Source organism: Achromobacter deleyi, assembly GCF_016127315.1.
In the GTDB taxonomy this organism is placed as follows: Bacteria; Pseudomonadota; Gammaproteobacteria; order Burkholderiales; family Burkholderiaceae_B; genus Achromobacter; species Achromobacter insuavis_A.
Map to the genome: position 1 here is coordinate 6207227 of NZ_CP065997.1, position 451630 is coordinate 6658856.

Here is a 451630-nt window from a genome sequence, read left to right on the forward strand (position 1 = left end):
GCAGCGCGTGGAAGGTGGCGGCCGGCACCAGCAGCACCAGCGACGGCTGGATCGCCACCACGTCGTACTTGCGCAGCTCCCGCTTGATGACGCTGCCCTCGCCGAACCAGCCGCCCGGCGGCACCCCCGAGAACGTGCAGCTGCGTCCCGATTCGTTGTAGATCGCCAGCTTGAGCAGGCCGCTGTGCACGCCCAGCCAGTAGTCCGACGGCGCGTTGCGGCGCGCGATCCAGGCGCCGCTGGCCACGTGTTCGGCGCGCGCCGTGGCCAGCACCAGCGCCTGGTGCGAGGCGTCCAGCGCGGTGAACCAGGCGCAGCCGCGCAGCAGTTCGGCCAGCTCGGTCTGGGAAACAACGTTTGAAACATCGGACATGGAAAGAACCGTGTAAAACTGCGGGTTGGGCGCCCGGAAAAAGGTCTGTCGTGCAGGCGACAGACACCATTTTCCGGCGGCCGATAAGCTCTAGCAAGCAGCGGGATTCCGGCTACAGGTCAATACCGGCGATCCAGATCAAGTTTCCCGCATAAAAGCATATCCGGGCGCCCCGCGCCCCACAGGAGACAAGCATGAGCAGCCTGTTCGACCACGGCCTGGCACGCCGTGACGCCAACTACGAGCCCCTGACCCCGGTCGACTTCATCGCCCGCGCCGCGCAGGTCTACGGCAACCGCCTGGCCGTGGTGCATGGCGCCGTGCGCCGCACCTGGGCCCAGACCTACGAACGCGCGCAACGCCTGGCCGGCGCGCTGGCCGCCGCCGGCATCCAGCGCGGCGACACGGTGGCAGTAATGCTGCCGAACATCCCCGCCATGGTCGAGGCGCATTTCGGCGTGCCGATGCTGGGCGCCGTGCTCAACACCCTCAACACCCGCCTGGATACGCCCAGCGTGTTGTTCATGCTGGGCCACGGCGAGGCCCGCGCGCTGATCGTCGACACCGAATACGCCGAGCTCGCGCAGCGCGCCCGCGCCGAGTTCCCGCACCTGAAAGTGATATCCGTGCACGACCTGGACGGCGCCCCGGCCACCCTGCCCGGCGCCACCGACTACGAGGCCTTCCTGGCCGCCGCCCCCGCCACGTTCGACTGGCGCCCGCCGGCCGACGAGTGGGACGCGATCGCGCTGAACTACACCTCCGGCACCACCGGCGATCCCAAGGGCGTGGTCTACCACTACCGCGGCGCGTATCTCAACGCCGTCAGCAACATCCTCGAATGGGACATGCCCAAGCATCCGGTCTACCTGTGGACCCTGCCGCTGTTCCACTGCAACGGCTGGTGCTTCGCCTGGACCGTGGCGGCCCGCGCCGGCGTCAACGTCTGCCTGCGCAAGTTCGATCCCAAGACCGTGTTCGACCTGATCCGCGCCGAGGGCGTCACCCACTACTGCGGCGCGCCCATCGTGCAGAGCGCGCTGGCCAACGCCCCGGCCGAGCTGCGCGCCGGCATCACCCACACCGTGCGCACCATGGTGGCCGGCGCCGCGCCGGCGCCCGCGGTGATCGCCAAGATGAAGGAAATCGGCTTCGAGCTGACCCACGTCTACGGCCTGACCGAGGTCTACGGCCCCGCCGCCGTGTGCGCGACGCAGGACGCCTGGGACGACCTCGAAGACGAACAGCGCGCCCTGCTGACCGCGCGCCAGGGCGTGCGCTACCACCTGCAGGCCGGCGTCTCGGTGCGCAACCCCGACACCATGGAAGAAGTGCCGGCCGACGAGCAGACCGTGGGCGAGATCATGTTCCGCGGCAACATCTGCATGAAGGGCTACCTGAAGAACGAGCGCGCCACCGACGAGGCCTTCAGCGGCGGCTGGTTCCACACTGGCGACCTGGGCGTGATGACGCCCGACGGCTACATCCGCATCAAGGACCGCAGCAAGGACATCATCATCTCGGGCGGCGAGAACATCTCCAGCATCGAGGTCGAGGATGCCCTCTACCGCCATCCGGCCGTGGCCGCCGTGGCGGTGGTGGCCATGCCCGACCCGAAATGGGGCGAGACGCCGTGCGCCTTCGTCGAGCTCAAGCCCGGCTGCAGCGCCACCGCCGAAGAGATCATCGCGCACTGCAAGCTGCTGCTGCCCGGCTTCAAGGTGCCGCGCGCGGTGCGCTTCGGCGAACTGCCCAAGACCTCGACCGGCAAGATCCAGAAATTCGAACTGCGCGCCGCGGTGGGTTCCACCCGCGCCATCGACGCCACCTGATTCCCTTCCTACCCGGAGCTCCGACGCCATGACGTACCAAGCCCCCGTGAAAGACATGCTGTTCGTGCTGAACCACCTTGCCGGCCTGCCGCAAGTGGCCGCGCTGCCGCAATACGCCGAAGCCACGCCCGACACCGCCCAGGCCGTGCTGGAGGAAGCCGCCACCTTCGCCGCCGACGTGCTGGCGCCGCTGAACCATCCCGCCGACCGCGAGCCCAGCGCCTGGCGCGATGGCGCCGTGACCACCTCGCCCGGCTTCAAGCAGGCTTTCCGCCAATACGCCGAGGCCGGCTGGCAGGGCATGACGCATCCGGCCGAATACGGCGGCCAGGGCCTGCCCGGCCTCCTGGGCGCGCCCTGCTCCGAAATGCTCAACGCCGCCAACCTGTCGTTCGCCTTGTGTCCGCTCTTGACCAACGGCGCGGTCGAGGCGCTGCTGACGGCCGGCTCGCCCGAACTGCGCGAGCGCTTCATCGGCCCGATGCTGTCAGGCCAATGGACCGGCACCATGAACCTGACCGAGCCGCAGGCCGGCTCCGACCTGGCGCTGCTGCGCAGCCGCGCGCAGCCGGTCGGCGACGGCACCTACCGCATCTCCGGCACCAAGATCTTCATCACCTACGGCGAGCACGACCTGGCCGAGAACATCATCCACCTGGTGCTGGCGCGCCTGCCGGACGCGCCCGAGGGCGTCAAGGGCATCTCGCTGTTCCTGGTGCCCAAGTTCCTGGTCAACGACGACGGCTCGCTGGGCGCGCGCAACGACGTCACCTGCGTGTCGATCGAGCACAAGCTCGGCATCAAGGCCAGCCCCACCGCCACGCTGCAGTTCGGCGACGCGGGCGGCGCCATCGGCTACCTGGTGGGCCAGGAAAACCGTGGCCTGGACGCGATGTTCATCATGATGAACGCGGCCCGCTTCGCCGTCGGCGTGCAGGGCATCGCGGTGGCCGACCGCGCCTACCAGCACGCGCTGGCCTACGCCGCCGAGCGCGTGCAGAGCCGCCCGGTGGACGGCTCCTCGCGCGACGCCGTGCCCATCATCCAGCACCCGGACGTGCGCCGCATGCTGGGCACCATGCGCGCCCTGACCGAGGCCGGCCGCGCGCTGGCCTACTACACCGCCGGCCACGCCGACCTGGCCCACGCCAGCGCCGACCCCGCCGCGCGCGCTCGCCACCTGGCGGTGCAGGAATTCCTGGTGCCGATCGTCAAGGGCTGGTGCACCGAGGCCTCCATCGACGTCGCCAGCCTGGGCGTGCAGGTGCACGGCGGCATGGGCTTCATCGAGGAAACCGGCGCCGCCCAGTACTACCGCGACGCCCGCATCCTCACCATCTACGAAGGCACCACCGCGATCCAGGCCAACGACCTGGTCGGCCGCAAGACGCTGCGCGACGGCGGCGCGGTGGCGCAGGCGCTGATCGAGGAAATCCGCAAGACCGAGGAAGCGCTGCAGGCCCGCGCCGAGCCGGCCGCCCGCCTGGTGCTGACGCCGCTGCGCCAAGGCCGCCTGGCACTGGCCAACACCGTCGACTTCGTGGTGGCCAACGCCGCCGCGCATCCCAACGCGGTGTTCGGCGCGGCCGTGCCCTACCTGCTGCTGGCGGGCACGGTGCTGGCCGGCTGGCAGATGGCGCGCGCGCTGCTGGCGTCGCTGGACCTCCAGGACGAGGATCCGGCCTTCCACCAGGCCAAGATCGCCACGGCCCAGACCTACGCGCTGCACAAGCTGACCCAGGCGCCGGGGCTGGCGGCGGTGGTGGCGGGGTCGAACGAGTACGCCGTGCAGCCATGATGCCCGGCGGCGGCCGCGCCAGGCCGGCCGCGCCCCTGCCCCCGAAAGACCGCCACGGCGGTCTTTTTTCATGGGGCGCGACGCCGTTAAGCATATAACCAAAATGAATAATAAAAAGGCATGAACATATCTAAAATTGCTAAGCAGATCCGGGAAGCCCGGACCCGCGGGCAAGCCGCCAGCCGCACCAAGGCGCCGTCGTTCAGGACCCCTCTTCCATGTTCCGCAAGCTGTTCACCGCCGCCGTCATCGCCGCCGCCACGTCCCTCGCTCCCGCCCACGCCGCGCCGCCCGCGCTGGAAATCGGCTACCTGCCGATCCTGCCGGACGCGCAGTTGTTCGTGGCGCTCGAAGAAGGCACCTTGCAGGCCAAGGGCGCTCCGGCGCCCAAGCTGGTGCAGTTCCAGAGCGGCCCCGCGCTGACGCAGGCGCTGCTGGCCGGCCAATTGGACGTGGCCTACGTCGGCATCGGCCCGGCGCTGGTGGCCAGCGCCAGGGGCGCCGGCATCAAGGTGGTGGCCTCCAACATCGTCGAGCAGGTCAACGTGGTCGCGCTGGGCGCGCTGGCGCCGTATTTCGCCTCGGGCGATCCGGCCACCGCGTTCGCCCGCTTCGCCAAGGACAAGGGCAGAAAGCCCGTCATCGCCAGCTACCCCAAGGGCGCCGTGCCCGAGGCCGCGCTGCAATACTGGCTGCGCAACCGCCTCAAGGCCGACCCGGCCAGCCTGGACCTGATCTACCAGGGCGAGGCGCAGATCCAGCAGTCGCTGCTGACCGGCGCCATCGATGGCGCCGCCATCCTCGAACCCACCGTCACCACCGTGCTGACCCGCGTGCCGGAATCGCGCGTGGTGGCCCGCGGCTCGCAGCTGTTCCCGAACCAGCCCGGCGCCGTGCTGCTGGTGCGCGACAAGCTGATCGCCGAGCACCCCGAGGCCGTGCAGCAGCTGGTGGACGCCCAGCTCGCCGCCACCGCCCTGCTCAAGAACGATCCGGCCCGCGCCGCGGCCCACGTGCAGAAGTACGTCGGCGGCGGCCGCCTGGACCGCGCGCTGGTCGAGAAGGCCATCCGCAATTCACATGACCAGTTCGTGGCCGATCCACACGCCATCGTCGACGCCACCGCCGAACTGCAGACCTTCCAGGCCAGCCTGGGCACGGTCGAAGCCGCCAAGGTCGACGTCAAGCAGCTGTTCGACACCCGCTTCTACGACAAGGCCAACAAGCAATGAGCCAGACCGCCCCGGCCCTGGCCGGCCCCGCGCCGCAGGCCCGCAAGGGCACGCCGCCGGGGTTCGCCGCCGCGCGCCGCGCGGCGTACGGCCTCGGCGGACTGGCCCTCTTCATCGCCATCTGGAAGGCCGCGCTGATCTGGCAATGGGCGCCCCCAGGCACCCTGCCCGACCCCTTCGCGCTGCCCGCCACGTTGGTCCAGGAATGGCAATCGGGCCGCCTGCTGCCGGCCATCGGCTCCAGCCTCGTGCATTACTTCTGGGGCCTGGCCGCGGGCACCGCACTGGGCTTCGGCGTGGGCCTGGCGGCCGCCACGCTGCCGCGCTTCGACCTGGCGCAAGCCTATCTGGCGCGCATCCTGCGGCCGATCCCGCCGCTGGCCTGGGTGGTGTTCGCCATTGCCTGGTTCAAGGTCAGCCATGCCGGCGCGGCCTTCGTCATCGCCATCGGCGTGTTCTGGGTCAACTACTTCGCCACCTACAGCGCGGTGCGCAACGTCGACCCGCGCTATTACGAACTGGCCCGCGCCTTCGGCCATGGCGGCTACCTGGCGCGCGCCCTTGGCGTGACGCTGCCGGCCATCGCCCCCGGCGCGCTGTCGGGCGTGCGCACCGGCATCGGCCAGGCCTGGATGACGCTGATCGCCGCCGAACTACTGGGCGTGCCCGGCATGGGCCAGGAAATGAACGCCGCCGCCGGCGTCGGCGCCTACGACGCGGTGGTGGTCTACATGCTGATCATCTCGCTGGTCTACACGCTGTGCGACCTGGCGTTCTCGACGGTCGAAAGCAAGGTGCTGCAATGGCGTCCGTGATCGAATTCTCGAAACTCTCGTACCGCCATCCGGGCGCCGAGGCACCTGTGATCCAGGGACTGTCGCTGGCGATCGAGGCGGGCAGCTTCGTCGCCGTGGTGGGCGGCTCGGGCGTGGGCAAATCGACGCTGCTGCGCGCGGCCGCCGGCCTGGCCGACCCCGCCAGCGGCGAGGTCCGCTTCCAGGCGCCCGCGCGCCCCGGCCGCCGCAGCCGCGCGGTGGTGTTCCAGGACAGCCGCCTGATGCCATGGCGCACGGTCGGCGGCAACGTCGGCTACGGCCTCGAAGGCCTGGGCCTGGATCGCCAGGAACGGCAGCAGCGCGTCGACGCCGCGCTGCAATTGACCGGCCTGGGCGACTACGGCCGCCGCTGGCCGCACCAGCTGTCCGGCGGCCAGGCGCAACGCGTCGGCATCGCCCGCGCGCTGGCGGTCAAGCCCGACCTGCTGCTGATGGACGAACCCTTCAGCGCGGTCGACGCCATCACCCGCCGCAATCTGCAGCAGGAACTGATCCGCGTCTGGCAGGCGTCCGGCGCGGCGGTGCTGTTCGTCACCCACGACATCGAGGAAGCGGTGTTCCTGGCCGACAAGGTGGTGGTGCTGGGCGGCCGCCCGGCCAACATCGCGGGCAGTTACGATATCGACCTGCCGCGTCCGCGCGACCGGGCCGATCCGGCCTTCGCGCGGCAAGTGGCGGCCATCGCCCACACGCTCGAACACCACTGACATGATCCGACTGCTGATACACGCGCCCACGCCCGCCGCGCTGGAGCGCGCCCGCCGCAATGCCGCCAACCTGAAGAAGGCCGACCCGCAGGCCCAGGTGGAAATCGTCGCCAATGCCGGCGCCGTGGCCGCCGCGCTGGCCGAATCGCACGCCACCGACGAACACCTGCTGCTGTGCGCCAACACGCTGGCCGCGACCGGCGCCCAGGCGCCGGCCACGCTGCGCACCGTGCCGGCGGCGGTGCTGCACCTGGCGCAGCGCCAGGGCGAAGGCTGGGCCTACATCCGGGCCTGAACCCGGCGCGGGATTCCCGCCCGCGCCCCTCATGCCCGCGGCGTGGTGGCGCAGTCCGGCGCCAGCGCCGCCTTGCGCGGCAGCGTCAGCGCCCAGAACGCCGTTGCCGCCAGGCTCAGCCCCAGGCCCAGCGCGCACACGCCGAGCCAGCCGGCCCGCGCATAGACGAAGGTCGAGGCGATCGACCCGAGTCCGCTGCCCACCGCGTAGAACATCATGTAGCCGCCGACCAGCCGGCTGTGGGCCTGCGCGCCGATGGCGAAAATCATGGCCTGGTTGGTCACGTGCAGCGCCTGCGCCGCGATGTCCAGCACCAGCACGCCCAGCGCCAGCGCCCACAGGCTCTGGTCCAGGAAGGCGATCGGCACCCAGGCCAGGCACAGCAGCGCCAGGCCCGCGCCGGTCGTGAGCTGGGCATGGCCGCGATCGGCCAGCCGCCCCGCCCGCGCCGCCACCAGCACCCCGGCCACGCCCACCAGCCCGAACGCGCCCACCGCGGTATGCGTCAGCGAATGCGGCGGCGCGCTCAGCGGCAGCACCAGCGCCGTCCAGAACGCGCTGAAGACGGCGAACATCAACAGCGCGATCATGCCGCGCACCCGCAGCACCCGCTCGCTCGCCAGCAAGGTGAACATCGAGCGCAGCAGCGCGCCATAGCCCAGCCCCGCGGTCGGCAAGGCGCGGCGCGGCAGCCAGCGGGCCAGCGCCAGGGCCAGCAGCGCGGCCAGGCCGGCCGACACCAAATAGACCGCGCGCCACCCCCACAGGTCGGCCACGGCGCCCGCCAGGGTCCGCGCCAGCAGCAGGCCGATCACCACGCCGCCCTGCACCGCGCCGACCACCCGGCCGCGCTCGCCCGGCGCGGCCAGCGCGGCCGACAGCGCCAGCAGGCCCTGGGTCATGGCGGTGCCGAGCAGGCCCAGCGCCAGCATGCCGGCCAGCAGCCACGGCGCGGCGGACGCCAGCGCCACCGCGGCCAGCGCCAGCACCAGCAGCCCCAGCTGCGCCAGCATCAGGCGGCGCCGGTCGAGCAGGTCGCCCAGCGGCACCACCAGCACCAGCGCCAGCGCGCAGCCCAGCTGCGTCGCGGTGACGACGATGCCCACCGCGCCCTCGTCCAGGCGGAACTCGCGGCCCATCGCATCCAGCAGCGGCTGCGCGTAGTACACGTTGGCCACGCTCAACGCGCAGGCCACGGCCAGCAGCAGCACCAGGGCGGCGGGCATGCGGCCGGCGGAGGCGGCCGCGGATGCTGCGGACTCCACGGATTTCGTGGATGCCGGGGATGCCGGGGATGCCGGGGATAAAGGAGATGCAGGAGATGGCGGAGCAGCAGGGGCAGGATCGGTTCGGTCTGGCATGAGGGTCTCAAGTAGTTTTATTACGAAACCAGAATGCTATGCCTTGAAGTTTTATAATGCAACTACACATTCGACATCTCCCTCCGCCGCGATGCGCGGCAAAGGTCAGGACGACATGGTCAAACGCACCAGCCTCGAAGGCGCCGCCTGCCCGGTGGCGCGCGCGCTCGACGCCATCGGCGACTGGTGGTCGCTGCTGATCGTGCGCGACGCCTTCGATGGCGTGCGGCGCTTCGGCGAATTCCAGAAAAGCCTGGGCGTGGCCAAGAACATCCTCAGCGACCGCCTGCGCACGCTGGTGGCGCACGAGATCCTGGCGGCGGCGCCGGCCTCGGACGGCAGCGCCTACCAGGAATACGTGCTGACGGAAAAAGGCCAGGCGCTGTTCCCCGTCATCGTCGGCCTGCGCCAATGGGGCGAAGACCATTACTACGGCCCCGCCGAACCGCACTCCACGCTCATCGACCGCAAGCGCGGCCAGCCGGTGCAGCGCCTGGAGATCCGCGCCCAGGACGGGCGCGCGCTGGCGCCGGACGACACCGTGGTGCGCAAGGTCGGCGGCGACCGCGCCTAGCGCGTCCGCGTCAGGCAGCGGTCGCCTGCGGCCATTGCCCGGTGGCCAGCGCGGTCGGCGAATAGCCGCCGAAGCGCCAACGCAGCGCCAGCGCGCCCGGCCTGGCCCGCACCCGTTGCACGTGCACGCGCCACAGCCGCTCGGCCCCCGCGAAGGCCTCGATCTCCGGACTGTCCAGGATCACCTCGGCGCGGCCCGACACCTGCAATACGTCGCCACGCTCGAAATCGATGAACAGCAGCCCGGCGCGCGGATTGAGCAGCATGTTGCCCAGCGTGTTGAAAAAGCGGTTGCCGGAAAAATCCGGGACCGTCAGCGTGTCGCCGTCGATCCGCACGAACCCCGGCTTGCCGCCGCGATGCGAGACATCGACCCGGCGCCCGGCCTCGTCGGTGTCGGCATAGGTCGCCACGAACAGCGTGTCGGCGCGCGCGATCAGCGCCCGGTCGGCATCGGCCAGCCCCGTCCGCTCGCGCACCGGCCCCGGAAAGCGCAGGGCCGGCGAGCGCGAGAAATGAAAATCGCGCGCCTGGATGTACTGCGGGCAGTTGCCGAACGACTCGGCCACCGCCACCTCGAAGCGCCTGCCATCCCACGCGGCGATGCGGCCGTTCATGCGGTTGCGGCGGCGCGTGTGCAGCTCGATGCCCAGCAGCCCCAGCGGCTGGTCCGGCCCCATGCCGGCGCGCAGCGGATCGTCGGCGTCCGGCACCACCGCGACCCGCAGCGTGGCCGGATCCGGCGACACGGCGAAACCCGGCTCGCCCTCCAGCACCCCGGCCCAGGGATCGCCCTGGCCATCGACCGCGCCCGCCACCAGGAACGGCAGCTGCGCGAAAAAGGCGCGGTGCTGGTCCGGCATGTACGGGCGGATCACCTTGGCGCCGACCTGCGCCATGCGCTCGGCCATGCCGATGCGCGCCTGCAACTGCCGCTCGCCCGCGTGCCAGGGTGCGGCCGCGGTGGCGGTCGTCGGCGCAATGGCGGCCGTCGGCGCGGCGGCGGGCGAGCCGCCGGCCTGCGCGGCGTCCGCGGCGCCAACCGGCTTCATCGTGGTCGCATTCATGTCAGGCTCCTTGCGCGCGGACAGGCCGCGCGCGCTTGCGATCACGCCGCCCGCAACCCGACCGGCGACGCCACCATCGGCACGAAACGCGGCAGCGCCTCGATCCGCGCCAGCCAGGCGCGCACCCGCGGGTACGCCGCCAGCGATACGTTGCCCTCGGGCGCATGCGCCACATAGGTGTAGCAGGCCACGTCGGCGATGGTCGGCGCGGCGCCCGCCAGGTAGCCGGTGGCCGCGAGCTCCTGCTCCATCACCGCCAGCAGGGCATGCGCGCGCGCCAGCGTGGCCGGCACGTCGTACGGGGCGCCGAACACCGTCACCAGCCGCGCCGCGGCCGGGCCGCCCGCCAGCGGGCCGGAGGCCGCCGACAGCCAGCGCTGTACCGCCGCCGCGCCCACCGCGTCCTCGGGCAGCCAGGCCTGGCCGTTGTAGCGCTTGCACAGGTACACCAGGATGGCGGTCGAATCGGCCACCACCACGCCGTTGTCGTCGATCACCGGCACCTGGCCGAAGGCGTTCAGCGCCAGGAAATCCGGCCGCTTCTGCGCGCCGCTGCGCAGGTCCACATCGACCGTGCGGTGCGGCACCTCCAGCAGGGACAGCATCAGCGCCACGCGGTGCGAATGGCCGGAAAGGGGAAAACTGTAGAACGTCAGGGGAGCGGCGGACATGGCGGCATCTCGGGTTGGAAACAGGCCTCCATGTTGAACCCGAGCCGCCCGCCGGGGAACGGCCACGGCGCGCAAGACACCATTGCCGCCGGTGAAAGGATTCAGGCCGGCAGGGCCGCCAGGTCGCGGCGCAGCGCATCGACGCAGAAGTCGACGAAGCTGCGCACCTTGGCCGAGCTCTTGCGCCCTTCCGGATACACCACGTGCACCGGCATCGGCGCCATCTCGTAGTCGCGCAGCACCACCTGCAGGGCGCCGCTGGCCAGGTCGCGCGCCACCTGGTAGGACACCACCTGGGTCAGCCCCCAGCCCTCGCAGGCCGCCGCCACGGCGGCCTGGAACGAGGTCACCGTCAATTGCGATTCCAGCGGCAGGCGCCGCGGCTGGCCGTCCTGCAGGAAACGCCATTGCGAGCCGCGCCCCTCCATCGCCGCCGTGATGGTGCAGAAACGCGCCAGCGCGTCCGGACTGTCGGGCGTGCCGTAACGTTGCAGGAACGCGGGCGAGGCGCACACCACCCGCCGCACCTGCCCCACCGGCACCGCCGTCAGGGTGGAATCGGGCAAGGCGCCGATGCGCACCGCCACGTCCACGCCTTCGTCCAGCAAGTTCACCACGCGATCCACCAGCAAGGCGCGCACCGACACCTCGCGGTGCTGGCGCAGGTAGCCCAGCACCGCCGGCATGACGTGCAGTTCGCCGAAGCGCGCCGGCGCGGTGATGTGCAGCGACCCGCGCGGCGCGGCCATGGCGCCGGCGGCGGCATCGTCGGCCTGCTCCACCGCCTCCAGAATGGCGCGGCAGTCGGCCGCGTAGCGCTGGCCGGCTTCGGTCAGGCGCAGGCTGCGGGTGGTGCGCACCAGCAGCAGCGTGCCCAGTCGGCGCTCCAGCGCCGCGACGCTGCGCGTCACGCTCGGCGCCGACATCGCCAGCCGGCGGGCCGCGGCGGCGAAGCTCTGCGCTTCGGCCACCGCCAGGAAAACGCTCATTTCATGGAATCGGTTCAAGGCGCTCGGCCTCCTCGGAATGGATGCGCGCCGGCAGGCCCGGCACGGCGGGCAGCGCCGCGACGCTGTCGCGCACGCACTGGCGCACGATGTCGGCCAGGACCGCGGCCACCGGGCCGGGCCGGCCCCGCGCGTGATACAGCGACAACGCCAGCCCCGGCAACGGCGGCAGGCCCTGCTCGCCCGGCGCCATCACCCGCAATCCGTTCGGCAACCCCAGCGGCGTTCGCACCATCACCCCCAACCCCGCGCTGACCGCCGCCCACAGGCCCGCCAGGCTCGGGCTGATGAAGGCCGAGGTCCAGGCGATGCCGGCGCGGTCCAGCGCCTCGGTGGCGCGGCCGCGGAACAGGCAGGGCGTCTCGAACGCCACCAGCGGCAGGGCGCCGTCGGCATCGCGCGCCGGCGCGGCGGGACCGGTGACGGCCGGCCCGATCCAGCAAAGCGGCAGCTCGGCCAACCTGACGCCATGCGGCCGCGTCGCGTCATGGTCCCAGGCCAGCGCCAGGTCCAGTTCGCCGGCCGCCAGGCGTTCGAGCAGCTCGGCGTTGCGCGCCACCCGCGCTTCGATCCGCACCTGCGGATGGGCGCGGGCGAACTGGCCCAGCACCTGCGGCAGCAGGATTTCGCCGAAATCCTCCTGCAGCCCCAGGCGCACCCGCCCCTGCAGGCGCGTGCCGCGCACCGCCACCGAGGCCTGATCGTTCAGTTCCAGCAGCCGGCGCGCGTACGCCAGCATGGTCTCGCCCGCGTCGGTCAGCGCCAGGCCGCGGCCGGCCTTGCGCAGCAGCGGCACGCCGGCCTGCTCCTCGAGCTTTTTCAACTGCGCGCTGACGGCCGACGTGGAGCGCCCGAGACGGTCGGCCGCGCGGCCGAAGCTGCCCAGCTCGACCCCGGCGACGAAACTGCGCAACACGTCCAGGTCAAAGGTGACAGGCCTGATCATCCCGTTTTTCAAAACCTTTAATTGAAAATTTCCTGATTTTCAGAATGATGTTACGGGCGCAGACTTTGCCGCGTCAATCCCGCCTGGAACCGTCATGTCCCTGCCCGCCTCCGCGCTTTCCGCCCCCGCCCCTGCCGCGCGCCCCGCCCACCGCTGGAAGGTGCTGGCGGTGGGGGTGGCCGCCAATGTCGCGTTCTCCGCGGCGGCGGCCGGCCTGCCCGCCACCGCCGTCTTCATGCGCGCCGATTACCGCCTGGACAACGACGCGCTCGGCCTGGCGCTGGGCGTGCTCGGCTTGGGCGTGGCGCTGTTCGAATTGCCCTGGGGCCTGCTGGCCGACCGCTGGGGCGATCGGCCGGTGCTGCTGGCCGGCCTGGGCGCGACGGCGGCGGCGCTGGCCTGGATGAGCCTGTGCGCCGCCCCGGCCCACGGCGTCGCGCCCGCCCTGTGGCTGCTGGCGCTGGGCCTGCTGCTGGTGGGCGTGATGGGCGGCAGCGTCAACGGCGCCAGTGGCCGCGCGGTGATGGCGTGGTTCGACGAGGGCGAGCGCGGCCTGGCGATGAGCATCCGCCAGACCGCCGTGCCGCTGGGCGGCGGCCTGGGCGCGCTGGTGTTGCCGTGGCTGGCGTCGCGGGCCGGCTTCGGCGCGGTCTTCGGCCTGCTGGCCGGCCTGTGCGCGGGCGCCACGCTGCTGACGCTGGGATGGCTGCGCGAGCCGGATCGCGCGCGGGCGTCCGCGCCGCGCGGCACGGACGCCCGCCCCTCGCCTGGCGGTCGCACGCGGGCCGCCGCCCCGTCCTCCAGCCCGCTGCGCGACGCCCGGGTGTGGCGCGCGGCGGTGGCCATCGGCCTGTTGTGCTGCCCGCAATTCGCGGTGCTGACGTTCGCCACGGTATTCCTGCATGACTTCAGCGGCGCCGGCATCGCCACGCTGACCGCCGTGATGGTGGCGGTGCAATTGGGCGCCATGGTCGCGCGCATCGCCAGCGGCCGCTGGACCGACCGCCACGGCAACCGTCGCGCCTACCTGCGCGGCTGCGTCTGGCTGGGAGGCCTGTTGTTCATGGCGCTGGCGGCCGCCGCCTGGGCCGTCGGCGACGCGCCTGGCAATCGCGTGGCGATACTGGCCGTGCCGGTGCTGCTGGCAATCGCCGGCATCTGCGCATCGGCCTGGCACGGCGTGGCCTACACCGAGCTGGCCACGCTGGCCGGCGCCGCCCGCGCCGGCACCGCGCTGGGGCTGGCCAACACCTGCGTCTACCTGGGGCTGTTCCTGACGCCGCTGGCGCTGCCGCGGCTGGTGGCGGCCGCGTCCTGGCCGCTGGCCTGGCTGGCCGCCGGCGTCGCCATGCTGGCGGTCTTGCCGCTGCTGCCGCGGCCAGCGCGGCCCTGAATGCGCGCCGACCGACACCCATCGGCCAACGCCAACGCTAGCCCTTGAACTCCTGCCGCAGCCACGCCAGGAACGCCTTGACCGGCGGATGGCGTTCGCGGCCCGGCGCGCACAGCGCGGTGTAGGACGCGCCCGCCACGCTCACTTCGGGCCGCAACGACACCAGCGTGCCGGCCGCGACGCTGTCGGACACCATCACCGAACTGGCCAGCACCAGTCCCTGCCCGGCGATCGCGGCCTGCAACGCATAGTGTTCCTCGGCATACGCGTGCACCGCCGCCGGCTTGCGCCAGCCCGGCAGGCCCGCCGCATCGCACCATTGGCGCCAGCCCTCGTCATACAGCGCCGAATCGCGCCAGCGCACCGTCACCAGCGCGGGCTTGGCGCGGCGCGCCTGCGCCACCAGGGCCGGCGCACCATAGACGCCGAACCGCTCCTGCAACGCGCAGGCCGCGTGCAGCGCCGGATAGCGCCGGCTGCTGTAGCGGATCGCCACGTCCACGCTGGCGTCCTGCAGCAGGTCGATGGTCTCGGCCTGCGACTGCAGGCGCAACTGGTATTGCGGATAGGCCTGGTAGAAACGGCCCAGCCGCGGCACCAGCCACAGCGCCGCGAACGAATGGGTGGTGGACAGCGTCAGGGCGCCCGCCGCGCTGGCCGGCCGCAGCGCATCCAGCGTCTGCGCGATGTCGAGCAAGGCGCCATGCGCGCTGGCGAACAGGCGCGCGCCGCCATCGGTCAGGCGCACGCCCTGCGGCACGCGGTCGAACAGCGCCACGCCGGCGTGGCGCTCCAGCGCCTTGATCTGGTGCGACACGGCGGTCGGCGTCACCGATAGCTCGGCCGCGGCCGCCTTGAAACTGCGCAGCCGCGCGGCGGCCTCGAACGCGCGCAGCGCGGTAACCGGCAGGGAGGCGAACACAGCGGCCCCTTATAGATGAATTAATTTCATCTTAGCCAAGAAATTCTCGTTTGTCGCTGCGGGAGGATATCCGTAAATTTGCCTGGCAATATCTTCCAAACGAGGCAATCAAACATGAATTCAGATCATCAACATAAACGCCTGCTGATCCTGGCGGGCAGCCCCCGCCGCGATGGCAACAGCGCCGCCCTGGGCGCGGCCGCCCTGCGTGGCGCCCAGGCGGCCGGCAGTGCGGCCACGCTGCTGTTCCTGGACGACTACATCAAGGGCTTCCTGCCCGACCTGCGCCATGCGTCGGCGCCGGACGACCGCTATGGCGAGCTGTTCCTGGAACACTTCCTGCCGGCCGACGGCGTGCTGTTCTGCACCCCGCTCTACTGGTATGGCATGTCGGCGCAGACCAAGGCCTTCTTCGATCGCTCCTTCACCCACTACGCCGGCGCCGGCCCCGAGCCCGAGGCCGTCAAGGCGCGCATGGCCGGCAAGCGCCTGGGCCTGGCCGTGGCCTCGGAGGAAACCTATCCCGGCGCCGTGCTCGGCGTGGTGCACCAGGTGCAGGAATTCGCCCGCTACACGCATGCCGACTTCGTCGGCTACGTGCACGGCTCGGGCAACAGCCGCGGCGAGGTCGCGCTGGACCCGCGCCGTCCGCTGGCGGCGGCCGAGGCGCTCGGGGCGGAATTCTTCACGCGGAAATACTCGGACTATCGGCTAGAGACGCCACGCAGTCACAACGTATGGGCGTCGCCCCCGCCAGGCGACGCTCGCCGCGACTGAGCCAGCCCAGCGCGATCGGCCACAGCGTGTCGCGAAAACGCTCGTGAAAGAAGGCGAAGTGGCCGATCGCCTCCAGCCCCAGCGATGCCGGCGCCAACCGCAGATGGGTGCGGGCGCTGCCGGTGAAATACGCCAGCAGCCGGCCGATGGCGGCCTCGGTGCCGAATTCGTCGTCGGTGACGCTGAGCGCCAGGATCGGCGCGGTCACCGCCGCCATCGCGGCCACCCGATGGTCCGCCCCGCCGCGCCCCTCGAACCGCGGCCCCATCAGGCTCCAGTCGCGCACCACGCCGCGCGGCGTGTCCTCCAGCCAGCCCAGCCGGCGCCCCGGAAAATAACCCAGACAGGCCGCCAGCAGCGGCATCACCACATGCCACTTGGCCAGCATGCGCAGGCGCTGCCCGGCGGCGTAGTCGCGCCAGTAGGCGTACTGCGCGCCCATGGTGAAAATGCGCCGCAGCCGCCGCGCCGACGGCGCCAGGCCGGTGACGAAGCCGCCGATGCTGTGCGCCACCACGTCCACCGGCTGGCCGGGAAAATGCGCGTCGACATAGCCCAGCACCGCCTCGAAATCCTTCTCGCCCCAATCCATCCAGGACGCCTCGAAACCGCGCAGCGAGGCCGGCCGCGATTCGCCGATCCCGCGATAGTCGTAGGTCAGCACGTCGAAGCCGTGCTGGTGCAGGTAGCCCGCGAACCGGGCGTAATAGCGGCAGCGCACCGACGTCGCGGCGTTGATGACAACCACCGGACGCGGTCCGGCCGGATCCGGCTCGGGGTGGCGCCACACGTAGCCTCCCAGCGCCACGCCGTCGGCGGCGCGCAGCGTGATGCGTTGCAGGTCCATATTCACATTCCTAATGATCAATCAATAAGGCACGAAAACCTACTGTCTTGATCGATTAAACCCGCACGAAAGTGCTGATTCAAACGATTATTCGTCGCCCATTACATGATCCACAGGAATGTCTAATTGACCACTGAGCGCCCCGCCGAGCGGCGCAGCACTCCCGGCGGGCTGCCATAGACCTGCTTGAACACCCGCGTCAGGTGCGCCTGGTCGGCAAAGCCGACGGCCAGCGCCGCCTCGGCCAGCGGCAGGCCGCCGCGCAGCAGCGCGCGGGCGCGCGCCACCCGCCAATTGCGCAGCCACGCCAGCGGCGGCAGGCCGTAGCGCCGCGCGAAGCGCTTGACCAGCGTGCTGCGGTGACGGCCCTCGGCCTGGGCCAACGCCTCCAGGTCGGGCGCGCACGCCGGATCGGCGCGCATGCGCTGCAACAGCAAGGCGCAGACGTCCGGCTCGCCGGCCGGCGCCGCCTCGGACGCGGCCGGCGCCCGCCCGTGCGCGGCCAGCAGGCCGAACAGGGCGGCCGACAGGCGGCCACTGCGCGCGGCGTCGTCGACGGCGTCGGGCGCCAGCGCCGCCAGCCAGGCGTCGCACAGCGCGGCGTCATGGATCACCGGCCCCGGCAGCGCCAGGCCGCCCTCGCGCAGCGCCACGGCATGGTCCTCGAACCAGCCCGGCTCGATGTACGCCATGCGGTAGGCCAGCAGCCCGGCCGATGTGCCGCCGGTGTGCACCTGCCCCGGCGCGATCACCACCAGGTCGCCCTCGCCCGCCTCGAACGGTCGGCCGTGCACGCTGAAAGCGCAGCGCCCGCGGGCGATGGCGCCGATCAACCAGGCATCGTGGAAGTGCGCCTCGTAGCGATAGGCGCGCAGGTCGGCGATCAGCACGTCGCCGGGCAGGTTCGCGCCGCAATGCCAGATATGTTGGGAAAGCGCCATCGGAAAAACGCCTGGGCAGGACAGTCGGGACGCGGCGGCCGGCGGCGGCCGCGCTGGCGACAGGCTACCCGAAATAGCGCCCTTGCGTGCCCACCGCACGCGCCAGCAGCCAGGCGTTGCGCGGATGTTCGCCGATGCGTCGCGCGGCGTAGGGCCACCAGTCCTGGCCGAACGGCAGGTAGACGCGGACGGCATAGCCCAGCTGGCGCAGCGCCAGTTGCCAGTCCGGCCGCACGCCATAGAGCATCTCGAACTCGAACGCCTCCGGCGCCCAGCCGCGCTCGCGCGCCAGCGTCATGATGACGCCCGCGAGCCGGTCGTCGTGGGTGCCGAAGACCGGCAGGAAACCGGCCTCGCGCGCCGCCGGCGACAGCATGATGGCGGCCGCGTCCAGGTAGGCCTGGTCGATCCGGGCGCGGCCGGCATGGTCCAGCGCGCGTTCGGGAAAGGCGCCCTTGACCAGCCGCAGCGAGGTGCGCTGGCCGATGGTCGCGGCCAGGTCCGCCGGCGTGCCGCGGCGGCGCGCCTGCAGGGTCAGGCCGGCGGGCAGGCCCGCCTGCAGCAGCTCGCGATGCAGGGCGCAGGTGCGCTCGCGCAGGCCCGAGTCCTCCATGTCCAGCACCACCCAGTCGCGGCCGCCCGCCGACGCCTCGCGCGCCGCCACGGCGATGCGCCGCGCATTGCCGCGCCCCAGCGCGTCGCCGCGCATGTAGCCGATGGCGGTGGGGTCGATGGACACGTGCACGTCCAGCCCCGCCTGGCCCAACGCCGCGCAGGCCTGCATGGCCTGCCGCGTGTTGTGCTCGATGGCGTCGGCGTCGGCCACGTACTCGCCCAGGTAGAACAAGGATGCGCGGATGCCGTGCGCCTCGCGCAGCCGGACCGCGGTGCGCACCGCCTGCGCGATGTCGGCGCCGCCGACGAAGCGGCGCGCCAGCGACGTGCGCGCGGCCAGTGCGCGCATGGCGCGCCCCACAGCCGGGCTGCGGGCCAGCGCGATGGCGGATTTCTGGAAGAGGCTCATGGACGCTCCGGTCAAAGCGCCTCACTATGCGGCGGCGACCGGCTCGCGTCTTGAACGGGAGTGAATGCGGCGGGCCGTGTGGCCCCGTCGGCCCGCGCCCGCGTTCCTTACGCCTTGCCGGCGGCCAAGGCGGCGGCCCGGCCACGGCCGAACAGCGGCCGCTGCACCGTCTGCGCCAGCAGCACGCCCAGCAGCGTCACCGCGCCGCCCAGCAGGTGATACGACCGCAACTGCTCGCGCAGCAGCACGAACGCGGCCAGCGCGGTGAACAGCGGCAGCAGGTTGATGAAGATGCTGCAGCGGTTGGGGCCCAGGCGGTGCACGCCTTCGATCCACAGGAACGACAGCAGCACCGACGAGAAGATGCCCGCGTACAGGATCAGCGGAATGGTCTTGGCGTCCAGCGCCGCCTGCGCGGCCGGCACCTGCAGGTACAGCGGCAGCATGTAGAGCAGCGCGAAGATCGACTGCACGAAGGTCGACTGCCACGCCGGCAGCGGCACCTTCCAGTGGCGCAGCAGCACGCCGTACAGCGCGTACGAGAAGGCCGCCAGCAGCATCAACCCGTCGCCGACGTGGATGCCGTGCTGGAACACGCTCAGCATCTCGCCCTGCCCCACCAGGTACAGCAGGCCCAGGAACGACAGCGCCCCGCCCGCCGCCATGCCCAGCGTCAGCGGATCGCGCAGGATGACCACGCTCAGCAGCATGCTGAGCAGCGGGATCAGCGCGGTCAGGATGGCCATGTTGGTGGCGGTGGTGGTTTCGGCGGCGCGGTACGACAGCGCCTGGAACAGCGCCGACGACAGCGCGCCATACAGCGCCAGCTTGGGCCAGTGGCGCAGGATGACCTTGCGGTTGCGCCAGGCCGGCACGGCCGTGAACAGGCCCATGATCGCCAGCGCCAGGATCAGCCGGTAGAAGGTGATGGCGGTGGGCGAGATGGCGCTGGCCGCCATCTTGGACACGATGACATTGCCCGCCCAGAACAGGATGGCGAACAATGGAAACAGGTAGGGCATGATGGGATCACTCGCAGAATGGGAATCGGCTCTCCGCCGCGACGCAAGGCGCCGCGCAGGTGGCGGATGAGCGGTATCCTATTGAGCGCGAGCGCGCCCGTCTGCCGATGAACAGGCAGCGACTATCTTGAAATGGACATTCCGGAAGCGGACATGCCCCGGATGGACATGCCCGGGGAGTGCTGCTCCCCGAAGTCCGGCCCCGGCCTCACGGCCGGAACGGCAGCGGATCCAGCGGCGTCTCCAGCCCCGCCATCTGCGCGGTCAGCAGCGCGGCGCTGCCGCAGGCCAGCGTGAAGCCGAGCGCGCCCTGGCCGATGTTCAGCCACAGGTTGTCGGCGGCGGAACTGCGGCCGATCAGCGGCTTGCCGGTGGGCGTGGCCGGGCGCAACCCGGCCCAGGGAATCGCCTGCGCCAGGTCCAGCGCGGGGAAGGCTTCGCGCACCTGGCGCTTGAGCAGCGCGATGCGGGCCGGATCGATGTCGTCGTTGGCGCTGCCGATGTCGACCATGGCGGCGATCCGCAGCACCCCGCCGACCCGCGCGTAGACGATGCGGCGCTCGTAGTCGGTGACGCTGATGCGCGGCGCCACGGTGTCGTCGTCCGCCAGCGGCACGGTCAGGCTGTAGCCCTTGAGCGGATACAGCGGCACGTCATGGCCCAGCGGCTGCAGCAAGGCGCGCGTGCCGATGCCCGTGGCCAGCACCACCGCGTCGGCGCCGATGTCGCCGTCGCGGGTGTGCACGGCAACGATGCGGCGGCCTTCGCGCTGCAGGCCGGCGACCGGATTGGACATGGCGCACTGCACGTTGGGCAGCGCTTGCAGCCGTTCGAACAGCGCCTGCGTGAACTGGCGGCAGTCGCCCGCCTCTTCGCTCGGGGTGTAGATGGCGCCGGCCAGACTGGCGCCCATGCCGGCCAGCGCCGGCTCGCGTTGCAGCGTCTGGGCGGCGTCCAGCACCTGCTGCTCGGCGCCGTGGGCCGCCTGATAGGCGACCAGCGCGCGCGCCTTCTCCAACAGGGCCGCGCTGCGATAGGCGATCAGCTTGCCGTTGCGCAGATGGCCGAATTCCAGGTTTTCCTGTTCCAGCAAGGCGTGCATGGCATCGCGGCTGAGAAAGGACAGCGCCTGCAATTGCGCGGTGGACTCGCGCGCCACCGAGGCGCGGCAGGCCAGCGCGAAGCGCAGGCACCAGCGCCACTGGTGCGGGTCCAGCCGCGGCCGGAAACGCAGCGGCGAATCCTCGCGCAGCAGCCAGCCCGGCACGTTCGGCAGCACGCCCGGCCCGGCCAGCGGCGCGACGTAGCTGTAGCTGAGCTGGCCGCCGTTGGCGTAGCTGGACACCTCGGCCGGATGGGCGTGGCTGTCGACCAGCACGACCTCATGGCCCTGGCGGGCCAGGAAATAGGCCGAAGTCACACCCACGACCCCGGCGCCGATGACGCATACGCGCATACCCTGCATCCCGATAAGAAAATGGCGATGGTCTTATTCTGAAGCGGGGGACGGATGACCGCAAATCACCAAAGCCCCAGCACCCATAACCCCGGCTCATGGACCGGTCTGGCGGCCAGAGGTCACGCCCACGGCCACCGACCACCAGCCGGCGCGCCCGTCAGGCGGCGCGATGCAGCTTGATGATGGCGGCGGCGGTCGGATCGCGCACCAAATCGGCCAGGGAATAGCCGTTGAGGGCGTCGTAGAACGCCTGCAAGGTCTGCGCCAGCACGCCCGACAGGCGGCAGGCGCCGTCCAGCGCACAGGGCGGCTCGTGACAATCGATCAGCGGGCCCTGCTGTTCCAGTTCACGCACCAGGTCGCCCAGCCGGTATTCGGCCGCCGGACGCGCCAGCGCCAGGCCGCCGCCCTTGCCGCGCGCCGTGCTGACCCAGCCGCGCTGCGCCATGAAGTGCACCACCTTGACCAGGTGGTTGCGCGACAGGTCGAAGCGCGTGGCGATCTCCGGAATGGTGACCGCCGCGGGCCGGTCGCGGCACTGCGTCAGGTACATCAGCACACGCAGGCCGAAGTCGGTGAATCGGGTCAGTTGCATGGGCGCCAGGATACACCGGTCAGGCCGGCGCGCCGCCGCTGCCAAAGGCCTCGGCATGGATGCGGTCGGCCGCCACGCCCAGCGCCAGCAGCGCTTCGCGCTGCGCCCGCATGAAACCGGACGGGCCGCACAGGTAGTAATCGGCGTCCGGCACGATGGCCTCGTCGCGGATGGCGCGCAGGTCGACCCGGCCATGATGGTCATAGTCGCGGCCCGCGCGGTCGGCGCCGCCCACTTCCTCGTAGAACACCGCCTTGCGCACATTGCCACGGCGCGTGGCGATGTCGTTGACATGGTCCTTCATGGCGTGCGCGGCGGCATTGCGACAGCCGTGCACGAAGCGGATCTGGCGCGGATCGTCGGTCGCCACCAGGTGGTTCAAGATCGACACCATGGGCGTCAGCCCCACCCCGCCGCTGAGCAGCACCACCGGCGCGTCGCCGTCCTCGCGCAGATGGAAGTCGCCCTGCGGCGGCGCCACGTCCAGCACGCCGCCTTCCTCCAGGCGGTCATGCAGCGCATTGGACACGCGCCCGGCCGGGCCATGCGCACCGCCCGCTTCGCGCTTGACCGAGATCCGCAGGCGGTCCTGGCCCGGCGCGTCCGACAGGCTGTACTGGCGCGGCTGCATCAGCCCCAGCTCCGGCACGTAGACGCGCACCGACACATATTGGCCGGGCCGGTAGGCCGGCACCGTGCCGCCATCGGCCGGCGCCAGGTAGAACGAGGTGATTTCGGCGCTCTCGGGCTGCTTGCCGACCACGCGGAAGGCGCGCCAGCCGGTCCAGCCGCCCGGCTTGGCGGCCGAATCGGCGTACAGCCGCGCCTCGGCGGCGATCAGCATGTCGGCCAGCTGGCCATAGGCGGCGGCCCAGGCGTCGACCAGCTCATCGGTGGCGGCCTCGCCCAGCACCTCGCGGATCGAGGCCAGCAGATGCTTGCCCACGATGGCGTAATGCTCGGGCCGGATGCCCAGGCTGACGTGCTTGTGGACGATGCGCGTCACCACCGGCGCCAGCACCGACGGGTCGTCGATGTGCTCGGCATAGGCAGCGACCGCGCCGGCCAGCGCCTGCTGCTGTTCGCCGCCCGCCTGGTGCCCCTGGTTGAAGATGTGCTTGAGTTCCGGATTGTGCTGGAACATGCGGGCGTAGAAATGGCGGGTCAGGGCCTCGCCATGGGTTTTCAGGACGGGGGCCGTGGCTTTGACCAGGGCGCGGATCTGCGGGCTCAACATCGACTGCTCCTTGCGCGGTGGATGGCGCCGGGGCCATCCTTTTTAAACATGCATTAATAATACATGTTTAAGCCGGGACGCACAAAATCCGCGCCCACCGGGGCCGTCCCACGGACGGCCGCCCCACGGTTACACTGCGCCTTTGACGCAACACCACAAAGGTTCCCCCATGAGCACCGCTACGCTCAAGACCCGCCTCTCCGACGCCGTCAAGGACGCCATGCGCGCCAAGGCGGCCGAGCGCCTCGCCACCCTGCGTTTCCTGCTGGCCGCCGTCAAGCAGAAGGAAGTCGACGAACGCCGTGACCTGACCGACGCCGAGATCACCGGCATCATCGAGAAGCAGGTCAAGCAGCGCCGCGAATCCATCGCCGCGTTCGAGCAGGCCGGCCGCACCGAGACCGCCGAACAGGAAAAGGCCGAACTGGTCGTGCTGCAGGAATTCCTGCCGCAGGCCGCCACGCCCGAGGAAGTGTCCGCTGCCATCGACGCCGCCCTGGCTGAAGTGGCCGCGCAGGGCGTCACCGGCGCTCCCGCCATGGGCAAGGTCATGGCGCTGCTCAAGCAATCGCTGGCCGGCCGCGCCGACATGACCGCGCTGTCGCAGCAAGTCAAGGGCCGGCTCGCCTGAGCATGGCCGGCGCCGCCGACGCGCTGGACGCCCTGGCCCCGCCGCTGCGCGGGGCGATCGGCGACTGCGTGGCGGCGATCAACCTGGCGCGGCAGCATTTCGAGTCGCGCTACGACACCGCCATTGCCGATCCGCTGCAGGCCGACCCCGCGGCCCTGCGCCGCCTGTCGGACGCCATCGCGCCCGTGATCGAACGCCTGGCCGCCGAGCCGGACAACGGCCACGGCTGGGGCGCGGGCGGCGGCTCGGCCCTGGGCTATCGCGAGGCGCGCCCGGTGACGCTGGGCCTGTGGCGCGGCAGCCATGGCCGGCCCGGCGACGCCGACGGCACGCTCGACTACACCCGCTGCCTGTACCTGCTGTTCCAGGCCGCGCGCCTGGCGCCCGCCGCCATGGCGCAGGCCATCGCGCCGCTGCGCGACGACATCGTCTTCAACCACGTCACCCTGCACATCATCGAAGACGCGCTGGCCGCGGCCTTGCATGAGGGCGCCAGCCAGGCGGCGCGCGCCGCCGCGGCCGAGCCCTACATCCAGCAACTGCGCGTCACCCATATCTTCCGCGAGGAAAACAACCGCTACCAGGGCTACCGCATCCTGCTGCGCGACGCGGCCGACCATGGCGACGCCGCCGCCGCGCTCAAGCTGCTGCCCCAGTGCAATACGCGCAGCGAACGCCACGAGATCGACACGATCAAGAGCCGGCTGGTGGCCGCCGTCAGCGCTCGCGACGGCCTGCAGGCGGCCCTCGACCTGTGCGCCAACAAGCGCATCGGCGCGGCCTCCCGCGAATACGCGCTGCAACCGGTCATCGACGCCGGCGCCTACGAGGCGCTGCGGGACACGCTGGCGCGGCACCCCGACCTGGCCACGGCCGACAGCGGCGACGGCCTGAGTTTCCTGGTGCCCGCCTTCTGCGTCCGTGAAAAAACCGCCGGCGCCACGCGCGATGTCCAGGAATTCGATGCCCTGTTCGCGCGCGTCGACGCCATGGATCCCAAGCTCAAGCATGGCGACGCGCGGCTGCGCGACTGGCTGCTGCTGGAACTGGGCCTGGCTTCGCGCGGCGACCCCGCCTACCTCGCGCGCTGCCACAAGGCCATCAAGAACGCCTCCATCAAGCGCGAACTCGACGGCGCCTGATCCGGCATCCGTCCCGCCCCCCGCAGCCTCAGAACGCGCCGCCGAACAGATCCGGCTGGCGCGTCTGTTCCTGGGGATCGGCGAAATTGCTCATGCCCACGCCGGCCAGCCGGTACAGCGTCTGCGCCGGCAGGTCGACGCGCTCGCACAGCAGCCGCGCCTGCGCCGCCAGTTCGGCGGCCGAGGCCGGCGGATGCGGGCTGGTCTGGCTGCGCGTCAGGATGCGGAAGCGGTCGGTCTTGAGCTTGAGCACCACCGTGCGGCCCAGCGCGCCCTTTTTCAGCGCCTGGCTCCAGACCTTCTCGGCCATGCGGTCGATGGCCTCGCCGATCGCCTCCAGCCGCACGTCTTCGGAAAACGTGGTCTCGGCCGACACCTGCTGCAGCGGCTGGTCGGTCTGCACCTCGCGCTCGTCGATGCCGCGCGCCAGCTCATACAGGCGGCGGCCGTAGCGGCCAAAGTAGTGTTCCAGTTCCTGGACCCCGTGCGTGGCCAGGTCGCCCACGGTCTGGATGCCCAGCTGCTCCAGCCGCGCCTGCGTCACCTTGCCCACGCCCGGCACCTTGCGCACCGGCAGCGGCTGCAGGAATTCCAGCACCCGGGTCGGACGGATCACGAACTGGCCGTCCGGCTTGTTCCAGTCGGAAGCGATCTTGGCCAGGAACTTGTTGGGCGCCACGCCCGCCGACGCGGTCAGGCCGGTCTCGGCGCGGATCTGCTGGCGGATCACCTGCGCCACCTCGGTGGCCGACGGCAATCCCAGCTTGTTGACGGTGACGTCCAGGTAGGCCTCGTCCAGCGACAGCGGCTCGATCAGGTCGGTATGGCGGGCGAAGATCTGGCGGATCTGGCGCGACACCTCGCGGTAGCGGTTGAAGTCGGGCGGCACGTAGACCGCCTGCGGACAGAGCCGCTGCGCGCGCACCGCCGACATGGCCGAATGCACGCCGAAGCGGCGCGCCTCGTAGGACGCCGCGCACACCACCGAGCGCGGCCCGGTCCACGCCACCACCACCGGCTGGCCGCGCAGCTCGGGGTTGTCGCGCTGCTCCACGGAGGCGTAGAACGCATCCATGTCGATGTGTACGATCTTGCGGCTGACGTCGCTCATGTTGGTGAAAAACGGATCGGCGACCGCATGGCGCCGGGGCGGGCGCGAAAAGTACGGTCACCGGAAAAAACGGCCACGGCCGCCGAATCCGCTCGGGCCGGCGGCGTAAAAGTGGATATTATGACCGCCAAATTCCCGTCGTTCCCTTTCCCCGCATAGCCACTTCCATGACTGTCTCCGCAACCCCCGCTCCGGGCGAGTATTTCGGCCTGGCGATTCCCTTCATGCGTTTCCTGGGCCTGGTGCCCGAACAGATCGGGCCGGCCTATGCCCGCACCTCGCTGCCATGGCGCGAAGACCTGACCAACAGCCGCGGCGACGTGCACGGCGGCACGCTGATGAGCGTGCTGGACTTCACCCTGAGCGCCGCGGCGCGCGGATCGGCCGAGGCCACCGAGGGCATGGCCACCATCGACATGAACACCACCTTCCTGTCGCCGGGCACCGGCGACCTGGTGATCGAGGCGCGCTGCCTGCGCCGGGGCGGCTCCATCGCCTTCTGTGAAGGCGACATCCGCCGCGCCGACGGCGAACTGGTGGCGCGCGCCACCGCCACCTTCAAGATCATCCGCCGCCGCCCTGGCGGCGACTGAACGGACGGCGCCGCCGCCGTTATTTCGGCAGGTCGCGCGAGGGCTTGACCGGCGGGCGCGGATCCAGCGGCATATAGCTGGCGCACGAGCTCATGCCGTAGTAGATCGCGTCCTGCATGGCGCGCATCGCGGCCGCATCCCAGGTGCCCTTGCCCCACATCACGATGCGGGTGTCGGTGGTCTTGGGGCCGGCCGCCTTCAGGTCGACCCGGGTCATTTCATTGTCGGTGTACGGCGCCAGCACCCGCACCACGGCGGTCTGGGCGCTTTCGTCCAGGTTCGACACCACGCGGTAGGCGTTGTCGGCGCTGCGCAGGCAGGCGTTGGCCTGGCGCACCGTGGTGGCGTAGGCGTCCTTGAAAGCGACGGGCGCCTTGAATTCGCTGTGCGGCGAGGCGCCGTCCTGCGAAATGCCCAGCGAGCAGCCCGCCAGGCCCAAGGCCAGCGCCGACGCCGCGACCAGATTCCGAACCATGTATTTCTCCAGATTGATAGCCGCGATTATCCCGCAAACGGGACACCGGCATAAGAGGCCTGGCCGGTTCGACACCCCGGCCGCGGCTATGGCATTATCGACGAGTCCGGCGGCGCATGGCGGCCGGATGAAACCGTCGGAGGTATGCCTTGCTCTCATTCATGAAACACACCCTCATGGCCGCCGGCATCGTCGGCGCCTCCCTGGGCGCCAGCGCCGCCGCGCAGCCCCCCCGGGCCTACCCCCTGAAAGACTTTTTCCGCAATCCGGAACGCGGTTTCTTCCGCCTGGCCGACGACGGCAAGACCCTGGGCTTCATGCAGCCCACCAGCGTCGACGGCAAGCCGCCGCGCATGAACATCTACGTCCAGGCGCTGGACGGCAGCAAGCCGGTGGGCGAACCGCGCAAGCTCACCAGCGAATCGGCCCGCGACATCAGCAATTTCTTCTGGAAAGGCCCCGACGTGGTGCTCTACCAGAAGGACTTCGGCGGCGACGAGAACTTCCACGTCCTGGCGGTGGACGCCAAGAGCGGCAAGGTCACCGACCTGACCCCCTATGACGGCGTGCGCGCCAGCATCGAGGACGACCTCGAAGACGACCCCGACCACATCCTGATCAGCCACAACCAGCGCGACCCGCAGGTGTTCGACGTCTACCGCGTCAACGTGCACACCGGCGCCGGCGTGCTGGTGGCGCAGAACCCGGGCAACATCGTCGGCTGGCAGACCGACCACGCCGGCAAGGTGCGCGCCGCCGTCACCAGCGACGGCCTGAACACCACCCTGCTCTACCGCGACAACGAAGCCTCGGCATTCCGCCCGCTGTTTACCACCGACTACCGCACCAGCGTCAGCCCGGCCTTCTTCACCTTCGACGACAAGAAGTTCTACGCCCTGTCCAACCGCGGCCGCGACAAGCTCGCGCTGGTGGTGATCGACCCGGCCAGTCCCGACAAGGAAGACGAGATCTTCACCCCGGACACGGTCGACCTGGACGCCGCCGGCTTCTCGCGCAAGCGCCGCGTGCTGACGGTGGCCTCGTACCAGACCGACAAGCCGCAGTACAAGTTCTTCGACGCCGAGACCGAAACCCTGTTCAAGAAACTGTCAGCCCAGCTCGAGGGCTACCAGTTCGCCATCCAGGGCGCCAACCGCGACGAGGACAAGTTCATCGTCGCCGCCTACAACGACCGCACGCCGGGCTCGCGCTACATCTACGACGCCCGCGCCGACACGCTCTCCAAGCTGGCCGACATCAACCCGGCCATCCCCGAGGCCAACATGTCGCGGGTGCAGCCGATCAGCTACCAGAGCCGCGACGGCCTCACCATCCACGGCTACCTGACGCTGCCGGCCGGGCGCGATCCCAGGAACCTGGCGTGCATCGTCAACCCGCACGGCGGCCCGTGGGCGCGCGACGGCTGGGGTTACAACCCCGAGGTGCAGTTCCTGGCCAACCGCGGCTTCTGCGTGCTGCAGATGAACTTCCGCGGCTCCACCGGCTACGGCCGCCGCTTCTGGGAAGCCAGCTTCGGCCAATGGGGCCTGAAGATGCAGGACGACATCACCGACGGCGTCGAATGGCTGGTCAAGCAGGGCATCGCCGACCCCAAGCGCATCGGCATCTACGGCGCCAGCTACGGCGGCTACGCCACGCTGGCCGGCGTGACCTTCACGCCCGACCTGTACGCGGCCGCCGTCGACTACGTCGGCGTGTCCAACCTGTTCACGTTCATGAAGTCGATTCCGCCCTACTGGAAGCCGATGCTGGACAAGATGCAGGACATGGTCGGCGACCCCGTGCGCGACAAGGACCGCCTGGCCGCCACCTCGCCGGCGCTGCACGCCGACCGCATCAAGACGCCGCTCTTCGTCGCCCAGGGCGCCAAGGACCCGCGCGTCAACAAGGACGAGAGCGACCAGATGGTCAAGGCGCTCAAGGCGCGCGGCGTCGAAGTGGAATACATGGTCAAGGACAACGAAGGCCACGGTTTCCACAACGACGAGAACAAGTTCGAGTTCTACGCGGCGATGGAAAAGTTCTTCACAGAACACCTCAAGCCCTAGGGTCAGGCCTCGGTCGCCAGGTCGGCGGCCTCGCCCTGCCCATCCTCCCGGGCCGCCTGCGGGCGGCCCGGCGCACGTCCGCTCCAGGCCATCTCGACCCGGTCTCGTCCCAGTTCCTTGGCCTTGTACAGCGCCAGGTCGGCGCGGGCCAGGATGCCGTCGGCGGTATCGCCCGGCTGCAAGGTCGCCACGCCGCCGCTGGCCGTCATGCGCAGTTCCTGCCCCGGCAGCTGCAGCGGCGAATCGCGCAAGGCATCACAGACCCGCTGCGCCTGCACCAGCGCGCGGGCCGCATCACAGTCGTACATCAGCAGCACGAATTCCTCGCCGCCCAGGCGGCCGAAGCGGTCGCTGGCGCGCACGGCCCGCGGCACCACCTGCGAGAAATGGCGCAGCGCGACGTCGCCCGTGGCGTGGCCATGGCGGTCGTTGATCGATTTGAAGTGGTCGATGTCCAGCACCAGCACCGCCAGCCGGCCGCCGCTGCGGGCGCAGCGCCGCAGTTCGTGTTCCAGCTCGTCGAGGATGCTGCGGCGCGAGTAGGCCCCCGTCAGGCTGTCGAAGGTCAGCGCGGCCTGCATCTGCTCCGACAGGGAGGTCTGAATCAGCAACAGCAGCGCCAGGAACAGGGCCGGCACCGTCACCGAACCGCAGACGATGAAGAACAGGCCCCAGGGCGTCGGATCCACCAGCGACGCCGGCGGCACCCAGCCGCCGCCGTACACCACGACGCGCAAGACATGCAGCGCGGCCAGCCCGCCCATCGACAGGAGCACATACAGCACCACCCCGGGCGTCTGAATAGTGCGGCGCTGGCGGTACACCACCGAACAGGTCGTCGCCATCAGCGCGGCGGTGTAGCCGGAAAACAGGCTGATGCGCCCGCCCAGGTAATCCACGCCGTACAGCATCACCGCCATCCCCACGATGGCGGCCAGCGCCATCAGGGCCACGCGCAGCGCCTGCGGCCGCAAGCCGAAGAACTGCCGCACGCCCACGTAGACCAGGCTCATCGCGGCCAGCCACGAGGCGTTGGACACCAGCACGTAGGCGGCGGGCGGCATGATCTCGGACGAGGCATAGCCCAGCAGCGACAGCACCGCCAGCGCATTGGCCCAGATGAAGACCTGCACGCCCGGCACCCCGCCGCGCGCATGCAAGGGCAACAACAGCGGCAGCGCCAGGGCCGTCGCCAGGCCCCACACCAGGAAAAATAAAGAAGTCGTCATGTTTTTGCCGGCTTGCGCCTTTGGGGCGGTCGCCGTCGCTAGGAACATCTGTTGCACCGGATGCAGGTTCAGGGAGGCGTTACAGACCTGCACTTTTGACGTTTTTTGTTACCTGCATGGCGAACCATGCGAACCCTTTCCGTCGCGCACAACGTTCCGTACCAGGTCTGCCCCAATACCGGCATACCGCCACGACGGTTGCGCGGTATGCAGCAGAGAATACGCCAAGCTTCGTAACAACGATCCACCCTTTGCACTAATTGACAGTTGGATCGGCCGAAAACCCATAAAGTTCGACCTGTTGCCGGCGCCGCCAGAAGCGCCGCAACCACGCCCCACGGGCGTGGCGCGTACTAGCCATGCACTCCCTCGCGCGAGTGCGAAGGTCCCCGTAGCGGGCGCCGCGCAGTCACTACCCAACGCTCACCCATCCGCCGCCGGCGCGCCCTCGCGTCCGCGCCGCGCCTTCGGCAACGCGACCCGCGCGTCCGGCCGGCGGAGCCCTGAGCGCCCTCGTCGCAACTGCGGAAGTACTACGGATGCTGAAAGGAACTCTGCCCCTTTGGGGTCAAGCGGGCCAAGACACGGCGCCCGCCACGCAGGCGGGCCCGCGGCAGCGGGCCGCCGCCTCGGCGCTGCGCGCCCTGACGGCCTGCGCGCTGCTGGTCCCCTCGCTGGCGCTGGCCGCCCCCGCCGCCGACTATGACGCGCTGATCGCGCGCGCTCGCGCCGGCGACTACGAACCGGCCCTGGCCATGCTGCGCCAGGGCGCGGGCGCCGGCCGCCAGGCGGTCTACGACCACATCGTCATCGCCGGCTGGGCCGGCCGGCCGGCCGAGGCGGTCGCCGCCTACGAATCCCTGCCGCCGGCCGCCGCCCTGCCCGCCGACATTCAGCTGGCGGCGGCGCGCGCCTACCGCGACCTGCGCCGCTGGCCCGAGGCCCTGGCGACCTATCGCGCCGGCCTGCGCCGCCATCCCGGCCAGGCCGCCTTCGCCGCCGGCGAAATCATGACCCTGGCCGATGCCGGCCAGACCGAGGCCGCGCTCGCCGCCGGCCGCGCCTGGATCAAGCGCGCGCCGCGCGACGCCGACGCGCGCCTGGCGCTGAGTTATGTCCACGTGCGCCTGCGCCAGCCCTACGAAGCCCTGCACCAGGCCGACCAGGCGCTGGCGATCGCGCCCGGCACGCCCTACGTGCTGCGCGAATACATCGACGCCCTCGGCCGCGCCCGCCTGGCGCAGCCGGCGCTGGACCTGGCCCGCCAGCACCCCGACCTGTTCGACGCCACACAGTTGCGCCGGCTCGAGGGCGACGCGCTGGCCCAGCAGGTCCGGCTGGCCGCCATGCCGACCCGCGGCGAGGCCGAGCGCTTCGCCATCGCCGACCGCGCGCTGGCGCGCTACGACGTCCTGATCCCCGCCTGGGAGGCCCTGGGCGAACCGGCGCGCCAGGACGTGCTGCGCGCCCGCATCGACCGCCTGCACGCGCTGCATGCGCGGGTCCGCATGGCCGACGTGGTGCGCGAATACGAGGCCTTGCACGCCCAGGGCGTGGCGGTGCCGCGCTATGCGCTGAACGACGTCGCCTCGGCCTACCTGTACCTGCGCCAACCCGAAAAGGCCCGCGACCTCTACCGCCAGGTCGGCGCCGACGGCGCCAGCCGCGACGACGACGCCGAAGACCGCCTGAGCACCGAAACCGGCCTGTACTACGCGCTGGCCGAGGCCGAGGAATTCGACGACACCGACGCCGTCACCGACGCCATCGAATCGGGCTACGCCCCCTGGCTGTACTACAAGGGCCAGGCCACCCGCAACCCCAACGACCTGAAGCTCGAAAGCGCCCAGACCGTGGCCGCCGCGCGCCAGCTGGCCGACGACACGGTCTCGGCCGAACAGCGCCTGCGCGGCATGGTCGAGAACGCGCCCAACAACTCCACGCTGCGCGCCGACCTGGCCTCGCTGTATCGCCGCCGCGACCTGCCGCGCGCCTCGGAACGCGAACTGAAACTGGCCGAGACCCTGGCGCCGCGCGCGCTGTCGGTCGAGAACGGCCAGGGCTTCACCGCCATGGACCTGCAGGAATGGCGCCAGGCCGAGGCCCTGTCCGCCGACACCCTGACGCGCGCGCCGGAAAACCTCACCAGCCGCCGCCTGGCGCGCGAATGGGAAGTGCACAACAAGGCCGAGCTGCGCATCAGCGGCTACCGCGGGCTGGCCTCGGACAGCCCGGTCAACGGCAACGGCGACTTCGGCATCGACGCGGTGCTGTATTCGCCGCCCATCGACTACAACTGGCGCGCCTTCGGCGGCGGCGGCTACGCCACCGGCGACTTCGAGGAAGGACGCGGCAACTACCGCTGGCTGCGCACCGGCGTCGAATGGCGCGGCCGCGACCTGACGGTCGAGGGCGAAGTCTCGACCCACAGCTACGGCCACGGCGTCAAACCCGGCCTGCGCCTGTCGGCGGCCTACAACATCGACGACCACTGGCAGGTGGGCGGCTCGGGCGAACTGCTGTCGCGCGAGACCCCGCTGCGGGCCTTGACCAACGACATCACCTCCAACCGCCTCACCGGCTTCGTGCGCTGGCGCGCCAATGAACGGCGCGAATGGATCCTGTCGCTGTCGCCGTCGCGCTTTTCCGACGGCAACCAGCGCTGGGAACTGGGACTGGCCGGGCGCGAGCGCGTCTACACCGCGCCGCACCTGAAGGCCGACCTGACGCTGGACCTGTCGACCCAGCGCAACAGCCGCGACGACGCGCCCTACTACAACCCGCGTTCGGACCTGATGGCGCTGCCCGGCGTGCGCCTGACCCACACGCTGTACCGCCGCTACGAAACCGCCTGGGAACAGATCGGCACCGTCGGCGCCGGCACCTACACCCAGCAGGGCTACGGCACCGGCGGCGTCATCGCGCTGGGCTATGGCCAGCGCTACCGCGCCAACGACGTCCTGGACATGGGCGCGATGGTCACCGGCATCAGCCGCCCGTACGACGGCCAGCGCGAGCGCGAACTGCGCATCGTGTTCGACCTTGCCTACCGCTTCTGAGACTGCCATGTTGCTCAAGCTACCCACCCGACTCCTGCTGGCGGCCCTGCTGCTGCTGGCCATCCTGGCGCTGACCGCCTGCGCCAAGGACATCCCGGTCTACACGCCGCCGTCCGAACGGCCCGTGGCCGCCGCCGAAAAGCCCTGGGTCGCCGGAAATTTCCTGGCCCTGGCATACCACGACGTCGAGGACGACGATCCCGATCAGGCCTTTCTCAGCGTGCGCACCGACCGCCTCGTCGACCAGCTGGCCTGGCTGCGCGAGAACGGCTACCAGGCCGTCTCGGTCGACCAGATCCTGGCCGCGCGCCAGGGCGGCAAGCCGCTGCCGGACCGCGCCGTGCTGCTGTCGTTCGACGACGGTTACCGCAGCTTCTACACCCGCGTGCTGCCAATCCTGAAGGCCTACCGCTGGCCGGCGCTGCTGGCGCCGGTGGGCACCTGGATGGACACCCCCGCCAACAAGCCGGTCGACTTCGGCGGCAGCCTGGAACCGCGCCGCCGCTTCCTGGACTGGGACGAGATCCGCCTGATCTCGCAGTCCGGCCTGGTCGAGATCGCCGCCCACACCGACGCCTCGCACTACGGCGCGCTGGCCAACCCGCAGGGCAACACCGAGCCGGCCGCGGCGATCCGCGCCTACGACGCCAAGACCGGCGCCTACGAGACCGAGGCGCAGTTCGAGGCCCGCATGGGCGGCGACGTGCGCGCCATCAGCCGCAAGATCGAACAGGTCACCGGCAGGAAGCCGCGCGTCTGGGTCTGGCCCTATGGCGCCGAGGGCGGCAGCACGCTGCGCATCGCCGCCGACAACGGCTACGAGCTGGCGCTGACGCTGGAAGACGGCCCGGGCCGCCTGGACCGGCTGATGTCCACGCCGCGCATGCTGCTGGCCAGCGACCCGCCGCTCAAGCCCTTCGCCAACAGCATCGTCGGCATGGAAGCCACGCCGTCCATGCGCGTGGCCCACGTGGACCTGGACTACGTCTACGACCCGGACCCGGCGCAGACCGACCGCAACCTGGGCGAACTGGTGCAGCGCATCCTGGACCTGCAGATCAACACCGTGTTCCTGCAGGCGTATTCGGACCCGACCGGCGACGGCCTGGTGCGCTCGGTGTACTTCCCCAACCGCTGGCTGCCGGTGCGCGCCGACCTGTTCAACCGCGCCGCCTGGCAGCTGCACAACCGCGCCAACGTCATGGTGTACGCCTGGATGCCGGTGCTGGCCTATGACCTGGACGCGTCGATCCCGCGCGTCACGCGCTGGCAGCCAGGCGGGGCCGAGGCGCGCCCCGATCCCGACCAGTACCGCCGCCTGTCGCCGTTCGACGCCACCGCGCGGGCCCGCATCGGCGACCTGTACGAAGACCTGGCGCGCCACGCCATCTTCGACGGCGTCCTGTTCCACGACGACGCCGTGCTGTCCGACTTCGAGGATGCCAGCCCCGGCGCGCTGGCGGCCTACCGCGCCGCCGGCCTGCCCGCCGACATCGGCCAGCTGCGCGCCGACCCGGACACGCTACAGCGCTGGACCCGCTTCAAGAGCCGCGCCCTGGTCGACTTCACCGCCGAGCTGACCGACCGCGTGCGCGCCGTGCGCGGCCCGCAGATCAAGACCGCCCGCAACCTCTTCGCCCTGCCGATCCTGGAGCCGCAGTCCGAGACCTGGTTCGCGCAGAACCTGGACGACTTCCTGGGCGCCTACGACTGGACCGCGCCCATGGCCATGCCGCTGATGGAGAACGTGCCCAAGGGCCAGGAAAACGCCTGGCTCGACCGGCTGGTAGACGCCGTGGCGCGGCGCCCCGGCGCGCTCGACAGGACCGTGTTCGAACTGCAGGCGCGCGACTGGCGCACCGGCCCGGGGCGCCCCGAGGCCACGCCGATCGACACCGCGGTGCTGGCCGGCTGGATGCAGCGCCTGCAACTGCGCGGCGCGCGCAGCTTCGGCTACTACCCCGACGACTTCTCGCAAGACCAGCCCCGGTTGCAAGGCATCCGGCCCGCCCTCTCCGAAGCCTGGTATCCCCTCCGATGATCGACCGTCTGATTGCCCTGATTATCCTGCTGGCGGTGCTCGGCGCGCCGTTCGGCTTCACCATGATGCTGACCGGCCAGGCGCTGCTGGGCTTCGTCTTCTTCTACCCGCTATTCATGTCCGGCATGTGGATGGCCGGCGGCCTGTACTTCTGGTGGCACTGGGAACGGCGCTGGCAGTGGGGCCCCGGATCGACGCCGCCGGCGCTGGCCGGCGATCCGCTGGTGTCGATCCTGGTGCCCTGCTACAACGAGGCCGACAACGGCGAGGAAACCCTGCTGGCCGCGCTCAACCAGCGCTATCCGAACGTCGAAGTCATCGCCATCAATGATGGTTCCAGCGACGCCACCGGGCCGATGCTGGACCGCCTGGCCGAACAGCATCCGCGCCTGCGCGTGGTGCACCTGGCGCAGAACCAGGGCAAGGCCATGGCGCTGCGCATGGGCGCGCTGGCCGCGCGCAGCGAATACCTGGTCTGCATCGACGGCGACGCGGTGCTCGACCCCGACGCCGCCGCCTACCTGGTGGCGCCGCTGATCGACAACCCGCGCGTGGGCGCCGTCACCGGCAACCCGCGCATCCGCACCCGCTCGACCCTGATCGGCCGCATCCAGGTGGGCGAGTTCTCGTCCATCATCGGCCTGATCAAGCGCACCCAGCGCGTCTACGGCCAGGTCTTCACGGTGTCCGGCGTGGTCGCCGCCTTCCGGCGCGCGGCGCTGGACCGGGTCGGCTACTGGAGCCTGGACATGATTACGGAAGACATCGACATCAGCTGGAAGCTGCAGCGCGATCACTGGTCGATTTTCTACGAGCCGCGCGGCCTGTGCTGGATCCTGATGCCCGAGACGCTGCGCGGGATCTGGAAGCAGCGCCTGCGCTGGGCCCAGGGCGGCGCCGAGGTGTTCCTGAAGAACCTGCGCTCGATCTGGAGCTGGCGCCACCGCCGCCTGTGGCCGCTGATGCTGGAGTTCTGCCTGTCGACGGCCTGGGCCTTCGCCTTCGGCGTGTCGGTGCTGCTGTGGCTCATCAGCCAGGTCGTGACCCTGCCCAACAACATGCACATCGCCAGCCTGATGCCACCCGCCTTCACCGGCATGATGCTGGCCGTGGTGTGCCTGCTGCAGTTCGCCATCAGCATCCTGATCGACCGCCGCTACGAACCGGGCCTGTGGCGCGCGCTCTACTGGGTCATCTGGTATCCCCTGGCCTACTGGATGGTGAGCCTGTTCACCACCCTGGTCAGTTTCCCCAAAGTCATGCTGCGCAAGCAGGCCGAGCGCGCGCGCTGGACCAGCCCCGACCGCGGCATCAAATCACCGGACGCATCATGATCATCACCACGCAACGCTCGCGCGCGGGCTATCTGTTCGACCTGCTGTTGACCGCGGTTGGCTGGTTCGCCTTCGTCTACCTGTTCGGCGCCGGCATCGTCGCCATCCTGCGCGGCGCGGCCAGCGGACCGCAGGCGCCGCTCTGGCCGACCTTCCTGCCCTCGCTGCAGACGCTGGGCAGCTACGCCGTGCTGGCGTTGTTGAATGCGGCGGTGCTGGTCTTGTGGGCGGCCTACAACCACCTGCGCTTCGGCGGCAAGGACCGGCGCCAGCCGATCGCGCCGCTGGACGACCACCGGCTGGCCCTGAGCTTCGCCGTCACGCCGCGCCAGATCACCCAGTTGCGGGCCGCTCGCGTCACCATCATCCACCACGGCGGCGACGGCGAGATCCAGGCCATCGAGGCTGCCCGCCCGCGCCTGGCCGCCGTGTCGGCCGCCTGAAGACGGATACGGGGCGCATCGAATGATGGCCACCCATGGCCAGCAGCGGCGCGCCCGGCCTCACGCCGCGCGCCGTCAGGCGCGCTTGCGCTCTACGTTCGGCAGCAGCACCGCCACCACGCCCAGCAGCGGCAGGTAGGCGCAGACCTGGTACACATAGCCGATGCTGGTCGCGTCGGCCAGCTTGCCCAGCGCCGCCGCGCCCAGCCCGCCCATGCCGAAGGCAAAGCCGAAGAACAGGCCGGCGATCATGCCGACCTTGCCCGGCACCAGTTCCTGCGCATACACCACGATGGCCGAGAAGGCCGACGCCAGCACCACGCCGATGATCACCACCAGCACGCCGGTCCAGAACAGGTTGGCGTACGGCAGCAGCAGCGTGAACGGCGCCACGCCCAGGATCGACACCCAGATCACGATCTTGCGGCCGATGCGGTCGCCCACCGGCCCGCCCACCACCGTGCCCACCGCCACCGCGGCCAGGAACAGGAACAGGTACAGCTGCGCCTCGCGCACCGACAGCGCGAACTTGTCGATCAGGTAGAAGGTGAAATAGCTGTTCAGGCTGGCCAGGTAGAAGTATTTCGAGAACACCAGCAGGCCCAGCACGGCCAGCGCGCCCAGCACCTGGTTGCGGGTCAGGCCGTGGCCGCTGCCCTCGCGCCGGGCGCGCGGCTTCAGGCGCACGCGGTTGGCGCTGTACCAGCGGCCGATGCCGGTCAGCACCACCATGCCGAACAGCGCCGCCAGCGAGAACCAGGCCACGCTGCGCTGCCCGTGCGGAATGATGAACAGCGCCGCCAGCAGCGGCCCCAGCGCCGAGCCGACGTTGCCGCCCACCTGGAACAGCGACTGCGCCAGCCCATGGCGCCCACCCGAGGCCATGCGCGCCACCCGCGACGATTCCGGATGGAACACCGACGAGCCCGTGCCCACCAGCACCGCCGCCACCAGCAGCCAGCCGAACGACGGCGCCACCGACAGCAGCAACAGGCCGGCCAGCGTGAAGCCCATGCCCACCGGCAGCGAATACGGCTTGGGATTGCGGTCGGTGTAGAAGCCGATGAACGGCTGCAGCAGCGAGGCCGCCAGCTGGTACACCAGCGTGATCAGGCCGATCTGCGCGAACGACAGGCTGAACGAATCCTTCAGCATCGGATAGATGGCCAACAGGATCGACTGGATCATGTCGTTCATCAGGTGCGCCACGCTGATGGCGCCCAGCACCGCGAACGCGGTGGAAGGGTCGGCAACGGCGGGGTTCGGCGCCGGCGCGGCGGACGCGGCGCGGTCCGGCAGCCCGGCGGCGGGATTCTGGGCGGAGTTCATGGATAGGGAAAAGGAAAAAGGAAACGGGAATGCGTCCGACCTCACGCCGGGCGCCCTGGACAGTGTAGGAACGGCGCGCCGCCCGCGGCTGACAATTTTCGTCGGGAAAGTGACAAAATAGCGCTTTCCCCATCATGAATCCGGCTTCCTCCTTTTGTCGGAAGTGACACCATGCCCACCCGGCCCGCCCGCCTCGACCCGGCCCGCAGCATCGACGCCCAGGACTACCAGGACCGCCCCCGCGGCGTGACGGCGATGGCCAAGGAATTCACCGCCGGCGCCCGCACCGGCGCCCATTCCCATCCGCGCGCCCAGCTCATCTACGCCGTCGAGGGCGTGATGCACGTCACCACCCCGAGCGGCTTCTGGGCCCTGCCGCCGCTGCGCGCGCTGTGGGTCCCGGCCGGCGTGCCGCACGGCGTCGACATGATCGGCGCGGTCTCGATGCGCTCGCTGTACATCCATGCCGACGCCGCGCAGGCCTACTGGCCGCAATGCCAGGTGATCGAAGTCAGCGGCCTGCTGCGCGAACTGATCCTGGCGCTGACCGCCGAGCCCATCGACTATCCGCTGGGCGGACGGGCCGAGCAGGTGGCCGCGCTGATCCTGTCCGAACTGGCCGCCGCCCGGGTGGTGCCGATCCAGATTCCCTGGCCGCGCGACCGCCGCCTGCAAACCATCTGCGAAGCCATCCTCGACCGCCCCGGCCTGCAACGCGGCATCGAGGACTGGGCCAGCGAGGTCGGCGCCAGCGCGCGCACGCTGATCCGGCTGTTCCAGACTGAATTGGGACTGAATTACCGCCAGTGGGTACAGCAGGTGCGCCTGGCCGACGCGGTCTGCCGCCTGTCGCTGGGCGTGCCGGTGGCGCGCATCGCCGCCGACCTGGGATATCGCAGCCCCAGCGCCTTCAGCGCCATGTTCCACCGCGCGCTGGGCGCGCCGCCGCAGCGCTACCTGCGGGCGGCGCAGGCCCCATGACATCTGCAACCGGCCTTGCCGTTTGTCACGGCGCGCAATACATTTCAGCGCGCGCTTGCCATGTCGCGCTGCGCGAAACCCGCGCAGCGCGTATCCTCAAACCCGTCCCCATATGCTTGGCCCGTCCCCCGGTTCCTCCCCGCGGGCAAGTTTGGTTACCGAAACCTTCCGGCGCCATCGCCGGTCTATAGCGTTCTGCCCTAGAATCGCCTGCAATGAGCACCCCCCAGCAATCCTCCGCCACCCCGGGCGGCAAATCGGGCTTTCCCTGGAAACGACTCCTCGTCAAGGCTGGCGTCGCCGTCGCCGGCCTCGGTGTCTGCGGGGCGGTCCTGGTCGGCCTGGCGCTGGCGATCGCCTGGCCCAGCCTGCCGGACCTGCACGCCATGACCGACTACCGGCCGCGGGTGCCGCTGCGCATCTACACCGCCGACAAGGTCCTGATCGGCGAATACGGCGAAGAACACCGCAACGTGCTGCGCTTCGATGAAATCCCGCCGGTGATGCGCCAGGCGGTGCTGTCGGCCGAGGACGACCGCTTCTACCAGCACGGCGGCGTCGACTGGATGGGCATGGCGCGCGCCGTGCTGGTGAACCTCGTCAAGCAATCCAAGACCCAGGGCGGCAGCACCATCACCATGCAGGTGGCGCGCAATTTCTACCTGTCGTCCGAAAAGACCTATTCGCGCAAGTTCTACGAACTGCTGCTGACCTACAAGATTGAATCCGAGCTCACCAAGGACCAGATCCTCGAGCTCTACATGAACCAGATCTACCTGGGCCACCGCGCCTACGGGTTCGCCGCCGCCTCGCGCACCTACCTCGGCAAGCCGCTGTCGGAAGTGACGCCGGCCGAAGCCGCAATGCTGGCCGGCATCCCCAAGGCGCCGTCGCGCTTCAACCCCATCACCAACTTCCCGCGCGCCGAGATCCGCCAGCACTACGTGCTGGGCCGCATGAAGACGCTGGGCTACCTGACGCCGGAACAGGCCGACGAGGCCCTCAAGCAGCGCCTGGTCATCCGCGGCGCCGACGGCTCCAGCACCCGCGGCTTCGCCATCCACGGCGACTACCCGGCCGAGCTGGCGCGCCAGCTGATGTACGGCGTGTTCCAGGAACAGACCTACTCCAAGGGCATCGACGTCTACACCACGATCGACTCCAAGGACCAGGAAGCCGCCTACCGCGCCGTGCGCGATGGCGTGATGGACTACACCCGCCGCGCCCCCTACCCCGGCCCCGAAGACCAGATCGAACTGCCCGACGGCGTCGAGAAGGACCCCGCGGCGCTGGACGACCTGCTCGACGGCGTGCAGGAAAAGACGCCCGACAGCGAAGACCTGCTCGCCGCCGTGGTGCTGGCCGCCAGTCCGCAGGAAGTGACCGTGGCGCGCAGCGCCCGCGACATCATCACCATTTCCGACAAGAAGGCGCTGTCGGTGGTGGCGCGCGCGCTCAATCCCAAGGCCAGCGACAGCCAGCGCATCCAGCGCGGCTCGGTGGTCTACATCCACAAGAACGGCGACGGCTGGGAAATCATCAACATGCCGGCGTTGCAAGCGGCGCTGGTGTCGATGGTGCCGCAGGACGGCGCCATCCGCGCCATGATCGGCGGCTTCGACTACAACCGCGGCACCTTCAACCGCGTCACACAGGCCTGGCGCCAGCCGGGCTCGAACATCAAGCCGTTCGTGTACGCCGCGGCCCTCGAGCGCGGCCTGACGCCCGCCACGCAGATCTCGGACCAGCCGTTCATGCTGACCGCCGCCCAGACCGGCTCGAAGGACTGGCAGCCCAAGAACGACGGCAACCGCTACGAGCCCATGCTGACGCTGCGCCAGGGCCTGTACAAGTCCAAGAACATGGTCACCATCCGCATCCTGCAGGCCATCAGCCCGCAGTACGCGCAGGACTACCTGACCCGCTTCGGCTTCGACAAGGCGCGCTGGCCGGCGGTGCTGCCGCTGGGCCTGGGCGCCGGCGGCGCCACGCCGCTGCAGGTGGTCAACGGCTACAGCGTGTTCGCCAACGGCGGCTACCGCGTCACGCCCTACCTGGTGGCCAAGGTCACCGACCGCTCGGGCAACGTGCTGATGCAGGCGCAGCCAGTGGTGGCGGGCGACGCCGCCGCGCGCGCCATCGACCCGCGCACCGCCTGGGTCATGGACGACATCCTGCGCGGCGTCACCACCAGCGGCACCGCGGCGCGCGCGCACCAGGTGCTCAAACGCAACGACGTGGGCGGCAAGACCGGCACCACCAACGAGGCGGTCGACGTCTGGTTCTCCGGCTTCACCCCCAGCCTGGCCACCACGGTCTGGATGGGCTTCGACCAGCCCAAGTCGCTGGGCACCAATGAATTCGGCAGCGGCCTGGCGCTGACCACCTGGCTCGACTACATGCAGCCGGCGCTCAAGGGCGTGCCCGAGGCCAAGCCGGCGCCGCGTCCCGACGGCCTGCTGGTGGACAACGGCGAATACTATTTCAACGAATTCCCGCCGGGCCAGGCGGTGGCTTCGCTGGACCTGTCCAGCGGCGACCCGCTGACCGACTTCCTCAACAACAACCGCTCCACCGACGGCGTCGACAACTCGGTGCGGCCCCTGCCCGCGCCCGGCGCGGCGCTGCCGCCGGCGACTCCGCCCCAGGCGGGTACGCCCCAGGCAGGTATGCCCCAAGCGGGTACGCCCCAAGCAGGCGCACAAGCGCCCGCGCAAGCGATGCCGGCCCAGCAGGCGCCGGTGGCGCAGCCGATCCCGGTGCCGGCCGCCGGCGGCGGCGCCCTCGGCGGCTCGCTGGGCGGCGGCGACGGCGACAATACCCCGATCCCGCCGATCCCGGTGCCGCGCGTCGAGGCCGATCCGCTGGGCGGCGCCCGCGCCAGCGCCGTCAACGGCGTCGGGCCGCTGGCCGCGCGGCCGCTCTAGGCGCCACAGCTCCCCCCTCGGCCCGTGTTGCACGGGCCGCCCCCCGGGAAAAGCCGGCCTTGCCGGCGCGCGCATGGATAAACTATCATCCGGAATAATTCGCATTTCGGATAGTGGAATGCGCCGCGCCAACGCCACGCCAGTCCATCATGTCCGCCACCGGGACCTCCTCCCAGCCCATCGAAGTGCTTTACGGTGACCACCACGGCTGGCTGCGCGGCTGGTTGCGCAAGCGGCTGGGCAACGCCTTCGACGCCGCCGACCTGGCGCACGACACCTACGTCCGCATCCTGGCGTCCGGCAGCATGCCGCAACCGGACCAATCCCGCCGCCACCTGACCCAGATCGCCAACGGGCTGCTGATCGACCTGTACCGGCGCCGCGGCATCGAGGCCGCCTACCTGGAAGCCATCGCCGCGCTGCCCGTGGCGCTGGCGCCTTCCGAGGAAGTCCGCGCCCTGGCGGTCGAGGCCCTGGTCGAGGTCGACACCATCCTGCACAAGCTGCCACCCAAGGCCCGCATGGCGCTGCTGCTGTGCAAGCTCGACGGCCTGAGCTACCGCGAGATCGCCGAGCGGCTTCACGTGTCCGTGTCCTCGGTCGAGAAATACGTCGCGGCGGCGCTGCTGGCCTGTTACCAGGCGCTCTACGATGGTTCGCGCTGACGCCGCCGCCGGGCAAGGGCCGGCGATCGATCCCGCGGTCGTGCGGCGCGCCTCGGCCTGGATGGCGCGGTTGTGGTCGGGCGAGGCCAGCGCGGCCGACCGCGCGGCCTGTGATGCCTGGCTGGCCGCGCATCCCGACCACCTGCGCGCCTGGCGCCGCCTGCAGGTCATGGATGCCAAGCTGGCCGGCGTGTCCGAACCGGCCTCCCGCAGCGTGCTGCTCGAATCGCGGCCGCTCGCCTCCGCCGCGCGCCGCAAGGCGCTGCGGGCGCTGGGCATCGCGGCGGCCGCCACCGCCAGTGCCACCCTGCTCTGGCGCGAAAGCGGGCGCTGGGGCGTGCTGACGGCCGACCATCGCAGCGCCGTCGGCGAGATCCGCGACGTCACGCTGGCCGACGGCACCCGCGTGGTGCTCGACAGCGACTCCGCCATCGACGTGCGTTTCGACGGCCACGAGCGGCGCGTCATCCTGCTGGCCGGCGAAATCCTGGTGTCGACCGCCGTCGATGCGCGGGGCCGGCCGTTCCGGGTCCAGAGCCGGCAGGGCATGGTGCAGGCGCTCGGCACCCGCTTCACCTTGCGCGACGCGGGCCCGCTGGCGCACCTGGCGGTCTATGAAGGCGCGGTCGACATCTATCCCGGCGCGGCCACGCAGGCAGTGCTGCGGGTGCACGACGGCGAACGCACGCGTTTCGACCAGCATCATGCCGAAGCGCCAGCCAAAGCGCGCGAAGCCGACGCCGCCTGGGCGCGCGGGGTGCTGCTGGCCGAAGACATGCGGCTGGCGGACTTCACCGCGCGGCTGGCGCGCTATCGCAGCGGCTTCCTGCGCTGCGATCCCGCCGTCGCCGAGCTGCGCGTCACCGGGGTATTCCCCCTGCGCGACACCGACCGCGCCCTGCACAACCTGACGCTCGGCGTGCCGGTCTACATCCGGTATCACACCCGCTACTGGGTGACCGTCGGCCCCCGGGCCCGCTAGGGCCTGTTGCAATTTTTCTTGGCGGCGCATTGAGGAAATCGCCCGCTCGTCCGGAAGACAAAGCAGTCGCAACACTTTCTTCCGTACTTTCTGGGACCGACCCGATGGCGAGCCGCCACCTTTCCTCTCCGTTCTCCATGACCCCGCCCCTGTCGGCGCGGCCCGCCGTCACCGGCCTGCTCTCGCGCCGCACGGCGCTTGGCCTCGCGCTGGGCTGCGCCATCCTCGCCGCCTCGCAGGCGTCGGCCCAGGTGACGCCGGCGCCCGCCGGGGCACAGGCCCCGGTGCGCACCTACCAGATCCCGTCCGGTCCGCTGGACCAGGCCCTGACCCGCTATGCCAGCGAGGCGGGCGTCGAGCTGTCGGCGGACGCCGCGCTGACCCGGGGCAAGACCAGCCCCGGCCTGAACGGCGCCTACAGCCTGCAGGACGGCTTCGCCACCCTGCTGCAGGGCCAGGGCCTGCGCATCGTGCGCGGCGCCAACGGCGCCTATTCGCTGCGTCCGGCGCCCACCGCCGACAGCCCCGCCACGCTGCCGGCGGTCACCGTCACCGGCCGGCCCGAAACGGCCTGGAGCCCGGTGGACGGCTATGTCGCCACCCGCAGCGCCACCGGCACCAAGACCGACAGCAGCATTCTCGAAACGCCGCAGTCGATCTCCGTGGTCACCGCCGACTTCATCCGCGAGACCGGCGCCTCGCGCCTGAAGGAAAGCCTGGCCTACACCCCGGGCATCAACACCCTGCCCTGGGGCGCCGACACGCGCTTTGACTGGACCATCATCCGCGGCTTCGACGCGCAGGCGCCGGGCTACTACCTGGACGGCCTGCAGCTGCGCAACAACAACAGCTGGGCGGTCTGGCAGACCGAGGTCTACGGCGCCGAGCGCATCGAGGTGCTGCGCGGCCCGACCTCGGTGCTGTACGGCCAGAACGGCGCGGGCGGCATGATCAACGTAGTCAGCAAGCGTCCCACCGACGAACCGCTGCACGAACTGGAGGTGCAGCTCGGCGACCATTCGCGGCGCCAGGTGGCGGGCGATTTCTCGGGCCCGCTGGATGAGAACGGCAAGGTGCTCTACCGCATCACCGGACTGGCGCGCGACGCCGAGCTGCCCGCCAGCGGCCTGCCCAACGACCGCTTCTTCATCGCGCCGGCGCTGACCCTCAAGCCGTCCAGCGACACCACGCTGACGCTGCTGTCGCAATACCTGCGGGTGCGCGACGGCAGTTCCTACGGCAGCTTCCCCGAGGTCGGCACGCAACTGCCCAATCCGAACGGCAAGTTCAAGCCCAACACCTATGTGGGGGAACCGGGCTTCGACCGCTTCAACCAGGAACAGTGGATGGTCGGCTACCTGCTGGAGCATCGCTTGAACGACACCTGGACCGTGCGCCAGAACACGCGCTACGGCTACACCAGCGTCGACTATCGCCAGGTCTACGTGCGCGGCGGCTTCGCCACCGTCAACCCCGCCAACCCGGACGACCCCGCCAACTTCCGGCTGCTGGAGCGGTTCCCGTTCGGCAGCCAGGAAAACGCGCGCCTGTTCACCATCGACAACCAGGCGCAGGCCAAGGTCGCGCTGGGCGACTGGACCCACACCTTCCTGTTCGGGCTGGACTACCAGCGCTCGCGCAACTACCAGCGCACCTACAACGATGGCGTGGTCGCGCCCATCGACGGCTATTCGCCATCCTATGGCAGCCCGGTCGAGACCGCCGCGCCCTGGTTCGACGCCACCACCCGGCTGGCGCAGACCGGGCTCTATCTGCAGGACCAGATCAAGTGGGGCAACTGGGTGGCCACGCTAGGCGGCCGCTACGACAAGGCCAGCGCGGACGTGGACAGCAACATCGACGGCTCGCGCACCAAGATCTCCGAGCACAATTTCAGCAAGCGCGCGGGGCTCGTCTACCTGCATCCGAGCGGCATCGCGCCGTACTTCAGCTACGCGGAATCGTTCTCGCCCACCGCCACCATCGACCCGGTGACCAACAGCCCGATGCGCCCGGAGACCGGCCGCCAGTACGAACTCGGCATCCGCTACGAGCCGCCCGGCGGGCGCAGCCGCTACAGCGCGGCGGTGTTCGACCTGCGGCGCCACAACTACATCACCTACACGCCCGAGTTCCTGCCCAAGCAGACCGGCGAGGTGCAGGTGCGCGGCCTGGAACTGGAAGCCGCGTTCCGGCCGCTGCCGCAGATGAACGTGGTGGCCGCCTATACCTACACGCCCAAGGCCGAGGTCACGGCCAGCAGCACGCCGAGCGAAGTCGGCAAGCAGATGCAGGCAGTGTCGCGCAACCAGATCGCGGTCTGGACCGACTATCGCTTCGAATCGGGCATCAAGGTCGGGCTGGGCGCCCGCTACACCGGCCCGAACTGGGGCTACCAGGAATCGGCCGCGGAAAAACTGCCGGGCTACACGCTGTTCGACGCCATGATCGGCTATCAGGTGCAACGCTGGAACCTGGCGCTGAACGTGCGCAACCTCGGCAACCGCACCTATCTCAGCAATTGCAGCGCGGGCGCCTGCCGCTACGGCGACCAGCGCACGGTGCTGGCGACCGCGACCTACCGCTGGTAGGCGCGGCCGGCGGCAACAGGCCCGGCCCGCGTCAACCGACGGCTTCGGTGTCCGGTTCGGTCACCACCGCGCGCGGCCAGGCCTGCAGCGTTTCCAGGTCGAGGAAGGTGAAGTAGCCGTCCTTCCAGCCCTCGGTATCGATGTGATAGACGTTGCCCAGCGCCAGCGGCGCGGCCACGGGCGTGTGGCCCGCCACCACGGCGCGCACGCCGCGCACCCCGGTGCGGTCCAATTGCCGCAGCCGCTCGCGCGACCACTGGCAGGCCGCGCTGGTGCGCTTGTAGCGGTCCTGCAACGCCGATTCCAGGCGCGGCCAGAACAGCACCGGGCAGTCCGCGTGCAGCAGCCCCACCGGGCCGGACGAGGTTTCCACCTCGATCGCGATGGGCAGTTGCCCGAAGGCCTCGGCGTAGACCTGCTGGCGGTCGGCCGGCAGGTCCAGGAACCAGCCGCCGCCGTAGCCGCGCCAGTTCACCACGTCCACCTGCCCGGTGCGCACGTGGCGCACGGCGTAGTCCTCGTGGTTGCCCTGCACCGCGAAGAACCAGGGCTGCGCCAGCCATTCCAGCGCGGCCTCGCTCTCCGGCCCCCGGTCGACCAGGTCGCCGACGGAAAACAGCCGGTCGCGGCTGGCATCGAACCCCATCCGCCCCAGGCTGTCCTGCAGGCGGGTAAAACAGCCGTGCACGTCGCCCACCGCGAAATCGCGGCCCTGCTCGTTGCGCGGTACTTTCAGAAAACGTTGCTGCATGATGATCCAGCCCGCCCAATCGGGCCCATGTTTCTTTTTAACCCGCTTTCATCAGTCCCCGATTACACCGGGCTTTCACGCGTCTTCCACATATTGCGTTACGAGAATAGCTATTATTCGTGATAATGTTCCGTCTTTCCCAAAATCCAACTTGAAGGGGGCCGCGCGAGCCGCCCCGCCGTCGCCATGACCGCCGCCTCCACCATCAAAACCTGGTACCTGGTCCACAAGTGGACCAGTCTGGTCTGTACGATCTTCCTGCTCATCATCTGCCTGACCGGGCTGCCCTTGGTGTTCCACCACGAGATCGAACACTGGCTCGACGACGGCAAGCCGCTGTCCGACGTGCCCGCCTCGACGCCTCCGGCCAATCTCGACAAGCTGATCGACACCGCCAAATCCATGTATCCGGGCGAAGTCGTCGACTATCTCTTCTTCGACCCCGATGAGCCCCAGGTCTACGTCGGCATGGCCAAGAAGCCGGGCGACGGCCCGATATCCGGCCACGCCGTGCGCATGGACGGCCGTACCGGCGACGTCCTGCTGGACGGCCCGCCATACAGCCAGGACAAGTTCTCCTTCATGGGCATCATGCTGGCCTTGCACGTCGACCTGTTCGCGGACCTGCCCGGTGAACTGTTCCTCGGCTTCATGGGCCTGCTGTTCTGCATCGCCATCGTCTCGGGCGTGGTGCTCTACGGCCCCTTCATGAAGAAGCTGGAATTCGGCACCGTGCGCGCCGGCCGCTCGACCCGCCTGAAGTGGCTCGACCTGCACAACCTGCTCGGCATCGTCACCCTGGTGTGGGCCTTCGTGGTCGGCTTCACCGGCGTCATCAACGAGCTGTCCACGCCGCTGTTCCGGCTGTGGCAATCGACCGAACTCGCGAGCATCCTGGAACCCTACAAGGGCCAGGGCGTGCCGGCCGAGCTGTCGTCGGCCCAGGCCGCGGCCGACACCGCGCGCAAAGCCCTGCCGGGCAACCAGGTGTCGTTCATCGCCTTCCCCGGCAACGCCTTCGGCAGCCCGCACCACTACATCAGCTGGATGCGCGGCGACACGCCGCTGACCTCCAAGATGAACACGCCGGTCCTGATCGACGGCCGCAGCGGCGAACTGACCACCATCGCGAAAATGCCGTGGTACCTGACCGCGCTGGAACTGTCGCGTCCGCTGCACTTCGGCGACTACGGCGGCCTGCCGCTGAAGATCATCTGGGCCGTGCTCGACCTGATCACCATCGTGGTGCTGGTCAGCGGCCTCTACCTGTGGCTGGCCCGCCGCCGCGCCACCGAAGCCCGCATCGCCGAACTGGTGCGCAAGCACCAGGCCGCCGCCCCGCAACGGAGCCCCGCATGAGCAAGAAATCCTCGCGCGGCTTCCTGTTTGTCTGGGGCGTGCCGATCCTGCTGGGCGTGCTCAGCATCTTCGGCCTGCTGGCCGCGCTGCTGGGCACCGGCGGCTGGCACTGGGCCTCGTGGACGGCGCTGACCATCCTGCTGGTGGTCATCGTGCGCTACTGGTGCTTCCCGCCCAGACAGCCCGAGGCATAACGGGGCGGCGGCCCGCGGCCGCCGCGCGCCTCACTTGCCGAACTTCTCCGGATCGGGGCCCAGGCGGGCCCCTTCCTTGATGGCGTCGATCGCCGCCATCTCCGCGCCCGACAGCTCGAAATCGAACACGTCGATGTTCTCGCGGATGCGCGCTGGCGTCACCGACTTCGGAATCACGATCAGGCCGTGCTGCAGATGCCAGCGCAGCGTCACCTGGGCCGGCGACTTGCCGTGCTTGCGCGCCAGGTCCACGATCGTCTTGTCCTTGGTGACCGCGCCCTGCGCCAGCGGGCTCCACGACTCGGTGGCGATGCCATGCTTGTCATGGAACGCGCGCAATTCGCGCTGCGCGAAACCGGGGTGCAGTTCGATCTGGTTCACCGCCGGCGTCACGCCGGTGGCGTCGATCAGGCGCTCGAGGTTGGCCTGCGTGAAGTTGGACACGCCGATCGAACGCGCGCGGCCATCCTCTTTCATCTCGATCATCGCGCGCCAGGCGTCGACGAACTTCTCGCTGCCCGCCACCGGCCAGTGGATCAGGTACAGATCCACATAGGCCAGGCCCAGCTTTTCCAGGCTCTCGTTCATGGCCTCGTGGGCCGAATCGAAGCCATGCCTGTCGTTCCACAGCTTGGTCGTGACAAACAGATCCTTGCGCGCCACGCCTGCCGCGCGCAGGCCGGCGCCGACGCCGGATTCGTTGCCATAGATCGCGGCGGTGTCCACCGAACGGTAGCCCGCCGCCAACGCCTCCTTGACGCTGGCGGCGGCCTGGTCGTCCGGCACCTGCCAGACGCCCAGGCCCAATTGCGGAATCTTGCTGCCGTCGTTCAGTTTGACTGTGGGTACCTTCGCCATATGACCCTCCGAAACTTGCAACGCAACACTTGCACGGCGAAAACGCGCCAGGTCGCGCGACCAGGAATGCTGCCGGGCGTACGCCTGGTCGACAGTGGATGATGGGCCCGCCCTGCTGCGCCCGCATACGAAAACCGGATGGAAAACCCCCGGGAGCGGCCAGCGCGCGGCCCATCCGTCCCAGGGGTTTTCAGTTAAATAATAGCGCCGGTGCCGGATAATCGCCTCCATACCCGGCCCGCGCCCCGCGCCGGCCCACGCCATTTGCCCTTGCCGCCCCTATGACAACCCCTGACTCCCGGACGCCCGGCCGTGGCGGTTTCGCCACGCTGCGCACCCTGTTCCCCTACCTCTGGCCGCCCGGCCAGACCGGCCTGAAGGTCCGCGTCGTCGCCGCCCTGCTGTGCCTGTTCGCCGCCAAGGCGGCCACCGTCTACGTGCCGCTGCTGTACAAGCACGCCATCGACGCCCTGGGCCAGGGCGCGCCCGGCAGCGTGACCGTGCCGCTGGGCCTGATTCTGGCCTATGGCAGCGCGCGCGTTCTGTCCCTGTTGTTTTCCGAATTGCGCGACGCCCTCTTCGCCCGCGTCGGCCAGCACGCCATCCGCTCGGTCGGCCTGCGCATCTTCCGCCACCTGCACGGCCTGGCGCTGCGCTTTCACCTGACGCGCCAGACCGGCGGCCTGACCCGCGCCATCGAGCGCGGCACCAAGGGCATCCAGACGCTGCTGTCGTTCCTGCTGTTCAACATCCTGCCGACCTTCTTCGAGATCGGCCTGGTCTGCATCGTGCTGTGGCGCATGTTCGACGCCTGGCTGGCGCTGGCCACCGGCGCCACCGTGGTCCTGTACATGGCCTACACGCTGGCCGTCACCGAATGGCGCGCCAAGTTCCGCCGGCTGATGAACGAGACCGACTCCGAGGCCAACACCAAGGCCATCGAGAGCCTGCTGAACTACGAGACGGTCAAGTACTTCGGCAACGAGGAACACGAAGCGCGCCGCTACGACGCCTCGCTCACCCGCTACGAACGCGCCGCGGTGCGCAGCCAGGTCAGCCTGTCGATCCTCAACGTCGGCCAGGCCGTCATCATCTCCGCCGGCCTCACGCTGGTGATGTGGATGGCCGCCAACGGCATCGCCGAGGGCCGCTACACGCTGGGCGACTTCGTGCTGGTCAACACCTACCTGCTGCAGCTGTACTCGCCGCTCAGCTTTTTCGGCTTCATCTACCGCGAGATCAAGCAGGCCATGATCGACATGGAACGCATGTTCGAACTGCTGGGCCAGGACCGCGAAGTGGCCGACCGCCCCGGCGCGCAGCCACTGCGCGTCGACGGCGGCGCGGTCGAGTTCCGCGACGTGCGCTTCGGCTACGACGAACGGCGGCCCATCCTCAAGGACGTGAGCTTCACCCTGCCGGCCGGCAAGACCGTGGCCGTGGTCGGCACCTCGGGCGCGGGCAAGTCCACCATCGCGCGGCTGCTGTTCCGCTTCTACGACGCCGACGCCGGCGCCATCCTGGTCGACGGCCAGGACATCCGCGACGTCACCCAGGCCAGCCTGCGCGCCGCCATCGGCGTGGTGCCGCAGGACACCGTGCTGTTCAACGACACCATCCGCTACAACATCGGCTACGGCCGGCCCGGCGCCTCCGACGCCGAGATCGAGCAGGCCGCCCGGCTGGCGCACATCCACGACCTGGTCATGGCCATGCCCGACGGCTACCAGACCATGGTGGGCGAGCGCGGCCTCAAGCTGTCCGGCGGCGAAAAGCAGCGCGTCGCCATCGCCCGCACCCTGCTCAAGGACCCGGCCATCTTCCTGTTCGACGAAGCCACCAGCGCGCTCGACACGCGCACCGAACGCGACATCCAGACCAACCTGCGCGAGGTCAGCCGCGGCCGCAGCACGCTCATCATCGCCCACCGCCTGTCCACCGTGGCCGACGCCGACGAGATCATCGTGCTGGAGGACGGCCGCATCGCCGAACGCGGCCGCCACACGTACCTGCTGGCCGCGGGCGGCCTGTATGCCGCGATGTGGGCGCGACAGCAGGAAAACACCGCCGCGCCGGCCGATTGACAAGCCCCGCCCCCTGACCCAAGATCGCACCCTTTGATTCCAAGGCCTTCCATGCAGGATTCCCGTATCGCTCCCGAAGTCCGCGTCTGCGCCGCCACCGACCTGGTCAATGGCGGGCTGGGCGTCAAAGTGCCGGTCTCCGACAGCGCGGGGCAGACCACGGCGTTCTTCGTGCGTTACCAGGACCAGGTCCATGGCTATCTGAATCGCTGCGCGCACGTGGGCGTCGAACTCGATTGGGAAGGCAGTTTCTTCACCCGCGCCGGCGACCTGATCATGTGCGCCCGCCACGGCGCCACCTACCAGCCCGATACCGGCCTGTGCGTGGGCGGGCCCTGTAAGAACGGCCGCCTCACGGTGCTGACGGTGCAGGAGCGCGACGGCGCCGTCTACTGGCAGCCCAGCGGCAGGATCCAGCCGCTGGCCGTCTGAGGCCTCAGGCGCGGGCCGGTTCGGCCGCCTGCGCCGGCTCGGCGCGATCGGCATAGCGGCGCGCCAGCACCGCGCAGACCATCAGCTGCATCTGGTGGAAGATCATCAGCGGCAGCACCACGATGCCCATCTGCGAGGTGCCGAACAGCACCGTGGCCAGCGGAATGCCGGACGCCAGCGACTTCTTCGACCCGCAGAACACCAGCGTGATCTCGTTTTCCTTGGACAGCCCGAGCTTGCGGCTGCCCCAGGTGGTGATCAGCAGCACCGCCCCCAGCAGCAGCGCATTGACCAGCACCATGGTCGCCAGGTCGATCGCCGGGAACGCGTGCCAGATGCCCTGCGCCACCGCTTCGCTGAACGCGGTATAGACCGCCAGCAGGATCGAGCTGCGATCCACCTTCGACAGGACGCGGCTGTTGCGCTGCGCCCAGGCGCCGATCCACGGCCGCAGCAGGCTGCCCAGCGCGAACGGCAGCAGCAATTGCAGCAGGATGCGGCCGGCGTCGGCCAGGCCATGGCCGCCCCCCTGGCGATGCAGCAGCACCGCCACCAGCAGCGGCGTCAGCACCGTGCCCAGCAGGTTCGAGGCGGTGGCCGCGCAGATGGCGCCCGGCACGTTGCCGCGCGCCATCGAGGTGAAGGCGATGGACGACTGCACCGTCGACGACAGCGTGCACACGAAGATCACGCCCACCCACAGCGCCGGCGTCAGCAGGCCGGGAAAGGCGGCCCGCAGCGCCAGCCCCAGCGCCGGGAACAGGATGAACGTGCATCCCAGGATCAACGCATGCAGCCGCACGTCCTTGACGCCGGCCACGATCGCGTCGGTCGACAGGCGCGCGCCGTGCAGGAAAAACAGCAGCGAAATCGCCAGGTTGCTGGCCACCAGCATGAACGACGCGCCCTTGCCCACGGCGGGGAAAAAGCTGGCGAAGGCCACGGTGGCGATCAGGATGAGGGTGAACTGGTCGGGCAGGAAGCGGCGCATGGCGAGGGGTTTCCAGGAAGGTCGCGGCCACTATAGGCGCGCCGCTTGCTATCGTGAAGACCACTGGTTACTGTAATTGCCATTGGAATTCCCTATAAGCAGGCCGCCATGCTCAATCCGCTCTGGCTCAAGACCTTCGCCGCGGCCGCCGCCTCGCCCAGCTTCAGCGAGGCCGCGCGCCGCCTGGGCCTGACCCAGCCCACCGTCAGCGAACACATCCGCCAGCTGGAACAGGCCCTGAACCGCCGCCTGTTCCTGCGCGACACCCACTCGCTGGCCCTGACCAGCGACGGCCGCAGCCTGCTGGTGCACGCCGAGATCATCCTCGATGCGCACGAGCGCGCCGAGCGGCTGTTCGACGCCCCGCGGCTGCGCGGCCGCGTGCGGCTCGGCACTTCCGACGACCTGGCGATGGGGCCGCTGCCCGACGTGCTGGCCGCGTTCCGCCAGGCGCATCCCGAAGTGGAGCTGGACATCACCATCGGCGTCACCAGCGACCTCTACCGCCTGCTCGACGACAATGGCCTGGACGTGATGATCGGCAAGCGCCGCCGTGGCGACCGCCGCGGCCAGACCTTGCACAAAGAGGCGTTGCTGTGGCGCGCCAAGGAAGGGCTGCGCCTGGCGCCCGACGCGCCGCTGCCGCTGATCCTGCTGCGCGAGCCGAGCGTCACCCGCACCCTGGCGCTGGATGCGCTGGCGCGTGCCGGCCGCAACTGGCAGATCGTCTGCACCAGCACCAGCTACGCCGGCTGCCAGGCGGCCGCCCGCGCCGGCCTGGGCATCACCGTGCAGCCCTCGCACCTTTCCACCACCGGCCTGGCGGCGCCGGCCGGCGCGCTGGCCCTGCCGGCGCTGCCGCAGGTCGAATTCATCGTCATCTCGGCGCCCACGCCCAATCGGCCCACCCAGGCGCTGACCGAGATCCTGATGCGCAGCTCGCTGACCTGAACCCTTCCCCGTCGGCCAGGCGCGTCGGCCCGGCCGACGGGCCGCCCCGCGCAGCGCGCATGGCGGCCGCCGCTCACGCCCCCGGCCGCGTATGCCGCACGCTGCCTTCCAGCGGCTGCGGCTGCTTGAGCAGGTTGAGGATCGGGCACCACTGCTCCACCGCCTCGTGCACCGCCCGCACCGCCTGCGGGTCGGCAGGCGACACGATGTGCGCCGTATAGCGGATGTTGTGCGGGAAGAACGGCACTTTCTCGTAGCCCGGCTTGCCGCCGCGCGGATCCAGGTCGCCCTCGATCTCGACTTCCAGCGATTCCAGCGGCAATTCCAATTCGGCCGCCTTGATCAGGAAGATGTGCGTCAGGCAGCTGCCCAGCGATCCCAGCAGCAGTTCCGGCGAACTCGGTCCCAGGTCGTAGCCGGCGAAATCCGCCGGGCTGTCGCTCACCACCTGATGGTCGCGGATGCGGATGCGGCGCACGCCGCTGCGCCCCTCAGCGCTGACATGCGCGCGCAGCTTCACCGGCGTCACCGTGCCCGGATCGCGCGCATTGCGCGCCAGCACCGCCTCGCGCTTCTGGCCCAGGTATTCATTCAAGGTACTCATCTTGCCTGCCTCGCGTTTGTGAAAGGGAAAGGAAAAAAGTGCCCGGCCGCCACGCCGCGCGATGGCGTGTCACTGCCTGCGCCGCGTATCCGGAATCTCGATGGGGGCACGGTCCATCGCCAGCAACAACGCGCCCAGTCCCTGGGCCGAGGTGTTCTCCATGCGCCCGCCCGGGCCGCAGACGTTGTCCGCGCTGGTCCAGGCCGGCGCCGCGCCCGGCAGCCGCCGCGCCCGCAGCCAGCCGCGCCGGTCCACCATGAACTGCGCGCCCGCCAGCTCGGCCGGCGCCACGCCCGCGGCCAGCGCATAGGCCTCCCATGCCGCCTCGTCCGCCGCCACGCAATCGGCGTCCGCCGCCAGCGCGCCGCCGCGCGTCAATGCAACGGTCAGCAGCCGTGGATCCTGGGGTTCCGGCGGCGCGCCCGGACTGAAGGCCGCCACCCGCACCGGCAGGCCGCGCAGCCCGGACAACGTGGCGGCGCGCCCGTCGCGGCAGGCCAGCGCCACCACCGGCGCCGGAATCGCCGGCATGCCCGTGCCGCCGCTGGCGCCATAGGCCTGCACCCGCAGATAGTCCAGCACCAGCCAGACCTGGTCCGGCGACAGCGCCTCGCCTGGCGCCCGCGCGGCCGCGCCGCCGTGCGTCGCGCCCTCGCGCGCCAGGCGCGCATACAGCTCGCCCTCCAGGCGGTTATCGAACAGCGCCGCCCCCAGCACGCTGGGCCAGGCGGGCAGCCCGGCGGCAAGCACGCCACGGCCATCCGCCCGCGCCCCGTGGCAGGCGGCGCAATGCGCCTGGTACAGGCGCGCGCCCCGCAGCAGGTTGTCATCCGAAAACACCAGTGGCGAACGCTGGTAGGACGTGTGCGTCGCCTCCGTCAGCAGCAGCCGCGGCGCCGGCCAACTGGCGCTGGCCAGCAATCCCGCGGCGGCCGTCAACAGCACCAGCCGGCCACGCCGCGCGAACAGTGCCGCGGTCAGCAACGCCAGCGCCAGCAGCGTCAATCCCAGCGCCAGCCACAGGCGGCGCCAGGTATGGCCGCTGACCGGCAGGCCGGCGTCGTAGCGCCACGCGAACGGCCAATGCGCGATCGCCAGCGCTTCGTCCGGCTGCCAGGCGATCGCCACGGCCAGCAATGCCGCCAGCAGCGCCAGCGCTCCCAGCAACATGGCGCCGGCCCGGCGCCACCCGGTCCGCGCCGCGCGTTCCGGCGCGCGGCTATGCAGCCAGGCGGCCGCCAGCCCCGCCAACCCCAACACCGCCGCCGCCGCCAACGCCAGGTGTCCAAGCCGAGACCCCAGCAGACCCGGCGCCCCCAGCGTCCGCTGCCAGCCCAGCACCACCACGCCAATCGCGGCCGCCAGGGACAGCGCCGCCAGCGCCGGCAACGGCAGCCCGACCGCGATCGCCTGGCCGTCGGGGCGCCGGCGCGCGGCGGCCAGGCACGCCAGCATGCCGGCCGGCGCCACCGCGACGGCCAGCGCCAACCCCGCATTGCTCACCACGTCGCATCCAGTCCCAACAGCGCCAGCGCGCGGCGCCGCAGCTCGGCCAGGCGCGGATCGCCGCGATGGCGCGGATACGGCAGGTCATTGACGATCTCGTCCTTGATGCGCGCAGGCCGCTCGCTCAGCACGATGATGCGCGACGCCATGAAGAGCGCCTCTTCCACGTCGTGCGTCACCAGCAAGGCCGTGAAGCCACTGCGCTGCCACAGTTCCACCAACTCGGACTGCATCGCGATCCGCGTCAGCGAATCGAGCTTGCCCAGCGGCTCGTCCAGGATCAGGATGCGCGGATCGTTGACCAGCGCGCGCGCCAACGCGGCGCGCTGCGCCATGCCACCCGACAGCTGGTGCGGATAGGCCGCGCCGAACGCCGTCAGCCCGACGCGCTGCAACGCGTCGTCGACGCGCCCGCGCTCGGTCTTGAGCAGCCCGCGCGCCTGCAGCCCCAGCGCCACGTTGTGCCACACCGTGCGCCAGGGATACAGCGTCGGATCCTGGAACACCACGATGCGCGACGGCGACGGCCCGTCGATCGGCTCGCCATCGGCCAGCAGGTCGCCCTGCGCGGGCGGCTCCAGCCCCGCCACCAGCCGCAGCAGGGTCGACTTGCCGCAGCCGCTGGGGCCCAGCAGCGCGACGAATTCGCCGGGCCGCACCTCCAGGTCGATATCGTCCAGCACCGGCAACGCCGCGCCGTCCAGGTCGAAGCGGTGATTCACGCCCCGCACCGCCAGCGCCGCGCCGCGCGCCGCGTCCGCCGTTGCCGCGCCTTGCGCCGCCGCTACCATTTCACCACTCCCTTCTGCCAGGCCAGCAGGCGGTCGCGGCCGACGAACAGCAAGGTGATCAGGCCCGAGAACACCAGCGCCATCACGATCAGCGCGCCGTACATATTGGCGTACGAGGCCCAGCCCTGTGCCCACGACAGGTACCAGCCCAGCCCGGATTTGACGCCCATCATCTCGGCCGCCACCAGCACCGAGAACGACGCGCCCAGGCCCATGAACAGGCCGACGAACACCTGCGGCAACGCCGCCGGAATCGCCACCCGCAGCACCAGGAACCACTCGCTCGCGCCCAGGGTCCGCGCCACGTCGTAATAGGCGCGGTTCACGCCGGCCACGCCCGACCACGTCAACACCGTGACCGGGAACCACGTCGCCAGCGCGATCAGGAACACCGCCGCCGACCAGCCCGACGGAAAGAAGAAGAACGCCATCGGCAGCAGCGCCGTCGACGGCACCGGCCCCAGGAACCGCAGCACCGGATGCACCCAGTACCCCAGGCCGCGCGACCAGCCGATCGCCACGCCCGTCAGGAAGCCCGCCGCCGCGCCCAGGCCGAAGCCGTTGACGAGCAGCCACAGCGAATTGCCCAGGCTGTCCGCCAGCCGCTTGTAGTCGGTCACGTAGACCTCGATCAGCGACTGCGGCGGCGCGAAGAACGGGCTGGGCAGCAATGCCAGTTTGGCCGTGGCGATCTCCCACGCCCCCACCGCCAGCGCCAGCAGCACCAGCCACGGCCCGCCGCGATACAGCGCCCGCAGCGGCCGGCGCCGGTCCGCGCCGGCCACCGCCGCCAGCAGCAGCAAGGCCGCCAGCACCAGCGCCGCGATGCCGAATTCCCGCGTATAGCCCCACGAGACGAAGCCCACCTCGACATTCGGCCAGCGCAGGGTCACCGCGCCCACCGCGGCCCACAACGCGGCCGCGACCACGCCGGTCTTCCACAGGCGCCAGGGGTGCAGGGCGGCCGGCGCGCCGCGCAACGCGCCCACCTCCAGCGCGTCAGCCGAGGACATTGGGCACCACCGCTTGCGCGTACTTGTTGATGTCGAGATTGGCGTTCAGCACCTTGATCGTCTTCAGATCCTTGGCATAGCCCACGATCTCGTCGCGCAGCGCCGCGCCCGTCGACGCATGGCCATGGCTGTGGCTGCGCAGGATCGCCGCCACGCGCTCGGCCGGCACCTTGCCCGGCACGTACGGCGCGAAAATGCGCGCGGTCTCGTCGGGGTTGGACGCGGTCCAGCGCTGCGCGTCGATCACCGCGCGCGTGATGGCCGCCGCCGACTCCGGATCATTGCGCACCAGGTCGCCGCGCAGGCCCAGCACGCAGCAGGTGCGGTTCTCGTAGTCGCCCTCGATGTTGGTGGCGATCTCGCGCAGCTTGTTGTCCTCGCGCAGCGTGTAGATCAGCGGATCGTCGCCCGCGATCGCATCGACCTCGCCTTTTCTCAGCACCTCGCCGAACAGGTCCTGCGGATACTGGCGCCAGTCCACCGATTCCGGATCGATGCCCAGCTGCGCCACGCGGATCGCGAAGAAGTTCTTCACCGGGCTGGCCTGGTCCGACACCGCGACGCGGCGGCCCTTCAGGTCCTGCACACTCTTGACCGGCGAATCCGCGGACGTCAAGAGGCGCATGCAGCCGCCATGCGTGCCCACCGCCAGCTTGACGTCGAAGCCCTGTTCCAGCGGCTTGAGCCAGCGCAGCGCCATGCCGATGCCGCCATCGGCGTGGCCGGTGGCGATGGCTTCGAGCAATTGGTCGGTCGAGCCGCTGAAATTGATGCGTTCGACCTTGAGGTTGTACTTGTCGAAGAAGCCGCGCTCCAGCGCCACCGAGACCGGCGACTGGCACACCGCGGTCTGGCTCCAGGCGATCTTGTAGGTGCGCGGCGCGCCATTGGCCGCCAGCACCCGCGATCCCAGCATGCCGAGCGGCGCGGCCAGGCCGGCCAGGGTTGCCGCGCGCAGCAACGAGCGGCGCGAGATACCGCGCGCCGGATTGGCGCGCGTTTGGACGTTCGTATTCATCAACCTTCCTTTTGAGCAGACTGTGAATGGCGATGCTTGCCATGCGGCATCATCGGCCCGTGCTCAGGCGTTCGACAAATACAAAGTGGGGATAACAATATGGGCGGCGGCCGCGCCGCCGGGCGGGTCGGAAGCCGGGGCCGCCGCGCTCGGCCGCCCCGCTCCATGCGCCGCGTCAGTCGGGCAGGTGATCCGGCACGCCGTCTTCGTCCACCGACTTGACGCGGTCCAGCGCGTTGCGCGCCGCCGACATCGCTTCGACCGCGCCGCGAAAACGGCGCGTCACGAAAATCTCGAACGCCAGGCTTTCCGGTTCATCCGCCTCGTCCCGCGCCTCGCCGTCCTGATCCGGACCGGCTTCGCTGGCAGGCGTGGCCGCGGCATCGCGCTTGGCCGGCAGCCGTCGGGTTTCCAGGAAGGCGCGCGCCGGGATGCGCCCCTCGGGTTGCGTCGCATACGCCACGACGGAAAAACCATTGATGATCTTCTCGGCCATACCGGTTTCCTTTAGGCCACGCCAATCGGCGGCGCAGCTCGTTGTTAGCGACAACGGCCCGCCATCGGGAAACTTAAGCGCATGCGCGGCGGCCGCGATTGACGCGCATCAATCGCGGCCGTTCGATCACACAATATTCAACCGAGTCTATTTTGTCGACGATATGGCGGCCGTGCGCGCCTGCACATATTTCGCCACCTGCGCCAGCACCTGCGACAGGTCCGCGCGCAGCGGCTCGAAGCCCGCGTTGCGTTCGCGCGTGACTTCGTCCATGTACAGCGGACGGCGAATCTCGATCTGCAGGCTGTGGCGGTTCAACGCCGGCTGGCCGATCTGCGCGATCAGCTGCACGCCCTTGTAGGGATCGTTGCGCGCCACCGTGTAGCCGCGGTCGCGCAGCGCCGTCTCGATCAGCGCGATGAATTCCGGCTCACAGGTGGTGCCGTCGCGATCGCCCAGCACGAAGTCCGCCAGCGGATGCGCGCTTTCGCGGCCCAGCCGCTCATACGCATCGTTCGGCATCGAGTGCAGGTTCAGGTGCCAGACCGCGCCGAAATCGCGTTGCGCGCCTTCGATGGCCTGCGCCAGCGCCGCGTGGTAGGGCTCGTAGTACGCCTGGATGCGATGCCGCACTTGCGCCAGCGTCAGCTTGCGGTCATAGATCGGCGTGGCCTTGTCCATGCGGCGCCAGATCAGGCCCTTGCCCAGGCGCGTTTTTTCGCCGGGATCGAGCGGCTCGGGCCACGGCTCGGCCAGCAGCTCCGGATCGAGGTCCCGCAGCGTGCGGTTGGGATCGATATACACGCGCGGAAAGTGCGCCGCCACCAGCGTGGCGCCCAATGCCGGCGCCGCCGACCACAAGGCGTCCACGTGCGTGTCCTCGCCCTGGCGCAGCTGCGCCAGGCTGGCCGCGGCGCCGAAGTCGGCGGGGTACTGCTCGCCGCTGTGCGGCGAATCGCACACCAGCGGCAAGGCTGGCGCGGTCGGGGCATGCACGGAAACGGCTTGGAAATCGGCGTTCGTCATTGTCAGTCAGCCTGGATGTTGGCGGCCTTGGCGACTTTGGCGTAGCGCGCCAGGGCCTGTTCGATCTGGACCTTGAATTCCTGCGGCGTGGTCGGCATCAGCGTACCACCGACGTCCTCGGCCTTCTTGCGGAATTCGGGATCCTGCATCGCCGCGCGCACGGCCTGGTTCAGGCGCTCGATCACCGCCGGCGGCGTGCCGGCCGGCGCCACCAGGCCGAACCAGCCACCGGTGCCCATGTCGGGGTAGCCCAGCTCGATATAGGTTGGCACGTCCGGCAGCAGCGGCGAACGCTCGGCACCCAGCACCGCCAGCGGCCGCAGCTTGCCGCCCAGCACCTGCGGCAGGGTCGAGGACAGGTTGTCGGTGATCGCATCCACCTGCCCGCCCATCACATCGTTGAGCGCCGGGCCCGCGCCGCGGTACGGCACGTGCAGCAGCTTGATGCCGGCCAGCATCATGAAGTTCTCGATGTTCACGTGGCCCAGCGAGCCCACGCCCGGCGAGGCAAAGCTGTACTTGTCGGCCTGGCCCTTGGCCAGCGCCACGAACTCGGCCATGTTCCTGGCCGGGATCTGCGGATTGATGGCGAAGATGCTGGGCACGGCCAGCACATTGGCCACCGGCTCGAAGTCCTTGAGCGGGTCGTAGTTCATCTTGCGATAGACCGCCGGATTGGAGCCGTGCGTGCTCATCGTCGCCATGCCGATGGTGTAGCCGTCGGCGGTCGAGCGCGCCACCTGCTCCATGCCCAGCGAACCGCCCGCGCCGGCCTTGTTCTCGACCACGATGGTCTGCTTCAGGTCGCGGCCGGCGTACTCGGCCACCAGGCGCGCCACGATATCGGTCGAGCCGCCCGCGGCGAACGGCACCACCAGCTTGATGGGGCGGGCGGGATAGTCGGCGGCGTGCGCCGGGCCGGCCAAAGACAGCGCGGCGCAGACGCCGGCAAGCGCGATGCGCGCGGAACAGCCGAAAAAGCGGCGGGACATGGAGCGACTCCAGAAAAGGTGCAGGTCTTGCTGCGAGGCCGCCAGTGTCCGAACTTTACGATCCGCTTTCAAACGACTATATTGCACGCCTTCATTACCAACGCTCATGCCAGGACCGCGCCCGCGGCCCGCTGGCACCCGCCGCGCCATGCGCCTGCATTCGCCGTCCATGTCCGAGCTGCACGCCTTCATGACGGCGGCGCGCCTGGGCAGCTTCACCCTGGCGGCCGAAGCCCTGTGCGTGACCCAGGGCGCCGTCAGCCGCGCCATCGCCCGGCTCGAAGCGCATTTCGGCCAGCCGCTGATGCGCCGCAACGCCCACGGACTGACCCTGACCGAGACCGGCCGCAAGCTCTACGACGGTGGCCTGGCGCCGCTGCAGGCCATCGAGGCGCTCAGCGCCGAACTGCGCGCCGACGACCGCCGCCTGCGGCTGACGCTGTCGAGCGTGCCAACCCTGGCCAGCGCCTGGCTGGTGCCGCGCCTGCCCGACTTCCACCGGCGCCATCCCGACATCCAGCTGAGTTTCGCGGCCTACCGCCGCAACGAGGATTTCTCCGGCGCCACGCCGGACGCCAGCATCCTTTCAGGCGTGGCTGGCCAATGGCCAGGCTGGCAGGCGGACTACGTGATCGGCCGCGAAATGATCGCCATCTGCAGCCCTGCCCGGCTGGCCGCGCGCCAGGCCGCCGGCCTGTGGGACAGCCCCGCCGGCCTGCTGGGCGAACCGCTGCTGTACCACTCAAACGGCATGGACAACTGGGGCCGCTGGTTCGAGGCCGCCGGCGTGCGCCGCGACAATCTCAAGCTGGCCAACGGTTTCGAGCAGGTCAGCATCCTGGTGCGCGCGGTCATGGCCGACATGGGCATCGCGGTGCTGCAACGCTGCCTGGTGCAGGACGACCTGCAGGCCGGCCGCGTGGCCGCCCCCTTCCCCGACCTGCGCATCGCCATCGCGCGCGGCTATCACCTGTGCGCCCCGCCGCAGCGGCGCGACCACTACGCCCTGGCCTGTTTCCGCGAGTGGCTTCTCGATACCGCCGGACAGGATCCGGACACCCACGCCCCATCGCCGCCCTGAAATCACGACGATACGTTACAAAACAAAACGGGCCCCGATATGGGGCCCGATCATGACAGGCATTTTGCGGCCTCCCGGCCGGCATGTCGCGACGCTTCAGGGCGCCAGTTTGAATCCCAGGTCCACGCCCCACTTGTCCGTCTCGCGCAGCCACTTGGCGCCGCAGTTCAGGCAGCGGAAATGGTCCTCGCGGCTTTCCTCGCGGCCCTTCTGAGTCGGGTTGGTGAATCCCTGATGCCCCAGGTGCGAGTGCGGTGCGACACCCGCCAACCCGGGGTTGATGCGTTGGCAAGCCAAGCACATAACGCTCATTGATGCTTCCCCACTAACTTGGTTACCAAATTGTAAGGGATTTCACCAATATTTTTCTATTAAATCTGTCCCCAGTTAGACAAAAATTGTTAACGGCGCAATTAAACAACGGCCGGCAAGGCCGCCAGGCAGGTTGCCAGGTGGTAAGGCGAGGTGGACGGCATGTCCGCCCGCGCCACCGCGCCGTCCCGGTCCAGGCACTCGTGCCAGCCGCCGGGATGCAGGAAACGGGCGCGAAAACCCGCCAGCGCCTGGAGCAACGCCGGCAGGTCGCCCAGCACCGCCAGCACCCGCAGGTACTCGGTCTGCGCCCAGATCCGGCGGGTGTCGTCCAGCACCGCGCCCCGCTCGTCCAGCGCGGCCAGCACGCCGCCCGCGTCCACCCCATGGCCACGGGCCCAGTGCACCCCGCGCGGCAGCGATTCCGGCAGGTCCAGCCCGTCGAACACCTCGGCCGACTCACGCACCAGCGACAGCCATTCGAACTGGTGGCCCGGCTCGATACGGTTGCCCGGCGCGCCCTGCGGCAATTCGGCGATGCATTGCGTCGGCGCGCTCAGGAACACCTGGCTCATAACCTGAGCCAGATCGCGCAGACGGGCCGCGAACAACGCCGGTTCGGCCACCTGGGCCGCGGCCAGATAGGCCTCGGTCAGGTGCATCATCGGATTCTGCGCGGGCCCGCGCAGCGCCTCGCTCCAATCGTGGCTCAGCGCGGCGTGATAACGCCCGTCGGCCATCCTGAAGCGCGACTCGATGGTCTCGGCCGTGGCCAGCAGCAGCTTGCGCGCCTGCGCGTTGCGCGAACGCCGGAAATACGCGGCGCAGGCGAACACGATGAAGGCATGGGTATACAGGTCCTGCGTCGGATCGAGCGGGCGGCCAGCGGCGTCCACGCTGTAGCGCCAGCCGCCATGCTCCTGGTCGCGGAACACGCGGCACAACGAGGCGAACAGGCGATCGGCGTGCGCGCCCGCGGCGGCGCCCGGCGCGCCTGCATACACATACAGCTGGCGCGCGCAGGCCATGGCGCGATAGCGCTCGGCCGGCAGCGGCTCGCCGGTGGCGGCATCCAGGGATTCAAAGGGCAGACCCAGGGCGTCATTGAAGCCCCGCCCCATCCACATGGGCAGGATGACAGCGTTGAAATGCGCGTGAAGAGCGTTGATGTGCTCCGCCAGCGCGGAGTTGGTCTGTGCGGCAGTCATCTTGGAATGACGCAGGCCCGATGAGAGCCATTTATTTTGAAGCAGCGACGATAACCGAAATTTCCGCCGCCATCTCTGGAATGCCATTCTGAGCGTCATGCGCACACAGACCGGTACAGCCGTTCAGCTTCCTTCAAGCGCGGATGCGCCTAGCGGAAGATGTTTTCCTCGACCCAGTTCTGCGCGAATATTTCCGCGCGATCACGTGCTTCGTCCAACGAAGCGCAGTTGCCCAAGTGGGAAAACGCGGCATCCACCTCGGTGCCGCCCTCAGCCGTTACCGTCAGCAGTACGCCATATCCGCCGGTATCCATGGCCGCTGTGGAAACGTCGATCAGTACTTCCTGGTCACGATGCTGCATGTGCTACCTCCCAGTCGGTTACCTAAACGCGTGAACCACGCGTGACGTAGCGGGTGCAGAATTCCCGCGCAATGAATAGACCTGAATCCGTCACGCAAGTTCATCTTACCGGCGACACGCTACCGGCGATACGTCCGGACGCTGCCAAATCGAACAAACCGTCTCAGGAGATTCCCGTAGCCCATCGGAATGAGCCTCGGCGCACGCGATCGCGCGCGCAGACATTCGCAATAAATGCACTAATTCGTGACGAGTAAACCGCCGTCACAAACCTGCAGTGGAAATCGGGATCAACGCAGATGGAGGGCGCCGGGCTCTTCCATGCGCAGCGCCAGCTTGCCCTTTTCAGTGATCCGCCAGGCGCCATCGGGGCCGGGATCGATACAGCGCAACGTCTGCAAGGCTTCGGCCACGTGCGCGGGCACGGCGGTCTGGACGGCGCCCGGTTCCGAATTATCGGCAACGATGCGCAGCCAATGTCCCAGTTCGCCTTTCTCGAAACGATGCAATGCCATGCGTGACTCTCAGTTCAATACCGCAACGATAGCACGCCGCCCCTACGACGGCCGCAGCGCCAGGGGACGCTTCACCCGCGCCGCCGCGGCCGACGCGACCACGCTCAGCGCGATCAATCCCAGGCCCAGCATCAGGTCCGGCGAGAGGTGTTCATGGAACACCACCGACGACACGATCAGGCCGATGACCGGCACGCACAACATCGCGATCGAGGTCGCCACCGGCGGCAGTTTCTGCGTCATGCCCAGCACCACGATGAAGGTCAGCGCGGTGGCCAGCGGTCCGGTATACAGGATCACCGGCCAGGCGTCGGGCACGCCCAGGAACGCCGGGGCGCCATCGCGCAACCCCGCCAGCGTGGCCAGCGGCACGGTGGCGATCGCGGTCTGCCACGGGATCATGTCGGCGCCCAGGCGCACATGGCGATTGCCGCGCAACTGGATGATGTTGCAGGCCCAGGCGAACGAGGCGCCCAGCAGCATCACCAGGCCGATGACGGTATGCGCCTGCCACGGGCTGAAGGCCGGCGCCACGATCACGCCGATGCCGGCGTAGCTGAGCGCGGTGGCCAGCCACTGCGCTGGCGACAGCCGTTCCTTGAGCACCAGCGACGACAACGGAATGACCCAGATCGACGTGGCATAGGCGATCACCGACGCGCGCCCCGGCGCCACGTACTGCAACGCCCACAGCGCCAGCGCGGTGAACGCCCCCATCTGCAGCAGCGCCACGCCCGCCACCAGCGGCCATTCCTGGCGCGTTGGCAGCCGCAACCGTCCCAGCAACCCCAGCACCAGCGCGCTGATCAACGCGGCCGAGCCGAACCGGCTGGCCGCCAGCCACAACGGGCTCATGTGCGCCAGGCCCAGTTTCATGACGGGCCAGTTGCCGCCCCAGATCATGACCGCCCCGGCCAGGGGCAAGAACTTGCGCAACGTACTCTGCTGACTCATTACTACCGCGTCTACCGCTTGAATATTCCGTGCTTTGGCCGATTCGCCAAAGAAAGAAATAGTCTATAGGGTAAACCCCAGCATATTTCACCTCAATTTGCCGCCACACCATGCATACTCAGCACAAGTGCACGGTTCTCTCCACAATCACAGGTCGCTTATGCCGGATATCAACCTGGATGCCACCGACATCCGTATCCTCAACGAACTCCAGCGCGACGCGCGGCTCACCAATGTCGAGCTGGCCGCGCGCGTGAATCTGTCGGCCTCGCCCTGCCTGGCGCGCGTGCGGCGGCTGGAAACCGAAGGCCTGATCGACCGCCGCGTCACGCTGCTGAACGCCCGCAAGCTCGGCCTGAAGGTCAACGTGTTCATCCAGATCTCGCTGGACAAGCAGCGCAAGGCCGCGCTCGACGTGTTCGAACGCGAAATCGCCGTGCTGCCGGAGATCATGGAGTGCTATCTGATGTCGGGCGACGCCGACTACCTGATCCGCGCCCTGGTGCCCGACGTCGATGCGCTCGAGCGGCTGATCGTCGAACACATCACGCGCATTCCCGGCGTGGCCAGCATCCGCTCCAGCTTCGCCCTCAAGCAGGTGCTCTACACCACCGCGGTGCCGCTTGGTTGATGGCGCTTGCGGGATCGCGCCGGCCAGCCCAAAATGAAAATGTCCGCCGCCGGTTCCGGCCGGCGCCGGCGTCCCTCCATCGCTTAGCAAGGAGCACACCATGCCTGAAACCGAATGGTTCCCCGGCAGCACGCTACCCGATCGTCAGGGCTACTTCGAAGTGGCGTTCGACACCGGCGAAACCGAAATCACGCGCTACGGCATCCTGGGTTGGGAACCCGCCGAAGAACGCGGCCGCATCCTGCGGTGGCGCGGCCTGGATCCGAAGATCGAAGCCGCCGAAATCGAACGCGAGAGCGCAGTGCGCAATCACGGCGACGACATCCTGCGCTGACGCGCCAACCCCGGAAAAGAAAACGCCGCGGCTTGCACCGCGGCGTTTTTTCATCAGGCATCGGGATGGCCCGGACGCGAGGGTCCGGGCATCGATGGTCCTTACATATCGATCTTCGCGATCTTGGTGCCTTCCAGCGACACGCCCGCCATCAGGCCGCCGTTGTTGAGCACGAAGCCCACCACCGGCTGTTGCGCGGTGTTGGTGTCGATGCGGCCGTTGGCGCCGATGTTCACCACCGCCACCGTGGCGTCCGCGCCCACCGTCCAGCCATTGCTGTTGCGGAACTTGTTCAGGGCCTCGTCCGTCATGAACAGCACGAACATCGCCTTGGACTGCGCGCCGGCCTGGAAGCCGATCGAGCCCGCGGTGGTGCTGTAGTAGCCGGCATTGGCGCCGCCCACGCGCAGCACGCCCTTGCCGTGTTGCGCGCCGATGAAGAAGCTGCCGCTCAACACGTCAGGAAAGATCAGCACGCCCTTGGCGCGCGCGACCAGTTCCTTGGACTGCGGCGCGGCCTGGTAGAGCTTGCCCAGCGACGCGTTGGCCGCGCTGTTGATGGATTGCCGTTGCTCGGATGCCGTGGCATTGGACTGCGGCGAGGTGGTGGTGCAACCGGCGAACAACAGGCCGGCGACGCTGATTGTCGCGGCGGCCATGCCGACGCGGCGGAAACGAGGAAAAGTGTCGAACATGGAACTCTCCTTTTTGTTGTCATCCGTTAACCACTCTACCGACCCCTGACAGGGGCGCAAGGCACATGTTGTGATAAACGAAACAAAACCTAGCGCGCCCCAAACCCCTCGGAACGCGCCGGCTGCCGTGGCGCACATTCCAGCGCCCTACGGCGCCTCCCCTCATGCAGCAACATTTGGTATGCCAATCCGCGTCTCGATACGGGACTGCAAGCCAATCGACATCTGGCCACGGCGATGCCTAGAGAATGCCGTAGCGCGGCTCGCCCGTCGCCGGGTCGACCGACACGATGCCGGACAACACCAGTTCCGCGTGCCGCCGGGCAACACCGGCATCCACGAAGGTCACGAAACGCGGCAACGACCAACGCTGCTGGAAGTCGGTCTCGCCGGGCCGCGACACGCTGATTTCTATCGCCAGCACCCCGGCATCGAGACTGACCACCTCACACATCACTTCGAAGCCGTCAATGTGACGTTGCGGCCACGGGTTCATTCCTGTGCTCCTGAATCTGCTTTGCCCGGCCGCAATATAAAAAAAATAATTCGCCTTGAAAAGCCCTGTTTTCAAGGGGTTATGGCGTACTAGATGGACTGGTGCGAAGGCACCTGGACAAACACGAAAACCCCGCGGATTCGGGGTGATTCCGGGCATTTCAGGACTTGCGCGCCAACCGGCGCGCGGCATGCCAAGCGCGGCGCGTCAACGCGCCGGCGGATGAATCCACTGCGAATCCCACAAGGCCTCGCCGCGCTCCAGCGTCGCGGCCAGTTCCTTTTTACGGCGCAGCGCCACCGCCGCCAGCAACGCATTGCAGATCGACAGCGCCGCCACATGGGAATCGAACGGCGATGCGCTCGACGTGCGTGCCAGCAGCACATGGTGTGCCTGTGCGGCCGCGGGCGCGGCGGCGGAATCGGTGACCAGCACCACCTTGCCGCCGCGCTCGCGGAACACCTTGACGGCATTGGCCGCCGCCACCGAATAGCGCCGGAAGGTGAACGCCAGCAGCACGTCGTGCGGCTCCAGCCAGAGCAGCTGGTCTTCCAGGAACAACGGCCCCGACGCGGCCATCGCCTTGACGTCGGGCAGGCACAGGTTGAGATACAGCGCCATGTGGTTGGCCAGCGGCGCCGCCTGGCGCAAGCCCAGCACGTGCACGCGCGCGCGGCGCTGCGTCAGCAGCCGCACCGCCGCCTCGAACGCCGCCACGTCGATCGAGGCGAAGGTCGTCTCCAGGTTGTGCTGATCGTGCAGCAGCGCATTGCGCAGGCACGCCTGCGCCGACGGATTGTCGACGCTGACGGCGTCGGCGCGCTCGCCCGGCGAGGCCAGCAGCGCCGTGAGTTCGGCGCGCGCCTGCATCTGCGCCTGGGCATAGCTGTCGTAGCCGAGCTTGGCCAGCAGGCGCACTACCGTCGATGCGCTGGTGCCGACCTTGCGCGCCAGCGCGGTCGCGGATTCGAGCAGGCCCTGCGGGTAGCGCGCCTGCATGTCCTCGACCAGGCGCCGTTCGGTCTTGGTCAGTTTCCGGTCATAGGCGGCGATGCGTTGATGCAGATTCATGATGGCAAGGTCCCTGGGCCGGTTCCCACCCAGGCAGGCCTCGCGGCGGCCCTAGGTGATAACCCCAAATTCAACAACGTTCATTGCAGACTATATTTCGTTCTGCAACGTCCGTTGCAGAATAGACCGAACTGTCCGTCACCACAAGAGAGCGTCATGAAGCATCCCACCGAGGCCGCGTCGCCCGCCCGCCGCAATCTGCTCATCGCGGGCATGGCCGCCGCCCTGCTGCCGCTGTCCGCGCGCGCCGACGCCTATCCGTCGCGCCCCATCTCCCTGGTCGTGCCCTTCCCCGCCGGCGGCTCGGTCGACCTGGTCGGCCGCCTCTACGCCGAAGTGCTGGGCAAGATCCTGGGCGTGACCGTGGTGGTCGAGAACCGCGACGGCGCCGGCGGCGCGATCGGCAGCCAGCGCGTGGCGCGCGCCAAGCCCGATGGCTACACGCTGGTCGCGTCGTCGCAGAGCTCGCACCTGGCCAATCCGCTGATGCATCCCAACCTGGGCTACGACCCGATCAAGGATTTCACGTCCATCTCGCAGCTGGCGCGCACGCCCAATGTGCTGGTCACCAGCACCGCCCTGCCCGTCAAGGACTTCGCGGAATTCGTCGCCTACCTGAAGGCGCATCCGGACGACGTCCACTTCGCCACCGCGGGCGTCGGCAGCATGGGCCAGCTGAACGCCGAGCTGCTCAAGCACACCCTGCAACTGCGCGCGGTGCACGTGCCCTACCGCGGCGGCGCGCCGCTGCTGAACGCGCTGCTGGCCAACGAGGCCCAATTCGCGCTGGACAACCTGGCGCCCTTCCTGCCGCACATCCAGAGCGGCAAGATGCGCGCGCTGGCCGTGGCCGCGCCCACGCGCCAGGAAGCCCTGCCCGACATCCCCACCTTCGCCGAACTCGGCTATCCGGTGCTGAACGCGATGTCGTGGATCGGCCTGGCCGCCCCGGCTGGCACGCCACCCGAGATCACCAAAAAACTGCTGGAGGCCGTGCAGACCGCCGCGCGCCAGGACGGCACCGTGCAGTCCCTGGAGAAAAGCGGCGCGCTGCCGCCCGAACTGCAGACGCCCCAACAATTCACCGACATGATGTCGCAGCGCCTGGCCTTGTATAAAGACCTGATCGACCGCGCCGGCATCCGTCCGGAATAGGATCCCCGATATGACCAACCCCGCTTTCGCCCCCGACACCGCGCCGCTCGAAGTCCTGCCGCGCGATCTTTCCGCCTATCGCCAGGGCAATACCGGCATCGACTACGTGCACCGTTTCGAATCGGGCAAGCCCGGTCCGCACGTGCTGGTCAACGCCCTGACGCACGGCAACGAAATCTGCGGCATGGTGGCGGCCACCCATCTGCTCGATACGGGCGTGCGCCCGAAGATCGGCACGCTCACCGTGAGCTTTGCCAACATGGAGGCGTACAACGCCTTCGACATCGACAACCCCTACGAAAACCGCCAGCTGGTCCACAACCTGAACCGCATCTGGTCGCCCGAATGGCTCGACGGCAGCGAGCAGAGCCCGGAGCTGCGGCGCGCGCGCGAACTGCGCCCGGTGCTGGACGCGGCCGACTACGTGCTCGATATCCATTCGACGCGGGCGCCGGTGCAGCCGTTCTGGGTCTATCCCGAGATGGACCGCAATACCGCGCTGGCCGCCGCCGTCGGCGCCCCCGCGGTGCAACTGGTGATGCCGGCCGGCCGCTTCCCCGGCACCGGCGTGCTCAACTACGGCCGCCATGGCGATCCCGCCTCGAACAGCGGCGGCGCGCTGGTGGTCGAGTGCGGCCAGCATTTCGCGCAATCGGCCGCCCTGCTCGCCACCGACGTCACGCTGCGCTTCCTGGCGCACCTGGGCCTGATCGAGACCCCGGCCAACAGCGCGCCAGCAGCGCCCGCGCAGCCCTTCCGGCTACTGGAAGTGCACATGGTCAAGTCCGAGGACTTCACCTTCACGCGGCCGCTGCTGGGCTTCGAGGTCTTCAACAAGGGCGAGCTCATCGCCATCAACGCCGGCGAGGAAATCCGCTCGCCTTGCGACAACTGCACCATCTTCATGCCGACCCGCATGCCCATCGTCGGCCGTGAAGCGGTGTACCTGACCGAGCCGATGTAGATGTGGGAGCCCCGTCCCTGGGACCTGGACGACGCCGCCGCCGACATCCAGCGGCAGGGTTTCCATGTCCGCGGGATGGTGGCCGTCAGCTGGCAAAGCATCCCGTACGCCGACCTGCCGGCCGAAGGACTGTTCGGCCTGACCGCGGATCAGTTGCGCTCGGCCGAAGCCGTCTGCCATGCCACCGTGAAGGACGAGCATTGGGTGCTGACCCAACGGCTCTGGCATGGCTTTCCCGATCCGCCCGAATGGGGCCTGTGGACCCGGCCGCGGGACGCGAGCGGACAACCCTGGACATCCTGGGGCCAGTTCGCCCACCTTCCGCCGGCGTGGCGCCTGCCGCCCGGCATCGACTGAGCGCGCGGGGCGACGGGCTTTACTCCTCGGGGAACGCCGGCTCGGCGCCGGCCTCCTCCAGCAGGTCCGCCACCTCCTGCGCGCCCTTCTCGATGGCCCAGGCCCAGGCGTTCCAGCCTTCTTCGTCGCGGCGATCGGCCTCGGCGCCATGCGCCAGCAGCAACGCCGCGATGGCGGCATTGCCGCGCGCCGCGGCCGCCATCAAGGGCGTGCCGCCGTCGTCGGACGCCGCATCCACCTGCGCCCCCGATTCCAGCAACAAGGCCACCAGTTCCAGGTGCTCCCAGCCCGCGGCCTGATGCAGCGCGGTCAATCCATGCCCCGCCTGGCACGCCGTGTCCGCGCCCTGCGCCAGCAGCAGCCGCGCCGCCTCGGCCGCGCCGGCGGTCGCCGCGCAGAACAGCGGCGTGGCGCCGAACGCATTGCGCGTGTCCACCGCGGCGCCAAGCGCCAGCGCCTGCGCCACGCCCGGTGCGTCGCCGGCCGTCGCGGCCTGCAGCAGTTGGTCGTCTGGTGTCGTCATGAAAACCCGTCATCGGAAAAGAGTCGAAGGCGCCCATTAGACACCGCCTGGATCACAGATCGGGAATCAGGCGCTTGCCCAGGCTGATCACCTCGTCCTGCTGGAACCCCAGGCTGGCATAGAAGTCCTTCACCGCCACGTTGCCGGCGCGGATCAACAGGTTGATCTTGGGGCAGCCCATCTCCAGGAACTTGCGCTCCAGCGCCCGCATCAACGCCGACGCATAGCCGCGGCGCTGGTGCGCCGGCGACACCGCCAGGTAGTTGACCCAGCCGCGATGGCCGTCATAGCCGCCCATCAACGTGCCGACGATGGCGCCGTCCGCCTCGCCCACCAGGAACAGATCGGATTGCACGGTCAGCTTGCGCGCCACGTCCTTGCGCGGATCGTTCCAGGGACGCGTCAGCCCGCAGTCGATCCACAGCTGGATGATGGCGGATTCGTCCGCCGGATGAAAAGACCGGATGGCCAGTTCGGGATGCTTCATGCTTCGTTCCTCTTGAAGGGAAAACGAAGGCCGGGCGCTACGCCTCGATGGCTGAAAAGCAAAGCGCGCATGCCGCGCAAACAAAAAGGCCACGAGGGGTATCGTGGCCTTCTGGATGGAACACCGGGGATCCGGCGTTCGAACACGGCTTGCCACTCAACGCAGGCGTCGAGTGATTCGTCGGTTGTCTGCCCGGGCCGGCGCGGCCGGCGGGGCGATGAGAATGCGGTTCATGGCGGGCAGCATACACGACCCCGGCCCGCCACGACAAGCGCGCCGCTCAGGCCGCGGCGGGCGCCGGCAGCGTGCCTTCCATCACCACCACCGCCTGGCCCGCCACGCCGGCCCATACGCCGTCGGCGCGCACCTCGGCGTGCGCCAGCAGCAGGCTGGCCCGGCCCATGTCCACGCCCTGCCCCACCCGCAGGCGCAATTCACCCTGGCCGCGCAGGGCCGCCCGCAACGCCGTGGCGGCGCCGGTGGCGCTGCCGGTGGCGGGGTCCTCGGTCATGCGGCCGGTGAACATGCGCGCCTGGATGTCCGTCGGCCCCAGCGACGTCTCGGCGCCGCAATCGGTGGTGTAGGCATAGATGGAACGGGCGCCGTCCAGCGGCAGCAATGCCGCATAGCCGGCCGGATCCGGCCGGGCGCGGCGCAGCGCATCGCGGCTGGCCAATTGCACCACCAGGAAAATCAGGCCCACCGACACGACCTGCGGCGCATGCTCGGCCAGCAGGATATCGCCCGGCGCCAGGCCCAGGGCGCGCGCCGCGGCCTCGGCCGTCACCTGGCTGGCGCGCGTCAAGGGCTGCGGCGCGGCCAGCTCGGCGCCCACCAGGCGACCGTCCTCGCCATAGCGCAGGTCGATGCGCACCAGGCCCGCCTCCTCCTCGAACACGAAGCGCGCCGGCGCCGGCTGGCCGGCCGCGATCATCTCGCGCGCCAGCACCACCGCCGTCCCCACGTTCGGATGGCCGGCGAATGGCACCTCGCGGTCGGGCGTGAAGATGCGCACCCAGGCGGTGTGCGCGGCATCACGCGCCGGCAGCACGAAACTGGTTTCGGAATAATTGAATTCGCGGGCGATGCGCTGCATCTGCCCGGTGTCGAGGCCGTCGGCCTCCAGCACCACCGCCAGCGGGTTGCCCTGGTAGGCGTGCTCGGTGAAGACATCGGCGGTGACGTAGCGGTAGCGCATGCGGGTTCCTTCAAAGGGATGGCGGATGCGGAAAATTATCCGCGCCGCCCGCCTTGCGCGACAGACACAGAGCCATCGAAATCCAGGCATAACAGAGGCGCGCGGCCGAACCCGGCCCGCCGCGCGCCCGCGCTCAGTCGAACACGGGGCGGAAGAAGCTGCGCTCGTAGCTCAGGATGCAGCGCGTGTCCTCGGCGTACTTGAATGCCGCCTGGCATTGCGCGTCCTGCATCGACTGCTGGCGATAGCGTTCGTATTCGGCCAGGCTGGGAAACGTGAACAGGGCCAGCGCGATATTGTTGGCGCCTTCGGACGGCAGGAAATAGCCATGGTGCGTGCCGCCGAACTTCTCCACCAGCGGAATCCACATCTTGCCGTAGGCTTCGAATTCCTTGAGGCGGCTGGGGTCGATGACGTAACGCAGATAGCAGGTAACCATGAAGACTCCGTGAAGGGTGGATGAGGCGCGAACACGCCGCGGCATCCTAGCGCGCGGGACAAATCCGGGTCAATCCACCGAGCGCGGCGGCGGCAGGCCAAGCAAGCGCATGCGATCGTCGAAACGCCGCGCCACCTCATCGGACAGGCCGCAGACCGTCGCGACAAACTCGTGGTACCACGGGTTGGCATGCGAAGTCTCGAATTCGAAATCCAGCGGATACTGGCCCTCCCAGGTCGACACGTCTCGCAGCGCCTCGGCGATGCAGTCGCCGGCATCATCGAAATTTCCATGGCCGTATCGCGCCTCGATGTCCTGGCAGGCGAAGCGGTAATGACGCACGGCGGCATTCGGTTTCGGGAGGTGGGGCATGGCAAGGCTCGCATCGCGGCGGCGCAAGAACGCCGACTTCTTTGCGACAATCCCACAGCCCTCGCCGCGCGTCAATGCGGCGCCCCGACACATTTCGCCGATCCGCCCATGAACCTGATCCAGCACGTCGAAATTCCCGCCACCGACCTCGAACGCGCCATACGCTTCTACAGCCAGGTATTCGGCATCGCGTTCGAAGGCATCGTCGATCTGCATGACAGCAGATTCGCCTACTTCCCCTTCAAGGAAGGAGAGGACGGCGCCAGCGGTGCGTTGGCCCAGGGCCCCGCCTATCTCCCCACCCTGCACGGTCCCATTGTCTACTTCGGCGTGCGCGATCTCGACGTGGCCCTGCGGCAGGCCCAGGCGCTGGGCAGCGAGGTGCTGTTTCCCAAGACCCCGACCGGCTCCGGCTGGCAGGTGGCCGAAATCCGCGACAGCGAAGGCAACCGCATCGCGCTGCAATCCCGCCTCCCCTGACACCGGGCCGGCGCTCCCACGACAGTCATCCGATATTCGGTTAAAAACCGGTTTGCGTCCGCGCCTGCGCGGGCTTTCATCCTCCCGGAGCCCCAGCCCTTGTCATATTTTCTCGCCCAGGCCATGGCGCCTCGCCTGTGGGTTCTCACCTTGGCCGTGCTGCTGGCGCTGCGCTGCGTGCCGCTGCGCGGTTGGCGCGGGACGCTCGCCACCGGCTTCACCGCCGGCATGGTATTCGACAGCATCCAGTTCCGCGTCGGTCCGCCGCGACTGTGGGACAACATGGTGCTGGACTCGATGTTGGCGGCGCTCTGCATCGCCGTGGTCCTGCAACTCGGATTGTCCGCGGCGGCGAAGCTGCGGGCGCGCGGCTGAGGCGCAAGCGCCCCGATCCTGAAATCGCCGTTCACCGTGGCCCATGCGCCGGACGGCGCCATGCCTTAACACGCCGCCAGCGCGACGCCCGTGGCCGAGCCTGGCTGCCATGCCCGGCCGCGTTACATCCTGTCTGACCGCGCGCAAACGTCATTACATTGACCGCGCAATTTCCCACTATTCCTGGTCCCTCCACGACGCAGAATCCAGGCATTGCGCCCGGCCGCGCCTGCGGCGCCAATCCTCGCCGACGAATGCCATGAAGTGGTTGCTGGTATCCCTGCTGTGCCTGCCCTGTACCGGCTGCGGTCTCGCCGCAGCGCCCTGCCGAGTCACATCCGCGGTCATCAAGATCGTGCCGGTGGTGGGCGGCGTCGCCGCCGCACCGACCGACGCCTGCGCCGACATCATCGACTGAAAGCGCGATCCACGCCGCGCGTTCGCGCAGGGCTCGCCATGACGCCGTCATGCCCGCGCGGCCACTCCCATCAATCCGCTCAAGCCTGAATACGGCACCACCGCCAGGGAATATCCGCGTCCAATCGCCGCGTTTGCCTGACGGTTTTCTGAAGTTTTTCTGACGGTTGAAACCAATCCTTGCCAGGGCGGATTTTGCCTTCTCAAACGCAAGAAGCGGTGGCTATACTCGCCCACCCGATGCGCACCAACTGAGGCCACTAAATGCTAAAAAGCATCTGCCGAATTGCCCCCGCCGTCATCCTCCCGCTCACGCTTTCCGCGTGCATGGGACTGTCCGTCTACTCCCCCACCCGCAACAAGCTCGATGCCCAGGTCGGCAAGAACATCAACGAGATGTTGCCCGCCTGGCCGCCCGAGACCGGCGCCAAGCCGTTCGTGAACAAGGTGGATGACCAGACCACGAGCTACACCTACGTCTATGGCTACCACCCCGGCCACTACGAGGGCCGCGGCTATTCCACCAACGGCCCGATGGGCACGACGTACGGGTCGTACAGCGCCTACGTTCCCGAATACACCGACTGCGCCGTGATCTTCTACACCGACAAGGCCGGCACGGTGCTGCGCTACGACATGAAGACCAACGGGAAGATCAGCTACAACTCGTGCGGGGAATACATCAGCGGGTTCAAGTTCTGATTGCGTTGATTGATGGCAAGGCTCTGCAAGCTGGATCGCACAGCAAAGACAGGAGCAGAGATAATGTGACCTCCGCCATCACAGCACCCGATACGGAAAGGTTCACGAACCAATGGCCAACGTACTCTATTCCTACGTCGTTGATCACGACCACGGCAGGTCGCCGAATCCCGAAAGCGGGTTCTGCACCCTCGTGCACTGCATGCACAAAAAAAAAGGCGGCAAAGATAATATTGTCGAGAAAGCACAGGTAGGGGACTGGATCATGGGAACCGGTGGCTTGAGCAAAGACAGCGCCGGCCATGGAAAGATCATCTATTTGATGCGAGTGGACGAGAAGATCCCGTTCAAGGATTTCCTGGTCGATCCTCGCTTCAATGGCCGCTGGGATCAACGCGATGATCATCACGGCAATCAGTGGGCGCTGGTATCCAGCCATTTTCACTACTTCGGCCAGGATGCGTTGAGCATCGCCCAACTTCCCCGCTCACTGCGCACGCTACAGCTGGAGAAAAGAGGCCCTCGGTATCGACGCGATTTACCCGAAGACAAGGTTCTCGCATTGACGCAATGGATGGCGGAGAACCAGCCCTTTGGAAAATCCGGAGAGCCTTGCGCCCCCCTGTCCGCTCACAAGAATTGCGTGCCTACCTGCGTCACCCCGGGCTGCGATGACACGTGCCAGGCGACGCGGCCCACCTCGGTAGAAAAATCCCGATCAAGCTGCTGACTCGACCACGTACCTACTCCCTTCCAGGCCTCTGCAAATACGAGCACGACGCGCCTTCACGCAAACCACAGAACAATGAAAAAGGCCGTCAGTGATTTCTCACTGACGGCCTTTTGAACTACTGGTCGGGACGGCGGGATTCGAACTCGCGACCCCTTGCACCCCATGCAAGTGCGCTACCAGGCTGCGCTACGCCCCGAAAGAAAAAGAGTATAGCAGACCTAAAAATTGTTTGCACGCATTGGTGCAAAAAAAGTGCCGAATACCCAAAAAAATTTGCGTGCCCCGCGCGATGCCTGCATCGCTTTCATGCAAGGCTCGCGCATGGCACGCAAGGTACTGAATGTTGAACTGCTGCGCGCCGCTCAGGCCGTGGCGCTGGCGCTCACCGTGTTGCCGCCGGCCGTCGGCGCCGGCGAACCCAGCGCTTCGCCCAGCATCGCCGACACATTGCCCAGCTCGTTGCGCAGGGCCTGCATCTCGGCGCCGGTCAGGCGCACCGCGGCGTCTTGATCGTGCGGCGTGTCGCGCGCATCGCCCAGGCGGTTGCGCGCGCCGCTGATGGTGAAGCCCTGCTCGTACAGCAGGGAACGGATGCGGCGAATCAGCAGCACTTCGTGATGCTGGTAATAGCGACGGTTGCCGCGCCGCTTGACCGGCTTGAGCTGCGTGAACTCCTGTTCCCAATACCGCAGCACGTGCGGCTTGACGCCGCACAGGTCGCTGACCTCACCGATGGTGAAGTAACGCTTGGCGGGAATGGGCGGTAAGGTGACGGTGGATTCGGTACGTGTCATAAGAGAATTCTATGCCGCGATGCGTCGAGTGCCGATAACAATTACCGACAAAGCGTATCACTCCTCGGCATCTGGCGCTGCGGGAGTGGCCTGCTCCACCACGCTCTTGAGTTTCTGACTCGCGTGGAACGTGACCACGCGGCGTGCGGCGATGGGGATGGTCTCGCCGGTCTTGGGGTTGCGCCCCGGGCGCGGCGGCTTGTCGCGCACCTGGAAATTTCCGAAGCCCGAGAGCTTGACGGAGTCTCCGCGCGCCAAAGCGTCGCGGATTTCCTCGAAGAACGTATCGACGATGTCCTTGGCTTCGCGCTTGTTCAGGCCGACCCGCTCAAAGAGCAGTTCGGCCAGCTCGGCCTTGGTCAGGGTACGCGGCTCGGCAAGCATACTGTTCCCCATGGTTCAAGCGCGCTGGCGCGCGCCGTGGGCACTGACCAAAGCGTCCTTGATGCGCGCCAGGCAATCAGCCACCCGGGCTTCGTCCAGTGTGACCTCAGTGTCCTGTAGCCAGAAACGGAACGCAAGGCTTTTCTCGGCCACGGGCTGGTCGCCCTGGGGCTTTTCGCGCCAGACGTCGAACAGGCGCACGTCCTGCACCACGGCCAGCTGCGGATCGGCCTTGACCGTTGCCGCCACCGTGTCCAGCATGGATTGAGCGGTCACGGGGGCATCGACCCACAGGGCCAGGTCACGCACCACCACCGGCTGGCGCGACAGCTCGCGCACCTGCGGCAGTTCGCCTTCGGACAGGGCATCGACGTCCAGCTCGAACACCACCGGCGCGTGCGCCAGGTCGGCCTGCTGCGCCCAGCGCGGGTGCAGTTCACCGATCCAGCCAACCTGCTTGCCATCCAGCGTGACGCGGGCGCTGCGGCCCGGATGCAGCGCGGGATGGGACGCGGCTTCGAAGCGCAGGCGGGCGCCACGGGCGCCGAACAGCGCCTCGACGTCCATCTTCACGTCGTAGAAATCGACCTGGCGCGCGGGCACGCCCCACTGCTCTTCCACCGACGGGCCCCAGGCGGCGCCCGCCAGCTTGAGCGGCTGGCGCACGCCGGCCACTTGCAGCGGACCGTCCTGGGCGGCGTCGTCGCGCGCGAACACGCGGCCCAGCTCGAACAGGCGCACGCGCGTCTGCTTGCGGTTGGCGTTGTGGCGGATGTTGGCCACCAGGCCGGCGATCAGGCTCGAGCGCATCACCGACAGGTGGCTGGCGATCGGGTTGACCAGCTTGACCGGCGTGTCGTTGCCGGCGTAGTCGCGTTCCCACTCGGCTTCGACGAAGCTGTAGTTGACGACTTCCTGGTAGTCCTGCGCGGCGGCCAGGCGGCGCAGCGCGTGCGGGCCGCGGCGCACTTCGGGCTGCGAGAACATCTTGGCGCGCGCCATCGGCGGCACCGTGGGGATGTTCTCGAAACCGTAGATGCGGGCCACTTCCTCGATCAGGTCTTCCTCGATGACGAGGTCGAAGCGGTACGACGGCGGCGTGACGATGAAGTCGTCGCCATCGAGCGTGAATTCCAGGCCCAGGCTGCCGAAGATCTTGGCGACTTCGGCCTGCGTGACGGGCACGCCCAGCACGCGGTGGCAACGCGCCAGGCGCATGCGCACCGGCTCGCGTTTGGGCAGGTTGACGATCTGGTCGTCCAGCGGACCGGCCTGGCCGCCGCAGATGTCGACGATCAGGCGCGTGATGAATTCGATGTGCTGCGGAATCGTGGCGAAGTCCACGCCGCGCTCGCCGCGGTGGCTGGCCTCGGAGCTGAACTTGAAGCGGCGCGCGCGCCCGGCCAGCGATTGCGGCCACCAGAACGCGGCTTCCAGGTAGATGTTCTGCGTATCGAGCGTGACCGAGGTGGCCTCGCCGCCCATGATGCCGGCCAGGCTTTCGACCTGGTCGCCGGCCACCACCACGCCGACATTCGAATCCAGCGTGACGGTCTGGCCGTTCAGCAGCTCGAGCGTCTCGCCTTCGCGGGCCCAACGCACCGACAGGTCGCCGTGGATCTTGTCCAGGTCGAACACGTGCGAGGGGCGGCCCAATTCCAGCATGACGTAGTTGGAGATGTCCACCAGCGCCGACACCGAACGCTGGCCGGCGCGCTCCAGGCGCGTCTTCATCCACTCGGGGGTCTGCGCGCGGGCGTTCACGCCACGGATCACGCGGCCACCAAAGCGGCCGCACAGGTCGGGCGCCTCGACCTTGACGGGCAGGCGCTCGTCCAGCGTCACGGGCACGGCCTTGGCGGTCGGCACCGACAGCGGCGCGCCGGTCAGCGCGGCGACTTCGCGCGCCACGCCCAGGATCGACAGGCAGTCGGCGCGGTTGGGCGTCATCTTCAGCGTGAAGAGCGTGTCGTCCAGGTCCAGCGCTTCGCGGATCGACTGGCCCGGCGTCATCTCGGCCGGCAGTTCCAGCAGGCCCGCGTGGTCTTGCGACAGGCCCAGTTCGCGCGCCGAGCACAGCATGCCCGACGATTGCACGCCGCGCATCTTGGCCACGCCGATCTTCATGCCGCCGGGCAATTCCGCGCCGACGCGGGCCAGCGGCACCTTCAGGCCGGCGGCTGCGTTGGGCGCGCCGCAGACGATCTGCAGCAGCGTGCCGGAGCCGTCATCGACTTGGCAGACGCGCAGCTTGTCGGCGTCGGGGTGCGGGGCGATCTCGACGATGTGCGCGACCACCACGCCCGTGAACGCGGGCGCTGCCGGCACGGTGTCTTCGACTTCCAGGCCGGCCATGGTGAGCCGGTGCGCGAGTTCGTCGGTTGCGATCGGAGGATTGACCAGCGTACGCAGCCAGGATTCGGGAAATTGCATGATCTAGCCGTCTGTTATTCGTTGAACTGGCGCAGGAAGCGCAAATCGCCTTCGTAGAACTGGCGCAGGTCGTTGACGCCGTAACGCAGCATCGTCAGGCGCTCGAGTCCGGAGCCGAAGGCAAAGCCGATATAACGTTCAGGGTCCAGGCCGAAGTTGCGCACCACCTGCGGGTGCACCTGGCCCGAGCCGGAGATCTCCAGCCAGCGGCCGCGGTTCGGGCCCGACGTGAACATCATGTCGATTTCGGCCGACGGTTCGGTGAACGGGAAGAACGACGGGCGGAACCGCACGACGAGATCGTCGCTTTCGAAGAAGCAACGCAGGAAATCGGTATACACGCCCTTCAGGTCGGCGAACGAGATGTCCTCGGCGATCCAGAGCCCTTCCACCTGGTGGAACATGGGCGAGTGCGTGGCGTCGCTGTCGACGCGGTAGGTGCGCCCCGGCGCGATGACCTTGATAGGCGGCTTGTGCATGCGGGCGTAACGCACCTGCATGGGGCTGGTGTGCGTGCGCAGCAGCAGCGGCAGGCCGTCGGCGTCTTTCATGTCGACGTAGAACGTGTCCTGCATGGAACGCGCCGGATGGTCCAGCGGGTTGTTGAGCGCGGTGAAATTGGTCCAGTCGTTCTCGACTTCGGGGCCGTCCGCCACGTCGAAGCCGATGGAGCGGAAGATCTCTTCGACGCGCTCCCAGGTCCGGATGACCGGATGGATGCCGCCCGGCACGCGGCCACGGCCCGGCAACGATACGTCAATGGTTTCGGAAGCCAGTCGGGCATCCAGTTCCGCTTGCACCAGGGCGGCGCGGCGCAGGTTCAGGAGCTCTTCGACCTTCTGCTTGGCCTGATTGATCCGGGCGCCCATGTCGCGCTTCTGCTCGGGATCGAGCTTGCCCAGCCCCTTGAGCAGGACCGTCAGCGCGCCGTCCTTGCCCAGGAAACGGGCCTTTGCGTTTTCGAGCGCGGCGGCGTCGGTGGCCGCGGCGAACCGTTCTTGCGCCTGGGAAACCAGGTCGTCAACCGATTGAGTCATGAAATCCAGCCTTCAAAACGCAAACGGGGCCATTACAGCCCCGTTTGCAGCGATGCGCGATGAGTTAAAGCGCGCGATCAGGCAGCCAAGGCAGCCTTGGCTTGCTGCACGATGGCGGCAAAGCCGGCCTTGTCGCGCACGGCCAGATCGGCCAGGACCTTGCGGTCGAGTTCGATCGCAGCCTTCTTCAGGCCGGCGATGAACACGCTGTAGCTGACGCCATGTTCGCGGACGGCGGCGTTGATACGCGTGATCCACAGCGCGCGGAACGTGCGCTTCTTGTTGCGGCGGTCGCGGTAGGCGTATTGGCCAGCGCGCATGACCGCTTGCTTGGCGATACGGAACACATTACCGCGGCGGCCACGGTAACCCTTGGCGGCGGAAATGACTTTTTTGTGACGTGCGCGGGCAGTTACGCCGCGTTTGACGCGAGGCATAGTAGATCTCCCTTAGATCAAGCGAAAGGCATCATGGCTTTCACGGAAGCCACGTTGGATTCATGGACCGCTGCCGAACCGCGCAGCTGGCGCTTGGCCTTGGTCGTCTTCTTGGTCAGGATGTGACGCTTGAACGCCTGACCACGCTTGATGGATCCGCTGCCGCGAACCTGAAAGCGCTTTGCGGCGCTTTTCTTGGTTTTCATCTTGGGCATGATGATTCCCTAAACTGAACACTATTGTTGATTTACATGACGCGAGGTGCTTGTCGCAAGGCGGTTGGCGCCGCCCCAAGCCACGAAGGCGGGAGCGTTCGACCTACACCATTGCGGCAAAACTTGAGGACCTCTTGCCACTTCTGGGGGTACTTCGGGGGTACTTCAACTGCTGGGGTACTGCAACTTTCCCCGATGGCCCGGGCGAAAAAAATGGCCTGGATCCGGGAAAGCCTTTGATTATATGGTGATTTCCCTGGTTTTGTCGAGCCGGATCGGGGCTTGCGGGCAGACACGGGGAAACATGCAGGGACGGAACCTACCCACCCTGGCGGCGGCAACGGGCTCCGCCGCGCATCATGCCCCTGGGCGCCGGTACTGCACCGCCTGCGCCACATGGTGCGCCTCCAGCCCGTCCGCCTCGTCGAGATCGGCGATGGTCCGGGCCACCCGCAGGGCGCGGTGCATGGCCCGGCCCGAACCCGCCAGCCGGCGCATCGCCTGCAGCAACAGGTCGCGGGCCGGCGGCCGCAGCGGGCAGTGGCGCTCCAGCTCCGCGCCGGCCAACGCCGCGTTCGGCTTGCCCTGGCGCGCCAGCTGGCGTTCACGGCAACGCGCCACGCGCGCCCTGACCGGCTCGGACGCCTCGCCCGGCGGCCCCTGCAGGCTTTCCAGGTCGGTCGGCGGCAACGCCACATGCAGGTCGATCCGGTCGAGCAGCGGCCCCGAGACCTTGCCGGCGTAGCGCGCCACCTGGTCGGGCGTGCACTGGCAGGCCCGCCGTGGATGGCCGCGCCAGCCGCAGGGGCAAGGATTCATCGCGGCCACCAGCTGGAAGCGAGCGGGAAACTGCGCCGTCTGCAGCGCCCGGGCGATGACCACCCTGCCCGTCTCCAGCGGCTCGCGCAGCGCCTCCAGCGTGCGCCGGCTGAATTCCGGCAGCTCGTCGAGAAACAACACCCCATGATGGGCCAGGCTGATCTCCCCTGGCCGTGGCCGGCCGCCGCCGCCCACCAGGGCGATGGCGGACGCCGAGTGGTGCGGCGCGCGAAACGGCGGCGTGCCCATCCTGACCGGCGGCGCGCCCGCCAGCGCGGCCAGGGCCGCGACCTCCAGCGCCTGCGCGCGCGGCAGCGGCGGCAACAGGCCCGGCAGGCGCGCGGCCAGCATGCTCTTGCCGGCCCCGGGCGGCCCCACCATCAGCAGGCTGTGGCCACCCGCCGCCGCGACCTCCAGCGCGCGCCGCGCGCCAGGTTGCCCGCGCACGTCCGCCAGGCAGGGCATCGGCGGCGCCTCGGGCCAGGCGTCGGGCAACGCGTCCGGCAGGCGGCAATGGCCCGCCACGTGCGCCGCCACGTCCGCCAGGCTGCGCGCCGACAGCACCCGCAGCCCCTCGACCCAGGCCGCCTGTCCGGCGCTGCCAGCGGGCAGGATCAAGGTGGCGCCGGGGGATTCCCGCGCCACGCTCAACGCGATCACCAGGGCGGCCGCGACCGGCACCAGCGCGCCGGTCAGCGACAGCTCCCCGGCCAGCACCAGGCCGGCCAGCAGCGGATCCGGCGCTGGCGCGGCGGCGCCCTCGCCCCCGGTTGCCGCCCCTCGCCCTGTGGCGCCAGCTGCCCCGCCGCCAGCAGCAGGCCGACGGCGATGGGCAGGTCGAACCGGCCCGATTCCTTGGGGATGTCGGCGGGAGACAGGTTGACGGTGATGCGGCCGGCGGGAAAATTGAAGCCGCTGTTGATGATGGCCGCGCGCACCCGCTCGCGGCTTTCGCGCACCTCGGTGTCGGGCAGGCCGACCACGTTGAAGCTGGGCAGTCCCGGCCCCAGGTGGGTTTCGACCCGCACCGCGTGGGCATGCAGGCCGCTGAGGGTACGGCTGGCGATTACGGCTAGCGTCAAGACAGTCTCCGATGACAATCGAAGACGAGTATGGCGAAAACAGAAACGGCCGCGCAGGCGGCCGTGGCAAAAGTGTCCCGCGCGGATTACTTGTCCAGGGCGGACAGGCGCGACTCCAGCTGCTCGACGGTGGCGGCCAGCTGGTCGACGCGGGCACGCGTGCGCGCCAGCAGGTCGGCCTGCACATCGAATTCCTCGCGCGTGACCAGATCGAGCTTCGAGAACGCCTGCGTCATCATGGCGCGGACATTGCGCTCGACGTCCGCGGCCGGGCTGCGGGCGATCAGGTCGGAGATGTTCTTCTGGATGTCTTCCATCCACTGGGTGCGATTGTTCATAGCGGCCTCACGATGTTCTTGGTGCCTCAAGTGTAGTGCTTTCCACGGGCCTGGCCGCGGGCAAAAAAAAGGGCGGGCCGCATGCGGTGACCGCCCATCAAAGCACAGGAGAAAACCGGGCCGCCTTGGGGGCAGCCCCCTACCAACATCGTTACTGGCAGCCCATCTGCGTCGCCGACTGCGCGAACAGGTCGGCCGACTGCTTGCACTGGGACGCCAGCTGCGTCTTGTCGCTGATCGTGGCCCACTGCGTCTTGGCCGCGTCGAGCTGCTGCTTGAAGCTGGCCGCCGCGGGGTTGGACGCGCCCAGCTTGTCCATGCACGCGCTGACCTTGGTCAGATAGGCGTCGCATTCGGCGGGCAGGCCGGCGGTGGCGCCGGCGGCCGGGGCCGAGCTGGACGGCCCGGGGGTGGAAGCCGGCGGCGTGGTGGCCGCGGGCGGCGTGCCCGGCGTGGTGGTCGACGGCGCCGGCGTGGTCGATGCCGCGGGCGGCGCGGCCTTTTCATCGCTCTTGTTGCAGCCGGCCAGCGCGGCCAGCGCAGCGGTCAGCGCCAGCACGGCAAAGGTCTTGCGTTGGATCGTCATCATTCCTCTTTCCTTTCTTGCTTTTCGTCTTTGTTCAGAGAGCCGCGACGCCGGTGTCCCTTGCCGCGGCCCGGTCACGCCCAGATACCGCCATGAGCTGGACTTGATTCTTCTTCAGCCTACCTTTGGCAACAAGCTTATGCGTGTAAACCCTCGTATCACGCCCCGCCCCCGTTTTGACGGCCTGTCCGAACCGCTTTCAATCGCCTGACGCCAGGGCCATCCCCCACCCGAGGCCCGGCCAGCAACGTTCAGCGGCCTGTCGGGCAGTCAACGCCCAAGGCCGCCACGCCTGCGGCAAACGCGACAAAGGGCGACCGCCCCGGCATCAACTGGCAACAAATGGCGGCGGCGAAACATATTCCGTTGCATTCCTCACTTTGGCCCGCCATGCACCGGTTTGAGGCTGGCGCGTGGTGCATGACGCACTACATTGGTGCATACAGGCACAACAAACGCGCCTGCCTTTCCGCCTTCCGGGTACCGGCCCGCATGGCATGGAATTTGCTTGATTGACGATGCCAACGTGCAACCATGAGAGGAAATGCCATGAAACTCATCATCGCCATCATCAAGCCCTTCAAGCTCGACGAAGTGCGGGTGGCTCTATCCGGAATCGGCGTCCAGGGCCTCACCGTTACCGAAGTGAAAGGGTTCGGGCGCCAGAAAGGCCACACCGAGCTGTATCGCGGCGCGGAATACGCCGTCGACTTCCTGCCCAAGCTGCGTGTCGAGGCCGCCGTGCCCGACCACCTGGTCGACCAGGTCATCGAAGCCATCGAACAAGCCGCCCGCACCGGCAAGATCGGCGACGGCAAGATCTTCGCCGCCCCTCTTGAACAGGTGATCCGCATCCGGACGGGTGAAGCCGGCGAAGCTGCGCTGTAGAACAAATAAGAAAGACTCATTGGAGCCTGAAAATGGATAAAGCAGATATCTCCTGGTTGCTCGTCTCTACCCTCCTCGTATTGATGATGGCCGTACCCGGTCTGGCGATGTTCTATGGCGGCCTGGTACGCAGCAAGAACGTGCTGTCGGTGCTGCTGCAAGTGTTGTGCACGTTCGTGCTGGGCCTGGTCCTCTGGTTCATCTACGGTTATTCGCTCGCCTTCACCGAAGGCAATGCGTTCTTCGGCGGCCTCTCGCGCGCCTTCTTCTCCGGCATGTTCAATCCGGCCGACGGCAAGTACGCCATGTCGAACTCGCTGACCGAGCTGTTGTTCGCCTCGTTCCAGGCCACGTTCGCCGGCATCACCTGCGCGCTGATCGTCGGCAGCTTCGCCGAACGCGCCCGCTTCTCGGCGGTGCTGGTGTTCACGGTGATCTGGTTCACCTTCGCCTACATCCCCATCGCGCACATGGTGTGGTTCGCCTCGGAAACCGCGCCGGGCCTGCTCAACGCCAAGGGCGCGCTGGACTTCGCCGGCGGCACCGTGGTGCACATCAACGCCGGCGTGGCCGGCCTGGTGGGCGCCTATGTGGTCGGCAAGCGCGTCGGTTACGGCCGTGAAGCCATGCAGCCGCACAACCTGCCGATGACCTTCGTCGGCGCCGCCCTGCTGTGGGTGGGCTGGTTCGGCTTCAACGCCGGCTCGGCCCTGGCCGCCAACGAGAACGCCACCCTGGCTTTCTTCAACACCATGATCGCCACCGCTGGCGCCGTGCTGGCCTGGCTGTTCACGGAATGGGCCATCAAGGGCAAGCCCTCGATGCTGGGCGCCGCCTCCGGCGCCATCGCCGGCCTGGTGGGCATCACCCCGGCGGCCGGCCTGGTCGGCCCGGTGGGCGCGCTGATCATCGGCGTGATTGCCGGCGTGGTCTGCGTGTGGGGCGTCAATGGCCTGAAGCGCCTGCTGCGCGCCGATGACGCGCTGGACGTATTCGGCGTGCACGGCGTGGGCGGCATTGTCGGCGCCCTGCTGACCGGCATCTTCAACGCCCAGGTCCTTGGCGGTCCGGGCCTGGCGGAACCCGGCATGATCCTGGGCCAGTTGTGGGTGCAGCTCGAAGGCGTGCTGCTGACCATCGTCTGGTCCGGCGTGGTCGCCTGGATCGCCTACAAGATCGCCAATGCCCTGTGCGGCCTGCGCGTGCCGGAAGACCAGGAACGCGAAGGGCTGGACGTCACCAGCCACGGCGAATCGGCCTACCACAGCTGATCGTCACGCTCCCGCCCGCTGCCGGGCGGAGCGATGGAAAGCCCCCTCTTGTAGGGGGCTTTTCTACGCCCGGGCGTAAAAAAACCCGGCGCATGCGCCGGGCTTTTCTGGTCGCCGGAGCCATGCCCCGGCGCCAATGGCCGTCAGGCCAGATCGAGCGTGTCCAGATCGACCGGCAAGGCCCGGTTCAGGGCGCTGGCCACCTTCACGCGCAGCGCGTTGGTGTGCGCCCGCCGCACTTCCCGCTTCACGTCCAGCAGTTGCTGCGGATGCATGGAAAACTCGGTCAGGCCCAGGCCCAGCAACAGGCGCGTCATGCGCGAATCGCCGGCCATTTCGCCACATACCGCGACCGGTTTGCCGGCCCGCTCGCCCGCGTTGATAGTGTGGGCCACCAGCCGCAGCACGGCCGGATGCAGCGGATCGTACAGCGCGGCCACGTCGTGGTCGCCGCGGTCGATCGCCAGGGTGTACTGGATCAGGTCATTGGTGCCGATCGACAGGAAGTCCAGCGCCTGCGCGAAGGGCTCGATGGCGATCGCGATGGCGGGCACCTCGACCATGGCGCCGACTTCCATGTGCGGCGCGTAGGCCTGCCCGCGCGCATCCAGCTCGCGCCGGGCGGATTCGATGGCCGCGCGCGTCGCCACCACTTCATGCATGTGGGCGATCATCGGGATCAGCAGGCGCACCGGGCCGTGGGCCGAGGCCCGCAGGATGGCGCGCAACTGCGTCGCGAACATCTCCGGACGCGCCAGGCAGTAGCGGATGGCGCGCTGCCCCAGCGCCGGATTGGTGGCCACGGTGGCCTCGCCGTCCAGGGTCTTGTCCGAGCCGATGTCGAGCGTGCGGATGGTGACCGGGCGGCCCGCCATCACCTTCACGACCGATGCATACGCCTCGTATTGTTCTTCCTCGCCCGGCAGGTCCGGACGCCCCATGAACAGGAACTCGCTGCGGAACAGGCCGATGCCGTGCGCGCCCGAGGCCAGCGCCAGCGCCGCCTCTTCCGGCAGCTCGATGTTGGCATGCAGGACGATGTCGATGCCGTCCAGGGTGACCGACGGTTCGTCGCGCAACAGGCCCAGCTCGGCGCGCTCGTCGGCGTAGGCGGCCTGGCGGCGGCGGTATTCCTGCAGGATGCGGTCCGACGGGTTGACCACCACCGCGCCCGCGGCGCCGTCGATGATCAGCATGTCGCCGTCGCGCACCAGCTCGCGCACGTTGCCCATGGCCACCACGGCCGGCACGCCCATGCTGCGCGCCACGATCGCGGTATGCGAGGTCGGGCCGCCCAGGTCGGTGACGAAGGCCGCGAAACGGCCGCCGCGCAGGCGCAGCATGTCGGCCGGCGAAATGTCGTGCGCCACCACCACCAGCGCGTCGTCGCCGCCCATGTGCGACATGTCCGGCAAGGTGGCCGAGGTGCCCGCCAGCACGTGCAGCACCCGCTCGATCACCTGGCGCACATCGGCGCCGCGCTCGCGCAGGTACTCGTCTTCCATGGCGTCAAACTGCTGGCCCAGGATCTGGCCCTGCGTCGTCAGCGCCCATTCGGCGTTGTAGTGGCGTTCGGCGATCAGCGCCAGCGTCTGCTCGGCCAGCAGCGGGTCGCCCAGCAGCAGGCTGTGCACGTTCAGCATGGCGCCCAGCTCGCGCGGCGCATCGGCCGGCAAGGTGTCGGCCAGCAGCCGCAATTCCTGCTGCGCCGAGGCCAGCGCCTCGGTCAGGCGGCGGCTTTCGGCCGGCACGTCCTCGGGGGCAATGCGGTAGTGCGCGACTTCCAGCGCCGCCGCGCCCATGACCACCGCGCGGCCGATGGCGTAGCCACGCGCCACGCCCTTGCCGTACAAACAAATGACGGGGCTGGCAGAGCCAGCCCCGTCATGCGTCTGGACCGCGGCAGCGGCCGCGGACATGCCGGCCCCGACATCGTCAGGGCCGGTGGATTCGGAAACGCTGCTATTCCTGTTCACCGAATTTGCTATCGAACAGAGTTTCAATTTCGGAGAGCGCCTGGTCGGCATCGCTGCCCGAGGCCTCCAGCTTGACCGTCACGCCCAGGCCGGCGGCCAGCATCATGACCCCCATGATGCTCTTGGCGTTCACGCGCTGCGCGCCGCGCGAGATGAAGATCTCGCTCGAGAACTTGCTCGCCAGTTGCGTCAGTTTGGCGGCCGCCCGCGCATGCAAACCCAGTTTGTTGCTGATGACAATGTCTGTATTAGGCATAGTGAATATTATGACCACGGCATCACACCGCAGTTGGTGATTGCAGCAAATTGTCGAACCGCTCGTCGGCTTGAAATATTAGCCGAAATAACCGGACGAGTTCCTGTCCGTCAGTCTACTCGCAATACCCCTTGCACCCCGCCGGCGAGGGCCTTTTCGCGGGTCTCGGCCAGCGAAAGGCTACGGTAGGTCAGCGCGCGCAACAGCATCGGCGTGTTCAGCCCGGCCAGCACGCAGCACTGGATGCCCTGCGCCTGGGCGTCGGCCACGGCCCGCTTGGAGATATTGGCGGGCGTGGCGCCGATCAGGTCGGTCAGCACCAGCACGCCACCGCCGTGGTCCTGCTCGAGGATGTCCTTGAGCACCGCGGGCGCCAGGTCGTCCGGCCGGTCCTCGGGCAGGATGTCGTGGATCGCCAACATGCCGTCGAGGTTGCCCATGACGTGGCTGGCGCATTCGCGCATGGCGGCGCCCAGGGGCGCATGCACGACGATGACGATACCCGTGGTCATGACAGGTTCCAGGAGGATCAGGCCGCGGCCGGCACCGCGGCGCCGGCAGCCACCGCTTTCTCGAGCGCCTGCACGAACATGCCCGCGACGTCGAAGCCGGTCTGTTCGGCGATTTCCACGAAACAGGTGGGGCTGGTGACGTTGACTTCGGTGACGTAGTCGCCGATGACGTCCAGGCCGACCAGCAGCAGGCCGCGCGCGGCCAGCTTGGGCGCCACGGCCTCGGCGATCTCGCGGTCGCGCGGCGACAGCGGCTGCGCCACGCCCCGGCCGCCGGCGGCCAGGTTGCCGCGGGTCTCGCCGGCCAGCGGAATGCGCGCCAACGAATACGGCACCGGTTCGCCGCCGATCAGCAGGATGCGCTTGTCGCCCTTGACGATCTCGGGAATGTAACGCTGCGCCATGATGGTGCGCGCGCCGTTGTCGGTGAGCGTTTCCAGGATGGCGTTGAGGTTCGGGTCCTTGGGCTGCAGGCGGAACACGCCGGTGCCGCCCATGCCGTCCAGCGGCTTGACGATGACGTCGTGATGGGTGTCGTGGAACGCCTTCAGGCGCGCCATGTTGCGCGTCACCAGCGTCGGCGCGGTGAACTCGCTGATCTCGGTGATGGCCAGCTTTTCGGGATGGTTGCGGATCGCCGCGCCGCTGTTGAACACCTTGGCGCCCTGCGCCTGGGCGTATTCGAGCAGGTGGGTGGAATACACGTATTCCATGTCGAAAGGCGGGTCTTTGCGCATCACCACCGCGCCGAAATCGGCCAGCGGCAGGTCCCGGGACGCCGATTCGCGCCACCAGTCATGGCCGTGCAGGTCGGCGTCGGCCACCAGCTCGATGGGCGTGGTGACGGCCTTGACCGTGCCGGTCTCGATGTACAGGTCGCCCTGCATGGCCACGCTGAGCGTATGGCCGCGCGCCACCAGGGCACGCATCATGGCGACAGAACTGTCCTTGTACGCTTTCAAGAGCGGCAAGGGATCCAAAACGAACAAAACATGCATCGCGACACCCCGAACGTACGCCGCCTTCCCTTTCGGGAAGGCGGCTATCTATGACATCGTAGCGCAGAGCCGCCCAATAAGCGAACCCGCCGAACATGGGCTGGACGGCGGGTCGCGGGGAAGAGCGGCCAGGCCTTCCCGGACAGGAAGGCCGGCAGGAGCTTTATGCCGCCGATTCCGGCTTGCCCGCGGGGACAGCCTTCTTCTTCGGCGCCAGCACCATGACCATCTGACGGCCTTCGAGCTTCGGCATGGCTTCGACCTGGGCCAATTCCAGCAGATCGTCGCGCACACGCTCAAGTACCCGCATGCCCAGTTCCTGGTGGGCCATTTCACGGCCACGGAACCGCAGCGTCACCTTGGCCTTGTCGCCTTCCTCGAGGAAGCGGCGCAGGTTGCGCAGCTTGACCTGGTAGTCGCCCTCGTCGGTGGCCGGACGGAATTTGACTTCCTTGACCTGGATGACCTTCTGCTTCGAACGAGCTTCGGCTTGACGCTTCTGCTCTTGGTACTTGAACTTACCGTAGTCCATCAAACGGCAGACCGGCGGCTCGGCGTTCGGCGCGATTTCCACCAGATCCACGTCGCTTTGCTCGGAAAGACGGAACGCGTCGGCGATCTTGACGATGCCCAGCTGTTCTCCGTCCAGACCTATCAGGCGCACCTCGGGGACGCGGATTTCACCGTTGATGCGATTGGCTTTTTCAGTGGCGATGTTGAAAGCTCCTACAAATGTTAAGCAGCGCTGCCATCGGGTTGATTGACGTCGCGGCGGGTGGATACGTCTTCGGACAGGCGAGCGACGAAGTCGTCGAACGCGATGGCGCCGAGGTCCAGACCCCCCAGACCGCGTACGGCGACGGTACCGTTTTGCTTCTCCTTGTCGCCGACGACGAGGATGTACGGCACCTTCTGCAGGCTGTGCTCCCGAATTTTACGAGTGATTTTTTCACCGCGCAAATCGGACTCTACTCTAAAGCCTTGTTTTTTCAGGCTTTGCGTGATTTCAGCCGCATAATCGGCCGAAGGTTCGGAAATGCAGCACACCACGGCCTGCACCGGAGCCAGCCAGGGCGGCATCGCGCCGGCGTGGTTTTCGATCAGCATGCCGATGAAACGCTCGAGCGAACCCAGGATGGCGCGGTGCAGCATGACGGGCGGGCGGCGCTGGTCGTTCTGGTCCACGTACTCGGCGCCCAGGCGCACGGGCATGGAGAAGTCGACCTGGATCGTGCCGCACTGCCAGTGGCGGCCGATGGCGTCCTTCAGCGTGTACTCGACCTTGGGGCCGTAGAACGCGCCCTCTCCCGGGGAGATCTCGAATTCGCAGCCGGTGCGGCGCAGGCTTTCCATCAGGGCCTGTTCGGCCGTGTCCCAGACCTCGTCCGAGCCGATGCGCTTTTCAGGGCGCGTGGCGACCTTGTACAGCACTTCGGTGAAGCCGAAGTCGCGGTAGACCTTCTGCAGCAGGGCCGTGAAGTCGGCGCATTCGTCCTGGAGCTGTTCTTCGGTACAGAAGATGTGGCCGTCGTCCTGCGTGAAGCCGCGCACGCGCATCATGCCGTGCAGCGAGCCGGACGGTTCGTTGCGGTGGCACTGGCCGAATTCGCCGTAGCGCAGCGGCAGCTCGCGGTACGAGTGCAGGCCGGCGTTGAAGATCTGCACGTGGCCCGGGCAGTTCATCGGTTTCAGGCCGTAGACGCGGTTCTCGGACTCCGTCGTGAACATGTTTTCACGGTAGTTGTCCCAGTGGCCCGTCTTCTTCCAGAGCGAGATGTCGAGGATCTGCGGCGCCTTCACTTCCTGGTAGCCGTTGTCGCGGTAGACGGAGCGCATGTACTGCTCCACCTGCTGCCACAGGGCCCAGCCCTTGGGATGCCAGAAGATCAGGCCCGGCGCTTCGTCCTGGAAGTGGAACAGGTCGAGTTCGCGGCCGATCTTGCGATGGTCGCGACGCTCGGCCTCTTCCAGCATGTGCAGGTAGGCTTCCTGTTCTTCCTTGGTGGCCCAGGCCGTGCCGTAGATGCGCTGGAGCATCTCGTTCTTGCTGTCGCCGCGCCAGTAGGCGCCGGCCACCTTCATCAGCTTGAAGACCTTGAGCTTGCCCGTGGACGGCACGTGCGGGCCGCGGCACAGGTCGATGAACTCGCCTTCGCGATACAGGCTGAGCGGCTCGTTCGACGGGATCGAAGCGATGATCTCGGCCTTGTACTTTTCACCGATGCCCTTGAAGAACTCGACGGCGTCGTCGCGCGACCAGACTTCGCGCGTGACGATCTCGTCTTTCTTGGCCAGCTCGGCCATCTTCTTCTCGATGGCCGCCAGGTCTTCGGGCGTGAACGGGCGCTTGTACGAAAAGTCGTAGTAGAAGCCGTTGTCGATCACCGGGCCGATGGTGACCTGGGCGTCCGGGAACAGCTCCTTGACGGCGTAGGCCAGCAAGTGGGCCGTGGAATGGCGGATCATGTCCAGGCCGTCGGCGTCCTTGGCGGTCACGATGGCCAGGCGGGCGTCGCCTTCGATGCGGTAGCTGGTGTCGACCAGCGTGGAGTCGGCGCCGTCAAAGGTCACGCGGCCGCCCAACGCGGCTTTGGCCAACCCCGCGCCGATCGACTGCGCCACTTCGGCGACCGTGACCGGCCCCGGGTATTGGCGCTGCGAACCATCGGGCAATGTGATCTGTACCATCGGGAGTGCTTCCTGGGGTTCTTGGGAGAAAAAACGAAATTCAGAAACGACAAACGCGGCTGGTAGCCGCGTTCATTTGGTTGTCTTGCTGAGTCTTACCGCTGACCTGACACGGTGAAACCCGACGCACGAAAAACTAACGCGACATAGGGCGAAAGTTCCGGGTCGCAGTTCGTGCCAGCGGGAAAAACATGATGCTCGGGCCTTCGGGATTGACTTGCGGTGCGCAGCGCCGGGACAAAAGGCGCGCTTATCGTTGCCGATTGTAGCACCCTTTGGGCCCATTTCGTGACATTTACGCTACAAAAGGGGCGGATGCCGGAGCGCCGCCCGGCCCGCTGGCGGCGGATGACGGGACGACGGCGCCCCTCAGGCCAGGTTGCGGCTGTCGGCGATCGCGGCCAGCGCGTGCATCACGCCCTCTTCCCAGTGCGGCGCGCGCAGCCCGAAGGTGCGCTCCAGCAACCGGCTGTCCAATCGTGAATTCAGGGGCCGGCGCGCCGAGGTCGGATATTGGTCGGACGACACCGCCCGGATGTCGCCCGGCGTCAGCGTCACCGCCAGGCCCGCGCGCCGGGCCTGCTGCGCGATGAAGCAGGCATATTCGTGCCAGCTGGCGTCGCCGGTGGCCGCTAGGTGGTACAGGCCGAACGGAAACGCCACCCCGGCCGGCCGCGCCAGGTAGCGCGCCACGACCTGCGCGGTGGCATCCGCGATGTACGCGGCGCCAGTGGGCGCGCCGCGCTGGTCGCTCACCACGCGCAGCGCTTCCGGCTGGCGCAGCGCCATCAGCATGGTCTTCAGGAAGCTGTTGCCGAACACGCCGTAGACCCATGACGTGCGGAACACCAGGTGGGCCGGGTTCAGCGCCCGCACCGCCAGCTCGCCAGCCAGCTTGCTGTGGCCGTAGACGTTCAACGGCGCGGGTTCGTCCTGCTCGTCGTAGACGCCCGCCTTGGCGCCATTGAACACGTAGTCGGAGGAATAATGGACGATGAGCGCGCCGCGGTCGGCCGCCAGCGCGGCCAGTTCGCCCGCGGCCTCGGCGTTGATGCGCATGGCGCGCACCGTGTCTTCCTCGGCGCGCTCGACCGCGGTGTAGGCGGCCGCGTTGACGATGATGTCGGGTTTCTCGCGCCGCACCAGCCGCGCGATCTGCAACGGATAGGTCAGGTCGCAGTCGGTCCGCCCGACCGCCGTCACCACGCCCAGCGGGGCAAGGCTGCGCCGCAGCTCGAAGCCGAGCTGGCCGTCCCTGCCGATCACGAGAATTTTGCTGGGCATCCGCCGTCCGCCGCCTCGCCAGTCCTGCGCCATGGGCTGGCAACAGGCCGGCCCGGAAATGCTGCGATTTTATGCCTTGCGGGCAGTCCCTCGCGAGGCGGATTTAACGTCGCGCAATGCCACCCCGCTCATCGCTTAGTCTGATTCTCTCTTAGTTTTCGTCTATACGGTGCCGTAAGACCATAAGCTTCGCACTCGAATTTCGGACTGGTTACGGCGTGTGCGCGGCCCCGCCTCTTGGGCGCCCCTCTCCGCACCGATGTGTGCCTTTCCATTCTGTGGAGCCTAGATGAATACTCCCTCAGCGCCGGACAACGCCGTCTCGTCCGAGCCGCGATCCCCCGATGCGGTTGACCGCCCCAATTCCCGCAAGCACCTGCTGCTGTCACGACCGCCCCCCGTCATCCGGGTGGCGATCCTGGACGACCACCCCGTCGTGGCGCTGGGCCTGGGCGCCTACCTCGACGCCCGCCCCGGCTTCCGCGTCATCCACCAGGAAACCTCCGCCCGCCGGCTGCTCGACAAGCTGGCGATCACGCCATGCGACATCGCCCTGGTCGACTTCTATCTGCCGCAGGAACCGTGGGATGGCGTCAACTACCTGCGCCGGCTGCGACGCTATCACCCGAATCTGGCGATCATCACGTTCTCGGCCGGCAACCGCCAGGAAACCCAGTACGCCGCCTTCCGTGCCGGCGCCAACGGCTATCTGGCCAAGCAATGGGGCATGCTGCTGCTGCCCGAAATGATCCACGGCGTCCTCAGCAAGAAGAACCCATTCCTGTCGGTGCACGAAGGCAAGATCCGGCCGGTGTCGCCGCGGCCGCCGCACGCCTTGCTGACGACATCCGAGGTCGAAGTCCTGCGCCACATCAGCCAGGGCATGTCGGTCACGCAGATCGCGATGCGCCTCAAGCGCAGCAAGAAGACCGTCAGCACCCACAAGCGCCGCGCCATGCGCAAGCTGCAGCTATCGGATGACCTGGCGCTGGCCCTGTACCTGCGGGAAAAATTCGCCGAATAGCAACGTGGCCGACGCGCGGTCGGCCACCGTTTCACGGCGAGGCGGCGGGCGCCTCAGATGATGCGCGAATAGCTGGCGCCGGTGCTGACCGTGCGCAGATAGCCGTCGAACGCCATGGCCACGGCCCTGACGAAGTACCAGCCCAGGCCGGTCACGCGCAGTTCGCCGGCCCGCAGATTGACCAGGCCGAGTTCGGCCAGGTTGGCCACCTGCGACAGCTCGGGCCCGAAGTAGTCGCCAAACCGCAGGCCATGGCGCGCCTCGACCCGGGCGAAATCCACCCGCCCCTGGCACATGATGTCCATGATGACTTCGCGCCGCGCGAGGTCGTCGGCGCTGAGCGCCAGGCCCTTCTCGGTGGCGAAGCGGTCGGACTCGATGGCGGCGTAGTAACCATCCAGGTCCTTGGCGTTCTGGCTATAGGTATTGCCGATGCGGCCGATGGCCGATATGCCCAGCGCGATCAGGTCGCGGTCGGGCTGGGTGCTGTAGCCCTGGAAATTGCGGTGCAGCTCGCCGCGCTGCTTGGCGATGGCCAAGGCGTCGGTGTTGAGCGCGAAATGGTCCATGCCGATGTAGGTGTAGCCCTGCTTGAGGAAGCCTTCGATGGCGGCGCTCAAGAGGCCGACACGCGTGGCGCGGTCGGGCAGGTCCAGCGGATTGATGCGGCGCTGGGGCTTGAAGCGTTCGGGCAGGTGGGCGTAGGCATAGAGCGCGATGCGGTCGGGCCGCAGCGCGCTGACCTGCGCGATGGTGCGGGCGAACGATTCGGTGGTCTGCAGCGGCAGGCCATAGATCAGGTCGACGTTGATCGAGGCGTAGCCCAGCGCGCGGGCGCTTTGCATCAGGTCGCGCACGTCCTCGAACGACTGCACGCGATGGACCGCCACCTGCACCTTGGGATCAAAATCCTGCACCCCGAAGCTGAGCCGGTTGAAGCCCAGCTTGCGCAGCCGTTCCAGCCGCTGCGGCGTGGCGGTGCGGGGATCGACCTCGATGGAGATTTCGGCATCGGGCTCGAAGCGGAAGGCGCCGCGCAGGTCCGCCATCAGGCGGTCGAGTTCCTCGTCGGACAGGAACGTGGGGGTGCCGCCGCCGAAGTGCAACTGCGAGACCGGCACGTCCGGGCCCAGCTCGGCCACGTGCAGCGCGATTTCCCGCGCCAGCGCGTCCAGGTAGCGGGCGGCGCGGTCGTGATGGCGGGTCACGACCTTGTTACAGGCGCAGTAGTAGCAGACCGAATCGCAGAACGGGATGTGCACGTACAGCGACAGCGGCTCGGTGGTACAGGAATCGCGGCGCTGGCGCAGGGCCTGGCGGTACTGTTCGACGCCGAAATCGCCGCGGTAGCGATCCGCCGTGGGGTAGGAGGTGTAGCGCGGCCCGTTCTTGTCCAGGCGCGCCAGCAACTGCGGCGGAAAGAAGGGTTCGGCGGCGGAAGCCGCAGGGTCGGCGGAGGCTGGGCGTAGGGCGGCTTGCATACCTCGAATTATTCGCCTGTGCCGCCCCACCCGCCTTGATCTTGCGCAAACGCGCCGCCCCATCCCAAGCGGGGACGCAACCCGCGATAAGCTTGCGCGCACGGCGCTTGACCCTCACGTCGCGTCAGGTTCCACCATCAGCCCCGTCACGATTCGAACAGGAGCTCCGCATGTTGTTGAAAGTGGGTGAATTGGCCAGGCGCGCCGGCCTCACGGTGCGCACGCTGCACCATTACGACAGCATCGGGCTGCTGGTCGCGTCGGTACGCTCCGATGCCGGCTACCGCTTGTACAACCGCGACGACATCGCGCGGCTGCACCAGATCCAGGCGCTACGCCGCCTGGGCCTGCCGCTGGCGGACATCGGAGATCTCCTGGCAAGGCCGGACGTGTCGCTGGCGGGCGTGATCGACCAGCAGATCCACATGCTGGAACATCAGCTGGCGCAGACCGCGAGGTTGCGCGACCGGCTGCTGCGCCTGCGGACGCAGCACGCGAGCGGCGCCACGCCCGACCTTGCCGACTGGTTGCAAACTTTGGAGCTGATGACCATGTACGACAAGTACTTTACCGACCACGAACTGCGCACCCTGCCCTATTTCGCGCCCGACAGCGGGGTCCAGGAACGCTGGGCCGCGCTCGCGCGCGAAGCCGCCGCCGCGCTGGCCGCGGGCATGGCGCCCGCCGACGAACAGGCCCGGGACCTGGCGCGCCGCTGGATGCTGCAGCTCGAGCACGACACGGCGTCGAACCCGGAACTGGCGGCGCGGCTGGACCATATGTTCAGCAGCGAACCGGCGCTGCAGCAGGACCAGGGCGTCACGCCGGCCATGGTCGACTTCATCGTCGCGGCGTTCGCCGAGACCAAGATGCGCCTGTACGAAAAGTACCTGGCCGCCGATGAAATCGCCCATCTGCGCGCCAACTACGGCAAGCGCGTGAAGGAATGGATGCCGCTGGTGGCGCAGGTGCATCGCGCCATCGCCAATGGCGACGCGCCCGAGGCGCCCGCGTCGCGGGCCCTGGCGCGGCGCTGGCTGGAACTGTTCCGTTCGTACGCGGGCGACAACCCCGCCACGCACGAGAAATTCCGCCGCGCCATGGCCCAGGAACCCGAACTGCTGGCGGGCACCTGGGTCACGCCGGACACCCTGGCGTTCCTGCGGCAGGCAATGACGCCCGAGTAAGGTATCGCGCTCGGACCCGCGGGGCGCCGGCGCCGGCCGGCGCCCCGTAAAATGCCGGGATTCCTCCATTACAAGGACATCCCCGTGGAAACCGAACTCGACGGCCGCCTGCTCGCCTTGCGCCAGGCGATGGCGATCGCCATCGCCCTGTCCACCCGCGGCAGCCCCCAGGCCACCGACATGGCGCTGGAACTGCTGGACGACCTGAAAGCCAACCTGGACAACACGCCGTCGGACAGCCCCTTCGAAAAACCCGAATGGGCGCTTGGCGCGCACGACGAACTGGAAGGCATCGCGCGCCTGGTGCGGGCCTTCACGCAGACGCCCGAACCGGACGACGACGGCACGTAAGGCTCTGCCGGCGCGGCCATCGCCGCCCCACCTCGGCCCCGCTAGCGCGCGGGGCCGGCGTCGCAGGCCGTGGCAGGCGGTTTGACGCGCCAGTGCAGATTGGGAAATGCGGGCCCCACCGGCTCGAATCCGTCGGGCGCGACCCGCGCCTTGCTCAGCTCCAGCGCGCCGCAATCGGCCACCAGGTGGGCGCCGACCCACGGGCTGAATCGCGGCTGCCCGTTGATCAGCACCAGCGGCCTTTCGGGCAACCGCAGCGACAACGCGCCCGACTCTTCCCAGGGACCGGAAATGACCCGGACCGGCCCGCCCAGCGCGGTCACGGCGCGGGCATGCAGCGCGTCGGCCAACGCCTGCGCATCGAAATAGCGCCAGTCGGTCGGACGCCGCAACAGGCCCAGGCCATTGGGCGCCGTCAGTTCCACCCGCAGCATCAGCATCAGCTGGATGACGATGAATACCAGCAGCGCCCGGCGCGGCCGGAAAGGCGCGCTCCAGGCCGCGCGCGCCCATTCCATCGCGGCCGGCACGATGAACAGCAGGAACGGCGTGCCCCAGTGCAGCTGGATGTGCGATCCCGAGATCAGCGCCATGACGCTGACGAACACCAACGGCGTCAGGCCGAACGACAGCAGCAGGGTGCGCCCCGCGTCGCCGGCGGTGGCACAGGCGGTCGCGGTCGCCGTCGCGGTAGCGTTGAGTGACGCGGCAAGGCGCCGCCGTTCACGGCGGCCCAGCAGCCACAGCGCCGCCAGGAACAGCCAGGCCGGCAAGGCCCGGTTCAGCAATTGGTCGCCCCACCACCTGGCGACCTCATGCCACCGGGCAAGCCACGGCAGGCCGGCCGCCAACGATGACGACATGGCGTAGTTCAGCGGCTCGAAATCGTGCTGGATCAGCCAGACCAGGTGCGGCGAGAACACCGCCAGCGCGGTCAGGCCCGCCACCTGCAGGCCGAAGACGTGCATGGGATCGCGCCAGGCCCGGCGCACGCACCAGAACACCACCACCGCCAGCCCGGCGACCGCGATCTGGTACTTGGCCAGCGCCCCCAGCCCCAGGCACCCGCCCAGTACGACCCACCAGCCGATCTTGCGGGTCGTGTAGGCCTTCCAACAGGCCAGCGCGCAGCCTGCCACCAGCGGGATCAGGACGATCTCGTGGTTGTAGAAATACAGCCGGCCGTTATAGAAGGTGACACACAGGCCCGCCAGCGCTGCGATCGCGGCGTGAGCCTCGCCGCGCATGTCGCGCAGCAGACGCCACATCAGCGCGAACGCGCCCAGCGCGCAGGCCGCGCCCATGACATAGGTGGCCCAGGCGGTCCCGCCCAGCAGTTGCACCACCGGCCAGAGCAGCCAGGTTGGCAGGGGCGGATGCTTGTAGTAGCCCCATTCCAGGCTGCGTACCCAGATGAGTTGCTCGATGTTGTCGGTCGGCGGCGCCAGCACGGCCCGGTCCATCAGCCAGAGCCAGGCCACCGCGAACACCAGCATGCCGATGCCGACCCGCCATGGGTCCGGTTTCCAGCCCTCGTCGCCATCCCCTCGCACGCCACACTCCCAGTCTTGGCGTACGCAAAGCCCCGCCCGATTTCCCCGGATTCCGGGACGAAGGGATTATCGGGTTCGAACCATGTCACGACGTCGATGAATTTGTCCGGCAATTGTTCGAAAACTGTAAAGCGCGGCAGCCAGGGCAAGGCCGCCTAACTGGCCTGACCACTAGATAAGAAGAGGGGGAATCCCTCTGATCGTTTTCCCTCTATAGAGCGATTTTTACTTTTATTTCAAAGAGACGCTGCCTATATTAGTGGCCTGACCACCAGACCATACGTACCGTAATACCACGATGAACACCTTCCAAGCCGTTGCCGTCACCCGCCTCTATCGCATGATCGCCGACCAGATCGCCGGACGGATCCGCGCGGGCGATTTTCCGCGCGGCGGCCGGCTGCCGTCGGAGCGCGAACTGGCCGAACAGTTACAGGTCAGCCGGGCCTCGATCCGCGAGGCGCTGATCGCGCTGGAAATCGAAGGCTATGTCGAGGTGCGCGTCGGCACCGGCGTGTTCGTCACCGCCACCCGTGAAAGCGCAGCACCCTCCGTGGCCGGCCAGGCGGCGCCGCTGCAGGACGACATCGGCCCCTTCGACCTGCTGGAAGCGCGCATGCTGATCGAACCCGAATGCGCCGCGCTGGCGGCGCAGCAGGGTTCGGCTGCGCAGCTCGCCGCCATCCGCGCCGCCCACGAGGCCATGTCGCTGACGGACGCGCCGGGCTGGCATGACCGCGAATTCCACAGCGCCATCGCGGCCGCCTGCGGCAACGCGGCGCTGGCGGCCTCGGTGGCCCACCTGTGGAGCCTGAGCCTGGCCAGCCCGGTGTTCAGCCGCATGCAGGATTACTTCGTCAACACCAAGGTGTGGGCGGTTGCCCACGCCGAGCACCAGCGCATCCTGACCGCCATCCTGGCGCGGGATCCGATCCGCGCGCGCCATGCCATGCATGCGCACCTGATCGGCATCCTGGCCCGTCTGCGGGAAGACTTTGGCGACGACGACGGGAGCATCCGGCCCGATATCTAGGCCCCGCGCGCCAACCCACTGGCGGCGCCGTCCGCCCCCCCCCCTTGCCACGAACCCCAAGCCCGCGCCCGGCGCGGACAGCCCATCCCGGGAGTGTTTGCATGACGGTTGTATCCCCCCTGCCGCGCAACGGCGGCCAGATCCTGATGCAGCAGCTGCGCATCCACGGCACGCGCCGCATCTTCATGATTCCGGGCGAGAGCTACCTGCCCTGCATCGACGCGCTGAACGAGCACCGCGGCGCCATCGAGCCGGTGGTGTGCCGCCAGGAAAGCGGCGCCGCCTACATGGCCGAGGCCCATGGCAAGCTGACGGGCGAACCCGGCGTCTGCTTCGTCACCCGCGGCCCGGGCGCCACCAACGCCAGCATCGGCGTGCACACCGCGTTCCAGGATTCGACGCCAATGATCCTGTTCGTCGGCCAGGTCGGCAACGACTTCTACGAACGCGAAGCCTTCCAGGAGATCGACTACCGCCGCATGTTCGGCCAGATGGCCAAGTGGGTGGCGCAGATCGACCGCACCGACCGCATCCCGGAATTCGTGGCGCGCGCCTACGCCACCGCCACCAGCGGCCGCCCCGGCCCGGTGGTGCTGGCGCTGCCGGAAGACACGCTGTGGGGCACGGCCACGGTGGCCGACATGCCACGCTACCAGCGCGTCGCCGCCAGCCCCGGCCAACCCGACCTGGACCGCCTGCGCCAGTTGCTCGACCAGGCCGAGCGGCCCGTCATGGTGGTGGGCGGCAGCGGCTGGAACGCCGATGCGATCCAGCAGGTCGCCGCCTTCGCCGAACGCTTCGAGTTGCCAGTGGCCACCGCCTGGCGCCGGCTCGAGTGCTTCGACCAGCGCCACCCCAACGCCGCCGGCCAGATGGGCTGGGGCATGACCGAGGCGCTGCGGGCGCGCATCCAGACGGCCGACCTGATCCTGGCGGTGGGCACGCGCCTGGGCGAGGCCACCACCGAAGGCTATCAGCTGATCGAGAGCCCGCTGCCGCGCCAGGCGCTGATCCACGTCTACCCGGATCCGCAGGAGCCGGGCCGCGTCTACGCCCCGACCCAGGCGATCGCCGCCAGCGTGGCCGGCTTCGCGCAGGCGCTGGCCACGCTGCAACCGGCCCACGCCACGCCGCGCGGCGCGGCGGTGCGCGCGGCCCACGCCGAATACCTGGATTCGCTCAATCCATTGCCGTCACCCGGCCCGCTGGGCCTGGACGCCGTGGCCGCGCTGGTCAACCAGCGCCTGGCGCCGGACGCCTGCATCACGGTGGGCGCGGGCAACTACGCGCTGTATCCGCACCGCTACCGCCAGTTCACCGGCCTGGGCACCAGCCTGGCGCCGACCGTGGGGTCGATGGGCTACGGCCTGCCGGCGGCCGTGTCGGCCAAGCTCGAACACCCCGACCGGACCGTGGTCTGCTACGCCGGCGACGGCTGCTTCCAGATGAACCTGCAGGAACTGGGCGTGGCCCAGCAGTACAGGCTGGGCATCGTGGTGCTGGTGTTCAACAACGGCATGTGGGGCACGATCCGCGCGCACCAGGAACGCGAGTTCCCCGGCCGCCCGATCGCGCTGGATTTCGAGAACCCCGATTTCACCCAGATCGTGCGCGGCTACGGCGGCTACGGCGAGGCCGTCGAACGCACCGAGGACTTCGGCGCGGCATTCGACCGCGCGCTGGCCTACGCCGAGCGCGAGCACCGGCCCGCGCTGCTGGAAATCCGCTACGACGCCGACGGCATCGCCCCCGGCCAAACGCTCTCCGCCATCCGCGAGGCCGCCCTGGCGCGCCAGGCCGCGGCCTCCACCCACTAACACCGAACGAGGATCACCATGACTTCATCCCTGTCCGTCAACGGCAACCGGCTCTGGCAATCCCTGATGGATCTGGCCGAGATCGGCGCCACGCCCAAGGGCGGCAACTGCCGCCTGGCCCTGACCGCGCTCGACGGCCAGGGCCGCGACCTGGTCACCGGCTGGATGCGCGACGCCGGCCTGACGATCCGCGTGGACCAGGTGGGCAATATCTTCGCCCGCCGCGCCGGCCGCAACGACGCGCTGGCGCCGGTGATGACCGGCAGCCACATCGACACGCAACCCACCGGCGGCAAGTTCGACGGCTGCTTCGGCGTGCTGGCCGGCCTGGAAGTGATGCGCACGCTGAACGACGCCGGCGTGCAGACCGAAGCCCCGCTGGAACTGGCCATCTGGACCAACGAGGAAGGCTCGCGCTTCGTGCCGGTGATGATGGGGTCGGGCGTATTCGCCGGCAAGTTCTCGCTGGAGACGGCGCTGAGCGCGCGCGACGCCAAGGGCCTGGCGGTGCGCGATGAGCTGCAGGCGATCGGCTACGCCGGCGCCGAGCCGGTCGGCGGCCGCCCGGTGGATGCCTATTTCGAGGCCCACATCGAGCAGGGTCCGATCCTGGAGCACGAAGAGAAAGTGATCGGCGCGGTGACCGGTTCGCTCGGCCTGCGCTGGTACGACGTCACCGTGACCGGCATGGAAATGCACGCCGGCCCGACGCCCATGGGCATTCGCCGCGACGCGCTGTTCGCCGCCAGCTATCTGCTGCAGGCCGTGGTCAACATCGCCAACGCGCACCAGCCGCACGGGCGCGGCACGGTGGGCGAGATCCACGCGCACCCCGGCTCGCGCAACGTGATCCCGGGCCAGGTGCGCTTTACCACCGACCTGCGCCACGAAGACGAAGCCACCCTCACGCGCATGGACCAGGCCTGGCGCGACGCCTGCCGCGAGATCGCCGAAAAACACGGCGTGCAGGTGGACGTCAAAGACGTGCAGTACTTCCGCCCCACCCCGTTCGATCCGGACCTGATCGAAAAGGTGCGGCAAGGCGCCGCCCGCCGCGGCCTGCCGGCGATGGACATCGTCACCGGCGCCGGCCACGACGCCGTCTACATGGCCGCGGTGGCGCCCACCGCCATGATCTTCGTGCCGTGCAAGGACGGCATCAGCCACAACGAAATCGAGGACGCGCAGCCCGCGCACCTGGAAGCCGGCTGCAACGTGCTGCTGGACGCCATGGTGGCCCGCGCCAACGCCGCGCGCTGAACCGAGGACACGTCATGACCCTGCATACCCTCGAATACTGGCAAGCCCGCGCCGACGCGTTGACGCTGCGCGGCCAGGCCTACATCGACGGCGCCTACGCCGATGCCGCCGATGGCGCCACCTTCGCGGCCACCAGCCCGATCGACGGCCGCAAGCTGGCCGACGTGGCCGCCTGCGGCCAGGCCGACGTCGATCGCGCCGTGGCGGCCGCCCGCCGCGCCTTCGAAGCCGGCGTCTGGTCCGGCCTGGCGCCGCGCGAACGCAAGGCGCGCCTGGTGCGGCTGGCGCAGCTCATCACCGAACACAGCGAGGAACTGGCGCTGATCGAGACGCTGGACATGGGCAAGCCGATCCGCGACGCGCTGGCCTTCGACCTGCCCGAGACCGCGCATTGCTATGCCTGGTACGGCGAGGCCATCGACAAGCGCTACGACGAGATCGCGCCCACCGGCGGCAACGCGCTCGCCACCGTGACGCGCGAACCGCTCGGCGTGGTGGCGGCGGTGGTGCCGTGGAACTACCCGCTGCTGATGGCGGCGTGGAAAGTCGCGCCGGCGCTGGCCGCCGGCAACAGCGTCATCCTCAAGCCGGCCGAGCAGTCGTCGTTGAGCGCATTGCGGCTGGCGGCGCTGGCCGAGCAGGCCGGCATTCCCGCCGGCGTGTTCAACGTGGTGCCCGGCACCGGCCCGGTCGCCGGCAGCGCGCTGGGCCTGCATCCGGACGTCGACTGCGTGGCCTTCACCGGTTCCACCGCCACCGGCAAGCGCTTCATGAGCTATTCGGGCGAATCCAACCTGAAGCGCGTCTGGCTGGAATGCGGCGGCAAGTCGCCCCACATCGTCTTCGAGGACTGTCCCGACCTGGACCGCGCCGCGCAGATCGCCGCGCTGGCGATCTTCTCGAACCAGGGCGAAGTCTGCATCGCCGGCTCGCGCCTGTACGTGCACGACGCCATCTACGACACCTTCATGGAGAAGGTGGCCCGGCATGCGGCCGAGATGCGGCCGGGCAATCCGCTGGATCCGGCCACGGCGCTGGGCGCCATGGTCGACGAGCGCCAGACGCGTTCGGTGATGGCCCGCATCGCGGCCGGCCAGGCCGAGGGCGCGACGCTGCGCATCGGCGGACGGCAGGTGCGCACCGACAGCGGCGGCTTCTACATCGAGCCCACCATCTTCGATTGCGCCGATGCGTCCAGCGCGCTGATCCGCGAGGAGATCTTCGGCCCGGTGCTGGCGGCGCAGCGCTTCCATACGGAAGACGAAGCCATCGCATTGGCCAACGATTCCTCGTACGGCCTGGGCGCCGGGCTCTGGACCGCCAACCTGGGCCGCGCGCACCGCCTGTCGCGCCGCCTGCGCGCCGGCCTGGTGTGGATCAATTGCTATGCCGACGGCGACATCACCGTGCCGTTCGGCGGCGTCAAGCAATCGGGCTTCGGCCGCGACAAATCACTGCACGCGCTGGACAAGTACAGCGACCTGAAAACCACCTGGATCGACATCAGCCTGTAGCACCGCATGCACCTCGGCGTTCGCCGCATTGGTGCGCGGCGCCTTGCCTGCACCCATACGAAGCATTGTTGTAGCAGCTCCACCCCGCAGTTCCCCGAGAAACAGGTGGCACGAGGTTTGCTTGTCTTAAGCGGCACACGCCGCGTGACGCGCGGCCACCTGACAACCCTCTTCCAGCCCGGAGGCTCGCAGTGAAATCGAAGACTTGGTTCTCCCTCAGCATCGGCGCCCTGGTCCTGGCGGCCGCCTTGCCCGCCACGCAGGCCCTGGCCCAGACCAAGGGCGGCACGCTCAACATGATCGTCCAGCCCGAACCGCCCGTGATCGTCACGGCCATCAACCAGCAGGGGCCGACCCAGTTCGTCGCCGGCAAGATCTATGAAAGCCTGCTGACCTACACCACCGACCTCAAGCCGCAACCCGGCCTGGCCAAGTCGTGGGAAGCGGCGGCCGACGGCCTGACCTACACCTTCCACCTGCAGGACAACGTCAAGTGGCACGACGGCAAGCCGTTCACCGCCGACGACGTGGTCTTCACGCTGGCGGACATGCTGCCCAAGACCCATGCGCGGGCCCGCGTCATCCTGAACAAGTTCGTCGATTCGGTGCAGGCGCCCGACCCGAAGACCGTGGTCATCAAGCTGAAGTCGCCGTTCCCGGCCTTCATGCTGATGTTCGAGCCGGGCTTCGCGCCGATCATGCCCAAGCACATCTATGCCGGCACCGACTACATGGCCAATCCGGCCAACCAGAAGCCGATCGGCACCGGCCCGTTCATGTTCAAGGAATGGAAGCGCGGCGAGTACATCAAGCTGGTGCGCAACCCCGACTACTGGAAACCGGGCAAGCCCTACCTGGATGAGCTGGTGTTCAACGTGATCCCGGACGCGGCCTCGCGCGCGGTGGCGTTCGAGCGCGGCAGCGTCGACGTGCTGCGCGGCGGCGACGTCGACAACGTCGACATCAAGCGCCTGCGCGCCCTGCCGAAGGTCGAATACACGACGGCCGGCTGGGAAATGTTCTCGCCCCAGGCCTACTTGATCTTCAACATGCGCAAGCCGCCCTTCGACAACCTGAAGGTGCGCCAGGCGGTGATGGCCGCGATCAACCGCAACATGGTGGTCAACAACATCTTCTTCGGCCTGGGCAAGGTCTCGACCAGCCCGTTCGTGACCACCGAGATGTTCTACGACAAGAACATGCCGCCGATGCCGTTCGACATGAAGAAGGCGCGCGAGCTGATCAAGGAATCGGGCATCAAGCCCGGCGACTACACCATCCGCCAGTTGAGCTTCCCCTACGGCTCGACCTGGGACCGCCTGGGCGAATACACCAAGCAGGCGCTCGAACAGCTGGGCTTCAAGGTCAACCTGGAATCGACCGACGCCGGCGGCTGGGCCAGCCGCACCGGCAACTGGGACTTCGACCTGACCACCAACTTCACCTACCAGTACGGCGATCCGGCGCTGGGCGTGCAGCGCCTGTACATCTCGTCCAACATCGTCAAGGGGTCGCCGTTCGCCAACGTGCAGGGCTACAGCAACCCCGAGACCGACAAGCAGTGGGAAGCCGCCGCGTCCGAAGTCGATCCGGCCAAGCGCCAGGCGCTCTACACGCAGCTGCAGACCACGCTGGTCAATGAAGTCGCCAACGGCTTCCTGGTGGACATGGAGTTCCCCACGCTGTATCGCGCCAACGTCAAGAACCTCGTCAGGACGGCCATCGGCCTGAACGAGTCGTTCGACGACGTCTACATCGAGAAGTAAACGCCGCAAGCCGCGGGCGGCGCCATCCGGCCCGCCCGCGGCGCCCGGCCGCGCGACGGACGTCCGCGCCCGTCCACGGAGGACCCACAGCATGAAATTCCTGTCTTTCCTGGTTTCGCGCATCGGCAAGGCCCTGGTGGTCGTGCTGGGCGTGGTCATCATCAATTTCTTCCTGATCCGCCTGGCGCCCGGCGACCCCGCCGCCGTGCTGGCGGGGCAGGCCGGCGCGGGCGATGCCGCCTACGTCGAGCAACTGCGCGTCGCGTTCGGGCTGGACAAGCCGGTGCTGACGCAGCTGTTCCTGTACCTGAAGGGCGTGGTCCAGCTGGACCTGGGCTTTTCCTACCGCAACCACGTGCCGGTGCTGGACCTGATCGTCGAGCGCCTGCCCGCCACCTTCCTGCTGATGTCCTGCGCCTTCGTCTTCTCGATCGTGCTGGGCGTGCTGCTGGGCGTGGTCGCGGCCAAGGCGCGCTACCGCAACAAGCGCCGCTGGATCGACAGCTCGGTCATGACCGGCGCCCTGCTGCTATACGCCACGCCGCTGTTCTGGCTGTCGCTGATGGGCATCCTGCTGTTCTCGGTGGTGCTGGGCTGGCTGCCGGCGTTCGGCATGGAGACCGTGGGCGCCGGCCTGACCGGGTGGGCCCGTGCGGGCGACATCGCCCAGCACCTGATCCTGCCGACGGTGACGCTGGGCTGCTTCTTCATGGCGGTGTACGTGCGCCTGACGCGGGCCTCGATGCTGGAAGTGATCGGCATGGACTTCGTCAAGACGGCGCGCGCCAAGGGCGTCAGCCCCAGCCGAGTGATCCGCGCCCACGTGCTGCGCAACGCGCTCTTGCCGGTGATCACCTTCGCCGGCATCCAGCTGGGCCAGATGGCCGGCGGCGCGGTGCTGACCGAAACCGTGTTCGCCTGGCCGGGCATCGGCCGGCTGATGTTCGATGCGCTGCTGCAGCGCGACTACCAGCTGCTGCTGGGCATTTTCCTGGTGACCTCGATCATGGTGGTGGTGTTCAACCTGTTGACCGACGTGCTGTACCGCCTGATCGATCCGCGTATCGGCGCGGGCGCGCAACAAGGAGCCTCGGCATGAAGCAATTCGCCCGACGCTATATGCGCAACTACGGCGCGGTGGCCGGACTGGCCATCGTGCTGGCCGTGGTCATCGTGGCGCTGGCCGCGCCGCTGCTGTACCAGGATTCGCCCTGGATGATGGTGGCCGATCCGCTGATCCCGCCCTTCACCGACGCCGCCTACCCGTTCGGCACCGACATGCTGGGCCGCGACATCACCGCCGGCCTGGTGTGGGGCGCGCGCGTCTCGCTGATGGTGGGCCTGCTGTCGACCGCGGTGGCGCTGGTGTTCGGCATCGTCGTCGGCGCCATCGCCGGCTACTGCGGCGGCCGCGTCGATGACCTGCTGATGCGCTTCACCGAGTTCTTCCAGACCATTCCGCAGCTGGCGATGGCGGTGGTGCTGGTGGCCATCCTGAGCCCCTCGATGTATTCGATCATGGGCGCGATCGCGGTGGTGTCGTGGCCGCCCGCGGCGCGCCTGGTGCGCTCCGAGTTCATGACGCTCAAGCAGCGCGAGTTCGTGCAGGCGGCCATCGTCATCGGCCAGACGCCGGCACGCATCGTCGGCACGCAGATCCTGCCGAACGCCATGTCGCCCATCATCGTCTCGGCCTCGTTCATGGTGGCCACCGCCATCCTGACCGAATCGTCGCTGTCCTTCCTGGGGCTGGGCGATCGCAACGAGATGAGCTGGGGCTTCATGATCGGCGCCGCGCGCACCATGATCCGCGAAGCCTGGTGGATGAGCGTGTGGCCGGGCGTGGCGATCCTGCTGACCGTGCTGGCCATCAACCTGATCGGCGAAGGCCTGAACGACGCCCTCAACCCGCAACTGCGCAAGCGCGGCGAATAGGAGACCGGCATGAACGCTTCCCCGCCCCTGCTGTCCATCCAGAACCTCAGCATCGCCCTGCCCCGCGGCGGCGACCGCCCGTTCGCGGTGCAGGACGTCTCGTATGACATCCACGCCGGCGAGATCCTCTGCATCGTCGGCGAATCGGGCTCGGGCAAGTCCATGAGCGCCAACGCCATCATGGGCCTGCTGCCCGACTACCTGACGCCGCAACAGGGCCGCATCCTGTTCCGCGGCGCCGACCTGCTGCGCCAGGACGAAGCCACGCTGCAAGGCATGCGCGGCAAGGACATGGCGATGATCTTCCAGGAACCGCTGTCGGCGCTGAACCCGCTGATGACCGTGGGCGAACAGATCAACGAGGTCATGCGGGTCCACAACGCCTACCCCGGCCCGGAACGCATGCTGCGCACACTGGAACTACTGGCCTTCGTCGGCCTGCCCGATCCGGCCACGCTCTACCACGTCTACCCGTTCCGCCTGTCGGGCGGCCAGCGCCAGCGGGTCATGATCGCGATGGCGCTGGCGCTGGAACCGGCGCTGCTGATCGCCGACGAGCCGACCACCGCGCTCGACGTCACCACCCAGGCGCAGATCCTGGCGCTGATCGCCCGCATCCAGAAGGAAAAGGGCATGGGCGTGATGTTCGTCACCCATGACTTCGGCGTGGTCGCCGAGATCGCGCACCGGGTGGCGGTGATGGAGAAAGGCGTGCTGGTCGAACAGGGCCCGGCCGAGGAAGTGCTGAACCGTCCGCGCCATCCCTACACCCAGCGCCTGATCGCGGCGGTGCCGCATCGCCGCGGCGAGGAACGCGCCGCCGCCGAGCAGGAACGGCCGGTGCTGGAAGTGAAGGACCTGAAGAAGACCTACGTCATCGGCCACGGCTGGCTGGGCGGCAAGCGCGAGGTGCACGCGGTCGACGGCGTCAGCTTCAGCGTGCGCCGCGGCGAGACGCTGGGCATCGTCGGCGAGTCCGGCTCGGGCAAGTCGACCATCGGCAAGTGCCTGCTCAAGCTGGTCGGCATCAACGGCGGCCAGCTGATCTTCAACGGCCAGGACATCGCCGCCATGCCGGAGTCGCGCTTCCGGCCGCTGCGCAAGGACATCCAGATGATCTTCCAGGATCCCTTCGCCTCGCTCAACCCGCGCCATACCGTGGGCCGCATCATCAGCGACGGCCCGGTCGCCAACGGCGTGCCGCGCGCGCAGGCCGAGGCCCGGGTGCGCGAGCTGCTGTCGCTGGTGGGGCTGGACCCGTCCGCCTTCGACCGCTACCCCAACCAGTTCTCGGGCGGCCAGCGCCAGCGCATCGGCATCGCCCGCGCCCTGGCGCTGGAGCCCAAGGTGCTGGTGGCCGACGAATCGGTGTCGGCGCTGGACGTGTCGGTGCAGGCCCAGGTGCTGCAGCTGCTGCACGACCTGCAGCAGCGCCTGAAGATCGCGCTGGTGTTCATCACCCACGACCTGCGCGTGGCCGCGCAGATCTGCAATTCCGTGCTGGTCATGCACCGGGGCAAAGTGGTGGAATACGGATCGCCCAGCCAGATTTTCGACAACCCGCAGCACGCCTACACGCAACAACTCATCGCCGCCGTGCCCGGCCAGCACTGGGATCCGACCCAGGCGCAGGCCGCGGCCTGAAGCGGCCATCACCACCAGGAGACTCGCATGCAACGCCCCCCCGCCGTGCCCACCGTCCAGATCGACAACGACCAGGTCACCGTCACCGAATGGCGCTTTCCGCCCGGCGGGGAAACCGGCTGGCACCGTCACGGCATGAACTACGTGGTGGTGCCGCAGACCACCGGCCCGCTGCTGCTGGACACCCCCAACGGCCAGGTCACCAGCCAGCTCACCACCGGCGTGTCCTACTACCGGCCGGTGGGCGTGGAGCACAACGTCATCAACCCGGGCGACACCGAGTTCGTGTTCGTCGAGATCGAGATCAAGCAGCCAGGGCAGGCCCCGGACTCCGGCTGTTCGCACTGACGCGCAAAGGAACACCATGAAGGCGTTTTTCTCGGAAGAACAACTGCTGCACACGCCCCAGCAGTTCATGCGGCTGGGACGCATCAGCGCCCCCACCGACCTGCCCTCGCGCGCCCACAGCCTGCAAGGCGCGCTGGCCGCCCGCGGCATCGCGGTCGAGGCGCCGCCCGACTACGGCCGTCAGCCGCTGGAAGCCATCCACAGCGCGGACTACCTGGACTACCTGGAAACCGCGTTCACCCGCTGGCAGGCGCTCAAGGCCCCGGGCGTCGATCCCGGCCCCGAAGTGCTGCCGAACCTGTCGCCCTACTACAGCGGCCGCGTCGAAACGGCGGGGCGCGGCCCCTGCCCGTCGCCGTCGATCGTGGCGCAGACCGGCTACTACCTGAGCGACCTGTCCTGCCCCATCGGCCCGCATACCTGGCGCTCGGCGCTGCGCTCGACCCATAGCGCGGTGGCCGCGGCCGAACACGTGGCCGCCACCGGCGGCTCGGCCTATGCGCTGTGCCGGCCATCGGGCCACCATGCCCACCGCGACCGCGCCGGCGGCTTCTGCTACCTGAACAGCAGCGCGGCCGCCGCCGCCCGGCTGTTGCAGACCTGGTCCAAGGTGGCGGTGCTGGACGTCGACGCGCACCATGGCGACGGCACCCAGAACATCTTCTACCAGCGCGCCGACGTCATGACGGTGTCGCTGCACGCCGACCCCACCGGCTACTACCCGTTCTACACCGGCTATGCGCACGAACGCGGCCACGGCGCCGGCGAGGGCGGCAACCTGAATCTGCCGCTGCCGCACGGCGCCGGCAACGACCCGTTCCTGCGGGCGCTGGACTCGGCGCTGGCGGCGCTGGCCGGCTATGGCCCGCAGGCGCTGGTGCTGGCGCTGGGCTTCGACACCTACAAGGACGATCCCATCAGCGTGCTGAAGCTGGACATCGACGCCTACCGCGACATCGGCGCGCGCGTCGCCAGCCTGGGCCTGCCCACGGTGGTTGTGCAGGAAGGCGGCTACATGGTGCAGGCCATCGGCCCGGCGCTGGACGCGTTCCTGCAAGGCCTGGCCCGCGCCTGAGCCACGCCATGGCCACCTCCTCCGCCACGGCGCCCGGCGCCATCCCGGCCGCCGGTTCGCGCCAGGCCGGCATCCTGCTGTTCTTCGCGGCGCTGGTGGCCTTCGCCACCTTCGACGCCGGTTCCAAGCAGATGCTGATGCGCTACCCGGCGCCGTTCCTGAACATCATGCGCTATCTCGCCGTGGCGACGCTGGCGCTGGGGCTGCTGTGGCGCCACGGCTGGCCGGACCTGCGCGGCGCGCCGCAAAAACCCCTGCTGATCCTGCGCGGCCTGATGCTGGCAACGGTCGGCACCTGCTTCATGACGGCGCTGATCTGGATGCCGCTGTCCGAGGCCACGGCCATCTACTTCACCTCGCCGCTCATCATGGTCGCGCTGTCGCCCTGGCTGCTGGGCGAACGGGTGCGGCCGGTGCAATGGGCGGCGGTGGCGGCCGGCTTTGCCGGCATGCTGCTGATCGTGCGGCCGGGCGCCGACCTGCCGGCGCTGGGCACGCTGCTGATGGCGGTCTCGGCGGTCAGCTACGCCATTTTCCAGGTGCTGACCCGCAAGCTGTCGGGCAAGGTGGCCGGCCCGGTGCAATACGCCTACACCGCCTTCATCTGCCTGATCGTCACGGCCCTGCCCGCGCCCTTCTTCCTGCCGGATCCCTGGCCGGACCTGACGGACATGGCCTTGATCGTGGGCCTGGGCGCCTGCAGCGGGCTGGCGCAGATCCTGTTGATCGCCGCCTTCCAGCGCGTCTCGGCGGCCACGCTGGCGCCGCTGAACTACTTCCAGCTGCTGCTGGCGGTGGCTTTCAGCACCTTCTGGTTCCAGCGTCCGCCCGACGGGCTGGCGCTGACCGGCATCGCCATGATCATGGCGTCCGGCGTGTTCCTGGCGCTGCGGCGCGCCGGCTGACGCCGGGATCAGGTGGTTTCGCGCCGCACCAGCGTGAAGCCCAGGTCGACGTGGCGTTGCGCGATAGGCTGGCCGGCCAGGTGGCGCATCAGCAATTGCGCCGCCTCCCGGCCGATCTCGTAGCGTGGCGTGGCGATGGTGGACAGTGGCGGCGTGGTCCAGGCGGTGCCCGCGAAGTCATGGAACCCCACCAATGCCACCTGGCCGGGAACGCTCACGCCCAGGCGGCCGCACTGGAACACCGCCCCTTGCGCCAGGTCGTCATTGCAAAAGAAGACGGCGTCGCAGTCCGGATGCCGCGCCAGCAGCGTTTCCAGCAACGTCGCGCCCAACGCGATCGAGGACTTCTCGGGCGTCATGATTTCCAGCGCGGGATCGTACAGGCCGGCCTCGCGCAGCGACTGCCGGCATCCATCGCAGCGGCGCAGCGACCGCGGATCGAGCTGCGCGCCGACGATGCCGATGCGCCGATGGCCGCGCTCCACCAGATGGCGGCCGGCGGCATAGCCGGACTCGAACTGCGAGAAACCGACGCTCATGCCCTCGTTGCCCGTCAGCGTCTCGATCGTGTGCACCGTAGGCATGGCTTGCGCCCGCAGCAGTTCCCAGACGCCGGGATTGTGGTCGATGCCGGTCAGGATCAGGCCATCGGGCAGATGCTGCAGGTACTTGCGCAGCAACGCCTCTTCGGCGTCGGGCGAATACCCGGTGACGCCGATCAGCAAGTGGTAGCCCTGCTCGTCCAGCACGTCCTTGATGCCGGTGATGATATCCACGAACACCACATTGCTCAGCGACGGGATCAGCACCACGATGGTCTGCGACCGCGCCGACGCCAGCGCGCTGGCGGCGTGGTTGGGCACGTAGCCCAGTTCGCGGCAGACCTCGGCGATGCGCAGGCGCACCGCCTCGGCCACCTTGTCGGGCGTGCGCAGGGCGCGCGACACCGTGATCGCGCTGACCCCGGCGCGGTCGGCGACCTCTTGCATGGTCACCCGTCCGGCGCGGGTGCTGCGGGGCTTGCGGATGGACATCGAGCTGACTGGGCGGTTGGCGAGCACGTAGTCTGACCTAAAGATCAGGGCTTGCCAAACCAAAAATGTTAGCGCTAACATTACCCTCGCGATATCCATAAGAATTCCGGAAAACGGAAAAGAGGAGACAAGCATGCAAGGATCCCCAAAGGGGCGGCCTGGCGGCGGCGCGCTGGCGCGCGCGGCCGACTGGTGCGCCCGGTTGCAGACCTGGCTGATGGTGGCCTGTCTGGTGGTCATGGTGGTGCTGCTGTTCGGCAACGTCGCCATGCGCTACCTGTTCAACTCCGGCATCAACGCCTCCGACGAGGTCTCGCGCCTTGCCTTCGTCTGGCTGATCTTCCTGGGCTCGGTGCTGGCGTTGCGCGATCACCAGCACATCGGCGTGACGATGCTGGTGGAACGCTTCGGCCCCGCCGCGCGCCGCGTCTCGCACATCTTCTGCCAGCTGCTGGTGTTGTGGGTGCTGTGGCTGATGGCCGACGGCAGCTGGACGCAGACCCTGATCGGGCTCGACACGCGCCTGCCGGTGACGTCGATGCCGCTGGCGGTCTTCAACGCCGCCGCGCTCTATGCCGCCGTCGCCATGGGCCTGCTGACCCTGTTCGACCTGATCCGCGTGCTGGCGGGCGGCCCCCTGCCCGCCGAATCCAGTCCCGAAGACCCGCTGGTCTGACCCGCCCGCCCCTCTGCTCGGACCCGCCCCATGATCCTGACCGTCTTCCTGCTGGTGCTGCTGGGCTTCATCGCCCTGGGCATGCCGATCGCGTTCGCGCTGCTGTTGAGCGCGATCGCCATGATGTTCCAACTCGATTTCTTCGATACCCAGATCCTGGCGCAGAACATGCTGTCCGGCGCCAACAGCTTCACGCTGATGGCGGTGCCGCTGTTCATGCTGGCCGGCGAACTGATGAACGCGGGCGGCATTTCGCGCCGCATCGTCAACCTGGCCAGCATGTTCGTCGGCCACATCCAGGGCGGACTGGGCTACGTCGCCATCTTCGCCAGCGTGCTGCTGGCGGCGCTGTCCGGCTCGGCCGTGGCCGACGCGGCCGCGCTCGGCTCGCTGCTGATTCCGATGCTGCGCGAAAAAGGTTACGACGCCGGCCAGGCCTCGGGCCTGATCGCCGCCGGCGGCATCATCGCCCCGATCATCCCGCCGTCGATCTCGTTCATCATCTTCGGCGTCGCCACCAACGTCTCCATCACCAAGCTGTTCTTCGCCGGCATCGCGCCCGGCCTGATGATGGGCCTGACGCTGGTGGCGGTATGGACCTGGGTGGCGCGCAAGCACGGCGCCATCAAGCCGATGCCGCGCCAGCCGTGGCGCGCCCGGCTGCGGGCGCTGCGCGAATCGGCCTGGGCGCTGATGCTGCCGGTCATCATCATCGGCGGCCTGCGCGGCGGCATCTTCACGCCGACCGAGGCGGCGGTGGTCGCCGCCGTCTACGCGCTCATCGTCAGCCTGTTCGTCTACCGCGAGATCGGCCTGCGCCACCTGCTGCCGCTGTTCATCAACGCCGCCCGCACCACCGCCGTGGTCATGTTCCTGGTGGCCGCCGCCATGGTGTCGTCCTACATGATCACGCTGGCCGATATGCCGCAGGACCTGATCGCGCTGCTGGAGCCGGTGCTGGACCAGCCCAAGCTGCTGATGTTCGCGCTGCTGGTGCTGCTGACGCTGGTCGGCACCGTCATGGACCTGACGCCCACCATCCTGATCCTGGCGCCGGTGCTCATGCCGGTCGTCACCCAGGCCGGCATCGACCCCGTCTATTTCGGCGTCATGTTCGTCATGGTCGGCTGCGTCGGCCTGCTCACGCCCCCGGTCGGCACCGTACTCAACGTGGTCTGCGGCGTCGCCCGCATCAACATGGAAACCATCTGCAAGGGCGTCTGGCGCTATGTCGTGGCCTACACGCTGCTGCTGGTACTGCTGGTGATCTTCCCGGAACTGATCACCGTCCCCGCGAGCTGGATGCACTGAGGCCCGCCAACAGCGGCGTCGGCACGACGCCACACAGAAGAAGCCAAGGAGGAACACCATGAACAAGCCTTTCAAGACCCGCCTCATCCTGCTGGCCGCGGCCCTGTCCTGCGCCTTCGCCGGCGTGGCCGCGGCCGCCGACGTCAAGCCGCGGCTGATCCGCTTCGGCTACGGCCTGAACGACGACAGCGTGCAGGGCCGCGCCGCGCGCCACCTGGCGCAGGAGCTGGAGAAGCTCAGCGGCGGCAAGCTCAAGATGAAGACCTTCGGCTCGGCCAACCTCGGCTCCGACGAGCAGATGCAGAGCGCGCTGGTCGGCGGCGTGCAGGAAATGATGGTCGGGTCCACCGCGCCGCTGGCCGGCATGGTCAAGGAATTCGGCGTCTTCGACCTGCCGTTCCTGTTCAACAGCGAGAAGGAAGCCGACGCCGTGCTCGACGGCCAACTGGGCCAGGACCTGCTCAAGAAGCTCGAAGCCCGGGGCCTGATCGGCCTGGTGTATTGGGAAAACGGCTTTCGCAACATGACCAACTCCAAGCGCCCCATCGTGCGCGCCGAGGACATGCAGGGCATCAAGCTGCGCGTGATGCAGAACCAGATCGCGCTGGGCGTGTTCAACACCCTGGGCGCGAATGCCGTGCCGATGCCGTTCTCGGAACTGTTCACGGCGCTGGAAACCCGCACCGTCGACGGCCAGGAAAACCCCATCACCACGATCCAGAGCAGCAAGTTCTACGAAGTGCAGCCCTACCTGACGATCACCCGCCACGTCTACACGCCCTGGGTGGTGCTGGCCTCCAAGAAGTGGTGGGACAAGCTCTCGCCCGACGAGCAGCAGCTGGTGCGCCAGGCCGCCGAGGCCTCGCGCGACTTCGAACGCAAGGACAGCCGCGCCGACTCGCTCAAGGCGATGGGCACGCTGGAGCAGGCCGGCATGAAGATCAACACCGTGTCGCCCGAAGAAGTCGCCCGCATGCGCGAAAAAGTGCAGCCCGTGGTCGACAAGTACACCCAGGAGCTGGGCCCGGAACTCATCCAGCAACTGAACGCCGAGATCGGCAAGGCACGCAATTAGGCCCGGCCAAGGCCGGCGGCCGAAGCACCGAGAGCACAGGAAGCACGAGAGGCACCCATGACCGACACTCCCCGCAAGCTGCGCAGCCAGAAATGGTTCGACGATCCCGCCCACGCCGACATGACGGCGATCTACGTCGAGCGCTATCTCAACTACGGCCTGACGCGGCAGGAGCTGCAATCGGGCCGCCCCATCATCGGCATCGCCCAGACCGGCAGCGACCTGGCGCCCTGCAACCGGCACCACCTGGCGCTGGCCGAGCGCGTCAAGGCCGGCATCCGCGACGCCGGCGGCATCCCGATGGAATTCCCCGTGCATCCGCTGGCCGAGCAGGGTCGCCGCCCGACCGCCGCGCTGGACCGCAACCTGGCCTACCTGGGCCTGGTCGAGATCCTGCACGGCTATCCGCTGGACGGCGTGGTGCTGACCACCGGCTGTGACAAGACCACGCCCGCCTGCCTGATGGCGGCGGCCACCGTCGACATCCCCGCCATCGTGCTGTCGGGCGGCCCGATGCTGGACGGCTGGCACGATGGCCAGCGGGTCGGTTCCGGCACCGTCATCTGGCACGCCCGCAACCTCATGGCCGCGGGCAAGCTCGACTACGAAGGCTTCATGACGCTGGCCACGGCCTCCTCGCCGTCGGTCGGCCACTGCAACACCATGGGCACCGCGCTGTCGATGAACTCGCTGGCCGAGGCGCTGGGCATGTCGCTGCCGACCTGCGCCAGCATCCCCGCGCCCTACCGCGAGCGCGGACAGATGGCTTACGCCACCGGCATGCGCATCTGCGACATGGTGCGCGAAGACCTGCGCCCGTCACGCATCCTGACGCGCGAGGCGTTCGAGAACGCCATCGTCGTCGCCTCGGCGCTGGGCGCCTCCAGCAACTGTCCGCCGCACCTGATCGCCATGGCCCGCCACGCCGGCATCGATCTCAGCCTGGACGATTGGCAGCGGCTGGGCGAGGACGTGCCGCTGCTGGTGAACTGCGTGCCCGCCGGCGAACACCTGGGTGAAGGCTTCCACCGCGCTGGCGGCGTCCCGGCTGTGATGCACGAACTGCTCGTCGCCGGCCGGCTGCACGCCGGCTGCGCCACCGTGTCCGGCAAGACCATCGGCGAGATCGCGGCCGCCGCCAAGACCCGCGACGCCGACGTCATCCGCGGCTGCGACGCGCCACTCAAGCACCGCGCCGGCTTCATCGTGCTGTCGGGCAACTTCTTCGACAGCGCGGTCATCAAGATGTCGGTGGTGGGCGAATCCTTCCGCCGCGCCTATCTGTCGGCGCCCGGCGACGAGAACGCCTTCGAGGCGCGCGCCATCGTGTTCGAGGGTCCGGAGGACTACCACGCGCGCATCGACGATCCCGCGCTGAACATCGACGAACACTGCATCCTGGTCATTCGCGGCGCCGGCACCGTCGGCTATCCGGGCAGCGCCGAGGTCGTCAACATGGCGCCGCCGGCGCACCTGATCAAGCGCGGCATCGACTCGCTGCCGTGCCTGGGCGACGGCCGCCAGAGCGGCACGTCGGCCAGCCCGTCGATCCTGAACATGTCGCCCGAGGCCGCAGTGGGCGGCGGCCTGGCGCTGCTGCGCACCGGCGACCGCATCCGCGTCGACCTGAACCAGCGCAGCGTGATCGCGCTGGTGGACGAGGCCGAGATGGAACGGCGCCGGCAGGACCCGCCCTACCAGCCGCCAGCGGCGCAGACGCCGTGGCAGGAACTCTACCGGCAACTGGTGGGACAGCTGTCCACCGGCGGCTGCCTGGAGCCCGCGACGCTGTACCTGAAGGTGGTCGAGACCCGCGGCGACCCGCGCCACTCGCACTGACGGCGGGGCCTCAGGCCTTGAAGAACTGATTGAACGCGGCCCATTGCGTGAACAGGCCGGGCCACGCATGCACCAGCGAGTCCGGCTTGCCCATGCCCCAGCCATGCTTGCCGGCCGCGAAGATATGCATCTCGGCCGGCACGCCCAGGCGCCGCAGCGCGCCGAACATCAGCAGGCTGTTGTCCACCGGCGAGATCGGATCGTCCTGCGCCTGCGCCAGGAAGGTCGGCGGCATCTGTGCCGTCGCCAGATGGTCGACCGAGAACGCCGCGCTCTCCTCGGCGGAGGGGTGCTCGCCGACGATCGAACGGCGGGCATGGGTGTGGTCGAACGGCGGCATGAAGGTCAGCACCGGATAGATCAGCCCGGCGAAGTCCGGCCGCGACGACAGCTTGTCGGCCTCATCGACCGGCTGGTAGCGCGCCACGCCCGGGGTGGCGGCGGTCATGCCCGCCAGATGCCCGCCCGCGGAAAACCCCAGCACGCCGATGTGTCCGGTATCCAGGCCGAACGCCTGCGCCGACGCGCGGATCACGCGCATGGCGCGCTGGCCGTCCTGCAGCGGCGCCACCGCGGGCCAATGCTCGCCCGGCAGGCGGTACACCAGTTCAAAGGCGGTCACGCCCTGCGACTGCAGCCACAGGCTGGCGGGCGTGCTTTCCGTGCCGCGCTCGATGTGGGCATAGCCGCCGCCGGCGATCACCAACATCGCGCTGCCGTTGGGACGCTCCGGCCGGTACACCACCAGGCGCGGCCGCGACACCCGCGTGACCGAGCCCTTGGCGCTGACCTTCTCGGCCTCTTGCGGACCAGGGCCGCCGGGCGCGCGATTGTCCGGCCACAGGTCGATGCTCTGCTGGCCGCTGGGCGCGGCGATGGCCATCGCCGGCTCCGTCATCATGCCCAGCGCGGCGCTCGAGAGGCCGGCGAACAGGAGTTCTCGTCGTTTGATATGCATGGTTCTTCCTCGCGGGCCCGCAGCGCCGGGCGGGCGACACACCCGCCGGCCGAGCCGCGCTGCAGGCCATTTAAGCAGAGAAAGACGCCCGCCAAGGCAAGCGGCAAAGTCACGTTGGTTTCGACGCGTTACGCGCGCCGCAGCCGTTCGATCAGGCTTCAGGCGCCTGCCGCCGGACCGTCCCGATCAGGCCGGATTTTCGTTTCGGAATCAAGCGGTTGCGGGCTGGGACGCGTCAGCACATAAGCGGCGCTTGCAAGGAAAAACAGCCCCACGCCAGATGCAAGCAAAAGCGACGGCTTCGCCCCCCACCAGAACAGGCCGTAGCCCACCGCCATGCCCAGCGACGCATAGCACTTGCCCTTGCGCGACACCGCGCCCTGCTCGCGCCAGGCGCGCAGCGACGGCCCGTAGGTCGGACTGTCCAGCAGCCAGCGCTCCAGCCGCGGCGACGAACGCGAAAAGCAGCCCACCGCCAGGATCAGGAAAATCGTCGTCGGCATCACCGGCAGGAAGGCGCCGATCACGCCCAGCGCCAGCATCAGGCAACCCAGGATCAGCCACAGTGCTCTCATCATGATGGGGTGCAGGATAACGCAGTTGCATGGGCCCGCCGTGAATCGGGACAGCCCGCCGGGGAAAGCGCGAGAGCGTCATGCCCCGATCACAAAGACGCCTGGAACATTTGCCGCCGCCTCCGGTCACATCCCCTCGCGCCACGACCGGCCTCGCCCCAGGAGACACCCTTGACCCAAGAAATGCCCCGCGCCAAGCCGCCACGGCCCGACAATGCGCTCGTCGCCACGCCCGCCGCCCCGGAGATGACGCCGCTGGCCCACATGAAGAAAGCCCTGGCCCAATTGCAGGCCGGCCGCCAGACGCCGGAACGGGTCCAGGCCGCGGGACTGCTGGCCAGCGCCATCGCCTGGATCAATATCCTGACCTGCAGCTAGCGTCCTCCCTTCACGGGACGGGACCAGCTCACCTCAGTTCAGTTCGGCTCGCCGCGCCACGACGCAAAGCGCCACGCCACGACACGCCGCCGTCAGTGCTGCGCGGGCTCCGGCATCTTCGCGCGCAGCATCTCCAGGAACCGCGGACTGCCGCGCCCGCCCGCCTGCCGCGCCTTGGCGACCATGGTCCAGGCATCCGCGTACTGGCCGTTCCAGTAATACGCCGTGGCCCACGAGTTGTAGAGATAGGCCTTGTCCGGCTCCACCCGCTCGCCATTGCGGTACAGGGCGTCCGAGCGCGCGATCATGGCCGCGCGCTCGGGGCCGGTCAGCGTCGTGTCCTGCGCCGCGCAGCGCGCGGCGATGCGTCCGGCATCGGCATAAATGCCCTGGAACGATGGCGGCTTCAGGGTCAGCGCCTTCTCCATCATTTTCATCGCGTCGCAGAATTTGTTCTGGTCGTGCAGCACCGCCGCGAATCCCGTGTAGACGCCGGGGTTGTCCGGGTTCATCAGCCAGGCCTGGTTGAAGCGCCGCGTGGCCGTGCCCAGCTGGTCCGCCTGGTAGAACCGGAAGCCCTGCTCCACCCACGCCTGCGCCGCATTGGCGCGCGAGCCGAAGGCGCTCGTCGCGTCCGCGATCAGCTTGTCGTCCGCCGCCTTCACCGCCGGCGCCGAACGATCAACGCCGCCATACATCGGAATCTCGTCCGCTCGCGACTGCTGCGCGACCGGCGCGGTGGCCAGGCATCCCGCCAGCGACAGGCAGGCGCTCACGACGGCAAGCTTGAACAGTAAGACGCGCATTGATTCTCCCAGGTGAGGCCCAAGACTATCACCGAAACCGGAGCGCGCGGATCGAGCCTGATATGCTCTAGTCATCTAGATGTCACCAAGGAGCGATATCGTCGCGGTCGGTCCCTGTCCACGAAGGCATCCCATGCTCACCCTGCCCACAATCGAGAACCTGTTCGCCCACCACGGCGCCGCCTACTACGGCGGCGAGGCCATCAGCCAGACCCAGCACGCGCTGCAATGCGCGCAACTGGCCGAGCAGGCCGGGGAATCGGAAGCCGTGATCGTCGCCGCGCTGCTGCACGACATCGGCCACCTCATGCTCGCCGAAAGCATCACCACCGACATGCGCCACCAGGAAGTCGCCGCCGACGCCCTGGCCCAGCTGTTCAACGACGACGTCACCACCCCGGTGCGCCTGCACGTGGCCGCCAAGCGCTACCTGGGCGCCATCGAACCGGCCTACCTGGACACGTTGTCACCGGCATCGGTGCAGAGCCTGGAACTGCAAGGCGGCGTCTTCACGCCGGCCCAGGCCGACGCCTTCGCCACCCAGTCGCACGCCCTGGCCGCCGTGCGGCTGCGCCGCTACGACGACCTGGCCAAGGTGGTCGGTTTGTCGACGCCGACGCTGGGACACTACATGCAAATGGCGGAGCGCTGTTTGCGGGCGGGCTGACCTGGAAGACGCCGGGACGACGGCCAACCCGGCGCGCCTGTTATCCGCGGATTGTCTGCAAGTCTGAAATATGGCCACCACGTCTGGCAGGTCTTCGAGAAAGAACCAATCATTTGACGCGGCGTGATTCAAAAGTCACGCCGACTCAAAACCGGCCGCTGATGGCCGGCCTCAGGTTCTTCCCGGAGATAACGTGAACAGTCCCGCCATGCAAACCATGATGTACGACGCCAATCGCAAAAGCGTCGGCGTGGCCTATCTATTATGGTTTTTCCTGGGCGGCTTGGGCGGCCACCGCTTCTACAGCGGCAAAAGCGCCAGCGCCGCCGCCATGGTGATCCTGACGGTGCTGGGAATCGCGCTCAGCGGCATCGGCGTGGGTTTCCTCATTCTGTTCGCCGTGGCCGCCTGGGTCATCGTGGACGCCTTCCTGGTTCCGGGGTGGATCCGCAATGCCAATATGATCCTGGCGGCGAAGCTCTCGAGCGGGATCTAGCGCAATGGAAATCGGGCGAAAAAGCAAAAAGCCGCGAAAGTCTCAGACTGTCGCGGCTTTTCAGGGTGGCGCTTGACTAGCTCGATCAAGCACTCACTTTGCAGGAATTTGGTAGGCGGTATTGGAATCGAACCAACGACCTCCACGATGTCAACGTGGCGCTCTAACCAGCTGAGCTAACCGCCTGCAAAGAAGAAGAATTATATAGTGCTTTTTTAAACTCTGCAAATCGTCTTTTCAGATTTTTTGCTGTTTTTATTGCGCCCCGAAAAATATCGCGAGCTTTCACTCACATTATTCTTCATACGCACACTACAACCTTCCCTATCTCTTCGCGTCTGCGGCATGCACCGCAGCAACGAAGACCGAGATTCTATCAGAACTTTTTATTCCTTGCTCGACCTCGACGCCGCTGCTCACATCGACCGCCCACGGCCGCACCGACTGCACCGCGCCGGCGACGTTGTCGGGGGTCAGCCCCCCGGACAGGATCAGCGGACGCGAGACGGAATCGGCCTTCACGTCGGCGAGCAAGGTGTAGTCGAAACCATGGCCGCTGCCGCCGTAGCCCGCGCTGTAGCTGTCGAACAGCCAGCCAGCGGCTTCACCATAGGCGCGGCAATACGACGCCAGGTCTTCGGCCGTCGCCAGGCCCGGCGCGCCCGCGCGAAACGCGCGCAGGTAGCGGCGGCCATAGCGCGCGCACTCCTGCGGCGTCTCGTCGCCGTGGAACTGCAGCAGTTCGGGACCGGCCTCGTCCAGCACGGCCTGCACGTCGGCCGGGTCGGGATTCACGAACAGCGCCACCACGTCGACGAAGGCCGGCACCGCGCGGCGCAGTTGCGCGGCGCGGGTCGGCGTGACATAGCGCTTGCTCTTGGGATAGAAGACGAAGCCGATCGCGTCGACGCCGGCCGAGACGGCGGCGTCGATGTCTTCTTCGCGGGTCAGGCCGCAGATCTTGATGCGTGTGCGCATGGAATTCATCGCTTGCGTCGCCCAGCGCGACGGATGCGGTCAGTATAAGGCGAGCGTGCCCCACGCCCCGGCGCCTGTCGGGCCCAGGCAACAGGCCCGGCTCAAGCCGCCGGCTGCCCCAGGTTGGCCATGAGCGAATCGAATCCGCCTTCGGCCACGCGGAACCAGGGAATTTCCTTGTCGCGAAAGGCGGTCATGCTCTCGTACAGCTTCTTGAACATGGGGTCCCTGGCGCTCAATTCCTGGTAGAGCTTGAGCGCGGCCTCGTGCGCGGCCTGCAGCATCGGCTTGGGAAAGGCCTTGAGTTGCGCGCCCCGCTGCACCAGCCGGCGCAGCGCGTCGGGGTTGCCGGCATCGTACTTGGCGATCATGTTGGCGGTGGCCATCCGCGAGGCCAGCCCGAGCGCCGCCTGGTAGGACTTGGGCAACTCGTCGTGCGCGGCCTGGTTCACATAGAGCGACAGCTGCAACGTGCCCGCCCACCAGCCGGGAAAGTAGTAGTTGCGCGCGACCTTGTAGAGCGCCAGGCTCTCGTCGTCGTGCGGGCCGATCCAGGCCACCGCGTCGACGCCGCCCTGCTCCAGCGCCGCGTAGGTGTCGGCAATGGGCAGGTCGACGGGCTCGGCGCCCATGCGGGCCAGCACCTGGCGGGCGAAGCCGCCGGCCTTGATCTTCAGGCCGCGCAGATCGTCCAGCGTCTTGACCTCGCCCCGGAACCAGCCGCCCATCTGCGCGCCCGTGAAGCCGCAGGGAAAGTTCAGGATGCCGTATTTGTCGAACAGCACGCGCGTCAGCGCCAGCCCTTCGCCCTGCAGCATCCAGGCATTCATCTGCCGGGTGTTCAGGCCGAACGGCACGCCGGCATCGAAGCACAGCGCGGGATCGGTATCGAAATAGCGCGTCGATGCGGTGTGGCCGCAATCGACGATGCGTTGCTGGACCGCGTCCAGCACCTGGCCGGCATCGACCAGGTCGCCGGCCGAGAAGATCTCGATGCGGAACTTGCCGTCGGTGACGTCGCTGACGTAGCGCGCCACGTCCTCGGCGCCGGCGAACAGGGTCGGCGATTCGTTCGGAAAACTGGAGGCCAGCCGCCACGAGACGGCCGGCGCGTCCTGCGCGTAGACCGGCGCGGCGATCGCGGCGCCGCTCGCGGCCCCCAGGGCGGTTCGTTTCAAAAACGCACGGCGTTGCATGAGACAGTCCTCCAGTGGGCGCCCGCGGGCGTCCGGCTAGGACGGGCTGCCCGGCGCTTGGGTAAAGGGCGCCAGCAGCACGGCCCCGCCATCCAATTCGTCCAGGCCGAATTCGTCCGGATACTCGATGGCCGACAGATACAGGCCATCGGGAGAAAACGTGGGCGCGCCGCGCCGGCGGTCGCGCCATGACAGCAACTGCGCCATCCAGTCCACCGACTCGCGGCCCTGCCCGACCTGCAGCAGCGCCCCCATGATGTTGCGCACCATGTGATGCAGGAACGCGTTGGCGCGCAGCGTGAACACCAGGAACGGGCCGCGCTCTTCGATATCGAGCCGGTGCATCACGCGCACCGGATGCTTGGCCTGGCACTGCGAGGAACGGAAACTGGAAAAATCGTGTTCGCCCAGCAAGGCGCCCGCGGCCGCGCGCATCGCCTCGACATCCAGCGGGTGATGGCACCAGCCGGCGCGGCCGGCCCACAGCGCGGGACGCACGCGCCCGCGCCACAGCAGGTAGACGTAGGTGCGGGCACGGGCAGAGAAACGGGCGTGAAAATCGTCCGGCACCGCCTTGGCCCATTGTACGGAAATGCTCGGCGGCAGGAACGCGTTGGCGCCGCGTACCCACGACTCCATGCGGCGCTCGAGGGGAGTATCGAGATGAACCACCTGCATCGCGCCATGCACGCCGGTATCCGTGCGGCCGGCGCAGATAGTGGGTACCGCGTCCTTCACGCCGCAGAACTGCGCCAGCGCGGCTTCCAATGTGTCCTGCACCGTCTGCCGGTGCGGCTGGGTCTGCCAACCCTGCCAGGCGGAGCCGTCGTACGCCAGCCCCAATGCAACTCTAGACATCGTTCAAACCCGAGGACCGCTGGCCGGGCGCGGTTCGTTCGTGGGCGGCTCATCCAGGTCGAGGCTGATGGAATCGAGCTTGCGGTTCAGCGCCGCCGTGTCCAGCGCCGGCTCGTTGTAGGCATAGGTTTCCTCGTCATCGTCGCCGCGCCGCGCGCCCGCGCGCCGCAGCACCCAGGCGATGGCGAAGGCGATCAGCGCCAGGACGGCGGTGACGATGACGAGAAGATTGTCGGCCAGCCAGGCCGGCATGGAAGAAGTCAAATCCTTATCCTTGGTGTTGCTGGCCGCCGCATCCGCGGCGGCCTTGTCTTGTTGCGTGGCGGCCGTCGATGCGCCGGCGGCGCCGCTGGCGCCTGGAGCGCCCGAGGCGCCGGGCGTGCCCGCAGCTCCCGGGGCGCCTGCCGCGCCTGTGGCACCGGTTGCGCCCGTGGCCCCCGTGGTTCCCGTGGCGCCAGCAGCCCCTGCGGCGCCGGTCGCGCCCGCTGCACCCGCTGCACCCGCAGGACCCGCAGCGCCCGTTGCGCCGGTCGCGCCCGCTGCACCCGCTGCACCCGCAGGACCCGCAGCGCCCGTTGCGCCGGTCGTGCCCGCTGCGCCCGGAGCGCCTGCCGTCCCGCTCGCGCCAGTCGAACCGGAAGCGCCTGTTGCACCACTTGCACCTGTCGCCCCCGGCGCACCAGCGGCACCCGTCGCGCCCGGCGTGCCGGTCGCTCCCGCTGCGCCTGTTGCACCCGCTGCACCCGGCGAACCCGCAGCGCCAGCCGCTCCGGAGCCACCCGTGGCCCCAGAAGCACCGGCCGCCCCGGCGGCGCCCGATGCACCCGCAGCACCCGCGGCGCCAGAGGCGCCGGCAACACCGGCGCCCGACCCGGACGCGCCCTGCCCGCCCACGGCCTTGTTCAATTCATCGACGTTGCTTTGCAACTGGTTCACGCGCCCTTCGGCATCCGCCATGGCGCGCTCGTTGGAGGTGCGCTGGTCCGCCTGCGCGTCGGCCTGCGCCGCCGCGCCCCCCTGGGCCTGGCCCGAGGACAACCGCACCCGGTCCTGCGGCTGCGAAGCGCTCGCCACGCCGCTGTCGCCAGGCTTGGCCACGGTGCCGGACGCCGCGTCCTGGCCCTTGACCACCGACGGATTGGCGCCGGCCGCCGCGCCGATGCGCGCGCGGTAGCGGGCGAACGCCTCGGCATGTTCATTGAAGATGCGGCGCGCCTCGGCCGGATCCACCGCGCGCACCGTGGCCGCATCGGGAATCACCAGCTTCTGCCCCGAGCGCACCAGATTCATGTTGTTCTGGATGAAGGCCTCGGGGTTGGCGCGCCACAACGCCACCAGCATCTGGTAGATCGAGGCCTTGGGCACGGCGTTGCGCTGGGCGATGGCGTACAGCGTATCGCCCGACTTGACGTTGACCGCCCCTGCCGTGCCGCCCGCGCGGCCGGGCGTGCCCACCGCGGCCGGCGTGACGTCGGCGCCCGCGCCGCGCAGCGGCACCAGGATGCTGACCTGCACCTGCCGCTGGCCCGAACTGGAACTGATATCGAGCAACAGGTCGACCGCGCCGCCGGCCGGCGCCTGCGTCGATCGCACCCGCAGGTTCTTGCGGGTCGGATCCATGCCGTCCTCGACCCGCACCACCAGGCTGGCCAACGGCGCCGGCGGCTTCAGGCCCGCGCGCTGCCAGGCCGCCTCGTCGGCCACCGACACGCGCAGCGACGACACTTCGTCTGGCGTGAGTTCCTGCAGCCCGACCAGCGCCTGCAACGGCGTGCCCGGCGCCGACACCACGCGCGAATGCCCCACCCGCATCGCCAACGCCGGGCTGCAAGCGCTCGCGCCGATCGCCAGCGCGATCGCCCACTGGAGGGCCTTCAAACGGCGGGCATGCTTCACTTGGCGCGAACGCTGGGTCATAAGCTGGAATTCCGTTCTTATCGTCGATTTTCGGGCGAGGGCCTGTTCGCGGCGATCGCGTGAGAACAAGCCTCAATTCACCGGAAAAGTGTAATGGATCGAGCGCGTTTCACAAACCTGAAAGGCGCATCGGCGTTGGCTGGCGGGCACATTGGCGCCCAGTCCGACACGCTGCAAACGACAAAGGCACCCGCGGGTGCCTTTGTCGAACCTGCCTTTCGCGACCGGGCGGCAGCGCCGCCCGCCAGGCCTCAGGCTTCGGCCAGCGCGATGCGCAGCATGCGGCGCAGCGGTTCGGCGGCGCCCCACAGCAGCTGGTCACCGACGGTGAAGGCGCTGAGGTATTGCGGACCCATCGACATCTTGCGCAGGCGACCCACCGGGATGTCCAGCGTGCCCGTGACCGCGACCGGGGTCAGTTCACGGATGGTTTCTTCCTTGGTGTTGGGGATCACCTTGGCCCATTGCGTGCCCTGCGCGATCAGCGCTTCGATCTCGTCCAGCGGCAGGTCGCGCTTGAGCTTGATGGTCAGCGCCTGGCTGTGGCAGCGCATCGCGCCGATGCGCACGCACAGGCCGTCGATCGGGGTGGCGGCGGAACCGAAGGCGGCGCCACGGCCGAGGATCTTGTTGGTTTCGACCTCGCCCTTCCACTCTTCCTTGGACATGCCGTTGCCCAGGTCCTTGTCGATCCAGGGGATCAGGCTGCCGCCCAGCGGCACGCCGAAGTGCTCGTGGGGCAGCGCCGCGTCCTTCTGCTTGGCCAGGATGCCGCGGTCGATTTCCAGGATGGCCGAGGCCGGGTCGTCCAGCAGCGGCTTGACGGCGTGGTTAAGCTCGCCGAACTGGGTCAGCAGTTCGCGCATGTGCTGCGCGCCACCGCCCGAAGCGGCCTGGTAGGTCATGGTGGTCATCCACTCGACCAGGTCGTTGTTGAACAAGCCGGCCAGGCCCATCAGCATGCAGCTGACCGTGCAGTTGCCGCCGATGAAGTTGCGCACGCCGCGCTTGAGCGCCGCGTCGATCACGGGACGATTGACCGGGTCCAGCACGATGATGGCGTCATCGGCCATGCGCAGCGTGCTGGCGGCGTCGATCCAGATGCCGTTCCAGCCCGCGCCACGCAGCTTCGGGTAGACCTCGGAGGTGTAGTCGCCCCCTTGCGCCGTCACGATGATCGGCAGTTTTTTCAGAGCGTCAATGTTGTAGGCATCTTGCAGCGGGCCCGCGCCAGTCGCCCAAGTGGGGGCGGCGCCGCCAGCGTTGCTGGTGGAGAAGAACACCGGTTCGATCAGTGCGAAGTCGTTCTCGTCGCGCATGCGTTGCATGAGCACCGAGCCGACCATACCGCGCCAGCCGACAAGGCCTACTGCTTGATTCATTTCAATCGCTCTTTAAAGGTGGGGACAAGGTGTGGTGAAAAAACGTGCAAGAACCCAACAATTTATCAGAATGCACGCAGGGATGTTGCGGCGCAGCTTGAAAAAACGGGGCCGCAATAAAAGCCGCCCCGCTTTCGCGGCGCCGCGGCAACATCGGCATGAAAAAGGGCCGCCCTGCGGGCGGCCCCCTGGAAGCGGGACCGCGCCGCAAGGGCGCGTCCCTTGCAGGCATCAGGCCAGGGCTTTGAGGACGGCGTCGCCCATGCCCGAGGTGCTGACTTTGGTGGTGCCCGGTTCGAAGATGTCGGCGGTGCGCAGGCCATCGGCCAGCACCCGGCGCACGGCGGCTTCGATGCGGTCGGCCTGCGGCGCCAGGTTCAGCGAGTAGCGCAGCAGCATCGCGGCCGACAGGATGGTCGCCAGCGGATTGGCGATGCCCTGGCCCGCGATGTCGGGCGCCGAGCCGTGGCTGGGCTCGTACAGGCCCTGGCCGCCGGCGTTCAGCGAGGCCGACGGCAGCATGCCGATGGAGCCCGTCAGCATGGCGGCCTCGTCCGACAGGATGTCGCCGAACAGGTTGCCGGTGACGATCACGTCGAACTGGCGCGGGTTGCGCACCAGCTGCATGGCGGCGTTGTCGACGTACATGTGCGACAGCTCGACGTCCGGATACTCGCGCGCCACTTCGATGACGATGTCGCGCCAGAACTGCGAAGTCTCGAGCACGTTGGCCTTGTCGACGCTGCACAGCTTCTTGTTGCGCTTGCGGGCGGATTCAAAGCCGATGCGGGCGATGCGACGCACTTCCGATTCGGCGTAGCGCATCGTGTCGTAGCCTTCGCGTTCGCCGCTGAAGGCGCCGTCCGGCGACGAGCGCACGCCGCGCGGCGTGCCGAAATAGATGTCGCCGGTCAGTTCGCGGATGATCAGGATGTCCAGGCCGGACACGATCTCGGGCTTGAGCGACGAGGCGCTGGCCAGCTCGGGATAGAGGATCGCCGGACGCAGGTTGGCGAACAGGCCGAGCGCCTTGCGCAGGCCCAGGATGGCCTGCTCGGGGCGGAATTCGCGCGGCAGGCTGTCGTACTTCCAGTCGCCGACGGCGCCGAACAGCACGGCGTGCGATTCCTTGGCCAGCTTCAGCGTGGCCGGGGGCAGCGGGTGCTCGAACTCGTCGAAGGCGGCGCCGCCGACGGCCGCCTGCTTGATGTCGAACGGCACGTCCAGCGCCTTCAGGACGCGCACGGCCTGTTCGATGATTTCGGGGCCGATGCCGTCACCCGGCAAGACTGCGATGTTGTGAGTCATGGAAAAAACGGTCCTGTGGTCGATAGGAAAGGCAGGGTCAGGCGATCGGACGGCTTTCCAGCCAGGGATGGCGGGCCAGGCGTTCGGCTTCAAAGGCGCGGATCTTGTCGGCGTGGCGCAGGGTCAGGCCGATGTCGTCGAAGCCGTTGAGCAGGCAATACTTGCGGAACGGCTCGATGTCGAACTTCATGGCGCGGCCGTCGGCCGCCACCACCACCTGGCGGTCCAGGTCGATGTTGAGCTTGTAGGCCGGGAACGCCTTCACTTCGTCGAACAGGCGCGCCACTTCGAGCTCGGACAGCACGATGGGCAGCAGGCCGTTCTTGAAGCTGTTGTTGAAGAAGATGTCGGCGTACGACGGCGCGATGATGGCGCGGAAGCCGAACTGCGTCAGCGCCCAGGGCGCGTGCTCGCGGCTCGAACCGCAGCCGAAGTTCTTGCGCGCCAGCAGCACCGAGGCGCCCTGGTAACGCGGCTGGTTCAGCACGAAATCGGGGTTGAGCGGACGCTTGCTGTTGTCCATGCCCGGTTCGCCGTGGTCCAGGTAGCGCAGCTCGTCGAACAGGTTCGGGCCGAAGCCGGTGCGCTTGATGGACTTGAGGAACTGCTTGGGGATGATGAGGTCCGTGTCGACGTTTTCGCGGTCGAGCGGAGCCACCAGGCCTTCGTGAGTGGTGAATGCTTGCATGATGTCGGTACTCGGTGGGCGCTTAACGGAACGTGCGGACGTCGACGAAGTGGCCGGCCACGGCGGCGGCGGCAGCCATCGCCGGGCTCACCAGGTGGGTGCGGCCACCCTGGCCCTGGCGGCCTTCGAAGTTGCGGTTCGAGGTCGAGGCGCAACGCTCGCCCGGCTCGAGCCGGTCGGCGTTCATGGCCAGGCACATCGAGCAGCCCGGCTCGCGCCATTCGAAGCCGGCCTCGATGAAGATCTTGTCCAGGCCTTCGCGCTCGGCCTGCTGCTTGACCAGGCCGGAGCCCGGCACCACCATGGCCTGGCGCACGTTGGAGGCCACGTGCTTGCCGCGCGCCACGACGGCGGCGGCGCGCAGGTCCTCGATGCGCGAGTTGGTGCAGGAACCGATGAAGACGCGGTCCACGCGGATGTCGGTCAGCGGCGTGTTGGGCTTGAGGCCCATGTATTCCAGCGCGCGTTCCATGCCGCTGCGGCGCACGTCGTCTTTTTCGCGGTCGGGGTCCGGCACGCGCGAATCGACCGGCAGCACCATTTCAGGCGAAGTGCCCCAGGTGACCTGCGGCTTGATGTCGCGGGCATTGACTTCGACCACGGTGTCGAACTTGGCGCCTTCGTCGGTGCGCAGCGTGCGCCAGTAGGCCACGGCGTGGTCCCACAGCACGCCGGACGGCGCGAACGGGCGGCCGCGGAAGTATTCAACAGTCTTGTCGTCGACGGCGACCATGCCGGAGCGGGCGCCGGCCTCGATGGCCATGTTGCAGACCGTCATGCGGCCTTCGACCGACAGCGCGCGGATGGTGCTGCCCGCGAACTCGATGGCGTGGCCGGTGCCGCCGGCGGTGCCGATGATGCCGATGATGTGCAGGACGACGTCCTTGGCCGTACAGCCGAACGGCAGTTCGCCTTCGACCTTGATCAGCATGCTCTTGGCTTTCTTCATGAGCAGCGTCTGCGTGGCCAGCACGTGTTCGACCTCGGAGGTGCCGATGCCGAACGCCAGCGCGCCCAGCGCGCCGTGCGTGCTGGTGTGCGAGTCGCCACAGACCACGGTCATGCCCGGCAGGGTCGCGCCCTGCTCCGGCCCGATCACGTGGACGATGCCCTGGCGCAGGTCGTTCATGCGGAATTCGGTGATGCCGTACTTGTCGCAGTTGGCGTCGAGCGTGTCGACCTGCAGGCGCGAGATCGGGTCATCGATGCCCTGGGCGCGGTTCATCGTCGGCACGTTGTGGTCGGCGACGGCCAGGTTGGCGCCGTTGCGCCACGGCTTGCGCTGGGCGATGGCCAGGCCTTCGAACGCCTGCGGGCTGGTCACTTCGTGCAGCAGGTGGCGGTCGATATAGAGCAGACAGGTACCGTCTGATTCCTGGTGGACGATGTGGGCGTCCCAGAGTTTGTCGTAAAGGGTTTGGGCCATGGATGCGCTCTGCAAATAGACAATCCGGCTCGTGCCTCGCATGGGGCGAATCCATCGCTTCCACGCCGGCCGCTGCGGCATGTGAAGGATTATGCCCAGCCTCTGAACCTAGTACAACTACACCCAATATACTAGTACTAATACTACCATGGTGAACGGCTGGAATGGCCGCAAGCGGCCGCGGCATCGAGGCAGGAAGACGGCCTCAAGAAGGGAGCTGCGCCACGAACGGCAAGCGGCTGAACCCGGGGCGCCCCGCCTAGCGCGCCGCGCGGCCCTTGGATTGCTCGTACAGCGGCAGCACCTGTTGCGCCGCCGCTTGCAGGTCGGTGATGCGCGAGGCGGCCGACGGGTGGGTCGAGAGGATCTCGGGCGGCGCGTTGCCGTTGTCGGCGGCCCCCATCTTCTGCCACAGCGTGACCGCGGCGCGCGGATCGAAGCCGGCGCGCGCCGCCAGTTCGACGCCCATGCGGTCGGCCTCGGTTTCGTGGGTGCGGCTGTTGGGCAGCGTGAACATCACGTCGCTGAGCTTGCCGCCCAGGTCCGACGCGGCGCTCGAACCGGTGGCGATCGACAGCACCTGCAACCCCAGGCTGGTGGCCATCTGCTGCGAAACGCGTTCGCGCGCATGCTCGCGCAGCGCATGGGAAATCTCGTGGCCCAGCACCGCGGCCAGCTCGTCATCGGTCGGGTTGATCTTGTTGATCAGGCCGGTGTAGACGGCGATCTTGCCGCCCGGCATGCACCAGGCATTGACCTCGTCGCTGGTCAGGACGTGCACTTCCCATTTCCAGCTGGAGGCGTCGGGGCGGAACACGCCGGTCTGCGCGATCAGGCGCTGCGAAATCGTGCGCACCCGCGACACGAGCTGGGCGTCGCGGTCCAGCAGGTTCTTGGCCTGGGCCTGCTTGAGGATGTCGGCGTACTGCTGGTTCGCTTCCTGCTCCAGCGCCTGCGACGGCACCATGCTGGACATGTACTGCGTCCGGTTGACGCCGATGGCGCCGGACTGGGTGGTGTTCATCCCGGTGCAGCCCGCCAGGGCGGCCAGAGACAGCGCGGCCGCCACGCGGCGCAAGGGATAGCGATTACGGCTCATGCCAGCCTCCAACAGTCAGGAACAACGGGACGCGCGCGGGCCTCAGGCCGGATCGCCGCACTGGCCGCGGTGGCGCAGGGCGTGGTCGATCAGCACCAGGGCCAGCATGGCTTCGGCGATCGGCGTGGCGCGGATGCCGACGCAGGGATCGTGGCGGCCGAGCGTCTGCACCATCACCGGCTCGTTGGCGCGGTTCACGGAACGGCGCTCGACGCGGATGCTGGACGTGGGCTTGATGGCCAGCGACACCGTCACCGGCTGGCCGGTCGAAATGCCGCCCAGCACGCCGCCGGCGTGATTGGTGACGAAGCCGTCGGGGGTGATCTCGTCGCCGTGCTCGGAGCCGCGCTGCGCGATGCAGTCGAAACCGGCGCCGATCGACACGCCCTTGACCGCGTTCAGGCCCATCATCACGTGCGCGATGTCGGCGTCCAGGCGGTCATAGATGGGCTCGCCCCAGCCGGCCGGCAGGTTCTCGGCCACCACCTCGATGCGCGCGCCGACCGAATCGCCATCGCGGCGCAACTGGTCCATGTAGGCTTCCAGTTCGGGCACGACGTCGGCATTCGGCGCGTAGAACGGGTTGTTCGGCACCTCGTCCCACGAGACGAAGGGAATCGGGATCGGGCCCAGCTGGCTCATGTAGCCGCGCACCTTCACGCCGTACTGCTCGGCCAGCCATTTCTTGGCCACGGCGCCCGCGGCCACCGTCGGCGCGGTCAGGCGCGCCGAGGAACGGCCACCGCCGCGCGGATCGCGAAGGCCGAACTTGCGCCAGTAGGCGTAGTCGGCGTGGCCCGGCCGGAAGGTGTCGGTGATGTTGGAATAGTCCTTGCTGCGCGCATCGGTGTTGCGGATCAGCAGCCCGATGGGCGTGCCCGTCGTCAGGCCCTCGAACACGCCGGACAGGATCTCGACCTGGTCGGCTTCCTGGCGCTGGGTGACGTGACGCGAGGTGCCAGGGCGGCGGCGGTCCAGTTCGTGCTGGATGTCGGCCGCTTCCAGCGGCAGCCCGGGCGGACAGCCATCGATGACGCAACCGATGGCCGGCCCGTGGGATTCGCCAAAATTCGTGACGGTGAACAGAGTACCGAGGGTATTGCCGGGCATAGGAAGTCAACAGGTGGGGGTTTGCAAGCAACCCCGATTATGACACCGCCGACGCCAAAGCCTGAATTTCCGCGGCGGGCGCGGGACGTCCCAGCAGGAACCCCTGCATCACGCGGCACCCCAGCGACTTGAGGATCTCGCGTTGCCCTTCGGTCTCGACGCCTTCGGCCACCACCGGCAGGTGCATCGCCTGGCACAGTCCGAACAACGCCGACACCACCTCGCGGCTGCCGGCGTCGGACTCGAGGGCGGAAATGAAGCTGCGGTCGATCTTGACCCAGTCGATCGGCAGGTGCCGCAGGTGGTTCAGGCTGGAATAGCCACAGCCGAAATCGTCCAGCGCCACGCCGATGCCCTTGGCCCGCAGGGTGTTCAGGATCTTCACGTGGCGCTCGTAGTGCAGGATGAAGATCGATTCGGTAATCTCCAGCACCAGCTTGCGCGGCGCCAGCTTGGTCGAGGCCAGCACGTCGGACACCAACTGCACCAGGCCGTCTTCGTTCATCTGCTTGACCGACAGATTCACGTGCACGCGCCACGCCGCCGGCCACAGCGCCGCCTGCGAGCAGGCGCGTTCCAGGATCCAGGCGCCCAGCGGCACGATCAGCCCGCTGCGTTCGGCCAGTTCGATGGTGACGGCCGGCGACACGCTGCCCAGTTCGGGATGGTGCCAGCGCAGCAGCGCCTCGCAGCCCTGCACCACGCCCGTGCCGCTGTCGCAGACCGGCTGGTAATACAACTCGAACTGGTCCATCGACGCGGTCGTCAGCGCCAGCCGCAGATCGTTTTCCAGGCCCTGCTGGTCACGCTGGCGCGCCAGCATGCGGAAGTCGAACATGTTCCAGCCGGGGCCGCCGCGTTCCTTGAGAGGCACCATGGCGACCTGCACGCAACGTTGCAATTCCTCGACACTGCGACCGTGGTCCGGATACAACGCCGCGCCCACGCGGAACACCGCGATCAGGGGCCGGCCACCCAGTTCGTAGGGCACGGACAGGTCTTCGAGCAGCTTGGCCGAGACCTGGGCCGCGCCCTCCTCGTCGACGTCGGGAATGCACACGGTGAAGGTGTCGATGCCGGTGCGGGCGACCATGCCGCCCAGCGCGCGGGTCAGCAGGCGGAGCCGATCGGCCACCATCACCAGCAGGGTCTGGTCTTCGCCGGCCCGCAGCATCGCGCTGATCTCGGCGTACTGGTCAAAACTGACCAGGAAAAACGCGCCAATGCCGCGCGTGCCCGAGCGGGCACGCGCAATACCCAGGGATTCCTGGTTGTCCTGCACCGGTCCGCCAGGGCCGAACGCCCCCCTGCCGGACTGCCGTTCAGCCTGGATCAGCCACGCGCGCGCGCGGCGATGCAGCTCCCGCTGGCTCAGGACACCGGTCAATTCATCACGCGTCAATCGCCCGCGCAGGACGCGTTCCCGGCGGACGAAAAACAAACTTATCGCTGCAAGTGCGCCCACGAGCGTCAGGCACAGTGCGAGCAGGTAACTCTCACGCACGGAGCCCCCTATCTAGAAACCCTTGGCGTTGTGGTCCGGAAAGAAACCCAAGGGCTGTAACATTTTTTAAATTATGCATTATTTTCGCAAAAAAACGCCACACTTCAGGAGCAACGCGCTCCCTTTCCTTCGATTCCTGCCCTGATCTGGTTGCTCGTTGGGGGTCATGACGGTCCTTGGATAGCAGTCGCTGGCCGGTCCTTTGCGCCATGCCGTGCCCTTACTACGACAGCCGGAACCGGAAAATTAATACGGCCTGTCTCAATAGTTATCATCCGGGCAATTATCACGATCGAAATAATTGCACAGGTTGTCTGATATCGCAGGTGATTTCGTAATATTCTGTATGTTCTGTGACATGCGGAATTACAGCGTACGCGGCGACACTGAGGTATTAGTAACGTGTGTCACGTTTCTTATCCAGCATTTTTCCCGTCAGGGCACTTGCGCTGCCTGACGTCTCCCCTTTCACTGGCAGGCCGGCATCGCACGGCACCGGCAACGGTGCGGGCCACGAAGGGAACCTCTAATCCATGTCCACACTACGCCGGCTGATCCTCTGCACCGCTCTCCTGATTGCCTTCATCCTGCTTGGCGCACAGGCCTTGGGGATGCTGGCCGCCCACCGTTATCTGAATACCCAGCTGGCCCAGCAGGGCCAGGCCGGCGCCAGCGCGCTGGCCTGGGTCCTCTCGCACGACCCGGGCGGCGTGCAGGACAAGCGCCAGTTGGCCGACGAGCTGTTCGGGGCCGGCATGTATGCATTGGTGCGCATCTCCGGTGAAAACGGGGACACGCAAGCCGAACGCCGTGAACCCGTCCAGGACGGGCAAGCGGGCGCGTCGCGCGACTGGCGCGACGCCTGGCTGTCCATGGATGCGCCGGCCGCCACCCGCCCCTATCTGGGGCCGGATGGCCGGCGCCTGGGCACGGTCACGGTGCAGGCCGACGCGCGGCTGGCGCGCGACACCCTGTGGCAAGGCGGCGTCCGCGTCATCGGTCTGACCCTGGCCGCCGGCGTGTTCTGGACGCTGTTCGCCGCCAACCTGATGCGCTGGCTCGAGGCCAAGACCGGCTGGAACGGCCTGGGGCGCGCCCGCCCGCTGGCGCCGCACGGCGCGGATAGCCCGCGACCGCGCGAGCCGGCCAGCGTCGACGAAGCGCTGATCGATGCCCAACGCAAGGCCGCCGCCACGGTGCAGGAACAGAACGCCCGCATCGAATCGCTCGAAAGCGAAATCCAGCGCGACGCCGTCACCCGGCTGCCCAACCGCAAGTATTTCATCGACCACTTCCGCCAGGCGCTGACCGGCCAGGCGGCCGACACCGGCGGCCACATCCTGATGTTCCGGCAACGCGACCTGGCCCAGATCAACCGGCACCTGTCGCGCGCCTTCACCGACCAGTGGCTGCGCTCGTCGGCCGACCGGCTGCGCAAGCTGGTGGATGCCAACGGCGGCGCCGACATGACGCTGGCGCGCATCGGCGGTTCCGACTTCGCCCTGCTGATGCCGCGCACGTCCGCGCCGCAGGCCGGCCTGCTGGCCGAACGGGTCCGGCACGAACTGCGCTCGCTGCGCGTGCCCATGGACAAGCACGGCTGGTGCCGCTGGGCGCTGGCGATGGCGGCCTTCACGCCGGGCGACAACGTCAGCGACACGCTGGCCCGGCTCGATCACGCCCTGATGTGCGCCGAAAGCGCCGACGACGACCAGATCGCGCCGGCCAGCCAGGCGCCCGACAGTACCCGCATCGGCGAATACAGCTGGCACGACGCGCTGTCCACTGCCCTGGAACAGCACCGCTTCTCGCTGACGGTGCAGGCGCTGGCGGACGTGCGCGGAGCCCTGCTGCATTACGAAGCCAGCCTGACGCTGCACGACAGCCGCGGCGCCGATCCGGTGCCGGCCGCGATCTTCATGCCGCCCGCCGTACGCCTGGGCCTGTCCGCCGAATGCGACATCCAGGCCATCCGCCTGGGGCTGGACTGGCTCTACACCCACGACGCCGCGCTGACGGTACACGTGTCGCGCGCCTCGCTGGCGCAGGGCGCGTTCCTGTCGCGGCTGGAACGCATGCTGGCCGACCGGCCGGCCCTGCCCCCGCGCCTGATCGTCGAAATGGACGCGGCCGCGCTGGTGGAGCTTGGCGACGAATTGCGCCAGCTGTGCCGCATCGTCACCGCCGCCGGCGGCCGTGTCGGCCTGTCGCGACTGTCGCGGCAATTCGGCGCGATGGAACACCTGCACGAATACCCCCTGTCCTACGTCAAGCTGTGTGGCGGTTTCATTACCGGCATCCTGCACAGCCCGGGCAGCCAGCACCTGGCCGCGACCGTCGTGGCGACCGCCGCCTCGCTCGGCATGTCGGTGTACGCTGAGGACGTTCCCGACGACGCCACCCGCGCCACCCTTGAGAAAATCGGTGTCCACGCGATTCGCGGCGCTGTCGTAAACTTCGCCCGCGCTCACGACCACGCGCCTGACCAACAATGGGTTCCTAGTTGACGGAAGGATTGTTTCTTCGCACCCTTTGGCGCTCGCGCCAACGCCGCGCCGACCGCGCGGCCGCCCCGCGCGCGGCGCGCCCCGCGTGGCCCGGATGGCTGGCAGCCGTCCTGTTGTGGCCCGGCGCCGCACTGGCCGACGGCCTTGGCCACGCATCGGCCGATCTGCTGATGGGCCTCACGGCCGGCATCGCGCTGGCCTGTGCCGTGGCCAGCGCCATCGCCTGGTTCCACACCCGCGCCGCGATCTACGGCGCCGGCCTGGCCTTCGCGCTGGTCGAGGGCATCCTGCGCACCCAACCGACGCTGTTCCCCGCGGGCGCGCTGCAGGCGGGCTCGTACGCGGCGTTGCTGGCCCTGTCCGTTCCTCTCATCACCGCCGGCCAGCCGGCTGCCGCGCGCCTGGCCGCCGCCTGCCGCTGGGCCTGCATCGGGCTGACCGGACTGGCGGCGCTGGCGCTGATCTTCGTCTATGACACCGATGGCGGCGTGATGCCCAGGCTGATCACCGGCGCCGGCGCCACCGCCAGCGCGGTGCTGGCGGCCTGGTTCCTGGCCGCCGCCGCCCGCCCCTCGCCGCGCCGGGCCGCGACGCTGACGCTGGGCGCGGTGCATCTGTCATCGGTCTGGATCCTGGCCCACGACGCCTGGTCGGCTCCCGCCGAAGGCGGGCTGGTGATGCCGCTGGCGCGGCTGCTGCTGGCGCTGGCCACCCTGCTGCTGGCGGGACTGGACCGGCGGACGCCGGCCGAGCCCGCGCGCCAGGAAGCGGACGACGCCCAGCAACTGGTTCAGGGCGAATTGCGATTGGTGGAAATGACCGGCGCGCTGGATGCGCAACGGCAGATGAACGCGCTGATCTCGCACGAGCTGCGCGCCCCGCTCGCCACCATCAGCGCCGCGGCGCAATCACTGGACATGATCCTGTCCGGCAGCGGCGAGGCCGTCGACAACCGGCTGGCGCGGATCCACCGATCAGTGACCCGCATGACGGAGCTGATGGAACAATTGCTGAACCAGGACCGGCTCGGCGAACAGGCCTGGACCCCGCGCGGCGAACAGACCGACATGTCCGAGCTGGCCGGCGACGTGGTCGCGGCCATGCAACCCGATACCGCCCACGCGTTGCGGCTGCAGACCGGCGGCGCGGCGCTGCCGGTCTATTGCGACCGCGGGCTGACCAGCGTGGTGGTGCGCAACCTGATCCACAACGCCATCAAGTATTCGCCCGCCAGCGAACCGATCCGGATCGAAACCGGCCAGGCCGAGGACCAGGGCGTGCCGATGGCGTGGGTAGCCGTGACCGATCGCGGCCCCGGCATTGGCGTGGAGGAACAGGCGCGCATCTTCGAGCCGCGCTTTCGCCGCGCGGCCCATCGCGAAACCCAGGGCATGGGCATCGGACTGTATCTGGCGCGGCGCATCTGCCAGAGCCAGGGCGGCTCGCTGGCGATGCACAGCGAAGTGGGCGTGGGGACGCGTTTCGTCATCACTCTGCCCGCCCGGCCTCCCGGGCCGGACACGCAGGATCAAGCCGCGAACACGTAACCCTGGCCGCGCACCGACAGCACCGGCAGCTTCAGGCCCGCGCTCTGCGCCTTGGCGCGCAGCCGGCTGACCAGCACGTCGATCCGCCGCAATTCGAACCCGCCCGGGCTATCCGGCAGGAACAGTTCGGCCAGGGCCTGGCGGCTGACCGCGGAACCGGCCGCGTCCATCAACGCCATGAGGAAGGTCCGTTCCTGGGCGCTCAGGTGCAGCGATGCGCCATCCGGCGCCACCAGGATCCAGCCGCCATCCTGCAACGACCAGGAGGTGTCGGCCGCCGCCGCGCGGGTCTCGGCATCGGCCGGACGCGGCGACTTGGCCAGGCGCATGCGGCGCGCCAGGCTGCGGATGACGGAACTGAGCTCCAGCAGGTCGACGGGCTTGGTCATGTAGACATCGGCGCCGCCTTCCAGGCCGCGCACCCGGTCCTCGAGCGCGCTACGGCCCGTCAGCATGACAATCCCCACCGGGCTCAGCGCACGCAGGCGCGTCGCCACGGAAAAACCGTCCTCTCCAGGAAGATGGGCGTCGAGTATGACGATATCGCAGGGTTGTTCCTGCAAGCGGCGGTAGAACGCCGCGGCATTGTCACAGGCGAACGCCACACGGAAACCGTACCCGCCCAGGCCCAACGCCAACTCCTCCCGGAAGTCCGCATCATCCTCGAGCAGGCCGATACACAGCAAACCATCTGCGCCAGGCATATTCAGAGTGCTTTTATATTGAAAATTGTCGACAAATGCCCCAGTGACAGGCATGCCACCTGAGTGTCCCGCAGGCGACAATCTTACGACTTTTACAATGGAAACGAATGATTGCAGAGAAAAAAACCGCGATTTTTCGTCTCAATGCGCCAATTTTCCGTATTTTCCGCACTCAAAATGCCGCTTTGCCATCAATACGCGCGCGCAACGAACATCAGGACGAACAACTGACCTCGATGCCGTTGGCCCAGTCCGGGGGCAGGCTGGCGTACTTTTCGTAGCCAGTCCGGGCCGTGAACGGGTCGCGCAGCAACGTCATCAGCGTCTCGATTTCACCGGCGTCGCCGGTCTTGGCGGCGCGGATCGCCTCCTCGGCCAGGTGATTGCGCAATACATATAGGGGATTCACCCGGTTCATGGCCGCGGCCACCTCGGCCGCCGGGCGTCCGTCCTGCGCCTGGCGCGCCAGCAGGCGGTCAAGCCAGGCCGAGGCCGCCTCGCGGTCGATGAACAGGTCCTGCAACGGCGCGCGGTTGCCCGACACCGCATCGGCCAACCGCCGCCAGGTCAGGGTGAAATCGGCCTGGTTGGCGTCCATCAGCTTGAGCAGGTCGTCCAGCAGCGGCTCATCCGCCGGGCGCCAGGCCGCCAGGCCCATCTTGGCGCCCATGCGGTCGTGGAAGGCGCGCGTGAACACGCCCTCGAATTCGTCCAGCACGGCGCGCAGGCCGTCGACATCCTGCACCAGCGTGTGCAGGCTGCCGCCCAGGCGGTAGAGATTCCACAGCGCCACGGAAGGCTGGCGATTCCAGGAATAGCGGCCCTCGGAATCGGAATGGTTGCAGACATGGCCAAGCCGGAAGCCGTCCATGAAGCCGTAGGGGCCGTAATCCAGGGTCAGGCCCAGGATGGACATGTTGTCGGTGTTCATGACGCCATGGCAGAACCCCACCGCCTGCCAGTCCGCCATCAGCAGCGCGGTGCGGCGGGTGACCTCGCGCAGCAGGCGCACGTAGGGCGCGGTGTCGCTCGGCGCCTCGCCGGCGGGCACGGCCCGGCATTCGGGGTAGTAGCGGTCGATCACGTAGTCGGCCAGCGTCTTGAGCAGGTCCGGCTGGCGGCGCGAGGACCAGTGCTCGAACGAGCCGAAGCGCACGAAGCTGGGCGACATGCGCGTCACGATGGCGGCCGTTTCCACGGTTTCGCGCCACACCGGATCGTCCGAGGCCACCAGCGCCAGCGCGCGGGTGGTCGGGATGCCCAGGCCGTGCATGGCTTCGCTGGCCAGGTATTCGCGCACCGACGAGCGCAGCACCGCGCGGCCGTCGCCCATGCGCGAATACGGCGTCAGGCCGGCGCCCTTGAGCTGCAATTCCCAGGCGCCCGCCGGGCCCTGGATCTCGCCCAGCAGATGCGCCCGGCCATCGCCCAGCTGCCCGGCCCACACGCCGAACTGGTGGCCGCTGTAGACCGCGGCCAGGGTATCGCCGCCGGGCAGCGGCTGCGCCCCGGAAAACACGCGCAGGAATTCCGGCGTCCGCAGCGCGGCCGGGTCCAGCCCGATCAACGCGGCGGCCTCGGCGTTGGCATGCAGCAGCCGCGGGTGGTTCAGCGGTTGCGGCTCGAGCCGCGTATAGAACGCGGCCGGCAACGCCGCGAACGAGTTGACGGCATGCAGTTCGGACAGGGAATGGGCGCTCATGCGCGTTGGCTCCTGGCGGCCCGCTTGGCCGGCCGCACGTAGAAAATGGCGCTGACGAAGAACACCGTCGACAGCAGGATCTCGCCCCACGCCATCAGCACCGACAGCGGCGCCGGATCCGACATGGCGCGCACCACGCCCTCCATCAGGTAGAGCAGCGACAGCATCGAGGCCCACTGATACGTATAGAGGTTGCCGCGCACGATGCCGCGCAGCGGCAGGACCAGCGGCAGCGCCTTGAGCAGCATCCAGGAGCCGCCCGGGCGCAGCGGCGCCACCAGCGTTTCCCAGGTGACGCACAGCACGATCAGGGCGAACAGCGACAGCGAGGCCGCCAGGCGCAAGCGGGGGTTGAGTTCAGGGTTCATGCTGCTATTATCGCCTGATGAACCGCCCCGCCGAGCCCGCCGCCGCCGCGACGGCGGCCCCCGAGTCCCCGCCCCCGCGCGCATCGTGGGCGGTGCGGGTCGGGCGTGCCTTTGTCTTCACTGCGCAGCGCGCCGACGAAGAAAAGCTGCTGCAGGTCGCCTCCAGCCTCACCTTCACCACGGTGCTGGCGATCGTGCCGATGCTGGCGGTGGTGCTGTCGCTGTTCACCGCGTTCCCCGTCTTCCAGGAATTCCGGGTCGCGCTCGAGGACTTCCTCGCCAACAGCCTGATGCCGCCGTCCGTCTCGGACAACATCATGGAATACCTGAACCAGTTCGCCCGCCAGGCCTCGCGCCTGACCGCGATCGGCGGCGCATTCCTGCTGGTGACCTCGCTGCTGCTGATCATGACGATCGACACGGCCTTCAACGACATCTGGCATGTGACCCGGCAGCGGCCGTTGCCGCAGCGGGCGCTGGTCTACTGGGCCGTCATCACGCTGGGGCCGGTGGTGGCGGGCGCCAGCCTCTGGGCCACCTCGTTCGTGGCGCGCGAATCGCTGGGGCTGGTGCGCGACGTGCCCGAGATCGTCAGCATGGCGATCTCGTTCATTCCGCTGGTGCTGACCGCCCTGGGCTTCGCCGCCCTGTTCGTGGTGGTGCCGAACCGCCAGGTGCTGTGGCGCGATGCCCTCATCGGCGGTTGCGTCACGGCGCTCGCGCTGGAAGTCATGAAGTCGGCCTTCGCCTATTACCTGACGCGGTTCCCCACCTATACCGTCATCTACGGCGCGTTCGCCACGCTGCCGATCTTCCTCTTGTGGATCTACCTGTCCTGGCTGGCGGTGCTGCTGGGCGCCACGCTGGCCGCCAGCGCCCCGCTGATTCGCCTGGGCCGCTGGGAATTCAACCGCTACGCGGGCGCGCCCTTCGTCGACGCGGTGGAGGTCTTGCGCACGCTGCGCCGCGCCCAGTCCCGCACGCCCCCCGGCCTGCCCGCCGGCCAGTTGGCGTCGAAACTGAAACTGCACCAGGATGAATTGAACGACGTCCTGGAAACCCTGTGTGACATGAACCTCGTCACCCGCACCCCGGACGACCTCTGGGTGCTGACCTGCGATGCCCGAGAGACCTCGTTGGCGCCGGTGGTCGACCGTTTCCTGCTCGATCGCGGCCAGCCGCGGGTGCGCGACGATAGTGAAATCCTGCGGGCCGCGGCGGCCGTGATTTCCCGGGAAAATGCGCCCGTGCTGGAAGAACTCTGCGGAGAAGCGCAAAATACCGGAAATGGCGTCGCCCCGGTACTGCAGCTGGAAGCGAACAAGAAATAGCAATCAGGGCACCACCGCCCAGGAGAAACCGATGTTGAAGGTCAGCGAGATTCTGCGCGTCAAGGGAGACACGCTTTACACGGCATCGCCGGACATGCCCGTGTCCCAGGCCGTGCAAACCATGAGCGAGCAGGATATCGGCTCGCTCGTCATCATGGAATTCGGCACGCTGGTCGGCATGCTGACGTTCCGCGAGATCATCCGCCACATGCACGCGCATGGCGGCGCGGGCGAAACCACCATCCGTTCCATCATGGACGACGCGCCGGTCAGCGTGTCGCCCAACACCAGCGCCGACGAAGTGCAGCGCCTGATGCTCGAGAAGCACGCGCGCTACATACCCGTCATGGACGGCCCGACGCTGATGGGCGTGATTTCGTTCTACGACATGGCCCAGGCCATCGTGGCGGCGCAGCAGTTCGAAAACAACATGCTCAAGGCCTACATCCGCGACTGGCCCGCCGAAAGCGCGGAATCGACCCAGCCCTGAGCCACCGGCGGTTATCGGACGGCGGCATCATCGCCGGAGCCCGTTGATCGTCCAATGGACAACGCCCAGGCGACCTTGCGGCCGCCTGGGCGTTGTTGCATTCAGGGTCAAGCGCGTTCAGGCGCTCGCCGGTACGGCCGCCAATGCAGGACCGCGCTCCTGCGGCGCGTGCCGCTGGCTGCGCCAGGCGTCGTAGATCAGGGCGGGATCGTTCGCGGCCAGCAACGCCGGATCCGACAACATGCGGCGCCAGCGCCGCGCGCCCGACTGGCCGTTCACCAGGCCCAGCATCGGCCGCGTCATGACCCGCAGCGGCACGCCCTGCGCCACCTGGCGCGCGGCGTATTCCATCATCGCGTCGACCACCTGGGCATCGCTGGGCAGGCGCACCGAGGGCCACAGCTGCAGCGACACCTCGGACAGCACCCGGGGCGTGTGCCAGGCCGCGCGGCCCAGCATCACGCCGTCGAAATCGGCGGCCGCGCGCACCGACTGCTCAGCATCGGCCAGCCCGCCGTTCAGCACGAACACGCAGTCCGGGAAATCCTGCTTGAGCTGGCGCACCACGTCGTAGCGCAGCGGCGGAATCTCGCGGTTGTCCTTGGGCGACAGGCCCTTGAGCACGGCATTGCGCGCATGGGCGACGAACACCCGGCAGCCGGTGTCGTAGATCTTGCCGACGAAATCACGCACGAAGGCGTACGACTCGTCGTAGTCCAGTCCCAGGCGGTGCTTGACCGTCACCGGGATGTCGACCGCGTCCTGCATCGCCTTGATGCAGTCGGCGACCAGGTCGGGCTCGGCCATCAGGCAGGCGCCGAACGCGCCCTTCTGCACCCGTTCCGACGGACAGCCGCAATTCAGGTTGATTTCGTCATAGCCCCACTGCCGCCCCAGCCTGGCCGACTGCGCCAGCGCGTCCGGCTCGCTGCCGCCCAGCTGCAACGCGACCGGATGCTCGGCCTCGTCGAAGTCCAGGTGGCGCGCGACGTTGCCGTACAGCAAGGCGCCGGTGGTGATCATTTCGGTGTACAGACGCGCGCGCGGCGCCAGCAGCCGGTGGAAATAGCGGCAATGCCGGTCGGTCACATCGATCATCGGGGCGACGCACAGCCGCCAGTCGGGGGAGTCCAAGAATCACTCGTCAAAACAAGGGGATGCGGTATTTTACGGTGCTTGGCGGGATTCTGCCCGGCAAGCTGGCCGAAGACGGCGCCACCGCCCCGGGCCATGTGGTCTAAAATTGCGCCGCCGCCGCGTGCAAGCACGCGCCCGCGCCCGTGGCACACGTCCGTCAACTCCCCTCTTCTCGTAGATCAATGGCCGTATTCACCCCCGTATCCGATGACGACGCACGCGCCCTGCTGGCGCATTTCGACCTGGGCGAGTTCGTCTCGCTGCGCGGGATCACGGCGGGTATCGAGAACACCAACTACTTCCTGTACACCAGCCGCGGCGAGTACGTGCTGACGCTGTTCGAAGTGCTGACGCACGCCCAGCTGCCGTTCTATATCGAGCTGATGTACCACCTGGCCAGCCGCGGCATTCCGGTGCCGCAGCCGCAGACGCTGCGCGACGGCACCCGCCTGACCACGCTGCACGGCAAGCCCTGCGCCATCGTCACGCGCCTGCCGGGCGGCTACGAACCCGCCCCCGGCGCCGCCCATTGCGCCCTGGCCGGCGCCACCCTGGCCCGCGCCCACCTGGCGGCGCAGGACTTCCCGATCCAGCAGCCCAACCTGCGCGGCCTGTCCTGGTGGACCGAGACCGCGCCCAAGGTCCTGCCCTTCCTCGAAGCCGGCCAGGCCGAGTTGTTGCAGTCCGAACTGGCCGCCCAGCAGGCCGCGGCCGCCAGCCCCGCCTGGCAAACACTGCCCGCCGGTCCAGCCCACTGCGACCTGTTCCGCGACAACGTGCTGTTCGCCGGCACCTTCGAGGATCCGCTCATGGGCGGCATCATCGACTTCTACTTCGCCGGCTGCGACACCTGGCTGTTCGACGTCGCGGTCAGCGTCAATGATTGGTGCATCGAGCGCGATACCGGTGAATTCGTCCCCGAACTGGTCGAATCCTGGCTCGACGCCTATGCCCGCGTGCGCCCGTTCACCGACGCCGAGCGCCAGGCCTGGCCACTGATGCTGCGCGCCGCCGCCCTGCGCTTCTGGCTGTCGCGCCTGTACGACTTTTTCCTGCCGCGCCCGGCCCAGACGCTCAAGCCGCACGACCCCCGCCATTTCGAAAGAGTGTTGCAAGCGCGCCACCGCCCGGGCCTGCCGGTATTGCCGTAATCGTTACGCCCCCCATAATTGGGGGTAGCACGTCCCTTATTGAGAGATCACTCCCCAAGAGAGCCATGCAAGCAGCATTCCTCCCCGCGTCTTCCGGCTGGCAATGGGTCCGAGACGGCTTCCGCCTGTTCCGCAAGCAACCCCTGGCCATGTTCACCTGGGCGCTGGTCAACAGTCTCCTGGTCATTTTCGCCTTCGCCGCGCAGATCGTCGGCCCGATCCTGTTCATCGCCCTGATGCCGTCGATCACGCTGATGAGCCTGGCGGCCTGCAAACACGTCGACGCGGACCGGGTCATGTTGCCCTCGATGTGGGCCAAGCCGCTCAAGCAGCCGGGGGTTTTCCGCAAGCTGTTCCTGATGGGCCTGTTGTACGCGGCCGTCAGCCTGGCGGCCGGGCTCGCCACCTTCCTGCCGTTCTCGGCCGCCTTCGCGGAAGGCATGCGCATCGCGTCCATCGAGAACAGCATGGAACCCATCCTGATGGCCTTGCGCGCCCCGCTCATCATTTTCACGATCGTCTACATCGTGATCGCGGCGCTGTTCTGGTATGCGCCGGTCCTGGTCGCCTGGCACGGTCTGCGGCTGACGCAGGCGCTGTTCTTTTCCGGCATCGCCTGCTGGCGCAACAAGTGGGCCTTCCTGGTCTACGCCGCCACCTGGGTCCTGATCGCCCTGTTCCTGGACTTGTGCTCCGGGCTGCTGGTCGCCCTCGGCCTGTCGCCGCAATTGGCCAGCACGCTGCAGATCCCGTTCACGATCGCCGCGGCAGGCGTGTTCTATTGCAGCTTCTATCCGTCGTATACCTCCGTGTTCGGCATCAACAGCCCCAGCCCGAACCTCGACAACGGCCACGGCGCCCAGGCATAACGCCACCCGGCAGGGCGCCAGCGCCCTGCACACCTTCACCACCCGCCGGTCGCGCGCCACGAACACCACGTCGATGGCATGGCGCATGCCAAAGGTATGCACCGCCCGGCAGGGCGCCAGCAACAGGCCTGAACGCGGCCCCGGCGGCCGGCGCCCCAGCAATCCACGCATCCGGCCCGGCCAGCTCCCGACCCGCAGCAGCCGCAGCCGCGCCCGCGACAACGGCAGGCGGGCGTTCACCAGGCCCCCTGCAGCAATCGCACGGCGATCGGAAACGCCAGCACGATGAAGGTGCACGGGAAGATGCAGCCGATCAACGGCAACAGCATCTTCACCGGCGCCTGCAACGCCAGCCGCTCGGCGCGCCACTGGCGTTCGCTGCGGCATTGCCTGCCCTGCGCGCGCAATACCGGCCCCAGGCTGATACCCAACGCGTCCGCCTGGGCCAGCGCGGCGGTCCACTGGCGCACCAGCGGACTGCCGCAGCGATCCGCCATGGCCTGCAGCGCGGCGACCCTGGACACGCCGGCCCGCATGTCCGCCAGCGCCTCGCCCAGGACGTCGCGCAACGGTCCGCAGGGACCGTTGGTGGCGGCCATTCGCAGGGCGCCGTGCGTGCTCAGGCCGGCCTCGACGCACAAGGTCATCAGGTCGAGGACGAACGGCAAGCCCTGTTCGATCCGCCGCTGGCGTTCCCGTATTCGGCTACGCAGCCATACTGCCGGTTGCACGCCCGCCAGCAGCGCACCGGCGACGGCCCACACGACCACGTCGCCAACTGCCCCTGAATCGGTCGGCAGTGGCCCGGCCAACATGCCGCTGCCTCGCAACGCCAGCACCGCCAGGCCCGCGAGTGCGCTACCTGCCATTGCGGCCAACAGACTCAGCGCCATGATGTGCTCGCCGTGCACGGTCGCGGGCAGCCCCGCCCTGGCGGCCGTTGCGACCAGATATGCATGCCAGGCTCGCGGACATAGCCGACCCACCGCTGGCGCCGTCCACGCGAGCCCGGGCCAGCCCGACCGCCACCACCCAGACAGGGTGGCGTCGGCCCGGACCTCACGCCCCCAGGAACGCAAAGCCAACCCTGCGCATCCGCCCGTGCCCAGCGCCACGGCAGCCATGCCCAGATACAGCCACATCGCCGCCCTCCCTTAGAAATCGACCCGGACGATGCGCCGGATCAGCAGGATGCCGGTGACTTCCAGCGTTGCCAGCAGCGCGAGCACCATCCAGCCTTGCCTCGTATGCCAGAGCAACGCCATGCTGTCCGGCTCCAGGCGGTCCAGCACCGCGAGCAGCAACACCGGCAGCCCGCCGACGATCCAGGCCTGCATGCGGCCCTGCGAGGTCAGGGCTCGCACTTTCGCCTGCCACTGCAGCCGCGCCCGCACCGCCTGCGCGATGCCGTCGAGCGCCTCGGCCAGGCCGCCGCCGGATTGCGCGGCGACGCGCATCGCCACCACCACGAGCGTGGTCGAGTCGGCCGCCATCCGCATGTTCAGATGGTCCAGCGCCTCGTCCCAGGGCACGCCGAGCCGCTGTTCGCGCAGCACCAGCCCGAACTCCTGCGCCAGCGGCGCATCGCCCTGCGCCACCACCTGCCGCAACGCGGGCGCCAGGGCGATACCCGCGCGCAGGGCCGAGGCCAGCATCAGCAAGGCCATCGGCAGCTGCTGCTCGAAGCGCCGGATGCGCCGTCGCCGCCAGGCGCCCATCAACGCGCGCGGCGCCCGCAGAGCCAAGGCGGCCGCCAGTACCGCGCCCACGGCGCTGGTGGTGACGATAAAGGCCACCGCCGCCACGAGGACCGACAGCGCCATCGCGCCCGCCCATAGCCATGCCGGGTCGACAAACACGAACAACTCGCCGAGGCGCCCTTCCGCCTCGTTCGTGTAACGCTCGCGGTAGCGCCGCAGCGCGGGCGCGAGCCAGCATTGCGCGCCCCAGGCCAATGCCGTGACGCACACCGTCGTAGCCAGCGCGGCGAGCCCGATCACGACAAACTCGCCGCGCGGCCGGCTCCCGTGGCAACACGGTCAACGGCGAACCAGGACACATCCAGGGCCTGGCCCGCTTCCTGCGATGCCTGTGCGAAGCTGGGCACGATGCCGCATCCGGCGAAGCCGCCATGACGCGCATGCCGGAACAGTTCCTGCAACTGGATGCGCCCGCTCTCCATGCCGGTGACTTCCGCGACGGACACCACCACGCGCCGCCCGTCGGACAATCGCGCCTGCTGCACGATGATGTCGATGCTGGCCGCGATGTGTTCGCGCACGACGGCCAGCGGCAGGTCCAGCCCCGCCATCAGCACCATCGACTCCAGGCGCGCCAGCGCATCCCTGGCGGAGTTGGCATGCAACGTGGTCAAGGAGCCTTCGTGCCCGGTATTCATGGCCGTCAACATGTCGAAGGCCTCGGCGCCGCGGCATTCCCCCACCACGATCCGGTCCGGCCGCATGCGCAGCGCATTGCGCACCAGTTCGCGGATATCGATACGCCCGCGCCCCTCCTGATTGGACGGCCGGGCTTCCAGCGAGACCAGGTGCTCGTGGCTCAATCGCAATTCCGCCGCATCCTCGATGGTGACGATGCGCTCGCCTTCCGGGATTTCGTTGGACAGGACGTTCAGCAGCGTGGTCTTGCCGGCCCCCGTGCCGCCCGAGACCACCAGGTTCTTGCGCAAGCGCACGCATCGGGCCAGGAACTGCGCCATGGCCTCACTGAGCGCGCCCGCTGCCAACAGATCCGGCATCCCCGGCCGGCGTGTCGGGAATTTGCGGATGGTCAGGCTCGCGCCTTTCAACGCGACCGGGGGAATGATGGCGTGCACCCGGGAACCGTCGGGCAGCCGCGCGTCCACCATGGGCGAGCTTTCGTCGATGCGGCGTCCCAACGGGGTGACGATGCGCTCGATGACCCGACGCACCGACTGTTCGCCGGTGAAGGCGCCGGCATGGCGCCACAGCCGGCCCTCGCGCTCGACGTAGATTTCGTCATGCCGGTTGACCATGATCTCGGTGACATCCGGCGCCGCCAACAGTGGTTCCAACGGCCCCAGCCCGACCGCTTCGTCCAGCACCTCGCGGCACAGGGCCTCCCGGTCGACGGCCAGCGGCAACCCGGCATCCTCGGCCACGATCAGTGTCAACAGGCGCGCGGCCTCGGCACGCAGCGACGCATCGCTCATGCCCGCCACGTCGCGCCGGCGCAGGTCCAGCGCGCCCAGCAGCGCGGCATGCAGCCGGCGGCGCCATTGCAGGGAGGGCAACGACGAGACAGGCAGGGGGGCCGCCGCGGCCTCCCGCACGGGCGGTGACAGGGGCAGTAGCGCCGCAGGCACTGCCGCGTTGCTCCCGCCCTCCCGCTCAGGCGCCACCTTCAGGCGGCAGGGACCGATCAGGATCTCGTCATCCGGCCCCACCTGCACATGGCGCGCCACGCGCAAGCCGTTGACGAAGGTACCGCCAAGCGCGCCGAGATCCTCGAGCACGACCGCCGACGCCTCGCGCCGCAGCCGCGCATGCTGGCGCCCCACGCGCCAATTGGCGATACGCAGATCGCAATGGACGCCGCGGCCGATCAGCACCGGCGCCGCCGCCACGATTTTTCGCGTGGTCGCATCATCAAAGGTCATCTGGATTTCAAGCATGGCGCTACTCCTGGTTGGCCGGCGCGGGCTCCGGCTCGTCGTGGTCCCACTGCGAACCCGCCCCGGCGCGGGTGCTCCAGCCCGCGGTCGCGAGCGACGCGGCTCCCAACCGGGGCGGTTGCGGAAATGCGGCGTCGACCAGCGCGTGCGCGCGCCGCACCCGATCCGCCATGGCGGGCTCGTTGCGCGACACGATCCGCGGCGTCACGAAGATCGCCAGTTCTGTCTCGCGCAGCTGGTAACGCCGCGACGAAAACAGCGCGCCGAGGATCGGGATGTCTTTCAAGCCGGGAATGCCACTGGCATCGTCAGCGCGCTCGCGCGACAGGAAGCCGCCGATGACCAGCGTGTCGCCGGAGCGCACGTTGAATTCGGTGGATGCCCGGCGCGTACGCAGCGCCGGCCCGCCGGCAGCGGTCAGCGCCATGTCGACGGAACTGGCCTCGACCTCGATCAGCGAGCGGATGACGCCGTTACGGTCGATGCGCGGCGTGATCCGCAGCGAGACGCCGTAGGGCTTGAACAGCGTCGTGGGATTGCCGCGCGAGTCGGTCGAGACATAAGGCACCTCTCCGCCCGCCAGGAAGGTCGCGCTGGCGCCGCTGCGGGCAAGCAGTTGCGGCTGCGCCAGCATGACGGCCTCGCCACTCTGGGCCAGCGCGGCGATACGGGCGGACAACAGCGCATTGACGCCGAAGTAACCAGCGGCGGAGGACAACGGCGCCGACGCCTCGACCACCTGCTCGCCCGGCCGCGCGATGCGGCCGAGCGATCCGGCATCCCAGGCCAGCGCCGCGTTCAGGCCCCCCTGCGTCGTGCCGTCCCAGCGCACCCCGATCTCGCGCAACCTGGAAGAGGGAATCTCCACCACCTGCACATCCAGCAGCACCATGCTGTCCCACCCCACCTGGCCCGTGAAATCAACGACCTCGGGATAGCGCTGCGCCAATGCGGCGATCCGGTCACGGTCGTCATCGGAGAGGTCGTCCCCCTCGATCACGATGCGTCCGCCCACCGCCGAACTGCGCGCCCCGGGAATGCGCGCCAGCAAGGATTCGATTTCCGCCCGCAGTCGTGGGGCACCCGACGGCACCACCTCGACCGCGTAGGTCCGCACGCCGCCGTCGGCCCACACCTGCACCGACGACATGCCTTCGGCGCGCGCGAAGACCACAACCTCGTGGCCCTCGGTGGCAACGGCGCTGAGCACCTCGCCATTGCCGATGGCCACCTGGGTCACGCCGGGCGCCGCCAACACGCGGCTTTCTCCGACCTGCATGTCGAGCGCCTGCCCCGCGGACCACGCGGGTAACGCGACCGCCCCCAGGCACAATGCGGACAACGCCGCGACCATTCCGATGTTCATGGAAACTCCGATTCAAGATCCGTCGAGGGCAGACTCGATACATCCGCCTGGCCACCCAGCCGGTCGCCATACAGGATGACCACCCGCGGCGCTGACCGGGTCTGGCGACCGCCCTTCAACAACGACATCAATTCCGCGGGCGGCATGGCATCGCTGACCGAGGCATCGGCCCCGTCCCGCAATACGGCGGTCAACGTTCCTGCCTGTCTGGCCATGAGGTAGCTGGTGATCTGATCCGCAGATGTCGCCAACGTGATCGGAAGGGTTCCATCGGCCGCGCGGGCATCGGCCGTGGCCAACACCCGCACGCCTCGCAACACGGGCACCACGGCGTCCCGGCCGTGACGCGGCAGCGTCAGATACACATCGATGGCGTCTCCGGCCCGCAACGTCGCAGCCAGGTTTCCGAAGTCGGCGGCCGGCAGCACGAAGGCGCGCTGCCCCGCCTCGAGCCGCGACGCCAACGACGGCGTGGCCACGGGTTCCGTGGCCGCGAGGCAGGCATTGAGCACCAGTTCGCCGCCAGGCAGCGCCGCCGCCAGTCGCATGCCCAGCACGCTGTCGACGGCACCCGGCTCGAGGCTGCTCGCCGGCGCCCACTGCGCGGGAATTTCACGCACCGCCAGATGCATCTCTTCCAGCACCGTGCCCGCCGCCAGATCGTGGGCGGCGACCAGGCGACTGACCAACGGCACACGCCCCGCGGCTTCCAGGGTCTCGACACGCTGCCGCACGTGCTCACGCACCGCCCAGGCGGACAACAGACCCGCCGCCAACGCCAACAGGAAGACAGCGATCTGGCGCGGACCGGGAACGAACCTGCGCGTCATGGCGTCCATCGCCGGATCCACAAGCCGCTGCCGGCATCCAGCGGCGTCAACATCCACTGCAGACGCTCGCCGCGCCGCTGCCATGATTGCCAGGCGACGGCCCGGCCACTATCGAGATCCCGCCAACCCGCGCGCAGCAATCCTTGCCGCAGCAACGGCGCCAACCGCGACGGCGCAAGAAGGTGGCGCCAGATCGACTCAACCGCGGCCCCCTGCCCTTGCGAGACGGCGAAATCCAGCATCAGCCGCGCGTCAACCGGCAACCAGGCGGGCACGTCGGTGACAGCGACCGCCGCCGGAGTGATCGACGAAACGATGCCGACGCTGCGACCGCTCCCAGGGCTACCCAATTGCGCCACCCACAAGGCATCGCCGACCCGGCCGGACAGGACCGCTTGCCCCGGCAGTATCTGAAGATCGCTGAATGCGGGCTGCTGGCGCGACAGGGCCTGGATCAGTTCCGGCACATCGACCGGCGCATCGAATACCACTGCCTGCATCGGGGCGCCATTCAGCCACATGCGATCCGCCAAGGGTTCGACGCGGGAGCCAGGAGGGAACCGCAATCCGGCCAAGGATGCCGGCTCCGACGATGCGCGGGGGGTCTGCGTGGCGGCTCCAGCCAGGGCCACGGGCCACGCCAGCACCGCCCACACGGTCATTGCCGAAGCGGCCCGCACGGGCAACGTAAAGCCCCGGTGCGCACCGCGCGACCGTCCGTGGACCGAGGGACCATGCCAGTGCCTGCCGAGGAATGACGGCGCATTCATCGCGTCGCCCTCGCGTTTCGTGCAAATCCTTCCGCGGGCACCACGTCGGCCCATGAAGACAGCCAATCCAGGGAAAGCGCCGGCCGGCCCCAGGGGCTGTCCGCGACCATCACCTGACCACTGATCTCGCGGGCCAGCGACAAGGAGCGCTCCGCAGTTTGTGCCCAGGAAATCGCCGCCGCGTCGATACGGCGACGCACATCGTCATCGCCTTCCGCGTTGCCGGCGCCGGCCGCGACGCGGGTACGCCGCTCGATACGCGTCGCGCCCCAGGGTCCGACACCCGCCACGTCGGCATGCGCCGTGACCGACACCCGACGCGCTTCGGCGCCCAGCCACTCGGCCTGCAAAGGCGCAAAGGGGGGATCACCCGCATCAACCGACGACCCGGCCAAAACGAACGATACAGATCGCGCGGGGACGCCCCCGCCCACCGCGGCGACCATCGCGGCCGAGCGGCTGGCCACGCCCGCCACCTGCGCGGTGAACAGCAACTGCCCCAGCCACGCCACCGCCATGAATGACAGGATCAACACGGGCAGCAAAACCATCGCCTCGACCAGCGCCTGGCCGCGTTGCCATGCACGAGGAATCCTCATGGCGTCTCCCGGGCCTGCACGGCTTCCTCAGCCGTCACCGACGCCAACCGGGCCTGCCAATACGGGAGAAACAACGTCGGCGGTTGCTCGCGACCGTCGGTACGCGGCTCGGGTCGCGCGAAGTAGGTCTCGGCAGCGCTGGTGACCCTCAACTGCCCACCCAAATCCGCTCCCGCGCCGCGAGGCCCGCTCCTGGGCGCCGCGGCGTCCACCTCCCCAAGCCCATCGTGCGCCACGCTGACCACCATGGCGAAGCGCAGCGGATCAGCGCCACGCGCGCTCGGCACCTCGTAGTAACCAGGCAAACCCAGCCCGGGCCAAGGCTGCATCTGCGCCATGGCATGGGAATTGGCCAGGGGATTGCCTGTGCCGCCACGGAGGTCCCAGGTGGTGGCTCGCTTCACCCACTGCCAGAAGTCCTGGGAAGTGAAATCGCCAGGCGGATTCTCGACATATTCCAGGCCTTGCGGGCCTGCGGATCCGGGCTCCGACACCACGCCCCAGCCCATCGCATATTCCCGGTAGTAGCACCCCGCCCAACGATTGAAGCGTTGAGAATGGAACGACTGCGTGTCCAGCGCGCCCCAACGCCCGTCCGCGCCAAGCCAGGTGGCGCCGCGGCGACGCAGTTGATGCCGCGCGAGCGGACACTGCGCATTGACGATCGCAGGATTGACGCGCGTCCCGTCGCGGCTTCCGAGAAAACCGTAACGCCCGGCGGCCTGCTCGACGGCCGAACGCAGGGCGCTACCGGGCCGCGCCGCGCGATGCTGGATGAATTCCGGCCAGCCATCGCTCAGCAGGTGGATCGTCGGCACGTCGACCTTAGGCCCCACTGAACCTGTCCGACCCGACGCCCCTGCCACCGAATAGTTTTCCCGCAGCACTGCCCGCATGAGACGCTCACGCGCAGCGGGCAACCCCGCCACCGCCGAAGCCGCCCCCGCTTCGAGCACCTGATGCACGACCCGGTCATGCTCCGCATAGACGCGCATCAACGCGGCCTGGGCCTCGGGCGCGGCGCGCGCCGCGCCATAGGCCAGTCCGATGTCACGGCCGAACAGCGTGGACAGCAGGCGCGCGGGCGGATTGTTGCGCCGGCGTTGGTCGGCAAGCGTATGCGCGAACGACAGCGACGCCCCCAGCGTGACCAGATGGACCATCGCGATCTGATGGGCGATCTGTGTGCGATTCACATAAGCCAGGAAATTCAGCTGACGAGCCTGCTCGAGCGCGCCACTGTAGGCGGCGGCATCCGCGGCGTGGATCAGGCGCGCCCGCGCCTCGACCGTGCGCCCCAGCACATACAGCATGGCCAGCGCCATCGAAACCGTGGCCGCCAGCATCATGCCCAGCACGAGCGCCTGGCCGCGTTGGGCGATGCGCGACGCGCCATGCGTTGCCGGGCCCGTCATTGATCCGCCGCCGCATTGCCGGTGAAGGACTTGAGCGAACGCGCCTTGGTCTGGCCCGCCGCCTTCTGCACCGCCAGTCTCGCGGCGTTCGACTGGGCGCTGCCATCCTCGCCCGCCAGCTCGCGCGCCATGGCCGCCGTCTGCGACCGCACCACCTGGCCAAGCGACTGATAGACGGCGATCGCCGCAACCGCCACCAGGGCCACGACCACGATGTATTCCGTCATGCCTTGTCCGGCTTGACGCTTCAGGTATCCCAACACTGCTGCTCTCCGCTCGCGATGAAATGAGGGATCCAGTGTCGGCGGGCGGGGAAAGCGCAACAATTCGCGGATGCCGAGCTGGATGAATTCATCCCAAGGCCTTGACGATGCGCCAGGCAGCGGTCATCGCCGCGCCGCCCCGTCGGGAACGGCGCGGCGGAAAATGTTGTAACCCCCTAATTTATATCGGGTTTTCCCTATTGCCGCCCCTCCGGGGTGGCAGTAGATTGGACTTGCCGGGCTGTCTGACACCCATCGCGTGCGAAGCCGGGCAGGAGCGCCCCAGACTCATCTCGAGCTGGGGCGCTCTTCCATTTGCGGGCCACGGCGGGCCGGCTGGATTTCACCCCTGGCATTACAAAATCTATACAGAGTCGCCCAATCCCATCACAGGGTGCTGGCTAGTATGGCGTTTTTCCGTACTCGGACTGACCGATGCCTGCTTTCGCCCCACCGCCCAGGGCCACGCGCCCCGAGCAGGGCGCCCGCCGCAACCCCGCCATCGATGCCCTGCGGGGCATCTCGATCCTGAGTGTCGTGCTGCTGCACGTGCAGATCCACATCCCGCAGGAACAGAGCCTGCTGGGCAAGGTGCTGCCCGCCGCCCTCTTCAATATCGTCTATCGCAGCGGCTACTACGGCGTCATCATCTTCTTCGTGATCTCGGGCTTTCTCATCACCCGCGCGGCCGTCGAGCGCTGGGGCAGCCTCGAGGCCGTGCCGTGGGGCCAGTTCCTGCGCCGCCGTTTCGCCCGCATCTATCCCTGCCTGCTGTTGCTGCTGGCGATCCTGGCCGCGCTGCACGCGATCGAGATGCCCGGGTTCGTCATCGAGAACACCAGCCTGGCGCGCGCCACCATCGGCGCGCTGACGCTGCACCTGAATTGGCTGGAAGCCCAGGTTGGCTATCTGCCAGCGGCCTGGAACGTGCTGTGGTCGCTGTCCATCGAAGAAGCCTTCTACCTGGCATTCCCCTTGATCTGCCTGTTGTCGCTGGCGGCCGGCCGGCGCGCGCTGGTCCTGGCCCTGCTGCTGTTCGTCGTGCTCGGACCGCTTGCTCGCGTCGCCTTCACCCGCAACGAGATCTGGGCCGACCACGCCTACCTGGCCGGGATGGACGGCATCGCCATCGGTTGCCTGGCGGCGCTGTATGCCACGCGCCCCATCGCCTGCGGCCAGGCGGGCCGCAAGCTGCTGCTGGTCGGCGCCGCGCTGTTCGCGCTGGTGTTCTTCCTGCGCAAGGCCACCAGCCTGCTGGGATTGACCGCGCTGGGCCTGAATGTGACGGCGCTGGAAATCGGTGTGGCCTGCCTGCTGATCGGCTGGAGCCGCCACCTTCGCCCGGCGCGTCCCAACCCGCTTCTCGCGGCGTTGCGATGGGCCGGCCGCAACAGCTACGAGATCTATCTGATGCACATGTTCCCGGTCCTGCTCTTGGCCGCCGCATCCTGCCGCAACTCCGGCGGCGTCGTGTCGACCTGGTGGCGCGCCGGTGCGCTGACCGCCGCCAGCGTGCTGGCGATCCTGCTGTCGGCAATGCTGGGCGGACTGGTGGCGCGCTATTACTCGACGCCCTTGCGCCGCTGGCTCTCGGGACCCAGAACGCAATGAGCGTCCCAGCCGCGCTAACTGGCCGCGCGTCGGCCGGCGCCGTTCAGGCTCTCGGCGTCCAGGCGCCGGAACACCAGCGCCGACAGCAGCGTGATGGCGCCGACACACAGGAACGTCAGCATGAACGCACGCCCCAGCAGGGCATTGTCCGCGCCCGAGAATACGCCGACCAGCCCGCCGCCGATGGTCACCCCCAACCCGATGGCCAGCATCTGCACCATCGAGAACAGGCTGTTGCCGCTGCCCGCGTCACGCGCGCTCAGGCCTTTGAGGGTGACGCTGTTCATGGCCGCGAACTGCATGGAATTGGCCGCGCCGAACAGCGCCAGTTGCGCGATCTGCAGCGGCAATGGCCAGTCGTGCGAGATCGCGGCGAACGACATGATGGCGGCGCCGACCAGCACGGTGTTGGCCAGCAGGAAGGTGTCGTAGCCGAAGCGCCGCACCAGCGGCGCGATCCAGGGCTTCGAGATGGTGCCCGCGATGGCGGCCGGCAGCATCATCAACCCGGACTGCAGCGGCGTGTAGCCCAGTTGCAGCTGCAGCAGCAGGGGCAGCAGGAAAGGCACCGCGCTGCTGCCGACCCGGCACACCAGGTTGCCGACCAGCCCGACGCTGAAATTGGGTTCACGAAACAGGCGCAGCAGGAACAGCGGGTTGTCGCGCCGCCGGGCATGCGCCACATACAACAGCACGGTCAGCGCGCTCAACGCGAACAGCGCCGACGACCAGGCCATGCGGCCCTCGCCGGCGGGCAGGTCCAGCGCCAGGGAGAAGGACACCATGCACAGCGACAGCAGCCCGCAGCCGAGCACGTCGAACGGCGCCACGTCGGCCAACGCATCCTCGGGCAGGTAGCGGCGCACCGCAATCAGCCCCACCAGGCCGATCGGCACATTGATCATGAAGATCCAATGCCAACTGGCCACCTGCACCAGCAGCCCGCCCAGCGTCGGCCCGAAGATCGGCCCGACCTGCCCCGCGATCGAAACGAACGCCAGGGCCGAGATGTACTGCTCGCCCGGCACCCGCCGCAACACCGCCAGACGCCCGATCGGCAGCAGCATCGAGCCGCCGACGCCCTGCACCACGCGCGCGATCGTCAATTGCGTCAGGGTCTGCGCCAGCCCGCAGAACACCGAACCGACCGCGAACACCAGGATGGCCGCCAGATAGACGCGGCGGGTGCCGTAGCGGTCGGCCAGCCAGCCGGACGCGGGCGTCAGCATCGCCATCGTCAGCGTGTAGGCCACCACCACGGGCTTGAGCGCCAGCACGTCTTCCCCCAGGCTGCGCGCCATCGCGGGCAAGGCGGTATTGACGATGGTGGTGTCCAGCGTCTGCATGAAGAAACAGGCAGCGACGACCCAGAGCAAGGCTCGCTGAGAAGGTGGCGTAGACATGCCTGAAATCGTACTCCCGGCCAGCCCACGCGCCGCTGACAGCAGTTCGGCGTCGTGCAGTCCAAGAGTGCCAAAATCTCGGCAACCGGCCCGTGCCCATTCCGTGAGTGAGAGGCCCGGATCCCCAAACCACCAAGGAGCAAGGCAAACGCACCGACTGCCGGACAAGGCTTCCTGGCTGAAAAAGAAGCCTGGCTCAGAAGATGCAGGCCTTGCGCGAACACTCGATCAAAAAGTACCCCGCCATGACAGCCGGATAGAGCACGATCGGCGCGGTCGCGAGCACCCACCAGCGTCGCTGCCGCCGGATGACCAGCACGACGCAGACGAGCCAGACCAGCACGGCAGCCCAATACGCCGGGAAATACGGCCCCAGCCCCACCATCAACCAGTCGCCCCCGATCAGCAGCAGCGCAACCGCCGCGAGAATCACAAAGATGAGGATCGTCAGGCGGTTGCCGGGCTTGGTGGACGGGTTGCCGGTCATGGGATGTCGTTTTCCGGAAGACAGGGGCTCACAGTGGGGGAGATTGCTTCTCCCCGCCCCGACCGAGGTCGGCGCTTGGGGAGCATTCTGCATCATTGGCAATGGAAACGGAACGAACCTCGCCCGCCACGTAAACGATGCGCAAAACAAAGCGGGCCTCGGATTCCTCCGAGACCCGCGTTTCTTTAGTAGCCCCCGAGAGTCGCATCCGACACCAACGGATCACGCGTCAATCACCACAATCATCACGCAATCCTAATGCATTGATTTTGAATAAATTTTCCTTCCCAACGAACTCTGGAAATTTCAAGTTTCGCGGCAAGTGCGCCAACTTCAGCGCCCGAATGCTCAGCGCAACAAGACCAGCCATGGGTTCTGGTCGGCGCAACGAGCGGATAGAGTCCAGGGCTGCGCCATGGCCGAACCTGTATCCGAGTTGGATGTGGGCTTGCCCCGCGGAGATTGAATGAAGTACGCGCTAATCGGGATTGTGCTGGCGGCGGTCGTTTTTTGGGGAACAGATCGTATAACCCCAGGCCCGCCGCAGGGTCAATCTTGTGCAGAGGATCTTGACGCCTCGCCAGAGCAATCAAAGTGGCTGATGGGATACGCCAAGGGATACCTCACTGCCTTGAATTTGATATCCCGCGGACACGGAACCATGCCAGGAAAACAGATATCCATGGATGATGCCGCAATCAACGCGGTAATCCGGGAGTATTGCGCCCAGCACAGGGCCAACCACTACCTGGACGGCGTCGACCTTTACGTGAAGAACGCTCGCTAGCTTGCCGCCGGACGCGTGATCGCGCTCGCATAGTGCCGCGGACCGGCCAGAAAAGGAACAGCCGCCATTGCTGGCGGCTGCAGGCACCTGATTTCACAGGCGTTCTTTGGTAGGCCCCCCGAGAGTCGAACTCGGCACCAACGGATTATGAGTCCGCTGCTCTAACCAGGCATGAGCTAGAGGCCCAGGAAACTTACTGCCCTTCCAGGAAGCTCTTCAGCTTGTCGGCCCGGCTCGGGTGACGCAGCTTGCGCAGCGCTTTGGCCTCTATTTGGCGGATGCGCTCACGCGTGACGTCGAATTGCTTGCCCACTTCTTCCAGGGTCTGGTCGGTGCTCATTTCGATACCGAAACGCATGCGCAGAACCTTGGCTTCCCGCGGGGTCAGGGAGTCTAGCACTTCCTTGACCACGTCGCGCATGGAACCATGCAGCGCGGCGTCCGAAGGCGCCAGGGTCGAGGTGTCCTCGATGAAATCGCCCAGGTGCGAATCGTCATCGTCACCGATCGGCGTTTCCATGGAGATCGGCTCCTTGGCGATCTTCAGGATCTTGCGGATCTTGTCCTCGGGCATGTCCATCTTCTGCGCCAGGGTCGCGGGATCCGGCTCGGCGCCGGTTTCCTGCAGGATCTGGCGGCTGATCCGGTTCATCTTGTTGATCGTTTCGATCATGTGAACCGGGATACGGATGGTGCGCGCCTGGTCGGCGATCGAACGGGTAATGGCCTGACGGATCCACCACGTCGCGTAGGTCGAGAACTTGTAGCCGCGACGGTACTCGAACTTGTCCACGGCCTTCATCAGGCCGATGTTGCCTTCCTGGATCAGGTCCAGGAACTGCAGGCCGCGGTTCGTGTACTTCTTGGCGATCGAGATCACCAGGCGCAGGTTGGCCTCGGTCATTTCGCGCTTGGCCTTGCGAGCCTTGGCTTCGCCGGTGGCCATGCGCTTGTTGACGTCCTTCAGGTCCTTGAGCGGCAGCACCACGCGGGTCTGCAGGTCGATCAGCTTCTGCTGCAGTTCCTGCACGGCGGGAATCTGGCGCTCCAGCGTTTCGGCGTACGGATGGCCGGCGGCCACTTCGTCGACGACCCACTGCAGGTTGGTTTCGTTGCCCGGGAACACCTTGATGAAATGCGTGCGCGGCATGCCGGCACGGTCCACACACGTGTGCAGGACGGCGCGCTCGAGCTGGCGAACTTCTTCCACCTGGTTGCGCAGCGTGTCGGCCAGCTTCTCGACCATCTTGGCGGTGAAGCGGATGCCCATCAGTTCGTTCTGGATCGACTCCTGCGCGCGCACGTAGATGTCCGACTTGTAGCCGTCCTTCTCGTACGACAGGCGCATCTTGTCGAACTGCTTGCCGACCTCGTCGAACTTGGCCAGCGCCTTCACGCGCAGGTCTTCCAGCTGCTTGCTGGACATGCCGCCGGCGGGGCCGTCGTCGCTTTCGTCTTCGTCGGCGGTGACACCGGCGCCGGCGTATTCCTCGCCGTCTTCCGGATCGACCAGGCCGTCGACCACTTCGTCGATCTGCGCCTGGCCTTCACGCACGCGCAGGACGTGGGCGAGGATTTCGTTGATGGTGGTCGGGCAGGCCGAGATCGCCATGACCATGTGCTTGAGGCCGTCTTCGATGCGCTTGGCGATTTCGATTTCGCCTTCGCGCGTCAGCAGCTCCACCGAGCCCATTTCGCGCATGTACATGCGCACGGGGTCAGTGGTGCGGCCGAAGTCGGAGTCCACAGTGGTCAGCGCGGCTTCGGCTTCGTCCTCGACGTCGTCGTCGTTGGACGCGACCGGCGCGTTTTCGCTCATCAGCAGCGTTTCGGCGTCGGGGGCCTGGTCGTAGACCGCGATGCCCATGTCGCTGAAGGTGCTGATGATGCCGTCGATGGCTTCGGCGTCGACCAGGTCATCAGGCAGATGATCGTTGATTTCGCCGTAGGTCAGGTAGCCGCGGTCCTTGCCCAGCTTGATCAGCTGCTTGAGGCGGTTGCGGCGGGCTTCGTATTCTTCGGCCGAGACGGGGCCGCGGGCAATCAGATCCTTGGGATCGGCCTTGCCGCGCTTGCCACCGCGCTTGGGCGGCTTCAGGTCCGGCAGGACTTCGCCTTCGCCGTCCATGGTGTCGTCGAAACCGTCGGAATCGTTGTTGGCGTTCTTGGCCGGGCGACCGGGGCGGCGGCCGCTGGGGACCGGGCGCGCGCTGCCGACCAGGTCGGCGAGCTTGTCCTCGGCCTTCTTGGCGCGAGCCTTGGTCACCTTCTCGGGCTTGTCTGTCGCCGCCGTCTTGGCAGCCGCCTTCTTGGCGGCCGTCTTCGCGGCAGGCTTGGCGACCTTCACCGCCGTCTTGGCGGGCGCTTTTTCCGCTGCCATGCTGACGACCCGCTTGGCCTTCGTGGCCAGGGCGTCGGTCGCATCAATTGCAGAGGAGGATTTGCCGGTGGATTTGGTCATAGTCGCTTCCGTGGTCGTCGCAACCCGTTCGGGCATGTTGCACCGCATGACGCCGCTGCCGGGCAAAGGCCCTTCGCGGCATCCCTACGGGTAAATCAGGTGAATCGGCGGAAGCCTCGCGGCTGCGTTGTTCGCAGCACCAGCTCTTGCGAGCCCGCTGGCGCCGTTGCGGTCCGTGACCGGCTGGGCGCCTGGCGTGCATGGCTTCATCCCGCGATGGACTTCGGGCGTCGAGGGGGGCTGTCTGCCTATAAATAGGCGTTGCTTGCCTGTCGGGCCTTGCCCTTGGCAGCTAGATAGACACAGCACCCAAACCTCAGACGCGGCGCGAAGATAACCATCGCCGGACTGCGTGATTCACCACTCAGCTATAGTAATTAACTATGTAACAAGTTTGACGCACACGTCCGCTTTTTTTTCGTGCTGGCGCCTGGGGCTTACCCGCCCCGGACCGACCCGTACAACCGGTATCCGTCCTGCCCGCCAGCCCGGCGCATCTTCAGCCGACCTGCCCATCAAACCCTAAAACAATTAGATTCCGGCAGCGGCAATAGATTCCGCCTGCCGTTCGCTTTCTTGCTACGCCTTTTGCTACGTTTTTTTGCTACGCTTTTTGCTACGTTTCCTGCAATTGTTTTCCCGCAGCCACGACGGGCTTCGATCCTCCGCGCCAGGGGATCCATCGCCATACCGCGCCGCCATGTCACCAGCGCTTGCTGGCCGATTTATTTCAGCCAGTATTCAGTATTGCGAGATCCACGACCTATGCGCGCTGCCAGGCAATGTCTTGCGACTGCGCGGAGTTCACCCCCTCGCTATTGCCTTGATCTTTGCCTCTACCCTTGCCCTGCCGCCGCCCTCTCGGCTTTCGTGGCGGCGCCGATATTGATTCGCGGCGGGAAAACCCTTGATTTTACCGCATTTAACGTATGCCGGCACCTTTGAGCACCAACATGCGGCTGGACAGCTCCAGGTAGCGCTTGCGGGCCTCCTCGGTCGCCAGGCCGGCCGCCGCCAGCTTGGCCACTTCCGTCTTGGCCGAATCGAATTCGATCCGGCGCAACGCGTCATCCCACTCGGTCTGCGGATCGGGCAGGTCTTCCTGCGACAGGACGTCGACCCGCAATCCCTTGAGCACCGTGGCGAGGTCCGAGTCCGGCTCGGCCGCTTCCAGCAAGGCGCCCACATGGCGCGCGCCGCTGGACTGCGCCAGCATGATCAGGTCCCTCACCAATCCTAGATGGGGGCCGTGGTCGATGACTTCAAGCTGCTGGTCGCCCATCGAGTCGACCAGTTCCGGATGGGCCAGCAACAGGCTCAACAAGCGCTTGGCCAGCGACGGCATGGTACGGCGTCCTTCGAAGCCGCCGACGTCATCGCGCTTGCCCTTCCAGTTGCCCTTGCCGCCTTTCCAGTCGCCCTTGCCCTTCCAGTCGCTCTTGCCTTTCCAATCGCCCTTGCCTTTCCAGTCCTGCTTGCCGGCGCCGCCGTTCCAGCCGCCGCCCGATTCGCCGCCTTGCGACGGAAACTGGCCGTAGTCGGCGTACTCGCCGTCCTCGGCGGGGATGTCATGGAAATCGTGGCCGGCGAAGTCGTAGCCGCCATCATGCGGCGCGCCGTCGTGCGGCGCCGCCGCGCCGCCAGCACCCGCGGCGCCCGCCTCGCCGGCGGCCGGCTTGGCCGGCGCGCCGAACGGCTTGGCGGGCTGCTGCGCCAGCACCTGCGCCATTTCCTCGGGCGTCAGCTGCACCAGCTTGGCCATCTCGCGTTCGATCTGCACGCGCAACGCACATTCGGGGATCGACGCCAGCAAGGGCTTCGCCTCGTGCAGGCAACTGGCGCGGCCCTCGGCCTCGTCCATGTTGTGGCGCGAGGCCAGCTCGTCCAGCAGGAAGCGCGACAGCGCCACCGCCTCGCCCAGGCAGGCGCGGAAGGCCTCGGCGCCCAGCTCGCGCACATACGAATCCGGATCGTGCTCGGTCGGCAGGAACAGGAAGCGGATGGCGATATCGTCGCGCAGCACCGGCAGGCACGCCTGCAGCGCGCGCCACGCGGCGCGGCGGCCGGCGCCGTCGCCATCGAAGCTGAAGATGACCTTGTCGCTGGTGCGCAGCAGCTTCTTGACGTGGTCCGGCGTGGTCGCGGTGCCCAGCGTGGCGACGGCATTGGCGATGCCCTGCTGCGCCAGCCCGACCACGTCCATGTAGCCTTCGACCACGATGACCTGGCCTTCCTGGCGGATCGCCTGGCGCGCCTCCCACAGGCCGTAAAGCTCCTGGCCCTTGGAAAACAGCGGGGTTTCCGGCGAATTCAGGTACTTGGGCTCGCCCTTGCCGATGATGCGGCCGCCAAAGCCGATCAGGCTGCCACGCGCATTGCGGATCGGGAACATGACCCGTTCGCGGAAGCGGTCGTAGCGGCGGCCGTCCTCGGACTCGATGACCAGACCCGATTCCACCAGCGTGGGATCTTCGTAATTGGGAAAAACCTGCGACAGCCCATGGCGGTCCGTACCGGACCAGCCCAGGCCGAAATGCGCGGCAATCTCGCCGGTCAGGCCACGCTGCTTCAGATAGCGGATCGCCGCGGGCGATGCGCGCAACTGCTTCAGGTAATGCGCCTGGGCGGCGTCCAGCACTTGCGTGTGGCGGGACTCCTCGGCCTTGCGGCGCGCGGTTTCCTGCTGCTGGCGGGGGCTGCGGTTTTCTTCGGGGACCGTCATTCCCGCCGAAGCCGCGAGCGTGCGCACGGCTTCGGGGAAACTGGCGCCCGTGTGCTCCATCAGGAAGGTGATGGCACTGCCATGCGCTCCGCAACCGAAGCAGTGATAGAACTGCTTGGTGGGGCTGACAGTGAACGACGGACTTTTTTCGTTATGAAAGGGGCACAGGCCAAGCAAGTTGGCCCCACCCTTTCGCAACTGCACGTACCGCCCGACTACATCGACGACGTCGACCCGGGCGAGTAGTTCCTGGATGAATGATTCTGGAATCAATAGATTCTGGAATCAGAAATCAATACAGGCGCGGGGGCAGTTGCTGGCTACGGATGCGCTTGTAGTGGCGCTTCACGGCGGCGGCGTGCTTGCGCTTGCGCTCGGCCGTGGGCTTCTCATAGAACTCGCGCGAACGCAGTTCGGTGAGCAAACCGGTCTTTTCGATGGTGCGCTTGAAGCGGCGCAGAGCGGCTTCAAACGGTTCGTTTTCCTTCAGTCGAACGATAGGCATAAAGTGATTGGCCTGCTTGTAGGGTAACAAAAGTTGATGACAAACCTGGCTTGCTTACCAGCAACGCCACGGGGTTCCCGGCGGCGAACCGCCTGTCAGCCCAGGCCGCAGACCATGCATACGCGAATATAGTAATCGGGCATGCCTATCCGGGCCAAGAGATACGCGCACCTGGAACCCAGGCCACCGATCTCTCATTTTCCGCTTCCAGGCGCGAGCGCCAAGAGCCTTGCAGCGCTAAATTCGCTGGCTGTTTCCGTTACCCAAAGACTACCCAGAGAGTAACAAGCCAAGTTCGGTTTAGCGATAACCAGTGATTCTAGCATGGTCACGGCTATTTTGACTACCGGGGGAACAGTCTGGCGCCCAGTCCTCGCACGACTACGCCGCGCGTCGGCGACCGGGATCGCCCGACTATCCGTCCCCGTATGACTTCAGCTCTTGGAACCCTTGCGGATCCAGGCTTCCAGCTGGTGCGGACGCAGGCTGTCGTAGTCTTCGAAGGGCTGGTGGATCCAGGGATTGGTCGGCAGCTTGTCGACGTAATAGTCGGGCTGCGCCTGGGAATGCCCCTTCCACCACAGCACGGCGCTGCGCAATTCGGTGATGTCGGCGAACTGGCTCTTGAGGTGGTCGTACACCTTCATGAAGGTCTTGCCTGTATCCACCATGTCGTCCACCAGCAACACCCGCCCGGACAGCGTGCCGCGCGTGATGGTGATGAACTGTGCGATATCCATATCGCCCTGCTTGGTGCCCGCGGCTTCGCGGTAGCTGCTGGTCGCCAGAATGCCCAACGGCACATCAAAAATACGGGACATGACGTCACCGACGCGCATGCCGCCGCGCGCCAGGCACAAAATCTTGTCGAACTCCCAACCGGATTGGTGCACCTGCAAGGCCAGGCGCTCGATCAAGCGGTTGTAATCATCCCACGTCACCCACAGATGGCTATCGTCATTGGTTGGCGCGCTCATAGGCAAGGATCTCCTGCGTGAAAATACGAAAAGGCCGCCGCCGGTATGAGACCGGCGGCGGCCTTGCGGATAATAACCCGATGTCAGCCCTTCAGGGGATGACGCAGCACAATGGTTTCGTTGCGGTCGGGACCGGTGGACACCAGGTCGATCGGCACGCCGCAGACTTCGGCCACGCGTTCCAGGTAGCGACGGGCAGCCTCGGGCAGCTTGTCGTACTCGGTGATGCCGACGGTGGATTCGCTCCAGCCCGGCAGCTCTTCGAGCACCGGCTGCGCTTGCGCCACGGCGTGGGCGCCGTACGGCAGCACGTCGCGGAACTCACCGTTGACGCGGTAGCCGACGCCCAGCTGGATGGTTTCCAGGCCGTCGAGCACGTCCAGCTTGGTGATGCACAGGCCGGTGATGCCGTTCAGGCGGACCGAGCGCTTGAGCGCGGCGCCATCGAACCAGCCGCAGCGGCGCGGACGGCCGGTGACCGAGCCGAATTCCTTGCCGATGGTGGCCAGGCGGGTGCCGATCTCGTCGACCAGTTCCGTGGGGAACGGGCCCGAGCCGACGCGCGTGGTGTAGGCCTTGGTGATGCCCAGGACGTAGTCCAGCGACTGGGGACCGACGCCCGCGCCCGCCGAGGCGGCGCCCGCAACGCAGTTGCTGCTGGTGACGTACGGGTAGGTGCCGTGGTCGACGTCCAGCAGCGCGCCCTGCGCGCCTTCGAACAGCAGGCGCTTGCCTTCCTGCTGCATGGTGAACAGCGTGCTGGAGACGTCCGCGACCATCGGGGCGATCGCCGGCGCCAGCGCCATGGCCTGATCGCGCACTTCGTTGGCCGACACGGCTTCGGCGCCGAGGTACTGGGTCAGCACGAAGTTGTGATAGTCGAGCACTTCGGCGAGCTTCTCGTCGAACAGCGCGGGGTTGAACAGGTCCTGCACGCGCAGCGCGCGGCGGGCGACCTTGTCTTCGTAGGCCGGGCCGATGCCGCGACCGGTCGTGCCGATCTTGCCATCGCCCTTGCGCGCTTCACGGGCCTTGTCGACGGCCACGTGGTACGGCAGGATCAGCGGGCAGATCTCGGAGATGCGCAGACGCGAACGCACGTCCAGGCCGGCGGCCTCGAGCTCTTCGATTTCCTTGAGCAGGGCCTCGGGCGACAGCACCACGCCGTTGCCGATGAAGCAGGTGACGCCGGGATGCATGATGCCCGACGGGATCAGGCGAAGAATCGTCTTCTTGCCATTGATCCACAGCGTGTGGCCGGCGTTGTGGCCGCCCTGGAAGCGGACCACGCCCTGGACGGATTCCGCCAGCCAATCGACGATCTTGCCCTTGCCCTCGTCACCCCACTGGGTGCCGATTACGACTACGTTCTTGCTCATGTTACGAATCAATATCGAGTTTCTCGGGAAATCCGGAAATCTCCCCGCGGCCCTCTCGTTGCCGAGAGGGAGTTAGTCACAGCGTTCTGACCGTCCAGGCGCCATCCTGCAGCGCCAGCTCGCGATCGCAAACGAATTCGTCCTGATCCTGCTCGTGACCGGGCAATACCTGAACGACAATTTCCCCTGACCGGCGCAGGCGGCGGACCGCCTCGACCAGGGCGGGGGCTTGCCCCCAGGGCGCGCGAACCGCACGCGCCCGCTCCGCCGGCGGCAAACCCGCCGCCAGCTTGCGTAAATCCAGACTGAAGCCGGTGGCCGGACGCGCGCGCCCGAACGCCAGGCTGACATCGTCGTAGCGGCCGCCGCGCACCAGCGCGTCGCGCCAGCCTTCGGCGTACAGCGCGAACTTGATGCCGGAGTGGTAGCCGTAGCCGTCCACGTCCGCCAGGTCGACACCGAAGTCAACGTTCGGCTGACCATCCACCAGCACCTGCAGCGCATCCAGCGCGGCGACGACGCCGGGCAGCAGCGGCAGGTCGTGGCGGGCCCGCTTCAGCACTTCGGGACCGCCGTAAAGCTTGGGCAGCAGCTGCAACGCCTTGAGCGTTTCAGCGCGCATGCCGGGAGTCCGCGCGGCCAGTTCGGTCAGGCCCGGCACGTCTTTCTCGCGCATCAGGCGGATGACTTCCTGCGAGACCGCGGCGGCGGCCGGATCGGCCTCGACGATGCCGCGCAGCACGCCCGGATGGCACAGCACCAGGCGCGGGTTGCGCACGCCGGCGATGGCCACGGTTTCCAGCACCAGCTGGATGATCTCGAGATCGGCCTCGAAACCGGCATGACCGTAGATCTCGGCGCCGATCTGCAGCAGCTCGCGGCTGGACAGCAGGTCCGCCGGGCGGGCATGCAGCACGTTGCCGCAGTAGCACAGGCGGGTCACGCCGGCGCGATTCAACAAGTGCGCGTCGATGCGCGTGACCTGGGGAGTCATGTCGGCGCGAACGCCCAGCGTGCGACCCGACAGCTGGTCAACCAGCTTGCAGGTACGCAGATCCAGATCGCTGCCGGTGCCGGACAGCAATGAATCGATGTACTCGACCAGGGGCGGCGCGACCAGCTCGAAGCCGTAAGTACGGTAGAGATCGAGAAGTTCGCGGCGCACTTCCTCGATGCGCCGGGCCTCTGCCGGAAGTACGTCGGCAAGGCTCTCGGGCAGCAACCAGTTACCCATGAATGTTTACCTGAATAACGCCTAGAGATGCGTGGGCGTCGCCCAAACGAAAAGCGGCTGAGGGGCGTAAGCCCGCTCAGCCGCTGCGGAATGTTTTCTAGCTTACGGGGTATTGTACATGGTTCAGCCGACAGCGCCAGCCGGGAAAGCCAGCGGCGCAACACCGTCCCCGATTGCCTCGCCACGCACGGCGACCTGGCCTGGCCGCCAGGAAAAAGCCCCTTGGCGCAGGCCAAGGGGCTTTGGGATACCGCTAAGGCGCCGCCTTACTTGGCAGGCACGGTCACCGGGGCCAGGGCCTGGCCGGTGGGGTCCTTCATGAACTGGAAGAAGCTGGAGCTGGGGTCGACCACCAGCACGTCGCCCGGCTTCGAGAACGAAGCGCGGTAGGCTTCCAGACTCTTGTAGTACGTGTAGAACTGCGGGTTCTTGCCGTAGGCCTGCGAGTAGATCGCGGCGGCCGCGGCATCGCCCTCGCCCATGATCGTCTGGGCCTTGGCGTAGGCCTGGGCCACGATCACTTCGCGTTGGCGGTCGGCTTCGGCGCGGATCTTCTCGCCCTCGGCGGCGCCGATCGAGCGCAGCTCGTTGGCGACGCGGGTACGTTCGGCTTCCATGCGGCGGTACACCGATTCCGAGATCTCGGGCGCGAACTCGATGCGGCGCAGGCGCACGTCGACGATCTGCACGCCCAACGGCTCGGCGCGCTTGGCGACGTTGGTCAGGATTTCGGCCATGATCTTGTCGCGTTCGGTCGAGACCACGTCGCGCACCGTGCGCACGTTGACCGAGGCGTTGAGCGCGTCGCGGATCTGCGCTTGCAGGCGTTCCTGCGCGGCGCGTTCGTTGCCGCCGAAGGTCACGTAGTACAGGCGGGGATCCGCGATGCGCCACTTGACGTACGAATCGATCAGCAGGTTCTTCTTTTCGGAAGTCTGGATGCGCTCGGCTTCGTTGGTTTCGATGGTCAGGATGCGCTTGTCCAGCGTCACCACGTTCTGGAACGGCGGCGGCGCCTTGAAGTACAGGCCGGGCTCGCTGATGACCTTGCGCACTTCACCCAGCGAGAACACCAGGGCGTAGTCGCGCTCGCGCACCACGAACACGCAGGAAGAAAGGGCGGCCAGCACGATGAGCAGGCCGACCAGGATGGGCATAAGACGTTGCATGATCAAGAATCCTCCGGGTTAGCGCGACTGGCGGTCGCGAGGCAGCGCGTTGCTATTGCTGCTGCCGGAGGGTTGCGGGGCCGGCGCCACGTTGCCGCGGAGCGGCGACTGGGCGGGGGGATTGATCAGGGTCGACGAACCGGCGCTGCCGGCGGCGGCCTTGCTGGCGTCTTGCGCGGCCAGATGCATGATCTTGTCCAGGGGCAGGTACAACATGTTGTTGTTGCTCTTGGTGTCGACCATGACCTTGCTGGCGCGGGTGAAGATCTCCTGCATGCTTTCCAGGTACATGCGCTGGCGCATGACCTGCGGCGACTTCTCGTATTCGCCCAGGATGCTGGTGAAGCGCGCGGTATTACCCTGCGCGTCGCCCATGACCTTGGCGCGGTAGCCTTCGGCCTGTTCCGTCATGCGCGAGGCCTGGCCGCTGGCGAGCGGCACGACCTGGTTGGCGTAGGCCTGGCCTTCGTTGATCTGGCGTTCGCGATCCTGACCGGCCTTGACCGCGTCGTCGAACGCGGCCTGCACCTGCTCGGGCGGCTGCACGTTCTGGATGGCGACGGTGCTGATCTGGACGCCGGTCTGGTAGCGATCGAGGATCTGCTGCATCAGCGCCTGGACCTGGGTGGCGACGGTGGTCCGGCCTTCGTACAGCACGAAGTCCATGGACTGTTTGCCGACCACTTCGCGCATGGCGGTTTCGGACGCCTGACGCACGGAGTCGTCCGGGTCGCGGGTCATGAACAGGTAGTCGGGCGCGCCATCGGCGCGCAGGCGATACTGCACGACGAACTGCATGTCGACGATGTTCTCGTCCGTCGTGAGCATCAACGCCTCGGGCAGCACCTTGTTGCGGGCGCCGCCACGGAAACCGACTTCGAACGTGCGCAGTTGCGACACGTTGACCATCTCATGGCTCTGGATGGGATACGGCATGCGCCACTGGAAGCCGGCTTGCGACGTGCTCTTGTACTTGCCGAACTGGGTGACGACGGCGACCTGGCCTTCCTGGACGATATAGAAGCCACTGGCCGCCCAGATGCCGACCGCGACCAGGGCGATCACTCCCAGTCCGATGCGCGCGCCCCGCGGCGACGGCGGCGTCATGCCACCGCGATTGCCACCGGGGCGGTTGTTGCCACCCCCGCCCTTGCGGCCGAACAACGATCCGATGCGATTATTGAAATCGCGCCAGACCTCGTCGAGGTCGGGCGGACCGTCTCCGTTGCCTTGGGGCCGCTTGGGCGGCGGCTCGGAGCCATTGTTGTTTCCACGACCCCAGCCGGGGTCATTCAGATTGAAGAGTTTGATAATTCGAGGCATTGTTTCCCACAATCTGTCCGGTCTCCGCAATTGCCCCGCGCAACGCGTCCAAACCGGCGCGCTCGGTGGCGCTTACAAATACTCGCGCAATCGTACCATGGGCGTCGCGCTCCGCCCGGGGTTCCAGGCCAGCACGGTCGATCTTGTTGTATACCAGAATGGTGGGAACCGCGGCAGCCCCGATTTCCGCCAGCACCTTGTTGACCTCGAAGATCTGCTCGTCGCGCTGCGGACTGGCCGCATCGACCACGTGCAGCAGCAGGTCGGCGTGCACGGTCTCTTCGAGCGTGGCGCGGAACGCGGCGATCAGGTCGTGAGGCAGGTCGCGGATGAAGCCCACGGTATCCGACACCACCACGTTGCCCGCCCCTTCGATCCAGATGCGGCGGGTGGTCGTGTCGAGCGTGGCGAACAGCTGGTCCGCCGCGTAGGTGTCGGCGCGGGTCAGGGCGTTGAACAGCGTCGACTTGCCGGCGTTGGTGTACCCCACCAGCGACACCGACAGCGCGCCGCCCCGGGCCCGCGCGCGGCGCTGCGTGACACGCTGGCGCTCGACCCGGTCCAGGCGCTCGCGCAGCGTCTTGACCTTGGCGCCGATCATGCGGCGGTCCATTTCGAGCTGCGATTCGCCGGGGCCGCGCATGCCGATACCGCCGCGCTGGCGCTCCAGGTGGCTCCACATGCGCGTCAGGCGCGTGGCCAGATGCTGCAACTGCGCCAGTTCGACCTGCAGCTTGCCTTCGTGGCTCTTGGCGCGCAGCGCGAAGATGTCCAGGATCAACGCCACGCGATCCACCACGCGCAGGTTGAAGACCCGTTCCAGGTTGCGCTGCTGGGCCGGCGACAGGGGCTGGTCGAACAAGACGATGTCGGCCAGCAGCGCCTGGGCCATGCCCACGCCTTCATCGGCCTTGCCGGAACCGATGAAGAACTTGGCGTCGGGACGGTCGCGGCGGGCCGTGAGCGTGCCGACGATTTCCGCGCCGGCGCCCTTGGCCAGCATGGCGAATTCCTCGGCGTGTGCCGTGAAGTCGGGATCACCCAGATCCACGCTGATGATCAGTGCGCGCATACATGCACCATTTTGGAGCCAAAGCGAAAATGCCCGCCGACGTGGAACGTCCGGCGGGCAATAAAAGGTACTGCGGGAGCGAGATTACTCAGCAGGGACTTCCACCTGAAAATTCACGGCGCGGGCGGGAACAACGGTGGAAATGGCGTGCTTGTAGACCATTTGCGTGACCGTGTTACGCAGCAGCACCACGTATTGGTCGAAAGATTCGATTTGCCCTTGAAGCTTGATACCGTTCACCAGGTAGATCGACACCGGCACATGATCCTTGCGCAGCGTGTTCAGGAACGGATCTTGCAGAGTTTGCCCTTTATTGCTCATTGGCCAGGCTCCATTTGTTTGTTATTGAGTGATGACGCGCTTTTTACAGGTGGGGCACGTCGAAACATGTACTCTACAGGGTTTTCCCGGCCCGTGCTACTTGTGTCGGATGCAAAAGTTGACACCAGAGTTTTCCGCCGGAAAGGCCCTTCAGCCGGGGTTCAGACGAGCTCTGCGAGCGCTTTCAGAAGCAATTCGCACTGCTCGTCCGTGCCCACTGTAATACGCAGAAACTGGTCTATGCGCGGCAGGCGGAAATGGCGCACGATGATGCTGCGCTCGCGCAGGCCGGCGGCCAGCGCGGCGGCATCGCGCGAGGCGTGCCGGGTGAACACGAAGTTGGCGCTGGACGGCAGCACCTCGAAGCCCAGGGCCTGCAGGCCGGTCGTCATCCGCCCGCGGGTCTGGATCACCGCCTGGCGAGTCTGCTCGAAGTAGTCGACATCCTCGAGCGCCGCGACCGCGCCGGCCGAGGCCAGGCGATCCACCGGATAGGAATTGAAGCTGTTCTTGACGCGTTCCAGGCCGTCGATCAGGGCCGGGCTGCCGACCGCGAAACCGACCCGCAGGCCCGCCAGTGAACGCGATTTGGACAGCGTCTGGATGACCAGCAGGTTGTCGTAGCGCGTGGTCAGCGGGATGGCCGATTCGGCGCCGAAATCGACGTAGGCCTCGTCCACCACCACCACGCAATCCGGGTTGCCCGCCAGCACGCGCTCGATCTCCGCCAGCGTCAGCGCGCGGCCGGTGGGCGCGTTGGGATTGGGGAAGATGATGGCGCCCGCCTGGCCATGGCGGCCCGGCAGGTAGTCTTCGACGTCGATGCGGAAATCTTCCGTCAGCGGCAGCGTCTCGTAATCGATGCCGTACAGGCCGCAATAGACCGGATAGAAGCTGTAGGTGATGTCGGGAAAGCGCAGCGGACGCTCGTGCTTGAGCAGCGCCAGGAAGGCGTGCGCCAGCACTTCATCCGAGCCGTTGCCCACGAAGACGCTGGCCGGCGCCACGCCGACAGCCGTCGCCACCGCCTGGCGCAGGCGGTCGGACGACGGATCGGGATAGAGCTTGAGCGTGTCGTCGCACGCGGCGCGGATCGCCTCGAGCACCTTGGGCGACGGCCCGTAGGGATGCTCGTTGGTATTGAGCTTGACCAGGTTCTGAAGCTTGGGCTGCTCGCCCGGGACATACGGACTGAGCGTCCCGACCACGGGACTCCAGAAACGGCTCATGGATCAGCTTTCCTGCGCGTAGGGGTTGTGCGAAGACTTGAACTCGATCCGCAGCGGCGTGCCGGCCAGATCGAAAGCGTTGCGGAAACGGGTTTCCAGGTAGCGGCGGTACGAATCGGGCACCGAATCGAGCGCGTTGCCGTGGATGACCACCAGCGGAGGATTCTGTCCGCCCTGGTGCGCGTAGCGCATCTTGGGACGGAAGATGCCCTTGCGGGGCGGCGGCTGCTGCTCGACGGCGGCCTGCAGTTCGCGCGTCAGCTTGGGCGTGGACAACTTGGCGAACGCGGCGGCGTGGGCGGCGTTGACCGACTTGAGCAGCGGCTTGATGCCCTGCCCGCGCAAGGCCGAGATGGTGTGCACGCGGGCGAACGACAGGAAGCGCAGCTTGCGCATGAATTCGCGCTCGATGCGTTCCTTTTCCTCGCCGTCCAGGCCGTCCCACTTGTTGATGGCCAGGACCACGGCGCGGCCGGTTTCCAGCACGAAGCCGGCGATGTGGGCGTCCTGCTCGGAGATCTCGGTCTGCGCGTCCAGCATCAGCAGCACGACGTTGCTGGCCTCGATGGCCTGCAGCGTCTTGATGACGGAGAACTTCTCGACCGCCTCGAACACCTTGCCGCGCTTGCGCAGGCCGGCGGTGTCGATCAGCGTGTAGCGGCGGCCATCGCGCTCGAAGTCGATCTCGATGGCGTCGCGGGTGGTGCCGGGCATGTCGAACGCGATCACGCGCTCTTCGCCCATCAGCGTGTTGATCAGCGTGGACTTGCCGACGTTCGGGCGGCCCACGATGGCCAGCTTGATGCGGTGGTCGTGCTCGGCCTCTTCGGCCGGCTCTTCTTCCTCGGCGGGCGGCTCGGCCAGGTCCTGCAGCGCGAGTTCGATCAGGTCGACGATGCCGTCGCCGTGCGCCGCCGAGATGGGATAGGGTTGCCCCAGGCCCAGCTCGTGGAATTCGGCGATGGCGGCGCCCGCCCCCATGCCTTCGGCCTTGTTCACCGCCAGCAGCACGCGCTGCTGCCCCGACTTGCGCAGCAGCGTGGCGATTTCGTGGTCATGCGCGTTGAGGCCGGCGCGGGCGTCCACCAGGAACACCACCACATCGGCCTCGGCGATGGCCTGCCGGGTCTGGCGCGCCATTTCCAGCAGGATGCCGTCCTTGGCGACCGGCTCGAAACCGCCCGTGTCGATGGCGATGAAGGGGATATCGCCCACCCTGCCCTCGCCGTAATGGCGATCGCGGGTCAGGCCGGAAAAATCGGCCACCAGCGCGGCGCGCGATCGCGTCAGGCGATTGAATAGGGTCGACTTCCCCACATTGGGGCGACCGACCAGGGCAACGACAGGCTTGAAAGACACGGTGTAAGGCTTTGTTCTTGAGGGTTTAGTTGGTGCCGATCAGGACGAGATTGCCATTGCCCGTCTGGACCAGCACACCTTGGGAAGTCGTCTGCGGCGGCGAAACGATGGCACCGCCGCCCACGGACAGGCGCGCCATCAGGCTGCCGTCGCTGCGCGACAGGAAATGCACATAGCCATCCAGGTCGCCGACCGCGAGCGCGCCGCCCAGCAGGGCCGGAACGGTGAGCTGGCGGTTCTTCAGCGCAGCCTGCTTCCAGACGTTGCCGCCGTTGTCCAGCGCGAAGGCGTTGACCACGCTGTTCTGGTCGGCCGAGTAGGCAAAGCGCTGGTCCAGGGTCATGCCGCTGACGCTGGAGAAGTCCTTGGCCCAGATCGGACGGCCGCCGGCCGTGACGTCAAAGCACACGATACGCCCTTGATAGGCCACTGCGCAAAGCAGGTTGCCGGCGATGCGGGGCGCGCCGACCACGTCGGTCAGGCGTTCCAGGTCGCTGGCGCCGCGCGGGGTGGCGACGGTGCCTTCCCATTGCACGTTGCCGCTGTCGGAGGCGATGGCCATCATCTTGCCGCCGGGCAGGCCGGTGATGACGAGGCCTTCGGCCAGCACCATCTGCGCGGCGCTGCGCAGGGCCAGCGCCGGGCCGGGACGCTGCACGCTCCAGAGGCGCTCGCCGCTGTTGGCGTCGAAGGCCTGGACGCGGTAGTCGCCGCTGCGGACCACGACGATGCCATAGCCCACCACCGGCGGGATGTTGACGTCGCTGGTGGCGCGCACCTTCCATTTGACCTTGCCGCTGTCGTCGAAGGCGACCACGTCGCCGTCGGGCGAGGCCACGGCCGTGGTGGTGCCGTCGCTGCCGGCGCCCGCGGTCAGCTTCACGCCGGCCTGCGACTTCCAGATGGGACGGCCGCTTTGCAGGTCGAACTTGCCGACCGAGCCATCGGGCGTGGCGGCGTAGATGGCGTTTTCCAGCACGGTGGGCGCGAAGCCCAGGCCGGAACCGCTGCCGATCGAGGTCGACCAGACCTGGCGCACCGACATGCCGGCCTTGTATTCGGTCAGGGGAGCGGGGTCGTAACGGCCGTCATCATGGGAAAACAGGCCGCAACCGCCCAGGGCGAGCACGCCCGTCAGGCAAACCGCGCCACGCCACGTCCGGCCAAAGGCAAATTTACGCATTACAGTCACGCTCCGCTCAGGGCATCCAGTTTCAGTTGCACAACCTGGGTCAGCGGATTCGCCGTGCCCAGGCCATCAATGGCGCTTTGCCATGCGGCACGCGCGTCCTCGCGCTTGCCTTGCGCCGCGAGGATATCGCCACGGCGGTCGGCGAACAAGGCGGCGAACGCGGCCGGGGCGTTGTTCAGCTGGCCCAGCGCGGCATCGTATTGCTTCTGGTCCAGCAGCAGACCCGCCAGGCGCAGCCGGGCGACGGCCTGCATGGACGGGTTCTTGGTCTGGCCGGCCAGCCATTCGAGCTGCTGGCGGGCGCCGTCGACGTCCTTCTGGGCCTGCAGCGCCTGGGCCGCCACCAGCGCGCCACGGGTGGCGTAGCCGGTCGAGCCGTATTGGTCGCGCAGGGTCGCCGCGGCGGCCTTGATGCGCACCGAGGAATCGGCGCCGCCCAAGCGGGCCGCGTCTTCGAGCGCTTCGAAATAACCCATGGCCTGGTTGGCCTTGTGCGATTGGTAGGCCTTCGAGCCCCACCAGCCGCCCCAGGCCACCGCCACGGCGGCCACCAGCGACAGCACCAGCGTGCCGTAGCGAGCCCACCACGCCTTGATCGCGTCGAGTTTTTCCTGTTCTTCCAGATCGTATGCCATGCCCTAACCCTTGAGATTCTTCAGTACGTCGGCCAAGCCCGCCAACGGGACTTGCTGCTGCGCGCCATCGCCTTGGGCGTCGGTGCGCAGGAATTTGATGCTGGCGGTCTGCGAAGCCACTTCATCGGCGCCAAGGATAACCGCAACACGGGCGCCGCTGGCGTCGGCGCGCTTGAATTGGGACTTGAAGCTGGCGGCGCCGGCGTGCACCACCACCGACAGGCCGGCGTCGCGCAGGTCTTCGCCGACCCGGGCGGCCAGGCGCTGCGCGTCTTCGCCCTGGTGCACGACATAGACGTCGCACTCGGCCGGGGCTTCGACCTGCACGCTCTGTTCCCACAGGTCCAGCAGGCGCTCCATGCCGATGGCGAAGCCGACGGCCGGCGCGGCCTTGCCGCCCAGCAGTTCGATCAGGCCGTCGTAGCGGCCGCCGCCGCACACCGTGCCCTGGGAACCCAGGCGGTCGGTGATCCATTCGAAGACGGTCAGGTTGTAGTAGTCGAGCCCGCGCACCAGGCGCGGGTTGAGGCGATATTCGATGCCGGCGTCGGTCAGGCGCTGGCACACGCCGTCGAAGTGGGCGCGCGATTCCTCGCCCAGGAAGTCGAACAGGCGCGGGGCGCTGTCGGCCATTTCCTGCATGGCGGGGTTCTTGGTGTCCAGCACGCGCAGCGGGTTGGTGTAGAGGCGGCGCTTGCCGTCCTCGTCCAGGATGTCGCTGTGCTTTTCCAGGTGCGCGATCAGCGCGGCGCGATGCGCGGCGCGCTCGGCCGGCTGGCCCAGCGAGTTCAGTTCGAGGCGCACGTCGGTCAGGCCCAGCAGCTTCCACAGGCGGGCCAGCATGACGATCAGTTCGGCGTCCACGTCGGGACCGGCGAAGCCCAGGGCCTCGACGTCGATCTGGTGGAACTGGCGGTAGCGGCCGCGCTGCGGGCGCTCGTGGCGGAACACCGGGCCGATCGAGTAGACGCGCTGCGGGCGGTCGTACAGCAGATTGTGCTCGATCGAGGCGCGCACGATGCCGGCGGTCATCTCGGGCCGCATGGTCAGCGATTCGCCGTTGAGCGCATCGGTGAACGTGTACATCTCTTTTTCGACGATGTCGGTCACTTCGCCGATGCCGCGCGTGAACAGGCGCGTATGCTCAAGCACGGGCGTACGCACGTTGCGATAGCCGTAGCCGCGCAGCCAGCCGCGCACGATTTCCTCGAATTGCTCCCAGCGGGCGCTGGGCCCTGGCAGCAGGTCATTCATGCCGCGGATGGCGGCGACTTTCTGGAAAGCTTGAGTCATCTTGATCATGCCGCCCCGCGCGCTGGCAGCGCGCCTCGCGGCCACACCCTTTCTTTAATGAGAGGCGAGCGCGCCATAGCGGCGCGCCACGTAGTCTTCAACGATGGCCTGGAATTCTTCGGCGATATGGTCGCCCTTCAGGGTGACCGTGCGCTCGCCGTCGACGAACACCGGCGCGGCCGGCACCTCGCCGGTGCCCGGCAGGCTGATGCCGATGTCCGCGTGGCGGCTTTCGCCAGGCCCGTTGACCACACAGCCCATGACCGCGACGTTCATGCTTTCGACGCCGGGGTATTGGGCGCGCCACACCGGCATCTGCCGGCGCAGGTAGGACTGGATGCTATCGGCCAGTTCCTGGAAGAACGTGCTGCTGGTGCGGCCGCAACCGGGGCAGGCCACCACCATGGGCGTGAACGCGCGAAGGCCCATGGTCTGCAGGATTTCCTGCGCCACCACGGCTTCGCGGCCGCGGTCGCCGCCGGGTTCCGGCGTCAGCGAAATGCGGATGGTGTCGCCGATGCCCTGCTGCAGCAGCACGGCCAGCGCGGCGGTCGAGGCGACGATGCCCTTGCTGCCCATGCCGGCCTCGGTCAGGCCCAGGTGCAGCGGATAGTCGCAACGCGCCGACAGGTCGCGGTAGACCGTGATCAGGTCCTGCACGTGGCTGACCTTGCACGACAGGATGATGGCGTCGCGGCGCAGGCCGAGTTCCTCGGCGCGCTGGGCGTTGCTGATGGCGGACACCACCAGCGCGTCGCGCATCACCGCCTGCGCTTCCCAGGGCTGGGCGCGGCGGCTGTTCTCGTCCATCTTGCGCGCCATCAGTTCGTGATCCAGGCTGCCCCAGTTCACGCCGATGCGCACCGGCTTGTCGTAACGGCAAGCCACCTCGATCATCTGGGCGAAGTTGTCGTCACGACGCTTGCCGCCGCCCATGTTGCCGGGATTGATGCGGTACTTGGACAGCGCCTGGGCGCAGTCCGGGAATTGCGTCAGCAGCTTGTGGCCGTTGTAGTGGAAGTCGCCCACCAGCGGCACGTCCACGCCCATGCGGTCGAGCTGCTCGCGGATCGCCATGACTTCCTTGGCCGCCTCGGGCGTATTGACGGTGATGCGCACCATCTCGGAACCGGCCAGCGCCAGTTCCTTGACCTGGATCGCCGTGGCGATGGCGTCGGCGGTATCGGTGTTGGTCATGGACTGGACCACCACCGGCGCGTCGCCGCCGATCATGACCGTGCGGTCGCCCCACTTCACCGCCACCGAACGCGTGACGCGGCGGGAAGCCGCGCCCACTGAGGGCGGCGGCGCATCCTGGCAAGGCAGAGAGGAATCTTGCATCGGCTAAACCGGTATTTACTTGGACAGCTTGGGGAGCCAGTCGAACGCCAGCCACTGCTGCGGCAGCCAGCCCTGCCAGAAGGCGTAGGCGACGCCGGCGGCCAGCACCAGCACGATGGCGACCAGCCAGCCCCAGGAGGTCGAGGACCCGCGATCGTCGTCCGCGCTCGACTGGGGAATGGAATGCGCCGAATGCAGCGCGCCCGGGCTCAGCTTGACCGGGCCGGTGACACGGGCCTTGGGATCGAGCGAGTCGACGATGGCCTGGGAATCGGCGCCCAGCATGCGGGCGTAGTTGCGGATCAGGCCGCGCAGCGAGACGCCGGTGGGCAGCTCGGCCCACTGTTCGTTCTCGAGGGCCTCGATCTGCTTGGCCGAAAACTTGATGCGGCTGGACACTTCATCGAGCGACCAGCCCTTGGACTGGCGCAGCGTGCGCAGCGCCGAGCCCACTTTGCCCGAGCCCCCTGCGCCCGCGGGCGTTTCTGAAACTGCAGAAGCGATATCCTGCGTCATGCATGCACCTGTCTAATTGGTATGGTCTGGCGCTGCGCGGCGTTCCGTTCGGTGATCCGGGTACGGTCGCGCACTTCTCCGGCCAGTTGACCACAAGCGGCATCGATATCGTCCCCCCGGGTCTTGCGGACCGTCGTGATGATGCCGGCGTCCATCAGACGCTGGGCGAACACCTTGACGCGGGCCGTCGGCGAACGCTTCAGGCCGGACGCGGGGAAGGGATTGAACGGGATCAGATTGAGCTTGCAGCGGATCTGGCGTGCGATGTTTATCAGTTCCTTGGCGTGCTGGTCGGTATCGTTGATGCCGTCCAGCATGCAGTATTCAAACGTGATGAAGTCGCGCGGGGCGAAAGCCAGGTAGCGTTCGCACGCGGCCAGCAACTCCTTCAACGGGTATTTCTTGTTCAGCGGCACCAGCTCGTCGCGCAGCGCGTCGTTGGGCGCATGCAGCGACACGGCCAGTGCCACCGGACAGTCCTGCGACAGGCGGTCCATCATGGGCACCACGCCCGAGGTCGACACCGTGACGCGGCGGCGCGACAGGCCGTAGGCGTTGTCGTCGAGCATCAGGCGCAGGGCCGGCAGCACCTGGTCGTAGTTGAGCAGGGGCTCGCCCATGCCCATCATGACCACGTTGCTGATGACGCGGGTATCCTCGGTGGCGCGGGCGCTTTCCAGGCGCGCGGTGCCGATGTCGGCTTCCAGCACGCGCTTGGCCCACCACAGCTGGCCGATGATCTCGCTGGTCTTGAGGTTGCGGTTGAACCCCTGGTGCCCGGTCGAGCAGAAACGGCAGTTCACCACGCAGCCGGCCTGGCTGGAGATGCACAACGTGCCGCGGTCGTCTTCGGGGATGAAGACGGTTTCGATGGCGTTGCCCTGCCCCACGTCGAACAGCCACTTGCGGGTGCCGTCCGACGAGCGTTGCTGGGTGTTGACCGCCAGCGCCTCGATGACGCAACGCGACGCCAGCTGGCCGCGGAAATCGCGGGCCAGGTCGGTCATGGCGTCGAACGAATCGGCGCCGCGCTGGTGCATCCAGCGCTGCAGCTGACGGGCGCGAAACGGCTTGCCGCCCCACTGCCCGACGAGTTCGGACAGGGCGGAGCCATCCAGCCCCAACAGGTTGATTCGTTCGACGGTTTCCATGACCTGGGTATTGCTATGACGCTAAAACGATTTCCGGAAAATCAACGGCTGTGGATGTTGATTTCGGGGAAGAAGAAAGCCACTTCGACGGCGGCCGTTTCCGGCGCGTCCGAGCCGTGCACGGCGTTGGCGTCGATGCTGTCGGCGAAGTCGGCGCGGATGGTGCCCGGGGCGGCCTTCTTGGGGTCGGTGGCGCCCATCAGGTCGCGGTTCTTCAGGATGGCGTCTTCGCCTTCCAGCACTTGCACGAACACGGGACCGGAGATCATGAAGTCAACCAGGTCCTTGAAGAAGGGGCGTTCCTTGTGCACGGCGTAGAAACGCTCGGCGTCGGCGCGCGACAGCTGGGCCAGGCGGGCGGCGATGACCTTCAGGCCGGCTTGTTCGAAACGGCCGACGATCTGGCCGATGACGTTCTTGGCGACGGCGTCGGGCTTGATGATCGAGAGGGTACGTTGGATGGACATGAGAACTCCAAAAACTGATTGCTGACTGGTTTCTATGGTTGCCTGGCGTGGCCTGCGCTTGTCGGTGTCACCCTTCAAGCGGCATCGCGCCATGGGCGCGCAAGCGGCTCGGAACAGCTGCGTTGACAGCGCGTTCCGGGCCGTCCCGGCCGCCTGTGCCAAGGCGGGGATTCGACACTGTCCACCCTTCGGAGTTGTCCCGGGGTTGCCCCCGGGTTGTCCCATCTCGAGTGCTTCGCTCGGTTCATTGTGCTGAAATTCGCAGCGTTTTTTCAATGAACTTTTGGCGAAACCTCAATGAATTCAGGGACTTCTAAAAGGTTTACAGTAACCCGGTATTCTAACACGCCGATACGACCGCATTACATCTTAAAATGAGCGGTTTGCTTGCCCGTTTCCATCGACCGGGCGCCCTGTCTGCCGGAACCCTGTAATGACTCAAGCTGCTCCCCCGAACGCCGCGCCCGCCGCGACCGACTCCCCGGAACTCTCCAAGAGTTTCGAACCCGCCGAACTCGAATCCCGCTGGTACGCCGAGTGGGACAAGCGCGGCTACTTCGCCGCGGGGTCGCACGTAAAAACGGGGACGCAAAGCAAGCCTGCCGCCGAGCCTTACGTCATCCAGTTCCCGCCGCCCAACGTGACAGGCACGCTGCACATGGGCCACGCGTTCAACCAGACCATCATGGATGGCCTGATCCGCTACCACCGCATGCTGGGCGACGACACCGTCTTCATTCCGGGGACGGACCACGCCGGCATCGCCACGCAGATCGTGGTTGAAAGACAGCTCGACGCCCAGAAGGTTTCGCGCCACGACCTCGGCCGCGAGAAATTCGTCGAAAAAGTGTGGGAATGGAAGGAAAAGTCGGGCAGCGCCATCACCGGCCAGGTGCGCCGGCTGGGCGCCTCGGCCGACTGGCCGCGCGAGTACTTCACCATGGACGACCGCATGTCGCGCGGCGTGGTGGAGACCTTCGTGCGCCTGCATAAACAGGGCCTGATCTACCGCGGCAAGCGCCTGGTCAACTGGGACCCCAAGCTGCTGACGGCCGTGTCCGACCTGGAAGTGCAGTCGGAAGAGACCGACGGCCACATGTGGCACATCCTCTACCCCTTCGTCGACGGTCCGCAGACCATCGTCGACAAGGACGGCCAGACGGTCACGCTGCGCGGCATGACCATCGCCACCACCCGTCCCGAGACCATGCTGGCCGACGGCGCGCTGTGCGTGCACCCCGAAGACCCGCGCTACAAGCACCTGGTCGGCAAGCAGGTCGAGCTGCCGCTGTGCGACCGCAACATCCCCATCATCGCGGATGACTTCGTCGATCCCGACTTCGGCACCGGTTGCGTCAAGATCACCGGCGCGCACGATTTCAACGACTACGCCTGCGCGATGCGCCACGACCTGCCGCTGATCGTGATCTTCACGCTCGACGCGCACATCAACGAGAACGGTCCCAAGCAGTTCCAGGGCATGGAGCGCTACGAGGCCCGCAAGGCCGTGGTCGCCCAGCTGGAAGCCGAGGGCTACCTGGTCAAGGTCGAGCCGCACAAGATGATGCAGCCCAAGGGCGACCGCACCGGCGTCGTGCTCGAGCCCATGCTGACCGACCAGTGGTTCGTCGCCATGAGCAAGCCGGCCCCCGAGGGCACGCTCAACCCGGGCAAGAGCATCACCGAAGTGGCGCTGGAAGTGGTGGCCGACGGCCGCATCCAGTTCTACCCGGACAACTGGACCACCATCTACAACCAGTGGCTCAACAACATCCAGGACTGGTGTATTTCGCGCCAGCTGTGGTGGGGCCACCAGATTCCCGCCTGGTACGCGGAAGACGGCCAGGTGTTCGTCGCCCACGACGAAGCCGAAGCGATCCAGCAGGCCCGCGCCGCCGGCATCAGCGGCGAGCTCAAGCGCGATCCGGACGTGCTGGACACGTGGTTCTCGTCGGGCCTGGTGCCCTTCACCACGCTCGGCTGGCCCGACCAGACGTCCGACCTGCAGCGCTACCTGCCGTCCAGCGTGCTGGTCACCGGCTTCGACATCATCTTCTTCTGGGTCGCGCGCATGGTCATGCTGACCACGCACCTGACCGGCCAGATCCCGTTCAAGCACGTCTACGTGCACGGCCTGATCCGCGACGCCGACGGCCAGAAGATGAGCAAGTCCAAGGGCAACACGCTCGACCCGGTCGACCTGATCGACGGCATCGACCTGGACGGCCTGGTGGCCAAGCGCACCTACGGCCTGATGAATCCCAAGCAGGCCGGCGCCATCGAAAAGGCGACGCGCCGCCAGTACCCGGATGGCATCCCCGCCTTCGGCACCGACGCGCTGCGCTTCACCATGGCCGCCTACGCGACCCTGGGCCGCAACATCAACTTCGACCTGAAGCGCTGCGAGGGCTACCGCAACTTCTGCAACAAGCTCTGGAACGCCACCCGTTTCGTGCTGATGAACACCGAAGGCCACGACCTGACCGGTTCGGACGCGGGCGAAACCTCGTTCGTCGACCGCTGGATCGTCAGCCAGCTGCAGGCGCTGGAAGCCGAGGTGGCGCGCGGCTTTGCCGACTACCGCTTCGACAACGTCGCCAACGCACTGTACCGCTACGTCTGGGATGAATACTGCGACTGGTACCTGGAACTGGCCAAGGTGCAGATCCAGACCGGCACGCCGGCCCGGCAGCTGGGCACGCGCCGCACGCTGATCCGCGTGCTGGAAGGCGTGCTGCGCCTGGCGCACCCGATCATTCCGTTCATCACGGAAGAACTGTGGCAGAAGGTCTCGGTGGTGGCCGGCAAGCGCCAGGAAGGCGTGGCCGACAGCGTCAGCGTGCAACCGTTCCCGCAGGCCAACCCGGCCGCCGTGGACACCGCCGCCGAAGCCGACGTGGCCGAGCTGAAGGCCCAGATCGAGGCCGTGCGCGCGCTGCGCGGCGAGATGAGCCTGTCGCCGGCCCAGAAGGTGCCGCTGTGCGCCCAGGGCGACGCGCCCACGCTGACGCGCAACGCCCCCTACCTGGCCGCGCTGGCCAAGCTCAGCCAGGTCGACGTGCTGGACGCCCTGCCCGACGCGGGCGCGCCGGTGCAGGTGGTCGGCGCCAGCCGCCTGATGCTGCACGTCGAGGTCGACGTGGCCGCCGAGCGCGTGCGCCTGGACAAGGAAATCGCGCGCCTGGAAGGCGAGATCGCCAAGGCCAACGGCAAGCTGTCCAACGCCAGCTTCGTCGAACGCGCCCCGGCCGCCGTGGTCGAGCAGGAAAAGGCCCGCGTCGCGCAATTCGGCGAGACGCTGCAGAAGGTGCGCGAACAGCGCGGCAAGCTGGGCAATTGATCGCCTGACACGCCGCATGCGAAAAGCCCCGGACAAGTCCGGGGCTTTTTTTTCACATGTGTCTTGCCGCTGCGCATCACGCCGGCGGGCGCCGCGCCAGCCTACACGCCGCCGTCCGTCATGCGGTACCACGTGACCACCGCGTTGACGTACAGGCGCCGCAACCCATAGAGCGGGAACGGCGTCACCGGCGACAAGGGCACCGGCAGCGCCTTGGCATCGCCGCTGACGAGGTACTGCGCCATGGCGCGCCCCATGCTGGTCTGCAGGCCCACGCCGCGCCCCTGGCAGCCGATATCCACCAGCAGGCCGGGCTGCGGCTCGTGCAGGTGCGGCAGGTAGTCGCGGGTGATGGCCACGCGGCCGCACCAGCGGTATTCGAACGGCGTGCCGGCCACCTGCGGGAACATCTTCACCATCACCCGTTCCAGGTGGGCCCAGTCCTGCGGCCCCTTGGGCTCGCGGAACGGCCCGCGCCCGCCCATCAGCAGGCGGCCCTGGTGGTCCAGCCGGAAATAGAGCAGCAGGTTGCGGGTGTCGGAGGTGACCTGCCCTTCCGGGAAGATGCCCGCGCGCAGGCGCTCCGGCAGCGGCGTGGTGGCGACCTGGAAGGTGTTGGCGTCGATGATCGAGGTCTTCAGGCCTGGCAGCAGGTCGGCGCCGTAGGCATTGGTGCACATCACCACGCGGTCGGCCGTCACGCTGGCGCCGCCCGCGGTGGTGGCGATCCACTTGCCGCCGTCGCGCTTGAGCCCGGTGACGGGCGTATCGGTGTGGATCACCGCGCCCGCGTTCAAGGCGGCGCGCGCCAGGCCGCGCGCGTAGCTCAGCGGCTGCACCGCGCCCGCGCGCCGGTCGATCCAGCCGCCCAGGTAGCGATCGGTGCCGATCAGGCGCGCCACCTGCGCCTTGTCCAGCGGCTGCGCGTCGGCGCCATGGCGCGCCCACTGCGCCGCGCGGGCGTGCGCCAGCTGCAGCGCCGCGGGATTGTGGGCGCCCTGGATCCAGCCGCTGCGCACGTGCGGCACATCCATTGCGTGCCGCTCGATCAGGTTGAACACCGAATCGGCGGTGGCGCCGGCAAAGCGCACCAGGCGCTCACCGCGCTCGCCGCCGAACATCGAGACCAGCGCATCGGGATCGTATTTGAGGCCCGGGATGACCTGGCCGCCGTTGCGGCCCGAACCGCCAAAGCCGATCTCGCGCGCCTCCAGCAGCACCACGCGCACGCCCTGCTCGGCCAGGTGCAGCGCGGTGCTCAGGCCGGCATAGCCGCCGCCCACCACCAGCACGTCGGCCTGCGCGGACTGCGCCAGCGGCTGCGTGTCCGGCGGCGGCGCCGCGGTGGCGGCCCAGAGCGACGGGGAAAGCGGAAACGGCGTCTGCGACATGATGGTTCCTCACATGGGATGCAGCACGCGGCGCAGGAAATCCTGCGTGCGCGGGTGCTGCGGCTGATTCAGCACTTCACGGGCGGCGCCCTGCTCGACCATCACGCCGCCGTCAAAGAACATGACGCGATCCGCGACCTCGCGCGCGAAGCTCATCTCGTGCGTCACGACGACCATGGTCATGCCGGCCTCGGCCAGCTTGCGCATCACCCCCAGCACGTCGCCCACCAGTTCAGGGTCGAGCGCCGAGGTCGGTTCGTCGAACAGGATCGCCTTGGGCTGCATCGCCAGCGCCCGCGCGATCGCCACGCGCTGCTGCTGGCCGCCGGACAGTTGCGGCGGATGGGCGTCGGCCTTGTCGGCCAGGCCGACGCTGGCCAGCAGTTCACGGCCTCGTTCGAGCGCCTGCGCGCGCGGCTCGCCCTTCACGTAGATCGGCCCTTCCACCACGTTTTCCAGCGCGGTGCGGTGCGGGAACAGGTTGAAGCGCTGGAACACCATCGCCACCTGCGTGCGGATGGAGACGATGGACGACGCGTCGCAATCGACCAGTTCGCCATCGACGGTGATGCGGCCGGCGTTGTAGCGCTCCAGCCCGTTGATGCAGCGCAGGATGGTGGACTTGCCCGAGCCGGACGGCCCGATCACGCACACCACCTCGCCCTTGCTGACCTCGGCGTCGATGCCCTTGAGCACCTCCAGCGACCCGAAGCTCTTGCGCACGCCCTTGAGTTCGATCATTTGGCGGCACTCCTCTTTTCCAGATGCCGCACCAGCAAGATCAGCGGCACGCACATCACCAGGTACATCAGCGCCACCAGCGAGAATACGGTGGCGTTCTTGAACGTCGACACGGCGATCAGCTTGCCCTGCAGGGCAAGCTCGGCCACCGTGATGGTGGACGCCTGCGACGAGTCCTTGAGCATCATGATCATGATGTTGCCGTAGGGCGGCAGCACGATCTTGACGGCCTGCGGCAGCACCACGCGGCGCATGGTCATGCTCCAGCTCATGCCCATCGCCATGGCCGCCTCGATCTGGCCGCGGTCGATGGCCTCGATGCCGGCGCGGAAGTTCTCGGCCTGGTAGGCCGAATAGGCGATGCCCAGGCCGATGATGGCCGCCTGCACCGCCGTCAACGCGATGCCCATGTCCGGCATCACGAAGTAGATGTAGAACAGCAGCACGATGATCGGGATGCCGCGCAGCAGGTTGATCACGCCCGCGCTGAACTTGGACAGGTATTTGTTGCCGGAGACCCGCATCAGCGCCCACACCAGCCCCAACAACGTGGACAGGACCAGCGACCCGAGCGTCACCAGGATGGTGAGCTTGGCCCCCTGCAACAGGATCGGCAGGTACTCCGCCGCGTCTTTGAAGAATTCCGTCATGACTCGATTCACCCCTACTGGGCCGCATCCGGGAAGCCGGGTCGCGGCCGGTCCGCGCGCCAGGGCGCGCAGTCCGGGCGGACGCCTGTCACGGCGCCGCGCCCGCCATCAAACGGGCGTCAGCCGCCCAGCCCCCACTTCTTCAGGATCTGGTCGATGGCGCCATCGGCCTTCAGCTTGGCCAGCGCCTTGTTGATGCGTTCGAGCAAGGCGGTGTCGTCCTTGCGCGTGGCCAGGCCCAGGCTGCCCATGACGGTGGGCTGGTAGGACTGCGCCATCTTCAGGTTGGGATAGTTGCCCTGGGTCAGGATGTACGCGGCGATCGGGTAGTCCATGAAGCCGCCCTGGATGCGGCCGGCGTTGGCGTCGCGCATCATGTCGGGCGGATTGTCGTAGAGCTTTACTTCCTTGAACACGCCGCTCTTCTGGATCGGTTCGACGAAGGCGGTGCCGACCTGCACGCCGACCGTCATGCCCTTCATGTCGGCGAAGGACTTGTATTCCTTGTTGTCGCTCTTGAGCACCATCAGGCCTTCGCCGTAGCGATAGACCGGCTCCGAGAAACTCACCACCTGCTGGCGTTGCGGCGTGATGAACATGGCCGCCGAAACGATATCGATGCGCTTGGAGGTCAGCGAACCGATCAGCGCGGAAAACGCCATGGGCTCGATCTGCACCTCGAAACCGGCCTCCTTGCCGACCGCTTTCACGATGTCGACCATCACCCCCTCGATGGAATTGGTCTTGGTGTCGAGAAAGGTGAACGGACTGCCGGTGGGCGTGGACCCCACCTTCAGCACCGTCTGGGCCTGCGCGGCCGTGGCCGTGGACAATGCTGCGAATACAGAGACAACCAGAGTCTTGAATTTCATGACATTTCCTCATCTAGGCAAAGAGTTCCGGAGCGTGCCCGGAAGGCGGATGATCCCCAGTGTCATCGCGCCGATTCACTGCCCGCGCGCTCAAGGCGGCGGTTGCGTCACATCCCCCGCGGCTTGATTGATATTCGAGATGGCCCAGATGACCTCGGTCGCCTGGGAGCCGGGATTGCGCCAACGCCGCGGCGTGCTGCTGGCGTAGCAGAAGCTGTCGCCTTCCTTGAGCAGCACGACGCGGTCGCCCACCCAGAGTTCGAGCGTGCCCTTGAGCACCACGCCGATCTGCTCGCCCTGCCCGGTCACGAACAGCTCGTTGCCGGTCGAACCGCCGGGCTCGATGGTGGCGCGGCACAGGTCCATGCTGCGGCACGCGGGCGGCGTGTACATCTCCTTGACGATGCCCTTCTCGCGCAGGTCGATGTAGCGATGCGTGCCGGCGCGGGCGACGCGGCCGCCGTCCTCGCCTTCGGTGTGTTCGGCGTTGCGCAGCAAGGCGTTGACCGACACCCCGAACTCGCGCGCCAGCTGGTGCAGCGTCTTGACCGACGCCGAGCTCAGGCCGCGCTCGATCTGGCTGAGCAGGCCCACCGACATGGCGCAGGCCTGCGCCACGTCCGCCAGCGAGCGGCCGTGCTGCTTGCGCAATTGGCGCAGCTGCTGGCCCAGCCACATGTCGACGGCGGATTCGGGACGGCCCGCCGCCAGCGCTGGCCTGGACAGCGCGTCGGCATCACGCGGCACGGGAGAGGATCGGCTCATATGAAAATTTCATTTTGATGTAATTTTCAATACTAAGGAGCGAGGCGAGCCGCTACAACCTAGGAGCATCCCTAGGCCGATCAGGTCTTGGAAAAAGGGAAAAGGCTTGCGAATGAACCCCGCGCGATGAACGGCGGTACGCGGGCTGGCGCCGCGGGAACGAGGGCAAGTGGAACGAGGACAACCGGAGGCCGGGGGCATCGACATGAAACCGGGATGCACGCATCCCGGCGCGGACCTCGGAAAAAGGCGCCTCGGCAAAAAAAATCGAGAGAGATGCGCCAGTCACGAAACCGACGCAAGCGCGTCCTGACGCAAGGCCAGGGGATGTGCCGGCCGGCTCAGGAAGCCTTGGGTTTGGATCCGCGGCGGCGCTTGGCGGGCAGCGGCGGCAACGGCTCGCCGGCCAGTTCGGCCAGGAAGCGTTCGTCGGCCAGCGACAGCCACCCCTGGGCGCGGGCCGACTCGATCAGCTCGGGGCGACGCGCAACGGTCAGCGCCAGCGAGCGTTCACGGCGCCAGCGCGAGATGTTGGCGTGATGGCCGCTGAGCAGCGGCGCCGGCACCGGCGCGCCCTCATAGACCTCGGGGCGCGTGTAATGCGGGCTGTCCAGCAGGCCGGACAGCGTGTCGTTGAAGGAGTCCTGCAACGCGGAGTCGCCGTCGTTCAGCACGCCCGGCAACAGGCGCACCGCGGCGTCGATCACGGCGAGCGCCGCGATCTCGCCGCCAGACAACACGAAGTCGCCCAGCGAGATTTCGTGCGTGACGCAGCGTTCGATGAAGCGCTGGTCGACGCCTTCGTAGCGACCGCAGATGAGAATCAGGCCGTCGCTGGCAGCCAGCGCCTCGGCGCCGGCCTGGTCGTAACGCTTGCCCACGGGCGCGAGCAGCGCCACCGGGGCCGGCCGCAGGCCTTGGGCCGCGCGCGCCGCCTGGGCGGCGTTGACGGCGGCTTCCAGCGGAGCCGCCATCATCACCATGCCGGGGCCGCCGCCATAAGGGCGGTCGTCCACGGTACGGTGAGGATCACTGGTGAAATCACGCGGATTCCAGACATGCAGGGCCCACCGGCCCTGGGCATGGGCCCGGCCGGTGACGCCCAGGTCGCGCACCACCCCGAACATTTCGGGAAAGAGCGTCACGACATCAATGCGCATCAGAGATCCGCGGGCCAGTCGCTATCGATGCGGCGCGCGGCCAGATCGACGGCTTGGATGTGCGCGCGCACGAACGGAACGAGCATTTCGGCGGGCTTTCCCTTGGCGTTCAGGATAGGTTCGGGGCCGTCGGCTCCGACCTTCTGGCACAAGACTTTCAAGACGGCATGAGCGCCGTTATCCAGGACCTCGTCCACCACGCCTATGAGCGCGGCGTCGCCATTCGCCGTGGTGTACAGCGAGCAGCCAATGAGATCGACCCAGTAGTATTCGTCTTCTTCGGGCGCGGGGAAGGAACCCCGCGGCGCCTGCACGGAAAAACCGCGCAGCGCTTCGGCCTTGTCACGGTCGGCAATGCCAGCCAGCTGGGCCACCACGGTGGCGCCCTGCGAACGGACTTGCACGACCTTGTATGCGACAGGCGCAGACGCGACAGCGCCCCGCGCCAATTCAGGCACAGGGCGAGTCAACCACCATTGAGAAGCTGAGAGCAGCACTTCGGCATTGGCCGAATGCGGCTGCACCTTGACCCAGCCTTTCACACCGTAGGCCGCACTGATGCGACCCAGCTCGATCAAGTCCGCAGGCGCCGCGTTGGAATGTGCGGCATCAGACATGTGTCGGGCTATCGGTTTCGTACAGCGTAGCTAGAAACTAGCAGGGTTCAGGCGTGCGACGCGGGCATTAAGCCGCGGCGGAAACCTTGGCCGAGTAGTCCTTGACCAGACGCTCGACGGCCGGCGACAGCTGGGCGCCGTTGCTGGTCCAGTGTTGCACGCGATCCAGCGCGATACGCAGGTTTTCCGTGCCTTCGTTGCCGACGGGGTTGTAGAAACCCACGCGCTCGATGAAACGGCCGTCGCGACGGTTACGCGAATCGGTGGCCACCAGGTTGTAGAACGGACGCTTCTTGGACCCACCGCGGGCCAGGCGAATCACCACCATAGGTAATCCCTTGAATTAGTTGTGAAAAACGGGAAATTCTAGCACTTAAACAAGCCGGCTGGCAAATGCCCGTGCTGAATATCGAAAGAGGCGGCGCGATTTATACGCGAAAACACCACATATGCGCCACATATGCGCTACATGGGGGTATTCTACAAAATCCGGGCCGGAGCCCGCCGCAGGCAGAGTGTAGCCCGTCACGGGCCGCCGTGCCGCGCCGGGGTGCACGAAAATCGCCCGGCGGCGTTTCCATCCGCGACGCGCCGCCCGACCGGCGCCCTTTGCAAGTGCGTGTGAAGCATGTCCCCGATTGGAGAGATCGGAATGTCATCCTGCGCCACATCCGCAAGCCCGCTCCCCCCTGCCGCGCCAGAACGGCGCCGCGCCTCCCTGCCCTTGCACACCCCGCGCCCGCGCAAACGTCCCCGGTTTCGCAGCGACTGATCGCGCCCCATTTCTCCCCCGCGTTTTCCCCCAACTTCCTCTACCGGAGGGTGCTACACCATGAAGAACCGTAAAACTGTCTTCACCCCTGTCGCGCGCCTGGCGGCAACAGGTCTGCTGGCGGGCATGCTGTCGCTGCCGATGGCGGCCCAGGCCCGGGTGGTCGGCGCCGCGCTGACCACCGCCACCGGCAAGGTCACCGCGGTGGATCCCGCCACCCGCACCATCACCCTGCAGGGCGCCAATGGCAATGTGGTAGATGTCCAGGCCGGGCCGAACGTACGTAATTTCAACCAGATCAAGCCGGGCGATTCGCTGTCGCTGGACTATTACGAGTCGGTCGCCATCGACGTGCGTCCGGCCGGCTCCGGCGCCCCCGAGGTCGTCACCCAGACCGCCGGCACGCGCAGCGCCAAGGGGGCCAAGCCCGGCGGCGCCATGGGCCGGCAGACCACCATCACCGCCGAGATCTGGCACATCAACAAGAGCGCCAACCTGGTCACGCTGAAGGGACCGCAAGGCGGCCTGCGCACGATCCAGGTGCAGGACCCCGCCCTGCAGGCGCGCCTGGCGCAACTGAAGGAAGGCGACCTGGTGGACTTCACCATCACGCAGGCGGTCGCGGCGGCGATCCACAAGTGAGGCGCTGCGCCGGAAAACAAAAAGGCCAGCCCGGGGAGGCTGGCCTTTTTCATGGCGCGTGGAGGTCAGCGGCGGCGCAGGAAATGCACGCCGCGGCCGTCGGCCTCGTGTTGCGCGACCAGCACGTTGCCGGTCTGGCGGGCGAACGCCTGGAAGTCGCGGATGGCGTTGCGGTCGGTGGTCAGGACGCGCAGCACCTGGCCGCTTTCCATCTGCGCCAGGGCCTTCTTGGCGCGCAGGATCGGCAACGGGCAGGTCAGGCCGCTGGCGTCGACGTCCTGGTCGAAGGACGGCGCCGGCACGGCCGGCGCGGTGTCCAGATCAGAGGCGCTCATCGACCCACTTCTGCACGCTGGCGATCGCGGCGGGCAATGCCGCCAGATCGGTGCCGCCACCCATGGCCATGTCCGGACGGCCGCCGCCCTTGCCGCCCACCTGGCTGGCGACGAAGCCCACCAGGTCGCCGGCCTTGATGCGGTTGGTCAGGTCGGCCGTGACGCCGCCGACGACGCTGATCTTGCCATCGGCGGAGCCGGTGGCCAGCAGCACCACGGCGGGCTTGAGGCGGTCCTTCAGGTTGTCGACCATGCCGCGCAGGGCCTTGGGATCGACGTCGCCGATGCTGGCGGCCAGCAGCTTGATGCCCTTGACCTCGACGGCCGCGGAGCTGGCCAGGTCGTTGCCGGCGCTGGCGGCGAGCTTGCTGCGCGATTGCTCCAGGTCTTTCTCGAGCTGCTTGACCTGGTCCTGCACCTGCGAGATGCGGGTCGGCAGGTCGGCGGGCGTGCTGCGCAGCATGCCGGCCACCTGGGCCAGCAGGGCGCTCTGGTTCTGCACCCAGGCCAGGGCGTTGTCGCCCGTGATGGCCTCGATACGGCGCACGCCGGCGGCCACGCCGCCTTCGGACACGATCTTGAACAGGCCGATGTCGCCGGTGCGGCCGACGTGGGTGCCGCCGCACAGTTCGCGCGAGAAACCGATATCGAGCACGCGCACGGTGTCGCCGTACTTTTCGCCGAACAGCGCCATGGCGCCACCCTTGACGGCGTCGTCGTAGGCCATGACCTGGGCCACGGTGGGCTGGTTGGCGAGGATTTCGGCGTTGACGATGGCCTCGACGCGCGCGATCTGCTCGGCGGTCAGGGGCGCGTCCTGCGCGAAGTCGAAACGGGTCTTGTCGGGGTCGACCAGCGAGCCGCGCTGTTGCACGTGCGCGCCCAGCACCTGGCGCAGGGCCTTGTGCATCAGGTGGGTGGCCGAGTGGTTGCGCACGGTGCGGGCGCGGCGCACCGCGTCCACGCGCGCCAGCAGCGTGTCGCCCACGGCCAGCTTGCCCTCTTCGAGCGTGCCGTGATGGCCGAACACGCCGGACTGGATCTTGAGCGTATCGCCCACGGCGAAGCGCACGCCGGCGGCTTCGAGCAGGCCGGTGTCACCGACCTGGCCGCCGGACTCGGCGTAGAACGGGGTGGCGTCCAGCACCACCACGGCGCTCTGGCCGGCCTGGACCTGCTGCACCTGGGTGCCGTCGACGTACAAGGCCGTGACCTTGACGTTGTCGAGCTCGAGCTTTTCGTAGCCTTCGAAACGCGTTTCCGCGCCTTCGTAGCTCAGGCCCTCGGCCATCTTGAACTTGCCGGCGGCGCGCGCCTGGTCGCGCTGGCGCTCCATGGCGACTTCGAAGCCGGCCATGTCGACGTCGACCTCGCGCTCGCGGCAGATGTCGGCGGTCAGGTCGACCGGGAAACCATAGGTGTCGTACAGCGTGAACAGCGTGGTGCCGTCCAGCTGGCCGCCCTTGGGCACATTGGCCAGCGCGCCGTCGAGGATGCGCATGCCGTGTTCGAGCGTTTCGCCGAAGCGTTCTTCTTCCTGCTTGAGCACCTGCGCCACGCGCTCGGCGGTGGCGGCCAGCTCGGGATAGGCTTCGCCCATCTCGGCGACCAGGTCGGGCACCAGGCGGTGGAAGAACGGCTTGGTCTGGCCCAGCTTGTAGCCGTGGCGCAGCGCGCGGCGGACGATGCGGCGCAGCACGTAGCCGCGGCCTTCGTTGCTGGGAATGACGCCGTCGACGATCAGGAACGAGCAGGCGCGGATGTGGTCGGCGATGACCTTGAGCGAATTGTTTTCCAGGTCCTTGATGCCGGTCTCGCGCGCGGCGGCGGCGATCAGGTGCTGGAACAGGTCGATCTCGTAGTTGGAGTGGACGTGCTGCAGCACGGCCGCGATGCGCTCCAGGCCCATGCCGGTATCGACACAGGGGCGCGGCAGGCGCGGCATGTTGCCGGCGGCGTCACGCTCGAACTGCATGAACACCAGGTTCCAGATCTCGATGTAGCGGTCGCCGTCTTCCTCGGGCGATCCCGGGGGGCCGCCCCAGATCTCGGGACCGTGGTCGTAGAAGATTTCCGAGCACGGACCGCAGGGGCCGGTGTCGGCCATCTGCCAGAAGTTGTCCGACGCGTAGCGGGCGCCCTTGTTGTCGCCGATGCGGATGATGCGCTCGGCCGGCACGCCGACTTCCTTGGCCCAGATGTCATAGGCCTCGTCGTCTTCCTGGTAGACGGTGACCCAGAGCTTGTCGGCGGGCAGCTTGTAGACCTGCGTCAGCAGTTCCCAGGCGTACTGGATGGCGTCGCGCTTGAAGTAGTCGCCGAAGCTGAAATTGCCCAGCATTTCGAAGAACGTATGGTGGCGGGCGGTGTAGCCCACGTTCTCCAGGTCGTTGTGCTTGCCGCCGGCGCGCACGCTGCGCTGAGACGACGTGGCACGCGTGTACGACCGCGATTCCTTGCCCGTGAAGACGTCCTTGAACTGGACCATGCCCGAATTGGTGAAAAGCAGGGTCGGATCGTTGCCCGGCACGAGCGACGACGAAGGGACGATGGTGTGTCCCTTGGACTTGAAGAATTGCAGGAACTGCTGGCGAATCTCGGAGGATTTCATCGTGGATGAAGCAGAATTTAGGCGAATCTTTGATTATAGAGGGTTGTCGGCGCCTTGCATCGTCGGGGCCGACCCGCAGGCGGCGCGGCCGCCCTCGGATGGGCCCGGCGCGCCCGCGCCGACAGCCGGCCGCCCCGGAACACCAGGCCGTCCCAGCGGCCGGCCAGCACCACGTAGGGATCGCGACGCGCGTAAGGCAGGACCCGCTCGCCGGCGGAATCGACGCCGAAAATGGCCGGCACCGCCTGGTCCGGCGCGAATTGCAGCCAGGTTTCGCGGCCGTCGTCGAACACCTGCAACGGCGCCACCGCCGGATCGCCGGACAGCCGCCAACCGAAATCGTACGGCCGCGACGCGGCCCCGGCCGCCCGCCAGGACGCGCCGCTCGCCGGCCGCCCGGCCGGCCACGCCGCGCATCCGGCCAGGCTCGCCAGCCCCGCCGCCAGGAAGAATCTTCGTACCATCCACGCCACCTTCGGAAAGACGGCGGCCCGAAAGCGGGCCGCACCGCCATCATGGTGCCGGCGCCCCCGCCATCTTCACAGACCGGCATATACGCAGGGAGCAATCCATCCCGCCCCCCCGCCGGCGCCACGCAACCTCGCCGGCATCCCGCCCCGCCGGCCGCGGGCATGAAAAAAGCCCGGTTCGGAAACCGGGCTTTCGGGTGGCCGGGCGGCGCCGTGGCGCCAGCCCGACGGACCTGCGATCAACGCTGCGTAGCGATGGCGCGGGCCTGGTTGGCGGCGTTGTTCAGGGCCGACACCGGCGGCGTCTTGCCTTCCAGCGCGTCGTTGAGCTGCTGGTTGAAGATGGGCTCGATGCGGTCGTAGTTGGCCATGCGGAAGCCGCGGCTGTTGGCGACCGGGCGGGCGCTCATCGAGGCCACCACGGCCTGGGCGCCGGGGATGCTCTTGTAGAACGACACGTCCGAGGCGCGGAACGCGGCTTCGGTCAGCGGCAGGTAGCCGGTGCGCTGGTGCCATTCCGCCGCGATGACGGGCTTGGACAGCCAGGCCAGGAACTGCGCCGTGGCCTTTTCCTCGTCCTTCGGACGGCCATCCAGCGCCCACAGGGCCGAGCCGCTCACGAACGGCTGGCCGCCGGTCTGGGTGGCCTGGTCGTAGTAAGGCAGCGGCGCCACGCCGAACGCCAGCGACTTGGTGTTCAGGAACTGGCCGAACGAGCCCGAGTTGCCGGTCAGCACCGCGCACTCGCCCTTGGCGAACAGCTTGTCGGCGCTGTTGTCGGCGGTGTGCGCCATGAACAGCAGCGAACGCTTCCAGCTGACCATCAGCGAGATGTGGCGCATGTAGAGCGTGTCGAACTGCATCGCCGGCGCCGCGCTCTTCTTGGTAACCGCGTCCAGGCCGTTGTTGTTGCTGGTGTACTGCTGGTTGTTCACCGGCGCCAGGTTTTCCAGGTGGACCGAGACCTGGTCGCTGGAGGCATAGGGACAGTCGAGGTCGGCCACGTCGCGCAGCTTGAGCAGCTCGGCCTGCAGGCCGGTCCAGGTGCGGGCGGGCTTGTTGGGATCGAGGCCGGCCTTCTTGTAGGCGGCGGTGTTGTAGAACATCACCGGCACTTCGGCCATCCACGGGAAGGCCAGCAAGCGGCCCTTGCCGTCGCGGATGAAGCTGCTGGTGGCCGGCACGAACCAGTTCAGGTCCTTGATCGGATACTTGGCCAGCAATTCGTACATCGGCAGGATGGCCTTGTGTTCGGCCACGACTTCCGGCGAATGGTTGTCGTTCAGTTGCACCAGGTTGGGGGCCTTCTTGGCCTTGACCGCGGCGGTGGCTTCCTGCTGCAGTTGGGCCTGCGAGGCGAAGGCGCGCAGGGTCACTTTGACCTGGTCCTGCTCCTTGTTGTACTGCTTGGCCAGCTTCTCGAATTCGGCCTTGTTGGCGTCCGGCAGCGTGTGCCAGACCTGGATTTCGACGGGAGCGGCATGGACCGCGCCCGCGACCGCCATGGCGGCGCCAAAGACCCATGTGCGCCGGCTGGCGAACATCGCGCGGGCAATGCCCGCCAATTGCAATTTCTTCATAGGTTCATAGACCAAGAAAAGGGAATTCCGGTTCTGGACGACGTCCGCTCAGCAGGTCGGCCAGCGCCCGGCCCGAGCCGACGCCCATCGTCCAGCCGAGAGTACCGTGTCCGGTATTGATATACAAATTGGGAATGTGGCTGCGGCCGATGATGGGCACGTTCGAGGGAGTGGACGGGCGCAGGCCCGACCAATAGCTGACGCGCTCGAAGTCGAGCGCATCGGGAAAGAGTTCGCGGGCCAGCCGTGTCATGGCTTCGCAGCGGCCGGTATTCAGGCCGCGCGAATAGCCGGACAGCTCGGCCGTGCCGGCCATGCGCAGGCGGTCGCCCAGGCGCGAGAACACCACCTTGTGGCTGCTGTCCGTCAGGCTGACCGTGGGCGCGCCGCCGGGGTTCAGCACCGGGAAGGTGGCCGAATAGCCCTTGGCCGGGTAGACGTTGCACGGGATGCCGAGCGGACGCAGCAGCGACGGGCTGAAACTGCCCATGGCCACCACGTAGGCGTCGGCCGCCAGGGTGCCGTAGCGGCCATCGGGCTCGATCAGTTCGACGCCATTGACCGCGCCGGCCTGGGTGATGAGCCGGGTGACGCGGGTGCTGTAGCGGAATTCGACGCCGGCGCGCGCGCAGCGTTCGGCCAGCGCGACCGTGAACAGGTGCACGTCGCCGCTTTCGTCCTCGGGGGTGTAGTCGCCGCCGACGATGGTGTTGCGATGCGGCGCCAGGGCCGGCTCGATGGCGATGACCTCGTCCGTCGAGACGACGCGGCGCTCGACGCCGAAATCGCGCATCAGGCCGGCGGCGCGCTGCGAGTTCTCGAATTCGTGCTGGTCACGGTAGAAATTCAGGATGCCGCGCTCGAGATGGTCGTATTCGATGCCGAGTTCGGCGCGCATGCCGCGCAGCGTGGCGCGGCTGTATTCGGCCATGCGGACCATGGCGCGGATGTTCGGCGCCAGGCGGCCCGGCAGGCATTCGCGCAGGAAGGCCAGGCCCCACATCCACTGGCGCCAGTCCAGCTGCGGGCGGAACAGCAGCGGCGCGTTGTCCTGGAACATCCACTTGAGCAGTTTCAGGGGCGCCTGCGGGTTGGCCCACGGCTCGGCGTAGGAAACGGAGATCTGCGCGCCGTTGGCCAGGCTGGTTTCCTGGGCGGGTCCGGTGCAGCGGTCGATGACCACGACGTCATGGCCCGCCTGGCTGAGCCACCAGGCGCTGGAGATTCCGATGATGCCGCTACCCAATACCGCTACTTTCATGCCCGCATTGCTCCCTGCTGGCCCACTGAGCCCGCGGACACGATGCCCGCGTCCCGTGGCAAGCCGCTGCCAAGATGACACCGCAGTTTACCCCGGCGCCCCGCCCCCGCCTACGGCCGATTCCATCAAAAAAAGGGAAGGAACCCGCCGTGGCCGGATTCCTTCCCTTTCGGGTCATGCGCCGCCCTGCTGGATTCAGGTCGCGGCCTTCGCCAGGTCGGCCTCGGAGGTGAAGGCGTCGGCGTAGAACTCCTCCGGCGGCAGGCCGCACTGGGCGCTGAATTCGCGCCGCGCGGCGTCGACCATGGGCGGCGCGCCGCAGGCGTAGACCTGGTGGCCCGACATGTCGGGGATGTCCTGCAGCACGGCCTCGTGGACGAAGCCGTCGCGGCCGTTCCAGCCGTCTTCCTCGAGCGCGTTCGACACCACCGGCACGTAGCGGAAGTCCGGCAGGTCGCGGGCCCACGACTGCGCCAGTTCGTCCATGTACAGGTCGCGCGGGCGGCGGCCGCCCCAGTACAGCGACACCGGACGGCGGATGTTCTTGTGGATCATGTGCTCGACGATGGCCTTGACCGGCGCGAAGCCGGTGCCGCTGGCCAGCAGGACGACCGGCTTGTCGCTGTCTTCACGCAGGAAGAACGACCCGAACGGGCCTTCCAGGCGCAGGATCTCGCGCTCTTTCATCTGGGTGTCGCCGGCGCCGAACACGTGGTCGGTGAAGACCCCGCCCGGCATGTGGCGGATGTGCAGTTCCAGCGGGCTGCCGGTGTGCGGCGCGCCGGCCATCGAATAGCTGCGGCGGCGGCCGTCCTTGAGGATGACCTCGATGTACTGGCCGGCGTAGTAGCGGAATTGCTCCGAGGCGGGCAATTGCAGCTTGAGCACGGTCACGTCCGGCGCCGCGCGCTCCATGGTCTGCACGCGCGAAGGCAGCTTGCGGATCTGGATGTCGCTGGCCAGGCGCACTTCGGTGGACTCGACCACCAGGTCGGACGCGGGCCGGGCCTGACAGAACAGGGTGTAGCCGTCGGCCAGTTCCTCGGGCGACAGGATCTGCGCGGGGTACTGGCCGGCGTCGAACTCCCCGGACACCACTTTGCCCTTGCAGGTGGAGCAGGCGCCGTTGCGGCAGCTGTAGGGCAGCACGATGCCCGCGGCCAGGGCGCCGTCGAGCACGGTCTGGCCGGGCTCGACCGGGAATTGATGCTTGCTGGGTTGAATGATGACCTGGAAGCTCATGATGAAACGGATCAGGGTTGACGGCGCGCCACGCGACGCGCCGCCCGGCCCGGCCTCAGGCCGGGAACTTGCGGATTTCCTTGACGCGGTTGGCGTCGTCCACCAGCACGACCTGCGGCTTGTGGGTGGCGGATTGCTCTTCCGACATCGGACCGTAGGTGCAGATGATCATCAGGTCGCCGACCTGCGCCCGGCGCGCGGCCGCGCCATTGAGCGAGATGATGCCGCTGCCGCGGGCCGCCTTGATGATGTAGGTATCGAAGCGTTCGCCATTGTTGATGTTGTAGAGCTCGATGCGTTCGAACTCGCGCATGCCGGCAGCGTCCAGCAGGTCTTCGTCGATGCCGCAAGAACCCTCGTAGTGGAGGTCGGCTTCGGTGACCGTGACGCGGTGCAGCTTTGCCCGCAGCATGATGCGTTGCATGATGGGAATATCCTGGTTTCGCGTGCCGGAACGCGAAGTGATGCGATAAATGTGAAAACACCCGCGGATGGCGCGCACCTGCGGGCATGCAGCCCGACGACACCCGGTTTTGCCGTCGGAAGCCGGTATTCTATAATTTTTGCCGCGACGGGACGGCCCGTTGCTGCGTCCGCCGCCCCATGGCGGCATTTGCCATCGGCAACGGCGGCATTGGCCATTGCCGGCAACGCATCAATCCGGGGACGACCCCTCTCAAGTAGGAGTCGTCATGACCTGGATCATCCTTGTACTGGCAGGCCTGTTCGAAATCGTCTGGGCCGTCGGCCTCAAATACACCCATGGCTTCACGCGCCTGATGCCGTCCCTGGTGACGGTGGGCGGCATGCTCATCAGCTTCTGGCTGCTGGCGCTGGCGATGAAGACACTGCCGCTGGGCACCGCTTACGCGGTGTGGGTCGGCATCGGCACCGTCGGCGCCTTCGTGGCCGGCATCATTCTGTTCCAGGAATCCCTCAGCTGGCTGCGTATCGCCAGCGTCGCGCTGATCGTGCTGGGCCTGATCGGCCTGAAGCTGACGTCGGCCTGAGCGCTGTCAGCCTGACCCCCACCGCCCCGGCCACGCGCCGGGGCGCGGCGGGCTAGAAATCGAGTTCGATCTCGACCCCGTCGCCCACTTTCAGGCGCGCGCCGGCCGGCGCGTCGACGATGGCGTTCTGGCCGAACACCACGCCGATATCCAGATTGCGGTAGCCCGCCAGCGTGCGGCCCGGCTCGTCGTGCTGCACGGCGGTGCGCTGGTCGATGTCGGGAATCGAGCAGCGCGTGCACGGCTTGACCAACGCCATGCTGACCGCGCCGGTCGTGATCATCGCGGTGTGGTCTTCCTCGAAGGCTTCCCACTCTCCCTGCACCACGATATTGGGCCGGAAGCGGTCCATCGGCACCGGCGCCACGCCCTTGGCCCGCAGGCGGGCGTTCAGGTCGTCCAGCGAGGCCTGGTTCGCCACCAGCAGCGGAAAGCCGTCGGCGAAACCGAAGAAATGATCGCCCCCGAACACGTCGGCCAGGTCGGGATGGCCGGCGGTCCACTTGTCCACCCATTCGGGCTTGGCGGGCCGCGCCGCGGCGGCGTCGACCTTGTACAGGCGGCAAGGCGTCTTGAGGAAATCGGAACACCACTGCGCGGCGGCCTCGCTTTCGCGGCGCGCGTCGAGCGTATCCTGCCAGACGCCGACCGTCTCCACGCCCGGCTGCAGGGCCGAGCCGTCCAGCGGCACCTCCAGGTCAGGCATGCCGGGCGCGGACAGGCGCAGCGCGTCGGCGGTGAGCGCCGTGCGGATCAGCGCCATGGCGGCCCATTGGCGCTGCGTCATGAACTGGCCGTCGGCCGACACCAGCATCCAGCGGCGGTCGTGCGCCAGCCCGGCGCGGTCCACCGGCGATTCGGCCAGGTCGATGCCGGCACAGGATTTGACCGGGTAGATATGCAGGCTGAGGATGCGGGCGGACATGGCGGCGGATGCGGGCGTGGCGGGGAGCCAGAGCATAGCGGAAGGCCAGCAAAAAGCCCAGGCTGGCGGGCCTGGGCTTGGCGGACATGCAAAGGGGCGGCGAATGCGCCCCCGCGGCGCGTCAGCTGCCGACCAGCTTGAGCGTATCCAGCGGCGTCACCGCCTTGAACGCCTTGCGCGTGGCGATGTGCTCGGGACGCGGGGTCAGGCCGTACTTGGGCGGCTCCAGCGTGTTTTCCATGCTGTTGTAGACCATGAACACGTTGGCGCGCGGCCACGGCGAGATGTTGCTGTTCGAGCCGTGCATGGTGTTGCAGTCGAAGAACACCACCGAACCGGCCTTGGCCGTCATCGTGCGGATGCCGCCCTGCTCCACCAGCAGTTGCAGGCTGACCGGATCCGGCACGCCGTACTCCTGCTTCTTGAGCGATTGCTTGTAGTGGTCGTTGGGCGTTTCGCCGACGCACGAGATGAACTGCCGGTGCGAACCCGGCACCAGCATCAGCGGGCCGTTGCAGTCATTGTTCTCGGTCAGCAGCACCGAGCAACTCAGCGCGCGCATCGACGGCATGCCGTCTTCCACGTGCCAGGTCTCGAAATCCGAGTGCCAGTAGAACTCCTTGCCCTTGAAGCCGGGCTTCATGTTGGCGCGGGACTGGTGGATGTAGACCTCGGACCCCAGGATCTGGCGCGCCACGTTGACCAGCCGCGGATCGCGCACCAGGCGCGCCAGCACGGGGTTCAGCACGTGCACCATGAAAATGGAGCGCACGGCATTGCTGCCGGGCTCGGTGATCGATTCCTCGCGGCGCACGATCGACGGGTCGCGCGTCATGCGCTCGACCTCGGACGACAGCGCCCGCACTTCGGCCTCCGAGAACACGTCCTCCAGCAGGAGGAAGCCGTCGCGCTCGTAGCTGCCGACCTGCTCGCCGCTCAGGGCGTTGGCGTATTTGCCTTCTTCGTAGACCACCGGGTCCTGGCGGGAAATGATGGCGGAACTTCGATCCGTACGGGAGGCGTACGGATCCTGCGCAGGTGAGATCATGCGAACCTCCTTGTATCAGGCCGCTTGGGCTTGGGCTTCAGGCAAGGCGTAGACGCCCTCTTTGTCATGCACTTCCTGGCCGGTCAGCGGCGGGTTGAAGACGCAGATGACGCGCAGCGGCTCCTTGCCGCCGCACAGCCAGTGCTCGTCATGCTCGTTCAGGGCGTAGACCACGCCCGGGCCCAGTTCGTACTTCTTGCCGTCGGCGATCGTCTCGATGGAGCCGTCGCCCTCGATGCACCACACCGCTTCCAGGTGATTCTTGTAGTGGATGTGGGTGCGGCCGCCCGGGAAGATGGTGGTCTCGTGGAAGGAAAAGCCCATGCCGTCCTTCTTGAGCAGCACGCGGCGGCTGACCCAGGTATCGGTGCGGACTTCGTCGGCGGTGCCGATCACATCTTTGACATTGCGTACGATCATTGACGTTTTCCTCCAAATTTCAGGATGCGGGCGGACTGTCCCTCTTCGGCCAGCGCGTCGGCCACGCTCGCCTCGATCACGTCCAGGCCCTTGGACAGCAGGTCTTCCTCGATGGTCAGGGCCGGCAGCAGCTTGAGCACTTCGTCGTGCGCGCCCGAGGTCTCGATGACCACGCCGCGCTTGAAGGCGTTGGCGGCGATGCGGTTGGACAGCGCCGGGGTGGCGTTGCTGACCAGGCCCTGGATCAGGCCGCGGCCGCGCACCGACAGGCCGGCGTTGGGATAGCTGTGCACCAGGTTTTCCAGCCAGTCGCGCACCAGGCGCTCCTTGCGCTGGATCTCGGCGGTGAACGCGGTGTTGGCCCAGTAGGTTTCCAGCGCCTGGGTGGCGGTGACGAACGCCAGGTTGTTGCCGCGGAAGGTGCCGCTGTGGGCGCCGGGCTTCCAGACGTCGAGCTCGGGCTTCATCAGCACCAGCGACATCGGCAGGCCGAAGCCCGACAGCGACTTGGACAACGTGATGATGTCGGGGCGGATGCCGGCGGCCTCGAAGCTGAAGAAGGTGCCGGTGCGGCCGCAGCCGACCTGGATGTCGTCCACGATCAGCAGCATGTCGTGGCGCTTGCAGAGCTTGTCCAGTTCCTTGAGCCAGCGCAGGGTGGCGACGTTGACGCCGCCCTCGCCCTGCACCGTCTCGACGATGACGGCGGCGGGCTTGTCCATGCCGCTGCTGGGATCTTCCAGCATGCGCTCCAGGTAGGCCATGGTGTCCACGTCCGGGCCGAAGTAGCCGTCATAGGGCATGAAGGTGGTGTTGGCCAGCGGATAGCCGGAGGCATCGCGGAACTTCATGTTGGCCGTCACCGCCAGCGAGCCGCCGCTGACGCCGTGAAAGCCGTGCGTGAAGGAAATCACATTGGGACGTCCCTTCACCTGGCGCGCGATCTTCAGCGCCGCCTCGACCGCGTTGGTGCCGGTCGGGCCGGTGAACTGCAGGGTGTATTGCCAGTTGCGCGGCTTGAGCAGCACGCGATCGACGGCCTCGAGGAAGCTTTTCTTGGCGCTGGTGGCCATGTCCAGGCCATGCACCACGCCGTCGGACTGCACGTACTCGAGCAGCTTTTCCTTGAGGATCGGATTGTTGTGGCCATAGTTCAACGTGCCGGCGCCGCTGAAGAAGTCGATGTATTCGCCACCGTCCTCATCCACCAGCGTCGATCCCCTGGCCTGGCTGAAGATCACGGGAAACGACCGGATATAGCCCCGTACCTCCGACTCCATCCGGTCAAAGATTTTCAAGTCCATGTGATTAATCCTCCCTTTCATCTCATAAGTTGACAGACGGCCAGATCCCCTCCGCATGCGCGCCGGGCGCATCCGGATGCGTCAAAGCCATCCCGGTTTTCGACAGGACCGCGTCGCCGCCTAGGGGGCGGGCAAGGTGAACGGGCCTATCCTCAACAACATCTCGTCGTCATGGTCCGCGCCGCCGAAAAGCTGCCGGTCGAAGAACGGCTGCTCGGAGACGTGGGCGCCCAGCTCGCCGGCCAGGCCGGCGAAGGTGCGGCGCGATGCCTGGTTGTCAGGCGCCACCGTGGTTTCAAGATGACGAACATGCGCGAGCCCCTCGCGTTGCAAGAGCGCCCGAAGCATGGCGCGGCCTAACCGTTGGCCGCGTGCGCGGGTGTGCACGGCGACCTGCCAGACGAACAACACGTCGGGCCGGTCGGCAAGCACGTAAGCGGAGATAAATCCATCGATGCGTCCTCCGGCGCTTTCGGCCAGGACGCAGGTGCCGCGGTTGTGCTCGCACAGGAGCAGGTACGCGTATAGGGAATTGAGGTCGAGTGGCGGGCACTCGGCAATGAGCTGGTGGATCGCGGCGCCGTCCTTGCGGCGGGGCTCACGCAACAGATGCGTTTTGCTGCCCGCCGCCGGCGCCACGGCACTTGAGTTCGTAGGGGTGTCGTTCAGTTCGTTTGTTCTCATACAACCAATCCTGATTCGGGAGGCGCGCCACCCGTGGGCACCTCGAGGATGGGCGACGACACGTCGCCCTGGGTTTCCGTCGCGACCCCGCTCTCTTCTTCCATGAGCGCCACGATGCGCTCGAGCGACAGGGTGATGGTGGCCTGCTCCAGCTCCGGCAACGCGTTGAGCGCGTCGGCCAGGTGCTTTTGCAGCGGCGACGGCGCCTGCTGCGCGACCTCGCGGCCGGCGTCGGTGGCGGTCACGAAGACGATGCGGCGGTCTTCGCGGCCGCGTTCGCGGCGGATCAGACCCTTGTCTTCCAGGCGGTCGAGAATGCCGACGACCGTGCTGGGGCTGACGTGGATCTCGCGGCTGATCGCCGTGGCCGTCAGCGGCCCGTTCGCGATGACCGTGCGCAGGCACATCAGCTGCGGCGCGGTGATGTGGCTCACCGCGGACAGCTGGCGCGAATGCAACGCGATGGATCGCGTGATCCGGCGCAGTGCCCGCAGGATGCGCAGGTCGTATTGCTGCGCGGGTTCGGTTACGGTCTGTTTATTCATGACTGAATTAGTTCAGCTAAATTGATTTCTATACGAATGATATGGGTGACCTATCCTTGTGTCAAACTCGATCACCGGCCATTTTGTAATCATTTCCGCGCTATCCGCCGTCATGTCGCCAGGGGCTTTCCAGGAGAGCGGCGTCGTTACGATATGTCGGAGTTGCTCTACGATTCGAAAATAAAACAACTGTTTTTCAATTCAATATGGATGTAGCATTTGTTTTATCGTCAACGGTATTTTCCTCCTCCTCCTCGCCGCCGTGATCGCTCCCCTGCAAGACCACCTGCGCCATCTCAGCGCGACGTTGCCCGCCGAACTGCAGCGCGCCGCGCATTGGGTGTTGGCCCATCCGGCCGAGGTCGGGCTGTGGTCGATGCGGCGCCAGGCGCAGGCGGTGGGCGTGTCGCCCGCCACCATGCTGCGGCTGGCCCGCGCGGCGGGCCACGACAGCTACGAGGCCTTCCGCGCGCCGTTCCAGCACGCGCTGGCTGGCGCCGCCGATGACGGCCTGCGGCAGCGCGCCGCGCGTTTGCAGGCTTCGCACGCGCGGCAGGCCGGCGGCGACGGACACGACGCGCTGACCGAGCTGCAGACCGCGGCGCTGGCCTCGATCTGGCAGGCCAATGACGCGGCCGCCTTCGACGCGGCCGTCGACGCGCTGCTGCGCGCCCGCCAGGTCGGCTTCCTGGGCACGCGCTCGGCCTTCGGCATCGCCTTCCAGATGCGCTACGCCTACCACCTGGTGCGCCGCAACGGCCTGCTGATCGACGGCCTGGGCGGCGCCGCGGCCGAAGACGCCGACAGCCTGCAGCCAGGCGATGCGCTGGTGGTGGTGTCGCAAGCCCCCTACCCCACGGCCACCGTGCGCCTGACCCGCCAGATCGCCGCGCGCGGCGTCACGGTGCTGGCGCTGACCGACAGCGCCGACAACCCCGTGGCGCGGACGGCCGACCACGTGCTGCGCTTCACCCGCGCCGACGAGCCCGGCCCGGATGCGCCCGCGCTGCGCGGCCCCGGCTCGTTCTTTCACAGCACCGCGGGCCTGCTGGGGCTGGCCGAACACCTGATCGCGCGGCTGGCGGCCCGCGGCGGCGACGAGGTGCTGCAGCGCCTGGCCGAAATCGATGCCCGCCTGCAGGCGGACGGCGCCTACTGGCAGGACGCGCCGCCCAGGCGCGGCCGCGCGCCGCGGTCCGAATGAATCACGGCTGAATCGCCCTTCCCCTTCCCCACGCCCTCCGCGGAGTTCCACGCCATGACCAGTACCCATGTTCTCCACCGCTCCCTGCGCAGCACGCCCCCGGTCGCGGTCCGCGGCCAGGGCGCCTGGCTCTATGACCAGGCGGGCCGCGCCTACCTGGATGGCTCGGGCGGCGCCGCGGTTTCGTGCCTGGGGCACAACCATCCGGACGTGCAGGCGGCGATGCACGCGCAGATCGACGCGCTGGCGTATGCCCATACCAGTTTCTTCACCACCGAGGTCGCCGAGCAACTGGCCGCGACGCTGGTGGCCGACGCGCCGGCCGGCACCTCGCATGCGTACTTCGTCTCGGGCGGCTCGGAGGCGATCGAGGCCGCGCTGAAGATGGCGCGCCAGTACTACGTCGAGATCGGCCAGCCGCAACGCCGCCACATCGTGGCGCGGCGCCAGAGCTATCACGGCAATACCCTGGGCGCGCTGGCGGTGGGCGGCAACGCCTGGCGCCGGGCGCAGTTCGCGCCGCTGCTGATCGACGTGGCGCACGTGTCGCCGTGCTATGCCTACCGCGACCAGGCGGCCGGCGAAACCGATGAGCAATACGCCGAACGCCTGGCGCAGGAGCTGGAGCAGACCTTCCAGCGCCTCGGCCCCGACAGCGTGATGGCCTTCGTCGCCGAGCCGGTGGTGGGCGCGACCTCGGGCGCGGTGACCGCGGTGCCGGGCTACTTCCGCCGCATCCGCGAGGTCTGCGACCGCCACGGCGTGCTGCTGATCGCGGATGAGGTCATGTGCGGCATGGGCCGCACCGGCACGCTCTACGCCGTCGAGCAGGAAGGCATCACGCCCGACCTGATCACCATCGCCAAGGGCCTGGGCGGCGGCTACCAGCCGATCGGCGCGGTCATGGCGCAGGAACGCATCGTGCAGGCGATGCAGCAGGGCAGCGGCTTCTTCCAGCATGGCCACACCTACCTGGGCCACGCCACCGCGTGCGCGGCCTCGCTGGCGGTGCAGCAGGTGATCAAGCGCGACAACCTGCTGGCGCGCGTGCGCGCCCAGGGCGACGGGCTGCGCCAGCGCCTGCAGCAGGCGTTGGGCGAACACCCGCACGTCGGCGATATCCGTGGCCGCGGGCTGTTCATGGGCGTGGAGCTGGTGCAGGACCGCGCCAGCAAGGCGACCTTCGACCCGGCCCTGTCGCTGCATGCGCGCATCAAGCGCGAAGCCATGGCGCGCGGCCTGATGGTCTATCCGATGGGCGGCACCATCGACGGCCGCCAGGGCGACCACGTGCTGCTGGCCCCGCCCTTCATCATCACGGACGACGAGCTGGACCAGCTGACCGAACGCCTGGCCGGCGCCATCGACGCCGCGATCGCCGACAGCGGCCGCTGAGCGGGCGCGGACCGCCTAGCCGGCCTGCTCCGCCGGCTGGCGGCGCCAGGCGGGCCAGGCGCCGATGGTCAGGGCGCGCAGCAGCCATTCGACCGGGCCGTAGGCGTGGCGCCGCAACCACCACGCCGACAGCGGCAGCTGCGCCAGGAAGATCGCCACGGCGATCAGCAGCCCCACGCCCGGCGACACGCTGCCCGACAGGCGCAGGCCCCAGCCGGTGAAGAGGAACGCGCACACCACCGATTGCATCAGGTAGTTGCTCAGGGCCATGCGGCCGGCCGGCGCCAGCCCGCGCGCCAGCGCCGCGCCAGGCCGCGTGCGCATCGCCAGCAGCAGCGCCGCGGCGTACGACATGCTCAACAGCGGCGCCGTGAACAGATCCATGGCCAGGCCCGGGGTTTCCCACAGCGGGGACGTGGAAGGCAAGGCAGAGGTCGCATAGGCGGCGGACCCGGCCAGCCCGGGCAGCGCCCCCAGCGCGCACAGCAGCCACAGCGCGCGCGGCTGACGCCACGGATCGGCCAGCGCCTGGCGCCGGCCCAGGGCGTAGCCAACCAGGAACATGGCGAAGACGAACGGCCCCTGCACCAGCAGGATGACGCCCCAGATGCTGGTGGTCAGTTCGTACCAATGACGGGCAATGGTGCTGCCGATGGTGCCGCGATAGGCCTCGATGGCGGCCAGCGAATCGGCCGCGGATGCCACGCCGGCGGCGCGGCTCAGTTCGACGGTGCCGGCGGGATCGAGCAGGCTCAACGCCCCCAGCAGCGCCCAGGCCAGCGACACCAGCCCGATCAGCCACAGCGCGCGGCGCAAGGCGCGACCCGGATCCATGCGGCGGCAGGCCATCAGCGCCAGGCCCAGCACCGCGTAGGTCAGCAGGATGTCGCCTTGGTAGAACAGCACCGCGTGCGCCAGCCCCAGCAGCGCCAGGCCGACGAGGCGCCGCAGGAAACGCGGCCCGAAGGCCGCGCCGCCGCGTTCGGCCGCGCTCATCTGCAAGGTGAAGCTGTAGCCGAACAGGAACGAGAACAGCAGGTAGAACTTGGTCTCGAACAACCACGCCACCAGCCAGCGCACCGCCACGTCCCACGCCCCCGGGAAGGCGGGGTCGGTGATGCCGTTGGCGTAGAACGGCGAGGCGAACACGCCGATGTTGACGACCAGGATGCCGAACAGCGCGAAGCCGCGCAGCGCATCGACCTGCGCCAGGCGCGGCGGCGCCATCCCGACGGGGTTTGCGGCGGTACTCATGGCTGTTCTCCCGCCGCGCCGGACGCCGGCGGCAGGCACCCCTGCAGCGCCGCGTCGAGCAAGCGCCCGCCCGCCGCCGCGTCGAATCGCGGATCCACCACCGAGCGGCTGTAGATGCCGTCCAGCAGCAGCAACAGCATGTCGGCCATCTCCTCCACGGGCCGCGGCATGGCGCTGCGCGGCACGCCTTGCCAGACAGCCGCCAGCAATGCCGCCAGCGACGCCTTGCGTTCGCTTTCGTTGGCCATGACCAGCGTGTGCACCCGCGGATTGCGCACCGCCTCGGCCAGGATCTCCATGCCCAGGCGGGCAAAGCCCGGATCGCGGTACTGCGCCAGGTTCTCGTCGACCCAGCCGATCAGGGCGGCGCGCGCATCGCCCGCGGCGGCCTGGCGATGTTCGCGCAGCGTGTCGGTGTCGGACGCGATCAGCGCCTCGATGATCTCGGCCTTGCTGGCGTAGTAATGGAACAGGTTGCCGGGGCTCATCCCGGCCCGCGCGCAGATCTGCGCGGTCGAGGTGGCGTGAAAGCCGTTTTCGGCGAAGCACTCGGCGGCGGCGGCCAGGATCTGGCGGCGCCGCTCCTGCTGCCGGGCGGGGTCGATTTTGCGCATGCTGCGTCGGGATTTAATTAATAGACTGATTGATCTATCTATTAAATATCGAACGTCCGATGCAGGTCAAGCACGCGCCCGAAAACAAAACGGCGGACCCCGCGAGGTCCGCCGTTCATCGGCATCGTCAGCCGGACCGCGATCAGCCCAGCACCGGCGACAGCAGCGGCTGCTTGGGCCGCACGTCCAGCGCCCGCCCCTTGCGCGCGCGCTTGCCGACGTACACTGCCAGCGCCGCGCCCACCAGGATGTCCTCGGTGTGCTTGTTGCGGTAGATGCCCGCCGCGCGCAGGCCGAGCGCGCCGATCGGCACGGTCTGGTCGAGCTTGTCGACGCCGTCCAGCCCCATCAGGATGGTGCCGCGCCCACCGCCCGACAGCGACTTGAGCTCGTCCAGCCCGAACACCAGGAACTTGCCCTTCTGCGACAGCAACGCCAATTGCGTGGCGCCCTCGAACAGCGGCACCGGGCGCAGCAGTTCGTCGCCCGCCTCCAGCGTGATGAACTGCTTGCCGGCGCGCTGGCGGCTGGTCATGTCCGAGAGCTTGGCGGCAAAGCCGTAGCCGCCGCGCGTGGCCAGCAGCCAGCGGCTGTCGGCCGCCGCCGCGATCGTGTGGACGATGCGGGTGCCGCTTTCCAGGTCGATCATGGTGGTGACCGGCTGGCCGTCGCCGCGCGCCGACGGCAGGCCGGACACCGGCACCGAATAGACGCGGCCGTTGTCGCCCATGGCGATCAGCGTGTCGGTGGTGCGGCACTCGAAGGCGCCGTAAAGGTCGTCGCCCTGCTTGAAGCCGAACTGCGAGGCATCATGGCCGTGGCCCTGGCGGGCGCGCAGCCAGCCCTTCTGCGACACGACCACGGTGACCGGCTCGTCCAGCACCTTGGTTTCGAGCACCGCGCGCTCGGCGGTCTCGATCAGGGTGCGGCGGTCGTCGCCAAACTGCTTGGCGTCGGCCTCGATTTCCTTGATCAGCAGGCGCTTGAGGGTGTTGGGATTGTCCAGCAGTTCCTGCAACGAGACCTGCTCCTTGCGCTTGTCCGCCAGCTCCTGCTCGATCTTGAAGCCTTCCAGGCGCGCCAGCTGGCGCAGACGCATTTCCAGGATGTCCTCGGCCTGCCGCTCGGACAGGTTGAAGCGCTCCATCAGGGCAACGCGCGGCTCGTCGGATTCGCGGATGGTCTGGATGACCTCGTCCACCTTCAGGTAGACCACCATGCGGCCTTCCAGCACGTGGATGCGATCGATCACCTTGTCCAGGCGGAAGCGGGTGCGGCGCAGCACGGTGTTCGTGCGGAACGCCAGCCACTCGACCAGCACGTCGCGCAGGCCCTTCTGGCGCGGACGGCCGTCGGTGCCGATGCAGACCAGGTTGACCGAGGCGCTGCTTTCCATGCTGGTCTGCGCCAGCAGGGTGTTGACGAATTCGTCGCGGTCGACGCGCGAGGTCTTGGGCTCGAACACCAGGCGCACGGCGGCGTCCTTGCCGGATTCGTCGCGCACCGCGTCCAGCAGGTTCAGCATCACGGCCTTGGCCTGCGTCTGCTCGGGCGTCAGGCTCTTCTTGCCGCTCTTGACCTTGGGGTTGGTGATTTCCTCGATCTCTTCGAGCACCTTCTGGCACGAGGTGCCCGGCGGCAGCTCGGTGACCACCAGCTGCCACTGGCCGCGCGCCATTTCCTCGAACTGCCAGCGCGCCCGCACCTTGAGCGAGCCGCGCCCGCCTGCGTAGATCTGGGCGATGTCGGCGGCCGGCGTGATGATCTGGCCGCCGCCGGCGAAGTCCGGACCGGGGATCATGCCGAACAGCTCGGCGTCCGGCAGTTGCGGCTGCTTGATCAGCGCCACGCAGGCCTGCGCCACTTCGCGCAGGTTGTGCGGCGGGATCTCGGTGGCCATGCCGACCGCGATGCCCGAGGCGCCGTTCAGCAGCATCACCGGCAGGCGCGCTGGCAGCATCTGCGGCTCCTGCTGGCTGCCGTCGTAGTTGGGCACGAAATCGACCGTGCCTTCGTCGAGTTCGTCCAGCAGCAGCTTGGCGATCGGCGTCAGGCGCGCTTCGGTGTAGCGCATGGCGGCGGCGTTGTCGCCGTCGCGCGAACCGAAGTTGCCCTGGCCGTCGATGAGCGGGTAGCGCAGGGAGAAGTCCTGCGCCATGCGCACCATGGCGTCATAGGCCGCCTGGTCGCCGTGCGGATGGTATTTGCCCAGCACGTCGCCGACGACGCGTGCGGACTTGACCGGCTTGGCGCCGGCCGCCAGCCCCATCGCCTGCATGGCGAACAGGATGCGGCGCTGCACGGGCTTCTGCCCGTCGCCGACGTCGGGCAGGGCCCGGCCCCGCACCACGGACACGGCATAGTCCAGATAGGCCTGTTCGGCATAGCGCGCCAGGGTGATGGCGGCATCGCCGCCCTCGTCGGGCGCGGCGTCGAACAAACCGTGTTGATTGCTGTCGGTCATGATGGTTTCAGGTAGATAGATTCATTGAAACGGCGTCATTGGGGAGCCGCGGCGCCCAGCAGCTGGGCATCGGCCACGTGCTCGCGCAATTGGACGCGCACCGCGTCCAGCGTGGCGGCGTCCTGCCCGCGCTTGGGAATGATCACGCCTTGCAGCGTCCCCAGGATGACATACAGATGCTGCGGCGTTTCCTCGACCCGCCGCACGTCGTGCCAGTCGATGCGGCCGGAGGCGTCGGCGATGCTGTCCTCGATGCCGTCGGCGCCGAACACCAGCTGGTGGCGCCCCAGGAACAGGCCGTCGGGCCGCTTGGCCAGCATGCGGCGCGTGTTCATGCGCACCAGCCCCGGCAGCACGAACTCGTAGGCCAGCGCCAACACCGCCAGGATGCCCAGGCCCACCGCCAGCCCCTCGAAGTACACCGGCAGCAGCAGGCTCCAGTTCGGACCATGCCCGTCCCAGGTCTGCCAGACCAGGTAGCCCAGCAGCACCACCACCATCAGCACCGCGAAACGCAGGTGCGACAGGTAGCGACGGCGCCGCAGCTCGGGCCGCCGGTAGACGTACGCCGCGAATTCGGCGTAGTCGTCGGCGGTGAGGTCGACCGCCATGCTGGCGGCCGGCGGCGGGGACGCGGACGGCGTCATCAGATGTCCAGCTCCGCCAGGTTGCCCTTCTCTTCGATCCAGGCGCGGCGTTGCGAGGACTCGCCCTTGCCCATCAGCATGTCGAACATGCGGGTGGTGTCTTCGGGCGTCTGGTCGCCATAGCCCACCGGCAGCAGCCGGCGCGTGTCCGGATTCATGGTGGTTTCCCACAGCTGCTCGGGGTTCATTTCGCCCAGGCCCTTGAAGCGGCTGACCGACCAGGCGCTTTCGCGCGAGCCTTCCTTGCGCAGTTTGTCCTGCGCGGCTTCCAGCTCGCCCTCGTCCAGGCAGTAGATCTTGCGCGCCGGGCGCTTGCCCTGCGCCGGCACGTCCAGGCGGAACAGCGGCGGCTTGGCGACGTAGACGTTGCCTGCCTCGACCAGCTTGGGGAAGTGCTTGTAGAACAGCGTCAGCAGCAGCACCTGGATGTGCGAGCCGTCGACGTCGGCGTCCGACAGGATGCAGATGCGGCCGTAGCGCAGCCCGGACAGGTCGGGCGAGTCGCCCGGGCCGTGCGGGTCGACGCCGATGGCAACCGAGATGTCGTGGATTTCGTTGTTGGCGAACAGGCGATCGCGATCGACTTCCCAGGAGTTCAGCACCTTGCCGCGCAGCGGCAGGATGGCCTGGAATTCCTTGTCGCGGCCCATCTTGGCCGAACCGCCGGCCGAGTCGCCCTCGACCAGGAAGACCTCGGTGCGGGTGGCGTCGCTGGATTCGCAGTCGGTCAGCTTGCCGGGCAGCACCGCCACGCCGGAGCTCTTGCGCTTCTCGACCTTCTGCGCCGAGCGCTGGCGCGCCTGCGCCTGGCGGATGGCCAGCTCGGCCAGCTTCTTGCCGTATTCGACATTGCTGTGCAGCCACAGGTCGAGCGCGCTCTTGGAGAAGCCGCCCACCAGGCGCACCGCGTCGCGGCTGTTCAGGCGTTCCTTGATCTGGCCCTGGAACTGCGGGTCGAGCACCTTGGCCGACAGCACGAAGCTGGCGCGGGCGAACACGTCCTCGGGCAGCAGCTTGACGCCCTTGGGCAGCAGGCTGTGCAGCTCGGCGAAGCCCTTGACCGCGCCGAACAGGCCTTCGCGCAGGCCCGATTCGTGCGTGCCGCCGGCCGGCGTCGGGATCAGGTTGACGTACGACTCGCGCACCGCGTTGCCGTCCTCGGTCCAGGCCACCACCCACTGGGCGCCCTCGCCTTCGGCGAAGGTTTCGTGGTCGGCGCCGGCGTATTGCTCGCCCTCGAAGAACGGCACCATCAGCTCGGCGCCGGCCAGGGCCTCGGACAGGTAGCCGCGCAGGCCGTCCTGGTACTGCCAGGTCTTGGTGTCGCCGATCTTTTCGTTGACCAGCGAGACCTTCACGCCCGGCAGCAGCACGGCTTTGCTGCGCAGCAGGTGGGTCAGCTCGCCCAACGGGATGTTGGGGCTGTCGAAATACTTGGCGTCAGGCCAGACCCGCACGCGGGTGCCGGACTTCTTGCGGCCGCCCTGGTCGAAGGGCGCCAGCGGTTCGGCGACGTCTCCGCCCTTGAACACCAGGCGGTTGACGGCGCCATCGCGCCAGACCACGACTTCGAGCCGGGTCGCCAGCGCATTGGTGACGGACACGCCGACGCCGTGCAGGCCGCCGGAGAAGGCGTAGGCGCCGCCGCCGGCCTTGTCGAACTTGCCGCCCGCGTGCAGCCGGGTGAAGACCAGTTCGACCACGGGCGCGTTTTCTTCGGGATGCAGGCCGACGGGAATGCCGCGGCCGTCGTCCTCGACGGACACGCTGCCATCGATGTGCAGCGTGACCTGTATCTGTTTGCCGTAGCCCGCCAGGGCTTCGTCTGCGGCGTTGTCGATGACCTCCTGCACGACGTGCAGGGGGTTTTCGGTGCGGGTGTACATGCCCGGGCGCTGCCGCACGGGTTCCAGCCCCTTCAGGACGCGGATGGACGCCTCGTTGTAACGTGGAGTGGCCAAGTTATCCCCAACATCTGTGGAAAAAAACCGACATTTTACGGATAAGCCCAGATTCTGCGCGGCTCCGGGTGGGATGCGCACGACCTGACCAGCTCCGAATTCGGTAGGATGACGATAGAGACACAGCCAGCGGATCCAGGTTCAATGCCCCGGATCGCGATAACTGCGCCGCGATATCCTACACAAAAGCGGCAAGTACTGTTGTTATAAACAGTGGTATGCCTGTTGTTTTTGACAGTGGTATGCTTTAATCCATTCCACAAACAAGAACAACGGCAAGGCGTCCCTTTTTTCGCCTTTTGCTGCCGAACCCGAGAATCACCATCATGAGCGACCAAATCAAGAACGTCAGTGACGCGAGCTTCGATGCCGATGTGTTGAAGTCCGGCCAGCCGGTGCTGGTGGACTACTGGGCTGCCTGGTGTGGCCCCTGCAAGATGATCGCCCCGATCCTGGAAGAAGTCGCCACCGAATACGCCGGTCGCCTGACGATCGCCAAGCTCAACGTGGACGAGAACCAGGGCACCGCCGCCAAGTACGGCATCCGTGGCATCCCCACCCTCATGCTCTTTAAAGACGGCCAGGCTGCCGCCACCAAGGTTGGCGCGCTGTCGAAGTCGCAACTCACCGCATTCCTGGACGGCGCGTTGTAAACTGCGTGCTGTGAACGAAGGCGCCGCCCTGGGGGCGGCGCTGCTTCCATACCGCGCGAGCCCGTCCGTGGCGCGCCGCCAGAACCCTCCTTTACTTTTCCCCCAACACTCACCGCGATGCACCTCAACGAACTGAAGGCGCTGCATGTCTCGCAGCTGCTGGAAATGGCCGCTGGCCTGGAAATCGAGAACGCCAACCGCCTGCGCAAGCAGGAGCTGATGTTCGCCATCATGAAACGGCGCGCCAAGCAGGGCGAGCAGATCTTTGGCGACGGCGTGCTGGAAGTCCTGCCCGACGGCTTCGGTTTCCTGCGCTCGCCCGAGACCTCGTATCTGGCCAGCACGGACGATATCTACATCTCGCCGTCCCAGATCCGCCGCTTCAACCTGCACACCGGCGACTCGATCGAAGGCGAAGTGCGCACGCCCAAGGATGGCGAGCGTTATTTCGCCCTGGTCAAGGTGGACAAGGTCAACGGCGTGGCGCCCGAGGCGATCAAGCATCGCATCATGTTCGAGAACCTGACGCCGCTGCATCCGAACCGGACCATGCGTCTGGAACGCGACATCAAGAGCGAAGAGAACCTGACGGGCCGCATCCTCGACGTCTTCGCCCCCATCGGCATGGGCCAGCGCGGCCTGATCGTCGCCAGCCCCAAGTCCGGCAAGACGGTGATGATGCAGCACATCGCGCACGCCATCACCACCAACTACCCCGACGCGGTCATGATCGTCCTGCTGGTGGACGAGCGTCCCGAGGAAGTGACCGAAATGCAGCGCACCGTGCGCGGCGAAGTGGTCGCCTCGACCTTCGATGAGCCCGCCACCCGCCACGTGCAGGTCGCTGAAATGGTCATCGAGAAGGCCAAGCGCCTGGTCGAAATGAAGAAGGACGTGGTGATCCTGCTGGACTCGATCACCCGCCTGGCCCGCGCCTACAACACCGTGGTGCCGGCTTCCGGCAAGGTGCTGACCGGCGGTGTCGACGCCAACGCCCTGCAACGTCCCAAGCGCTTCTTCGGCGCCGCGCGCAACCTCGAGGAAGGCGGTTCGCTGACCATCCTGGGCACCGCGCTGATCGAGACCGGCAGCCGCATGGACGAAGTCATCTACGAAGAATTCAAGGGCACCGGCAACTCCGAAGTGCACCTGGAGCGTCGCCTGGCGGAAAAGCGCGTCTACCCGTCCATCAACCTGAACAAGTCGGGCACCCGCCGCGAAGAACTGCTGATCGCGCCGGACCTGCTGCAGAAGGTCTGGGTGCTGCGCAAGTTCATCCACGACATGGACGAAGTCCAATCCATGGAATTCATCCTGGACAAGATGCGCGCCACCAAGACCAACGCCGAATTCTTCGACATGATGAAGAAGAAGTAAGCCGTCGCCGCCCGCATGCCGGGCGCACGCATCGATTTGGCGAGGATTGCCCCACGGCGGTCCTCGCCAAATGCTTTCTGGGGCCGGAATTACGCGCGGGTCGGACGCGCGTTGCGCCGGAGCGGCACGCTCCGGCGGCGGTCACTCCGTCCGGGATCTCTTCAAACCGGCGCTCAATGCAATTTGGGGTCGGGGAACGGCAGCTTGTCCTGCGACATGCTGGGCTGGGCCTTCCAGTTCTTGCCCTGCTTGTAGAAGTCCATCTGGTTCTCGTTGACCGCGGCGCCCATCGTCACCGCCACCGTGCAGGCGACCTGCCCCGGGTGGGAGGCCTGCTCCGCGGCCACGCAGGTGCCCAGCTTGACCTCGGACGGGCGCGACAGGCCGGTGCCCGCGAGCATGTCGACGATCGCATCCGTCGCCTCCGGGATAGTGGGCAGGACCAGGTCCTGGGCCTGGGCCCAGGCGGAAACACTCATCAATGCGACCACCGTTGCCAGGCGGATGCGGGACTTGGCCATGTGCGACGACTCCATCGTTATCGGGACTGACGCAGCTTAATGGCGCCGGCGCGTTGCTGTCTGTACGGTCTGTATCCCAATGTCAGGAAGCGGCGGCCGGATCAATGTTCGATGAATTCTTCCAGGCTGCGCGGCTTGGGCGTCTGCTTGGGCGCCGGCTTGCCCGAGTCGTCGATCGGGTCGATCTTGGGATCGTCCCAGCTGCCGGTCACGGCGTATTCCATGGTCATGGCGCGCGCCAGTGGCTGCTTGAGCAGCCATTGCGTGACGAAGGCGCCCAGGCCGATCAGCGGGTTGACCGCCAGCGCCGTGACCATCGCCGCGCCGCTGGCGTCCAGGTTGGGAATCACCACCGCCTTCAGGTTCCAGCGCTCCTGCACGATGTTGACGTCGCCTGCCAGCACGATGGCGGCGACCGGGCCGTTGATCTTGTAGCCCTCGGTCTTGAGCGAGCCGTCCGCCAGCTTGATTTGCCCGCGCACGGTGTCGAACGGAAAACCATCGCGCAGCAGGTTGGTCGGATTGACGTCGAGCCGCGCCAGGCGCTGCAGCGATTGCAGCGACAGCAGCTCCAGCAGGCGCGCCGTGCGCGAATTCACGTGCATGAAGCGGCCCTTGTCCAGGGTGATCTCGGCATCGCCGATCACGTCGGCGATATTGTGGGTCCAGGGCAGGTTGCGCCAGGTCACGTTGGCCTTGATGCCGCCGGTGCCGCCCGACACCACGCGCTCGAAGCCGATGCGGTCCATGAAGCTGCCCACGTTCTCGAACTTGGCGGTGGCATCCACCGTCAGGCCGCGATCCGGGCCCTCGAGGCGCCAGGCGCCGGTGGCGTTCAAGGTGGCGGCGTCATTGGTGATCGACAGCTTGTCCAGGCGCCACTGGCGGCCGCGTTCGAGGTTGGTGCCGAGCACCTGCAGCTCGCCCAGGTTCTTGCCGTACAGGCGGAATTCCTTGGCCTGCAGGTCGATCGCCGGAATGTCCGACAGGTCGTTGCCCGAGGACAGCGCCTTGTCGGCCTCGTTAGTGTCATCCGCGCCGCCCAGCGCCAGGTGCTTGAAGCGCGCGGTGATCTGGCCCGCGATGGCGCCGGAGGCCTCGCGCCAGGACAGCGAGCCCGCCGCCTGGCGCGACTGGATATCCACGCGCCACTGGGCCGGAGCCGGCCGGGTGGCGTACAGGGTCAGGTCGTTGAGCGTATAGCCGCTGGTGCGCAGCAGGCCCGTGGCCAGGCTCACGCGCTCGGGCGCGGGCAACAGCGGCCGCGGCGCCGCACGCCCCTTGACGGGCGGCGGGTCGAAACCGTCGGAGACCTTTTCCCAGGCATCCATGTCCAGTTCCGGCAGCGTGGCGCTCAGGCTCAGGCCGCGCTCGGGCAGGCTGGCCGGACGATCGATGCCAAGCGTGCCGCGCGCGAAGTACGACGGCGCGGCATCGGTCGGATCGCGCTCGAACAGCGCGTTGATGTTGTCGCCCAGGCTGGCGGTCAGCCAGCGCCGGCCCTTGGCGCCGCGGTCCTGCGCCGCGCCCCATTGCAGCTTGAGCGGCCGCGCCAGCGGCGCCGCCTTGCCGACGGGCGCCGGCATGTCGATGGCCAGGCCGGTCAGGTCGGACTCCATCGACAGTTCCACCGATCCGCCGCGCTGGTAGCCGACCTTGCCCTTGTAGGCGGTCTTGCCCGAAAAGCGCCCCATCGACGGCGTATTGCTGATCTGCGCCAGCCCGGACCCGGCCAGCACGCCCTCGAAGCGCAAGGCGTCCGTCGGCTGCACCAGGCTGCCCGAGATCTTGACCGGGCCGCCCAGGAACTGCGCGCGGATCTCCTTGGTGCGCACGCCCTTCTCCGAAAACTCCAGGTCGCCGTGCATCTGGCTGAGCAGCGGCATTTCCGGCATGAAGGTGAAGGTGTTGTCGGCGAACTGGATCTTGCCTTCGACCTGGGTGTCGTCGGTGTTCATCAACGGCACCTTCAGCTTGAGCGGCATGCGCCAGTTGCCCGTGCCGCGCGCCTCGTCGAGCGCGCCGTCCAGCAACTGGCCCAGCGGCGAGCTGTCCGACAGCGCCAGGTAGGCCGGCACCGTCCCGCTGGTGTCGCCGTTGACCGTCAGTTCGGCGTTGTTCTCCATGTCGGGAATGGTGGCGGTGACCGCCCCCAGCGTCACCGTCTGGCCCGGCCCGGTATGGGCCACCGCGCCGCCCGGGCTGTCGAGCACCAGCCCGACCTTGTCGACGCGGAAGTTGCCCGACAGGTTCTCCAGCATCGGCCAGCCCTTGCGGTGAGTGCGGGCCGGCGCGTAATCGACCTTGGCGCCGGTGTAGGCGCCGGCGATGACGAATTCACCGGTCGAGCCGGGGGCGCCGAAGGGGAATTCGTCCAGGTCGCCCTTGAGCGTGATGGAGGCCGACTCCATCTGCCCGGCCGGCAAGCCGGTCGCCAGCCATTCGCGCGCGTCCGCATTGACCTCCAGCGGCAGGTAGCGGTGGATCGCGTTCATGGCGCCGCGCACCAGCGTGCCGCGCATGTCGACGCTGCCCGCGGCGCTCTTGCCTTCCTTGCGCCACTGGCCCTGCAAGCGGACGTCGAGGTCGTCGTTGACGACCCGCAACTGGCCCACGTCGACGAACCAGTCGCGGGCATCGACGCCCTTGACGCGGGCATCCAGCGCGATCTCGCTGGCGCCCAGCTCGGGCTGTTCGAAGACGCCGGGCAAGGCCACGCGCAATTGCTCGACGCGGCCACTGACCGACAGGTCCGCCGCGCCGGCGCTGCGCGCCAGCGGCACCTGCTCGCTCTGGACGAAATCGCCGGGCGTGCCCTCGATGCGGAACTGCGCGTAGCCGCCGCGCACCGCCGGGGCGTCCGGCGCCGACGCCCAATCGACGCCGCGCGCGGCCACATCGGTGGTCAGCCTGGTGAAGGTGCCATGATCCAGCTGCAGCCAGGCGCGGGCGCTGACGCGCCCCTTGATGGCCGGCGGCGACATCCAGGGCGCCCAGGCCATCGGCTCGGCGTCATCCAGCTCGGCATAGACCTGACCGCTCCAGTTGGCCGGGCTGGCGGCGTTGGCGCTGAACAGGCTGCGGTTGAATTCGCCGCGCAGGTCCACCTTGCGCGCCAGCGCCGGATCGGCGTCGGCGCGCAGCACGAAACGGTGCGACAGGCTGCCGTTGCGCACCAGGAAATCGACATTGCTCAGGACCAGTTCGGGCGCCTGGCGCAGTTCGTCCTGCCAGCGGATGCGGGCGCCATGAATGAGCAGCTCGCGCTGCGCGGTCAGCCAGCGCAGCGCCGGATGATCCAGGTCCGAACGGTGATCGCTGGCATTCAGGTCGATGCCCTGCCCCGCCACCCACAGGCGGTTGTCGGCATCGCGGCGCAGGGTCAGTTCGGGTTGTTCCAGGCGCAGCCGCACCAGCTTGGGCGACAGCGTCAGCAGGCTGCGCCAGGCCAGCACCGCCGACACCGAAGGCAGCGTCAGCACCGGCGCGGCCTGGTCGTCATAGACCTGGACCGAGGAAAGATCCAGGCGGGGATTGAGGCCCTGCCAGTCCGCCTGGATGGCGCCGATCGTGACGCGAGCGCCCAACGCCTGACTGGCGTAGGCTTCGATCTGGGGACGCCACTGGTCCACGCGCGGCAAGACCCAATAGCGGACGCCCAGGAGCCCGATGGCCACGACGCCGTACACGGTCAGCACCGCCCAGAACAGGCAGCAGAACACTTTTTTTGAAACAGACACGGATCGGTGGGCAGGAGAATAGTCTTGCGGTATCGTCCCCACTTATACCTGAAACGCGTCCATTCGTCTTCGTCCGATCGCCATGTCCACGCCCGCCCTGTTTGCCCCCGCCCTCGCCTGGTCCGGCCATCTGCGCCGCCGTCTCGACGCCCACCCGGATCTGGCCGCCTGGCTGGCGCAAGCGGTGCAACAACCGGTCACACCCGAGCGGCTGGCGCAATGGCAGGCGGAGCTGGCCGGCCCGGGCGCGCCCGACATCCTGCCGGTGGACCTGTGCCGCCAGGTGCTGCGCAAATTGCGCGAACGCGTCTTCAGCACCCTGATCGTGCGCGACCTGTCCGGCCAGGCGCCGCTGGAGGAAGTGGTGGGCGCGATGACGGCGCTGGCCGATGCCGCGGTGGCCGCCGCCTATCGCAGCGTGGCCGCCGACCTGGCCGCGGTGCACGGTGTGCCGCGCGATCCGGCCACCGGCCTGCCCCAGGAAATGCTGATCGTCGGCATGGGCAAGCTGGGCGGCGGTGAATTGAATGTCTCGTCCGACATCGACCTGATCATGCTGTACGGCGAGGAAGGCGACACCGACGGCCCGCGCCGCATCAGCCACCACGAGTTCTATGGCCGCCTGACGCGGCGCATGATGCCGGTGCTGTCCGAAGTCGACGCCAACGGCCAGGTGTTCCGGACCGACCTGCGCCTGCGCCCGGACGGCGACGCCGGCCCGCTGGCCTGGAGCCTGGACGCGCTGGAACACTACCTGATCGGCCAGGGCCGCGAATGGGAACGCTATGCCTGGCTCAAGGCGCGCCTGATGCCGGGCCAGGCCTTCGCGGGCAGCGACAGCGCGGCCCAGGCCCGCCAGCTGGAAAGCCTGCGCGTGCCGTTCGTCTACCGCAAATATTTCGACTTCGACGCGCTGGCCGCGCTGCGCGCGCTGCGCGAGCGCATCCGCCAGGACTGGCAGCGCCGCGCCTCGGCCCGCAACGGCATCGACAGCGCCAACAACATCAAGCTGGGCGACGGCGGCATCCGCGAAATCGAGTTCGTGGTGCAACTGGCGCAACTGATCCGCGGCGGCCGCATGCCGGCGCTGCAGCAGCGCGGGCTGCTGGCGGCGCTGCACGCCGAGCAGGTCGCGGGCCTGGTGCCCGAGGACGACGCGCGCCGCCTGGAAGAGGCCTACCGCTTCCTGCGCCGCACCGAACACGCGCTGCAATACCGCGAGGACGAACAGACCCACCTGCTGCCGGGCGACCCGGACCAGCGCGCCGCGCTGGCCGCCGCGCTGGGGCTGAGCCCGCAGGACTTCGAAAGCACGCTGGCCGCGCACCGCCAGTTCGTCTCGCGGACCTTCCGCAACGTGTTCCGCATGGTGGGCATGGATAAGGAAGACACCGCCGATGCCGGCGCCGACACGCCCGCCGACGAAGCCGACGAGGAATGCGCCCTGGCCGAGCAGATCCGCCAGGCCTTCGGCGAGCAGGCCGACGACCTGCTGCGCCGCACCGAAACGCTGCTGGGCAGCCACCGCGTGCGCAGCCTGCCCGAAAGCAGCCGGCGCCGCATGGAAACCCTGCTGCCGGCCGCGCTGCGCGCCGCGCGCCAGACCAGCGCGCCGCTGGACGCCGCCGTGCGCCTGTTCGACCTGATCGAGAAGATCGCCCAGCGCAGCGCCTACCTGGCGCTGCTGGCCGAATACCCCGACACCCTGGCGCGGGTCGCGCGCATGGTCGCGGCCAGCCCCTGGGCGGCCCAGTACCTGACGCAGCACCCGCTGTTGCTGGACAGCCTGATCGACTGGCGCACCCTGTTCGAGCCGCTCGATTTCGCCCAGATCGCGCGCCAGCTGTCCGCCGACCTCGACGCCTGCCGCCTGCCCGATGGCGACCCCGACATCGAGCGCCAGATGAACCTGATGCGCGACGTGCAGCGCCAGGCCAGCTTCCAGCTGCTGGCGCAGGACCTGGAAGGCGAGCTGACGGTGGAAAAGCTCGCCGACCAGTTGTCGGCCCTGGCCGACCTGCTGCTGACGGAAACCATCCGCCGCACCTGGCCGCTGGTGAACAAGGCCGCGGGCGCCACGCCGCGCTTCGCCGTCATCGCCTACGGCAAGCTGGGCGGCAAGGAACTGGGCTACGCCTCGGACCTGGACCTGGTGTTCCTGTATGACGATCCGCGCGAGGACGCCGCCGAGGTCTACGCCAAGCTGGGCCGCCGCATGACCTCGTGGCTGTCCACCATGACGTCGTCGGGCCGCCTGTACGAGATCGACCTGCGCCTGCGCCCGGACGGCGACGCCGGCCTGCTGGCGGTGTCGGTCGAGGCCTTCGAGCAATACCAGCAGAAGCACGCCTGGGCCTGGGAGCACCAGGCCCTGACCCGCGCCCGCCACGCCTCCGGCGACAGCGACGTTGGCCAGCGCTTCGAGCAGATCCGCGAGGCCATCCTGGTGATGCCGCGCGACACGGCCAAGCTGCGCGAGGAAGTGCTGGCGATGCGCCAGAAGATCAACGCCGGGCACCCCAACAGCACCGACCGGTTCGACCTGAAGCACGACGCCGGCGGCATGGTCGACGTCGAATTCGTGACCCAGTACCTGGTGCTGTGCCACGCCGGCACCCACCCCATGCTGGTGCGCAACCTGGGCAACATCACCCTGCTGCGCCTGGCCGGCGAGGCCGGGCTGATCGAGCCGGCGCTGGCCGCCCGGGCCGGCGACGCCTACCGCACGCTGCGGCGCGTGCAGCACCAGCTGCGCATGCAGGGCGTGGAAAAGGCCCGCGTGGCGCCCGACCAGCTGCAGGCCGAACGCGCGGCCGTGCGCGAGCTGTGGGACGCGGTGCTGGGCTGAGCCGCGGCAAGCCCTTCCGGGCGGCGCTTGCCGGCGCCCCCTGGCCAAGGCGGCAACTCAGCGTAAAATAAGGAGTTTTCCGCCTCACCGCCTGCTTTTGATCATGTCCGAACTCGTGCGTCCCAAACTCGACCTGCCCGCCGGCCGCCGCAAGGTGCTGATGCACTCGTGCTGCGCGCCCTGTTCCGGCGAGGTCATGGAAGCCATGACGGCTTCCGGCATCGACTACGCGATCTACTTCTACAACCCGAACATCCATCCGGTCAAAGAGTACGAGATCCGCAAGCAGGAGAACATCCGCTTCGCCGAGCAGCACGGCATCGAGTTCATCGACGCCGACTACGACATGGACAACTGGTTCGACCGCGTCAAGGGCATGGAAGACGCCCCCGAGCGCGGCGAGCGCTGCACCGCCTGCTTCGACATGCGCTTCGAGCGCACCGCGCTGTACGCCCACGAACATGGCTTCGACACCATCACCAGCTCGCTCGGCATCTCGCGCTGGAAGGACATGAACCAGATCAACGGCTGCGGCGAACGCGCGGCCGCGCGCTACGACGACCTGATCTACTGGACCTACAACTGGCGCAAGGGCGGCGGTTCGTCGCGCATGATCGAGATCAGCAAGCGCGAGAACTTCTACCAGCAGGAATACTGCGGCTGCGTCTATTCGCTGCGCGACACCAACCGCCACCGCCGCGCGCAGGGCCGCGAGCGCATCCACATCGGCGTGAAGTTCTACGGCAAGGAAGACCTGATCAACGAGGAAAACCTCTGATCGGACCGGGCCGCGCCGGCCATTGCGCCAGCGCGCGGCTACGCCGGCCTCAGGCCGATTCGCCCGGCAGGCGCCCCTGGCGCCGGTACTCCGACGGCGACACCCCATAGCGGTTGCGGAACGCGTGGCTGAAACGCGCCGCATCCGAAAACCCATGACGGAAGGCGATCTCGCCGATCTGCCGCGCGGTCTGCGCGGCATCGGCCAGCATGTCGCGGCAGCGCTCCAGGCGCGCGCTGAGGATGAAATCGGCCGGCGTCGTGGCGGCCTGGGCGAACAGGTTGTACAGATAGCGGCGCGACACGCGCAGGGCCTCGGCCGCCGTCGCTGGCGACAGGTCAGGATCGTGCAGGTTCTCGACCAGGTATTGCTGCACGCGGCGCAGTTGCGCCTGACGCATTTCCAGCTGGTCCTGTCCGCCCGCGCCACCGGCCCGCTCGCTGATATCCAGCCCCATCATCTGCATGACGGCGTTGGCCGCATCGCGCGCCGCGCTGTCCGACAGATGCGCGTGCTCGCTCAGCGCCACCCGCAGCAGGTCCATGGCCATGCGGCCGCAGCCGTGGCGGGCGCTGAAGCTGCGCGCCACCGCGTTGCGCATGGCCGGCAGCCAGGCCTCGGATTGCTTGCCCGGCACCTGCATCACCAGGAAATGGGCATCGTCGTCGACATCGACCTCGTACGGACGGGTGGTGTCGTAGATGCCCCATTCGCCGGGCATCAGCAAGGCGGTGCGCGCCGCCTGCCGGATCTCGCTGCGGCCATCGAGCTGCAGCGTGACCTTGTAGCCGGACGCCTCGGCGCGCTCGGCCAGCAGCCGGGTGCGGCGCACGCGCTGCGCGCCGGTGCGCATCTCGCAGACCTGCATCCAGCCCAGCGAATCCACCGCCACGCTGCTGCGAAAGCGCTTCGGATCGGCGGCCGACACCTCCAGCGGCACAAAGGTGTTGCTGATGTTTTCCTTCCAGCTGGCGCAATCCAGGAACTGCTGGGGCGCGCTGCGTAAGAGAGGGTGGGACATGGCGGCTCCGGCGCGCGGCATGGAACAAAAGGCGGTCTTCTTTCTATCACCGAGCCCCGGGCCGGGAGTATCCGTGACAACCCCTAGGGCGCCTGGCACGGGCCCCGCGCGCCACGCGGCCTCAGGGCTTGCGGGCGCTGCCATATGAATAGTCGGACAACGCCAGGCCCAGCGCCGCCAGCTCGCGCGCCAGGCCATGGCGCACCGGCACCACGTCGTCATAGCGGCGCGGCCGAGCCGCCGCCACCTCGCTCTCCGTGTAGGGCGAGAAATTGGCCGGCAACTGCGCCGGGCTGAACGTGTGCAACAGCCAGTTCAACACATTGGCCAGCTCGGCATTGCTCAACTGCGAATAGGCCGCGCCCGGCACCCGGATCAGGTATTCGCGCCCGGCCGGCAGGTGCGTGAAGGCGCCCACCGAGTTGCGGAAATCGGGAATGCCGTGCGGCGTGCTGCCACGGCCGTCGACCCGGTGGCAGCCGGCGCATTGCAGCACGTAGTCGGCGCGCGCGGCCTGCCACAGCGTGCCGGCGGCGGGCGCGCCATTCGCCGCCGCGACCGGTCCCGCGGCGGCCTGCCCGGCCGCGGGCGCCGCCTCGCCGGCGACGGCGGCTGCCCCGATCGTCACCGCAACCGCCGCACAGGCCAGCCGGGCGATGGCGCCACGCCACCGCCCTCGCCCGCCGCGCCGTCTTCCCGCCATCCCGTTCATGGCTTCTTCTTGGCCAACCCCACGATCACGGAGGTGGTGCAGTGGAAGATCGACGACTCGTTGGACATGCACCAGTTGACGTCGTTGTGCAGGAACATCTGGTAGCCCGGCCGCTCGCGCTCGGCCGAGGCGCACATGCACTTGCCGCAGGCCGTCTTGCCGCAGCAGTCGTTGTAGCTGATGAGATAGTCCTTGCCGTCCAGCGGGTTGTGGCAGGTGCCGACCCACGACACCGCCGACGGCGAGGTGCCCGGCGGGCACGAGGTCGTGCTGCCGCCGCAGCACGAACACAGGAAGCCGTCCACCGCGCAATAGCGCCAGTAGTCGCAGGCGGTCTCGTCGGTCTGCGGCTTCCTGGCCGCCGCCGGCGCGGACCGGGCCACCGGCAGCACCGGCACCAGGAAGGCGGTGCCGACCAGCACGCGGCCGATGCGGTTGAGCACGCTGCGGCGCGACGTGGCGTGGGCGACGGAGCGCGTGGCGCGCTCTCCAAGCTTATCCAACCAGCGCATTGCCGTTCTCCTTGCGTGAAATGCGGGTCTCTTCCAACGCGCCGCCGGCCAGGAATTCCTGCACCGACGCCACGCCCAGTTCCTTGGCCGTGAACAGGCTTTCCAGCTGTTCGCGCGAGTTGATCAGGCCCTTGGCGCGGATCACGCCGGACTCGTCGATCAGCACCGCGTACGGCAGCTTGCTGATCTGGAACTTCATGCCCAGTTCGGTCGACAGCAGATAGGGAAAGCGCTCCAGCGCCGCCTGGCGGTAGAACGCCAGGTGCTCGGGCATCTCGCCATCACTGGCCAGCACGATGCGCAGCCAGGCGCTCTCGGTGCCGGCCACCGACTTGAGGATCGGCAGCAGCTTCTTGCACACCGGGCAGGTCGGCGACAGGAAGAACAGCAGCTGGCTGTGCTGGCCGCGTTCGCCGATGGTCAGGCGCCGGCCCAGCAGGTCGGCCAGTTCGAAGCGCGGCGCGGCTTCGCCCACCGCCGGCCCCTTGTCCATGGTCAGCGCCCCCATCGGCGCCACGCGTTCGTACAGCACGCCGATCTGGCGCGACAGCGCCAGGATGACCAGCATCAGGCAGAGCACCACGCCCCACAGCAGAAAATTGGAAATGATCAAGGCTTCCATAATCGTGTCGCTCCCTTGGTTCTAGGTATGCAGCTGCCGCAGCTTCAGATGCGAGGCCAGCAGATGATTGACGGTGAAATACAAGGCCACGGCGCACATCGCCAGGCCGAAGACCGAGGCCGCGTCGGCCCATTGCAGGCTGCGCGAAGCGCCTTGCGCCGCGGCGAACACCGGCAGCGTCCACGACGCCAGCAAGGCATTGCGCAGCACCATCCACCAGGACAGCCCGGCGCCGCGCGCCGCCGCGCCCCGGAAGGCGGGACCGCCGCAGCCGCAATCGATATCGCGGCGGCCGCGCGCCAGGTTGAGCGCCACGCCGGCCGTCGCCAGGGCCAGCACCAGCAACGCCAGCGTGGCGCCCCCGGCCTGCGCGCCCGGCGCCAGCAACAGGGCGCCGGCCAGCGCTTCGGCCAGCAGGTAGCCCCAGGCGAACACGGCGGCCAGGCCGGCCGGCACGATCTCGTAGGCCGTCACGGCGGCGCTGAAGGCGGCCATGTCCTTGAGCTTGTCGAGCGCGCCCAGCAGCAGCACGCAGGCCAGCGCGGCGCTGGCGGCGTAGAACAGGACGGGATCGGTCATTGCGCGCCTCCCGGCTGCGGCTCGACCTGCAGCGCCGTCTCGCCCGCGCCCTGGATCGTGCCCTTGAGCACCGGCGCGGCCGGCGCCGCGTCGTAGATGTTGACGTTGCCGCCGTCGATGGTGAACAGGCGCGGCTTGTCGTCCTGCGACACCGACATCGACAGCGCATTCTTGCCGGGGATGCGCGCCAGCCGCTTGTGCGTGGCCAGGTCGTAGACCCAGATCTCGGCCGCCGGCGTCTTGTGCGTGCCCTCGGCGCCATTCGGATGCATGCCCACGTACAGCCGCTTGCTGGCGCGGTTCACCGCCAGCAGGTTGTAGCCGCCGGGACGCCAGCCGCGGTCCTTGCCGGAAGCGTCCAGCAGCGACCAGCGCTCGCCGAAGCGGGCCTCGGCGCCGCTGAAATCGGCGCTGTAGACGTTGCCGTTGTACGAGACGAAGTAGAAGGTGTCGCCCAGGCGGTCGGTATGGGTGAAGATCGGGTCCTTCTCGACCTCGAACATGGGCTTGCTGCGCTGCTGGCCCGACGGCTTGCCGGCCGCGTCCAGGTCGACCGTGACGAACGAGCCGTCGCCGCAGATGCTGGCGAAGCTGCGCGGCCGCGACGGCGGCACGATGATGCTCCAGCACCCCGCGGACGCGGTCACTTCGTCGGCGAACTTGCGCGTCTTCAGGTCGACCACCGTGACCGACGAGGCGGGCGTGGCGTTCTGCACGAACAACAGGCCGCCGTCGGAACTCTGCTGCAGGTAGTTGCGGTAGTTCAGCGCCTGCGCGCGCTTCTCGGGAATCGGCACCTCGTACTTGGGCGTCAGCGTCTCGGCGTCCCAGGCCTCGACCACGTCGGTGCGCTTGCCGCGGTTCAGGCGCTCGTAGTAGGTGGTCATGATGTAGATGTCCTTGCCGTCGGCCGACACCGTCATGTGGCCGTTGAACGACGAGGGCACCAGCCCCAGGAATTTCATCGTGTCGCCGTCGTAGATGTTGACGCGGCTGTCGACCAGGTGATTGAACACCGCGTCCATCACGTACAGCCGGTGCGGCGTGGCCGGCGGCAGGCGGGTGCCGCCCTTGAGCTCCTCGACCGGCAGGTCGGCGCGGGCAAGCCCGGCGGCCGCGGCCAGGGCCGCGCACAGCGCCCATTTGCCGGCCCGCGCGGCGCGTCTGTTGGCACAAAGCGCAATCATTGGATCTCTCCTGGTGTCATGTCCGTTGCTCCTAGAAGGCGTAGACGTAGCGCATCTGCACGCCCCGCATGCGCGGGCCGTTCTCGACCTTCAGGTCGTGGATGTACTGCATCTGGATCTGGTTGGCGTCGTTGATCTGGTGCGTCAGTTCCAGCGCCAGCTGGTGGTTGCGGGCGCGGCTGGTCACCGTTTCGCCCGCGGCGCGCTCGCGCCCGCCAGTCTCGTAGCGGTAGCGGATGCCGGTGTAGGTGTTGTCCGTTATGTTGGTGGAGGCCAGCGCGAAGAAGCGGAAGGACGGATCCTTCTTCAGCGTCTGGCTCATCCAGTCGCTGTTGCGGCCGTAGATTTCCACTTCGCCGATGGCCTCCAGGAAGGTGGATTCGCCCACCCCCTTCACGAACGAGAAGTCCTGGATGGTGGACCAGCGGTTCTTGCCCGGCGAGGTGTCCGGCCGCGAGCCGTCGTAGCGTCCCACCGGCACCACCACGAACGGCTCCCAGGCGAACCAGGTCTTGGTCTGCTCGTTGTTGTAGAGCCAGATCGCGGACCCCAGCGTCACGTCGCCGATGCCGGTCTGGCGGTCGCGCGAGGCGCCCGGCAGCTCCATCGTGGTGCGCGACATCGGCACGATGAATTCGAGCTGCACGGTCTTGCCGAACAGCTCCCGGTAATGCATCTGGCGGTAGATCAGCGCGTCCACGTCCACCGAGGCGCCGTCGATGCGCTTGCCGGCCGAATACAGCCCCGACGAGCGCAGCCCGGTCAGGTAGCCGGCGATGATGTTCGTGCCCACCGGCGCGGGTATCCAGTCTCGCGCGCTGGGGTCTCCAGCCCATGCCGCCTGCGCCATGGCCAGGCCCGCCAGCAGCAATGCTGTGCGCGCCCGGGCCCGGCAATTGGTCTTGCCTGCCATGCACTTCCCCTTGGTTGCGCGGCCTCGCGCGCGCCGGTATCTCCCGGCTTGTCTCGCGCGGCCGTCAGTCTAGTAAGCGATACAAACGGACTTCTTCTCCAGGTACATGTCCAGTACGGCGCGGCCGTGTTCACGGCCGATGCCGGACTGCTTGAAACCCCCGAACGGCATGTTCGGGTCCAGCATGTTGTGGGTGTTGATCCAGAGCGTGCCCGCATCGATGCGCGGGATCAGGCGCTGGACCCGCGTCAGGTCATTGCTCCAGAGGCTCGCGCCCAGGCCGAAGGCGCTGTCGTTGGCCAGCCGCACGGCGTCGTCGAGCGTGTCGAACGGCTGCGCCACCACCACCGGCCCGAAGATCTCCTCGCGGGCGATGCGGGCGTCGGGCGCCACGTCGGCGAACACCGTCGGCCGCACGAAATAGCCGGCGCCCTCGCCGGCGTCGCCACCCGCCAGCACCTTGCCGCCCTCGGCGCGGCCGATGCCGATGTAGTCCATCACGCGCCGCTGGTGGCGCGCCGACACCAGCGGCCCCACCTGCGTGTCCGGCGCGAAGCCCGAACCCAGCTTCATGCCGGCGGCCAGGTCGGCCAGCCGCTCCACCACCTTGGCGTACAGGCCCTTCTGCACATACAGCCGCGAACCGGCGGTGCAGACCTGGCCCTGGTTGAAGAAGATGGCGGCGGCCGCGCCCTGCGCCGCCACGTCGGCGTCGCAATCATCGAGCACGATCACGGGCGACTTGCCGCCCAGTTCCAGCGACACGCGCTTCATGTCGTCCATGGCGGCGCGGCCGATGAGCTTGCCGACCTCGGTGGAGCCGGTGAAGGCGATCTTGTCCACGCCCGGATGCGCCACCAGCGCCGCGCCGGCGGTCTCGCCGCGGCCGGTCACCACATTGACCACGCCCGGCGGAAAGCCGGCTTCCAGCACCAGCTCGGCCAGGCGCAAGGCGGTCAGCGGGGTTTCCTCGGCGGGCTTGAGCACCACCGTGCAACCGGCGGCCAGCGCCGGGGCGATCTTCCAGATCGCCATCAGCAGCGGGAAATTCCACGGGATGATCGCGGCCACCACGCCCACCGGCTGCGGCAGCGTGTAGGCGCTGTATTTCACGCCGGGCGGGAACGGGATCGACAGCGCCAGCGTGTCGCCGGTCAGCTTGGTGGCCCAGCCCGCCATGTAGCGCAGCCATTGCGCGCCGGAGCCGACCTCCAGCCCCTGGGCCACGCCCAGCAGCTTGCCGTTGTTCAGCGTCTCGAGCCGCGCCAGTTCCTCGCCGTGGCGTTCCACCAGGTCCGCCAGGTTCAGCAGCAGGCGCTCGCGGCCGGCCGGCAGCATGTCGCGCCACGGCCCGCTGGCGAACGCCCGGCGCGCCGCCTGCACCGCCAGGTCGATCTGCGCCGCGCCGGCGTCGAGCTGGGTGGCGATGACCTCGCCGGTGGCCGGATCGTGCACGGCAATGGGTTCGCCCTGCCCCTGGCGCAGCGGCTTGCCGTCGACGATCATGTATTCGCGGATGGCGGCCAATTCCGGGCGGCCGGAGGCGGAAGAATGGGCGGACGGCATGCGTGAGGCTCCAACGGATAAGGTGAGGCCAGGATAGCAACGGCCCACCGCGCTGGCTTGTCCGCCCGTGCATGGCGATTTGTCCCGGTGCGCACGGCAAAAAAAAGCGGGACGCGCCATGCGTCCCGCCTTGTCCGTGGCGCCAGGGGCGCGCCGGATCAGTCCAGCATCAGCACCGTGGCGCCGGTGGTCTTGCGCGAGGCCAGCGCGGTCTGCGCTTCGCCCGCCTGCTCCAGGTTGTAGCGCTGGTCGATGCGGACCTTGATCTTCTTCTTCAGGATCAGGTCGAACAGCTCGTCCGAGGCGGCCTGCAGCTTTTCCAGCGTGTTGACGTGCACGCCCAGCGACGGCCGCGTCACGTACAGGCTGCCCTTCTGGTTCAGGATGCCCAGATTCACGCCCGCCACCGGACCGGAAGCGTTGCCGAAGCTGACCATCAGGCCGCGCGGCTCGAGGCTGTCCAGCGAGGTTTCCCAGGTGTCCTTGCCGACGCCGTCATACACCACCGGCACCTTCTTGCCGCCGGTCAGTTCGAGCACGCGCTCGGCGACGTTCTCGCGCGAGTAGTCGATGGTTTCCCAGGCGCCGTTGGCGCGGGCCAGTTCGGCCTTCTCGGGGCTGGAGACGGTGCCGATCAGCTTCACGCCCAGCGCGCGCGCCCATTGGCAGGCGATCAGGCCCACGCCGCCGGCGGCCGCGTGGAACAGGATGGTTTCGTTGCCTTGCAGGCGATAGGTCTGGCGGAACAGGTACTGCACCGTCAGGCCCTTGAGCATCACGGCGGCGGCCTCGTCGAAGCCGATGCCCTTGGGCACCTTCACGACCTGGTTGGCCGGCACGTTGCGGGCCTTGGCGTAGGCGCCGATCGGGCTCTGGCCGTAGGCCACGCGATCGCCCTTCTTCAGGTGCTTGACATCGGCGCCAACGGCCGTGACCACGCCCGCGCCCTCGAAGCCCAGGCCGTGCGGCAGCGGGTGGGGATACAAGCCCGTGCGGAAATAGATATCGATGAAGTTCAGCCCGGCCGCGTGCTGGTCGATGGTGACCTCATTGGCGGCCGGCGGCGGCACTTCGACTTCGACCAGTTTCAGGACTTCGGGACCGCCATGCTGCTCGATACGAATTGCCTTGACGAGATTGCTGGCCATGCTGGCCTCCTTTCTTTGAAATGTTGCGACGCAAGCTTGAGAATCAAATGTGAAGCCCGGACTTCAGCGCGCGGACGCGCTGCCGCCCGGCGCGGCGGGCGGCGGCTTGGCGGCCCCGCCCCCCATCAATACGAATACCCCGGCCAGGACCAGCGCGGTGCCGGCCATCTGCCATACCGTCACGGGCTCGTCCAGGAACCACGACGCCAGGAACAGCACCGACACCGGCCCCAGCATGCCCAGCAGCGACGCGGTCGGCGCGCCGATCAGCGCCACCGCCCACATCAGCATGAAGACAGGCACCACCGTGTTCAGGGTGGCATGGATGATCGAGTAGCCGTACACGCCCATCGGCTGGATCAGCACGGAGGCCGGATGGATCACGAAGAACTGCACGATGCAGGCCACGCACGACACCAGCATGGCATATGCCACCAGCCGGGTGGGCCCGACGCGCTTGATCAGTTCCCCGGAACAAATCAGGTACACAGAATAGCTGAGCGCCGAACCGAAAACGAACAAAGACCCTAACAGCACCTCGGAGGACCCGCCGAAGCTCAGGTCATGCGCGAAGACCAGCACCACGCCGGCGTACGACAGCATCATCGCGAGCCATTGCCGGCGCTCGACCGGCCGCTTGAACCAGAAGGCCGAGATCAGCACCACCAGCGACGGCGACAGGAACAGGATCAGCCGCTCCAGGCTGGCGGTGATGTAGCGCAGGCCGAGGAAATCCAGGAAGCTGGACAGGTAGTATCCCAACAGGCCCAGCAGGCAGACCTGGATGCGTTCCTTCCAGGTCATGACGACGATCTCGCCGCGCGCCGCCAGGCGCGACTGATGCCAGGCCACCGCCGCGAAGAACGGCATGGCGAACAGCATGCGGAAGGCGATCAGGGTGACCGCGTCGATGCCGTAGCGGTAAGTGAACTTGACGACGATGGCCTTGGCGGAGAACAGGATCGCGCCAAGCGCGGCCATGAAAAAACCGGCCGCGCGGCTGGAGGGACGAGAGACCGGCAAAAGCTTGGCAATGCGATTCATGCGATGATTTTAGATTCAGCGCCGCGGGATTTGCACGCCCGGCGCGCATTTTCAGCCTGCCGCGGCCCGGCCACGAACCGACGCCGAGCCTTTCCGTTCCCTGCCATCCCCTGCGAATGACCCGACACCGCGCCCTGACCTATATCCATATCGCCGCCGTTCTGTTCGGCCTGACCGGCGTCTTCGGCGAGCTGATCCAGGCCAGCGCGGCGGTCATCACGCTGGGACGGGCGGTCTTCGCGGTCATCTCGCTGGGCCTGTTCGCGCGCATGCGCCGCCGCCCGTTGCTCGGCGCCCTGACCCCGGCCCAGCTGTTCGTGCTGGTGATCGCGGGCGCCCTGCTGGCGGCCCATTGGGTCACCTTCTTCATTTCGGTCAAGGTCGGCGGCATCGCCATCGCCACGCTGGGCTTCGCCAGCTTCCCGGCCTTCATCACGCTGTTCGAGGGCCTGATCTTCCGTGAACGGGTGCGGCTGGCCGAATGGCTGCTACTGGGCCTGGTCACGGCCGGCCTGGTGCTGGTCACACCCTCGTTCGACCTAGCCGACCAGGGCACCATCGGCCTGGCCTGGGGCTTGCTGTCGGGCCTGACCTTCGCCCTGCTGGCCCTGAGCAACCGCCGCTCGGCCTCGGGCATGGACCCGATGCAGGTGGCCTGCTGGCAGAACCTGGTGGTGGCGCTGGTGATGCTGCCGTTCGCGGCCGGCCAGTTGCCCGCCCTGCCCGCCATCGACTGGTTCTGGCTGGCGTTGCTGGGCGTGTTCTGCACCGGCCTGTCGCACTTCCTGTTCGTCTCCAGCCTGACCCGCCTGAACGCCCGCAGCGCCGGCCTGGTGATCGCGCTGGAGCCGGTCTACGCCATCGCCTTCGCCTGGGTGCTGTTCAGCCAGCAGCCGACGGTGCGCATGATGGCCGGCGCGGCCCTGATCGTGGCCGCCATCGTCTGGTCCGGCCTGCGCAAGGCGCCGGCCGCCCCGGAAAGCGTCCCTCAAAAGCAGCCTTGACAATTACTGACTAGGCAGTAAAATTCGCTGCATGAATGCCTCGTCACGTCCTGAATCCACCGAAAATCCGGTTCATTATCGCGGGGATACCCGCTGCATGATGGAAGAAAACGCCGGCTACCTGATCAAGTTGGTCGCCAACTCCCTGAACCGCATGCTGGACCAGGAAATGGCGCCGCTCGACCTCACCGCGATGCAGTGGCGCCCGATCGCCATGGTTGCCCTGGGCCGGGCCGACACGCCCGCCGAACTGGCCCGGCTCAACGGCGTCGACACCGGCGCCATGACCCGCACGCTCGACCGGCTCGAGGCCAAGGGCCTGCTGCGGCGGGCCCGCAACCAGCTGGACCGGCGGGTCGTGAAGATCGAACTGACCGAACTGGGCGAGACCAAGGCGCGCGAAATCCCGCCCAATATCGCCCGCGTGCTGAACCACCACCTGCGTGGTTTCTCCACCGACGAAGTGACGCAGCTGATGCACTTCCTGCGCCGCATGATCGCCAACGGTTCCGCCTCCGCGCCCGAGCGCTGACGGCGCCCGCCCAAGCCAACCCGCCCCTGCGAAAGGGGTTTTATTTGACGTAATATTTGCCTAGGCAAATACAGATTAATCAATTACTTTCAGCAGATTGTCAGGATGAAACGCCTTCTTTCTACCGCATTAGTGCTGGCCTTGAGCGGTTGCGCCCTGATGGAACCCGGCTCCGAGCCGGTGGCCGCCCTGAATGAAACCAAGCTGGGCCTGACCGCCCAGGCCGTCGCCTGGCCCGACACGCAATGGTGGCATCGCTACGGCGACAGCCAGCTCGACGCGCTGATGGACGAAGCGCTGGCCAACAGCCCGTCCATGACCGCCGCCCAGGCGCGCCTGGCCAAGGCCAACGCCGCCGTCAGCACCGCCCGCGCTCCCCTGATGCCGCGCGTGGACGCCAACTACACGCTCAACCGCGAGCACTTGTCCGGCGACTACATCTACCCGGCGCCGCTGGGCGGATCGGTCGTCAGCGACAACCGCCTGGCGCTGGACTTCAGCTACGAGCTCGATTTCTGGGGCAAGAACCGCTCGCACCTGAAAGCCGCGGTCTCGCAGCAGGCCGCCGCCGCGGCCGACGCCCAGGCGGCGCGCAACGTGCTGGCCAGCGCCACCGTGCGCGCCTACCTCAATCTGCAGGACGCCTTCGCCCAGCGCGACGTCATCAAGCGCGTGCTGACCCAACGCGAGGAAGTGCTGTCGCTGACCCGCGGCCGCTATTCCGCCGGCCTGGACACCCAGGTCGAGGTCAAGCAGGCCGAATCGTCGCTGGCCGCCGGCCAGGTCGAGCTGACCCAGACCGAGACCACGCTGGCGCAACTGCGCAACCAGGTCGCGGCCCTGGCCGGCGCCGGCCCGCAGCGCGGCCAGTCGCTCGTGCAAGCCTCCCTGACCGCGCCTGCCGGCGGCGTGCCCGACAGCGTGCCGCTGGACCTGCTGGGCCACCGTCCCGACGTGGTCGCCGCGCGCTGGCGCGCCGAGGCCGCCCGGCACCAGATCGACAGCGCCCGCGCCGAGTTCTACCCCAACGTCAACCTCGTGGCCTTCGCCGGCTTCCAGGCGATCGGCACCGGCAACCTGCTCGGCGCCGCCGCCCGCACCGCCGGCTTCGGTCCGGCCATCACCCTGCCGATCTTCCACGGCGGCGAGCTGAACGCCAACCTGGCCGGCCGCCGCGCCGACGCCGACCTGGCCGTGTCCGACTACAACCAGGCCGTGCTCGACGCCGTGCACCAGGTCGCCGACGCGCTCGACGGCCTGCGCCTGCTGGAACAGGAACGGACGCAGCAGCGCCAGGCGCGCGAAGCCATCGAGGCCGCCTATGAGCTGGCCGTCAACCGCTACAAGGCCGGCATGGGCAACTACCTGACCGTCCTGGTCGCGCAGACCGGCGTGCTGACCCAGGCGCGGCTCGACACCGACCTGCGCATCCGCGCCTACCAGCTCGACGCCAACCTGGCCAACGCGCTGGGCGGCGGCTACGTCCCCGCCCCCGCGCAGCAGCCCGCGCCCGCCACGAACTCCACTCATTGAACGCTCCGGATTCAGACGTCATGAACGCAGCCACTCCCACGACCAACCCCGCCCGCAAACGCCTGCTGCTGACCGCGACCGGCGTTTTCATCCTCATCGCGATCGCCTACGGCATCTGGTGGGCCCTGTTCGGCGCCCACTTCGAAAGCACCGACGACGCCTACGTGCACGGCAACCTGGTGCAGATCACGCCCCAGGTGCCCGGCACCGTGGTCGCCATCGAGGCCGACGACACCGAGACCGTCACCGCCGGCCAGCCGCTGGTGCGCATCGATCCGGCCGACACGCAGGTCGCCCTGCAGCAGGCCGAGGCCAAGCTGGCGCAGACCGTGCGCCAGGTCCGCACCTACTACGTCCAGAACGACGCGCTGGCCGCTGACGTCGACCTGCGCCAGGCCGACATCCAGCGCGCGCAGGCCGAACTGACCCGCGCCCAGAGCGACGTCACCCGCCGCCAGCAACTGGCCAAGTCGGGCGGCGTCAGCGGCGAGGAAATCCTGCACGCCGAAGCCGCGCTCAAGACCGCGCAGTCCGGCCTGGCGCAGGCCCGCGCCGCGCTGGCCGCCTCGCGCGCCAAGCTGGCGACCAACCAGGCGCTGACGCAAGGCACCACGGTGGCCGACCACCCTGACGTGCGCCAGGCCGTCGCCGGCCTGCGCAACGCCTGGCTGGCGCAATCGCGCACGGTGCTGCCCGCCCCCGTCGGCGGCGTCATCGCCCGCCGCACCGTCCAGGTAGGCCAGCGCGTGGCCCCCGGCGCCGCGCTCATGACGGTGGTGCCGCTGGACCAGGTCTGGGTCGAAGCCAACTTCAAGGAAGGCCAGCTGCGCAAGATGCGCATCGGCCAGCCGGTCACGATGACCGCCGACCTGTACGGCAGCTCGGTCACCTACCACGGCAAGATCGCCGGCCTGGACGCCGGCACCGGCAGCGCCTTCGCCCTGCTGCCGGCCCAGAACGCCACCGGCAACTGGATCAAGGTGGTGCAGCGCGTGCCCGTGCGCATCGCCCTCGACCCCGAGGACCTGAAGACGCATCCGCTGCGCGTGGGCCTGTCGATGGACGTGGAAGTCGACGTCGGCAAGCAGGACGGCGAAGCGCTGACCACCGCCGCCCGCAAGGAACCGGCCTGGTCGACGCGCGCCTTCGAACCGGCCCATGACGAGGTCGACGCCCTGATCGGCAAGATCATCCAGGCCAACCTCGCCTCCGACGAATTCACCCCGCAGGCGGCGCAGTCGCCCGTGGCCAAAGAGGGCTTGGCGCTCGGCGCCAAGTAAGGGAGCTTTCCCATGAGCACCACCGCTCAGCCCGCGGCCGGCGGCGCCCCCGCCGAGCCGACCGTACTCCCGCCCGGGACCTACCCGCCGCTGGAAGGCGCCACCCGCATCATCGGGTCGATCGCGCTGTCCACGGCGGTGTTCATGAACGTGCTGGACACCTCGATCGCGAACGTGTCCATTCCCACCATCTCCGGCGACCTCGGTGTCAGCTCCAGCCAGGGCACCTGGGTCATCACCTCGTTCGCGGTGGCCAACGCCATCACCGTGCCGCTGACCGGCTGGCTGACGCAGCGCTTCGGCCAGGTACGGCTGTTCCTGATCTCCACCCTGCTGTTCGTGCTGGCCTCGTGGCTGTGCGGCTTCTCGCCCTCGCTCGAAGCCCTGATCGCGTTCCGCGTGCTGCAGGGCGCCGTGGCCGGGCCGATGATCCCGCTGTCGCAGACCCTGATGCTGGCCAGCTTCCCCAAGTCCAAGGCGGGCATGGCGCTGGCGGTCTGGTCCATGACGACACTGGTGGCGCCGGTGGCCGGCCCCCTGCTCGGCGGCTGGATCTCCGACAACTACACCTGGCCGTGGATCTTCTACATCAACGTGCCGGTGGGCCTGCTGGCGGCGTGGATCAGCTGGCGCATCTACGGCAACCGCGAATCGCTGACCCGCAAGCTGCCGATCGACAAGCTCGGCCTGGTGCTGCTGGTGGTGTGGGTCGGTTCGCTGCAGATCATGCTCGACAAGGGCAAGGAACTGGACTGGTTCGCCAGCCCCACCATCATCGCCCTGGCCGCCATCGCCTTCGTCGCCTTCGTCTTCTTCCTCATCTGGGAGCTGACCGACGCGCACCCGGTGGTCGACCTGCGCCTGTTCAAGATCCGCAACTTCACGGTCGGCGCGCTGACGCTGGCGGTGGCCTACGGCGTGTTCTTCGGCAACGTGGTGCTGCTGCCGCTCTGGCTGCAGAGCTACATGGGCTACACGGCCACCTACGCCGGCCTGGTGACCGCGCCGGTGGGCCTGCTGGCCATCCTGCTCACGCCGATGGTGGGCAAGATGCTGGCCACCCGCGACCCGCGCCAGATCGTGACGGTGGCGTTCCTGATCTTCGCGCTGGTGTGCTTCATGCGTTCGGGCTTCAACACCCAGACCGACGTGCGCACGCTGATGATCCCGACCATCATCCAGGGCGCGGCCATGGCGGCGTTCTTCGTGCCGCTGACCTCGATCACGCTGTCGAGCATCGAGCCCTGGCGCATCCCGGCCGCCTCGGGCCTGTCGAACTTCCTGCGGCTGACCGCGGGCGCCTTCGGCACCTCGATCGCGACCACCCTGTGGGAGAACCGCGCGACGCTGCACCATGTGCAATTGACCGAGTCCGCGCGGCCCGGCCAGCAGGCGTTCGACCAGACGCTCAACGTCCTGCAGAACACGGTCGGCATGTCGCACCAGCAGGCCTTGAGCACGGTCGACCGGCTGATCAACGCGCAGGCGTTCACGATGTCCGCGGTGGATGTGTTCTACGCCTCGGCGGTGATCTTCCTGTTGCTGACCGGCCTGGTCTGGTTCGCCCGGCCACGCTCGACCAAGGCGGGCGGTGGCGGCGGCGCGGCGGAAGCGGCGGCGGGCGCCCACTGAGCCTCTCCGGACAGAGGCCAAGACAAAGGGCCCGGCAGATTCTGCCGGGCCCTTTTTTTCAATTTTTTAGTAACGCATGCCAGTCCTGCCGCTCGATCACCTCCGGCGGCAGCGCGCTTACCGGCGACAGGTTGATCACCGACACACCGCGCCCCCGCCACTGTTGCGCGGCGAAACGGAACGAGGGTTCGATCAGGCGGGCGAAGTTGCGCGTCAGCCGGCTGGTCTGAGGCGTCTCGCCCTCGTCATAGAAACGCATGCCATGCTGCAGCGTCAGATCCAGGCCGTGCACGTAAACCTTGCGCGCGCCACCGGAAATCATGACCTGCAACGCCACATAGGCCACCGTATCGGCGTCGAACACCCCAAGTGACGCGTCGAAGCTGTAGCCCAGCCCCTGCTTGGCATCCAACAACCGCAGGTCCGGCGACGCCGCCACCATGCGCTTGAGCACTGCGGGCGCCGCGCTACGCTGGTAGGCGCGCTCGGAAATGAATTCGATGATACAAATGCGGCAACGAATGTATTCCTGCGGAATTCCCTGCATGATGTAGCGCAGCACATCAGGCAGCACATACAGCGTCAGGTCACAAGCGACGATCTCGCGCACCAGATCAATGCGGTCTCGCACGAAGTTCTGGTCGATGATGCAGTAATACTTGAACTGCAGATCGAACTTGCGCTTTAGCGTGATCGAACCGTTCACCCCCATGGCCGCCCGGATATTCAGGCGGTCATAGGGAATCTCGGCAATCGAGGGGCCGCTCAGAATCAGATGCATCTCGTCGTCGCTGGGGTCGTATCCCTGCTCCAACGGCGTAATCGGCATGGAACGGCCCAGCGCCCGAAAACCACAGATCACCCCAGCCGGATTGCGCCAGATACGCACGAACGGCCACAGGTGCTGATTGTGGCGCTGCGTGCGCGACCGCATCATCCGGAACAGCTTGCGAACGAAGCGGTCCGCACGACTGCCGCCCACCCGAACAGTGGGAGCGGCGATGGAATCGACCATGGTCTCGGCCCTCATACAGCGCTATACCGACGCGATAAGCGACGCGATGGCGTCGCCTACCTCGGCGGTCGATGCGGTGCCCTTCATGTCGCGCGTGCGTGGGCCTTCGGCCAGCACCGATTCAATGGCGCGGACCACGGCCGCCGAGGCGTCCGGATATCCGAGGAAATCCAGCATCAGCGCGCCGCTCCAGATCTGGCCGATCGGGTTGGCGATGCCCTTGCCGTAAATATCGGGTGCAGAACCATGCACGGGCTCGAACAGCGAGGGAAACCTACGTTCGGGATTCAGGTTGGCCGAGGGCGCAATGCCAATGGTTCCCGTGCAGGCGGGGCCAAGGTCGGAAAGAATATCGCCGAAAAGATTGGAAGCTACGACCACGTCGAACCAGTCAGGATGTTGCACGAAATGCGCGCAGAGGATATCGATGTGATATTTGTCCCAACGAACATCCGGATAGTTCCCGGCCATTTCCGCCACGCGCTGATCCCACCAGGGCATTGAAATCGAAATGCCGTTGGACTTGGTCGCCGCCGTCAGGTGCTTGCCGCGCTTGCGGGCCAGCTCGAAGGCGAATTTCAGCACGCGCTCGGCGCCGATGCGGGTAAATACGCTTTCCTGGATGACGACTTCGCGCTCGGTGCCACCAAACAGGACGCCGCCGCTGTTGGAATATTCACCCTCGGTGTTTTCACGCACGATGAAGAAATCGATCTCGCCGGGCTGGCGGCCGGCCAGCGGCGACGGCACACCCGGCATCAGGCGTACCGGACGCAGATTGATGTATTGGTCGAATTCACGGCGGAACTTGAACAGCGAGCCCCACAGCGCCTCGTGGTCGGGCACCGTGGCCGGCCAGCCGATGGCGCCGAAGAAAATCGCTTCATGCTGGCCGATCTGCCGCTGCCAATCGTCCGGCATCATCTTGCCGTGCTCGGCGTAATAATCGCAGCTCCAGTCGAAGTGGTCCCACTGGAAATCAATGCCAAAGCGCGACGCCACGGCGTCGAGTACTTTCAAGCCCTCCGGAACGACTTCCTTGCCGATTCCGTCCCCTGGGATCACCGCAATTTTGTGCTTTTTTGCCACCACCGTTTCCTTTGCATCCTGGATTGCATCGCCCAGAATCATAGGCATAAATGAGGGCAACGCAATACCCCAAGTTACAAACAACGTACTACCCTGCGTTACAACAAACCGGACGCAAATTTGTTCCGCAAATGGAATACAGAATTCAACGGCGCGTCTTGGACCCCAGCAGCGATCCCAGGATGCCACGCGCCAGTTGCGTCGCGATCGAACGCGCCGTGCTCTTGGCGAAAGTCTGCACCACGCCGTCGCGCTTGCCGCCGCGCGGGCCGGTGGAGCCGAACAGCACATCGTTCAGGCTGTCCATCAGGCCGCCGCCCTGCGCCTCGGCTGGCGCGCCGCCCGCCGTCGGCGTTGGCGCGGCCCTCCCAGGGGCCTGATCGGCCGGCGCCGCCGCGCGTCCGGCCAGCACTTCGTAGGCGGATTCGCGGTCGATGGCCTTGTCATATTTGGCGGACATGGGGCTGCCCTGGCGCAAGGCCTGGCACTCGGCGTCGGTGGCCGGGCCGATGCGGCTGCCGGGCGGCACGATCCAGGCGCGCTCGGTCGGCATCGGCCGGCCCTTGGCGTCCAGCAGCGACACCAGCGCCTCGCCCACGCCCAATTCGGTAATGGCCGCCTCGATATCCAGCCCCGGATTGGGCCGCATGGTCTGGGCCGCGGTCTTGACGGCCTTCTGGTCGCGCGGCGTGAAGGCGCGCAACGCGTGCTGCACCCGGTTGCCCAACTGGCCCAGCACGGTGTCCGGAATGTCCAGCGGGTTCTGCGTCACGAAATAGACGCCCACGCCCTTGGAACGCACCAGCCGCACCACCTGCTCGATCTTGCTCAGCAGCGCCGGCGGCGCGTCGTTGAACAGCAGGTGCGCCTCGTCGAAGAAGAACACCAGTTTGGGCTGGTCGACGTCGCCCACTTCCGGCAGTTTCTCGTACAGGTCGGCCAGCAGCCACAGCAGGAAGATGGCGTACAGCCGAGGCGCCTGCATCAGCTTGTCGGCGGCCAGCACGTTGACGATGCCGTGGCCCTGGGCGTCGGTGCGCATCAGGTCGGCCACGTCCAGCATCGGCTCGCCGAAGAATTTCTCGGCGCCCTGCGACTCCAGCGCCAGCAGGCCGCGCTGGATCGCGCCGACGCTGGCGGCGGACACATTGCCATAGCGCGTCTTGAGCTCGGCGGCGCGGTCGGCGACGTTCTGCAGCATGGCGCGCAGGTCTTTCAGGTCCAGCAGCAGTTGGCCTTCGTCGTCCGCCACCTTGAACACCAGCGTCAGCACGCCTTCCTGGGTGTCGTTCAGTTCGAGGATGCGCGCCAGCAGCAGCGGCCCCATGTCGGTGATGGTGGCGCGCACCGGCGTGCCCTGCTCGCCGAACACATCCCACAAGGCCACCGGGCTGGCGCCCCAGGCCGGTTCGTCCAGGCCCAGGTTCTTGAACCGCTCCTGCAGCTTGGGGCTGGCCACCCCCGCCTGCGAGATGCCGGTCAGGTCGCCCTTGACGTCGGCCATGAAGACCGGCGTGCCGAGGCGGGAAAAGGACTCGGCCAGGACCTGCAGGGTGACGGTCTTGCCGGTGCCGGTGGCGCCGGTGATGCAGCCGTGGCGGTTGGCCAGGGCTGGCAGCAGCGCCAACTCGGTCTGCGCATTCTTGGCGATGACGATGGGGTTGGGCATGGGCTGCTCTCCGGACCGTAATGACTCAGATGCCCAAGTGTAGAGCCTGCGGTGGCGCTTGTGCGCGTGGCAATATGGACACAGGCGGCCGACTCCCGGGCGCGCGGGCCGCCGGCACGGTAAAATGCCCTTTTTGCAGACAATTTATCCTGGGAAGCCATGGCCGGACACAGCAAATGGGCCAATATTCAGCACCGCAAAGGCCGCCAAGACGCCAAACGCGGAAAGCTCTGGACCAAGATCATTCGTGAAATCACCGTGGCGGCGCGCGCCGGCGGCCCCGACCCGGACAGCAACCCGCGCTTGCGCATGGCCTGGGACAAGGCCACCGACGCCAACATGCCCAAGGACAACATCCAGCGCGCCATCCAGCGCGGCGCGGGCGGCGCGGACGGCGAAGCGTACGAAGAAGTGCGCTACGAGGGTTACGGCATCGGTGGCGCGGCGGTCATCGTCGACTGCATGACCGACAACCGCACCCGCACCGTGGCCGAAGTGCGCCACGCCTTCGCCAAGAACGGCGGCAACCTGGGCCAGGAAGGCTCGGTGGCCTTCATGTTCAAACACTGCGGCCAATTCGTGTTCGCCCCCGGCACGCCGGAAGACCAGGTCATGGAAGCCGCCCTCGAGGCCGGCGCCGAAGACGTCGCCACCGACGAGGAAGGCGTGATCGAAGTCATCTGCGCGCCGACCGACTACGCCGCCGTGCGCAAGGCGTTCGACGACGCCGGCCTGAAGGCCGAAGTCGACGGCATCGTCATGAAGGCCCTGAACGAAACCGAACTGGCCGGCGAAGACGCCATCAAGATGCAGAAGCTGCTCGACGCCCTGGAAGGCCTGGACGACGTGCAGGAAGTCTATACCACCGTCATTTTCGACGAAGCGCAGTAAGTTGTCTCGCGACACTCGACTGGCAACCTTAAGAATCACGCAACAATGAAACTCCTGGTAATTGGCTCGGGCGGCCGCGAACATGCCCTCGCCTGGCGACTGGCCCGCTCCCCGCGCGTACACAAGGTGTACGTGGCGCCGGGCAACGGTGGCACGCAACGGGCCGAGCAGATGGAAAACATCGCGCTCACCAATGCCGAGGAATTGGCTGATTTCGTCCAGCGCGAAGGCATCGCCCTGACCGTCGTCGGCCCCGAGGCGCCGCTGGCCGCCGGCGTGGTCGACGTCTTCCGCGCCCGCGGCCTGAAGATCTTCGGGCCGACCAAGGCCGCCGCGCAGCTGGAAAGCTCCAAGGACTACGCCAAGGCCTTCATGGTCCGGCACAACATCCCGACCGCGCGCTACGAGACCTTCACCGATCCCGCCGCCGCCCACGCCTATATCGACCAGGAAGGCGCCCCCATCGTGATCAAGGCCGACGGCCTGGCCGCGGGCAAGGGCGTGGTGGTCGCCGCCACGCTCGAAGAGGCGCATGCCGCCGTCGACGCCATGCTGGGCGACGGCTCCATGGGCGAAGCCGGCGCGCGCGTCGTCATCGAGGAATGCCTGGTGGGCGAGGAAGCCAGCTTCATCGTCATGTGCGACGGCCGCAACGTGCTGGCCCTGGCCACCAGCCAGGACCACAAGCGCCTGCAGGACGGCGACCAGGGCCCGAACACCGGCGGCATGGGCGCCTACTCGCCCGCCCCCATCGTCACGCCCGAACTGCACCACCGCATCATGCGCGAAATCATCCTGCCGACCGTGCAGGGCATGACGCGCGACGGCATCCCCTACACCGGCTTCCTGTACGCCGGCCTGATGATCGCCCCCGGCGATGATCCCGACCGCGCCATCAAGACACTGGAATTCAACTGCCGCATGGGCGATCCGGAAACCCAGCCGATCATGATGCGCGTCAAGAGCGACCTGCTGGACGCGCTCGAGCACGCCGTCGAAGGCACGCTGGACCAGGCCGACATCACCTGGGACCGCCGCACCGCCCTGGGCGTGGTGCTGGCTTCGCACAACTACCCCAATACCCCGCGCACCGGCGACGTCATCCGCGGCCTGCCCGCCGACGCCGACGACTGCATGGTGTTCCACGCGGCCACCCGCCTGGAAGGCGAGGAAACCCAGACCACCGGCGGCCGCGTGCTGTGCGTCACCGCGCTGGGCGACTCGGTCAAGATGGCGCGCGACCGCGTGTACGAAGCGATCGACGGCATCCACTTCGACGGCCGCCAGTACCGCAGCGATATCGGCTGGCGCGCGCTCAAGCCGTCGCAGCAGAAGCCCAAGTCGAACGCGTAACCGGAAGCGCCGATGAATGCCTTGCCCGTCGCCGACGTCCGCGGCTACCTCACCGGCCTGCAGTCCCGCATCGTCGCCGCGCTGGAGGCCGCCGAGGGCGGCCCCTTCCGCAGCGACGAATGGGTCCGGCCCGAAGGCGGCGGCGGCCTGTCGCGCCTGCTCGAAGGCGGCCAGCTTTTCGAACGCGCCGGCGTGCTGTTCAGCCACGTCCGCGGCTCGAAGCTGCCGCCCTCGGCCAGCGCGCACCGGCCCGAACTGGCCGGCCGCTCCTGGGAAGCCATGGGCGTGTCGATGGTGCTGCACCCGCGCAATCCGTATGTGCCCACCACGCACATGAACGTGCGCATGTTCGTCGCCGCGGCCCGCCCCGGCCATGACGAAGCCGACGTGTTCTGGTTCGGCGGCGGCATCGACCTGACGCCCTACTACCCCTTCGAGGAAGACGCGCGCCACTTCCACACGGTGTGCCGCGACGCGCTGGCCGGCCACGGCGCCGACTACTACCCGCGCTACAAGCGCTGGTGCGACGAGTATTTCTTCCTCAAGCACCGCAACGAGACCCGCGGCATCGGCGGCATCTTCTTCGACGACCTGAACGCCCCCGGCTTCGACGCCTCCTTCGCGCTGACGCGCGCGGTCGGCGATGCCTTCCTCGACAGCTACCTGCCGATCGTCGAACGCCGCCGCGACACGCCCTACGGCGAACGCGAACGCGACTTCCAGGCCTATCGCCGCGGCCGCTATGTCGAATTCAACCTGGTGTTCGACCGCGGCACGCTGTTCGGCCTGCAATCCGGCGGCCGCACCGAGTCGATCCTGCTGTCCATGCCGCCGCTGGCGCAATGGCGCTACGACTGGCAGCCGCAAGCGGGCACGCCCGAAGCCGAACTGGCCGCCTACCTGACGCCGCAGGACTGGGTGTGAAGCGTATCGGGCTCCTGGGCGGCAGTTTCGACCCCGTCCATGTCGCGCACGTCGCGCTCGCCGACAACGCCTTGCGCGCGCTCGGCCTGGCCCAGGTGCAACTGATCCCGGCGGCCAACCCGTGGCAGCGCGCGGCCCTGAACGCCACCGAGGACCAGCGCCGCGCCATGCTGGAGCTGGCCATCGCCGGCCACGGCGGCCTGGTCGTCAATCCGATCGAACTCGAGCGCGGCGGCGCCACCTACACCATCGACACCCTGCGCGCCCTGCCCGCGGATGCTCGCTACGTCTGGCTGCTCGGCGCCGACCAGCTGGCCAATTTCTGCACCTGGCAGTCCTGGCGCGAGATCGCCAGCCTGGTCGACCTGGCGGTGGCGACGCGGCCCGGCACGCCGCTGGCGCCGCCCGCCGAACTGGCGGACTGGCTGCGCGGCCAGGGACGCCAGCTGGAAGAATTGCCGTTTGCCCCGATGCCGGTGTCTGCCTCGCAGATCCGCGAGCGCCTGGCGCGGGGCGAATCCACCGACGGCCTGCTGGCCCCTTCCGTCGCCGCCTATATTGCGGCGCACCATCTTTACCGATAAACCCATCCCGCCCGGGCGCGCAGCGCCACGGAACCGGCACCCGCCGTCCGTGAGCGGGTTATATTTGCAGCTATGGATATTCAGAAACTCCAACGCGCCGTCATCGACGCCCTCGAAGACGTCAAGGCGCAAGACATCAAGGTCTTCAACACCACGCATCTGACCAGCCTGTTCGATCGCGTCGTGATTGCAAGTGCCACCTCCAACCGCCAGACGCGGGCGCTGGCCGCCAGCGTGGCCGACCGCGGCCGCGCGCTCGACCTCTCCGGCATCACGATCGAAGGCGAGGACACCGGCGAATGGGTCGTCGTCGACCTGGGCGATGTCGTGGTCCACATCATGCAGCCCGCCATCCGCCAGTACTACAACCTGGAAGAGATCTGGGGCGGCAAGCCGGTGCGCGTCAAACTGCTGCCCGAATCGACCCGGGTCGCGCCGATCGCCAGCGACAGCGCCTACGACAGCACCGACGACTAAGGCGTGTCGTGAAGCTGATCGTCGCCGCCGTGGGCACCCGCATGCCGGACTGGGTGCAGACCGCCTGGGACGACTACGCCAAGCGCCTGCCGCCCGACTGCGCGCTGGAACTGCGCGAGATCAAGCCCGAACCCCGCACCACCGGCAAGACGCCGGCCCAGATGATGGCCGCCGAGGCCAAGCGCATCGAGGCCGCCCTGCCGGCCGGCGCGCTGCGCCTGGCGCTGGACGAACGCGGCCGCGACCTCACCACCATGGCGTTGTCGCAGAAGCTCGAACAATGGCGCGCGGGCGGCCAGGACGTCGCCTTCCTGGTCGGCGGCCCGGACGGCCTGGATGCCGACCTCAAGGCATCGTGCAGCGGCCAGTTGCGGCTGTCGTCGCTGACGCTGCCGCACCCCATGGTGCGCGTGGTGCTGGCCGAACAGCTCTACCGCGCCTGGGCCATCATGACCAACCATCCCTATCACCGCGCCTGAGGCATGACGCCCGGCGCCAGCCTGGTGCGCCCGCCGCGCGCCGCCTCCCATGACTGACGCCTCCTCTCCCGCACGCCTCTACCTCGCCTCCGCCAGTCCCCGCCGGCGCGAACTGCTGACGCAGATCGGCCTGGCGCACGAGGTGCTGCGCGTTCCCGCCCCACCCGGCGAAGACGAACCGCAACACCCCGGCGAAAGCGCCGCCGACTACGTCCAGCGCACCGCGCGCGACAAGGCCGAGCGCGGCCGCGACTGGCTGCGCGGGCAAGCCCTGCCCGTCCTGCCGCTGCTGGCCGCCGACACCACCGTCATCCTCGACGGCCAGGTGCTGGGCAAGCCCGCCGATCGCGACGACGCCATCCGCATCCTGCAGGCGCTGTCGGGCCAGACGCACCAGGTCCACACCGCCGTCGCGCTGTGGACGGGCGATCGCCTGCTGGAAGCGGTCTCGATCACCCACGTGCGGATGCGTCCGCTCGAACTCGACGAGATCGCGCGCTACTGCGACAGCGGCGAGCCTTACGGCAAGGCCGGCGCCTATGGCATCCAGGGCCTGGCCGGCACCTTCGTCGCGAACATCGATGGCAGCTACACCGGCGTCATGGGCCTGCCCCTGTTCGAGACCGCCAACCTGTTGCGGGCCGCGGGCATCGCGATTCCCTGATTCCGCGCGACTCCATGAAAAAAGCCCCCGGGCCTTGCGGTCCGGGGGCTTTTTGCCGTGTTCAGGAGGCGTCGATCAGCTCTGCGACGTCGACACCCGCGCCATCGCCTGCGGCTGCGCGGCCGGGGCCTCGCCTTCCAGCGCGGCATGCAGCTGGTCCTTGTCCAGTTCGCCTTCCCAGCGCGCCACCACCACGGCGGCCGTGGCGTTGCCGACCAGGTTGGTCAGCGCGCGGCATTCGGACATGAAGCGGTCCACGCCCAGGATCAGCGCCATGCCGGCCACCGGCACCGTCGGCACCACCGACAGCGTGGCCGCCAGCGTGATGAAGCCGGCGCCCGTCACGCCCGCGGCGCCCTTGGAGCTCAGCATCGCCACCAGCAGCAGCAGGATCTGGTCGCCCAGCGACAGCGGAATGTCGCAGGCCTGGGCGATGAACAGCGCCGCCATCGTCATGTAGATGTTGGTGCCGTCCAGGTTGAACGAATAACCGGTGGGCACCACCAGGCCGACGACCGACTTCGAGCAGCCGGCGCGTTCCATCTTCTGCATCAGCGTCGGCAGCGCCGCTTCCGACGAGCTCGTGCCCAGCACCAGCAGCAGTTCTTCGCGGATGTAGCGCACCAGCTTCAGGATCGAGAAGCCGTTGTAGCGCGCCACCAGGCCCAGCACCACCACCACGAACAGCACCGCGGTGGCGTAGAACGTGCCCACCAGCATCGCCAGATTGATGATCGACTTGATGCCGTACTTGCCGATGGTGAACGCCATGGCGCCGAAGGCGCCGATGGGCGCGGCCTTCATCAGGATGGCGACCAGCTTGAAGATGGGCTGGGCCAGCGCCGTCAGGAAGTCCAGCACCGGCTTGCCGCGCTCGCCGACCTGCGCCAGCGCGATGCCGAACAGCACGGCCACGAACAGCACCTGCAGGATGTCGCCGCCGACGAACGGACTGAAGATCGTGGTGGGGATGACGTTCAGCAGGAAGCCGGTGATGGTCGAGTCATGCGCCTTGGCGACATAGCCCGACACCGCCTTCTGGTCCAGCGTGGCCGGATTGATGTGCATGCCGGCGCCCGGCTGCACGATGTGGCTCACCACCATGCCCACGATCAGGGCCAGGGTCGAGAACACCAGGAAGTACAGCATGGCCTTGCCCGCCACGCGACCGACCTTCTTCAGGTCGCTCATGGCCGCGATACCGGTCGCCACCGTCAGGAAGATCACCGGGGCGATGATCATCTTCACCAGCTTGATGAAGCCGTCACCCAGGGGTTGCATGGCCTGGCCGAGGTCGGGCTTGAAATAGCCCAGCAGAATGCCGATCACAATCGCGAAAAGCACCTGCACGTACAGGATTTGATAGAACTTGAGCTTGCGCGCAGGCGCGCTTTGATCTACTTCGATCATCGGGATTTGTCCCCACCAGGGGCCCCAGGCTCCATGCGACGATGCGCAGCGGGTAGCGGGGCGTTATCTCTTTTAAAGCCTTGCGTATCTCCGCAGGCCGATTTCACCCGGTAAGCGATATCGCCGGGCTTGCCCAGCTATACGCAAATGCCGTGCCAACCCGCCGTCGATCGTTCCCTGAATTCAAGCCCTTGATTCAGCTACGATTTTTCAGGTGAACCCAGGACGTTGCCGAAAAGAACGGCGAAATATCACACAGAACTCAGCTAGAATGTGCGAAAAACCGCACAACATTATGTCCACTCGCCCTTCCTCCCAGGCGGCGCCCGCGCCGGCGCCTGTCCAAGCGGATGCCGCCGCGCCCCGGCGCCGTCCGGCGTGGCCGTGGGCCCTGCTGATCCTGGCGGCCGTGGCGGTGGTGTTCGGCATCTTGCATGCCGCCAGCGAATGGGCGCGCGACGGCGCCCTCAAGGAAGCCTATCTGCAGGCTCGCAGCGCCGGCCAGATCAACGCCGCCCTGCTGCGCAACAACCTGGATAAATTCCGCGCGCTGCCCTTCGTCCTGACCCGCGACGTCGACCTGCGCGCCACGCTGCAGAATCCCACGGCGGCGCAGATCGAATCGCTCGACGATAAACTCGACACTCTGAGCCGCGGCGTGGGCGCCTCGGCCATCTACGTCCTGGACCAGACCGGCTACGCCATCGCCGCCAGCAACTGGCGCGAACCCGCCACCTTCGTCGGCGTCGACTACCAGTTCCGGCCGTACTTCCGCGGCGCCGTGGCGCACGGGTCGGCCGAGCATTTCGCGCTTGGCACCATCAGCCACGAAGCCGGCCTGTACCTGTCGCGACGGGTCGACGACACCAACGGCGTGATGCTGGGCGTCGTGGTGCTGAAGGTCGATTTCCGCGACCTGGAAGCCGACTGGCGCCAGTCGAACGCGCCCATCTTCGTCACCGACGAGCATGGCGTGGTGCTGCTGGGCAGCGTGCCCGACTGGCGCTTCCGCGTGCTCAAGCCACTGGCGCCCGACCTGGCCCAGACCCTGCGCACCAGCCTGCAGTTCGGCGACGCCATGTTCCAGCCGCTGCCGTTGCAGCCCACCCCGAGAACCGTCAGCGGCGGCCAGCTGCTGAGATCCGGCGACGCCCTGCCGCAGATCCCGGCCGGCGCGCCGCTGCTGCACACCACCCTGCCCATCGTCGAATCGCCGGGCTGGACGCTGCACCTGCTGTCGCCCGTGCAATCGGCGCTGAACCGCGCCACCGCCAACGCGCAATTGGGCGCGCTGCTGGCCCAGGGCGTGCTGTCCGCCGTCATCGGCATCCTGCTCTACCGCCGCCATCGCAGCCGCGAAGGCGCCGCCCAGCAGATGGTGGTGCGGCAGCAGCTGGCCGCCCAGGTCGAAGAGCGCACAGCACAACTGCGCGAGGTCAACCAGCAACTGCTGGCGCAGATGGACGAACGCCAGCGCACCGAGGCGCGCCTGCACACCATGCAGGACGAGCTGGTACAGGCAAGCAAGCTGGCGCTGCTGGGCCAGGTCGCCGCCGGCGTCGCGCACGAAATCAACCAGCCGGTGGCGGCGATCCGCGCCTATGCCGACAACGCCGCTGAATTCCTGCGCCGCCAGGACCCGGCCTCCGTCGAGGAAAACCTGGGCACCATCGCCTCGCTCACCGACCGCATCGGCCATATCACGGGCGAGCTGCGCGCGTTCTCGCGCAAGGCAGGCGCCTCGGTCGGCCCCACCAGCCTGAAGGAAGCGCTGGACGGCGCGCTGCTGCTGGTCGGCCCCCGCGCCCGGCGCCAGCGCGTGGTGCTGCAACGCCCGCCGGTGGAACAGGACTACCTGGTGCAGGCCAACCGCATCCGCCTCGAGCAGGTGCTGGTGAACCTGCTGCAGAACGGCATGGATGCGCTCGAGGACCAGGCCGACGGCCGCATCATCATCGCGCTGCAGGACATGGGCGCCTCGGTGCAATTGTTCGTCAACGACAACGGCCCGGGCCTGTCGCCCGAAGCCAGCGCCCACCTGTTCACGCCGTTCCACACCACCAAGGCCGAAGGCCTGGGGTTGGGCCTGGTGATCTCCCGCGACATCGTCGCCGAATTCGGCGGCGACCTGCGCGCCGCCCATCCCGGCGACGCCATCTTTCCCGCGCCCCACGGCCCCGGCCGCGGCGCGATGTTCACCCTGACGCTGCGCAAGTCGCCGCCTTCGATCCATGACCCGCGTACCTGACACCGACCACTCCCAGCCCGCGCAGCCAGGCGCCATGCCTGGAGCCGCCTTGCTGGAAGATCCCCGCGCCAGGCCGGCCATGCCCCGCGTCGCCTTCATCGACGACGACGAGGAACTGCGCCGCGCCAACGTGCAGACGCTCAAGCTGCACGGCATCGCGGTCGAAGCCCACGCCAGCGCGCGCGCCGCGCTCGCCACGATCAGTCGCGATTTCGACGGCGTGGTGGTCACCGATATCCGCATGCCCGACATCGACGGGCTGCAGCTGTTCCAGCGCCTGCAGGCCATCGATCCGGAGATCCCCGTCATCCTCATCACCGGCCATGGCGACATCGCCATGGCCGTGCAATGCATGCGCGACGGCGCCTATGATTTCCTGGCCAAGCCCTATCCGCCCGATCGCCTGGTCACCGCCGTCACCCATGCCGCCGAAAAGCGTCACCTGGTGCTCGAGAACCGCCGCCTGCGCGAGGCGGCGTTCGCGGTCGAAGCCGACGAAGTGCCCTTCATCGGCACTGCCCCGGCCATGCAGCGCATCAAGCAGACGCTGCGCCACATCGCCGACGCCGACGTCGACGTGCTGGTGGAAGGTGAAACCGGCACTGGCAAGGAAGTGGTCGCCACCGCCCTGCACCGCCTGAGCCGCCGGCGCCATCGCGCGCTGGTCGCGATCAACTGTGGCGCACTGCCGGAAAGCGTGATCGAAAGCGAACTGTTCGGCCACGAGGCTGGCGCCTTCACCGGCGCGCAGAAACGGCGCATCGGCCGCATCGAGCACGCCAGCGGCGGCACCCTGTTCCTGGACGAAATCGAGAGCATGCCGCTGGCGGTGCAGGTCAAGCTGCTGCGCGTGCTTGAATCGCGCCAGATCACTCCGCTGGGCAGCAACGAAGTCCGCAGCCTGGACCTGCGCGTCGTCGCGGCCACCAAGGAAGACCTGGGCAGCCCCGCCATCCGCGCCAAATTCCGCGAAGACCTGTTCTACCGCCTGAATGTGGTCACCATCCGCATTCCACCGCTGCGCGAACGCCGCGAAGACATCCCGCTGCTGCTGGCCCACTACCTGGGCCACGCCTCGCGCCGCTTCCAGCGCGACATCCCCGACATGCCCGCGGACATCAAGCGTCACCTGTTGACGCACGACTGGCCCGGCAATGTGCGAGAACTCGCACACTTCGCTGAACGCTTCGTCCTGGGCGTGCTAAACGCACCCATCGCCACGGCGCCCGAACCCGCTGCCAGCACCGGCACCCTGCCGGAAAAGATCGAGCGTTTCGAAGCCCAGCTCATCCGCGAAGCGCTCGCCGCCCACCAGGGCGACGTCCGCTCAACCCTGGAAGCGCTGGGCATCCCACGCAAGACCTTCTACGACAAGCTGCAACGCCACGGCATTGACCGCCAGGACTACACCGGGACGGCGCCGCTGGGCTGAAGTGGGCATAGGCATCGACGCCTGTCAGCAGCCCAACAAAGCAAAAACCCCCGTGCGGCGCCAGCCGCACGGGGGTTTCTTTTCAAGCGCCAGTTTTACGCGCACAAAAGACAAAACCCCACAGGCGGAGCCTATGGGGTTTTGCGGAATAAAAGCCTGACGATGACCTACTTTCACAGACGTCCGTCCACTATCATCGGCGCAAAGGCGTTTCACTGTCCTGTTCGGGATGGGAAGGAGTGGTACCACCTTGCTATGGTCGTCAGGCGTAACTGGTTGAGAGATTGTCCTTTGGGGGACAACCGCTCCAATCTTGGAAGAAGCGCAACGTGTGGGGATCAGAGGCTAAGCTCGATGATCCCGCACAGTGGGTGTAATTGGTGTTGGCTGGCTGCTGACGGGGCAGCCAGATTTTGTATTGAACGACACTTGGAACGCTATACCACCAGGTCATAACCATCAGTGTTATAGGATCAAGCCTCACGAGCAATTAGTATCGGTTAGCTTAACGCATTACTGCGCTTCCACACCCGACCTATCAACGTCCTGGTCTCGAACGACTCTTTAGGGGGATCAAGTCCCCGGGATACCTAATCTTCAGACAAGTTTCCCGCTTAGATGCCTTCAGCGGTTATCTCTTCCGTACTTAGCTACCCGGCAATGCCATTGGCATGACAACCGGTACACCAGAGGTACGTCCACTCCGGTCCTCTCGTACTAGGAGCAGGCTCCGTCAAGTATCCAACGCCCACGGCAGATAGGGACCAAACTGTCTCACGACGTTTTAAACCCAGCTCACGTACCTCTTTAAATGGCGAACAGCCATACCCTTGGGACCGGCTACAGCCCCAGGATGAGATGAGCCGACATCGAGGTGCCAAACACCGCCGTCGATATGAACTCTTGGGCGGTATCAGCCTGTTATCCCCAGAGTACCTTTTATCCGTTGAGCGATGGCCCTTCCATTCAGAACCACCGGATCACTATGTCCTGCTTTCGCACCTGTTCGACTTGTCAGTCTCACAGTCAAGCACGCTTATGCCATTGCACTATCAGCACGATTTCCGACCGTACCTAGCGTACCTTCGAACTCCTCCGTTACACTTTGGGAGGAGACCGCCCCAGTCAAACTGCCCACCATGCACTGTCCCCGATCCGGATAACGGACCAAGGTTAGAACCGCAAACAAACCAGGGTGGTATTTCAAGGATGGCTCCACGTGATCTAGCGACCACGCTTCAAAGCCTCCCACCTATCCTACACAGGCCGGTTCACAGTCCAATGCAAAGCTACAGTAAAGGTTCATGGGGTCTTTCCGTCTAGCCGCGGGTAGATTGCATCATCACAAACACTTCAACTTCGCTGAGTCTCAGGAGGAGACAGTGTGGCCATCGTTACGCCATTCGTGCAGGTCGGAACTTACCCGACAAGGAATTTCGCTACCTTAGGACCGTTATAGTTACGGCCGCCGTTTACCGGGGCTTCGATCAAGAGCTTGCACCCCATCACTTAACCTTCCGGCACCGGGCAGGCGTCACACCCTATACGTCGACTTTCGTCTTTGCAGAGTGCTGTGTTTTTAATAAACAGTCGCAGCCACCGATTCTCTGCGACCCCATCATGCTAAGCGCGCAGGCGCTTCACACTACCGGGGTATACCTTCTCCCGAAGTTACGGTATCAATTTGCCGAGTTCCTTCTCCTGAGTTCTCTCAAGCGCCTTGGAATATTCATCCCGTCCACCTGTGTCGGTTTGCGGTACGGTCTCGTACAGCTGAAGCTTAGAGGCTTTTCTTGGAACCACTTCCAATCACTTCGCAAGCAATGCTCGCTCGTGCCATACCCTTGATTTACGCGCCCGGATTTGCCTAAGCGCCATCTTCGATACAGCAACAGGGACATCCAACACCCTGATGATCTTCCGCGATCCGTCCCCCCATCGCACTGTACGACGGTACTGGAATATTAACCAGTTTCCCATCAGCTACGCATCTCTGCCTCGCCTTAGGGGCCGACTCACCCTGCGCCGATGAACGTTGCGCAGGAAACCTTGGACTTACGGCGAGGGGGCTTTTCACCCCCTTTATCGCTACTCATGTCAGCATTCGCACTTCTGATACCTCCAGCAGCCTTTACAAGCCACCTTCGCAGGCTTACAGAACGCTCTCCTACCGCGTGCACTAAAAGTGCACACCCGCAGCTTCGGTTTATCGCTTAGCCCCGTTACATCTTCCGCGCAGGACGACTCGATCAGTGAGCTATTACGCTTTCTTTAAAGGATGGCTGCTTCTAAGCCAACCTCCTGACTGTCTATGCCTTCCCACTTCGTTTCCCACTTAGCGATAATTCGGGACCTTAGCTGGCGGTCTGGGTTGTTTCCCTCTTGAGTCCGGACGTTAGCACCCGGTGCTCTGTCTCCCAAGCTGTACTTGCGGGTATTCGGAGTTTGCCATAGTTTGGTAAGTCGCCATGACCCCCTAGCTATAACAGTGCTCTACCCCCGCAGTAATACTTGAGGCACTACCTAAATAGTTTTCGGAGAGAACCAGCTATTTCCAGATTTGTTTAGCCTTTCACCCCTATCCACAGCTCATCCCCTAATTTTTCAACATTAGTGGGTTCGGTCCTCCAGCACGTGTTACCGTGCCTTCAACCTGGCCATGGATAGATCATCTGGTTTCGGGTCTACACCCAGCGACTGAATCGCCCTATTCGGACTCGCTTTCGCTACGGCTTCCCTATTCGGTTAACCTTGCCACTGAATGTAAGTCGCTGACCCATTATACAAAAGGTACGCAGTCACCCCACAAGGAGGCTCCTACTGTTTGTATGCATACGGTTTCAGGATCTATTTCACTCCCCTTCCGGGGTTCTTTTCGCCTTTCCCTCACGGTACTGGTTCACTATCGGTCGATCACGAGTATTTAGCCTTGGAGGATGGTCCCCCCATCTTCAAACAGGATTTCACGTGTCCCGCCCTACTTTTCTTACGCTTAGTTCCACACACAAAATTTCGTCTACAGGGCTATCACCTGCTACGGCCGGACTTTCCATTCCGTTCGACTATCTTGCATGCTAAAACGTAAAGGCTCTTCCGATTTCGCTCGCCACTACTTTCGGAATCTCGGTTGATTTCTTTTCCTCGAGCTACTGAGATGTTTCAGTTCACCCGGTTCGCTTCCACTGACCTATGTATTCAGTCAGGGATACTCCTTGCGGAGTGGGTTTCCCCATTCGGATATCTGCGGATCAAAGCTTGTTTGCCAGCTCCCCGCAGCTTTTCGCAGGCTACTACGTCCTTCATCGCCTGTGATCGCCAAGGCATCCACCATATGCACTTAGTCGCTTGATCCTATAACGCTGTAGGCTATAGGACCTGAGTATTAGCGTTTGTGCCGTTCATAAGTTTCAAAGCAGTCTGAGGTTATTCACCCCAGTCTTGAGAACTTGGAACAAAATTAATGCAATCACAACCCGTACTTATCTTCATCAGCTTGCGCCGAGTACTTGATAAGTACATTTCGTTGTGCTTCTTCCAGATTGTTAAAGAACGAATATAGCTGTCAGGTAAAACCTAACTCATAAGACCGGGCAGAAATTATCTACACGACGCTATGAGTTAGCCTCTACATCACCACCAGGTGATCTTAAAGTCTTGGTGGAGGTGAACGGGATCGAACCGATGACATCCTGCTTGCAAAGCAGGCGCTCTCCCAGCTGAGCTACACCCCCATATTCACGGTATCAACTACCTGCGAATACTTGGTGGGTCTGGTTGGATTCGAACCAACGACCCCCGCCTTATCAAGACGGTGCTCTAACCGACTGAGCTACAGACCCAAAACCTTCTCGGATCAGTAGTCAGGAGTCATGGACACAGGGAGGAATCCCTCTACCCAAGCCCACAACCGATCCCAGCTATATATCAAACAACCGATAAGAGTGGACGCTTAACACGAGCACTAAGCTCTGAAAGGAGGTGATCCAGCCGCACCTTCCGATACGGCTACCTTGTTACGACTTCACCCCAGTCATGAATCCTACCGTGGTAATCGCCCCCTTGCGGTTAGGCTAACTACTTCTGGTAAAACCCACTCCCATGGTGTGACGGGCGGTGTGTACAAGACCCGGGAACGTATTCACCGCGACATGCTGATCCGCGATTACTAGCGATTCCGACTTCACGCAGTCGAGTTGCAGACTGCGATCCGGACTACGATCGGGTTTCTGGGATTGGCTCCCCCTCGCGGGTTGGCGACCCTCTGTCCCGACCATTGTATGACGTGTGAAGCCCTACCCATAAGGGCCATGAGGACTTGACGTCATCCCCACCTTCCTCCGGTTTGTCACCGGCAGTCTCATTAGAGTGCCCTTTCGTAGCAACTAATGACAAGGGTTGCGCTCGTTGCGGGACTTAACCCAACATCTCACGACACGAGCTGACGACAGCCATGCAGCACCTGTGTTCCGGTTCTCTTGCGAGCACTACCAAATCTCTTCGGCATTCCAGACATGTCAAGGGTAGGTAAGGTTTTTCGCGTTGCATCGAATTAATCCACATCATCCACCGCTTGTGCGGGTCCCCGTCAATTCCTTTGAGTTTTAATCTTGCGACCGTACTCCCCAGGCGGTCAACTTCACGCGTTAGCTGCGCTACCAAGGCCCGAAGGCCCCAACAGCTAGTTGACATCGTTTAGGGCGTGGACTACCAGGGTATCTAATCCTGTTTGCTCCCCACGCTTTCGTGCATGAGCGTCAGTGTTATCCCAGGAGGCTGCCTTCGCCATCGGTGTTCCTCCGCATATCTACGCATTTCACTGCTACACGCGGAATTCCACCTCCCTCTGACACACTCTAGCTCGGTAGTTAAAAATGCAGTTCCAAAGTTAAGCTCTGGGATTTCACATCTTTCTTTCCGAACCGCCTGCGCACGCTTTACGCCCAGTAATTCCGATTAACGCTTGCACCCTACGTATTACCGCGGCTGCTGGCACGTAGTTAGCCGGTGCTTATTCTGCAGGTACCGTCAGTTTCACGGGGTATTAACCCATGACGTTTCTTTCCTGCCAAAAGTGCTTTACAACCCGAAGGCCTTCATCGCACACGCGGGATGGCTGGATCAGGGTTTCCCCCATTGTCCAAAATTCCCCACTGCTGCCTCCCGTAGGAGTCTGGGCCGTGTCTCAGTCCCAGTGTGGCTGGTCGTCCTCTCAAACCAGCTACGGATCGTCGCCTTGGTGAGCCGTTACCCCACCAACTAGCTAATCCGATATCGGCCGCTCTAATAGTGCAAGGTCTTGCGATCCCCTGCTTTCCCCCGTAGGGCGTATGCGGTATTAGCTACGCTTTCGCGTAGTTATCCCCCGCTACTAGGCACGTTCCGATACATTACTCACCCGTTCGCCACTCGCCACCAGACCGAAGTCCGTGCTGCCGTTCGACTTGCATGTGTAAGGCATCCCGCTAGCGTTCAATCTGAGCCAGGATCAAACTCTTCAGTTTAATCTCTGTATTTGTTTCGTATTTCTTAGTTCCGAAGAACCGAGTCATACGTCGCTACTCAAAGGAAGTGAGGTATGTTCTTAAACTTGACGTCTAAGGTACTTCACTTCTAGTGAGCACTTGATTTCATTGTGCTTGTGACCGAAGTCACTATGCACTCGCATCAAGCGCCCACACTTATCGGTTGTTTAATTGTTAAAGAGCGGTACTGCTAAATTCTGCACTACTTACTGCATCTTCTGCTTTCTTCGGCGATTTCGCTTTCGCGTCGATCGCTGTGTCAGCAGCAGAGAAACGAGATTATGAAGAAGTTTTTATCGTTTGTCAAGTCAGCGTCGTTTGATTCACTTCGCTTTCTTGCCTACGACCTCTTCAGGTCTCACCAGGCTCGCACCCGGCTTTCTCTTTAGCAGCTATCGAAATATCAGGGTTAACCCTAAGTTTTCGGTAACTGCCAAGCCTGAAACTATAACACAACTTTTGCAGATCATGCAACCGGCTTTTGCCTAATTTGCATCCTATCTTGCAACCCTGCCGCACCGGTGAATCACTTCACTTTCACAGCAGCTCCGGATCACTCCAGAGGTTGGTTACCGCCCAGTCAGCTTGCAACGCCTTTCAGACCACCCTACCGGGTAAACCCTGATTTGCCGTCACCAGCCAAGCCCAAGACTATAGCACAATTTTTGCAGGTTATGCAACTGGCTTCTGCCTGATTTGCACCACCTCTTGCAAAATTCGCTGACTGCCGGTTCGAGAGAATCATTGCTGACCCACCGCCTTGCTGCCCTGCGGCAGATCCGTTCGCCGTAGCGTTCAGATCCGTTGCACTTGCCTGGCCTCGCTGCTCAAAACTGCTTGAACTGCGAAGGAGCGAGACTATAGCACAGAATTTCCGGCTGTCACACGCCGGACGCAAAAAGACTGATGAATTTCGCAGGCCGCCAGCGTGGGGGCATCCGCGGGCCGTCCCTGCCCTGCCCGCGCACTTGCCCAACGCCGCGTCTCTCTATATAGATAGAGCATTGTGTGCTCCCATGCCACTGGCGCAGTCGTCTCTATCCATATGGGGTTATCGAACTGCCTCATATCTATATAGATAGGCCGTCTCGCCAGACGGGCGCCGCGCCGCTTGCCCGGCGCGCCGGTACGTTTACTATTCGCCTTGCGCCGCACAGCCCTTACCTCGGAGAAGATGCCCCCATGCCCCCAACCATCGCGTTGAGCGAAGATATCCTGATCAACGTCACGCCCTTCGAGACCCGCGTCGCGCTGGTCGAGCAGGGATCGGTGCAGGAGCTGCACGTCGAGCGCAGCATCCAGCGCGGGCACGTCGGCAATATCTATCTGGGGCGAGTGGTCCGGGTGCTGCCGGGGATGCAGAGCGCCTTCATCGACATCGGCCTGGAGCGCGCCGCCTTCATCCATATCGCGGATCTGCGCGAGAACCGCGGGGAGCGCAGCCAGGGCCTGACGCCCACGCCGATCGAAAAGCTGCTGTTCGAGGGGCAGACCATCATGGTCCAGGTGGTCAAGGACCCCCTGGGCACCAAGGGCGCGCGACTGTCGACCCAGATCAGCATGGCCGGCCGCATGCTGGTCTACCTGCCGCATGACCCGCACATCGGGATTTCGCAGAAGATCGACTCGGAGTCCGAGCGCACCCAGTTGCGCGAGCGGCTGCAGGCGCTGATGCCGAGCGAAGAGAAAGGCGGCTTCATCGTGCGCACCCAGGCCGAGGGCGCCAATGACGAGGAACTGGCCGCCGACCTGGAATACCTGCGCAAGCTGTGGACCAGCGTGCAGGCCTCGGCCCGCACCCAGCCGGCCCCGGCGCTGCTGCACCAGGACCTGACGCTGGCGCAGCGGGTGCTGCGCGACATGGTGGGACCATCGACCGGCAGCATCCTGGTCGATTCCCGCACCACCACGGCGGCGATGCTGGAGTGGGCCCGCATCTATACGCCGTCGGTGGTCGACCGCATTCAGCACTACAGCGGCGAGCGCCCCCTGTTCGATACCGCCAACGTCGACGAGGAAATCGCGCGGGCGCTGTCGCGCCGCGTCGACCTGAAGTCGGGCGGCTACCTGATCATCGACCAGACCGAGGCGCTGACCACGGTCGACGTCAACACCGGCGGCTTCGTCGGCGGGCGCAACTTCGACGACACCATCTTCAAGACCAACCTGGAGGCGGCCCAAGCCATCGCGCGCCAGCTGCGGCTGCGCAACCTGGGCGGGATCGTGATCCTGGACTTCATCGACATGGAGGAACAGGAGCACCGCGAGACCGTGCTGGCCGAGCTGAAGAAGGCGCTGGCGCGTGACCGCACCCGCATGACGGTCAATGGCTTCACCCAGCTGGGCCTGGTGGAGATGACGCGCAAGCGCACCCGCGACTCGCTCGCGCACCAGCTGTGCGAGCCCTGCCCCATGTGCGAGTCGCGCGGCAACGTGCGCACGCCGCGCACGGTCTGCTACGAGATCCTGCGCGAGATCCTGCGCGAGGCGCGCCAGTTCAATCCCAAGGAATTCCGCATCCTGGCGTCGCAGGACGTGGTCGATCTGTTCCTGGAAGAGGAAAGCCAGCACCTGGCGATGCTGGGCGACTTCGTCGGCAAGCGGGTATCGCTGGAAGTCGAGAGCACGTATTCCCAGGAAAAGTACGACATCATCCTAGTTTGAGGCTCGACGCCTTGCCGGCCTTCGGGCCGGTGACGCACTATCCGTGATACCGGAAAGCCGCGACAGCGGCTTTTCTTCTTTGGGCGCGGGCCGCCCCCTGCTCTCTCGCCACTTACCAGTTGCAGCGCAAACTTTCACGTCAATGTGTGTGAATTTTGTATCGCCGCGATTCGATTGCAATCAAGTTTGAAACCGGTGGCGACCAGGATGACGACCCGATAAGCTCGCCACCGGCTGGCAGGCCCCGGGGTTGAGGGGCCGTGCCATTTCCCATGTTTTCCGGAGAATCACGCAATGAAAACCCTATTCCGTCCGTTCCTGCTGCTGGCCCTGGCCCTGCCGCTGGTGCTGGCCGCCTGCGGCAGCAAAGAGCCCGAACAGCGCGCCGCGTTCACGCAGTTCCTGCAAACCCGCATCGTCGACAAGCCCGGCGTGCGCGTGCCGAAGCTGACGGAAGAAGAGAAGAAGTCGTTCGGCGACTACGCCGCGCAGTACGCCGTGATCACCGACTTCAACGCCGCCATGGACGCGTCCGTGAAGCCGATGGGCAACCTGATGCAGAAGGGCGCCGTGCGCTCGCTGAACGATGTGATCGCGCGCCGCGACGACATCAAGACGGTCCAGACCGCGCTCAAGGACATGGGCGAGGCCCTGACCAAGGAACAGGCCAAGGCGGATGCCGCCCGCGCGCAGCTCAAGCAGCCCGATGACCTGAAGGTGGTCTACGACAAGGCCTACGCCAAGACCGTCACGGTGCCGGCCGACACGTTCCGCGAAGTGCTGCCGCAGATCAGCGGCACGCTGGACAGCAGCCTGAAGCTGGCCGAGTACGTGGAAGCGCACAAGGCGCAGATCGACCTGTCCGGCCCGATGCCGAAGGTGCAGGATCCGACGGTGCTGGCCGAGCTGAACAAGCTGCTGCAGGACCTGACCGCCCAGGCGCAGAAGGTGCAACAGGCGCAGACCCGCCTGCAGGCCGTGATGCTGGGCGGCTGATCACACGCGCCCCAGGTTTGACGGGACGGCCTCGAAAGGGGCCGTCCTTTTTTTGCGTCGCACCCATCCGCGGCGTCGCGCGGCCTTCACGCATCCGCCACCATGACCCGGTTGCGGCCGGCCTCCTTGGCGCGATAGACGGCGGCATCGGCGGCCTCCACCAGCGCGGCGACATCGTCGCCCGGCTGTGGCTGCAAGGTGGCCACGCCGATGCTGACGGTGACGATGCCGCCCTCGTTGTCTTCATGCGGCGCCCCCAGGCCGGCCACGGCCTGGCGGATGCTCTCGGCGATGACGCGGGCGCGCTCGCGGGTCGTGTCGGGCAGCAAGGCGACGAATTCCTCGCCGCCGTAGCGCGCCGCCAGGTCGCGCGGCCGCCGGGCCTTGCCGCGCACCGTGAGCGCCAGAAGCTTGAGCAGCTCGTCACCTTCCTGGTGACCGTAGCGGTCGTTGTAGCGCTTGAAGTGGTCGGCATCGAGGAACAACAGCGACAGCGGCTGGCCATCGCGCATGGCGCTGGCCCATTCGCGCGCCAGCGCCTCGTCGAAGGTGCGGCGGTTGGCGATGCCGGTCAGGCCGTCGGTCTGGGCTTCTTTCTCGAGCCGGCTCTCGACCTCCAGACGCAGGCGGGTCTCGCGCCGGTACAGCACGATCTGCGCCATCACCGAGGCGAACAGCGCCAGCGTGATGGGGATGATCAGCATGGCGCGCCGCACCCAGGGTTCGAGGACTTCGTCGACCGCCATCGCCACGTCGATCACCAGCGGCGTGCCCGGCACGCTCTCGAAGGTATAGAGCCGGTCGACGCCGTCGGGCGCCAGCACGCCGACGAAGACGCCTTCGCGGCGGATCAGGAATTGCTGGAAATCCAGTTCCTGCCCGATGTCGGCGCCCACGTCGGCGGACGAATACGGCGTGCGCGCGAGGACCGCGCCATCGTTGCGGAAGATGGATTGGACAGCCGCCGGCTGATGCCGATGCTCTCGTCGCCGCCGCGCAGGCGGCTGAGGTAGGGACGGCTGAGGTACATGCCCGCGTCGGGATGATCGCGGTGGATCTGGAAGAAATCGCGGTCGGCGAAGTTGACCGTGACAGGCTCGGTGCTTTGCGAGTCGTAGCGGACGTTGCCGTCGCGATCCAGGATGAGGATGGTGCCCAGGTATTCGGCGCTCGCGGCGCGGTCGAACAGGAAGCGGTGCAGCGTGCCGCGCGGCAGCGACTCGATATCGGGTTCGTGCAGGCGCTCGACGACGCCTTGCAGCGACAGGTCGTAGACGCGGATGGTGCGGCCGATGTCGGCGGCCAGCACTTCGGTGAGATTGCGGGCGGAGACGTAGGCCTGGTTCCAGGTCGTGCGCCGGTCCATCCACAGCAGCGCGACCGCCGCGGCGCAGATGCCGACCGCGATCAGCCCCGCCAGGGCATACAGACTTCGGTGCAGTAACCCGTGGGACTTCAATACGGCGCTCCTTCGCTGTCGCGGTAGGGGTCGTGCCATCTTTACCGGTCATAATGCCGCAAGGCCATACGGGCAGGCAAGATGGCGCCAGTGGCGCCGCGCCCGCCCTTCCCATTTAACGAAGCTATGAACATCCAGGACAGGATTTACAGCGTACCCACCCTGCGGTTCACGCGGTGGCTGGTCGACCCCGGCCGCAACGTGCCGCCGGATATCCGCGTGGCGCTGGTGGGCGGCCTGTTCGGATCCCTTCCGATCTTCTTTGGCGGCATCATCAATACCTTGCTGGTGGCGGCGCTGATCACGCTGCGGCGACCCGAGCCGCCGTTCCTGCTGTGGCTGACGATGGAATCGCTGATCTGCGCCACCCGCATCGTGGTGCTGGTGGCGGCGCGGCGCTCGGCGCTTGCCCACCGGCCGACCCCGACCGACCTGTACGTGGTGTTGGCGCTGTTCTGGGCCGGCAGCGTGGGCTACGGCACCTTCATCAGCCTGACCAGCGGCGACTGGATCGCGGCGACGCTGGCCTGCCTGTCGGCCGCCTCGATGGTCGGCGGCATTTGCGTGCGCAATTTCGGCGCGCCGCGGTTGTCGGCGGCAATGGTGGCGCTGAGCGTGGGCCCCTGCGCGCTGGCGGCCCTGTTCACCCAGGAGCCGATTTTCTGGCTGGTGCTGGTGCAGGTGCCGCTCTACATGACTTCGATGTCGATGGCCTCGTACCGGCTGAACGGCATGCTGGTGTCGACCATGCTGGCCGAGCGGGAGAACGAGCGCCAGGCGCGGCAGGATTCGCTGACCGGGTTGCTGAACCGCTACGGCCTGCTGCGCGCGCTGGACCAGGCGGTGGGCCGGGCCAGCCAGGACAAGGCGGAGTTCGCGGTGCTGTACCTGGACCTGGACGGCTTCAAGTCGGTCAACGATACCTATGGCCATGGCGCCGGCGACACGTTGCTCAAGCAGGTGTCCGAACGCCTGCAGGCGCTCAAGCCGCCGGGCGCCGAGGCCGGCCGGATCGGCGGTGATGAGTTCGTGCTGTTGATGCGGCTGGACGGCAATGAGGATATCCGGCGGTTTTCCGACCGGATCATCGACAGCGTCAGGCAACCCTATGACTTGCAGCAGGCCATGCCGGTCTATATCGGCGGCAGCATCGGCATCGCGCTGATCCCGCGCCACGGCGCCGACACGGCCGCGGTGCTGCATGCGGCGGACCAGGCGTTGTATCTGGCCAAGTCCGCCGGCAAGAGCCGGGCGGCGATGGCCCAGCTCTGACCACCCGGCGAGCGGAGCGCGCGCCCAAGGCCACGCGCCCGCGCCGGCCGTCAGGATGCCGTGGCGGCGATCCGGAAGGGAAAGGCCTTGGCGCCGCGCGCCTTGTCGGTTTCGCGGTGGGCGTTGATGGCCCAGGCCGGGCCGGCCCCGCGCGTCGACTGGGCTAGTTGGCGCATCGCGCCGGCGGAAAATCCGCAGTGCAGGGTCATGGCTTGCCGCCGCGCAAGCTCAAGCCCGACAGCGTGCGGGGTCGTGGAAATCCGATCGGATTGCAGCATGGCAGGCCCCTGGCAGAGGCGCTTCGGAAGTGAAGCGCCGATGGAGACCAATCTACCTCAGCCGCTCAGGCTTGCGCGTGAAATGAAGCGTAAAGTAATGAAAAGACGCTGTAATACATCATCCAAAAGACCTGTCATACGCCGGTCATGCCGGCGCACCAGGCTCGGCGTGGCTGTCCGGCGCCACGGTTTCCCGGTCGGCCTGGTCGTTGCGGCCGTCGGCCGGACCGGTCATGTTGCCGTACAGCAGCGAGCGGCCGGCGAACAGCCCCCCCGCCACTTCCAGCGCGAACCGGTCGGTGTCGCGCTTGCGCACGTCCGCCAGGACCTCGGCGGCTTCATCCGGCGGCACGCCGATGACGCGTAGCGCCGCCTCGCCGAACACCAGGGCGGATTCCAGGGTCTCGCGCACCTGATAGTCGACCCCTTCCCTGGCCAGCGCCAGGGAATGGATGCGGTCATAGGCCCGCACCACCAGTTGCACCAGCGGGAATTCGGCCTTGATCAGCTTGACCATGTGATTGACCGACTGCGGATTGTCGATGCAGATCAGGATGACCTTGGCGGTTTCGGCGCCCGCGGTGCGCAGCATGTCGATACGGGTTCCGTCCCCGTAATACACTTTGACGCCCCACTTGGCGGCGGCGCGGATGGCGTCGGTGTCGGTATCCAGGATCGATACCTTGATGTCGCGCGCCAGCATCGCCTGGGTCACGATCTGGCCGAAGCGGCCGAAACCGACGATCAGCGCGCAGCCGTCCAGGTCCTGGGCGACATCCACGCCCTCCATCGACGGCACCGGCCTGGGCAGCAGCCAGCGCAGCGCCAGCACGCACAGCGGCGTCAGCGCCATGGAGATGATGACCACCGCGATCAGCACGGCGGCCAGGTGCGCATCGAAGATGCCGGCGGCCGCGGCGGCGCCATACAGCACGAAGGCGAATTCGCCGCCCTGCGCCAGCAGCGCCGCGCGGGTCAGCGCCTCGGCATGGCTGGCGCGCAGCAGGCGGGCGACCAGGTAGACGCCCACCGACTTGACCACCATGAACACCACCACGCCGGCCAGGATCAGCTGCCATTCGCGGGCCACGGCGGCCAGGTCCAGCGACATGCCCACGCCCAGGAAGAACAGGCCCAGCAGGATGCCGCGGAAGGGTTCGACCTCGGCTTCCAGCTGATGGCGGAAGGTGGATTCGGACAGCAGCACCCCGGCCAGGAACGCGCCCATGGCCATGGACAACCCGCCCAGTTCCATCAACAGCGCCGCCCCCAGCACCACCAGCAGGGCCGCGGCCGTCATGACTTCGCGCGCATGCGCGGCGGCCAGCAGCCGGAACAGCGGATTGAGCAGCCAGCGCCCGGCCGCCAGCAGCGCCAGCACGCAACCGAGGGCGATGGCCGACTGCAGCCAGGGATCGCCATGCTCGCTGGCGCCGGCCGGCGCCAGCAGCGCCACCAGGGCCAGCAGCGGCACGATGGCCAGATCTTCGAGCAGCAGGATAGAAACGATGCGCTGGCCCTGGGCGCTGGCGGTCTCGTCGCGCTCGGTCAGGATCTGCATGACGATGGCGGTGGACGACAGCACGAAGCCCATCGCCGCCATGAAGGCGGCCGGGCCCGACAGGCCGGCGGCCAGGCCGACCGCGGTCAGCAACGCGCCACAGGCCAGCACCTGGGCCACGCCCAGCCCGAAGATCTCGCCGCGCAGCTTCCACAGCCGCGACGGCTGCATTTCCAGGCCGATGATGAAGAGGAACATCACCACGCCGAGTTCGGCGACGTGCAGGATGGATCGGGGATCGGAGAACCAGCCGATGCCGAACGGGCCGATGGCCAGCCCGGCGGCCAGGTAGCCCAGGACGGAGCCCAGGCCCAGGCGCTTGAACAGGGGCACCGCCACCACCGCGGCCCCCAGCAGAACGACGACGTTGACGAGCTGGTTGCCTTCGGCGGGCAGGGACATGGGCGGCTCCTGGGTGGCGGCCTGGCACCGCGCGGGATCAGTCTTCGCGGAACTGCATCTTGTAGAGCGAGGCGTACAGGCCATTGGCGGCCAGCAGCTCGGGATGCGCGCCCTGCTCGACGATCTTGCCGGCGTCGAGCACGATGATGCGGTCGGCGTTCTGCACGGTCGACAGGCGGTGCGCGATGACCAGCGTGGTGCGGCCCTTCATGAGGCGCTCGAGCGAGGACTGGACCTGGCGTTCGGATTCGTTGTCGAGCGCGGAGGTGGCTTCGTCGAGGATCAGGATGGGCGCGTTCTTGATCAGGGCGCGGGCGATCGCCAGGCGCTGGCGCTGGCCGCCGGACAGGCGGGCGGCGTTCTCGCCAACGGGGGTGTTGATGCCCTGCGGCAGGCCTTCGACGAATTCCAGCAGGTTGGCGGCGGCCAGGGCGTCGCGCACCTGCTGCTCGCTGGCCTGGCCGAGCGCGCCATAGCCGACGTTGGCGGCGATGGTGTCGTCGAACAGCACCACGTCCTGGCTGACCAGCGACAGGTGCGAGCGCAGACTGCGCAGCTTCAGGTCGTTGATCGGCACGTCGTCGACCATGATGGCGCCGCTGTCGGCCAGGACGAAGCGCGGCAGCATGTTGACCAGCGTGGTCTTGCCGCTGCCGGAACGGCCCACCAGGGCCACGGTCTGGCCGGGTTCGACGATGAACGACACGTCGTTGACGGTGTCGCGGTCGGCGTCGGAAAAGCGGTGGGTGACGTTGCGGAATTCAACCTTGCCGCGCACCGGTTCGGGCAGCTCGCGCGTGCCGTCGTCGCCCTCGGGGACCTGGTCGATCAGCGTGAACACGCTTTCGGCGGACACCAGCATCTTCTGCATGCGGGCGGCCAGATTGGTCAGGCGCTTGATCGGGTCGAAGATCTGGGCCAGCGCCGCCATGAAGGAGGCGAAGCTGCCGACGGTGAGCGCGCCGTTGTTGGCCTGGCTCAGGGCCACGGCGATGACCGCGCCCACCGAGATCGAGATGCAGACCTGCGTCAGCGGCGTCAGGGCCGCGTCGGCGGTGGCCGTGCGCATCGCGAAACGACGCAGGCGGGTGCTGACGAAATCGAAACGGCCGCGCTCGACCTCGTAGCCGTCGAACAGCTTGATGACGCGCTGGCCGTCGATGCCTTCGCTGACCACGCGGGTCAGTTCGGCGTTCATGTTGACGGTTTCGCGGTTGATGCGGCGCAGGCGGCTGATGAAGCTGCGGGCGATCAGCACCGAGACCGGCAGCATGATCAGGATGATCAGGGTCAACACCCACGACATGTACAGCAGCACGCAGATCAGGGCGATGACCACCAGGGTTTCGCGCACCAGCACCGTGATGACGTCGGTGGCATAACCGGTGACGTTGCCGGCGTCGATGGTGAAGCGGTTCAGCAACCGGCCGGTGTCGCCGCGCTTGAAGTCGGCGTCGGGCAGGCCCAGCAGGCGCTCGAACATGTCGCGCCGCATGCCCAGCAGCACGTTGTTGGCCACCCACGCCAGCAGGTAGTCACTGAAGAAGTTGCAGACGCCACGCACGAAGATCAGGCCCACCACCGCCAGCGGCAGCGCCCAGACATAATAGGGTTTGGCGCCCGAGAAGCCTTCGTCCAGCAACGGCTTCATAATGACGGCCAGCGTGGGCTGCGTGGCCGCGGCGCCGGCCATCAGCAGGATCGCCAGCACCAACCCCTTCCAGTAGGAACCGACCCGGCTGTAGATACGGTTCCAGAGCTCGGCTTTGACGGGCTGGGAGCCCGCAGGCGCGTTGCGTGCGGCAGAATTCAATGGAATCACTCGCTTTTATACAATTGTGCCCCGGATTGTACTGGCTACGCGTTGCCGCGCGGGGCCGGGCGTCCCCTTTTCAGCCCCTACCGCGCCGTGCGCCTGTCCATGTCCGAAATCAGTTGCCTTTACGTCCGTCTGCCCAACTGGGTGGGTGATGTCTGCATGAGCCTGCCCAGCCTGCGCACCCTGCAGGCCACCGGCCTGCCCCTGGTGATCTGCGCCCGCCCCTGGGCCCGGGACCTGTTGGATGGCATCGAGAAACGGGAGTTCCTGCCGATGCTGGGCAAAGTGGGGCCGGATCGTGCCAAGGTCAGCGCGCACCGCCGCTCGCTGGGGGCCGAAGGCCGCCGCGCCCGCGGGTTGCTGTTGCCGGACTCGCTATCGAGCGCGCTGGTGTTCCGGCTGGCGGGACTGCCGTCGGCCGGCTACCGCGACGACGGCCGCAGCTTCCTGCTGCGCTGGCCGGTGGCCAAGCCGGACGCCGGGCTGCACGCGGTGCAGTCCTGGCACCACCTGACCCGCGAGGCGCTGGCCCGCTGGGGGCTGCCGACCGGCCCCGCCGAACCGGGCCCGACGCTCGACCTGCCGCTGACGCCGGGCCACCAGCAAACCGCCAGCCTGGCCCTGGAAGCGGCCGGCCTGGCCGGCCAGCGCTTCGTCCTGATCGCCCCCACCGCGACCGGGCTGCACAAAGGCAGGATCAAGGTATGGCCGGGATTCGATACACTTACCCGCACGCTGCAAGCCCGGGGCCATACCGTGGTAATGTGCCCCCCTCCGGCGGAAACCGAGGAAGCCCGGCGCAATGCGCCGACGGCGCAGTTGCTGCCCCCGCTGCCGCTGGGCGCGTTCGCCGCGCTGACGGCGCGCGCGGCGTTGGTGATTTGCAACGACTCCGGGGTCTCGCACGTGGCCGCCGCGGCAGGCGCCCGCGAGTTGACGCTGTTCGGCGTCACCCGCCCCGGCCGCACCGGCCCGTGGTCGCCCCGCGCGGTATGTGTCGGTTCGGAAACGGCCTGGCCATCCATCGAGGAGGTGGAACGGCAGGCTGGCCAGTTACTGGACGGCGCGCAGTAAACGCTTAGTTTTGAAATGACCATCATGTCCACCTACCTCACGAATCTGATCATCCCCTACAACCTGTGCCTGACCCTGGTGGTGATCGGCCTGGTGCTCGGCCTGTTCCGGCTGCGCAAGACCGGTGGCGCCCTGATCGTTGCCGGCCTGCTGTGGGCGCTGGCCTGGTCGCTGCCGGCCACCTCGCTGTGGCTGGGCGGCGCGCTGGAAAGCCGCTATCCGCACCTGCCGCCGACCGAATCGCCGACGGCCGACGCCATCGTGGTGCTGGGCGGCAACACCGCCAACGGGCGCGCCAACTGGTTCCTGCCTTACGACAAGGACACCGCGGTGGTACGCGTGGACACCGCCGCGCAGCTGTACCTGGCCGGCCGCGCCCCCAAGGTGGTGCTGTCCGGCGGCGCCCTGGAAGGCGACATCAGCGAGGCCCGCGGCATGGCCCATGCGATCCGCCAGCAGGGCGTGCCGGAATCGGCCCTGATCCTGGAAAACGCCAGCCGTACCACCTACGAGAACGCGGCCCTGACCGAAGACCAGCTCAAGACGCGCGGCATCGGCAAGGTGCTGCTGGTGACCTCGGCGTTGCACATGCCGCGCGCCATGGCGGCCTTCTCCAAGCAGGGCGTGGTCGCCATCGCCGCCCCCGCGCCGCCGCAGATCGTGGCGCCAACCGACGGTTCGCTCAACCGCTGGCTGCCCGACCAGCGCACCTTCGACGCCAGCCGCTCGATCATCAAGGAATACGCCGGCCTGTTCGTGTACTGGCTGCGCGGGTGGGTCTGAGCATGGCGACGGCGCTGGCCTGTCGGCCGGGATGCGGCGCCTGTTGCATCGCGCCGTCGATCACCCGGCCGATTCCGGGGATGCCGCATGGCAAGCCGGCGGGCGTGCCCTGTATCCAGCTGCTGCCGGACATGCGCTGCGCCATCTTCGGCCAGCCGTCACGGCCGGATTTCTGCGGCGGACTGCAGGCCCAGGCCGAAATGTGCGGACCGGATCGGGAATACGCGGTGCGCTGGCTGGGCGAACTCGAACGCGCCACGGCGCCAGCGCACTGAATGCGCAACGGGACCTCGCGGTCCCGTTGTCGTTTCTGGCGCGGGCCTCGCGGCCGCCGTCAGGCGCGCTCGGCCAGCACGGCCTGATACAGGTCCTCGTAGCGCGCCGCCACGGTTTCCCAGCTCTGGGCGCGGGCGATCGCCAGGCCGCGTTCGGACAGCGCCGCGCGCAGCTCGGGCTCGTCGCCCAGGCGTTGCAGGGCCTGCGCCAGCTGGGCGCCGTCGCGCGGGTCCTGCAGGATCAGCGCATCCTTGCCGGCCGACAGGTACTGGGCGAAGCCGCAATAGGCGGGCGAACTGACCACCACCGGCAGGCCGTGCGACATGGCTTCCAGCGGCGCCATGGCGTAGCTGTCGTTGAGCGTGGGATGCGCGTAGATGTCGGCCGCGGCGAAATAGCGGGCGACCTCGGGCGTGGGATCCACCAGGGTGACGCGGCTGGCGACCGCGCCGGCCGCGCGCACGCGGTCGCGGGTGGCCTCGTCGGCGCCCACCACCAGCAGGCGGTACGGCGCCGGCAACAGCGCCAGGGCGTCGAGCAGCGCGGGCAGGCCCTTGCGCAGCGGATTGCGGGCCACCAGCAGGCAGCCGATGGTGGCGTCGTCCCAGCCGAGTTCGGCGCGGGTGGCGGCGCGGGCCGCGGCGGCCTCGGGCGCGGGCAGCTTGACGCCAGGCGCGATGATCTCGACCGGCAACTGCGGGCCGTAGCTGCGGTGCAGCTGGTCCATGATCAGGCCGGACACCGCCACCACGCGCCGCGCGGACGCGCGGCGCACGCGGAACTTCTCCAGCAACAGATAGGTGGCCAGCCGCGGGCTGAGCCAGGCCAGCGCGCGCTTGAGCGGCTTGACCCGGGTCAGGCGGTTGTAGCGCACCGGCGTGACGTGCATGACCTGGATTTCACCGGCCCAGCCGTTCATGTGCGAATGCACGATGTCGTAGCGGCCGCGGGTCAGGCGATCGGCCTTCCAGGCGAAATACAGCACCCGCATCCAGCTGGGCAGCCAGCCGGGGAAACGCACGGGCAGGAAGGGAAACGGCAGGTCGCTGTCGAAGTCGCGCGCCACCACGGAAATGTCGTGGCGTTCGCCCAGCACGCGCATGAGTTCGACGCCGTAGGCCTCGGCGCCGCCGAAACGGTTGCCGAAGCGGTCGACCAGCAGTGCGATACGCAACCGCCGCTCAGCCGCGACCGCGGACGTCTTCATAACGCGTCAGGCATTTCTGCAGGAAACTCAAAATGCCGGTCGACCGCGACACCGTCACCCGCGGCAGGCCGAACGGGTCGTCGCTGGCCTTGGCCAGCCCGCGCTTGGTCAGCGTGGCGTTGTCATAGCCCGCTTCGCGCGCCATGACCAGGTGTTCCGGGCCATGGTCGCCATAGGGATAACAGAAGGCGGTGACGGGCGCGCCCAGCACCTGCTCCAGCGCGTCCTTGGACTCGACCATCTGGCGGCGCGCCTCGTCGGGCGTCATTTCGGGCAGGTGGACGTGGTCCAGGGTGTGCGAGCCGACCTCGTGGCCGGACGCGGCCCATTGGCGCATCTCGTCGACCGTCATCAGCGGCGAGAAGGGAATGCCGATCTTGGCGTCCCAGACATTGCCGCCGTCGAACTGGTTGGCCACCAGGTAGTTGGTGGCGGTGAAGCCCAGCTTGTCCAGCACCGGCATCGCGTTCTGGACCACGTTGCGGTAGCCGTCGTCGAAGGTCAGGCCGAACACCTTGCCGCGGCGCTCGCCGCGCACGTAGGGCATGACGTCGCGCATCGACAGGCCGCGATAGCCCAGGAAGCGCATCCAGCGCATCTGGCGCGCGAAATCGTCCGGGTGCACCGTCAGGCCGCGGAACGGCGTGCCCTTGGGATTGGGCTCGCCGATCTGGTGGTACATGAGAATTGGGATAGACATAGCGCGGATTATAAAGGCTCAGTGTCCGCCCAATGTACGTTGGTAGACGTCGATCGTGGCTTGCGCGAAACGCGCCAGGTTGAAGTCGCGCTCGGCGGTCTGGCGGGCGTTCCGCCCCATCTCCCGCACCTGCGCGGGGTCATCCAGCATGAGACGCAGACGCGCGGTCATGGCGGCCACGTCGCGCACCGGCACGATCCAGCCGTCGACGCCGTCGGTCACGTTCTCGGGCAGGCCGCCGGCGTCGGTCACCAGCGCCGGCAGACCCAGGCCCATGATCTCGCGGCAGGCGAACGACAGCGCCTCGCGGTACGAAAGCACGAAGCCGGCGTGGCACGAGGCCAGCGCCGCCCGCACGTCGTCGAGCAGGCCGGGGAAGCGTACCTGGTCGATCATGCCGAGTTCGCGCACGCGATCGAGCTTGGCCTCGGACGGCGGGTCGCCGGCCACCAGCAGCAGCACGCGCTCGCGGTCGCCCGGCGGCAGCGCCGCCACGGCGGCCACCAGGTCGAGCCAGCCCTTGTCGTAGTCGGTGCCGCCGGCGCTGCCCAGCAGCAACTTGCCCTGCCATTGCGGGCCGAAGAAGATCTCGCGCAGCTTATCCAGGCTGTCGGGCGGCGGCGGCGCGAAAAAGCGCGTATCGATGCCGTGACGGATCGTGGTGATCGGCCGCTTGCGATAGGGGGAATCGGCCAGCAGGCGATGGATGTAGTCGCTGACGGCGATGCTGTGGTCGGTGGCCAGCGCGACGCGTAGCTTGTGGCCGAAGCTGGTGACCGGGTGGTCGTTGTGTTTGGTGAACACGATGCGCGGACGGTGCGCCATCGCCAACGTGGCCAGCATGACCTGCTTGTGGTCTGCCGAGCCGTTGGCGTGGATGATGTCGAAGCGGCCGCCCTTGATCAGGCGGCGCAACCGGGCACGGTCCTTGAACCAGGACGACGGCCGCGTGGTGTAGCGCATGTCGACCACCGTGACGCCCGGGACCGCCTTGGCGTAGCGATACAGGCGGCTGGTGGCGGGCGCGGCGACCGTGATCTGGTGCTCCGCGGCCAGGGCGCGCGCCAGGTTGATGATGTAGGTGACGTGCCCACCGCCGTTGCCGGCGTGGAAGTTGGTGTAGAGGATTTTCACTTGTTTTTATCAACCAGGAACATCAGCTTCGAATAACGGAAGAAGCTGCCCGCGGCGGCCGTCACCGCCAGCACCAGGCCATGGCGGCCGTCGAGAAAGCCGCGCCGGATCAGATAGATGCGCACGAAGGTCCAGAAGCTGTGGCCGAGCGCACCGAACACGGAGGTACGGCGGCCCTTGGCGTGCATCATCGCGGCGGCGTCGGACGAGTAGCGGTTGATCTTGGTGATCAGCGCATCCAGGTTGTCGTACGGGTAATGCTGGAAGTGGCCGGCGAGCCGCAGCGGCGCCTGGCCGCTGGCCGGCACCACCCGCTCGTGCACCACCACGTCGTTGAAACGCGCCGTGCCGCGCTTGAACAGGCGCAGCACGTAATCGGGCCACCAGCCGCTGTGGCGGATGTCGCGGCCGCAGAAATTCGACAGGCGGGCGATCTCGTAGGCCGCGCCGCGCGGCGCGGCGATGGTGTCCTGGATCTCGCGGGCCAGCTCGGGCGTGACGCGCTCGTCGGCGTCGATCGACAGCACCCAGTCGCCGGTGGCCAGGTCCAGCGCACGGTTCTTCTGCGGACCGAAACCAGGCCAGTCGGCCGTCACCTCGACCCGCGCCCCCAGGGCGCGCGCCAGTTCCACCGTGCCGTCGGTGCTGCCCGAATCCACCACGATGAACTCGTCGGCGAAGGCGACCGACTTGAGGCAGTCGGCGATGTTGGCCGCTTCGTTCTTGGTGATGACTATGACTGATAACTTCATCCGCGATTCCTAAGACGCTTTTTCCAGGCCTTCCAGGCGAGATAGCGCGGCCCCCAGAAGGGATCGCGCGACAGCCAGATGCGCCGGTTCAACCAGGTGCCGCCCTGGTTGCGCACCGCGAAGCGGTAGATGTGCGCGGGATCTGCGCCGGGCGTGTTCTGGCCGAACGGGTCGGTCGTGTAGAGGTGGCGAAAGCCCGCCTGGCGGGCGGCGGCCACGTAGTCGGCATCGAAATAGCCCTGCGGCCAGCAGAGGTGGTCGCTGGCCTGCCCCAGCCGGCGCGTCAGCGTCTCGCGCGAATCGGCCAGTTCCTGGACGATGTGGGCGCGCCTGGCCTCGGTATCGGCGCCACAGACCTTGTCCCAGCGGGTGTGGGTATGGGTGTGCGAATGGAATTCGAAGGTGCCGGCGGCCTGCATGGCCTCGATCTCGCTCCAGCGCAACATGGCGTCGTCGCTGCGGCCCTCGGCCACCAGCTTCTTGCAGGCATCGTGGTCGGGCGTGGCCGGCAGCGGCAGGTCCTGCCCGGCGTGCGCGCGCACGGGTCCGTCGCCGATCCAGCCGGTGATGGTGAACAGCACGGCGCGCATGCCGTGGCGCGCCAGCACTGGATGGGCATGGACCCAGTTGTCGAGATAGCCGTCGTCGAAGGTGATCAGCACCGAGCGCTCGGGCGCCGGCGCGCCGGCCAGGTAGGCGGCGAACTGGTCGGTCGACAGCGACTGGTAGCCGGCGCGCGCCAGGCGCGCGATCTGGGCCTCGAACACGTCCGGCGTGGCGGCGATCATGCCGCCGGCCGGCGTGACGTGGTGGTACATCAGCACCGGGACATTGGGCGCGCTCATCCGCGCCGCTCCGCCAGCCAGCGGGTGTAGACGGCCTCGGTGGTCTCGGCCAGGCGGGCGGGCGAGAACACGCCCTCTTCCCAGACCATCTTGCGGCCGGCCTCGCCCATGCGGTGACGCAGCGCGGCGTCGTCGATCAGCGTCTCGAGCGCGGCGGTGAGCGCGACCGGGTCCCTGGGCGGCATCAGGATGCCGGTTTCGCCGTTGCGGAACATCTCGGACACGCCGCCGACGTCGGTACCGATGACCGGCAGGCCGCTGGCCTGGGCCTCGACGTAGACGGTGCCGGAAGCTTCCTGCTGGGTCGCCAGCGCGAACAGGTCGCAGCCGGCCAACAGGTTGGGCACGTCGCGGCGCATACCCATCAAGTGGATGCGATCGGCCAAGCCACGTTCGGCCACGTAGGCCTGGGTCTGCTCGAACACCGGCGAACCGCCGCCCACGAATACCAGGTGCAGCTTGGGCCGGGTAGCCATCAGCGGCGCGATGGCGTCGATCAGGTCCTTGTGGCCCTTGGTGGCGCGCATCACGGCGACACAGCCGACCACCAGGTCGTCCGGCGCCAGCCCGAGTTCCTCGCGCAGGGTCGAATGCTCTACCGGCGGCGGCAGCACGATGGGCGAATAGACGGTGGCGACGCGATCGGCCGGCACGCCGCGCGCGATCAGGTGCTCGCGCACATGGTCGCTGACGGTGGTGACGCGATGCGGCAGGCGCGTGTACGACCAAAGCCAGCCGACCCTGTTGGACAGGTGGCGGGTGCGCACGATCAGCGGCGTGCCCGCCAGGCGGCCGGCGGCCGCGGCGATCACGGTGTCGCGCCGGCTATGGGTATTGAGTACGTCGAAGCGGCCTTCGCGCAAGATGCGGCGGATGGCGGCAACGCCCTTCAGGTAGTTGACCGGCCCGTCCATCTCCAGCGCGTGAACCGTGAAGCCGACGTCCGACAGACGCTCGGCCAGCAGCGCGCTCGGCTGGCAGATGGCCTCGAGGTGATGGCCACGCGCTCGCATGGCGTTCATCTCCTTGAAGACACGGCCTTCCTGGCCACCGAAACTGGTGGCGGCCTCCGAGTGGACGATGCGCATCAGTACGTGACCTCCACGCCGTTCGGCTTGGTCCAGGCGTTCAGGTTCTCGAGCAGCGTGTCGGCCATGCGCACGCGCCATTCCTCGCCCAGCCGCACCGTGCACAGGAAATTGTTCCTGGTATAGACGATGTCGACCGGCACGCCGGGGATGCCGTTCTCGGGCTCGGCGCGGAACGGGTTGAGCATCTGGCGCAGGCGCGCGGCGTCGGCGCCGCCATTGAGCTTGACGCGCAGCGACTTGGCGCGCGCCTCGCGCGCCAGCTGCAGGTCATAGAGCTGCTCGGCGACGATGCGCATGCCGCCCGAGTAGTCGTCGTTGCTGACCTTGCCCTGGACGATGACCAGCTGGTCTTCGCGCAGGCGGTTGCGGTGCTTTTCGTAGAGCTCGTTGAACACCGAGATCTCGACCTGCGCGGTGCCGTCGTCCAGCACCGCGAACACCATCTTGCCCCGGCGCGTCATCATGACGCGCACGCTGGCCAGCACCCCGCACATCCATTGCAGGTCGCGCTGCGGCTCGACCCGCGCCAGCTGCATCGGCACGATCTGGCGCACTTCGTCGCGCCAGGCGTCGAACAGGTGGCCGCTGTAGTAGTAGCCCAGCGCCGATTTTTCCTCGGTCAGCTTCTTGTGCAGGTCCCACGGCGCGACCTTGGCCAGCTCGCCAGCCACCACGTCGCTGCTGTCGTCACCGAACAGCGACGACTGGTTGGCGCTGCGGGCGGCCTGCTCGGCCGCTTCCATGGCGGTCGGCACCGAAGCCAGCATGGCGGCGCGGTTGGGTTCGATGGTGTCGAACGCGCCGGCCTTGATCAGGGCCTCGATGGTGCGGCGGTTGACCGCGTGCTTGCTGACGCGGCGGCAGAAGTCGAACAGGTTCTGGAACGGGCCGCCTTCCTTGCGCGCGCGCAGGATGTCCTCGACCGCGCCCTGGCCCGTGCCCTTGACCGCCCCCAGGCCGTAGCGCATGGTGCGCGGCGGCTTGCCCTTTTCGGTGTAGCGGTCGGCCACCGGCTCGAAGCGGTAGCCCGAGAAGTTGACGTCCGGCGGCAGCACCTCGACGCCGTTGTCCTGGGCGTCGCGGCAGAAGATCTGGACCTTGTCCGTGTCGTCCATGTCGGAGGACATGGTGGCGGCCAGGAACTCGGTCGGGTGGTAGGCCTTGAGCCAGGCGGTCTGGTACGAGATCAGCGCGTACGCGGCCGAGTGCGACTTGTTGAAGCCGTAGCCCGCGAACTTCTCCATCAGGTCGAACAGCTTGACGGCGAGGTCCGGGTCGTGGCCCTTTTCCTTGGCGCCCTGCTCGAACAGCTCGCGGTGCTTGGCCATTTCCTCGGGCTTTTTCTTGCCCATGGCGCGGCGCAGCAGGTCGGCGCCGCCCAGCGAGTAGCCGCCGATGATCTGCGAGATCAGCATCACCTGTTCCTGGTAGACGATGACCCCGTAGGTGCTCTTGAGCGTGCTCTCCAGATCGTTGTGGAAGTAGTCCACCGCGGCGCGGCCGTGCTTGCGGTTGACGAAATCGTCCACCATGCCCGATTCCAGCGGCCCCGGACGGTACAGGGCCAGCATGGCGATGATGTCTTCGAAGGTATTGGGCCGCAGCTTCTTGAGCAGTTCCTTCATGCCGCGCGATTCCAGCTGGAACACCGCGGTGGTGTTGGCGTCGCACAGGATCTTGTAGGCGGCCGGATCGTCCAGCGCCAGCGCCATGACGTCGAAGTCGCGCTTGTCCGCGTTGAACTGGCGCACGTAGCGCACCGCCCAGTCCAGGATGGTCAGGTTGCGCAGGCCCAGGAAGTCGAACTTCACCAGGCCGGCGGCTTCGACGTCGTCCTTGTCGAACTGCGAGACGGCGCTGTTCTCCTGCCCCGCCTGGCAATACAGCGGGCAGAAGTCGGTGAGCTTGCCGGGCGCGATCAGCACGCCGCCGGCGTGCATGCCGATGTTGCGGGTCAGGCCTTCGAGCGGCTTGGCCAGGTCGACCAGCGCGCGCACTTCCTCTTCCTGCTCGTAGCGGTCCTTGAAGGCCGGCTCGTCCTTCAGGGTGCGTTCGAGCGTCCACGGATCCATCGGGTTGAACGGGATCAGCTTGGACAGGCCGTCGCAGAACATGTAGGGCATGTCCAGCACCCGGCCGGCGTCACGCACCACGGCCTTGGCGCCCAAGGTACCGAAGGTGGCGATCTGGCTGACGGCGGCGCGGCCGTACTTTTCCTTGACGTAGTCGATGACGCGTTCGCGGTTGTCCTGGCAGAAGTCGATATCGAAGTCGGGCATCGAGACCCGCTCGGGGTTCAGGAAGCGCTCGAACAGCAAGTCGTAGCGGATCGGATCCAGGTCGGTAATGCCCAGCGCGTACGCCACCAGCGAACCGGCGCCCGAGCCCCGGCCCGGGCCGACCGGCACGCCGTTGTTCTTGCCCCAGTTGATGAAGTCCTGCACGATCAGGAAGTAGCCGGGAAAGCCCATCTGGATGATGGTCTTGCACTCCCAGCGCAGGCGCTCGTAGTACTGCTCGCGCTTGGACTCACGCTCGGCGTCGTCCGGGAACAGGAAAGCCATGCGCTTTTCCAGGCCCTCTTCGGACAGCTGCACCAGGTAGTCGTCCAGCGACACGCCGTCGGGCGTGGGGAAGTTGGGCAGGCGCGGCTTGCCCAGCACCAGGCTGAGGTTGCAGCGCTTGGCGATCTCGACCGTGTTGGCCAGCGCCGAGGGCACGTCGGCGAAGCGGCGCGCCATTTCCTCGGAACTGAGCAGGTACTGTTCCTTGGTGAAGCGACGCACGCGGCGCGGGTTCGCCAGGATCTCGCCTTCGGCGATGCAGACGCGGGCCTCGTGCGCCTGGAACTCGTATTCGTCCAGGAACTGCACCGGGTGCGTGGCCACCACCGGCAGGCCGGCCTCGGCCGCCAGGCGCATGGCGGCCTGGGTGTAGGCTTCGTCGCCGTCCATGCCGGCGCGCTGCAGTTCGATGTAGTAGCTGCCCGGGAACAGGTGCGCCCACTGGCGCGCCAGCGCCAGCGCCGACACCGCGTTGCCGGCGTCCAGCGCCTGGCCGACGTCGCCGCCGCGGCCGCCCGACAGCACGATCAGGCCGTCCTGGCCCTGCAGCCATTCACGGCGGATCTCGGCGCGGCCCTTGCCCTGGTTGGTCAGGAACGAGCGCGACAGCAGTTCGCACAGGTTCAGGTAACCCTGGTGGTTGCGCACCAGCAACAGCACGCGGAACGGCTTGGACGGGTCGTCGTCGTTGCTCAGCCAGACGTCGCAACCGGCGATGGGCTTGATGCCCGCGCCGCGCGCGGCCTTGTAGAACTTGATCAGGCCGAACAGGTTCGACAGATCGGTCAGCGCGACGGCGGGCTGGCCCAGCTTGGCGACGCGCTTGATGAGGTCGGGGATGCGCACGAGGCCGTCCACCACCGAGAACTCGGAGTGAACGCGCAGGTGAACAAATGGGGACGGGTTTGTTACGGCTTCGGACATAGGAAGAATTGTACCCAGTCGGACGATCGAAAACCGCCCTTTGGCCGATTCGGCCGCCGCCCGCCGGGCGCCCCTGTGTAACAATAGGCGATTGGACCTGACTCACCTGTCGCAGGACGAAATTTACGTATGAAATGGCTGATTCCCGGGATCTGGCTCGCCGCCATCCTGTTCGCGCACTTCCGCGGCCGCGTCAAGCTGCCGCTGGGCCGGCAACTGCTGGACCACTCGGTGCTGCTCGCGCCGGTCAACGCCTTCATGGTGCTGACCTCGCGCGTGCCGTCGACCCCCTACCTGACCACCAGCGAGATCGCCGAACTCAAGGTGCTGGACGACAACTGGGAGACGATCCGCGACGAGGCCCTGCAGATGGCCGAGATGCGTCGCATCAAGGCGGCCGACAGCCATAACGACATCGGCTTCAACTCGTTCTTCAAGTACGGCTGGAAGCGCTTCTACCTGAAATGGTATGACGCCCGCCACCCGTCGGCCGAGGAACTGTGCCCCAAGACGGTGGCCATCCTGAAGACGCTGCCCAAGGTCAAGGCGGCCATGTTCGCCGAGCTGCCCCCGGGCGGCAAGCTGAACCCGCACCGCGATCCGTTCGCCGGCTCGCTGCGCTATCACCTGGGCCTGGCCACGCCCAACGACAACGGCTGCCACATCATCGTCGACGGCGAAACCTACAGCTGGCGCGACGGCGAAAGCGTGGTGTTCGACGAGACCTACGTGCACGAGGCCTACAACCACACCGACCAGAACCGCATCATCCTGTTCTGCGACGTCGAGCGGCCGCTCAAGTGGGGCTGGGCCGAGGCCTTCAACCGCTGGTTCGGCCGGGTGGTGATGTCGGCGGCCAGCTCGCCCAACGACGGCGGCGACCAGACCGGCGCCATCAACAAGCTGACCCACGCGCACTGGGTCATCGACCAGAAGCGCAAGGCCTTCAAGGCCTGGAACCGCAATGTCTACAAGACCACCAAGTACGGCCTGATCGTCCTGGTGATCGCGGGCTTCATCGCCCTGTGATCGGGCCGACCGCGCGGATCGCGCGGTCATCACGCCACCACGGCGGGCCGGACGGCCCGCCGTTCCCCACCCTACCCCGCGTCGCGTTCCGGCAAGGTCAACAGGCCGGTGTGGTAGTCATAGCCGTAGATCTCGCCATAGCGGCCCCATTCCACCGCGATCTTCAGCACGCGCTCGGCTTCGTCGGGCTTGAGGAATTCCTCCAGCGAATCCAGGAAGTTCTTTTCCGGCAACTCGCCGGCGGGTTCCTGCTCCAGGCTGTGGCGGATGTGCGCGGCCAGCGGCACGTGCGCCAGCAGCTGGCGGCCGAAGATGGCCTGCTTCTGGCCCTGGTCGGCATGCACGTAGCGCTGGCCCAGCGGCGTCAGGAAGATATCGCCCTTGTCGATCTGGGCCAGCCCGAACAAGCCCAGCGCTTCGCAGGCCGGCAGCAGGTCGTCGTCCGAGATCTCGGCTTCCTCGGCCAGCTTGGGCAGGTCGGCGCGGCCGTTGAACGGCGCCTCGGCCAGCACGTCCAGCACGCCTTCCATGCGCTCGACCTCGGTCTGCGGAAAGCGGTAGCCCAGGCCCTGCTGGCGCGGCGTCGGCACGTCGTGCGCCGGGCGTTGCGTCATCAGCGCGTAGACCTCGTCGATCAGCGCCCGCACCTGCGGCGAATCGGCGTCGCGCGGCCGCGGCAGGCCGATCTGCACCTGGCTGCGGATGCGGCCCGGATCGCTGGAGAACACGATGATGCGGTCGGCCATCATGACCGCTTCCTCGATGTTGTGGGAAACGATCAGGATGCCCTTGGTCGAAATGCGGCTCTCGTCCCACAGTTCCAGCATGTCGTCGCGCAGCGTCTCGCCGGTCAGCACGTCCAGCGCCGAGAAGGCTTCGTCCATCAGCAGCACGTCCGGATTCATGACCAGCGCGCGGGCGATGCCGACGCGCTGGCGCATGCCGCCGGACAGTTCGCGCGGCAGCGCGCCGCCAAAACCGCCCAGGCCCATCAGGTCGAGCACCGCGTCGGCGCGCTTGGCGCGTTCGGCCGGCGCCACGCCCTGGGCTTCCAGCCCCAGCTCGACGTTCTGCTGCGCGGTCAGCCACGGGAACAGCGCGAACGACTGGAACACCATGGCGATGCCGGCCGCCGGGCCGTACACCGGCTGGCCGCGGTAGGTGACGGTGCCCTGGTCGGCGTTGACCAGCCCCGCCATGATGCGCAGCAGGGTCGACTTGCCCGAACCGGACTTGCCCAGCAGGGCCACGATCTCGCCTTCGTGCAGGATGAAGTCGACGTGTTCCAGCACGTTGCGGGCAGTGCCGTCGGCGGCGCGGAACGACTTGCCGACATCGTGCAGTTCGATCAGGAAATTGGAATTCATGAAGACTCCTACCGGCCGCGGTCTTCGGCCAGCAAATACAGTTTGCGCCAGAAAAACCGGTTCAACAGCATGACGAAAATGCTCATGACGCCGATGCCGAGCGCGATGCGGTGGAAATCGCCCTGCTCGGTCATCTGCTTGATGTAGCTGCCCAGGCCGTCGGCCATCAGCGAGGTATTGCCCCAGGACACGTACTCGGCCACGATGCTGGCGTTCCAGGAACCGCCGCTGGCCGTGATGGCGCCGGTGATGAAGCTGGGGAACACCGCCGGCAGGTAGACCCGGCGCCACAGCAGCCAGCCCTTCAGGCCCAGGTTGCTGGCGGCCAGGCGCAGTTCGTTCGGAATGGTCGAGGCGCCCGCCACCACGTTGAACAGGATGTACCACTGGGTGCCGAAGATGATCAGCGGACTGAGCCAGATGTTGGGGTTGAGCTTCAACGCCACCATCACGAACACCACGGCCGGGAACAGCAGGTTGACCGGGAACGCCGCCAGGAACTGCGCCACCGCCTGCACCCGCTGCGAATACTTGGGCCGCAGGCCGATCCAGACCGCGATCGGCACCCAGATCAGCGACGCCAGCCCGATCAGCACCATCACCCGCAGCAGCGTGATGCCGCCCAGGCCGATCACGTGCAGCACTTCGCTCCAGCCCACCTCCGCATGCACGAAGACCACCAGCTTGTAGGTGGCCAGCAGCGCGCCGGCGGCCAGCAGCGAATCCCAGACCCGGGTCCAGCGCGGGTCCGGCGCCTTGGCGCGGGCGCGGATCGAGGTGCCGTCGTACGACACGCTGAACCAACCCAGCGCGCGCCGCATCTGCGCCCAGAACCTGTTGGACAGGGCCTGCATCCAGCGGCTGCGGCGGGTCCAGTCCAGCAGCCACGACTGCTGCGCCACGTCGGCCTGCGATTCCTCGAAGCGGAACTTGTCGGCCCAGGCCAGCAGCGGCCGGAAGAACAGTTGGTCGTAGAGCAGGATGCCAGCCATCATGGCGCCGATGGCCCAGGCGATGGCGCGGCCGTCCTCGGCGTCGATGGCCACGGCGATGTACGAGCCGATGCCGGGCAGCTTGATGTCCTGCCCCGCCACCGAGATGGCCTCGGCCGCCACCAGGAAGAACCAGCCGCCGGACATGGACATCATCATGTTCCACAGCAGGCCGGGGGTGGCGTACGGCAGTTCCAGGCGCCAGAAGCGCTGCCAGCCGGACAGCCGGAACACGCGCGCGGCCTCGTTCAGTTCGGCCGGCACGGTGCGCATCGACTGGTACAGGCTGAACGCCATGTTCCAGGCCTGCGAGGTGAAGATGGCGAAGATCGCCGCGCACTCGACCCCCAGCAGATTGCCGGGAAACAGCGCGATGAAGGGCGCGATGGCGATGGCCTGGAAACCCAGGATGGGCACCGACTGGAGGATGTCCAGCATCGGGATCATGGCTTTTTCGGCGGTGCGGAACTTGGCCGCGATGGCGGCGAAGATGAAGCTGAACAGCAGCGAAAAGGCCAGCGCCGTGAACATCCGCAGGATGGTGCGCAGCAGGTAGTACGGCAGGTAGATCGGATCGAGCGAGATCGGCAGTTCTTCGCCGACGGCGAAGGGGCGGCTCATCTGCGAGGCGCCGTAGGCCATGGCGGCCAGCACCACCAGCACCAGGGGCAGCAGCGCCCAGTCCCAGCGGTTGGGCGAGGAGCGCGACGACGAGGACGGGCGCGTGCGGGTGCTGAAAAGCTCGAACATGTCGGCAATGCTCCAGGGAGCGGCGGGAGAAGGCCCGCGCATTGAAGCATAACCAGATGACGTGTCTCTGAACAGAAAACGACTGAAATCCGGGTGTAATACGGGACGGCTCGCGCCGCCCCGTCCCAAGGGTCGCGGGGCTCAGGCCGGCCCCGCGAAAACCTGCAAATCAGCGTTGCAGGGACTCCCAGCTTTTCATCAGCCGCTTGACCGATACCGGCATCGGCGTGCGCAATTCCTGCGCGAACAGGGCGACCCGCAGTTCCTCCAGCAGCCAGCGGAACTCGTCCAGGCGGGGGTCGGGCGCCCCCTTCAGGGCCGAGCGGGCGCGCTGGTACTGGGTCACCAGCGGCGCCATCTCGGCCACCAGCTTGGCGTCGCGGCCCGGATCGGCGCGCAGCTTGTCGATGCGCGCCACCGCCGCCTTCAGGTAGCGGGGGAAGTGCGACAGCTGGGCGTACGGGGTATCGCGGATGAACCACTTGGGCATCAGCGCCCCCAACTGCTGCTGCAGGTCGGCGTAGGCCGCGGCGTGCGGCTTGGCCTGCGGCAGCTTGCGCTGCAGGGCCCCGTATTCAGTCAGCACCGTGCCCGCCAGGCGCGCCACTTCCTGCGCCAGCAGGCCCAGCCGGCCCTTGCCCTCGGCCCGGCGCGCCTCGAACTGCTGCTCGTTGACCGGCCAGGGCTCGGCCAGGCAGGCCTGGCCCAGGGCGCAGTCGATGATCTGGTCGCGCAGTTCCTCCTGCGTGCCCAGCGTCATGTAGAGCATGCTGATCTTGGTCAGGTCGGCCAGGTTCTTTTCCAGGAACTTGACCTGCTCGCGCAGGCCCAGCCGGAACAGCTTGAGCAGGCCGGCGCGGTGCGCCTTGCGGGCCTCGTCCGGGTCGTCGAACACGTCCAGGTCGCAATGCGCGCCGCGGTCCACCAGCGCCGGGTAGCCGATGACCGACTGGCCGCGGCGCTTGATCTCCATGATTTCCGGCAGCGGCCCGAAGGTCCAGGCAGTCAGGTTCTCGTGCGCCAGCGCCTGCGCCACCTGGGTGTCGCTGGCGGCCAGTTGCTGGAAGGTGGCCTGGGCCTGCTTGCCGAACTCGGCCCGCAGTTGCGCCAGGTTGCGGCCGGCGGCCAGCATGCGGCCGTGCTCGTCGACCACGCGGAAGTTCATGAACAGGTGCGCCGGCAGCGTCTCGAGCTTGAAGTCGGCGGCCGCCGGGCGCACTTGCACCTGGTCCCACATGTCGGCGATCAGGGCGTCCACCAGGCCGGTCTGCGGGTCGCCCAGACGCTCGAACCAGCGGTCGTAGAAGCCTGCCGCGTAGTCGGGCAGCGGCACGCAGTGGCGGCGCAGCTTCTGCGGCAGCGACTTGAGCAGCAGGTGCGCCTTTTCCTTGAGCATGCCGGGCACCAGCCATTCGCAGCGCGCCGGATCGATCTGGTTCAGGGCGAACAGCGGCACCGCCAGCGTCACGCCGTCGCGCGGCGAGCCGGGCTCGAAGTGGTAATCCAGCGCCATCGACACGCCCTGCCACTCGACCTTCTTGGGGAAGACGTCGGTGGTGACGCCGGCGGCCTCGTGCCGCATCAGCTCGTCGCGCGTCAGCAGCAGCTTGGCGGCGGCGGCCTTGTCGAGCCCGTTGACCCATTTTTCCAGGGTCGCGGTCTGCGAGATGTCGGCCGGCAGCTGGCGGTCGTAGAAAGCGTAGATCAGCTCGTCGTCGACCAGGATGTCGGGGCGGCGCGTCTGGTGCTCCAGTTTCTCGATGCCGGCGATCAGCTTGCGGTTGTGGGCCACGAAGGCCAGGCGCGTGTCGATCTCGCCCGGCACCAGCGCCTGGCGGATGAAGAGTTCGCGCGCCTCGCGCGGATGGACCCGGCCGTACTGGATGCGGCGGCCGGTGTAGATGGTCAGGCCGTAGAGCGTGGCGCGTTCGTTGGCCACCACCTGGCCGGCCTTCTTTTCCCAGCGCGGGTCCGACCAGTTCTTGCGGATCAGGTGGGCGCCGACCTTTTCCAGCCAGACCGGGTCGATGCGCGCCACGCAGCGCGCGTACAGGCGGGTGGTCTCGACCAGCTCGGCCGCGACGATCCAGCGCCCGGCCTTCTTCACCAGGCGCGAGCCCGGATGGATGTGGAAGCGGATCTCGCGGGCGCCCTGGTAGTGGCCGCCCTCGTCGCTCTTGAAGCCGATGTTGCCCAACAGGCCCGACAGCAGCGCCATGTGCAGCTGTTCGTAGGTGGCCTCGAGCTGGTTGACGCGCCAGCCCTGCTCACCCACCAGCGCCGCCAGCTGGGTGTGGACGTCGTGCCATTCGCGCAGCCGGATGGGCGACAGGAAGTTCTGCCGCAACAGGCCCACCAGCTTGCGCTGCGAGGCCTTGTGCTGCACCTGCTCGCCGTACCAGCGCCACAGCTTGAGGAAGGAGATGAATTCGGACTTGTCGTCGGCGAACTTGGCGTGCGCCGCCTCGGCCGCCTCGCGTTCCTGCATGGGGCGGTCGCGCGCGTCCTGCACCGACAGCGCCGAAGCGATGATCAGCATTTCCGCCAGGCACTGGTGTTCGCGCGCGGCCAGGATCATGCGGCCGATGCGCGGGTCCACCGGCAGCTTGGCCAGTTCGTGGCCGGTCTGGGTCAGGACGAACGAGGCGCCGGTGCGGCTGGCGTCGTCGCCCTCGTCGGCGGCGGCCAGCTCGATCGCGCCCAGTTCCTGCAGCAGGTGGTAGCCGTCGGCCACTGCACGCCCGGGCGGGGCTTCGACGAACGGAAACTGCTCGATGTCGTCGAGCTTGAGCGACTTCATCCGCAGGATCACGGAGGCCAGCGACGAGCGCAGCACCTCGGGGTCGGTGAAGGCGGCGCGGGCGTTGAAATCGGCTTCGTCGAAGAGCCGGATGCAAAGGCCCGGACCGATGCGGCCGCAACGGCCAGCGCGCTGGTTGGCCGAGGCGCGGCTGATCGGCTCGATGCGCAGCTGCTCGACCTTGTTGCGCCAGGAATAGCGCTTGACGCGCGCCAGGCCGCTGTCGACCACGAAGCGGATGCCGGGCACCGTCAGCGAGGTTTCCGCCACGTTGGTGGCCAGCACGATGCGGCGCGCGTTGCCGCGCGGATGGAAGATCTGTTCCTGCTCGGCCTGCGACAGGCGCGCATACAGCGGCAGCACCTCGGTGCCGGCCGGGTGGCGTTTGCGCAACGCCTCGGCCGATTCGCGGATCTCGCGCTCGCCCGGCAGGAATACCAGCACGTCGCCGGGGCCGTGGCGGGCGCATTCGTCGACCGCGTCGACGATGGCGTCGATCAGGTCGCGCTCTTCGTCGCCCGACATGCGCTCGCGGTCGCGGCCCGGCTTGGCCGGCGCGGCCTCTTCCTCGGCCTCCTCGCGCACCGGGCGGTAGCGCACCTCGACCGGGTACAGCCGGCCCGACACCTCGATCACCGGCGCCGGCTTGTCCTCGGACGCGGCGAAATGGCGGGCGAAACGCTCGGCGTCGATGGTGGCCGAGGTGATGATGACTTTCAGGTCGGGGCGGCGCGGCAGCAGCTGCTTGAGGTAGCCCAGCAGGAAGTCGATGTTCAGGCTGCGCTCGTGCGCCTCGTCGATGATGATGGTGTCGTAGCGGCGCAGCAGCGGGTCGCGCTGCGACTCGGCCAGCAAAATGCCGTCGGTCATCAGCTTGATCGACGCATTCGGGCCGGTGCGGTCGTTGAAACGCACCTGGTAGCCCACCACCTCGCCCATTGGCGTGTTCAGTTCCTCGGCGATGCGCTTGGCCACCGAAGTGGCGGCCAGCCGCCTCGGCTGGGTGTGGCCGATCATCTTCTGGCGGCCGCGGCCCAGCTCCAGGCAGATCTTGGGCAGCTGGGTGGTCTTGCCCGAGCCGGTCTCGCCGCTGACGATGACCACCTGATGGCCGGCGATGGCGCGCGCGATTTCCTGGCGCCGCGCGCTGACGGGCAGGTCCTCGGGGTAGGTCACGACGGGAACGGGTCGCTCGGGGCGGGGCGCCTGGCGGGCCGCCGGAGCCGCGGCGTCGGCGCGCGGCTTGCCGGGGACCCGGGTCGGCCCGTCGGCCGGCACGGGCGGCCGCGGGCGGGAAGATTCTGGCATGTACGATTTGTCCGGTTAGCCGCCTATTATATAAACGCCCCGCGGTCATATAATTTCGCCACGCCGTCCCGTGACGGCGCGTTGACGCGGCCCCGGGCCGCGTTGTTGCCACTCTCAGGAATTCCCCCGCCCATCATGCCCGACCTGGAACCAGACACCGTCTCCGCCCTTGAAGCCCCCGAATTCGCCCCTGCCCAGTTCGTCCGATGGTTCCGAGACGTGGCGCCCTATGTGCACGCGTTCCGAGGCAAGACATTCGTGGTGGCGTTCGGCGGCGAGCTGGTGCAGGCCGGGGCGCTGAACGCGCTGGTGCAGGACTTGTCGCTGCTGTCGTCGCTGGGCATCCGCCTGGTGCTGGTGCACGGCTCGCGCCCCCAGGTCAATGAACAGCTGCGCCTGAAGGGCTTCACCCAGCAATTCGACCGGGGCCTGGCGCCCACCGACGCCGCCGCGCTGGAATGCGCCAAGGAAGCCGCCGGCGAGATCCGCCTGGACATCGAGGCCGCCTTCAGCCAGGGCCTGCCCAACACGCCGATGTCGCACGCGCACATCCGCGTCATTTCGGGCAACTTCGTCACCGCCCGCCCCACCGGCGTGCTGGACGGGGTGGACTACAAGCACACCGGCCAGGTGCGCAAGATCGACGTCGACGCGCTCAAGTTCGCCATCGAAAAGGGTTCGTCGGTCGTGCTGCTGTCGCCGCTGGGCTTCTCGCCCACCGGCGACGCCTTCAACCTGGCCATGGAAGACCTGGCCACCAGCGTCGCGGTGACCCTGCGCGCCGAGAAGCTGATCTTCCTGTCCAGCGAACAGGGCGTGCTGAACGAAGACGGCTCGGTCGACACCGAGCTGGCCCGGGTCGACGCCGACGCCCTGCTCGCGGCCGGCTCGCTGGACGAGGAAACCGGCGCCTACCTGCAATACGCGTCGCTGGCGGTCAAGCGCGGCGTGGCCCGCGCCCACCTGGTGCCGTTCTCGCTGGACGGCAGCGTGCTGCTGGAGATCTTCACCCACGACGGCGTCGGCACCATGGTGGTGGAAGACACGCTGGACGACCTGCGCCCGGCCACGCTCGACGACGTCGGCGCCATCCTCAGCCTGATCGAGCCGCTGGAAGCCGACGGCACGCTGGTGCCGCGCCCGCGCAGCGTGATCGAGCGCGACGTCGAGAACTTCACCGTGCTCGAGCACGACGGCGTGATCTACGGCTGCGCCACGCTGCACACCTTCGCCGAGGACCACATGGCCGAGATGGCCTGCCTGATCGTGCACCCCGAATGGCAGGGTTCCGGCGAAGGCGAGATCCTGCTGCGCCACATGGAATCGCGCGCCCGCGCCTCCGGCGCCAAGCGCCTGTTCGTGCTGACCACGCGCACCTCGCACTGGTTCATGAAGCGCGGTTTCGTGCAGGGCGGCATCGCCGACCTGCCGCGTGAAAAGCAGAACAACTACAACCGCTCGCGCAACAGCCTGGTGTTCATCAAGAAGCTGTGACGCGGCCCCGCCCCGGGCTCGACCCGGGGCCTACCCGCAGTGCCCGCAGGGGCTTGGCCGCCTTCCGGCGCCAAGCCCGCTAAAATGGCGCATTACCCATTCTTTCCGGCAGCGAACCATGGCCCGTACCATCAACTGTGTGAAATTGAAGCGTGAAGCCGAAGGGCTCGATTTTCCGCCCTACCCCGGCGAACTCGGCACCCGCATCTGGCAAAGCATTTCCAAGGAAGCTTGGGAAGAGTGGAAGCAGGTGCAGACCCGCCTGGTCAACGAAAACCGCCTGAACCTGGCCGACGCCCGCGCCCGCAAGTACCTGCAGCAGCAGATGGAACGCTTCCTGTTCGAGGACGGCAGCGTCGAAGCCCAGGGCTACGTCCCGCCCTCGGCCTGATCCCGCCGCGCCGCCTTGCGCGGCACGCCTGCGAAGCCCCTCTTCCACGAGGGGCTTCGCGCTTCTGGCCGGGGCGCCCAGCCGCCCCGGCGCCTGCCTTAAGATTCCGTTGTTGCTGGCCGTACTAATTGCCGCCATGAAAGAAGAACCGAGTTCCGCCGCTTCCTCCGACCTGCCCCGGGCCATCCGGCGCGCGCTGGCGGTCGCCCCCGACCGCAAGACCGGCACGATCAACGATGTGCGGCACGTCGTCATCCTGATGCAGGAGAACCGTTCCTTCGACCACTATTTCGGCGCCCTGACAGGCGTGCGCGGCTTCGCCGACCCGCATCCGGCACCGACGCCTGCCGGCGACGTGCTGACCCAGGCCGACGGCGACCAGCGGCTGCGTCCCTATGCGCTGCAGGCCGAGTACGCCAGCGACACGCCGGTCGGCTACATCACCCCGCATACCTGGGACGACGCCCAGCGCGCCTGGAACGACGGCCGCATGGACCAGTGGCTGGCGGCCAAGAGCCGTCTCGGCCTGGGCGCCTACCGCCCCGCCGAGGTGCCATTCCAGACGGCGCTGGCCAATGCCTTCACGCTGTGCGACGCCTACCACTGTTCGATCCAGGCCGGCACCAATCCGAACCGCCTGTTCCTGTGGACCGGCACCAACGATCCGCTGGGACGCGCCGGCGGCCCGGCCCTGGTCAACACCTTCGACCGTCTCGGCCCGGCCGACCAGGGCTACGGCTGGACCACCTACCCCGAACGGCTGCAGGCCGCCGGCATCGACTGGCGCATCTACCAGGACATGGCGGACAACTTCCACGACAACCCGCTGGCGGGCTTCCGGCAATACCGCCGCCAGCACGCCACCACGGCCGCCGAGGCGCCGCTGCGCGACCGAGGCTTGTCGACCCATACCCTGGATGACCTGGCGCGCGACGTCGAGCGCGGCACGCTGCCGCAGGTCTCGTGGATCATCGCGCCCGCCGCCGATTCCGAGCATCCCGAGGTCTCGTCGCCGCGCCAGGGCGGCGCCTACACCGAGCGCGTGCTCGATATCCTGACCCGCAACCCCGAGGTCTGGAGCGGCTGTGTGTTCCTGGTCACCTACGACGAGAACGACTGCTTCTTCGACCACATGCCGCCCCCGGCCCCGCCGGCGCGCGCGCCCGACGGCGGCTCGGGCGGCCTGTCCACCATCGAGCTGGACGGCGAATACCACGACACCCGCCACGGCCCCAGCGCCGCCACCCCGGACGATCCGCCCGCCCTGCACGGCCGCGGCTTCGGCATGGGCCCGCGCGTGCCGATGCTGGTGGTGTCGCCCTGGAGCCACGGCGGCTGGGTCAATTCGCAGGTGTTCGACCACACCTCGGTGATCCGCTTCCTCGAAGCCCGCTTCGGCGTGGCCGAGCCCAACATCAGCGCCTGGCGCCGCGCCGTGGCCGGCGACCTGACCTCGGCCTTCGATTTCGCCGGCGACCGCGCCCTGCAGCACGCCGACAGCGTGCGCCACGCCTGCGCCCTGCCCTACGCGCTGGAGACGGTGGGCCGCATGACCGCCGACGGCGAACACTACCGCCTGACTTTCCGCAACGCCGGCCCGGCCGGCGCCGTGCTGCACGTCTACGACCGCCGGGCGCTGGCGCACGCGCCGCGCCGCTACACGGTGGGCGCGGGCGCGCGGCTGGACGACGGCTGGCGCCTGGATGCCGACGGCGCCTACGACCTGTGGCTGCTGGGCCCGGATGGCTTCCACCGCCACTTCCGCGGCGACCGGCGCGACGCCGGCCTGCTGGAAGCGCAGCTGGTGCCGGTGAGCTCGGGACTGCGCCTGCGCCTCATCAACCATGGCGACGCGCACCAGCCGGTGCACATCGAATCGCGCATGGGCGACGGCTGGCGCGCCATGGCGCACGTGCAGGCCGGCGGCGCGCTGGAGCTGAAATACGCCGGCTGCGAAGGCTGGTACGACCTGGAGGTCAGCGCGCAGGGCCTGCCGCGGTTCGGCCGCCGCCTGGCCGGGCGCATCAATCCGGGCAAGTCCGGCGTGCCGGACCCGCGCCTGTGCCAGGGCGCCGACCTGCCCTTGTAAGGCCGCTCCCCATCCCGGCCGAGGCCCGCGCCGGACAAGAAAAAACCCCAGGCCGCCGCGAGGCGCCTGGGGTTTTCACGTTCAGCGCGCGCCGCCCGGAGGCGGAGCGTGATCAGTCGTCCTGCTCGGGCGTGTCTTCTTCGCCGCGCGCCTGGCGCTCGGTGTTCTTGACGCCGGTGTGACGCACGTCGGCGCCCTTGACCATGTAGATCACGCGTTCGGACATGTTCTTGGCATGGTCGCCGATGCGCTCGAGCGCGCGGGCGATGAAGATCATGTCGATGGCGCGCGAAATGGTGCGCGGGTCTTCGATCATGTAGGTGATCAGGTGGCGCAGCGCGCCCTTCCATTCCTTGTCCACTTCCTTGTCGCTGCGCACCACGGCGGCGGCCAGGATGGGATCGAGGCGGGCGAAGGCGTCCAGGGCCTGGTGCAGCATGGTGCGCACGTTCGAGGCCATGTGGCGCAGTTCGATCACCGGGATGTGGCGGATTTCGGATTCGTGCACGCGGCGGGCCACGGTGGCGACCTTCTCGGCCTCGTCACCCGAACGCTCCATGTCCGTCAGCATCTTGGACACGGCCATCAGCATGCGCAGGTCGATCGCGGTGGGCTGGTGGCGGGCCAGGATGCGGCTGATGCTTTCGTCGATCTCCACTTCGTGGCGATTGACTTCCTTTTCGCGCTCGCGCACCTTCTCAACCAGCGTCAGATCGCCGCTGGCCAGCGCGTCGATGGCCTCCTGGATCATGGCTTCGACCACGCCGCCCATTTGCAAGAACTGCGAACGGACGCTTTCCAGATCAGCGTCGAACTGCTTGTTTGTATGCTCCGTCATCCGGGCTCCCTGCGTGGTTGATCTCATTGCATTGCCCCGATATGAAAGCGTTTCAAGTATGGGCCTGCACAACCCGCAAGGTTATGACCCAAGTGTGACAGGATTATGAATCGCGCCCGGACCGCCCGCAAGGGCGGCCGGGGCCCGCGATCCGCGCTCAGGCGCGGCGATCCAGGCGGCGGATGCCGTTCTGGGTGGCCAGCAGCGCCACGTCGGCGCCGGCGATGGCGAACAGGCCGCAGGTGACCACGCCCGCCAGGTTGTTGACGCGGGCTTCCAGGCCCGGCGCGTCGGTGATCGACAGGCCGGCAACGTCCAGGATGATGTTGCCGTTATCGGTGACGAAGCCTTCGCGCAGGCGCGGCTGGCCGCCCAGCGCGACCATGGCGCGGGCCACCGATTCGCGCGCCATCGGGATGACCTCGATCGGCAGCGGGAACTTGCCCATGACCTCGACCAGCTTGGACTCGTCGACGATGCAGACGAAGCGGTCGGCCACCGAGGCCACGATCTTCTCGCGCGTCTGCGCGCCGCCGCCGCCCTTGATCATGTGCAGGTTGGCGTCGATTTCGTCGGCGCCGTCCACGTAGATCGGCATCGAGGTCACGTCGTTCAGGTCCAGCACTTTCAGGCCATGGCCGGCCAGGCGCGCGGCGCTGCGTTCGGAACTGGCGACGGTGCCGCCGATACGGCCCTTGAAACGCGCCAGGCCGTCGATGAAGAGATCGGCGGTCGAGCCGGTGCCCACGCCGATGATGACATCGGGGCCGGCGACCTGTTCAACCAATTCCAGGGCGGCGTCTGCGGCTTGCTGCTTGAGTTCTTGCTGGGAGAGCATGGCGGGAATGCGGAAAAAAGGTGAGTGAAGCGGGGAAATTTAGCACGCGGCCGCCGCCGGCCAGGCCCGCGCCAGGATCGCCGCCACGTCGGTGCCGGCCGCCAGCTCGCCGAACACCCCACCCGCCGCGCCCAGCCGGCTGCCGACGAAACCCCGCGCCACCGGCTCGGGCGCATGCCGGATCAGCAGCGCCGCCTGCCACAGCCGCGCCAGCCCGCAGGCGACGCGGCGGGCCTGGAACTCGGCCTGGGCCGGGTCCGCCAGCAGCGCCCGCCACTGCGCCAGCGCGGCGTCGAACTCACGGTGCTGGCCGATGGCGGGCGCGAATTCGGCTTCCAGCGCCGGCAGCGCCTCGGGTTCGCGCTGCAAGGCCCGCAGCACATCCAGCGCCATCACGTTGCCCGAGCCCTCCCAGATGGAATTGACCGGCGTTTCACGGTACAGGCGCGGCATCGGCCCCTCTTCGACATAGCCGTTGCCGCCCCAAGCCTCCATGCATTCGGCCACCGCCGTGATGGCGCGCTTGCAGACCCATAGCTTGGCCGCCGGCGTGCCGACCCGCGCCAGCGCGCGGGCGCCGGCGTCGGCGCGCTCGTCCACCGCGCGCGCCAGGCGCAGCGCCAGCGCCTGCGCGGCTTCCGATTCCAGCGCCAGGTCACCCAGCACGTTGCGCATCAGCGGTTGCGCCAGCAGCGGCTTGCCGAAGGCGTGGCGGTGCCCGGCGTGGTGCAGCGACTGCACCAGCGCCTGGCGCAACAGCGCTGCGCTGCCCAGCACGCAGTCGAGCCGGGTGGTGGCGGCCATCTCCAGCAGCACCGCCAGGCCACGGCCGGGCTCGCCGACCATCACGCCCCAGGCGTCCTCGAATTCGACTTCGGCGCTGGCGTTGCTATGGTTGCCGAGCTTGTCCTTCAGGCGGCGGATGCGCACCGCGTTGCGCGGGCCATCCGGAATCCAGCGCGGCACGAAAAAGCAGCTGAGTCCTTCGTCGGCCTGCGCCAGCACCAGGTGGGCGTCGGCCTGCGGCACCGAGAAGAACCATTTGTGGCCCACCAGCTGATAGGCGCAGCCGCGGCCGGCCGCCCCCAGCGGCGCGGCGCGGGTGGTGACCGCGCGCAGGTCGGAACCGCCCTGCTTTTCGGTCAGGCCCATGCCGATCAGGGCGCCGCGCTTGCCCGCCAGCGGCGCGTCGGCGCCATCGAATTCACGCGAATACAGCGCCGGCAGCCAGTCGCCGCCGTAGTCCACCACGCCCGCCGGTTCGCGCTGCAGCAGCGGCACGGCGGCGAAGGTCATGGTGGTCGGGCACAGCGTGCCGGCCTCGACCTGGCCCTGCATCAGGTAGGCCGCGGCCCGCGCCACCTGCGCGCCCGGCACCGGCTGCGCCCAGGCGCGGCTGTGCAGGCCGCGCGCCACGATGCCGCTCATCAGCACCTGCCAGGCCGGATGGAAATCCACGTGATCGATGCGATGGCCGCCGCGGTCATAGGCCTGCAGCCGGGGCGGACAGCGGTTGGCGTCGGCGCCCGCGGCCAGCGTCTGCGCCCGGCCGAGCCAGGCGCCATGCGCGGCCAGGTCGCCGGTCCAGGCGCCGGCGCCCTCGCGCGCGGCGGCCTCGCGCAGCGCCGGGTCGGTGTCGAACAACGAATAGTCTTCCAGGGGCGGGACCTGGTTGAGGACGGTATGGGTCACGAACGACGGCATGCTGGCTGCTCCTATTCGCTATTCGATGGCGCGCCGCGACGGCCGGCGCATCCCGCCCGCGCGCCTATCTGGCGATGGGCGCCACCCGCTGCCAGGGCCGCAGGGCCTCGACCTGGGCGGCCAGTTCCAGCAGCCAGGCCTCGCTGCCCAGCGGGCCCATGACCTGGATGCCGATCGGCAGGCCGTCGGCCGACAGGCCGAACGGAATGGAAATGGCGGGCATGCCCGTCAGGTTGGCCAGCGGCGCGAACGGCGAATAGCCGATCACGCCCTTCTTGCCCAGGCGGTAGGCCAGGTAGTCGGCGTTGTCCATCGCGTAGCGGCCGATGGGCGCCGGCAATTGCGCCAGCACCGGCGACAGGAACAGGTCGTGGCCCTGCGTGCCTTCGCGATGCAGGAAGCGGCCGATGCGGCGCGTGATCTCGTGGCAGCTGTCGACGCAGGCCACGTACTGGGCGCCGGAAATGGCGCGGGCGTATTCGCGCGCGCCGAGCGTGGTGGGCTGCAACTCGTCGGCGGCCAGCCGGCGGTTGCGGGCGCCGACGTAGCTGTCGATGGCGTTGGCGGCGGCGCTGGCGATCAGCGGCAGCATCGGCGACAGCACTTCCTCGGAGCCCACCGGCGGCGCGGCCACCACCAACTCGTGGCCCAGGCCGGCGAACAGGCGCGCGGCCTCGTCGACCGCCGCCGCGACCTCGGGATGGATGGCTTCGCCCTCGTAGGTGGTATTGATATAGGCGATGCGGCGGCGCGGCGCCGATCCCGGATCGGCCGACACCCGCGCCACGATGTCGCGGTACGACTCGCCCGGCCTGGCCGGCGCAGCATAGGGCGCGCCGACGTCAGCGCCGGCGCTGATGTCCAGCGCCGCCGCGCAGTCGCGCACCGACAGCGTCATCATGTGTTCGGTGGCCAGGCCGCCCCAGCCCTCGCCCTTGAGCGGCCCCAGCGGCATCATGCCGCGCGAGGGCTTCAGGCCCAGCACGCCGCAGCAGGACGCGGGAATGCGGATCGAGCCGCCGCCATCGCTGCCGTGGGCGATGCGCACCATGCCGCTGGCCAGCGCCGCGCCGGCGCCGCCGCTGGAACCGCCGGCGCTGTGGCCGGTCTTCCAGGGGTTCTGGGTGGGCGCGCCGTAGACGGGCGATTCGCTGGTGGGGCTCAGGCCCAGTTCGGCGCTGGTGCTGCGGCCGAACGGGATCAGGCCGGCGCGGCGGTAGCGCTTGACGATCTCGGCGTCGACGCTCCAGTCGACCTTGCCGTACAGCACCGAACCCATGGCGCTGGGCAGGCCCAGCGCCGCGGTGCCGAGGTCCTTGAGCAAGGTCGGCACGCCCAGGAACGGACGTTCATGCAGCAGGGCCAGGCGCTGTTCGGCGCTCAGCGCCGCCAGCTCGCCGTCCAGCGCGCGCGCCAGGTCCAGGCCCAGTTCGGCCTGCACGCCGCAGGCCGCGTTGATCGACGGATTGCGCGCCGCCACCCGCTCGAGCGCCTGCTGCATCGCGGCAAGCGCCGTCGTGGCTCCCTGGGCGATATCGGCGCCCAGCGCCATCGCGTCGAAGGAAGAGGAATCAACTCGGTCAGCCGTGCCCATGCTTACGATGCTCCAGGTATCGACGGCGGAATGCCGCAAGTATGAGGATATCGACAGAGCGCCCGGGTCACAAGCCGGGCCCGGCGGCGGCCGCGCGAATCAGGCGCCGGAACCCGGTGCAGCCGGCGTGGCCGGCGCCTCGTCCGTGGCGGCGGCGTCTTCCGCGCCGTCGTAGGCCGCGGCGCCTTCGCCGCCCAGCAGGCGCAGCGCCTCGGCCTCGGGCAGGGCCTCGACGCTCTTCAGGTTGCGCAGCATGGCGCGCGTGCGCACCTCGGTCTGGCCGATCTTGCTGCTGGCGGTGTCCAGCGTCTTCTTGACGCCGGCCAGCGCGTCGCCGAACTTGCCGAACTCGGTCTTGACCGCGCGCAGCACCTGCCAGACCTCGGACGAACGCTGCTCGATCGCCAGCGTGCGAAAGCCCATCTGCAGGCTGTTGAGCAGCGCCGCCAGATTGCTGGGCCCGGCCACGTTGATGCGCAGGTCATGCAGGCGGTCCAGCAGGCCGGGGCGCCGCAGCACTTCGGCGTACAGGCTTTCGGTGGGCAGGAACATGATGGCGAAGTCGGTGGTGTGCGGCGGCGCCACGTACTTGCTGGCGATCAATCGCGCCTGCACTTCGACCGCCTTGCCCAGCGCGGCGCCGGCGGCCTTCACGCCCTCGGCGTCGGCCGCCTCCTGCGCGTCCATCAGGCGCTCGTACTCTTCCTTGGGAAACTTGGCGTCGATCGGCAGCCAGACCGGCGCGGCGCCATCGCCCCGCCCCGGCAGGCGAATCGCGAATTCGACCACCGCGTCGCTGCCAGGCACCGGCTTGATGTTGGCGGCGTACTGCTCGGGGGTCATGTTGTCCTCGATCAGCCGCGCCAGTTGCACCTCGCCCCAGGTGCCGCGCGACTTGACGTTGGTCAGCACGCGCTTGAGGTCGCCCACGCCGGCGGCCAGCGCCTGCATCTCGCCCAGCCCCTTGTGCACGGCCTCGAGGCGGTCCGACACCTGCTTGAACGATTCGCCCAGGCGCTGCTCGAGCGTGGCGTGCAGTTTCTCGTCGACGGTGCGGCGCATGTCGTCCAGCTTCGCGCCGTTGTCATTCTGCAACGCCTGAAGGCGCTGATCGACCGTGGTCCGCACCTCCATCAGGCGCCGTTCGTTGATCTGGATGAGCCCCTGCAACTGCTCGCCGAAACCGGCGGCGAAGCGCGCCAGCGACTCGGCCGATTCGGCTCGCGCCGCCTGCGCGTCCCGCGTCAGGGCGGCGCGCAGGTCGCCGTGGGATTGGGCAAGTTCCTGGCGCAGGCCGCGGGTGGATTCGGCGAACTCGGCGCGCAGGCCGCGCTGGCTCTCCGCCATGTCGGCGCGCAGGGCGCGTTCGGTGCGTTCCAGGCCTTCCAGCAGCGCGTCGAGCCGGTCGTCGCGCGCCGGCCGCGACAGCCAGGCCAGCAAGGCAATCAGGCAAGCCAGCACCGCGCCGCCGGCAGCCACCCAAAGCAGAACATCATTCGACAAAACGGCCCCTTTCAACACCGCGCGCCCACGCCGGACGCGTGAAATTATAGGACGGTGATCCGGCCCCGGCAGTCAATCTCAGTAGTCATCAGAAACGACTTTCTGGGCGCGCAAAAAGCGAAAGGCAAGCAACGGCATTAAACTGTTAACAACTTACATATAACCTTAAAAACAGTTGAACACAGCTGATCTCCCACCATTCTGCCCGCAGCCTGTCGCTTACGGCACTGTTTTCGGACCATTGAATCTCAATGACGAAACGCCGGTCGCGACGGGCGGGGACCGCCATATCTTCCAGCATCCCCACGCGCCCTCCCTGCTCGTCAAGATCATGGACATGCAGGCGCGTGCCGTCTACCTCGAAACCCGCCCGTTCAAGCGCTGGTACAAGCAGTACCAGCGCGAAAGCGCCTACCGCGTCTACCTGAACGAAATCACCGAATACGTCACCACCACCACCCGCCCCTCGGGCGTGTGGCAGGTGCCGATGGCGCGCATCCTGGGCCTGGCCCAGACCACCCTGGGCCTGGGCCTGCTGGTCGAGAAGATCACCGACGAGATCGGCAACATCGCCCCCACGGTGGCCGACCTGGCGCGCCAGGGCAAGATGGACGAGGCACTGTCGGCGCGACTGGACGAGTTCGTCGAGGATCTGGCCGACGCCCACGTGGTGCTGCACGATCTGTCGCCCAGCAACATCGCCTGCGGCCTGAATGCGGACGGCAAGTCAGGACTATTCCTGATTGACGGCTTCGGCGTCCTGCCGCTGGTGCCGGTGTACGCCTGGAGCAAGCGCCTGAACCGCTATCGCATCCAGCGCAAATACGCCGAGATGCGGGCCACCATGGCCGAGCACGCGCGTGAAATTGCGCTCAAGGCCGCGGGCCGCGCCAACGAAGGCGCCCCCAAGACCTGAATCGCGCTCAGGGCGCCCGCTTGAGCGGCGTCCCCTGCCGGTCCACCCAGTGATAGTCGCGCCCCGCCTGCTGCCCGCGACGCAGCGGATTGCGGGTGCACCAGGCCGCATAGGCCGGATCGACATAGCGGTATTCCAGGTGTTCGTCACGCCCGGCGGGAATGCCCAGCCGGGTGGTGCTGATGAGCGCCTGCGGCGATTCGCCCACGTCCTCGACGTACAGCGCGCCCGGATCGAAGCGGCGCGCATCCCAGTCCGGCACCTTCAGGCCGAGCGCGCGGCACAGCAGCGTCTGGCCGGCGCACAGCCGCCCCGGCGGCCGCGGCTGCCCCCGGGCATCGGGGTTCAGGGCCTGCATGCGGGCCAGCGCCTCGGGGCCGGACACGGCATCGACCCAGGGATAGGCCGACTTGATCAGCACCGCGTTGCCGGGACCGCCCGCGCTGAAATTGAGCGAGTCGCCGCCGCGCGCGTAATACATGTAGACCACGCCGCCATCCATGAACAGGGCGCGGCGCTTGTGGGTATAGCCGAGCGAGGCGTGGCTGCCCTTCTCTTCCAGGTAATAGGCCTCGGTCTCGATGATGCGCGCCGACAGCCACAGGCCGTCGACGCGATGGCGCACCACCTTGCCCAGCAGCTCGCGCGCCAGCTGGCGGGCGTCGCGATCAAAAAAGGCATCGGGCAACGCCTTGCCGGCGTCGCGCGATGCCTTGTCGGCCCTGGCAGCCACGGTGTCAGGCGAAGCGTTCGCCGTAGCGCTTTTCGCTGAAGCCGACGCCGACTTCGCCATCCGGCGAGACCGCCACCGGGCGCCGCACCAGCGCCGGGAACTCGGCGATCAGCTTGGTCCACTGGGCGTCTGTGCTGGCCGTCTTGCGATCGTCCGGCAGGTTGCGCCAGGTCATGGAGGCGCGGTTGACCAGCTTTTCCCAGCCGCCGAGCTGACCGGCCCAGTCCTTCAGGGTGGCAGCAGCCACGGGATGGTCACGGTAGTCGATGAACTGGTGGTCGACGCCGTGCGCGGTCAGCCACTCGCGCGCCTTGACGCAGGTGCTGCACTTGGTCAGGCCATACAGGGTGGTTTGCTTCATTTGGGTTCGGACTCCTTGCGCCATTGCATGCGGTTGGCCAGGATGACGCAGGTGCCCACCGCCAGGATGAACAGCGTCGCCAACGCATTGATCTCGGGTTTCAGGCCCAGCCGGACCCGCGAAAAGACTTCCATCGGCAGGGTGCTGGAGCTGGGGCCGGACAGGAACGACGCCAGCACCACGTCGTCCAGCGACAGCGTGAAGGATAGCAGCCAGGCCGAGGCCAGCGCCGGCGCGATCAGCGGCAGCGTGATCTTGAAGAACACGGTGATGGGCGTGGCGCCCAGGTCCAGCGCGGCCTCTTCCAGCGAGCGGTCGAGGTCGCGGATGCGGGTCTGGATCACCACCGCCACGAAGGCCATGCACAGCGTCACATGGCCGACCCAGATGGTGAAGATGCCGTTCTCGGCCGGCCAGCCCAGGTGGCCGCGCAGCTCCACGAACATCAGCAGCAGCGAGATGCCCAGCACCACTTCGGGGATCACCAGCGGCGCGCTCAGCATGCCGACGTACAGCGCGAAGCCGCGGAAACGGCCCATGCGCCCCAGCACGTAGCCGGCCCAGGTGCCGATGATGACGGCGGCGGTGGCGGTCATGGCGGCGATGCGGAACGACAGCCAGGCCGCGCGCAGCAGCGCGTCGTCGTTGAACAGCGAGTGGTACCAGCGGAACGAGAAACCGGTCCAGGAGGTGACGGCGGGCGATTCGTTGAACGAGAACACCATCAGGCTGATGATGGGCACGTACAGGAAGAAGTAGCCCAGCCCCAGCACCACGGCGCGCAAGGTCTTGTTGGGACCGTTCATTTGCGGCCTCCGCTGGCCAGTTCCTGCTGCTTGACCTGGTTGTACTGGAACAGCGCCAACGGCACCAGCAACAGCAGCACCATCACGCAGGTCACCGCCGAGGCCATCGGCCAGTCGGTGTTGTTGAAGAACTCGTTCCACATGACCCGGCCCATCATCAGCGTGTTGGCGCCGCCCAGCATTTCGGGAATGACGTATTCGCCGACCGCCGGGATGAACACCAGCATGGCGCCGGCGATGACGCCCTGGCGCGACAGCGGCACGGTGATCTGCCAGAACGCCTGCCAGGGCTTGGCGCCCAGGTCGTAGGCGGCTTCCAGCAGGCGCAGGTCCATCTTCACCAGCGTGGCGTACAGCGGCAGGATGAAGAACGGCAGGTACGCATAGACCATGCCGATGTACACGGCCAGGTCGGTACGGTAGATCTCCAGCGGGCTGGAGATGATGCCGAGCCATTGCAGGAAATTGTTCAAGAGGCCGTCGTTGCGCAGGATGCCGACCCAGGCGTACACGCGCAGCAGCAGCGAGGTCCAGAACGGCAGGATCACGCCCAGCAGCAGCAGGTTGCGCACGCGCGGCGACGACCGCGCGATGTAATACGCCATCGGATAGCCGATCAGCACACAGGCCAGCGTGGTGATGGCGGCGATCTTGACCGAACTGAGGTAGGTGGCGAAATACAGGCTGTCGGTGAACAGCAGGATGTAGCCGCGCAGGTGCAGGCTGAACTGCACCGCCTCGTCCTTGAATTCGGCCAGCGCGGTGTACGGCGGAATGCCGAACTTGAGCTCGGCGAAGCTGATCTTGAACACCAGCAGGAACGGCACCAGCAGGAACAGCACCAGCCAGGCGAACGGCGGCACCACCGCCAGCGTCCGGCCCGAGGGCAGCCAGTCGCGGGGCGAGAAGCGGCTCATGACGCCAGCACCGTCGCGCTGTCGGCGTCCCAGCTGACGAAGATTTCTTCGTCGATGCCCGGGGCGTCCAGCTGGGCCAGTTGCAGGCTGGGCACGCTGGCCTCGACCATGGCGCCGGAATCCAGCCGGATCTGGTAGAGCGCGTAGCTGCCCATCCAGGCCATGTGGCTGACCATGCCGTGGGCCCAGTTGTAGTCGCCGGCGGGCTGCTCGCGCGACACCACCATGCGCTCGGGCCGGATGGAGACGTGCACGTCCATGCCCAGCGGCTCGCTGACGCCGTGGCTGACGTACAGCGGGCGGCTCAGTTCGGGGCTTTCGATGGCGACGTGGTCGGGTTCATCGACCACGATGGTGCCGGTGAACATGTTGGTCGAACCGATGAAGCTGGCGACGAAGCGCGAGTTGGGGAAGGCGTAGACGTCCTGCGGCGTGCCGCACTGGACGATCTGGCCTTCGGTCATGACCGCCAGGCGATGCGCCATGGTCATGGCCTCTTCCTGGTCGTGGGTGACCATGATGCAGGTCACGCCGACCTGCTCCAGGATCTTGACCAGCTCGATCTGGGTCTTCTGGCGGATCTGCTTGTCCAGCGCCGACATCGGCTCGTCCAGCAGCAGCAGCTTGGGCCGCTTGACCAGGCTGCGCGCCAGCGCCACGCGCTGCTGCTGGCCGCCGGACAGCTGGTTGGGCTTGCGGCGCGAATAGCCGGCCATCTGCACCAGGTTCAGCGCCTCGAACACGCGGTCGTGGATCTCGGCGCGGTCCACGCCTTCCTGCTTCAGGCCGAAGGCCACGTTGGCCTCGACCGTCATGTGCGGGAACAGCGCGTACGACTGGAACATCATGTTCACCGGCCGCCGGTACGGCGGCACGTTGGTGATGTCCTCGCCATCGAGCAGGATCTGGCCCGAGGTGGCTTCCTCGAAGCCGGCCAGCATGCGCAGCAGGGTCGATTTGCCGCTGCCCGAGCTGCCCAGCAGCGCGAAGATCTCGTTGCGCTTGACCGAGAGATTGACGGAACGGACGGCGACCACGTCGCCGAAGATCTTCACCACGTCGGTCACCCGGACGAACTCGTCCGGATCGGCCGCAAGCTGCGCCGAGTAACGGCTATCGGTCATGATGCTCAGCGCCCCGATTTCAGCTCGGCCCACATGCGCGTCTGCAGGCGTTGGATGTTCAAGGGCTGCGCCTTGATGACATACAAGGTCTTGGAGACCTCGGGCGACGGGTAGATCATGGGGTTGTCGGCCACGTCCTTGACCACGTACTGCCGCGCCTCTTTGTTGGCGTTCGGGTAGAACATGGTGTTGGTGATGGCGGCGTGGACCTTGGGCGTCTCGATGTAGTTGATGAACGCCAGGGCTTCTTCCGGATGCGGCGCGTCCTTCGGGATGACCATCAGGTCGAACCAGGCCGGGGCGCCGCCCTTGGGAATGAAGTAGTTCACTTCATAGGCCTTCTTGGCTTCCTGGGCGCGCTTGCGGGCGATCATGACGTCGCCCGAGAAGCCGTAGACCATGCACAGGTCGCCCACGGCCAGCTCGTCGATGTAGCCCGACGAGCTGAACTGGCGGATGTACGGACGGATCTGCTTGAGCACGTCCAGCGCGGCCTTGTAGTCGTCCGGGTTGGCGCTGTTCGGATCCTTGCCCAGGTACTTGAGCACGGCCGGGAACACCTGCGCGGCCTCGTCCAGCATCGAGATGCCGCACTCCTTGAGCTTGGCGGCGTTCTCGGGCTTGAAGATCATGTCCCAGTTGCCCAGGTCGACGTTGTCGCCCATGATCTGCTTGACCTTGGTGACGTTGTAGCCCAGGCCGTTGGTGCCGTAGCCCCAGGGAATGGCGTATTCGTTGCCGGGATCGACCGAGGCGACCAGCGCCATGACGTCGGGGTCCAGGTACTTCCAGTTGGGGATCTTGGACTTGTCCAGTTTCTGGAACAGGCCGGCCTCGATCTGGCGCGAGGCGTAATGCGTGGACGGGACAACGACGTCGTAACCCGATTTGCCGGCCAGCAGCTTGGCCTGCAGCGTGTCGTTGCTGTCGTAGACGTCATAGCGGACCTTGATGCCGGTTTCCTTCTCGAAACCGGAGATCGTGTCCGGAGCCGTGTATTCGGCCCAGTTGTAGACGTTGACGACCTTGTTCTGCGCCATCGCCGCCGACGTGGCTGCCGCGACCAGCATCGTCCCCAGCGCCCAGCGCATTCCCGCCCGTAGTTTCATTACCAGCCCCCCAGCCATATGCCGTAAGTTACAGGAGTACCAAAAGGCGGAATCATAAAGCCTTTTAGCGATGACCTGCCCAACTTTACCGGGAGATTTACCCCAATTTGCCGCAATTGGGCCCCCATTGCGGCCCGCGGCCAACGCCCCGGCTCAGGGCTGCACGCCGACGCCCCAGGCGGTCCAGTAGCTGTCGCGCAACTTGAGCCAGAAACGCTCGCCGTCTTCGCCGGCCACCTTGACCAGCGAACGGCGCAGGCGTTCCAGGTTGCCCTGGCGCTGGCGGTCGGACAGGCCGCCCTGGGTGCCGCGGTCGAAGTCGATCAGCCAGACCTGACCGTCGGACCCGATCAGGATGTTGAAGGCGTTCAGGTCGGCGTGCCAGACGCCGGCCCGGTGCATGCGCGCGATGGCCTCGGCCACCGGCTGCCACAGGGGTTCGGCCAGCGCCAGGGCCAGCGGCCGCACGCCGGGAATGCGTTCGACCACGATGGCGGCGCGGTAGGTCGGCCCCTGGCGCCAGTAGGCGGCGGCCAGCGGCGCCGGCACCGGCAGCCCCTGGGCGCGCATGGCGGCCAGCAGGCGGAACTCACGGAAGCTGCGGGTGCGGTCGGCACCCGCCCACAGGTAGGTGTCGCGGCTGAGCTTGGCGATCAGGCCGCCGCGCCGGTAGCGGCGCAGCACGCCCTGCCAGCCCTGCCCCTGCACGAACCAGGCGGCCTGGCGGCCGCCGGCGTCCACCGGCCGGGCGCGGTCGCCGTAGTGGGCCGGGTTGAACACTTCGGGGCCGGACTCGCCCAGGCGCGGGTCGGCCAGCATGGCGCCGGCCAAGGGCGCCGGCCAGCGCTGGCGCCGGGCGCCTGAGGGATCCCGCTCAGCCTTCACGGTTGCGCATCCAGTCGGCCACGCCGAAGAAGGCCTGCAGCAGGCGCTCGACCAGGGCGGGGTCGATGCCCTCGTCTTCCATGGCGCGGCCCATGCAGGCCACCCATTGATCGCGTTCGATCTCGCCGATCGAGAACGGCAGGTGCCGGGCCCGCAGCCGCGGATGGCCGAAGCGCTCTATATAGTGGTCGGGGCCGCCGAAGTAGCCGCACAGGAACCAGAACAGCTTGTCGCGGGCCTCGTCCAGGCTGGGGCCGTGCGCGGCCCGCAGCTCCTTCAGGTCCGGCTCGATGTCCATCAGGTCATAGAAGCGGTCCACCAGGGCTCGCACGCCGGGCTCGCCGCCCAGGAGATCGAAAATGCTGCGGGAGGTTTCCACGGGTTCGGCAGGGGTTTGGACGGAGGACGTCATCAGGTTTCTCTCAGGGTGACCAGCGGCGGGGTGCGCAGCACGCCACGCAGCGCCAGCGCGCCACCGGCCCAGGCGCCGAGCATACCCGCGCCCACCCCTACCAGCCAGGGCCAAAGGCTGAGGGTAATGGTGAAATCGAAAACCTGGGTTGATAAAACCCAAGCGATCGCGCTGGCGCCGGCCGCCGCCAGCAGGCCGGCCAGGCCGCCAACCGCCCACAGTTCGATGCGCTGCGAGCGCGCCAGCTGGCTGCGGGTGGCGCCCAGGGCGCGCAGCACCGCGGCTTCGCGCATGCGCTCGTCGCGGGTGGCGGTCAGCGCGGCCGACAGCACCAGCACGCCGGCCGCCAGGGTGAACAGGAACAGCAGCTGCACCGCGCGGCCGACCTCGTTGAGCACCGACTGCAACTGTTGCAGGATGGCGCCCACGTCGAACACAGTCAGGTTCGGGAACTGCCGCACCAGCGCGGGCAGCACCTGGGCCTTTTCCGGCGGCAGGTAGAAGGATGTGATCCAGCTTTGCGGCATGTCGGCCAGGGTATCAGGCGTCAGGATGGCGAAAAAATTGACGCGCATCGTATCCCAATCCACCCGCCGGGTGCTCGACACGGCCACCTCGAACTGCTGGCCGGCCACGTCGAAGGTCATCTTGTCGCCCAGCTTGATGCCCAGGGTCTTGGCCAGGCCCGACTCCAGCGACACCTCGGCCGAGCCCGGCTTGAGCCAGCGCCCTTCCTCGATGCGATTGGACGACGGCATCTGCTCGCCATAGGACAGGTTGAATTCCCGGTCCACCAGGCGCTTGGCGCGCGGCTCCTCGTAGTCGTCCGGCCCCACCGGCTTGCCGTTGACCGCGATCAGGCGGCCGCGCACCATCGGCGACAGCACGATCTGGCCCAGCCCCTCTCGGGTCAGCGCGTCGGTCACGGCCTGGCGCTGGTCGGGCTGCACATTGATGAGGAAACGGTTGGGCGCGTCCGGCGGCAGCGTGCGCTGCCAGCCCTGGATCAGGTCGGTGCGGGTCATCGCCAACAGCAGCAGGGCCATCAGGCCCACCGCCAGCGCGCACACCTGGGTGATGGTGGCGGCGCGCCGGCGCACCACGCCGGCCAGCGCGAACCGCAGCGCCGGCAGGCCGGCGGCCAGGCCGCGCAGGCGCGCCAGGCCCAGGATGCAGAGCCACGCCACCAGCGCGAACAACGCGAAGGCTCCCAGGAACCCGCCCGCCACCACGCCGCCCAGTTTGGCATCGCCGGCGAACCACCAGATCAGCAGCGCGAAGCCGACGGCGCCGACGCCGTAGCCGAGCGCGCTGCGGGCGCTGATGACGTCGGCGTCGCGCCGCAGCACCCGCGCCGGCGGCACGTGCCGCAACTGCGCCAGGGCCGGCAGGGCAAAGCCCAGCAACAGCAAGAGGCCGGTCAGCAGCCCCTGCAGGGCCGGGATGGCCGAGGGCGCGGGCAGGGTCGTGTCGATCAGCGTGCCCAGCAGCATCACCAGCACCTGGTGCACCGCGTAGCCCAGCAGGCAACCGGCGGCCGAGGCGAACAGCCCGACCAGCGCGAATTCCAGGGTCAGCATGCGCGAAACCTGCGACTGCACCGCCCCCAGGCAGCGCATCACGGCGATGCCGTCGCGGTGCCGCGTCATGTAGCGGCCGGCCGCCAGCGCCACCGCCACCGCCGAGATCAGCACCGCCAGCAGCGCCACCAGCGACAGGAAGCGCTGCGCACGGTCCAGGGTGCGGCGCACTTCGGGCCGGCCCGATTCCAGCGTGGCGACCTTCTGGCCGCGCTTGAGGTTCTGGCCGAGCCAGGCCGAATAGTTGGCCACCGCATCCGGCTGGCCGGCCACCAGCAGGGCGTAGCCGATGCGGCTGCCGGGCGCGATCAGCCCGGTGGCCGGCAGGTCGCTGGCGCGCAGCATCACCCGCGGCGCGACGTTGACGAACTGCATGCCGCGGTCCGGCTCATAGGTGATGACCCGGTCGATGCGCAGGTGGGCGTCGCCCACGTTCAGGGTGTCGCCCACTTTCAGGCCCAGCAGCGACAGCAACTGGCCGTCGACCCAGACCGCGCCCTCGGGCGGGATGTCGCGGGTGGCGCCGTCGGGGCTGAAGGGTGCGTCGGTCACCCGCAGGGCGCCGCGCAGCGGGTAGCCCGGCTCGACCGCCTTCAGGGCGGCCAGCTGGGCGCCGTCGCCGGCGCTGACCATGGACGGGAACTGCCAGGTGCTGGAGACTTCCAGGCCCCGCTCGCGCGCCTGGTCCAGGAAGGCCGCGGGCACGGGCTCGTCGGCGTCCAGCACCAGGTCGGCGCCCAGCATCTGCCCGGCGTCGCGCTCCAGCGCCCGGCTGACGCGGTCGGCCAGGAAGCCGACGCTGGTGACGGCGGCCACCGCCACCACCAGGGCCAGCACCAGCAGCCGCAGCTCGCCGGCGCGGGCGTCGCGCATCATCATGCGGGCGCCCAGCGCCAGGGTGGTCCAAAAGCCGGGGCGCCTGGCCCGTGAGACATCAGGGAAATCCATCATCTGCCAATGTTAACCAACGGCCGGAATGGGGGCCGAATCCCGCTATCATGCGCGAAGCGCCTTGCGGCGCCGCACGCCCACTGCAAAAAAATACCGAATCCCTGGAGAAGACAATGCGTAAATCCTGGCTCGCGGCCACGATCCTTGCCGCCTGCGCGGTCGCCGCGCCCCTGGCCGCCTCGGCCCAGACTCCCCTGAAGATGGCCTATGCCCTGTCCACCTCGTCGCACTACGGCGCCGGCGCCGACGCCCTGGCCAAGTCGATCGAGGCGTCCAGCAACGGCAAGTACAAGGTACAGCAATTCGCCAACAGCGCGCTGGGCGGTGAACGCGAAGTAATCGAAGGCCTGCAGATCGGCACCATCGACCTGGCCATCGTCTCGACCGGCGCCACCCTGAACTTCGTGCCCGAGACCGGCGTCTTCGACATCCCCTTCCTGCTGCGCGACCTGCAACACGCGCGCAACGTGCTGGACAGCAAGATCGGACAGGATATGCTGGCAAAGTTCCCCAGCCGCGGCATCATCGCGCTGGCCTGGGGCGAGCAGGGCTTCCGCCACTTGACCAACAACGTGCGCCCGGTCAAGACGCCGGCCGACGCCAAGGGCCTGAAGATCCGCACCACGGAAAACCCGATCCACATCACCGCCTTCCGCCAGATCGGCATCCTGCCGACCCCGATGGCCTGGCCGGAAGTGGCCACCGCCCTGCAGCAGGGCACCATCGACGGCCAGGAAAACCCGCTGTCGGTCATCACCTCGGCCAAGCTGTCGCAGATGCAGAAGTACCTGGCGCTGACCGGCCACGTCTACGGCCCGGCGCTGGTGCTGATGTCGTCCAACGTCTATGACGGCCTGTCGGCCGACGACAAGGCCAAGTTCGACAAGGCCGGCAAGGAATCGGCCCTGGCCATGCGCGCCTACGTCGACAACATCGAGAAGACCGGCGTCGAGCAGCTCAAGAAGGAAGGCATGCAGGTCTCCGAAGTCGACCGCGCCGCCTTCGCCGCCGCCGTCGAGCCGGCCTACCCCGAGTACTACAAGAAGTTCAACAAGAAGCTGATCGAGTCGATCCGCGACACCAAGTAAGCGCAAGGCCGGCACGGCCACCGGCGGCGGGCGGAAGCGGTTTCCGCCCGCCGCCCTGCCCTCGCGCGTCCTGTTCTCCGCCCCTGGAAATCCTCATGCGTCTGCTCTGCGCCTTCGACCGCGTCCTGTTCAAACTGGTGTCGGTCATCGCCCAACTCCTGCTGGTGGCCGCCGCGGCCGCCGCCTTCTACCAGGTCATCGCCCGCTTCGTGCTGCATTCGCCCGCCGACTGGAGCGAGGTGCTGACCCGCGCCCTGCTGATCTGGACGGTGCTGCTGGGCGTGGCCCTGGCCTTCCGCCACGGCGCCATGATCAGCGTCGAACTGCTGCGCAACCTGCTGGGCGGCATGCGCCGCCGCATCCTGGAAGCCGTCATCGGCCTGGTCTGCGCCGGCTTTCTCGGCTTCATCGCCTGGATCGGCGGCCAGATGACCTACCGCGTGCGTTTCCAGAACGTGCCCAGCCTGGACATCTCGATTTCCTGGATCTACCTGGCGATCCCGGTGGGCGCGACGCTCGCCGCCATCGCCGTGCTGGCGCGCTGGTGCGCCGGCGAAGAAGAAGACGTCCCCGTGCGCAACGACGCGCAAGGTTGAGCCCCCGCCCCGAATCCAAGCAGCCGATATCGCCATGTCCCAATTAATGATTGTCTCGATGCTGATTTTCTTCGGGCTGTCCGTGCCGGTCGCCGTGTCGATCGGGCTGGCCAGCCTGGCGGGGGTCGGCGCCGCCAACCTGCCCTGGCTGGTGGTGGCCCAGCAGTTGTTCGCCGCGCTGGACAAGTACCCGCTGGTCGCCATTCCGTTCTTCATCCTGGCCGGCAACCTGATGGAAGCCGGCGGCATCTCAGAACGCATGGTGGAGTTCGCCAAGAGCGTGGTCGGCGGCATCCAGGGCGGTCTGGCCTGCACCTGCGTGCTGACTTGCATGATCTTCGCCGCGGTCGCCGGCTCCAGCGTCGCCACCACCTTCGCGGTGGGCGCCATCCTGATCCCGGCCATGATCCGCCACGGCTATCCCGCGCCCTTCGCCGCGTCATTGCAGGCCAGCGCGGCCGAGCTGGGCGTGATCATCCCGCCGTCGATCCCGATGATCCTGTTCGCGGTGTCCACCGACACCTCCACCGGCGAGCTGTTCATCGCCGGCGTGATGCCCGGCATCCTGATCGGCGTGGCGCTCATGTTCTACGTCTGGTTCTACGCCAAGCGCAACAACCTGGGCAAGCGCGACGGCGAAGGCCGCCTGCCGCTGTGGCCGGCCTTCAAGCGCGCCTGGCTGGCGCTGATGATGCCGGTCATCATCCTGGGCGGCATCTACGGCGGCGTCTTCACCCCGACCGAGGCCTCGGTGGTGGCGGTGATGTACGCGGTGGTGGTGGGCAAGTTCGTCTACCGCCGCCTGAGCTTCAAGCAACTGTCGGACACGCTGCACAAGTCGGTGGTGTCGACGGCCGTGATCATGTTCGTGATCGCCAACGCCGGCGTCTTCAGCTTCCTGCTGAACCGCGCCGGCATCCCCGACGCGCTGGGCGTGTGGCTGGCGCAGCTGTTCGACACCCAGTTCTCGTTCCTGATGGGCGTGAACCTGGCGCTGTTCGTGATCGGCATGTTCATCGAGACCTCGGCCTCGATCGTGGTGCTGGCCCCGCTGCTGCTGCCGGTGGCGCTGAAGTTCGGGGTGGACCCGGTGCACTTCGGCATCATCATGGTGGTCAACCTGGCCCTGGGCATGATCACGCCGCCGTTCGGGGTGAATCTTTTTGCCGCTTGCGCGGTGGCCAAGTTGCCGCTGGAGCGGTTGATCAAGCCGTTGATCCCGTTCGTGGGGGTGGTGATCGTTTGCCTGATGGTGATCACGTATTGGCCCGGACTGTCGCTCGGGCTGCGCGATCTGGTCTACGCGAAGTAGCGCGCCTGCCCGCCGCCGCAGGGGTCGCCCCTGCCGGCGGCTGGGGCGCAGGCGCGCCGCCCCGCGCGGCACGCGGGTAGGAGCCGCCCCGCCCCTGGCCGCAGGGGCGCGCTGTCACAAGCCTGAAAGACAAAGCGCCCGGTTCGGGCGCTTTGTGGTTTCGGCTTGGCTAGATTTCGCGTTCTTCCGTCTTGAGGTGGTTGTCGCGGGCGAAATCCACCACGAACTTGTACGCCAGCGGTTCGAGATCGCGCAAGCGCAGGTCGACCACGATGCCGCGCACGCCGTCGATCACGACGGGGAGCACGTAGGGCGAGTAGGTGAGGTGGTTACCCGCACAGCCGGCGGGCCGGAACTGTGCCATTACGCCGGCGAGCCGCTCCGCCCAGTCGCTGGGGCGAAATCGGCTACCGCTTTCGGTAACGCCATGAATTACGAATTGTCTGACGCGAGTTGCCATGGATTCTTCACTACGGGACGCCCTTCACTGGGCCGGATCTTCGGCGTGATCAAACATGCGCCCCGCGCCGCGAATTGTATATGATTGATCCTTTGCCCTGTCCCGAAAGGCGCTTCGCCCAGGGAAAAATGCCCAGGAGGACCCGTCATGACCTCGCCTCTGGCCAATATCTACGCCCGGTTGCCGGTCGCGTTCACGCACGGCCAGGGTGTCTGGCTGTGGGACGCGCAGGGCCGCAAGTACCTGGACGCGCTGGCGGGCATCGGCGTCTCCTGTCTGGGCCATGCCCATCCCCGGCTGGTCGCCGCCATCGGCGAGCAGGCCGCCCGCGTCATCCACACCTCCAACATCTACGAAATCCCGCAGCAGACTGAGCTGGCCACGCGCCTGGCGGCGCTGTCCGGCATGCGCGACGTGGTCTTCAACAACAGCGGCTCCGAGGCCAACGAGGCCGCCATCAAGCTGGCGCGCTACTACGCCTACCGGCACGGCAACACCCACGCCCACATCATCACCATGGATTCGTCCTGGCACGGGCGCACGCTGGCCACGCTGGCGGCCACCGGCAGCGACAAGGCGCGCAAGGGCTTCGAGCCCCTGCCCTCGGGCTTCATCCAGGTGCCGTACAACGACGCCGCCGCGATCCGCGCCGCCGGCGACGCCGAGCCGCGCGTCGCCGCCGTGCTGCTCGAAGCCCTGCAAGGCGAAGGCGGCATCCGTCCCTCTGACGCCGCCTTCCTGCAAGAGGTGCGGCAGCTCTGCACCGAGCGCGGCTGGCTGCTGATGATCGACGAGGTTCAGTCGGGCATCGGCCGCACCGGCAAGTGGTTCGCCCACCAGTGGGCCGACATCGTGCCGGACGTCATGACCCTGGCCAAGGGCCTGGCCGGCGGCGTGCCGATCGGCGCGATGCTGGCCGCCGGCCCCGCCGCGGGCATCTTCACCCCCGGCAGCCATGGCACCACCTTCGGCGGCGGCCCGCTGGTCTGCGCGGCCGGCCTGGCGGTGCTGGACGCGCTGGAATCGGAAAACCTGCTGGACAACGCCCACACCGTGGGCGGCCACCTGCAGGCGCGGCTGGCGGCCGAGCTGGCCGGCGCGCCGGGCGTGGTCGAGGTGCGCGGACGCGGCCTGATGCTGGGCATCGAGCTGAACCGTCCCTGTGGCGTGCTGGCGCTGCGGGCCCTGGAAGCGGGCCTGCTGATCAACGTCACCCGCGACCGCGTCATCCGCCTGCTGCCGCCGCTGGTCCTGTCGCGCGCCGAAGCCGACCAGATTGTCGACATCCTGGTGCCGCTGATTCGACAGTTCCAGGCCGAACATCCATAATCAACCTCCCGCCCGGGCCACGAGCCCGTCCGGGCCCAATGACCTGCGACATCACCATGACTCCTCCCACGACTCAAAACGGCCCCTTGCGGCACTTTCTGCAGTTCAAGGACTTCTCGTCCGCCGAGATCGCCTACGTGCTGGACCGCGCGCGGCTGATCAAGGAAAAATTCAAGCGCTACGAACCCCACATGCCGCTGCACGACCGCACGCTGGCGATGGTGTTCGAAAAGGCCAGCACCCGCACCCGCGTCTCGTTCGAGGCCGGCATGTACCAGATGGGCGGCTCGGTCATCAACCTGACCTCCAATGATTCCCAGCTGGGCCGCTCCGAGCCCATCGAGGACACCGCGCGCGTCATCTCGCGCATGGTCGACATCGTCATGATCCGCACGTTCGAGCAGACCCGCATCGAGCGCTTCGCCTCGCACTCGCGCGTGCCGGTGATCAACGGCCTGACCAACGAATTCCACCCGTGCCAGATCCTGGCCGACATCTTCACCTACATCGAGCACCGCGGCCCCATCGCCGGCAAGACGGTCGCCTGGGTCGGTGACGCCAACAACATGGCCTACACCTGGCTGCACGCCGCCGAGATGCTGGGCTTCACGCTGCACGTGTCGACCCCGGCCGGCTACGAGCTCGAAGCCGCCCGCATCGGCACGCCGTCCGACAAGGTGCTGCGCCAGTTCAAGGACCCGATGCAGGCCTGCCAGGGCGCGCACCTGGTCACCACCGACGTCTGGACCAGCATGGGCTACGAGGCCGAGAACGAAGAACGCCGCGCCGCCTTCGCCGACTGGTGCGTCGACGCCGAGATGATGGCTGCCGCCGATCCCCAGGCCGTGTTCATGCACTGCCTGCCCGCCCACCGCGGCGAGGAAGTCACCGGCGAAGTCATCGACGGCCCGCAGAGCGTGGTCTGGGACGAAGCCGAGAACCGCCTGCACGTGCAGAAGGCGCTGATGGAGTTCCTGCTGCTGGGCCAGCTCAAGTAAGCGGCGCGCCCATGGAAAAAGCAGCCCCGCGGGGCTGCTTTTTTTGTGTCCGTCGCAGGCGGACGCGTCGGGCGGACCTGCCTGGCGGACGTATCAGGCAGACCTCTCTCGCGGACGATCAAGCTCAAGGCTTGAGCGACTTTTCCCAGCGCACGATGGCATCGGCCACCGCCTGCGGCGCTTCCGGCACCAGCGCGTGGCCGGCGCCCGGAATCACCACCACCGACACGCGCTCGCCGAATTCGTCGCGGATCTCGTTGCGGGTCGATTCGGGCTTGAACAGGTCGGCGCCCGCCTGCAGGTCCAGCAGCGGCTTGCTGCCGCCCGACCACCAGTCCGACTGGCGCGTGGCCTTGCCGGCCAGGCGCTGGCTCTCGCTGACCTCGGGATACCAGCCGTTGAGCCAGACGCTCGCGTCGTGGCCCGGCGCGAAGAACGCATGCTGGATCGACTTCAGGCGCTCGGCGTCGGGCAGCGACAGGTCGGCGCTGCGATCGACGTGCTCGCTCAGGCCGGCGGGGTACTTCTTGGCCGCGGCCGCCACGATCACCACGCCGCGCACCAGGTCGGGGTGGTCCACGCCCGTGGTGCGCGCCACCCAGTTGCCGAACGCGTGCCCGATCATCACCACCGGCTGCCTGGCGACATCGCGGATCACCGCCGCCATGTCGTTGCCCAGGTCGTGCAGGGTGATGCCCTTCATCGGCCCGCTGCTGCCGCCGATGCCGCGCGGCTCGGGCCGCAGCACGCGGTAGCCGGCCTGCGCCAGGCGCGCCGCCAGGTCATCGAAATCCTCCTGGCCGCGGCCGCGCGACGGCAGCAGCACCAGGGCCGGGCCCTGGCCCTGCACCAGCACCTCGATGCGGGCGCCGTTGCCCGGCAGCACCGTGACCCGTTCGACCTTGTCGGCCGGCGCCGCGGCGGCCGAAGCCGGCGCGGCCTGCGCCGTCATCGCCACACCCAGGGCGCTCAACGCCGCGCACAACACCGCCTTCGCCCATCGCTTGCTCATCGCTGTCTCCCCGTTCTTCCTGGTTCAAAGAATCTTCTGGAACATGGTGCGGCGCGTGTTGCGGAACGACGGCCGCACCCGGCTGCTCCAGTCGGTGGCGCGCACCGCCAGCCACGGCGGGCTGCCGAAGGTCTCGCGCGTCTCCAGGTCGTAGCAGGCCAGGTAGCGCGGGCCCTGGTCGCGGCACTCGTAGCGTTGCGCGCGCACGGTGCCGGGCACCGAGGCCAGGCCCGGCAGGTGTTCCTGGTCGTACCAGGCGTTCAGGTCGGCCTCGGCCTCGGGCAGCACGTCGGTCTCGACGATGTAGTGCCAGGGCGCATCCAGGCCGGCCGAGGCGCCGGCCAGGTCCAGGGTCAGGTGCAGCACGCGCGCCTGCGCCCCCGGAAACAGTTCCGCCAGGCGCGCCTGAACCTCCGGCTGGCCGCCGGCATCGCCGTCGACATACACGTAGGTGTCCTCTTCCTCGACCGCGGCGAAGGCGCGCAGCCGCACGCCGTCCAGGCCCTCGGTCAGGCGTTGCGCCATATCGGCCGCGCGCGCCGCGTCGAAACGCTCGCCCAGCGACACCAGCAATACCGTCTTGTCCATACGAAGCTCCTTTCAGTGCCCGACGCGCAACGCCACCAGGAAGCGCGACACCATGTTGTAGGCCGCCACCGTCGCGGTCAGCTCGACCAGTTCCTGGTCGTTGTAGCGCGAACGCAGCGGCGCGAACAGCGCGTCCGGCACCTCGATGTCGCGGGTCATGGCGTCGGTCAGGGCCAGCACGTCGGCCTCGCCCGCCTCCAGCCCCTGCACCGCGTCCGCGCGCGGGCCGCCGCGCAACTGCTCGACCACCGCCGGCGGCATGCCCGCGGCCAGCGCGTGCGGCACGTGCGCGTCGAACTCGTAGGGCGCGTTGTTCAACGTCGCCACGCGCAGGATGATCAGTTCGCGCACCCGCGGCGATAGCGACGTGTTCAGGCGGATCGCGGTCAGCATCGCTTCCCAGCCCTGCACCACGGCGGGACTGTTCAGCAGCACCTGGTACAGCGGCGAGATGCGGCCGCGCGCGGCCGCGATGCGCGCTTCCATTTCGGCCAGGGCCGGGCGCGTGCCCGGCACGACCGGCGAGACTCGGCAGTCGCTCATGCTCACTCCGGACGGATGTTCTTGCGCTGGATCAGCGAGCCCCACTTGTCGCGGTCGGCGGCGATCAGCGCCGCCAGTTCCTGCGGCGAGCTGGGCGCGGCCTGGGCGCCGAACTTCTCGAGCTTGGCGCGCACCGCCTCGTTGCCCAGCGCGGCGCGCAGGGCCTGGTTCAGTTTCTCGACCGTGGCCGGCGGCGTGGCGGCCGGCGCGACGATGCCGTACCAGTTGTTCGATTCGACGCCCGGGATGCCCTGCTCGGCCAGCGTCTTGACGTCCGGCAGCAGCGGATGGCGCGTCGGCGCGGCGATGCCCAGCGCCTTGAGCTTGCCGCTCTGGATGTGGCCGATCAGGCCCGGCACGTCGCCGAAGAAGCCATTGACCTGGTTGCCCAGCACGTCGTTGATGACTGGCGCGGCGCCCTTGTACGGCACGTGCAGCACCTTGGCCTTGCTGGCGTCGGCGAACATTTCCAGCGTCAGGTGCGGGATGCTGCCGATGCCCGACGAACCGATCGCCACGGACTGCGACGCCGCCAGCGAGCGCTTGACGAAGTCGGCCGCGTCGGTGGCCGGGTTGGCCGGGTTCACCACGAACACGGTGGCGTTGTTGACCACGCGCGACACCGGCGCGAAGTCGCGCACCGGGTCGTACGGCAGGTCCTTGTACAGCGCCGGGCTGATGGATACCGCGCCGACGCTGGTCAGGAACAGCACCGAGCCGTCGGCCGGCGCCTTGGCCACGTAGGCCGCGGCGATGTTGCCGTTGGCGCCCGCCTTGTTCTCGACGATGACCGACTGCTTGAGCTCCTTGCCCAGCTGCTCGGCCAGCACCCGGCCGACCAGGTCCACCGGGCCGCCCGGCGGGAAAGCGATGATCAGGCGCACCGGACCGTCGGCATGCGCCGCGGGCGCCAGGCTGGCCAGGCCCAGCAGGCCGGCGAATACGATTTTCTTGAACATGGATTGTCTCCTCGGGATGTCGTATCTTCTTGTTGCCCGGTATCGGGCGATGGCGCGGCTACAGGAAGCCGTAGAGACGCGCCGGGTTGTCCACCAGGACCTGCCGGCGCGTTTCCGCGTCCGGGCAGGCCAGGAAAAAAGCGTCGGCCAGTTCGCCGTCGTCGGGCATGTCGCCCGCGACGTTCGGATGCGGCCAGTCGGTGCCCCACAGCGTGCGCTCGGGCAGCGCATCCACCAGGGCGCGCACGAACGGGATGCCTTCGGCAAAGGGGCGCTTGCCCGAGGCGATGCGGTCGATGCCGGAAACCTTGACCCAGGCCTGCGGCACCCGCTCCAGTTCCAGCAACGCGCGAAACGCCGGCGCGTCCAGCCCGTCCGCCGCCTTGATGCGGCCCATGTGGTCGACCACGAACGGCACCGGCAGCGCCCGCAGGCGCGGCAGCAGCTCGGGCAGCATGGCGCCGTCCAGGTGCACGCAGACATGCCAGCCCAGCGGCGCGATCAGGCCGATGACGTGGTCGAACACCGCGGGGTCGGGCGCGCCGCCCAGGTGCGGCACGAAGTTGAAACGCGCCCCGCGCACGCCGCCGTCATGCAGACGCCGCACGCTGGCGGCGGTGGCATCCGCCCCCAGCAGCGCCACGCCGCGGTAGCGGCAATGGCTTTGCGCCAACGCGTCGAGCAGGGCGGCATGGTCGTTGCCATGGCAGTTGGCCTGCACCACCACGGCGCGCTGCACGCCCAGGTGCGCATGCAGCGCCGCCATCTTGGCGTAGGGCGCGTCGGGCGGCGTATAGGAACGGCCCTCGGCATAGGGAAACTGTTGCGCCGGACCGAACACGTGGCAATGCGTGTCGCAGGCCCCGGCCGGCAGCGCATGGCGGGGACGGGAGGGCGTGGCAAGCGGAGGACGGCAATCGGGCACGGCGGGATCCAGCGGGGAAAACGCCATGCTCGCGGATTGCGCCCCGCTTAACAATGCTATATCTTTGATTTCAGATATAGAAAATATAGATATCCGAGCGGACACCGCGCCGCCCGCCTTCCCATGGACCTCAAGCAGATCGAATACTTCGTGCGCGTCGCCGAGCGGCGCAGCTTCTCGCGCGCCGCCGAAATGCTCGACGTGGCCCAGCCCACGCTGAGCCGCCAGGTACGGCTGCTGGAGCTGGAACTGGGCCAGCACCTGCTCTATCGCAATGGCCGCGGCGCCGAGCCGACCGAGGCCGGCCTGCGCTTCCTGGAACACGCGCGCGCGCTGCTGGCGCTGGCCGACCGCGCCAAGCAGGACCTGCAGACCCTGCGCGAGACGCCGACGGGCAAGGTCGTGGTGGGCCTGCCGCCGCGCATCGCCCGGGTGCTGACCCCGCCGCTGGTGCAGGCCTTCCGGCGCCGCTTTCCCGACGCGTCGATCGCCGTGGCCGAAGGCCTGAGCGCACAGATGCGCGAATGGCTGCTGGCCGGCCGGGTCGACCTGGCGCTGCTGTACGACCCCGCGCCGTCGCCGCAACTGGGCTACGAATCGCTGTTCCGCGAAGACCTGGTGCTGGTGGCCGCCGCCGACCACCAGCCGCCCCTGCCCGCCCGCGTGGCCGTGGCCGGCCTGGGCGCCTATCCGCTGGTGCTGCCCAGCCTGCCCAACGCCATCCGCACCCTGGTCGAGAGCATCTGCCGCGCGCAGGGCGTGCGGCTGCAGGTCGCCGCCGAGGTGGACGCGGTGCAGACCATCGTGGAACTGGCGGCCCAGGGCGACGCCTATGCCATCCTGCCGCGCTCGGCCGCGCGCGGGCCGGCGGCCGAACATGCGCTGTCGCTCAGCGACATCGTGTCGCCGCGGATCACCAACAACCTGGTGCTGGCCAGCGCCCGCCATCGCCCCGCCACCCGGCTGGCCGCGGCCACCGGCGACCTGATCCGCCAGCTGAACCTGGCCGCGCTGTTCGCGCCGGCCGCCGTCGCGCGCTGATCGCCGCCGGCCAAACACTCGCGGCGGCCGCGCTACCCGGCCGCCGTGCCGACACTGAACGCCACCCGCGTCACCCCGCCGCCGCTGGCGGCCGATACCGTGCCGCCATGCATGACCGCCACCGCCTTGACGATAGCCAGGCCCAGGCCATGGCTGTGCTCTACGCCGTCGCCGCCGCGCGCGGCGTCGACCCGGTAGAAACGCTGGAACAGGTGCGGCAGGTGCTCCGGCGCGATCGGCGGGCCGGGGTTGCTGACGGCCACCTCCAGCAGCCCGTCGCGCCGCACGATGTCCACCGTGATCTCGGCGCCGGCCGATGAATACTGGATGGCGTTCTGCAGCAGGTTGGTCACCGCCCGCCGGAACAGCGCCGTATCGATCAGCGCCACCGCGTCCCGCTCGCCCTGGATGCGCACGCGCATGCCGGCCTCGTCCAGCAGGAACTCGAAGAACTCCACCGTCTTGCCGACCTCGTCGGCCAGCACCGCGTGGATGCGCCCGGTGGCGGCCTCGCCCTGGTCGGCGCGCGCCAGGAACAGCATGTCGTTGACCATGGCGCGCAGCCGATCCAGCTCTTCGAGGTTCGATTGCAGCACCTCGCGCAGCTCGCCCGAGCCGCGCGGCCGCGACAGCGCCACCTGGGTCTGGCCGATCAGGTTGGTGAGCGGCGTGCGCAGTTCGTGCGCGACGTCGGCGTTGAAGTCCTCGAGCTGGTTGTAGGCGCCCTCCAGCCGCGCCAGTGCGCCGTTGAAGGACGTGGCCAGGTCTTCCAGCTCGACCGGCAGCGCCGCCATGCTCAGGCGCTGCGACAGCGCGCTGGGGCGCAGCGCCCGGGCCTCGGCCGACAGCCGGTTGAGCGGCCGCAGGCCCAGCCGCGCCACCCAGAAGCCCAGCAGGCCCACCAGCAGGATGGCGGTCAGCGACAGCCCGGCCATGGCCCACAGGAAGTAGCGCAGCGTATGCGCATACGGCGCCGAATCCATGCCGACGATCAGGCGCACCCGCGGCCGCTGCTGGAAGGCCTCGACGGTCACGGTGATGGTCAGCAGTTCGTTCTCGCGGTCCGGCAGCGTGATCGTGCCGAAGCCATCGGCATGGCGCTCGAGCCGGTCGACGTCGGCCAGGCCCTTGCCGTATTCATAGGCCGGATCATCCGACAGCACCCAGAAGCGCAGGCTGCCGTCGGCCGGCGTCAGCGTATCGAGCTTGGCCTTGAAGCGGCCCCAGCGCTCGGGATCGCCGCTGCGCGTGAGCGAATAGCTGACCTCGTGCGCCGTGGTGCGCAGGGCGTCCTGCTGGATACGGTCGAGCTGGCGGTCCAGCACCCCGTACAGCGCCACCCCGGTCAGCGCGAAGGTGGCCGCCGCCGCCACCGCGAACATCACCACCAGCCGGGACTTGAGCGAGGATTTCATTCCGCCGGCTCGTCGTCGCGCAATTCCAGCACGTAGCCCATGCCGCGGATGGTGTGCAGCAGCTTGCGGTCGAACGGCGCGTCGACCTTGCCGCGCAGCCGCTTGATCGCCACCTCGACCACGTTGACGTTGCTGTCGAAGTTCATGTCCCAGACCAGTTCGGCGATCGCCGTCTTGGACAGGATCTCGCCCTGGCGCCGCGCCAGGACCGCCAGCAGCGCGAATTCCTTGGCGGTCAGGTCCAGCCGGACGCCGGCGCGCCACGCCTTGCGGCTGATCAGGTCGATCTGCAGGTCGCCGATGCGCAACTGCACCGGCTCCTGGGCGCGGCCGCGCCGGGTCAGCGCCTGCAGCCGCGCCAGCAGTTCCAGGAACGAGAACGGCTTGACCAGGTAGTCGTCGGCGCCGTCGTGCAGGCCGCGGATGCGGTCCTCGACGCCGTCGCGCGCGGTCAGCATGATGACCGGCGTCTGGCGCACGCTGCGCAAGGACCGCAGCACCGCGAAGCCGTCCATGCCCGGCAGCATCGCGTCCAGCACGATCACGTCGTAATCATGCTCCAGCGCCAGGTGCTGGCCGTCGATGCCATTATGGGCGACATCCACCGCGCAGCCCTGCTCACCCAGGCCCTTGCGCAGGTAATCCGCCGTCTTCAGTTCATCTTCGACTATCAGGATTTTCATGGCAGCCCCGCCAGGGCATGTCGACGATCAAGGAAGCCTATTTTGACTCAACTCCGGGCTGCACAGGCGCCCCCGCCTTGCGGGCGGCGCGCTCCTGTTTCTTGCGCATGTACCAGAAGTGCGCCCGGTCCAGGTACAGGTACACCACCGGCGTCGTGAACAGCGTCAGGGCCTGCGACACGATCAGCCCGCCCACCATCGCATAGCCCAGCGGCCGGCGCAACTCCGAGCCCTGGCCATGGCTCAGCATCAGCGGCAGGCCGCTGAGCAGCGCGCACATAGTCGTCATCATGATCGGCCGGAAGCGCAGCACGCAGGCCTGGTAGATCGCCTCCGACGGCGACATGCCGTGCTCGCGCTCGGCCGTCAGCGCGAAGTCGATCATCATGATGCCGTTCTTCTTGACGATGCCGATCAGCAGGATGATGCCGATCAGCGCGATCACGCTCAGGTCGTAGCCGCCCACCATCAGGATCAGCAGCGCCCCCACCCCGGCCGACGGCAGCGTCGACAGGATCGTCAGCGGATGGATGTAGCTCTCGTACAGCAGGCCCAGCACGATGTACACCGCGATCAGCGCGGCGGCGATCAGGTAAGGCTGGGTCGACAGCGAATCGCCGAAGGCCTTGGCCGTGCCCTGGAACGCCCCCGTCAGGCTGGCCGGCGCCCCCATCTGCGCCTGGGCCTGCTGGATCGCCTGCACCGCCTGCCCGAGCGACGCCCCCGGCGCCAGGTTGAACGAAATCGTCACCGCCGGGAACTGGCCCTGGTGGCTGATCGACAGGTAGGCGGTCTTGTTGGTGTCGAGCTTGATGAAGGTCGACAGCGGCACCTGCTGGCCGGTCAGCGGCGAGGTCAGGTAGAGCTTGGAGAACAGGTCCGGGTCCTGCTGCAGCTTGGGCGTCACCTCCAGCACCACGTGGTAGCTGTTGATCTGGGTGAAGTACTGCGCCACCTGGCGCTGGCCGATGGCATCGTAGATGGTGGCGTCGATCAGCGCCGGCGAAATGCCGAACGACGAGGCGCGGGCGCGGTCGATGGTGATGGACGCGGTCGCCGCCGCGTTCTGCTGGTCGGACGCCAGGTCGGTCAGCATCGGCAGCTCGCGGAACTTGGCCAGCAGGCGCGGCGCCCACACGTTCAGCTCGTCCAGGTTCGAATCGGTCAGCGTGTACTGGTACTGGGTGCGCGACAGCCGCCCGCCGACGTTGATGTCCTGACCCGCCTGCATGAACAGCGTCACCCCTTCCAGCTTGGCCAGCTGCGGCCGCAGCCGCGCGATGACCTCGTCGGCCGAGGCCGTGCGGCCCTCGTCCTTCGGCTTCAGGCCGATGTAGAAGTTGCCGGTGTTGTAGGTGCTTTGGCTGCCGTTGAAACCGAAGCTGGCGATGTCCGGATCCTGCCGGATCACGTCGGCCATCTGGATCATGCGCTGGTTCATCAGCGAGAACGACGAATCCTGGGCCGATTCGGCGAAGCCGAAGATGAAACCGGTATCCTGTTGCGGGAAAAACCCCTTCGGGATCATCACGAACAGCGCCACCGTGCATGCCACCGTCGCCAGGAACGAGCACAGCGTGGCGAACGGATGCCGCAGCACCAGCTTCAGGCCGCGCTCATAGCCATGCAGCATGGCATCGAAGCCGCGCTCGAACAGCAGGTACAGGCGGCCGTGGCGGTCGCCGTGGTGGTTCTTCAGGTAGCGCGAGCACAGCATCGGCGTCAGCGTCAGCGACACCAGCACCGACACCACGATGGTCAGCGTCACCGTCACCGCGAACTCGCGGAACAGCCGGCCGACGATGCCGCCCATCAGCAGCAGCGGAATGAACACCGCCACCAGCGACACCGAGATCGAGACGATGGTGAAGCCGATCTCGCCCGCGCCCTTGTAGGCCGCCTCCATCGGCGACATGCCCGCCTCGACGTGGCGGTAGATGTTCTCCAGCATCACGATGGCGTCGTCCACCACGAAGCCCACCGCGATCGTCAGCGCCATCAGCGACAGGTTGTCCAGGCTGAACCCGACCACGTACATGATGGCGGCCGTGCCCATCAGCGCCAGCGGCACCGTCACGCACGGAATCAGCGTCGCCGCCACGTTGCGCAGGAACAGGAAGATCACCAGCACCACCAGGATGATGGTCAGCGTCAGTGTGAACTCCACGTCCTGCACCGAGGCGCGGATGGTCTGGGTGCGGTCGATGATGGTGTTCACGTGCACCGACGGCGGAATCGACGCCTCCAGCCGCGGCAGCGCCGCGCGGATCCGGTCCACCGTGTCGATCACGTTGGCGCCCGGCTGCTTGCTGATCTGCAGCACGATCGAGCGGCCGTTGGTGATGGTGTTGTCTGGCGGCGAGGCCGGCCCGGCATAGGCCCAGCCGGCCAGCTTGGTGTTCTCCGGCCCGTCCACCGCCACGCCCACGTCGCGCACCCGGATCGGCGCGCCGTTGCGGTACGCCAGCACCATGTCGTTCCATTGCGCCGCCGACAGCAGCTGGTCGTTGGTGTAGGTGGTGAAGCTCTGGCGCGGCCCGTCGATCGTGCCCTTGGGCTGGTTGACGGTGGTGGTGGCGATGACGCCGCGGATGTCCTCCAGGCTCAGGCCCAGCGCCGCCAGCTTGCCCGGGTCCACCTGGATGCGCACGGCCGGCTTCTGCTGGCCGCCGATGTTGACGAGCCCCACGCCCGAGATCTGCGAGATCTGCTGCGCCAGGATGTTGTCGGCGTAGTCATTGACCTGGATCAGCGGCAGCGTGTCCGACTGCACCGCCATCACCATGATCGGCGCGTCGGCCGGATTGACCTTGCGGAAGGTTGGCGGGTTCGGCAGGTTGTTCGGCAGCTGGCCGGTGGCGGCGTTGATCGCGGCCTGCACGTCCACCGCCGCCGAGTCGATGCTGCGGTTCAGGTCGAACTGCAGCGTGATCTGGGTCAGGCCGATGGCGCTGACCGAGGTCATCTGCGACAGGCCGGCGATCAGCGAGAACTGCCGCTCCAGCGGCTGCGCCACGTTGGACGCCATGGTCTCGGGACTGCCGCCGGGCAGGCTGGCCTGCACCTGGATGGTGGGAAAGTCGACCTGCGGCAACGGCGCCACCGGCAGCAGCGGCCAGGCCGCGATGCCGACCAGCAGGATCGCCAGCGCCAGCAGCGAGGTGCCGATGGGACGCTTGATGAAATTCGCTGAAATGCTCACTGGCTGCCTCCCGCCGCCGCGGCCAGCTCACGCACCTTGCTGCCGGGCTTGAGCTTGTACTGGCCGTCCACCACCACGCGCTGGCCGGCGTCCAGTCCCTGCTGGATCACGGCCAGGCCGTCCTGCATGCGTTCCACCCTGACCGGCCGCGGCTGCGCCACGCCGGCGCCGTCCACCACGTACACGAAGGTATCCGCCTGGCCGCGCTGGACCGCGGCCGCCGGCACCGTCACCACGCTTTCATGCGGGTCCAGCACCAGCCGCGCATTGACATACTGCCCGGGCCAGAGGCGATGGCGCGGATTGTCGAAGCGGCCCTTGAGCTGCACCGTGCCGGTGGTGGTGTCGATCTGGTTGTTCAGCAGCACCAGCTGGCCCTGCTCCAGCGGCTCGTTGCCACCGCGCGCATAGGCCACCACGGTCAGCGCCTGGCCCTTGTCCATGGCCGCGTTGATCGCCGGCACCGACTCTTCCGGCAGCGAGAACAGCACCGTGATCGGATCGATCTGGTTGATCACCACCAGGCCGTTGGCGTCGGCCGCGTGCACGATGTTGCCCGGGTCCACCAGCCGCGCCCCCACCCGACCGGAAATCGGCGCGACGATGCGGGTGTAGTCCAGCTGCACCCTGGCGTAGCTGATCTGGGCGTCGTCGGTCTGCGTCGCCGCCTCCAGCTGCGCCACCAGCGCGCGCTGCGTGTCCAGCGTCTGCTGGGTGGCGGCGTCCTCGCGCTGCAGGCGGGTGTAGCGCTGCAGGTCCAGCCGCGCGTTGACCAGCGTGGCCTGGTCCTTGGCGCGCTGCGCCTGGGCCTGGGCCAGTTGCGCCTGCAGGGCGCGCGGGTCGATGTTGGCCAGCACCTGGCCGGCCTTCACGTCCTGGCCCTCGACGAAGCCGACGCTGTCGAGCTGGCCGTCGATGCGCGCCTTGACCGTGACCGTCGCCGCCGAGGTCACCGTGCCGACGCCGTTCAGATAGCGCGGCACGTCCTGGCGCTGCGCCAGCGCGGTCGCCACCGGCACGGCCGGCGCTGGCGCCGGCGCCGCCTCGCGGCCGCCGCGCAGCCACCACCATGCGGCCAGGCCGCAGGCCGCCAGCGCCAGCACCAGCAGCGCCGCCTTGCGGCCGCCCGCGCCCGGATGGGAAATCGTCACTGCCTTGTCCATGGACTTACTCATTCTCGGTAGGGGATTTGCGCGCGGCCGGCGCCGCGCCGGCCACCGCCAGCGCCTGGGCATCCGGCGTATCCAGGGCGGACGCGTTCCAGCCGCCGCCCACGGCCTTGATCAGCGCCACGCTGGCCACCATCTGGCGGCCGCGCAACTGCACGGCATTGCGTTCATTCGACAGCGTCAGGGCCTGCGCCGTGGCCACGGCCAGGAAGGTGGTGGTGCCGGCGCGGTACTGCGCCAGCGCCAGCTGCTCGCTCAGCCGCGAGGCCGCCACCGCCTGGTCCTGCGCCCGCGCTTCGTCGTCCAGCACCCGCAGCGTGGACAGGTTGTCCTCCACCTCCTGGAACGCGCCCAGCACCGTCTGCTTGTACTGCGCGGCGCGGGCGTCGAACGCCGCCACCGCCTGCGCGTCGCGCGCCCGCCGCAGGCCGCCGTCGAAAATCGTCCCGGCCAGCGCCGCCCCCAGCGACCAGACCCGGCCCGGCGCGTTGAACCACTGTGCGAAGCTGGCCGCGCCGAAGCCGCCTGCGGCCGACAGCACCAGCGACGGAAAGTAGGCGGCGCGCGCCACGCCGATGGCGGCATTGGCCGAGGCCACCTGGCGTTCGGCCGCCGCGATGTCCGGACGCCGCTCCAGCAGGTCGGATGGCAGCCCGGTCGGCACCGCGGGCACGCGGAACATCCAGGGTTGGTCCGCCGCCAGCGGCGCCAGGCTGAACTGCGCCGGCGCCCGCCCGGTCAGGATGGCGATGGCGTGTTCGAGCTGGTTGCGCGAGGTATCCAGATCGATCGCCTGGGCCTGCGCGGTCCTGAGCTGGGCCTCGGCCTGGGCCACGTCCGACCGCAGCGCCACGCCCGCGTCGTACTGGCTCTGGGTCAACTTGAGCGTGCGTTGATAGGCCTGCAGGGTGCGGGCATACAGGTCCTTTTCCCGGTCCACCGCGCGCAATTGCAGGTAATCCTGCGCCAGCGCCGCCTGGATGCTGAGGCGGGCCGCCGCCAGGCTGGCCTCGCTGGCCTGGGTCGACGCGTCGCTGGACTCGACCTGGCGGCGCACCGCGCCCCACAGGTCCGGCTCCCACGACACGTCGATCGCGGCCGCGTAGCTGTTGGAGACCGCGATCCCCGCGCTGCCCTTGGCCCGCGCGCGCTGCGCCGACACATTGGCGCCGACCGTGGGCCAGAACCCGGCGCGGGCCGCGTCGGCCGCCGCGCGCGCCTGGCGGTATTGCGCCTGGGCCTGCTGGATGGTCTGGTTGGCGCCGTTGGCGGCCACGATCAGGCCATTCAGGGTCGGATCACCATAGGCCTCCCACCACGGCTGCGAACCGTCGATCACGCCCGGCTGCGCCGTCTTCCAGGGCCCCGCCTCTTTGTAACCGGAGGGCAGATCCATGGCCGGCCGCTGGTAATCGGGCCCGACGGCACAGCCGGCCAGGCCGGCCACCGCCACCAGCCCCGCCGCCCACCGCGACGCCCTGCGCTTGCCTGTGTTCATTTTTCGGAGCCGCCCGCGCGGCTGACAGTCTGTACGGCTCCCACTGTAGAAAGCCCTGCGGGACCGCACGCTGTCCGCTCCCTGACAATTCGGACAGGTTGGCCACGGCCCCCCGCTGGGCCCGCCGCGTCAATATGGCGACCGCTCCTCCCCGCGCGCCCGCCCCGTAGCCCTGCCCGGCCCGGCCGCCCGCACCGCCGCCGGCTTTCCGCCCCGCCGCCCCAACCCCGGCAGCCACCCGGCCCAAAAGAGTTAAAATGGCCGCCAGATTTCTTGTTTGGCGGCTCGTTGCTGTCAAAGTCCCGTTGGCGTCTCACCTCAAACAATGACCACTATCCTCCCGAACCTTCCCACCGGCCAGAAGGTCGGCATCGCCTTTTCCGGCGGCCTCGACACCAGCGCCGCGCTGCTCTGGATGCGCAACAACGGCGCCATCCCCTACGCCTACACCGCGAACCTGGGCCAGCCCGACGAATCCGACTACGACGAGATCCCGCGCAAGGCCCTGGCCTACGGCGCCGAGAACGCCCGCCTGATCGACTGCCGCGCGCAGCTCGTGGCCGAAGGCATCGCCGCCCTGCAGGCCGGCGCGTTCCACATCTCGACCGCCGGCATCACCTACTTCAACACCACGCCCATCGGTCGCGCCGTCACCGGCACCATGCTCGTGGCCGCCATGAAGGAAGACAACGTCAACATCTGGGGCGACGGCAGCACCTTCAAGGGCAACGACATCGAGCGCTTCTACCGCTACGGCCTGCTGACCAACCCGGACCTGAAGATCTACAAGCCCTGGCTCGACCAGCAGTTCATCGACCAGCTCGGCGGCCGCTCGGAAATGTCCGAGTACATGCGCCAGGCCGGCTTCGACTACAAGATGTCCGCGGAAAAGGCCTACTCCACCGACTCCAACCTGCTCGGCGCCACCCACGAAGCCAAGGACCTGGAACACCTGAACTCCGGCATCCGCATCGTCAAGCCCATCATGGGCGTGGCGTTCTGGCGTGACGACGTCGCCGTCAAGGCCGAGGAAGTCACCGTCCGCTTCGAGGAAGGCCAGCCGGTCGCCCTGAACGGCGTGGAATACAGCGACCCGGTCGAACTGATGCTCGAAGCCAACCGCATCGGCGGCCGCCACGGCCTGGGCATGAGCGACCAGATCGAAAACCGCATCATCGAAGCCAAGAGCCGCGGCATCTACGAAGCCCCGGGCCTGGCCCTGCTGTTCATCGCCTACGAACGCCTGGTCACCGGCATCCACAACGAAGACACCATCGAGCAGTACCGCGAAAGCGGCCGCAAGCTCGGCCGCCTGCTGTACCAGGGCCGCTGGTTCGACCCGCAAGCCATCATGCTGCGCGAAACCGCCCAGCGCTGGGTCGCCCGCGCCATCACCGGCGAAGTCACCATCGAACTGCGCCGCGGCAACGACTACTCGCTGCTCAACACCGAATCGCCCAACCTGACCTACGCGCCCGAGCGCCTGTCGATGGAAAAGGTCGAGAACGCCCCCTTCACCCCCGCCGACCGCATCGGCCAGCTGACCATGCGCAACCTCGACATCGTCGACACCCGCGCCAAGCTGTTCACCTACACGCAAACCGGCCTGCTCTCCGCCTCCGGCACCTCGCTGCCGCAACTGAAGGACGAGGCCAAGAAGAAGTAATTCTTCCCGCCCAACAAAAAGCCCCTCGCACACCGAGGGGCTTTTTTTTGCGCATGACCCACAAGATACTCGTCCCCGCCAACAAACTGTAGGCAAGCACGCCAAGAAAACCACCCGCCCCAGCAGCCGCCAAGTTACCAGCTCGAGCCCGGTGGCGGGGCGCTGCGGGGTGCGCGGGGCGTGTAGATGCGCCCGACGGAATCCGAAGGCAGCCGCCGCAGGCGGCAACGAGGATGAGGATGGGGCAGTCCGGAGCGAAGGCTCCGGACCGCAATCGTAGCCCCGCGCACCCCGTAGCGCCCCGCCGCCGGGCGTCTCAAGAACTCAAACAACAACCGCCCCAGGCCAACAAAGGCCTACAACTCCACCTGCATCCCCATCTCCACCACCCGATTCGCCGGAATCTTGAAAAACTTCGTACTCCGCGTCGAATTACGCGCCATGAACGAAAACACCGCCCGCCGCCAGCGCCACAGCGCCGGCTTCCTGGCCGCCACCACCGTCTGCCGCGACAGGAAGTAAGACGTCCGCATCGGCTCCAGATCCAGCTCCGGATACGCCTCGGCCACCAGCCGCAGCGCCTCCGGCACATCCGGATCTTCCTTGAAGCCGTAATTGATCGTCGCCGCCCAGCTCGACGCGCTCATCTTGGTCACAGAGAAGCGCTCCTCCGCCGACACGTATGGCACGTCGGCCACCCGGATCGTCAGGAACAGCACGTGGTCATGCAGCACCTTGTTGTGCTTGAGGTTATGCAGCAGCGCCGGCGGCACATTGCCCGAATTCATCGTCATGAAGATCGCCGTGCCCGGCACCCGCGACGGCGGATAGGCCTCGAGCTGCTCCATGAATTCCTTGAGTGGCTGGCGATCACGCTGCTGCATGTCCGACAGCAGCCGGCGGCCGCGGCGCCACGTCATCATCAGCGTGAACACCACGATCGCCACCACCAGCGGCAGCCAGCCGCCCTCGTGGATCTTGAACACATTGGCCGAGAACAGCAGCACGTCGAACAGCAGCAGCAGGCCCAGCACCACGAACCACAGCATGCGCTTGGCGCCCGTGGTGCCGCGTGGCAGCACAGCGAACGCCAGCACCGACGTCGTCAGCATCGTCCCCGTCACCGCGAAGCCATAGGCCGCCGCCAGGTTGTCGGAGTTGCGGAACAACAGCACCAGCACCAGCACCGCGCACAGCAGCAGCGCGTTGACCTGCGGCAGGTAGATCTGGCCCTTCTCCACCGCCGAGGTGTGCAGGATCTGCATGCGCGGCCAGAAGCCCAGCTGCACCGCCTGGCGCGTCACCGAGTAGGCGCCCGAGATCACCGCCTGCGAGGCCACGATGGTGGCCACCGTCGCCAGCGCCACCAGCGGCGCCAGGCCCCACTCCGGCGCCATCATGAAGAACGGATTGCGGATCGCGCTGGGGTCACGCAGCAGCAGCGCGCCCTGGCCGAAATAGCACAGCGTCAATGCCGGCAGCACCATGCTGAACCAGGCGCTGCGGATCGCCGGCCGGCCGAAGTGGCCCATGTCGGCGTACAGCGCCTCGGCGCCGGTCAGCGCCAGCACCACCGCGCCCAGCAGCACGAAACTGATCCACGGGAACTCGACGATGAACCGCAGGCCCCACATCGGATTGAGCGCGGCCAGCACCTCGGGCGTCTGCCAGATCTGCCAGCCGCCCAGCGCCGCCAGCGTGCCGAACCACAGCAGCATCACCGGCCCGAACAGCTTGCCCATGGCGCCCGTGCCATGCGACTGGATCGCGAACAGCCCCACCAGCACCACCAGCGCCAGCGGCACCACCCACGCATCCAGCGTGTGCGAGACGATGCCGATCCCTTCCAGCGCCGACAGCACCGAAATCGCCGGCGTGATCATGCTGTCGCCATAGAACAGCGCCGCGCCGAAGATGCCCAGCACGATCAGGATCCAGCGCAGCTTGCCGTCGCGGTTGCGCACCGCCAGCTCCAGCAGCGCCAGCGTGCCGCCCTCGCCACGGTTGTCGGCACGCAGGATCAGCGTCACATACTTCAGCGACACCACCACCATCAACATCCAGAACAGGATGGACAGCACGCCCAGCAGGTGGGCCGGCTCCAGGTCGGTGTGCACGCTCAGCCCCGTCAGGCAGGCCCGCAGCGTGTACAGGGGGCTGGTGCCGATGTCGCCGTACACCACGCCCAGCGCCCCCAGGACGAGGGCGGCGCGCGAGGACGGCACGTGGCCGGCAGGAGCCGCGCCGGTAGTCGAAGAAGGTACGCTGACCGAGCCCTGGCTCATGATGTGGGTTCTTGCCGAGTGAGTTGCGCCCCCTTGCGGGGGCCGGGGAACACGACGGAAAGCCGCGTTCCGGAAAAATCGGGGCGGCTGGTGAGCTTCCACCAGGCGCCATGCGCGTGCGCGATCTCGCGCACTATCGCCAGTCCCAGGCCCGAGCCGCCGGCGGTGGCCGACGGCGAACGGTAGAACGCCTCGAACACGCGGTCGCGCTCTTCCGGGGGAATGCCCGGGCCATCATCCTCCACCGTCAGCGACGGCGGATTGGCGCCGACGATCAGGGTGATCGTGCCGGTGTCATTGCCATAGCGCAGCGCGTTGTCGATCAGGTTGCCCAGCAGTTCGGCCAGCAACAGCGGATCGGCGTCGATCCAGATCGGCGCGTCCGGCGCCACAAGGTCCAGTTCGTAGCGCGCCTCGCGTACCCGCGGGAACCACTCCGCGCCATGCGCCCGCACCCATTCGCACAGGTCGATGCGCACGAAACTGTCCTGCGGCCGGGCATTGGGGTCGGCGCGCGCCAGCACCAGCAGCTGCTGGCCCAGCCGGATCATGCGGTCGCTGACCGCCTTGATGCGCTCGGCGCGCGCCCGCACGTCGTCGGGCAAGGGCCGCGCCAGCATCAGTTCGGACTCCAGCCGCAGGCCGGACAAGGGCGTGCGCAGCTGGTGCGCGGCATGGCCGATGAAGCGGCGTTGCGCCGCCAGCGACGCGTCGAGCCGCAACAGCAGATCGTTGGTATGGGTGACGAGGGGCTCGATCTCGACCGGCACGCCCACCACTTCCAGCGGCTGCATGTCGTCGATGGAGCGCTGGCGGATTTCCTCGGACAGGTGGTTGACCGAGCGCAGGCCGGAACGCACCCCCTGCACCACCACCCAGGTGAACAGGGCGATCAGCAGCACCTGCCCCACCACCATCAGCCAGAAGAAGTCTTCCAGCATCCACAGCGACATGTCGATCTTGTGGGTGATGACCCAGGTGGCGGCCAGATCCAGCAGCACCAGCAACAGGATCGGCGGCATCAGCCGGATGACCAGATGCCGCGCGAGCGAACGTGAGGGGAGCAACGGCCGGGGGGCCTGGGGCGCGGAAGGAGTGCGTTCTGGCGTCATGACGCGGTGCCCTCGCTTAAGTGGACGTGGGGTTTGGCCGCCGCGGGCTGGCGGTGCCAGCCGGCTTCAAGCGGCCAGACGGGCCGTCAGGCCGTTTCCACATCCAGCATGTAGCCGAAGCCGCGTACCGTCTGGATGCTGGCGCCCGTGCCTTCCAGGCGCTTGCGCAGGCGGTACACATAGACTTCCACTGCGTTCTCGCTGAAATCGGCGTCCCAGGCGGACAGCGAATTGACGATCTGGCGCTTGGTGACCACGCGGCCAACGCGGGCCATCAGCATTTCCAGCACGGACAGTTCGCGCACGGACAGCGACAGGCGCTGGCCATTGGCCCGGACTTCGCGGCCGACGGTGTCGAACACCAGCGGGCCGACCTCGATCAGCGGCTGCGCCTGCCCCGCCCGGCGACGGCCAAAGGCGCGCACGCGGGCGGCCAGCTCGGGCAGTTCGAAAGGCTTGGTGACGTAGTCGTCGGCGCCGGCGTCCAGGCCGGCGACGCGGTCCTCGATGCCGTCACGGGCCGTCAGGATCAGCACCGGAACCTGGTTGCCGTCCTGCCGCAGCTGGCGCAGCACGTCCAGGCCGCTCATGCCGGGCAGATTGAGGTCGAGCAGCATCAGGTCATACGGCTGGCCTGCCAGTGCGCCCAGAACCCGGTCGCCCTCGGTCAGCCAGTCGACCGCATAACCTTGGTCGGCCAGAAATTCCTGGAGCGCGTGGCCCAGGGTGGTGTCGTCTTCGATTACCAGAACTCGCATGCCGCGATTCTAGCGCGATCCCAGAAAAAACGGGGCGCGAAATGCGCCCCGTTGTTGGGAATCGTTCAACGGGCGGACGGCGCCGGGGTGCCCGGGGCCTCTGCCGCTGCCCCGCCCGAGGGCGGCGTGGTGACGAAACCGATGCGCGTCATCCCCGAGCGGCGGGCCGAGGCCATGACCTTGGCCAGCGTCTCGTAGCGGGTGTTCTGGTCGGCGCGGATGCGGATTTCGGGTTGCGGCTTGGTGCCGGCGATCGACTTGAAGCGATTCGGCAGGTCATCGATGTTGACCGGCTTCTCGTCCCAGAACAGCGCGCCGCTGGCGTCGATGGCCAGGTCCACGGTCTTGGGTTCTTCCTCGATCTGCTCGGCGGCCACCTGGGGCATGTTGATCTTGATCGAGTGCGCCAGGAGCGGCGCCGTGATGATGAAGATCACCAGCAACACCAGCATGACGTCGATCAGCGGCACCATGTTGATCTCGGACACCGTGTGGGTGCCGGATCCTTTGCCCTCGAAGCTGCCAAAAGCCATTATTCGCTCCCGCGTTGGGCCGCGGCGCCGTTACCGTGCTGGCGGCGCAGGGCGCGCACCTTGCTGTCCGACAGCGCCACTTGCTGGCCGGTCGTCAGGAAGGCGAACAGGTCATGCGCGAAGGCGTCCAGGCGCGACAGGTAGACGCGATTGTTGCGCACGAAGGTGTTGTAGGCCAGCACCGCCGGGATGGCGACCGCCAGGCCCAGGCCGGTCATGATCAGGGCCTCGCCCACCGGACCGGCGATGCGGTTGATGGTGACGCCATCGGACAGGCCGATGCCGACCAGGGCATGGTACACGCCCCACACCGTGCCGAACAGGCCGACGAACGGCGCCGTCGAACCGACCGAGGCCAGCACCGTCAGGCCGTTTTCCAGCTTGGCGGTTTCCTCGTCGATCACCTTGCGCATGGTGCGCGTGACGAAATCGCTGTTCGAGCCCGCCTCTTCCAGCTTGGTGGCGCCGAACTTGTTGTGGTGCGCCTGGGCGTGCATGGCGTGGCTGGCCAGGTGCGAGAACGGATCGCGCGCGCCGTGCGTGGTGATCTCGTGCTCGACCTGCTCCAGCGAGCTCGCGTTCCAGAACTTGTTCAGGAAGTCGGCCGAGCGGCGGCGCATGCTGATGTTGCTGCCGACCTTGACCAGGATCAGGTACCAGGTCACCAGAGACATCAGGATCAGGATGATGAACAGCGTCTTGCCGACGAAGTCGCTCTGCGCCACGAAGTGCATGAAGCCCATGTCGGGGACGGGCGCGGGCGCCGGCGCCATCGCGGGCAGCGCGGCGGCGGCGCTGTGCAGCGCGTCCGCGGATTGCTGGACGGCGCCAGCGGCTTGCTGGGCGATGCCGCCGGCCGTGGCCGCGGCCTGCTGGGCGGCGGGCGCGGCGGCGGCGGCTGCCGGAGCCGCGGCGGCCGGCGCCGCTGCCGGGCTGGTGGCCGCCTGCGCCACCAGGGTGGCGCTATGCATTGCGTTGGACATCTCAGTTCCTCATTACGAAATCGAACGGAATTTTTGCTTTGGCGGGATAGGCCACGCCATTGCGGGTATAGGGTTTCATGCGGGCCTTGCGAGCGGCGGTGAGCGCCGATTCGTCCAGCCTGGGGAATCCCGAGGACGCGTCGATGGTTGCCCGCTCGACCAGTCCCTGCGGATTGATTTCAACCAGCACCACCACCCGGCCCTCTTCCCGCATGCGGCGCGAGGCCATCGGGTAGTTGGGCATCGGCCGCGCCCCCAGGAACTCGATCTGCGATTCCTGCAGGATCTGGTCGGGTGGCGGCCCCTGCCGCGGCGCCTGCGTGGTCTTCGCGCCTTCGGCCGCGCCGGCGGGCGGCGTCTCGACCGGCGGCGTTTCCTGCTTGGGCTCGGGCTTGACTTCCTGCTTGGGCTGCGGCTTGGGTTTCGGTTTGGGTTTGGGCTTGGGCGCCGGCATCGGCGGCTTCTCGACGACCGGTTCCGGTTCGGGTTCCGGCTCGGGCTTGACCTCGGGTTCGGGCTCGGGGTCCGGCTCGATCTCGGGTTGCGGCTCGGGCGGCGTTTCCGTCACCGGTTGCGGCACCTCCGGTGTGGGATCGGCTTTGGCGACCTGCGGAATGGGCGCGTCCACCACACTCACCATGATGGCCTCGGGCTCCTCCAGTTCGGGACGATTCTCGGGCGCCAGGTAAATGGCGTAGACCACTGCGGCATGTAGCGCAACGACCGCCAGGCCGGCGCCTAGGCGTATACCAATTGAAGACGGCGGTGAAGAGTTCAAACCACGTTGAAAGCTAGGCATGAATCAGCCAGGGTGCATTAACTTATCTGGCCAGCCAGAAAAAAAGGCGCGCGACAAGCAGCGCCGGCTGACCGGTACAAGCCAAACATCATAGCTTAAATGCGAATGATTCGCACGCCATATTTCGCCTGCAACAGCGTAACACCCTGACGCGCGTCAAGGCGCGGCGCTCGCCGGGACGATATGAACGCAGGCGAAACGCGAACACCGATGAGGAAAATACCCGCCGTCGCCCCCGCGCTGTATCCGTGCCCGATTTCGAACGCGCTGACGCGAGTGCAGGCGTATGCCACCTTGAGGCTGGCACGCTCCGCAATATCTCGGACTCCCAGCAAGCCAATCATCACGAGACCGACGGACGAAAAAAAAGCGCCCAGGAGATTCCTGACCGCTTGTTTTTTCGCTTGCATTGTCGCTTTTGATGGTGGGTGCTACAGGGGTCGAACCTGTGACCTACGCCTTGTAAGGGCGCCGCTCTACCAACTGAGCTAAGCACCCGTCTTGGTCGCGGATCCATCGAAAAAACGATGTATGAAACGCCAGCCGGGGTACTCAAAAGCAATACGCGGGCCGGAGTATACCGGACCGCGTATGTGTCGGCAAATTACCGGGGCCGTGCCCTCGGCAACCGCCTTGTCGTCAATTAGTTGACGGCGTCCTTCAGGGCCTTGCCCGGACGGAACTTCGGCACCTTGGCCTTCTTGATCTTGATGGTTTCGCCCGTGCGCGGATTGCGGCCGGTGCGAGCAGCGCGAGCCGACACGGCAAACGTGCCGAAGCCCACCAGGGTGACCGTACCGCCCTTCTTCAGGGTGGTCTTGACGGCGCCGATCAGGGCGTCAAGCGAACGACCGGCGGCAGCCTTGGAGATATCGGCCTTGCTGGCAATGTGATCGATGAGTTCGGTTTTGTTCATTCAGGTGTACCCCTCACAAGGTATGGAGTCTGCCGGGAGTGCAGTTCATCATGGCTGTCATGCTGGACATCACGACTTGCGCGTAGACCCGACAAACGACGAACAGACTAGTGGATAAACTTTTTCTTGCGCTGCAAAGCACAACTTTTAAACTGCTGCGCCGCCTGGGTTTCAAGGGCTTTCGAGCCCTTGAACCGTCAGCGACGCAGACATGTATTAGGCCTTGGCGTAGAGCGGCTATCAAGCGAAAACCTCACCACAAGCCGCACCAATACTAGCTTTTAGGCCTTTTCGCAATAAACAAAAACGCGCATTTCGGGGTTTGCGCGACACCGGCGCAACGCCCTGAAATCCGCTCACACATCGGCCCAGCGGCGCAGCAGGTTGTGATAGATGCCGGTGAGTTGCACGATCGATGGATGACCGGCCGCGTCCTGGTTCAAACGCTGGATGGCGACGTCCATGTCGAGCAGCAACGCGCGCTGGCTGTCTTCGCGCACCAGGCTCTGCATCCAGAAGAACGAGCTCACGCGCGCGCCGCGCGTCACCGGATTGACCTTGTGCAGGCTGGTGCCCGGATACAGCACCATGTGGCCGGCGGGCAGCTTCACCGTGCGCGGACCGTAGGTGTCGTCGATGACGAGTTCGCCACCATCGTAGGAATCGGGATCGGAGAAGAACAGCGTGGCCGACAGGTCGGTGCGCACCCGCTCGGCAGTGCCGGTGATGCCGCGCACGGCGTTGTCGACGTGGTAGCCAAAGGCCTCGCCGCCTTCGTAGCGGTTGAACAGCGGCGGAAAGATCTTGCGCGGCAGCGCCGCCGACATGAACAGGTTGTTGCCCGCCAGGCGCTGCAGGATCAGGTTGCCCAGTTCCTGCGCCAGCGGATGCTGTTCGGGCAGTTGGCGGTTGTGCTTGACCTCGGCGGATTGGAAGCCCGCCGTGACCTTGCCGTCGACCCAGTCTGCGGTATCGAGGCGATGGCGGATGGCCGCCGCTTCGTCGGGAGTGAAAACTTCGGCGATCTGTATCAGCATGGATTCGTGCCCAGGTTGCGGCCGGCGCCTGCCGCGCCGGCGCCCCCGAGAATTATCCCTGCAGGCAGCCGTTGAGCGCCTGATCGAAGTCAAATAGCAGATCGGTCTCGTCTTCGATGCCCACCGACACGCGGATCAGGCTGTCGGCGATGCCCATCTGCTGGCGGCGCTCGGCGCCCATCTCGTAATAGATGGTGTGCGCGGCGGGCAACGCCAGGCTGCGCGTGTCACCCAGATGCGTGGCCATCAGCACGATGCGCAGGCGGTTCAGGAAATCGAAGCAGTCCACGCCGTCGGCGAGCTCAACGCCCAGCAGGCCGCCGAAGCGCGCGCCGAACAGCGCCGTGGCGCGCGCGTGCTGCGGATGGCTGGCCAGGCCGGGGTAATGCACCTTGGCTACGCCGCGATGCTCTTCCAGGAAGCGCGCCAGCGCCAGCGCGTTGGAGCAATGCTTGGCCATGCGCAGCGCCAGCGTCTCGGCGCCGACCGCGATGCGGTGCGCGGGTTCGGCCGCGAGCGTGCCGCCCATGTCGCGCAGGCCCTTCTTCTTGATCTGGGTCAGGCCCCAGCCGGTGGACGGGCCCTTGCGGTAGGCGTCGTAGATGTTCGAATAGTCGGCCCAGTCGAACAGGCCGGTGTCGGTGACCGCGCCGCCCAGGGCGTTGCCGTGGCCGCCGATGTACTTCGACAGCGAGTTCATCACCAGCGACGCGCCCACCGTCGACGGACGGAACATCCACGGCGAGGTCAGCGTGTTGTCGACCACGTAGACCAGCCCCTTCTCGCGGCAGATCTCGCCGATGACCGCCAGGTCGGCGACCTGGGTGCCGGGGTTGGCGATGGTCTCCGTGAACACCATGCGCGTGTTCGGCTGGATCGCCGCGCGCACCTGCGCCGAGTCGGTCGCATCGACGAAGGTGATCTCCACGCCCAGCTCCAGCAGCGTGCCCAGCAGGCTGTTGGTGTTGCCGAACACGTACTGGCTCGACACCAGGTGGTCGCCGCGGCGCAGCAGCGTGGTGAAGATGGCGGACAGCGCGGCCATGCCGGTGGCGAAGCTCACCGTGCCCTTGCCGGCTTCCATGTGATTGATCTTCGCTTCCAGCGCCGTGGTGGTCGGCGTGCCCTGGCGAGCGTAGGTGAAGCCCGGCTTGCCCTGGAACACCGCGGCCAGCTCGCGCGCATCGGCGTACGCGAATTCCGACGACGGATGCATCGGCTTGTGCACCGCTCCGTGCTCGACGGATTGCTGGCGGTCGGAATGGAGGATCGTGGTGGTAAAGCCGTTCTGGTGCATGATGGGCTACGCGGGAAGGAAGATAGCGATGGGAAAGACGGTTCTCAGGCGCGACGCTGGCGCACGGTTTCGTACAGGCAGACGGCGCTGGCCACGCTGACGTTCAGGCTCTCGACCGATCCCAGCATGGGGATGTTCACGAGCTGATCGCAGGTTTCGCGCGTCAGGCGGCGCATGCCCTCGCCTTCGGCGCCCATGACCCAGGCCATCGGCTGGCGCGCGTCGATCTGGTGCATGCTGTCGGTCGCCTGGTCGTCTGTGCCCACCAGCCACACGCCGCGGTCCTTCAGGCCGCGCATGGTGCGCGCCAGGTTGGTGACCATCAGGTACGGCACGGTGTCGGCCGCGCCGCAGGCCACGCGCTGCACGGTGCTGTTGAGCCCGACCGCGCGGTCGCGCGGCGCGATCACGGCATGCACGCCGGCGGCATCGGCCGTGCGCAGGCAGGCGCCCAGGTTGTGCGGATCGGTCACGCCGTCCAGGATCAGCAGCAGCGGCGGGCCCTCGATCACGTCGAGCACTTCGTCCACGTCCACCGCCAGCTGGCGTTCCTCGGCCAGCGCCACCACGCCCTGGTGGCGGGTGCCGCGCGCCAGGCCATCGAGACGCTCCATGGCGACCGGATGCAGGCGGCAGCCCGCCTTTTCAACCTGCTCGATGAACGTCTGCATGCGCTTGTCGCGACGCGACGCTTCTACGTAGATTTCCTTGATCGAGTCGGGCGCGTGGCGCAGCCGCGCGACAACCGCGTGAAACCCGGCAAGGACTTGGGTCGACGCCATAAATGCAAATACCTTTAGAAAAACGGATGCCCGCCCCAGAGTGGAGCGGGCCGCCGGACGCAGCCGGCCATAGCCGCAATGTTACCCCTTATGGGCCATCCGCCCGTCAGTGACGCTTGCGCACCGCCTTCTTGGCCGGCGCGGCGCGTTGCGGGGTCTTGAGCGGCTTGCCGGCCTTCTTGGCTTCGGCGCGCCGCTCCTTGGCGGTCTGCCCCTTGAGCGCGGCCGGCTTGGGCGCCGCGGCCTTCTTGACGCGGCGCGGACCTTCGTCCGGACCGCGCGCGGCCGCCTTGCGCAAGGCGTCGAAGCTGGTGCCCTGCACCAGGCGGAACTCGATGCGGCGCGCCTCCAGGTCCACCCGCGACACCTGCACCTGGACCTTGTCGGTCAGGCGGTAGCGCATGCCGGTGCGTTCGCCGCGCAGCTCGTGCAGCGCGTCGTTGAACTGGAAGTACTCGCCGCCCAGCTCGGACACGTGCACCAGCCCTTCGACGTGCAGCGTATCCAGCGTGACGAAGATGCCGAAGCTGGCGACGCCGGTGACGGTGCCGCTGAAGTCCTCGCCCACGCGTTCCTTGACGAACCAGCACTTGAGCCAGGCCTCGACGTCGCGCGAGGCTTCGTCGGCGCGGCGTTCGCTGGCCGACAGCACCAGGCCCATCTTTTCCCAGATGGCGTGCTCGTGCTCGCGCTGGGTGCGGCCGATGACGACCGGCTGGTCGTCCAGGCTGGGCACGTAGCGCTGGCCGGCCAGCAAGGCCTTGATGACGCGGTGCGTGAGCAGGTCGGGATAGCGCCGGATCGGCGAGGTGAAATGGCTGTAGCCAGGATAAGCCAGGCCGAAGTGGCCCATGTTGTCCGGGCTGTAGATGGCCTGCTGCATCGAGCGCAGGCACATGGTCTGCAGCAGCTGGTAGTCGGGACGGCCGCGCACGGAGTCGAGGAAGTCGCCGTAGTCCTTGGCCGTGGGCGTCTCGCCCCCGCCCAGCGACAGACCCATGGTGCGCAGGAATTCGCGCAGCGACTGCAGGCGCTCGGGCGTCGGGCCTTCGTGGATGCGGTACAGGCCGGGATGCTTGCTGCGCGTCATGAAGTCGGCCGCGCAGGTGTTGGCGGCCAGCATGCATTCTTCGATCAGCTTGTGGGCATCGTTGCGCACCGACGGCACGATCTGCTCGATGCGGCCGAGCTCGTTGCAGACGATCTTGGTCTCGACCGTGTCGAAATCGATCGCGCCGCGCTTCTTGCGGCTCTGCGACAGCAGATGGAACAGCTCGTACAGGCTCTGCACCTGCGGCATGACGGCGCGCATGGCATGGGCCGCCGGGCCGCCGGGCTGCTGCAGCGCCGCCCAGATATTGGTATAGGTGGTGCGGGCATGAGAGTGCATCACCGCGTTGTAGAACTGGTAGGCCGAGACCGTGCCGGCCTTGGCGCCCGAGGCCGGGATCACCATGTCGCAGACCAGCACCAGGCGGTCGACGTCCGGGTTCAGCGAACACAGGCCGTTGGACAGCGACTCGGGCAGCATCGGGATGACACGGCGCGGGAAGTACACGCTGGTGCCGCGCTCGAGCGCGTCTTCGTCCAGCGCGTCGCCGGGACGCACGTAGTGGCTGACGTCGGCGATGGCCACCAGCAGGCGCCAGCCCGGACGCTTGCGCTGGCCCGTGCCCAGCTCGACCGCCTCGCAATAGACGGCGTCGTCGAAGTCGCGCGCGTCTTCGCCGTCGATGGTGATCAGCGGCACGTCGCGCAGGTCGACGCGGTCTTTCAGGTCGCCCTTGCGGACGACGTCGGGCAGGCGGGCGGCCTGCTTGCGGGCGCCCTCGGAGAACTCGACGGGCACGTCGAACTTGCGCACCGCGATCTCGATTTCCATGCCCGGATCGTCGATCTCGCCCAGCACCTCGGCCACGCGGCCCAGCGGCTGCGTGTGACGGGTGGGCTGCGCCATGATCTCGACCGCCACCACCTGCCCGTGCTGGGCGCCGTTGGTGTCGCTGGGCGGAATCAGGATGTCGTGCTTGATGCGCTGGTCTTCCGGCACCACGATGGACAGGCCATGCTCGTGCAGGAAGCGGCCCACCAACTTGTTGGTGCGGCGCTCGATGACTTCGACGATGGTGCCTTCCGGCTTGCCGCGGTATTCGCCCGTCGGCTTGACCAGCACGCGGTCGCCATGCAGCACCTTGAGCATTTCGCGCGGCGACAGGAACAGGTCCGGACCGCCGTCATCGCGCAACAGGAAGCCGAAGCCATCGCGATGGCCCAGCACCTTGCCGGCCACGAAATCCAGCTTGGTGGCCAGCAGCAGCACGCCTTTGCGGTTGGGCATCAATTGGCCATCGCGCTCCATCGCGCCCAGGCGGCGTTCGAATCCCACCATCGTCGCGGGACGCTCCACGCCCATGCGCTCGGCCAGTTCCACCGGGGACAACGGCGCCCCCGCGGATCGCAGCGCTTTCAGGATGGCTTCACGGGACGGAACATCGGGGTCGAAGTCTGGCGGCGCTTCCGGCAACGGAGTGGATCTGTTGTTGTTCGATTCGTTATTCGATCGTTTTGCCAAAGCTAATTTTTCCGTATATAATGCGCAGCTTCTGTGGTTCGCCCAAGGCTGAACACTGAAGCAGAAATGGTCAGACGGATTGTAGAGTGGTTTTGCAATTACGCTTTGAATACATGGGAATAAAAACCTCATGCAATCGAAGTGGCAGCGTATCACAAAGTTCTGACCGGAATGTCTCAGTGCCCAGGTGGCGGAATTGGTAGACGCGCATGGTTCAGGTCCATGTGCCGCAAGGTGTGGAGGTTCGAGTCCTCTCCTGGGCACCACGGAATTTCAGCCAAGGCTGTTTTGATTCGCGATGAAAACACATCGGCGTGAAATCAAATAAGCAGCGTTGGCAAAAAAGTTGAAAACCCCGGAAATCGCGAGATTTCCGGGGTTTTTGCTTTGCGCAGCGTGAATGGGGCTGCTCGGCCTGAATGGAACTGCGCGACGCGGAATGAATCTGCGCAGGCTGAATAGTTCTGAGCAGAAGACTCCGCAAGGGCGCGGGATGTAAGGGCGCGGGATATTCGTAGCCGTCGAATCCTCGACCAGATCCGATCCGCAATCGGAATCTTCCCCCTTCCCCGCCACGCACGCCAAGCCCCCCCCCTCAGCGCCACGGCACCTTGCGGTTCAGGTGATGGCGCGCGTACAGGTCCGCCCCCATCCCCTCGATCTGGCCATCGATCAACGCCTCGAACGGCCGCAGCAGGTCATCGTAGTTATGCGGCGCCTCGAGCGCGTTGAGCGCGTGCGTCACCGCCTCGATGGTGGACAGCGCGCCCGGAATGTCCGCATGCCGCACCCGATAGCGCGTGGCCAGGCCGGGCGGCAGCATCACGCGCGGCAATGTGGCCAGCTGCGGATTGATGTGCAGCAGCTTGCGCGCATGGGTCCAGGTGCCGTCCGGCACGATCAATTGCACCGGCGCGCCCATCGCGGCGGCGCACCCCGGCGCCAGCACCTCGGCGCCCTCGCCGGGAAACAGCACGTGCGGCGCATAGCCAGGCTCGGCCCACTGCTCATATTGGAAGCGCTCGCCCACCAGGCGCCGCGCGCCCTGCAGGCCCAGCACCGCCAGCCGCGCCGTGTTCAGCGCATGGCGCGCCTCGCTGGGATGCTGCAGGACCACCACGCGGGTGCGCGGCGTCAGCGCCGGGATCAGGGCGCACAGACAGTGGGATTCAGGGCGCTTGCAGCGCAGGCAGAGGGGACGTGACATGGGGCGACACTATAGCGAAGCCGGCCGCCTCGAAAAAAAGTGAAAAAAAAGCTGCATGACTTGCACACTTTCAAAAAAGTATGCATAATCTCGTTCCTCTGCTGTTGAACACGAAACGAAACGCAGCCGGTAGCAAAAGTCGAAAGACAAGAAACCGCAAGGTGGAAGGCAAACCGGAAAGCGACGCGGAAGGTAAGACATCAGCGCCCAGGTGGCGGAATTGGTAGACGCGCATGGTTCAGGTCCATGTGCCGCAAGGTGTGGAGGTTCGAGTCCTCTCCTGGGCACCAATTATTACATCACGAGGTACCTGTCGTGATGCGCCAAGAAAAACCCCGTTCGCGAAAGCGTCCGGGGTTTTTTCTTTTCCGGTCGGACTATCCGCGTGGCCGACGACGGCGTAGAACCCATGCCGCCGCGCCAGGCAATTCGCTCCGCCCCGCTACGCCTCACCCCGCTACGCCTCACCCCGCTACGCCTCACCCCGCTACGCCCAGCCGGCCACGGCAGGCCGGCCATGACAGCCGGCCGATCGTTCGCGGCGCCTAGGCAAGCACCCGCGTCATCACGACGTGCGCGATGCCGGCCTCCATGAACTCCTCGCCTTCGACCTGGAAACCATGGGCCTCGTAGAAGCCCTTGGCGTGGGTCTGCGCGTGCAGCACCAGCATGCGGTGGCCGTCGCCGTGGCCCTGGCCGATCAGGGCGTCGAGCAACTGGCCGCCCACGCCCAGGCCGCGTGCGCGCTTGTGCACGGCCATGCGACCGATGTGGCCGTCGGGCAGCAGGCGGCCGGTGCCCAGCGGCGTGCCGTCGGCGGCGTAGGCCACGGCATGCACCGAGACCGCGTCGTCGTCGTCCATCTCGACCTCGGGCGGCACCTTCTGCTCGACCACGAACACGTCGTAGCGCACCGATGACGCGTCGTCGCGCAGGCGGTCCCAGGTTCCCAGAGTGATGCGTACCGCCGGTTTATCGCTAGCCATTTGTTTTCCTTCGCGTCGCCGCTGAATATGAATCCTTTGCCGGCATTTTCGCAGGGATGGCGCATTGGCGAAACAGGCGTACCATCGCGGCTGGCCCATTCCCGCAGCTGACATCCATCATGCCGCAAGCCGCAACGCCCGCCTGGTTGAGATTCGCGCCCGCGCTTTTCCTGCTGCTGTGGTCCAGCGGCTTCGTCGTGCTGAAAGTGGGCCTGGCCTATGCCGACCCGATGACGTTCCTGGCGTTGCGCTATGCCTGTGTGGTGGCGCTGCTGGCGCCATTCCTGCTGGCGCTGCGGCCGCCTCTGCCCAAAGGCGCCCGCGCCTGGGGCCACCTGGCCATGGTCGGCCTGCTGCTGCAGGCGGGCTACTTCTGCTTCACCTACCTGTCGCTCAAGCAAGGCATGTCCGCCGGCGGACTGGCGTTGATCACATCGCTGCAGCCCATCCTGATCGGACTGCTGGCGCCGGTGATCGCGCACGAACGCGTCGACGCGCGGCGCTGGGCCGGGTTGGGACTGGGCGTCTCCGGCGCGGCGCTGGTCATCATCGCCAAGGCCTCGGTCGACCTGGCCTCGACGCTCGGCCTGGCGTTCGCGGTGGCCGCCCTGCTCTGCATCACCAGCGGCACGCTGTATGAAAAGCGCTTCGGCGTGCAGACCCACCCCGTCACGTCCAACACGGTGCAATACGCCGTGGGCCTCGCGGTCACGGCGCCGCTGGCCTTCTGGCTGGAGCCGATGCGCATCGACTGGACCGCGCCGTTGCTGGGTTCGCTGGCCTATCTGGTGGTGGGCAATTCGCTGGTCGCGATCTCGCTGCTGCTGGCCATGCTGCGCCACGGCGAGGCATCGCGCGTGTCGGCGCTGTTCTTCCTGGTGCCGCCATCGACCGCCGTCATCGCGCTGCTGGTGCTGGACGAGCCGATCCCGCCGCTGGCCTGGCCCGGCATGGCGCTGGCGGCGCTCGGCATCCTGCTGGTGACACGCTCGGCGCGCACGCCCGCACCGGCGCGGCAAGTAGAATGAGCGCCCTTTCGCGTCCATTTCTCCCGCCGCCATGAATGCCGTCATCACCGCCGCCCTGCCGGTCTTCGCGCTGATCCTGACCGGATGGCTGGCGGCGCGGTGGCGCATTCTGGGGCCGGCCGCCACCGATGCCCTGAACCGCTACGTGGTCTACCTGTCGCTGCCGGCGCTGCTGTTTCGCGCCATGACGCAGGTGGATTTGGCACACATGGCGCACTGGGGCTTCGTCGGCGCGTTCGCCGGCGGCATCGCCGTCACCTTCGCGCTGTCGTTCCTGCCGCGCAAGCGCGGCCCGCGCGGGCTGACGGACCGCAGCATCGAGGGGCTGGCGGCGGCCTACGCCAATGCCGGCTACATGGGCATCCCGCTGTGCCTGGCGCTATTCGGCGCCGAAAGCCTGGCGCCGGCGGCCTTCACCACGCTGATGACGGCAAGCGTGCTGTTCGGCTTCGCCATCGCCCTGATCGAATTCGACCGCCAGCAGGCGCCCGGCCTGGGCGCCACGCTGGTCAAGGTCGGCCGCGCGCTGATGCGCAATCCGCTGCTGGCCGCGCCGGTGCTGGGCCTGGCGTGGGCCGGCACCGGACTGGCGCTGCCCGAGGGGCTGGATCGCTACGTGTCGTTGCTGGGCGCCTCCGCCAGCCCTTGCGCGCTGGTCACCATCGGCCTGTTCCTGGCACAGACCGAGACCGCCAGCCCGGGGCCGGGCGTGCTGCGGCTGGTGGTCGGCAAGCTGCTGCTGCAGCCGGCCGTGACCGCGCTGCTGGCGTTCCAGGTGTTTTCCATGCCGCCGTTGTGGGCCTGGACCGCGGTGCTGATGAGCGCCCTGCCGATCGGCACCGGCCCCTTCATGCTGGCCCAGATGTACGGCCGCGATGCCCGCGTCACCTCGCGCGCCATCCTGGTGTCCACGGTGCTGTCCGTCCTGACCGTGAGCCTGCTGGTCGCCTGGATCAGCGCGCACCCGATCTCCTGATCCGCCTGTTCTTACATAATTTATAGTTATAAAAGAAGCACGAATAGATGCTTTGAGAAATGATTCACCGGCTTTAGACTTTTATCCACGATGACGGGTGCGACTACGCGCCCGTTTGCTTTTCCCTTATCGAATTCCCGGGACTCTCCCATGAGCGCCAACACTTCCGCCCTGCCCCTGCCTTCGGCGCTGCCGCCCATCCAGATCAACCGCAAGCCGCTCTGGATCGCGCTGCTGCTGGTGCTGGCCGGCGCCCTGTACCTGAACCAGACCGTCAGCTGGCGCCAGGGCGCGCTGTGGATCGTCGGCGCGCTGCTGGGCGTGGCGCTGTACCACGCGTCGTTCGGCTTCACCCAGGCCTGGCGCGTGTTCGTGTCGGACCGCCGCGGCGCCGGCCTGCGCGCGCAGATGTTCATGCTGGCCATCGGCGTGCTGCTGTTCTTCCCGTTCCTGGCGCAAGGCTCGCTGTTCGGCCAGCCGGTCAACGGCCTGGTCTCGCCCCCGGGCGTATCGGTGCTGCTGGGCGCGTTCCTGTTCGGCATCGGCATGCAACTGGGCGGCGGCTGCGCCTCGGGCACGCTGTTCGCCGTGGGCGGCGGCAATACCCGCATGCTGGTCACGCTGCTGTTCTTCATCATCGGCTCGGTCATCGCCACCGCCAACTTCGGCTGGTGGTCGACCCTGCCCGCGTTGGCGCCGACCTCGCTCATCAAGACCTGGGGCCTGGCGCCCGCCATCATCGCCAACCTGGCGGTGTTCGCGCTGATCGCCTGGATCGCCACCGTGCTGGAAAAGCGCCGCCACGGCCACGTGATCTCGTTCGCCTCGCGCACCGCCCGCCCGGCCTCGCTGCTGCAGGGCCCGTGGCCGCTGATCTGGGGCGGCGTGGCGCTGGTGGTGCTGAACTTCGCCACGCTGGCGCTGGCCGGCCGGCCCTGGGGCATCACCTCGGCGTTCGCGCTGTGGGGCGCCAAGGCGCTGGACGCGATGGGCGGCGACGTGGCCACCTGGGCCTACTGGAGCAAGCAGGCCGCGCTGGGCGCGCCACTGCGCCAGGACGTGACCACGGTGATGGACATCGGCCTGATGCTGGGCGCGCTGGCCGCGGCCAGCGCCGCCGGCAAGTTCGCGCCGGTCTGGAAGGTGCCCGCGCGCTCGCTGGCCGGCGCGGTCATCGGCGGCCTGCTGCTGGGCTACGGCGCGCGCCTGGCCTTCGGCTGCAACATCGGCGCCTACTTCAGCGGCATCCTGTCGGGCAGCCTGCATGCCTGGCTGTGGCTGCCGGCGGCGTTTGCCGGCAGCGCCCTGGGCGTGCGCCTGCGTCCGCTGTTCGGCCTGGCGGTCGAAAAGACCCCCGCGGCATCCAGCTGCTGAGAAACACTGTTCCAGCAACGGCCCCCTGCCAGGGGGCTTTTTTACGTCCGTGCCCCGCAGCGCCAGCATTGGCGCCGTTTCCGAGACGACGGACCGGTCCGAGTCGCCGCCTCGCCGCGCCGCTCGTTTACCGATTTTACAGCCGCCCTGGTGTATGGTTGCTGCATTCCGCAATACGGAGATGGACCATGCAATGGATCGCCGGCCGCTTCACGGCCTTTATCTTGACCCTGGTGGCCGCCGTCGCGACCACCATCCTGGTGTTCACGGACTCGTACTGGTGGCTGTGGGCCGCCGTGCCGCTGGTGCTGCTCGGCCTGCTGGGCGTGTACGACCTGATCCAGACGCGCCACGCCATCCGCCGCAACTATCCGGTGCTGGGCAACCTGCGCTTTCTGTTCGAATTCATCCGCCCCGAGATCCGCCAGTACTTCCTGGAAGACGACACGCAAGCCTCGCCGTTCTCGCGCGCGCAGCGCTCGATCGTGTACCAGCGCGCCAAGCGCGAGATCGACAAGCGCCCCTTCGGCACCCAGGAAGACGTCTACGGCGACCGCTACGAATGGATCAACCATTCGATGTCGCCCACCCACATCGGCGACACCGACTTTCGCGTGGCGGTCGGCGGCCCCGACTGTACCCAGCCGTATTCGATGTCGGCCTTCAACGTCTCGGCCATGAGTTTCGGCGCCCTGTCGGCCAACGCCGTGCTGGCGCTGAACGAAGGCGCGCGCCAGGGCAACTTCGCGCATGACACCGGCGAAGGCGGCATCAGCCGCTACCATCGCCAGCCGGGCGGCAGCCTGGTGTGGAACATCGGCTCGGGCTACTTCGGCTGCCGCGACGAGCACGGCGCCTTCTCCGAGGAAGCCTTCGTCAAGAACGCCTGTACGCCGCAGGTGAAGATGATCGAGATCAAGCTGTCGCAGGGCGCCAAGCCGGGCCACGGCGGCATCCTGCCGGCCGGCAAGGTCACGCCCGAGATCGCCGAGGCGCGCGGCGTGGCCGCCTGGCAGGACTGCAACTCGCCCGCCAGCCACTCGGCCTTCGATACGCCCATCGGCCTGATGAAGTTCGTCGCCCGACTGCGCGAGCTGTCCGGCGGCAAGCCGGTCGGCTTCAAGTTCTGCGTCGGCCACCCGTGGGAATGGTTCGCCATCGTCAAGGCCATGCTCGAGACCGGCATCACGCCCGACTTCATCGTGGTCGATGGCGCCGAGGGCGGCACCGGAGCCGCGCCGGTCGAATTCGTCGACCACGTCGGCACGCCGCTGCGCGAGGCGCTACGCCTGGTGCACAACACGCTGATCGGCGTGAACCTGCGCGACCGCATCAAGCTGGGCGCCTCGGGCAAGATCATCACCGCGTTCGACATGGCGCGCGTCATGGCCATGGGCGCGGACTGGTGCAACGCGGCGCGCGGCTTCATGTTCGCCATCGGCTGCATCCAGGCCCAGGCCTGCCATACCGGCAAATGCCCCACCGGCGTCACGACCCAGGATCCGCTGCGCCAGCGCGCCCTGGTGGTGCCGGACAAGGCCCAGCGCGTCGCCAACTTCCACAAGAACACGCTGCACGCGCTGGCCGAGCTGCTGGCCGCCGCCGGCCTGACGCATCCGAACCAGCTGCGCCCGCACCATATCGCGCGCCGCATTTCGTCCAGCGAGATACGGCTGCTGTCGGCGCTGTTCCCGGAACTGGCGCCGGGCGAACTGCTGCGCGGCGAATTCCGCCACCAGGTGTTCCGCACCGGCTGGTCGATGGCGCGCGCCGACTCGTTCCAGCCGACCCACGACATCAGCACCGCGCTGGCGCAGGAATACGTCATGGCGCATCCGCCCCAGGGCGCGCCAGCCTGAGCGCGGGACGGGCCGCCGCGGCACTCGCCGCCGCGGCCTACAGCCAGCGCTCGAACATGCGCGAGAAGAACTCCATGAAGCGATCATCCACGCCCCGGGCCCGCCAGGCCTCGGGCGTGATGCGCACCGACTCGCTCACGTCGCGCTGGAACAGCGCTTCCATGTCGGCCGCGAACTCCGGCCCCAGCACCACCGCGTTGACCTCGTAGTTCAAGGCGAAGCTGCGCCAGTCCATGTTGCTTGATCCCACGGTGGACCAGACGCCGTCGACCACCGCGGTCTTGGCGTGCAGCAGCGCGTCGCGCCGCTCATAGATCTTCACGCCCGCCTTGAGCAGCTTGCCGTAATGGGAGCGGCCGGCATTGAACACCAGCGAGGAATCACTGAAGCCCGGCAGCACCAGCACCACGTCCACGCCGCGCTGCGCGGCCGCGGCCAGCACGTCGACGAAGGCCGGGTCCGGCACGAAGTACGCCATGGTGATGTGGATGGAACGCTGCGCGCTCTCGAACGCGGACATCAGCGTCAGGTAGACGGTGTAGCCGTCGCTGCGATCGGGCTGGTTGGCCAGGATCCGCACCCGCGTCGGCCCGGTGGCCGGCGCGATAGCTGTGCCGCCGCCGCGCAGGGCCTCCTTGGCCTGCGATTGCCAGCCGTCCTGGATCACGGCTTCGAGCTGGGCCACCGCCGGCCCCTCGATGCGCAAGTGCGTATCGCGCCAGGGCGCGGCCTGGGCGTCGGTCCGCTTGGCGTCGGGCCCGCTGCCCACGCCGCCCGACGCGCCGCTGCCGCCGGCGGGCGATGAAGCGTATACCGCGCTGACATTGATGCCGCCCAGATAGCCCACCTTGCCATCCACCACCAGGACCTTGCGATGGTTGCGCTGGTTCGGCGACCAGCCGGCGCGGCTGCCGCTGACGGGACTGACCGGGTTGAAGACCGCGACCTGCACGCCTGCGTCGCGCAGGCGCTGGAACAGCGCGTCGGGCGTATTGATCGTGCCAACCGCATCGACCATCAACGCGACGTCGGCGCCGCGGTTGCGCGCGGCGATCAGGGCCTCGGCGAAGCGCGCCCCCTCCTCGTCATCGTCGAAGATGTAGGTTTCCATGTGCACGTAGCGCCGCGCCTGCGCGATCGAGCGCAGCATGGCCTGGTAGGTGCCCGGCCCATCGGCCAGCAGGCGCACGCGGTTGCCGGCCACCAGCGGCGCGCCGCTGACCGCTTCCTCGACGGCCAGGTGGCGCGCCAGGAAATCATCCTTGGCATTGCGGGGATCCGCCGCGATGTCGTGGCCGCGGCGGTAACTGTCCTGCGCGCTGTCGGCGGACAGGCCGGCCTGCGCTTTGCGGGCGGCGCGTTCCTGCGCATCGGGCACGCTGGCGCAGGCGGCCAGCAGGGCCGCGCAGCAGGCCAGCACGGCCGCGCGCGCCCAGCGTCGCCATGCGATCGCCCCCGGCGCCGCCGGCGCGGGCCTGACCGGCGACGGGGCCGCAGGCGGCCTCATGGCGGAGGGACTCAGCGCCGGTTGGCCAGCAGGCAGCAGCCCAGCAGCACGCCCACCAGCGTCGCCACGCCCACCGATTTCCAGGCGTGCTCGTGGACGTATTCATCGGCATAGGCCTTGGCGCGACGAGCCCGCTCGCGCGCCACGCCCTCCCAGTCGCCCGCGGATTCGCGCGCCTCGGCCAGCTGGCGCGTCAGGCGCGCGCGCGCCGCCTCGATCTCAGAGCCGGTGTATGAGGCGGTCGAACGCAGCAGGTCTTCCGTACCGGCAAGCAACTCATGCAGGCTGTCGCTCACGCGGTCGCGGTGCAGGGCCATTTCGGCGCGTTGGTGCTTTCGATTCATAGTCGCTCCTTGTCGCTTGTTGCTCGTGGGGGGGCCTCCCGGCTTGCCGCCTGCCCGGCGCGACGCCGGGCCGCGCCAGGCGCGGGGCAGACTGGCCCCGCTAGGCCGTGGACACATTGTGGCCATTCCCGCCGCGCCGCGCCCGAGCTTTCGCAACCAGCCGTTAACCGATATTTCAGTGGCGCGGCGCTTGCTGAGGGCTGTCGGCACGGTGACGGCCAGACGTACCGTCCCCCTGCGCGGATGGCGCTTTCGCCCCGCCAATTTGGTAAAAGTCCATTGCATTTCAGTGGCTTAACTTGACACCGGAACCCCTCTGGCGGCCACAATGTATTTTTTGCAATGCGCTTCATCAGCCTCAAAAAGGAACTGAACGCATGGTCTCTCCCTCCGCCCTGCTCGCCAGCGCCGCCCCGCGGTTCCTGGCGCCGCAACCCCAGCCCCTCAGCGCCGAGCAGCATGAATTGCGCGACGGACTGCTGGACCATCCCGCCCATATCGATCCCAAGTTTCTCTACGACGCGCTCGGCTCGTCGCTGTTCACCGCCATCACGCAATTGCCGGAGTACTACCCGACCCGCTGCGAGGCCGAGATCTTCGCGCGGCACGGCCACGACATCGCGCGCCACATCGGTCCGGTGCAGGCCATGATCGACCTGGGCGCGGGCGACTGTGTCAAGGCCGAGCGGCTGTTTGCCAGCCTGCGCCCGCGCCACTACGTGCCCATCGACATTTCCGCCGACTACCTGCAATCCGCGGTGCGGCGGCTGCGCCTGTCGTACCCCGACCTGCGGATCACTCCCATCGGCCTGGACTTCTCCCAGGCGCTGGCCTTGCCCGCCGACGTCGGCGCCGAGCAGCGCCTGTTCTTCTATCCCGGCTCCAGCATTGGCAATCTCGACCCGGACGCCGCGCTGGCCATGTTGCGGCGGATCCAGCGGCAATGCGCCGGCGGCGGGCTGCTGGTCGGGGTCGACCGCGTCAAATCCAGGCAGGTGCTGGAACCGGCCTACGACGACGCCCTGCACCTGACCGCGGCCTTCAACCTGAACCTGCTGCGCCACGTCAACGACCTGCTGGGCAGCGACTTCGACGTCGGCGACTGGCGCCACGTGGCGCTGTTCAACAGCGACCAGTCGCGCATCGAGATGCACCTGGAAGCGCGTCGGCCCGTCACTGTGGCCTGGCCCGGCGGCCAGCGGCGCTTCGCCGCGCAAGAGCGCATCCACACCGAGAACTCCTACAAGTTCACGCCCGAAGCCTTCACGGAGTTGCTGCAACGCGCGGGCTACCACGACATCCAGCACTGGTCGGACACGCGCGGCTGGTTTTCGGTATTCAGCGCGCGTGCCTGACGTCGCGCCCCCTCAACCCGCCCCTGGAGGATCGCCATGGAACCTGCCTGCCTGCTGACCCACCCGGCCAACGGCCCCTACGCCGCCGGACAGGCCGGCCAGCATGACCGGTACGATGCCGTACGCGCTACCACCACGGCGCTGGCCGCCCCGCTCAGTCCGGAGGACTGCCAGGCGCAGTCCATGCCGGACTGCAGCCCGGTCAAATGGCACCTGGCGCACACCACCTGGTTCTTCGAGACCTTCCTGCTGACGCATTTCCATCCGCCCTACGCGGCATTCCATCCGCAGTACCGGATGCTGTTCAACTCCTACTACAACGCCATCGGCGCCAAGCATCCGCGCCCGCAGCGCGGCCTGCTGACGCGGCCGCCGCTAACCGACGTGATGCGCTATCGCCAGCACGTCGACCAGGCCATGCACGACCTGATCTCGCGGCTGGGCGGCAACGACCCGGCCTTCGACGCCTTGCTGGAACTGGGGCTGAACCACGAGCAGCAGCACCAGGAGCTGATCCTGACGGACCTCAAGCACCTGCTGTCCGCCAACCCGCTCAAGCCGGCCTATGTGGCCTCCGGTTCGCCCGCGCTGCCGCCGGGCACGCCCGCCGGCTGGACCCGCTACAACGGCGGCGTGGTCCGCATTGGCCACGACGGGCAGGACTTCGCGTTCGACAACGAGGGGCCGGCGCACGACGTGCTGCTGGCGCCCTTCCATCTGGCCGACCGCCTGGTGACGCAGCACGAATACCTGGCCTTCATCCGCGACGGCGGCTACAAGCGGCCCGAACTGTGGCTGTCGCTGGGATGGGAACGGGTTTGCGCGGAAGGCTGGCGCGCGCCGCTGTACTGGGAAGGCCAGCGCGACGACTGGCGTGTCTTCACGCTACGCGGCATGCAGGAGCTGGAATTGCAGGCGCCGGTCACGCACATCAGCTACTACGAGGCCGACGCCTATGCGCGCTGGGCCCGGGTGCGCCTGCCGCGCGAGGCCGAGTGGGAGCACGCGGCGCGGCAGTTGCTCGACGGCGCCTGGTCGAACCGCGCCAACCTGCTGGAAAACGGCCACCTGGATCCGCGCCCCGCGCCTGCCCGGCAGGGCGGCGGTCCGGCGCAACTGTTCGGCGACGCCTGGGAATGGACCGCCAGCGCCTATGACGCCTACCCGGGCTTCAAGCCCGATGCCGGCGCGGTGGGCGAATACAACGGCAAGTTCATGTGCAACCAGTATGTGCTGCGCGGCGGCTCCTGCGCCACGCCGCGCGGCCACATCCGGCCGAGCTACCGCAATTTCTTCCCGCCCGAAGCCCGCTGGCAGTTTTCCGGCATCCGCCTGGCGCGGGATGCCTGAGTGGGGCGCGTGCGCGGCCGGGCAAGGCCACCTGCCGACCTGAGCAAAAAAGCCCGCCCCCTACTTGCAATCCTAAAAATTTCCATGCTAGAATTTCGTTCTTCGTTGCTTGGCTTTCATTGAAACCGGCGGCGATAGGGATGGCGCATTAGCTCAGCCGGTTAGAGCGACGGAATCATAATCCGCAGGTCCCCTGTTCGAATCAGGGATGCGCCACCAGAGAATTCAAAAAGGCCTTCACGCGAGTGAAGGCCTTTTTCATTGGGCCTTTTCATTTGGCCTTTTTCATTGGCTCGCCGGTCCGGCCGACCATGCCCCTGCCGGTTGTTTGCCTGGCCGTCACACCGCGGCCTTCACACATTTCCACATATTCCCCACATTTTTCCCGCAGACCGGCACGGTGCGCCCTCTTAGAATCTTCGCCCACCACGCCCCCGCGGAGAATCTGACATGCCCCCCAGCCGCATCCAAGTTTCGCGCCTCGCGCCAGCTTGCCGACCCGTTGCCCCGGCCGTTACCCCGGCGACACATGGCCGCCAGGCCGCCATCAGGACCGGTATCGCTGCAATCGCCGCGCGCGCCGTGCTTGCCACGGCCCTGGGCCTGACCGCCGGCCACGCCTGTGCCGCGCAAGGCGGCGTGCAGGCATCGAGCGTCGCCTACGCCCCCACCGCCGCGCAATTGCAAACCGTCGAGACGCTCAAGCAGGCCGCCATCGACGCCTTCGCGCCGGCGGAATTCGCCCGCGCCGGCAAGGCCCCGCTGCCCTATCGCCTGGTCTCGCCGATTGCGCCGGAAAGCGGCAAAAAATACCCACTGGTGGTGATTTTCCACAGTTCGGGCGGCGTCGGCAGCGACAACCTGCTGCCGCTGAACGCCTTCACCCGCGGCTTCGGCTCGGCCGAGTCGCGCCGCGATTTTCCCGCCTATGTGCTGGTGCCGCAGACGCCGGGCCGCACCGCCAACTATGAAAAGGACGGCCGTGGCGTGCGGATCTCGAAGGCCGGCGCCGACCTGGCCGACGTCATGCGGCTGGTCGAGGACATCGCCAGGCACCATCCGGTCGACGCCAAGCGCATCTATGCCGTCGGTTTCTCGATGGGCGCATCGGCCGCGCTGGACGCCGCGGTCGCGTCACCCGGACGCTTCGCGGCCATCGTCGCCATGTCGGGCGTGCCGCCGGAGCGTTCGCTCGCCAAGCCGCTCGCGGGCATTCCCACGCTGCTCATCCACGGCACCGCCGACCAGGAAAATCCCTACGAGGGCAGCCTGATCTGGGCCCAGGCCCTGGCGGCCGCGGGCGGCCAGCCGGTCTTCATCACCTACCAGGGCATGGACCACCGCATCGCGCCGGAGCTGCTGACCGCCCGGCCCTGGCGCGAATGGATGTTCCAGCAAAAGCGGCCTTGAAGCGGCGCGGGGCGTGATGCCCCGCGCCGGCCTTGCCTGCGGCGATTATGGCTTGACCACCATATCGCGGCGGCGCCCGCCCCAGGTCGCGCACAGGCTGGCCACGAACGCGCCGATCAGCATGGAGGCAAAGCCCCACAGCGCGAACGCCGCGGCGGCCTTGCGTGCCGCGTCAGCCGCCTCGCGCGCCTTGCGCTTGGCGTCATCGGCGGCCTGACGGGCCTGCTGCAGCGTCTGGTTCACGCGCTGCTGCGCGGCGGCGGCATCGATGCCCGCCTGCGCCGCGATCACGCGGGCCACATAGTCGCGATCCGCCGGCGTCATTTCTCCACGCGCCAGGCTCATGGCGACGATGCGCCCGACTTCGGCGCGGGCCGCGGCGTGATCGCCGGCGGCATCGGGCCGTTCATTGCGCAACAGCACGTCCGTGAAGTAATCGCCAGCCCCGTCCATGCCGCCCGCGGCGGCACCCGCGCCAGCCGCAGCGCTTGCCGTGACCGCCGCGCCCGCCCCCGCCGCAATGGAGGCGCCGGCCTTGGCCGCCCCCGATGCCAGCGTCGCGATCGCTGAGCCCAGCAAGGCAGCGCTCACGACCGCGCTCAGCGCCCACACCAGGAAGCCGTGCGCGGTGTCGCGGAAATAGACCTCGTCGCCGTGCACGTCGGCCCATTTGGTGCGCAGCCGGCCGGCGACATAGCCGCCGACGCCATAGGCCACGATCTGGGTGAACAGCATCCAGGCGATCAAGCCGATGCCTGCCGCGGGCGCCGAGACGCCCTCCCCGCTCCAGGGCGAGATCGACAGGAAGCCCAGGCCGGAGCCGCCCGCGAACAGCGCCAGCGACAAGGCCGCGGCGATGACGGCGCCGGCGAATACTGCGGCCCAGGACACGGCGGACACCGCCGATTCCCGCACCGGCGGCACGCCATCGTAGGGCCGGTTGGCCGAGAGTGCATTTTCCATGGTGATTCCTCGTTCACATTACGCGCCACGGCGCGGGACCGGACTGGCTCAATGCCAAAACAGCGCCAGCAGGATGATGATGGGAATGGGTACCCCCAGCAGCCATAACAGGATCGAACGCATGCAAGCCTCCTTGGGTGTGGAATCGGATTCGGTGGCGCTCAGGCCAGGTCGATCGTGCCAGGCGCGCGCGGATCGGGCGGCGGCGGGACGATATCGGGCTCGCCCGGATCATCGGGCGCGTGGTTGGGATTGGGTCGCGGGTCGTCGGGCCGCGTCGGATGGCCGGGCAGCGACGGGTCGTCGGGCGGCACGTCGTCGGGCGCGCCCGGTGGGCGGTGATCGGATGGGGGCATGGCGGATCTCCTGGGCGCGCCTATCGCGCCGGTCCGCTACTCAGCAACTGCCATGCCCGGCATGCCGCCGCCAACGGCCGACGCAAAAAAAGCCCTCGGGCGAGGGCTTGCGGGCATGGCCGGGGCGGGTCTCAGGACTTGGACGGCTTGCCGTCCCGGGCGGGTTCCACGGCGTTCGGATCGCTGTTGCCCAGGAATGCCACCACGGCGGCCTTGCCCGCGGCCGAGGCCTCGTCCTGGCTGGCATAACGCCGTTCGGAATAATTGGTGCTGCGCACATTGCCGGTATCGGGATCCAGCAAGGTGATGATCCAGGCGAATTCGCCCGGCAGCAGCTGCCTGACCTGCAGTGTGGCGCGCGTACCCGGGCGGAGTCGTTGCGGCATTTCGCGATCTGAAGAGTGGGTGGACGCCGCCATCGTAGCGCAAAGCGCGGGCGCGGCGGGCCTCGAAAAATGCTGCACCGCACACCGATTTCATGCTGCACGGTGCGCGGCGAAAACGCCACAGCGCCCGCCAGAGTCAGGAAAACCCTAGCGCCACGCCCTGGCATACAGGCGCACAATCAGACTAAACGTAGCGACGAAGTGACAGACCGCAGTAGCGGCGCCGCATCCCTTTAATCAGGCGAGGACGGAGACATCATGACTTACGTAGCAGTGGTAATCAGCTGTTTGATGGTTGTGGGTATCGTCGCGTTGGTGGTTCAAACGATACAAAGCGCGGGGCCCGAGCCCTGGCTGAAGATATCGGCGGCGATCGTCAGTTCCCTGTTCGCCTCCTTGTTGCTCATTCCGCTCGGCTACGCCGTCGCGCAGACCATCGTGCTGGAATGAACTGACGGTTTTCCCCCGCTGGCCGTCTCCCGATGAGCCAGAAGGCTGCCCTGGGGCTACCCACCCCGGGCAGGCCTGCCCCTAGTCGCCGCCCAGCAGATCAGCGAACCGGCGGTGACCATCGCCACGCCTTGCCAGAATGTCATGGTCAAGCGCGTGGACAGCCATATGGCCGCAAAAAAAGTCGACAACACTGGCGTGAAGTAGGACGCCGTGGCCAGCAAAGTCAGATTGCCGTTGAGGATGCCCACGTTCCAGAGCGCGTAACCCGCGGCCATTGCGCCCCCGGTCACGCACAGCTCGAGCACGACGGGCCAGGCGAACGTCAGCGCCGGCTCGGCGCTGAATCCGTATTTGATCCACAGCACCGCCGCGGTCAGCATGAAGAACAGGGCCACGCCGTTCTTGCCGTCGGCATAGCGTTTTGTGACGTTGCAATAAACGGCCCATATGATGGCGCCACTGAAGGCCAGGCCGTAGCTGAGCGGATTGCTGGAAACATTGGCGACCAGGCGTTCCCAGGAAACGCCGCCGTCGCCGCCGACCACCCAGACGATGCCGCACAGCGACAGCGCGATGCCGGGCACGACCCAGGCGCTGGCGCGCTGGCCGTTGATCAGGATCGCCAGGATGACGGTGAAGCACGGCCACAGGTAATTGACGATGCCCAGCTCGATCGCCTGGCCGCGGTTGGCGGCGAATCCCAACGATAGCGACAGGCAGATTTCATAGGCCACGAACAGCAGGCTGCCGGAAAGCAGGTAGGCGCGCGGGAATGAACGCACGCGGGGCAACCCCAGCAACAGGACGAGGAAAGCCGAACCGACCGTATAGATCAGGGCCGCGCCGCCGATCGGCCCGAAGCGCTCGCTGACGCTGCGGATCAGGCCGACGACGGTACCCCAGAGCACCACGGCCATCAATCCCATGAAAGTCGCCGTGTTCCGGCTGGGAGCAGATTGCATTACTTTTTTCCGATTTCCCGATGTCCATCCAGGGCGCCGCGCCGGGACGCGCGCGCCAGAACGACGCAGTGTAGCGAAAACAGGAAAACCGCCGCGGCAGGGCCGGCACGGGGATCGAATGCCGGCGCGACCGACCGACGATCAACGAGAAGGAGATTTCGCCGCATGACCATCTCTGTACGCAGGCTGAGCGACGTGCTCGCCACCACGGCATCCGGCCGGCTCTACCGGATCGAAGTGTTCTCGCACGCCGACAGGCGCGCGGGGCCGCCCATCACGATCCACTACATCCTCAGGACCACGGAAGGAGAACGCGTGATCGCGCTGGGCGAGCGACGCTACCGCCTGAAATCGGGCGAGGTGCTGACCGCCCTGCCCCCCGCCGCCGCGCCGCGCCACGACGCCTGACACGGCGGCCGCGGCCGCCTCAACGTTCGTCGGACGCCACCCGCCGCTTGCCCAGGCCCTTGGCCCGGTACAAGGCGACGTCGGCCCGCTCCAGCAGCTGCAGCATGGTGACGCCCGACCGCGGATAGACGGCGATGCCGACGCTGGCCGAGACCGCCACGCGGATCTTGGGGTAGGGCAACGACAGGCTCTCGACCAGGGACTCGGCCACCGCCTGCGCGTTTTCCTGGTTGGCGCCGAGCAGCAGCACGGCGAACTCGTCTCCCCCCAGCCGCGCCGCCACGTCCGAGACGCGGATGGCGTGGGCCATGCGGTCGGCGGCTTCCTTCAGCACGGTATCGCCGGCGGCATGCCCATGCAGGTCGTTGACCGCCTTGAAACCGTCCAGGTCGATCGCCAGGATGGCGAACGTCTCGCCGCTGCGCTGCGCCACCGCCAGTTCGCGCAGCACCAGTTCGCCGAACAGCACCCGGTTGCACAACCCCGTCAGCGGATCGTAGTGCGCCAGGTGCTGCGCGTGCGCCAGCATGCGCGAGGCCTGCAATAGCGCCGTGCCGACCTCCTCGGCCTCCTTGACGCGCGTGCCTGGCAGCTCGACGGTGCGGCCTTCGCCCAGCGCCAGGGCCGGGCCCACCAGCCCCTGCACCGCCGACGTCAGGCGGTTGGCCAGCCGCAAGGCCAGCCACAGCCCCAGCCCGAACGCCGCCAGCGTGCCCAGCGCCAGCCAGGCGATGGAGCGGTACAGGTCGGTCGTCACCAGGGTCATCGGCGCGCCCGCCGCGACGGTCCACCCCGTCAGGCCGGAGCGGCTGAACGCCGTGTAGACCGGCGTGCCTTCCTTGGTGGTGGATTCCAGCGAACCCTCGTTCTCCAGCTGCACCGCCCGCGCCAGCGTCGGGACGGCCTTCTGGCCGACGAATTTCTCGGTGTCGCGCGTGCGCGCGATGATGGTGCCGTTCTTGTCCAGCACCGCCGCGACCCAGCCTTCCGGCAGCCCGCGACGGCCCAGCACATTGCCGATGCGGTCGGGCGACAGGCCGACGTTGAGGCTGTAGATGACCTCGTCGCCGCGCACCACCGGTACCCCCAGCGCGATGGTCGGCACGCCGCTCAGCGCGCCGATGAACAGGCCGCTCAGGACCGGTTCGCGCGCACGGAAGACCCGGGCCAGTTCCTGCGTCACGCCCGAGGGCGGCAGGGGCGTGCCATAGGGGACCATGGTATTGACCACCTGGCGGCCGTCCTTGTCGGTCAGCACATAGCTGTCGACGATCTGGAACTTGATGGCCTCGCGGGCGCGCTGGTGGAAGCCCGCCAGGTCGCCGCCGACCAGGTCGGGGGAGGACGCCAGCATCTGCAGGCCGGCTTCGACGCCGGTCATTTCCCGGTCGAGAATGGCGGTCAGGTTGCGGGCCAGGAAAATCGTGTCGCGGAATATCCGCTCTTTCTGGATCAGGTAGCTTTCGTAAACGGCGATCGAAGACACCACCAGCGCCGGCGCAATACAGGCGAACACCAGCACCAGCAATCCGGTTCGCATCGAATACCGGAGCTTCGGGCGGACCCGCGCGGCGACAAGGCTTTCGCCGTCAGCCATATTATTTTTCCCTGCCACGCAATTGCACGGGGCAAAACGCTTGCCGACACTGCACCCTCTGACCCATCGCGCCTCTCCTGGAACAGTCATCCGGGCCGGCGGCCCGAAGGGACGGAAAACCAGAAATTATTGCAGAACCAGACCGCGGCAACCCCTCCTTCGATTCAACCATGCCAGCAAAAAGGCGTGCCGGCATTGGAAAAAATCGCGTCCCCAATTTACCTCAAAAACAAAGCCGCGAAACCATTTCATTATGTTCGAGCACCTGCCGACGTATTGCCGCCGGCGTCGCGTCGACCTCGGCGGCGGAATTGAAATATACCGGCCGGGCATGGTCGCAATATTCAATCCCGGTCCGCGGGGGGAGCGATCCGCACCCAGTCAGACTTGAGCCGATCAGCCACGGCATCGTCATCGCTGCGAGCCACTTTTTCCTGCACATCCCTGGCCTCCTTGCGGGCCTGGCCCGCCCGCGCCTGGAGGCGGGCCTCACTGTCCGAGCGTTCCTGCGCCCGGCCCATGGCCCGCCCCCGCCAATACACCCCGGCGATGGCGGCCAGACCCGCCAGCACTGCCGCCACCACGCCGAGGCCCCGCTTAATCCACTGTTGCAACATGCGCCGCGCTCCTGTCGATGCGGGCCTGGACGGCCGCCATGGCCCGCTGGTAAAGGCCGGCCCAGCTGTCCGGCTTGGGCTTGCCCGGCCGCCAGGTGCGCAGATACAGCGCCCAGGCCGCATCCACGTCGCCGACCGGCGGCAACGCCTTCGGATCGGTCCAGAGCAGCAGCCGCGCGACGCCGGCGGCCAGCACGTCGTCGTACTCCAGCGCCGCATAGATCGCATCCGGATCGCCCGCCACGCTGCGCGCCTTGCACAGCGTGGCCAGGTGATCCCTGCTGGCCGCGTGCAGGAATACGCCCCACACGCCGCCGCGACTGGCGCGGGTGCCCTTCTCGAACTGCCAGAAGCCGCGGGCAGGCCCGCCGATCTGGCGCCGGTGCACGAAGCGGCTTTCCTGCAGGCCGATGGCCAGCAGCATGCAGTCCGCCTCGGACGTATCCATGCGCGCGGGCAACAGCGCCATCGCCGGCCGCAGCGCGTCTTCCATGATCTGGTCAAGCGTCATGCCTGCCCTCCTTGTCTGCCTGGGCCTCCATGCCCAGCGTCTTGCGTCGTATCTCGACCGCCCAGTCCACCAGGTCCTGGTTCTGCAGCTTGGCGGTCAGGCGCAGATAGGCGCCCAGCACCCACCAGGCCGGCAACCCGGCCAGCAGCATGCAGGGGCCGAGCACGTAGAACATGGCCAGCAGCCCGTCCTCGCCCAGGCCGGTGCGCTGCGCCATCCAGTAGGCGGAGGACATCAGGTCGGGCATCCAGGCGATCATGCCGATCGCCAGCAAAGGCCCGAACAGAAATGAACTGACCACCGTGCAGGCGGTGCGCGCGACGAATTCGCGCGGCGTGCGCGGCGGCATCAGCAACATGCCGATCAATGCCGCCATCGCGGCCGGCATGCCAAAAGCCAGCGCAATTTTCAGGGCGGCCCAACCGCCCAATCCCGTAGATGCCGGTTCCATGGTTACACCGCTCCTGTCGACGGTGCGCATTGCTGCCTCCCGTGAACATCACGGGCGCCGCGGGGGCGCGCCGGATGGACAAATTGAAATGTGGGCGACACTGTCGTCCGTTTGCTCCAGGCATCACCTACCTTCGTCTTTGTTTTTTCCCTGTCTATCGCCTGATCCTCTTCGCTTGAATCGCCATGAAACCCTGGACCCGCCGCCAACCCCGCCGTAAAACCACCCCGACGCTTGCCGAAGCGCTCGCCCGTTATCTGGAGGAGGTCTCGCCGACCAAGAAGGCGATCGCACAGGAACGCTCCATTGCCAGGAAATGGCTGTCGACGTCCCTGGCGAACCGCGAGCTGGGCGCCATCCGCAACACCGACCTGAACCGGTTGCGCGATGAATGGCTGCTTGAGCTCAAGCCCGCCACCGTGGTGCGGCGGCTGGCCATGCTGTCCCACCTGTACACCGTGGTGCGCAAGGACTGGGGATATTCCATGCTGGCCAACCCGGTGCAGTTGGTGCGCCGCCCCACGGTGGACGATGCGCGCGACCGGCGCTTCTTCGATTCGATCCGCCTGCGCGGCGTGACAGAGGACGAGTGCCCCCGCGAGGAACTGGCCTGGATTGTCGAGTCGACAGAATCATCCGAGCTGCCCGCCATCCTCACGCTCGCGGCCGAAACCGGCATGCGGCGCTCGGAAGTCGCCGGCATCCGGCGCGAACACGTCAACCTGCTGCACGGCTACGTGCATCTGCCGCATTCCAAGAACGGCCATGCGCGCGAGGTGCCACTGACACCCGTCGCCAAGGAAGTGCTGCGCCAGCACCTGGCTGGCCGGCCACTGCGTGGCGCGATCTTCGCCATGAAGGCGGGCTCCATCACCCAGGCGTTCATCCGCGCCAGGCTACGCGCCAGAAGGCGTTACGAGGCACTCTGCCAAAAGCATGGCCGCCGTCCCAACCCCGCGTATTTCCGCGACCTGCGTTTCCATGACACCCGTCACGAGGGCACCTCACAACTGGCGACCGTCCTGGCGATGCACGAGCTGGCCAAGGCCAACGGCAATCGCGACACGCGCATGCTGCTGCGCTACTTCCACCCGGATCCCGCCCAGCTGGCACGCAAGCTGGCACGCAGCCCATTGGGCCGGCGCCAGCTGCAGCGCATCCGCGAAGGACGGCTCTCCGGCGTCCGGCCTCGCTATGCCAGTGCGCCAGCCAGCCAATCCGGCGCTGCGGGACGCGTGGACGCGCTCGGGAACGACGGATTGGCGGGCCAGTCCCGCAGGGCCTGGATATAGGTCTGCAGCTGCACATACTGGGCTGCCGTCAATGAGCTCGACTGCGAGCCGGCCTCCATTTCGTCGCGGTGACGATCACGCAGCCAGGTGATGCGCGCAATCTCGCCATCACGCCACGCCCGTTCCGCGGCCGCGGCGGCCTGGTCGCGCGCGTCCGCATCCACAACCCACGCGCCATCGCGCCAGATGTGGAAGACGCCCGGGTAAGGCTGCGCCGTCAGCCAGGCAGGCAGCGGGCCGACGCCCGCATAGCTAAGCCCGTCCGCCAGCGTTCCCACTTCGTAGGCCGCGCCGTTGGCGGTCCGAAACAGGGCCGTCTCGCGATGATCCTCCTCGCTCACCCAGTCACCGGATCCGGCGGCGCCATAGGCGGCCCCGACACGCGGCAGCTCAGTCCGCCAACGAGCGCAACGGCCGGCGGGCAACTCGGGCGGCGTCACATCGACAGCGCCATAGGGCAGCACGTAGCCGATATCGTGCTGCGGCGGGATGTCGAAGGCGTACGCCAGGACATTGTTGTCGTCGGTTTGATAAACGGTTTTCATCGATTTCTCTATGTGAATTAGTGGGTTATGGATAAAAGTCGCACTGCTAATGCGAGAGTCTTGGGCAAACGCCAGACTGACGCCTCGCAGAAGGTCACGGGCACGATTAACGCGCGAGGCAGCGTTGCAGATGCCACAGGCAGCCTCACGAGTGCGGATGGGGCGTTTTCCTTTGGCTATCGGAAAGGCCAAGCTGGAAATCTCAACGTGGGTCTGGGTTCTTCCCTCAATAGCATCAACGATCTGATTACGTTGGACACGTCGACGGTCATTCGTACCGCATCGGAAACACGTCCGCTAAGCACCGCAGTTGTGCCTCGCCTACATGTGTAGGCGAGGCACTGCCGCGATGTTTGTCGGCCGGGTTTCTGCGGAAGTGCGGCTGACTCTCGACGAGTCGAACACCACCAGATCTTGAACTCCACCTCCGGCGTCGTTGGCCAATGGCGTGACCCGGCCAGCGCCACCTGAACCTTCTCGCGAGGTGACCGAGATGGCTCCCTGAGAGGAATTCAGAATACCTGCGATATCCGGGCTTTCGTTGGTGCCAAACGGTCGGACCATCCAGGATCCCGTGACGCGTTGCGCCGCATCGGCCTGGCGTTTTCCCAAGAGCCTTGCATTAGCAGTGTCAACGTCAGCCCCCGTAAAACGCAGGAACATATTCTGCAAGTCCGGCAGCCGGATTTGCGTGCCTTCGTCTGCATAAACTAGCGCACCCGCCGCCCAGGAAGCCGCCGGAACCAACAATGCATTCTCCTGCGCATAGGCGAGCAGGCGCGGATGATCGGACTTGAGCACCCGGCCGCCCATCGCGTCCAGCTGCCAGGGCAGCGGACTGGTGGTGTGGCCGTACTCGATGGCGCCGCACAGCGGCGAACGGTAGCCGGTGTAGTAGGCGGTATTGACCCAGGTCCAGATATCCTTGCGCTCGGCCACATAGATCGGGCCCTTGTCGGTCGTAGGCAGGTTGGCCTGGCTCATCCACGGAATCGTCTGGCTCAGTTGCTGCGTCACGAAGCGGGTGGTGGCGAGCTGGTCGGTATTGGTACCGGCCGCCGCGGTCGGGGCAGTCGGTACGCCCGTCAGCGCCGGCGACGCCGCCAGCGCCGCCACGAACTTGGCCTGCAGCGCGGCCAGGTCGCCGTTGTCCAGCACGTCCTGGCCGGCCTTGTCGGCGATGTATTGGCCGATCATGGCCGCCACGAACGAGGCCTGGCGCCAGACGGTGTTGAGTTCCTTCGATTTGGCCGTGCCGACCGAGAAGCCGCCCAGTCGGGCGGCCAGCGCCTGGTAGTCGGCGGGAGCGAGCACGTTGGCGCCGGAAACGGTGCCGAAGGGAAGAATTTGATTGATAGCCACGGAATGTCCTTATTCAACCGGCAAAAAGCGAGCCCCAGAGTCCGCCGTCGAACCCGGAGATGTATTGGTTTTGAACGTCAAAACCGAACAGAGGCCCCTCGGCCGAGGGGATGACGTAGTAACTGATGCGCACGCCTTCCGGCTTGAGCGGGATGTACCCGCCGGTAAGCAGCGCCAGGAACAGCGCGGACGGCGGCGTACCGGCGATGCCGATATCCACCGACATGTCGCCGTTGTCCTGGATGAACACATGCGTGCCGCCGCCGAAAATCCGGTCCAGGATCGCGGCCGATGTCTCCAGCGTGCCGTCCCAGTGGTTGGCCCCGATCTTGGCGCGCAACAACAGCCGATAGGTATCGTCGTCCAGCTCGGTCAGGCCGCTGTCCGGATCGAACGGGCCCAGCCATACGCCCTGGTCGAAGCCCAGGCCGTCGATGTCGTGCGAGAAATACACATTCGAAATGGGCGTCCGGACCTTCCGGTCCAGCCCCACCCAGCGCCCCACGGCGTCCAGCTGGACGCCGACGGCCAGATCCAGATCGAAGGCCGCCGGCATGGCGCCGTACAGGTCCTGCAGTCCGGCCGACGCGCCGCACAGCGCAGCGACGGTGGCGTTGAACTTGGGTTTGGAGCGGTAGTAGGCCGACAGCCGCCTGAGATAATCGTCGGGTTTGGCCATATCAGGTCACCGTGAGTTTGATGTCGTCCGGCGTCGCCGTGGCGGCTTCGTTGAACGCCAGAGACACGTCGGGCGCGCCGTTGCCGGTCGGGCCTCGCAACGTCAGCCCGGAAATCTTGAACGTGCCATTGCCGGCCACGCCGTTGGCTGCCGAAATGGCGTCAGCCCACTCCACCGACGCGCTGGCGCCGCCGCCGATCGCGACACCGTTGATGTAGTCCGCGACCGCCCGCTGCACCGCCACGCCGATGGCCGTGGTGTAGCCCGGCAAGGCCCGCAGCTGCACGTCGACGGCCAGCGGCACGATCGTGGGCCGGAAGAACCGGATGCGATGCGCGATGCCGTAGATATCCGTCACGACCACCGTGGTGGTGCCGTGCGTGCCGGTCCCCGGCGTCTTCTTGGCGGCAATGGCCTGCGCGATCAGCGCCGCGTCTCCGCCATCGACCACCAGCGCGATGCTGTGCGGCGGCAGGCCGTGGGCGTCCGCCACCGCGCCATCGTTCTCGAAGGCGGCGTGGCGCAACACACCGGGCACCGACGCGACGGCGCCAATCGTGCCCTCCAGCACGCTGCGCGACGGCAGCGCCACCGAGACGGCCTGCCGCACGCGCAATGCGGCGTCGCCCTCGACCGGCGCGCCCGGCGTAGCCGCCGCCCGGTTGGCCACGGACTGCCAGCCCAGCGTGGGCGTGCCGATCTGGTCGATCGTGCCCGCGGCCGCGGTGATCGCCCCCAGCGCCTGGCTGTAGGCGGTGACCGTGATCTCGCCGCCAGGCGGAATGGTCACGCTGGCCGGCAGTTGCCAGCGGGTACGGTTGGCATCGGTCGCCACGCCGTTGACGATGGTGACGCCGCCCTGCCCCACCAGGCGCAGGTCCACCGACGAACGCGTCGCGGCGCCGCGCGCCAGGCCGTTGATCTTGACGTTGCTCGACAATGCCGCGTTGGCGGCGGTGGCCGGCGAGAACCCGTTGTACACATTGATCGCCGCCGTATTGGCCTCGTGGATCGCCAGCGCGAACACCGCCAGCAACTGGCCGTCCTGGCTGTCCGCTTCGAGATAGGTGTCGGCGCCGTAGATGGCCCGGTACTGGTCCTTGAAATACTGCAGCACCTCACCGTAGCCGGGCGCGCGGATGCCCGTGGCGTCGATGACCGGGGCCGTGGAAAGAATCGTCATAATGCCGCCTGCACGATGGCCGTGCCATAAAGGGTTGAGATGGATGCCGTCACGCTCAGGCCGCGGGTATCCGGGTCGAGCTGGCTCGAATAGTCCGTCAGGCCGGTCACGCCGGCCGTGCCCAGGATGCGTTGGCGTATCGCCCAGTCATAACTGGCCCTGGGCTGCTTGCCCAGGACCTCGCCGCGCCAGGGCATGCCTTCGGTCTCGTCCAGGAACCACTCGCCGCGCGCCAGCATCAGGCGTGTTTTCACGGCCTGGGCCACGGCCTCGGGCGAATCGCGAAGGAAATCGGCCTGCGGCGTGCCGAACGAGTAGTCGCCGCCGGCGTCCAGTTTTCGGTAACGCATAGAAGTCCTCAGTTGGGCGGCGAAGTCACCGCGTTGGCGCCTTGCGCCGTATGGGTGTGGCTGTCGTCCACCCGCTTGCCGTTGGCCAGGATCTGGCCGATCACGTTCAACACCCCGGTGATCTGGGCGGTGTTGCCCTGGCCGCCGCTTCCCACCAGGCCGGCCAGGTAGCTGAGCAGGCCGTTCACCAGCACCTGCCCGGAAAACTCGGAAACCGGCGCGACCACGTCGAAGCCGCCCGGCGCCACGATCCTGACCTTGCGGGAGTCGGGATCCAGTTCCAGGAAGGTCGAGCCGTCATCGCTGCGCAGCTGGGTGGCGCGGGTGCTGACGGCGGGCAGCACCCGCGGCTGCGATCGCACGCCCACGTAGACAAAGCCGTCGGACAGGTCATGCATCCGCACTTCCGCCTGGTTCTGCACCTTGCCCGACTGCCACCAGGCGTCGATGCAGCGCGACGCGAACACCACCAGGCATTCGTCGCCCGGCTTGACCGGGAAGGTCAGCGTGCAATTGCCGCCGGACGGGAAATACACCGGGCAGTCCACCAGCAGCGGCAGCGTGGCATGCTGCTCCCGCCCTTCCGGCGTGGTGATGCGCGCGCGGATGGCGGGCTGCGCGGTGCACGTCATGGCCACCGGATCGAAGTCGCCGATGATCGCCGGCATCGCCGTCCAGGTCTGCGCCAGCGCGCCGCGCAAGGCGGCGCCGATCGCGGCTTCCGGATCGTTCAAATTCTCAAGTCGCTTCATGAATCATCCTGCTGAAATGGCGCCGACGCGCCACGGACATGGCGCCCGCTACTTGACGACGTTGGCGGACTTGGCGGCATCGCCGTCCATGCCTGCCCGGCCCAGATCGCCGGGATACAGCGTGGCGTCGGTCGCCAGGCACAGCACGTCCGTGTACCAGTCGTTGTCGCGGGTATTGCCGAGATGCTCGGTTTCCATCACGTAGTAATAACCATCGCCGCTGATGCGGCGTTGTTCGCTGTAGTCGATTGCTTTCGCGCCGCCCTCGCCGCCGCCCTTGGCCTCATAGCCGTACTCGCGGATGCGGCTGTTGTCCAGATGGATCAGCCCGCCCACGCGGATGCTGGGATTGAGCAGCATGCGCAGCTTGATGCCCTTTTCCGTCTGCTCGGGCATGCCGACCAGGCCGGTGTCGTGCGACACCACCGGCACGGCGCCCGGCACGTAGGCGGTCTCGGGCACCACCACCACCTTGCCGTCCTGGATGCTCCACAGCGTGTTGGCGCTGCTGCACACGTCCTGCAGGTAGTCGCGGACCATGCCCGACATGACCGAGCCGCGGATCGAACCCTTGCCGCCCAGGTCCGGCACATAGCCTTGCTTGACGCCATAGGGATTCATGGCCGAGCACAGCAGCTGCACCTTGCCGCCGCGGGTGCTGCCCTTGGACAAGGTGGCGTTGATCACCGCGAAGTTGTAGGCCTTGTCGCCGTCGGCCGCGGTGATTTCCAGCGCCATGTCGGTATCGCCCGAACGCCCCCATTTGGCGCGCACCACGTTGCCGTGGAAGATCACGCCGTAGTTGCCCTCGTAGCCGGCCTGCAGCACGACGCGGGTGAACTCCCGCTGCACCAGGCTGGCCGTTTCGCGGCTGGCGTTCATCACCTTGATGGTGGCGCTGTTGGGCGACTTGGCGTCATTGCGCTTGATGGCGAAACTGAAGCTGAGCGCCGACAGGTCCAGGGCGTCCTCGTCGCCGACGATCAGCGACACTTTCCTGCCCCACTGGCGCACGCCCTCGTCGTCCACCGGATCGCCATAGACGGTGATCGGTTCCATCGTCGAATCCTCGGCCATGTCAGTCCGCCACCCAATAGAGTTTGGCGCCACGCCCCAGATCGGTGAACGTGGGCACATCGTCCGGCGCATCCGCGCCCGTCACCCGCAGCCCGCCAGCGAGCCCCAGGTGCCGGTACTGGCCCAGCAGGTTCAGGCCGGTGACCAGCGGAATGCCCGAGACCAGCGGCTGGCCAAGGTCGTCGGCCACGTCCAGGATCCAGCCATCGCGGTATTGCAGCGTCAGCCGGTAGTCGTCGCCGCCCAGCGAAATGGCGAACACCTGCGGAATCGGCGACACGGGTATCTCGAAGTAATTCATGTGCCTCTCCTAGTTCCAATGCAGCGATCCGCCCTTGGGCGGCGCCGCGGGCCGGGACGACTTCGTGCCCAGGCTCTGCTTTTCCGCGGTCTTGTCCTTTTCCTGCTGGTGCGCGTACGGCGGCAGGGACGTGCTGCGGGTCTGCGCCACGATCACTTCGCGCAGCGCCACGGTGGCGAATACGGCGCCGGAGGTGTCCTTGTTGTTCTCGACCGAGATTTTCTCGATCAGCATGCTGCTGTAGCGCCGCCGGCTGGTGACCACCTCCACCGGCTCGCGCGACTCCTGCAGGCTGAGCAACTGCGAATAGATGGCGGTCGCGAAATCGTCGGCCGCCGCCTTGCCGTTGGCCACGTCCTTGGCCTGCGCGCCGCGCAATGCCTTGTACGAGGCGTTGCTCCAGGCACATTTCATGGTCAGCGTCAGCGGCTGCTTGAAAGCATGGTCGCTGATCGCCGACTGGCCATAAGGCCCCGACTCCACGGGATGGCTGGTGATCTTGAGCGAATCGTCGAAGGACTCGCTGATCGTCGCCTGCACCACGATGTCGCCGATTTTTTTGGACAGCAGGCCCACCATGTCGGCGCCCGCGATATTCAAGTCAGGCATAAGACCCCTGCAGGTTGCGCGTCAGGTCGGCATTGACCCGGCTCTGTTGATTGGCCACGGCTTCGCCGGTCGCGCCTGGATCGGCCGAACCGTTGACGTGGATGTGGGTGGTGGCATTGACCGAGACCGACGCCGCGGCGGACGCCCCCAGCACGCCGCCAGCGGCTTCGCCGGTGGAGAACCCGGAGCGGTAGTCACGCCACGGTTCGACCCGGGCGCCATCCATGGCCTCGGGCCGGATGCCGCTGCCCGGCAGGTACAACCCCGGACCTGGCCGTCCGGCATCGATGCCGGGGCCTCCCTGCAACGACTTCAGCGTCGCGTCGCCCATCGGGCTGGGGTACAGCAATAACCCGGCGCCCGCGGCCAGCGGCGAGGTCGCCACGCCGCGCACCACCGCCTTGGCGCCATCGGCGATGCGGCCGATCCAGGAGCCGGCGGCTTCCCACAACGACTTGCCCCACTGCAGCGCGGTCTGGCCGGCGGCCTTGACGCCGTCGACCACCATGGCGCCGCCACGTGCGGCCATATTGCCCATCCAGGACCAGACGGCGCTGGCCATATTGCCCATCTGGGTCGCGGCCGTCCGACCCATCGAGGTCATCCTGCCGAACACGCCGCTCACGAAATTGCTGGTCGCCGTCCAGGCCTGGCTCACGAGACCGCCGATCCGGCCGGGCAACGAGGCCAGCTGGGTGCCCAGTCCGCCGATGATCGACCGCATGCCGCCCAGTCGCGAGACCAGGCCCATCAGCGCTCCCACCACGCCGCCGCCGCCCAGCATCAGGAATCCGCCGACCAGCAACAGGAGCTGCGAACTCAGGCCCCAGGTCACGCCGTCGAGCCAGGTGATCAGACTGATCACCGGTCCCAGCAACGACATGATCGACAACACGAAATTGCCGACCTCGCCCAGCCGCTTGCCGGCCGTCTGGCCGTTCTCCTTGAACCAGGCCGAAATGCCGTCGAGCGTCTCCTGCAGCTTCGGTCCCATCGTCAGGAGCGCCTGCGCGAACATCGCGTCGACCGAGCCGCTCAATTCACGGATGGTGCCCATCAGCCGGTGGGCACGTTCACCGGCGGCCTCGATGGTGCTGTTTTCCTGGGCATCGCGCTGCACCGACAGGCGCTGCCCGAATTCGGGACTGCGCAGGACCTCCATGACGCCGGCGTCCAGCCCCAGGCTCTGGCCTGTCTCCCGGGCCTGCGTCGGATCCATGCGCTTGAGCGCATCGCTCAGTTCCAGCATCAGGTCGGCGCTGTTGCGCTGGCCGCCCGCGCCGTCGCTCAGCGTGATGTGCAGCTGTTCCAGCAAGGCGGCGATCTTGGGGTCGTCGCGCACATTGCGATGCAGCGCCTGGGTACTGCTGCGCATCGCTTCGGCGGATACGCCGAAGCCCTGCGCTACCGTCTCCAACGCCCGCATGTCCCGGCCCGTGGTGCCGCCCAGCTTGGCGGCGAAATAGCCTTGCTCGAACTGGGCGATCTTGTTCTCGGCAAAGTCGACGACGCTCTTTGCCCGTCCCGCGAATACCGCGAGCGCGTCGGCCAGGCTCTGCTTGCGCGAGTCGCCGATCGCCTGCTTGAGGTCCTTGAGGTCGTCCTTGTCGATCTTGATTGGGCCCATCAACCCGGAAAGGTTGATGGACAGGATTGTGTTAGCCATTTTTTTCTGCCATGTGGCGGCGGTGCGCTTCCGCCTTGTTGTCTGCCCGGACCGACAGCGCGTCGTTCAGGAGCGCGATGTCGGCCAGGTCCAGGGTGCCGTCCTTGAGGGACTCGTACTTGCAGAGCCCCTCGAGGACCGGCGCCAGCAACCAATCCTCGCCACCGGGCAGGCTCTTCAGCCAGCCTGTGTCGCCTCGGGGCTGCCGGTCTGGCTGGTAAGCAGCCCTTGTATAAAAGGCCCGAGGCTTCCGACGATGACGCGCAGCGTCAGCGGCAACATGACCGACAGGTCGATGTCCTGGAACATTGGCACGCGCTGGCTGGCCGACCAGATGGCGGTCCAGCCATGTTCCTGCTTGCGCTGGACCGCCTGCATGCAGGTGTCCAGCACATAATCGGCGTCCTCGTCCTTCATCGCCGCCAGGCCATCGGCCAGCGGTTGCAGGACATCGGCCATGCCGCCCGGATCCTCGGTGATCCCGCGACCGCCCGCCGCGAGGCGGACGAACACGGGGATCAGCGTAGGAACGATCGGAGCGATGCGGCGCGACACGTGGAACTGTTGCTTGGCGCTCAGTTTCCCGATGGAGTACCGGTGGCCGTTCAGATCAAGTTCCTGTGACATGGCTTAGTAGATTCCCAGGATCGTGTCGATCTTCGCGGCGTCGAACGTCCACTTCACCACGTCGCCGTCCTTCTTGTAGGTGAGATCGGGCTTCTTGCTGAAAGCGCACGAACGGCACGCCGTCACGTCGCCCGTGGCCGGGTTGGTGACGGTGATCAGGTTCTTGCCCCACAGGCGGCTGTCCAGCGACTGGGCGTCGTACAGGGCCTGCAGCTGCGCGTTGACCGGCGACGTTTTCAGGTAGCTCAGCGTCACGGTGCCGCTCTTGTCGGCACGCAGCGTGTGCATGACCTCGCCGTCGGCGCCCACGGTCATGGCGCTTTTCTCGGCCTTGGCGGCGATGGCGATGCCTTCATCGGCCACGCCCGAACCGGAACCCAGCGAAATCGCCCCGCCCGGGCCCACGAGACTGGCGCTGATATCAGCGAACGAATAGGTAGACATCTGCTACTCCTGTTTAGCGGTTGACCGTGACCAGAACGTCGACGGTGTGGATGGCGCCGGCTTCCTTGGCGGCGACCTGGAACGGAACGGCCTTGCGCGCTTCGCGATCGGCCTGCGACTGGGTGGCGATCGTCGGCGCGTAGACGTAATAGCCCTTGGCCAGCGTGTCGCCCTGCTTGAGGGCGCCGAAGCCGGCCGAATTCCATACGCCCGGGGCCAGGTAGCCGTTGTTGACGGCGGCCTCGCAAGCGGCCTCGATCACCGAGGCGATCAGCTGGTTGCCGGCGTCGGTCTGCGGCACCTTGGTCGGGCTGGTGTACAGCAGGTTGTAGACGTCGGTCTGGACGCGGTTGCGGAACCAGATCGCGTTGTAGACCGAGTCGATGAAGATGCCGCTGGGCGTCACGCCGTACTGGATGATGGCCGTGTCGTTGTCGTAGTTGACGAACACGTTGCAGTTCTTGGCGGCCAGCGTGTCGGCCTGGCTGCTGCTCAGGGTCTCGGCGACGATGCCGGGCTCCTGCTTGTACATCAGCGTGATTGTGGTGTTGTTGGCGTTGAAGTTCACCGTCAGCATGCGGCCCAGCAGCGAGGCCACTGCGTACGGATTGGCGCTGGAGAACTGCACGATCGAGTACTTGACCTTCAGCGCCTTCAGCTGGCTGGCGATGTCGTCGTGGTTGGTCGGGTCCAGCACCTGCGGCGCCTGGGTCGACACGCCGTACAGGTGGCGCTGGTCGGCCTCGATCAGGGCGGCCACGGCCAGGTGCTGCGCGTTGGTGATGTCGACATCGGCGAAGGCCAGGCCCAGGAACTTGTTGGCGAAGCGGTCCAGGAACAGCGACACGGCATCCACCGGGGACTCGGCGACGACGCCAGCGACGGGCGCGGAGGCCTTGGCCGCGGTCAGGCCCAGCATCGACGAGATGTCGGTGCCGGCGCCGGCGGCCGAGGCGTAGCCCAGCGTCGAGGTGGTGCCCGAGGTGTTCGAGGTCACGACGAACTGCGAGCCGTTCCACACCACCGAGGCCGCGGCCAGGGCCGTCGAGATGATCGTGGCGACGCCGTTCAGGTTGGTGGCGCCGGAGAAGTCCAGGCCGTTGACCGTCTTGGCGGTGCCGTCGACCGTCAGGGTGAAGGCGCCCGCGGTCACCGCGGTCCAGGCCGACATCTGCTTCTCGGCGGCCGACAGCACGGCGCCGCGCAGCGTGGCCGAGGTCGCGCCCTTGGCCCAGCGGCCGATGTACAACTGCGAGGGCTGGGGCGTCTGCTGGAAGTACAGCAGGGCCGCGCGGTATTCGGCCGCGGTGGTGCCGAAGTCGGCGGCGACGGCGTCGATGCCGCCATAGGAGCGCATGCGCTCGCCGGTGTCGATGACGGCGGACGAGCCCAGCAGCAGCGCGGTGTTCAGGCTCGCGCCTTGCGCCGCGAGCGGCGACATGTTGATCGTGACGTTGATCAGGCGTGATACCGGCAATCCATTAGCCATGGTAAATCCCTTAATCTTCAAGGTGGTTGATGTTGTCCGTCGGGGACAGCGACGCGGCATGCGTCGTGACTTGCGCCGACAGAAGATTCAGGACCGGATAGCTGCGCGTGACCCGGCGCGTGAAGTGCAGGGTCATGTCGAACTGCCGTATCCACTGCTGATTCACGAGTTCGTGCTTGGCCAGGATTGGCCCCGCGCCGCCGACCGCCATGCCTTGCGTCAGCAAGGGTTCGCGGTTCTGCGGCACGGCGGCGCCGTCGCGCAGCTGCGCCGCGTGGCGCAGCGCACGCGGTCCGTACATCGAGCAAAGCACTTCGATGTCTTCGTGCCGAACGTATGAATCAGATCCTTCCCCGGCCGGGTCGTGGGTGACGACCGGACCGGCGTCCGCGGTTTGCGACCGGATGTCCATCAGGCACCAGGTATCGGTCTGCGCGGGCGGTTCCACGCCGGCCGCGGGCCAGCGTGTGCGAACCATGTCTGTGGGCAGGCCGGACACGCCGGCGATGAACCCATGCAACAGCGCCTCGAGCTCGGCATCCTCCAGGGGCGGAGAAATGGCGATCGGCGCCAGGTAGCCGCCGGTGGCCGAACTATTCGCCATGCGTCGCTCCTTTGTCGTGTTGAGATGCCCGAGGGCGGGTTTGGGGGAATCCAGAGGCCTGGAGGCGGAACGCCGACTTTGGTGCGCCATCGGCGCGATGCCGCGTTGCTTGATGCGTGCGGCCGGGTTGCGGCGGATTCCGGCTGTCGCCCACCGGGCTGCCGCCTCGAGCCGTTCCAGGTCACCGCGGGCGGGAGAAAGGCCCGGTCATGGAAGGAACGGCGAGGCGGCAGGCCGCTGGGCCCCGCCTTGCGGGCGGCGCCAAGCAAAACGCCCCGCGCTCTCGAAGAGAACGCGGGGCGTGCAAACGAAAAAAGGCCCCCACGCTCCGCCGCTACGCGGGTCGCTGCCCCCCGAGGGGGCGTTTTTGCCTTGGGGCGGCCCGGCGGCAAAAAAAAGGCCCGCCTGTGGCGAGCCTGTCTTGGGGGAACTGCAAAGAACATGAAGGACGCGCATCCGGCGATTCATCCGCCTTCCGGCGGGGTGGCCGGGCACACGTACCCTCTCATAAATAAGGCCCGCGATGTGCGGGCCTTATTCTCAATGCTTATTCAATGCTTCTTCAATGCTTCCGCGCCTGGGCGCTAGAACGAATCGTCGGCGGATAGCGCGACGACATGGATGCATTCTCTCGCGGCATCAGGCGTGCAGGCAATCCCCCTCGCGTCGCACTTCGCCCCAGACGTAGGTCAGCGAGTTGCGCGCATGCTCGATGCGCGCCACCTGGCCGCCCTCGTGCAGGGTTTCGAGCACGCGCAGGATCGCCTGTCGCATTGCGTTGCGTTCGCGCCGCGTCAGCTCGCGGGCGCCGGACGCGCCGCGCACCAGTTCGGCCATGCGCCACGGACGCCCCGGCGCCGCCGCCATGAGGTCCAGCACTTCGGTTGCATATTTCATCGGGATGCCTCCCCGCCAAGACGCTTATCCATGCTTTTTTTTCCTTGATGCAAGCTTGCCGTTCGTCGTATTCCCGGAAAGGCCGGCAGTTGAAAATCGCTACCTGGGTAGCGATGAGTGGGCCACATTTGCCGGTCACCCACCCTAATCGCCACGGACGCGGCGGCGAGCCCCGCCGTATCCGTACAAGCCGCAAGCCGCCTGATGGAAGGCTTGCGGCTGGCCCGACTATCTCCGGGATGAAAGTCATGGTAGCGAGTCGCTACCGAAAAATCAACAGCGAATCGCTACTGTACTTTCGGGTAGCGGGTTGCTACTATCGCTACCATGGACATCCGCTCGATACGACTGAACAACCTCAAGTACGCCGTGCACGAAGCGGGGGGCGTCGACCGCCTGGCCGAACGCGCCGGCGTCAGTCGCAAATACCTCGACCAGATCCTTCAAGGGTTCCAGGGCAGGCGCGACAAGAACCCGCGCCGGGTCGGCGATGCGCTGGCTGCCAGGCTGGCCGCCGGCCTGGGCCAGCCCGCCCACTGGATGGACCTGCCCCACCCCGACCTGTGGCGCGAACTCTCGCCCCACGCCGTGGCCGACGAGCCCACGGGCCGGCTCGTGTCCTTCCACCCCGCGCGGCTGGGCAGGCCCGATCACGGCAATGTCCTCATCGCCCAGTTCGACACCGGAGGCGCCATGGGCAACGGCCTGGAACTGCGTGACCAGCCCGGCGTCATCCAGAGCTGGAACGTCAGCCCGGAATGGCTGCAGAAGAACGTGCGCGGCTTTTCCGCCTCGAAGAACCTGTGCATCGTCACCGGGTTCGGCGACTCCATGCGCCCCATGTTCAACCCCGGCGATCCCCTGATCGTCGACCGCGGCGTGCAGGCCGTCGAATACGACGCCATCTACTTCTTCCGCGTCGGCAGCGAAGGCTTCATCAAGCGGCTGCAACGCATTCCCACCGCCGCCGGCCTGGTGGTCCGGGCCAAATCCGAGAACACCAAGTACGACGCCTGGGACATCACCGAAGGCATGGATTTCGAGGTCTTCGGCCGCGTGCTGAAGGTCTGGCGCAGCGAGGACTTCTAACCCCATGGCAACCCCTTCGCGTCTGTCGGCGCCCGAGAAAACCATCCTGATCCATGGCGCGCTAGGCGCGCTGCTGGCCTTGGCGCTGCATGCCGCGCTGTTGAACCGCGTGTGGCCATGGCACAACCTGTTCGCCACCCTCTTCGCGATCCAATGGATCTGGCTGGTGCCGCTGGCGGGCGCCATGCTGGCCGGCATGCGTTCGGGCAAGCGCTGGCTGCTGGCGCTGGCGGCCTACGGCGTGGTCGTGCCGGCGCTGCATGCCTACGGGCTGGTGACGCTGCTGGGCTGGCAGCCCGCCGCCTACACCGATAGCGGCCCGCGGTCGCTGGCGACGCTGATCACCGCCGCCAGCGGCTTCATACTGCTGCCGCTGATTCAGGCGCTCGATCCCTCCCGGCCCGGCTGGGACTATCCCGCCGTGTTCCGCGCTGCGTGGCGCAACACCGTCAAGCTGGCGTTGGCGGGCGGCCTGACCCTGGCGGTCTGGCTGCTGTTCTGGGCCGCCAGCGCCATGTTCGGCATGATCGGCATCACCGCGGTCGGCCAGATCGTCAAATCCACCCGCTTCCTGCTCGGCGTCATGCCGCTGGTGCTGGCGGTCTGCCTGGTGGGCGTGCACCGCCGCCCGCAACTGGCGGACACGCTGCAACGCTCGTGGCTCACGCTCACCGCGTGGCTGCTGCCGCTGGTCGCGCTGGTCGGCATCGCCTTCGTGCTGGCGCTGGCGGCCCGGCTGACGCTGGACCTGCAGGCGGGCGCCCTGTCGGCCGGCGCGCTGATCGCCTTCAGCGCGCTCTGGATCAAGCTCATCAACTCCGCCTGGCAGGACAGCCCGCAGGCCCCGCCCTTCGGCCCGCGCCTGCGCGCGGTGCTGCGCGTGGCGGCGATCGGCCTGCTGCCACTGGCGCTGGTGGCGCTGTACGGCCTGGTGGTGCGCATCGAGCAGTACGGCTGGACCGTTCCGCGCATCTGGGGTCTTTACGCCGCGATCCTGCTGACGCTCTACGCGCTGGGCTATGCCTGGGCGGCGTTGGCGGCGCGGCGCTTCCACACGATCCTGGGCGGCACCAACATCCTCGCGGCGTTCTGCGCGCTCACCATGCTGGCGCTGGTGAGCACGCCGCTACTGAGCCCCGACCGCATCGAGGTCAACAGCCAGGTGCAACGCCTGATCGACGGGCGCATCCCGCCGGAAGAATTCAGCTATCTCTCGGCCGCGCGCGACCGCGGCGAATACGGCCGGCAAGCCATGCGCAAACTGGCTGATGGCGCCGCCCAGGCGCAATCCCCCAAGATCGCGACGGCGGCCGCCGACGCCCTGAAGGGCCAATACCATGACTGGGGGCCGCGGGTCACCTCCCAGGAACGCGCCCCGGCCAAGCCGGCCAACCTGCAGGCGTATCCGCCGGGTAGCCCGGTGCCAGATGCCTGGTGGCGCTACGCCGCGGCGGAAAATCCCTACGAGGCAGACCGATGCGTGCGCGCGGAACAGGCCGCGGCCGACAATCCGGCCTTGAACGGCTCGCGCTGCTGGCTGATCCACGCGGACATCACCGGCCTCGGCAATGACGACCTGGTCCTGTACGTGCCGCCGCGTCCCGACGCCAGCGCGGGGGGCTACGAAGCGTTCCTGAGCTATCAAAAGCTGGGCAACGACACCTGGCGCCTGGTGTCCTCCAAGAGCAACCGCAAGTCCGAAATCGGGCCGGAGGTGGATATCGGCAGCGCGCTGGCGCAAGGCCAGGTGCATACCGAACCGCGCCAGGATCGCGACCTGATCGTCGGCGGGCGGCGCCTGCCGCTGCGCTGAACGGCGCGGGCGCTCCCGAGGCAGTCCATGCGCGTCGCGCCGACTGCCCCGGGCAGGCCGGTTACGGCTTTTCTTCCAGGTCCGGCGTGCCGGTGAACTGGCTCTTGAGCAGAGTCAGCGCGCCCTTTTCCGCCAGCGCCTCGTTGGGGAACACGTTCTTGGTGTCTTCCAGCACGGGAAAGCCGAAGACGCGGACGCGGGCGTGGTAGCCCTCGGGGGTTTCGGCCAGCTCGATATCGAAGTTGCGTTCTTCGATCCAGCCCGACTTGTGCAGTTTCCAGTCCATATCCGACGTGCTCCTGGTAAGAGAAGGAAAGGCGCGCGGCCGGCGTGCGGCCGGCAGCGCCGTTGACGCGTGGCGCCGGCCCGCGAGGGCCGGCGCCATCACAACCTTACACCGGCCGCGCTGACGGCGGCTTGACCGGATGCAATGCCTTCAATCCGCCTTCTCGGGCGACGGCGGGGGCGGCGGTTCGGCCGGCGCGACGGCGGCCTCGGCCGGAGGCGAGAACAGGTCCCAGCAGGCCATGAACAGCGCGGCGATCAGCGGCCCGATGACGAAGCCGTTCAAGCCGAACAGCGCCATGCCGCCCAGCGTCGAGATCAGCACCACGTAGTCGGGCATCTTGGTGTCCTTGCCCACCAGGATCGGACGCAGCACGTTGTCGACCATGCCGATCACCAGCACGCCGAAGGCGATCAGCACCACGCCCTTGATGGTCGCGCCCGTCAGCAGGAAATAGATCGCCACCGGCGCCCAGATCAGCCCCGCGCCCACCGCTGGCAGCAGCGACAGGAAGCCCATGATGACGCCCCACAGCAGCGCCCCCTGGATGCCCAGGATGGAGAAGATGATGCCGCCCAACGCGCCCTGCGACGCCGCCACCGCGATATTGCCCTTGACCGTGGCGCGCACCACCGTCGTGAACTTGCGGAACAGGTGATGCTTGTGCGTGTCGCTGAGCGGCATGGCGCGCTTGATGCGCAGGCCCAGTTGCGGCCCGTCGCGCAGCAGGAAGAACAGCAGGTACAGCATGATGCCGAAGCTGATCACGAACTGGAACGTGTCCTGGCCGATGCTCAGCGCCTGGGTCGCGAGGAACTGGCTGACCTGCATCGCGCCCGCGCTGAGCTTTTCCTGCAGGCTGGGGATGTCCGCCAGGTCGAACCGCGCCAGCAGGTCGTGCACCGAAGGCGGCAGCGCCTCCATGGCCTGCTGGAAGTAGGCGCCGAAGTTGATCTGCCCGGACTTGATGCTCTGGTAGAGGTTCGCGCCCTCGCTCACCAGCGAACCGCTGATGACCACCAGCGGCAGGATCACCAGCAGCAGCACCAGCGCCAGCGTGATCAGGGCCGCCAGGTTGCGCCGTCCGCCGATGCGCGGCACCAGGCGCCGTTGCAGCGGCGCAAACAGGATGGCCAGGATGGCGCCCCAGAACACCGCGCCGTAGAACGGCCACAGCAGCCAGCCGAAGGCGATGGAGACGATCACCAGGAGGAGCAGGAAAGTCCGGTAATGCAAGCTTGAGGATTGGCTCATGTTCCGTCCAAGGCGCGGCATGCGCCGCGAGACCCGCATTGTACTAAGGGCCTGCCGAGAGGCCGACGCCAAGGGGCCCGTGCCAGGGGGCCGGTCGAAAGGCCGGTGCCAAGGCGGCCGTGCTACGGGACTGGTCGAGCGGCCGCGGCCAAGGGGAGCCGTGCTAGGGGGCCTGCCGCGCCACCACGGCGCGGGCCTGCTCCAGCGCCCCGGATTGCGCATTCAAGCGCTGCAAGCGCTGGTTCAGTTCCTGCTGCAGCGATGGCGTGGCGACCTTGGCCTGCCCGTCCTCGAGCGCGATGTCGCCGGCATGGGCGGTGACGAAGTCGGCCACGCCCAGGGCGTCGCGCGCCACGGTGTCCATCGTGCCCGCGGCGTCCCGCAACTCGGCCGCGGGGGCCGTGACCGCCTCGTCGTACACGCCGTCATAGACCGGCGCCAGGTCCGGCGCCAGTTCCATGCCGCCGCGCGCCTTGTCGGCGCGGGCCTGGGCGACCTGCAACCGGCGGGCGCTGTCGGCCAGCGTCGCGCGCGCGTCGGCCAGGCCCTGGCGTCGCCGCACGATGTCGTCGACCGACTGGATGCGCTCGGCCGCCAGCACCGGACGCAGCGACGCGGCGGCCTTGGCCAGGGCGTCCTGGAAATCGGTAATGACCGCATAGGCGTCGCGATAACGGCCGATGGCGTCCGACTCGGCCTCGCTCAGCGCGCCGATCGGCGCCAGCGTGCCCGCCGCGATACGTTGCTGCAGCAGGCCGATGAAGGCGGCCCGCTCCTGCGGTTCGCGATTGCCGCAAGCCGTCAGCGCCAGCACCGTGGCCGCCGCCAGGGTGGCCAGGCAGATCCGCAGCATTGCCATGCCCTTCCTCCTTGCGTAGTACGTAGCGGCGCGGCAACCGGCCCGCCATGCGGCCGGCGCCCCCGGCCAGATTATCCCGAAGCGTCCGCCGCGTGCCGCCGGCGGGCGGATTTTGTTGCCATCGAAGCGAGTTGACACAGGGCGCGCCGCGCTCAGTCCGACCACGCGAAACGCATCGCGCAGCGCCGGGCAGGATCGAATCCCGCGGCCGCCTCTTCCCGCAGCCGCGCGCGCAGTGCCGGCGTCAGTTGCGCCGCCGACACCTCGACAAAGCCGTGCCGCCGGTAGAACGGGCCATTCCAGGGCAGCTCCCGGTCGGTCGTCAGGACGACCGCGTCGTACTCCCCCGCCGCCCGTGCCCGCGTCACCACCGCGCGCAGCAGGCCGCCGCCCAGGCCTTGGCCCTGCCACGGACTGGCGACCGACATCTCCGCCAGGAACAGGTCGCCGTCCATCGGTTGCGCCAGCGCGAACCCCACGGGCCGGTCGCCGTCGTCCGCCGCGACCCACAGCAATCCGGCTGCCGCCGCGCTCGCCAGCACTGCCGGCGGCTGGGTCTCGCCGGTGGCGGCCCAGGCCATGGGCGTGCCAAGAAAGCGTTCGGCGGCCGAGCGTTCGATGTCGGGCAGGAAGGCCAGGTCGGCCGGATGGGCGTGTCGGATCATGGGGCGCCAAGTATGCACCAGGCACGCCCCGTGCGAACGCCAGCGGGACCGCCAGCCGTGGGCGTCTCGGCCAGCGGCCGGCGCCATCCCTGCCGTTAGCCCCTAGAATGTCGGTTTGCCGGCCCGCCAGGGCCGCCCATCCTCCTCGCCATCCCACGGAATGACTCAAGACGTTTCCCCCGACACCTGGGGCTTTGCCCAGCCCGACTGCCGCGGCGCCGCCGCGCTGCTGTATTTCATGAGCGACCTGGCGCGCGTGGCCAACCAATACCTGCGCCCCGGCCACCTGAGCCAGGAAGCGCTGGCCGACGCCCAGAAGGCCGTGGATGCGCTGATGGAGCGCTATGTCGACATCGAAGCCGCTCCCGAAGCCTTCGATGACGAACGCGTCGAACTGGCCCTGGAGACCGACACCCGCCCCGACGGCTCGACCGCCGCCCAGGTCGCATTGCGGATGTCGCCGCGCCTGGAAGGCCTGATCATCGAGGCCCAGCGCCAGGCGGCCGGCCCCACCAGCCACTGACGGGCATCCCCGGGGGCGTGCGCGCCCCCCCCCTACATCGCCCCAGTGCGACACGCCCCTTCCCCCGGCGCCAAAAAACCCTTGCAAAATCACGGCACTAGCTATATGATTAGCAGTTGAGCCGAAAGATATCTCATATTTGGCTCATATTTTGCCCCGTCTGGCCCACTTGCCAGGCGCTTGCAAAACACCCTTCCTGGGTCCGGTTTCGCCCGATTCTGCGACAGACAACCCTAACAACGCAGACCCGGTTGATGCCATCATGATGGATGGCAAGATCATCCCGCCCCAGGTTTCGTCTTACGACACTCATTGCCGTTTTCTGATCGTTCCGCCCAATCAGGCCTGATCGGAAAACTCCTCTCCGCAGCCCGACGGCCGCGGTAATTCCAGGCCGCGGTAACCCCGCAGCAATCCATTCGCGGCGGCGACCCAACGCCACCGCCCGCCAGGACCGCCGTTCGTCATTGACCGACACGGTCCGGCAGCAAGCCGCAGGCGCATGCCCGCGGTCAGTACCTCCGCCACCGGCGTGGCGCGCAAGCAAACCATGAGAATGCGCAAAATGCCGGTAACGGATATGCGTTAGTGTCATGCATGACTCGGCACGTGGACAGGACGCGGCGCGACAGCGCCCTCACCCGGTCCTCGCGGCATGCACTGCGCGGCAATTCCCATAACAAGAACCTGAAAGAGAACAAACACCATGAATACTCGTTTCACGACCTCGGACCTGATCCGACGCCCGGCCCATACCAAGCTGGACAACATGCCGATCAACATCGGCGACATCGTTTATCTGCAACCGGCCCACGGCCCGGCCATTCGCGCCGCCGTGATCTTCAACGCGCCGATCGACGGCACGACCACGTACACCACCGAAGTCGTGCCGTGCGGAGCGGCCGCGCAAAAGGCGCCCGGCCAGCGCATCCGCTTCCGTCACGAGCACGTGCACCGCATCGAACCGGTGCGTCGCGCCGCTCGCTGATCCAGCGCAAACCCGCCGCGGCCCTGCCGCGGCGGCTTCATTTGTGCGTGATAAAGTCGCAGGCAACGCAGTCATCGCGCGACCATCATGCAAAACAACCGGCTTGCCATCCGCATCTGGGACCTTCCCACCCGCCTCTTCCACTGGGCGCTCGTCGTCTGTATCGTCGGCGCCTTCGTCAGCGTCAAGCTGGGCGGGTTGTACATGGACTGGCACGTGCGCTTCGGCTGTACCGCGCTGGGCCTGATCATCTTCCGCCTGCTGTGGGGCTTTGTCGGCCCGCGCTATGCGCGCTTCGCGCAGTTCGTGCGCGGTCCGCGCGCCGTGGCCAACTATCTCAAGGGCGCGGCCGCGCCCGCCGGCCACAATCCGCTGGGGGCGCTGTCGGTGCTGGCGCTGCTGCTGGTGATCGGCTTCCAGGCCGTGAGCGGCCTGTTCACCACCGACGACATCATGACGCAGGGCCCGCTGTTCGGCCACGTCAGCGAGTCCACCGCCAGCCTGCTGACCTCGTGGCACAAACTCAATGAATGGGTCATCATCGGCCTGATCGCGCTGCACCTGCTGGCCGTGGCCTGGTATGCGCTGGTGCGGCGCAAGCGGCTGGTGCGCGCCATCATCACCGGCAACGTCGATCCGAAGGACGTCCCGCCCGGCACGCCGCCGACCCAGGACGGGTTCGCGATCTGGCTGCGCGCCCTGATCCTGGGGGCGTGCGTCACCGGCTTGGTGCTGTGGATCCGTTCGCTGGAGATCGCCGCGGACATGTCGTTCTCGTAGCGCGGCACCAAGACACGACACCAAGGCACGACACCGAAAGAAAAGCCCCTCGCACACCGAGGGGCTTTTTGCATGCGGGGCGCCGCGCCACGGGGGCGCGCGACCGGCTTACTTCTTCTTGCGGTAGGCGTCGTGACAGGCCTTGCAGCTGGCGCCCACATCGCCGAAGGCGGCGCGCAGCTTGTCGAGATCGCCGGCGTCGGCGGCGGCCGACAGCTTGACGATGTTGTCCTGGAACGCCTGCTGCTTCTGCTTGAAGCCGGCCGCGTCGCTCCAGATTTCCGGACGGGCGTCGCCGCCTTCCGTACCCGCGCCGAAAGCCGTCCACGGCAGCGCCGACAGCGTCTTGAGCACTTCGACGTTGGCCTTGATCTGGGCCGCGTCGTAAGGCGCCTGGCCCTTGATCACCGGCGTCATGCGGCCGAAGTGCGAGGCCATCAGCGTCAGCGCCGACTGGCGGTACTTGACGGCATCTTCCGGCTTGGCGAACTGCGCCTGGGCCGAGGTCGCCAGCAGCGACCCGACAGTCATACAGGCCAGCGCGGCGAGCGTGGACAACTTCTTCATTGCAATCTCCCGTAAATACAACAAGGATGCCGCGCGCCCGGCGCGCGGCAAGGCGACTATACCGCCCGGGCCAGGTCCGCGGCCAGGCCGATATACGAACGCGGGGTCATCGCCAGCAGGCGCGCCTTGGGTTCGTCCGGCAGGGCCAGGCCCTGGATGAATTCTCGCAGGGCTTCCTCGGTGATGCCTTTGCCGCGCGTCAAAGCTTTGAGCTGTTCGTACGGCTGCGGCAGGCCATAGCGGCGCATGACGGTCTGCACCGGCTCGGCCAGCACTTCCCAGCAGGCGTCGATGTCGGCATCGATCGCGGCGACGTTGACTTCCAGCTTGCCCAGGCCGCGCATGCAGGCGTCCCACGCGACCAGGCAGTAGCCCAGGCCCACGCCCAGGTTGCGCAGCACCGTGGAGTCGGTCAGGTCGCGCTGCCAGCGGGAGATCGGCAATTTATCAGACAGATGGCGCAGCACGGCGTTGGCCAGGCCCAGGTTGCCTTCGGAGTTCTCGAAGTCGATCGGGTTGACCTTGTGCGGCATGGTCGACGAACCGACCTCGCCCTCCTTCAGGCGCTGCTTGAAGTAGCCCAGGGCCACGTAGCCCCAGATGTCGCGGTCCAGGTCGAGCACGATGATGTTGGCGCGCACGATGGCGTCGAACAGCGCCGACATCCAGTCGTGCGGCTCGATCTGGATGGTGTGGCGGTTCTGGGTCAGGCCCAGGCCGGCCAGCACGCGCTGGCTGAAGGCGGGCCAGTCGATTTCGGGGTAGGCCGACAGGTGGGCGTTGTAGTTGCCGGTGGCGCCGTTGAGCTTGGCCAGCGGGTCGACCGCTTCGACCGCGGCGATGGCGCGGTTCAGGCGCGCCGCGACGTTGGCGAATTCCTTGCCCAGCGTGGTCGGGCTGGCCGGCTGGCCATGGGTGCGCGACAGCATCGGCTGGTCGGCCTGGGCCACGGCCATGTCGTTGAGCTTGGCAGCGATTTCACGCAGGCGCGGCAGCACCACTTCGCTGCGGGCGCGCGACAGCATCAGCGCGTGCGAGGTGTTGTTGATGTCCTCGGAGGTGCAGGCGAAATGGATGAATTCGGCCGCGGCTGCCAGTTCGGCGTGGTCGGCGACCTTTTCCTTGAGCCAGTACTCGACGGCCTTGACGTCGTGGTTGGTGACGCGTTCGATGTCCTTGATGCGGGCGGCGTCGGCTTCGGAGAAGTCGCGCACCAGCTGTTGCAGGCGGGCGCGGGCTTCCTGGGAGAAAGCGGGCAGTTCCGGCAGGCCGGCGTCGGACAGGGCCACCAGCCAGGCCACCTCGACCTCGACGCGGTGGGCCATGAAACCGGCCTCGGAGAGCAGCCCGCGCAGCGCGTCGCCGCGGGAGGCGTATCGGCCATCCAGTGGCGAAAGGGCGTTAAGTTGGCTAAGCTGGTCGGCGATTTGCATGGTCTGGGAAAGAAAAAGCTGCGGATGGGAAAACCCGGCGATTTTATCATTCAGGGCCGTGCAACATTGTGGCAAACTGGACGAGATTCCGTCCCGCGGACGGTTTGGCCGTCATGCGGCCTGCTATACTTCGGCCGCTTTCCGACTCCGCTTGTGAATCCATGAAACTGATCGGCTCGCTTACCAGTCCATACGTGCGCAAGGTGCGTATCGTCATGGCCGAGAAAAAGCTGGATTATCGGCTTGAACTCGAAAACGTCTGGTCCGCCGACACGCAGATCCAAACGTACAACCCGTTGGGCAAGGTGCCCTGCCTGGTCATGGAAGATGGCGGCGCCCTGTTCGACTCGCGCGTCATCGTCGAGTACCTGGACACCTTGTCGCCCGTCGCCCGCCTGATTCCGCAGCCGGGCCGCGATCGCGCGGCCGTCAAATGCTGGGAAGCCATCGCCGATGGCCTGCTGGACGCCTGCGTCACCATCGTCAAGGAAAAGCAGCGCCCCGAGGCGCAGCGCAGCCCGGAATGGATCGAGCGCCAATACGGCAAGATCCACGCCAGCCTGGACGCCATGGACAAGAGCCTGGGCGACAACGCCCATTGCATGGGCATCAACTACAGCCTGGCCGATATCGCCGTGGGCTGTGGCCTGGGCTACCTGGACCTGCGCTTCGCCGAACTGGACTGGCGCGTCAACCACCCCAACCTGGCGCGCCTGTACGACAAGCTGTCGCAGCGCCAGTCGTTCGTGGATACCATCCCCAAGACGGCCTGACGCCACCCCGGCGCCAACCCGCCCTGCTCCGGCCGCCTCGCGCGGCCGGTTTCACGTCTGGCTCAGGCCCAGAAGGCCTGGCCGGCCTTGAACAGCATGTAGGCCGCCAGCGCGAACAGCAGGCAGGCGAACACCCGCTTCAGGGTCTGCACCGGCAGGCGGTGCGCCATGCGCGCGCCCAGCGGCGCCGTCAGGACGCTGACGCACACCAGCACCAGCAGCGCCGGCCAATAGATGTAGCCCAGCATGCCGGGCCGGGTCGCGCCTTCGTTCAGGCCCGACACCACATAGCCGATGCTGTTGGCCAGCGCGATGGGAAAGCCCAGCGCCGCCGAGGTCGAAACCGCATTGTGCAGCGCCACGTTGCACCAGACCATGAACGGCACCGACAGGAAGCCGCCGCCCGCGCCCACCAGCCCCGACAGGAAGCCGATGCCGGCGCCGGCCGTGCTGGTGCCGATCACGCCGGGCATCTGGCGGCTGGGCTTGGGCTTCTTGTTGCGCAGCATGCTCCAGCCGGAATAGCCCACGAACAGCGCGAAGAACAGCGACAGCCACAGGGTGCTGAGCGCCGCGAACACCGCGCCGCCCGACAGCAGGCCGCCGAGGATGATGCCCGGCGCCATCGCCCAGACGATCGGCCACTTGATGGTGCCCTTCTGCTGGTGCGCGCGCACGCTGGAGATCGAGGTGAACAGGATCGAGGTCATCGAGGTGGCGATGGCGGCATGCACCACCAGGTCGGCCGGCATGCCCTTCCAGGCGAACAGCATCGTCAGGAACGGCACCAGCAGCATGCCGCCGCCGATGCCCAGCAGGCCCGCCGCGAAACCCGCCACCGCGCCCAGCGCCAGCAGGCAAATCACCATCGTTACATCCACATCCCTCTCCTCGTTGTCGGCGTGTGCCGTTTTTCATGAGCCAGGCCCCGCGGACGCGACGCCCGCGGGGCCTGGCTGGAACTGCTATCGGTATTGCGACGGCCCGTCGCGGGCCGGATTGCCTAGACGATGATGCCGCCGCCCAGGCAGATATCGCCATCGTAAAGCACCGCCGATTGCCCGGGCGTGACCGCCCATTGCGGTTCGCTGAAGTCGAGCGTGAAGCCCGCGCTGGTCGCATCCCCCAGGCGGCAGGCGGCATCGGCCTGGCGATAGCGCGTCTTGGCGCCGTATTCCCCCGCGGCCGGCGCGTGCCCGGCCACCCAGCTGACGTCCTGCGCCCGCAGCGAGCCGGACAGCAGCCAGGGATGGTCATGCCCCTGCACCACGTAGAGCACGTTGCGCTCGAGGTCCTTGCGCGCCACGTACCAGGCCTCGGCCGTGCCGTCTTCGCGCTGGCGGCCCTTCACGCCGCCCACGCCCAGGCCCTTGCGCTGGCCCAGCGTGTAGAACGACAGGCCCTCGTGGCGCCCGACCTTCTGCCCCTCGGGCGTCAGGATCGCGCCCGGCTCGGTCGGCAGGTAGCGGTTCAGGAACTCGCGGAACGGCCGCTCGCCGATGAAGCAGATGCCGGTCGAATCTTTCTTGGCGGCGTTATGCAGGCCAATCTCGTGCGCGATGCGGCGCACCTCGGTCTTGTGGATCTCGCCCAGCGGGAACAGGGTGCGCGAGAGCTGCGCCTGGTTCAGGCGGTGCAGGAAATAGCTCTGGTCCTTGGAACCGTCCAGCGCCTTGAGCAGCTCGAAGCGCGAGCCGCCGCCCTCGGCCGCCACTTCGCGCACGCGGGCGTAGTGGCCGGTGGCGATGTGTTCGGCGCCCAGCGCCATGGCGTGGTCGAGGAAGGCCTTGAACTTGATCTCGGCGTTGCACAGCACGTCCGGATTGGGCGTGCGGCCGGCGGAGTATTCGCGCAGGAATTCCGCGAACACGCGGTCCTTGTATTCGGCGGCGAAATTGACGTATTCGAATTCCACGCCCACCAGGTCGGCCACGCTGGCCGCGTCCAGCAGGTCCTGGCGGGTGGAGCAGTATTCGGAATCGTCGTCGTCTTCCCAGTTCTTCATGAACAGGCCGACGACCTCGTAGCCTTGCTGCTTGAGCAGCCAGGCGGTGACCGAAGAATCGACCCCGCCGGACATGCCGACGACAACGCGGCCTTTCTTGGTGGATATTTGACTCATGATGGTGCCATTTTACTGTGGGCTGGCCGGGTCCTGCGGCTGCGGCTCGGCCGCGCGCGAGACTTCCATCAGCCAGGTCCGGAACGCCTGCAGGGTGGGCAGGTTGGCCTTCTGGTCCGGGTAGCACAGGTAGTAGCCCATGCGCGCGCGGATCGGCAGCTGCATCGCCACCGCCAGCTTGCCGTCGCGCAGCTCGTCCTCGATCAGGCAGCGCGGGATCAGCGCCACGCCGAAACCGGCCGCGGCCGCCTGCGACAGCAGCGCGTACTGGTCGAAGCGCGCCCCTTCCAGGCTGCGCCGGCTGTCGCAGCCTGCCTGCTCGAACCAGTCGCGCCAGCCTTCGAGGGCCGAGGTGTGGTGCAACAGGGGATAGGCCAGCAGGTCCGCCGGCACGCTACAGCCGCCCGGAATCAGGCGCGGGCTGCAGACCGGCAGGATCTCGCGGCCGACGATGTAATCGGCGCCGCTGCCCGGCCAGATGCCTTCGCCGAAACGGACGGCCGCGTCCAGCTCGGGCGAGGAAAAGTCATAGCCCTGGCGGTGCGGCAGGAATTCCACGTGGATATCGGGCCGCAGGCGCATGAAGGCCGTCAGGCGCGGGATCAGCCAGCGCGCGCCGAAGGTCGGCATACAGGTCAGGTTGAGCGTGCCGCCCTGCCCCTGGTGCGCGATCAGCTCGACCGTGGCCGCCTCGATCTGGCCCAGCCCCGCCTGCACCTTGGTCAGATAGCCGCGGCCGGCCTCGGTCAGGACCAGGCCTTGCCTGATGCGCAGGAATAGTTCGACGCCGACGAACTCCTCCAGGTGTTTCACTTGCTTACTCACCGCGCCCTGCGTGACGCACAGCTCCTGCGCGGCGCGGGTAAAGCTGCTATGCCTGGCGGCGACTTCGAACGCCTGCAGGTCGGTGAGCGAGGGACAGAACCGTCTCATGGGAAAGCGCCTCGATACCGGGTTTTCCGGGCGCGGAGTTACAAAAAGAAACCCCGCCGCAAAAGAGGCATGAAAAAAAGTCATAGCTTAAGGAGAAACTTTCGTTTGTGCAAACTGGCCTTGCACGAAAGAATCTTCCTGTTTGCGTCTGCCTTTTGCGCATCCGCGTTCCAATTCATAGGGGAATTCATGCAACGCCGTAATGTAGTCCTGGGCCTCTGTGTCGCCGCCGCGACCCTGGCCACGCCGCTGACCTCGAGCATCGCCCATGCCGAAGACGCCTACCCGAGCAAGCCGATCCGCCTGATCGTGCCGTTCCCGCCCGGCGGCACCACCGACATCGTCGGCCGCCTGTTCGCCGACAAGCTCGGCAAGGAACTGAACCAGACCGTCGTGGTGGAAAACCGCGGCGGCGCCGGCGGTTCGATCGGCAGCGCCTTCGTCGCCAGCAGCGCCCCCGACGGCTACACCCTGGGCATCGCCACCGTCAGCACGCACGGCATCAACCCGGCCATCTACCCGAACCTGCCGTTCGATGGCGAGAAGGACTTCACGCCGGTCTCGAACCTGGCCGCCGTCCCGAACATCATGACCATCAACCCGAAGGTGCAGGCCAAGGACATGGCCGAGTTCATCAAGCTGGCCAAGAGCCAGCCGGGCAAGCTGACGTACGCCTCGGCCGGCAACGGCTCGGTCTCGCACATGATGGGCGAGCTGTTCAAGATGGCCTCGGGCACCGACCTGATGCACGTGCCGTACCGCGGCGTGGGCCCGGCCCTGAACGACGCGCTGGCCGGCCAGGTCGACGTCATGTACGACAACCTGCCCTCGACCCTGCCGCACGTGCAATCCGGCCGCCTGATCGCCATGGCCGTCGCCTCGCCCAAGCGCGTCGCCAGCCTGCCGAACGTGCCCACCTTCGCCGAAGTCGGCCTGCCCGCCGTCAACGACGCCTCGTGGTTCGGCCTGGTCGCCCCGGCCAAGCTGCCGGCCCCGATCCTGGCCAAGCTGAACGCCGCCGTGCAAAAGGTCAGCGCCGAAGCCGACGTCAAGTCGCGCCTGGAAGCGCTGGGCGCCGAACCGGCCGCCAACAGCCCCGAAGCGTTTGCCAAGCAGATCTCGACCGAGATCGCCAAGAACAAGCGCATCGCCAAAGAAGCCAACGTGAAGATCGACTAAGCGATCTTCGGCCCCCGCCGCGCCCGCGCGGCGCGCGGGGGCCTCCGATTCACGAACGCACGACCCCTATATGCGAATCACCCAACCCCTGTCCTACCGGCTCGACCTTCCGCAGCAATATCCGAATTCGGCGCCCTCGGCCCCCCTCGTGCTGGACTCCCCGCACAGCGGCACCGCCTATCCGCCCGACTTCGCGCCCGCCGTGGATTTCGGCGCCCTGCGCACCGCCGAGGACACCTGGGTTGACGATCTGTGGGGCGACGCCATCGACATGGGCGTGCCCATGATCGCCGCGAACTTTCCGCGCGCCTACATCGATGCCAACCGCGCCCCCGACGAAATCGACGAACTGCTGCTGGACCAGTCCTGGCCCGGCGCGGTCAACGCCTCGCCCAAGGTCAAGCTGGGCAAGGGCCTGATCTGGCGCATGCTGGACGACGGCACGCCGCTGTACGACCGCAAGCTGAGCGTCGCGGAAGTGACGCACCGCATCGAGGCCTGCTGGAAGCCGTACCACGCCGCGCTCGGCCAGGTGCTCGACAGCGCCCACCAGAAGTTCGGCAAGGTCTGGCACATCAACTGCCACTCGATGCCCAGCGTCGCCGGCGCCTACGCCACCGACCGCCCCGGCCTGGTCCACCCCGACTTCGTGCTGGGCGACCGCGACGGCAGCACCAGCGACCCGGCATTCCGCGAATTCATCGCGGCCTGGCTGCGCGAGCGCGGCTACAACGTGACGGTGAACGATCCCTACAAGGGCGTCGAACTGGTGCGCGCCTTCGGCCGCCCCGAAGAAGGCCGCCACAGCCTGCAGATCGAAATCAACCGCAAGCTCTACATGGACGAAGTCAGCCTGCGTCCGTCGGCCAACTACGGCCGCCTCAAGGCCGACCTGCGCGACCTGACCGCCGCGCTGATCGACTGGACTCGCGCGCAGACGGCCTGACGCCGGACGCCTGCGCGCCGGTGCCGGCCAGCAGCCCGTTGTCAGTCTGGCCGGTATGACCGGGGCGCGAGCCCCAAGCCCCATGGTTAACCCCATGGGGCTTTTCTTTTGGGCCGCGTGAACCTCGTCCCCCGGGCGTATATCCGTTATAACTACGGCGAACCTTCTGAGGAGAGGCGTCGATGCACATCGGGATACCAAGGGAAACCCGAGACGGGGAGACCCGTGTCGCAGCAACACCAGAGACCGTCAAGAAGTACGTAGGCGGCAAACACACCGTTGTCGTGGAGCGTGGCGCGGGCACCGCGGCGCGCTATCTGGATGAAGCCTACGAGGCCGCCGGCGCCACGCTCGGCAGCGCCCAGGAGGCGCTGGGGGCGGAACTGGTCATGAAGGTCCGCGCGCCTTCCACGGCCGAGCTGCCGCAGATGAAAGCCGGCGCCGTGGTCATCGGTATGCTCGATCCGTTCGACGCCGACGGCCTGGCGCAGATGGCCGCCGCCGGCCTGACCGGCTTCGCGCTGGAAGCCGCGCCGCGCATCACCCGCGCTCAAAGCCTGGACGTGCTGTCGTCGCAGGCCAACCTGGCCGGCTACAAGGCCGTGCTGCTGGCGGCCCACCATTACGGCCGCCTGATTCCCATGATGATGACCGCCGCCGGCACGCTCAAGGCCGCGCGCGCCGTGGTGCTGGGCACCGGCGTCGCCGGCCTGCAGGCCATCGCCACGGCCAAGCGCCTGGGCGCGGTGGTCGAGGCCTCCGACGTGCGGCCCGCCGCGCGCGAGCAGGTCGAATCGCTCGGCGCCAAGTTCATCGACGTGCCGTTCGAGACCGACGAGGAACGCGAGATCGCCCAGGGCGTGGGCGGCTATGCCCGCCCCATGCCGCCGGCCTGGATGGCGCGGCAGGCGGCGCTGGTGTCGGAACGCTGCAGGCAGGCCGACATCGTCGTCACCACCGCCCTCATCCCCGGGCGCCCCGCGCCCACGCTGGTGTCGGCCGAGACCGTCGCGGCCATGAAGCCCGGCTCGGTGCTGGTGGACCTGGCGGTCGAGCGCGGCGGCAACTGCCCGCTGTCCGAGAAAGGCAAGGTGGTCGAGAAACACGGCGTGACGCTGATCGGGCTGACCAACCTGCCCGGGCTGGTGGCGACCGACGCGTCGGCGCTCTACGCCCGCAACATCCTCGACTTCCTGAAACTCATCATCAATGCGGACGGCGCGCTGGCGATCCAGCGCGACGATGAAATCGTGGCGGCCTGCCTGGTGTGCGAAGGCGGCAATGTGACGCGCGGGAGCTAAAAACATGGAAGCGATCAACCCCACCCTGATGAATCTCATCATCTTCGTGCTGGCCATCTATGTCGGCTACCACGTGGTCTGGAACGTCACGCCCGCGCTGCACACGCCGCTGATGGCGGTGACCAACGCGATCTCGGCCATCATCATCGTCGGCGCCATGCTGGCGGCGGCGCTGACCGAAGGCGGACTGGCGCGCGGCATGGGCGTGTTTGCCGTGGCGCTGGCCGCGGTCAACGTGTTCGGCGGCTTCCTGGTCACGCGGCGCATGCTGGAAATGTTCAAGAAAAAGGACAAGAAGCCGGCCAAGGAGGACGCGAAATGATCTCGCTGAACCTCGTCACGCTGCTCTACCTGGTTGCCTCGGTCTGCTTCATCCAGGCGCTCAAGGGCCTGTCGCATCCCACCACCTCGCGCCTGGGCAACGCCTTCGGCATGGCCGGCATGGCGATCGCGGTGCTGACCACCGGCGCGCTCATTGTCGGCCTGGCGCGCTCGGGCACCGCCGGCATCGGGCTGGGCTGGGTGCTGCTTGGGCTCTTGGTCGGCGGCTCGATCGGCACGCTGATGGCCAAGCGCGTCGAAATGACCAAGATGCCCGAACTGGTGGCCTTCATGCACAGCATGATCGGCCTGGCGGCGGTCGCCATCGCGGTCGCGGTGGTGGCCGAGCCGCACGCCTTCGGCATCGTCGCCGCCGGCACGCTGATCCCCACCGGCAACCGCTTCGAGCTGTTCATCGGCACCTTCGTCGGCGCCATCACCTTCTCGGGCTCGGTGATCGCCTTCGGCAAGCTGTCGGGCAAGTACAAGTTCCGGCTGTTCCAGGGGGCGCCGGTGGTGTTCGCCGGCCAGCACATGCTGAACCTGGCGCTGGCGTTGCTGATGCTGGCGATGGGCGTGTGGTTCATGCTGACGCAGGCCTGGACGCCGTTCATCATCATGACGCTGATCGCCTTCGTGCTGGGCGTGCTGATCATCATCCCGATCGGCGGCGCCGACATGCCGGTGGTGGTGTCGATGCTGAACAGCTATTCGGGCTGGGCGGCGGCGGGCATCGGCTTCTCGCTCAACAACCCGATGCTGATCATCGCCGGCTCGCTGGTGGGCTCGTCCGGCGCCATCCTCTCGTACATCATGTGCAAGGCGATGAACCGCTCGTTCTTCAACGTGATCCTGGGCGGTTTCGGCGGCCAGGCCGGCGAGGCCGCGGCGGCGGGCGGCGGCCAGCAGCGCAGCGTCAAGTCGGGCAGCCCCGACGACGCGGCCTTCCTGATGACCAACGCCGAAAGCGTCACCATCGTGCCGGGCTACGGCCTGGCGGTGGCGCGCGCCCAGCACGCGCTCAAGGAACTGGCCGAAAAGCTCACCGAGCGCGGCGTGACGGTCAAGTACGCCATCCACCCGGTGGCGGGCCGCATGCCGGGCCACATGAACGTGCTGCTGGCCGAGGCCGAGGTGCCCTACGACCAGGTCTTCGAAATGGAAGACATCAACAGCGAGTTCGGCCAGACCGACGTGGTGCTGGTGCTGGGCGCCAACGACGTGGTCAACCCGGCGGCCAAGAACGACCCCAAGTCGCCGATCGCCGGCATGCCGATCCTGGAAGCCTACAAGGCCCGCACCGTGATCGTGAACAAGCGTTCGATGGCCTCCGGCTACGCCGGCCTGGACAACGAACTGTTCTACATGGACCGCACCATGATGGTCTTCGGCGATGCCAAGAAGGTGCTGGAAGACATGGTCAAGGCCGTGGAATGATGCGCCGGCGCCGCGATGCACGCGCATCGCGGCGTCTTTCCCCGACGCGCTCCGGAGGATTCGATTCCCGCGACGCCGCGGCCCGCCCTAGGCGCGAGCCAGCTGCTCGTCCACCACTTCGATCCAGTGCCGCACCGGCGTGCCGGTGCCGCTCTGCAAGTGGCCGATACAACCGATGTTGGCCGACAGGATCACATCCGGCGCGGCCGGCGCGATGGCGCCCAGCTTGCGGTCGCGCAGCGCCAGCGCAATCTCCGGATTGAGCACCGAATAGGCGCCGGCCGAGCCGCAGCACAGGTGCTGTTCGGCGAACGGCTGCAGCTCGAAGCCCAAGTCTGCGAGCAACCGCTCCGACAAGGGCCGCAAGCCCTGCCAGTGCTGCAGCGTGCAGGGCGGATGGAACGCGGCCCGCATCGGGTGGCCCGCCAGCCGCTGGCGCAATTCCCCGGCCTGCGGCGCGACGATTTCCGCCACGTCCTTCACCAGCGCCACGATGTCCGCGGCGCGCTGCGCGTAGGCCGGATCGTGGCGCAGGTGATGGGCGTATTCCTTGACCATGGCGCCGCAGCCCGACGCGTTCATGACGATGGCCTCGACCGCGCCATCGCGCACCAGCGGCCACCACGCGTCGACGTTGGCGCGCATCTGGTCCAGCGCGGCCGCCTGCGCGTCCAGGTGGAAACTGGCCGCGCCGCAGCAACCCGCGCCGGGCGCGATGCGCGCGCCGATGCCGATGGCGTTGAGCACGCGGATGGTGGCGGCGTCGATCGACGGCATCATCGACGGCTGCACGCAACCGGCCAGCATCAGCACCTGCCGCGTGTGGCCTTCCACCTGCGGCAACGCGCCGGCCGGACGGCGCTCGGGCACCTTGCGCTTGAGCGATTCCGGCAAGACGCCGCGCACCGCCTGCCCCAGGCGCATGGCGGGTCCGAACAGCGGCGACAGCATCGCCCGGCGCAGCATCTTGCGCTTGGCCTTCTCGGCCCACGGCCGCGGCACCCGCTCTTCGACGATCTGGCGGCCGATGTCCACCAGGTGCCCGTACTCCACGCCCGACGGGCAGGTGGTCTCGCAATTGCGGCAGGTCAGGCAGCGGTCCAGATGCTGCTGGGTCGACTGGGTCGGCTCGGCGCCTTCCAGCACCTGCTTGATGAGGTAGATGCGGCCGCGCGGGCTGTCGAGCTCGTCGCCCAGCACCTGGTAGGTGGGACAGGTGGCCGTGCAGAAGCCGCAATGCACGCAGCGCCGCAGGATCGCGTCGGCCTCTTTGCCCAGATCGGTATCGCGGGCCCAGGCTGCCAGATTGGTTTGCATGATGCCTATAGCTCCAGGACCAGCCGGCCGGGGTTGAACAACCCCGCCGGATCGAGTTCTTGCTTGAGGCGGCGCGTGATCAGCGCCACGCCCGGCGACAGCGGATGGAACACGCCATCGGCCGGCGGCCGCGTGCCGGCCGGACGGAACAGCGTCGCGTGGCCGCCCAGTCGTTGCGCCAGTTCGCGCAACTCGGCGGCGTCCTGCGCCCCCGACAGCCAGCGCTGGCCGCCGCCCCACTCCACCAGCGCCTGCCCGCTGCCCAGCGCGGCCGCGGTGGGCGGCAACGCCAGGCGCCAGAGCGGCCGGCCCGGCGCGAAGAAGGCATGGGTCTGTTCACGCAAGCCGGTCCACCAGGCCTGCGCCGCCTCCGGCGCCAGCGGATCGCCGCCGATCACCTGGCGCGCGCTGGCGATGGCCGGCGGCGCGCCCGACAGTCGCACATGCATCTGGCCTTCTTCGTCAGCGCCGCCAACCCAGCTGGTCGCCGAAATCGGCAAGGGCTTGCCGCGCCACAGCGCGAAGCTGGCCAGCGCCTGGGCCTGCGTCGCCGGCAACGCCAGCGTCAGTTCTTCCATCGGCCTGGGCACGACCTTGAGCGACACCTCGAGAATCGCGCCGAAGATGCCATGCGATCCGGCCAGCAGCCGCGACACGTCGTAACCGGCCACGTTCTTCATGACCTCGCCGCCGAACGACAGCACCCGGCCGTCGGAATCCAGCAGCCGCGCGCCCAGCACGAAGTCGCGCAAGGCGCCCGCGCTCATGCGGCGCGGCCCCGACAGGCCCGCGGCCACGCAGCCGCCGACAGTGGCGGCGGGCGAGAAATGCGGCGGCTCGAAGGCCAGCATCTGGCCGTGCCCGGCCAGCGCCGCCTCCAGCTCGGCCAGCGGCGTGCCAGCCCTGACCGTCACCACCAGTTCGGAGGGGTGATAGCTGACGATGCCGCGATATGGGGTCATGTCCAGCAGGCAATGGCCATCCTGCGGCGTCACCGGCCGGTAGTTGCCGTAGAACGCCTTGCTGCCGCCGCCCATGACGAACAGCGGCTTGTGACCGGCGCGAGCCGTCATGACCTGGTCGCACAATTCCGACAGGACGAAATCCATGGGAGGGACGTCCTAGAAGCGTGCGAGATCCGGGAAGCGCAGCTCGCCCGCGTGTACGTGCATCTTGCCGTATTCAGCGCAGCGGGCCAGCGTAGGTATGACCTTTTCGGGATTGAGCAGGCACGGCGGATCGAATGCCCGCTTGACCGCCAGGAACGCGTCGAGTTCTTCGCGAGAGAATTGCACGCACATTTGATTTATTTTCTCCATTCCCACACCGTGCTCTCCAGTCACGGTTCCTCCTACCTGCACGCACAGTTCGAGTATGGCCGCGCCGAATTTCTCGGCGCGTTCCACTTCGTCCGGTTTATTCGAATCGAACAGGATCAACGGATGCAGGTTGCCATCGCCCGCATGGAACACGTTGGCGCAGCGCAGGCCGAACTCGTCTTCCATTTGCTCGATGGCGCCCAGCACCCGGGCGAGATGACGGCGCGGAATCGTGCCGTCCATGCAGTAGTAATCGGGCGACACGCGCCCCGCGGCGGGAAACGCGTTCTTGCGTCCCGCCCAGAATTTGAGCCGCTCGGCCTCCGACGCCGACACCTGGCAGCGGGTCGAGCCGGCCGCGCGGAAGATGGCCTCCATGCGCGCGATCTCGTGCGCCACTTCCTCGGGCGTGCCATCGGACTCGCACAGCAGGATGGCCTGCGCGTCCATGTCGTAGCCGGCGCGCACGAAGGGTTCGACCATGTGCGTCGCGCGCCGGTCCATCATCTCCAGCCCCGCTGGAATGATGCCGTCGGCGATCACCTGCGTCACCGCGTTGCCGGCGGCCTCGACGCTGGCGAAGCTGGCCATCACCACCTGGGCGCAGGCCGGCTTGGGAATCAGCTTGACGGTGACTTCGGTCACCACGCCCAGCATGCCTTCCGATCCGATGAACACCGACAGCAGATCCAGCCCCGGCGCATCCGGCGCCTCGGAACCCAGCTCGACCACGTCGCCATCGATGGTGACCATGCGCACCCGCAGCACGTTGTGCACCGTCAGCCCGTACTTCAGGCAATGCACGCCGCCCGAATTCTCGGCGACGTTGCCGCCGATCGAACAGGCGATCTGGCTGGAGGGGTCCGGCGCGTAGTACAGCCCGTAGGGCGATGCCGCTTCCGAAATGGCCAGGTTGCGCACGCCCGGCTCGACCACCGCGGTGGCGCTGGCCAGGTCGATGTGCTTGATGCGATTGAATTTGGACAGGCCCAGCAGCACGCCCTGGCTGTGCGGCATGGCGCCGCCCGACAGGCCGGTGCCCGCGCCGCGCGCCACCAGCGGCGCATTCAGGCGCTTGCAGATGCGCATCACCGCCTGCACCTGCTCCTCGGTCTCCGGCAGGGCCACCACCGCGGGCAGCGCCCGGTACAAGGACAGGCCATCGCACTCGTAGGGCCGCGTGTCTTCTTCGCGGAACAACACGCAATGCGACGGCAGCGCGGCCGACAACGCCTCGACGAGTTGCTGCAACGAATAAGGCGCCTGCGCGTGTGCCAGGCCGGTTTCGACCAGTGAATTCATGAGCGCAACAATAGCGCGACCGCTGGTTGGACGCAGGCCGGGATTTACCCGCATCCTGCGTACATGCAACGGCCGCGCGGCCTCGCAGACGTAACCAGCCGTAAAGCCCCTTCGCGCGTGATGGACAAGCATGCGTCCGGTCATGCATCGCCCTCATTCCCACCAGCTGGGAACGCTTGTCACCCGCACCGCCCCGCTTGTTCTTCCTGCCGAAAAAAAACCGGCGGGTCGCCCCGCCGGCCTTTTCGTCACGCCCCTGCGGACGGCTTACCAGGACACGATCTTGCCCGGGTTGAGGATGTTGTTCGGATCGAACGCGTGCTTGAGGCTGCGCATCAGGTCCAGCGCGTCATCGCCGTGTTCCTCGGCCATGAACTGCATCTTGTGCAGGCCGACGCCGTGCTCGCCGGTGCAGGTGCCATCGGCGGCGATGGCGCGGCGCACCAGGTTGTGGTTGATGGTTTCGGATTCCTGCCATTCGCGCTCGCTGTCGGCGTCCAGCAGCATCAGCACGTGGAAGTTGCCGTCGCCGACGTGGCCGACGATGGTGTACGGGAAGCTGGCGCGGTCCAGTTCCTCGACCGTGTCGCGCACGCAGTCGGCCAGGCGCGAGATCGGCACGCAGACGTCGGTGGTGCTGGCGCGGCATCCCGGGCGCAATTGCAGGCCGGCGAAATAGGCGTTGTGGCGCGCGGTCCACAGGCGGCTGCGGTCCTCGGGACGCTCGGCCCATTCGAAGTCCATGCCGCCATGTTCGGCGGTGATGGCCTGCACGGTCTCGGCCTGTTCCTGCACGCCGGCCGGGCTGCCATGGAATTCGAACACCAGCAGCGGCGTCTCGCGCAGCGTCAGCTTGCTGTGCAGGTTGACCGAGCGCACGCTGGCCGCGTCCATGAACTCGACGCGCGCGACCGGCACGCCCATCTGGATGATCTCGATCACGCTCTGCACCGCGGCGTCGAGCGTGGGGAAGTTGCAGACCGCGGCCGACACGGCCTCGGGCTGCGGGTACAGGCGCACGGTAACTTCGGTGATGATGCCCAGCGTGCCTTCGCTGCCCACGAAGATGCGGGTCAGGTCGTAGCCCGCCGACGACTTGCGGGCGCGGCCGGCGGTGCGCACGATGCGGCCGTCGGCGGTGACCACGGTCAGCGACATGACGTTCTCGCGCATGGTGCCGTAGCGCACGGCGTTGGTGCCGGAAGCGCGCGTGGCGGCCATGCCGCCCAGGCTGGCGTCGGCGCCCGGATCGATCGGGAAGAACAGGCCGGTGCTGCGGATCTCTTCATTGAGCTGCTTGCGCAGCACGCCGGCCTGCACGGTGGCGGTCAGGTCCTCCGCGTTGACGGCCAGCACCTTGTTCATCTGCGACAGGTCCAGGCTGATGCCGCCCTGGATCGCCAGGATGTGGCCTTCCAGCGACGAACCCGCGCCGTACGGAATCAGCGGCACGCGGTGTTCGTTGCAAAGCTTGGCGACCTCGGCGACTTCCTCGGTGCTCTGGGCGAAGACCACGGCATCGGGCAGCATCGCCGGATATGGCGACTCGTCGCGGCCATGGTGCTCGCGCACCGCGGTGGATTCGGAGAAGCGGTCGCCGAACCGGGCGCGCAGGGCCTCGAGACAGGCGGCCGGCACCGCGCGGCGCAACGATTCAGCGTGCAAGGGAGCGTTCATGATCAGCGGATTCTCGGATGGGGGAATTCAACTATTCTACGCCGCCCGCCTTGCTGCGCCGCAAACCGCCCGCACGGGGGCGGCCTGCGGCCGGCACGCTTATTTGCCGGAGGTCAGCGCGACGCGGCGGCGTTCACGCACGGCGTGCGCCAGGCGCTCGAGCACGGCGACCGAAGCGTCCCAGTCGATGCAGCCGTCGGTGATGCTCTGGCCGTAGACCAGCGGCTCGCCCGGCACCATGTCCTGGCGGCCGCCCAGCAGATGGCTTTCGACCATCACGCCCACCAGGCGCGCGTCGCCGGCTTCCATCTGGCGCGCCACGTCATCGATCACCAGCGGCTGGTTCTCGGGTTTCTTGCTGCTGTTGGCATGGCTGGCGTCGATCATGATGCGTTGCGCCAGGCCGGCCTTGGACATGTCCTGGCAGGCCGCGTCGACGCTGGCGGCGTCGTAGTTCGGCGTCTTGCCGCCGCGCAGGATGACGTGACAGTCTTCATTGCCCGCGGTCGAGACGATGGCCGAATGCCCGCCCTTGGTCACCGACAGGAAATGGTGCGGCTGCGACGCCGCCTTGATCGCGTCCACGGCGATCTTCACGTTGCCGTCCGTGCCGTTCTTGAAACCCACCGGACACGACAGGCCGGATGCCAGTTCACGATGCACCTGGCTTTCCGTCGTGCGCGCGCCGATCGCCCCCCAGGAGACCAGGTCCGCGATGTATTGCGGCGTAATCATGTCCAGGAATTCGCACCCCGCCGGCAATCCCAGGCTGTTGATGTCCAGCAGCAGTTCGCGCGCCACGCGCACGCCCTTGTTGATGTCGAAGCTGCCGTCCAGGTCCGGATCGTTGATCAGCCCCTTCCAACCGACCGTGGTGCGGGGCTTCTCGAAATACACGCGCATCACGATTTCCAGGTCCGCGCTGAGGCGGTCGCGCACCGGCTTCAGGCGCTTGGCGTATTCGATCGCGGCGCGGGTGTCGTGGATCGAACACGGGCCGATCACGACGATCATGCGGTCGTCCATGCCGTGCAGGATGCGGTGCATCGACTGGCGTGCGGCGAACACGGTGTCGGAAGCTTCCTTGGTGCACGCGAACTCACGCATGACGTGCGCGGGCGGATTCAGCTCTTTGATTTCTCGGATGCGAAGGTCGTCGGTATTGTGTGACACGGTACTGCTCCTGGGTTTCCCGCCACCGGGATGCATCCCGGGGTGTTCCTCAAGCTGACGGCACAAAAAAAGCCGCCAGTTCGCTGGCGGCTTTTTTGGGGGGATTCTTTCCAAACTTCAGATTGAGCGCTTCCCTTCCTCCGCCAGCGGCTTCAGAAAACCAAAAAAATAAAAATAAAAGGCGGGGGAAGCGAATTTCATGGGAAAAGACTCTAGCACAATTTTTTCGGGCCGTCACGCCGGTTTGCGACGCGGCGGTCGCGGGTCAGGCCGTGCCGCCCACCGTCAGGCCTTCCATGCGGACCGTGGGCATGCCCACGCCCACCGGCACGCTCTGGCCGTCCTTGCCACACGTGCCCACGCCCGAATCCAGCTTCAGGTCGTCGCCGATCATGCTGACGCGGGTCATGGCGTCGGGGCCGTTGCCGATCAGCGTGGCGCCCTTGACCGGATACGTGATCTTGCCGTCCTCGATCATGTAGGCCTCGGAGGCCGAGAACACGAACTTGCCGTTGGTGATGTCGACCTGGCCGCCGCCGAAATTGGCCGCATACAGGCCGCGCTTGACGGACGAGATGATTTCCTCGGGCGCCTTGTCGCCGGCCAGCATGTAGGTATTGGTCATGCGCGGCATGGGCAGGTGCGCGAACGATTCGCGGCGGCCGTTGCCGGTGGCCGCGGTCTTCATCAGGCGCGCGTTCAGCGTGTCCTGCATGTAGCCGCGCAGGATGCCGTCCTCGATCAGCACGTTGCGCTGGGTGGCGTTGCCCTCGTCGTCGATATTGAGCGAACCGCGGCGATCGGGAATGGTGCCGTCGTCGACCACCGTGACGCCCTTGGAGGCGACGCGCTCACCGATGCGGCCCGAGAACACGCTGGAACCCTTGCGGTTGAAATCGCCTTCCAGGCCGTGGCCGACGGCTTCGTGCAGCAGGATGCCGGGCCAGCCCGAACCCAGCACCACCGTCATTTCGCCGGCGGGCGCCGGACGCGCCTCCAGGTTGACCATGGCTTCGTGCACGGCGCGCTCGACGTAGCCCTGCAGCATTTCGTCCGTGAAATACGCCAGCCCCAGGCGGCCGCCGCCGCCGGCATGGCCCATTTCGCGGCGGCCATTGCGTTCGGCGATGACGGTCAGCGACAGGCGCACCAGCGGGCGCACGTCGGCGGCCAGGCGACCATCGCTGCCGGCCACCAGCACCACGTCATACTCGGCGCCCAGGCCGGCCATGACCTGGATCACGTGCGGATCGCGGGCCCGCGCCATGCGTTCGACGCGTTCGAGCAGCGCGACTTTCTCGGGGGCGCTCAGGGTCGCCACCGGATCGATGTCGGCATACAGGCTGCGGCCCATTTCGGCCTCGACCTGCGCCGCCACCTTGACCTTGCCGGCGCCGCGGCGGGCAATGCCGCGCACCGCGTGGGCCGACGACAGCAAGGCGTCGGCCGAAAGCGAATCGGAATAGGCGAACGCGGTTTTCTCGCCGCTGACGGCGCGCACGCCGACCCCCTGGCTGATCGAGAAACTGCCGGTCTTGACGATGCCCTCTTCCAGGCTCCAGCCCTCGCTGCGGGTGTACTGGAAATACAGATCGGCGTAGTCGACCTTGTGCGTGAAGATTTCGCCCAGGGCGCGCGCCATGTCGGCCTCGGTCAACCCCCACGGGTCGAGCAGGAGCGATTTGGCGGTGGCCAGGGATGCAATAGCGGGATCGATGATTTTCATAGGACTCTGTTCGGGGGCGCCGGCGCGACGGACGCGGCAGCCATGACGCTCAAGGCTCTATCGTACCGCCGACACGGGGGTGGCGTCGCGGCCGCCGAATATTGTCTATCAAGTTAACCAATTGGGGACCGGTCCCAAACTGCGGCGGCGCCTCTTGCAAAATAACCTTTGCCCGGGCGCCGGGCCGATTGCTCGTCGGCCGGAGTGGCCGGCACGCTTGCCAGACCAATGTGTCGAACTTGTCATACAACTCGACAACAAAATGGAAATGGCACAAAAATGTCCCGCGCAAATGGGCGCGCATACCGTTCTCGATGGATGGGAATGAAAATCCGCATACCCCTGGAAACCCCCGCGCCATGCGGGTTGGAGCCAGTCGTCCTACCACCTGTTGAAACTCGCGCATTAGCAACGGGAACATTTCGTCATACCAAAAAGCCGAGCTTACCAAGCCCTGAAAAGAGGTCAACTTCTGCGCATCCGCTCGCTTCATGAAACAAAACCGTGCATTTTCCAACACGGGATGTTGCATTCGTCCGCCCCATGAACCAAAGGGGCCTTTGTTTCATTTAGTCCCAAATTTGAGAATATCATTCCCAATACTTGTTCATAGCGCAAACCCGCTAGCCTAAAGACTTTCCGGCCGTTTTGATACAAAGTAATTAGGCCAGGACAGCGGCAGAGGGGCGTCAACTTCTGTATTATGCGAAGCACAACAAATAAACATAACTCCGCCGGCGATTAAAGCAGTTCCATAATCAGGAATAAACATGGCCCGAGAAACCTACGCAGCTCTGCAAGCAAAGATCGAAAAGGAAATCAACAAGCTCCAAAAGAAGGCTGAAGTCCTCCAAACCAAGCGCCGCAAACCGGTCATCGCCTCGATCATCACATCGATGCGCGAGTACGACATCACCCCCGAAGAAATCGCCGCCGCCTTTGGCGCCGGCAAGCCCGTCCGCGCCACCACGCCCAGCGGCCGCCGCAAGACTGGCGCCGCTGTCCGCCCGGCCAACGTTGCCAAACGCGCCGTTGCCCCCAAGTACCGTCATCCCCAAACCGGGGAGACCTGGAGCGGTCGTGGCAAGGCCCCTCGCTGGCTCGCCGCCGAAGAAGCATCCGGCGCCACGCGCGACAGTTTTCTTATCAAAGAATAAAACCTATTATTCAGTAAGAAAAAATAAAAGGCGCACCATTTTGGTGCGCCTTTTTTATTTTACGACTGTCTTTTGTCGTGGCAAAAACTACTGGACCGGAAATTGGATTTCGCGCTCGGCGCCATTATTTCCCGGGAATCCGTCAAATATTGCACGCACCAGATACGGCATCATCCGCACGAAGTTGTCCCGCTCGCTGAGTATGAAGGCGCTGGACCGGTAGACCTCGGCCCCGCCGCGCTGGCTGTCGTGGATCTGCAGCGTGAGCGTGTTGCGCTGGACCACCATGGGCACGTCGACCCAGTCCGGGCCCCAATAGCCGTAGTAGCCGCCCCAAGGCCGCGGACCGTAGAAACCGCCATAGCCATAGCCGCCATTGAAATACGGATCATACGGACGCCGCACCATGACCTGGGTCTGGCTCGTGCCATAACGGAACGAGACATCGAAGCGGCCCTTGGCGCCCGACTGGGCTTCCACCAACCCGGTGGCGCCGATGCCGGCGCGCACCATGTCCTGGTAGGACTGGTATTCGAGATTATTGGCTTGCGACGGTTCGGCCTGCACGAATTGGTAAGTCTGGCCTTCGACGCCCGTCGGCCACTGCTGGAAGGATGTGACGCGCGCCGACACGGTGGGCGTGGCGCATCCGCTCAGCACCAGCGCCCCCAAAACAGCCAGGACGGCGGCCCAACGGCCGGTATTGAACGGGGAAGAACGAAACATTTGCAACTCCTCATTGCGCGACGGCGCCCATCATACTGAGCTTTGACCGCGCGGGCCGCGGAAAGTTTACGCCTGGCGGGGGCGCCCGGGTCCTGCGCCCGCCAGGCCTGACACTACAATAGGACTCTCGTTCATACAGGACTGCAATCCCATGCGCACAGACACGCCCGTTACCGTATACCGCAAGGATTACCAGCCCTACCCCTACGACATCCCGCAGGTCTCCCTGGCCTTCGACCTGGCGCCCGACAGCACCGAGGTGCGCTGCGTCATGCAGGTCCGGCGCAAGGCCGACGCCAGCGCCGACGCCGCGCTGGTGCTGGACGGCGAAGAGCTGGAACTCGTCTCGGTAGGGGTGGATGGCCAGGCGCTGCCGGCCGACCGCTTCCACCTGTCCGAACACAGCCTGGCGCTGTATGGCCTGCCCGCCGAAGCCACCGTAGAGATCGTCAGCCGCTGCAAGCCTTCGGCCAACTCCACGCTGATGGGCCTGTATGTCTCGGGCGGCAATTTCTTCACGCAGTGCGAAGCCGAGGGCTTTCGCCGCATCACCTGGTTCGCCGACCGCCCCGACGTCATGTCGCGCTACCGCGTCACCCTGCGCGCCGAGCCGGCCTACCCGGTGCTGCTGTCCAACGGCAACCTGGTCGCCTCGCGCCAGCTGCCCGACGGCCGCAACGAGGTCGAATGGGAAGACCCGTTCCCCAAGCCCTGCTATCTGTTCGCCCTGGTGGGCGGCAACCTGACCCACCGCGAAACCACGGTCAAGACCGCCAGCGGCCGCGACGTGCTGTTGCAGGTCTATAGCGACCCGGGCGCCGAGACCAAGACCGAATGGGCGCTGGATTCCCTGGTGCGCGCGCTGCGCTGGGACGAAACCCGTTTCGGCCTGGAACTGGACCTGGACCGCTTCATGGTCGTGGCCGTCCATGATTTCAATATGGGCGCGATGGAGAACAAGGGCCTGAACATTTTCAATGCGGCCTACGTGCTGGCCGACCCGGATACCGCCACGGACGCCAATTACGAAGGCATTGAATCGGTCATCGGCCACGAGTATTTCCACAACTGGACCGGCAACCGCGTCACCTGCCGCGACTGGTTCCAGCTGAGCCTGAAGGAAGGCCTGACGGTGTTCCGCGACCAGGAATTCAGCGCCGACATGATGGCGCAGGACATGGACGAGACCGCCGCCGCCAGCGCCCGCGCGGTCAAGCGCATCGACGACGTGGTGACATTGCGCGCCGCGCAGTTCCCCGAGGACGCGGGCCCGATGGCCCACCCGATCCGCCCCGACAGTTACCAGGAAATCGGCAATTTCTATACCGCCACGGTGTACGAGAAAGGCGCCGAGGTCATCCGCATGCAGCACACGCTGCTGGGCGAAGCGGGTTTTCGCGCCGGCATGGACGAGTATTTCCGCCGCCACGACGGCCAGGCCGTGACCTGCGACGACTTCGTCGCCGCCATGGAATCGGTCTATACGCGCCAGCACCCGGGCCGCGACCTGTCCGTGTTCCGCAACTGGTACCGCCAGGCCGGCACGCCGCGCGTGACGGTCAAGCTGACGCACGACGCCGCCGCGCGCCGCTGCACCGTGACGCTGTCGCAGGAATGCCAGCCGGTCGGCGTCGAGAAAAAGGCCCCCGCGGGCTTCGTCAAGGCGCCGTATCACATCCCCTTCGCCATCGGCCTGCTGGATCGCGATGGCCGCGCCCTGCCCCTGCGCCTGGACGGCGCGGGACACGACACGGCGCTGCTGGAACTGACCACGCAGACCCAGCAATGGCATTTCGACGGCATCGACGAGATGCCGGTGCCGTCGCTGCTGCGCGATTTTTCCGCGCCCGTGATCGTCGATTACGACTGGACCGACGAGGAACTGGCGCTGCTGTCGGCCCACGACGGCAACCCCTTCGCGCGCTGGGAAGCCGGCCAGGAACTGGCCACCCGCCAGATCCTGGCGCTGGCCGAGGCGCGCCAGGCCGGCCGCACGCTGCACGCCGACCCGGCCTTCATCGCCGCCTGGCGCGCGCTGCTGACCGACCCGGCGCTGGATGCCGCCTACCGCGCCCGCGCCCTGGCGCTGCCGTCGGAAAAGACCCTGGCCGAGCGCATGCAGGCGGTCGACCCGCCGGCGCTGGCGGTGGCGCGCGACTTCCTGCGCGCCGAACTGGGCCGGCAACTGGCAGCGGAATTCCGCCAGGCCTTCGACGCCAACCAGACGCCCGGTGAATACAGCCCCGCGCCGGTCCCGGCCGGCAAGCGCGCCCTGAAGAACCTGGCGCTCAGCCATCTGATGGCCGCCGGCGAGCACGAAGCGCAGCGCCTGGCCGAGCAGCAATACGAGCACGCCGGCAACATGACCGACAGCATGGCGGCGCTGTCGGCCCTGATCAACTATGGCCAGGGTGAGTTCCCGCAGCAGGCGCTGGCCGCGTTCTACGACAAGTGGCGCGACAATGCGCTGGTGGTCGACAAGTGGTTCGCGCTGCAGGCCGCGGCGCGCTACACCACGGTGCAGACCGCGCGCGACCTGATGACGCACCCGGCATTCACGCTGCGCAACCCGAACCGGGCGCGCGCGCTGATTTTCCAGTTCTGCCTGAACAATGCCCGCGGCATGCACCACCCGGACGGCTCGGGCTACACCTTCTGGGCCGACCAGGTGCTGGCGCTGGACGCCCTCAACCCCGAGATCGCCGCGCGCCTGGCGCGCGCGCTGGACAACTGGTCGCGTTACGTGCCCGCCCTGCGCGGCCCGATGCAGGAAGCCCTGCAACGGGTGCGCGGCCACGAAGGGCTGTCGCGCAACGTGCAGGAAATCGTATCCAAGGCTTTAGAATTCGCAGCATAGGGAGAACCTTTTGAAACGTAAAACACTTACCCAATACCTGGTGGAGCAGCAGCGCTCCGCGCAGGCCCTGGCCCCCGAAGTGCGGCTGCTCATCGAAGTCGTGGCGCGCGCCTGCAAGGCGATCAGCCACGCGGTCAGCAAGGGCGCGCTCGGCGGCGTCCTGGGCAGCCTCGAAAGCGAGAACGTGCAGGGCGAAGTGCAGAAGAAGCTGGACGTGCTGTCCAACGAGATCCTGCTCGAAGCCAATGAATGGGGCGGCCACCTGGCGGCCATGGCCTCGGAAGAGATGGAGACCATCCACCTGATTCCGAACCGCTACCCCAAGGGCGAATACCTGCTGCTGTTCGATCCCCTGGACGGCTCGTCGAACATCGACGTGAACGTGTCGATCGGCACCATTTTCTCGGTGCTGCACGCCCCCCACGACGTGTCGGGCGCGCCGGTCTGTGAAGCCGACTTCCTGCAGCCGGGCAACAAGCAGGTAGTGGCCGGCTATGCCGTCTACGGCCCGCAGACCATGCTGGTGCTGACCATCGGCAACGGCGTGGTGGGCTTCACGCTGGACCGCGAAATGGGTTCGTGGGTGCTGACCCACGAGAACATCCGCGTGCCCGAGGACACCAAGGAATTCGCCATCAACATGTCGAACATGCGCCACTGGGCTCCCCCGGTCAAGCGCTACATCGACGATTGCCTGGCCGGCGCCACCGGCCCCCTGGGCAAGGACTACAACATGCGCTGGATCGCCTCGATGGTGGCCGACGTGCATCGCATCCTGACCCGCGGCGGCATCTTCATGTACCCCTGGGACGCGCGCGAACCGGGCAAGGCCGGCAAGCTGCGCCTGATGTATGAAGCCAACCCGATGAGCTTCCTCATCGAGCAGGCCGGCGGCGCCTCGATCAACGGCACCCAGCGCATCATGGACATCCAGCCCGACAAGCTGCACCAGCGCGTCAGCGTGATCCTGGGCTCGAAGAACGAAGTCGAGCGCGTGGGCCGCTACCACGCCGAGGACGCGGGCAAGTAAGCCGGGTCCGCGCCCAACAAAAAGCCCCGGCCTGGACCGGGGCTTTTTTTCGTCGGGATGCGGCGAAGGGCTACTTGACCTCTTCGATGGATTTCACATCGTCCTTGTTGATCTGGACCTTCTTGCCGTCCTTGTCGTACTCGTACATGCCGGACTTCTTGTCATAGGTCGGCGTGTCGGGCGTCACGGTCGAGGTCCCGTCCCGTTGCTGAATAACCGAGGGCGACGAGCATCCGGCCAGCACCCCTACTCCGGTCACCACCAGGGCCAACGTCATGGTCTTCAGGTTCATGGGCGTGTTCTCCGAGTGTGAATGGTGGAATCACTGTATCGGATGCGCGTCCGGAAAAAGTGACCGCATGTGGCCAAAATGCGTGAGAACGTAAAAAACCCCTCGCGGCTCACACCGCGAGGGGTTGCAACCCCATACAACCGCAAGCTGCCTTTACACCTTGGCGTGGGCCTCGATGTAGCGGCGCACGGCGGCGGCATCGCAGTCCATGACTTCGACGCGCTGCGGCAAGGATTCCAGGTTGGCCAGGTTGCCCGGCGGCGTGGCCGGACGGCCCAGCGCGGCCTCGATGGTTTCCGAGAACTTGGCCGGCAAGGCGGTTTCCAGCACCAGCATCGGCACGCCGGGCTCGACGTGCTCGCGCGCGACCTTGACGCCGTCGGCGGTGTGCGGATCGACCAGCACGCCGGTCTCGTCGTAGAGCGAGCGGATCGTGGCCAGGCGGTCTTCGTGCGTGCTGGCGCCCGAGACGAAGCCGTACTGCGCCTCGAATTGCGGCTTGAGCGCCGACAGGTCGAAGAAACCGTCGCGCGCCATGTCCGCCCACAGCGCCTTGACGCGGTCGGCGTCGCGGCCCACCAGGTCGAAGATGAAGCGCTCGAAGTTCGAGGCGCGCGAGATGTCCATCGACGGGCTGGAGGTGGCGTAGGTCTGCTCGGCCGGACGCGGACGGTAGACGCCGGTGCGGAAGAATTCTTCCAGCACGTTGTTCTCGTTGGTGGCGAGCACCAGGTGGCGCACCGGCAGGCCCATGCCGCGGGCGATGTGGCCCGACAGGATGTTGCCGAAGTTGCCCGAGGGCACCGTGAACGAGACCTGTTGGCCTGGCTTGTCGGTGGCGCGCAGCCAGCCGTGGAAGTAGTACACCACCTGGGCGGCGATGCGCGCCCAGTTGATCGAGTTGACCGCGCCCAGGCGGTACTTGGCCTTGAAGGCCAGGTCGCCAGCCAGCGCCTTGACGATGTCCTGCGCTTCGTCGAACACGCCGCGCACGGCGATGTTGTGGATGTTCTCGTCCTGCAGCGAGTACATCTGGGCGCGCTGGAATGCGCTCATGCGGCCGTGCGGCGACAGCATGAACACGGCCACGCCGCGCTTGCCGCGCAGCGCGTACTCGGCCGCCGAGCCGGTGTCGCCCGAGGTCGCGCCGACGATGTTGAGCGTGGTGCCGCGTTGGGTCAGCACGTATTCGAACACCTGGCCCAGGAACTGCATGGCCATGTCCTTGAAGGCCAGCGTCGGGCCTTCGGACAGTCCCAGCAGCGACAGGCCGTCGTTCAGCGGACGCAGCGGGACGATGTCTTCGCTGTTGAAGATCTGCGGGGTGTAGGCGGCGCGGGTCAGGCGGCGCAGGTCCTCGGCCGGGATGTCGGTGGCAAAGCGCGACAGCACTTCGAACGCCAGGTCGGCGTACGGCAGGCCGCGCCACGATTCCAGCGTCTCCGCCGAAATCTGCGGCAGTTGTTCCGGCACGGCCAGCCCGCCATCCGGCGCCAGCCCTTCGAGCAGGATATCGGCGAACGGCTGGGGCGCCATGCCCCCGCGGGTTGAGATGTATTTCATATCAGGTGCTCCACGCGCAGGCGCGTGACCTTGGACCGGACAAAGGGCAAGGCCTCGATGCGCTCGATGGCCTGGTTGACGTTGCCTTCCACCGCCTCGTGCGTCAGGAAGATGATGTCCGCGCCGCCGATGTGCGAGGGCTGCTGGATCATCGAGCCGATCGAGATCGAGCGGTCGGCCAAGAGGCGCGCGATGTCGGCCAGCACGCCCGGCTGGTCGTCCACGCGCAGGCGCAGGTAGTACGACGTGCTGACCTGCTCGATCGGCAGGATCGGCGTGTCGGACATGGCGTCCGGCTGGAACGCCAGGTGCGGCACGCGGTTGCCCGGATCGGCGGTGTGCAGGCGGGTCACGTCGACCAGGTCGGCCACCACCGCCGAGGCGGTCGGCTCTTCGCCGGCGCCCTGGCCGTAGTACAGCGTCGGGCCGACGGCGTCGCCCTTGACCAGCACCGCGTTCATCGCGCCTTCGACATTGGCCAGCAGGCGCTCGGCCGGCACCAGCGCCGGATGCACGCGCAGCTCGATGCCATCGGCGCGGCGCTTGGTGATGCCCAGCAGCTTGATGCGGTAGCCCAGGCGCTCGGCGTGCTCGATGTCCTCGGCGGCCAGTTGCGAGATGCCCTCGATGTAGGCGCGGTCGAACTGCACCGGCACGCCGAAGGCCAGCGAGGCCAGCAGCGTCAGCTTGTGCGCGGCGTCGACGCCTTCCACGTCAAATGTGGGATCGGCTTCGGCGTAGCCCAGGCGCTGGGCTTCGGCCAGCACATCGGCGAACGGCAGGCCGCGCGAGCGCATTTCGGACAGGATGAAATTGGTGGTGCCGTTGATGATGCCGGCGACCCACTGGATGCGATTGGCGGTCAGGCCTTCGCGGATGGCCTTGATGATGGGGATGCCGCCGGCGACGGCGGCCTCGAAGGCCACCATCACGCCGCGCTCGGAAGCCGCGGCGAAAATCTCGTTGCCGTGCTTGGCCAGCAGCGCCTTGTTGGCGGTGACCACGTGCTTGCCGTTGGCGATGGCTTCGAGCACCAGCTCGCGCGCCAGCGTATCGCCGCCGATCAGCTCGACCACGATGTCGATCTCGGGATCGCGCACCAGCGCGTGCACGTCGGTGTCCACGGGCAGCGTGTCGCCAACGCGGGCGCGCGCCTTGGGCACGTCGCGCACGGCGGCGCGGGTCACTTCAATGCGACGACCGGCGCGGCGCGCGATCTCTTCCGCATTGCGCGACAGCACCGTCCAGGTGCCGCCACCGACCACGCCCAGGCCCAGCAGGCCCACTTTCATGGGATTCATCGCGGCGCCCTCGGCGGACGGGCGTTGAGGGGAATTCATTTCAGTTCTCCAAACACTCACGCAATAACGGCTACATACAGTCCACGGGTGCCCTCCCCGAGCGGGATGCCGCGGATCCGGCTCCGCCGGTCCGCAGGCATGCCCCCTCGAGGGGGAAGCGCCGCAGGCGCTTCGGGGGTGGACCTACAGCAAGCCGTCCTTGCGGAACATATCCTTGATGCCGCGCACCGCCTGGCGGGTGCGCTGCTCGTTTTCGATAAGAGCGAAGCGCACGTATTCGTCGCCATACTCGCCGAAGCCGATCCCGGGGGACACGGCCACTTTCGCATCCGACAGGACGCGCTTGGCAAACTCCAAAGAGCCCATTGCCCGGTAGGGTTCGGGGATCTGCGCCCAGATGTACATGGACGCCTTGGGAATTTCCACATTCCAACCTGCTTCGTGCAGACCGCGCGCGAGCACGTCGCGGCGGCTTTGGTACTGCGCCACGATCTCGTTCACGCAGTCCTGCGGGCCGTCCAGGGCGGCGATCGAGGCCACCTGGATCGGCGTGAACGTGCCGTAGTCGTGATAGCTCTTGATGCGCGCCAGCGCGCCGACCAGCTCGCGGTTGCCGACCATGTAGCCGATGCGCCAGCCCGCCATGTTGTAGCTCTTGCTCATGGTGAAGAACTCGACCGCGACATCGCGCGCGCCGGGCACCTGCATGATCGAGGGGGCGACATAGCCGTCGAAGGTGATGTCGGCGTAGGCCAGGTCGTGCACCACCAGGATGTCGTGTTCCTTGGCCAGGGCCACCACGCGCTCGAAGAACGACAGGTCGACGCACTGGGCGGTCGGGTTGCTCGGGAAGCCCAGCACCATCATCTTGGGCTTCGGGATCGATTCGCGCACGGCGCGCTCGAGTTCCTCGAAGAAGTCCACGCCCGGCGTCATGCGCACGGAGCGGATGTTGGCGCCGGCGATGACCGCGCCGTAGATGTGAATCGGGTAGCTGGGGTTGGGCACCAGCACGGTGTCGCCGCGGTCCAGGGTGGCCAGCATCAGGTGCGCCAGGCCTTCCTTGGAACCGATGGTGACGATGGCTTCGGAATCGGGGTCGAGCTCGACCGCGTAGCGGCGCTGGTACCAGTCACAGATGGCCTTGCGCAGGCGCGGGATGCCCTTGGACACCGAGTAGCCGTGGGTGGTCGGGCGGATGGTGGCCTCGACCATCTTGTCGACGATGTGCTTGGGGGTGGCGCCGTCCGGATTGCCCATCGACATGTCGATGATGTCCTCGCCGCGCCGACGGGCCGCCATCTTGAGCTCGCCGGTAATGTTGAAAACGTACGGGGGCAAACGCTCAATGCGAGAGAACTTCCTCATGATGGGAATCCTTAGGGGGCGAAGGGGCAAAAATCCAGGGCGCGAGGGCGCGAAGGGGAAACGGGCTCAAAAGCCGCGCCAGCACACGTTTGCGGCGCAGCAAAACCCTGTAATCTAGCGCAAGCACGCCTGGGCGGCAAATTGGGCGGAAAAGCCGCCAATTTCGCAGTGGAAACCATGCAACATACGGCCATCCTGATGCGCTATTATCGGAGCCATAAAGCCGGAGTATTTATTGAAGCTGCATACCGATCCTGCGACGGCCGCTCTGAATACCGTCACCGCCTACGGTGACGGTTATATCGAGGTCAACCAGGTACGTTTTTCCTCCTCGGTCGCTTTTGGCCCCGAAGGCGAAGTTACCCATTGGCCCGTTGAGTCGCCGGCCGACATCACCCCCACCCTCTTGCGTCAGGCGGCCGGATTGTCCGAACCCGTCCGCGACCCGTTGGCGTTCCTGGACGAACCCGAAGCCACCCCCAACCGCCCGGCCAATGCGCCGGAAGTGCTGCTGGTGGGCACGGGCGGCCGGCAACAGTTCCTGCACCCCGAAGTGCTGCGTCCCCTGCTGGCGGCGGGCATCGGCGTGGAAATCATGGACACCCACGCCGCCTCGCGCACCTACAACATCCTGATGGCGGAGGGCCGGCGCGTCGTCGTCGCCCTCATCCCCCCCAACGGAGACCCCCAGACATGATGATGCCCATCATCGGCAAGCCCGCCCCGCTGTTCACCGCTGAAAGCACCATTGGGCCGATCAGCCTGGAGCAATGCCAGGGCCGCGCCGTGATTCTGTACTTTTACCCCAAGGACAACACGCCTGGCTGCACCACCGAGAGCCAGGATTTCCGCGACCTGCACGCCGACTTCCTGTCGGCCAGCGCCGTGGTGGTCGGGATCTCGCGCGACTCGCTGAAGTCGCACGAGAACTTCAAGGCCAAGTACGAGCTTCCTTTCCCTCTCATCTCCGACGCCGACGAAACCGTGTGCAATCTGTACGGCGTCATCAAGCAGAAGAACATGTACGGCAAGCAGGTGCGCGGCATCGAGCGCAGCACCTTTCTGATCGACGCTTATGGCGTGCTGGTGCAGGAGTGGCGCGGGGTGAAGGTCCCGAACCACGCCAAGGAAGTCCTGCAGGCCGCCAAGAGCATCGGTTAAGCCGTGCACAGGAATACCCGTCAGGTGCCATAGCCGGCCCATACTGGAGAGTGACGCATATGCCGCTTCCGAAGTTGCCCACCCGCCCCGCAGCCATCCTGACCTTCCCCTCGGGCGATAACGCCCGGGCGCAGGCCCGCACGACCAAGACCGCCGCTGCGCGGTCCAATACCCAGGCCGCCCTGGCCGAAGACGACGAGGACGAGCTGCTGGTGCAGCCCGAACTCGACGGTATCGGCGCGCCGGGCCGCAAGGCGCAGATCCCGGCCCGCCAGGTTCCGCCCCCGCCGCCGGCCGCGCCGGCGCCCAGCGCCCCCGCGCGCCAGGCCAAGGCCACTCCGGCCCCGGCCAAGCGCGCCAAGACGCGCGCCCAGAACGCGCCGCGCAAGCTGTTCGTGCTGGACACCAACGTGCTGCTGCACGACCCCAGTTCGCTGTTCCGCTTCGAAGAGCACGACATCTTCTTGCCGATGATGACGCTCGAAGAGCTGGACCACCAGAAAAAGGGCATGTCGGAAGTGGCGCGCAACGCCCGCCAGGTCAGCCGTTCGCTCGACGCGCTGGTGCAGGACGCGACCCAGCTCGAAGACGGCCTGGAACTGGCCAAGCTGGGCAACAAGGACGCCACCGGGCGCCTGATGTTCCAGACCACCGCCATCCACAGCACCCTGCCGTCTGACCTGCCCATGGGCAAGGCCGACAACCAGATCCTGGGCGTGGTGCGGGCCCTGCAGGAAAAATACCCGCAGCGCGAAGTCGTGCTGGTGTCCAAGGACATCAACATGCGCCTGAAGGCGCGCGCGCTCGGCATGGCCGCGGAAGACTACTTCAACGACCACGTCCTGGAAGACTCGGACCTGATGTACTCGGGCGTGATGCAGCTGCCCGAGGACTTCTGGAACAAGCACGGCAAGGACGTCGAATCCTGGCAACAGGGCGGCACCACCTTCTACCGCATCCACGGCCCCTTGTGTTCGCAGTTCGTGGTCAACCAGTTCGTCTACTTCGAAGGCCAGATGCCCCTGTATGCCCAGGTGCGCGAGGTCAGCGGCAAGATGGCGGTGCTGGCGACGCTGCGCGACTACACCCACGGCAAGAACAACGTCTGGGGCATCACCGCCCGCAACCGCGAGCAGAACTTCGCCATGAACCTGCTGATGAACCCGGAATGCGACTTCGTGTCGCTGCTGGGCCAGGCGGGCACGGGCAAGACGCTGCTGGCGCTGGCGGCCGGCATCACCCAGGTGCTGGAGACCAAGCGCTACACCGAGATCATCATGACCCGCGTCACGGTGCCCGTCGGTGAAGACATCGGCTTCCTGCCCGGCACCGAGGAAGAAAAGATGCTGCCCTGGATGGGGGCGCTGGAAGACAACCTCGACGTGCTGAACATGGGCGAAGGCGAAGGCAACGGGGACTGGGGGCGCGCCGCCACCATGGACCTGATCCGCTCGCGCATCAAGGTCAAGTCGCTGAACTTCATGCGCGGCCGCACCTTCCTGAACAAGTACCTGATCATCGACGAGGCCCAGAACCTGACGCCCAAGCAGATGAAGACGCTGGTGACCCGCGCCGGCCCCGGCACCAAGGTGATCTGCCTGGGCAACATCGCCCAGATCGATACGCCCTACCTGACCGAAGGCAGTTCGGGCCTGACGTTCGTGGTCGACCGCTTCAAGGGCTGGCCGCATTCGGGCCACGTCACCTTGCAGCGCGGCGAACGCTCGCGCCTGGCGGACTACGCGGGGGATGTGCTGTAGGCCAGCCTCCCCGCCAAAGAAAAAGCCCCTTGATCGCTCAAGGGGCTTTTTTATCACCTGGGCCGGACGATCATTTGTCGGCGGCGTTGGTGATGGCGTTGCCGGCTCGCGACATGTCCTTGCCCATGCCCGCCACGGTATTGCAACCGGCGAGTACGAAGCCGAACACGACGAAGGCGGTCAGCACGATCTTGCTGCGCATGCTGCGCTCCTGAAGTGTGGGGAAACGATTCCGGGCCGTACTTTAAACGATCTGGACGCGAAGTTCGCCCAGGCCTTCCACGCCGCCGGTGATGACGTCGCCCTGCACCACGGCGCCCACGCCTTCCGGCGTGCCGGTGAAGATGATGTCGCCGGGCTGCAGTTCGAACAGGCCCGACAGGTAGGCAATGCTTTCCGGCACGTTCCAGATCATCTGCGAGATGTCGCTGGCCTGCTTGCGCTGGCCATTGACGTCGAGCCAGATGGCGCCCTTGTCGAGCGTGCCGACCACGCTGCGCGGATGGATCGGGCCCAGCGGCGCCGACAGGTCGAAGGCCTTGCCCACTTCCCAGGGACGGCCCTGCTTCTTCATCTCGCCCTGCAGGTCGCGGCGGGTCATGTCCAGGCCCAGGGCATAGCCCCAGACGCAGTCGTTGGCTTCTTCGACGGGGATGTCGCGGCCGCCCTTGCCCAGCACCACCACCAGCTCCATTTCGTAGTGCAGGTTGGAGGTCTTGGGCGGATACGGCATCTTGCCGGTTTCGCCGTCGGCCACGCTCAGCACCGCGTCGGCGGGCTTGCAGAAGAAGAACGGATCTTCACGGCCGGTGAAGCCCATTTCCTTGGCGTGCTCGGCATAGTTGCGGCCGACGCAATAGACGCGGCGCACCGGGAACAGCGCGGCGCTGCCGGCAACGGGAACCGCGGTCAGCGGCTGGGGAGGCAATACGTAGTCCATGATCTATCAACCTATGACGGGTGGAACGGTCCGATGGCAAAAATCATTCGCGAGTGTATCCCGTTCCGGGACGGCGGAAATATTCAGCAAATTGTAGGGATTTCTCCATCGAACACCACCAGGCGCTCGATGAAATCCGCCATGTAGGCCTTCATTTCCTGGTGGGCGGGCGACACCTGGTAGCGGTCGTGGGCGGCGGCGTCGCCGAACGCCGCCACCACCGCGTGGGTCAGGCCGTCCGAGCGGCTGGCCTGGTTGGGCCGGAAGGCGTAGCCGGCCACCCCGTCGCATTCGGCCAGGATGCGGTCGCAGTATCCCTGCACCCGATCATGGAAGCGCGCATCGGCGGCGCCGGACAATTGCAGCATGACGACGTGCAGGAACATCAGGACTCCTTTCTCGGACGGGCGACGGCGAGCCAGGCACGGGACACCAGCCCCATGATGCCGTCGCGGAACAGCAATACGCACAGCACGAAGATCGCGCCCTGCACGATCAGGACCCACGATCCCAGCGGCGCCAGGTAGTTCTGCAGCGACACGAAGGTGAAGGCGCCGGCCAGCGGGCCGAACACCGTGCCGATGCCGCCCAGCAGCGCCATCAGCACCACCTCGCCGTTGGCGTGCCAGTGCACGTCGGTCAGCGAGGCCACGCCGAACACCAGCACCTTGAGCCCGCCGGCCAGCCCCGCCACCGAGGCCGACAAGGTGAACGCCAGCAGCTTGTAGCGCGAGGTCGAATAGCCCAGCGACCGCGCGCGCTGCTCGTTGTCGCGCACCGAGCGGATCACCTCGCCGAAGGGCGAATTGAGCACCCGCAGCACGAAGGCATAGCCCAGTGCGAACACCGCCAGCGTGAAGTAGTACATCGGCATCACGCCATCCAGGTCGAACAGGCCGAACAGCTTGCCGCGCGGCACGCTCTGCAGGCCGTCCTCGCCGCCGGTGAAGCCCGCCTGCACCGCGATGAAGTACACCAGCTGCGACAGCGCCAGCGTGATCATGGCGAAATAGATGCCCTGGCGCCGGATGGCGATGGCGCCGAACGCCAGCCCCAGCAGGCCGCCGGTCAGCACCCCGGCCAGCAGGCCCAGTTCGGGCGTGGCGCCCAGCAGCTTCATGACGATGCCCGTGGCGTAAGCCGCCGCGCCGAAGAAGGCCGCATGGCCGAACGACAGCAGGCCGACATAGCCCACCAGCAGGTTGAAGGCCGCGGCGAACAGCGCGAAGCACAGCACCTTCATCAGGAACGTGGGATAGACGAACCAGGGCGCGGCCAGCGCCACCAGCGCCAGGATCGCCATGCACCCGCGCATGGCGCGGCGCCCCAGCTGCACCGGCTGGCGGGTGGCCTCGGCGGCCAGCACGTTCTGCACCTGCAGCGGCTTGCCGAACAGGCCCGCCGGCTTGCACAGCAGCACCAGCACCATGATGATGAAGATCGCCAGGTTGGCGGCCTCCGGGTAGAACACCTTGGTCAGCCCCTCGATGATGCCCAGCCCGAAGCCGCTGACGATGGCGCCCATGATGGAGCCCATGCCGCCGATCACCACCACCGCGAACACCACCACCACCAGGTTCGAGCCCATCATCGGGCTGACCTGGTAGATGGGCGCGGCGATCACGCCCGCCACCGACGCCAGGGCCACCCCCAGCGCGTAGGTCAGCGTGATCAGCAGCGGCACATTGATGCCGAACGACCGCACGATCGTCGGGTTCTCGGTGGCGGCGCGCAGCATGGCGCCGACCCGGGTCTTCTCGATCAGCACCCACACGGCCAGGCACAGCACCAGCGACACCAGCACCGCCCAGCCGCGGTACCACGGCAGGAACATGAAGCCGAGGTTGACGCCGCCGGTCAGCGCCTTGGGGATGGTGTACGGCAATCCCGACACGCCATACGCCTGGCGCAGCCCGCCCTCGATCAGCAGGGCGATGCCGAAGGTCAGCAACAGCCCGTAGAGGTGGTCCATGCGGTAGGTGCGCGAGATCAGCACGCGCTCGACCACGATGGCGAACGCCGCCATGATGAGCGGCACCAGCACCAGCGCGGCCCAGTAGTTCACCCCCAGGTAGTTCAGCAGCATCCAGGCCAGGAACGCGCCCGCCGTGTACTGCGCGCCATGGGCGAAGTTGATGATGTTCAACAGGCCGAAGATCACCGCCAGCCCGATCGAGAGCAAGGCGTAGAACGAGCCGTTGATCAGGCCGAGCAGGAGCTGGCCGAACAGTGCCGTGGACGGCACGCCAAAAATTTCGAACACAGGATTCTCCCCCTCAGACACCCAGGCGGCGCGCGATCCGCTCGGGATCATTGCGCGCCTCTTGCGCCGACAATTGGTCGACCACGCGGCCATGCTCCATCACGTAGTGGCGGTCGGCCACCTTGGTGGCGAAGCGGAAATTCTGCTCGACCAGCACGATGGTGAAACCGCGCTCCTTGAGCGTGCGGATGGCCTGCCCGATCTGCTGCACGATCACCGGCGCCAGCCCTTCGGTGGGTTCGTCCAGCAGAATCAGCTGGGCGCCGGTGCGCAGGATGCGGGCGATCGCCAGCATCTGCTGCTCGCCGCCCGACAGGTTGCCGCCGGAGCTGGCGCTGCGTTCGCGCAGGTTGGGAAACAGGGTGTAGATTTCTTCCAGTGACATGCCGCCGTCGGCCAGGCGCGGCGGCAGCATCAGGTTCTCGGTCACGTCCAGGCTGCGGAACACCGCCCGCTCCTCCGGGCAATACACCACGCCCAGCCGCGGAATGCGATGCGGCGCCATGCCCACGGTTTCCTGGCCGTTCAGCCGGATCGAGCCGCGGCGCTTGTCCAGGATGCCCATGACGGCGCGCAGCGTGGTGGTCTTGCCGGCGCCGTTGCGGCCCAGGATGGTGACCAGTTCGCCGCGCCGCACTTCGATGTCGACGCCGTGCAGCACATGCGATTCGCCGTACCAGGCATTGAGGTCCTTGATCGACAGCATCAGCCCTCTCCCTCTTCCGAGCCCATGTAGGCGGTGATAACGCGCTCGTCGCGCGACACCGTGGCGTAGTCGCCCTGCGCCAGCACCGCGCCGCGCGCCAGCACCGTGATGGTGTCGGACAGGTCGGCGACCACCGACAGGTTGTGCTCCACCATCAGGATGCTGCGGTTGGCCGACACGCGCCGGATCAGCGCCGCGATGCGCGCCACGTCTTCCTGGCCGAGCCCGGCCATCGGCTCGTCCAGCAGCATCACTTCCGGCTCCAGCGCCAGCGTCATGGCGATTTCCAGCGCGCGCTTGCGGCCATAGGGCAGCAGGGCCGCCGTGGTGTCGGCCATGCCGGCCAGGCCCACGGCCTCCAGCAGCGCCAGGCCCTGGTCGTTCAGGCGGTCGACGCTGCGGCGGCTGCGCCAGAAGCGCAGGCCGTCGCCATGCTGGCGCATCAGCGCCACGCGCATGTTCTGCAGCACGGTCAACCCCAGGAACACCGCCGAGATCTGGAACGAGCGCACGATGCCCAGGCGCGCGATCTGCTCCGGCGCCAGCGACGTGATGTCGCGGCCGCGGTAGTGGATCACGCCCTGGTCGGGCGTCAGGAATTTGGTCAGCAGGTTGAAGCAGGTGGTCTTGCCGGCGCCGTTGGGGCCGATCAAGGCATGGATGGAACCTTCCCGCAGGGACAGGGACACGCCGTCGACGGCATTGAAGCCGCCGAACCGCTTGACCAGCCCCTGGGCGGACAGAACCGCTTGGGTGCTCATGGCCGTCCTCCTACATGCGGGCCAGCAGGCCGCCGTCGATGGCCAGCACGTGGCCGTTGACGAACGAAGACCCCGGCGAGGCCAGGTAGACCACCGCCGGCGCGATGTCCTCGGGCGTGGCCCAGCGCCCCACCGGCACCGCGGTCGACAGGAACGACTGGAACTGCGGATTGTCCTGCAGCCCCTGGGTGAAGTCGGTGCGCACGAAGCCCGGCGCCAGCGCGTTGCAGGTGACGCCCTGGCCGCCGTATTCGACCGCCAGCGCGCGCGTGAACGCCGCGATCGCGCCCTTGGCGGTGGCGTAGGCGGCGATGTTCGGCATGGTGGCCTGGCCCGCGACCGACGACATCAGCACGATGCGGCCGAAGCCGCGCGCCGCCATGGCGGGCAGCACCGCGCGGGCGCAATGGAACGCGCCGTTCACATGGACGTTCTGCAACGCCTGCCATTCGGCCGGCGTCATCTCGACCACCGGCTTGCGGTTCTGGTTGCCGGCGTTGCTGACCAGCACGTCGATGGCCACGCCATCGGCCTGCAGCCGCGCCACGGCCTCGGCCACGGCGGCGCCGTCGGCCACGTCGAACACCGCGCTGCGCGCCGTGATGCCGGCCGCGGCCAGCTGTGCGCAAGCGGCGTCGCAGGCGGCCTGCGACAGATCGTTGATCACCACGCGCGCGCCCGCCCGGCCCAGGCCGGCGGCAATCGCATACCCCAGCCCGCGCGCGCCCCCCGTCACCAGCGCCGTGCGCCCGGCCAACCCGAAGGTCTGGCCCAGATAGTCCTGATTCAAGCTTGTCTCCTTGTCTTATAGGCGCCGGATCTCTCGGGACGGCGGGCATCGGGAAAGGCTTCCCGAGACCCGCGGCCCCTGGTCCGGCTCGTGTCTCGCCCGCTTTCCTTGGTCGAAAACAGGATTGACATTAATCTCAATATACGCGACTATTTTTAAACACTCAATAACAAGATTTTTAGTTTTTCTTCCATAACGAGTATTGGCTAGGAGACATCATGGCCCTCGAAACCCCTGGCTGCCCTGCGGCCAACGCGCTGCCGCCGCTGGCGTCGCGCTTCCTGAAAGTCGACGAGCTGCCCTGGAAACCCACGCAGGTCGAAGGCATCGACATGAAAGTGCTGATGCAGGACAAGGAGTCCGGCCTGCTGACCGCGCTGTTCCGCTGGCAGCCCGGCACCGAACTGCCGCTGCACGAGCACGTCGAGGTCGAGCAGACCTATGTGCTGGAAGGCTCCATCGTCGATGCCGAAGGCGAAGTGCGCGCGGGCGACTACGTCTGGCGGCCGCGCGGCAACCAGCACGTGGCGCGCGCCCCGCACGGCGCGCTGGTGCTGAGCTTCTTCCTGAAACCCAACCTGTTCATCGACGCCTACGCCGGCCAGACCCTGGAGTAGGCGCCGGCACAGGCGCCACCCCGGCAAGATCCGCGCGACCGCCCGGCACAGGGCGGCGCGCAAAGACACAAGCCCCCAAGGAGACAAACCCATGAGAACCCGTTTCAAGCTTTGCCTGGCCGCCTGCGCGCTGGGCGCCGTTTCGCTGTCGGCCAAGGCCCAGGTGTCCGACGACGTCGTCAAGATCGGCGTGCTGGGCGACCAGTCCGGCATGATGGCCGACCTGTCCGGCAAGTTCGGCGTCGAGGCGGTGAAGATGGCTGTCGAGGATTTCGGCGGCACCGTGCTGGGCAAGCCGATCGAGGTGGTGTCCGCCGACCACCAGAACAAGGTGGACATCGGCGTCTCCATCGCGCGCCGCTGGTACGAGAACGACAAGGTCGACCTGATCCTGGACGTGCCCAACTCCGCCATCGCCCTGGCGGTGCAGGACCTGACCCGCCAGATGAAGCGCGTGGTGATCTTCACCAGCGCCGGCTCGGCCGACCTGACCGGCAAGGCCTGCTCGCCCAACGGCATGCACTGGACCTACGACACCTACGCCTACGCCACCGGCGTGGCCAGCGGCGTCATGGAAGACGGTGGCAAGAGCTGGTTCTTCATCACCTCCGACTACGCCTTCGGCCACTCGCTCGAACGCGACGCCATGGCGGTGGTCAAGGCCAAGGGCGGCCAGGTGGTCGGCAGCGTTCGCCACCCCATCGCCAGCGCCGACTTCTCGTCGTTCCTGCTGCAGGCGCAGGCCTCCAAGGCGCAGGTGATCGGCCTGGCCAACGGCAGCGGCGACACCATCAACAGCATCAAGCAGGCGTTCGAATTCGGCATCATGGGCAGCAAGCAGCGCGTGGCGGCGCTCTTCATGAGCATCGTCGACGTGCGCAGCGTCGGGCTGGAATACGCGCAGGGGCTGAACCTGGTCGAGCCGTTCTACTGGGACCAGGACGACAAGGCGCGCCAATGGTCCGAACGCTACTTCAAGCGCACCGGTCGCATGCCGTCGATGGTGCAGGCCAGCAACTACAGCGCCACCATGCACTATCTGAACGCGGTCAAGGCGGCCGGCACCGACGCGTCCGAGGCGGTGATCAAGAAGATGCACGACACGCCCATCAACGACTTCATGACCGAGAACGGCCGCATCCGCGAAGATGGCCGCGTGATGCGCGACCTGTACCTGTTCCAGGTGAAGAAGCCGTCCGAATCGAAGCGCGACTGGGATTACTACAAGCTGGTGCGCAAGATTCCCGCCGAACAGGCGTTCCGTCCGCTGGACCAGGGCGGCTGCGCGCTGGTGAAGCAATGACGGGGGGCCCGCTCGGACTGTTGGCCGGCAAGCGGGCCGTCGTCACGGGGGGCGCCAACCCCCGTGGCATCGGCGCCGCCATCGTCGCGCAATTCCTGGCGCAGGGCGCCAGCGTGGCGGTGCTGGACCGCGACTATCCCGACAACGCCGACGCCGGGCTCGCTGGCGGCCGCGTCAACCTGCACTGCGATGTGTCGAGCAGCGCCTCCTGCGAGCAGGCCATGGCGCAGGCGGCGCAAGCGCTGGGCGGCATCGACGTGCTGGTGAACAACGCCGGCATCGTCGCCGCGACCCGCATCTGGGACCTGCCCGAGGACGAGTTCCGCCGCATGGTCGACGTCAACCTGACCGGCACCTACAACGTCACCCGCGCCGCCCTGCCGCGGCTGCTGGAAAGCGAGCGCCACCCGGCCATCGTCAACCTCGGCTCGACCGCCGCCCTGCGCGGCGGCGGCCTGCTGGGCGGATCGCACTACGCCGCCTCCAAGGGCGGCGTGATCAGCTTCACCAAGGCGCTGGCGCGCGAACTGGGGCCGCGCGGGGTGCGCGCCAACTGCGTGGCACCGGGCATCATCGAGACCGACATGACGCTCGGCAAATTCGGCGAAAATTGGGAACAAGAACTCAAACAAGGCATTCCACTGCAACGCTTCGGCTTCCCGGCCGAAGTCGCGCAAGCCATTCTCTTCCTGGCTTCGGACCTGTCCTCCTACTCAACCGGCATCGTGGTCGACGTCAACGGCGGCTTCCACATTCACTAGGCACGTCAGCAGCAATGAGCACTCCCGATCGCATGTTGTCCATTCTCGATCTCTTCCGCGACGACACCACCGCCGCCTTCCAGGAGGACGTCATGGCGCATCTGGAGTGCTCGCGCGCCACGGCCTACCGCTATCTCAAGTCGCTCACCGAAAGCGGCTTGCTGGCGCCCACCGCGGGCGGCGCCTACGTGCTCGGCTCGCGTATCATCGAGCTGGACCGGCACCTGCGCCAGCACGACCCGCTGATGCGCGCGGCGCGCGAGGTGATGCGCGCCACCGGCGACGAGCTCAACGCCAACCTGATGCTGTGCAGCTACTACGGCGACAAGGTCATGTGCGTGGACCGCTACTGGACCGACCATTCGATCGAATCCAGCTACGCGCGCGGCCGCCCCTTCCCGATGTTCCGCGGCGCCACCGCCAAGCCCATCCTGGCCAACCTGCCGCCCTACCAGCTGCGCAACCTGATGCTGTGGCACGCCGCCGAAATCCGCGAGGCCGGCCTGGGCGAGGATTGGGATGCGTTCCGCGCCAACATCAAGCAGCTGCGCGCGGCTGGCGTCTGCGTCTCGCACGGCGAGGTCGACCCGGGATTGATGGGGATCGGCTCGGCGATCTTCACGCCGGACCAGAAGGTGGTGGGCAGCCTGGTGTTCATCGCCGCCGAGGCGCGCACGCCCGCCAAGCGGCTGGCGCTGCTGCAGGAACGCATCCAGGCCGCCGCGGCGCAGGTGACGCAGAATCTGCAGGGCCTGCAAGACAACGGCGCGGCGGCGATCGGCATCATGCCGTCGCGGCCGCGCCGCCTGAAAGCGCCCGCCGGTGCGACACCGGCGCGGCGCAAGGCCTGATCGATCAGGCCTTGTTGTAGCGCTCGGCGCTCTTGACGATTTCCTCGTGGGCGGCGTCGACGCCCTTCCAGCCCTTGACCTTGACCCACTTGCCCTTTTCCAGGTCCTTGTAGTGCTCGAAGAAGTGCTGGATGCGGGCCGTGTCTTCGGCCGGCAGGTCTTCGTAGGACTTGATGTTGCGGTACGGGGGGTACAGCTTTTCGATCGGCACGGCCAGCAGCTTGGCGTCGCCACCCGACTCGTCGTCCATTTCCAGCACGCCGATGGCGCGGCAGCGCACCACGGCGCCGATCTGGATCGGGAACGGGGTCAGCACCAGCACGTCGGCGGGGTCGCCGTCTTCCGACAGGGTCTGCGGGATGTAGCCGTAGTTGCACGGGTAGTGCATGGCCGTCAGCATGAAGCGGTCGACGAAGATCGCGCCCGACTCCTTGTCGACCTCGTACTTCACCGGGTCGGCGTTCATGGGGATTTCAATGATCACATTGAAGTCTTCCGGCAGCTTCTTGCCGGGGGACACGCGGTCATAACTCATGATTGAACCTTGTTAGTCTGAAAGAGGATCAAAGCGAGCCGTCGTCCTTGAACGGCGGCTTGGTGGTCGGCGCCGGCGCGGCGGGCGCGGCCGGCTTGGGCGAAGCCGGCGCGGCCGGCGAATACGTCGGCACGGGATTGTCGAACGCGGCGGCCGGAATCGGCGCGCTGTCGAAATACTCGTCGATGTCGGACGTGCCGCCGACGACCGGCGCATCTTCCGGCGCCAGCGCGCGCGCCTGCTGTTCCTTGTTGGCGCGGGCGTCCGGATCCAGCACGTAATCCGAGGCCGACGCGGCCACCGAGGGCGGCAGCGCGGGATAGTCGCCGCCGATATCGGCGTCGACATCCGAGAGGCCCACCGCATAGCCGCCCTCGGCGTCCAGGCGATAGGGGTCCGAGCCGATATCCGCGGCCGGCAGCGCCGCGTCGGCGGCCAGCACCGGCAGCGCCATGCTGGCGGCGGTGGCGAGGCGCCAGTGGCGCACGGCGTCGGCGGGACGGTCGAGACGGTCGTACAGGCTGCCCAGCAGCGCGTGCGTCTGCGCATCGCCGCGGCGCGACAGGCTGCGCAGCAGGTAGCGTTCGGCCTGGCCCCACAGCTGGCCGTTCAGGCACAGCATGCCCAGCGCGGTCAGCAGGTCGGGATCGGTGGGACGCTGCTGCAGCCAGGTCTCGGCCTTGGCCAGGCGGCGCGACACCTGTTCGGCATCGCAACGCGCGTAGGCGGCCACCAGGGCGGGATTGAATTTCACGGCGATGGCGGCTTCGAGCACCTTGGCGGCCTCGTTGGCCTCGCCGGCCGCTTCGAAGGCGGCGGCGCCGGCCAGCGCGATTTCGGGCAGCAGGCGCTCCTCGGCCTTGAGGTCCTTCCAGATGGCGCGCCAGCCGTCGTTGGCGGCCGCCGCGCGCAAGCGCGCCGCGCCGGCCACGTCGATCAGGTGGTCCCCTTCGGTGCGCGCCAGCGCATTGCGGCGCAGCAGGCCGCGCGCCAGCGTGAAGACCTGTTCGTCATGGTGCAGGGCCGTGTGCGCGCGCAGCAGCAGGCGCATGGTGTGCAGGTGGCGGGCGCCGCCATCGGCCAGCGGCGCCAGCACGGCCAGCGCGCGCTCGGCGCGGCCCTGGTCCAGCAGCATGTCGGCCGAGACCGTCGCGGTGGCTTCCACCAGGCCGGGGTCGGCGCCGGCCTGTTCCTGCGCGGTCGCCAGCAGGCGGTCGCGGCGGTCGAATTCACCCAGGCCATGCGCGGCGCGGGCGGCCGACAAGGCGGCCAGCACGCGGCGGGTCTGCACCTTGGTCTGCTCGAGCAGCTTGGTCAGGTCTTTTTCGGCGTGCGAATAACGGCCTTCGAGCAGGCCGATCCAGCCGCGCTCGAGCAATTCGTGATCGCGCGCCTGGGCGCGCTTGCCGCGCCAGGCGCGGACGCGATCGGGAATGGCCAGCAGCCAGGCCAGCAGGCGCAGGCCCACATACAGCACCACGAAGGCCGCCACGATCAGCAGCACGGCCAGCGTCAGCGACATCGAGATGCGCCACGGCCAGACCAGCAGCAGCACATTGCCGGAATGGGAGCGCAGCACCACCGCCAGGGCGACGGCGATGACGGCGAGCAGCAGAGTCCAGAACCAGGTACGCATGGGCGTCAGTCCTGATCGCTGGTCTTGAAGCCGGCGGCGCGCAGCGCGGCCACGGCGTTCAGGCTGTCGGACACGTCGGGCATGCGCACCGCGATGTCGGTCTGCGCCAGTTCGCGGGCCAGGTTCTGGGCCGCGACCGTGTCGGGGGAACGGGTGTCGAAGTACTTGGCCAGCGTGGTGCCGACGTTGTCGAGCTCGCTCTTCCAGACCGCGGGCTGGCGCATCAGCATGGCCAGTTGCACGGTCAGGAGGCGCTGGCGCAGCGTGCCGCGCACCTGGTCGGCCTGTTCCGGCGACAGCAGCAGCGCCGCGGGTTCGTCGACGCGCTGGATGGTGATCAGGCCGCCGAGTTCATGGGCCAGCGCCGAGCCGGCGCGGCCGGGCCACGAGGCCACTTCGGCGCGCCAGCGTTGCCACCAGGCCGCGTCGGCCGGCAGGCCGGCCTGCGGATCGACCGCGGCCGGCGCCGGGGTCGCGGGGCGGGTCTCGCCGGCGGCGATGCCGGGCGCGGCGGCGTCCGGCACCAGCAGCGGCGCCTTGCCGACCAGGGCGGTCAGGCGCTCGATGCGGGCCGACTGGGCCGGGATGTCGACGGTGGAGACGGCGCGCAGGCGGTCCAGGTCGCCGTTGATGGCCTGTTGCAGGCTGGAGAAGCGCGGACGGTCGGCCCGCGCCAGGCGCGATTGCGCGGTTTCCAGCGCGACGATGGCGTTGGAGACGTTGCCGGCCAGGCGCAGCTGCTGGCTGCCGATGGTGATCAGGCGCTCGACGTCGTTGGCCAGCAGTTCGTCGCTGGCGCTGTCGTTGAAGTTCTGCCAGGCCTGTTGCAGGGCGTTGTATTGGCTCTGGGTCTCGCGCACGCTGTCTTCGAGATCACCCAGGCGGCCGGCCTGGGCTTGCGCCAGGGCCAGGGCTTCGCGGGTGTCCTTGCGCGCCTGCGCCACGTCGGCGGCCAGCGTGTCCAGGCGCGAGGCGACCTCGCGGCCGGCGGCGACGAACTGCGTGCGTTGCTGCCACAGGGCATAGCCCAGCCCGACGGCGAGCAGGATGACGATGATGAGGGCGGTGACCAGGGGGCCACTGCCGCGCTTGGCCGGACGGGCCTTGACGGAATCGGCCGGGGCCGATGCGGGCGCGCTGGCGCCCGGGGCGGCCGGGTGAACGGCCGGATCGGTAGCGGGAGTCTTGTCTGTCATGACGCGATTGTATTCGGTGTCAGTCCGAAGCAACGAATCAAGCAGCAACAAAAGCCTGGAAAATCGACTCGTCGCTGGGCAGGCAGATTTTTACCATTGCTTGCGCGCCCGCGTCAGCCGCCGGCGCCGGCACGCGCCGCGCCAGCGAGGGATGGGTCAGGACGAAGCGGCAGCCGCTCCACCAGGCGGCCAGTCCGGCCGCCCGCAACTGGTCGCGCACCGCGTCCGCGCCCTCGCCGCTGGTGATGAGCCAGGTGGCCGCCACGCCCTGCGCGGCCCAGCGCCGCAGGGGTAAAAGCTCGGACTCGTCCCATCGGGCCGGCTGGCGCCGGTAGGCCGCATGACGTGTCACGGCCACGCCATGTGACTGCAATTGTTCGCTCAGCCAGTCCCGGCCCTGCGTGCCGCGCACCAACAGCACGCGCGACGGCAGCCGCGGCTGGCCGCAAAGCACCTCCCAGAGCGCCTCGGAATCATGGCTGGCGGCCTGCTCGCCGGGATGCAGGACTGTTGTATTCGCGCCAAAACACGGCAGCTCGGCCAGTCCCGCCGCGCTGGCCGGTCCGACCGTGGCGATGGCCACGCCCGCGGGCCAGGCCGCCGGGCCGTCGGCGCGGGCCAGTTGATCCAGGTACTGCCGGGCGGCGTTGCCGCTGACGAACACCACCAGGTCGTAGTCCGCCGGCCGCGGCAGGTCCGCGGGGGCGACAGGCAGGGGATGGATATCGAGCGCGGGCAGGATGCAGGGCGTCCAGCCGGCGGCGCGCAGGCGGTCGGCCAGCGCCTCATTGCGGCCGGCGGGCCGTGTCAGCACGGCCACGCGCGGCGCCTGGGCGTTGGCCCCGTCCATCAGTCCTCGGGGGACGCGTCTTGCAGCAGCTCGTCGAGAATGGCCTGGGCGCCGGCATCGAACAGCTCGGCGGCGACCGCCTCGCCAATCGCCTGCGCCTGCTCCACCGGACCGCTGCGTTCGGCGCGCAGGGTGCGCGTGCCGTCGGGCGACGCCACCAGCGCGCGCAGCGTCAGGTTGCCGCCGTCGATTTCGGCGTAGGCCGCCAGCGGCACCTGACAGGAGCCGCCCAGCCGGCGCGACACCGCGCGTTCGGCCAGCGAGATCGAGGTGGCGGTGGCGTCGTTCAGCGGCGCCAGCCAGGCGCGCATGTCGTCGCGATCGTCGCGGATCTCGATGGTCAGCGCGCCCTGCCCGGCCGCCGGCAGGCAATCCGCCGGATCGAGCAGGCAACGGATGCGGTCGGTCAGGCCCAGCCGGTTCAGCCCGGCGGCGGCCAGCACGATGGCGTCGTATTCGCCGCGATCGAGCTTGCCCAGGCGGGTGTCGAGGTTGCCGCGCAGCGGCTTGACCACCAGCTGCGGGTAACGCGCGCGGATCTGTGATTCGCGCCGCAGGCTGGAGGTGCCGACGACGGCACCGGCCGGCAGGTCGGCCAGCGTGTCGTAGCGGTTGGAGACGAAGGCATCGCGCGGATCGGCGCGATCGAGCACGGCGCACAGCTCGAACGGCGCCTGCAGATCGACCGGCATGTCCTTCAGGCAATGCACGGCCAGATCGGCACGGCCGTCGAGCAGCGCGTTTTCGAGTTCCTTGACGAAGAGCCCCTTGCCGCCCACCTTGGAGAGCGTGCGGTCGAGGATCTGGTCGCCTCGGGTCGTCAGGGTGAGCAGTTCAACCGCGCACGCCGGGTACAGCGTGCGCAGCCGATCGCGCACATGCTCGGCTTGCCACAGGGCAAGCCGGCTGGCGCGGGTCGCGATGACCAAGCGTTGCGGCAGAGACACGAGGCGTCATCGAATGAAGTGGGAGACGATGACCGTCGCCACAACGCCGAGGATGGCCAGCACGAACAGGCCCTGCAGGAGGCTCAGGCCTGATTCGGTTTGCTGGGGATCGGCGGATCTACGCAGACTCATGTACGGATTCCTTGGAGGCGGTTTTGCGGCTTGCCAGCCACCGTCCAAGGACAACAACGAGCAAGGCGCCGAAAATTTCTACGCCGATTTTAACCGCAGTGGGCTGGACGCCGAATTGACCTTCGACAAACACGTCCGTAATCAGCATGCCGCCCGCGATCCAGCCCAGCAGCGCCGCGCCGAAAGTCACCACCAGCGGGTAGCGGTCGATCAGCTTCAGGACCAGCGTGCTGCCCCAGATGATGATGGGCACGCTCACGACCAGGCCGAAGATGACCAGACCGATCTGATGGTCGGCATGGGCGTTCTGGGCGGCGCCGGCGATAGCGATGACGTTGTCCAGGCTCATCACGAAGTCGGCGATGATGATGGTCTTGATGGCGGCCACGATGGATGTGCCGCCCTTCACGTTGCCGTGGGCGTCATCCTCGGGCACCAGCAGCTTGACGCCGATCCAGACGAGCAGCAGGCCGCCCACCACCTTCAGGAACGGGATCGACAGCAGGGTCAGCGCGAAGGCGATCAGGACCACGCGCAGCACGATGGCGCCGGCGGTGCCCCACAGGATGCCCTGCATGCGTTGCTTGGGCTCCAGGTTGCGGCAGGCCAGCGCGATCACCACCGCGTTGTCGCCGCCGAGCAGGATGTCGATGAGGATGATCTGGAATACCGCTGCCCAACTCAGCGTCTGGAAAAACTCAAGCAATTTGAACCCCCGAAGGCATTTATCAAAATATAAAGGCCGGCCCCGTGCCGGCCAACCCGCCGCCGCGTCAGGCGCGGCAGCGGGCTTGGTACAACCTATTATTGTAGTTCAGCTTTCAGTCAGCTTTCTGGCGCATCAGCAAAACTTTGCCGATCGCCAGCACCAGCACCGCGCCCAATACCCCGGTCATGAGGGCAAAGCTGTGCTGGGTCACGCCCAATGCCGCGTCGATGCGCGCCACCGGTTCCTGCAGGGCCGGATCTCCCACCAGCAATTCGCCGGCAATGAAACCCAGCAGCGCCGCGCCCACCCAGACGATGAGGGGGAAGCGCTCGATCACCTTGAGCAGCAGCGTGCTGCCGAAAATGACCAGCGGAATACTGATCGCCAGACCCAGCACCAGCAGGGTCGTGTCGCCCATCGCCGCGGCGGCCACGGCCACCACGTTGTCCAGGCTCATGACCAGGTCGGCGATCATGATCGTGCGGATTGCGGTCAGCAGGTTGCCATGATTCTTGCCGTCGCCCTCTTCCTCGCCTTCCGGCAGCAACAGGGTCACGCCGATGTAGACCAGCAGCAGCGCGCCGATGAGCTTGAGCCACGGCAGCATCAGCAGCTTGGCGGCGACCAGCGTCAGCACGATACGCATGATGATCGCGGCGGCCGAACCGACCACGATCGCTTTCTTTTGTTGCGCCGGAGGCAGCGAACGCGCCGCGAGCGCAATCACCACGGCGTTATCGCCCGACAGCAGAATGTTGACCCAAATGATCTGGAGCAACGCTAACCAGAATGCCGCTGAACTGAGTTCCATACCTCTCTTTCCTAGGACGTGATCCCCCTAGGACAAACCAAATGAATGGGTGAAAAAGACAAAAAGACGTACTGACCGTCTTGGTGCGAGCCCGACGGCATTCTTGCTGGGTACGTACAGAATTTCTTTCATTATAGTTTCGTTCAGCTTTCCGTATGTTTCACCGGCCGCATCATGGACACGGGATTTCCCTAGGGAAGAACGAAAAAAGGCCCGCCGAAGCGGGCCTTCTTCATGCAAACAACCTTACAGCACCGACTTGAGCAGCTTGCCCATTTCGGACGGGTTGCGCGTCGTGCGGATACCGCAAGCTTCCATGACTTCCAGCTTGGCGTCGGCCGTGTCGGCGCCGCCGGAGATCAGGGCGCCAGCGTGGCCCATGCGCTTGCCGGCGGGAGCCGTGACACCCGCGATGAAGCCGACGACCGGCTTCTTCATGTTGTCCTTGGCCCATTCGGCGGCGTTGACTTCGTCCGGACCGCCGATTTCGCCGATCATGATGACGGCGTCGGTGTCGGGATCGTCATTGAACAGCTTGAGCACGTCGACGTGCTTCAGGCCGTTGATGGGATCGCCACCGATGCCGACGGCGCTGGATTGACCCAGGCCCAGCTCGGTGACTTGCGCCACGGCTTCGTACGTCAGGGTGCCCGAGCGGCTGACGATGCCGATGCGGCCCTTGCGGTGGATGTGACCGGGCATGATGCCGATCTTGATTTCGTCCGGGGTGATCAGGCCGGGGCAGTTCGGGCCCAGCAGCAGCGTCTTGCTGCCCTTGGCCTTCATGCGGTTCTTGACTTCCAGCATGTCACGGACCGGGATGCCTTCGGTGATGCAGATCACCAGATCCAGTTCGGCCTCGACGGCTTCCCAGATGGCGGCGGCGGCGCCGGCGGGCGGCACGTAGATGACGGACACGGTGGCGCCGGTGTCGGCCTTGGCGTCCTTGACCGACGCGAAGATCGGCACGCCTTCGAAGTCCTCACCGGCCTTCTTGGGGTTCACGCCGGCCACGAAGGCCGCTTTGCCATTGGCGTACTCGCGGCACATGCGCGTGTGGAACTGACCGGTCTTGCCCGTGATGCCCTGGGTGATGACCTTGGTGTCCTTGTTGATCAGAATCGACATTTGTGAATCCTTGGATTTTCTTTGTACCGCCGGGCCGTCCCAAGGTGGAAAGCACCCCCTTGGGGGGCAGCAAGCCACGAAGGGGCGCGGCGTGGGGGCATATATTTACTTGACGGCGGCTACGACGCGGGTGGCGGCTTCGGCCATCGTGTCGGCGCTGATGATCGGCAGGCCCGAGTCGGCCAGCATCTTCTTGCCGAGTTCTTCGTTGGTGCCCTTCATGCGGACGACCAGCGGCACGTTCAGGTTGACGGCCTTGCAAGCAGCGATCACGCCTTCGGCGATGACGTCGCAGCGCATGATGCCGCCGAAAATGTTGACCAGAATGGCCTTCACGCTCTTGTTGGCGAGCATGATCTTGAAGGCTTCCGTGACCTTCTCGGCCGTGGCGCCGCCGCCGACGTCCAGGAAGTTGGCCGGTTCGCCGCCGAACAGCTTGATGGTGTCCATGGTGGCCATGGCCAGGCCGGCGCCGTTCACCAGGCAGCCGATGTTGCCGTCGAGCTGGATGTAGGCCAGGTCGAACTTCGAGGCTTCGATTTCAGCCGGATCTTCTTCGTCCAGGTCGCGGTAGGCGACGATTTCCGGGTGGCGGAACAGGGCGTTGGGATCGAAGTTGAACTTGGCGTCCAGGGCGATGATGTTGCCCTTGCTGTCGCGGTTCAGCGGGTTGATTTCAACCAGCGAGGCATCGGTTTCCATGTAGCACTGGTAGAGCTTCTGGAACACGTCCACGGCCTGGGCGGTCGAGTCGGCGGGCAGGCCGATCGCGTTGGCGATCTTGGTGGCTTGCTCGGCGGACAGGCCGGTCAGCGGGTCGATGTATTCGGTGATGATCTTCTCGGGAGTGGAGTGGGCCACTTCCTCGATGTCCATGCCGCCTTCGCTGGAGGCGATGAAGGCGACCTTCTGGGTGGCGCGGTCAGTGACCAGCGACACGTAGTATTCCTTCTGGATGTCGGCGCCGTCTTCGATGTACAGGCGACGAACCTTCTGGCCTTCCGGGCCGGTCTGGTGCGTGATCAGCTGCATGCCCAGGATTTCCGAGGCGAGCTTGCGCACGTCGTCCAGCGAGCGCGCCAGCTTCACGCCGCCGCCCTTGCCGCGGCCGCCCGCGTGGATCTGTGCCTTGACGACCCAAACCGGTCCACCCAGCTTTTCAGCGGCAGCCACGGCCTCGTCGACGGAAAGAGCGGGGATCCCGCGCGGCACCGGGATGCCAAATTGCTTCAGCAGTTCCTTGCCTTGATACTCGTGGATTTTCATGTGTTACCTGTCAGGACGTATGAGAAAGAGAAGGTGAATCGGAGGTCGAATCGGCCGATGCCTCAGCGCTACCCCCGGTGTACCACTTGGGATAGTGCTCAGCCACCACCGGGCCGTCGGTGCTCAGCGCATGACAGCCGTCCAGTTGGAATGGACGCCGGTTCGGGTTGCTTTCCTGCCGCCGGCGGTTGGCCATGGTCTGCACCGCCGCGGTGGGAAGCACCTGCGACAGCTCGGTCATGTGCGTACAGCCCTCGACATGGCCGAAGCGCTCCTTGACCTGGCGACGGAACCCCTTGAGCAGGTTCATGCCGATCAGGTCAGCGTAGGCGGATTCGATGGCCATGCAGTGCTCGCCGTAGGGAGCGGCATCATAGACGGCCTGCGCCGCCACGATGGTGAAATCGCCATCGATGGTGATGCGCAGGTGCATATGGTGGATGGGTTGCCCCGCCTTGAACATCACGCCGTCGCGCTTGGGGAAATCGTACGCCTTGACGTCGATGAGCTCGGCTTCCAGGTCCCACTTGCCGTCATCGCGCGCATACGACTGCACGCGTATGGAACGCGTGTGCAGCGGCTGGCGAGGACAATCCGGCGGTGGCAAGGGCATGCTTGGGGCCTGCGGGGCGAAGACGGCCGGCGAATGGTGCGCGGCAACAAAACCTTCAAAGTATAGCGCAGCCCGCCCTGCCCCGACCGTCAAAATGCGCGCCGCGAACGCCCGCCGCCCGGGCGGATCGCGCCGCGCCGCCTCAGCGTTGTGTCCACGGCGTGGCCGGACTGCCCATCCAGGCCTGCCCCGCCGGGATGCTTTCGCCCTTGAGCACCAGGGTCAGCGGCCCCAGGCGGGCCCCGTCCTCGACCCGGGTGTCGTACAGGATGGTGCTGCGCGGGCCGACATTGACGCCGTTGCCGATGCGGACCTGCCCGATCTTCATGACGCGGTCCTCGAACAGGTGCGTCTGCGGTCCCGACCAGGCATGCAGCACGGCATCGTCCCCAATTGATACACAGTCGTACTCGGTGATGTCGGTGGTGTCCATGAACACCCGCTTGCCGATGCGCGCCCCCATGCAGCGCAAGGCCAGCGGCAGCCAGGGCGTGGCACGCAGGAAGTTGAAGAAGTTCGGCACCGCGATCGACTCGTACAGGCTGGTCACCGCCTCGCTCTTCCACACGAACGGCGTCCACATCGGTTCGGCGTGCGGACGGTAGCGGCCGATCAGCAACCACTTGAGCGCCACCAGGAACAGGAAGGTGCCGACGCCATACAGCACGCCGGCCAGCATCAGTTCGTCGAACGCCGCCAGGAAACCGTCGCGCACCGCGATCGGGATGACCTTCATGACCGTCAGGTAGCCCACCGCGATCACCACCGCCAGCGGCAGGATCATGCGCATCAGTTCGACCGCGCCGCGCGCCACCTTGCGACCCACGCTGGGGCGGAAGGTCAGGTGATCGGGAAAGCCCGCCGCCTGCTCGCGCGCCGGCAGCGCCAGCGGCGGATTGCCCAGCCAGGTCTGGCCGCTGGCCATGCGGGCGTTGGCCGGCGCCCGGCTCTGCACCCCGATCAGCACGTCGTCGGGCAGGACCGAGCCATCCGGCACGTAGGCGCCATTGCCGACGAAGCTGCGGTTGCCGATGACGGTGGGCCGCATGGTCATCCAGCCGCGGTCGATCTCCTCGTCGCCCAGCATCACGCCGTCGGCGATGAAGCTGTCGCGGCCCAGCGTCAGCATGTCGGGCACGATGCCCATCGCGGTCGAGATCTCGGTGCCGGGCCCGACCTTGGCGCCCAGCAGCCGGTACCAGGTGCCGGCATAGATGGAGGCATACAGGCCGTGCAGCACGCTCAGGCTGGATTCCTGGATCTGGTTGGTCAGCCAGCGCCGCAGGTAGATCTGGCCATAGACCGGCCAGCGCCCGCTCGCCAGCCGCGGCAGCAGCGCCCAGCGCAGCATGGCGGACACCAGCACCGTCAGGAACAGCAGCAAGGCGCTGGCCGGCAGGGCCAGCAGCAGGTAGGCCAGGAAGGCGTTCGGCCACCAGACGCGCGAGCCCATCAGGTCGAGCCAGCGCGCGTCGATCCAGTCGATCAGGACGAAGCTGGGGAACACCGGCATGAAGAACAAGGCGGCGATCAGCGTGCCGCCAGCGGCGTAGGCCAGCATGTCCAGCCGCGCCCAGCGCCCTTCCCGCACCGGCCGCCCGGGCAGTTCGGGGGCGCGCGCCTGCGGATCGTGCCGCGCCGGCGCGCCGCTCCAGATCTGGCCGGCCGGAATGCGCGAGCCGGTCGCCAGCGACGACAGGCCGTCGAGCCGGCCGTCGTCCTCGATGGTCACGCCGCCCTGCACCACCGCGTACGAACCGACATAGGCGTTGCGGCCCAGCGTGATGGGCGCGACGTCCCAGTGCGCGCCGTGCACCTCGAAGTTCTCCAGGTTGACCGCCGCGCCGACGCTGGCGCCATCGCCCACCGTCAGCAGGTCCGGAGCCCGCACCGAAATGCGGCTGATGGCGGTGTCGCGGCCGATGCGCGCGCCCAGCGCGCGCAGGTACCAGGCCTGCAGCGGCGAGCCCGCCAGGAGGTGCGCCGGCGGAATGTCGAGGATGCGGTCGACCAGCCACCAGCGGTAGAAGGTCCAGCCGTAGAGCGCATAGCGGCCCGCCTTGAGGCGGCCCAGGATGCCCCACTTGCAAACCACCGCCACGCCGAAGCTGAGCAGGTTGCAGGCCAGGTAGCTGGCGATCGACAGCGCCACCGCGCGCCAGACCGAATCGCCCTCGTCGCCGGTGAAGTAGTGGTACGTAAAGAATGGCGTCAGCCAGATCAGCATGCGCACGCCGATCAGGAGCGGCAGCATCGCCAGTTGCGCCAGGCCGCAGGCCCAGCGGCGCCATTCCGGCGCGCGCTCGATCGGCGCCTGCTGGACCGGCGCCGCCGCGGCCGTCGATTCGGCCGCCAGCGCGTCGAGCCGCGCCGCCAGCGCGCCCAGCACCGAATGCTGGTAGAGCTCGTGCATGGTCAGCGCGGAAAACTGCGGATGCTTGCGCAGCGACGACACCAGCCGCGCCGCCAGCAGCGAATGGCCGCCCAGGTCGCGGAAGAAATCGCTGGCCAGCCGCAGCGGCTGGCCCGGGAACAACGGCCGCAGCGCCTCGAACAAGGCGTGCTCGGCGAGCGAGACCGGCGTGTCGTCCTCGCCGCTGGGCTCGGACGCGGTGGCCAGTTCGCGCGCCTTCAGCGCCTTGCGGTCGATCTTGCCCGAGGTCAGGCGCGGCACTTCGGCCACCAGCTCGAAGCGGGCCGGAATCATGTAGGCGGGCAGTTCCGCGGCCAGCGCGGCGCGCAGCGCGTGCGGATCGAGCCGCGCGTCGCCCTCCGGCGTCAGGAACGCCACCAGCTGGTCGATGCCGGCCAGGTCGCGCAGCACCACGGCGGCGGCGCCAACGCCGGCCTGCCGGTACAGCGCGGCCTCGATCTCGCCCAGCTCGACGCGAAAGCCACGCACCTTGACCTGGTCGTCGCTGCGGCCCAGGCACTGGATCTGGCCGTTCTCGTCGATGCGCGCCAGGTCGCCGCTGCGGTACATGCGGGTGTCGTGATCGCCGCTGGGACGCGGATTGGCCAGGAACTTCTCGGCCGTCAGTTCGGGACGCCCCAGGTAGCCGCCGGCGACGCCGGGGCCGGTGATACAGAGCTCGCCGGTCTGCCCCTGCGGCAGCACCGCGCCATCGTCGCCGCGGATCAGCATGCCGTAGTTGGGCAGCGGCGTGCCGATGGTCACCGGCTGGCCGGGCAGCAATTCCGCCAGGCTGGCCGACACCGTGGTCTCGGTCGGGCCGTAGGTATTGAACAGGCGGCGGCCAGGCGTGGCCCAGCGCTGCACCAGGAATTCCGGGCACATCTCGCCGCCCAGGTTGACGATGCGCAGGCCGGGCACGTCGCGCGCGAACAGCGCCAGCAGCGTCGGCACCGCGTGCAGCACGGTCACGCCCTCGCGCACCAGCGCGTCGGGCAATGCCTCGGGATCGGTGGTCAGCATCTTGGGCGCCACCCACAACGTGGCGCCGACCAGATAGCTGATCCAGATTTCCTCGAACGACATGTCGAAGGCCACCGAGAAGCCCTGGTAGACCTTGTCGCCGTGGCGCACGCCCAGCACTTCGTTCTCGCTGCGCAGGAAATGGCAGATGCTGGCCTGGCTGATCGGCACGCCCTTGGGCTTGCCGGTGGAGCCCGAGGTGTAGATCACGTAGGCCGGATGCTCGGGCAGCAGCCCGTCGCGCCGGCGCAGCGGCGCATCGACCGCCACCGACAGCTCCCAGGTGGTCCAGGTGATCATGCCATCCAGGCGCACGTCGCCGCTCGCGACCAGGCCGCGCGCGCCGGCGTCCTGCAGGCACACCAGCATGCGGTCCGGCGGCGTATCGGATTCGAACGGCAGCCAGGCCGCGCCCGCCTTGGCGATGGCAGCCTGCATGACCAGCAGGTCGTCGCCGCGCGGCAGGCACAGGCCGACGATGTCGCCCGGCCGCACGCCGGCCTCGATCAGGTGGTGCGCGGCCAGATCGGCACGCCGCCCGAGCGTTTCGTAGGTGAGGGTTTGATCCAGCCAATGAATGGCCGCGGCGGCGGGATACCGCAGGATCGTGGCTTCCAGAATATCGGGCAGCGTCTCCGCTTGCAGCAGATCCGGCCGATAGGGGCCTTGGAGAATCATAGGTACGGCGACAATCCAGCAGAAAGGATGTTGTCCCTATTGACCCACACGGCGCGATTTCGTTCAAGCGCCAATGAAAAAAACCCCTGTGGTGTGCATCCCGCGCACAACACAGGGGTTCCGGGCCGCCGGACCGGAAGGCCGGCCCGGACGCATCCGGGCCGAGGCCCGACCGGCCGCCGCCGCTCAGGCGGCGTCGCGCAGCGCGCGGGCGGCTTGCACCATGCCGATCAGCGCGGCTTCGGTTTCAGGCCAGGCGCGCGTCTTCAGGCCGCAATCCGGGTTGACCCACAGCCGCTCCTTCGGCAGGCGGGCGGCGGCCTTCTGCATCAGGCCGACCATCCAGTCCACCTCGGGCACGTTGGGCGAGTGGATGTCGTAGACGCCCGGGCCGATGTCGTTCGGGTAGCGGAAGTCCTCGAACGCCTTGAGCAGTTCCATGTTGGAGCGCGACGTCTCGATCGTGATCACGTCCGCGTCCATGGCGGCGATCGATTCGATGATGTCGTTGAACTCCGAATAGCACATGTGCGTGTGGATCTGCGTCTCGTCGCGCACGCCGGCGGTCGACAGGCGGAAGCAGTCCACCGCCCAGTCCAGGTACGCCTGCCAGTCGGCGCGGCGCAGCGGCAGGCCTTCGCGGATGGCCGGTTCGTCGATCTGGATGACGCTGATGCCGGCGGCTTCCAGGTCCACCACTTCGTCGCGCAGCGCCAGCGCCAGCTGGCGGCAGGTCTGTTCGCGCGGCTGGTCGTCGCGCACGAACGACCACTGCAGGATGGTGACCGGACCGGTCAGCATGCCCTTGACCGGCTTGTCGGTCAGCGACTGGGCGTACGAGGACCAGCCCACCGTCATCGGCGCGGGACGGGCCACGTCGCCGAAGATGATCGGCGGCTTGACGCAGCGCGAGCCGTAGCTCTGCACCCAGCCGTTCTTGGTAAAGGCGAAGCCGGCCAGCAGCTCGCCGAAGTACTCCACCATGTCGTTGCGCTCGGGCTCGCCATGCACCAGGACGTCCAGGCCGACCTTTTCCTGGAAGCGGATCACTTCCTCGATTTCCTTGCGGATGGCGGTCTCGTAGCCTGCGTCCGTCAACGCGCCCGACTTCCAGTCGCGGCGCAGCGCGCGGATCTCGGCGGTCTGGGGGAACGAACCGATGGTGGTGGTCGGATAGGCCGGCAGGCCCAGCTCTTCCTGCTGGCGGGCGATGCGGCCGGCGAACGGCGCGCGGTCGCGCGACACGCTGGCCGACGCGGCCATGCGCTGCGCCACGGCGGGATTGTGGATGCGGGTCGACGAGCGGCGCGCGGCCAGGGCGGCGCGCTGCTTGGCCAGGCCTTCCTGCACGCCGGCATCGGCGGCGCCGTCCAGCGCGCGGCCCAGCAGGCTCAGTTCATCCAGCTTCTGCGTGGCGAACGACAGCCAGCTCTTGAGTTCGGCGTCCAGTTCGGTTTCGTTGGCCAGGTCCACCGGCACGTGCAGCAGCGAGCACGACGGCGCCAGCCACAGGCGGTCGCCCAGCTGCTGCCTGACCGGCGCCAGCGTGGCAAAGGCGGCATCCAGGTCGGTGCGCCAGATGTTGCGGCCGTTGATGATGCCGGCGGACAGCACCTTGTCGGCGCCCAGGCCGGCCAGCACGTCGGCCAGTTGCTCGGGCGCTCGGACCAGGTCCACGTGCAAGCCGGCCACCGGCAGGTCCAGCGCCGTGCGCAGGTTGTCCTTGAGGCCATCGAAGTAGGTGGCGATCAGCAGCTTGACCGGGCCGGCCGACAGCGTGGCATACACCTGCTTGAAGGCGTCGCGCCAGGCCTGCGGCAGGTCCAGCACCAGGATCGGCTCGTCGATCTGGACCCACTCCACGCCCAGCTTGGCGAAACGCGCCAGCACTTCTTCATACACGGGCACCAGGTTGGCCAGCAGTTGCAGCTTGCCCGCGTCGGCCGCGCCGTCGGCGAAGGCATCGCCCTTGCCCTGGAACAGCCAGGTCAGCGGGCCCGGGATCGCCGGCTTGACGGCATGGCCCAGCGCCTGCGCTTCCTGGATCTGCTCGAACAGCGATTCACGGGCGATGCGGAAGGTCTGGCCCGGCACCAGCTCCGGCACGATGTAGTGGTAGTTGGTGTCGAACCACTTGGTCATTTCGCACGCGGCGGCGGGCTTGCCCGACGGGGCACGGCCGCGGCCCATGCGGAACAGCGTGTCCAGCGAGACCGGCTCGTTGTCCTTCTGGCCGAACCGCGCGGGCACGGCGCCCAGCAACGTGGTCCATTCCAGGATCTGGTCGTACCAGGCGAAATCGCCCACGGGCACGAACTTGACGCCGGCGGCGGCCTGCACCTTCCAGTGCTGGGCGCGCAGCTCGCGGCCCGTCTGCGCCAGCGCGTCGCCGGTCTGCTTGCCAGCCCAGTAGGCTTCGACAGCGCGCTTCAGTTCCCGCTGGGCACCAATGCGGGGGAACCCCAAATTATGAATCGTAGTCATGGCAATCCCGTCGTTAGACAAAATCTGTTCAAGTGCCAGCCATTCTGAGGCCAAACCAAAATGAATCAAAATCAATGTCTACATCCATAAGATGAAGAAATCTCATACAATATAAGTTCATTCCCTCCGGGGCCGGCCGCCCCGGCCGCTGGATCGCCGCGCCATCCTCATCCCATCCTCGCCGTTACCGCCCCATGCTGGAAATCCGCCATCTCGAAACGCTGACCGCCATCCGTGAAGGCGGCAGCCTGCAGGAAGCCGCCGACCGCCTGCACCTGACCCAGTCAGCCCTGTCACACCAACTGCGCGATCTGGAGACCCGGCTGGGCACGCCGCTGCTGAACCGCCGCACCCGTCCGGCGCGCCTGACCACCGCGGGCCTGCGCGTGCTGGCGCTGGCCGATGAAGTGCTGCCGCGCATCCGCGCCACCGAACGGGAACTGCAGCGGCTGGCCGCCGGCCGCACCGGCCGCCTGCACCTGGCCATCGACTGCCATTCCTGCTTCCAGTGGTTGATGCCGGCGCTGGACGCGTTTCGCGCGCAGTGGCCGGACGTGGCGCTGGACCTGTCGGCGGCGTTCTCGTTCGCCCCCCTGCCCGCGCTGGTGCGCGGCGACCTGGACCTGGTCATCACGTCCGATCCCCAGCAGCTGGACGCGGTCGAATACCTGCCGCTGTTCAAGTACGAACTGGTGCTGGCCGTGTCCGAATCGAATCCCCTGGCCGGCAGCAAGTTCGTCATGCCGGACCAGCTGGCCGACCAGACGCTCATCACCTATCCGGTGGACAAGCAGCGCCTGGACATCTTCACGGCATTCCTGGATCCCGCCGACGTGGAGCCGGCCGCCATCCGCAAGGCCGAACTGACGCCCATCATCGCGCAGCTGGTGGCCAGCAATCGCGGCGTCGCCGCCCTGCCCAACTGGGCCCTGACCGAATACATGAACCAGGGTTGGCTGCGCCTGTGCCGCCTCGGGCCGCAGGGCGTGTGGCGCACCCTGTACGCGACGGTGCGCAGCGAGGACACCGACGCCTCGTACATCGACGAATTCCTGACGCTGACGCGCGACGTCTGTTTCAAGACGCTCAGCGGCATCAAGTCGGCGAAATAAGCGCGGCGGAAAAATCGGCGTGGCGGAAAGGAATGCGGCGGCCGGCGCATGCCGCCGCGCGCCGCGCCAGGCACGCGGGCGACTCAGTCGTCGTCGCCCGCCCCCAGGATGCGGCGGATGACGTCGTGCGCGAAACCGCGGCTGGCCAGGAAGCGCGCCTGCTTGGCATAGGCGGCGCGATCCTCGGGTTTGGCGCCGAAGCGCTTCTGCCAGACCTCGAGCGCGCGTGGGTATTCGGTGGCGCGCAATTGCTCGCGCAATTCGGACACCTGGGTGTCATCGACGCCGTGCTGGCGCAATTCCTGCACGATGCGCGCCGCCCCCTGGCGCGAGGCGCGGCGATGCACCAGGCTTTGCGCGAAGCGCTCGGTCGACAGCCAGCCTTCCTTTTCCAGCGCATCCAGCACGCGCTCGACCTCGTCGGCGTCTTCGGCGTGGGGCGCGAGTTTTCGCGCCAGCTCGTCGCGGGCGTGCTCGCGCCGCGACAGATAACCGACCGCGCGCATCTTCAGCGATGGCCCCTTGGGCGGGGTGCGGGGCTTGTCTTCTGACGACGGCGCGCCCCCGTCTTGCGGCGCCGGACTGTCCGGGTCATGGCCGGAGGAGGCCGCGGATTCAGCGGCCCGCCGCAGGTCCGACGTGCGGCGCAAGCCCTCGGGCTTGGCCACGGTTTCGAACTCATCGTCCAGCTTGGCGCGCAGGCGGTCGGCGGACGTGACGGGCGGTTTCCAGCTCATGCGCTTCCTCTATGTGCCAGCGGCAGGCCTCCCGGAAAGGGAGCCTGCCGCTGACGACCGGGCTGGCGGGCCCGGTGCGATCCGATGATGGCGTGACGATTACTCGTCGCTGTCGTCTTCGGCGGTGGGCACGAATTCCGCGGCGCGGCTGACGATGCCCTGGTTCTCGCGGACCCGGTTCTCGATCTCGATCGCCAGTTCCTTGTGTTCCTTCAGGTATTCACGGACGTTGTCCTTGCCCTGGCCGATGCGGTTGCCGTTGTAGCTGTACCACGCGCCGGACTTGTCCACCACGTTGGCGGCCACGCCCAGGTCGATGATTTCGCCTTCGCGCGAGATGCCGGCGCCGTACATGATGTCGAACTCGGCCTGCTTGAACGGAGGCGCGACCTTGTTCTTGACCACCTTGACGCGGGTTTCGTTGCCGACGACCTCGTCGCCCTTCTTGATCGAGCCGATGCGGCGGATGTCCAGGCGCACCGAGGCGTAGAACTTGAGCGCGTTGCCGCCGGTGGTGGTTTCGGGGTTGCCGAACATCACGCCGATCTTCATGCGGATCTGGTTGATGAAGATGACCATGCAGTTGGTCTTCTTGATGGTGGCGGTCAGCTTGCGCAGCGCCTGGCTCATCAGGCGGGCCTGCAGGCCGGGCAGCGAATCGCCCATTTCGCCTTCGATTTCGGCCTTGGGCACCAGGGCCGCGACCGAGTCGACCACGATCAGGTCGACCGAACCCGAGCGCACCAGCGCGTCGGTGATTTCCAGCGCCTGCTCACCCGTGTCCGGCTGCGAGATCAGCAGGTCGGCCAGGTTGACGCCCAGCTTCGAGGCGTACTGCACGTCCAGCGCGTGTTCGGCGTCGACGAAGGCGCAGGTGCCGCCGATCTTTTGCATTTCAGCCACGACCTGCAGGGTCAGCGTGGTCTTGCCCGAGGATTCCGGACCGTAGATTTCCACCACGCGGCCGCGCGGCAGGCCGCCGACGCCCAGCGCGATGTCCAGACCCAGCGAGCCGGTCGACACCACCTGGATGTCGTGCGAGACCTCGTTGTCGCCGTAGCGCATGATCGAGCCCTTGCCGAACTGCTTTTCGATCTGCGAGAGCGCGGCGGCCAGCGCCTTGGCTTTTTCCGAAGCGGCGGCCTTGGTGGTTTTGTCGTCCATGTAGTGTCCTGTCGGGTCTAGGTCTGTAACGTATCGGGTGTCGGGCGCGGCACGGATACCGGTCAGCGCGCGGGTTGTCGCAAGGGATTGATCGAAACGGCGCCGAAGCGGCGGATCCAGGCTGCAATCGGCACCGATCAGAAAGCGATAGCGCAGATTATGGCATCGGATTGTACTGTACAAAAAACCAGTGTGCCACAGTTTTCCACGTATTCCCTGAGTGGGCAAGCACGGTGTCGTATGACAGAATCGTGGAAAAAACCGGCGCTATGTCCCCATTGCGCCTCCCCGGCCCGCCGCCCCGGCTATCCGCCCCAGGGCGGCATGCGCGCGCCGCTCACGCGTCGCGCTTCTCCTTCTTTTCAACAGCCCATGCGCATCCTGATCGCCGAAGACGACAGCATCCTGGCCGACGGCCTGTCACGCTCGTTGCGCCACAACGGCTACGCGGTCGACGCCGTGCGCGACGGCCTGGCGGCCGATTCGGCGCTGGCGGCCCAGGCCTTCGACCTGCTCATCCTCGACCTCGGCCTGCCGCAACT

418 protein-coding genes, 9 tRNA genes, 3 rRNA genes and 2 pseudogenes (2 of these 432 cut by a window edge) are annotated in these 451630 nt (G+C 67.6%); 146 read left to right on the top strand and 286 right to left on the bottom strand.

What is annotated here, in order from left to right; translation table 11 throughout:
* Positions 1–373, bottom strand: partial view of a Crp/Fnr family transcriptional regulator gene (locus I6I07_RS27965; protein ID WP_198484564.1) — the 5' portion only. The gene continues 338 nt to the left of window position 1, outside the view; the window shows 373 of its 711 coding nt (coding positions 1–373); the start codon lies at positions 371–373; its stop codon lies off the left edge, out of view.
* Positions 374–567: 194 nt separating this feature from the next.
* Between I6I07_RS27965 and I6I07_RS27970 the strand changes: the two genes are divergently transcribed.
* The 6 genes from I6I07_RS27970 to I6I07_RS27995 all read left to right on the top strand — a co-directional run bounded on the left by I6I07_RS27970 (position 568) and on the right by I6I07_RS27995 (position 7073).
* Positions 568–2205, top strand: coding sequence for an acyl-CoA synthetase (locus I6I07_RS27970; RefSeq protein ID WP_198484565.1), 1638 nt, complete (start codon positions 568–570; stop codon positions 2203–2205).
* Between the two features lie 28 nt (positions 2206–2233).
* Positions 2234–4003: an acyl-CoA dehydrogenase gene (locus tag I6I07_RS27975; RefSeq protein WP_198484566.1), complete on the top strand. Its 1770-nt coding sequence runs from the start codon at positions 2234–2236 to the stop codon at positions 4001–4003.
* A 218-nt stretch (positions 4004–4221) separates the two neighbouring features.
* Positions 4222–5235, top strand: coding sequence for an ABC transporter substrate-binding protein (locus I6I07_RS27980; RefSeq protein WP_198484567.1), 1014 nt, complete (start codon positions 4222–4224; stop codon positions 5233–5235).
* Positions 5232–6050, top strand: a complete 819-nt coding sequence (locus tag I6I07_RS27985) for an ABC transporter permease (protein WP_232625786.1) — start codon at positions 5232–5234, stop codon at positions 6048–6050. Before I6I07_RS27980 ends, I6I07_RS27985 begins: the two co-directional genes overlap by 4 nt.
* On the top strand, positions 6038–6778 hold the full coding sequence (locus tag I6I07_RS27990; RefSeq protein ID WP_006394140.1) for an ABC transporter ATP-binding protein: 741 nt from the start codon (positions 6038–6040) through the stop codon (positions 6776–6778). Before I6I07_RS27985 ends, I6I07_RS27990 begins: the two co-directional genes overlap by 13 nt.
* A 1-nt stretch (position 6779) precedes the next feature.
* Positions 6780–7073, top strand: a complete 294-nt coding sequence (locus I6I07_RS27995) for a hypothetical protein (RefSeq protein ID WP_116523017.1) — start codon at positions 6780–6782, stop codon at positions 7071–7073.
* A gap of 29 nt (positions 7074–7102) precedes the next feature.
* Here the strand turns inward: I6I07_RS27995 and I6I07_RS28000 are convergent, their stop codons facing one another.
* On the bottom strand, positions 7103–8299 hold the full coding sequence (locus I6I07_RS28000; RefSeq protein ID WP_198484568.1) for an MFS transporter: 1197 nt from the start codon (positions 8297–8299) through the stop codon (positions 7103–7105).
* A gap of 250 nt (positions 8300–8549) precedes the next feature.
* Between I6I07_RS28000 and I6I07_RS28005 the strand changes: the two genes are divergently transcribed.
* Positions 8550–9008: a winged helix-turn-helix transcriptional regulator gene (locus I6I07_RS28005; protein WP_198484569.1), complete on the top strand. Its 459-nt coding sequence runs from the start codon at positions 8550–8552 to the stop codon at positions 9006–9008.
* Positions 9009–9018: 10 nt separating this feature from the next.
* On the opposite strand, the gene I6I07_RS28010 is transcribed toward I6I07_RS28005, so the two are convergent.
* The 4 genes from I6I07_RS28010 to I6I07_RS28025 form a co-directional block, all read right to left on the bottom strand.
* Positions 9019–10074 (bottom strand): pyridoxamine 5'-phosphate oxidase family protein, encoded by a 1056-nt coding sequence (locus tag I6I07_RS28010; RefSeq protein ID WP_232625787.1) that lies wholly within the window; start codon positions 10072–10074, stop codon positions 9019–9021.
* A gap of 41 nt (positions 10075–10115) precedes the next feature.
* Entirely contained in the window at positions 10116–10745 is a 630-nt protein-coding gene (locus I6I07_RS28015) for a glutathione S-transferase family protein (RefSeq protein ID WP_198484570.1), read from the bottom strand.
* Positions 10746–10846: 101 nt separating this feature from the next.
* On the bottom strand, positions 10847–11734 hold the full coding sequence (locus I6I07_RS28020; protein ID WP_232625789.1) for a LysR family transcriptional regulator: 888 nt from the start codon (positions 11732–11734) through the stop codon (positions 10847–10849).
* A gap of 1 nt (position 11735) precedes the next feature.
* Complete coding sequence (locus I6I07_RS28025; protein WP_232626147.1) at positions 11736–12695, bottom strand: LysR substrate-binding domain-containing protein; 960 nt, start codon at positions 12693–12695, stop codon at positions 11736–11738.
* 97 nt (positions 12696–12792) lie between these two features.
* Between I6I07_RS28025 and I6I07_RS28030 the strand changes: the two genes are divergently transcribed.
* Entirely contained in the window at positions 12793–14091 is a 1299-nt protein-coding gene (locus tag I6I07_RS28030) for an MFS transporter (protein ID WP_198484573.1), read from the top strand.
* Positions 14092–14128: 37 nt separating this feature from the next.
* On the opposite strand, the gene I6I07_RS28035 is transcribed toward I6I07_RS28030, so the two are convergent.
* Positions 14129–15013, bottom strand: a complete 885-nt coding sequence (locus I6I07_RS28035) for a LysR substrate-binding domain-containing protein (protein WP_198484574.1) — start codon at positions 15011–15013, stop codon at positions 14129–14131.
* Between the two features lie 114 nt (positions 15014–15127).
* Here I6I07_RS28035 and I6I07_RS28040 point away from each other — a divergent pair, with 114 nt between their 5' ends.
* The gene (locus tag I6I07_RS28040) at positions 15128–15790 is read left to right on the top strand and encodes a flavodoxin family protein (protein ID WP_054432295.1); all 663 of its coding nucleotides are present in this window, start codon (positions 15128–15130) and stop codon (positions 15788–15790) included.
* Here I6I07_RS28040 and I6I07_RS28045 read toward each other — a convergent pair.
* From I6I07_RS28045 to hmpA, 7 genes are all read right to left on the bottom strand, one after another.
* A complete protein-coding gene (locus tag I6I07_RS28045) occupies positions 15699–16637 on the bottom strand; it encodes an alpha/beta fold hydrolase (RefSeq protein WP_198484575.1) in 939 nt (312 codons plus the stop codon). The genes I6I07_RS28040 and I6I07_RS28045 overlap by 92 nt on opposite strands.
* A 122-nt stretch (positions 16638–16759) precedes the next feature.
* Positions 16760–17578: a helix-turn-helix transcriptional regulator gene (locus tag I6I07_RS28050; protein WP_198484576.1), complete on the bottom strand. Its 819-nt coding sequence runs from the start codon at positions 17576–17578 to the stop codon at positions 16760–16762.
* 64 nt (positions 17579–17642) lie between these two features.
* On the bottom strand, positions 17643–18602 hold the full coding sequence (locus I6I07_RS28055; RefSeq protein WP_198484577.1) for a proline dehydrogenase family protein: 960 nt from the start codon (positions 18600–18602) through the stop codon (positions 17643–17645).
* A 107-nt stretch (positions 18603–18709) separates the two neighbouring features.
* Positions 18710–19624 carry a DMT family transporter gene (locus tag I6I07_RS28060; protein ID WP_006394124.1) on the bottom strand — a complete coding sequence of 305 codons (915 nt, stop codon included), beginning with the start codon at positions 19622–19624 and terminating at the stop codon, positions 18710–18712.
* Positions 19625–19832: 208 nt separating this feature from the next.
* The gene (locus tag I6I07_RS28065) at positions 19833–21080 is read right to left on the bottom strand and encodes a D-amino acid dehydrogenase (RefSeq protein WP_198484578.1); all 1248 of its coding nucleotides are present in this window, start codon (positions 21078–21080) and stop codon (positions 19833–19835) included.
* A 160-nt stretch (positions 21081–21240) separates the two neighbouring features.
* Positions 21241–21678 carry an Rrf2 family transcriptional regulator gene (locus tag I6I07_RS28070; protein ID WP_198484579.1) on the bottom strand — a complete coding sequence of 146 codons (438 nt, stop codon included), beginning with the start codon at positions 21676–21678 and terminating at the stop codon, positions 21241–21243.
* Positions 21679–21697: 19 nt separating this feature from the next.
* Positions 21698–22915 carry an NO-inducible flavohemoprotein gene (hmpA, locus tag I6I07_RS28075; protein ID WP_198484580.1) on the bottom strand — a complete coding sequence of 406 codons (1218 nt, stop codon included), beginning with the start codon at positions 22913–22915 and terminating at the stop codon, positions 21698–21700.
* A gap of 169 nt (positions 22916–23084) precedes the next feature.
* On the opposite strand from hmpA, the gene I6I07_RS28080 reads away from it, so the two are divergent.
* Positions 23085–23546 (top strand): GatB/YqeY domain-containing protein, encoded by a 462-nt coding sequence (locus I6I07_RS28080; protein ID WP_198484581.1) that lies wholly within the window; start codon positions 23085–23087, stop codon positions 23544–23546.
* Between the two features lie 2 nt (positions 23547–23548).
* The gene (locus I6I07_RS28085; RefSeq protein WP_198484582.1) at positions 23549–24688 is read left to right on the top strand and encodes a hypothetical protein; all 1140 of its coding nucleotides are present in this window, start codon (positions 23549–23551) and stop codon (positions 24686–24688) included.
* 28 nt (positions 24689–24716) lie between these two features.
* Here the strand turns inward: I6I07_RS28085 and dinB are convergent, their stop codons facing one another.
* The gene (gene dinB / locus I6I07_RS28090; protein WP_198484583.1) at positions 24717–25799 is read right to left on the bottom strand and encodes a DNA polymerase IV; all 1083 of its coding nucleotides are present in this window, start codon (positions 25797–25799) and stop codon (positions 24717–24719) included.
* Positions 25800–25966: 167 nt separating this feature from the next.
* Between dinB and I6I07_RS28095 the strand changes: the two genes are divergently transcribed.
* The gene (locus I6I07_RS28095) at positions 25967–26392 is read left to right on the top strand and encodes a PaaI family thioesterase (protein WP_198484584.1); all 426 of its coding nucleotides are present in this window, start codon (positions 25967–25969) and stop codon (positions 26390–26392) included.
* Between the two features lie 19 nt (positions 26393–26411).
* On the opposite strand, the gene I6I07_RS28100 is transcribed toward I6I07_RS28095, so the two are convergent.
* The gene (locus I6I07_RS28100) at positions 26412–26867 is read right to left on the bottom strand and encodes a BPTD_2524 family lipoprotein (protein ID WP_198484585.1); all 456 of its coding nucleotides are present in this window, start codon (positions 26865–26867) and stop codon (positions 26412–26414) included.
* Between the two features lie 161 nt (positions 26868–27028).
* Between I6I07_RS28100 and I6I07_RS28105 the strand changes: the two genes are divergently transcribed.
* Positions 27029–28936, top strand: coding sequence for a prolyl oligopeptidase family serine peptidase (locus tag I6I07_RS28105; RefSeq protein ID WP_420094527.1), 1908 nt, complete (start codon positions 27029–27031; stop codon positions 28934–28936).
* Positions 28937–28938: 2 nt separating this feature from the next.
* Here the strand turns inward: I6I07_RS28105 and I6I07_RS28110 are convergent, their stop codons facing one another.
* Entirely contained in the window at positions 28939–30165 is a 1227-nt protein-coding gene (locus I6I07_RS28110) for a sensor domain-containing diguanylate cyclase (RefSeq protein ID WP_198484587.1), read from the bottom strand.
* Between the two features lie 539 nt (positions 30166–30704).
* Between I6I07_RS28110 and pgaA the strand changes: the two genes are divergently transcribed.
* From pgaA to pgaD, 4 genes are read left to right on the top strand one after another with little or no spacing between them, the layout of a single operon-like run.
* On the top strand, positions 30705–33224 hold the full coding sequence (gene pgaA / locus I6I07_RS28115) for a poly-beta-1,6 N-acetyl-D-glucosamine export porin PgaA (protein WP_232625791.1): 2520 nt from the start codon (positions 30705–30707) through the stop codon (positions 33222–33224).
* 7 nt (positions 33225–33231) lie between these two features.
* Entirely contained in the window at positions 33232–35265 is a 2034-nt protein-coding gene (gene pgaB / locus I6I07_RS28120; RefSeq protein ID WP_198484588.1) for a poly-beta-1,6-N-acetyl-D-glucosamine N-deacetylase PgaB, read from the top strand.
* On the top strand, positions 35262–36599 hold the full coding sequence (pgaC, locus tag I6I07_RS28125) for a poly-beta-1,6-N-acetyl-D-glucosamine synthase (RefSeq protein ID WP_198484589.1): 1338 nt from the start codon (positions 35262–35264) through the stop codon (positions 36597–36599). Before pgaB ends, pgaC begins: the two co-directional genes overlap by 4 nt.
* Positions 36596–37042, top strand: coding sequence for a poly-beta-1,6-N-acetyl-D-glucosamine biosynthesis protein PgaD (gene pgaD, locus I6I07_RS28130; RefSeq protein WP_198484590.1), 447 nt, complete (start codon positions 36596–36598; stop codon positions 37040–37042). Before pgaC ends, pgaD begins: the two co-directional genes overlap by 4 nt.
* A 75-nt stretch (positions 37043–37117) precedes the next feature.
* Here pgaD and I6I07_RS28135 read toward each other — a convergent pair whose 3' ends face one another.
* Positions 37118–38371 (bottom strand): MFS transporter, encoded by a 1254-nt coding sequence (locus I6I07_RS28135; RefSeq protein WP_006394109.1) that lies wholly within the window; start codon positions 38369–38371, stop codon positions 37118–37120.
* A gap of 171 nt (positions 38372–38542) precedes the next feature.
* Here I6I07_RS28135 and I6I07_RS28140 point away from each other — a divergent pair, with 171 nt between their 5' ends.
* The 5 genes from I6I07_RS28140 (at position 38543) to I6I07_RS28160 (ending at position 46517) form a co-directional block, all read left to right on the top strand.
* Positions 38543–39352, top strand: coding sequence for an AraC family transcriptional regulator (locus I6I07_RS28140; RefSeq protein WP_198484591.1), 810 nt, complete (start codon positions 38543–38545; stop codon positions 39350–39352).
* A 215-nt stretch (positions 39353–39567) separates the two neighbouring features.
* Positions 39568–42279 carry a penicillin-binding protein 1A gene (locus I6I07_RS28145; protein ID WP_198484592.1) on the top strand — a complete coding sequence of 904 codons (2712 nt, stop codon included), beginning with the start codon at positions 39568–39570 and terminating at the stop codon, positions 42277–42279.
* Between the two features lie 149 nt (positions 42280–42428).
* Complete coding sequence (locus tag I6I07_RS28150) at positions 42429–42944, top strand: sigma-70 family RNA polymerase sigma factor (RefSeq protein ID WP_198484593.1); 516 nt, start codon at positions 42429–42431, stop codon at positions 42942–42944.
* Positions 42931–43926 carry a FecR domain-containing protein gene (locus I6I07_RS28155; protein WP_232625798.1) on the top strand — a complete coding sequence of 332 codons (996 nt, stop codon included), beginning with the start codon at positions 42931–42933 and terminating at the stop codon, positions 43924–43926. The genes I6I07_RS28150 and I6I07_RS28155 overlap by 14 nt, the downstream gene beginning before the upstream one ends.
* Positions 43927–44063: 137 nt before the next feature.
* On the top strand, positions 44064–46517 hold the full coding sequence (locus I6I07_RS28160) for a TonB-dependent siderophore receptor (RefSeq protein ID WP_198484594.1): 2454 nt from the start codon (positions 44064–44066) through the stop codon (positions 46515–46517).
* Positions 46518–46548: 31 nt separating this feature from the next.
* Here I6I07_RS28160 and I6I07_RS28165 read toward each other — a convergent pair whose 3' ends face one another.
* Positions 46549–47268: a metallophosphoesterase gene (locus I6I07_RS28165; protein WP_198484595.1), complete on the bottom strand. Its 720-nt coding sequence runs from the start codon at positions 47266–47268 to the stop codon at positions 46549–46551.
* A gap of 186 nt (positions 47269–47454) precedes the next feature.
* On the opposite strand from I6I07_RS28165, the gene I6I07_RS28170 reads away from it, so the two are divergent.
* Together I6I07_RS28170 and I6I07_RS28175 are read left to right on the top strand one after the other, a co-directional pair.
* Entirely contained in the window at positions 47455–48627 is a 1173-nt protein-coding gene (locus tag I6I07_RS28170) for a PepSY-associated TM helix domain-containing protein (protein WP_198484596.1), read from the top strand.
* On the top strand, positions 48624–48821 hold the full coding sequence (locus I6I07_RS28175) for a hypothetical protein (protein WP_198484597.1): 198 nt from the start codon (positions 48624–48626) through the stop codon (positions 48819–48821). The genes I6I07_RS28170 and I6I07_RS28175 overlap by 4 nt, the downstream gene beginning before the upstream one ends.
* A gap of 30 nt (positions 48822–48851) precedes the next feature.
* On the opposite strand, the gene I6I07_RS28180 is transcribed toward I6I07_RS28175, so the two are convergent.
* A complete protein-coding gene (locus I6I07_RS28180; RefSeq protein WP_035360217.1) occupies positions 48852–49679 on the bottom strand; it encodes an aldo/keto reductase in 828 nt (275 codons plus the stop codon).
* A 281-nt stretch (positions 49680–49960) separates the two neighbouring features.
* On the opposite strand from I6I07_RS28180, the gene I6I07_RS28185 reads away from it, so the two are divergent.
* Both I6I07_RS28185 and I6I07_RS28190 read left to right on the top strand, forming a co-directional pair.
* Entirely contained in the window at positions 49961–51763 is a 1803-nt protein-coding gene (locus I6I07_RS28185; protein ID WP_198484598.1) for an ABCB family ABC transporter ATP-binding protein/permease, read from the top strand.
* Positions 51764–51814: 51 nt separating this feature from the next.
* The gene (locus I6I07_RS28190) at positions 51815–52195 is read left to right on the top strand and encodes a Rieske (2Fe-2S) protein (RefSeq protein WP_116521440.1); all 381 of its coding nucleotides are present in this window, start codon (positions 51815–51817) and stop codon (positions 52193–52195) included.
* 4 nt (positions 52196–52199) lie between these two features.
* On the opposite strand, the gene I6I07_RS28195 is transcribed toward I6I07_RS28190, so the two are convergent.
* Positions 52200–53186 (bottom strand): bile acid:sodium symporter family protein, encoded by a 987-nt coding sequence (locus I6I07_RS28195; protein ID WP_198484599.1) that lies wholly within the window; start codon positions 53184–53186, stop codon positions 52200–52202.
* A 108-nt stretch (positions 53187–53294) separates the two neighbouring features.
* On the opposite strand from I6I07_RS28195, the gene I6I07_RS28200 reads away from it, so the two are divergent.
* Positions 53295–54137 (top strand): LysR family transcriptional regulator, encoded by an 843-nt coding sequence (locus tag I6I07_RS28200; protein WP_198484600.1) that lies wholly within the window; start codon positions 53295–53297, stop codon positions 54135–54137.
* A 73-nt stretch (positions 54138–54210) separates the two neighbouring features.
* On the opposite strand, the gene I6I07_RS28205 is transcribed toward I6I07_RS28200, so the two are convergent.
* The 8 genes from I6I07_RS28205 to I6I07_RS28240 form a co-directional block, all read right to left on the bottom strand.
* The gene (locus tag I6I07_RS28205) at positions 54211–54741 is read right to left on the bottom strand and encodes an OsmC family protein (protein WP_054474752.1); all 531 of its coding nucleotides are present in this window, start codon (positions 54739–54741) and stop codon (positions 54211–54213) included.
* A 69-nt stretch (positions 54742–54810) separates the two neighbouring features.
* Positions 54811–56247, bottom strand: a complete 1437-nt coding sequence (locus I6I07_RS28210; protein ID WP_269784303.1) for a c-type cytochrome — start codon at positions 56245–56247, stop codon at positions 54811–54813.
* Positions 56241–57038 (bottom strand): ABC transporter ATP-binding protein, encoded by a 798-nt coding sequence (locus tag I6I07_RS28215; protein ID WP_198484601.1) that lies wholly within the window; start codon positions 57036–57038, stop codon positions 56241–56243. The genes I6I07_RS28210 and I6I07_RS28215 overlap by 7 nt, the downstream gene beginning before the upstream one ends.
* Positions 57032–58051 (bottom strand): ABC transporter permease, encoded by a 1020-nt coding sequence (locus tag I6I07_RS28220; RefSeq protein WP_198484602.1) that lies wholly within the window; start codon positions 58049–58051, stop codon positions 57032–57034. Before I6I07_RS28220 ends, I6I07_RS28215 begins: the two co-directional genes overlap by 7 nt.
* Positions 58038–59069: an ABC transporter substrate-binding protein gene (locus I6I07_RS28225; protein ID WP_198484603.1), complete on the bottom strand. Its 1032-nt coding sequence runs from the start codon at positions 59067–59069 to the stop codon at positions 58038–58040. Before I6I07_RS28225 ends, I6I07_RS28220 begins: the two co-directional genes overlap by 14 nt.
* A gap of 175 nt (positions 59070–59244) precedes the next feature.
* Positions 59245–59565 (bottom strand): hypothetical protein, encoded by a 321-nt coding sequence (locus I6I07_RS28230; RefSeq protein ID WP_198484604.1) that lies wholly within the window; start codon positions 59563–59565, stop codon positions 59245–59247.
* A 147-nt stretch (positions 59566–59712) separates the two neighbouring features.
* Entirely contained in the window at positions 59713–60591 is an 879-nt protein-coding gene (locus tag I6I07_RS28235) for an N-formylglutamate amidohydrolase (RefSeq protein WP_198484605.1), read from the bottom strand.
* A gap of 2 nt (positions 60592–60593) precedes the next feature.
* On the bottom strand, positions 60594–61583 hold the full coding sequence (locus I6I07_RS28240; RefSeq protein WP_198484606.1) for a Bug family tripartite tricarboxylate transporter substrate binding protein: 990 nt from the start codon (positions 61581–61583) through the stop codon (positions 60594–60596).
* 148 nt (positions 61584–61731) lie between these two features.
* On the opposite strand from I6I07_RS28240, the gene I6I07_RS28245 reads away from it, so the two are divergent.
* Entirely contained in the window at positions 61732–62664 is a 933-nt protein-coding gene (locus I6I07_RS28245) for a LysR substrate-binding domain-containing protein (RefSeq protein ID WP_198487705.1), read from the top strand.
* Between the two features lie 96 nt (positions 62665–62760).
* Here the strand turns inward: I6I07_RS28245 and I6I07_RS28250 are convergent, their stop codons facing one another.
* The 5 genes from I6I07_RS28250 to I6I07_RS28270 all read right to left on the bottom strand — a co-directional run bounded on the left by I6I07_RS28250 (position 62761) and on the right by I6I07_RS28270 (position 66015).
* Positions 62761–62976, bottom strand: coding sequence for a hypothetical protein (locus I6I07_RS28250; protein WP_006388022.1), 216 nt, complete (start codon positions 62974–62976; stop codon positions 62761–62763).
* 101 nt (positions 62977–63077) lie between these two features.
* Entirely contained in the window at positions 63078–64184 is a 1107-nt protein-coding gene (locus tag I6I07_RS28255; RefSeq protein ID WP_198484607.1) for an AGE family epimerase/isomerase, read from the bottom strand.
* A gap of 149 nt (positions 64185–64333) precedes the next feature.
* On the bottom strand, positions 64334–64546 hold the full coding sequence (locus tag I6I07_RS28260; RefSeq protein ID WP_006218759.1) for a hypothetical protein: 213 nt from the start codon (positions 64544–64546) through the stop codon (positions 64334–64336).
* 290 nt (positions 64547–64836) lie between these two features.
* Complete coding sequence (locus I6I07_RS28265) at positions 64837–65061, bottom strand: hypothetical protein (protein ID WP_198484608.1); 225 nt, start codon at positions 65059–65061, stop codon at positions 64837–64839.
* A gap of 42 nt (positions 65062–65103) precedes the next feature.
* Complete coding sequence (locus I6I07_RS28270; RefSeq protein ID WP_198484609.1) at positions 65104–66015, bottom strand: DMT family transporter; 912 nt, start codon at positions 66013–66015, stop codon at positions 65104–65106.
* 160 nt (positions 66016–66175) lie between these two features.
* Here I6I07_RS28270 and I6I07_RS28275 point away from each other — a divergent pair, with 160 nt between their 5' ends.
* Positions 66176–66646: an Lrp/AsnC family transcriptional regulator gene (locus I6I07_RS28275; RefSeq protein WP_006388018.1), complete on the top strand. Its 471-nt coding sequence runs from the start codon at positions 66176–66178 to the stop codon at positions 66644–66646.
* Positions 66647–66746: 100 nt separating this feature from the next.
* A complete protein-coding gene (locus I6I07_RS28280; protein WP_054432335.1) occupies positions 66747–66980 on the top strand; it encodes a hypothetical protein in 234 nt (77 codons plus the stop codon).
* Between the two features lie 101 nt (positions 66981–67081).
* On the opposite strand, the gene I6I07_RS28285 is transcribed toward I6I07_RS28280, so the two are convergent.
* From I6I07_RS28285 to I6I07_RS28295, 3 genes are all read right to left on the bottom strand, one after another.
* A complete protein-coding gene (locus I6I07_RS28285) occupies positions 67082–67675 on the bottom strand; it encodes a YSC84-related protein (protein ID WP_198484610.1) in 594 nt (197 codons plus the stop codon).
* A 241-nt stretch (positions 67676–67916) separates the two neighbouring features.
* Positions 67917–68171, bottom strand: a complete 255-nt coding sequence (locus tag I6I07_RS28290) for a hypothetical protein (protein WP_061071761.1) — start codon at positions 68169–68171, stop codon at positions 67917–67919.
* A 207-nt stretch (positions 68172–68378) separates the two neighbouring features.
* On the bottom strand, positions 68379–69242 hold the full coding sequence (locus I6I07_RS28295; protein WP_006394081.1) for a MurR/RpiR family transcriptional regulator: 864 nt from the start codon (positions 69240–69242) through the stop codon (positions 68379–68381).
* A 156-nt stretch (positions 69243–69398) separates the two neighbouring features.
* Between I6I07_RS28295 and I6I07_RS28300 the strand changes: the two genes are divergently transcribed.
* From I6I07_RS28300 to I6I07_RS28310, 3 genes are read left to right on the top strand one after another with little or no spacing between them, the layout of a single operon-like run.
* Positions 69399–70397: a Bug family tripartite tricarboxylate transporter substrate binding protein gene (locus tag I6I07_RS28300; RefSeq protein ID WP_198484611.1), complete on the top strand. Its 999-nt coding sequence runs from the start codon at positions 69399–69401 to the stop codon at positions 70395–70397.
* 10 nt (positions 70398–70407) lie between these two features.
* Positions 70408–71361 carry a succinylglutamate desuccinylase/aspartoacylase domain-containing protein gene (locus I6I07_RS28305; RefSeq protein WP_198484612.1) on the top strand — a complete coding sequence of 318 codons (954 nt, stop codon included), beginning with the start codon at positions 70408–70410 and terminating at the stop codon, positions 71359–71361.
* Positions 71362–71718 (top strand): hypothetical protein, encoded by a 357-nt coding sequence (locus I6I07_RS28310; protein WP_198484613.1) that lies wholly within the window; start codon positions 71362–71364, stop codon positions 71716–71718. It begins immediately after the preceding gene.
* A gap of 19 nt (positions 71719–71737) precedes the next feature.
* On the opposite strand, the gene I6I07_RS28315 is transcribed toward I6I07_RS28310, so the two are convergent.
* The 5 genes from I6I07_RS28315 to I6I07_RS28335 form a co-directional block, all read right to left on the bottom strand.
* On the bottom strand, positions 71738–72241 hold the full coding sequence (locus tag I6I07_RS28315; RefSeq protein ID WP_198484614.1) for an ankyrin repeat domain-containing protein: 504 nt from the start codon (positions 72239–72241) through the stop codon (positions 71738–71740).
* A gap of 52 nt (positions 72242–72293) precedes the next feature.
* Positions 72294–72728, bottom strand: coding sequence for a GNAT family acetyltransferase (locus tag I6I07_RS28320; protein WP_198484615.1), 435 nt, complete (start codon positions 72726–72728; stop codon positions 72294–72296).
* A 280-nt stretch (positions 72729–73008) separates the two neighbouring features.
* Entirely contained in the window at positions 73009–73926 is a 918-nt protein-coding gene (locus I6I07_RS28325; protein ID WP_198484616.1) for a PhzF family phenazine biosynthesis protein, read from the bottom strand.
* Between the two features lie 133 nt (positions 73927–74059).
* Positions 74060–74365 (bottom strand): NIPSNAP family protein, encoded by a 306-nt coding sequence (locus I6I07_RS28330; protein WP_006388009.1) that lies wholly within the window; start codon positions 74363–74365, stop codon positions 74060–74062.
* A 69-nt stretch (positions 74366–74434) separates the two neighbouring features.
* Positions 74435–74863, bottom strand: a complete 429-nt coding sequence (locus I6I07_RS28335) for a hypothetical protein (RefSeq protein ID WP_198484617.1) — start codon at positions 74861–74863, stop codon at positions 74435–74437.
* On the opposite strand from I6I07_RS28335, the gene I6I07_RS28340 reads away from it, so the two are divergent.
* The 5 genes from I6I07_RS28340 to I6I07_RS28360 all read left to right on the top strand — a co-directional run bounded on the left by I6I07_RS28340 (position 74846) and on the right by I6I07_RS28360 (position 77441).
* On the top strand, positions 74846–75217 hold the full coding sequence (locus I6I07_RS28340; protein ID WP_198484618.1) for a VOC family protein: 372 nt from the start codon (positions 74846–74848) through the stop codon (positions 75215–75217). The two genes, I6I07_RS28335 and I6I07_RS28340, sit on opposite strands and share 18 nt — an antisense overlap.
* Positions 75218–75316: 99 nt before the next feature.
* Entirely contained in the window at positions 75317–75592 is a 276-nt protein-coding gene (locus tag I6I07_RS28345; protein WP_232625801.1) for a hypothetical protein, read from the top strand.
* 259 nt (positions 75593–75851) lie between these two features.
* Positions 75852–76010, top strand: a complete 159-nt coding sequence (locus I6I07_RS28350) for a DUF6726 family protein (RefSeq protein WP_198484619.1) — start codon at positions 75852–75854, stop codon at positions 76008–76010.
* A gap of 326 nt (positions 76011–76336) precedes the next feature.
* The gene (locus tag I6I07_RS28355) at positions 76337–76711 is read left to right on the top strand and encodes a hypothetical protein (protein ID WP_116521420.1); all 375 of its coding nucleotides are present in this window, start codon (positions 76337–76339) and stop codon (positions 76709–76711) included.
* A 112-nt stretch (positions 76712–76823) separates the two neighbouring features.
* Positions 76824–77441, top strand: coding sequence for a hypothetical protein (locus tag I6I07_RS28360; protein WP_198484620.1), 618 nt, complete (start codon positions 76824–76826; stop codon positions 77439–77441).
* A gap of 122 nt (positions 77442–77563) precedes the next feature.
* Here I6I07_RS28360 and I6I07_RS28365 read toward each other — a convergent pair.
* The 11 genes from I6I07_RS28365 to I6I07_RS28410 form a co-directional block, all read right to left on the bottom strand.
* Positions 77564–77640, bottom strand: a tRNA-Pro gene (locus I6I07_RS28365).
* A 166-nt stretch (positions 77641–77806) separates the two neighbouring features.
* A complete protein-coding gene (locus I6I07_RS28370; protein ID WP_198484621.1) occupies positions 77807–78238 on the bottom strand; it encodes a MerR family transcriptional regulator in 432 nt (143 codons plus the stop codon).
* A 57-nt stretch (positions 78239–78295) separates the two neighbouring features.
* The gene (locus tag I6I07_RS28375) at positions 78296–78634 is read right to left on the bottom strand and encodes an integration host factor subunit alpha (RefSeq protein WP_006388001.1); all 339 of its coding nucleotides are present in this window, start codon (positions 78632–78634) and stop codon (positions 78296–78298) included.
* Between the two features lie 3 nt (positions 78635–78637).
* Positions 78638–81055, bottom strand: coding sequence for a phenylalanine--tRNA ligase subunit beta (gene pheT / locus I6I07_RS28380; RefSeq protein WP_198484622.1), 2418 nt, complete (start codon positions 81053–81055; stop codon positions 78638–78640).
* Between the two features lie 14 nt (positions 81056–81069).
* Positions 81070–82092, bottom strand: a complete 1023-nt coding sequence (pheS, locus tag I6I07_RS28385; protein WP_054432353.1) for a phenylalanine--tRNA ligase subunit alpha — start codon at positions 82090–82092, stop codon at positions 81070–81072.
* A gap of 77 nt (positions 82093–82169) precedes the next feature.
* A complete protein-coding gene (rplT, locus tag I6I07_RS28390; RefSeq protein ID WP_006387998.1) occupies positions 82170–82529 on the bottom strand; it encodes a 50S ribosomal protein L20 in 360 nt (119 codons plus the stop codon).
* A 17-nt stretch (positions 82530–82546) separates the two neighbouring features.
* On the bottom strand, positions 82547–82744 hold the full coding sequence (rpmI, locus tag I6I07_RS28395; protein ID WP_006394064.1) for a 50S ribosomal protein L35: 198 nt from the start codon (positions 82742–82744) through the stop codon (positions 82547–82549).
* 357 nt (positions 82745–83101) lie between these two features.
* Positions 83102–84280, bottom strand: coding sequence for a YifB family Mg chelatase-like AAA ATPase (locus I6I07_RS28400; protein ID WP_420094529.1), 1179 nt, complete (start codon positions 84278–84280; stop codon positions 83102–83104).
* On the bottom strand, positions 84256–84645 hold the full coding sequence (locus I6I07_RS31950; protein WP_420094530.1) for a magnesium chelatase domain-containing protein: 390 nt from the start codon (positions 84643–84645) through the stop codon (positions 84256–84258). The genes I6I07_RS28400 and I6I07_RS31950 overlap by 25 nt, the downstream gene beginning before the upstream one ends.
* An 86-nt stretch (positions 84646–84731) precedes the next feature.
* On the bottom strand, positions 84732–84983 hold the full coding sequence (locus I6I07_RS28405) for an accessory factor UbiK family protein (RefSeq protein ID WP_006394062.1): 252 nt from the start codon (positions 84981–84983) through the stop codon (positions 84732–84734).
* Positions 84984–85134: 151 nt separating this feature from the next.
* Positions 85135–85572 carry a DUF5339 family protein gene (locus tag I6I07_RS28410; protein WP_198484623.1) on the bottom strand — a complete coding sequence of 146 codons (438 nt, stop codon included), beginning with the start codon at positions 85570–85572 and terminating at the stop codon, positions 85135–85137.
* Positions 85573–86118: 546 nt separating this feature from the next.
* Here I6I07_RS28410 and I6I07_RS28415 point away from each other — a divergent pair.
* Together I6I07_RS28415 and amt are read left to right on the top strand one after the other, a co-directional pair.
* Entirely contained in the window at positions 86119–86457 is a 339-nt protein-coding gene (locus tag I6I07_RS28415; RefSeq protein ID WP_006218735.1) for a P-II family nitrogen regulator, read from the top strand.
* A gap of 32 nt (positions 86458–86489) precedes the next feature.
* Positions 86490–87728, top strand: a complete 1239-nt coding sequence (amt, locus tag I6I07_RS28420) for an ammonium transporter (protein WP_054432357.1) — start codon at positions 86490–86492, stop codon at positions 87726–87728.
* Positions 87729–87871: 143 nt separating this feature from the next.
* On the opposite strand, the gene ptsP is transcribed toward amt, so the two are convergent.
* From ptsP to rfbD, 7 genes are all read right to left on the bottom strand, one after another.
* Positions 87872–89566, bottom strand: coding sequence for a phosphoenolpyruvate--protein phosphotransferase (gene ptsP / locus I6I07_RS28425; RefSeq protein WP_085943841.1), 1695 nt, complete (start codon positions 89564–89566; stop codon positions 87872–87874).
* 124 nt (positions 89567–89690) lie between these two features.
* Positions 89691–89960, bottom strand: a complete 270-nt coding sequence (locus tag I6I07_RS28430; protein ID WP_198484624.1) for an HPr family phosphocarrier protein — start codon at positions 89958–89960, stop codon at positions 89691–89693.
* A 110-nt stretch (positions 89961–90070) separates the two neighbouring features.
* A complete protein-coding gene (locus tag I6I07_RS28435; protein WP_006394058.1) occupies positions 90071–90472 on the bottom strand; it encodes a PTS sugar transporter subunit IIA in 402 nt (133 codons plus the stop codon).
* Positions 90473–90489: 17 nt separating this feature from the next.
* Positions 90490–91470, bottom strand: coding sequence for a glutathione synthase (gshB, locus tag I6I07_RS28440; RefSeq protein WP_198484625.1), 981 nt, complete (start codon positions 91468–91470; stop codon positions 90490–90492).
* 163 nt (positions 91471–91633) lie between these two features.
* Positions 91634–92185 (bottom strand): translation initiation factor IF-3, encoded by a 552-nt coding sequence (gene infC, locus I6I07_RS28445; RefSeq protein WP_080551054.1) that lies wholly within the window; start codon positions 92183–92185, stop codon positions 91634–91636.
* Between the two features lie 20 nt (positions 92186–92205).
* Entirely contained in the window at positions 92206–94158 is a 1953-nt protein-coding gene (gene thrS, locus I6I07_RS28450; protein WP_054474767.1) for a threonine--tRNA ligase, read from the bottom strand.
* A 369-nt stretch (positions 94159–94527) separates the two neighbouring features.
* Positions 94528–95442 (bottom strand): dTDP-4-dehydrorhamnose reductase, encoded by a 915-nt coding sequence (rfbD, locus tag I6I07_RS28455; protein WP_198484626.1) that lies wholly within the window; start codon positions 95440–95442, stop codon positions 94528–94530.
* Between the two features lie 289 nt (positions 95443–95731).
* On the opposite strand from rfbD, the gene I6I07_RS28460 reads away from it, so the two are divergent.
* Positions 95732–96466, top strand: a complete 735-nt coding sequence (locus tag I6I07_RS28460; RefSeq protein ID WP_198484627.1) for a response regulator transcription factor — start codon at positions 95732–95734, stop codon at positions 96464–96466.
* A gap of 53 nt (positions 96467–96519) precedes the next feature.
* On the opposite strand, the gene hemN is transcribed toward I6I07_RS28460, so the two are convergent.
* Positions 96520–97947 carry an oxygen-independent coproporphyrinogen III oxidase gene (hemN, locus tag I6I07_RS28465; RefSeq protein ID WP_198484628.1) on the bottom strand — a complete coding sequence of 476 codons (1428 nt, stop codon included), beginning with the start codon at positions 97945–97947 and terminating at the stop codon, positions 96520–96522.
* Between the two features lie 170 nt (positions 97948–98117).
* Here hemN and I6I07_RS28470 point away from each other — a divergent pair, with 170 nt between their 5' ends.
* A complete protein-coding gene (locus tag I6I07_RS28470) occupies positions 98118–99134 on the top strand; it encodes a MerR family transcriptional regulator (RefSeq protein WP_198484629.1) in 1017 nt (338 codons plus the stop codon).
* Between the two features lie 51 nt (positions 99135–99185).
* Positions 99186–99485: a hypothetical protein gene (locus I6I07_RS28475; RefSeq protein WP_232625803.1), complete on the top strand. Its 300-nt coding sequence runs from the start codon at positions 99186–99188 to the stop codon at positions 99483–99485.
* Between the two features lie 41 nt (positions 99486–99526).
* On the opposite strand, the gene I6I07_RS28480 is transcribed toward I6I07_RS28475, so the two are convergent.
* Positions 99527–101038, bottom strand: a complete 1512-nt coding sequence (locus tag I6I07_RS28480; protein ID WP_232625804.1) for a glycosyltransferase family 39 protein — start codon at positions 101036–101038, stop codon at positions 99527–99529.
* A gap of 298 nt (positions 101039–101336) precedes the next feature.
* Between I6I07_RS28480 and I6I07_RS28485 the strand changes: the two genes are divergently transcribed.
* From I6I07_RS28485 to I6I07_RS28535, 11 genes are all read left to right on the top strand, one after another.
* On the top strand, positions 101337–102071 hold the full coding sequence (locus I6I07_RS28485; protein WP_198484630.1) for a FadR/GntR family transcriptional regulator: 735 nt from the start codon (positions 101337–101339) through the stop codon (positions 102069–102071).
* Between the two features lie 101 nt (positions 102072–102172).
* Positions 102173–103888, top strand: a complete 1716-nt coding sequence (locus I6I07_RS28490; protein WP_198484631.1) for a thiamine pyrophosphate-binding protein — start codon at positions 102173–102175, stop codon at positions 103886–103888.
* A gap of 18 nt (positions 103889–103906) precedes the next feature.
* The gene (locus tag I6I07_RS28495; protein ID WP_420094531.1) at positions 103907–105148 is read left to right on the top strand and encodes a Zn-dependent hydrolase; all 1242 of its coding nucleotides are present in this window, start codon (positions 103907–103909) and stop codon (positions 105146–105148) included.
* A 14-nt stretch (positions 105149–105162) separates the two neighbouring features.
* On the top strand, positions 105163–106662 hold the full coding sequence (locus I6I07_RS28500; RefSeq protein WP_198484632.1) for an aldehyde dehydrogenase: 1500 nt from the start codon (positions 105163–105165) through the stop codon (positions 106660–106662).
* Between the two features lie 191 nt (positions 106663–106853).
* Entirely contained in the window at positions 106854–108428 is a 1575-nt protein-coding gene (locus I6I07_RS28505; RefSeq protein WP_198484633.1) for an ABC transporter substrate-binding protein, read from the top strand.
* A 91-nt stretch (positions 108429–108519) separates the two neighbouring features.
* Positions 108520–109527 (top strand): ABC transporter permease, encoded by a 1008-nt coding sequence (locus tag I6I07_RS28510; RefSeq protein ID WP_061071784.1) that lies wholly within the window; start codon positions 108520–108522, stop codon positions 109525–109527.
* Positions 109524–110363, top strand: a complete 840-nt coding sequence (locus I6I07_RS28515; RefSeq protein ID WP_006394041.1) for an ABC transporter permease — start codon at positions 109524–109526, stop codon at positions 110361–110363. The genes I6I07_RS28510 and I6I07_RS28515 overlap by 4 nt, the downstream gene beginning before the upstream one ends.
* Before the next feature lie 9 nt (positions 110364–110372).
* Positions 110373–112007, top strand: coding sequence for an ABC transporter ATP-binding protein (locus I6I07_RS28520; RefSeq protein WP_198484634.1), 1635 nt, complete (start codon positions 110373–110375; stop codon positions 112005–112007).
* 27 nt (positions 112008–112034) lie between these two features.
* Complete coding sequence (locus I6I07_RS28525) at positions 112035–112355, top strand: cupin domain-containing protein (RefSeq protein ID WP_006387975.1); 321 nt, start codon at positions 112035–112037, stop codon at positions 112353–112355.
* Between the two features lie 16 nt (positions 112356–112371).
* Complete coding sequence (locus I6I07_RS28530) at positions 112372–113430, top strand: histone deacetylase family protein (protein WP_198484635.1); 1059 nt, start codon at positions 112372–112374, stop codon at positions 113428–113430.
* 8 nt (positions 113431–113438) lie between these two features.
* Entirely contained in the window at positions 113439–114335 is an 897-nt protein-coding gene (locus tag I6I07_RS28535; RefSeq protein WP_198484636.1) for a DMT family transporter, read from the top strand.
* 8 nt (positions 114336–114343) lie between these two features.
* Here I6I07_RS28535 and I6I07_RS28540 read toward each other — a convergent pair whose 3' ends face one another.
* A complete protein-coding gene (locus tag I6I07_RS28540; RefSeq protein WP_198487710.1) occupies positions 114344–115369 on the bottom strand; it encodes a LacI family DNA-binding transcriptional regulator in 1026 nt (341 codons plus the stop codon).
* Positions 115370–115502: 133 nt separating this feature from the next.
* Between I6I07_RS28540 and I6I07_RS28545 the strand changes: the two genes are divergently transcribed.
* From I6I07_RS28545 to I6I07_RS28560, 4 genes are read left to right on the top strand one after another with little or no spacing between them, the layout of a single operon-like run.
* Positions 115503–116045 (top strand): TRAP transporter small permease, encoded by a 543-nt coding sequence (locus tag I6I07_RS28545; RefSeq protein WP_054432375.1) that lies wholly within the window; start codon positions 115503–115505, stop codon positions 116043–116045.
* Between the two features lie 30 nt (positions 116046–116075).
* A complete protein-coding gene (locus I6I07_RS28550) occupies positions 116076–117356 on the top strand; it encodes a TRAP transporter large permease (RefSeq protein WP_054432376.1) in 1281 nt (426 codons plus the stop codon).
* A gap of 58 nt (positions 117357–117414) precedes the next feature.
* Positions 117415–118431: a TRAP transporter substrate-binding protein gene (locus I6I07_RS28555; RefSeq protein WP_198484637.1), complete on the top strand. Its 1017-nt coding sequence runs from the start codon at positions 117415–117417 to the stop codon at positions 118429–118431.
* Positions 118432–118488: 57 nt separating this feature from the next.
* Positions 118489–120270, top strand: coding sequence for an IlvD/Edd family dehydratase (locus I6I07_RS28560; protein WP_198484638.1), 1782 nt, complete (start codon positions 118489–118491; stop codon positions 120268–120270).
* Between the two features lie 10 nt (positions 120271–120280).
* Here the strand turns inward: I6I07_RS28560 and I6I07_RS28565 are convergent, their stop codons facing one another.
* Entirely contained in the window at positions 120281–121228 is a 948-nt protein-coding gene (locus tag I6I07_RS28565) for an alpha/beta hydrolase (RefSeq protein WP_198484639.1), read from the bottom strand.
* A gap of 158 nt (positions 121229–121386) precedes the next feature.
* A complete protein-coding gene (locus tag I6I07_RS28570; RefSeq protein ID WP_198484640.1) occupies positions 121387–121806 on the bottom strand; it encodes a YbaN family protein in 420 nt (139 codons plus the stop codon).
* Positions 121807–121974: 168 nt separating this feature from the next.
* Between I6I07_RS28570 and I6I07_RS28575 the strand changes: the two genes are divergently transcribed.
* On the top strand, positions 121975–122181 hold the full coding sequence (locus tag I6I07_RS28575; RefSeq protein ID WP_198484641.1) for a hypothetical protein: 207 nt from the start codon (positions 121975–121977) through the stop codon (positions 122179–122181).
* 92 nt (positions 122182–122273) lie between these two features.
* On the opposite strand, the gene I6I07_RS28580 is transcribed toward I6I07_RS28575, so the two are convergent.
* Positions 122274–122987, bottom strand: a complete 714-nt coding sequence (locus I6I07_RS28580; RefSeq protein WP_198484642.1) for a hypothetical protein — start codon at positions 122985–122987, stop codon at positions 122274–122276.
* A 133-nt stretch (positions 122988–123120) separates the two neighbouring features.
* On the opposite strand from I6I07_RS28580, the gene I6I07_RS28585 reads away from it, so the two are divergent.
* Both I6I07_RS28585 and I6I07_RS28590 read left to right on the top strand, forming a co-directional pair.
* A complete protein-coding gene (locus I6I07_RS28585; protein WP_198484643.1) occupies positions 123121–123654 on the top strand; it encodes a phosphonate degradation HD-domain oxygenase in 534 nt (177 codons plus the stop codon).
* Between the two features lie 193 nt (positions 123655–123847).
* A complete protein-coding gene (locus I6I07_RS28590) occupies positions 123848–124150 on the top strand; it encodes a TM2 domain-containing protein (protein ID WP_232625806.1) in 303 nt (100 codons plus the stop codon).
* Between the two features lie 109 nt (positions 124151–124259).
* Here I6I07_RS28590 and I6I07_RS28595 read toward each other — a convergent pair.
* The 12 genes from I6I07_RS28595 to I6I07_RS28650 form a co-directional block, all read right to left on the bottom strand.
* Positions 124260–124336 (bottom strand) — tRNA-Val (locus I6I07_RS28595).
* 138 nt (positions 124337–124474) lie between these two features.
* Positions 124475–125128 (bottom strand): phosphoribosylanthranilate isomerase, encoded by a 654-nt coding sequence (locus tag I6I07_RS28600; RefSeq protein ID WP_232625808.1) that lies wholly within the window; start codon positions 125126–125128, stop codon positions 124475–124477.
* A 101-nt stretch (positions 125129–125229) separates the two neighbouring features.
* A complete protein-coding gene (locus tag I6I07_RS28605; RefSeq protein WP_198484645.1) occupies positions 125230–126324 on the bottom strand; it encodes a TRAP transporter substrate-binding protein in 1095 nt (364 codons plus the stop codon).
* A 36-nt stretch (positions 126325–126360) separates the two neighbouring features.
* A complete protein-coding gene (gene truA / locus I6I07_RS28610) occupies positions 126361–127182 on the bottom strand; it encodes a tRNA pseudouridine(38-40) synthase TruA (RefSeq protein WP_198484646.1) in 822 nt (273 codons plus the stop codon).
* 3 nt (positions 127183–127185) lie between these two features.
* Complete coding sequence (locus I6I07_RS28615) at positions 127186–129099, bottom strand: FimV family protein (RefSeq protein WP_198484647.1); 1914 nt, start codon at positions 129097–129099, stop codon at positions 127186–127188.
* A 251-nt stretch (positions 129100–129350) separates the two neighbouring features.
* On the bottom strand, positions 129351–130481 hold the full coding sequence (asd, locus tag I6I07_RS28620) for an aspartate-semialdehyde dehydrogenase (protein WP_006394020.1): 1131 nt from the start codon (positions 130479–130481) through the stop codon (positions 129351–129353).
* A 231-nt stretch (positions 130482–130712) separates the two neighbouring features.
* Complete coding sequence (gene leuB / locus I6I07_RS28625; protein ID WP_049075092.1) at positions 130713–131789, bottom strand: 3-isopropylmalate dehydrogenase; 1077 nt, start codon at positions 131787–131789, stop codon at positions 130713–130715.
* Between the two features lie 37 nt (positions 131790–131826).
* Positions 131827–132477: a 3-isopropylmalate dehydratase small subunit gene (gene leuD, locus I6I07_RS28630; protein ID WP_006394018.1), complete on the bottom strand. Its 651-nt coding sequence runs from the start codon at positions 132475–132477 to the stop codon at positions 131827–131829.
* Between the two features lie 22 nt (positions 132478–132499).
* Positions 132500–133903, bottom strand: a complete 1404-nt coding sequence (leuC, locus tag I6I07_RS28635; protein WP_061071796.1) for a 3-isopropylmalate dehydratase large subunit — start codon at positions 133901–133903, stop codon at positions 132500–132502.
* 259 nt (positions 133904–134162) lie between these two features.
* Complete coding sequence (locus I6I07_RS28640) at positions 134163–135002, bottom strand: M48 family metallopeptidase (RefSeq protein WP_198484648.1); 840 nt, start codon at positions 135000–135002, stop codon at positions 134163–134165.
* A gap of 42 nt (positions 135003–135044) precedes the next feature.
* Positions 135045–136112, bottom strand: coding sequence for a chorismate synthase (gene aroC, locus I6I07_RS28645; RefSeq protein WP_198484649.1), 1068 nt, complete (start codon positions 136110–136112; stop codon positions 135045–135047).
* A 37-nt stretch (positions 136113–136149) separates the two neighbouring features.
* Positions 136150–137616, bottom strand: a complete 1467-nt coding sequence (locus I6I07_RS28650; RefSeq protein WP_198484650.1) for a putative bifunctional diguanylate cyclase/phosphodiesterase — start codon at positions 137614–137616, stop codon at positions 136150–136152.
* Positions 137617–138149: 533 nt separating this feature from the next.
* On the opposite strand from I6I07_RS28650, the gene I6I07_RS28655 reads away from it, so the two are divergent.
* Positions 138150–140123, top strand: coding sequence for an EAL domain-containing protein (locus I6I07_RS28655; protein ID WP_232625812.1), 1974 nt, complete (start codon positions 138150–138152; stop codon positions 140121–140123).
* A 170-nt stretch (positions 140124–140293) separates the two neighbouring features.
* Positions 140294–141670, top strand: coding sequence for a sensor histidine kinase (locus I6I07_RS28660; protein ID WP_232625813.1), 1377 nt, complete (start codon positions 140294–140296; stop codon positions 141668–141670).
* Here the strand turns inward: I6I07_RS28660 and I6I07_RS28665 are convergent.
* The 3 genes from I6I07_RS28665 to I6I07_RS28675 form a co-directional block, all read right to left on the bottom strand.
* Positions 141652–142374: a response regulator transcription factor gene (locus I6I07_RS28665; RefSeq protein WP_035360194.1), complete on the bottom strand. Its 723-nt coding sequence runs from the start codon at positions 142372–142374 to the stop codon at positions 141652–141654. The genes I6I07_RS28660 and I6I07_RS28665 overlap by 19 nt on opposite strands.
* Positions 142375–142588: 214 nt before the next feature.
* On the bottom strand, positions 142589–144076 hold the full coding sequence (locus I6I07_RS28670) for a protein adenylyltransferase SelO (RefSeq protein ID WP_198484652.1): 1488 nt from the start codon (positions 144074–144076) through the stop codon (positions 142589–142591).
* Positions 144073–144444 carry a DUF2069 domain-containing protein gene (locus tag I6I07_RS28675; RefSeq protein ID WP_035360192.1) on the bottom strand — a complete coding sequence of 124 codons (372 nt, stop codon included), beginning with the start codon at positions 144442–144444 and terminating at the stop codon, positions 144073–144075. The genes I6I07_RS28670 and I6I07_RS28675 overlap by 4 nt, the downstream gene beginning before the upstream one ends.
* A gap of 17 nt (positions 144445–144461) precedes the next feature.
* Between I6I07_RS28675 and I6I07_RS28680 the strand changes: the two genes are divergently transcribed.
* Together I6I07_RS28680 and I6I07_RS28685 are read left to right on the top strand one after the other, a co-directional pair.
* Positions 144462–145775, top strand: a complete 1314-nt coding sequence (locus I6I07_RS28680; RefSeq protein ID WP_198484653.1) for a YihY family inner membrane protein — start codon at positions 144462–144464, stop codon at positions 145773–145775.
* Between the two features lie 31 nt (positions 145776–145806).
* On the top strand, positions 145807–146265 hold the full coding sequence (locus I6I07_RS28685) for a CBS domain-containing protein (protein ID WP_198484654.1): 459 nt from the start codon (positions 145807–145809) through the stop codon (positions 146263–146265).
* A gap of 117 nt (positions 146266–146382) precedes the next feature.
* Here I6I07_RS28685 and dusA read toward each other — a convergent pair whose 3' ends face one another.
* Positions 146383–147363 (bottom strand): tRNA dihydrouridine(20/20a) synthase DusA, encoded by a 981-nt coding sequence (gene dusA, locus I6I07_RS28690; protein ID WP_232626148.1) that lies wholly within the window; start codon positions 147361–147363, stop codon positions 146383–146385.
* Between the two features lie 221 nt (positions 147364–147584).
* On the opposite strand from dusA, the gene I6I07_RS28695 reads away from it, so the two are divergent.
* Positions 147585–148553: a homoserine kinase gene (locus I6I07_RS28695; RefSeq protein WP_061071800.1), complete on the top strand. Its 969-nt coding sequence runs from the start codon at positions 147585–147587 to the stop codon at positions 148551–148553.
* Between the two features lie 65 nt (positions 148554–148618).
* Complete coding sequence (locus I6I07_RS31810; RefSeq protein ID WP_232625815.1) at positions 148619–149422, top strand: BPSS1780 family membrane protein; 804 nt, start codon at positions 148619–148621, stop codon at positions 149420–149422.
* Positions 149423–149428: 6 nt separating this feature from the next.
* Here the strand turns inward: I6I07_RS31810 and I6I07_RS31955 are convergent.
* From I6I07_RS31955 to I6I07_RS28745, 10 genes and pseudogenes are all read right to left on the bottom strand, one after another.
* A pseudogene (locus I6I07_RS31955) lies at positions 149429–149593 on the bottom strand (DUF192 domain-containing protein); the annotation flags it as partial.
* 65 nt (positions 149594–149658) lie between these two features.
* The gene (locus tag I6I07_RS28705) at positions 149659–150291 is read right to left on the bottom strand and encodes a type II secretion system F family protein (RefSeq protein WP_332840423.1); all 633 of its coding nucleotides are present in this window, start codon (positions 150289–150291) and stop codon (positions 149659–149661) included.
* Between the two features lie 285 nt (positions 150292–150576).
* The gene (locus I6I07_RS28710) at positions 150577–151422 is read right to left on the bottom strand and encodes a type II secretion system F family protein (protein WP_198484657.1); all 846 of its coding nucleotides are present in this window, start codon (positions 151420–151422) and stop codon (positions 150577–150579) included.
* Positions 151419–153077: an ATPase, T2SS/T4P/T4SS family gene (locus tag I6I07_RS28715; RefSeq protein ID WP_198484658.1), complete on the bottom strand. Its 1659-nt coding sequence runs from the start codon at positions 153075–153077 to the stop codon at positions 151419–151421. The genes I6I07_RS28710 and I6I07_RS28715 overlap by 4 nt, the downstream gene beginning before the upstream one ends.
* Before the next feature lie 4 nt (positions 153078–153081).
* Positions 153082–154443: a type II and III secretion system protein family protein gene (locus I6I07_RS28720; RefSeq protein WP_198484659.1), complete on the bottom strand. Its 1362-nt coding sequence runs from the start codon at positions 154441–154443 to the stop codon at positions 153082–153084.
* A complete protein-coding gene (gene cpaB, locus I6I07_RS28725; protein WP_198484660.1) occupies positions 154440–155282 on the bottom strand; it encodes a Flp pilus assembly protein CpaB in 843 nt (280 codons plus the stop codon). The genes I6I07_RS28720 and cpaB overlap by 4 nt, the downstream gene beginning before the upstream one ends.
* On the bottom strand, positions 155270–155794 hold the full coding sequence (locus tag I6I07_RS28730) for a hypothetical protein (protein WP_198484661.1): 525 nt from the start codon (positions 155792–155794) through the stop codon (positions 155270–155272). The genes cpaB and I6I07_RS28730 overlap by 13 nt, the downstream gene beginning before the upstream one ends.
* A 245-nt stretch (positions 155795–156039) precedes the next feature.
* Positions 156040–156642 carry a TadE family protein gene (locus tag I6I07_RS28735; RefSeq protein ID WP_198484662.1) on the bottom strand — a complete coding sequence of 201 codons (603 nt, stop codon included), beginning with the start codon at positions 156640–156642 and terminating at the stop codon, positions 156040–156042.
* Positions 156639–158057 carry a hypothetical protein gene (locus tag I6I07_RS28740; RefSeq protein WP_198484663.1) on the bottom strand — a complete coding sequence of 473 codons (1419 nt, stop codon included), beginning with the start codon at positions 158055–158057 and terminating at the stop codon, positions 156639–156641. The genes I6I07_RS28735 and I6I07_RS28740 overlap by 4 nt, the downstream gene beginning before the upstream one ends.
* Complete coding sequence (locus I6I07_RS28745; protein ID WP_006393994.1) at positions 158054–158284, bottom strand: hypothetical protein; 231 nt, start codon at positions 158282–158284, stop codon at positions 158054–158056. The genes I6I07_RS28740 and I6I07_RS28745 overlap by 4 nt, the downstream gene beginning before the upstream one ends.
* A 471-nt stretch (positions 158285–158755) precedes the next feature.
* Between I6I07_RS28745 and I6I07_RS28750 the strand changes: the two genes are divergently transcribed.
* Positions 158756–159931: an acyltransferase family protein gene (locus I6I07_RS28750; RefSeq protein WP_198484664.1), complete on the top strand. Its 1176-nt coding sequence runs from the start codon at positions 158756–158758 to the stop codon at positions 159929–159931.
* 14 nt (positions 159932–159945) lie between these two features.
* Here I6I07_RS28750 and mdtD read toward each other — a convergent pair whose 3' ends face one another.
* Both mdtD and I6I07_RS28760 read right to left on the bottom strand, forming a co-directional pair.
* The gene (gene mdtD / locus I6I07_RS28755; RefSeq protein WP_198484665.1) at positions 159946–161334 is read right to left on the bottom strand and encodes a multidrug transporter subunit MdtD; all 1389 of its coding nucleotides are present in this window, start codon (positions 161332–161334) and stop codon (positions 159946–159948) included.
* A gap of 196 nt (positions 161335–161530) precedes the next feature.
* Positions 161531–161821 carry a hypothetical protein gene (locus I6I07_RS28760; protein WP_198484666.1) on the bottom strand — a complete coding sequence of 97 codons (291 nt, stop codon included), beginning with the start codon at positions 161819–161821 and terminating at the stop codon, positions 161531–161533.
* Positions 161822–162287: 466 nt separating this feature from the next.
* Here I6I07_RS28760 and I6I07_RS28765 point away from each other — a divergent pair, with 466 nt between their 5' ends.
* A complete protein-coding gene (locus tag I6I07_RS28765) occupies positions 162288–162608 on the top strand; it encodes a hypothetical protein (RefSeq protein ID WP_198484667.1) in 321 nt (106 codons plus the stop codon).
* Positions 162609–162715: 107 nt separating this feature from the next.
* On the opposite strand, the gene I6I07_RS28770 is transcribed toward I6I07_RS28765, so the two are convergent.
* From I6I07_RS28770 to ndk, 20 genes are all read right to left on the bottom strand, one after another.
* Positions 162716–162794 (bottom strand) — tRNA-Ile (locus tag I6I07_RS28770).
* 7 nt (positions 162795–162801) lie between these two features.
* A complete protein-coding gene (rpoD, locus tag I6I07_RS28775; RefSeq protein WP_198484668.1) occupies positions 162802–165069 on the bottom strand; it encodes an RNA polymerase sigma factor RpoD in 2268 nt (755 codons plus the stop codon).
* Positions 165070–165991: 922 nt separating this feature from the next.
* Positions 165992–168064: a DNA primase gene (gene dnaG / locus I6I07_RS28780; protein ID WP_198484669.1), complete on the bottom strand. Its 2073-nt coding sequence runs from the start codon at positions 168062–168064 to the stop codon at positions 165992–165994.
* Between the two features lie 19 nt (positions 168065–168083).
* On the bottom strand, positions 168084–168296 hold the full coding sequence (rpsU, locus tag I6I07_RS28785; protein WP_006218592.1) for a 30S ribosomal protein S21: 213 nt from the start codon (positions 168294–168296) through the stop codon (positions 168084–168086).
* A 434-nt stretch (positions 168297–168730) separates the two neighbouring features.
* The gene (locus tag I6I07_RS28790) at positions 168731–169273 is read right to left on the bottom strand and encodes a phosphoribosyltransferase (RefSeq protein ID WP_198484670.1); all 543 of its coding nucleotides are present in this window, start codon (positions 169271–169273) and stop codon (positions 168731–168733) included.
* An 83-nt stretch (positions 169274–169356) separates the two neighbouring features.
* Positions 169357–170652, bottom strand: a complete 1296-nt coding sequence (locus I6I07_RS28795; protein ID WP_006387864.1) for an adenylosuccinate synthase — start codon at positions 170650–170652, stop codon at positions 169357–169359.
* 76 nt (positions 170653–170728) lie between these two features.
* A complete protein-coding gene (locus I6I07_RS28800; protein WP_006393984.1) occupies positions 170729–171886 on the bottom strand; it encodes an ATP phosphoribosyltransferase regulatory subunit in 1158 nt (385 codons plus the stop codon).
* Between the two features lie 266 nt (positions 171887–172152).
* Positions 172153–173055: a protease modulator HflC gene (gene hflC / locus I6I07_RS28805; RefSeq protein WP_024068353.1), complete on the bottom strand. Its 903-nt coding sequence runs from the start codon at positions 173053–173055 to the stop codon at positions 172153–172155.
* Positions 173056–173073: 18 nt separating this feature from the next.
* The gene (gene hflK / locus I6I07_RS28810; RefSeq protein ID WP_198484671.1) at positions 173074–174378 is read right to left on the bottom strand and encodes an FtsH protease activity modulator HflK; all 1305 of its coding nucleotides are present in this window, start codon (positions 174376–174378) and stop codon (positions 173074–173076) included.
* Positions 174344–175450, bottom strand: coding sequence for a GTPase HflX (gene hflX, locus I6I07_RS28815; protein ID WP_198484672.1), 1107 nt, complete (start codon positions 175448–175450; stop codon positions 174344–174346). The genes hflK and hflX overlap by 35 nt, the downstream gene beginning before the upstream one ends.
* Before the next feature lie 84 nt (positions 175451–175534).
* A complete protein-coding gene (hfq, locus tag I6I07_RS28820; RefSeq protein WP_006218585.1) occupies positions 175535–175771 on the bottom strand; it encodes an RNA chaperone Hfq in 237 nt (78 codons plus the stop codon).
* Between the two features lie 161 nt (positions 175772–175932).
* Positions 175933–177000 carry a histidinol-phosphate transaminase gene (hisC, locus tag I6I07_RS28825; protein ID WP_198484673.1) on the bottom strand — a complete coding sequence of 356 codons (1068 nt, stop codon included), beginning with the start codon at positions 176998–177000 and terminating at the stop codon, positions 175933–175935.
* A 3-nt stretch (positions 177001–177003) separates the two neighbouring features.
* Entirely contained in the window at positions 177004–178359 is a 1356-nt protein-coding gene (der, locus tag I6I07_RS28830; protein WP_198484674.1) for a ribosome biogenesis GTPase Der, read from the bottom strand.
* 25 nt (positions 178360–178384) lie between these two features.
* Positions 178385–179542 carry an outer membrane protein assembly factor BamB gene (gene bamB / locus I6I07_RS28835; protein ID WP_198484675.1) on the bottom strand — a complete coding sequence of 386 codons (1158 nt, stop codon included), beginning with the start codon at positions 179540–179542 and terminating at the stop codon, positions 178385–178387.
* Between the two features lie 5 nt (positions 179543–179547).
* Entirely contained in the window at positions 179548–180186 is a 639-nt protein-coding gene (locus I6I07_RS28840; RefSeq protein WP_006393977.1) for a YfgM family protein, read from the bottom strand.
* A gap of 3 nt (positions 180187–180189) precedes the next feature.
* The gene (hisS, locus tag I6I07_RS28845; protein ID WP_198484676.1) at positions 180190–181479 is read right to left on the bottom strand and encodes a histidine--tRNA ligase; all 1290 of its coding nucleotides are present in this window, start codon (positions 181477–181479) and stop codon (positions 180190–180192) included.
* 54 nt (positions 181480–181533) lie between these two features.
* A complete protein-coding gene (ispG, locus tag I6I07_RS28850; protein ID WP_116521389.1) occupies positions 181534–182820 on the bottom strand; it encodes a flavodoxin-dependent (E)-4-hydroxy-3-methylbut-2-enyl-diphosphate synthase in 1287 nt (428 codons plus the stop codon).
* Positions 182821–182835: 15 nt separating this feature from the next.
* Complete coding sequence (locus I6I07_RS28855) at positions 182836–183336, bottom strand: helix-turn-helix domain-containing protein (RefSeq protein ID WP_198484677.1); 501 nt, start codon at positions 183334–183336, stop codon at positions 182836–182838.
* Positions 183333–184487, bottom strand: a complete 1155-nt coding sequence (gene rlmN / locus I6I07_RS28860; RefSeq protein WP_198484678.1) for a 23S rRNA (adenine(2503)-C(2))-methyltransferase RlmN — start codon at positions 184485–184487, stop codon at positions 183333–183335. The genes I6I07_RS28855 and rlmN overlap by 4 nt, the downstream gene beginning before the upstream one ends.
* A 41-nt stretch (positions 184488–184528) precedes the next feature.
* Complete coding sequence (ndk, locus tag I6I07_RS28865; RefSeq protein ID WP_006393972.1) at positions 184529–184954, bottom strand: nucleoside-diphosphate kinase; 426 nt, start codon at positions 184952–184954, stop codon at positions 184529–184531.
* Between the two features lie 433 nt (positions 184955–185387).
* Between ndk and I6I07_RS28870 the strand changes: the two genes are divergently transcribed.
* Positions 185388–188294 (top strand): valine--tRNA ligase, encoded by a 2907-nt coding sequence (locus I6I07_RS28870; RefSeq protein WP_198484679.1) that lies wholly within the window; start codon positions 185388–185390, stop codon positions 188292–188294.
* Between the two features lie 101 nt (positions 188295–188395).
* Here the strand turns inward: I6I07_RS28870 and I6I07_RS28875 are convergent, their stop codons facing one another.
* From I6I07_RS28875 to rpsP, 8 genes are all read right to left on the bottom strand, one after another.
* A complete protein-coding gene (locus tag I6I07_RS28875) occupies positions 188396–189685 on the bottom strand; it encodes an NAD(P)/FAD-dependent oxidoreductase (protein WP_198484680.1) in 1290 nt (429 codons plus the stop codon).
* Between the two features lie 9 nt (positions 189686–189694).
* A complete protein-coding gene (locus tag I6I07_RS28880) occupies positions 189695–190426 on the bottom strand; it encodes an amino acid ABC transporter ATP-binding protein (RefSeq protein ID WP_198484681.1) in 732 nt (243 codons plus the stop codon).
* Positions 190423–191076: an amino acid ABC transporter permease gene (locus tag I6I07_RS28885; protein ID WP_006393967.1), complete on the bottom strand. Its 654-nt coding sequence runs from the start codon at positions 191074–191076 to the stop codon at positions 190423–190425. Before I6I07_RS28885 ends, I6I07_RS28880 begins: the two co-directional genes overlap by 4 nt.
* Before the next feature lie 119 nt (positions 191077–191195).
* Positions 191196–191948, bottom strand: a complete 753-nt coding sequence (locus I6I07_RS28890) for an ABC transporter substrate-binding protein (protein ID WP_024068344.1) — start codon at positions 191946–191948, stop codon at positions 191196–191198.
* A gap of 90 nt (positions 191949–192038) precedes the next feature.
* Positions 192039–192713: a helix-turn-helix domain-containing protein gene (locus I6I07_RS28895; RefSeq protein ID WP_198484682.1), complete on the bottom strand. Its 675-nt coding sequence runs from the start codon at positions 192711–192713 to the stop codon at positions 192039–192041.
* A 341-nt stretch (positions 192714–193054) separates the two neighbouring features.
* Complete coding sequence (trmD, locus tag I6I07_RS28900; RefSeq protein WP_198484683.1) at positions 193055–193873, bottom strand: tRNA (guanosine(37)-N1)-methyltransferase TrmD; 819 nt, start codon at positions 193871–193873, stop codon at positions 193055–193057.
* Complete coding sequence (gene rimM / locus I6I07_RS28905) at positions 193873–194490, bottom strand: ribosome maturation factor RimM (protein WP_035360160.1); 618 nt, start codon at positions 194488–194490, stop codon at positions 193873–193875. Before rimM ends, trmD begins: the two co-directional genes overlap by 1 nt.
* Positions 194491–194557: 67 nt before the next feature.
* Positions 194558–194818, bottom strand: coding sequence for a 30S ribosomal protein S16 (rpsP, locus tag I6I07_RS28910; protein WP_006393962.1), 261 nt, complete (start codon positions 194816–194818; stop codon positions 194558–194560).
* Between the two features lie 504 nt (positions 194819–195322).
* Between rpsP and I6I07_RS28915 the strand changes: the two genes are divergently transcribed.
* Positions 195323–195904, top strand: a complete 582-nt coding sequence (locus I6I07_RS28915; RefSeq protein WP_198484684.1) for a hypothetical protein — start codon at positions 195323–195325, stop codon at positions 195902–195904.
* A 65-nt stretch (positions 195905–195969) separates the two neighbouring features.
* On the opposite strand, the gene I6I07_RS28920 is transcribed toward I6I07_RS28915, so the two are convergent.
* The 7 genes from I6I07_RS28920 to panD form a co-directional block, all read right to left on the bottom strand.
* Positions 195970–196239, bottom strand: coding sequence for a sulfurtransferase TusA family protein (locus I6I07_RS28920; protein WP_006393960.1), 270 nt, complete (start codon positions 196237–196239; stop codon positions 195970–195972).
* Positions 196226–198850 carry an alanine--tRNA ligase gene (alaS, locus tag I6I07_RS28925; RefSeq protein WP_198484685.1) on the bottom strand — a complete coding sequence of 875 codons (2625 nt, stop codon included), beginning with the start codon at positions 198848–198850 and terminating at the stop codon, positions 196226–196228. Before alaS ends, I6I07_RS28920 begins: the two co-directional genes overlap by 14 nt.
* 17 nt (positions 198851–198867) lie before the next feature.
* Positions 198868–199314, bottom strand: a complete 447-nt coding sequence (locus I6I07_RS28930; protein WP_198484686.1) for a TrbG/VirB9 family P-type conjugative transfer protein — start codon at positions 199312–199314, stop codon at positions 198868–198870.
* Between the two features lie 245 nt (positions 199315–199559).
* Complete coding sequence (locus I6I07_RS28935; protein WP_198484687.1) at positions 199560–200900, bottom strand: extracellular solute-binding protein; 1341 nt, start codon at positions 200898–200900, stop codon at positions 199560–199562.
* 4 nt (positions 200901–200904) lie between these two features.
* Entirely contained in the window at positions 200905–202161 is a 1257-nt protein-coding gene (locus tag I6I07_RS28940; protein ID WP_198484688.1) for a D-amino acid dehydrogenase, read from the bottom strand.
* Between the two features lie 195 nt (positions 202162–202356).
* Entirely contained in the window at positions 202357–203403 is a 1047-nt protein-coding gene (locus tag I6I07_RS28945; RefSeq protein ID WP_198484689.1) for a CDP-6-deoxy-delta-3,4-glucoseen reductase, read from the bottom strand.
* A 55-nt stretch (positions 203404–203458) separates the two neighbouring features.
* Positions 203459–203827, bottom strand: a complete 369-nt coding sequence (gene panD / locus I6I07_RS28950) for an aspartate 1-decarboxylase (protein ID WP_006393954.1) — start codon at positions 203825–203827, stop codon at positions 203459–203461.
* Positions 203828–204095: 268 nt separating this feature from the next.
* Here panD and sugE point away from each other — a divergent pair, with 268 nt between their 5' ends.
* Complete coding sequence (sugE, locus tag I6I07_RS28955; RefSeq protein ID WP_198484690.1) at positions 204096–204413, top strand: quaternary ammonium compound efflux SMR transporter SugE; 318 nt, start codon at positions 204096–204098, stop codon at positions 204411–204413.
* 52 nt (positions 204414–204465) lie between these two features.
* On the opposite strand, the gene I6I07_RS28960 is transcribed toward sugE, so the two are convergent.
* The 6 genes from I6I07_RS28960 to I6I07_RS28985 form a co-directional block, all read right to left on the bottom strand.
* Entirely contained in the window at positions 204466–205338 is an 873-nt protein-coding gene (locus I6I07_RS28960) for an MOSC domain-containing protein (protein ID WP_198487713.1), read from the bottom strand.
* A gap of 121 nt (positions 205339–205459) precedes the next feature.
* Complete coding sequence (thpD, locus tag I6I07_RS28965; protein ID WP_006393951.1) at positions 205460–206386, bottom strand: ectoine hydroxylase; 927 nt, start codon at positions 206384–206386, stop codon at positions 205460–205462.
* A gap of 15 nt (positions 206387–206401) precedes the next feature.
* The gene (locus I6I07_RS28970; protein WP_006393950.1) at positions 206402–206806 is read right to left on the bottom strand and encodes an ectoine synthase; all 405 of its coding nucleotides are present in this window, start codon (positions 206804–206806) and stop codon (positions 206402–206404) included.
* Positions 206803–208110 (bottom strand): diaminobutyrate--2-oxoglutarate transaminase, encoded by a 1308-nt coding sequence (gene ectB, locus I6I07_RS28975; RefSeq protein WP_006393949.1) that lies wholly within the window; start codon positions 208108–208110, stop codon positions 206803–206805. The genes I6I07_RS28970 and ectB overlap by 4 nt, the downstream gene beginning before the upstream one ends.
* 120 nt (positions 208111–208230) lie before the next feature.
* Complete coding sequence (gene ectA, locus I6I07_RS28980; protein ID WP_061071887.1) at positions 208231–208794, bottom strand: diaminobutyrate acetyltransferase; 564 nt, start codon at positions 208792–208794, stop codon at positions 208231–208233.
* A complete protein-coding gene (locus I6I07_RS28985) occupies positions 208791–209339 on the bottom strand; it encodes a MarR family winged helix-turn-helix transcriptional regulator (RefSeq protein ID WP_198484691.1) in 549 nt (182 codons plus the stop codon). Before I6I07_RS28985 ends, ectA begins: the two co-directional genes overlap by 4 nt.
* Positions 209340–209601: 262 nt before the next feature.
* Here I6I07_RS28985 and I6I07_RS28990 point away from each other — a divergent pair, with 262 nt between their 5' ends.
* On the top strand, positions 209602–210543 hold the full coding sequence (locus I6I07_RS28990) for a MurR/RpiR family transcriptional regulator (protein WP_198484692.1): 942 nt from the start codon (positions 209602–209604) through the stop codon (positions 210541–210543).
* 54 nt (positions 210544–210597) lie between these two features.
* The gene (locus I6I07_RS28995) at positions 210598–211938 is read left to right on the top strand and encodes an aspartate aminotransferase family protein (protein WP_198484693.1); all 1341 of its coding nucleotides are present in this window, start codon (positions 210598–210600) and stop codon (positions 211936–211938) included.
* A gap of 15 nt (positions 211939–211953) precedes the next feature.
* Here the strand turns inward: I6I07_RS28995 and I6I07_RS29000 are convergent, their stop codons facing one another.
* The 5 genes from I6I07_RS29000 to parE all read right to left on the bottom strand — a co-directional run bounded on the left by I6I07_RS29000 (position 211954) and on the right by parE (position 218878).
* On the bottom strand, positions 211954–213192 hold the full coding sequence (locus tag I6I07_RS29000; protein ID WP_198484694.1) for a DUF418 domain-containing protein: 1239 nt from the start codon (positions 213190–213192) through the stop codon (positions 211954–211956).
* The gene (locus I6I07_RS29005; protein ID WP_198484695.1) at positions 213189–213806 is read right to left on the bottom strand and encodes a TetR/AcrR family transcriptional regulator; all 618 of its coding nucleotides are present in this window, start codon (positions 213804–213806) and stop codon (positions 213189–213191) included. The genes I6I07_RS29000 and I6I07_RS29005 overlap by 4 nt, the downstream gene beginning before the upstream one ends.
* Positions 213807–213948: 142 nt before the next feature.
* Complete coding sequence (gene parC, locus I6I07_RS29010; protein WP_198484696.1) at positions 213949–216270, bottom strand: DNA topoisomerase IV subunit A; 2322 nt, start codon at positions 216268–216270, stop codon at positions 213949–213951.
* Between the two features lie 35 nt (positions 216271–216305).
* Complete coding sequence (locus tag I6I07_RS29015) at positions 216306–216917, bottom strand: YcxB family protein (protein ID WP_198484697.1); 612 nt, start codon at positions 216915–216917, stop codon at positions 216306–216308.
* Positions 216917–218878 (bottom strand): DNA topoisomerase IV subunit B, encoded by a 1962-nt coding sequence (gene parE / locus I6I07_RS29020; RefSeq protein ID WP_198484698.1) that lies wholly within the window; start codon positions 218876–218878, stop codon positions 216917–216919. The genes I6I07_RS29015 and parE overlap by 1 nt, the downstream gene beginning before the upstream one ends.
* Positions 218879–219204: 326 nt before the next feature.
* On the opposite strand from parE, the gene trxA reads away from it, so the two are divergent.
* Positions 219205–219531 carry a thioredoxin TrxA gene (trxA, locus tag I6I07_RS29025; RefSeq protein ID WP_006387817.1) on the top strand — a complete coding sequence of 109 codons (327 nt, stop codon included), beginning with the start codon at positions 219205–219207 and terminating at the stop codon, positions 219529–219531.
* A 117-nt stretch (positions 219532–219648) separates the two neighbouring features.
* Positions 219649–220908, top strand: a complete 1260-nt coding sequence (rho, locus tag I6I07_RS29030) for a transcription termination factor Rho (protein WP_006218533.1) — start codon at positions 219649–219651, stop codon at positions 220906–220908.
* 173 nt (positions 220909–221081) lie between these two features.
* Here rho and I6I07_RS29035 read toward each other — a convergent pair whose 3' ends face one another.
* Both I6I07_RS29035 and I6I07_RS29040 read right to left on the bottom strand, forming a co-directional pair.
* Positions 221082–221429, bottom strand: coding sequence for a hypothetical protein (locus tag I6I07_RS29035; protein ID WP_198484699.1), 348 nt, complete (start codon positions 221427–221429; stop codon positions 221082–221084).
* Positions 221430–221530: 101 nt separating this feature from the next.
* A complete protein-coding gene (locus tag I6I07_RS29040) occupies positions 221531–225151 on the bottom strand; it encodes a YhdP family protein (RefSeq protein WP_232626149.1) in 3621 nt (1206 codons plus the stop codon).
* Between the two features lie 100 nt (positions 225152–225251).
* Here I6I07_RS29040 and glnE point away from each other — a divergent pair, with 100 nt between their 5' ends.
* Both glnE and I6I07_RS29050 read left to right on the top strand, forming a co-directional pair.
* Entirely contained in the window at positions 225252–228017 is a 2766-nt protein-coding gene (glnE, locus tag I6I07_RS29045; RefSeq protein WP_198484701.1) for a bifunctional [glutamate--ammonia ligase]-adenylyl-L-tyrosine phosphorylase/[glutamate--ammonia-ligase] adenylyltransferase, read from the top strand.
* A 103-nt stretch (positions 228018–228120) separates the two neighbouring features.
* Positions 228121–228795, top strand: a complete 675-nt coding sequence (locus I6I07_RS29050; protein ID WP_006393936.1) for an epoxyqueuosine reductase QueH — start codon at positions 228121–228123, stop codon at positions 228793–228795.
* 49 nt (positions 228796–228844) lie between these two features.
* Here I6I07_RS29050 and I6I07_RS29055 read toward each other — a convergent pair whose 3' ends face one another.
* The 10 genes from I6I07_RS29055 to I6I07_RS29100 all read right to left on the bottom strand — a co-directional run bounded on the left by I6I07_RS29055 (position 228845) and on the right by I6I07_RS29100 (position 238099).
* Complete coding sequence (locus I6I07_RS29055) at positions 228845–229816, bottom strand: helix-turn-helix domain-containing protein (RefSeq protein WP_198484702.1); 972 nt, start codon at positions 229814–229816, stop codon at positions 228845–228847.
* A gap of 121 nt (positions 229817–229937) precedes the next feature.
* Complete coding sequence (locus I6I07_RS29060; RefSeq protein ID WP_198484703.1) at positions 229938–230444, bottom strand: c-type cytochrome; 507 nt, start codon at positions 230442–230444, stop codon at positions 229938–229940.
* Between the two features lie 80 nt (positions 230445–230524).
* Entirely contained in the window at positions 230525–231040 is a 516-nt protein-coding gene (locus tag I6I07_RS29065) for a methylamine dehydrogenase light chain (RefSeq protein ID WP_198484704.1), read from the bottom strand.
* A complete protein-coding gene (mauD, locus tag I6I07_RS29070) occupies positions 231024–231662 on the bottom strand; it encodes a methylamine dehydrogenase accessory protein MauD (protein WP_198484705.1) in 639 nt (212 codons plus the stop codon). The genes I6I07_RS29065 and mauD overlap by 17 nt, the downstream gene beginning before the upstream one ends.
* Before the next feature lie 21 nt (positions 231663–231683).
* Positions 231684–232241 carry a MauE/DoxX family redox-associated membrane protein gene (locus I6I07_RS29075; protein ID WP_198484706.1) on the bottom strand — a complete coding sequence of 186 codons (558 nt, stop codon included), beginning with the start codon at positions 232239–232241 and terminating at the stop codon, positions 231684–231686.
* Entirely contained in the window at positions 232238–233428 is a 1191-nt protein-coding gene (locus I6I07_RS29080; protein ID WP_198484707.1) for an amine dehydrogenase large subunit, read from the bottom strand. Before I6I07_RS29080 ends, I6I07_RS29075 begins: the two co-directional genes overlap by 4 nt.
* Positions 233429–233459: 31 nt before the next feature.
* Complete coding sequence (locus I6I07_RS29085; RefSeq protein ID WP_198484708.1) at positions 233460–234341, bottom strand: transporter; 882 nt, start codon at positions 234339–234341, stop codon at positions 233460–233462.
* Between the two features lie 69 nt (positions 234342–234410).
* The gene (styD, locus tag I6I07_RS29090) at positions 234411–235907 is read right to left on the bottom strand and encodes a phenylacetaldehyde dehydrogenase StyD (RefSeq protein WP_198484709.1); all 1497 of its coding nucleotides are present in this window, start codon (positions 235905–235907) and stop codon (positions 234411–234413) included.
* A 158-nt stretch (positions 235908–236065) separates the two neighbouring features.
* A complete protein-coding gene (locus I6I07_RS29095; RefSeq protein ID WP_006393927.1) occupies positions 236066–237055 on the bottom strand; it encodes a quinone oxidoreductase family protein in 990 nt (329 codons plus the stop codon).
* Positions 237056–237118: 63 nt separating this feature from the next.
* Positions 237119–238099: a DMT family transporter gene (locus tag I6I07_RS29100; RefSeq protein WP_198484710.1), complete on the bottom strand. Its 981-nt coding sequence runs from the start codon at positions 238097–238099 to the stop codon at positions 237119–237121.
* A gap of 116 nt (positions 238100–238215) precedes the next feature.
* Between I6I07_RS29100 and I6I07_RS29105 the strand changes: the two genes are divergently transcribed.
* From I6I07_RS29105 to I6I07_RS29125, 5 genes are all read left to right on the top strand, one after another.
* Positions 238216–239103 (top strand): DMT family transporter, encoded by an 888-nt coding sequence (locus tag I6I07_RS29105; protein WP_006393925.1) that lies wholly within the window; start codon positions 238216–238218, stop codon positions 239101–239103.
* A gap of 31 nt (positions 239104–239134) precedes the next feature.
* Positions 239135–239635 (top strand): MarR family winged helix-turn-helix transcriptional regulator, encoded by a 501-nt coding sequence (locus tag I6I07_RS29110; protein WP_035360147.1) that lies wholly within the window; start codon positions 239135–239137, stop codon positions 239633–239635.
* Positions 239636–239740: 105 nt separating this feature from the next.
* On the top strand, positions 239741–241168 hold the full coding sequence (locus tag I6I07_RS29115; RefSeq protein ID WP_198484711.1) for an efflux transporter outer membrane subunit: 1428 nt from the start codon (positions 239741–239743) through the stop codon (positions 241166–241168).
* Between the two features lie 20 nt (positions 241169–241188).
* Entirely contained in the window at positions 241189–242448 is a 1260-nt protein-coding gene (locus I6I07_RS29120) for an HlyD family efflux transporter periplasmic adaptor subunit (RefSeq protein ID WP_198484712.1), read from the top strand.
* 12 nt (positions 242449–242460) lie between these two features.
* Positions 242461–244080 (top strand): DHA2 family efflux MFS transporter permease subunit, encoded by a 1620-nt coding sequence (locus tag I6I07_RS29125; protein ID WP_232625816.1) that lies wholly within the window; start codon positions 242461–242463, stop codon positions 244078–244080.
* A 58-nt stretch (positions 244081–244138) separates the two neighbouring features.
* Here I6I07_RS29125 and I6I07_RS29130 read toward each other — a convergent pair whose 3' ends face one another.
* The 3 genes from I6I07_RS29130 to I6I07_RS29140 form a co-directional block, all read right to left on the bottom strand.
* Positions 244139–245095 carry a hypothetical protein gene (locus I6I07_RS29130; RefSeq protein WP_198484713.1) on the bottom strand — a complete coding sequence of 319 codons (957 nt, stop codon included), beginning with the start codon at positions 245093–245095 and terminating at the stop codon, positions 244139–244141.
* 21 nt (positions 245096–245116) lie between these two features.
* A complete protein-coding gene (locus tag I6I07_RS29135) occupies positions 245117–246184 on the bottom strand; it encodes a tartrate dehydrogenase (RefSeq protein ID WP_198487715.1) in 1068 nt (355 codons plus the stop codon).
* Positions 246185–246329: 145 nt separating this feature from the next.
* Positions 246330–247853: a helicase HerA-like C-terminal domain-containing protein gene (locus I6I07_RS29140; protein ID WP_198484714.1), complete on the bottom strand. Its 1524-nt coding sequence runs from the start codon at positions 247851–247853 to the stop codon at positions 246330–246332.
* 159 nt (positions 247854–248012) lie between these two features.
* Between I6I07_RS29140 and I6I07_RS29145 the strand changes: the two genes are divergently transcribed.
* The 7 genes from I6I07_RS29145 (at position 248013) to I6I07_RS29175 (ending at position 253225) form a co-directional block, all read left to right on the top strand.
* Positions 248013–248744 (top strand): YebC/PmpR family DNA-binding transcriptional regulator, encoded by a 732-nt coding sequence (locus I6I07_RS29145; protein WP_006393917.1) that lies wholly within the window; start codon positions 248013–248015, stop codon positions 248742–248744.
* Positions 248745–248789: 45 nt separating this feature from the next.
* Positions 248790–250097, top strand: a complete 1308-nt coding sequence (gene purD, locus I6I07_RS29150; protein WP_198484715.1) for a phosphoribosylamine--glycine ligase — start codon at positions 248790–248792, stop codon at positions 250095–250097.
* Positions 250098–250109: 12 nt separating this feature from the next.
* Positions 250110–251021, top strand: coding sequence for an oxygen-dependent coproporphyrinogen oxidase (hemF, locus tag I6I07_RS29155; RefSeq protein WP_198484716.1), 912 nt, complete (start codon positions 250110–250112; stop codon positions 251019–251021).
* The gene (gene nadD / locus I6I07_RS29160; RefSeq protein WP_198484717.1) at positions 251018–251605 is read left to right on the top strand and encodes a nicotinate (nicotinamide) nucleotide adenylyltransferase; all 588 of its coding nucleotides are present in this window, start codon (positions 251018–251020) and stop codon (positions 251603–251605) included. Before hemF ends, nadD begins: the two co-directional genes overlap by 4 nt.
* Before the next feature lie 72 nt (positions 251606–251677).
* Positions 251678–252082: a ribosome silencing factor gene (gene rsfS / locus I6I07_RS29165; protein ID WP_006393913.1), complete on the top strand. Its 405-nt coding sequence runs from the start codon at positions 251678–251680 to the stop codon at positions 252080–252082.
* 8 nt (positions 252083–252090) lie between these two features.
* Positions 252091–252561 carry a 23S rRNA (pseudouridine(1915)-N(3))-methyltransferase RlmH gene (gene rlmH / locus I6I07_RS29170; protein ID WP_006387790.1) on the top strand — a complete coding sequence of 157 codons (471 nt, stop codon included), beginning with the start codon at positions 252091–252093 and terminating at the stop codon, positions 252559–252561.
* Between the two features lie 49 nt (positions 252562–252610).
* On the top strand, positions 252611–253225 hold the full coding sequence (locus I6I07_RS29175; protein ID WP_198484718.1) for a Maf family protein: 615 nt from the start codon (positions 252611–252613) through the stop codon (positions 253223–253225).
* A gap of 75 nt (positions 253226–253300) precedes the next feature.
* Here the strand turns inward: I6I07_RS29175 and I6I07_RS29180 are convergent, their stop codons facing one another.
* A complete protein-coding gene (locus I6I07_RS29180) occupies positions 253301–254635 on the bottom strand; it encodes a dicarboxylate/amino acid:cation symporter (protein ID WP_061071906.1) in 1335 nt (444 codons plus the stop codon).
* 295 nt (positions 254636–254930) lie between these two features.
* Between I6I07_RS29180 and I6I07_RS29185 the strand changes: the two genes are divergently transcribed.
* Positions 254931–256883: a sensor histidine kinase gene (locus tag I6I07_RS29185; RefSeq protein ID WP_232625817.1), complete on the top strand. Its 1953-nt coding sequence runs from the start codon at positions 254931–254933 to the stop codon at positions 256881–256883.
* Between the two features lie 34 nt (positions 256884–256917).
* On the top strand, positions 256918–258315 hold the full coding sequence (locus tag I6I07_RS29190; protein ID WP_420094598.1) for a sigma-54-dependent transcriptional regulator: 1398 nt from the start codon (positions 256918–256920) through the stop codon (positions 258313–258315).
* Positions 258316–258469: 154 nt separating this feature from the next.
* Here I6I07_RS29190 and rrf read toward each other — a convergent pair.
* From rrf to I6I07_RS29215, 5 genes are all read right to left on the bottom strand, one after another.
* Positions 258470–258582: ribosomal RNA gene (rrf, locus tag I6I07_RS29195) — 5S ribosomal RNA — on the bottom strand.
* A gap of 202 nt (positions 258583–258784) precedes the next feature.
* A 23S ribosomal RNA gene (locus I6I07_RS29200) occupies positions 258785–261666 on the bottom strand.
* Positions 261667–261970: 304 nt separating this feature from the next.
* Positions 261971–262046: transfer RNA gene (locus I6I07_RS29205), tRNA-Ala, on the bottom strand.
* A 31-nt stretch (positions 262047–262077) separates the two neighbouring features.
* Positions 262078–262154: transfer RNA gene (locus I6I07_RS29210), tRNA-Ile, on the bottom strand.
* Between the two features lie 132 nt (positions 262155–262286).
* Positions 262287–263816: ribosomal RNA gene (locus I6I07_RS29215) — 16S ribosomal RNA — on the bottom strand.
* The 16S, 23S and 5S rRNA genes sit together here with 2 tRNA genes alongside, the layout of an rRNA operon.
* Before the next feature lie 1221 nt (positions 263817–265037).
* On the opposite strand from I6I07_RS29215, the gene rng reads away from it, so the two are divergent.
* Positions 265038–266501: a ribonuclease G gene (rng, locus tag I6I07_RS29220; RefSeq protein ID WP_198487718.1), complete on the top strand. Its 1464-nt coding sequence runs from the start codon at positions 265038–265040 to the stop codon at positions 266499–266501.
* Positions 266502–266795: 294 nt separating this feature from the next.
* Positions 266796–267497 carry a DUF3053 domain-containing protein gene (locus tag I6I07_RS29225; protein WP_198484719.1) on the top strand — a complete coding sequence of 234 codons (702 nt, stop codon included), beginning with the start codon at positions 266796–266798 and terminating at the stop codon, positions 267495–267497.
* An 86-nt stretch (positions 267498–267583) separates the two neighbouring features.
* Here the strand turns inward: I6I07_RS29225 and I6I07_RS31815 are convergent, their stop codons facing one another.
* Positions 267584–268447, bottom strand: coding sequence for a GGDEF domain-containing protein (locus tag I6I07_RS31815; RefSeq protein ID WP_420094599.1), 864 nt, complete (start codon positions 268445–268447; stop codon positions 267584–267586).
* Positions 268348–268956 carry a hypothetical protein gene (locus I6I07_RS31820; protein ID WP_232625820.1) on the bottom strand — a complete coding sequence of 203 codons (609 nt, stop codon included), beginning with the start codon at positions 268954–268956 and terminating at the stop codon, positions 268348–268350. The genes I6I07_RS31815 and I6I07_RS31820 overlap by 100 nt, the downstream gene beginning before the upstream one ends.
* A gap of 126 nt (positions 268957–269082) precedes the next feature.
* On the opposite strand from I6I07_RS31820, the gene I6I07_RS29235 reads away from it, so the two are divergent.
* Complete coding sequence (locus I6I07_RS29235) at positions 269083–270228, top strand: sensor domain-containing diguanylate cyclase (protein WP_198484720.1); 1146 nt, start codon at positions 269083–269085, stop codon at positions 270226–270228.
* Between the two features lie 50 nt (positions 270229–270278).
* On the opposite strand, the gene I6I07_RS29240 is transcribed toward I6I07_RS29235, so the two are convergent.
* From I6I07_RS29240 to msbA, 3 genes are all read right to left on the bottom strand, one after another.
* Complete coding sequence (locus tag I6I07_RS29240; RefSeq protein WP_198484721.1) at positions 270279–270506, bottom strand: hypothetical protein; 228 nt, start codon at positions 270504–270506, stop codon at positions 270279–270281.
* A 145-nt stretch (positions 270507–270651) separates the two neighbouring features.
* On the bottom strand, positions 270652–272469 hold the full coding sequence (locus I6I07_RS29245; protein ID WP_198484722.1) for a monovalent cation:proton antiporter-2 (CPA2) family protein: 1818 nt from the start codon (positions 272467–272469) through the stop codon (positions 270652–270654).
* Positions 272470–272506: 37 nt separating this feature from the next.
* The gene (gene msbA, locus I6I07_RS29250; RefSeq protein ID WP_198484723.1) at positions 272507–274282 is read right to left on the bottom strand and encodes a lipid A export permease/ATP-binding protein MsbA; all 1776 of its coding nucleotides are present in this window, start codon (positions 274280–274282) and stop codon (positions 272507–272509) included.
* A 108-nt stretch (positions 274283–274390) separates the two neighbouring features.
* Here msbA and I6I07_RS29255 point away from each other — a divergent pair, with 108 nt between their 5' ends.
* From I6I07_RS29255 to I6I07_RS29265, 3 genes are read left to right on the top strand one after another with little or no spacing between them, the layout of a single operon-like run.
* Positions 274391–275362, top strand: coding sequence for a glycosyltransferase family 9 protein (locus I6I07_RS29255; RefSeq protein WP_198484724.1), 972 nt, complete (start codon positions 274391–274393; stop codon positions 275360–275362).
* A 15-nt stretch (positions 275363–275377) separates the two neighbouring features.
* Positions 275378–276145 carry a YdcF family protein gene (locus I6I07_RS29260; protein ID WP_198484725.1) on the top strand — a complete coding sequence of 256 codons (768 nt, stop codon included), beginning with the start codon at positions 275378–275380 and terminating at the stop codon, positions 276143–276145.
* A 2-nt stretch (positions 276146–276147) separates the two neighbouring features.
* The gene (locus I6I07_RS29265) at positions 276148–276420 is read left to right on the top strand and encodes a YkgJ family cysteine cluster protein (RefSeq protein ID WP_198484726.1); all 273 of its coding nucleotides are present in this window, start codon (positions 276148–276150) and stop codon (positions 276418–276420) included.
* A 59-nt stretch (positions 276421–276479) separates the two neighbouring features.
* Here the strand turns inward: I6I07_RS29265 and I6I07_RS29270 are convergent, their stop codons facing one another.
* The 8 genes and pseudogenes from I6I07_RS29270 to dnaE form a co-directional block, all read right to left on the bottom strand.
* Positions 276480–277628 carry a glycosyltransferase family 4 protein gene (locus I6I07_RS29270; protein ID WP_198484727.1) on the bottom strand — a complete coding sequence of 383 codons (1149 nt, stop codon included), beginning with the start codon at positions 277626–277628 and terminating at the stop codon, positions 276480–276482.
* Positions 277603–278328 carry a polysaccharide deacetylase family protein gene (locus I6I07_RS29275; protein WP_198484728.1) on the bottom strand — a complete coding sequence of 242 codons (726 nt, stop codon included), beginning with the start codon at positions 278326–278328 and terminating at the stop codon, positions 277603–277605. Before I6I07_RS29275 ends, I6I07_RS29270 begins: the two co-directional genes overlap by 26 nt.
* Before the next feature lie 18 nt (positions 278329–278346).
* A complete protein-coding gene (locus I6I07_RS31960) occupies positions 278347–278886 on the bottom strand; it encodes a glycosyltransferase family 4 protein (protein WP_420094600.1) in 540 nt (179 codons plus the stop codon).
* A gap of 135 nt (positions 278887–279021) precedes the next feature.
* Positions 279022–279462, bottom strand: a pseudogene (locus I6I07_RS31965) (glycosyltransferase); the annotation flags it as partial.
* Entirely contained in the window at positions 279459–280214 is a 756-nt protein-coding gene (locus I6I07_RS29285; RefSeq protein WP_198484730.1) for a glycosyltransferase family 2 protein, read from the bottom strand. The gene I6I07_RS29285 and the pseudogene I6I07_RS31965, both read right to left, overlap by 4 nt.
* Positions 280211–281059, bottom strand: a complete 849-nt coding sequence (locus tag I6I07_RS29290) for a polysaccharide deacetylase family protein (protein WP_198484731.1) — start codon at positions 281057–281059, stop codon at positions 280211–280213. The genes I6I07_RS29285 and I6I07_RS29290 overlap by 4 nt, the downstream gene beginning before the upstream one ends.
* The gene (locus I6I07_RS29295; RefSeq protein WP_198484732.1) at positions 281056–282147 is read right to left on the bottom strand and encodes a glycosyltransferase family 4 protein; all 1092 of its coding nucleotides are present in this window, start codon (positions 282145–282147) and stop codon (positions 281056–281058) included. The genes I6I07_RS29290 and I6I07_RS29295 overlap by 4 nt, the downstream gene beginning before the upstream one ends.
* Positions 282147–285638 carry a DNA polymerase III subunit alpha gene (gene dnaE / locus I6I07_RS29300; protein ID WP_198484733.1) on the bottom strand — a complete coding sequence of 1164 codons (3492 nt, stop codon included), beginning with the start codon at positions 285636–285638 and terminating at the stop codon, positions 282147–282149. The genes I6I07_RS29295 and dnaE overlap by 1 nt, the downstream gene beginning before the upstream one ends.
* Positions 285639–285767: 129 nt before the next feature.
* Between dnaE and lpxO the strand changes: the two genes are divergently transcribed.
* Positions 285768–286667 carry a lipid A hydroxylase LpxO gene (gene lpxO / locus I6I07_RS29305; RefSeq protein WP_198484734.1) on the top strand — a complete coding sequence of 300 codons (900 nt, stop codon included), beginning with the start codon at positions 285768–285770 and terminating at the stop codon, positions 286665–286667.
* 71 nt (positions 286668–286738) lie between these two features.
* On the opposite strand, the gene I6I07_RS29310 is transcribed toward lpxO, so the two are convergent.
* From I6I07_RS29310 to hrpA, 3 genes are all read right to left on the bottom strand, one after another.
* Positions 286739–288034 (bottom strand): AAA-associated domain-containing protein, encoded by a 1296-nt coding sequence (locus I6I07_RS29310; RefSeq protein WP_006393891.1) that lies wholly within the window; start codon positions 288032–288034, stop codon positions 286739–286741.
* Between the two features lie 8 nt (positions 288035–288042).
* Positions 288043–289776 carry an ABC transporter permease gene (locus tag I6I07_RS29315; RefSeq protein WP_198484735.1) on the bottom strand — a complete coding sequence of 578 codons (1734 nt, stop codon included), beginning with the start codon at positions 289774–289776 and terminating at the stop codon, positions 288043–288045.
* Positions 289777–289945: 169 nt separating this feature from the next.
* On the bottom strand, positions 289946–293884 hold the full coding sequence (gene hrpA, locus I6I07_RS29320) for an ATP-dependent RNA helicase HrpA (protein ID WP_232625822.1): 3939 nt from the start codon (positions 293882–293884) through the stop codon (positions 289946–289948).
* 135 nt (positions 293885–294019) lie between these two features.
* Between hrpA and argA the strand changes: the two genes are divergently transcribed.
* The 3 genes from argA (at position 294020) to I6I07_RS29335 (ending at position 297858) form a co-directional block, all read left to right on the top strand.
* Positions 294020–295378 carry an amino-acid N-acetyltransferase gene (argA, locus tag I6I07_RS29325; protein WP_198484736.1) on the top strand — a complete coding sequence of 453 codons (1359 nt, stop codon included), beginning with the start codon at positions 294020–294022 and terminating at the stop codon, positions 295376–295378.
* Between the two features lie 118 nt (positions 295379–295496).
* On the top strand, positions 295497–295769 hold the full coding sequence (locus I6I07_RS29330) for an oxidative damage protection protein (protein WP_006393887.1): 273 nt from the start codon (positions 295497–295499) through the stop codon (positions 295767–295769).
* Between the two features lie 136 nt (positions 295770–295905).
* Positions 295906–297858: a phosphocholine-specific phospholipase C gene (locus I6I07_RS29335; protein ID WP_198484737.1), complete on the top strand. Its 1953-nt coding sequence runs from the start codon at positions 295906–295908 to the stop codon at positions 297856–297858.
* A 112-nt stretch (positions 297859–297970) separates the two neighbouring features.
* On the opposite strand, the gene phoU is transcribed toward I6I07_RS29335, so the two are convergent.
* From phoU to rmuC, 5 genes are all read right to left on the bottom strand, one after another.
* A complete protein-coding gene (gene phoU, locus I6I07_RS29340; protein ID WP_198484738.1) occupies positions 297971–298696 on the bottom strand; it encodes a phosphate signaling complex protein PhoU in 726 nt (241 codons plus the stop codon).
* 157 nt (positions 298697–298853) lie between these two features.
* The gene (rpiA, locus tag I6I07_RS29345) at positions 298854–299534 is read right to left on the bottom strand and encodes a ribose-5-phosphate isomerase RpiA (RefSeq protein WP_061071973.1); all 681 of its coding nucleotides are present in this window, start codon (positions 299532–299534) and stop codon (positions 298854–298856) included.
* Between the two features lie 39 nt (positions 299535–299573).
* The gene (locus I6I07_RS29350) at positions 299574–301238 is read right to left on the bottom strand and encodes an isovaleryl-CoA dehydrogenase (RefSeq protein ID WP_198484739.1); all 1665 of its coding nucleotides are present in this window, start codon (positions 301236–301238) and stop codon (positions 299574–299576) included.
* Between the two features lie 64 nt (positions 301239–301302).
* Positions 301303–302832 carry an amidase gene (locus I6I07_RS29355; RefSeq protein WP_198484740.1) on the bottom strand — a complete coding sequence of 510 codons (1530 nt, stop codon included), beginning with the start codon at positions 302830–302832 and terminating at the stop codon, positions 301303–301305.
* A gap of 99 nt (positions 302833–302931) precedes the next feature.
* Positions 302932–304335 carry a DNA recombination protein RmuC gene (gene rmuC / locus I6I07_RS29360; protein WP_420094532.1) on the bottom strand — a complete coding sequence of 468 codons (1404 nt, stop codon included), beginning with the start codon at positions 304333–304335 and terminating at the stop codon, positions 302932–302934.
* A gap of 175 nt (positions 304336–304510) precedes the next feature.
* On the opposite strand from rmuC, the gene I6I07_RS29365 reads away from it, so the two are divergent.
* Positions 304511–305251 (top strand): PhoP regulatory network YrbL family protein, encoded by a 741-nt coding sequence (locus I6I07_RS29365; RefSeq protein WP_198484741.1) that lies wholly within the window; start codon positions 304511–304513, stop codon positions 305249–305251.
* Positions 305252–305258: 7 nt separating this feature from the next.
* On the opposite strand, the gene I6I07_RS29370 is transcribed toward I6I07_RS29365, so the two are convergent.
* The 9 genes from I6I07_RS29370 to I6I07_RS29410 all read right to left on the bottom strand — a co-directional run bounded on the left by I6I07_RS29370 (position 305259) and on the right by I6I07_RS29410 (position 314129).
* Positions 305259–305984: a DNA-3-methyladenine glycosylase gene (locus I6I07_RS29370; protein WP_198484742.1), complete on the bottom strand. Its 726-nt coding sequence runs from the start codon at positions 305982–305984 to the stop codon at positions 305259–305261.
* A 4-nt stretch (positions 305985–305988) separates the two neighbouring features.
* The gene (locus I6I07_RS29375) at positions 305989–306345 is read right to left on the bottom strand and encodes a Spx/MgsR family RNA polymerase-binding regulatory protein (RefSeq protein WP_198484743.1); all 357 of its coding nucleotides are present in this window, start codon (positions 306343–306345) and stop codon (positions 305989–305991) included.
* Complete coding sequence (locus I6I07_RS29380) at positions 306342–307151, bottom strand: ABC transporter permease subunit (protein ID WP_006384055.1); 810 nt, start codon at positions 307149–307151, stop codon at positions 306342–306344. The genes I6I07_RS29375 and I6I07_RS29380 overlap by 4 nt, the downstream gene beginning before the upstream one ends.
* The gene (locus I6I07_RS29385; protein ID WP_006393877.1) at positions 307148–308068 is read right to left on the bottom strand and encodes an ABC transporter permease subunit; all 921 of its coding nucleotides are present in this window, start codon (positions 308066–308068) and stop codon (positions 307148–307150) included. The genes I6I07_RS29380 and I6I07_RS29385 overlap by 4 nt, the downstream gene beginning before the upstream one ends.
* The gene (locus tag I6I07_RS29390; protein ID WP_198484744.1) at positions 308065–309192 is read right to left on the bottom strand and encodes an ABC transporter ATP-binding protein; all 1128 of its coding nucleotides are present in this window, start codon (positions 309190–309192) and stop codon (positions 308065–308067) included. The genes I6I07_RS29385 and I6I07_RS29390 overlap by 4 nt, the downstream gene beginning before the upstream one ends.
* Positions 309193–309197: 5 nt before the next feature.
* Complete coding sequence (locus I6I07_RS29395) at positions 309198–310301, bottom strand: polyamine ABC transporter substrate-binding protein (protein ID WP_035360136.1); 1104 nt, start codon at positions 310299–310301, stop codon at positions 309198–309200.
* A 153-nt stretch (positions 310302–310454) separates the two neighbouring features.
* Complete coding sequence (locus I6I07_RS29400) at positions 310455–311120, bottom strand: 3-deoxy-D-manno-octulosonic acid kinase (protein WP_420094601.1); 666 nt, start codon at positions 311118–311120, stop codon at positions 310455–310457.
* Positions 311121–311175: 55 nt separating this feature from the next.
* On the bottom strand, positions 311176–311598 hold the full coding sequence (locus I6I07_RS29405; RefSeq protein WP_006393873.1) for a group II truncated hemoglobin: 423 nt from the start codon (positions 311596–311598) through the stop codon (positions 311176–311178).
* The gene (locus I6I07_RS29410) at positions 311598–314129 is read right to left on the bottom strand and encodes an ABC transporter permease (RefSeq protein WP_198484746.1); all 2532 of its coding nucleotides are present in this window, start codon (positions 314127–314129) and stop codon (positions 311598–311600) included. The genes I6I07_RS29405 and I6I07_RS29410 overlap by 1 nt, the downstream gene beginning before the upstream one ends.
* A 113-nt stretch (positions 314130–314242) precedes the next feature.
* Between I6I07_RS29410 and I6I07_RS29415 the strand changes: the two genes are divergently transcribed.
* The 3 genes from I6I07_RS29415 (at position 314243) to I6I07_RS29425 (ending at position 317125) form a co-directional block, all read left to right on the top strand.
* The gene (locus I6I07_RS29415; RefSeq protein WP_198484747.1) at positions 314243–315217 is read left to right on the top strand and encodes a TRAP transporter substrate-binding protein; all 975 of its coding nucleotides are present in this window, start codon (positions 314243–314245) and stop codon (positions 315215–315217) included.
* 95 nt (positions 315218–315312) lie between these two features.
* A complete protein-coding gene (locus I6I07_RS29420; protein WP_054490027.1) occupies positions 315313–315813 on the top strand; it encodes a TRAP transporter small permease in 501 nt (166 codons plus the stop codon).
* Between the two features lie 34 nt (positions 315814–315847).
* Positions 315848–317125 (top strand): TRAP transporter large permease, encoded by a 1278-nt coding sequence (locus tag I6I07_RS29425; RefSeq protein WP_198484748.1) that lies wholly within the window; start codon positions 315848–315850, stop codon positions 317123–317125.
* A 169-nt stretch (positions 317126–317294) separates the two neighbouring features.
* On the opposite strand, the gene I6I07_RS29430 is transcribed toward I6I07_RS29425, so the two are convergent.
* Complete coding sequence (locus I6I07_RS29430; protein ID WP_035360135.1) at positions 317295–317585, bottom strand: DUF3579 domain-containing protein; 291 nt, start codon at positions 317583–317585, stop codon at positions 317295–317297.
* A 147-nt stretch (positions 317586–317732) separates the two neighbouring features.
* On the opposite strand from I6I07_RS29430, the gene I6I07_RS29435 reads away from it, so the two are divergent.
* Entirely contained in the window at positions 317733–318914 is a 1182-nt protein-coding gene (locus tag I6I07_RS29435) for an aspartate aminotransferase family protein (protein ID WP_198484749.1), read from the top strand.
* A gap of 56 nt (positions 318915–318970) precedes the next feature.
* Positions 318971–319912 carry an ornithine carbamoyltransferase gene (gene argF, locus I6I07_RS29440; protein WP_035361325.1) on the top strand — a complete coding sequence of 314 codons (942 nt, stop codon included), beginning with the start codon at positions 318971–318973 and terminating at the stop codon, positions 319910–319912.
* Positions 319913–320036: 124 nt separating this feature from the next.
* On the opposite strand, the gene I6I07_RS29445 is transcribed toward argF, so the two are convergent.
* From I6I07_RS29445 to I6I07_RS29465, 5 genes are read right to left on the bottom strand one after another with little or no spacing between them, the layout of a single operon-like run.
* Positions 320037–320924, bottom strand: a complete 888-nt coding sequence (locus tag I6I07_RS29445) for an alpha/beta fold hydrolase (RefSeq protein ID WP_232625825.1) — start codon at positions 320922–320924, stop codon at positions 320037–320039.
* 24 nt (positions 320925–320948) lie between these two features.
* Positions 320949–321512: a DUF4286 family protein gene (locus I6I07_RS29450; RefSeq protein ID WP_006393864.1), complete on the bottom strand. Its 564-nt coding sequence runs from the start codon at positions 321510–321512 to the stop codon at positions 320949–320951.
* 12 nt (positions 321513–321524) lie between these two features.
* Positions 321525–322055: a carboxymuconolactone decarboxylase family protein gene (locus I6I07_RS29455; RefSeq protein WP_198484750.1), complete on the bottom strand. Its 531-nt coding sequence runs from the start codon at positions 322053–322055 to the stop codon at positions 321525–321527.
* Positions 322056–322057: 2 nt separating this feature from the next.
* Positions 322058–323014 (bottom strand): Bug family tripartite tricarboxylate transporter substrate binding protein, encoded by a 957-nt coding sequence (locus I6I07_RS29460; protein ID WP_198484751.1) that lies wholly within the window; start codon positions 323012–323014, stop codon positions 322058–322060.
* A 58-nt stretch (positions 323015–323072) separates the two neighbouring features.
* Positions 323073–323939 (bottom strand): amidohydrolase family protein, encoded by an 867-nt coding sequence (locus I6I07_RS29465; RefSeq protein WP_198487722.1) that lies wholly within the window; start codon positions 323937–323939, stop codon positions 323073–323075.
* A 123-nt stretch (positions 323940–324062) separates the two neighbouring features.
* On the opposite strand from I6I07_RS29465, the gene I6I07_RS29470 reads away from it, so the two are divergent.
* Positions 324063–324980 (top strand): LysR substrate-binding domain-containing protein, encoded by a 918-nt coding sequence (locus I6I07_RS29470; protein ID WP_198484752.1) that lies wholly within the window; start codon positions 324063–324065, stop codon positions 324978–324980.
* 32 nt (positions 324981–325012) lie between these two features.
* Here I6I07_RS29470 and I6I07_RS29475 read toward each other — a convergent pair whose 3' ends face one another.
* From I6I07_RS29475 to I6I07_RS29495, 5 genes are read right to left on the bottom strand one after another with little or no spacing between them, the layout of a single operon-like run.
* On the bottom strand, positions 325013–326395 hold the full coding sequence (locus tag I6I07_RS29475) for a heavy metal sensor histidine kinase (protein ID WP_198484753.1): 1383 nt from the start codon (positions 326393–326395) through the stop codon (positions 325013–325015).
* A complete protein-coding gene (locus I6I07_RS29480; protein WP_054419799.1) occupies positions 326392–327078 on the bottom strand; it encodes a heavy metal response regulator transcription factor in 687 nt (228 codons plus the stop codon). Before I6I07_RS29480 ends, I6I07_RS29475 begins: the two co-directional genes overlap by 4 nt.
* A gap of 37 nt (positions 327079–327115) precedes the next feature.
* Entirely contained in the window at positions 327116–330280 is a 3165-nt protein-coding gene (locus I6I07_RS29485) for an efflux RND transporter permease subunit (protein WP_198484754.1), read from the bottom strand.
* Entirely contained in the window at positions 330277–331443 is a 1167-nt protein-coding gene (locus tag I6I07_RS29490) for an efflux RND transporter periplasmic adaptor subunit (protein WP_198484755.1), read from the bottom strand. The genes I6I07_RS29485 and I6I07_RS29490 overlap by 4 nt, the downstream gene beginning before the upstream one ends.
* 4 nt (positions 331444–331447) lie before the next feature.
* On the bottom strand, positions 331448–332947 hold the full coding sequence (locus I6I07_RS29495; RefSeq protein ID WP_198484756.1) for an efflux transporter outer membrane subunit: 1500 nt from the start codon (positions 332945–332947) through the stop codon (positions 331448–331450).
* A 325-nt stretch (positions 332948–333272) separates the two neighbouring features.
* On the opposite strand from I6I07_RS29495, the gene argG reads away from it, so the two are divergent.
* Positions 333273–334613 (top strand): argininosuccinate synthase, encoded by a 1341-nt coding sequence (gene argG, locus I6I07_RS29500; RefSeq protein WP_006393854.1) that lies wholly within the window; start codon positions 333273–333275, stop codon positions 334611–334613.
* 356 nt (positions 334614–334969) lie between these two features.
* Here the strand turns inward: argG and I6I07_RS29505 are convergent, their stop codons facing one another.
* From I6I07_RS29505 to rnr, 13 genes are all read right to left on the bottom strand, one after another.
* A complete protein-coding gene (locus I6I07_RS29505) occupies positions 334970–336898 on the bottom strand; it encodes a potassium transporter Kup (RefSeq protein WP_198484757.1) in 1929 nt (642 codons plus the stop codon).
* Positions 336895–338010, bottom strand: a complete 1116-nt coding sequence (locus tag I6I07_RS29510; protein ID WP_232625826.1) for a sensor histidine kinase — start codon at positions 338008–338010, stop codon at positions 336895–336897. The genes I6I07_RS29505 and I6I07_RS29510 overlap by 4 nt, the downstream gene beginning before the upstream one ends.
* Positions 338011–338096: 86 nt before the next feature.
* Positions 338097–338768: a response regulator transcription factor gene (locus I6I07_RS29515; RefSeq protein WP_006218435.1), complete on the bottom strand. Its 672-nt coding sequence runs from the start codon at positions 338766–338768 to the stop codon at positions 338097–338099.
* Positions 338769–338833: 65 nt separating this feature from the next.
* Positions 338834–339301 (bottom strand): ExbD/TolR family protein, encoded by a 468-nt coding sequence (locus I6I07_RS29520; RefSeq protein ID WP_006393851.1) that lies wholly within the window; start codon positions 339299–339301, stop codon positions 338834–338836.
* Positions 339301–340284, bottom strand: coding sequence for a MotA/TolQ/ExbB proton channel family protein (locus I6I07_RS29525; RefSeq protein ID WP_198484758.1), 984 nt, complete (start codon positions 340282–340284; stop codon positions 339301–339303). The genes I6I07_RS29520 and I6I07_RS29525 overlap by 1 nt, the downstream gene beginning before the upstream one ends.
* Before the next feature lies 1 nt (position 340285).
* The gene (locus I6I07_RS29530) at positions 340286–341083 is read right to left on the bottom strand and encodes an energy transducer TonB (protein WP_198484759.1); all 798 of its coding nucleotides are present in this window, start codon (positions 341081–341083) and stop codon (positions 340286–340288) included.
* 95 nt (positions 341084–341178) lie between these two features.
* Entirely contained in the window at positions 341179–341493 is a 315-nt protein-coding gene (locus I6I07_RS29535; RefSeq protein ID WP_198484760.1) for a hypothetical protein, read from the bottom strand.
* 12 nt (positions 341494–341505) lie between these two features.
* A tRNA-Val gene (locus I6I07_RS29540) sits at positions 341506–341581 on the bottom strand.
* A gap of 145 nt (positions 341582–341726) precedes the next feature.
* Positions 341727–341999 carry an HU family DNA-binding protein gene (locus tag I6I07_RS29545; protein WP_003812968.1) on the bottom strand — a complete coding sequence of 91 codons (273 nt, stop codon included), beginning with the start codon at positions 341997–341999 and terminating at the stop codon, positions 341727–341729.
* 356 nt (positions 342000–342355) lie between these two features.
* Entirely contained in the window at positions 342356–343036 is a 681-nt protein-coding gene (locus I6I07_RS29550) for a Fe2+-dependent dioxygenase (protein ID WP_061071993.1), read from the bottom strand.
* A 52-nt stretch (positions 343037–343088) separates the two neighbouring features.
* Entirely contained in the window at positions 343089–344333 is a 1245-nt protein-coding gene (locus I6I07_RS29555) for a cystathionine gamma-synthase family protein (RefSeq protein ID WP_198484761.1), read from the bottom strand.
* Positions 344334–344377: 44 nt separating this feature from the next.
* Complete coding sequence (gene rlmB, locus I6I07_RS29560) at positions 344378–345115, bottom strand: 23S rRNA (guanosine(2251)-2'-O)-methyltransferase RlmB (protein WP_054433280.1); 738 nt, start codon at positions 345113–345115, stop codon at positions 344378–344380.
* A gap of 106 nt (positions 345116–345221) precedes the next feature.
* On the bottom strand, positions 345222–347687 hold the full coding sequence (gene rnr, locus I6I07_RS29565) for a ribonuclease R (RefSeq protein ID WP_198484762.1): 2466 nt from the start codon (positions 347685–347687) through the stop codon (positions 345222–345224).
* 181 nt (positions 347688–347868) lie between these two features.
* Here rnr and I6I07_RS29570 point away from each other — a divergent pair.
* Positions 347869–347953: transfer RNA gene (locus tag I6I07_RS29570), tRNA-Leu, on the top strand.
* A 329-nt stretch (positions 347954–348282) separates the two neighbouring features.
* On the opposite strand, the gene I6I07_RS29575 is transcribed toward I6I07_RS29570, so the two are convergent.
* On the bottom strand, positions 348283–348894 hold the full coding sequence (locus I6I07_RS29575) for a tRNA-uridine aminocarboxypropyltransferase (RefSeq protein ID WP_198484763.1): 612 nt from the start codon (positions 348892–348894) through the stop codon (positions 348283–348285).
* 205 nt (positions 348895–349099) lie between these two features.
* Here I6I07_RS29575 and I6I07_RS29580 point away from each other — a divergent pair.
* A tRNA-Leu gene (locus I6I07_RS29580) sits at positions 349100–349184 on the top strand.
* Between the two features lie 255 nt (positions 349185–349439).
* Here the strand turns inward: I6I07_RS29580 and I6I07_RS29585 are convergent.
* On the bottom strand, positions 349440–349880 hold the full coding sequence (locus I6I07_RS29585; protein WP_061071996.1) for a GNAT family N-acetyltransferase: 441 nt from the start codon (positions 349878–349880) through the stop codon (positions 349440–349442).
* Between the two features lie 119 nt (positions 349881–349999).
* Here I6I07_RS29585 and I6I07_RS29590 point away from each other — a divergent pair, with 119 nt between their 5' ends.
* The 4 genes from I6I07_RS29590 to I6I07_RS29605 all read left to right on the top strand — a co-directional run bounded on the left by I6I07_RS29590 (position 350000) and on the right by I6I07_RS29605 (position 355117).
* Positions 350000–350908, top strand: coding sequence for a DMT family transporter (locus tag I6I07_RS29590; RefSeq protein ID WP_198484764.1), 909 nt, complete (start codon positions 350000–350002; stop codon positions 350906–350908).
* A gap of 31 nt (positions 350909–350939) precedes the next feature.
* Positions 350940–351884, top strand: coding sequence for an AEC family transporter (locus tag I6I07_RS29595; protein WP_198484765.1), 945 nt, complete (start codon positions 350940–350942; stop codon positions 351882–351884).
* Between the two features lie 150 nt (positions 351885–352034).
* Positions 352035–353258, top strand: a complete 1224-nt coding sequence (locus tag I6I07_RS29600) for a YeeE/YedE family protein (RefSeq protein ID WP_198484766.1) — start codon at positions 352035–352037, stop codon at positions 353256–353258.
* A 188-nt stretch (positions 353259–353446) separates the two neighbouring features.
* Positions 353447–355117, top strand: a complete 1671-nt coding sequence (locus I6I07_RS29605) for an FMN-binding glutamate synthase family protein (RefSeq protein ID WP_198484767.1) — start codon at positions 353447–353449, stop codon at positions 355115–355117.
* Between the two features lie 37 nt (positions 355118–355154).
* On the opposite strand, the gene I6I07_RS29610 is transcribed toward I6I07_RS29605, so the two are convergent.
* Both I6I07_RS29610 and I6I07_RS29615 read right to left on the bottom strand, forming a co-directional pair.
* The gene (locus I6I07_RS29610; protein WP_198487724.1) at positions 355155–356534 is read right to left on the bottom strand and encodes a phospholipase D-like domain-containing protein; all 1380 of its coding nucleotides are present in this window, start codon (positions 356532–356534) and stop codon (positions 355155–355157) included.
* A 101-nt stretch (positions 356535–356635) separates the two neighbouring features.
* The gene (locus tag I6I07_RS29615) at positions 356636–356968 is read right to left on the bottom strand and encodes a DUF883 family protein (RefSeq protein ID WP_006393837.1); all 333 of its coding nucleotides are present in this window, start codon (positions 356966–356968) and stop codon (positions 356636–356638) included.
* 377 nt (positions 356969–357345) lie between these two features.
* Here I6I07_RS29615 and egtD point away from each other — a divergent pair, with 377 nt between their 5' ends.
* The 4 genes from egtD to I6I07_RS29635 all read left to right on the top strand — a co-directional run bounded on the left by egtD (position 357346) and on the right by I6I07_RS29635 (position 361083).
* Positions 357346–358323 (top strand): L-histidine N(alpha)-methyltransferase, encoded by a 978-nt coding sequence (gene egtD / locus I6I07_RS29620; RefSeq protein WP_198484768.1) that lies wholly within the window; start codon positions 357346–357348, stop codon positions 358321–358323.
* A 36-nt stretch (positions 358324–358359) separates the two neighbouring features.
* Positions 358360–359673 carry an ergothioneine biosynthesis protein EgtB gene (gene egtB / locus I6I07_RS29625; RefSeq protein WP_198484769.1) on the top strand — a complete coding sequence of 438 codons (1314 nt, stop codon included), beginning with the start codon at positions 358360–358362 and terminating at the stop codon, positions 359671–359673.
* Positions 359674–359815: 142 nt separating this feature from the next.
* A tRNA-Met gene (locus tag I6I07_RS29630) sits at positions 359816–359892 on the top strand.
* Positions 359893–360255: 363 nt separating this feature from the next.
* Entirely contained in the window at positions 360256–361083 is an 828-nt protein-coding gene (locus I6I07_RS29635) for a prolyl oligopeptidase family serine peptidase (RefSeq protein WP_198484770.1), read from the top strand.
* A gap of 45 nt (positions 361084–361128) precedes the next feature.
* Here I6I07_RS29635 and I6I07_RS29640 read toward each other — a convergent pair whose 3' ends face one another.
* The 3 genes from I6I07_RS29640 to I6I07_RS29650 all read right to left on the bottom strand — a co-directional run bounded on the left by I6I07_RS29640 (position 361129) and on the right by I6I07_RS29650 (position 362788).
* Complete coding sequence (locus I6I07_RS29640; protein ID WP_006393833.1) at positions 361129–362046, bottom strand: hypothetical protein; 918 nt, start codon at positions 362044–362046, stop codon at positions 361129–361131.
* A gap of 161 nt (positions 362047–362207) precedes the next feature.
* Entirely contained in the window at positions 362208–362402 is a 195-nt protein-coding gene (locus I6I07_RS29645) for a hypothetical protein (RefSeq protein ID WP_198484771.1), read from the bottom strand.
* A gap of 131 nt (positions 362403–362533) precedes the next feature.
* Positions 362534–362788 carry a hypothetical protein gene (locus I6I07_RS29650; protein ID WP_116522559.1) on the bottom strand — a complete coding sequence of 85 codons (255 nt, stop codon included), beginning with the start codon at positions 362786–362788 and terminating at the stop codon, positions 362534–362536.
* A 258-nt stretch (positions 362789–363046) separates the two neighbouring features.
* On the opposite strand from I6I07_RS29650, the gene I6I07_RS29655 reads away from it, so the two are divergent.
* Positions 363047–363238 (top strand): hypothetical protein, encoded by a 192-nt coding sequence (locus I6I07_RS29655; protein ID WP_006393830.1) that lies wholly within the window; start codon positions 363047–363049, stop codon positions 363236–363238.
* A gap of 56 nt (positions 363239–363294) precedes the next feature.
* On the opposite strand, the gene yddG is transcribed toward I6I07_RS29655, so the two are convergent.
* The gene (yddG, locus tag I6I07_RS29660; RefSeq protein WP_198484772.1) at positions 363295–364203 is read right to left on the bottom strand and encodes an aromatic amino acid DMT transporter YddG; all 909 of its coding nucleotides are present in this window, start codon (positions 364201–364203) and stop codon (positions 363295–363297) included.
* A 165-nt stretch (positions 364204–364368) separates the two neighbouring features.
* Here yddG and I6I07_RS29665 point away from each other — a divergent pair, with 165 nt between their 5' ends.
* Positions 364369–364611: a 6-phosphofructokinase gene (locus I6I07_RS29665; protein WP_198484773.1), complete on the top strand. Its 243-nt coding sequence runs from the start codon at positions 364369–364371 to the stop codon at positions 364609–364611.
* Between the two features lie 19 nt (positions 364612–364630).
* On the opposite strand, the gene I6I07_RS29670 is transcribed toward I6I07_RS29665, so the two are convergent.
* From I6I07_RS29670 to I6I07_RS29685, 4 genes are all read right to left on the bottom strand, one after another.
* Positions 364631–366208, bottom strand: coding sequence for a diguanylate cyclase (locus tag I6I07_RS29670; protein WP_198484774.1), 1578 nt, complete (start codon positions 366206–366208; stop codon positions 364631–364633).
* Between the two features lie 344 nt (positions 366209–366552).
* Complete coding sequence (locus I6I07_RS29675) at positions 366553–366825, bottom strand: hypothetical protein (protein ID WP_198484775.1); 273 nt, start codon at positions 366823–366825, stop codon at positions 366553–366555.
* Entirely contained in the window at positions 366806–367336 is a 531-nt protein-coding gene (locus tag I6I07_RS29680) for a hypothetical protein (RefSeq protein ID WP_198484776.1), read from the bottom strand. The genes I6I07_RS29675 and I6I07_RS29680 overlap by 20 nt, the downstream gene beginning before the upstream one ends.
* On the bottom strand, positions 367326–367787 hold the full coding sequence (locus tag I6I07_RS29685; RefSeq protein ID WP_035360130.1) for a hypothetical protein: 462 nt from the start codon (positions 367785–367787) through the stop codon (positions 367326–367328). The genes I6I07_RS29680 and I6I07_RS29685 overlap by 11 nt, the downstream gene beginning before the upstream one ends.
* A 185-nt stretch (positions 367788–367972) precedes the next feature.
* On the opposite strand from I6I07_RS29685, the gene I6I07_RS29690 reads away from it, so the two are divergent.
* Entirely contained in the window at positions 367973–369079 is a 1107-nt protein-coding gene (locus I6I07_RS29690) for a tyrosine-type recombinase/integrase (protein WP_198484777.1), read from the top strand.
* On the opposite strand, the gene I6I07_RS29695 is transcribed toward I6I07_RS29690, so the two are convergent.
* The 16 genes from I6I07_RS29695 to I6I07_RS29770 form a co-directional block, all read right to left on the bottom strand.
* Entirely contained in the window at positions 368980–369624 is a 645-nt protein-coding gene (locus I6I07_RS29695; RefSeq protein ID WP_198484778.1) for a phage tail assembly chaperone, read from the bottom strand. The two genes, I6I07_RS29690 and I6I07_RS29695, sit on opposite strands and share 100 nt — an antisense overlap.
* Before the next feature lie 321 nt (positions 369625–369945).
* Entirely contained in the window at positions 369946–370986 is a 1041-nt protein-coding gene (locus tag I6I07_RS29700) for a hypothetical protein (protein WP_198484779.1), read from the bottom strand.
* 13 nt (positions 370987–370999) lie between these two features.
* Positions 371000–371665: a DUF2612 domain-containing protein gene (locus I6I07_RS29705; RefSeq protein WP_198484780.1), complete on the bottom strand. Its 666-nt coding sequence runs from the start codon at positions 371663–371665 to the stop codon at positions 371000–371002.
* A gap of 1 nt (position 371666) precedes the next feature.
* The gene (locus I6I07_RS29710; protein ID WP_198484781.1) at positions 371667–372848 is read right to left on the bottom strand and encodes a baseplate J/gp47 family protein; all 1182 of its coding nucleotides are present in this window, start codon (positions 372846–372848) and stop codon (positions 371667–371669) included.
* Positions 372845–373198, bottom strand: a complete 354-nt coding sequence (locus I6I07_RS29715; RefSeq protein ID WP_006393820.1) for a hypothetical protein — start codon at positions 373196–373198, stop codon at positions 372845–372847. The genes I6I07_RS29710 and I6I07_RS29715 overlap by 4 nt, the downstream gene beginning before the upstream one ends.
* Positions 373199–373206: 8 nt before the next feature.
* On the bottom strand, positions 373207–373950 hold the full coding sequence (locus tag I6I07_RS29720; protein ID WP_198484782.1) for a Gp138 family membrane-puncturing spike protein: 744 nt from the start codon (positions 373948–373950) through the stop codon (positions 373207–373209).
* Positions 373951–373998: 48 nt separating this feature from the next.
* Positions 373999–375009, bottom strand: a complete 1011-nt coding sequence (locus tag I6I07_RS29725) for a phage protein (protein WP_198484783.1) — start codon at positions 375007–375009, stop codon at positions 373999–374001.
* Between the two features lie 19 nt (positions 375010–375028).
* Entirely contained in the window at positions 375029–375328 is a 300-nt protein-coding gene (locus I6I07_RS29730; protein ID WP_198484784.1) for a phage baseplate plug family protein, read from the bottom strand.
* Positions 375329–375337: 9 nt separating this feature from the next.
* On the bottom strand, positions 375338–375937 hold the full coding sequence (locus tag I6I07_RS29735) for a phage baseplate protein (protein WP_006393816.1): 600 nt from the start codon (positions 375935–375937) through the stop codon (positions 375338–375340).
* Entirely contained in the window at positions 375930–377603 is a 1674-nt protein-coding gene (locus tag I6I07_RS29740; RefSeq protein WP_198484785.1) for a phage tail protein, read from the bottom strand. Before I6I07_RS29740 ends, I6I07_RS29735 begins: the two co-directional genes overlap by 8 nt.
* Positions 377596–377754: a DUF6889 family protein gene (locus I6I07_RS29745; protein ID WP_232625827.1), complete on the bottom strand. Its 159-nt coding sequence runs from the start codon at positions 377752–377754 to the stop codon at positions 377596–377598. Before I6I07_RS29745 ends, I6I07_RS29740 begins: the two co-directional genes overlap by 8 nt.
* Positions 377755–377780: 26 nt before the next feature.
* On the bottom strand, positions 377781–378230 hold the full coding sequence (locus tag I6I07_RS29750) for a phage tail assembly chaperone (protein WP_006393813.1): 450 nt from the start codon (positions 378228–378230) through the stop codon (positions 377781–377783).
* A 3-nt stretch (positions 378231–378233) separates the two neighbouring features.
* Positions 378234–378674: a phage protein gene (locus I6I07_RS29755; RefSeq protein ID WP_198484786.1), complete on the bottom strand. Its 441-nt coding sequence runs from the start codon at positions 378672–378674 to the stop codon at positions 378234–378236.
* A gap of 13 nt (positions 378675–378687) precedes the next feature.
* On the bottom strand, positions 378688–380163 hold the full coding sequence (locus I6I07_RS29760) for a DUF3383 domain-containing protein (RefSeq protein ID WP_198484787.1): 1476 nt from the start codon (positions 380161–380163) through the stop codon (positions 378688–378690).
* A 10-nt stretch (positions 380164–380173) separates the two neighbouring features.
* Complete coding sequence (locus tag I6I07_RS29765) at positions 380174–380767, bottom strand: hypothetical protein (RefSeq protein WP_198484788.1); 594 nt, start codon at positions 380765–380767, stop codon at positions 380174–380176.
* 639 nt (positions 380768–381406) lie between these two features.
* A complete protein-coding gene (locus I6I07_RS29770; RefSeq protein WP_006393809.1) occupies positions 381407–381664 on the bottom strand; it encodes a hypothetical protein in 258 nt (85 codons plus the stop codon).
* A 327-nt stretch (positions 381665–381991) separates the two neighbouring features.
* Here I6I07_RS29770 and I6I07_RS29775 point away from each other — a divergent pair, with 327 nt between their 5' ends.
* Together I6I07_RS29775 and I6I07_RS29780 are read left to right on the top strand one after the other, a co-directional pair.
* On the top strand, positions 381992–382753 hold the full coding sequence (locus I6I07_RS29775) for a S24 family peptidase (RefSeq protein ID WP_198484789.1): 762 nt from the start codon (positions 381992–381994) through the stop codon (positions 382751–382753).
* Positions 382754–382757: 4 nt separating this feature from the next.
* Positions 382758–384566 carry a DUF4153 domain-containing protein gene (locus I6I07_RS29780; protein ID WP_198484790.1) on the top strand — a complete coding sequence of 603 codons (1809 nt, stop codon included), beginning with the start codon at positions 382758–382760 and terminating at the stop codon, positions 384564–384566.
* Positions 384567–384627: 61 nt separating this feature from the next.
* Here I6I07_RS29780 and I6I07_RS29785 read toward each other — a convergent pair whose 3' ends face one another.
* From I6I07_RS29785 to I6I07_RS29800, 4 genes are all read right to left on the bottom strand, one after another.
* On the bottom strand, positions 384628–384852 hold the full coding sequence (locus I6I07_RS29785; RefSeq protein WP_006393806.1) for a hypothetical protein: 225 nt from the start codon (positions 384850–384852) through the stop codon (positions 384628–384630).
* A 150-nt stretch (positions 384853–385002) separates the two neighbouring features.
* On the bottom strand, positions 385003–386106 hold the full coding sequence (locus I6I07_RS29790) for an AI-2E family transporter (RefSeq protein WP_198484791.1): 1104 nt from the start codon (positions 386104–386106) through the stop codon (positions 385003–385005).
* Between the two features lie 163 nt (positions 386107–386269).
* The gene (locus I6I07_RS29795; protein ID WP_198484792.1) at positions 386270–386965 is read right to left on the bottom strand and encodes a DUF3053 family protein; all 696 of its coding nucleotides are present in this window, start codon (positions 386963–386965) and stop codon (positions 386270–386272) included.
* Between the two features lie 152 nt (positions 386966–387117).
* A complete protein-coding gene (locus I6I07_RS29800; RefSeq protein ID WP_198484793.1) occupies positions 387118–387630 on the bottom strand; it encodes a GNAT family N-acetyltransferase in 513 nt (170 codons plus the stop codon).
* A 160-nt stretch (positions 387631–387790) separates the two neighbouring features.
* Between I6I07_RS29800 and I6I07_RS29805 the strand changes: the two genes are divergently transcribed.
* From I6I07_RS29805 to I6I07_RS29815, 3 genes are all read left to right on the top strand, one after another.
* Positions 387791–388153, top strand: a complete 363-nt coding sequence (locus I6I07_RS29805) for a hypothetical protein (RefSeq protein WP_198484794.1) — start codon at positions 387791–387793, stop codon at positions 388151–388153.
* 706 nt (positions 388154–388859) lie between these two features.
* Positions 388860–389141: a hypothetical protein gene (locus I6I07_RS29810; RefSeq protein ID WP_198484795.1), complete on the top strand. Its 282-nt coding sequence runs from the start codon at positions 388860–388862 to the stop codon at positions 389139–389141.
* 87 nt (positions 389142–389228) lie between these two features.
* On the top strand, positions 389229–389921 hold the full coding sequence (locus I6I07_RS29815; protein WP_198484796.1) for a cytochrome b/b6 domain-containing protein: 693 nt from the start codon (positions 389229–389231) through the stop codon (positions 389919–389921).
* Positions 389922–390029: 108 nt separating this feature from the next.
* Here the strand turns inward: I6I07_RS29815 and I6I07_RS29820 are convergent, their stop codons facing one another.
* Positions 390030–390488 carry a c-type cytochrome gene (locus I6I07_RS29820; protein WP_006393799.1) on the bottom strand — a complete coding sequence of 153 codons (459 nt, stop codon included), beginning with the start codon at positions 390486–390488 and terminating at the stop codon, positions 390030–390032.
* Between the two features lie 56 nt (positions 390489–390544).
* Positions 390545–391921, bottom strand: coding sequence for an adenylosuccinate lyase (purB, locus tag I6I07_RS29825; RefSeq protein WP_198484797.1), 1377 nt, complete (start codon positions 391919–391921; stop codon positions 390545–390547).
* A gap of 161 nt (positions 391922–392082) precedes the next feature.
* Here purB and I6I07_RS29830 point away from each other — a divergent pair, with 161 nt between their 5' ends.
* The gene (locus tag I6I07_RS29830; RefSeq protein WP_198484798.1) at positions 392083–392694 is read left to right on the top strand and encodes a glutathione S-transferase; all 612 of its coding nucleotides are present in this window, start codon (positions 392083–392085) and stop codon (positions 392692–392694) included.
* A gap of 62 nt (positions 392695–392756) precedes the next feature.
* On the opposite strand, the gene I6I07_RS29835 is transcribed toward I6I07_RS29830, so the two are convergent.
* The 3 genes from I6I07_RS29835 to gcvA all read right to left on the bottom strand — a co-directional run bounded on the left by I6I07_RS29835 (position 392757) and on the right by gcvA (position 395749).
* Complete coding sequence (locus tag I6I07_RS29835; RefSeq protein ID WP_198484799.1) at positions 392757–393575, bottom strand: sulfite exporter TauE/SafE family protein; 819 nt, start codon at positions 393573–393575, stop codon at positions 392757–392759.
* Between the two features lie 122 nt (positions 393576–393697).
* On the bottom strand, positions 393698–394816 hold the full coding sequence (gene mnmA / locus I6I07_RS29840; protein ID WP_198484800.1) for a tRNA 2-thiouridine(34) synthase MnmA: 1119 nt from the start codon (positions 394814–394816) through the stop codon (positions 393698–393700).
* Positions 394817–394828: 12 nt separating this feature from the next.
* The gene (gene gcvA / locus I6I07_RS29845; protein WP_198484801.1) at positions 394829–395749 is read right to left on the bottom strand and encodes a transcriptional regulator GcvA; all 921 of its coding nucleotides are present in this window, start codon (positions 395747–395749) and stop codon (positions 394829–394831) included.
* A gap of 189 nt (positions 395750–395938) precedes the next feature.
* Between gcvA and I6I07_RS29850 the strand changes: the two genes are divergently transcribed.
* From I6I07_RS29850 to I6I07_RS29870, 5 genes are all read left to right on the top strand, one after another.
* Positions 395939–396928, top strand: coding sequence for a Bug family tripartite tricarboxylate transporter substrate binding protein (locus I6I07_RS29850; protein ID WP_198484802.1), 990 nt, complete (start codon positions 395939–395941; stop codon positions 396926–396928).
* 70 nt (positions 396929–396998) lie between these two features.
* The gene (locus I6I07_RS29855; protein WP_198484803.1) at positions 396999–397874 is read left to right on the top strand and encodes an N-formylglutamate amidohydrolase; all 876 of its coding nucleotides are present in this window, start codon (positions 396999–397001) and stop codon (positions 397872–397874) included.
* Between the two features lie 182 nt (positions 397875–398056).
* Positions 398057–399175 (top strand): Re/Si-specific NAD(P)(+) transhydrogenase subunit alpha, encoded by a 1119-nt coding sequence (locus tag I6I07_RS29860; RefSeq protein WP_198484804.1) that lies wholly within the window; start codon positions 398057–398059, stop codon positions 399173–399175.
* Positions 399176–399179: 4 nt separating this feature from the next.
* A complete protein-coding gene (locus I6I07_RS29865; protein ID WP_175203627.1) occupies positions 399180–399497 on the top strand; it encodes an NAD(P) transhydrogenase subunit alpha in 318 nt (105 codons plus the stop codon).
* Complete coding sequence (locus I6I07_RS29870; protein WP_006393789.1) at positions 399494–400933, top strand: NAD(P)(+) transhydrogenase (Re/Si-specific) subunit beta; 1440 nt, start codon at positions 399494–399496, stop codon at positions 400931–400933. The genes I6I07_RS29865 and I6I07_RS29870 overlap by 4 nt, the downstream gene beginning before the upstream one ends.
* Before the next feature lie 87 nt (positions 400934–401020).
* Here the strand turns inward: I6I07_RS29870 and glcF are convergent, their stop codons facing one another.
* From glcF to tldD, 7 genes are all read right to left on the bottom strand, one after another.
* Complete coding sequence (gene glcF, locus I6I07_RS29875) at positions 401021–402250, bottom strand: glycolate oxidase subunit GlcF (RefSeq protein WP_198484805.1); 1230 nt, start codon at positions 402248–402250, stop codon at positions 401021–401023.
* 5 nt (positions 402251–402255) lie between these two features.
* Positions 402256–403359, bottom strand: coding sequence for a glycolate oxidase subunit GlcE (gene glcE / locus I6I07_RS29880; RefSeq protein WP_198484806.1), 1104 nt, complete (start codon positions 403357–403359; stop codon positions 402256–402258).
* Between the two features lie 12 nt (positions 403360–403371).
* Entirely contained in the window at positions 403372–404871 is a 1500-nt protein-coding gene (locus tag I6I07_RS29885; protein ID WP_006393786.1) for an FAD-linked oxidase C-terminal domain-containing protein, read from the bottom strand.
* A gap of 267 nt (positions 404872–405138) precedes the next feature.
* A complete protein-coding gene (locus I6I07_RS29890) occupies positions 405139–406548 on the bottom strand; it encodes an FAD-binding oxidoreductase (protein ID WP_198484807.1) in 1410 nt (469 codons plus the stop codon).
* Positions 406549–406647: 99 nt separating this feature from the next.
* Positions 406648–407721, bottom strand: a complete 1074-nt coding sequence (gene aroG, locus I6I07_RS29895) for a 3-deoxy-7-phosphoheptulonate synthase AroG (RefSeq protein WP_198484808.1) — start codon at positions 407719–407721, stop codon at positions 406648–406650.
* A 49-nt stretch (positions 407722–407770) separates the two neighbouring features.
* The gene (locus I6I07_RS29900; protein WP_146075465.1) at positions 407771–407959 is read right to left on the bottom strand and encodes a hypothetical protein; all 189 of its coding nucleotides are present in this window, start codon (positions 407957–407959) and stop codon (positions 407771–407773) included.
* Between the two features lie 27 nt (positions 407960–407986).
* On the bottom strand, positions 407987–409447 hold the full coding sequence (tldD, locus tag I6I07_RS29905) for a metalloprotease TldD (protein WP_054433315.1): 1461 nt from the start codon (positions 409445–409447) through the stop codon (positions 407987–407989).
* Positions 409448–410217: 770 nt separating this feature from the next.
* On the opposite strand from tldD, the gene I6I07_RS29910 reads away from it, so the two are divergent.
* Positions 410218–410604, top strand: a complete 387-nt coding sequence (locus I6I07_RS29910; protein ID WP_198484809.1) for an H-NS family nucleoid-associated regulatory protein — start codon at positions 410218–410220, stop codon at positions 410602–410604.
* Positions 410605–410691: 87 nt separating this feature from the next.
* On the opposite strand, the gene I6I07_RS29915 is transcribed toward I6I07_RS29910, so the two are convergent.
* A complete protein-coding gene (locus I6I07_RS29915) occupies positions 410692–411330 on the bottom strand; it encodes a DUF4136 domain-containing protein (protein WP_198484810.1) in 639 nt (212 codons plus the stop codon).
* A gap of 151 nt (positions 411331–411481) precedes the next feature.
* Between I6I07_RS29915 and pepN the strand changes: the two genes are divergently transcribed.
* Both pepN and I6I07_RS29925 read left to right on the top strand, forming a co-directional pair.
* A complete protein-coding gene (gene pepN / locus I6I07_RS29920; protein WP_198484811.1) occupies positions 411482–414187 on the top strand; it encodes an aminopeptidase N in 2706 nt (901 codons plus the stop codon).
* Between the two features lie 10 nt (positions 414188–414197).
* A complete protein-coding gene (locus I6I07_RS29925) occupies positions 414198–415217 on the top strand; it encodes a class 1 fructose-bisphosphatase (protein WP_006393779.1) in 1020 nt (339 codons plus the stop codon).
* A gap of 70 nt (positions 415218–415287) precedes the next feature.
* Here the strand turns inward: I6I07_RS29925 and I6I07_RS29930 are convergent, their stop codons facing one another.
* The 4 genes from I6I07_RS29930 to alaC all read right to left on the bottom strand — a co-directional run bounded on the left by I6I07_RS29930 (position 415288) and on the right by alaC (position 419741).
* Positions 415288–415509, bottom strand: a complete 222-nt coding sequence (locus tag I6I07_RS29930; RefSeq protein ID WP_006393778.1) for a YgdI/YgdR family lipoprotein — start codon at positions 415507–415509, stop codon at positions 415288–415290.
* 153 nt (positions 415510–415662) lie between these two features.
* Positions 415663–417072 carry a threonine synthase gene (thrC, locus tag I6I07_RS29935; protein WP_198484812.1) on the bottom strand — a complete coding sequence of 470 codons (1410 nt, stop codon included), beginning with the start codon at positions 417070–417072 and terminating at the stop codon, positions 415663–415665.
* A complete protein-coding gene (locus I6I07_RS29940; protein ID WP_198487726.1) occupies positions 417069–418373 on the bottom strand; it encodes a homoserine dehydrogenase in 1305 nt (434 codons plus the stop codon). The genes thrC and I6I07_RS29940 overlap by 4 nt, the downstream gene beginning before the upstream one ends.
* 183 nt (positions 418374–418556) lie before the next feature.
* Positions 418557–419741 carry an alanine transaminase gene (gene alaC / locus I6I07_RS29945; RefSeq protein ID WP_006393775.1) on the bottom strand — a complete coding sequence of 395 codons (1185 nt, stop codon included), beginning with the start codon at positions 419739–419741 and terminating at the stop codon, positions 418557–418559.
* A gap of 235 nt (positions 419742–419976) precedes the next feature.
* Between alaC and I6I07_RS29950 the strand changes: the two genes are divergently transcribed.
* The 3 genes from I6I07_RS29950 to I6I07_RS29960 are packed head-to-tail and all read left to right on the top strand — an operon-like array spanning position 419977 to position 422662.
* Positions 419977–420438, top strand: a complete 462-nt coding sequence (locus I6I07_RS29950; RefSeq protein WP_198484813.1) for an Mth938-like domain-containing protein — start codon at positions 419977–419979, stop codon at positions 420436–420438.
* Positions 420438–420902 carry a peroxiredoxin gene (locus I6I07_RS29955; protein ID WP_025140314.1) on the top strand — a complete coding sequence of 155 codons (465 nt, stop codon included), beginning with the start codon at positions 420438–420440 and terminating at the stop codon, positions 420900–420902. Before I6I07_RS29950 ends, I6I07_RS29955 begins: the two co-directional genes overlap by 1 nt.
* Positions 420903–420961: 59 nt before the next feature.
* Complete coding sequence (locus I6I07_RS29960) at positions 420962–422662, top strand: PhoH family protein (protein ID WP_198484814.1); 1701 nt, start codon at positions 420962–420964, stop codon at positions 422660–422662.
* A 70-nt stretch (positions 422663–422732) separates the two neighbouring features.
* Here the strand turns inward: I6I07_RS29960 and I6I07_RS29965 are convergent, their stop codons facing one another.
* From I6I07_RS29965 to I6I07_RS29995, 7 genes are all read right to left on the bottom strand, one after another.
* Positions 422733–422864 carry an entericidin A/B family lipoprotein gene (locus I6I07_RS29965; protein ID WP_006388428.1) on the bottom strand — a complete coding sequence of 44 codons (132 nt, stop codon included), beginning with the start codon at positions 422862–422864 and terminating at the stop codon, positions 422733–422735.
* Positions 422865–422906: 42 nt separating this feature from the next.
* The gene (locus I6I07_RS29970; RefSeq protein WP_006388427.1) at positions 422907–423602 is read right to left on the bottom strand and encodes a fumarylacetoacetate hydrolase family protein; all 696 of its coding nucleotides are present in this window, start codon (positions 423600–423602) and stop codon (positions 422907–422909) included.
* An 83-nt stretch (positions 423603–423685) separates the two neighbouring features.
* Positions 423686–423988 carry a Dabb family protein gene (locus I6I07_RS29975; RefSeq protein WP_198484815.1) on the bottom strand — a complete coding sequence of 101 codons (303 nt, stop codon included), beginning with the start codon at positions 423986–423988 and terminating at the stop codon, positions 423686–423688.
* Positions 423988–425865 (bottom strand): ABC transporter permease, encoded by a 1878-nt coding sequence (locus tag I6I07_RS29980; protein ID WP_198484816.1) that lies wholly within the window; start codon positions 425863–425865, stop codon positions 423988–423990. Before I6I07_RS29980 ends, I6I07_RS29975 begins: the two co-directional genes overlap by 1 nt.
* 13 nt (positions 425866–425878) lie before the next feature.
* Complete coding sequence (locus I6I07_RS29985) at positions 425879–426571, bottom strand: ABC transporter ATP-binding protein (protein WP_006393768.1); 693 nt, start codon at positions 426569–426571, stop codon at positions 425879–425881.
* Positions 426571–427332, bottom strand: a complete 762-nt coding sequence (locus I6I07_RS29990; RefSeq protein WP_198484817.1) for an ABC transporter ATP-binding protein — start codon at positions 427330–427332, stop codon at positions 426571–426573. The genes I6I07_RS29985 and I6I07_RS29990 overlap by 1 nt, the downstream gene beginning before the upstream one ends.
* A gap of 10 nt (positions 427333–427342) precedes the next feature.
* On the bottom strand, positions 427343–428122 hold the full coding sequence (locus I6I07_RS29995) for an SDR family NAD(P)-dependent oxidoreductase (protein WP_198484818.1): 780 nt from the start codon (positions 428120–428122) through the stop codon (positions 427343–427345).
* Between the two features lie 218 nt (positions 428123–428340).
* Between I6I07_RS29995 and I6I07_RS30000 the strand changes: the two genes are divergently transcribed.
* The 4 genes from I6I07_RS30000 (at position 428341) to I6I07_RS30015 (ending at position 431654) form a co-directional block, all read left to right on the top strand.
* Positions 428341–428739, top strand: coding sequence for a cupin domain-containing protein (locus I6I07_RS30000; RefSeq protein WP_006393765.1), 399 nt, complete (start codon positions 428341–428343; stop codon positions 428737–428739).
* A 91-nt stretch (positions 428740–428830) separates the two neighbouring features.
* Positions 428831–430042, top strand: a complete 1212-nt coding sequence (locus tag I6I07_RS30005; RefSeq protein ID WP_198484819.1) for an ABC transporter substrate-binding protein — start codon at positions 428831–428833, stop codon at positions 430040–430042.
* Positions 430039–430803: an SDR family NAD(P)-dependent oxidoreductase gene (locus I6I07_RS30010; protein ID WP_198484820.1), complete on the top strand. Its 765-nt coding sequence runs from the start codon at positions 430039–430041 to the stop codon at positions 430801–430803. Before I6I07_RS30005 ends, I6I07_RS30010 begins: the two co-directional genes overlap by 4 nt.
* A 14-nt stretch (positions 430804–430817) precedes the next feature.
* On the top strand, positions 430818–431654 hold the full coding sequence (locus I6I07_RS30015) for an IclR family transcriptional regulator (RefSeq protein WP_054433334.1): 837 nt from the start codon (positions 430818–430820) through the stop codon (positions 431652–431654).
* Positions 431655–431658: 4 nt separating this feature from the next.
* Here I6I07_RS30015 and ppa read toward each other — a convergent pair whose 3' ends face one another.
* From ppa to metE, 13 genes are all read right to left on the bottom strand, one after another.
* Positions 431659–432189: an inorganic diphosphatase gene (ppa, locus tag I6I07_RS30020; protein WP_054433335.1), complete on the bottom strand. Its 531-nt coding sequence runs from the start codon at positions 432187–432189 to the stop codon at positions 431659–431661.
* A 28-nt stretch (positions 432190–432217) separates the two neighbouring features.
* Positions 432218–433825, bottom strand: coding sequence for a heme biosynthesis HemY N-terminal domain-containing protein (locus I6I07_RS30025; protein WP_054433336.1), 1608 nt, complete (start codon positions 433823–433825; stop codon positions 432218–432220).
* Between the two features lie 5 nt (positions 433826–433830).
* The gene (locus tag I6I07_RS30030) at positions 433831–435021 is read right to left on the bottom strand and encodes a uroporphyrinogen-III C-methyltransferase (protein WP_198484821.1); all 1191 of its coding nucleotides are present in this window, start codon (positions 435019–435021) and stop codon (positions 433831–433833) included.
* A 37-nt stretch (positions 435022–435058) separates the two neighbouring features.
* Positions 435059–435871: a uroporphyrinogen-III synthase gene (locus tag I6I07_RS30035; RefSeq protein ID WP_198484822.1), complete on the bottom strand. Its 813-nt coding sequence runs from the start codon at positions 435869–435871 to the stop codon at positions 435059–435061.
* Entirely contained in the window at positions 435871–436818 is a 948-nt protein-coding gene (gene hemC, locus I6I07_RS30040) for a hydroxymethylbilane synthase (protein ID WP_198484823.1), read from the bottom strand. The genes I6I07_RS30035 and hemC overlap by 1 nt, the downstream gene beginning before the upstream one ends.
* A 6-nt stretch (positions 436819–436824) precedes the next feature.
* Positions 436825–436950 carry a hypothetical protein gene (locus I6I07_RS31850; protein ID WP_269784312.1) on the bottom strand — a complete coding sequence of 42 codons (126 nt, stop codon included), beginning with the start codon at positions 436948–436950 and terminating at the stop codon, positions 436825–436827.
* Positions 436937–437656, bottom strand: coding sequence for a TerC family protein (locus I6I07_RS30045; RefSeq protein WP_116521287.1), 720 nt, complete (start codon positions 437654–437656; stop codon positions 436937–436939). The genes I6I07_RS31850 and I6I07_RS30045 overlap by 14 nt, the downstream gene beginning before the upstream one ends.
* 115 nt (positions 437657–437771) lie before the next feature.
* A complete protein-coding gene (locus I6I07_RS30050; RefSeq protein WP_198484824.1) occupies positions 437772–438470 on the bottom strand; it encodes a TerC family protein in 699 nt (232 codons plus the stop codon).
* A 246-nt stretch (positions 438471–438716) separates the two neighbouring features.
* Entirely contained in the window at positions 438717–439598 is an 882-nt protein-coding gene (gene sucD, locus I6I07_RS30055) for a succinate--CoA ligase subunit alpha (protein ID WP_006225012.1), read from the bottom strand.
* 105 nt (positions 439599–439703) lie between these two features.
* Positions 439704–440864 carry an ADP-forming succinate--CoA ligase subunit beta gene (gene sucC / locus I6I07_RS30060; RefSeq protein ID WP_006393752.1) on the bottom strand — a complete coding sequence of 387 codons (1161 nt, stop codon included), beginning with the start codon at positions 440862–440864 and terminating at the stop codon, positions 439704–439706.
* A 10-nt stretch (positions 440865–440874) separates the two neighbouring features.
* Complete coding sequence (locus tag I6I07_RS30065; RefSeq protein ID WP_198484825.1) at positions 440875–441477, bottom strand: DUF2889 domain-containing protein; 603 nt, start codon at positions 441475–441477, stop codon at positions 440875–440877.
* A 142-nt stretch (positions 441478–441619) separates the two neighbouring features.
* Positions 441620–445591: a Pls/PosA family non-ribosomal peptide synthetase gene (locus I6I07_RS30070; protein ID WP_198484826.1), complete on the bottom strand. Its 3972-nt coding sequence runs from the start codon at positions 445589–445591 to the stop codon at positions 441620–441622.
* A 186-nt stretch (positions 445592–445777) separates the two neighbouring features.
* The gene (gene metE, locus I6I07_RS30075; RefSeq protein ID WP_198484827.1) at positions 445778–448075 is read right to left on the bottom strand and encodes a 5-methyltetrahydropteroyltriglutamate--homocysteine S-methyltransferase; all 2298 of its coding nucleotides are present in this window, start codon (positions 448073–448075) and stop codon (positions 445778–445780) included.
* 194 nt (positions 448076–448269) lie between these two features.
* Here metE and I6I07_RS30080 point away from each other — a divergent pair, with 194 nt between their 5' ends.
* Positions 448270–449187 (top strand): LysR family transcriptional regulator, encoded by a 918-nt coding sequence (locus I6I07_RS30080; RefSeq protein WP_006393748.1) that lies wholly within the window; start codon positions 448270–448272, stop codon positions 449185–449187.
* Positions 449188–449270: 83 nt separating this feature from the next.
* Here the strand turns inward: I6I07_RS30080 and recX are convergent, their stop codons facing one another.
* Together recX and recA are read right to left on the bottom strand one after the other, a co-directional pair.
* Positions 449271–449924 (bottom strand): recombination regulator RecX, encoded by a 654-nt coding sequence (recX, locus tag I6I07_RS30085; RefSeq protein ID WP_198484828.1) that lies wholly within the window; start codon positions 449922–449924, stop codon positions 449271–449273.
* Between the two features lie 99 nt (positions 449925–450023).
* On the bottom strand, positions 450024–451088 hold the full coding sequence (gene recA, locus I6I07_RS30090; protein WP_006393746.1) for a recombinase RecA: 1065 nt from the start codon (positions 451086–451088) through the stop codon (positions 450024–450026).
* A 372-nt stretch (positions 451089–451460) separates the two neighbouring features.
* Between recA and I6I07_RS30095 the strand changes: the two genes are divergently transcribed.
* On the top strand, positions 451461–451630 hold the 5' end (the start) of the coding sequence (locus I6I07_RS30095) for a response regulator transcription factor (RefSeq protein WP_006393745.1). 520 nt of this gene lie beyond the right edge of the window; the window shows 170 of its 690 coding nt (coding positions 1–170); the start codon lies at positions 451461–451463; the stop codon falls past the right edge of the window.

Bases quoted from the DNA above. Each gene is read 5' to 3' on its own strand.
- I6I07_RS27970 (WP_198484565.1), top strand. From the start codon at position 568: ATGAGCAGCCTGTTCGACCACGGCCTGGCACGCCGTGACGCCAACTAC.
- I6I07_RS27975 (WP_198484566.1), top strand. From the start codon at position 2,234: ATGACGTACCAAGCCCCCGTGAAAGACATGCTGTTCGTGCTGAACCAC.
- I6I07_RS27980 (WP_198484567.1), top strand. From the start codon at position 4,222: ATGTTCCGCAAGCTGTTCACCGCCGCCGTCATCGCCGCCGCCACGTCC.
- I6I07_RS27985 (WP_232625786.1), top strand. From the start codon at position 5,232: ATGAGCCAGACCGCCCCGGCCCTGGCCGGCCCCGCGCCGCAGGCCCGC.
- I6I07_RS27990 (WP_006394140.1), top strand. From the start codon at position 6,038: ATGGCGTCCGTGATCGAATTCTCGAAACTCTCGTACCGCCATCCGGGC.
- I6I07_RS27995 (WP_116523017.1), top strand. From the start codon at position 6,780: ATGATCCGACTGCTGATACACGCGCCCACGCCCGCCGCGCTGGAGCGC.
- I6I07_RS28000 (WP_198484568.1), bottom strand. From the start codon at position 8,299: ATGCCCGCCGCCCTGGTGCTGCTGCTGGCCGTGGCCTGCGCGTTGAGC.
- I6I07_RS28005 (WP_198484569.1), top strand. From the start codon at position 8,550: ATGGTCAAACGCACCAGCCTCGAAGGCGCCGCCTGCCCGGTGGCGCGC.
- I6I07_RS28010 (WP_232625787.1), bottom strand. From the start codon at position 10,074: ATGAATGCGACCACGATGAAGCCGGTTGGCGCCGCGGACGCCGCGCAG.
- I6I07_RS28015 (WP_198484570.1), bottom strand. From the start codon at position 10,745: ATGTCCGCCGCTCCCCTGACGTTCTACAGTTTTCCCCTTTCCGGCCAT.
- I6I07_RS28020 (WP_232625789.1), bottom strand. From the start codon at position 11,734: ATGAGCGTTTTCCTGGCGGTGGCCGAAGCGCAGAGCTTCGCCGCCGCG.
- I6I07_RS28030 (WP_198484573.1), top strand. From the start codon at position 12,793: ATGTCCCTGCCCGCCTCCGCGCTTTCCGCCCCCGCCCCTGCCGCGCGC.
- I6I07_RS28040 (WP_054432295.1), top strand. From the start codon at position 15,128: ATGAATTCAGATCATCAACATAAACGCCTGCTGATCCTGGCGGGCAGC.
- I6I07_RS28045 (WP_198484575.1), bottom strand. From the start codon at position 16,637: ATGGACCTGCAACGCATCACGCTGCGCGCCGCCGACGGCGTGGCGCTG.
- I6I07_RS28050 (WP_198484576.1), bottom strand. From the start codon at position 17,578: ATGGCGCTTTCCCAACATATCTGGCATTGCGGCGCGAACCTGCCCGGC.
- I6I07_RS28055 (WP_198484577.1), bottom strand. From the start codon at position 18,602: ATGAGCCTCTTCCAGAAATCCGCCATCGCGCTGGCCCGCAGCCCGGCT.
- I6I07_RS28060 (WP_006394124.1), bottom strand. From the start codon at position 19,624: ATGCCCTACCTGTTTCCATTGTTCGCCATCCTGTTCTGGGCGGGCAAT.
- I6I07_RS28065 (WP_198484578.1), bottom strand. From the start codon at position 21,080: ATGCGCGTATGCGTCATCGGCGCCGGGGTCGTGGGTGTGACTTCGGCC.
- I6I07_RS28070 (WP_198484579.1), bottom strand. From the start codon at position 21,678: ATGCAACTGACCCGATTCACCGACTTCGGCCTGCGTGTGCTGATGTAC.
- hmpA (WP_198484580.1), bottom strand. From the start codon at position 22,915: ATGTTGAGCCCGCAGATCCGCGCCCTGGTCAAAGCCACGGCCCCCGTC.
- I6I07_RS28080 (WP_198484581.1), top strand. From the start codon at position 23,085: ATGAGCACCGCTACGCTCAAGACCCGCCTCTCCGACGCCGTCAAGGAC.
- I6I07_RS28085 (WP_198484582.1), top strand. From the start codon at position 23,549: ATGGCCGGCGCCGCCGACGCGCTGGACGCCCTGGCCCCGCCGCTGCGC.
- dinB (WP_198484583.1), bottom strand. From the start codon at position 25,799: ATGAGCGACGTCAGCCGCAAGATCGTACACATCGACATGGATGCGTTC.
- I6I07_RS28095 (WP_198484584.1), top strand. From the start codon at position 25,967: ATGACTGTCTCCGCAACCCCCGCTCCGGGCGAGTATTTCGGCCTGGCG.
- I6I07_RS28100 (WP_198484585.1), bottom strand. From the start codon at position 26,867: ATGGTTCGGAATCTGGTCGCGGCGTCGGCGCTGGCCTTGGGCCTGGCG.
- I6I07_RS28105 (WP_420094527.1), top strand. From the start codon at position 27,029: ATGAAACACACCCTCATGGCCGCCGGCATCGTCGGCGCCTCCCTGGGC.
- I6I07_RS28110 (WP_198484587.1), bottom strand. From the start codon at position 30,165: ATGACGACTTCTTTATTTTTCCTGGTGTGGGGCCTGGCGACGGCCCTG.
- pgaA (WP_232625791.1), top strand. From the start codon at position 30,705: ATGCTGAAAGGAACTCTGCCCCTTTGGGGTCAAGCGGGCCAAGACACG.
- pgaB (WP_198484588.1), top strand. From the start codon at position 33,232: ATGTTGCTCAAGCTACCCACCCGACTCCTGCTGGCGGCCCTGCTGCTG.
- pgaC (WP_198484589.1), top strand. From the start codon at position 35,262: ATGATCGACCGTCTGATTGCCCTGATTATCCTGCTGGCGGTGCTCGGC.
- pgaD (WP_198484590.1), top strand. From the start codon at position 36,596: ATGATCATCACCACGCAACGCTCGCGCGCGGGCTATCTGTTCGACCTG.
- I6I07_RS28135 (WP_006394109.1), bottom strand. From the start codon at position 38,371: ATGAACTCCGCCCAGAATCCCGCCGCCGGGCTGCCGGACCGCGCCGCG.
- I6I07_RS28140 (WP_198484591.1), top strand. From the start codon at position 38,543: ATGCCCACCCGGCCCGCCCGCCTCGACCCGGCCCGCAGCATCGACGCC.
- I6I07_RS28145 (WP_198484592.1), top strand. From the start codon at position 39,568: ATGAGCACCCCCCAGCAATCCTCCGCCACCCCGGGCGGCAAATCGGGC.
- I6I07_RS28150 (WP_198484593.1), top strand. From the start codon at position 42,429: ATGTCCGCCACCGGGACCTCCTCCCAGCCCATCGAAGTGCTTTACGGT.
- I6I07_RS28155 (WP_232625798.1), top strand. From the start codon at position 42,931: ATGGTTCGCGCTGACGCCGCCGCCGGGCAAGGGCCGGCGATCGATCCC.
- I6I07_RS28160 (WP_198484594.1), top strand. From the start codon at position 44,064: ATGACCCCGCCCCTGTCGGCGCGGCCCGCCGTCACCGGCCTGCTCTCG.
- I6I07_RS28165 (WP_198484595.1), bottom strand. From the start codon at position 47,268: ATGCAGCAACGTTTTCTGAAAGTACCGCGCAACGAGCAGGGCCGCGAT.
- I6I07_RS28170 (WP_198484596.1), top strand. From the start codon at position 47,455: ATGACCGCCGCCTCCACCATCAAAACCTGGTACCTGGTCCACAAGTGG.
- I6I07_RS28175 (WP_198484597.1), top strand. From the start codon at position 48,624: ATGAGCAAGAAATCCTCGCGCGGCTTCCTGTTTGTCTGGGGCGTGCCG.
- I6I07_RS28180 (WP_035360217.1), bottom strand. From the start codon at position 49,679: ATGGCGAAGGTACCCACAGTCAAACTGAACGACGGCAGCAAGATTCCG.
- I6I07_RS28185 (WP_198484598.1), top strand. From the start codon at position 49,961: ATGACAACCCCTGACTCCCGGACGCCCGGCCGTGGCGGTTTCGCCACG.
- I6I07_RS28190 (WP_116521440.1), top strand. From the start codon at position 51,815: ATGCAGGATTCCCGTATCGCTCCCGAAGTCCGCGTCTGCGCCGCCACC.
- I6I07_RS28195 (WP_198484599.1), bottom strand. From the start codon at position 53,186: ATGCGCCGCTTCCTGCCCGACCAGTTCACCCTCATCCTGATCGCCACC.
- I6I07_RS28200 (WP_198484600.1), top strand. From the start codon at position 53,295: ATGCTCAATCCGCTCTGGCTCAAGACCTTCGCCGCGGCCGCCGCCTCG.
- I6I07_RS28205 (WP_054474752.1), bottom strand. From the start codon at position 54,741: ATGAGTACCTTGAATGAATACCTGGGCCAGAAGCGCGAGGCGGTGCTG.
- I6I07_RS28215 (WP_198484601.1), bottom strand. From the start codon at position 57,038: ATGGTAGCGGCGGCGCAAGGCGCGGCAACGGCGGACGCGGCGCGCGGC.
- I6I07_RS28220 (WP_198484602.1), bottom strand. From the start codon at position 58,051: ATGTCCTCGGCTGACGCGCTGGAGGTGGGCGCGTTGCGCGGCGCGCCG.
- I6I07_RS28225 (WP_198484603.1), bottom strand. From the start codon at position 59,069: ATGAATACGAACGTCCAAACGCGCGCCAATCCGGCGCGCGGTATCTCG.
- I6I07_RS28230 (WP_198484604.1), bottom strand. From the start codon at position 59,565: ATGGCCGAGAAGATCATCAATGGTTTTTCCGTCGTGGCGTATGCGACG.
- I6I07_RS28235 (WP_198484605.1), bottom strand. From the start codon at position 60,591: ATGACGAACGCCGATTTCCAAGCCGTTTCCGTGCATGCCCCGACCGCG.
- I6I07_RS28240 (WP_198484606.1), bottom strand. From the start codon at position 61,583: ATGTCCCGCCGCTTTTTCGGCTGTTCCGCGCGCATCGCGCTTGCCGGC.
- I6I07_RS28245 (WP_198487705.1), top strand. From the start codon at position 61,732: ATGCGCCTGCATTCGCCGTCCATGTCCGAGCTGCACGCCTTCATGACG.
- I6I07_RS28250 (WP_006388022.1), bottom strand. From the start codon at position 62,976: ATGAGCGTTATGTGCTTGGCTTGCCAACGCATCAACCCCGGGTTGGCG.
- I6I07_RS28255 (WP_198484607.1), bottom strand. From the start codon at position 64,184: ATGACTGCCGCACAGACCAACTCCGCGCTGGCGGAGCACATCAACGCT.
- I6I07_RS28260 (WP_006218759.1), bottom strand. From the start codon at position 64,546: ATGCAGCATCGTGACCAGGAAGTACTGATCGACGTTTCCACAGCGGCC.
- I6I07_RS28265 (WP_198484608.1), bottom strand. From the start codon at position 65,061: ATGGCATTGCATCGTTTCGAGAAAGGCGAACTGGGACATTGGCTGCGC.
- I6I07_RS28270 (WP_198484609.1), bottom strand. From the start codon at position 66,015: ATGAGTCAGCAGAGTACGTTGCGCAAGTTCTTGCCCCTGGCCGGGGCG.
- I6I07_RS28275 (WP_006388018.1), top strand. From the start codon at position 66,176: ATGCCGGATATCAACCTGGATGCCACCGACATCCGTATCCTCAACGAA.
- I6I07_RS28280 (WP_054432335.1), top strand. From the start codon at position 66,747: ATGCCTGAAACCGAATGGTTCCCCGGCAGCACGCTACCCGATCGTCAG.
- I6I07_RS28285 (WP_198484610.1), bottom strand. From the start codon at position 67,675: ATGTTCGACACTTTTCCTCGTTTCCGCCGCGTCGGCATGGCCGCCGCG.
- I6I07_RS28290 (WP_061071761.1), bottom strand. From the start codon at position 68,171: ATGAACCCGTGGCCGCAACGTCACATTGACGGCTTCGAAGTGATGTGT.
- I6I07_RS28295 (WP_006394081.1), bottom strand. From the start codon at position 69,242: ATGAATCTGCATCAACGCATCGCCGCCTATGACCGGAAACTGACCAAG.
- I6I07_RS28300 (WP_198484611.1), top strand. From the start codon at position 69,399: ATGAAGCATCCCACCGAGGCCGCGTCGCCCGCCCGCCGCAATCTGCTC.
- I6I07_RS28305 (WP_198484612.1), top strand. From the start codon at position 70,408: ATGACCAACCCCGCTTTCGCCCCCGACACCGCGCCGCTCGAAGTCCTG.
- I6I07_RS28310 (WP_198484613.1), top strand. From the start codon at position 71,362: ATGTGGGAGCCCCGTCCCTGGGACCTGGACGACGCCGCCGCCGACATC.
- I6I07_RS28315 (WP_198484614.1), bottom strand. From the start codon at position 72,241: ATGACGACACCAGACGACCAACTGCTGCAGGCCGCGACGGCCGGCGAC.
- I6I07_RS28320 (WP_198484615.1), bottom strand. From the start codon at position 72,728: ATGAAGCATCCCGAACTGGCCATCCGGTCTTTTCATCCGGCGGACGAA.
- I6I07_RS28325 (WP_198484616.1), bottom strand. From the start codon at position 73,926: ATGCGCTACCGCTACGTCACCGCCGATGTCTTCACCGAGCACGCCTAC.
- I6I07_RS28330 (WP_006388009.1), bottom strand. From the start codon at position 74,365: ATGGTTACCTGCTATCTGCGTTACGTCATCGACCCCAGCCGCCTCAAG.
- I6I07_RS28340 (WP_198484618.1), top strand. From the start codon at position 74,846: ATGAACCTGATCCAGCACGTCGAAATTCCCGCCACCGACCTCGAACGC.
- I6I07_RS28350 (WP_198484619.1), top strand. From the start codon at position 75,852: ATGAAGTGGTTGCTGGTATCCCTGCTGTGCCTGCCCTGTACCGGCTGC.
- I6I07_RS28355 (WP_116521420.1), top strand. From the start codon at position 76,337: ATGGGACTGTCCGTCTACTCCCCCACCCGCAACAAGCTCGATGCCCAG.
- I6I07_RS28360 (WP_198484620.1), top strand. From the start codon at position 76,824: ATGGCCAACGTACTCTATTCCTACGTCGTTGATCACGACCACGGCAGG.
- I6I07_RS28370 (WP_198484621.1), bottom strand. From the start codon at position 78,238: ATGACACGTACCGAATCCACCGTCACCTTACCGCCCATTCCCGCCAAG.
- I6I07_RS28375 (WP_006388001.1), bottom strand. From the start codon at position 78,634: ATGGGGAACAGTATGCTTGCCGAGCCGCGTACCCTGACCAAGGCCGAG.
- pheT (WP_198484622.1), bottom strand. From the start codon at position 81,055: ATGCAATTTCCCGAATCCTGGCTGCGTACGCTGGTCAATCCTCCGATC.
- pheS (WP_054432353.1), bottom strand. From the start codon at position 82,092: ATGACTCAATCGGTTGACGACCTGGTTTCCCAGGCGCAAGAACGGTTC.
- rplT (WP_006387998.1), bottom strand. From the start codon at position 82,529: ATGCCTCGCGTCAAACGCGGCGTAACTGCCCGCGCACGTCACAAAAAA.
- rpmI (WP_006394064.1), bottom strand. From the start codon at position 82,744: ATGCCCAAGATGAAAACCAAGAAAAGCGCCGCAAAGCGCTTTCAGGTT.
- I6I07_RS28405 (WP_006394062.1), bottom strand. From the start codon at position 84,983: ATGAACAATCGCACCCAGTGGATGGAAGACATCCAGAAGAACATCTCC.
- I6I07_RS28410 (WP_198484623.1), bottom strand. From the start codon at position 85,572: ATGATGACGATCCAACGCAAGACCTTTGCCGTGCTGGCGCTGACCGCT.
- I6I07_RS28415 (WP_006218735.1), top strand. From the start codon at position 86,119: ATGAAACTCATCATCGCCATCATCAAGCCCTTCAAGCTCGACGAAGTG.
- amt (WP_054432357.1), top strand. From the start codon at position 86,490: ATGGATAAAGCAGATATCTCCTGGTTGCTCGTCTCTACCCTCCTCGTA.
- I6I07_RS28430 (WP_198484624.1), bottom strand. From the start codon at position 89,960: ATGCCTAATACAGACATTGTCATCAGCAACAAACTGGGTTTGCATGCG.
- I6I07_RS28435 (WP_006394058.1), bottom strand. From the start codon at position 90,472: ATGACCACGGGTATCGTCATCGTCGTGCATGCGCCCCTGGGCGCCGCC.
- gshB (WP_198484625.1), bottom strand. From the start codon at position 91,470: ATGCATGTTTTGTTCGTTTTGGATCCCTTGCCGCTCTTGAAAGCGTAC.
- thrS (WP_054474767.1), bottom strand. From the start codon at position 94,158: ATGGTACAGATCACATTGCCCGATGGTTCGCAGCGCCAATACCCGGGG.
- rfbD (WP_198484626.1), bottom strand. From the start codon at position 95,442: ATGCCCAGCAAAATTCTCGTGATCGGCAGGGACGGCCAGCTCGGCTTC.
- I6I07_RS28460 (WP_198484627.1), top strand. From the start codon at position 95,732: ATGAATACTCCCTCAGCGCCGGACAACGCCGTCTCGTCCGAGCCGCGA.
- hemN (WP_198484628.1), bottom strand. From the start codon at position 97,947: ATGCAAGCCGCCCTACGCCCAGCCTCCGCCGACCCTGCGGCTTCCGCC.
- I6I07_RS28470 (WP_198484629.1), top strand. From the start codon at position 98,118: ATGTTGTTGAAAGTGGGTGAATTGGCCAGGCGCGCCGGCCTCACGGTG.
- I6I07_RS28475 (WP_232625803.1), top strand. From the start codon at position 99,186: ATGCCGGGATTCCTCCATTACAAGGACATCCCCGTGGAAACCGAACTC.
- I6I07_RS28485 (WP_198484630.1), top strand. From the start codon at position 101,337: ATGAACACCTTCCAAGCCGTTGCCGTCACCCGCCTCTATCGCATGATC.
- I6I07_RS28490 (WP_198484631.1), top strand. From the start codon at position 102,173: ATGACGGTTGTATCCCCCCTGCCGCGCAACGGCGGCCAGATCCTGATG.
- I6I07_RS28495 (WP_420094531.1), top strand. From the start codon at position 103,907: ATGACTTCATCCCTGTCCGTCAACGGCAACCGGCTCTGGCAATCCCTG.
- I6I07_RS28500 (WP_198484632.1), top strand. From the start codon at position 105,163: ATGACCCTGCATACCCTCGAATACTGGCAAGCCCGCGCCGACGCGTTG.
- I6I07_RS28510 (WP_061071784.1), top strand. From the start codon at position 108,520: ATGAAATTCCTGTCTTTCCTGGTTTCGCGCATCGGCAAGGCCCTGGTG.
- I6I07_RS28515 (WP_006394041.1), top strand. From the start codon at position 109,524: ATGAAGCAATTCGCCCGACGCTATATGCGCAACTACGGCGCGGTGGCC.
- I6I07_RS28520 (WP_198484634.1), top strand. From the start codon at position 110,373: ATGAACGCTTCCCCGCCCCTGCTGTCCATCCAGAACCTCAGCATCGCC.
- I6I07_RS28525 (WP_006387975.1), top strand. From the start codon at position 112,035: ATGCAACGCCCCCCCGCCGTGCCCACCGTCCAGATCGACAACGACCAG.
- I6I07_RS28530 (WP_198484635.1), top strand. From the start codon at position 112,372: ATGAAGGCGTTTTTCTCGGAAGAACAACTGCTGCACACGCCCCAGCAG.
- I6I07_RS28535 (WP_198484636.1), top strand. From the start codon at position 113,439: ATGGCCACCTCCTCCGCCACGGCGCCCGGCGCCATCCCGGCCGCCGGT.
- I6I07_RS28540 (WP_198487710.1), bottom strand. From the start codon at position 115,369: ATGTCCATCCGCAAGCCCCGCAGCACCCGCGCCGGACGGGTGACCATG.
- I6I07_RS28545 (WP_054432375.1), top strand. From the start codon at position 115,503: ATGCAAGGATCCCCAAAGGGGCGGCCTGGCGGCGGCGCGCTGGCGCGC.
- I6I07_RS28550 (WP_054432376.1), top strand. From the start codon at position 116,076: ATGATCCTGACCGTCTTCCTGCTGGTGCTGCTGGGCTTCATCGCCCTG.
- I6I07_RS28555 (WP_198484637.1), top strand. From the start codon at position 117,415: ATGAACAAGCCTTTCAAGACCCGCCTCATCCTGCTGGCCGCGGCCCTG.
- I6I07_RS28560 (WP_198484638.1), top strand. From the start codon at position 118,489: ATGACCGACACTCCCCGCAAGCTGCGCAGCCAGAAATGGTTCGACGAT.
- I6I07_RS28565 (WP_198484639.1), bottom strand. From the start codon at position 121,228: ATGCATATCAAACGACGAGAACTCCTGTTCGCCGGCCTCTCGAGCGCC.
- I6I07_RS28570 (WP_198484640.1), bottom strand. From the start codon at position 121,806: ATGATGAGAGCACTGTGGCTGATCCTGGGTTGCCTGATGCTGGCGCTG.
- I6I07_RS28580 (WP_198484642.1), bottom strand. From the start codon at position 122,987: ATGCGCGTCTTACTGTTCAAGCTTGCCGTCGTGAGCGCCTGCCTGTCG.
- I6I07_RS28585 (WP_198484643.1), top strand. From the start codon at position 123,121: ATGCTCACCCTGCCCACAATCGAGAACCTGTTCGCCCACCACGGCGCC.
- I6I07_RS28600 (WP_232625808.1), bottom strand. From the start codon at position 125,128: ATGCGCACACGCATCAAGATCTGCGGCCTGACCCGCGAAGAAGACATC.
- I6I07_RS28605 (WP_198484645.1), bottom strand. From the start codon at position 126,324: ATGCAACGCCGTGCGTTTTTGAAACGAACCGCCCTGGGGGCCGCGAGC.
- truA (WP_198484646.1), bottom strand. From the start codon at position 127,182: ATGTCTAGAGTTGCATTGGGGCTGGCGTACGACGGCTCCGCCTGGCAG.
- I6I07_RS28615 (WP_198484647.1), bottom strand. From the start codon at position 129,099: ATGACCCAGCGTTCGCGCCAAGTGAAGCATGCCCGCCGTTTGAAGGCC.
- asd (WP_006394020.1), bottom strand. From the start codon at position 130,481: ATGAATCAAGCAGTAGGCCTTGTCGGCTGGCGCGGTATGGTCGGCTCG.
- leuB (WP_049075092.1), bottom strand. From the start codon at position 131,789: ATGACTCACAACATCGCAGTCTTGCCGGGTGACGGCATCGGCCCCGAA.
- leuD (WP_006394018.1), bottom strand. From the start codon at position 132,477: ATGCAAGCATTCACCACTCACGAAGGCCTGGTGGCTCCGCTCGACCGC.
- leuC (WP_061071796.1), bottom strand. From the start codon at position 133,903: ATGGCCCAAACCCTTTACGACAAACTCTGGGACGCCCACATCGTCCAC.
- I6I07_RS28640 (WP_198484648.1), bottom strand. From the start codon at position 135,002: ATGAGCCGTAATCGCTATCCCTTGCGCCGCGTGGCGGCCGCGCTGTCT.
- aroC (WP_198484649.1), bottom strand. From the start codon at position 136,112: ATGCCCGGCAATACCCTCGGTACTCTGTTCACCGTCACGAATTTTGGC.
- I6I07_RS28655 (WP_232625812.1), top strand. From the start codon at position 138,150: ATGTCCACACTACGCCGGCTGATCCTCTGCACCGCTCTCCTGATTGCC.
- I6I07_RS28660 (WP_232625813.1), top strand. From the start codon at position 140,294: ATGGGCCTCACGGCCGGCATCGCGCTGGCCTGTGCCGTGGCCAGCGCC.
- I6I07_RS28665 (WP_035360194.1), bottom strand. From the start codon at position 142,374: ATGCCTGGCGCAGATGGTTTGCTGTGTATCGGCCTGCTCGAGGATGAT.
- I6I07_RS28670 (WP_198484652.1), bottom strand. From the start codon at position 144,076: ATGAGCGCCCATTCCCTGTCCGAACTGCATGCCGTCAACTCGTTCGCG.
- I6I07_RS28675 (WP_035360192.1), bottom strand. From the start codon at position 144,444: ATGAACCCTGAACTCAACCCCCGCTTGCGCCTGGCGGCCTCGCTGTCG.
- I6I07_RS28680 (WP_198484653.1), top strand. From the start codon at position 144,462: ATGAACCGCCCCGCCGAGCCCGCCGCCGCCGCGACGGCGGCCCCCGAG.
- I6I07_RS28685 (WP_198484654.1), top strand. From the start codon at position 145,807: ATGTTGAAGGTCAGCGAGATTCTGCGCGTCAAGGGAGACACGCTTTAC.
- dusA (WP_232626148.1), bottom strand. From the start codon at position 147,363: ATGATCGATGTGACCGACCGGCATTGCCGCTATTTCCACCGGCTGCTG.
- I6I07_RS28695 (WP_061071800.1), top strand. From the start codon at position 147,585: ATGGCCGTATTCACCCCCGTATCCGATGACGACGCACGCGCCCTGCTG.
- I6I07_RS31810 (WP_232625815.1), top strand. From the start codon at position 148,619: ATGCAAGCAGCATTCCTCCCCGCGTCTTCCGGCTGGCAATGGGTCCGA.
- I6I07_RS28705 (WP_332840423.1), bottom strand. From the start codon at position 150,291: ATGGCAGGTAGCGCACTCGCGGGCCTGGCGGTGCTGGCGTTGCGAGGC.
- I6I07_RS28715 (WP_198484658.1), bottom strand. From the start codon at position 153,077: ATGCTTGAAATCCAGATGACCTTTGATGATGCGACCACGCGAAAAATC.
- I6I07_RS28720 (WP_198484659.1), bottom strand. From the start codon at position 154,443: ATGAACATCGGAATGGTCGCGGCGTTGTCCGCATTGTGCCTGGGGGCG.
- cpaB (WP_198484660.1), bottom strand. From the start codon at position 155,282: ATGGACGCCATGACGCGCAGGTTCGTTCCCGGTCCGCGCCAGATCGCT.
- I6I07_RS28730 (WP_198484661.1), bottom strand. From the start codon at position 155,794: ATGTGGCTGAATGGCGCCCCGATGCAGGCAGTGGTATTCGATGCGCCG.
- I6I07_RS28735 (WP_198484662.1), bottom strand. From the start codon at position 156,642: ATGAGGATTCCTCGTGCATGGCAACGCGGCCAGGCGCTGGTCGAGGCG.
- I6I07_RS28740 (WP_198484663.1), bottom strand. From the start codon at position 158,057: ATGACGGGCCCGGCAACGCATGGCGCGTCGCGCATCGCCCAACGCGGC.
- I6I07_RS28745 (WP_006393994.1), bottom strand. From the start codon at position 158,284: ATGACGGAATACATCGTGGTCGTGGCCCTGGTGGCGGTTGCGGCGATC.
- I6I07_RS28750 (WP_198484664.1), top strand. From the start codon at position 158,756: ATGCCTGCTTTCGCCCCACCGCCCAGGGCCACGCGCCCCGAGCAGGGC.
- mdtD (WP_198484665.1), bottom strand. From the start codon at position 161,334: ATGTCTACGCCACCTTCTCAGCGAGCCTTGCTCTGGGTCGTCGCTGCC.
- I6I07_RS28760 (WP_198484666.1), bottom strand. From the start codon at position 161,821: ATGACCGGCAACCCGTCCACCAAGCCCGGCAACCGCCTGACGATCCTC.
- I6I07_RS28765 (WP_198484667.1), top strand. From the start codon at position 162,288: ATGAAGTACGCGCTAATCGGGATTGTGCTGGCGGCGGTCGTTTTTTGG.
- rpoD (WP_198484668.1), bottom strand. From the start codon at position 165,069: ATGACCAAATCCACCGGCAAATCCTCCTCTGCAATTGATGCGACCGAC.
- rpsU (WP_006218592.1), bottom strand. From the start codon at position 168,296: ATGCCTATCGTTCGACTGAAGGAAAACGAACCGTTTGAAGCCGCTCTG.
- I6I07_RS28790 (WP_198484670.1), bottom strand. From the start codon at position 169,273: ATGAGCGCGCCAACCAATGACGATAGCCATCTGTGGGTGACGTGGGAT.
- I6I07_RS28795 (WP_006387864.1), bottom strand. From the start codon at position 170,652: ATGAGCAAGAACGTAGTCGTAATCGGCACCCAGTGGGGTGACGAGGGC.
- I6I07_RS28800 (WP_006393984.1), bottom strand. From the start codon at position 171,886: ATGGGTAACTGGTTGCTGCCCGAGAGCCTTGCCGACGTACTTCCGGCA.
- hflC (WP_024068353.1), bottom strand. From the start codon at position 173,055: ATGCAACGTCTTATGCCCATCCTGGTCGGCCTGCTCATCGTGCTGGCC.
- hflK (WP_198484671.1), bottom strand. From the start codon at position 174,378: ATGCCTCGAATTATCAAACTCTTCAATCTGAATGACCCCGGCTGGGGT.
- hflX (WP_198484672.1), bottom strand. From the start codon at position 175,450: ATGCGCGCACTGATCATCAGCGTGGATCTGGGTGATCCCGACTTCACG.
- hfq (WP_006218585.1), bottom strand. From the start codon at position 175,771: ATGAGCAATAAAGGGCAAACTCTGCAAGATCCGTTCCTGAACACGCTG.
- hisC (WP_198484673.1), bottom strand. From the start codon at position 177,000: ATGAGCCGTTTCTGGAGTCCCGTGGTCGGGACGCTCAGTCCGTATGTC.
- bamB (WP_198484675.1), bottom strand. From the start codon at position 179,542: ATGCGTAAATTTGCCTTTGGCCGGACGTGGCGTGGCGCGGTTTGCCTG.
- I6I07_RS28840 (WP_006393977.1), bottom strand. From the start codon at position 180,186: ATGGCATACGATCTGGAAGAACAGGAAAAACTCGACGCGATCAAGGCG.
- hisS (WP_198484676.1), bottom strand. From the start codon at position 181,479: ATGACTCAAGCTTTCCAGAAAGTCGCCGCCATCCGCGGCATGAATGAC.
- ispG (WP_116521389.1), bottom strand. From the start codon at position 182,820: ATGCAAGATTCCTCTCTGCCTTGCCAGGATGCGCCGCCGCCCTCAGTG.
- I6I07_RS28855 (WP_198484677.1), bottom strand. From the start codon at position 183,336: ATGACGCAGGATATCGCTTCTGCAGTTTCAGAAACGCCCGCGGGCGCA.
- rlmN (WP_198484678.1), bottom strand. From the start codon at position 184,487: ATGGAAACCGTCGAACGAATCAACCTGTTGGGGCTGGATGGCTCCGCC.
- ndk (WP_006393972.1), bottom strand. From the start codon at position 184,954: ATGTCCATCCAACGTACCCTCTCGATCATCAAGCCCGACGCCGTCGCC.
- I6I07_RS28870 (WP_198484679.1), top strand. From the start codon at position 185,388: ATGACTCAAGCTGCTCCCCCGAACGCCGCGCCCGCCGCGACCGACTCC.
- I6I07_RS28875 (WP_198484680.1), bottom strand. From the start codon at position 189,685: ATGTCGCAGACGCCGTTTCCGCTTTCCCCGTCGCTCTGGGCCGCCACC.
- I6I07_RS28880 (WP_198484681.1), bottom strand. From the start codon at position 190,426: ATGATCGAACTCAAGGGCGTGCGCAAGAGCTTCGGGTCGCTGGAGGTG.
- I6I07_RS28885 (WP_006393967.1), bottom strand. From the start codon at position 191,076: ATGACGGAATTCTTCAAAGACGCGGCGGAGTACCTGCCGATCCTGTTG.
- I6I07_RS28890 (WP_024068344.1), bottom strand. From the start codon at position 191,948: ATGAAATTCAAGACTCTGGTTGTCTCTGTATTCGCAGCATTGTCCACG.
- I6I07_RS28895 (WP_198484682.1), bottom strand. From the start codon at position 192,713: ATGAGCCGATCCTCTCCCGTGCCGCGTGATGCCGACGCGCTGTCCAGG.
- trmD (WP_198484683.1), bottom strand. From the start codon at position 193,873: ATGCGCATTGATGTCGTGACGCTCTTTCCCGAAATGTTCGGGGTGGTG.
- rimM (WP_035360160.1), bottom strand. From the start codon at position 194,490: ATGTCTGATGCCGCACATTCCAACGCGGCGCCTGCGGACTTGATCGAG.
- rpsP (WP_006393962.1), bottom strand. From the start codon at position 194,818: ATGGTGGTGATTCGCCTGGCCCGCGGTGGGTCCAAGAAGCGTCCGTTC.
- I6I07_RS28915 (WP_198484684.1), top strand. From the start codon at position 195,323: ATGAAGAACCGTAAAACTGTCTTCACCCCTGTCGCGCGCCTGGCGGCA.
- I6I07_RS28920 (WP_006393960.1), bottom strand. From the start codon at position 196,239: ATGAGCGCCTCTGATCTGGACACCGCGCCGGCCGTGCCGGCGCCGTCC.
- alaS (WP_198484685.1), bottom strand. From the start codon at position 198,850: ATGAAATCCTCCGAGATTCGCCAGCAGTTCCTGCAATTCTTCAAGTCC.
- I6I07_RS28930 (WP_198484686.1), bottom strand. From the start codon at position 199,314: ATGGTACGAAGATTCTTCCTGGCGGCGGGGCTGGCGAGCCTGGCCGGA.
- I6I07_RS28935 (WP_198484687.1), bottom strand. From the start codon at position 200,900: ATGAAGAAATTGCAATTGGCGGGCATTGCCCGCGCGATGTTCGCCAGC.
- I6I07_RS28940 (WP_198484688.1), bottom strand. From the start codon at position 202,161: ATGAAAGTAGCGGTATTGGGTAGCGGCATCATCGGAATCTCCAGCGCC.
- I6I07_RS28945 (WP_198484689.1), bottom strand. From the start codon at position 203,403: ATGAGCTTCCAGGTCATCATTCAACCCAGCAAGCATCAATTCCCGGTC.
- panD (WP_006393954.1), bottom strand. From the start codon at position 203,827: ATGCAACGCATCATGCTGCGGGCAAAGCTGCACCGCGTCACGGTCACC.
- sugE (WP_198484690.1), top strand. From the start codon at position 204,096: ATGACCTGGATCATCCTTGTACTGGCAGGCCTGTTCGAAATCGTCTGG.
- I6I07_RS28960 (WP_198487713.1), bottom strand. From the start codon at position 205,338: ATGTCCGCCCGCATCCTCAGCCTGCATATCTACCCGGTCAAATCCTGT.
- thpD (WP_006393951.1), bottom strand. From the start codon at position 206,386: ATGATCTCACCTGCGCAGGATCCGTACGCCTCCCGTACGGATCGAAGT.
- I6I07_RS28970 (WP_006393950.1), bottom strand. From the start codon at position 206,806: ATGATCGTACGCAATGTCAAAGATGTGATCGGCACCGCCGACGAAGTC.
- ectB (WP_006393949.1), bottom strand. From the start codon at position 208,110: ATGGACTTGAAAATCTTTGACCGGATGGAGTCGGAGGTACGGGGCTAT.
- ectA (WP_061071887.1), bottom strand. From the start codon at position 208,794: ATGAGAACAAACGAACTGAACGACACCCCTACGAACTCAAGTGCCGTG.
- I6I07_RS28985 (WP_198484691.1), bottom strand. From the start codon at position 209,339: ATGAATAAACAGACCGTAACCGAACCCGCGCAGCAATACGACCTGCGC.
- I6I07_RS28995 (WP_198484693.1), top strand. From the start codon at position 210,598: ATGACCAGTACCCATGTTCTCCACCGCTCCCTGCGCAGCACGCCCCCG.
- I6I07_RS29000 (WP_198484694.1), bottom strand. From the start codon at position 213,192: ATGAGTACCGCCGCAAACCCCGTCGGGATGGCGCCGCCGCGCCTGGCG.
- I6I07_RS29005 (WP_198484695.1), bottom strand. From the start codon at position 213,806: ATGCGCAAAATCGACCCCGCCCGGCAGCAGGAGCGGCGCCGCCAGATC.
- parC (WP_198484696.1), bottom strand. From the start codon at position 216,270: ATGACCGACAGCAATCAACACGGTTTGTTCGACGCCGCGCCCGACGAG.
- I6I07_RS29015 (WP_198484697.1), bottom strand. From the start codon at position 216,917: ATGACGCCGTCCGCGTCCCCGCCGCCGGCCGCCAGCATGGCGGTCGAC.
- trxA (WP_006387817.1), top strand. From the start codon at position 219,205: ATGAGCGACCAAATCAAGAACGTCAGTGACGCGAGCTTCGATGCCGAT.
- rho (WP_006218533.1), top strand. From the start codon at position 219,649: ATGCACCTCAACGAACTGAAGGCGCTGCATGTCTCGCAGCTGCTGGAA.
- I6I07_RS29035 (WP_198484699.1), bottom strand. From the start codon at position 221,429: ATGGCCAAGTCCCGCATCCGCCTGGCAACGGTGGTCGCATTGATGAGT.
- glnE (WP_198484701.1), top strand. From the start codon at position 225,252: ATGTCCACGCCCGCCCTGTTTGCCCCCGCCCTCGCCTGGTCCGGCCAT.
- I6I07_RS29050 (WP_006393936.1), top strand. From the start codon at position 228,121: ATGTCCGAACTCGTGCGTCCCAAACTCGACCTGCCCGCCGGCCGCCGC.
- I6I07_RS29055 (WP_198484702.1), bottom strand. From the start codon at position 229,816: ATGTCCCACCCTCTCTTACGCAGCGCGCCCCAGCAGTTCCTGGATTGC.
- I6I07_RS29065 (WP_198484704.1), bottom strand. From the start codon at position 231,040: ATGCGCTGGTTGGATAAGCTTGGAGAGCGCGCCACGCGCTCCGTCGCC.
- mauD (WP_198484705.1), bottom strand. From the start codon at position 231,662: ATGGAAGCCTTGATCATTTCCAATTTTCTGCTGTGGGGCGTGGTGCTC.
- I6I07_RS29075 (WP_198484706.1), bottom strand. From the start codon at position 232,241: ATGACCGATCCCGTCCTGTTCTACGCCGCCAGCGCCGCGCTGGCCTGC.
- I6I07_RS29080 (WP_198484707.1), bottom strand. From the start codon at position 233,428: ATGATTGCGCTTTGTGCCAACAGACGCGCCGCGCGGGCCGGCAAATGG.
- I6I07_RS29085 (WP_198484708.1), bottom strand. From the start codon at position 234,341: ATGGCAGGCAAGACCAATTGCCGGGCCCGGGCGCGCACAGCATTGCTG.
- styD (WP_198484709.1), bottom strand. From the start codon at position 235,907: ATGCCGTCCGCCCATTCTTCCGCCTCCGGCCGCCCGGAATTGGCCGCC.
- I6I07_RS29095 (WP_006393927.1), bottom strand. From the start codon at position 237,055: ATGGCCAGCAATCTCGTCAAGGCAATTCGTATCGAGCAGCATGGCGGT.
- I6I07_RS29100 (WP_198484710.1), bottom strand. From the start codon at position 238,099: ATGAATCGCATTGCCAAGCTTTTGCCGGTCTCTCGTCCCTCCAGCCGC.
- I6I07_RS29105 (WP_006393925.1), top strand. From the start codon at position 238,216: ATGACCCGACACCGCGCCCTGACCTATATCCATATCGCCGCCGTTCTG.
- I6I07_RS29110 (WP_035360147.1), top strand. From the start codon at position 239,135: ATGAATGCCTCGTCACGTCCTGAATCCACCGAAAATCCGGTTCATTAT.
- I6I07_RS29115 (WP_198484711.1), top strand. From the start codon at position 239,741: ATGAAACGCCTTCTTTCTACCGCATTAGTGCTGGCCTTGAGCGGTTGC.
- I6I07_RS29120 (WP_198484712.1), top strand. From the start codon at position 241,189: ATGAACGCAGCCACTCCCACGACCAACCCCGCCCGCAAACGCCTGCTG.
- I6I07_RS29125 (WP_232625816.1), top strand. From the start codon at position 242,461: ATGAGCACCACCGCTCAGCCCGCGGCCGGCGGCGCCCCCGCCGAGCCG.
- I6I07_RS29130 (WP_198484713.1), bottom strand. From the start codon at position 245,095: ATGGTCGATTCCATCGCCGCTCCCACTGTTCGGGTGGGCGGCAGTCGT.
- I6I07_RS29140 (WP_198484714.1), bottom strand. From the start codon at position 247,853: ATGCCCAACCCCATCGTCATCGCCAAGAATGCGCAGACCGAGTTGGCG.
- I6I07_RS29145 (WP_006393917.1), top strand. From the start codon at position 248,013: ATGGCCGGACACAGCAAATGGGCCAATATTCAGCACCGCAAAGGCCGC.
- purD (WP_198484715.1), top strand. From the start codon at position 248,790: ATGAAACTCCTGGTAATTGGCTCGGGCGGCCGCGAACATGCCCTCGCC.
- hemF (WP_198484716.1), top strand. From the start codon at position 250,110: ATGAATGCCTTGCCCGTCGCCGACGTCCGCGGCTACCTCACCGGCCTG.
- rsfS (WP_006393913.1), top strand. From the start codon at position 251,678: ATGGATATTCAGAAACTCCAACGCGCCGTCATCGACGCCCTCGAAGAC.
- I6I07_RS29175 (WP_198484718.1), top strand. From the start codon at position 252,611: ATGACTGACGCCTCCTCTCCCGCACGCCTCTACCTCGCCTCCGCCAGT.
- I6I07_RS29180 (WP_061071906.1), bottom strand. From the start codon at position 254,635: ATGATCGAAGTAGATCAAAGCGCGCCTGCGCGCAAGCTCAAGTTCTAT.
- I6I07_RS29185 (WP_232625817.1), top strand. From the start codon at position 254,931: ATGTCCACTCGCCCTTCCTCCCAGGCGGCGCCCGCGCCGGCGCCTGTC.
- I6I07_RS29190 (WP_420094598.1), top strand. From the start codon at position 256,918: ATGCCTGGAGCCGCCTTGCTGGAAGATCCCCGCGCCAGGCCGGCCATG.
- I6I07_RS29225 (WP_198484719.1), top strand. From the start codon at position 266,796: ATGAAAACCCTATTCCGTCCGTTCCTGCTGCTGGCCCTGGCCCTGCCG.
- I6I07_RS29235 (WP_198484720.1), top strand. From the start codon at position 269,083: ATGAACATCCAGGACAGGATTTACAGCGTACCCACCCTGCGGTTCACG.
- I6I07_RS29240 (WP_198484721.1), bottom strand. From the start codon at position 270,506: ATGCTGCAATCCGATCGGATTTCCACGACCCCGCACGCTGTCGGGCTT.
- I6I07_RS29245 (WP_198484722.1), bottom strand. From the start codon at position 272,469: ATGTCCCTGCCCGCCGAAGGCAACCAGCTCGTCAACGTCGTCGTTCTG.
- I6I07_RS29255 (WP_198484724.1), top strand. From the start codon at position 274,391: ATGTCCGAAATCAGTTGCCTTTACGTCCGTCTGCCCAACTGGGTGGGT.
- I6I07_RS29260 (WP_198484725.1), top strand. From the start codon at position 275,378: ATGACCATCATGTCCACCTACCTCACGAATCTGATCATCCCCTACAAC.
- I6I07_RS29265 (WP_198484726.1), top strand. From the start codon at position 276,148: ATGGCGACGGCGCTGGCCTGTCGGCCGGGATGCGGCGCCTGTTGCATC.
- I6I07_RS29270 (WP_198484727.1), bottom strand. From the start codon at position 277,628: ATGAAGACGTCCGCGGTCGCGGCTGAGCGGCGGTTGCGTATCGCACTG.
- I6I07_RS29275 (WP_198484728.1), bottom strand. From the start codon at position 278,328: ATGTCTATCCCAATTCTCATGTACCACCAGATCGGCGAGCCCAATCCC.
- I6I07_RS29285 (WP_198484730.1), bottom strand. From the start codon at position 280,214: ATGAAGTTATCAGTCATAGTCATCACCAAGAACGAAGCGGCCAACATC.
- I6I07_RS29290 (WP_198484731.1), bottom strand. From the start codon at position 281,059: ATGAGCGCGCCCAATGTCCCGGTGCTGATGTACCACCACGTCACGCCG.
- I6I07_RS29295 (WP_198484732.1), bottom strand. From the start codon at position 282,147: ATGCGCATCGTCCACTCGGAGGCCGCCACCAGTTTCGGTGGCCAGGAA.
- dnaE (WP_198484733.1), bottom strand. From the start codon at position 285,638: ATGTCCGAAGCCGTAACAAACCCGTCCCCATTTGTTCACCTGCGCGTT.
- lpxO (WP_198484734.1), top strand. From the start codon at position 285,768: ATGAAATGGCTGATTCCCGGGATCTGGCTCGCCGCCATCCTGTTCGCG.
- I6I07_RS29310 (WP_006393891.1), bottom strand. From the start codon at position 288,034: ATGAATTCCAATTTCCTGATCGAACTGCACGATGTCGGCAAGTCGTTC.
- I6I07_RS29315 (WP_198484735.1), bottom strand. From the start codon at position 289,776: ATGTTCGAGCTTTTCAGCACCCGCACGCGCCCGTCCTCGTCGTCGCGC.
- hrpA (WP_232625822.1), bottom strand. From the start codon at position 293,884: ATGCCAGAATCTTCCCGCCCGCGGCCGCCCGTGCCGGCCGACGGGCCG.
- argA (WP_198484736.1), top strand. From the start codon at position 294,020: ATGCCCGACCTGGAACCAGACACCGTCTCCGCCCTTGAAGCCCCCGAA.
- I6I07_RS29330 (WP_006393887.1), top strand. From the start codon at position 295,497: ATGGCCCGTACCATCAACTGTGTGAAATTGAAGCGTGAAGCCGAAGGG.
- I6I07_RS29335 (WP_198484737.1), top strand. From the start codon at position 295,906: ATGAAAGAAGAACCGAGTTCCGCCGCTTCCTCCGACCTGCCCCGGGCC.
- phoU (WP_198484738.1), bottom strand. From the start codon at position 298,696: ATGACGGAGCATACAAACAAGCAGTTCGACGCTGATCTGGAAAGCGTC.
- rpiA (WP_061071973.1), bottom strand. From the start codon at position 299,534: ATGCTCTCCCAGCAAGAACTCAAGCAGCAAGCCGCAGACGCCGCCCTG.
- I6I07_RS29350 (WP_198484739.1), bottom strand. From the start codon at position 301,238: ATGCCGTCGTTCGTGACCCATACCGTCCTCAACCAGGTCCCGCCCCTG.
- I6I07_RS29355 (WP_198484740.1), bottom strand. From the start codon at position 302,832: ATGGGCACGGCTGACCGAGTTGATTCCTCTTCCTTCGACGCGATGGCG.
- I6I07_RS29375 (WP_198484743.1), bottom strand. From the start codon at position 306,345: ATGAAGCAAACCACCCTGTATGGCCTGACCAAGTGCAGCACCTGCGTC.
- I6I07_RS29380 (WP_006384055.1), bottom strand. From the start codon at position 307,151: ATGAACGGTCCCAACAAGACCTTGCGCGCCGTGGTGCTGGGGCTGGGC.
- I6I07_RS29385 (WP_006393877.1), bottom strand. From the start codon at position 308,068: ATGAGCCGCTTCTCGCCCCGCGACTGGCTGCCCTCGGGCCGGACGCTG.
- I6I07_RS29390 (WP_198484744.1), bottom strand. From the start codon at position 309,192: ATGACCGATAGCCGTTACTCGGCGCAGCTTGCGGCCGATCCGGACGAG.
- I6I07_RS29395 (WP_035360136.1), bottom strand. From the start codon at position 310,301: ATGAAACTACGGGCGGGAATGCGCTGGGCGCTGGGGACGATGCTGGTC.
- I6I07_RS29400 (WP_420094601.1), bottom strand. From the start codon at position 311,120: ATGCTGGCCGACCCGCGCCTGGGCGAGTCCGGCCCCGAAGTGTTCAAC.
- I6I07_RS29405 (WP_006393873.1), bottom strand. From the start codon at position 311,598: ATGACGTCCTCCGTCCAAACCCCTGCCGAACCCGTGGAAACCTCCCGC.
- I6I07_RS29410 (WP_198484746.1), bottom strand. From the start codon at position 314,129: ATGATGGATTTCCCTGATGTCTCACGGGCCAGGCGCCCCGGCTTTTGG.
- I6I07_RS29415 (WP_198484747.1), top strand. From the start codon at position 314,243: ATGCGTAAATCCTGGCTCGCGGCCACGATCCTTGCCGCCTGCGCGGTC.
- I6I07_RS29420 (WP_054490027.1), top strand. From the start codon at position 315,313: ATGCGTCTGCTCTGCGCCTTCGACCGCGTCCTGTTCAAACTGGTGTCG.
- I6I07_RS29425 (WP_198484748.1), top strand. From the start codon at position 315,848: ATGTCCCAATTAATGATTGTCTCGATGCTGATTTTCTTCGGGCTGTCC.
- I6I07_RS29430 (WP_035360135.1), bottom strand. From the start codon at position 317,585: ATGGCAACTCGCGTCAGACAATTCGTAATTCATGGCGTTACCGAAAGC.
- I6I07_RS29435 (WP_198484749.1), top strand. From the start codon at position 317,733: ATGACCTCGCCTCTGGCCAATATCTACGCCCGGTTGCCGGTCGCGTTC.
- argF (WP_035361325.1), top strand. From the start codon at position 318,971: ATGACTCCTCCCACGACTCAAAACGGCCCCTTGCGGCACTTTCTGCAG.
- I6I07_RS29445 (WP_232625825.1), bottom strand. From the start codon at position 320,924: ATGAGCAAGCGATGGGCGAAGGCGGTGTTGTGCGCGGCGTTGAGCGCC.
- I6I07_RS29450 (WP_006393864.1), bottom strand. From the start codon at position 321,512: ATGGACAAGACGGTATTGCTGGTGTCGCTGGGCGAGCGTTTCGACGCG.
- I6I07_RS29455 (WP_198484750.1), bottom strand. From the start codon at position 322,055: ATGAGCGACTGCCGAGTCTCGCCGGTCGTGCCGGGCACGCGCCCGGCC.
- I6I07_RS29460 (WP_198484751.1), bottom strand. From the start codon at position 323,014: ATGTTCAAGAAAATCGTATTCGCCGGCCTGCTGGGCCTGGCCAGCCTG.
- I6I07_RS29470 (WP_198484752.1), top strand. From the start codon at position 324,063: ATGGACCTCAAGCAGATCGAATACTTCGTGCGCGTCGCCGAGCGGCGC.
- I6I07_RS29475 (WP_198484753.1), bottom strand. From the start codon at position 326,395: ATGAAATCCTCGCTCAAGTCCCGGCTGGTGGTGATGTTCGCGGTGGCG.
- I6I07_RS29480 (WP_054419799.1), bottom strand. From the start codon at position 327,078: ATGAAAATCCTGATAGTCGAAGATGAACTGAAGACGGCGGATTACCTG.
- I6I07_RS29490 (WP_198484755.1), bottom strand. From the start codon at position 331,443: ATGGACAAGGCAGTGACGATTTCCCATCCGGGCGCGGGCGGCCGCAAG.
- I6I07_RS29495 (WP_198484756.1), bottom strand. From the start codon at position 332,947: ATGAACACAGGCAAGCGCAGGGCGTCGCGGTGGGCGGCGGGGCTGGTG.
- argG (WP_006393854.1), top strand. From the start codon at position 333,273: ATGACCACTATCCTCCCGAACCTTCCCACCGGCCAGAAGGTCGGCATC.
- I6I07_RS29505 (WP_198484757.1), bottom strand. From the start codon at position 336,898: ATGAGCCAGGGCTCGGTCAGCGTACCTTCTTCGACTACCGGCGCGGCT.
- I6I07_RS29510 (WP_232625826.1), bottom strand. From the start codon at position 338,010: ATGACGCCAGAACGCACTCCTTCCGCGCCCCAGGCCCCCCGGCCGTTG.
- I6I07_RS29515 (WP_006218435.1), bottom strand. From the start codon at position 338,768: ATGCGAGTTCTGGTAATCGAAGACGACACCACCCTGGGCCACGCGCTC.
- I6I07_RS29520 (WP_006393851.1), bottom strand. From the start codon at position 339,301: ATGGCTTTTGGCAGCTTCGAGGGCAAAGGATCCGGCACCCACACGGTG.
- I6I07_RS29525 (WP_198484758.1), bottom strand. From the start codon at position 340,284: ATGTCCAACGCAATGCATAGCGCCACCCTGGTGGCGCAGGCGGCCACC.
- I6I07_RS29530 (WP_198484759.1), bottom strand. From the start codon at position 341,083: ATGCCTAGCTTTCAACGTGGTTTGAACTCTTCACCGCCGTCTTCAATT.
- I6I07_RS29535 (WP_198484760.1), bottom strand. From the start codon at position 341,493: ATGCAAGCGAAAAAACAAGCGGTCAGGAATCTCCTGGGCGCTTTTTTT.
- I6I07_RS29545 (WP_003812968.1), bottom strand. From the start codon at position 341,999: ATGAACAAAACCGAACTCATCGATCACATTGCCAGCAAGGCCGATATC.
- I6I07_RS29550 (WP_061071993.1), bottom strand. From the start codon at position 343,036: ATGCTGATACAGATCGCCGAAGTTTTCACTCCCGACGAAGCGGCGGCC.
- I6I07_RS29555 (WP_198484761.1), bottom strand. From the start codon at position 344,333: ATGCACCAGAACGGCTTTACCACCACGATCCTCCATTCCGACCGCCAG.
- rlmB (WP_054433280.1), bottom strand. From the start codon at position 345,115: ATGGCGTCGACCCAAGTCCTTGCCGGGTTTCACGCGGTTGTCGCGCGG.
- I6I07_RS29575 (WP_198484763.1), bottom strand. From the start codon at position 348,894: ATGTCACGTCCCCTCTGCCTGCGCTGCAAGCGCCCTGAATCCCACTGT.
- I6I07_RS29585 (WP_061071996.1), bottom strand. From the start codon at position 349,880: ATGGCTAGCGATAAACCGGCGGTACGCATCACTCTGGGAACCTGGGAC.
- I6I07_RS29590 (WP_198484764.1), top strand. From the start codon at position 350,000: ATGCCGCAAGCCGCAACGCCCGCCTGGTTGAGATTCGCGCCCGCGCTT.
- I6I07_RS29595 (WP_198484765.1), top strand. From the start codon at position 350,940: ATGAATGCCGTCATCACCGCCGCCCTGCCGGTCTTCGCGCTGATCCTG.
- I6I07_RS29600 (WP_198484766.1), top strand. From the start codon at position 352,035: ATGAGCGCCAACACTTCCGCCCTGCCCCTGCCTTCGGCGCTGCCGCCC.
- I6I07_RS29605 (WP_198484767.1), top strand. From the start codon at position 353,447: ATGCAATGGATCGCCGGCCGCTTCACGGCCTTTATCTTGACCCTGGTG.
- I6I07_RS29615 (WP_006393837.1), bottom strand. From the start codon at position 356,968: ATGAATCGAAAGCACCAACGCGCCGAAATGGCCCTGCACCGCGACCGC.
- egtD (WP_198484768.1), top strand. From the start codon at position 357,346: ATGGTCTCTCCCTCCGCCCTGCTCGCCAGCGCCGCCCCGCGGTTCCTG.
- egtB (WP_198484769.1), top strand. From the start codon at position 358,360: ATGGAACCTGCCTGCCTGCTGACCCACCCGGCCAACGGCCCCTACGCC.
- I6I07_RS29640 (WP_006393833.1), bottom strand. From the start codon at position 362,046: ATGGAAAATGCACTCTCGGCCAACCGGCCCTACGATGGCGTGCCGCCG.
- I6I07_RS29645 (WP_198484771.1), bottom strand. From the start codon at position 362,402: ATGCCCCCATCCGATCACCGCCCACCGGGCGCGCCCGACGACGTGCCG.
- I6I07_RS29650 (WP_116522559.1), bottom strand. From the start codon at position 362,788: ATGCCGCAACGACTCCGCCCGGGTACGCGCGCCACACTGCAGGTCAGG.
- I6I07_RS29655 (WP_006393830.1), top strand. From the start codon at position 363,047: ATGACTTACGTAGCAGTGGTAATCAGCTGTTTGATGGTTGTGGGTATC.
- yddG (WP_198484772.1), bottom strand. From the start codon at position 364,203: ATGCAATCTGCTCCCAGCCGGAACACGGCGACTTTCATGGGATTGATG.
- I6I07_RS29665 (WP_198484773.1), top strand. From the start codon at position 364,369: ATGACCATCTCTGTACGCAGGCTGAGCGACGTGCTCGCCACCACGGCA.
- I6I07_RS29670 (WP_198484774.1), bottom strand. From the start codon at position 366,208: ATGGCTGACGGCGAAAGCCTTGTCGCCGCGCGGGTCCGCCCGAAGCTC.
- I6I07_RS29675 (WP_198484775.1), bottom strand. From the start codon at position 366,825: ATGTTGCAACAGTGGATTAAGCGGGGCCTCGGCGTGGTGGCGGCAGTG.
- I6I07_RS29680 (WP_198484776.1), bottom strand. From the start codon at position 367,336: ATGACGCTTGACCAGATCATGGAAGACGCGCTGCGGCCGGCGATGGCG.
- I6I07_RS29685 (WP_035360130.1), bottom strand. From the start codon at position 367,787: ATGGAACCGGCATCTACGGGATTGGGCGGTTGGGCCGCCCTGAAAATT.
- I6I07_RS29690 (WP_198484777.1), top strand. From the start codon at position 367,973: ATGAAACCCTGGACCCGCCGCCAACCCCGCCGTAAAACCACCCCGACG.
- I6I07_RS29695 (WP_198484778.1), bottom strand. From the start codon at position 369,624: ATGAAAACCGTTTATCAAACCGACGACAACAATGTCCTGGCGTACGCC.
- I6I07_RS29705 (WP_198484780.1), bottom strand. From the start codon at position 371,665: ATGGCCAAACCCGACGATTATCTCAGGCGGCTGTCGGCCTACTACCGC.
- I6I07_RS29710 (WP_198484781.1), bottom strand. From the start codon at position 372,848: ATGACGATTCTTTCCACGGCCCCGGTCATCGACGCCACGGGCATCCGC.
- I6I07_RS29715 (WP_006393820.1), bottom strand. From the start codon at position 373,198: ATGCGTTACCGAAAACTGGACGCCGGCGGCGACTACTCGTTCGGCACG.
- I6I07_RS29720 (WP_198484782.1), bottom strand. From the start codon at position 373,950: ATGAAGCGACTTGAGAATTTGAACGATCCGGAAGCCGCGATCGGCGCC.
- I6I07_RS29725 (WP_198484783.1), bottom strand. From the start codon at position 375,009: ATGGAACCGATCACCGTCTATGGCGATCCGGTGGACGACGAGGGCGTG.
- I6I07_RS29730 (WP_198484784.1), bottom strand. From the start codon at position 375,328: ATGAATTACTTCGAGATACCCGTGTCGCCGATTCCGCAGGTGTTCGCC.
- I6I07_RS29735 (WP_006393816.1), bottom strand. From the start codon at position 375,937: ATGCCTGACTTGAATATCGCGGGCGCCGACATGGTGGGCCTGCTGTCC.
- I6I07_RS29740 (WP_198484785.1), bottom strand. From the start codon at position 377,603: ATGGCTAACACAATCCTGTCCATCAACCTTTCCGGGTTGATGGGCCCA.
- I6I07_RS29750 (WP_006393813.1), bottom strand. From the start codon at position 378,230: ATGTCACAGGAACTTGATCTGAACGGCCACCGGTACTCCATCGGGAAA.
- I6I07_RS29755 (WP_198484786.1), bottom strand. From the start codon at position 378,674: ATGTCTACCTATTCGTTCGCTGATATCAGCGCCAGTCTCGTGGGCCCG.
- I6I07_RS29760 (WP_198484787.1), bottom strand. From the start codon at position 380,163: ATGGCTAATGGATTGCCGGTATCACGCCTGATCAACGTCACGATCAAC.
- I6I07_RS29765 (WP_198484788.1), bottom strand. From the start codon at position 380,767: ATGGCGAATAGTTCGGCCACCGGCGGCTACCTGGCGCCGATCGCCATT.
- I6I07_RS29770 (WP_006393809.1), bottom strand. From the start codon at position 381,664: ATGAAATATGCAACCGAAGTGCTGGACCTCATGGCGGCGGCGCCGGGG.
- I6I07_RS29775 (WP_198484789.1), top strand. From the start codon at position 381,992: ATGGACATCCGCTCGATACGACTGAACAACCTCAAGTACGCCGTGCAC.
- I6I07_RS29780 (WP_198484790.1), top strand. From the start codon at position 382,758: ATGGCAACCCCTTCGCGTCTGTCGGCGCCCGAGAAAACCATCCTGATC.
- I6I07_RS29785 (WP_006393806.1), bottom strand. From the start codon at position 384,852: ATGGACTGGAAACTGCACAAGTCGGGCTGGATCGAAGAACGCAACTTC.
- I6I07_RS29790 (WP_198484791.1), bottom strand. From the start codon at position 386,106: ATGAGCCAATCCTCAAGCTTGCATTACCGGACTTTCCTGCTCCTCCTG.
- I6I07_RS29795 (WP_198484792.1), bottom strand. From the start codon at position 386,965: ATGGCAATGCTGCGGATCTGCCTGGCCACCCTGGCGGCGGCCACGGTG.
- I6I07_RS29800 (WP_198484793.1), bottom strand. From the start codon at position 387,630: ATGATCCGACACGCCCATCCGGCCGACCTGGCCTTCCTGCCCGACATC.
- I6I07_RS29805 (WP_198484794.1), top strand. From the start codon at position 387,791: ATGACTCAAGACGTTTCCCCCGACACCTGGGGCTTTGCCCAGCCCGAC.
- I6I07_RS29810 (WP_198484795.1), top strand. From the start codon at position 388,860: ATGAATACTCGTTTCACGACCTCGGACCTGATCCGACGCCCGGCCCAT.
- I6I07_RS29815 (WP_198484796.1), top strand. From the start codon at position 389,229: ATGCAAAACAACCGGCTTGCCATCCGCATCTGGGACCTTCCCACCCGC.
- I6I07_RS29820 (WP_006393799.1), bottom strand. From the start codon at position 390,488: ATGAAGAAGTTGTCCACGCTCGCCGCGCTGGCCTGTATGACTGTCGGG.
- purB (WP_198484797.1), bottom strand. From the start codon at position 391,921: ATGCAAATCGCCGACCAGCTTAGCCAACTTAACGCCCTTTCGCCACTG.
- I6I07_RS29830 (WP_198484798.1), top strand. From the start codon at position 392,083: ATGAAACTGATCGGCTCGCTTACCAGTCCATACGTGCGCAAGGTGCGT.
- mnmA (WP_198484800.1), bottom strand. From the start codon at position 394,816: ATGAGTCAAATATCCACCAAGAAAGGCCGCGTTGTCGTCGGCATGTCC.
- gcvA (WP_198484801.1), bottom strand. From the start codon at position 395,749: ATGAGACGGTTCTGTCCCTCGCTCACCGACCTGCAGGCGTTCGAAGTC.
- I6I07_RS29850 (WP_198484802.1), top strand. From the start codon at position 395,939: ATGCAACGCCGTAATGTAGTCCTGGGCCTCTGTGTCGCCGCCGCGACC.
- I6I07_RS29855 (WP_198484803.1), top strand. From the start codon at position 396,999: ATGCGAATCACCCAACCCCTGTCCTACCGGCTCGACCTTCCGCAGCAA.
- I6I07_RS29860 (WP_198484804.1), top strand. From the start codon at position 398,057: ATGCACATCGGGATACCAAGGGAAACCCGAGACGGGGAGACCCGTGTC.
- I6I07_RS29865 (WP_175203627.1), top strand. From the start codon at position 399,180: ATGGAAGCGATCAACCCCACCCTGATGAATCTCATCATCTTCGTGCTG.
- I6I07_RS29870 (WP_006393789.1), top strand. From the start codon at position 399,494: ATGATCTCGCTGAACCTCGTCACGCTGCTCTACCTGGTTGCCTCGGTC.
- glcF (WP_198484805.1), bottom strand. From the start codon at position 402,250: ATGCAAACCAATCTGGCAGCCTGGGCCCGCGATACCGATCTGGGCAAA.
- glcE (WP_198484806.1), bottom strand. From the start codon at position 403,359: ATGGATTTCGTCCTGTCGGAATTGTGCGACCAGGTCATGACGGCTCGC.
- I6I07_RS29885 (WP_006393786.1), bottom strand. From the start codon at position 404,871: ATGAATTCACTGGTCGAAACCGGCCTGGCACACGCGCAGGCGCCTTAT.
- I6I07_RS29890 (WP_198484807.1), bottom strand. From the start codon at position 406,548: ATGAACGCTCCCTTGCACGCTGAATCGTTGCGCCGCGCGGTGCCGGCC.
- tldD (WP_054433315.1), bottom strand. From the start codon at position 409,447: ATGAAAATCATCGATCCCGCTATTGCATCCCTGGCCACCGCCAAATCG.
- I6I07_RS29910 (WP_198484809.1), top strand. From the start codon at position 410,218: ATGGCCCGAGAAACCTACGCAGCTCTGCAAGCAAAGATCGAAAAGGAA.
- I6I07_RS29915 (WP_198484810.1), bottom strand. From the start codon at position 411,330: ATGTTTCGTTCTTCCCCGTTCAATACCGGCCGTTGGGCCGCCGTCCTG.
- pepN (WP_198484811.1), top strand. From the start codon at position 411,482: ATGCGCACAGACACGCCCGTTACCGTATACCGCAAGGATTACCAGCCC.
- I6I07_RS29930 (WP_006393778.1), bottom strand. From the start codon at position 415,509: ATGAACCTGAAGACCATGACGTTGGCCCTGGTGGTGACCGGAGTAGGG.
- thrC (WP_198484812.1), bottom strand. From the start codon at position 417,072: ATGAAATACATCTCAACCCGCGGGGGCATGGCGCCCCAGCCGTTCGCC.
- I6I07_RS29940 (WP_198487726.1), bottom strand. From the start codon at position 418,373: ATGAATCCCATGAAAGTGGGCCTGCTGGGCCTGGGCGTGGTCGGTGGC.
- alaC (WP_006393775.1), bottom strand. From the start codon at position 419,741: ATGAGGAAGTTCTCTCGCATTGAGCGTTTGCCCCCGTACGTTTTCAAC.
- I6I07_RS29955 (WP_025140314.1), top strand. From the start codon at position 420,438: ATGATGCCCATCATCGGCAAGCCCGCCCCGCTGTTCACCGCTGAAAGC.
- I6I07_RS29960 (WP_198484814.1), top strand. From the start codon at position 420,962: ATGCCGCTTCCGAAGTTGCCCACCCGCCCCGCAGCCATCCTGACCTTC.
- I6I07_RS29965 (WP_006388428.1), bottom strand. From the start codon at position 422,864: ATGCGCAGCAAGATCGTGCTGACCGCCTTCGTCGTGTTCGGCTTCGTA.
- I6I07_RS29970 (WP_006388427.1), bottom strand. From the start codon at position 423,602: ATGGACTACGTATTGCCTCCCCAGCCGCTGACCGCGGTTCCCGTTGCC.
- I6I07_RS29975 (WP_198484815.1), bottom strand. From the start codon at position 423,988: ATGTTCCTGCACGTCGTCATGCTGCAATTGTCCGGCGCCGCCGATGCG.
- I6I07_RS29985 (WP_006393768.1), bottom strand. From the start codon at position 426,571: ATGCTGTCGATCAAGGACCTCAATGCCTGGTACGGCGAATCGCATGTG.
- I6I07_RS29990 (WP_198484817.1), bottom strand. From the start codon at position 427,332: ATGAGCACCCAAGCGGTTCTGTCCGCCCAGGGGCTGGTCAAGCGGTTC.
- I6I07_RS30000 (WP_006393765.1), top strand. From the start codon at position 428,341: ATGGCCCTCGAAACCCCTGGCTGCCCTGCGGCCAACGCGCTGCCGCCG.
- I6I07_RS30005 (WP_198484819.1), top strand. From the start codon at position 428,831: ATGAGAACCCGTTTCAAGCTTTGCCTGGCCGCCTGCGCGCTGGGCGCC.
- I6I07_RS30010 (WP_198484820.1), top strand. From the start codon at position 430,039: ATGACGGGGGGCCCGCTCGGACTGTTGGCCGGCAAGCGGGCCGTCGTC.
- I6I07_RS30015 (WP_054433334.1), top strand. From the start codon at position 430,818: ATGAGCACTCCCGATCGCATGTTGTCCATTCTCGATCTCTTCCGCGAC.
- ppa (WP_054433335.1), bottom strand. From the start codon at position 432,189: ATGAGTTATGACCGCGTGTCCCCCGGCAAGAAGCTGCCGGAAGACTTC.
- I6I07_RS30025 (WP_054433336.1), bottom strand. From the start codon at position 433,825: ATGCGTACCTGGTTCTGGACTCTGCTGCTCGCCGTCATCGCCGTCGCC.
- I6I07_RS30030 (WP_198484821.1), bottom strand. From the start codon at position 435,021: ATGACAGACAAGACTCCCGCTACCGATCCGGCCGTTCACCCGGCCGCC.
- I6I07_RS30035 (WP_198484822.1), bottom strand. From the start codon at position 435,871: ATGGACGGGGCCAACGCCCAGGCGCCGCGCGTGGCCGTGCTGACACGG.
- I6I07_RS31850 (WP_269784312.1), bottom strand. From the start codon at position 436,950: ATGAGTCTGCGTAGATCCGCCGATCCCCAGCAAACCGAATCAGGCCTG.
- I6I07_RS30050 (WP_198484824.1), bottom strand. From the start codon at position 438,470: ATGGAACTCAGTTCAGCGGCATTCTGGTTAGCGTTGCTCCAGATCATT.
- sucD (WP_006225012.1), bottom strand. From the start codon at position 439,598: ATGTCGATTCTGATCAACAAGGACACCAAGGTCATCACCCAGGGCATC.
- sucC (WP_006393752.1), bottom strand. From the start codon at position 440,864: ATGAAAATCCACGAGTATCAAGGCAAGGAACTGCTGAAGCAATTTGGC.
- I6I07_RS30065 (WP_198484825.1), bottom strand. From the start codon at position 441,477: ATGCCCTTGCCACCGCCGGATTGTCCTCGCCAGCCGCTGCACACGCGT.
- I6I07_RS30070 (WP_198484826.1), bottom strand. From the start codon at position 445,591: ATGATTCTCCAAGGCCCCTATCGGCCGGATCTGCTGCAAGCGGAGACG.
- metE (WP_198484827.1), bottom strand. From the start codon at position 448,075: ATGACTACGATTCATAATTTGGGGTTCCCCCGCATTGGTGCCCAGCGG.
- I6I07_RS30080 (WP_006393748.1), top strand. From the start codon at position 448,270: ATGCTGGAAATCCGCCATCTCGAAACGCTGACCGCCATCCGTGAAGGC.
- recX (WP_198484828.1), bottom strand. From the start codon at position 449,924: ATGAGCTGGAAACCGCCCGTCACGTCCGCCGACCGCCTGCGCGCCAAG.
- recA (WP_006393746.1), bottom strand. From the start codon at position 451,088: ATGGACGACAAAACCACCAAGGCCGCCGCTTCGGAAAAAGCCAAGGCG.